428 protein-coding genes, 2 tRNA genes, 1 pseudogene and 1 riboswitch (2 of these 432 only partly in view) are annotated in these 458232 nt (G+C 60.5%); of the genes and pseudogenes, 175 read left to right on the top strand and 256 right to left on the bottom strand.

Annotated elements, in window-relative coordinates; all coding sequences use genetic code 11:
- Positions 1-950: the 5' portion of a methyl-accepting chemotaxis protein gene (locus tag NE357_RS08335; RefSeq protein ID WP_169429459.1), read on the bottom strand. It extends 676 nt beyond the left edge of the window; the window shows 950 of its 1626 coding nt (coding positions 1-950); the start codon lies at positions 948-950; the stop codon falls past the left edge of the window.
- A gap of 130 nt (positions 951-1080) precedes the next feature.
- Positions 1081-2136, bottom strand: coding sequence for an amidohydrolase family protein (locus NE357_RS08330; protein ID WP_169429458.1), 1056 nt, complete (start codon positions 2134-2136; stop codon positions 1081-1083).
- 128 nt (positions 2137-2264) lie between these two features.
- Here NE357_RS08330 and NE357_RS08325 point away from each other — a divergent pair, with 128 nt between their 5' ends.
- Together NE357_RS08325 and NE357_RS08320 are read left to right on the top strand one after the other, a co-directional pair.
- On the top strand, positions 2265-2681 hold the full coding sequence (locus NE357_RS08325) for an OsmC family protein (RefSeq protein ID WP_007959010.1): 417 nt from the start codon (positions 2265-2267) through the stop codon (positions 2679-2681).
- 61 nt (positions 2682-2742) lie between these two features.
- Positions 2743-3633 (top strand): pirin family protein, encoded by an 891-nt coding sequence (locus tag NE357_RS08320; RefSeq protein WP_169429457.1) that lies wholly within the window; start codon positions 2743-2745, stop codon positions 3631-3633.
- A 42-nt stretch (positions 3634-3675) separates the two neighbouring features.
- Here NE357_RS08320 and NE357_RS08315 read toward each other — a convergent pair whose 3' ends face one another.
- The 4 genes from NE357_RS08315 to NE357_RS08300 form a co-directional block, all read right to left on the bottom strand.
- Positions 3676-4404 (bottom strand): dienelactone hydrolase family protein, encoded by a 729-nt coding sequence (locus NE357_RS08315; protein WP_169429456.1) that lies wholly within the window; start codon positions 4402-4404, stop codon positions 3676-3678.
- Positions 4405-4472: 68 nt separating this feature from the next.
- The gene (htpG, locus tag NE357_RS08310; protein WP_169429455.1) at positions 4473-6377 is read right to left on the bottom strand and encodes a molecular chaperone HtpG; all 1905 of its coding nucleotides are present in this window, start codon (positions 6375-6377) and stop codon (positions 4473-4475) included.
- An 81-nt stretch (positions 6378-6458) separates the two neighbouring features.
- On the bottom strand, positions 6459-6911 hold the full coding sequence (locus NE357_RS08305) for a PaaI family thioesterase (RefSeq protein ID WP_169429454.1): 453 nt from the start codon (positions 6909-6911) through the stop codon (positions 6459-6461).
- Positions 6908-7384 carry a PaaI family thioesterase gene (locus tag NE357_RS08300; RefSeq protein ID WP_085710556.1) on the bottom strand — a complete coding sequence of 159 codons (477 nt, stop codon included), beginning with the start codon at positions 7382-7384 and terminating at the stop codon, positions 6908-6910. The genes NE357_RS08305 and NE357_RS08300 overlap by 4 nt, the downstream gene beginning before the upstream one ends.
- A gap of 158 nt (positions 7385-7542) precedes the next feature.
- Between NE357_RS08300 and NE357_RS08295 the strand changes: the two genes are divergently transcribed.
- Positions 7543-7779, top strand: coding sequence for a hypothetical protein (locus tag NE357_RS08295; RefSeq protein WP_007959016.1), 237 nt, complete (start codon positions 7543-7545; stop codon positions 7777-7779).
- 77 nt (positions 7780-7856) lie between these two features.
- Here the strand turns inward: NE357_RS08295 and NE357_RS08290 are convergent, their stop codons facing one another.
- From NE357_RS08290 to sdhC, 12 genes are all read right to left on the bottom strand, one after another.
- Complete coding sequence (locus NE357_RS08290; RefSeq protein ID WP_169429453.1) at positions 7857-8258, bottom strand: MAPEG family protein; 402 nt, start codon at positions 8256-8258, stop codon at positions 7857-7859.
- On the bottom strand, positions 8258-8995 hold the full coding sequence (locus NE357_RS08285) for a DUF599 domain-containing protein (protein ID WP_011333121.1): 738 nt from the start codon (positions 8993-8995) through the stop codon (positions 8258-8260). Before NE357_RS08285 ends, NE357_RS08290 begins: the two co-directional genes overlap by 1 nt.
- A 150-nt stretch (positions 8996-9145) precedes the next feature.
- On the bottom strand, positions 9146-10459 hold the full coding sequence (gene brnQ / locus NE357_RS08280) for a branched-chain amino acid transport system II carrier protein (protein ID WP_169429452.1): 1314 nt from the start codon (positions 10457-10459) through the stop codon (positions 9146-9148).
- Positions 10460-10788: 329 nt separating this feature from the next.
- Complete coding sequence (gene sucD, locus NE357_RS08275; RefSeq protein ID WP_011333119.1) at positions 10789-11673, bottom strand: succinate--CoA ligase subunit alpha; 885 nt, start codon at positions 11671-11673, stop codon at positions 10789-10791.
- A complete protein-coding gene (gene sucC / locus NE357_RS08270) occupies positions 11673-12839 on the bottom strand; it encodes an ADP-forming succinate--CoA ligase subunit beta (RefSeq protein ID WP_007959029.1) in 1167 nt (388 codons plus the stop codon). Before sucC ends, sucD begins: the two co-directional genes overlap by 1 nt.
- A gap of 201 nt (positions 12840-13040) precedes the next feature.
- Positions 13041-14477 carry a dihydrolipoyl dehydrogenase gene (gene lpdA, locus NE357_RS08265; protein ID WP_011333117.1) on the bottom strand — a complete coding sequence of 479 codons (1437 nt, stop codon included), beginning with the start codon at positions 14475-14477 and terminating at the stop codon, positions 13041-13043.
- A 97-nt stretch (positions 14478-14574) separates the two neighbouring features.
- Complete coding sequence (gene odhB / locus NE357_RS08260) at positions 14575-15795, bottom strand: 2-oxoglutarate dehydrogenase complex dihydrolipoyllysine-residue succinyltransferase (RefSeq protein ID WP_169429451.1); 1221 nt, start codon at positions 15793-15795, stop codon at positions 14575-14577.
- A gap of 42 nt (positions 15796-15837) precedes the next feature.
- The gene (locus NE357_RS08255) at positions 15838-18669 is read right to left on the bottom strand and encodes a 2-oxoglutarate dehydrogenase E1 component (protein ID WP_085732274.1); all 2832 of its coding nucleotides are present in this window, start codon (positions 18667-18669) and stop codon (positions 15838-15840) included.
- A 259-nt stretch (positions 18670-18928) separates the two neighbouring features.
- Positions 18929-19633 (bottom strand): succinate dehydrogenase iron-sulfur subunit, encoded by a 705-nt coding sequence (locus tag NE357_RS08250; protein ID WP_169429450.1) that lies wholly within the window; start codon positions 19631-19633, stop codon positions 18929-18931.
- 11 nt (positions 19634-19644) lie between these two features.
- The gene (gene sdhA, locus NE357_RS08245; protein WP_085682949.1) at positions 19645-21417 is read right to left on the bottom strand and encodes a succinate dehydrogenase flavoprotein subunit; all 1773 of its coding nucleotides are present in this window, start codon (positions 21415-21417) and stop codon (positions 19645-19647) included.
- Between the two features lie 3 nt (positions 21418-21420).
- Positions 21421-21789, bottom strand: a complete 369-nt coding sequence (sdhD, locus tag NE357_RS08240) for a succinate dehydrogenase, hydrophobic membrane anchor protein (RefSeq protein ID WP_085710546.1) — start codon at positions 21787-21789, stop codon at positions 21421-21423.
- Positions 21783-22157 carry a succinate dehydrogenase, cytochrome b556 subunit gene (gene sdhC, locus NE357_RS08235; protein WP_011333113.1) on the bottom strand — a complete coding sequence of 125 codons (375 nt, stop codon included), beginning with the start codon at positions 22155-22157 and terminating at the stop codon, positions 21783-21785. Before sdhC ends, sdhD begins: the two co-directional genes overlap by 7 nt.
- Before the next feature lie 364 nt (positions 22158-22521).
- On the opposite strand from sdhC, the gene gltA reads away from it, so the two are divergent.
- A complete protein-coding gene (gene gltA, locus NE357_RS08230) occupies positions 22522-23811 on the top strand; it encodes a citrate synthase (RefSeq protein WP_007959044.1) in 1290 nt (429 codons plus the stop codon).
- A gap of 872 nt (positions 23812-24683) precedes the next feature.
- On the opposite strand, the gene NE357_RS08225 is transcribed toward gltA, so the two are convergent.
- The 3 genes from NE357_RS08225 to NE357_RS08215 form a co-directional block, all read right to left on the bottom strand.
- Positions 24684-26342 (bottom strand): cation acetate symporter, encoded by a 1659-nt coding sequence (locus NE357_RS08225; protein ID WP_169429449.1) that lies wholly within the window; start codon positions 26340-26342, stop codon positions 24684-24686.
- Entirely contained in the window at positions 26339-26650 is a 312-nt protein-coding gene (locus NE357_RS08220; protein WP_096822125.1) for a DUF485 domain-containing protein, read from the bottom strand. Before NE357_RS08220 ends, NE357_RS08225 begins: the two co-directional genes overlap by 4 nt.
- A 230-nt stretch (positions 26651-26880) precedes the next feature.
- Complete coding sequence (locus NE357_RS08215; protein WP_169429448.1) at positions 26881-27732, bottom strand: glycine betaine ABC transporter substrate-binding protein; 852 nt, start codon at positions 27730-27732, stop codon at positions 26881-26883.
- 287 nt (positions 27733-28019) lie between these two features.
- Between NE357_RS08215 and NE357_RS08210 the strand changes: the two genes are divergently transcribed.
- Positions 28020-29615 carry a glycoside hydrolase family 17 protein gene (locus tag NE357_RS08210; RefSeq protein WP_169429447.1) on the top strand — a complete coding sequence of 532 codons (1596 nt, stop codon included), beginning with the start codon at positions 28020-28022 and terminating at the stop codon, positions 29613-29615.
- A 122-nt stretch (positions 29616-29737) separates the two neighbouring features.
- On the opposite strand, the gene NE357_RS08205 is transcribed toward NE357_RS08210, so the two are convergent.
- A complete protein-coding gene (locus tag NE357_RS08205; protein ID WP_169429446.1) occupies positions 29738-30106 on the bottom strand; it encodes a hypothetical protein in 369 nt (122 codons plus the stop codon).
- 223 nt (positions 30107-30329) lie between these two features.
- On the opposite strand from NE357_RS08205, the gene NE357_RS08200 reads away from it, so the two are divergent.
- Together NE357_RS08200 and NE357_RS08195 are read left to right on the top strand one after the other, a co-directional pair.
- Positions 30330-31628, top strand: coding sequence for a serine/threonine protein kinase (locus NE357_RS08200; protein ID WP_169429445.1), 1299 nt, complete (start codon positions 30330-30332; stop codon positions 31626-31628).
- Positions 31621-32409, top strand: coding sequence for an MlaA family lipoprotein (locus NE357_RS08195; RefSeq protein ID WP_169429444.1), 789 nt, complete (start codon positions 31621-31623; stop codon positions 32407-32409). The genes NE357_RS08200 and NE357_RS08195 overlap by 8 nt, the downstream gene beginning before the upstream one ends.
- Before the next feature lie 64 nt (positions 32410-32473).
- On the opposite strand, the gene NE357_RS08190 is transcribed toward NE357_RS08195, so the two are convergent.
- Positions 32474-33388 (bottom strand): DUF808 domain-containing protein, encoded by a 915-nt coding sequence (locus NE357_RS08190; protein ID WP_169429443.1) that lies wholly within the window; start codon positions 33386-33388, stop codon positions 32474-32476.
- Positions 33389-33522: 134 nt separating this feature from the next.
- Here NE357_RS08190 and NE357_RS08185 point away from each other — a divergent pair, with 134 nt between their 5' ends.
- The gene (locus tag NE357_RS08185) at positions 33523-34128 is read left to right on the top strand and encodes a TetR/AcrR family transcriptional regulator (protein ID WP_169429442.1); all 606 of its coding nucleotides are present in this window, start codon (positions 33523-33525) and stop codon (positions 34126-34128) included.
- A 70-nt stretch (positions 34129-34198) separates the two neighbouring features.
- Here the strand turns inward: NE357_RS08185 and NE357_RS08180 are convergent, their stop codons facing one another.
- Both NE357_RS08180 and NE357_RS08175 read right to left on the bottom strand, forming a co-directional pair.
- The gene (locus NE357_RS08180; RefSeq protein WP_169429441.1) at positions 34199-34693 is read right to left on the bottom strand and encodes an REP-associated tyrosine transposase; all 495 of its coding nucleotides are present in this window, start codon (positions 34691-34693) and stop codon (positions 34199-34201) included.
- A gap of 214 nt (positions 34694-34907) precedes the next feature.
- The gene (locus tag NE357_RS08175; protein ID WP_169429440.1) at positions 34908-35348 is read right to left on the bottom strand and encodes a GlcG/HbpS family heme-binding protein; all 441 of its coding nucleotides are present in this window, start codon (positions 35346-35348) and stop codon (positions 34908-34910) included.
- 268 nt (positions 35349-35616) lie between these two features.
- On the opposite strand from NE357_RS08175, the gene gcl reads away from it, so the two are divergent.
- The 8 genes from gcl (at position 35617) to NE357_RS08135 (ending at position 45263) form a co-directional block, all read left to right on the top strand.
- Positions 35617-37392 (top strand): glyoxylate carboligase, encoded by a 1776-nt coding sequence (gene gcl / locus NE357_RS08170; protein WP_169429439.1) that lies wholly within the window; start codon positions 35617-35619, stop codon positions 37390-37392.
- Positions 37393-37570: 178 nt separating this feature from the next.
- The gene (hyi, locus tag NE357_RS08165) at positions 37571-38353 is read left to right on the top strand and encodes a hydroxypyruvate isomerase (RefSeq protein ID WP_169429438.1); all 783 of its coding nucleotides are present in this window, start codon (positions 37571-37573) and stop codon (positions 38351-38353) included.
- A 159-nt stretch (positions 38354-38512) separates the two neighbouring features.
- Positions 38513-39406, top strand: a complete 894-nt coding sequence (locus tag NE357_RS08160) for a 2-hydroxy-3-oxopropionate reductase (RefSeq protein WP_085605836.1) — start codon at positions 38513-38515, stop codon at positions 39404-39406.
- 159 nt (positions 39407-39565) lie between these two features.
- Positions 39566-40840, top strand: a complete 1275-nt coding sequence (locus NE357_RS08155) for a glycerate kinase type-2 family protein (protein ID WP_169429437.1) — start codon at positions 39566-39568, stop codon at positions 40838-40840.
- Complete coding sequence (pyk, locus tag NE357_RS08150) at positions 40837-42252, top strand: pyruvate kinase (protein ID WP_169429436.1); 1416 nt, start codon at positions 40837-40839, stop codon at positions 42250-42252. The genes NE357_RS08155 and pyk overlap by 4 nt, the downstream gene beginning before the upstream one ends.
- Positions 42253-42398: 146 nt before the next feature.
- Entirely contained in the window at positions 42399-43313 is a 915-nt protein-coding gene (locus NE357_RS08145; protein WP_169429435.1) for an urea transporter, read from the top strand.
- 21 nt (positions 43314-43334) lie between these two features.
- The gene (locus tag NE357_RS08140; RefSeq protein WP_064378643.1) at positions 43335-44159 is read left to right on the top strand and encodes an ion transporter; all 825 of its coding nucleotides are present in this window, start codon (positions 43335-43337) and stop codon (positions 44157-44159) included.
- Positions 44160-44264: 105 nt separating this feature from the next.
- Complete coding sequence (locus NE357_RS08135; protein ID WP_169429434.1) at positions 44265-45263, top strand: sulfate ABC transporter substrate-binding protein; 999 nt, start codon at positions 44265-44267, stop codon at positions 45261-45263.
- 55 nt (positions 45264-45318) lie between these two features.
- Here NE357_RS08135 and NE357_RS08130 read toward each other — a convergent pair whose 3' ends face one another.
- Positions 45319-45939, bottom strand: coding sequence for a DUF5666 domain-containing protein (locus NE357_RS08130; RefSeq protein WP_169429433.1), 621 nt, complete (start codon positions 45937-45939; stop codon positions 45319-45321).
- A gap of 243 nt (positions 45940-46182) precedes the next feature.
- On the opposite strand from NE357_RS08130, the gene NE357_RS08125 reads away from it, so the two are divergent.
- On the top strand, positions 46183-47370 hold the full coding sequence (locus NE357_RS08125; RefSeq protein ID WP_169429432.1) for an MFS transporter: 1188 nt from the start codon (positions 46183-46185) through the stop codon (positions 47368-47370).
- Between the two features lie 48 nt (positions 47371-47418).
- On the opposite strand, the gene NE357_RS08120 is transcribed toward NE357_RS08125, so the two are convergent.
- A complete protein-coding gene (locus tag NE357_RS08120; protein WP_085666700.1) occupies positions 47419-47823 on the bottom strand; it encodes a type II toxin-antitoxin system HicB family antitoxin in 405 nt (134 codons plus the stop codon).
- Positions 47824-47925: 102 nt separating this feature from the next.
- Between NE357_RS08120 and NE357_RS08115 the strand changes: the two are divergent.
- From NE357_RS08115 to NE357_RS08105, 3 genes and pseudogenes are all read left to right on the top strand, one after another.
- Positions 47926-48018, top strand: a pseudogene (locus NE357_RS08115) (LysR family transcriptional regulator); the annotation flags it as partial.
- Positions 48019-48102: 84 nt separating this feature from the next.
- Positions 48103-48570 carry a helix-turn-helix domain-containing protein gene (locus NE357_RS08110; protein WP_169429431.1) on the top strand — a complete coding sequence of 156 codons (468 nt, stop codon included), beginning with the start codon at positions 48103-48105 and terminating at the stop codon, positions 48568-48570.
- Positions 48567-49142 (top strand): PIN domain-containing protein, encoded by a 576-nt coding sequence (locus tag NE357_RS08105; protein ID WP_108560305.1) that lies wholly within the window; start codon positions 48567-48569, stop codon positions 49140-49142. Before NE357_RS08110 ends, NE357_RS08105 begins: the two co-directional genes overlap by 4 nt.
- A gap of 50 nt (positions 49143-49192) precedes the next feature.
- On the opposite strand, the gene NE357_RS08100 is transcribed toward NE357_RS08105, so the two are convergent.
- The 10 genes from NE357_RS08100 to ccmA form a co-directional block, all read right to left on the bottom strand.
- Positions 49193-49600 (bottom strand): hypothetical protein, encoded by a 408-nt coding sequence (locus NE357_RS08100; protein WP_169429430.1) that lies wholly within the window; start codon positions 49598-49600, stop codon positions 49193-49195.
- 25 nt (positions 49601-49625) lie between these two features.
- Positions 49626-50825: a c-type cytochrome biogenesis protein CcmI gene (gene ccmI, locus NE357_RS08095; RefSeq protein ID WP_169429429.1), complete on the bottom strand. Its 1200-nt coding sequence runs from the start codon at positions 50823-50825 to the stop codon at positions 49626-49628.
- Positions 50822-51292 carry a cytochrome c-type biogenesis protein gene (locus NE357_RS08090; protein WP_169429428.1) on the bottom strand — a complete coding sequence of 157 codons (471 nt, stop codon included), beginning with the start codon at positions 51290-51292 and terminating at the stop codon, positions 50822-50824. The genes ccmI and NE357_RS08090 overlap by 4 nt, the downstream gene beginning before the upstream one ends.
- Positions 51289-51825 carry a DsbE family thiol:disulfide interchange protein gene (locus tag NE357_RS08085; RefSeq protein WP_011333088.1) on the bottom strand — a complete coding sequence of 179 codons (537 nt, stop codon included), beginning with the start codon at positions 51823-51825 and terminating at the stop codon, positions 51289-51291. The genes NE357_RS08090 and NE357_RS08085 overlap by 4 nt, the downstream gene beginning before the upstream one ends.
- Positions 51822-53810, bottom strand: a complete 1989-nt coding sequence (locus NE357_RS08080) for a heme lyase CcmF/NrfE family subunit (protein ID WP_169429427.1) — start codon at positions 53808-53810, stop codon at positions 51822-51824. Before NE357_RS08080 ends, NE357_RS08085 begins: the two co-directional genes overlap by 4 nt.
- Before the next feature lie 3 nt (positions 53811-53813).
- Complete coding sequence (ccmE, locus tag NE357_RS08075; protein ID WP_085699419.1) at positions 53814-54269, bottom strand: cytochrome c maturation protein CcmE; 456 nt, start codon at positions 54267-54269, stop codon at positions 53814-53816.
- Positions 54266-54442, bottom strand: coding sequence for a heme exporter protein CcmD (gene ccmD / locus NE357_RS08070; protein WP_011333085.1), 177 nt, complete (start codon positions 54440-54442; stop codon positions 54266-54268). Before ccmD ends, ccmE begins: the two co-directional genes overlap by 4 nt.
- The gene (locus NE357_RS08065; RefSeq protein WP_085733725.1) at positions 54439-55194 is read right to left on the bottom strand and encodes a heme ABC transporter permease; all 756 of its coding nucleotides are present in this window, start codon (positions 55192-55194) and stop codon (positions 54439-54441) included. Before NE357_RS08065 ends, ccmD begins: the two co-directional genes overlap by 4 nt.
- A 78-nt stretch (positions 55195-55272) precedes the next feature.
- Positions 55273-55941: a heme exporter protein CcmB gene (gene ccmB, locus NE357_RS08060; RefSeq protein ID WP_085710502.1), complete on the bottom strand. Its 669-nt coding sequence runs from the start codon at positions 55939-55941 to the stop codon at positions 55273-55275.
- The gene (gene ccmA / locus NE357_RS08055; RefSeq protein ID WP_169429426.1) at positions 55938-56573 is read right to left on the bottom strand and encodes a cytochrome c biogenesis heme-transporting ATPase CcmA; all 636 of its coding nucleotides are present in this window, start codon (positions 56571-56573) and stop codon (positions 55938-55940) included. The genes ccmB and ccmA overlap by 4 nt, the downstream gene beginning before the upstream one ends.
- A 197-nt stretch (positions 56574-56770) precedes the next feature.
- Here ccmA and fliK point away from each other — a divergent pair, with 197 nt between their 5' ends.
- Positions 56771-58345: a flagellar hook-length control protein FliK gene (fliK, locus tag NE357_RS08050; RefSeq protein ID WP_169429425.1), complete on the top strand. Its 1575-nt coding sequence runs from the start codon at positions 56771-56773 to the stop codon at positions 58343-58345.
- Positions 58342-58671 (top strand): EscU/YscU/HrcU family type III secretion system export apparatus switch protein, encoded by a 330-nt coding sequence (locus NE357_RS08045; RefSeq protein WP_169429424.1) that lies wholly within the window; start codon positions 58342-58344, stop codon positions 58669-58671. Before fliK ends, NE357_RS08045 begins: the two co-directional genes overlap by 4 nt.
- Before the next feature lie 123 nt (positions 58672-58794).
- On the opposite strand, the gene NE357_RS08040 is transcribed toward NE357_RS08045, so the two are convergent.
- The 15 genes from NE357_RS08040 to NE357_RS07970 all read right to left on the bottom strand — a co-directional run bounded on the left by NE357_RS08040 (position 58795) and on the right by NE357_RS07970 (position 74060).
- Positions 58795-59187, bottom strand: coding sequence for a DUF2802 domain-containing protein (locus NE357_RS08040; RefSeq protein WP_169429423.1), 393 nt, complete (start codon positions 59185-59187; stop codon positions 58795-58797).
- Positions 59188-59673: a chemotaxis protein CheW gene (locus NE357_RS08035; protein WP_007959223.1), complete on the bottom strand. Its 486-nt coding sequence runs from the start codon at positions 59671-59673 to the stop codon at positions 59188-59190. It abuts the gene before it with no gap.
- Between the two features lie 85 nt (positions 59674-59758).
- Positions 59759-60712, bottom strand: coding sequence for a CheW domain-containing protein (locus NE357_RS08030; RefSeq protein WP_169429422.1), 954 nt, complete (start codon positions 60710-60712; stop codon positions 59759-59761).
- A 2-nt stretch (positions 60713-60714) separates the two neighbouring features.
- Positions 60715-61503: a ParA family protein gene (locus NE357_RS08025; RefSeq protein WP_007959220.1), complete on the bottom strand. Its 789-nt coding sequence runs from the start codon at positions 61501-61503 to the stop codon at positions 60715-60717.
- A 43-nt stretch (positions 61504-61546) separates the two neighbouring features.
- On the bottom strand, positions 61547-62437 hold the full coding sequence (gene motD, locus NE357_RS08020) for a flagellar motor protein MotD (RefSeq protein ID WP_085710492.1): 891 nt from the start codon (positions 62435-62437) through the stop codon (positions 61547-61549).
- Between the two features lie 12 nt (positions 62438-62449).
- Positions 62450-63190 (bottom strand): flagellar motor protein, encoded by a 741-nt coding sequence (locus tag NE357_RS08015; RefSeq protein WP_169429421.1) that lies wholly within the window; start codon positions 63188-63190, stop codon positions 62450-62452.
- The gene (locus NE357_RS08010; RefSeq protein ID WP_169429420.1) at positions 63190-64326 is read right to left on the bottom strand and encodes a protein-glutamate methylesterase/protein-glutamine glutaminase; all 1137 of its coding nucleotides are present in this window, start codon (positions 64324-64326) and stop codon (positions 63190-63192) included. The genes NE357_RS08015 and NE357_RS08010 overlap by 1 nt, the downstream gene beginning before the upstream one ends.
- 49 nt (positions 64327-64375) lie before the next feature.
- Positions 64376-66661, bottom strand: coding sequence for a chemotaxis protein CheA (locus NE357_RS08005; protein WP_169429419.1), 2286 nt, complete (start codon positions 66659-66661; stop codon positions 64376-64378).
- 35 nt (positions 66662-66696) lie between these two features.
- Positions 66697-67485: a protein phosphatase CheZ gene (locus NE357_RS08000; RefSeq protein ID WP_085710486.1), complete on the bottom strand. Its 789-nt coding sequence runs from the start codon at positions 67483-67485 to the stop codon at positions 66697-66699.
- A gap of 17 nt (positions 67486-67502) precedes the next feature.
- Complete coding sequence (locus NE357_RS07995; RefSeq protein ID WP_003183998.1) at positions 67503-67874, bottom strand: chemotaxis response regulator CheY; 372 nt, start codon at positions 67872-67874, stop codon at positions 67503-67505.
- A gap of 167 nt (positions 67875-68041) precedes the next feature.
- Positions 68042-68782, bottom strand: a complete 741-nt coding sequence (gene fliA / locus NE357_RS07990) for an RNA polymerase sigma factor FliA (protein WP_007951959.1) — start codon at positions 68780-68782, stop codon at positions 68042-68044.
- Positions 68779-69609: a flagellar synthesis regulator FleN gene (gene fleN / locus NE357_RS07985; RefSeq protein WP_003222917.1), complete on the bottom strand. Its 831-nt coding sequence runs from the start codon at positions 69607-69609 to the stop codon at positions 68779-68781. Before fleN ends, fliA begins: the two co-directional genes overlap by 4 nt.
- Positions 69610-69722: 113 nt before the next feature.
- Positions 69723-71063 carry a flagellar biosynthesis protein FlhF gene (gene flhF, locus NE357_RS07980; RefSeq protein WP_169429418.1) on the bottom strand — a complete coding sequence of 447 codons (1341 nt, stop codon included), beginning with the start codon at positions 71061-71063 and terminating at the stop codon, positions 69723-69725.
- 11 nt (positions 71064-71074) lie between these two features.
- Positions 71075-73204, bottom strand: a complete 2130-nt coding sequence (gene flhA, locus NE357_RS07975; protein ID WP_169429417.1) for a flagellar biosynthesis protein FlhA — start codon at positions 73202-73204, stop codon at positions 71075-71077.
- A 187-nt stretch (positions 73205-73391) separates the two neighbouring features.
- Positions 73392-74060 carry a hypothetical protein gene (locus NE357_RS07970; RefSeq protein ID WP_169429416.1) on the bottom strand — a complete coding sequence of 223 codons (669 nt, stop codon included), beginning with the start codon at positions 74058-74060 and terminating at the stop codon, positions 73392-73394.
- A gap of 523 nt (positions 74061-74583) precedes the next feature.
- On the opposite strand from NE357_RS07970, the gene NE357_RS07965 reads away from it, so the two are divergent.
- From NE357_RS07965 to NE357_RS07950, 4 genes are all read left to right on the top strand, one after another.
- A complete protein-coding gene (locus tag NE357_RS07965) occupies positions 74584-74958 on the top strand; it encodes a DUF6124 family protein (protein ID WP_169429415.1) in 375 nt (124 codons plus the stop codon).
- Positions 74959-74979: 21 nt separating this feature from the next.
- On the top strand, positions 74980-75276 hold the full coding sequence (locus NE357_RS07960) for a hypothetical protein (protein ID WP_169429414.1): 297 nt from the start codon (positions 74980-74982) through the stop codon (positions 75274-75276).
- Between the two features lie 74 nt (positions 75277-75350).
- Positions 75351-78299 (top strand): hypothetical protein, encoded by a 2949-nt coding sequence (locus NE357_RS07955; protein ID WP_169429413.1) that lies wholly within the window; start codon positions 75351-75353, stop codon positions 78297-78299.
- A 561-nt stretch (positions 78300-78860) separates the two neighbouring features.
- A complete protein-coding gene (locus tag NE357_RS07950; protein ID WP_169429412.1) occupies positions 78861-79235 on the top strand; it encodes a DUF6124 family protein in 375 nt (124 codons plus the stop codon).
- 201 nt (positions 79236-79436) lie between these two features.
- Here the strand turns inward: NE357_RS07950 and flhB are convergent, their stop codons facing one another.
- The 53 genes from flhB to NE357_RS07685 all read right to left on the bottom strand — a co-directional run bounded on the left by flhB (position 79437) and on the right by NE357_RS07685 (position 137799).
- Positions 79437-80576 carry a flagellar biosynthesis protein FlhB gene (flhB, locus tag NE357_RS07945; RefSeq protein WP_169429411.1) on the bottom strand — a complete coding sequence of 380 codons (1140 nt, stop codon included), beginning with the start codon at positions 80574-80576 and terminating at the stop codon, positions 79437-79439.
- Positions 80577-80579: 3 nt separating this feature from the next.
- On the bottom strand, positions 80580-81365 hold the full coding sequence (fliR, locus tag NE357_RS07940; protein WP_114881905.1) for a flagellar biosynthetic protein FliR: 786 nt from the start codon (positions 81363-81365) through the stop codon (positions 80580-80582).
- A 3-nt stretch (positions 81366-81368) separates the two neighbouring features.
- Positions 81369-81638: a flagellar biosynthesis protein FliQ gene (gene fliQ / locus NE357_RS07935; protein WP_085710476.1), complete on the bottom strand. Its 270-nt coding sequence runs from the start codon at positions 81636-81638 to the stop codon at positions 81369-81371.
- Positions 81635-82393 carry a flagellar type III secretion system pore protein FliP gene (gene fliP, locus NE357_RS07930; RefSeq protein ID WP_085710474.1) on the bottom strand — a complete coding sequence of 253 codons (759 nt, stop codon included), beginning with the start codon at positions 82391-82393 and terminating at the stop codon, positions 81635-81637. The genes fliQ and fliP overlap by 4 nt, the downstream gene beginning before the upstream one ends.
- A complete protein-coding gene (fliO, locus tag NE357_RS07925; protein ID WP_225739953.1) occupies positions 82393-82872 on the bottom strand; it encodes a flagellar biosynthetic protein FliO in 480 nt (159 codons plus the stop codon). Before fliO ends, fliP begins: the two co-directional genes overlap by 1 nt.
- Positions 82873-83331 (bottom strand): flagellar motor switch protein FliN, encoded by a 459-nt coding sequence (fliN, locus tag NE357_RS07920; RefSeq protein WP_423815205.1) that lies wholly within the window; start codon positions 83329-83331, stop codon positions 82873-82875. It abuts the gene before it with no gap.
- A gap of 56 nt (positions 83332-83387) precedes the next feature.
- Complete coding sequence (fliM, locus tag NE357_RS07915; protein ID WP_003222890.1) at positions 83388-84356, bottom strand: flagellar motor switch protein FliM; 969 nt, start codon at positions 84354-84356, stop codon at positions 83388-83390.
- Positions 84357-84365: 9 nt separating this feature from the next.
- A complete protein-coding gene (gene fliL / locus NE357_RS07910) occupies positions 84366-84869 on the bottom strand; it encodes a flagellar basal body-associated protein FliL (RefSeq protein WP_065260765.1) in 504 nt (167 codons plus the stop codon).
- 212 nt (positions 84870-85081) lie between these two features.
- A complete protein-coding gene (locus NE357_RS07905) occupies positions 85082-86455 on the bottom strand; it encodes a flagellar hook-length control protein FliK (RefSeq protein ID WP_169429409.1) in 1374 nt (457 codons plus the stop codon).
- A gap of 105 nt (positions 86456-86560) precedes the next feature.
- Positions 86561-86857 carry an Hpt domain-containing protein gene (locus NE357_RS07900; protein WP_243433359.1) on the bottom strand — a complete coding sequence of 99 codons (297 nt, stop codon included), beginning with the start codon at positions 86855-86857 and terminating at the stop codon, positions 86561-86563.
- Positions 86858-86938: 81 nt separating this feature from the next.
- Positions 86939-88642, bottom strand: a complete 1704-nt coding sequence (locus NE357_RS07895; protein WP_169429407.1) for an ATP-binding SpoIIE family protein phosphatase — start codon at positions 88640-88642, stop codon at positions 86939-86941.
- A 5-nt stretch (positions 88643-88647) separates the two neighbouring features.
- A complete protein-coding gene (locus tag NE357_RS07890) occupies positions 88648-88953 on the bottom strand; it encodes an STAS domain-containing protein (protein WP_065260769.1) in 306 nt (101 codons plus the stop codon).
- 101 nt (positions 88954-89054) lie between these two features.
- The gene (fliJ, locus tag NE357_RS07885) at positions 89055-89504 is read right to left on the bottom strand and encodes a flagellar export protein FliJ (protein WP_114881898.1); all 450 of its coding nucleotides are present in this window, start codon (positions 89502-89504) and stop codon (positions 89055-89057) included.
- A gap of 6 nt (positions 89505-89510) precedes the next feature.
- Positions 89511-90869 carry a flagellar protein export ATPase FliI gene (gene fliI, locus NE357_RS07880; protein ID WP_169429406.1) on the bottom strand — a complete coding sequence of 453 codons (1359 nt, stop codon included), beginning with the start codon at positions 90867-90869 and terminating at the stop codon, positions 89511-89513.
- On the bottom strand, positions 90859-91665 hold the full coding sequence (gene fliH, locus NE357_RS07875) for a flagellar assembly protein FliH (protein WP_169429405.1): 807 nt from the start codon (positions 91663-91665) through the stop codon (positions 90859-90861). The genes fliI and fliH overlap by 11 nt, the downstream gene beginning before the upstream one ends.
- A 4-nt stretch (positions 91666-91669) precedes the next feature.
- A complete protein-coding gene (gene fliG, locus NE357_RS07870) occupies positions 91670-92689 on the bottom strand; it encodes a flagellar motor switch protein FliG (protein WP_007958288.1) in 1020 nt (339 codons plus the stop codon).
- The gene (gene fliF / locus NE357_RS07865) at positions 92682-94469 is read right to left on the bottom strand and encodes a flagellar basal-body MS-ring/collar protein FliF (RefSeq protein ID WP_169429404.1); all 1788 of its coding nucleotides are present in this window, start codon (positions 94467-94469) and stop codon (positions 92682-92684) included. The genes fliG and fliF overlap by 8 nt, the downstream gene beginning before the upstream one ends.
- A gap of 15 nt (positions 94470-94484) precedes the next feature.
- Positions 94485-94814 (bottom strand): flagellar hook-basal body complex protein FliE, encoded by a 330-nt coding sequence (gene fliE, locus NE357_RS07860; RefSeq protein ID WP_085710460.1) that lies wholly within the window; start codon positions 94812-94814, stop codon positions 94485-94487.
- Between the two features lie 128 nt (positions 94815-94942).
- Positions 94943-96334: a sigma-54-dependent response regulator transcription factor FleR gene (fleR, locus tag NE357_RS07855; RefSeq protein WP_169429403.1), complete on the bottom strand. Its 1392-nt coding sequence runs from the start codon at positions 96332-96334 to the stop codon at positions 94943-94945.
- A gap of 5 nt (positions 96335-96339) precedes the next feature.
- Positions 96340-97533: a sensor histidine kinase gene (locus NE357_RS07850; protein ID WP_249314429.1), complete on the bottom strand. Its 1194-nt coding sequence runs from the start codon at positions 97531-97533 to the stop codon at positions 96340-96342.
- A 128-nt stretch (positions 97534-97661) separates the two neighbouring features.
- Positions 97662-99137, bottom strand: a complete 1476-nt coding sequence (locus NE357_RS07845) for a sigma-54 dependent transcriptional regulator (protein ID WP_016984300.1) — start codon at positions 99135-99137, stop codon at positions 97662-97664.
- Positions 99138-99309: 172 nt separating this feature from the next.
- On the bottom strand, positions 99310-99606 hold the full coding sequence (locus NE357_RS07840; protein WP_169429401.1) for a flagellar protein FliT: 297 nt from the start codon (positions 99604-99606) through the stop codon (positions 99310-99312).
- Between the two features lie 10 nt (positions 99607-99616).
- Positions 99617-100015: a flagellar export chaperone FliS gene (gene fliS / locus NE357_RS07835; RefSeq protein WP_169429400.1), complete on the bottom strand. Its 399-nt coding sequence runs from the start codon at positions 100013-100015 to the stop codon at positions 99617-99619.
- A 129-nt stretch (positions 100016-100144) separates the two neighbouring features.
- Complete coding sequence (fliD, locus tag NE357_RS07830) at positions 100145-101599, bottom strand: flagellar filament capping protein FliD (protein ID WP_169429399.1); 1455 nt, start codon at positions 101597-101599, stop codon at positions 100145-100147.
- 80 nt (positions 101600-101679) lie between these two features.
- Positions 101680-102036, bottom strand: a complete 357-nt coding sequence (locus NE357_RS07825) for a flagellar protein FlaG (protein ID WP_169429398.1) — start codon at positions 102034-102036, stop codon at positions 101680-101682.
- A 72-nt stretch (positions 102037-102108) separates the two neighbouring features.
- On the bottom strand, positions 102109-102960 hold the full coding sequence (locus NE357_RS07820; protein WP_085605772.1) for a flagellin domain-containing protein: 852 nt from the start codon (positions 102958-102960) through the stop codon (positions 102109-102111).
- A 243-nt stretch (positions 102961-103203) separates the two neighbouring features.
- Positions 103204-103470 (bottom strand): hypothetical protein, encoded by a 267-nt coding sequence (locus tag NE357_RS07815; RefSeq protein ID WP_169429397.1) that lies wholly within the window; start codon positions 103468-103470, stop codon positions 103204-103206.
- The gene (locus NE357_RS07810; RefSeq protein ID WP_169429396.1) at positions 103467-104759 is read right to left on the bottom strand and encodes a motility associated factor glycosyltransferase family protein; all 1293 of its coding nucleotides are present in this window, start codon (positions 104757-104759) and stop codon (positions 103467-103469) included. Before NE357_RS07810 ends, NE357_RS07815 begins: the two co-directional genes overlap by 4 nt.
- 86 nt (positions 104760-104845) lie before the next feature.
- The gene (locus tag NE357_RS07805) at positions 104846-105772 is read right to left on the bottom strand and encodes a ketoacyl-ACP synthase III (RefSeq protein ID WP_169429395.1); all 927 of its coding nucleotides are present in this window, start codon (positions 105770-105772) and stop codon (positions 104846-104848) included.
- A 225-nt stretch (positions 105773-105997) separates the two neighbouring features.
- Complete coding sequence (gene pseI / locus NE357_RS07800) at positions 105998-107050, bottom strand: pseudaminic acid synthase (protein ID WP_169429394.1); 1053 nt, start codon at positions 107048-107050, stop codon at positions 105998-106000.
- Complete coding sequence (gene pseG / locus NE357_RS07795; protein WP_169429393.1) at positions 107047-108549, bottom strand: UDP-2,4-diacetamido-2,4,6-trideoxy-beta-L-altropyranose hydrolase; 1503 nt, start codon at positions 108547-108549, stop codon at positions 107047-107049. Before pseG ends, pseI begins: the two co-directional genes overlap by 4 nt.
- Positions 108546-109241, bottom strand: a complete 696-nt coding sequence (gene pseF, locus NE357_RS07790) for a pseudaminic acid cytidylyltransferase (RefSeq protein ID WP_169429392.1) — start codon at positions 109239-109241, stop codon at positions 108546-108548. Before pseF ends, pseG begins: the two co-directional genes overlap by 4 nt.
- Entirely contained in the window at positions 109238-109858 is a 621-nt protein-coding gene (locus NE357_RS07785) for a pseudaminic acid biosynthesis-associated methylase (protein WP_169429391.1), read from the bottom strand. Before NE357_RS07785 ends, pseF begins: the two co-directional genes overlap by 4 nt.
- Before the next feature lie 31 nt (positions 109859-109889).
- Positions 109890-111047 carry a UDP-4-amino-4,6-dideoxy-N-acetyl-beta-L-altrosamine transaminase gene (gene pseC, locus NE357_RS07780; protein ID WP_169429390.1) on the bottom strand — a complete coding sequence of 386 codons (1158 nt, stop codon included), beginning with the start codon at positions 111045-111047 and terminating at the stop codon, positions 109890-109892.
- On the bottom strand, positions 111044-112045 hold the full coding sequence (pseB, locus tag NE357_RS07775) for a UDP-N-acetylglucosamine 4,6-dehydratase (inverting) (RefSeq protein WP_169429389.1): 1002 nt from the start codon (positions 112043-112045) through the stop codon (positions 111044-111046). The genes pseC and pseB overlap by 4 nt, the downstream gene beginning before the upstream one ends.
- Positions 112046-112070: 25 nt before the next feature.
- Positions 112071-114986, bottom strand: a complete 2916-nt coding sequence (locus NE357_RS07770) for a glycosyltransferase family 2 protein (RefSeq protein WP_169429388.1) — start codon at positions 114984-114986, stop codon at positions 112071-112073.
- 54 nt (positions 114987-115040) lie between these two features.
- The gene (locus NE357_RS07765; protein ID WP_007958324.1) at positions 115041-115778 is read right to left on the bottom strand and encodes a cephalosporin hydroxylase family protein; all 738 of its coding nucleotides are present in this window, start codon (positions 115776-115778) and stop codon (positions 115041-115043) included.
- A 17-nt stretch (positions 115779-115795) separates the two neighbouring features.
- The gene (locus NE357_RS07760) at positions 115796-116869 is read right to left on the bottom strand and encodes a class I SAM-dependent methyltransferase (protein WP_169429387.1); all 1074 of its coding nucleotides are present in this window, start codon (positions 116867-116869) and stop codon (positions 115796-115798) included.
- A complete protein-coding gene (locus tag NE357_RS07755; protein WP_169429386.1) occupies positions 116866-117717 on the bottom strand; it encodes an NAD-dependent epimerase/dehydratase family protein in 852 nt (283 codons plus the stop codon). Before NE357_RS07755 ends, NE357_RS07760 begins: the two co-directional genes overlap by 4 nt.
- The gene (locus NE357_RS07750; RefSeq protein WP_169429385.1) at positions 117714-118940 is read right to left on the bottom strand and encodes a class I SAM-dependent methyltransferase; all 1227 of its coding nucleotides are present in this window, start codon (positions 118938-118940) and stop codon (positions 117714-117716) included. The genes NE357_RS07755 and NE357_RS07750 overlap by 4 nt, the downstream gene beginning before the upstream one ends.
- Positions 118937-119497, bottom strand: a complete 561-nt coding sequence (rfbC, locus tag NE357_RS07745) for a dTDP-4-dehydrorhamnose 3,5-epimerase (RefSeq protein ID WP_169429384.1) — start codon at positions 119495-119497, stop codon at positions 118937-118939. The genes NE357_RS07750 and rfbC overlap by 4 nt, the downstream gene beginning before the upstream one ends.
- Entirely contained in the window at positions 119494-120576 is a 1083-nt protein-coding gene (rfbG, locus tag NE357_RS07740) for a CDP-glucose 4,6-dehydratase (protein ID WP_169429383.1), read from the bottom strand. The genes rfbC and rfbG overlap by 4 nt, the downstream gene beginning before the upstream one ends.
- Positions 120558-121331, bottom strand: a complete 774-nt coding sequence (rfbF, locus tag NE357_RS07735; protein WP_085605742.1) for a glucose-1-phosphate cytidylyltransferase — start codon at positions 121329-121331, stop codon at positions 120558-120560. Before rfbF ends, rfbG begins: the two co-directional genes overlap by 19 nt.
- Positions 121332-121578: 247 nt before the next feature.
- Positions 121579-123582, bottom strand: a complete 2004-nt coding sequence (locus NE357_RS07730) for a calcium-binding protein (RefSeq protein ID WP_169429382.1) — start codon at positions 123580-123582, stop codon at positions 121579-121581.
- 239 nt (positions 123583-123821) lie between these two features.
- Positions 123822-127418: a glycosyltransferase gene (locus NE357_RS07725; RefSeq protein WP_169429381.1), complete on the bottom strand. Its 3597-nt coding sequence runs from the start codon at positions 127416-127418 to the stop codon at positions 123822-123824.
- Positions 127419-127535: 117 nt separating this feature from the next.
- Positions 127536-129107 carry a flagellar hook-associated protein 3 gene (locus NE357_RS07720; protein ID WP_169429380.1) on the bottom strand — a complete coding sequence of 524 codons (1572 nt, stop codon included), beginning with the start codon at positions 129105-129107 and terminating at the stop codon, positions 127536-127538.
- 13 nt (positions 129108-129120) lie between these two features.
- Positions 129121-131166, bottom strand: coding sequence for a flagellar hook-associated protein FlgK (gene flgK, locus NE357_RS07715; RefSeq protein ID WP_169429379.1), 2046 nt, complete (start codon positions 131164-131166; stop codon positions 129121-129123).
- A 21-nt stretch (positions 131167-131187) separates the two neighbouring features.
- The gene (gene flgJ, locus NE357_RS07710) at positions 131188-132480 is read right to left on the bottom strand and encodes a flagellar assembly peptidoglycan hydrolase FlgJ (RefSeq protein ID WP_169429378.1); all 1293 of its coding nucleotides are present in this window, start codon (positions 132478-132480) and stop codon (positions 131188-131190) included.
- Positions 132481-132491: 11 nt separating this feature from the next.
- Positions 132492-133580 carry a flagellar basal body P-ring protein FlgI gene (locus NE357_RS07705; protein ID WP_080593281.1) on the bottom strand — a complete coding sequence of 363 codons (1089 nt, stop codon included), beginning with the start codon at positions 133578-133580 and terminating at the stop codon, positions 132492-132494.
- A gap of 27 nt (positions 133581-133607) precedes the next feature.
- Positions 133608-134303 (bottom strand): flagellar basal body L-ring protein FlgH, encoded by a 696-nt coding sequence (gene flgH / locus NE357_RS07700; protein ID WP_007965503.1) that lies wholly within the window; start codon positions 134301-134303, stop codon positions 133608-133610.
- 53 nt (positions 134304-134356) lie between these two features.
- Positions 134357-135142, bottom strand: a complete 786-nt coding sequence (gene flgG / locus NE357_RS07695) for a flagellar basal-body rod protein FlgG (RefSeq protein ID WP_011333017.1) — start codon at positions 135140-135142, stop codon at positions 134357-134359.
- A 45-nt stretch (positions 135143-135187) separates the two neighbouring features.
- Complete coding sequence (locus NE357_RS07690) at positions 135188-135928, bottom strand: flagellar basal body rod protein FlgF (protein WP_169429377.1); 741 nt, start codon at positions 135926-135928, stop codon at positions 135188-135190.
- Between the two features lie 311 nt (positions 135929-136239).
- Positions 136240-137799 (bottom strand): sigma-54-dependent transcriptional regulator, encoded by a 1560-nt coding sequence (locus tag NE357_RS07685; protein WP_169429376.1) that lies wholly within the window; start codon positions 137797-137799, stop codon positions 136240-136242.
- 268 nt (positions 137800-138067) lie between these two features.
- On the opposite strand from NE357_RS07685, the gene phhA reads away from it, so the two are divergent.
- The 6 genes from phhA to NE357_RS07655 all read left to right on the top strand — a co-directional run bounded on the left by phhA (position 138068) and on the right by NE357_RS07655 (position 142455).
- Positions 138068-138859 (top strand): phenylalanine 4-monooxygenase, encoded by a 792-nt coding sequence (phhA, locus tag NE357_RS07680; RefSeq protein ID WP_039765515.1) that lies wholly within the window; start codon positions 138068-138070, stop codon positions 138857-138859.
- Between the two features lie 117 nt (positions 138860-138976).
- On the top strand, positions 138977-139333 hold the full coding sequence (locus tag NE357_RS07675; protein WP_003222798.1) for a 4a-hydroxytetrahydrobiopterin dehydratase: 357 nt from the start codon (positions 138977-138979) through the stop codon (positions 139331-139333).
- Entirely contained in the window at positions 139333-140526 is a 1194-nt protein-coding gene (locus NE357_RS07670) for an amino acid aminotransferase (RefSeq protein WP_169429375.1), read from the top strand. Before NE357_RS07675 ends, NE357_RS07670 begins: the two co-directional genes overlap by 1 nt.
- A gap of 258 nt (positions 140527-140784) precedes the next feature.
- Positions 140785-140916 carry a hypothetical protein gene (locus NE357_RS07665; protein ID WP_007958347.1) on the top strand — a complete coding sequence of 44 codons (132 nt, stop codon included), beginning with the start codon at positions 140785-140787 and terminating at the stop codon, positions 140914-140916.
- A gap of 73 nt (positions 140917-140989) precedes the next feature.
- Positions 140990-141172, top strand: a complete 183-nt coding sequence (locus NE357_RS07660) for a hypothetical protein (RefSeq protein WP_169429374.1) — start codon at positions 140990-140992, stop codon at positions 141170-141172.
- A gap of 95 nt (positions 141173-141267) precedes the next feature.
- Entirely contained in the window at positions 141268-142455 is a 1188-nt protein-coding gene (locus tag NE357_RS07655; RefSeq protein ID WP_169432606.1) for an MFS transporter, read from the top strand.
- On the opposite strand, the gene arfB is transcribed toward NE357_RS07655, so the two are convergent.
- A complete protein-coding gene (gene arfB, locus NE357_RS07650) occupies positions 142452-142865 on the bottom strand; it encodes an alternative ribosome rescue aminoacyl-tRNA hydrolase ArfB (protein WP_169429373.1) in 414 nt (137 codons plus the stop codon). The two genes, NE357_RS07655 and arfB, sit on opposite strands and share 4 nt — an antisense overlap.
- Positions 142866-143153: 288 nt before the next feature.
- Between arfB and queC the strand changes: the two genes are divergently transcribed.
- Positions 143154-143852: a 7-cyano-7-deazaguanine synthase QueC gene (queC, locus tag NE357_RS07645; RefSeq protein ID WP_169429372.1), complete on the top strand. Its 699-nt coding sequence runs from the start codon at positions 143154-143156 to the stop codon at positions 143850-143852.
- A gap of 70 nt (positions 143853-143922) precedes the next feature.
- On the opposite strand, the gene NE357_RS07640 is transcribed toward queC, so the two are convergent.
- The gene (locus tag NE357_RS07640; protein WP_169429371.1) at positions 143923-144801 is read right to left on the bottom strand and encodes a queuosine precursor transporter; all 879 of its coding nucleotides are present in this window, start codon (positions 144799-144801) and stop codon (positions 143923-143925) included.
- Entirely contained in the window at positions 144791-145390 is a 600-nt protein-coding gene (locus NE357_RS07635; RefSeq protein ID WP_169429370.1) for a helix-turn-helix transcriptional regulator, read from the bottom strand. Before NE357_RS07635 ends, NE357_RS07640 begins: the two co-directional genes overlap by 11 nt.
- 556 nt (positions 145391-145946) lie before the next feature.
- On the opposite strand from NE357_RS07635, the gene glyA reads away from it, so the two are divergent.
- On the top strand, positions 145947-147296 hold the full coding sequence (gene glyA, locus NE357_RS07630; RefSeq protein WP_169429369.1) for a serine hydroxymethyltransferase: 1350 nt from the start codon (positions 145947-145949) through the stop codon (positions 147294-147296).
- 102 nt (positions 147297-147398) lie between these two features.
- Here glyA and NE357_RS07625 read toward each other — a convergent pair whose 3' ends face one another.
- From NE357_RS07625 to NE357_RS07595, 7 genes are all read right to left on the bottom strand, one after another.
- Complete coding sequence (locus NE357_RS07625; RefSeq protein ID WP_169429368.1) at positions 147399-148811, bottom strand: amino acid permease; 1413 nt, start codon at positions 148809-148811, stop codon at positions 147399-147401.
- Between the two features lie 848 nt (positions 148812-149659).
- On the bottom strand, positions 149660-150871 hold the full coding sequence (gene rluB, locus NE357_RS07620; RefSeq protein WP_169429367.1) for a 23S rRNA pseudouridine(2605) synthase RluB: 1212 nt from the start codon (positions 150869-150871) through the stop codon (positions 149660-149662).
- A gap of 155 nt (positions 150872-151026) precedes the next feature.
- A complete protein-coding gene (locus NE357_RS07615) occupies positions 151027-151218 on the bottom strand; it encodes a DUF1289 domain-containing protein (RefSeq protein WP_169429366.1) in 192 nt (63 codons plus the stop codon).
- 2 nt (positions 151219-151220) lie between these two features.
- Positions 151221-152228 (bottom strand): SMC-Scp complex subunit ScpB, encoded by a 1008-nt coding sequence (gene scpB / locus NE357_RS07610; RefSeq protein ID WP_169429365.1) that lies wholly within the window; start codon positions 152226-152228, stop codon positions 151221-151223.
- An 11-nt stretch (positions 152229-152239) separates the two neighbouring features.
- On the bottom strand, positions 152240-152938 hold the full coding sequence (locus NE357_RS07605; protein WP_169432605.1) for a segregation and condensation protein A: 699 nt from the start codon (positions 152936-152938) through the stop codon (positions 152240-152242).
- 120 nt (positions 152939-153058) lie between these two features.
- Positions 153059-153688, bottom strand: coding sequence for an L-threonylcarbamoyladenylate synthase (locus tag NE357_RS07600; RefSeq protein ID WP_096822250.1), 630 nt, complete (start codon positions 153686-153688; stop codon positions 153059-153061).
- Between the two features lie 13 nt (positions 153689-153701).
- Positions 153702-154565 (bottom strand): PHP domain-containing protein, encoded by an 864-nt coding sequence (locus tag NE357_RS07595; RefSeq protein WP_169429364.1) that lies wholly within the window; start codon positions 154563-154565, stop codon positions 153702-153704.
- A gap of 87 nt (positions 154566-154652) precedes the next feature.
- On the opposite strand from NE357_RS07595, the gene NE357_RS07590 reads away from it, so the two are divergent.
- From NE357_RS07590 to NE357_RS07565, 6 genes are all read left to right on the top strand, one after another.
- Entirely contained in the window at positions 154653-155249 is a 597-nt protein-coding gene (locus NE357_RS07590) for a septation protein A (RefSeq protein ID WP_169429363.1), read from the top strand.
- 1 nt (position 155250) lies between these two features.
- Positions 155251-155550 carry a YciI family protein gene (locus NE357_RS07585; protein ID WP_169429362.1) on the top strand — a complete coding sequence of 100 codons (300 nt, stop codon included), beginning with the start codon at positions 155251-155253 and terminating at the stop codon, positions 155548-155550.
- A 109-nt stretch (positions 155551-155659) separates the two neighbouring features.
- Entirely contained in the window at positions 155660-156070 is a 411-nt protein-coding gene (locus NE357_RS07580) for a translation initiation factor 2 (RefSeq protein WP_169429361.1), read from the top strand.
- 7 nt (positions 156071-156077) lie between these two features.
- Positions 156078-156755 carry a response regulator transcription factor gene (locus tag NE357_RS07575; RefSeq protein WP_169429360.1) on the top strand — a complete coding sequence of 226 codons (678 nt, stop codon included), beginning with the start codon at positions 156078-156080 and terminating at the stop codon, positions 156753-156755.
- A 136-nt stretch (positions 156756-156891) separates the two neighbouring features.
- Positions 156892-157344, top strand: coding sequence for a Spy/CpxP family protein refolding chaperone (locus tag NE357_RS07570; RefSeq protein ID WP_169429359.1), 453 nt, complete (start codon positions 156892-156894; stop codon positions 157342-157344).
- A gap of 166 nt (positions 157345-157510) precedes the next feature.
- On the top strand, positions 157511-158851 hold the full coding sequence (locus NE357_RS07565) for a sensor histidine kinase (RefSeq protein WP_169429358.1): 1341 nt from the start codon (positions 157511-157513) through the stop codon (positions 158849-158851).
- A gap of 5 nt (positions 158852-158856) precedes the next feature.
- On the opposite strand, the gene NE357_RS07560 is transcribed toward NE357_RS07565, so the two are convergent.
- A complete protein-coding gene (locus NE357_RS07560; protein ID WP_169429357.1) occupies positions 158857-159423 on the bottom strand; it encodes a nitroreductase family protein in 567 nt (188 codons plus the stop codon).
- Between the two features lie 121 nt (positions 159424-159544).
- On the opposite strand from NE357_RS07560, the gene NE357_RS07555 reads away from it, so the two are divergent.
- The gene (locus NE357_RS07555) at positions 159545-160999 is read left to right on the top strand and encodes a TrkH family potassium uptake protein (RefSeq protein WP_169429356.1); all 1455 of its coding nucleotides are present in this window, start codon (positions 159545-159547) and stop codon (positions 160997-160999) included.
- Here the strand turns inward: NE357_RS07555 and NE357_RS07550 are convergent.
- Positions 160956-162017 (bottom strand): AraC family transcriptional regulator, encoded by a 1062-nt coding sequence (locus NE357_RS07550; RefSeq protein WP_207866370.1) that lies wholly within the window; start codon positions 162015-162017, stop codon positions 160956-160958. The two genes, NE357_RS07555 and NE357_RS07550, sit on opposite strands and share 44 nt — an antisense overlap.
- A 167-nt stretch (positions 162018-162184) precedes the next feature.
- On the opposite strand from NE357_RS07550, the gene NE357_RS07545 reads away from it, so the two are divergent.
- On the top strand, positions 162185-162496 hold the full coding sequence (locus tag NE357_RS07545; RefSeq protein ID WP_169429355.1) for a DUF962 domain-containing protein: 312 nt from the start codon (positions 162185-162187) through the stop codon (positions 162494-162496).
- A 24-nt stretch (positions 162497-162520) separates the two neighbouring features.
- Positions 162521-163111 (top strand): HD domain-containing protein, encoded by a 591-nt coding sequence (locus tag NE357_RS07540; protein WP_169429354.1) that lies wholly within the window; start codon positions 162521-162523, stop codon positions 163109-163111.
- Between the two features lie 15 nt (positions 163112-163126).
- Here the strand turns inward: NE357_RS07540 and NE357_RS07535 are convergent, their stop codons facing one another.
- Complete coding sequence (locus NE357_RS07535; protein WP_007958385.1) at positions 163127-163942, bottom strand: UDP-2,3-diacylglucosamine diphosphatase; 816 nt, start codon at positions 163940-163942, stop codon at positions 163127-163129.
- Positions 163943-164074: 132 nt separating this feature from the next.
- On the opposite strand from NE357_RS07535, the gene NE357_RS07530 reads away from it, so the two are divergent.
- Both NE357_RS07530 and NE357_RS07525 read left to right on the top strand, forming a co-directional pair.
- Positions 164075-164839 (top strand): AraC family transcriptional regulator, encoded by a 765-nt coding sequence (locus tag NE357_RS07530; RefSeq protein WP_169429353.1) that lies wholly within the window; start codon positions 164075-164077, stop codon positions 164837-164839.
- A 72-nt stretch (positions 164840-164911) separates the two neighbouring features.
- Complete coding sequence (locus NE357_RS07525; RefSeq protein ID WP_169429352.1) at positions 164912-165805, top strand: DMT family transporter; 894 nt, start codon at positions 164912-164914, stop codon at positions 165803-165805.
- Here NE357_RS07525 and NE357_RS07520 read toward each other — a convergent pair.
- On the bottom strand, positions 165799-166086 hold the full coding sequence (locus NE357_RS07520; protein WP_169429351.1) for a SelT/SelW/SelH family protein: 288 nt from the start codon (positions 166084-166086) through the stop codon (positions 165799-165801). The genes NE357_RS07525 and NE357_RS07520 overlap by 7 nt on opposite strands.
- A gap of 71 nt (positions 166087-166157) precedes the next feature.
- Between NE357_RS07520 and NE357_RS07515 the strand changes: the two genes are divergently transcribed.
- Positions 166158-168347: a patatin-like phospholipase family protein gene (locus NE357_RS07515; protein WP_169429350.1), complete on the top strand. Its 2190-nt coding sequence runs from the start codon at positions 166158-166160 to the stop codon at positions 168345-168347.
- Between the two features lie 6 nt (positions 168348-168353).
- On the opposite strand, the gene NE357_RS07510 is transcribed toward NE357_RS07515, so the two are convergent.
- The 3 genes from NE357_RS07510 to recQ all read right to left on the bottom strand — a co-directional run bounded on the left by NE357_RS07510 (position 168354) and on the right by recQ (position 172979).
- Entirely contained in the window at positions 168354-170153 is a 1800-nt protein-coding gene (locus NE357_RS07510) for a FimV/HubP family polar landmark protein (protein WP_169429349.1), read from the bottom strand.
- 127 nt (positions 170154-170280) lie between these two features.
- Positions 170281-170715 (bottom strand): MarR family transcriptional regulator, encoded by a 435-nt coding sequence (locus tag NE357_RS07505; RefSeq protein ID WP_065260957.1) that lies wholly within the window; start codon positions 170713-170715, stop codon positions 170281-170283.
- 134 nt (positions 170716-170849) lie between these two features.
- Positions 170850-172979: a DNA helicase RecQ gene (gene recQ / locus NE357_RS07500; protein WP_169429348.1), complete on the bottom strand. Its 2130-nt coding sequence runs from the start codon at positions 172977-172979 to the stop codon at positions 170850-170852.
- A gap of 277 nt (positions 172980-173256) precedes the next feature.
- On the opposite strand from recQ, the gene NE357_RS07495 reads away from it, so the two are divergent.
- The 6 genes from NE357_RS07495 to NE357_RS07470 all read left to right on the top strand — a co-directional run bounded on the left by NE357_RS07495 (position 173257) and on the right by NE357_RS07470 (position 185718).
- Entirely contained in the window at positions 173257-173844 is a 588-nt protein-coding gene (locus NE357_RS07495; protein ID WP_169429347.1) for a UPF0149 family protein, read from the top strand.
- Between the two features lie 10 nt (positions 173845-173854).
- Positions 173855-174250 (top strand): YbaN family protein, encoded by a 396-nt coding sequence (locus NE357_RS07490; protein WP_169429346.1) that lies wholly within the window; start codon positions 173855-173857, stop codon positions 174248-174250.
- Between the two features lie 118 nt (positions 174251-174368).
- Positions 174369-178382: an RCC1 domain-containing protein gene (locus NE357_RS07485; RefSeq protein WP_169429345.1), complete on the top strand. Its 4014-nt coding sequence runs from the start codon at positions 174369-174371 to the stop codon at positions 178380-178382.
- A 71-nt stretch (positions 178383-178453) separates the two neighbouring features.
- On the top strand, positions 178454-179362 hold the full coding sequence (locus NE357_RS07480) for a hypothetical protein (RefSeq protein ID WP_169429344.1): 909 nt from the start codon (positions 178454-178456) through the stop codon (positions 179360-179362).
- A 32-nt stretch (positions 179363-179394) separates the two neighbouring features.
- Positions 179395-179517 (top strand): hypothetical protein, encoded by a 123-nt coding sequence (locus NE357_RS07475; RefSeq protein WP_283241416.1) that lies wholly within the window; start codon positions 179395-179397, stop codon positions 179515-179517.
- A gap of 234 nt (positions 179518-179751) precedes the next feature.
- Positions 179752-185718, top strand: coding sequence for a beta strand repeat-containing protein (locus NE357_RS07470; protein ID WP_445576627.1), 5967 nt, complete (start codon positions 179752-179754; stop codon positions 185716-185718).
- Positions 185719-185786: 68 nt separating this feature from the next.
- Here NE357_RS07470 and NE357_RS07465 read toward each other — a convergent pair whose 3' ends face one another.
- The 3 genes from NE357_RS07465 to NE357_RS07455 all read right to left on the bottom strand — a co-directional run bounded on the left by NE357_RS07465 (position 185787) and on the right by NE357_RS07455 (position 192277).
- Positions 185787-188024 carry an autotransporter outer membrane beta-barrel domain-containing protein gene (locus tag NE357_RS07465; RefSeq protein ID WP_249314383.1) on the bottom strand — a complete coding sequence of 746 codons (2238 nt, stop codon included), beginning with the start codon at positions 188022-188024 and terminating at the stop codon, positions 185787-185789.
- Positions 188025-188264: 240 nt separating this feature from the next.
- Positions 188265-190187, bottom strand: a complete 1923-nt coding sequence (locus tag NE357_RS07460; protein WP_169429339.1) for a hypothetical protein — start codon at positions 190185-190187, stop codon at positions 188265-188267.
- A 167-nt stretch (positions 190188-190354) separates the two neighbouring features.
- Positions 190355-192277 carry a hypothetical protein gene (locus NE357_RS07455; RefSeq protein WP_169429338.1) on the bottom strand — a complete coding sequence of 641 codons (1923 nt, stop codon included), beginning with the start codon at positions 192275-192277 and terminating at the stop codon, positions 190355-190357.
- Between the two features lie 511 nt (positions 192278-192788).
- Here NE357_RS07455 and NE357_RS07450 point away from each other — a divergent pair.
- A complete protein-coding gene (locus NE357_RS07450; protein WP_169429337.1) occupies positions 192789-193160 on the top strand; it encodes a DUF6124 family protein in 372 nt (123 codons plus the stop codon).
- A 68-nt stretch (positions 193161-193228) separates the two neighbouring features.
- On the opposite strand, the gene NE357_RS07445 is transcribed toward NE357_RS07450, so the two are convergent.
- Positions 193229-204097: a retention module-containing protein gene (locus tag NE357_RS07445; RefSeq protein ID WP_169429336.1), complete on the bottom strand. Its 10869-nt coding sequence runs from the start codon at positions 204095-204097 to the stop codon at positions 193229-193231.
- Between the two features lie 533 nt (positions 204098-204630).
- On the opposite strand from NE357_RS07445, the gene NE357_RS07440 reads away from it, so the two are divergent.
- From NE357_RS07440 to NE357_RS07430, 3 genes are all read left to right on the top strand, one after another.
- Positions 204631-205989, top strand: a complete 1359-nt coding sequence (locus NE357_RS07440; protein WP_169429335.1) for a TolC family outer membrane protein — start codon at positions 204631-204633, stop codon at positions 205987-205989.
- Positions 205990-206103: 114 nt separating this feature from the next.
- Positions 206104-208263 (top strand): type I secretion system permease/ATPase, encoded by a 2160-nt coding sequence (locus NE357_RS07435; RefSeq protein WP_169429334.1) that lies wholly within the window; start codon positions 206104-206106, stop codon positions 208261-208263.
- A 9-nt stretch (positions 208264-208272) separates the two neighbouring features.
- A complete protein-coding gene (locus NE357_RS07430) occupies positions 208273-209634 on the top strand; it encodes an HlyD family type I secretion periplasmic adaptor subunit (protein ID WP_169429333.1) in 1362 nt (453 codons plus the stop codon).
- Between the two features lie 120 nt (positions 209635-209754).
- Here NE357_RS07430 and NE357_RS07425 read toward each other — a convergent pair whose 3' ends face one another.
- A complete protein-coding gene (locus tag NE357_RS07425; RefSeq protein ID WP_169429332.1) occupies positions 209755-210351 on the bottom strand; it encodes a tRNA-uridine aminocarboxypropyltransferase in 597 nt (198 codons plus the stop codon).
- A 4-nt stretch (positions 210352-210355) separates the two neighbouring features.
- Positions 210356-211249, bottom strand: a complete 894-nt coding sequence (locus tag NE357_RS07420) for a LysR family transcriptional regulator (protein WP_169429331.1) — start codon at positions 211247-211249, stop codon at positions 210356-210358.
- A 442-nt stretch (positions 211250-211691) separates the two neighbouring features.
- On the opposite strand from NE357_RS07420, the gene speB reads away from it, so the two are divergent.
- The 6 genes from speB (at position 211692) to NE357_RS07390 (ending at position 217277) form a co-directional block, all read left to right on the top strand.
- Positions 211692-212642, top strand: a complete 951-nt coding sequence (gene speB / locus NE357_RS07415; RefSeq protein ID WP_003222717.1) for an agmatinase — start codon at positions 211692-211694, stop codon at positions 212640-212642.
- A 10-nt stretch (positions 212643-212652) separates the two neighbouring features.
- Positions 212653-213075, top strand: coding sequence for a YybH family protein (locus NE357_RS07410; RefSeq protein ID WP_169429330.1), 423 nt, complete (start codon positions 212653-212655; stop codon positions 213073-213075).
- 55 nt (positions 213076-213130) lie between these two features.
- Entirely contained in the window at positions 213131-214642 is a 1512-nt protein-coding gene (locus tag NE357_RS07405; protein ID WP_169429329.1) for a purine-cytosine permease family protein, read from the top strand.
- A gap of 155 nt (positions 214643-214797) precedes the next feature.
- Positions 214798-216177: a sodium:solute symporter gene (locus tag NE357_RS07400; RefSeq protein WP_169429328.1), complete on the top strand. Its 1380-nt coding sequence runs from the start codon at positions 214798-214800 to the stop codon at positions 216175-216177.
- 82 nt (positions 216178-216259) lie between these two features.
- Positions 216260-216985 (top strand): MBL fold metallo-hydrolase, encoded by a 726-nt coding sequence (locus NE357_RS07395; RefSeq protein ID WP_169429327.1) that lies wholly within the window; start codon positions 216260-216262, stop codon positions 216983-216985.
- Positions 216986-217028: 43 nt separating this feature from the next.
- Positions 217029-217277 carry an acyl carrier protein gene (locus tag NE357_RS07390; RefSeq protein ID WP_169429326.1) on the top strand — a complete coding sequence of 83 codons (249 nt, stop codon included), beginning with the start codon at positions 217029-217031 and terminating at the stop codon, positions 217275-217277.
- Between the two features lie 106 nt (positions 217278-217383).
- On the opposite strand, the gene NE357_RS07385 is transcribed toward NE357_RS07390, so the two are convergent.
- The gene (locus NE357_RS07385; protein WP_007914492.1) at positions 217384-217512 is read right to left on the bottom strand and encodes a PA1414 family protein; all 129 of its coding nucleotides are present in this window, start codon (positions 217510-217512) and stop codon (positions 217384-217386) included.
- 142 nt (positions 217513-217654) lie between these two features.
- Entirely contained in the window at positions 217655-218548 is an 894-nt protein-coding gene (ptrR, locus tag NE357_RS07380) for a putrescine utilization regulator PtrR (RefSeq protein ID WP_169429325.1), read from the bottom strand.
- 104 nt (positions 218549-218652) lie between these two features.
- On the opposite strand from ptrR, the gene NE357_RS07375 reads away from it, so the two are divergent.
- On the top strand, positions 218653-219834 hold the full coding sequence (locus tag NE357_RS07375) for an MFS transporter (RefSeq protein ID WP_169429324.1): 1182 nt from the start codon (positions 218653-218655) through the stop codon (positions 219832-219834).
- Here the strand turns inward: NE357_RS07375 and NE357_RS07370 are convergent.
- From NE357_RS07370 to NE357_RS07360, 3 genes are all read right to left on the bottom strand, one after another.
- Entirely contained in the window at positions 219779-220711 is a 933-nt protein-coding gene (locus NE357_RS07370) for a DMT family transporter (protein ID WP_169429323.1), read from the bottom strand. The two genes, NE357_RS07375 and NE357_RS07370, sit on opposite strands and share 56 nt — an antisense overlap.
- A gap of 152 nt (positions 220712-220863) precedes the next feature.
- Complete coding sequence (locus NE357_RS07365; protein ID WP_169429322.1) at positions 220864-221274, bottom strand: DUF2177 family protein; 411 nt, start codon at positions 221272-221274, stop codon at positions 220864-220866.
- A 45-nt stretch (positions 221275-221319) separates the two neighbouring features.
- Entirely contained in the window at positions 221320-222156 is an 837-nt protein-coding gene (locus NE357_RS07360; protein WP_169429321.1) for a CvfB family protein, read from the bottom strand.
- 350 nt (positions 222157-222506) lie between these two features.
- Here NE357_RS07360 and NE357_RS07355 point away from each other — a divergent pair, with 350 nt between their 5' ends.
- From NE357_RS07355 to NE357_RS07345, 3 genes are all read left to right on the top strand, one after another.
- A complete protein-coding gene (locus NE357_RS07355; RefSeq protein ID WP_016985943.1) occupies positions 222507-222695 on the top strand; it encodes a hypothetical protein in 189 nt (62 codons plus the stop codon).
- Positions 222696-222913: 218 nt separating this feature from the next.
- Positions 222914-223630, top strand: coding sequence for a TorF family putative porin (locus tag NE357_RS07350; protein ID WP_169429320.1), 717 nt, complete (start codon positions 222914-222916; stop codon positions 223628-223630).
- Positions 223631-223701: 71 nt separating this feature from the next.
- Positions 223702-224571 carry a DUF6279 family lipoprotein gene (locus NE357_RS07345; RefSeq protein WP_169429319.1) on the top strand — a complete coding sequence of 290 codons (870 nt, stop codon included), beginning with the start codon at positions 223702-223704 and terminating at the stop codon, positions 224569-224571.
- A 48-nt stretch (positions 224572-224619) separates the two neighbouring features.
- Here NE357_RS07345 and NE357_RS07340 read toward each other — a convergent pair whose 3' ends face one another.
- Positions 224620-225012 (bottom strand): transcriptional regulator, encoded by a 393-nt coding sequence (locus tag NE357_RS07340; protein ID WP_169429318.1) that lies wholly within the window; start codon positions 225010-225012, stop codon positions 224620-224622.
- 176 nt (positions 225013-225188) lie between these two features.
- On the opposite strand from NE357_RS07340, the gene NE357_RS07335 reads away from it, so the two are divergent.
- From NE357_RS07335 to NE357_RS07320, 4 genes are all read left to right on the top strand, one after another.
- The gene (locus NE357_RS07335) at positions 225189-225932 is read left to right on the top strand and encodes a DUF899 domain-containing protein (RefSeq protein ID WP_169429317.1); all 744 of its coding nucleotides are present in this window, start codon (positions 225189-225191) and stop codon (positions 225930-225932) included.
- Positions 225933-226013: 81 nt separating this feature from the next.
- Positions 226014-226289: a hypothetical protein gene (locus NE357_RS07330; RefSeq protein ID WP_169429316.1), complete on the top strand. Its 276-nt coding sequence runs from the start codon at positions 226014-226016 to the stop codon at positions 226287-226289.
- A 233-nt stretch (positions 226290-226522) separates the two neighbouring features.
- On the top strand, positions 226523-227128 hold the full coding sequence (locus tag NE357_RS07325; protein WP_169429315.1) for a papain-like cysteine protease family protein: 606 nt from the start codon (positions 226523-226525) through the stop codon (positions 227126-227128).
- A complete protein-coding gene (locus NE357_RS07320) occupies positions 227119-227718 on the top strand; it encodes a hypothetical protein (RefSeq protein ID WP_169429314.1) in 600 nt (199 codons plus the stop codon). Before NE357_RS07325 ends, NE357_RS07320 begins: the two co-directional genes overlap by 10 nt.
- A 114-nt stretch (positions 227719-227832) precedes the next feature.
- On the opposite strand, the gene NE357_RS07315 is transcribed toward NE357_RS07320, so the two are convergent.
- Positions 227833-229173 carry a DEAD/DEAH box helicase gene (locus tag NE357_RS07315; RefSeq protein WP_115076934.1) on the bottom strand — a complete coding sequence of 447 codons (1341 nt, stop codon included), beginning with the start codon at positions 229171-229173 and terminating at the stop codon, positions 227833-227835.
- Positions 229174-229364: 191 nt separating this feature from the next.
- On the opposite strand from NE357_RS07315, the gene NE357_RS07310 reads away from it, so the two are divergent.
- Entirely contained in the window at positions 229365-230663 is a 1299-nt protein-coding gene (locus NE357_RS07310; RefSeq protein ID WP_169429313.1) for a mechanosensitive ion channel family protein, read from the top strand.
- A 125-nt stretch (positions 230664-230788) separates the two neighbouring features.
- Here the strand turns inward: NE357_RS07310 and NE357_RS07305 are convergent, their stop codons facing one another.
- Positions 230789-231433: a hydrolase gene (locus NE357_RS07305; protein WP_085648570.1), complete on the bottom strand. Its 645-nt coding sequence runs from the start codon at positions 231431-231433 to the stop codon at positions 230789-230791.
- Positions 231434-231602: 169 nt separating this feature from the next.
- On the opposite strand from NE357_RS07305, the gene NE357_RS07300 reads away from it, so the two are divergent.
- Complete coding sequence (locus NE357_RS07300) at positions 231603-232505, top strand: LysR family transcriptional regulator (protein WP_169429312.1); 903 nt, start codon at positions 231603-231605, stop codon at positions 232503-232505.
- On the opposite strand, the gene NE357_RS07295 is transcribed toward NE357_RS07300, so the two are convergent.
- From NE357_RS07295 to NE357_RS07285, 3 genes are all read right to left on the bottom strand, one after another.
- Complete coding sequence (locus tag NE357_RS07295) at positions 232453-233331, bottom strand: carboxylate/amino acid/amine transporter (protein ID WP_169429311.1); 879 nt, start codon at positions 233329-233331, stop codon at positions 232453-232455. The genes NE357_RS07300 and NE357_RS07295 overlap by 53 nt on opposite strands.
- Before the next feature lie 212 nt (positions 233332-233543).
- Positions 233544-234143: an FMN-dependent NADH-azoreductase gene (locus tag NE357_RS07290; protein WP_169429310.1), complete on the bottom strand. Its 600-nt coding sequence runs from the start codon at positions 234141-234143 to the stop codon at positions 233544-233546.
- A 165-nt stretch (positions 234144-234308) separates the two neighbouring features.
- A complete protein-coding gene (locus tag NE357_RS07285) occupies positions 234309-234623 on the bottom strand; it encodes a 3-phosphoglycerate kinase (RefSeq protein ID WP_169429309.1) in 315 nt (104 codons plus the stop codon).
- A gap of 49 nt (positions 234624-234672) precedes the next feature.
- On the opposite strand from NE357_RS07285, the gene NE357_RS07280 reads away from it, so the two are divergent.
- The 5 genes from NE357_RS07280 to aqpZ all read left to right on the top strand — a co-directional run bounded on the left by NE357_RS07280 (position 234673) and on the right by aqpZ (position 239782).
- Positions 234673-235596, top strand: a complete 924-nt coding sequence (locus NE357_RS07280) for a LysR family transcriptional regulator (RefSeq protein WP_169429308.1) — start codon at positions 234673-234675, stop codon at positions 235594-235596.
- 14 nt (positions 235597-235610) lie between these two features.
- Positions 235611-236414 (top strand): alpha/beta fold hydrolase, encoded by an 804-nt coding sequence (locus tag NE357_RS07275; protein ID WP_169429307.1) that lies wholly within the window; start codon positions 235611-235613, stop codon positions 236412-236414.
- A gap of 3 nt (positions 236415-236417) precedes the next feature.
- Positions 236418-236981, top strand: a complete 564-nt coding sequence (locus tag NE357_RS07270) for a peptidylprolyl isomerase A (RefSeq protein WP_007956541.1) — start codon at positions 236418-236420, stop codon at positions 236979-236981.
- Positions 236982-237069: 88 nt separating this feature from the next.
- Positions 237070-238902 carry an ABC transporter ATP-binding protein gene (locus NE357_RS07265; RefSeq protein WP_169429306.1) on the top strand — a complete coding sequence of 611 codons (1833 nt, stop codon included), beginning with the start codon at positions 237070-237072 and terminating at the stop codon, positions 238900-238902.
- Between the two features lie 184 nt (positions 238903-239086).
- Positions 239087-239782, top strand: coding sequence for an aquaporin Z (gene aqpZ / locus NE357_RS07260; RefSeq protein ID WP_169429305.1), 696 nt, complete (start codon positions 239087-239089; stop codon positions 239780-239782).
- 15 nt (positions 239783-239797) lie between these two features.
- Here the strand turns inward: aqpZ and NE357_RS07255 are convergent, their stop codons facing one another.
- Entirely contained in the window at positions 239798-240922 is a 1125-nt protein-coding gene (locus tag NE357_RS07255) for a GNAT family N-acetyltransferase (RefSeq protein ID WP_169429304.1), read from the bottom strand.
- 280 nt (positions 240923-241202) lie between these two features.
- Between NE357_RS07255 and NE357_RS07250 the strand changes: the two genes are divergently transcribed.
- The gene (locus NE357_RS07250) at positions 241203-242534 is read left to right on the top strand and encodes a putative porin (protein ID WP_169429303.1); all 1332 of its coding nucleotides are present in this window, start codon (positions 241203-241205) and stop codon (positions 242532-242534) included.
- Between the two features lie 132 nt (positions 242535-242666).
- Here NE357_RS07250 and NE357_RS07245 read toward each other — a convergent pair whose 3' ends face one another.
- The 5 genes from NE357_RS07245 to aceK form a co-directional block, all read right to left on the bottom strand.
- On the bottom strand, positions 242667-242903 hold the full coding sequence (locus tag NE357_RS07245; RefSeq protein WP_169429302.1) for an anti-sigma factor family protein: 237 nt from the start codon (positions 242901-242903) through the stop codon (positions 242667-242669).
- On the bottom strand, positions 242897-243508 hold the full coding sequence (locus tag NE357_RS07240; RefSeq protein WP_169429301.1) for an RNA polymerase sigma factor: 612 nt from the start codon (positions 243506-243508) through the stop codon (positions 242897-242899). Before NE357_RS07240 ends, NE357_RS07245 begins: the two co-directional genes overlap by 7 nt.
- A gap of 149 nt (positions 243509-243657) precedes the next feature.
- Positions 243658-244779 carry a beta-ketoacyl-ACP synthase III gene (locus tag NE357_RS07235; RefSeq protein ID WP_169429300.1) on the bottom strand — a complete coding sequence of 374 codons (1122 nt, stop codon included), beginning with the start codon at positions 244777-244779 and terminating at the stop codon, positions 243658-243660.
- 213 nt (positions 244780-244992) lie between these two features.
- The gene (gene hrpA / locus NE357_RS07230) at positions 244993-248904 is read right to left on the bottom strand and encodes an ATP-dependent RNA helicase HrpA (RefSeq protein WP_169429299.1); all 3912 of its coding nucleotides are present in this window, start codon (positions 248902-248904) and stop codon (positions 244993-244995) included.
- A gap of 188 nt (positions 248905-249092) precedes the next feature.
- A complete protein-coding gene (gene aceK, locus NE357_RS07225; protein ID WP_169429298.1) occupies positions 249093-250814 on the bottom strand; it encodes a bifunctional isocitrate dehydrogenase kinase/phosphatase in 1722 nt (573 codons plus the stop codon).
- A gap of 420 nt (positions 250815-251234) precedes the next feature.
- On the opposite strand from aceK, the gene NE357_RS07220 reads away from it, so the two are divergent.
- Positions 251235-252860, top strand: a complete 1626-nt coding sequence (locus NE357_RS07220; protein ID WP_169429297.1) for a methyl-accepting chemotaxis protein — start codon at positions 251235-251237, stop codon at positions 252858-252860.
- Between the two features lie 84 nt (positions 252861-252944).
- Entirely contained in the window at positions 252945-253853 is a 909-nt protein-coding gene (locus tag NE357_RS07215; RefSeq protein ID WP_169429296.1) for a DMT family transporter, read from the top strand.
- Between the two features lie 57 nt (positions 253854-253910).
- Here NE357_RS07215 and NE357_RS07210 read toward each other — a convergent pair whose 3' ends face one another.
- Positions 253911-254774, bottom strand: a complete 864-nt coding sequence (locus NE357_RS07210; RefSeq protein ID WP_169429295.1) for a DMT family transporter — start codon at positions 254772-254774, stop codon at positions 253911-253913.
- 408 nt (positions 254775-255182) lie between these two features.
- On the opposite strand from NE357_RS07210, the gene NE357_RS07205 reads away from it, so the two are divergent.
- A complete protein-coding gene (locus NE357_RS07205; RefSeq protein WP_169429294.1) occupies positions 255183-255362 on the top strand; it encodes a hypothetical protein in 180 nt (59 codons plus the stop codon).
- 46 nt (positions 255363-255408) lie between these two features.
- On the opposite strand, the gene NE357_RS07200 is transcribed toward NE357_RS07205, so the two are convergent.
- A complete protein-coding gene (locus tag NE357_RS07200; RefSeq protein WP_169429293.1) occupies positions 255409-256347 on the bottom strand; it encodes an aspartyl/asparaginyl beta-hydroxylase domain-containing protein in 939 nt (312 codons plus the stop codon).
- Positions 256348-256534: 187 nt separating this feature from the next.
- A complete protein-coding gene (cysK, locus tag NE357_RS07195) occupies positions 256535-257509 on the bottom strand; it encodes a cysteine synthase A (protein ID WP_169429292.1) in 975 nt (324 codons plus the stop codon).
- Positions 257510-257637: 128 nt separating this feature from the next.
- Between cysK and NE357_RS07190 the strand changes: the two genes are divergently transcribed.
- Positions 257638-258714, top strand: a complete 1077-nt coding sequence (locus tag NE357_RS07190) for a DUF748 domain-containing protein (RefSeq protein WP_169429291.1) — start codon at positions 257638-257640, stop codon at positions 258712-258714.
- Here the strand turns inward: NE357_RS07190 and NE357_RS07185 are convergent.
- Complete coding sequence (locus NE357_RS07185) at positions 258711-259211, bottom strand: helix-turn-helix domain-containing protein (protein WP_169429290.1); 501 nt, start codon at positions 259209-259211, stop codon at positions 258711-258713. The two genes, NE357_RS07190 and NE357_RS07185, sit on opposite strands and share 4 nt — an antisense overlap.
- Positions 259199-259429 carry a DUF4160 domain-containing protein gene (locus tag NE357_RS07180; protein WP_169429289.1) on the bottom strand — a complete coding sequence of 77 codons (231 nt, stop codon included), beginning with the start codon at positions 259427-259429 and terminating at the stop codon, positions 259199-259201. Before NE357_RS07180 ends, NE357_RS07185 begins: the two co-directional genes overlap by 13 nt.
- Before the next feature lie 200 nt (positions 259430-259629).
- Here NE357_RS07180 and NE357_RS07175 point away from each other — a divergent pair, with 200 nt between their 5' ends.
- Both NE357_RS07175 and NE357_RS07170 read left to right on the top strand, forming a co-directional pair.
- Positions 259630-260475, top strand: coding sequence for an AAA family ATPase (locus NE357_RS07175; RefSeq protein WP_169429288.1), 846 nt, complete (start codon positions 259630-259632; stop codon positions 260473-260475).
- Between the two features lie 12 nt (positions 260476-260487).
- Complete coding sequence (locus tag NE357_RS07170; protein WP_169429287.1) at positions 260488-261666, top strand: vWA domain-containing protein; 1179 nt, start codon at positions 260488-260490, stop codon at positions 261664-261666.
- Positions 261667-261703: 37 nt separating this feature from the next.
- Here NE357_RS07170 and NE357_RS07165 read toward each other — a convergent pair whose 3' ends face one another.
- From NE357_RS07165 to NE357_RS07150, 4 genes are read right to left on the bottom strand one after another with little or no spacing between them, the layout of a single operon-like run.
- A complete protein-coding gene (locus tag NE357_RS07165) occupies positions 261704-262618 on the bottom strand; it encodes a 5-oxoprolinase subunit C family protein (RefSeq protein ID WP_169429286.1) in 915 nt (304 codons plus the stop codon).
- Positions 262615-263319: a 5-oxoprolinase subunit B family protein gene (locus NE357_RS07160; RefSeq protein WP_169429285.1), complete on the bottom strand. Its 705-nt coding sequence runs from the start codon at positions 263317-263319 to the stop codon at positions 262615-262617. Before NE357_RS07160 ends, NE357_RS07165 begins: the two co-directional genes overlap by 4 nt.
- Positions 263316-264068: a 5-oxoprolinase subunit PxpA gene (locus tag NE357_RS07155; protein ID WP_169429284.1), complete on the bottom strand. Its 753-nt coding sequence runs from the start codon at positions 264066-264068 to the stop codon at positions 263316-263318. The genes NE357_RS07160 and NE357_RS07155 overlap by 4 nt, the downstream gene beginning before the upstream one ends.
- Positions 264069-264128: 60 nt before the next feature.
- Entirely contained in the window at positions 264129-265415 is a 1287-nt protein-coding gene (locus NE357_RS07150; protein WP_169429283.1) for an MFS transporter, read from the bottom strand.
- Between the two features lie 146 nt (positions 265416-265561).
- On the opposite strand from NE357_RS07150, the gene NE357_RS07145 reads away from it, so the two are divergent.
- Complete coding sequence (locus NE357_RS07145; protein ID WP_169429282.1) at positions 265562-266473, top strand: LysR family transcriptional regulator; 912 nt, start codon at positions 265562-265564, stop codon at positions 266471-266473.
- 34 nt (positions 266474-266507) lie between these two features.
- On the opposite strand, the gene NE357_RS07140 is transcribed toward NE357_RS07145, so the two are convergent.
- The 3 genes from NE357_RS07140 to NE357_RS07130 are packed head-to-tail and all read right to left on the bottom strand — an operon-like array spanning position 266508 to position 268358.
- Positions 266508-267050, bottom strand: a complete 543-nt coding sequence (locus tag NE357_RS07140; protein WP_085710286.1) for a DUF2937 family protein — start codon at positions 267048-267050, stop codon at positions 266508-266510.
- Between the two features lie 14 nt (positions 267051-267064).
- The gene (locus NE357_RS07135) at positions 267065-267841 is read right to left on the bottom strand and encodes a class II glutamine amidotransferase (protein WP_025110635.1); all 777 of its coding nucleotides are present in this window, start codon (positions 267839-267841) and stop codon (positions 267065-267067) included.
- Positions 267842-267857: 16 nt separating this feature from the next.
- A complete protein-coding gene (locus NE357_RS07130) occupies positions 267858-268358 on the bottom strand; it encodes an MFS transporter (protein ID WP_169429281.1) in 501 nt (166 codons plus the stop codon).
- A 99-nt stretch (positions 268359-268457) separates the two neighbouring features.
- Here NE357_RS07130 and NE357_RS07125 point away from each other — a divergent pair, with 99 nt between their 5' ends.
- On the top strand, positions 268458-270512 hold the full coding sequence (locus tag NE357_RS07125) for a S9 family peptidase (protein ID WP_169429280.1): 2055 nt from the start codon (positions 268458-268460) through the stop codon (positions 270510-270512).
- 108 nt (positions 270513-270620) lie between these two features.
- Entirely contained in the window at positions 270621-271094 is a 474-nt protein-coding gene (locus NE357_RS07120; RefSeq protein WP_169429279.1) for a cyclic nucleotide-binding domain-containing protein, read from the top strand.
- On the opposite strand, the gene NE357_RS07115 is transcribed toward NE357_RS07120, so the two are convergent.
- Complete coding sequence (locus tag NE357_RS07115) at positions 271091-271375, bottom strand: hypothetical protein (RefSeq protein ID WP_169429278.1); 285 nt, start codon at positions 271373-271375, stop codon at positions 271091-271093. The two genes, NE357_RS07120 and NE357_RS07115, sit on opposite strands and share 4 nt — an antisense overlap.
- Positions 271376-271454: 79 nt before the next feature.
- Here NE357_RS07115 and NE357_RS07110 point away from each other — a divergent pair, with 79 nt between their 5' ends.
- From NE357_RS07110 to NE357_RS07095, 4 genes are all read left to right on the top strand, one after another.
- Positions 271455-272141, top strand: coding sequence for a spermidine synthase (locus NE357_RS07110; RefSeq protein ID WP_169429277.1), 687 nt, complete (start codon positions 271455-271457; stop codon positions 272139-272141).
- A 49-nt stretch (positions 272142-272190) separates the two neighbouring features.
- On the top strand, positions 272191-272562 hold the full coding sequence (locus NE357_RS07105; protein WP_007944009.1) for a YajD family HNH nuclease: 372 nt from the start codon (positions 272191-272193) through the stop codon (positions 272560-272562).
- A 192-nt stretch (positions 272563-272754) separates the two neighbouring features.
- Entirely contained in the window at positions 272755-273225 is a 471-nt protein-coding gene (locus NE357_RS07100) for an RNA methyltransferase (RefSeq protein ID WP_007958066.1), read from the top strand.
- Positions 273226-273306: 81 nt separating this feature from the next.
- The gene (locus NE357_RS07095) at positions 273307-273684 is read left to right on the top strand and encodes a YgaP family membrane protein (protein ID WP_169429276.1); all 378 of its coding nucleotides are present in this window, start codon (positions 273307-273309) and stop codon (positions 273682-273684) included.
- Positions 273685-273818: 134 nt separating this feature from the next.
- On the opposite strand, the gene NE357_RS07090 is transcribed toward NE357_RS07095, so the two are convergent.
- Positions 273819-275048, bottom strand: coding sequence for a hypothetical protein (locus NE357_RS07090; protein WP_169429275.1), 1230 nt, complete (start codon positions 275046-275048; stop codon positions 273819-273821).
- Between the two features lie 20 nt (positions 275049-275068).
- Positions 275069-275518 carry a YcgN family cysteine cluster protein gene (locus NE357_RS07085; RefSeq protein ID WP_169429274.1) on the bottom strand — a complete coding sequence of 150 codons (450 nt, stop codon included), beginning with the start codon at positions 275516-275518 and terminating at the stop codon, positions 275069-275071.
- A gap of 282 nt (positions 275519-275800) precedes the next feature.
- Between NE357_RS07085 and NE357_RS07080 the strand changes: the two genes are divergently transcribed.
- Positions 275801-276394 carry a nitroreductase family protein gene (locus tag NE357_RS07080; protein WP_102717527.1) on the top strand — a complete coding sequence of 198 codons (594 nt, stop codon included), beginning with the start codon at positions 275801-275803 and terminating at the stop codon, positions 276392-276394.
- Positions 276395-276520: 126 nt separating this feature from the next.
- On the opposite strand, the gene NE357_RS07075 is transcribed toward NE357_RS07080, so the two are convergent.
- The 4 genes from NE357_RS07075 to NE357_RS07060 form a co-directional block, all read right to left on the bottom strand.
- Entirely contained in the window at positions 276521-277453 is a 933-nt protein-coding gene (locus tag NE357_RS07075) for a D-2-hydroxyacid dehydrogenase (RefSeq protein ID WP_169429273.1), read from the bottom strand.
- Between the two features lie 106 nt (positions 277454-277559).
- Positions 277560-277853 (bottom strand): YcgL domain-containing protein, encoded by a 294-nt coding sequence (locus NE357_RS07070; protein ID WP_085703814.1) that lies wholly within the window; start codon positions 277851-277853, stop codon positions 277560-277562.
- Positions 277850-278983: a ribonuclease D gene (gene rnd / locus NE357_RS07065; protein ID WP_169429272.1), complete on the bottom strand. Its 1134-nt coding sequence runs from the start codon at positions 278981-278983 to the stop codon at positions 277850-277852. The genes NE357_RS07070 and rnd overlap by 4 nt, the downstream gene beginning before the upstream one ends.
- Before the next feature lie 131 nt (positions 278984-279114).
- Positions 279115-280764, bottom strand: coding sequence for a phosphoethanolamine transferase (locus tag NE357_RS07060; protein WP_169429271.1), 1650 nt, complete (start codon positions 280762-280764; stop codon positions 279115-279117).
- Between the two features lie 309 nt (positions 280765-281073).
- Between NE357_RS07060 and NE357_RS07055 the strand changes: the two genes are divergently transcribed.
- A complete protein-coding gene (locus NE357_RS07055) occupies positions 281074-282258 on the top strand; it encodes a cyanate transporter (RefSeq protein ID WP_169429270.1) in 1185 nt (394 codons plus the stop codon).
- 213 nt (positions 282259-282471) lie between these two features.
- The gene (locus NE357_RS07050; RefSeq protein WP_169429269.1) at positions 282472-283407 is read left to right on the top strand and encodes a LysR family transcriptional regulator; all 936 of its coding nucleotides are present in this window, start codon (positions 282472-282474) and stop codon (positions 283405-283407) included.
- 3 nt (positions 283408-283410) lie between these two features.
- On the opposite strand, the gene NE357_RS07045 is transcribed toward NE357_RS07050, so the two are convergent.
- The 6 genes from NE357_RS07045 to NE357_RS07020 form a co-directional block, all read right to left on the bottom strand.
- A complete protein-coding gene (locus NE357_RS07045; protein WP_169429268.1) occupies positions 283411-283776 on the bottom strand; it encodes a 5-carboxymethyl-2-hydroxymuconate Delta-isomerase in 366 nt (121 codons plus the stop codon).
- 57 nt (positions 283777-283833) lie between these two features.
- Positions 283834-284760: a LysR substrate-binding domain-containing protein gene (locus tag NE357_RS07040; protein ID WP_169429267.1), complete on the bottom strand. Its 927-nt coding sequence runs from the start codon at positions 284758-284760 to the stop codon at positions 283834-283836.
- 73 nt (positions 284761-284833) lie between these two features.
- Positions 284834-286930 carry a DUF6311 domain-containing protein gene (locus NE357_RS07035; RefSeq protein ID WP_169429266.1) on the bottom strand — a complete coding sequence of 699 codons (2097 nt, stop codon included), beginning with the start codon at positions 286928-286930 and terminating at the stop codon, positions 284834-284836.
- The gene (locus tag NE357_RS07030) at positions 286927-287313 is read right to left on the bottom strand and encodes a GtrA family protein (RefSeq protein WP_169429265.1); all 387 of its coding nucleotides are present in this window, start codon (positions 287311-287313) and stop codon (positions 286927-286929) included. The genes NE357_RS07035 and NE357_RS07030 overlap by 4 nt, the downstream gene beginning before the upstream one ends.
- Positions 287310-288011 carry a class I SAM-dependent methyltransferase gene (locus NE357_RS07025; RefSeq protein WP_169429264.1) on the bottom strand — a complete coding sequence of 234 codons (702 nt, stop codon included), beginning with the start codon at positions 288009-288011 and terminating at the stop codon, positions 287310-287312. Before NE357_RS07025 ends, NE357_RS07030 begins: the two co-directional genes overlap by 4 nt.
- Positions 288012-288014: 3 nt before the next feature.
- Positions 288015-288983: a glycosyltransferase family 2 protein gene (locus tag NE357_RS07020; protein WP_169429263.1), complete on the bottom strand. Its 969-nt coding sequence runs from the start codon at positions 288981-288983 to the stop codon at positions 288015-288017.
- Positions 288984-289263: 280 nt separating this feature from the next.
- Between NE357_RS07020 and NE357_RS07015 the strand changes: the two genes are divergently transcribed.
- Positions 289264-289455, top strand: coding sequence for a YegP family protein (locus NE357_RS07015; RefSeq protein ID WP_064383113.1), 192 nt, complete (start codon positions 289264-289266; stop codon positions 289453-289455).
- A gap of 87 nt (positions 289456-289542) precedes the next feature.
- On the opposite strand, the gene ppk2 is transcribed toward NE357_RS07015, so the two are convergent.
- Positions 289543-290367 (bottom strand): polyphosphate kinase 2, encoded by an 825-nt coding sequence (gene ppk2, locus NE357_RS07010; RefSeq protein WP_169429262.1) that lies wholly within the window; start codon positions 290365-290367, stop codon positions 289543-289545.
- A gap of 232 nt (positions 290368-290599) precedes the next feature.
- Between ppk2 and NE357_RS07005 the strand changes: the two genes are divergently transcribed.
- A complete protein-coding gene (locus NE357_RS07005; protein ID WP_169429261.1) occupies positions 290600-290890 on the top strand; it encodes a DUF3077 domain-containing protein in 291 nt (96 codons plus the stop codon).
- Positions 290891-290972: 82 nt separating this feature from the next.
- Here NE357_RS07005 and NE357_RS07000 read toward each other — a convergent pair.
- The 5 genes from NE357_RS07000 to dapA form a co-directional block, all read right to left on the bottom strand.
- Positions 290973-291062: transfer RNA gene (locus NE357_RS07000), tRNA-Ser, on the bottom strand.
- A gap of 84 nt (positions 291063-291146) precedes the next feature.
- Entirely contained in the window at positions 291147-291860 is a 714-nt protein-coding gene (purC, locus tag NE357_RS06995; protein WP_007963288.1) for a phosphoribosylaminoimidazolesuccinocarboxamide synthase, read from the bottom strand.
- A gap of 28 nt (positions 291861-291888) precedes the next feature.
- Complete coding sequence (locus tag NE357_RS06990) at positions 291889-292650, bottom strand: MBL fold metallo-hydrolase (protein ID WP_085710246.1); 762 nt, start codon at positions 292648-292650, stop codon at positions 291889-291891.
- 4 nt (positions 292651-292654) lie between these two features.
- On the bottom strand, positions 292655-293770 hold the full coding sequence (gene bamC, locus NE357_RS06985) for an outer membrane protein assembly factor BamC (RefSeq protein ID WP_169429260.1): 1116 nt from the start codon (positions 293768-293770) through the stop codon (positions 292655-292657).
- A gap of 17 nt (positions 293771-293787) precedes the next feature.
- Entirely contained in the window at positions 293788-294666 is an 879-nt protein-coding gene (dapA, locus tag NE357_RS06980; RefSeq protein ID WP_169429259.1) for a 4-hydroxy-tetrahydrodipicolinate synthase, read from the bottom strand.
- A 312-nt stretch (positions 294667-294978) separates the two neighbouring features.
- Here dapA and NE357_RS06975 point away from each other — a divergent pair, with 312 nt between their 5' ends.
- Both NE357_RS06975 and NE357_RS06970 read left to right on the top strand, forming a co-directional pair.
- Positions 294979-295539: a glycine cleavage system protein R gene (locus NE357_RS06975; RefSeq protein ID WP_169429258.1), complete on the top strand. Its 561-nt coding sequence runs from the start codon at positions 294979-294981 to the stop codon at positions 295537-295539.
- A gap of 10 nt (positions 295540-295549) precedes the next feature.
- Positions 295550-296023: a peroxiredoxin gene (locus NE357_RS06970; protein WP_169429257.1), complete on the top strand. Its 474-nt coding sequence runs from the start codon at positions 295550-295552 to the stop codon at positions 296021-296023.
- A gap of 124 nt (positions 296024-296147) precedes the next feature.
- Here the strand turns inward: NE357_RS06970 and NE357_RS06965 are convergent, their stop codons facing one another.
- Both NE357_RS06965 and NE357_RS06960 read right to left on the bottom strand, forming a co-directional pair.
- Positions 296148-297218 carry an AI-2E family transporter gene (locus tag NE357_RS06965; protein WP_169429256.1) on the bottom strand — a complete coding sequence of 357 codons (1071 nt, stop codon included), beginning with the start codon at positions 297216-297218 and terminating at the stop codon, positions 296148-296150.
- Between the two features lie 32 nt (positions 297219-297250).
- Complete coding sequence (locus tag NE357_RS06960) at positions 297251-297490, bottom strand: sulfurtransferase TusA family protein (RefSeq protein ID WP_007958011.1); 240 nt, start codon at positions 297488-297490, stop codon at positions 297251-297253.
- A 97-nt stretch (positions 297491-297587) separates the two neighbouring features.
- On the opposite strand from NE357_RS06960, the gene NE357_RS06955 reads away from it, so the two are divergent.
- Positions 297588-299021 (top strand): M48 family metalloprotease, encoded by a 1434-nt coding sequence (locus NE357_RS06955; RefSeq protein WP_169429255.1) that lies wholly within the window; start codon positions 297588-297590, stop codon positions 299019-299021.
- 64 nt (positions 299022-299085) lie between these two features.
- Here NE357_RS06955 and NE357_RS06950 read toward each other — a convergent pair whose 3' ends face one another.
- From NE357_RS06950 to rpoE, 4 genes are all read right to left on the bottom strand, one after another.
- Positions 299086-300534, bottom strand: coding sequence for a DegQ family serine endoprotease (locus tag NE357_RS06950; protein ID WP_169429254.1), 1449 nt, complete (start codon positions 300532-300534; stop codon positions 299086-299088).
- Positions 300535-300740: 206 nt separating this feature from the next.
- The gene (locus tag NE357_RS06945; protein ID WP_169429253.1) at positions 300741-301703 is read right to left on the bottom strand and encodes a MucB/RseB C-terminal domain-containing protein; all 963 of its coding nucleotides are present in this window, start codon (positions 301701-301703) and stop codon (positions 300741-300743) included.
- An 8-nt stretch (positions 301704-301711) separates the two neighbouring features.
- Complete coding sequence (locus tag NE357_RS06940) at positions 301712-302299, bottom strand: sigma-E factor negative regulatory protein (protein WP_011332903.1); 588 nt, start codon at positions 302297-302299, stop codon at positions 301712-301714.
- A 31-nt stretch (positions 302300-302330) separates the two neighbouring features.
- Positions 302331-302912, bottom strand: a complete 582-nt coding sequence (rpoE, locus tag NE357_RS06935; protein WP_003172477.1) for an RNA polymerase sigma factor RpoE — start codon at positions 302910-302912, stop codon at positions 302331-302333.
- Between the two features lie 558 nt (positions 302913-303470).
- On the opposite strand from rpoE, the gene nadB reads away from it, so the two are divergent.
- Positions 303471-305087, top strand: a complete 1617-nt coding sequence (nadB, locus tag NE357_RS06930; protein WP_169429252.1) for an L-aspartate oxidase — start codon at positions 303471-303473, stop codon at positions 305085-305087.
- On the opposite strand, the gene NE357_RS06925 is transcribed toward nadB, so the two are convergent.
- Positions 305056-305508 (bottom strand): protein YgfX, encoded by a 453-nt coding sequence (locus NE357_RS06925; protein WP_169429251.1) that lies wholly within the window; start codon positions 305506-305508, stop codon positions 305056-305058. The two genes, nadB and NE357_RS06925, sit on opposite strands and share 32 nt — an antisense overlap.
- Entirely contained in the window at positions 305492-305746 is a 255-nt protein-coding gene (locus NE357_RS06920) for an FAD assembly factor SdhE (protein WP_065257636.1), read from the bottom strand. Before NE357_RS06920 ends, NE357_RS06925 begins: the two co-directional genes overlap by 17 nt.
- A gap of 149 nt (positions 305747-305895) precedes the next feature.
- Here NE357_RS06920 and ygfZ point away from each other — a divergent pair, with 149 nt between their 5' ends.
- The gene (gene ygfZ, locus NE357_RS06915) at positions 305896-306837 is read left to right on the top strand and encodes a CAF17-like 4Fe-4S cluster assembly/insertion protein YgfZ (RefSeq protein WP_169429250.1); all 942 of its coding nucleotides are present in this window, start codon (positions 305896-305898) and stop codon (positions 306835-306837) included.
- A gap of 35 nt (positions 306838-306872) precedes the next feature.
- Positions 306873-307694: an HDOD domain-containing protein gene (locus tag NE357_RS06910; protein ID WP_169429249.1), complete on the top strand. Its 822-nt coding sequence runs from the start codon at positions 306873-306875 to the stop codon at positions 307692-307694.
- Positions 307695-307697: 3 nt separating this feature from the next.
- On the opposite strand, the gene NE357_RS06905 is transcribed toward NE357_RS06910, so the two are convergent.
- Complete coding sequence (locus tag NE357_RS06905; RefSeq protein ID WP_169429248.1) at positions 307698-309083, bottom strand: sensor histidine kinase; 1386 nt, start codon at positions 309081-309083, stop codon at positions 307698-307700.
- Positions 309076-309747 carry a response regulator gene (locus NE357_RS06900; RefSeq protein ID WP_169429247.1) on the bottom strand — a complete coding sequence of 224 codons (672 nt, stop codon included), beginning with the start codon at positions 309745-309747 and terminating at the stop codon, positions 309076-309078. The genes NE357_RS06905 and NE357_RS06900 overlap by 8 nt, the downstream gene beginning before the upstream one ends.
- A gap of 237 nt (positions 309748-309984) precedes the next feature.
- Between NE357_RS06900 and NE357_RS06895 the strand changes: the two genes are divergently transcribed.
- The 5 genes from NE357_RS06895 to NE357_RS06875 are packed head-to-tail and all read left to right on the top strand — an operon-like array spanning position 309985 to position 315360.
- Positions 309985-311277: an OprD family porin gene (locus NE357_RS06895; protein WP_169429246.1), complete on the top strand. Its 1293-nt coding sequence runs from the start codon at positions 309985-309987 to the stop codon at positions 311275-311277.
- A gap of 39 nt (positions 311278-311316) precedes the next feature.
- On the top strand, positions 311317-312294 hold the full coding sequence (locus NE357_RS06890; RefSeq protein ID WP_169429245.1) for a Bug family tripartite tricarboxylate transporter substrate binding protein: 978 nt from the start codon (positions 311317-311319) through the stop codon (positions 312292-312294).
- 58 nt (positions 312295-312352) lie between these two features.
- Positions 312353-312811, top strand: coding sequence for a tripartite tricarboxylate transporter TctB family protein (locus tag NE357_RS06885; protein ID WP_169429244.1), 459 nt, complete (start codon positions 312353-312355; stop codon positions 312809-312811).
- 1 nt (position 312812) lies between these two features.
- Positions 312813-314327 (top strand): tripartite tricarboxylate transporter permease, encoded by a 1515-nt coding sequence (locus NE357_RS06880; protein ID WP_085729996.1) that lies wholly within the window; start codon positions 312813-312815, stop codon positions 314325-314327.
- Positions 314320-315360: an AbrB family transcriptional regulator gene (locus NE357_RS06875; RefSeq protein ID WP_169429243.1), complete on the top strand. Its 1041-nt coding sequence runs from the start codon at positions 314320-314322 to the stop codon at positions 315358-315360. The genes NE357_RS06880 and NE357_RS06875 overlap by 8 nt, the downstream gene beginning before the upstream one ends.
- 65 nt (positions 315361-315425) lie before the next feature.
- Here NE357_RS06875 and NE357_RS06870 read toward each other — a convergent pair whose 3' ends face one another.
- A complete protein-coding gene (locus tag NE357_RS06870) occupies positions 315426-315863 on the bottom strand; it encodes a hypothetical protein (RefSeq protein WP_169429242.1) in 438 nt (145 codons plus the stop codon).
- Between the two features lie 158 nt (positions 315864-316021).
- Complete coding sequence (ung, locus tag NE357_RS06865) at positions 316022-316717, bottom strand: uracil-DNA glycosylase (RefSeq protein ID WP_169429241.1); 696 nt, start codon at positions 316715-316717, stop codon at positions 316022-316024.
- Positions 316718-316850: 133 nt separating this feature from the next.
- Here ung and NE357_RS06860 point away from each other — a divergent pair, with 133 nt between their 5' ends.
- Complete coding sequence (locus tag NE357_RS06860; protein ID WP_169429240.1) at positions 316851-317963, top strand: enoyl-CoA hydratase/isomerase family protein; 1113 nt, start codon at positions 316851-316853, stop codon at positions 317961-317963.
- A 76-nt stretch (positions 317964-318039) separates the two neighbouring features.
- On the opposite strand, the gene NE357_RS06855 is transcribed toward NE357_RS06860, so the two are convergent.
- From NE357_RS06855 to NE357_RS06835, 5 genes are all read right to left on the bottom strand, one after another.
- On the bottom strand, positions 318040-323598 hold the full coding sequence (locus NE357_RS06855) for a calcium-binding protein (protein WP_169429239.1): 5559 nt from the start codon (positions 323596-323598) through the stop codon (positions 318040-318042).
- 2 nt (positions 323599-323600) lie between these two features.
- Positions 323601-324461 carry a hypothetical protein gene (locus tag NE357_RS06850; protein WP_169429238.1) on the bottom strand — a complete coding sequence of 287 codons (861 nt, stop codon included), beginning with the start codon at positions 324459-324461 and terminating at the stop codon, positions 323601-323603.
- 46 nt (positions 324462-324507) lie between these two features.
- Entirely contained in the window at positions 324508-325707 is a 1200-nt protein-coding gene (locus NE357_RS06845; RefSeq protein WP_169429237.1) for a glycosyltransferase family 4 protein, read from the bottom strand.
- A gap of 203 nt (positions 325708-325910) precedes the next feature.
- The gene (locus NE357_RS06840) at positions 325911-326294 is read right to left on the bottom strand and encodes a hypothetical protein (RefSeq protein WP_169429236.1); all 384 of its coding nucleotides are present in this window, start codon (positions 326292-326294) and stop codon (positions 325911-325913) included.
- Between the two features lie 178 nt (positions 326295-326472).
- Positions 326473-326736 (bottom strand): hypothetical protein, encoded by a 264-nt coding sequence (locus tag NE357_RS06835; RefSeq protein WP_169429235.1) that lies wholly within the window; start codon positions 326734-326736, stop codon positions 326473-326475.
- A gap of 284 nt (positions 326737-327020) precedes the next feature.
- A riboswitch (guanidine-I (ykkC/yxkD leader) is annotated at positions 327021-327121 on the top strand.
- Positions 327122-327184: 63 nt separating this feature from the next.
- Here NE357_RS06835 and NE357_RS06830 point away from each other — a divergent pair.
- The 14 genes from NE357_RS06830 to NE357_RS06765 all read left to right on the top strand — a co-directional run bounded on the left by NE357_RS06830 (position 327185) and on the right by NE357_RS06765 (position 342070).
- Positions 327185-328252: a putative urea ABC transporter substrate-binding protein gene (locus NE357_RS06830; protein ID WP_169429234.1), complete on the top strand. Its 1068-nt coding sequence runs from the start codon at positions 327185-327187 to the stop codon at positions 328250-328252.
- A gap of 18 nt (positions 328253-328270) precedes the next feature.
- Positions 328271-329086: an ABC transporter permease gene (locus NE357_RS06825; RefSeq protein ID WP_102685956.1), complete on the top strand. Its 816-nt coding sequence runs from the start codon at positions 328271-328273 to the stop codon at positions 329084-329086.
- Positions 329083-329871 carry an ABC transporter ATP-binding protein gene (locus NE357_RS06820; protein WP_169429233.1) on the top strand — a complete coding sequence of 263 codons (789 nt, stop codon included), beginning with the start codon at positions 329083-329085 and terminating at the stop codon, positions 329869-329871. Before NE357_RS06825 ends, NE357_RS06820 begins: the two co-directional genes overlap by 4 nt.
- Positions 329872-329884: 13 nt before the next feature.
- Positions 329885-330610 (top strand): urea amidolyase associated protein UAAP1, encoded by a 726-nt coding sequence (locus NE357_RS06815; protein WP_085648612.1) that lies wholly within the window; start codon positions 329885-329887, stop codon positions 330608-330610.
- Positions 330611-330621: 11 nt separating this feature from the next.
- Positions 330622-331263: an urea amidolyase associated protein UAAP2 gene (locus NE357_RS06810; RefSeq protein ID WP_085729988.1), complete on the top strand. Its 642-nt coding sequence runs from the start codon at positions 330622-330624 to the stop codon at positions 331261-331263.
- Positions 331264-331543: 280 nt separating this feature from the next.
- On the top strand, positions 331544-335158 hold the full coding sequence (uca, locus tag NE357_RS06805) for an urea carboxylase (RefSeq protein WP_169429232.1): 3615 nt from the start codon (positions 331544-331546) through the stop codon (positions 335156-335158).
- Between the two features lie 24 nt (positions 335159-335182).
- Positions 335183-336955, top strand: a complete 1773-nt coding sequence (atzF, locus tag NE357_RS06800; RefSeq protein ID WP_169429231.1) for an allophanate hydrolase — start codon at positions 335183-335185, stop codon at positions 336953-336955.
- A gap of 168 nt (positions 336956-337123) precedes the next feature.
- On the top strand, positions 337124-338611 hold the full coding sequence (locus NE357_RS06795) for a sensor domain-containing diguanylate cyclase (RefSeq protein WP_169429230.1): 1488 nt from the start codon (positions 337124-337126) through the stop codon (positions 338609-338611).
- A 5-nt stretch (positions 338612-338616) separates the two neighbouring features.
- Positions 338617-338835, top strand: a complete 219-nt coding sequence (locus tag NE357_RS06790; protein WP_169429229.1) for a cysteine-rich CWC family protein — start codon at positions 338617-338619, stop codon at positions 338833-338835.
- A 33-nt stretch (positions 338836-338868) separates the two neighbouring features.
- On the top strand, positions 338869-339561 hold the full coding sequence (locus tag NE357_RS06785; RefSeq protein ID WP_169429228.1) for a pseudouridine synthase: 693 nt from the start codon (positions 338869-338871) through the stop codon (positions 339559-339561).
- 316 nt (positions 339562-339877) lie between these two features.
- Complete coding sequence (locus NE357_RS06780; protein WP_169429227.1) at positions 339878-340762, top strand: alpha/beta fold hydrolase; 885 nt, start codon at positions 339878-339880, stop codon at positions 340760-340762.
- A 170-nt stretch (positions 340763-340932) separates the two neighbouring features.
- Positions 340933-341006: transfer RNA gene (locus tag NE357_RS06775), tRNA-Gly, on the top strand.
- A 442-nt stretch (positions 341007-341448) separates the two neighbouring features.
- Entirely contained in the window at positions 341449-341628 is a 180-nt protein-coding gene (locus NE357_RS06770) for a type II toxin-antitoxin system HicA family toxin (RefSeq protein WP_007957952.1), read from the top strand.
- Positions 341629-341662: 34 nt separating this feature from the next.
- On the top strand, positions 341663-342070 hold the full coding sequence (locus tag NE357_RS06765) for a type II toxin-antitoxin system HicB family antitoxin (protein ID WP_085710213.1): 408 nt from the start codon (positions 341663-341665) through the stop codon (positions 342068-342070).
- Positions 342071-342131: 61 nt separating this feature from the next.
- On the opposite strand, the gene NE357_RS06760 is transcribed toward NE357_RS06765, so the two are convergent.
- Positions 342132-342500 (bottom strand): DUF6124 family protein, encoded by a 369-nt coding sequence (locus NE357_RS06760; RefSeq protein ID WP_169429226.1) that lies wholly within the window; start codon positions 342498-342500, stop codon positions 342132-342134.
- 528 nt (positions 342501-343028) lie between these two features.
- Between NE357_RS06760 and NE357_RS06755 the strand changes: the two genes are divergently transcribed.
- Positions 343029-343757 carry a class I SAM-dependent methyltransferase gene (locus NE357_RS06755; RefSeq protein WP_169429225.1) on the top strand — a complete coding sequence of 243 codons (729 nt, stop codon included), beginning with the start codon at positions 343029-343031 and terminating at the stop codon, positions 343755-343757.
- Between the two features lie 42 nt (positions 343758-343799).
- Here the strand turns inward: NE357_RS06755 and tam are convergent, their stop codons facing one another.
- The gene (gene tam, locus NE357_RS06750) at positions 343800-344570 is read right to left on the bottom strand and encodes a trans-aconitate 2-methyltransferase (protein ID WP_169429224.1); all 771 of its coding nucleotides are present in this window, start codon (positions 344568-344570) and stop codon (positions 343800-343802) included.
- A gap of 215 nt (positions 344571-344785) precedes the next feature.
- Here tam and NE357_RS06745 point away from each other — a divergent pair, with 215 nt between their 5' ends.
- Positions 344786-345196: a low affinity iron permease family protein gene (locus NE357_RS06745; protein WP_011332870.1), complete on the top strand. Its 411-nt coding sequence runs from the start codon at positions 344786-344788 to the stop codon at positions 345194-345196.
- Positions 345197-345245: 49 nt separating this feature from the next.
- On the opposite strand, the gene NE357_RS06740 is transcribed toward NE357_RS06745, so the two are convergent.
- The 8 genes from NE357_RS06740 to NE357_RS06705 all read right to left on the bottom strand — a co-directional run bounded on the left by NE357_RS06740 (position 345246) and on the right by NE357_RS06705 (position 351066).
- Entirely contained in the window at positions 345246-345749 is a 504-nt protein-coding gene (locus NE357_RS06740) for a DUF4142 domain-containing protein (RefSeq protein ID WP_085683215.1), read from the bottom strand.
- A gap of 75 nt (positions 345750-345824) precedes the next feature.
- Positions 345825-345980, bottom strand: a complete 156-nt coding sequence (locus NE357_RS06735; RefSeq protein WP_082302357.1) for a KGG domain-containing protein — start codon at positions 345978-345980, stop codon at positions 345825-345827.
- 118 nt (positions 345981-346098) lie between these two features.
- On the bottom strand, positions 346099-347448 hold the full coding sequence (locus tag NE357_RS06730) for a sensor domain-containing protein (protein ID WP_169429223.1): 1350 nt from the start codon (positions 347446-347448) through the stop codon (positions 346099-346101).
- A gap of 76 nt (positions 347449-347524) precedes the next feature.
- Positions 347525-348163, bottom strand: a complete 639-nt coding sequence (locus NE357_RS06725; protein WP_169429222.1) for a LysE family translocator — start codon at positions 348161-348163, stop codon at positions 347525-347527.
- Positions 348164-348223: 60 nt separating this feature from the next.
- Positions 348224-348640, bottom strand: a complete 417-nt coding sequence (fos, locus tag NE357_RS06720; protein ID WP_169429221.1) for a fosfomycin resistance glutathione transferase — start codon at positions 348638-348640, stop codon at positions 348224-348226.
- A gap of 4 nt (positions 348641-348644) precedes the next feature.
- Positions 348645-349361 carry a hypothetical protein gene (locus NE357_RS06715; protein WP_169429220.1) on the bottom strand — a complete coding sequence of 239 codons (717 nt, stop codon included), beginning with the start codon at positions 349359-349361 and terminating at the stop codon, positions 348645-348647.
- A gap of 194 nt (positions 349362-349555) precedes the next feature.
- Complete coding sequence (locus NE357_RS06710; RefSeq protein ID WP_349306015.1) at positions 349556-350134, bottom strand: hypothetical protein; 579 nt, start codon at positions 350132-350134, stop codon at positions 349556-349558.
- Positions 350135-350154: 20 nt separating this feature from the next.
- On the bottom strand, positions 350155-351066 hold the full coding sequence (locus NE357_RS06705; RefSeq protein WP_169429219.1) for a LysR family transcriptional regulator: 912 nt from the start codon (positions 351064-351066) through the stop codon (positions 350155-350157).
- 78 nt (positions 351067-351144) lie between these two features.
- Between NE357_RS06705 and NE357_RS06700 the strand changes: the two genes are divergently transcribed.
- On the top strand, positions 351145-351633 hold the full coding sequence (locus tag NE357_RS06700) for a DMT family transporter (RefSeq protein WP_169429218.1): 489 nt from the start codon (positions 351145-351147) through the stop codon (positions 351631-351633).
- Positions 351634-351665: 32 nt separating this feature from the next.
- Here NE357_RS06700 and NE357_RS06695 read toward each other — a convergent pair whose 3' ends face one another.
- From NE357_RS06695 to NE357_RS06680, 4 genes are all read right to left on the bottom strand, one after another.
- A complete protein-coding gene (locus tag NE357_RS06695) occupies positions 351666-352997 on the bottom strand; it encodes an MFS transporter (RefSeq protein ID WP_011332861.1) in 1332 nt (443 codons plus the stop codon).
- Positions 352998-353078: 81 nt separating this feature from the next.
- Positions 353079-354005: a hydroxymethylglutaryl-CoA lyase gene (locus NE357_RS06690; protein WP_169429217.1), complete on the bottom strand. Its 927-nt coding sequence runs from the start codon at positions 354003-354005 to the stop codon at positions 353079-353081.
- On the bottom strand, positions 354002-355195 hold the full coding sequence (locus tag NE357_RS06685; RefSeq protein WP_169429216.1) for a CaiB/BaiF CoA transferase family protein: 1194 nt from the start codon (positions 355193-355195) through the stop codon (positions 354002-354004). Before NE357_RS06685 ends, NE357_RS06690 begins: the two co-directional genes overlap by 4 nt.
- Before the next feature lie 102 nt (positions 355196-355297).
- On the bottom strand, positions 355298-356206 hold the full coding sequence (locus NE357_RS06680) for a LysR family transcriptional regulator (protein WP_169429215.1): 909 nt from the start codon (positions 356204-356206) through the stop codon (positions 355298-355300).
- 233 nt (positions 356207-356439) lie between these two features.
- On the opposite strand from NE357_RS06680, the gene NE357_RS06675 reads away from it, so the two are divergent.
- The gene (locus NE357_RS06675; RefSeq protein ID WP_169429214.1) at positions 356440-357675 is read left to right on the top strand and encodes an aminotransferase class I/II-fold pyridoxal phosphate-dependent enzyme; all 1236 of its coding nucleotides are present in this window, start codon (positions 356440-356442) and stop codon (positions 357673-357675) included.
- A 137-nt stretch (positions 357676-357812) separates the two neighbouring features.
- Here NE357_RS06675 and yiaY read toward each other — a convergent pair whose 3' ends face one another.
- A complete protein-coding gene (yiaY, locus tag NE357_RS06670; RefSeq protein ID WP_169429213.1) occupies positions 357813-358961 on the bottom strand; it encodes an L-threonine dehydrogenase in 1149 nt (382 codons plus the stop codon).
- Positions 358962-359116: 155 nt separating this feature from the next.
- Here yiaY and NE357_RS06665 point away from each other — a divergent pair, with 155 nt between their 5' ends.
- Positions 359117-360136 carry a DUF4917 family protein gene (locus NE357_RS06665; protein ID WP_169429212.1) on the top strand — a complete coding sequence of 340 codons (1020 nt, stop codon included), beginning with the start codon at positions 359117-359119 and terminating at the stop codon, positions 360134-360136.
- On the opposite strand, the gene NE357_RS06660 is transcribed toward NE357_RS06665, so the two are convergent.
- On the bottom strand, positions 360137-360679 hold the full coding sequence (locus tag NE357_RS06660) for a helix-turn-helix domain-containing protein (protein WP_169429211.1): 543 nt from the start codon (positions 360677-360679) through the stop codon (positions 360137-360139).
- A gap of 108 nt (positions 360680-360787) precedes the next feature.
- On the opposite strand from NE357_RS06660, the gene NE357_RS06655 reads away from it, so the two are divergent.
- Both NE357_RS06655 and NE357_RS06650 read left to right on the top strand, forming a co-directional pair.
- Positions 360788-361570: an aldolase gene (locus NE357_RS06655; protein WP_169429210.1), complete on the top strand. Its 783-nt coding sequence runs from the start codon at positions 360788-360790 to the stop codon at positions 361568-361570.
- A gap of 26 nt (positions 361571-361596) precedes the next feature.
- Positions 361597-362478 carry a dihydrodipicolinate synthase family protein gene (locus NE357_RS06650; protein WP_169429209.1) on the top strand — a complete coding sequence of 294 codons (882 nt, stop codon included), beginning with the start codon at positions 361597-361599 and terminating at the stop codon, positions 362476-362478.
- Between the two features lie 61 nt (positions 362479-362539).
- Here NE357_RS06650 and NE357_RS06645 read toward each other — a convergent pair whose 3' ends face one another.
- Both NE357_RS06645 and NE357_RS06640 read right to left on the bottom strand, forming a co-directional pair.
- A complete protein-coding gene (locus NE357_RS06645; RefSeq protein ID WP_169429208.1) occupies positions 362540-362884 on the bottom strand; it encodes a YegP family protein in 345 nt (114 codons plus the stop codon).
- Between the two features lie 22 nt (positions 362885-362906).
- Positions 362907-363488 carry a DJ-1/PfpI family protein gene (locus tag NE357_RS06640; RefSeq protein ID WP_085605454.1) on the bottom strand — a complete coding sequence of 194 codons (582 nt, stop codon included), beginning with the start codon at positions 363486-363488 and terminating at the stop codon, positions 362907-362909.
- 169 nt (positions 363489-363657) lie between these two features.
- Here NE357_RS06640 and NE357_RS06635 point away from each other — a divergent pair, with 169 nt between their 5' ends.
- Positions 363658-364572 carry a DMT family transporter gene (locus NE357_RS06635; RefSeq protein WP_064383007.1) on the top strand — a complete coding sequence of 305 codons (915 nt, stop codon included), beginning with the start codon at positions 363658-363660 and terminating at the stop codon, positions 364570-364572.
- On the opposite strand, the gene NE357_RS06630 is transcribed toward NE357_RS06635, so the two are convergent.
- The 4 genes from NE357_RS06630 to NE357_RS06615 all read right to left on the bottom strand — a co-directional run bounded on the left by NE357_RS06630 (position 364562) and on the right by NE357_RS06615 (position 368141).
- Complete coding sequence (locus tag NE357_RS06630) at positions 364562-365794, bottom strand: class I SAM-dependent methyltransferase (protein WP_169429207.1); 1233 nt, start codon at positions 365792-365794, stop codon at positions 364562-364564. The two genes, NE357_RS06635 and NE357_RS06630, sit on opposite strands and share 11 nt — an antisense overlap.
- Positions 365795-366120: 326 nt before the next feature.
- Positions 366121-366738: a TPM domain-containing protein gene (locus NE357_RS06625; protein WP_169429206.1), complete on the bottom strand. Its 618-nt coding sequence runs from the start codon at positions 366736-366738 to the stop codon at positions 366121-366123.
- Positions 366739-366766: 28 nt separating this feature from the next.
- Positions 366767-367519, bottom strand: coding sequence for a TPM domain-containing protein (locus NE357_RS06620; protein WP_169429205.1), 753 nt, complete (start codon positions 367517-367519; stop codon positions 366767-366769).
- Positions 367520-367532: 13 nt separating this feature from the next.
- Positions 367533-368141 carry a LemA family protein gene (locus NE357_RS06615; protein ID WP_169429204.1) on the bottom strand — a complete coding sequence of 203 codons (609 nt, stop codon included), beginning with the start codon at positions 368139-368141 and terminating at the stop codon, positions 367533-367535.
- A 260-nt stretch (positions 368142-368401) separates the two neighbouring features.
- Between NE357_RS06615 and bglX the strand changes: the two genes are divergently transcribed.
- Positions 368402-370693: a beta-glucosidase BglX gene (gene bglX / locus NE357_RS06610; RefSeq protein ID WP_169429203.1), complete on the top strand. Its 2292-nt coding sequence runs from the start codon at positions 368402-368404 to the stop codon at positions 370691-370693.
- Between the two features lie 147 nt (positions 370694-370840).
- Here bglX and NE357_RS06605 read toward each other — a convergent pair whose 3' ends face one another.
- The 9 genes from NE357_RS06605 to NE357_RS06565 all read right to left on the bottom strand — a co-directional run bounded on the left by NE357_RS06605 (position 370841) and on the right by NE357_RS06565 (position 379981).
- Complete coding sequence (locus tag NE357_RS06605; RefSeq protein WP_169429202.1) at positions 370841-371998, bottom strand: phospholipase D-like domain-containing protein; 1158 nt, start codon at positions 371996-371998, stop codon at positions 370841-370843.
- Between the two features lies 1 nt (position 371999).
- Positions 372000-372590 (bottom strand): YceI family protein, encoded by a 591-nt coding sequence (locus NE357_RS06600; RefSeq protein WP_169429201.1) that lies wholly within the window; start codon positions 372588-372590, stop codon positions 372000-372002.
- A gap of 81 nt (positions 372591-372671) precedes the next feature.
- Positions 372672-373442: an IclR family transcriptional regulator gene (locus NE357_RS06595; RefSeq protein WP_169429200.1), complete on the bottom strand. Its 771-nt coding sequence runs from the start codon at positions 373440-373442 to the stop codon at positions 372672-372674.
- 59 nt (positions 373443-373501) lie between these two features.
- Positions 373502-374959, bottom strand: a complete 1458-nt coding sequence (locus tag NE357_RS06590; protein ID WP_169429199.1) for an amidase — start codon at positions 374957-374959, stop codon at positions 373502-373504.
- Positions 374956-376266: a citrate-proton symporter gene (locus NE357_RS06585; RefSeq protein WP_169429198.1), complete on the bottom strand. Its 1311-nt coding sequence runs from the start codon at positions 376264-376266 to the stop codon at positions 374956-374958. Before NE357_RS06585 ends, NE357_RS06590 begins: the two co-directional genes overlap by 4 nt.
- A gap of 79 nt (positions 376267-376345) precedes the next feature.
- Entirely contained in the window at positions 376346-377521 is a 1176-nt protein-coding gene (locus NE357_RS06580; RefSeq protein ID WP_169429197.1) for a M20 aminoacylase family protein, read from the bottom strand.
- A gap of 144 nt (positions 377522-377665) precedes the next feature.
- Positions 377666-377968 (bottom strand): amidase, encoded by a 303-nt coding sequence (locus tag NE357_RS06575; RefSeq protein WP_169429196.1) that lies wholly within the window; start codon positions 377966-377968, stop codon positions 377666-377668.
- On the bottom strand, positions 377965-379044 hold the full coding sequence (locus NE357_RS06570; protein ID WP_169429195.1) for a serine hydrolase domain-containing protein: 1080 nt from the start codon (positions 379042-379044) through the stop codon (positions 377965-377967). The genes NE357_RS06575 and NE357_RS06570 overlap by 4 nt, the downstream gene beginning before the upstream one ends.
- Positions 379045-379075: 31 nt before the next feature.
- Positions 379076-379981 carry an acyl-CoA dehydrogenase family protein gene (locus NE357_RS06565; RefSeq protein ID WP_169429194.1) on the bottom strand — a complete coding sequence of 302 codons (906 nt, stop codon included), beginning with the start codon at positions 379979-379981 and terminating at the stop codon, positions 379076-379078.
- 153 nt (positions 379982-380134) lie between these two features.
- On the opposite strand from NE357_RS06565, the gene olsB reads away from it, so the two are divergent.
- A complete protein-coding gene (gene olsB / locus NE357_RS06560) occupies positions 380135-380890 on the top strand; it encodes an L-ornithine N(alpha)-acyltransferase (RefSeq protein ID WP_085729947.1) in 756 nt (251 codons plus the stop codon).
- Entirely contained in the window at positions 380890-381684 is a 795-nt protein-coding gene (locus NE357_RS06555) for a lysophospholipid acyltransferase family protein (RefSeq protein WP_169429193.1), read from the top strand. The genes olsB and NE357_RS06555 overlap by 1 nt, the downstream gene beginning before the upstream one ends.
- Positions 381685-381698: 14 nt before the next feature.
- Here the strand turns inward: NE357_RS06555 and NE357_RS06550 are convergent, their stop codons facing one another.
- Positions 381699-382271: an acyl carrier protein phosphodiesterase gene (locus NE357_RS06550; protein WP_169429192.1), complete on the bottom strand. Its 573-nt coding sequence runs from the start codon at positions 382269-382271 to the stop codon at positions 381699-381701.
- 171 nt (positions 382272-382442) lie between these two features.
- Here NE357_RS06550 and NE357_RS06545 point away from each other — a divergent pair, with 171 nt between their 5' ends.
- The 3 genes from NE357_RS06545 to NE357_RS06535 are packed head-to-tail and all read left to right on the top strand — an operon-like array spanning position 382443 to position 385024.
- Positions 382443-382745: an ArsR/SmtB family transcription factor gene (locus NE357_RS06545; protein ID WP_007957866.1), complete on the top strand. Its 303-nt coding sequence runs from the start codon at positions 382443-382445 to the stop codon at positions 382743-382745.
- A 33-nt stretch (positions 382746-382778) separates the two neighbouring features.
- Positions 382779-383942 carry an MFS transporter gene (locus NE357_RS06540; RefSeq protein WP_011332833.1) on the top strand — a complete coding sequence of 388 codons (1164 nt, stop codon included), beginning with the start codon at positions 382779-382781 and terminating at the stop codon, positions 383940-383942.
- 32 nt (positions 383943-383974) lie between these two features.
- Positions 383975-385024, top strand: a complete 1050-nt coding sequence (locus NE357_RS06535; RefSeq protein ID WP_169429191.1) for an alkene reductase — start codon at positions 383975-383977, stop codon at positions 385022-385024.
- A 249-nt stretch (positions 385025-385273) separates the two neighbouring features.
- Here the strand turns inward: NE357_RS06535 and emhR are convergent, their stop codons facing one another.
- The gene (gene emhR / locus NE357_RS06530) at positions 385274-385906 is read right to left on the bottom strand and encodes an efflux system transcriptional repressor EmhR (protein ID WP_114881735.1); all 633 of its coding nucleotides are present in this window, start codon (positions 385904-385906) and stop codon (positions 385274-385276) included.
- Positions 385907-386173: 267 nt separating this feature from the next.
- Between emhR and emhA the strand changes: the two genes are divergently transcribed.
- From emhA to NE357_RS06495, 7 genes are all read left to right on the top strand, one after another.
- On the top strand, positions 386174-387331 hold the full coding sequence (gene emhA, locus NE357_RS06525; protein WP_169429190.1) for an efflux RND transporter periplasmic adaptor subunit EmhA: 1158 nt from the start codon (positions 386174-386176) through the stop codon (positions 387329-387331).
- Between the two features lie 3 nt (positions 387332-387334).
- Positions 387335-390499, top strand: a complete 3165-nt coding sequence (gene emhB, locus NE357_RS06520) for an efflux RND transporter permease subunit EmhB (protein ID WP_169429189.1) — start codon at positions 387335-387337, stop codon at positions 390497-390499.
- A complete protein-coding gene (emhC, locus tag NE357_RS06515; RefSeq protein ID WP_169429188.1) occupies positions 390496-391956 on the top strand; it encodes an efflux RND transporter outer membrane subunit EmhC in 1461 nt (486 codons plus the stop codon). Before emhB ends, emhC begins: the two co-directional genes overlap by 4 nt.
- Before the next feature lie 287 nt (positions 391957-392243).
- Positions 392244-393503, top strand: a complete 1260-nt coding sequence (locus tag NE357_RS06510; protein ID WP_169429187.1) for an OprD family porin — start codon at positions 392244-392246, stop codon at positions 393501-393503.
- Between the two features lie 185 nt (positions 393504-393688).
- Positions 393689-394879, top strand: a complete 1191-nt coding sequence (locus NE357_RS06505) for an NAD(P)/FAD-dependent oxidoreductase (protein WP_169429186.1) — start codon at positions 393689-393691, stop codon at positions 394877-394879.
- A gap of 26 nt (positions 394880-394905) precedes the next feature.
- A complete protein-coding gene (locus tag NE357_RS06500; protein WP_243433378.1) occupies positions 394906-395262 on the top strand; it encodes a DUF1641 domain-containing protein in 357 nt (118 codons plus the stop codon).
- Positions 395263-395283: 21 nt separating this feature from the next.
- Positions 395284-396102 (top strand): methyltransferase domain-containing protein, encoded by an 819-nt coding sequence (locus tag NE357_RS06495; protein WP_169429185.1) that lies wholly within the window; start codon positions 395284-395286, stop codon positions 396100-396102.
- A 51-nt stretch (positions 396103-396153) separates the two neighbouring features.
- On the opposite strand, the gene pcaC is transcribed toward NE357_RS06495, so the two are convergent.
- The 11 genes from pcaC to pcaR all read right to left on the bottom strand — a co-directional run bounded on the left by pcaC (position 396154) and on the right by pcaR (position 407179).
- Positions 396154-396546: a 4-carboxymuconolactone decarboxylase gene (pcaC, locus tag NE357_RS06490; protein ID WP_011332825.1), complete on the bottom strand. Its 393-nt coding sequence runs from the start codon at positions 396544-396546 to the stop codon at positions 396154-396156.
- 10 nt (positions 396547-396556) lie between these two features.
- The gene (pcaD, locus tag NE357_RS06485) at positions 396557-397348 is read right to left on the bottom strand and encodes a 3-oxoadipate enol-lactonase (protein WP_169429184.1); all 792 of its coding nucleotides are present in this window, start codon (positions 397346-397348) and stop codon (positions 396557-396559) included.
- 12 nt (positions 397349-397360) lie between these two features.
- On the bottom strand, positions 397361-398725 hold the full coding sequence (locus NE357_RS06480) for a 3-carboxy-cis,cis-muconate cycloisomerase (RefSeq protein WP_169429183.1): 1365 nt from the start codon (positions 398723-398725) through the stop codon (positions 397361-397363).
- A 45-nt stretch (positions 398726-398770) separates the two neighbouring features.
- Positions 398771-400066 (bottom strand): MFS family transporter, encoded by a 1296-nt coding sequence (locus NE357_RS06475; protein WP_169429182.1) that lies wholly within the window; start codon positions 400064-400066, stop codon positions 398771-398773.
- A 193-nt stretch (positions 400067-400259) separates the two neighbouring features.
- Entirely contained in the window at positions 400260-400826 is a 567-nt protein-coding gene (gene pcaG / locus NE357_RS06470; protein WP_169429181.1) for a protocatechuate 3,4-dioxygenase subunit alpha, read from the bottom strand.
- 1 nt (position 400827) lies between these two features.
- Positions 400828-401532: a protocatechuate 3,4-dioxygenase subunit beta gene (gene pcaH / locus NE357_RS06465; protein ID WP_169429180.1), complete on the bottom strand. Its 705-nt coding sequence runs from the start codon at positions 401530-401532 to the stop codon at positions 400828-400830.
- A gap of 36 nt (positions 401533-401568) precedes the next feature.
- Positions 401569-402774, bottom strand: a complete 1206-nt coding sequence (pcaF, locus tag NE357_RS06460; RefSeq protein WP_169429179.1) for a 3-oxoadipyl-CoA thiolase — start codon at positions 402772-402774, stop codon at positions 401569-401571.
- A complete protein-coding gene (locus NE357_RS06455) occupies positions 402771-403550 on the bottom strand; it encodes a CoA-transferase subunit beta (RefSeq protein ID WP_169429178.1) in 780 nt (259 codons plus the stop codon). Before NE357_RS06455 ends, pcaF begins: the two co-directional genes overlap by 4 nt.
- Positions 403550-404407: a CoA transferase subunit A gene (locus NE357_RS06450; protein WP_003222404.1), complete on the bottom strand. Its 858-nt coding sequence runs from the start codon at positions 404405-404407 to the stop codon at positions 403550-403552. The genes NE357_RS06455 and NE357_RS06450 overlap by 1 nt, the downstream gene beginning before the upstream one ends.
- Before the next feature lie 287 nt (positions 404408-404694).
- A complete protein-coding gene (locus NE357_RS06445) occupies positions 404695-406041 on the bottom strand; it encodes an MFS transporter (RefSeq protein WP_169429177.1) in 1347 nt (448 codons plus the stop codon).
- A 295-nt stretch (positions 406042-406336) separates the two neighbouring features.
- Entirely contained in the window at positions 406337-407179 is an 843-nt protein-coding gene (pcaR, locus tag NE357_RS06440; RefSeq protein WP_169429176.1) for a pca regulon transcriptional regulator PcaR, read from the bottom strand.
- A 642-nt stretch (positions 407180-407821) separates the two neighbouring features.
- On the opposite strand from pcaR, the gene NE357_RS06435 reads away from it, so the two are divergent.
- Positions 407822-408022 carry a hypothetical protein gene (locus tag NE357_RS06435; protein ID WP_007957826.1) on the top strand — a complete coding sequence of 67 codons (201 nt, stop codon included), beginning with the start codon at positions 407822-407824 and terminating at the stop codon, positions 408020-408022.
- A 375-nt stretch (positions 408023-408397) separates the two neighbouring features.
- Positions 408398-409873 (top strand): inorganic phosphate transporter, encoded by a 1476-nt coding sequence (locus NE357_RS06430; protein ID WP_085712967.1) that lies wholly within the window; start codon positions 408398-408400, stop codon positions 409871-409873.
- Between the two features lie 566 nt (positions 409874-410439).
- Here NE357_RS06430 and ccoM read toward each other — a convergent pair.
- Positions 410440-410556, bottom strand: coding sequence for a cytochrome c oxidase subunit CcoM (gene ccoM, locus NE357_RS06425; RefSeq protein ID WP_007959205.1), 117 nt, complete (start codon positions 410554-410556; stop codon positions 410440-410442).
- A 146-nt stretch (positions 410557-410702) separates the two neighbouring features.
- Positions 410703-410864 (bottom strand): hypothetical protein, encoded by a 162-nt coding sequence (locus NE357_RS06420; RefSeq protein WP_167443762.1) that lies wholly within the window; start codon positions 410862-410864, stop codon positions 410703-410705.
- Positions 410865-411049: 185 nt separating this feature from the next.
- Here NE357_RS06420 and NE357_RS06415 point away from each other — a divergent pair, with 185 nt between their 5' ends.
- The 3 genes from NE357_RS06415 to NE357_RS06405 all read left to right on the top strand — a co-directional run bounded on the left by NE357_RS06415 (position 411050) and on the right by NE357_RS06405 (position 413683).
- Complete coding sequence (locus NE357_RS06415) at positions 411050-411916, top strand: LysR substrate-binding domain-containing protein (RefSeq protein WP_169429175.1); 867 nt, start codon at positions 411050-411052, stop codon at positions 411914-411916.
- 88 nt (positions 411917-412004) lie between these two features.
- Complete coding sequence (locus NE357_RS06410; RefSeq protein ID WP_169429174.1) at positions 412005-412475, top strand: RidA family protein; 471 nt, start codon at positions 412005-412007, stop codon at positions 412473-412475.
- On the top strand, positions 412472-413683 hold the full coding sequence (locus tag NE357_RS06405; RefSeq protein ID WP_169429173.1) for an aminotransferase class V-fold PLP-dependent enzyme: 1212 nt from the start codon (positions 412472-412474) through the stop codon (positions 413681-413683). Before NE357_RS06410 ends, NE357_RS06405 begins: the two co-directional genes overlap by 4 nt.
- Here the strand turns inward: NE357_RS06405 and NE357_RS06400 are convergent.
- Complete coding sequence (locus tag NE357_RS06400) at positions 413653-413994, bottom strand: aspartate-semialdehyde dehydrogenase (protein WP_169429172.1); 342 nt, start codon at positions 413992-413994, stop codon at positions 413653-413655. The genes NE357_RS06405 and NE357_RS06400 overlap by 31 nt on opposite strands.
- Positions 413995-414235: 241 nt before the next feature.
- Here NE357_RS06400 and rapA point away from each other — a divergent pair, with 241 nt between their 5' ends.
- Entirely contained in the window at positions 414236-417082 is a 2847-nt protein-coding gene (rapA, locus tag NE357_RS06395; RefSeq protein WP_169429171.1) for an RNA polymerase-associated protein RapA, read from the top strand.
- A 187-nt stretch (positions 417083-417269) separates the two neighbouring features.
- Here rapA and NE357_RS06390 read toward each other — a convergent pair whose 3' ends face one another.
- Positions 417270-418619 carry a spinster family MFS transporter gene (locus NE357_RS06390; RefSeq protein ID WP_169429170.1) on the bottom strand — a complete coding sequence of 450 codons (1350 nt, stop codon included), beginning with the start codon at positions 418617-418619 and terminating at the stop codon, positions 417270-417272.
- 302 nt (positions 418620-418921) lie between these two features.
- On the opposite strand from NE357_RS06390, the gene NE357_RS06385 reads away from it, so the two are divergent.
- Complete coding sequence (locus NE357_RS06385) at positions 418922-419275, top strand: YkgJ family cysteine cluster protein (RefSeq protein WP_169432602.1); 354 nt, start codon at positions 418922-418924, stop codon at positions 419273-419275.
- 148 nt (positions 419276-419423) lie between these two features.
- Complete coding sequence (locus NE357_RS06380; RefSeq protein WP_169429169.1) at positions 419424-421706, top strand: putative bifunctional diguanylate cyclase/phosphodiesterase; 2283 nt, start codon at positions 419424-419426, stop codon at positions 421704-421706.
- Here the strand turns inward: NE357_RS06380 and NE357_RS06375 are convergent.
- Positions 421597-422493, bottom strand: coding sequence for an NAD(P)-dependent oxidoreductase (locus NE357_RS06375; protein ID WP_169429168.1), 897 nt, complete (start codon positions 422491-422493; stop codon positions 421597-421599). The genes NE357_RS06380 and NE357_RS06375 overlap by 110 nt on opposite strands.
- A 196-nt stretch (positions 422494-422689) precedes the next feature.
- Here NE357_RS06375 and NE357_RS06370 point away from each other — a divergent pair, with 196 nt between their 5' ends.
- The gene (locus NE357_RS06370; protein WP_169429167.1) at positions 422690-424891 is read left to right on the top strand and encodes a hypothetical protein; all 2202 of its coding nucleotides are present in this window, start codon (positions 422690-422692) and stop codon (positions 424889-424891) included.
- A 294-nt stretch (positions 424892-425185) separates the two neighbouring features.
- On the opposite strand, the gene NE357_RS06365 is transcribed toward NE357_RS06370, so the two are convergent.
- Complete coding sequence (locus NE357_RS06365) at positions 425186-425491, bottom strand: DUF2288 domain-containing protein (protein WP_169429166.1); 306 nt, start codon at positions 425489-425491, stop codon at positions 425186-425188.
- A 352-nt stretch (positions 425492-425843) separates the two neighbouring features.
- Between NE357_RS06365 and NE357_RS06360 the strand changes: the two genes are divergently transcribed.
- The 9 genes from NE357_RS06360 (at position 425844) to NE357_RS06320 (ending at position 433449) form a co-directional block, all read left to right on the top strand.
- Entirely contained in the window at positions 425844-426971 is a 1128-nt protein-coding gene (locus tag NE357_RS06360; RefSeq protein WP_169429165.1) for a branched-chain amino acid ABC transporter substrate-binding protein, read from the top strand.
- A 231-nt stretch (positions 426972-427202) separates the two neighbouring features.
- The gene (livH, locus tag NE357_RS06355) at positions 427203-428126 is read left to right on the top strand and encodes a high-affinity branched-chain amino acid ABC transporter permease LivH (protein ID WP_169429164.1); all 924 of its coding nucleotides are present in this window, start codon (positions 427203-427205) and stop codon (positions 428124-428126) included.
- Positions 428123-429379 (top strand): high-affinity branched-chain amino acid ABC transporter permease LivM, encoded by a 1257-nt coding sequence (locus tag NE357_RS06350; RefSeq protein WP_169429163.1) that lies wholly within the window; start codon positions 428123-428125, stop codon positions 429377-429379. The genes livH and NE357_RS06350 overlap by 4 nt, the downstream gene beginning before the upstream one ends.
- Positions 429376-430143 carry a high-affinity branched-chain amino acid ABC transporter ATP-binding protein LivG gene (livG, locus tag NE357_RS06345; RefSeq protein ID WP_007969480.1) on the top strand — a complete coding sequence of 256 codons (768 nt, stop codon included), beginning with the start codon at positions 429376-429378 and terminating at the stop codon, positions 430141-430143. The genes NE357_RS06350 and livG overlap by 4 nt, the downstream gene beginning before the upstream one ends.
- The gene (locus NE357_RS06340) at positions 430144-430845 is read left to right on the top strand and encodes an ABC transporter ATP-binding protein (RefSeq protein WP_085683273.1); all 702 of its coding nucleotides are present in this window, start codon (positions 430144-430146) and stop codon (positions 430843-430845) included. It begins immediately after the preceding gene.
- A 157-nt stretch (positions 430846-431002) separates the two neighbouring features.
- On the top strand, positions 431003-431311 hold the full coding sequence (locus NE357_RS06335) for a BufA1 family periplasmic bufferin-type metallophore (RefSeq protein WP_169429162.1): 309 nt from the start codon (positions 431003-431005) through the stop codon (positions 431309-431311).
- 25 nt (positions 431312-431336) lie between these two features.
- Complete coding sequence (gene bufB / locus NE357_RS06330) at positions 431337-432224, top strand: MNIO family bufferin maturase (RefSeq protein ID WP_169429161.1); 888 nt, start codon at positions 431337-431339, stop codon at positions 432222-432224.
- Positions 432221-432979, top strand: coding sequence for an HvfC/BufC N-terminal domain-containing protein (locus NE357_RS06325; protein WP_169429160.1), 759 nt, complete (start codon positions 432221-432223; stop codon positions 432977-432979). Before bufB ends, NE357_RS06325 begins: the two co-directional genes overlap by 4 nt.
- Entirely contained in the window at positions 432976-433449 is a 474-nt protein-coding gene (locus NE357_RS06320; protein WP_169429159.1) for a DoxX family protein, read from the top strand. The genes NE357_RS06325 and NE357_RS06320 overlap by 4 nt, the downstream gene beginning before the upstream one ends.
- Here the strand turns inward: NE357_RS06320 and NE357_RS06315 are convergent.
- Positions 433440-434354, bottom strand: a complete 915-nt coding sequence (locus tag NE357_RS06315; RefSeq protein WP_169429158.1) for a LysR family transcriptional regulator — start codon at positions 434352-434354, stop codon at positions 433440-433442. The genes NE357_RS06320 and NE357_RS06315 overlap by 10 nt on opposite strands.
- Before the next feature lie 103 nt (positions 434355-434457).
- On the opposite strand from NE357_RS06315, the gene NE357_RS06310 reads away from it, so the two are divergent.
- The 3 genes from NE357_RS06310 to NE357_RS06300 all read left to right on the top strand — a co-directional run bounded on the left by NE357_RS06310 (position 434458) and on the right by NE357_RS06300 (position 437479).
- On the top strand, positions 434458-435057 hold the full coding sequence (locus tag NE357_RS06310) for a short chain dehydrogenase (protein WP_169429157.1): 600 nt from the start codon (positions 434458-434460) through the stop codon (positions 435055-435057).
- A gap of 59 nt (positions 435058-435116) precedes the next feature.
- Positions 435117-435770, top strand: coding sequence for a COG3650 family protein (locus tag NE357_RS06305; protein ID WP_169429156.1), 654 nt, complete (start codon positions 435117-435119; stop codon positions 435768-435770).
- Between the two features lie 95 nt (positions 435771-435865).
- The gene (locus NE357_RS06300; protein ID WP_169429155.1) at positions 435866-437479 is read left to right on the top strand and encodes an NAD(P)/FAD-dependent oxidoreductase; all 1614 of its coding nucleotides are present in this window, start codon (positions 435866-435868) and stop codon (positions 437477-437479) included.
- A gap of 51 nt (positions 437480-437530) precedes the next feature.
- Here NE357_RS06300 and NE357_RS06295 read toward each other — a convergent pair whose 3' ends face one another.
- Positions 437531-438625: a PLP-dependent cysteine synthase family protein gene (locus NE357_RS06295; protein ID WP_169429154.1), complete on the bottom strand. Its 1095-nt coding sequence runs from the start codon at positions 438623-438625 to the stop codon at positions 437531-437533.
- A 246-nt stretch (positions 438626-438871) separates the two neighbouring features.
- Between NE357_RS06295 and nhaA the strand changes: the two genes are divergently transcribed.
- The 4 genes from nhaA (at position 438872) to NE357_RS06275 (ending at position 441910) form a co-directional block, all read left to right on the top strand.
- Positions 438872-440059, top strand: coding sequence for a Na+/H+ antiporter NhaA (gene nhaA / locus NE357_RS06290; protein WP_169429153.1), 1188 nt, complete (start codon positions 438872-438874; stop codon positions 440057-440059).
- Between the two features lie 121 nt (positions 440060-440180).
- Positions 440181-441392 carry an S-type pyocin domain-containing protein gene (locus tag NE357_RS06285; protein WP_169429152.1) on the top strand — a complete coding sequence of 404 codons (1212 nt, stop codon included), beginning with the start codon at positions 440181-440183 and terminating at the stop codon, positions 441390-441392.
- On the top strand, positions 441389-441619 hold the full coding sequence (locus tag NE357_RS06280; RefSeq protein ID WP_169429151.1) for a DUF7683 domain-containing protein: 231 nt from the start codon (positions 441389-441391) through the stop codon (positions 441617-441619). The genes NE357_RS06285 and NE357_RS06280 overlap by 4 nt, the downstream gene beginning before the upstream one ends.
- A 36-nt stretch (positions 441620-441655) precedes the next feature.
- Positions 441656-441910, top strand: a complete 255-nt coding sequence (locus tag NE357_RS06275; RefSeq protein ID WP_169429150.1) for a colicin E3-like toxin immunity protein — start codon at positions 441656-441658, stop codon at positions 441908-441910.
- A 63-nt stretch (positions 441911-441973) separates the two neighbouring features.
- On the opposite strand, the gene NE357_RS06270 is transcribed toward NE357_RS06275, so the two are convergent.
- Positions 441974-442438 (bottom strand): outer membrane lipoprotein, encoded by a 465-nt coding sequence (locus tag NE357_RS06270; RefSeq protein ID WP_024776354.1) that lies wholly within the window; start codon positions 442436-442438, stop codon positions 441974-441976.
- A gap of 168 nt (positions 442439-442606) precedes the next feature.
- Here NE357_RS06270 and NE357_RS06265 point away from each other — a divergent pair, with 168 nt between their 5' ends.
- Entirely contained in the window at positions 442607-442843 is a 237-nt protein-coding gene (locus NE357_RS06265) for a hypothetical protein (RefSeq protein WP_085712943.1), read from the top strand.
- Positions 442844-442848: 5 nt separating this feature from the next.
- Here NE357_RS06265 and pdxH read toward each other — a convergent pair whose 3' ends face one another.
- The 5 genes from pdxH to dinG form a co-directional block, all read right to left on the bottom strand.
- Complete coding sequence (gene pdxH / locus NE357_RS06260; RefSeq protein ID WP_169429149.1) at positions 442849-443496, bottom strand: pyridoxamine 5'-phosphate oxidase; 648 nt, start codon at positions 443494-443496, stop codon at positions 442849-442851.
- Between the two features lie 24 nt (positions 443497-443520).
- Positions 443521-444624, bottom strand: coding sequence for an OmpA family protein (locus NE357_RS06255; protein WP_169429148.1), 1104 nt, complete (start codon positions 444622-444624; stop codon positions 443521-443523).
- Positions 444625-444737: 113 nt separating this feature from the next.
- Complete coding sequence (locus tag NE357_RS06250) at positions 444738-445883, bottom strand: serine hydrolase domain-containing protein (RefSeq protein WP_169429147.1); 1146 nt, start codon at positions 445881-445883, stop codon at positions 444738-444740.
- Positions 445884-445977: 94 nt separating this feature from the next.
- A complete protein-coding gene (locus NE357_RS06245) occupies positions 445978-448335 on the bottom strand; it encodes a beta-galactosidase (RefSeq protein ID WP_169429146.1) in 2358 nt (785 codons plus the stop codon).
- A 95-nt stretch (positions 448336-448430) separates the two neighbouring features.
- Entirely contained in the window at positions 448431-450575 is a 2145-nt protein-coding gene (gene dinG / locus NE357_RS06240; RefSeq protein ID WP_169429145.1) for an ATP-dependent DNA helicase DinG, read from the bottom strand.
- A gap of 99 nt (positions 450576-450674) precedes the next feature.
- Here dinG and NE357_RS06235 point away from each other — a divergent pair, with 99 nt between their 5' ends.
- Complete coding sequence (locus NE357_RS06235; protein WP_169429144.1) at positions 450675-451139, top strand: CopD family protein; 465 nt, start codon at positions 450675-450677, stop codon at positions 451137-451139.
- 45 nt (positions 451140-451184) lie between these two features.
- Here the strand turns inward: NE357_RS06235 and NE357_RS06230 are convergent, their stop codons facing one another.
- From NE357_RS06230 to NE357_RS06215, 4 genes are all read right to left on the bottom strand, one after another.
- Positions 451185-451943, bottom strand: a complete 759-nt coding sequence (locus NE357_RS06230) for a collagen-like protein (protein WP_169429143.1) — start codon at positions 451941-451943, stop codon at positions 451185-451187.
- Positions 451936-452214 (bottom strand): DUF1145 domain-containing protein, encoded by a 279-nt coding sequence (locus NE357_RS06225; RefSeq protein WP_134825709.1) that lies wholly within the window; start codon positions 452212-452214, stop codon positions 451936-451938. The genes NE357_RS06230 and NE357_RS06225 overlap by 8 nt, the downstream gene beginning before the upstream one ends.
- A 163-nt stretch (positions 452215-452377) precedes the next feature.
- Positions 452378-453100 (bottom strand): OmpA family protein, encoded by a 723-nt coding sequence (locus NE357_RS06220; RefSeq protein WP_169429142.1) that lies wholly within the window; start codon positions 453098-453100, stop codon positions 452378-452380.
- Positions 453101-453188: 88 nt separating this feature from the next.
- Entirely contained in the window at positions 453189-453884 is a 696-nt protein-coding gene (locus NE357_RS06215) for an OmpA family protein (RefSeq protein ID WP_169429141.1), read from the bottom strand.
- A gap of 199 nt (positions 453885-454083) precedes the next feature.
- On the opposite strand from NE357_RS06215, the gene NE357_RS06210 reads away from it, so the two are divergent.
- The 4 genes from NE357_RS06210 to NE357_RS06195 are packed head-to-tail and all read left to right on the top strand — an operon-like array spanning position 454084 to position 455798.
- Positions 454084-454581 carry a DUF6231 family protein gene (locus tag NE357_RS06210; RefSeq protein WP_169429140.1) on the top strand — a complete coding sequence of 166 codons (498 nt, stop codon included), beginning with the start codon at positions 454084-454086 and terminating at the stop codon, positions 454579-454581.
- 4 nt (positions 454582-454585) lie between these two features.
- Positions 454586-455062 carry a YchJ family protein gene (locus tag NE357_RS06205; protein ID WP_169429139.1) on the top strand — a complete coding sequence of 159 codons (477 nt, stop codon included), beginning with the start codon at positions 454586-454588 and terminating at the stop codon, positions 455060-455062.
- A 41-nt stretch (positions 455063-455103) separates the two neighbouring features.
- On the top strand, positions 455104-455589 hold the full coding sequence (locus NE357_RS06200) for an LEA type 2 family protein (RefSeq protein WP_169429138.1): 486 nt from the start codon (positions 455104-455106) through the stop codon (positions 455587-455589).
- 5 nt (positions 455590-455594) lie between these two features.
- A complete protein-coding gene (locus tag NE357_RS06195; protein WP_003198420.1) occupies positions 455595-455798 on the top strand; it encodes an SEC-C metal-binding domain-containing protein in 204 nt (67 codons plus the stop codon).
- A gap of 149 nt (positions 455799-455947) precedes the next feature.
- Here the strand turns inward: NE357_RS06195 and NE357_RS06190 are convergent, their stop codons facing one another.
- A complete protein-coding gene (locus NE357_RS06190; protein ID WP_169429137.1) occupies positions 455948-456505 on the bottom strand; it encodes a cysteine hydrolase family protein in 558 nt (185 codons plus the stop codon).
- A 188-nt stretch (positions 456506-456693) separates the two neighbouring features.
- On the opposite strand from NE357_RS06190, the gene NE357_RS06185 reads away from it, so the two are divergent.
- A protein-coding gene (locus tag NE357_RS06185) for a penicillin acylase family protein (RefSeq protein ID WP_169429136.1) crosses the window boundary here: on the top strand, positions 456694-458232 show its 5' portion. It continues 912 nt past the right edge of the window; the window shows 1539 of its 2451 coding nt (coding positions 1-1539); the start codon lies at positions 456694-456696; the stop codon falls past the right edge of the window.

Genomic DNA, 458232 nt, shown 5'->3' with positions numbered 1-458232 from the left:
CTGGCTACCTCCTCCACGGCGGCGGTCATCTGGTTGACCGCCGTGGCGGCCTGTTCAATTTCCAGACTCTGCTGGTGCAGCCCTCGCGTCGCGTCTTCGGTAACGCAGCTCAACTCCTCCGAGGCCGAAGCCAGTTGACTGGACGACTCCGAGATTCGGCGGATGGTGTCCCGCAGATTGTGCTGCATGCTTTTGAGCGCGTGCAGCAGCCGCGCCGGTTCGTCCTTGCCGGAGATGCTGATATCACCGGTCAGATCGCCACCGGCCACCACTTCCGCGACATTGAGCGATTGCGACAGCGGCAGCACGATGCTGCGGGTCAGCAATAACGCCAGCGCAATGGTAATCAGCGCGGTAATGCCGATCATCACCCCGACCCAGACCCGCGAATTGGTGAACACCAGCCGTGCGGCCTCAGTGGCCAGATTGGCGTTGTGCTTGTTCAGCTCGACCAGTTCACGCAGGGTCACTGCGATTTCATCCGCCAGCGGGCTCATTTGCCCGTTGAGAATGGCGGCCGCCTCCTCCACTCGTCCTTGAGCGGACAAGGTCATCACCTGCGCTTGAAACTCCAGATATTTGTGTTCGGCGACCTTGAAGCGGTCGAACAGCGCGCGCTCTTCGGGCAATACGATCAGGATGTCGTAACGTTGTTGGGCTTCGCTCAACACACTGCGCAGCTCATTGAGCTTGGCCACATTCTGGTCCAGGGCCTGCGGATCGCGATTGAGCAACAGACGCATGGTCAGGGCGCGCAGACGCAGCATGTCCTGACTCATTTCACCCACGGCCATCACGCTGGGCAGCCAGTTCTTGTCGACCTCGTCGGACTGGGCTCGCATGTTCGACATCTGCAGCAGGGCGAATGCGCCAAGGGCAAACACCATCAGCGCCAGCACGCCAAAACCCAGTCCGGCCCGGGGTGCAATATTGAGACTACGGATACTCATTGCTCTGGTTCCTTCCAAAAGCGCTGCATCAACCCTGCAGCTGGTTGCTCTAGAAGGTATCGGCCCTTTTAAAAAATGCGTAAGACCAAAACGCGATATCAAAAGGCCTTGATCCTACGAACCTCCGGCATTATCGATTCAGCGCGGGTTTGCCGGACTTGAGCGCTGTTCGCGGCAATATCGCCAGGAAGTTGTCCCGTGCGACTTTTTTCGCCACCGCTTCCGGCAAGGCGTCGAGAAACGGCTTGAAGCCGTGGATTTGCTTGCCGAGTTTGTTGAATCGCCCGACCACGTCCGAACCGAGCATGAAGCGATCCGGATAACGTTCCACCAGTTGCACCCACTCCGCTCGCGGCTGGCCCTTTTCATCCAGCAGATAAGGCGTCAGCAGGCTCCACGACAGATCAATGAACAGGTTCGGGTACGCCTCCAGCATTCGCGCGAGGGTCGGCAGCAGAAAATCCAGTTGCGTTTGATGACGATGGATTTCGGCACTGGTACCGGCATGGGCCCAGATGAACCGAGTGTGCGGATGATTACGCAGCGGCTCTTCGATTTCCTTCAGGTACAGCGGATTCTTCTCACGCTTGGAGGTGATGTTGGAATGCAACATCACCGGCAGATCGTTTTCGGCGGCCAGGTGATAGATGCGAGTCATGGCTTCGTTGTTGGCGCGTGGCGTGTCGCCAGAGGTCAGCGCGGTCAGGTCGTCGTGACGGGTGAAGACTTCGCCGATGCCCTGCCACAAGCCGGGATACAAATCGAGCATGCGCTGGATGTGCGCGGCGGAGTTCTTGTCGTTGGGATTGAAGCCTGAAAGGAACGGGTGAAAGTACTGGCGCTGTTCCGGGGCGAGTTTCTGCACCGCGTCGGCGACGATCACGTCAGTCGCGCTGTACCAATAGGCATCGGCATCATCGCCAGCGTAATAACGCGGGCGCTTCGGCTCGTCTTCGTGCCATTTCTTCGCCACGGGAATGCCGGAAATCATCACATGCTCAATGGAGTTTTCCTTCATGGCCGTCAGCAATTTCGGCATGCCGGCGGTTTCCTGGAAAAAATCCACGTAATGCAGATGCGCGTCACTATAGATGTATTCCCGGGCATTGGCGGCGCCGGTGAAAACCATCAGGCAGGCAAGACTCAAACGAAACACGGACACAAGCATTCTCCGGCAGACAGGCATAGCCTAGACCCTCGCCGGACAACGAGGGTTCACCCGGCAAGAAAGTGGAACGCGCCTGTGTGGGAATGCTCTATACCTGCAAGGTCTTTTTTGATCGAATCCCTTTTCCTACAGCTTGCGAGGTTCATATGACCGTTACCGTCAATACCGTGTCTGCCGAAGGTTTTCGCCACACTGTACAGATCGATGAACATGAACTGTTCGCCGATGTCCCGACGACCGCCGGCGGCGAAGGCTCGGCTCCGGAGCCGCACGATTACTTCGACGCCGCCCTCGGCGCCTGCAAGGCCCTGACCCTGAAGCTGTACGCAAAGAAAAAGGACATCCCGCTGACCGGCGTCGGTGTTGAAGTCAAACGCGACAACAGCCAGGAACAGAAAGGCAAATACGCCCTGCACGTGACCCTCACCCTCAAGGGCGTGCTCACCGATGCCCAGCGCGAAGAACTGCTGCGCGTCGCCGATCGATGCCCGATTCACAAGCTGATGACCACCAGCGAAGTCACCATCGAAACCCACGCGCCAGTCGGTTTCGACAGCCAGTAATCACCCCGACGACACCGGCGGGTTATGCTCCACGCATCACCCGCTCAGCCTGGAATGGACCATGGACACCCAACCCCTGATCATCCGCCCGCGCGCCGAAGACGTCGAAGGCCAGCCGATCCTGCGTCCGCTGCCGTCAGCCAAATGCCGCAGCGTCGGGCCTTTCGTGTTTTTCGACCACATGCTCGAAACGGTTTATCCGGCGGGCAAAGGCATGAACATCCGACAGCACCCGCACATCGGTCTGTCGACTTTGACCTATCTGTTCGAAGGGCAGATCCAGCACAAGGACAGCCTGGGTTCGGATCAGGTGGTCAGTGCTGGCGATGTCAGCTGGATGACGGCCGGCACGGCGATCGCTCACGTCGAGCGCACACCCGAACCGCTATGGGATCAGAGCTTCAAGATGCACGGCCTGCAAATCTGGCTCGCGTCGCCCAAAGATCACGAACAAGGCCCGGGGCATTACAGCCATCACCCGGCCTCGACCTTGCCGGTCAGCGATAACCTCGGCGTGCAGATCCGCATGATCGCCGGGTCAGGCTTTTGTCTGGAATCACCGGTGCCGGTGCTTTCTCCTACGCTCTATGCCGAACTGAAGATGCAAACCGCGACCACACTGCTGATCCCGACCGAGCATGAAGAACGGGCGCTGTATGTCTTGAGCGGTGATGTGCAATTGAACGGCGAAGCGGTCGAACCCCATGCGCTTGTGGTATTGCCGACCGGGGAAGAAATGAGTTTGTTCGCCGAGAGCGACAGCCACGCGGTGTTGTTCGGCGGTACGCCACTGGACGGGCCACGGCGGATCAACTGGAATTTTGTTGCGAGCGATCCGGCGGCAATCGATGAGGCGCGGCGCAAGTGGGCGGCCGGTGACTGGCCGACAGTGCCGGGGGAAGTCGAGCGGATCGAGCTGCCGAAATCACGCAGCGAGCCGACACCGCTTTAAACCAGCACTCCCACGCCAGGCGTGGGAGTGCTTTCAACCGAATCAGCCTTTGAACACTTCATCCAGCAAGTCATGCATCGACTTGAACGCCCGCGCTGCGGTCTTCGCGTCGTACATCATCTTGCCCGGCACATTGGCGTGCGGATCGGTGAACGAGTGCACCGCGCCGCCGTAGCTCAACAACTGCCAGTCCACGCCAGCGGCGTTCATCTCGTCTTCGAATGCCGGCAACTGCTCTTTCGGCACCAACGGATCGGAAGCACCGTGCAGCACCAGCACCGAGCCCTTGATGTTCTTTGCGTCCGCCGGGTTCGGCGAATCCAGTGTGCCGTGGAACGACACCGCCGCTTTCACTGGGGCTCCGGTACGGGCCAGGTCCAGTGCACAGCAACCGCCGAAGCAGAAACCGAACACCGCCAGTTTCGAGGTATCGACCGCCGCCTCGCCCTGCTTCTGCAAGTGTTCGAACGCGGCCTGCATACGCTTGCGCAGCAGTGCGCGATCATTCTTCAGCGGCATCATCGCCGCACCGGCCTGATCGGCGTTCTGCGGACGCACGGCCTGGCCGTACACGTCAGCGATCAGCACCACATACCCCTTGGCCGCCACCGATTTGGCGATCTCTTCAGCGCCAGCGCTGACACCCATCCAGTTCGGCGCCATCAGCAGGCCCGGACGTGCGCCTTTGTGCTCGGCGTCGAACGCCAGGCGCCCTTCATAAGGCTGGCCGTCAATCTGATAGACCACGGAACGTACAGTGACTTGGCTCATTTCTGACTCCAGATTGGTTGAACTCCAGAATGAAAAAACCCGCCGAAGCGGGTTTTTCTACCGTTTGATCAAGCGGACAGCTCGACCAGCAGCTTGTTCAGACGGGTCACGTAAGCGGCCGGGTCTTTCAAGCTGTCGCCAGCCGCCAGAGCGGCCTGGTCGAAGAGGATGTGCGACAGGTCGCTGAAGCGATCTTCGCTGGCCTCGTTGTCGAGCTTCTCGATCAGCGGGTGGCTCGGGTTGAATTCGAAGATCGGCTTCGAATCCGGCACCTTCTGCCCGCTGGCTTCGAGGATCTGACGCATTTGCAGACCCAGGTCCTGCTCGCCGATCGCCAGAATAGCCGGCGAATCGGTGAGGCGATGGGAAACCCGGACTTCGGCCACGGAATCGCCCAGTGCGGTTTTCAGACGCTCGACCAGACCTTCCTTCGACTTGGCGACTTCTTCTGCGACCTTCTTGTCCTCTTCCGAGTCCAGGTTGCCCAGGTCCAGGTCACCGCGCGCGACGTCGACAAAGCTCTTGCCGTCGAACTCGTTGAGGTAGCTCATCAGCCACTCGTCGATGCGGTCAGTCAGCAGCAGCACTTCGATGCCTTTCTTGCGGAAGACTTCCAGGTGCGGGCTGTTCTTGACCTGCGCGTAGGTTTCGCCGGTGAGGTAGTAGATCTTGTCCTGACCTTCCTTGGCGCGCGCCAGGTACTCGGCCAGCCCGACGATCTGCTCGCCGTCGTCGCCGTTGGTCGATGCGAAACGCAGCAGACCGGCAATCTTTTCCTTGTTGGCGAAATCTTCTGCCGGGCCTTCTTTCATGACCTGCCCGAAGTTTTTCCAGAAGCCCTTGTATTGCTCAGGCTCGTTCTTCGCCAGTTTTTCCAGCATGTCCAGCACACGCTTGGTCAGCGCCGACTTCATCGAGTCGATGATCGGGTCTTTCTGCAGGATTTCCCGCGACACGTTCAGCGACAGGTCGTTGGAGTCGACCACGCCTTTGATGAAGCGCAGGTACAGCGGCAGGAACGACTCGGCCTGATCCATCACGAACACGCGCTGTACGTACAGCTTCAGGCCTTTCGGCGCTTCACGCTGGTACAGATCGAACGGTGCGCGGGCCGGCAAGTACAGCAGCGAGGTGTACTCGAGCTTGCCTTCGACCTTGTTGTGGCTCCACGACAGCGGGTTTTCGAAGTCGTGGGCGATGTGTTTGTAGAACTCCTGGTATTCCTCGTCCTTCACTTCGGTGCGAGGACGGGTCCACAGGGCGCTGGCGCGGTTGACGGTTTCCCACTCAACTTCTGGCTTCTCTTCGCCTTCGGCAGCGGCCACTTCTTTCGGCAGCTCGATCGGCAGCGCGATGTGGTCGGAATACTTCTTGATGATGTTGCGCAGGCGCCAGCCATCGGCGAACTCGTTTTCACCGGGTTTCAGGTGCAGGACGATGCGGGTGCCGCGCTCTGGCTTGTCGATGGTGGCGACTTCGAATTCGCCCTCGCCTTTCGACGACCAGTGCACGCCTTCGCTGGCGGCAGTGCCGGCGCGACGACTGTACACGTCAACTTTGTCAGCAACGATGAATGCGGAGTAGAAGCCCACACCGAACTGACCGATCAGGTGCGAATCCTTTTTCTGATCGCCCGAGAGATTCTTCATGAAATCGGCGGTGCCGGATTTGGCGATGGTCCCCAGGTGGGTGATCACATCGTCACGGTTCATGCCGATGCCGTTGTCTTCGAGGGTGACGGTCTTGGCGTCCTTGTCGAAGCTCACACGGATTTTCAGTTCATCGCCACCTTCGAGCAACTCTGGCTTGGCCAGGGCTTCGAAGCGCAATTTGTCGACGGCGTCAGAGGCGTTCGAGATCAATTCGCGAAGGAAGATTTCCTTGTTGGAATACAGCGAATGGATCATGAGGTGCAGCAGCTGCTTCACCTCGGTCTGGAAGCCCAGGGTTTCCTTTTGAGTTTCCACACTCATGGTCATCAAACTCCAATCAGATGGCATTGGCCGCGACCCTGCTGGTCGGCGGCGGGTTGTTCTGTGAGTTGGGGGCGTGCTTCAGGATTTCAAGGGCTCATCGATTTTGAAGTGTGCGCGGGCGGTGGCAATCGGTTCGCTTTCGGTGCTTTGCCAGGCAGTGACCGCGACATTGGCCACCCGCCGGCCCTGACGGCAGACCTGACACCGGGCCCAGGTGTCGCGAAACTGCCCGGCCCGCAGGTAATCGAGGGAGAAATCGATGATTTTCGGCACACCGGGCGCACCGGTGAAAATCAGCAGGTGCAGGGCGGCAGACAGCTCCATGAATCCGGCGATCACTCCGCCGTGGATCGCCGGCAATAAAGGGTTACCAATGTTGTCCTTGTTGGCCGGCAGCTTGAACAGCAGGTCATCACCGACCCGCGAACACTCGACGCCGATGAGTCCGGCGTAGGGGATCAGTTTGAGCAGCGGCGCGTAGTCACCCTTTTCGTGGGCTTCTTGCAGTTGCAGCTTGAAATCATCGCTCATGGGTTTTCTCCCTTGATCGCGCCACCAAAGCCTTTTGTCCCTTTAAGCCCCTTGCCCATGCGCATGAAGGTGCCGACGACATGCGCAATCGGTTGCTCGGGATCATCCTGATACGCGAAGCCGCGAGCGAAGATCACATCGGTGGTGACTCGATAACATTGGGCGAAGCCATAGACGTCTTTATGCGGTTCGGCGGCGTGCATGTAGTCGATGCGCAGATCAAGGGTCGGGCAGACTTCGAATTCCGGCAGCACGCACAGGGTGGCCATGCCACACGCCGTGTCCATCAGCGACGTGATCGCCCCGCCGTGGACCACGCCGGTCAGCGGGTTACCAACGATCTGTGCGCTGTACGGCAGGACCACCGTCAGGCCTTCGCTGCTGGCGCTGTGCACTTTCAAACCCAGTACCTGGCAGTGGCGCAGGGCCGAGAGAAAGCGTGTCGCGCGCTCAAAAACAGGGTTTTCGGCCATTTGATAATTACTCTTGTTAATCACTGCTGCCGGTAGTGGCAAGAACAGCAAAAGTTCCATTGCAAAACAAACTTATATATCTGTGAGAAATGAGGAACTTAACCCTTGGGCCCGAGCTCTTAAGGCCAGTAGTTATTTTCCATAAGGAGAAACACCCCATGCGTAAGACTTTAGCTATTGCCTTGATGTTGACCGCTTCCCTCGGTCTCGCTGCCTGCGATAAAAAATCCGAGGACAAAGCTCAAGATGCCAACCAACATGCTGAACAAGCTCAGCAAGACATGAACAAAGCTCAGGATAAAGTGAACGACGCAGCGAAAGAAAACGCCGAAGCTGCCAAAGCTCAGGCTGAATCGAACGCTGCAGCGCAAGAAGAAGCTGCCAAGAAGCAATAAACCGCTTCTCGCTGGCAAAAAAGAAAACCCGCCAAGTGCGGGTTTTCTTTTGCCTGTGATTTTTTGCCCATGCCACCTTAGAGCAAGACAGTTCTAAAAGTCGGACTAATCATCAACAACAATGAGCAAACTAAGCCGACCAGCCAGACCAGACTGCGCAGCGCGGGAATGTCCGCGAGGTAGAACCACAAATAGAGAATCCGTGCGATCACGAAGATGATCGCCAATGTATCGATGAGCCATCCCGCCGTCTGCGTGGTATGCGCCATCAGCACGCCGACGGCAAACAGAATGAAGGCTTCGATGCTGTTCTGGTGGGCGGCCAACGCCCGGGCTCCGTAACCGGTGAGCTGCGCCTGCTGCTGACGCGGCAGATGGTTGTTGTAGCCACCCTGCTCTTTCATGGCCTTGCCCACGGGCATGCGCGCCACGTAGATCAACAACGCACTGATCAACACACACCAGAACGGAATACTCATCAAGCAGCCTCTTTGTTCGCTTCGGGCAATGGCGCCTCTGTAGGGGTATAGACCATTACATCGAGCACGTCGGAATGAAACTCGCGGCGATACAACACCAGCACAACGCCAGCGCTCATCAACATGAACAGCCACGGGCTGACGAACCACGCCAGCATGCTCATCCCGAAGTAGTAGGAACGCAGACCGAAGTTGAACTGGTTGGCCGCCATCGAAATCACCCGTGCCGCCCGTGAAGCGAACGCCTTGCGCTCCTGCTCGGAAACCTGACGCTCACCGATCATCGGGGCCGAGCCGACCAGAATGGCGGCGAAGTTGTATTGGCGCATGCACCAGCTGAAGGTGAAGAAGGCATACACAAACACCAGCGCCAGGCACAGCAACTTGATCTCCGACATACCCTGGGAGGCCTGCTGCACCATCGGGATGTCTGCCAGCAACGACACTGCACGCTCCGAAGCACCGAGCACAGTCAGAATGCCGGCCAGGATAATCAACGTGCTGGAGGCGAAGAACGACGCATTGCGCTCAAGGTTGCCGATCACGCTGGCGTCGGCGATGCGGTTGTCACGCAGCAGCATGCGACGCATCCAGTCTTCGCGGTACAGGTGCAACACACTGGCCAGGCACGCGGTGTCACGGCCCTTCCAGGTGGCATAACGGGTGTAACCGCCCCAGCAGATGACGAACCAGAGCGCGGCCAGCAGATGAATCAGGTTGGCTTGTATGAACGACATGCAATTCCCTGTGATGAAGATTTCGGCTCCCCTTCGACGTTAGTCGAGGGAAAAAGACACTGCCTCACACCCATAAAAAATGCCCCGTATCGATTGATACGGGGCATTTCTGTTTAATCACCCAAGGCCGCTTGTGGCAGCCCGGCAATCTTAGGCAAGTGCTTCGGCGCGCTTGCCCAGCAGGCGATCACAAACGACGGCAACTACCAGGGTCATCACGCAAGGCACCAGCCACGCCAGGCCTTGCTCGCTCAGCGGCAGGTGGGCCAGTTGCGATGGCATCCAGTCAGCCAGACCGGCGCCTTTCAGCGCATCGATGGTGCCGAACACGAACGACACCAGCATCACCGGGCCCATGATGCGGCTCTGTTCATGCCAGAACGCGGCACAGAAGCTCAGGGCCACCAGCACGATGCACGGCGGGTAAATCGCAGTCAGCACCGGGATCGAGAACGCGATCAGCTTGGTCAGGCCCAGGTTGGACACCAGCAACGAAAACGCGGCGAGGATGATGACCAGCGTCTTGTAGGACAGCGGCACTACGCGACTGAAGTATTCAGCGCAGGCACAGGTCAGGCCGACCGCCGTCACCAGACACGCCAGGGAGATCAGTACCGCGAGAAAGCCACTGCCCAGCGAACCGAAGGTATGTTGCACATAAGCGTGCAACACCGCCGCGCCGTTGGTAGCGCCAGCGGCCACTTCATGACTGCCGGAACCCAGACGGAACAGGCTGACATACACCAGCGCCAGACCGACACCGGCAATCAGCCCGGCGATGATCGCGTAACGGGTGATCAGGGCCGGCGACTCGACGCCACGGGAGCGGATCGCGTTGACGATGACGATGCCGAACACCAGGGCGCCCAGGGTATCCATGGTCAGGTAACCATTGATGAAGCCTTGAGAGAACGGTGCCGCGACGTATTCCGGAGTGGCCACGCCGATATCACCGGCCGGCAGCGCGAACGCAGCGATGCCGAGTACGGCCAGGGCAATGATCTTCAGCGGCGCCAGGAAACGTCCTACGGTATCCAGCAGACGGCCCGGATAGAGCGAGATGAAGAATACCAGCAGGAAATACACCGAGCTGTAGAGGAACAGCGCCAGCGGGCTTTCACCGGTCAGCGGCGCCAGGCCCACTTCGAAAGACACGGTTGCGGTACGCGGCGTGGCGAACAACGGGCCGACCGCCAGATAGCACGCGGCTGCCAGTACGCCACCGGCAATCTTGCCGATCGGCGTGCTCAAGGCATCCATCGCTCCGCCGACCTTGGCCAGCGCCACGACGGTGACCACCGGCAGACCAACCGCCGTGATCAGGAAGCCCAGCGCCGCCATCCAGACGTTTGGCCCGGACTGCAAACCGACGATAGGCGGGAAGATGATGTTGCCGGCCCCGACGAACAGGGCGAATGTCATAAAGCCAAGTGCCAGGATGTCCTGACCTTTCAAAACTTTCATTAAGGAAATACCACACTACTGAATCGGAATTTAGAGGGGGATTTCCCTGTGGGGTTAGGGAAATGCTGTCAATCCGTATGGGACTGACCCGTTTAGCGCGTTGCATGCCTTGTGGGCGGCAGACGCAAAAATGGCTGCTAGCCTAACGAATTTGTCTGACAAACGCACTGTTTGAGGGCGAACTATCCGATACGCGACATGTCCGTGTCGCGTTTTTGCATGTAATTGGGCAGGTGCCTATAACTCACCTTCGTCAACTCACCCAACAGAAACGACAAAGGCCACCCGAAGGTGGCCTTTGTTGCTGGAGCAGAGAAGTCAGCCGAAGCTTACTTCTTCACTTCCCAGCCAGTCAGCTCGGCCAGGGCCTTGCCGATGTCTGCCAGCGAACGCACGGTTTTCACGCCTGCGTCTTGCAGCGCAGCGAATTTCTCGTCTGCAGTGCCTTTGCCGCCGGAGATGATTGCACCCGCATGGCCCATGCGCTTGCCCGGAGGAGCAGTCACACCAGCGATGTAGGAAACAACCGGCTTGGTCACGTTCGCCTTGATGTAGGCAGCCGCTTCTTCTTCAGCCGAACCGCCGATCTCGCCGATCATGACGATCGCTTCGGTCTTCGGGTCTTCCTGGAACAGCTTCAGGATATCGATGAAGTTCGAACCCGGGATCGGGTCACCACCGATACCGACGCAAGTCGACTGACCGAAACCGGCGTCAGTGGTCTGCTTCACAGCTTCGTAGGTCAGGGTGCCGGAACGGGAAACGATACCGACCTTGCCTGGCAAGTGGATGTGACCTGGCATGATGCCGATCTTGCACTCGCCCGGAGTGATCACGCCTGGGCAGTTAGGGCCGATCAGGGTAACACCCAGCTCGTCGCACTTAACTTTCGCGTCCAGCATGTCCAGGGTAGGAATGCCTTCGGTGATGCAGACGATCAGCTTGATGCCGCCGAACGCTGCTTCCAGGATCGAGTCCTTGCAGAAAGGAGCCGGAACGTAGATCACGCTGGCGGTGGCGCCAGTGGCTTCTACAGCTTCTTTCACAGTGTTGAACACAGGCAGGTTCAGGTGAGTGGTGCCACCTTTGCCTGGTGTCACGCCGCCAACCATTTTGGTGCCGTAGGCAATGGCTTGTTCGGAGTGGAAAGTACCCTGCGCACCGGTGAAGCCCTGGCAGATTACTTTGGTGTCTTTATTGATCAGGACGCTCATTACTTGCCCTCCGCAGCTTTAACGACTTGTTGAGCAGCGTCGGTCAGGCTGGTAGCAGCGATGATGTTCAAACCGCTTTCTGCCAGTACTTTAGCGCCCAGTTCAGCGTTGTTGCCTTCAAGACGAACAACAACCGGGATTTTCACGCCGACTTCTTTCACTGCACCGATGATGCCTTCGGCAATCATGTCGCAACGAACGATGCCGCCGAAGATGTTAACCAGTACTGCAGCGACATTGCTGTCGGACAGAATGATTTTGAAAGCTTCGGTCACGCGCTCTTTGGTAGCACCACCACCTACGTCGAGGAAGTTGGCTGGCTTGCCGCCGTGCAGGTTGACGATGTCCATGGTACCCATGGCCAGGCCGGCACCGTTCACCATGCAGCCGATGTTGCCTTCCAGCGCTACATAGTTCAGTTCGAACTTGGCAGCGTGCGCTTCGCGCGGATCGTCCTGGGACGGATCGTGGAAAGTCTTCAGCTTAGGCTGACGGTACATTGCGTTGGCGTCGATGTTGATCTTGGCGTCCAGGCAGTGCAGATCGCCGTCAGCCTTGATCACCAGCGGGTTCACTTCCAGCAGAGCCAGGTCGTGATCCTTGAACAGCTTGGCCAGACCTACGAAGATCTTGGCGAACTGAGCAACCTGCTTGCCTTCCAGACCCAGCTGGAATGCCAGCTCGCGACCCTGGAATGGCTGAGCGCCAACCAGTGGATCGATAGTGGCTTTCAGAATTTTTTCTGGAGTGTCGTGAGCGATTTTCTCGATGTCCACGCCACCTTCGGTGGAAGCCATGAACACGATGCGACGGCTCGAACGGTCAACGACAGCGCCCAGGTACAGCTCTTTAGCGATATCAGTGCACGATTCAACCAGGATCTTGGTGACTGGCTGGCCATTGGCATCAGTCTGGTAAGTCACCAGACGCTTGCCCAGCCACTGCTGTGCGAAGGCTTTGGCGTCTTCTTTGCTGCGAACCAGCTTGACGCCGCCCGCTTTACCGCGACCACCGGCGTGAACCTGGGCTTTGACAACCCACTCGTTGCCGCCGATTTTGTCGCAAGCTTCTGCTGCTGCTTCCGGGGTGTCTACTGCGAAACCAGTGGAAACTGGCAGGCCGTATTCAGCGAACAGCTGCTTACCCTGATACTCGTGAAGATTCATGCTTTTTACCGTCTTCGTTAGGTACTGCGCATTCGGCGCTGCGCTCTTTATGAGTGCCGCGCCACCTGTGACTGCTGCTTGCGTAGCCTTTCCGGATACCCGGTGCAGCTACGCAAGGCTGCGTCCAGCGGACATTCCGCGGTGAGTCTTGCACGCAAGGCTCACGACGGGCCGTACCGCCGTGGTTTCTTATTGTGTGTCTTAACGCTTCTTGCGGTTGGCAATGTGGATGGCGCCGCCATTCACTGCCAGAGCTGCTTCGTGCAAGGCTTCGGACAGGGTCGGATGGGAGAAAACCATCATGCCCAGGTCTTCAGCGCTGGTGCCGAATTCCATACCGATCGCGCCCTGCTGAACCAGTTCTGCAGCGCTCGGGCCAATCACGTGCACGCCCAATACGCGGTCAGTCTTGGCATCGGCGATGACCTTGACGAAACCACCGGTATCGTTGGCGGCCATGGCACGGCCGGATGCTGCGAACGGGAAGGTGCCGACGTTAACTTCAACGCCTTCAGCTTTCAAGGCCTGCTCGGTTTTACCGACCCATGCGATTTCCGGGTGAGTATAAATAACCGAAGGGATCAGGTCATAGTTCATCTGGGCCTTGTGGCCCTTGATGCGCTCGACGACCATGATGCCCTCTTCCGAGGCCTTGTGAGCCAGCATCATGCCGCGAACCACGTCACCGATGGCGTAGACGCCCGGTACGGTGGTGGCGCAGTGATCGTCAACGTGCACGAAACCGCGCTCGTCCAGGGTCACGCCGCTGTCGGCTGCCAGCAGATCAGTGGTCACCGGACGGCGACCAACGGCTACGATCAGCTTGTCGAAAGTGATGGTCTGTTCGCCGTTGGCGTCGGTGTAGTTCACAACCACTTCGTCGCCGTTCACTTTCGAGCCGGTTACGCGAGCGCCCAGCTTGATGTCCAGACCCTGTTTGGTCAGGGTTTTCAGCGCTTCCTTGGAAACCGCGGTGTCCGCTGCCATCAGGAAGGTGTCCAGGGCTTCCAGGACAGTCACTTCTGCACCCAGACGCGACCAGACCGAACCCAGTTCCAGACCGATCACGCCAGCGCCGATCACGCCCAGACGTTTAGGTACGGATTGGAATTCCAGAGCGCCAGTCGAATCGACGATGACTTTCTGATCGACCGGAGCCGGTGGAATGTCGATCGGACGCGAACCTGGAGCCAGGATGACGTTTTCGGCTTCGATGACTTCAACCGAGCCGTCCGGCTTGGTGACTTCGACTTTCTTGCCGGCCAGCAGTTTGCCGTGGCCCTGGATCGAAGTAACGCCGTTGGCCTTGAACAGGGTGGCAACACCGCCGGTCAGGTTCTTGACGATGCCAGCCTTGCGGCCAACCATCGCAGCGACGTCCATTTTGACTTCGCCGGTCGAGATACCGTGGACGTTGAAGCTTTCTTTCGCTTCCTTGTATTTCCAGGAGCTGTCCAGCAGCGCCTTGGAAGGAATGCAGCCTACGTTCAGGCAGGTGCCGCCCAGGGCTTGCTTGCCTTCAGCATCGGTGTACTTCTCGATGCAGGCAGTGCTCAGGCCGAGTTGCGCGGCCTTGATGGCTGCCACGTAGCCGCCAGGGCCCGCACCGATCACTACTACGTCAAATTTCTGCGACATTCAAAAAATCCTCTTTAGCGAAAAGCTTCAAGCCGCAAGCTGCAAGCCAGACTGCCGTTCCCGGCAGCCTGAAACCTGCAGCTCATGGCTGCTTCTATCAGATATCCAGCAACAGACGAGCCGGATCTTCCAGCAGGTTCTTGATGGTCACCAGGAAAGTCACAGCTTCTTTGCCATCGATCAGGCGGTGATCGTAGGACAGTGCCAGATACATCATCGGACGGATAACGACCTGACCGTTGATGGCCATCGGACGCTGGATGATGTTGTGCATGCCCAGAATCGCTGCCTGCGGCGGGTTAACGATCGGGGTCGACATCATCGAACCGAAGGTACCACCGTTGGTGATGGTGAAGGTACCGCCGGTCATTTCGTCCATCGACAGTTTGCCGTCACGAGCCTTCTTGCCGAAGGTGGCGATGCCGCCTTCGATTTCAGCCAGGCTCATGTGCTCGGCGTTGCGCAGAACCGGAACCACCAGGCCACGGTCGCTGGACACTGCCACACCGATGTCGGCATAGCCGTGGTAAACGATGTCGTTGCCGTCGATCGAAGCGTTGACCGCAGGGAAGCGTTTCAGCGCTTCGGTGGCAGCCTTCACGAAGAACGACATGAAGCCCAGGCGTACGCCGTTGTGGGATTTCTCGAACAGGTCCTTGTACTTCGAACGCAGCGCCATGACTTCGGTCATGTCGACTTCGTTGAAAGTGGTCAGCATCGCCATGTTCGACTGGGCTTCAACCAGGCGCTTGGCAACGGTGGCACGAACGCGAGTCATCGGAACGCGCTTCTCGATGCGGTCGCCAGCGGCGAACACAGGAGCGGCAGCGGCCGGAGCAGCAGCTTTCGGCGCAGCAGCCGGAGCGGATTTCTTCGCTTCAACTGCGGCAACCACGTCTTCCTTGGTCACACGGCCGTCTTTGCCGGTGCCTTTAACGGAAGCCAGGTTGATGCCGTTTTCTTCGGCCAGCTTGCGAGCGGCTGGTGCGGCGATCGCGTCTTCGTCAGCGCCGGCAGCAGCCGGGGCAGCGGCAGCAGCGGCCGGAGCAGCAGCGGCAGCCGGAGCAGCGGCAGCAGCGCCGCCTTCAACGATGGAGCCCAGGACTTCGTCGGACAGAACGGTTTCGCCCTCGCCCTTGACGATTGCGCCCAGCACGCCGTCAGCGGTGGCCAGCACTTCCAGAACGACCTTGTCGGTTTCGATGTCGACGATCAGTTCGTCACGCTTGACGGCGTCGCCCGGTTGTTTGTGCCAGGTGGCAACGGTGCCATCGGCAACCGATTCCGGGAAAGTGGGGGCTTTGATCTCGATAGCCATTGTCTGTGGTTCCTTAAATTCGGTTTCAGGTGCGCGAAGGCGTTAAACGGTAAACGCGTCTTGCAGCAGTTTTTCCTGCTGCTCGGCGTGCATCGATGCGTAACCACATGCAGGTGCAGCAGAAGCCTCACGGCCCGCGTACTCGAGTACGAGAGATTTGTTGAGGTTGCTGATGCTGCGACGCAGGTGGTGCTGGCTGCAGTACCAGGCGCCCTGGTTCATCGGCTCTTCCTGGCACCAGACAGCCGCTTTGGCGTTGGTGTAAGGAGCCAGGACTTCTTTCAAGTCGTCCTCAGGGAATGGGTACAGCTGCTCGATACGCACGATGGCGATATCTTCGCGGCCTTCGGCACGGCGTTTTTCCAGCAGGTCGTAGTAGACCTTGCCGCTGCACAGAACCACGCGCTCGACCTTTTTCGGGTCCAGTGCATCGATTTCCGGGATAACGGTCTGGAAGGAACCTTCGGCCAGATCTTCCAGCGTCGAGATTGCCAGTTTGTGACGCAGCAGCGACTTCGGAGTCAGCACTACCAGCGGTTTGCGCAGCGGGCGAATCACCTGACGACGCAGCAAGTGGTAGATCTGCGCCGGAGTCGTCGGCATGCACACCTGAATGTTGTGCTCGGCGCACAGCTGCAGGTAACGCTCAAGACGCGCCGAGCTGTGCTCAGGGCCCTGGCCTTCGTAGCCGTGTGGCAGCAGCATGGTCAGACCGCAGAGACGGCCCCACTTGTGCTCGCCGCTGGTGATGAACTGGTCGATGACAACCTGTGCACCGTTGGCGAAGTCGCCGAACTGGGCTTCCCAGATCACCAGCGCGTTCGGCGTGGTGGTCGAGTAACCGTATTCGAACGCCAGCACGGCCTCTTCCGACAGGAACGAGTCGTACAGGTCGAAACGCGGCTGACCTTCATACAGATGCTTGAGCGGAATGTAGGTGCCGGCATCTTTCTGGTTGTGCAGAACAGCGTGACGGTGCGAGAACGTACCGCGGCCGATGTCCTGACCGGTCATGCGGATCGGGTGACCTTCGAACGCCAGGGTCGCGTACGCCATGGTTTCAGCGTAGCCCCAGTTGATCGGCAGGCCGCCGGCTTGCATCTTCTGACGATCTTCGTAGATCTTCGCAACCTGGCGCTGAACCACGAAGCCTTCCGGAATTTCCAGCAGCTTGGCGGACAGTTCCTGCAGAGTCTTCAGATCGAAGCGAGTGTCGTGACGCGCAGTCCAGGCGTGGCCCAGATACGGACGCCAGTCCACGAACAGCTCTTTGTTCGGCTCTTTGACCAGCGATTTCACTACGTGCAGACCGTTGTCCAGCGCGTTGCGGTATTCGTCGACTTTCGCCTGAACGCGCTCGGCATCCAGTACACCGGCCTGGGTCAGACGATCAGCGTACAGCTCACGGGTGGTGCGCTGCTTGGTGATCTGCTGATACATCAGTGGCTGGGTGCCGCTTGGCTCGTCGGCCTCGTTGTGGCCACGACGACGGTAGCAGACCAGATCGATCACCACGTCACGCTTGAACTGCATGCGGTAGTCGATGGCCAGCTGGGTCACGAACAATACGGCTTCCGGATCATCGCCATTCACATGGAGGATCGGCGCCTGGATCATCTTCGCAACGTCGGTGGCGTACTCGGTGGAGCGCGAGTCCAGCGGATTGCTGATGGTGAAACCGACCTGGTTGTTGATCACGATGTGCACGGTACCGCCGGTCTTGAAACCGCGGGTCTGCGACATCTGGAAGGTTTCCATCACCACGCCTTGACCGGCGAATGCCGCGTCACCGTGGATGGAGATCGGCAATACCTTCTCGCCGGTCGCATCGTTGCGACGGTCCTGACGAGCACGTACCGAACCTTCGACCACCGGGGAAACGATTTCCAGGTGGGACGGGTTGAACGCCATGGCCAGGTGAACTTCACCGCCGGCGGTCATCACGTTGGACGAGAAGCCCTGGTGGTATTTAACGTCACCGGAACCCAGCTCGACCTTCTTCTTGCCTTCGAACTCGTCGAACAGCTCGCGCGGGTTCTTGCCGAAGGTGTTGACCAGTACGTTCAGACGGCCACGGTGGGCCATGCCGATGACGACTTCCTTGGTGCCGTAGGAACCGGAACGCTGGATCAGTTCGTCGAGCATCGGAATCAGGCTTTCGCCGCCTTCCAGACCGAAACGCTTGGTGCCCGGGTATTTGGTACCCAGGTATTTTTCCAGGCCTTCACCGGCCGTCACGCGCTCAAGCAGGTGGCTCTTGATGTCGGCGGAGTATTCCGGACGGCCACGTACGCTTTCCAGACGCTGCTGGAACCACTGGCGCTGCTCGGAATCGGTGATGTGCGTAAATTCAGCGCCGATGGTGCGGCAATATGTCTGCTGCAACGCTTCGTGAATTTCGCGTAGGCTCGCTTCCTCTTTGCCGATGAACAGGTCGCCGGCACGGAAGGTCGTATCAAGATCGGCATTGGTCAAGCCGTAATGATTGATCGACAGGTCTGCAGGTGCAGGACGCTGCCACAGCCCCAGCGGGTCAAGCTGGGCTGCCTGGTGGCCACGCATACGGTAGGCCTGGATCAATCGCAGCACTTCAACTTGCTTCTTCTCGTGCTCACTGCTCACGCTGCCGGCGGAAACCGGTTGGGCGCGGCGCTGGTTCTTTGCCAGCAGCACGAAATGATCGCGAATTGTGGAGTGCGAAACATCGGTGGCAGAGCCGCCGTCGGCGGGCAGCTTCTGAAAGTAGGTGCGCCACTCTTCTGGCACAGCGTTAGGGTCGTGCAGGTAGAGCTCATAAAGCTCTTCCACATAGGCAGCGTTTCCACCTGAAAGGTAGGCGCTGTTCCACATGCGCTGCATCACGCTTTCTTGCATGCTTGGTCACCCTCGGTTAGGGGAACACCATCGGTGCCGACACCGAGCAAGCTTGCAGAAGTCCGAATGCAGCGACCAAAACAAGCCACTTAGGATCACACTGATAGTCCGGGTACCAGCCCGGATGCCCCTGCTTGTCTCATTTCTTCAAAATAAGAGCTGCAGCTTATGGCTGTTGCTCTGGTTATAGCCCTGGCGCGGGTTGAAGCCCGCGCCACAGCCTCTACGGTGAAGCAGTACTACTTTTACAGCTTCTGAATCACACGCCGCTCGAAAGCAGCATGTTACGGATGTGACCGATGGCCTTAGTCGGGTTCAGGCCTTTCGGACATACGTTGACGCAGTTCATGATGCCCCGGCAGCGGAAGACGCTGAACGGGTCATCGAGGGACGCCAGACGCTCGGACGTCTTGGTGTCACGGCTGTCTGCCAGGAAGCGGTACGCTTGAAGCAGTGCAGCCGGACCCAGGAACTTGTCCGGGTTCCACCAGAAGGACGGGCAAGAGGTCGAGCAGCAGGCGCACAGGATGCACTCGTACAGACCGTCGAGCTTTTCACGCTCTTCAGGGGACTGCAGACGCTCGATGGCCGGAGCCGGCGTGTCGTTCTGCAGGAAAGGCTTAACCTTCTCGTATTGCTTGTAGAAGATGCTCATATCGACGACCAGGTCACGGATAACCGGCAAACCTGGCAGAGGACGAATGATCAGCTTGTTACCTTTGACGACAGCGGACAGCGGCGTGATGCACGCCAGGCCGTTCTTGCCGTTGATGTTCATGCCGTCGGAGCCGCAGACGCCTTCACGGCAGGAGCGACGATAGGAGAAACCTTCGTCCTGCTCTTTGATCAGGGCCAGCACGTCCAGCACCATCAGGTCCTTACCACCGGTATCGACCTGGAATTCCTGCATGAACGGCGCAGCGTCCTGATCAGGGTTGTAACGATAAACACTGACTTTCAACATGGCGGTCACCCTTAATAAGTCCGGACTTTTGGTTCGAAAGTCGGAACAGTCTTCGGCGAGAAGTTCACGGCACGCTTGGCGACACGTTTCTCACCCGGGAAGTACAGGGTGTGGCACAGCCAGTTTTCGTCGTCACGATCTTCGAAGTCTTCACGGGCGTGAGCGCCGCGGGACTCTTTACGTACTTCGGCAGCAATGGCGGTAGCTTCAGCCACTTCCAGCAGGTTTTGCAGTTCCAGCGCCTCGATACGTGCAGTGTTGAACGCCTGCGACTTATCGTTGATCTTCACGTTGGCGATGCGCTTGCGCAGATCGGCCAGCTGGGCAATACCCTTCTGCATGTATTCGCCGGTACGGAATACACCGAAGTAGTTCTGCATGCAGCTTTGCAACTCGCGACGCAGGGTAGCGACGTCTTCGCCGTCGGTACGGTTGTTCAGGGCGTTCAGACGCGCCAGGGCAGCTTCGATGTCGGCTTCGGTAGCGTCGTCGTATTCGATGCCATCGGTCAGCGCCTTCTCCAGGTGCAGGCCGGCAGCGCGACCGAATACCACCAGGTCGAGCAGCGAGTTGCCGCCCAGACGGTTGGCACCATGAACCGATACGCAAGCCACTTCACCGACGGCGAACAGACCAGGAATGATCTGATCCACACCTTCGGCGTCCTGGGTGATCGCCTGGCCGTGAATGTTGGTGGCAACGCCGCCCATCATGTAGTGGCAAGTCGGAACAACCGGAACCGGAGCAACCACCGGGTCAACGTGTGCGAATGTCTTCGACAGTTCGCAGATGCCTGGCAGACGGCTGTGCAGCACTTCCTCGCCCAGGTGGTCGAGTTTGAGCATTACGTGGTCGCCGTTCGGACCGCAACCGTTGCCGGCGATGATTTCTTTAACCATCGAACGGGCAACCACGTCGCGACCGGCAAGGTCTTTGGCGTTCGGAGCATAACGCTCCATGAAACGCTCGCCGTGCTTGTTGATCAGGTAACCACCTTCACCACGGCAACCTTCGGTAACCAGTACACCGGCGCCGGCGATGCCGGTCGGGTGGAACTGCCACATTTCGATGTCTTGTACCGGCACGCCAGCACGCAGAGCCATGCCGACGCCGTCACCGGTGTTGATCAGGGCGTTGGTGGTGGAGGCATAGATACGACCTGCACCGCCGGTAGCCAGAACGGTGGCTTTCGCGCGGATGTAGGTGGTTTCGCCGGTTTCGATGCAGATTGCGATCACACCGACGAATTCGCCTTCCTGGTTTTTTACCAGGTCGACAGCGTAGTACTCGTTCAGGAACGTGGTACCGGCTTTCAGGTTGCCCTGATAAAGGGTGTGCAGCAGCGCATGACCGGTACGGTCGGATGCTGCGCAGGTACGGGCAGCCTGCCCGCCTTTACCGTAATCCTTCGACTGACCGCCGAACGGACGCTGGTAGATACGGCCGGTTTCGGTACGCGAGAACGGCAGCCCCATGTGATCCAGCTCGAAAACGGCAGCCGGGCCTTCCTGACACATGTATTCGATAGCGTCCTGGTCACCGATGTAGTCGGAACCCTTGACGGTATCGTACATGTGCCAGCGCCAGTCATCGTTCGGGTCGGCCGACGCGATGGCGCAGGTGATGCCGCCCTGGGCGGAAACAGTGTGCGAACGGGTCGGGAAGACCTTGGTGATCACGGCAGTCTTGTGACCGCCCTGTGCCAGCTGCAGCGCAGCGCGCATGCCGGCACCGCCGCCGCCAATGATGATGGCGTCGAAAGAAATCGTTGGAATGTTAGCCATGAATCAGATACCCCAGAGAATCTGCACACCCCAGACGAAGTAAGCGAACATCGCGACGCCGCATACTGCCTGGAAAAGGAAACGTACTGCAGTCGCAGACTTGCCCAGCGCCATCGGCGTCAGGTAGTCGGTCGCGATGGTCCACATGCCGACCCAGGCGTGAGCGCCCAGGGCAACCAGTGCCAGCAGACTGAAGATACGCATTCCGTTGTGGGCGAACAGGCCATGCCATTGTTCATAACCGATGCCCGGGTGAGCGGCGAGGTAGCCGATCAGGAATATGAAATAAGCCGCGAGAACGACCGCAGACACACGCTGTGCCATCCAGTCATAGAGGCCCGAACGCGAAAGGTTTGTAACGCTGGTTACCATATCCAAACTCCTGCCAGAACGATCAGCACCACGGAAACGGCGATGATCAGTTTCGAGCCCAGGCGGCCGCCTTCCAGCGTCTCACCGATGCCCATGTCCATGATCAAGTGGCGCACACCGGCAACCAGGTGATACAGAAGAGCGGACAGGAGGCCCCATGCTACGAACTTGGCCAGCGGGCTGGTCAAGCATGCCTTCACCTCGACATAACCTTCCTCGGAACCCAGGGATTTGCCCAATGCATAAAGCATGATGCCGAGGCCCAGGAAGAGGATGATGCCGGAAACACGGTGAAGAAACGACGTAACGCCGGTGATGGGGAGTTTGATGGTCCTTAGGTCTAGGTTTACAGGTCGTTGGCTTTTCACGGCTTTTTTTTCACACTGAAGAGCCCCTAACAATCAGGGCAAAGTTGTTGGGGAGTGCACTGGTCAGGTAACCACCACCCAGGGATGCGACCCCCAATGAAAGCAAGCCCAAAAGCCCTTGGCGGTCGGTCGCCGAGTATAGACAGTTAGGCTACTAATGACAACGCAATCGCCTACCCCCAATAGCGGATTGCACAAGTCGTATAAAAGGCGTAAATGGCAGGCAATTTCGAGGAAAAAGTACGGTTAAAGCCTTCTGGAGCAAGACTTTAGGCAAATTGACATTCGAATTTATCTCACTATAGTGGTGCGGGCCCTGCGTGGGGGGTCTGTCTGATGATTTCAAGCATAAATAGGAGGCCACATGGCTGACAAAAAAGCGCAGTTGATCATCGAGGGCGCAGCCCCCGTCGAGCTGCCCATTTTAACCGGCACCGTTGGTCCCGATGTAATCGATGTTCGGGGCCTGACGGCCACGGGCCGCTTCACTTTCGACCCCGGTTTCATGTCGACCGCTTCCTGCGAATCGAAGATCACCTATATCGACGGCGACAACGGCATCCTGCTGCACCGCGGCTACCCGATCGAACAACTGGCTGAAAAGTCGGACTACCTGGAAACCTGCTACCTGCTGCTGAACGGCGAACTGCCGACTGCAGAGCAAAAGGCCCAGTTCGTCGGCACCGTGAAGAACCACACCATGGTTCACGAGCAGCTGAAAACCTTCTTCAACGGCTTCCGCCGCGACGCCCACCCGATGGCCGTCATGTGTGGTGTAGTCGGCGCCCTCTCGGCCTTCTACCACGACTCCCTCGACATCAATAACCCGCAGCATCGCGAAATCTCCGCGATCCGCCTGGTTGCCAAGATGCCGACCCTGGCCGCGATGGTTTACAAGTACTCCATGGGTCAACCCATGATGTACCCGCGCAACGACCTGTCGTACGCGGAAAACTTCCTGCACATGATGTTCAACACCCCGTGCGAGATCAAACCGATCAGCCCGGTACTCGCCAAGGCCATGGACCGGATCTTCATCCTCCATGCCGACCACGAGCAGAACGCTTCGACCTCCACCGTGCGCCTGGCGGGCTCTTCGGGTGCCAACCCGTTCGCCTGTATCGCCGCCGGTATCGCCGCACTGTGGGGCCCTGCCCACGGCGGTGCGAACGAAGCCGTGCTGACCATGCTCGATGAAATCGGCGATGTCTCGAACATCGACAAGTTCATCGCCAAGGCCAAGGACAAGAACGATCCGTTCAAGCTGATGGGCTTCGGTCACCGCGTCTACAAGAACCGCGACCCTCGCGCGACTGTCATGAAGCAGACCTGCGACGAAGTATTGAAGGAACTGGGCATCCAGAACGATCCGCAACTCGAACTGGCCATGCGCCTGGAAGAGATCGCTCTGACCGATCCGTACTTCATCGAACGCTCGCTGTACCCGAACGTCGACTTCTACTCGGGGATCATCCTCAAGGCGATCGGCATTCCGACCAGCATGTTCACCGTGATCTTTGCCCTGGCACGTACTGTCGGCTGGATCTCCCACTGGAAGGAAATGCTCTCGAGCCCGTACAAGATTGGCCGTCCGCGTCAGCTGTACACTGGTTACGAGTCGCGGGATATCACCAAATTGGAAGACCGCAAATAAGGGCTGTCTTGCGATAGCGTCTTAGCGTTGTACCGGGAACGGCCTCCATGAGAATGGGGGCCGTTTTTGTTTGTTTCATCTCAGCGGCCTTTGGGCCGACTGGTTTTTTTGTTGATTGGGTACATATCCGTTGCTTCGGGTGCTGCCGCTGGCGGTTTCGCTCTTACAGCGAGTCACTTTTTTCAAACGCCAAAAAAGTAACCAAAAACGCTTGCTCCTACGTACGGCACTTCGCTTAGGCTCAGTGTTCCCTCGCTACGGTGTCCATCAGGGGGCATCGCCTACGGTTTGCTTCGCTGCACCTCCTTTCGATGTATGCGGCTTCGCCGCACGGCGCTGCGCGCCTCCCCCCTGACGGACACCTCCGCTCGGCCTGCCGAAGGGGCAAAAAATCAAAAGCCAGAGCCAGAGCCAGAGCCAGAGCAAAGGCCAGATCAAGAGCTCCTCCTCCCCACTCAACACGATGAGCGTTAGCTCAAGTACCGCTCTTGATCTTCGGGCGACGTCGGAAGGCTGAGTGGAGGGATTTATCCGGGGGTGGGAGCGCAGCGACCGTTTGGCGAAGCCAAACACATCGAGAGGAGGTGCAGCGAAGCAAACCGTAGGCGATGCCCCCCGGATGAATCCCGGAGCGAAGGAACCCCGAGCCTCAGCGAGCGGGCCGAACGTAGGAGCAAGCGTTTTTGGTTACTTTTTAGGCGTTTGTAAAAAGTGACCCGCCGTAAGGGCGGAACCCCAAGAAGCCGTTACCGCGGCAACGGATATACACCCACCTCCCAAGAACATCCGATAACCGCCCACAAAAAAAATGCCCCAATCTCTCGACCAGGGCATTTCCATCCAACTCAACCTACATATTCAACCTAGAAGCCTCAGTGCGAAACCGCCCCACTCGCCCCCAACCCAGTCTGCGAACGCACAAACTGCGGGAAGAACAGCGCACGCTCGTTCTCTGCCGCCGCCGACTTATCGGTGATCGAGAAGAACCAGATGCCGATGAACGCAATGATCATCGAAAACAGCGCCGGATACTCGTAAGGGAAGATCGCCTTCTCATGATGCAGAATCTGCACCCAGATGGTCGGGCCAAGAATCATCAGCCCCACCGCACTCACCAGCCCCAGCCAGCCGCCAATCATGGCGCCACGGGTGGTCAGCTTCTTCCAGTACATTGAGAGCAGCAGCACCGGGAAGTTGCAACTGGCCGCGATGGAGAACGCCAGACCCACCATGAACGCGATGTTCTGGCTTTCGAACAGGATGCCCAGGCCGATGGCCAGAACGCCCAGCGCGATGGTGGTGATCTTCGAAACGCGGATCTCATCCTTGTCGTTGGCCTTGCCCTTCTTGATCACGCTGGCGTACAGGTCATGGGACACCGCCGAAGCGCCGGCCAGGGTCAGACCGGCCACGACCGCCAGAATGGTTGCGAACGCCACGGCCGAGATGAAGCCGAGGAAGATGCTGCCGCCCACGGCGTTGGCCAGGTGCACCGCCGCCATGTTGTTGCCGCCGAGCAGCGCGCCCGCCGCATCTTTAAAGGCCGGGTTGGTGCTGACCAGCAGGATCGCGCCGAAGCCGATGATGAAGGTCAGGATGTAGAAGTAGCCAATGAAACCGGTGGCGTACAGCACGCTCTTACGGGCTTCTTTCGCGTCACTCACAGTGAAGAAGCGCATCAGGATGTGCGGCAGGCCAGCGGTACCGAACATCAGTGCCAGGCCGAGGGAGAACGCCGAGATCGGGTCTTTCACCAGCCCGCCGGGGCTCATGATCGCCTCGCCCTTGGTGTGAACCTTGATGGCTTCGGAGAACAGGGTGTTGAAGTCGAAGTTGACGTGCTTCATCACCATCAGCGCCATGAACGAGGCACCGGACAGCAACAGCACAGCCTTGATGATCTGCACCCAGGTGGTCGCCAGCATGCCGCCGAACAGCACGTACAGGCACATCAGGATACCGACCAGGATCACCGCAACGTGGTAGTCGAGACCGAACAGCAGCTGGATCAGCTTGCCGGCACCAACCATTTGCGCGATCAGGTAGAACGCCACCACCACCAGCGAACCGCAGGCAGACAGCGTGCGGATCTGGGTTTGCCCGAGGCGGTAGGACGCCACGTCAGCAAAGGTGTACTTGCCCAGGTTACGCAGACGCTCGGCGATCAGGAACAGAATGATCGGCCAGCCCACCAGAAAGCCGATCGAATAGATCAGGCCGTCGTAGCCGGAGGTGAACACCAGCGCGGAGATACCCAGGAAGGACGCTGCCGACATGTAGTCACCGGCAATCGCCAGACCGTTCTGGAAACCGGTGATCTTGCCGCCCGCCGCATAGTAGTCGGCGGCCGACTTGTTGCGTTTGGACGCCCAATAGGTGATGCACAGGGTCGCGCCGACGAACACCACGAACATGACGATCGCGGAAACGTTGAGCGGTTGTTTGTGGACTTCGCCGGTCAGGGCGTCAGCGGCCCAGGCGGCTGGAGCGAACGCTGCGATGCTCAAAAGAGCCAGTAGACGCCGGATCATTGCTGAGCCTCCTTGAGAATCGCATTGTTCAGGTCGTCGAACTCGCCATTGGCGCGGCGTACGTAGATACCGGTCAGGACGAAGGCCGAGACGATCAGCCCGACACCGATGGGGATGCCCCAGGTGATCGATGAGCCGGCACTGATCTTGGTCCCGAGCACTTGCGGCCCGTACGCGATCAGCAGGATGAATCCGGAGTAGAGCCCTAGCATGATCGCCGAGAGTATCCAGGCGAACCTTTCCCTTTTTTTCACCAGCTCCTTGAAGCGCGGGCTGTTCTGAATAGAGAGGTAAATGCTGTCGTTCATTGTTTTTATCCTCGCAGCACAGATTTTTATTTTTGGAACGTATCCACTGTATGCGGCTGCGAGCCGGCTTCCAGACGACCTTAGTAGTAGAACGCCATGGCGTTTTTGCCAATTTCCAGACGGCCCGAAAAAGTTGCGCATCCGCCATTAAAGGAAGGGCAATAAAAAAGGCCGCCCGACGAGAAGGCCGGGCGGCCCTGGGAAGCGCAGAGTAGACGCTTCGACTTAGATTACTTGGTCCATTCAGCCACGCGGTCCGGGTGTTTGGCGACCCAGTCCTTGGCGGCTGCGTCAGGTTTGGCACCGTCCTGGATCGCCAGCATGACTTCGCCGATTTCGTCTTTCGAAGCCCACTGGAAGTTCTTCAGGAACTTGGCCACTTCCGGCGCCTTGGTCGCCAGCTCCTTGCTGCCGATGCTGTTCACGGTTTCAGCCGCGCCATACACGCCTTTCGGGTCGTCGAGGAAACGCAGTTTCCACTTGGCGAACATCCAGTGCGGCACCCAACCGGTGACGGCGATGGATTCGTTTTTCTTCTCGGCACGGGTCAGCTCGGCAATCATGCCGGCGCCGGAACTGGCCTTGAGGGTGTATTTGTCGAGGCCGTAATCCTTGATGGCCTGATCGGTCTTGAGCATCACGCCTGAACCGGCATCGATGCCGACGATGCGATTCTTGAACGTGTCATCGGTTTTCAGGTCTTCGATCGACTTGGCTTTCACATACTCCGGCACGATCAGGCCGATTTTCGCGTCCTTGAAGTTCGGGCCGTAATCGACGACCTGATCCTTGTTCTTGGTCCAGTATTCGCCGTGGGTCACCGGCAGCCAGGCCGAGAGCATGGCGTCGAGTTTGCCGGTGGCAACACCCTGCCACATGATCCCGGTGGCGACGGCCTGCAGTTTCACGTCGTAGCCAAGTTTCTGCTTGATCACTTCGGCCGCCACATGGGTGGTCGCGACGCTGTCGGACCAGCCGTCAACGTAACCGATGTTCAGGGTCTGTTTTTCAGCGCTGGCGAAAGTGGAGCTCATCGCAAGTACCAGAGCGGCACCTGCGCCTAAAAGTCGTCGCATCTTCATCGTTACTTCCCCGAAATGCTGCGCCCGACGGATGCCGGACATCGTCAACGTATTGTTATGGTGCACAGCGCCCCCATCACGCCTGACCGCGAACTCGTTCGAACATCAGCGGAGTACTGATGGCTCCGATCATCAACCTGACGCCCGATAAGACCTGCTCTGTCAGCGACCTCAAGGCAACGAGAAACGACATCAGAAAGCCATTAACTGCGTCCGGATATTTGGCGCCAGACAATCCGCCCGAACTTTGCATGTCAAAATCGCGCGGGCCACCAACCTCCTTATAAATGCAGGTAACATGCGTCGCTTTGCAGCCACTCGGCCTGACCATGTCCGCGACTTCCCGTTTCCCCTTTCTTCCTTATCTGTTCGCCTGCCTGCTGGGGCTGTTTGCCCTGTGCAGCTTCTGGTACGGCCTCGGCAAACCGGTGATCCTGCCGGACGTCGCCACCCCGACCCACAAGTTGCAATGCGCCTCCTACACCCCGTTCGACAAGGATCAGTCGCCATTCGACGTGCCGTTCAGACTGCGCCCGGAGCGCATGGACGCCGACCTGGCCCTGCTCGCCACCCGCTTCGAATGCATCCGCACCTATTCCATGACCGGCCTCGAAGCCCTGCCGGAGCTGGCACGCAAGCATGGCTTGAAGCTGATGATCGGCGCCTGGGTCAACAGCAACCCGGTGGACACCGAGAAAGAAGTCGATCTGCTGATCGCCTCGGCCAACGCCAACCCGGACGTGGTCAGTGCAGTGATCGTCGGCAACGAAGCCTTGCTGCGCAAGGAAGTTACCGGTGCGCAACTGGCGAAGTTGATCAACAAGGTCAAAAGCCATATCAAGCAACCGGTGACCTACGCCGATGTCTGGGAGTTCTGGCTCAAGCACCCGGAAGTCGCGCCGGCGGTGGACTTCCTGACCATTCATTTGCTGCCGTACTGGGAAGACGATCCATCGAACATCGACGCTGCCCTGCAACACGTGGCCGATGTGCGCCAGGTGTTCGGCAACAAGTTCGCCCCCAAGGACGTAATGATTGGCGAAACCGGCTGGCCGAGCGAAGGCCGCCAGCGGGAAACCGCGCTGCCGAGCCGGGTCAACGAAGCCAAGTTCATTCGCGGTTTTGTCACCCTCGCGGAACAGCAGGGCTGGCGTTATAACCTGATCGAAGCCTTCGACCAGCCGTGGAAGCGCGGCAGTGAAGGCGCGGTCGGCGGTTACTGGGGATTGTTCGATGCGGACCGTCAGGACAAGGGGGTACTCGCCGGGCCGGTGACCAACGTGCCGTACTGGAAACAGTGGCTGGGCGTCGGCGGGCTGATTTTCATTGGCACGCTGCTGCTGGGCGGTCGCGTGCGCACGACCCGCAGCGCCCTGATCCTGCCTCTGCTCGGCGCACTGGCCGCCTGTTCGATTGGCGCCTGGGGCGATCTGGCACGGGTGACCACGCGGTTCACCAGCGAATGGCTGTGGGTCGGTTTGCTGACGACACTGAACCTGCTGATTCTGGCCCACGCCGCGCTCACCTTGAGCGCCCGCAATGGCTGGCGTGAGCGCGCCTTCGCCGTGTTCGAACGCCGGGCCGGCTGGCTGGTAGCGGCAGCCGGTTTTGCCAGCGCGGTGATGATGCTGGAGATGGTGTTCGATCCGCGCTATCGCAGCTTTGCGAGCATGGCGTTCATCCTGCCGGCGCTGGTTTATCTGTGCCGTCCGGTGAGCGTGCCGCGCCGGGAAATCGCCTTGCTGACCTTCATCATTGGCGCGGGCATCGCCCCGCAGCTGTTCCGTGAAGGTCTGCAGAACCAGCAGGCGTGGGGCTGGGCGCTGGTCAGCGGGTTGATGGTGGCAGCGTTGTGGCGCTGCCTGCAGGTTCGCAAGGGCTGACCTTCAGAGACTGAACCCGCCTCTTCGCTGGCAAGCCAGCTCCCACAGGATTCCCGTCTGCCACAGGTTCTGTGTCTGCATGGATCAAGTGCGGGAGCTGGCTTGCCGGCGATGGCTCACTGTCAGACGCCGCGGGACTCTCTAACCAGCCGCAACCCGGCAATCACCACCGCAAACACCGCCAGCGTCGTGTTGTACAGCGCCAGCGCCGGCAACCCGAACACCAGCGCCAGCACCGCCAGCCACCACCCTGCCCGTCCTGGCACGACAAAACCGATCACCGCAGCTGCAATGGCCGCCCAGCCCAGCACCTGAAAGTGGATCAACAGCCCAAGGTTCGAGCGCACCGAGCATTCCCATCGGCTCGCCTCATCCACGCAGATGCCCACCCATTGCGCGTCCTCCATAAAGCCATAACGCGCGCCATAACTGGCAGCCAGCCATAACGGCAACAGAACGAGCAGCAGAATCACAGGCAAGCGGCGGGACATGGAGCACTCCAATCGATGAAATCGGCGGCCAGCTTAATCGCCTGCCAGCCTTGTGCAAGAACTAACAACTCTTAACTGGTCATTCGATCCGCGCAAAGTGTATCGTCCGACTGCTATTACCCCGAATTCCGTCAGTTTGGTGCCTCGGCATGGCACTTTGGCGCTAACCCAGTGGTCATAGCCTGCGAACCTCATTCGGCACCTTCCTTTAAGGGATTCACTCATGCTCCGATCCTTGCGCTTCGCCGCCCTGTTTGGCGGCCTTATTCTGAGTGCGTCCGCGCTGGCGGTGGATATCGACGCCGCCAGCTATGGCTATCCCCTGACCAACCCGTTCGAAGCGACCATCGCCACCACGCCGCCGGACCTGCGGCCGGAGTTGCCGTCGGACGACGACATCAATCAGACCGACCGCAGCGTCACCCTGCGCCCGGAACGCGAGTTCATCCTGCCGGACAATTTCTGGGCAGTGAAAAAACTCACCTATCGCATCGCCACCCAGGACAAGGCGGCCCCGCTGATCTTCCTGATTGCCGGCACCGGCGCGCGTTATGACAGCAGCCTCAACGAATACCTGAAAAAGCTCTACTACAAGGCCGGCTACCACGTGGTGCAGCTGTCCTCCCCCACCAGTTTCGACTTCATGAGCGCCGCCTCGCGCTTCGCCACCCCCGGCGTGACCAAGGAAGACGCCGAAGACATGTACCGGGTGATGCAGGCCGTTCGCGCGCAAAATCCGAAGGTGCCGGTCACCGACTATTACTTGAGCGGCTACAGCCTCGGTGCGCTGGACGCTGCGTTCGTCGCTCACCTGGACGAAACCCGCCGCAGTTTCAACTTCAAGAAAGTCCTGCTGCTGAATCCGCCGGTCAACCTCTACACCTCGATCACCAACCTCGACAAGCTGGTGCAGACCGAGGTCAAGGGCATCAACAACAGCACCACGTTCTATGAACTGGTGCTGTCCAAGTTGACCCGCTACTTCCAGCAAAAGGGCTACATCGACCTCAACGATGCGTTGCTCTATGACTTCCAGCAGTCCAAGCAGCACCTGAGCAACGAGCAGATGGCGATGCTGATCGGCACCTCGTTCCGTTTCTCGGCCGCCGACATCGCCTTTACCTCTGACCTGATCAACCGTCGCGGTCTGATCACCCCGCCGAAATTCCCGATCACCGAAGGCACCAGCCTCACGCCGTTCCTCAAGCGTGCGCTGCAATGCGACTTCGACTGCTACCTGACTGAACAGGTGATCCCGATGTGGCGCGCCCGCACCGACGGCGGCAGCCTGCTGCAACTGATCGATCAGGTCAGCCTGTACGCCCTCAAGGATTACCTGCACGACAGCCCGAAAATCGCCGTGATGCACAACGCCGACGACGTGATCCTCGGCCCCGGCGACCTCAGCTTCCTGCGCAAGACCTTCGGCGATCGGCTGACGGTTTACCCACTGGGCGGCCATTGCGGCAACCTTAACTACCGCGTCAACAGCGACGCCATGCTGGAGTTCTTCCGTGGCTAAATATCTCCTGCTGTTTGCAGCGTTACTCTGTGCAGGCGTGGCCCAGGCCGACAACAGCAAAGCCAACGCACCGGTGGTGGTCGACAGTGACGGCTTCAAGGAGCCGCTGTCCAAACTCAAGTTCAACCCGGGACTGGACCAGCGCGAGTTCGAGCGCTCCACGCTCAACGCGCTGAATGTGTATGACCCGCTGGAATCGTGGAACCGCCGGGTCTACCACTTCAACTACCGCTTCGACCAATGGGTGTTCCTGCCGGTGGTCGATGGTTATCGTTATGTCACGCCCGGCTTCGTGCGTTCCGGTGTGAGCAACTTTTTCAACAACCTTGGCGACGTGCCGAACCTGGTCAACAGCCTGTTGCAGTTCAAAGGCAAGCGCTCGATGGAAACCACCGCGCGCCTGCTGCTCAACACCACCATCGGCATCGCCGGCCTGTGGGATCCGGCCACCGCCATGGGCCTGCCACGCCAGAACGAAGACTTCGGCCAGACCCTGGGCTTCTACGGTGTACCGGGCGGCGCCTACTTCGTGCTGCCGATTCTCGGCCCGTCGAACATCCGCGACACCGCGGGCCTCGCGGTGGACTACACCGCCGAATCGGCGATCAACTACCTGAACGTATCGAAAGTCAGCGAAAACCATCCGGAAATCTGGGCGCTGCGGGCAGTCGACAAGCGCTATCAGACCCATTTCCGATACGGCCAGATGAACTCGCCGTTCGAGTACGAGAAGGTGCGCTACGTGTATACCGAATCGCGCAAACTGCAGATCGCCGAGTAAATCCGGCAGTTACAAAAAAAGGCCATTCGATGCAAATCGAATGGCCTTTTTCATTGAGCAGACATCAGCCCTTCAGGGCTTTCCAGATCTTCCCGACGACCGATACGACAGCCAGCACCACTGCCCCCGCCACGACCCCCGCGACGCCGTTGAGCAACACAGGCACTGCAAACCCTACGCTGCCCGCCGCAGCGGCCACGCTCTCGATCCAGTCATGCACCTGCGGTACGCCGTGAGTGAGGATGCCGCCGCCGACCAGGAACATCGCCGCCGTGCCGATCACCGACAAGCCTTTCATCATGTAAGGCGCGGCCCGCAGGATCGCGTTGCCAATGCGTTTCGCCGCAGCGCCGGGCTTCTGCGTCAGCCACAGGCCGAGGTCATCGAGCTTGACGATCCCGGCCACCAGGCCATAGACGCCCACGGTCATCACGATAGCGATGCCCGACATCACGATCACTTGCTGGGTCAGCGAAGCCTCGGCCACGGTGCCGAGGGTGATGGCGATGATTTCCGCCGAAAGGATGAAGTCGGTGCGGATAGCGCCTTTGATCTTGTCCTTCTCGTAGGCCACCAGATCGGTCGCAGGATCGGCCACCGCGGCGGTCAACTGCGCATGCTCGGCCTGATCTTCATCCTTGCCGTGCAGCAGCGGGTGCGCGAGCTTTTCGAAACCTTCGAAGCACAGATACGCGCCACCGACCATCAACAGCGGCGTCACCAGCCACGGCACAAAGGCACTGATCGCCAGCGCCGACGGTACCAGGATCAGCTTGTTGACGAACGAGCCCTTGGCCACCGCCCACACGACGGGAATTTCCCGCTCGGCGCGTACGCCGGAGACTTGCTGGGCATTGAGCGCCAGGTCATCGCCGAGCACCCCGGCGGTCTTCTTGGCGGCCATTTTGCTCATCAACGCCACATCATCCAGAACGGTAGCGATGTCGTCGATCAGCACCAGCAAACTGCTTCCTGCCATGAATCATGTTTCCTTATGTGAATAATGCCGCGCAGCATACCGCGACTGCAGGCCACACGGGGCATTGTTGAGCGTCGCGCGAGGCCGGTGCTACCATGCGCAACCGCCAGAACAGGCAAGGAACCACCGGGTTTATGAGCACAATCCGCGAGCGCAACAAAGAACTGATCCTGCGTGCCGCCAGTGAAGAGTTTGCCGACAAGGGCTTCGCGGCGACCAAAACCAGCGACATCGCCGCCAAGGCAGGACTGCCCAAGCCCAACGTCTATTACTACTTCAAGTCCAAGGAAAACCTCTACCGCGAGGTACTGGAAAGTATCATCGTGCCGATCCTGCAGGCCTCGACCCCGTTCAACCCGGACGGCGTACCGAGCGAAGTGCTGAGCGGCTACATCCGCTCGAAGATCCGCATCTCCCGCGACCTGCCGTTTGCCTCCAAGGTGTTCGCCAGCGAAATCATGCACGGCGCCCCGCACCTGAGCGCCGACCTGGTCGAGCAACTCAATGGCCAGGCCAAGCACAACATCAACTGCATCCAGACCTGGATCGACCGCGGCCAGATCGCCCCGATCGACCCCAACCACCTGATGTTCAGCATCTGGGCCGCGACCCAGACCTACGCCGACTTCGACTGGCAGATCTCCGCCGTGACCGGCAAGGAAAAGCTCGACGAAGCCGACTATGAAGCGGCGGCACAAACCATCACCCGGTTGGTGCTCAAGGGCTGCGAGCCGGACTGAAGTCTCCGGCGACCTCATCGCTAGCAGGCTAGCTCCCACTCTCCTGCATCCGCAAACTCTCCTGTGGGAGCTAGCCTGCTAGCGATGAAGGCGACTCGATTTTGGCTTGAGCCCAAATGGCATCCCACAACGGATAGTCAGACAGCTTTTCCACCAGTCCAGCCCGCAATGGGTTAGCCACGACATACCGTGCCATTTTCACCAAGTCATCTTCTTGGCGCAGAGCCTGGTCATAAAACCCCTTTTGCCAAAGATTGATTTTTCCGCCAGTGGACTGGTTCACGGCTTTGGTACTGAATGATTTAGTCCGTTGCATCAACTCACCGAGCGATCCCCTCTTCAGCTCAACGAGCCAGTGAAAGTGATCGGGCATAACAACCCAAGCCAGAGAGTTCACATGACCCTGTTTCTGCGCAAAGACAAACTGATTGGCCACTAACCTGCCCAAAGCAAAATCTCTGAAAAACGGTTTTCTCTGGCAAGTATTGGAAGTGAGCAAATAAATGCGATCAGGTTCGGCATAGCGGCCGATTCTTAGGCGGTGTGAAGCGGGTGAATTGGACATTGATGAGCCTCCTCCATGATTGCAGTCATGAAAAAAGCTAGCCCTGAAAAGGCTGGGGGGCGGTTCAGATCCTTATCAGGTTGTGTCTGCCAGGCAGCCATCGCGAGCAGGCTCGCTCCCACAGGGGCTTTAAGGTGGCCACAGAAATGTTTCTACCTGTGACCACCTGTAGCAGTAAGCCTGCTCGCAATGGCGTCAATTCAAACGCCGAAAATCAGGCAGCCACCCCCGCATCCGCCCGCAGATCCAGGGCCTCCACGGCCTTGATTGCCACCTGCTCATCGATGTCCGACAAATCGCCGCTGATGCCGATCGCACCCAGCACGCTCCCCGCCTGATCACGAATCAACACACCACCCGGTGCCGGCACGACGCTGCCCTGCCCCATGCTGTTGAGTGCGGCGATGAACGCCGGGCGTTGTTGCGCGTCCAGCGCCAGCAGGCGCGAGCCCTTGCCCAGGGCGATGGCGCCCCAGGCTTTGCCGATGGCGATGTTCGGGCGCAGCAGGCTGGCGCCGTCTTCGCGTTGCAAGGTGACCAGATGGCCGCCGGTATCCAGTACCGCGATGGTCAGCGGCGCGGCGGAGATCGCCCGCCCTGCATTGATGGCTTCGTTGACCAGCTTGACTGCGACTTTCAAGGTTAAAGCGCTCATGGTGCCGTCCTCATTTTGTTATTGGGAAAGCCGTTGGGCTGCGCGTTTGTGCCGCAGCCCGATGCCACAAATAGAACACAATGAATTATTTTTTTGTATACAATAATTCTCGAAAAGCGCCTCATGCGACGAAAAGCCACAGCAGAACAGGCTTCCGACGAATGAAACAGCCGCTTGAGAAAATGGATTGACCTGCGCCGTCCGCCGTGAATACACTCTGCGCAAAGCCACTTGTATACAATTACAAAACGTAAAGAGGCACAAAACCATGAGCAAAATGAGAGCAATCGAAGCCGCCGTTCTGGTGATGCGCCGTGAAGGGGTTGATACCGCTTTTGGCATTCCGGGTGCTGCGATCAACCCGCTGTATTCCGCCCTGAAGAAAGTCGGTGGCATCGATCACGTCCTCGCTCGCCACGTTGAAGGCGCCTCGCACATGGCCGAGGGCTACACCCGCACCAAGGCCGGCAACATCGGCGTGTGCATCGGCACTTCCGGCCCGGCCGGTACCGACATGGTCACCGGCCTGTACAGCGCCTCCGCGGACTCGATCCCGATCCTCTGCATCACCGGGCAAGCACCCCGTGCCCGTATGCACAAGGAAGACTTCCAGGCCGTCGACATCACCAGCATCGTCAAGCCAGTGACCAAGTGGGCAACCACCGTTCTGGAGCCGGGCCAGGTGCCTTATGCGTTCCAGAAAGCCTTCTATGAAATGCGCTCCGGCCGTCCGGGCCCGGTGCTGATCGACCTGCCGTTCGACGTACAGATGGCCGAAATCGAATTCGACATCGACGCCTACCAGCCACTGCCGCTGGCCAAGCCGAGCGCCACCCGCGTGCAGGTTGAAAAGGCCCTGGCACTCCTCGATCAGGCCGAGCGTCCATTGCTGGTGGCCGGTGGCGGCATCATTAACGCCGACGCCAGCGATCTTCTGGTCGAGTTCGCCGAGCTGACCGGCATCCCGGTCATCCCGACCCTGATGGGCTGGGGCACGATTCCGGACGATCACCCGCTGATGGTCGGCATGGTCGGTCTGCAGACTTCGCACCGTTACGGCAACGCCACGATGCTGAAATCCGACGTGGTGCTGGGCATCGGTAACCGTTGGGCTAACCGTCACACCGGTTCGGTCGATGTTTACACCGAAGGTCGCAAGTTCATTCACGTCGACATCGAAGGCACCCAGATCGGCCGCGTGTTCACTCCGGACCTGGGCATCGTTTCCGACGCTGCCGCCGCGCTGACCGTGTTCATCGAGGTCGCTCGTGAATGGCAAGCCGCCGGCAAGCTGAAAAACCGCAGTGCCTGGCTGCAGGACTGCCAGCAGCGCAAGTCCAGCCTGCAACGCAAGACCCACTTCGACAACGTGCCGGTCAAGCCGCAGCGCGTTTACGAAGAAATGAACCAGGTGTTCGGCAAGGACACCTGCTACGTCAGCACCATTGGTCTGTCGCAGATTGCCGGCGCGCAGTTCCTGCACGTCTACAAGCCGCGTCACTGGATCAACTGCGGCCAGGCCGGCCCGTTGGGCTGGACCATTCCGGCAGCGCTGGGCGTGGTGAAGGCCGATCCGAACCGTAAAGTCGTGGCCCTGTCGGGGGACTATGACTTCCAGTTCATGATCGAAGAACTGGCGGTCGGCGCCCAGTTCAAACTGCCGTACATCCACGTCGTGGTGAACAACTCGTACCTGGGGCTGATCCGTCAGGCCCAGCGCGGGTTCGAAATGGACTACTGCGTGCAGCTGTCCTTCGATAACCTCAACGCACCGGAACTCAACGGTTACGGTGTCGATCACGTCGCCGTCGCCGAAGGCCTGGGCTGCAAGGCACTGCGTGTGTTCGAACCGGCTGACATCGCCCCTGCCCTGCGCAAGGCCGAAGAGCTGATCGAAGAGTTCAAGGTGCCGGTGATCGTCGAGATCATTCTGGAGCGTGTGACCAACATCTCCATGGGGACCGAGATCAACGCCGTCAACGAATTCGAAGACCTGGCGCTGGTCGGCAACGATGCGCCTACCGCGATTTCGTTGCTCGACTGATTGCTTTTAGCCCCCTCTCCCTCCGGGAGAGGGCTGGGGTGAGGGAAAGGTTTTGCAGTGCTCGCAAAATCAGGATCAGACTCAAGATTCCCCCTCACCCTAACCCTCTCCCCCAGGAGAGGGGACTTGATCGCGTTTAGTCTGACCACCCGCGTCAAAACCGTTTTAGGAGACCACCATGCCGCGTTTCGCAGCCAACTTGTCCATGCTGTTCACCGAACAGGATTTCCTTGCCCGTTTCGACGCCGCCGCCAAGGCTGGCTTCAGCGGTGTCGAGTATCTGTTTCCGTACGATTTCAGCTCTGCCGAAATCAAGGCCAGACTCGACGCCAACGGTCTGACCCAAGTGCTGTTCAACCTGCCGGCCGGTGACTGGGCCAAGGGCGAGCGCGGTATCGCGTGCCTGCCGGACCGGGTCGAAGAGTTCCGCGCCGGGGTCGATCTGGCCATCGCTTACGCACAGGTCCTGGGCAACACCCAGATCAACTGCCTGGCCGGTATTCATCCGCAGGGCGTGGACGATGCCACCGTTGAAAAGACCTTCGTCGCCAACCTCAAGTACGCCGCCGACAAGCTGCAAGCCGTCGGCATCAAACTGGTGATGGAAGCGATCAACACCCGCGACATCCCGGGTTTCTACCTGAACAACACGGCGCAGGCCCTGTCGATTCGCGAGCAGGTCGGCAGCGCCAATCTGTTCCTGCAATACGACATCTATCACATGCAAATCATGGAAGGCGATCTGGCCCGCACCCTGCAATCGCACCTGGCCGAGATCAACCATGTGCAGCTGGCCGACAATCCGGGCCGCAACGAGCCGGGCACTGGCGAGATCAACTACCGCTTCCTGTTCGAACACCTTGATCGCATCGGTTATCAGGGCTGGGTCGGCTGCGAGTACAAACCGCTGACCACCACTGAAGCGGGCCTCGGCTGGCTGAAGACCCATAACGCGATTTAAGAACAATGCAAAACCCTGTGGGAGCGGGCTTGCTCGCGAAAACGGTGTATCAGTCACCGAAAATGTTGAATGTTGAACCGCATTCGCGAGCAAGCCCGCTCCCACCCAAAGCAACACCCCCTATTTGCTTGAGCAAGACAAAAACAAGAGGAATTTCTCATGGCTAAAATCGGATTCATCGGCACCGGCATCATGGGCCACCCAATGGCGGCAAACCTGCAGAAAGCCGGTCACAGCCTGTTCCTGTCGGCGCACCACGATGCTGCACCTGCCGACCTGGTCGCCGCTGGCGCCGTCGCTCTGGCCAACCCACGCGAAGTGGCGCAGGAAGCTGAATTCATCATCGTCATGGTCCCGGATACCCCGCAGGTCGAAGACGTGCTGTTCCGCGCCGACGGCGTCGCGGCCGGTATCGGCAAGGGCAAGGTGGTGATCGACATGAGCTCGATCTCGCCGACCGCCACCAAGGCTTTCGCGGCGAAGATCAACGAGAAAGGCGCGCAATACCTCGACGCTCCGGTGTCCGGTGGTGAAGTCGGTGCCAAGGCTGCGACCCTGAGCATCATGGTCGGTGGCGACGCCGATGCCTTCGAACGCGCACTGCCGCTGTTCCAGGCCATGGGCAAGAACATCACCCTGGTCGGTGGCAATGGCGACGGTCAGACCGCCAAGGTGGCGAACCAGATCATCGTTGCCCTGAACATTCAGGCCGTGGCCGAAGCCCTGCTGTTCGCGTCGAAAAACGGTGCCGATCCAGCCAAGGTACGTGAAGCGCTGATGGGCGGTTTCGCCTCCTCGAAGATCCTCGAAGTGCACGGCGAGCGCATGATCAAGGGCACCTTCGATCCGGGCTTCCGCATCAGCCTGCACCAGAAGGACCTGAACCTGGCCCTGCAAGGCGCCAAGGAGCTGAACATCAACCTGCCGAACACCGCCAACGCCCAGCAAGTGTTCAGCACCTGCGCGGCCATCGGTGGCAGCAACTGGGACCACTCGGCGCTGATCAAGGGCCTGGAACACATGGCCAACTTCTCGATTCGCGACAAGAAGTAAGCCCTGCCCCAACCTGCATCAAACCTGTGGGAGCCAGCCTGCTGGCGATGGAATCGACGCGGAGTGTCTGCCAGACCTCAGCGCCTGAATCGCTAGCAGGCTAGCTCCCACAGGGTTCCGAGTTGCCCTTTCGAATAACAAGAATTCCGGGAGCCCGCCATGTCGGTCGATCCGCAACAACTGCTGCGCGAGCTGTTTGCCACAGCCATCGACGCGGCCCATCCGAACCAGGTCCTCGAAGCGCATCTGCCGGCCGATCGCACAGGTCGCGTGATCGTCATCGGCGCCGGCAAGGCCGCCGCCGCCATGGCGCAAGTGGTCGAGCGCTGCTGGGAAGGTGAAGTCTCGGGCCTGGTGGTGACCCGCTACGGTCACGGCGCCCCGTGCGAAAAAATCGAAGTGGTCGAAGCCGCGCACCCGGTGCCGGACGCTGCCGGCCTGGCCGTGGCAAAACGCGTGCTGGAACTGGTCAGCAACCTGACCGAAGAAGACCGCGTGATTTTCCTGTTGTCCGGCGGCGGTTCTGCCCTGCTGGCGCTGCCGGCCGAAGGCATCACCTTGGCCGACAAACAGTCGATCAACAAAGCCCTGCTCAAATCCGGCGCGACCATCGGCGAGATGAACTGCGTGCGCAAGCACCTCTCGGCGATCAAAGGCGGACGCCTGGGCAAGGCCTGCTGGCCCGCCACTGTTTATACCTACGCGATTTCCGATGTGCCGGGCGATCTCGCCACGGTCATCGCCTCCGGCCCGACCGTGGCCGACCCGAGCACCAGCGCCGAAGCGCTGGCGATCATCAAGCGCTACGGCATCGAGATTCCGGTCTCCGTGCGCAGCTGGCTGCAAAGCCCGGAATCGGAAACCGTCAAACCCGGCGATCCGAGCCTGGCCCGCAGTCACTTCCAGTTGATCGCCCGCCCTCAGCAATCGCTGGATGCGGCGGCGGTGAAATGCCGTCAGGCCGGTTTCAGCACGCTGATCCTCGGCGACCTGGAAGGCGAATCCCGCGAAGTGGCGAAAGTCCACGCCGGCATCGCGCGCCAGATCATTCATCACGGCCAGCCGCTGGCGGCACCGTGCGTGATTCTCTCCGGCGGCGAAACCACGGTGACCGTACGCGGCAACGGCCGTGGCGGACGCAACGCCGAATTCCTCCTCAGCCTCACCGACAACCTCAAGGGCCAGCCCGGCGTCTACGCCCTGGCCGGTGACACCGACGGCATCGACGGCTCGGAAGACAACGCCGGCGCGATCATGACCCCGGACAGCTATGCCCGCGCCGCCGCCCTGGGCCTGAGCGCCAGCGACGAGCTGGATAACAACAACGGTTACGGCTACTTCGCGGCGCTCGATGCGCTGATCGTCACCGAGCCGACCCGCACCAACGTCAACGACTTCCGCGCCATCCTGATCCTCGAGAGCTCTAAATCATGACGCCTGATAAAAAGGTCAAAATCCTCGCCACCCTCGGGCCTGCCGTCGACGGCATCGAAGACATCCGCGAGCTGGTCGAGGCCGGGGTCAATATCTTCCGCCTCAACTTCAGCCACGGCGATCACGCCGACCACGCCAAGCGCTATCAGTGGATCCGCGAAGTCGAGCGCCAGCTCAACTATCCGCTCGGGATCCTGATGGACCTGCAAGGGCCGAAACTGCGGGTCGGCAAGTTCGCTGACGGCAAGGTTCAGCTGCATCGCGGTCAGGCCTTCCGCCTCGATCTGGATGCGACACCGGGCGACGAACGCCGGGTGAACCTGCCGCACCCGGAGATCATCGCGGCGCTTGAAGCCGGGATGGATCTGCTGCTCGATGACGGCAAACTGCGACTGCGCGTCGTCACCAAATACTCCGATGCGATCGACGCCACCGTGCTCAATGGCGGCGAGCTGTCGGATCGCAAAGGTGTGAACGTGCCGCAAGCGGTACTCGACCTGAGTCCGCTGACCACCAAGGATCGCCGCGACCTGAGCTTCGGTCTGGAACTGGGTGTGGACTGGGTCGCGCTGTCGTTCGTACAGCGTCCGCAAGACATCCTCGAGGCCCGCGAGCTGATCGGCGACAAGGCGTTCCTGATGGCGAAAATCGAGAAGCCGTCGGCCGTCGAGCAACTGCGCGAGATCGCCGAACTGAGCGACGCGATCATGGTGGCTCGCGGTGACCTGGGCGTGGAAGTGCCGGCCGAGAGCGTGCCGCAGATCCAGAAAAACATCATCACCACCTGCCGCCAGCTCGGCAAACCGGTGGTGGTGGCGACGCAGATGCTCGAGTCGATGCGTTTCTCCCCGGCGCCGACCCGCGCCGAAGTCACCGACGTGGCCAACGCCGTGGCCGAAGGTGCCGACGCGGTGATGCTGTCAGCCGAAACCGCGTCCGGCGAGTACCCGCTGGAAGCCGTGCAGATGATGAGCAAGATCATCCGCCAGGTGGAGAACGGTCCGGATTACCAGACCCAACTCGACGTCAGCCGGCCGAAAGCCGAAGCGACCGTGTCCGATGCAATCAGCTGTGCAATACGTCGGATCAGCAACGTGTTGCCGGTGGCGGTGCTGGTCAACTACAGCGAGTCCGGTGCATCGAGTCTGCGTGCGGCGCGGGAGCGGCCGAAAGCGCCGATCCTCAACCTGACGCCGAACCTGCAGACCGCACGCCGCTTGAGCGTGGCGTGGGGCATTCATTCGGTGGTCAATGATCGCCTGCGTCAGGTGGATGAAGTGTGTTCGACCGCGCTGGAAATCGCCCAGGCGCAAGGCATGGCCGAGCGTGGCGACACGCTGCTGATCACTGCGGGGGTGCCGTTCGGGCAGCCTGGATCGACTAACTCGCTGCGTATCGAAACGTTGATTTAGCGCCTGTACCGGCCTCTTCGCGAGCAGGCTCGCTCCCACAGTTGATTTGTGTGCATCACAAACTCAATGACTGAACAAAGATTCAATGTGGGAGCCAGCCTGCTGGCGAAGCAGGCAACTCGGTTTCACTGACTTTCAGAACTGCCATGCCTGCCAATCATTTCAACACCCACTGCCCCGACTGGGCCGAGGCTTTGCTCAACGGCTTCAGTCAAATCTTCCTCCAGCGTCATCCGCTGTGTGGCCTGCTGTGCCTTTTGGCCATTTTATTCACCGCGCCGGTGCTGTTCGCCGGCGCGCTGCTGGGCGCGGTCGCCGGATTGCTCACCGCGCAACGGCGCAACTACGCCAAGGCGGATCGCCAGGCCGGACTGTTCAGCTACAACGGCGTGCTGGTCGGTCTGTTGCTGAGCCTGTATTTCCCCTGGTCGCCGATGCTGCCGCCGCTGATTCTGGCAGCCGGTGGTCTGAGCGCGATGATCACGCAGCAGTGGCTCAAACGCGCACGCCTCACCGAGTACCTGCCCGCCTACACCGCGCCTTTTGTGTTGCTGAGCTGGGTGTTCCTGTGTTTCGCCGAAGCTTCGACGCCTGCTCCGGCGCTTGAGCTGAACACCGTGAACCTGCTCGGTGCTGCCCTGAAAGGCTTCGGTCAGGTGATGTTCCTCGACCATCCGTTGGCCGGTGGATTGATCGCCGCCGGTTTGCTGATCGCCGATCGCCGGGCCTTTGCCTGGGCGCTGCTGGCTTCGGCGATTGGCCTGGGTTCCAGCCTGTCGCACCACGACAGCCAGGTCGCGCTGCTGGGTCTGGGGGGTTACAACGCAGTCCTCGCCGCCCTCGCCTTCAGCGCCCGGCGCCAACAACCGTGGCTGCCGCTGTTCGGCATCGGCCTGGCGCTGCTGCTGACGCCGCTGTTCAGTGCCTTGGGGCTGGCGACCCTCACGGCGCCGTTCATTCTCGCTTGCTGGCTGCTGCGCAGCGGCATTCGCCTGATGCACCAACCCGAGTTGAACGCGGCGCCTTGCGCTGACGGGGAGAATCAACCTAGGCTGCGCTGATCTTTGATTCAGGCGTGATCCATGGACAGTAACAAGCACTGGCGTGAACAGCTTTACGTCATGATTTTCCAGAGCGACACCCCCGCCGGGCGACGTTTCGACGGCATTCTGCTGCTGATCATTCTGGCCAGCCTGGTGATCGTGATGCTCGACAGCATCGACAGCGTTCACCGCAATTACGCCGATGTGCTGGCGTATATCGAGTGGGGGTTCACCATCATCTTTGCCGGCGAGTACATCCTGCGTCTGTACTGCTCGCCCAAACCGCTGCGCTACGCCTTCAGTTTTTATGGACTGGTGGATCTGCTGGCGATCGTGCCGGGTATCCTGGCGCTGTACTACAGCGATGCGCAGTACTTGCTGATTATCCGGATCATTCGGATGCTGCGGATTTTCCGCGTCCTCAAACTCAGTCCCTACCTCAAGCAAGCCAACTACCTGATGTCGGCGCTGCGCGGCAGCAAGCAGAAGATCGTGGTGTTTCTGGTGAGCGTCTGCACACTCGTAACGGTCTTCGGCACGTTGATGTACGTGATCGAAGGCCCGGAACACGGATTTACCAGCATTCCCAAGGGCATCTATTGGGCTATCGTGACCCTGACTACCGTCGGCTTCGGTGACATCGTGCCGAAGACGCCGTTGGGCCAGGTGATTTCGTCGCTGGTGATGATCACCGGTTACTCGATCATCGCGGTGCCCACCGGGATCTTCACCGCTGAACTGGCCAATGCGATGCGGGGTGAACAGTTGCAACACGACTGCCCGGTTTGCCAGAAAAAGAGCCATGAAAGCAGCGCCGCTTTCTGTTCGCGATGCGGCAATCCGTTATTTAAGAAAATGGAATAAGCAAAGTTCTTTTTAATCTTTAAACGACTATGCGTGCCCCGCTATAGTCGCTGGCAAATGGCCTCATCTTTGTAAAAAAACACCCCACAGAACAAGGAATGCGCAGTGAAAAAACTCTTTGGCGCCTCACTTCTCGCCGCTGGTCTGGCCTTCGGTAGCGTGGCTCAAGCCGCACCGACCCTGCTTAACGTTTCCTACGACGTGATGCGCGATTTCTACAAGGACTACAACACTGCCTTCCAGAAACACTGGCAGGCCGAACACAACGAAAACATCACCGTACAGATGTCCTTCGGCGGTTCGAGCAAACAGGCGCGCTCGGTGATCGACGGCCTGCCGGCTGACGTCATCACCATGAACATGGCCACCGATATCAACGCCCTGGCGGACAACGGCCAACTGGTACCGAAGGATTGGGTCACCCGTCTGCCGAACAACAGTGCGCCATTCACCTCGGCCACCGTGTTCATCGTGCGCAAAGGCAACCCGAAAGCCCTGAAAGACTGGCCGGACCTGCTCAAGGACGGCGTGCAAGTGATCGTGCCGAACCCGAAAACCTCGGGCAACGGCCGCTATACCTACCTGTCGGCCTGGGGCTATGTGCTGAAGAATGGCGGTGATGAAAACAAGGCCAAGGCCTTCGTCGGCAAACTGTTCAAGCAAGCGCCGGTGCTCGATACCGGTGGCCGTGCCGCCACCACCACCTTCATGACCAACCAGATCGGCGACGTGCTGGTGACCTTCGAGAACGAAGCCGAAATGATCGCCCGCGAGTTCGGCCGCGACCAGTTCGAAGTCATCTACCCGAGCGTCTCCGCCGAAGCCGAGCCACCGGTGTCTGTGGTCGACAAAGTGGTCGAGAAGAAAGGCTCCCGCGCCGCTGCCGAGGAATACCTGAAGTACCTGTGGTCGCCGGAAGGTCAGGAAATCGCCGCCGCCAACTACCTGCGTCCACGTGACCCGGCGGTACTGGCCAAGTACACCGACCGCTTCCCGAAAGTCGACTTCCTGTCGGTCGAGAAAACCTTCGGCGACTGGCGCACCGTGCAGAAGACCCACTTCAACGACGGCGGGATCTTCGACCAGATCTACAATGGCCAGTAAGGCGTGAGCTGAAATGAAAAAGGCGACCTCGAGAGGTCGCCTTTTTTGTGAGCGGCTACATGGGCGGCTTGACGCCATCCTTGCCCGCCGAGATCGATTGCGCGGTCAGCGTGCCGTCCGCGCTCTGGGTCACGAAGGTGACGATCTTCACGCCAACCTTGAGCAGGCTGCGATCGCCGGGCGTCAGGTTGACGATCGGCACATCCTCCGGCACCAGGATCTTCTGCTGGCCGCCCTTGTAATTGACGGTCAGCACCCGGCCGTTACTCACCACCAGATCGCCGACGCTGCCGTTGGTCATGCTGCTGCCCTTGGCCAGGTCGAACGGCCGATGACCGTCGCCGCTGCCGGCCAGCTCCGGCGGGAACACGTGAACCTCCAGCGCCTTGAGCGTGCCATCTTCCTGGGGAATGGCGGCTGAACCGATGTAGCTGCCGGGCTTGATGTCTTCGATGTTGGCCAGGGTGACGGCGCGGACTTTGGTGTCCGGGGTCAACTGGACGACCACGTTTTCACCGCTGTTGACGTGAACCTTGAGCGAGTCGGGGCTGACCCCGGTGATTTCGCCGCGCACGCCCATGCGCATGCCCGGAGCTTCGCCGGCGTAGACGCTGCCGGCACCCAGTACGCCGATCATTACAAGAGTCGTGGTGTGGCGAAGCAGCTGTCGAAACATCGCAATCCTCCGGTTGTTTGCAGGTGGAAATCCAATGACAACATAAGCACGCTATCGAACAAGATGTAAGTGAATGTATCATCGGCCCTCCCCGGTCGGACGCAAGGTTCGCCGATGGACGACACTTCACCGGCTGCCATCTATTCCGCAACGGAATGACTGATATCGATCCAAGGCTTCTACCGCCGGCCCGGTTCGTCCCTTAGCCTCACCGCATTCCTTTTCGCTGGATCGAGAAACCCTATGACCGCCACAACTCACGCAATGACCCGAGGCATGGTGCTGCTGTTCGCTTTCTGCTGCGGCGCCATCGTTGCCAACATCTACTACGCTCAGCCAATCATCGGCCTGATTGCGCCGGACATCGGCCTCACCGACACCATGGCCAGCTTCATCGTGTCGCTGACCCAGATCGGCTATGCGCTGGGCCTGTTCTTCCTGGTGCCGCTGGCGGACCTGCTGGAAAACCGCCGCTTGATGATCATCACCACGGTGGTGGCGATTGCCAGTCTGTTGGGGGCGGCGTTTACCGATCAGCCCAATGTGTTCCTGCTGATTTCGCTGCTGGTGGGCTTCAGCTCGGTGTCGGTGCAGATCCTGATTCCGCTGGCGGCGCATCTGGCGCCCGAGGAATCCCGTGGCCGGGTGGTCGGCGGCATCATGGGCGGTTTGCTGCTGGGGATTCTGCTGGCGCGGCCAGTGTCGAGCGTGGTCGCCGACCATCTCGGCTGGCGGGCGATGTTCATGATCGCGGCGGGGTTGATGGCGGCGATCAGCATCGTGCTGGCCCTGACCGTGCCCAAGCGCCAACCTGATCACAGTGCTTCCTACGGCCAGTTGATCGGCTCGCTGTGGACGCTGCTGCGCCAGCAACCGGTGCTGCGTCAGCGGGCGTTCTACCAGGCCTGCATGTTCGCCACCTTCAGCCTGTTCTGGACCGCCGTGCCGCTGGAACTGGCGCGCAACCATGGCCTGTCCCAGAGTGAAATCGCGATCTTCGCCCTGGTCGGTGCCATCGGTGCCATCGCCGCCCCGATCAGCGGACGCCTGGCCGACGCCGGCCACACCCGCATCGCCTCGCTGCTGGCCATGCTGTTCGCCAGCCTGAGCTTCCTGCCGGCCTTCATCCACCCGGCCTACAGCGTGATCGGCCTGGCCGTGACCGGCGTGGTGCTCGACTTCTGCGTGCAGATGAACATGGTGCTGGGCCAGCGCGCGGTCTACTCCCTCGACGCCAAAAGCCGCGGCCGACTCAATGCGCTGTACATGACCAGCATCTTTGTCGGTGGCGCCTTCGGCTCGTCGGTGGCCAGCGCGGTGTACGAACATGGCGGCTGGTTGTGGATCGTGATTGTCGGCAGCGCCTTCCCGCTGCTGGCGCTGGTGCGGTTTTTGAGTGTTTCGCAAAAGGCTGCTTTGGCGACTGCCTGAAATCTGAAAAAAGCACTGTCGGATCACTGATCCGACAGTGCTCGATGCTCAATGCCGAACCAGTTTTTCCATGGCGGCATCTGCCAGAAAGGAAGAGCGGCTTTTGACGTTGTGTTCACGCACGTAGCGGTCGATCCGCTGGATGACATAGCCGGGCAACGTCACGTTCACCTTCTCGGTCTTGCCCATGTATGGCGAGATGTCCAGCTCGAGCATGCCCCAGCCCATGTCGGCAAATTCCGGATTGTTGCGATGGGTCGCCGCCGAGGTCGGCATCGGAATCGAATCACCATCCGCCGCGATTTCCTGCAGCATGATGTGGGCAATCTCGACGGCTGCGTTGTAGGCATCCTCAAACGTATCACCGGCGGTTACCGCGCCGGGAATATCGGGGATCTGAATACCGATGGCGGTGTTCTCGTCACCCCATTCGATGCAGATTGGGTATTGCATTGTGAAATTGCCTCGCCCATTAAAGTAACTCTAGAGATACCTTTAGTAGCCTGCGGAAGGTTGTGACGCAACGTTGGTTGTTTTGCAGGATGTTTTGACTACCTGTCGGCGGTGTTTCCGACGGGCAGGCTGGCCAGCGTCAAGGCGCGGGCGTTTGTCGAATATGTGCAGGGGTTGATGGCGGAAAAGCCATAAACCCCCTACTCGTTTCGTTTATTGCGATTTTCGCTTATTTCGAATAACGTTCCGGCATTCCTCATTTCCAAAGCCGGACTCGCCATGTCGACCGTTATTCATCCCTCCATCAGCCTCCCCGTAGAATGCGAAATAAAAGCCGCCATTGAAGGGCAGCGTGCCCTGGCCGCTTACCTTGCGACCCATTTCGAGACCCAGCACATTCAGATTTTCGACGAGCAGAATGAAGCTCATCGCGTTGAACTGCCCACCTCGGCCCTGCGTCTGCTGATCGAGATTCTGGCGGAGCTGGCAGCCGGTAACGCGGTTCAGGTCGTACCGGTGCATGCCGAATTGACGACCCAGGAAGCCGCCGACCTGCTCAACGTCTCACGTCCACACCTCATAAAACTGCTGGAAAGCGGCGAGTTGTCCTACCACAAAACAGGCAAGCACCGACGTGTGCGTTTTGCCGATCTGATGGACTATAAGACCCGGCGCACCAGCGCCAGCGAGCAGGCAATGGCGCTTCTCGCAGAGCAAGCTCAGGCGTTAAGGACAGGATACGAGTGAGGCATTCCTCTTTCACCGCTTTATATGATGCATGCGTCTTGTACCCCGCCCCCTTGAGAGACTTCCTCATGTGGCTTGCCCTCTCGGGGCGATTTCGGGCGCGATGGACCCAGGAGATTCACTGCGAATGGAAACGCAATCTGCTGAAGAACCGCCCTGACCTGACGATGGAACAGCTGGATCGTACGTCCGGCCTGATGGATCAAGCGATACCCGACGCCTGTGTCCATGACTATGAAGACCTGATTGCCGGACTCAGCTTGCCCGACTGCGATGATCGTCATGTTCTGGCAGCGGCCATCCGTTGCGGCGCAAGCGTGATAGTGACGTTCAACCAGAAAGACTTTCCCTGCAAAGCGCTGGAGCCTTTCGGCATCGAAGCGCAGCATCCGGACGAGTTCGTCGACAACCTCTTGGGGCTTGATGCGGCAGCAGTGGTTGCAGCGGCCCAAAAACAGCGTCGGCAGCTGAAAATGCCTGCCATGGACGTCGAACCCTTTCTTGATCTACTGCAACGACAAGGCCTGATTAAATCGGTCCAGGCACTCAGCAGTTATCACGCGATCCTTTAAAAACTCATCACCCCAGACAGCAAAACGGCGATCCTGAGATCGCCGTTTTTTTACTCCCCGAACTGCTTGCCCAGTCCCGCCGGTACGCCGTGGATGTTGGTGTCCTCCCACGGTCCGTTGGGGCTGATCGAGCGGCTCCAGCCGTTGTTCCAGCGGTAGTAGGTGCGCTGGCGGTAGAAGGTGTTGGTCTGGTCATCCAGCACGTACACGCCCAGTTTCTGATCCCAGTGGCTGTTGCCGCCCGGTGGCGGGGCGAAGCTTGCTGAGGTGCGTGGGGCGGGTTTCGATGGTTTGGCCGGAATGCCCGGTTTGCCCGGCGTCGGACTGGTCGATGGCGTCGGGCTGGGTTGTGACGGCGGAATCGGCGGCAGCCTTGTGGTTGGCTCCGGTCGTTGCACCGCACATGCGCTCAAGCCCAGGGCCAGTGTGAGGACTGTGATTCGGGCGATGGCGTTCATGGCGGTGCTTTCCTGTTGGTTCCGGCTATTTGTCCGGGCTGTCGATGGTCAGTTTTTGCGGCGCGGTGGTGCTGCTGGCCAGAGGCCCGCTGCGACCGACCCACTCACCGGCGGTCGGTTGACCGGCTCGGGAGATGCGCGCAACCAGTTGGACTTCGGGGAAGTTCGACAGTTTCAATTGCGGCATCATTGCGTCGGCATCACTCAGCTCGACGGTGACCGGCAGGTCCGCGACAGTCAGACGCTTGGCCGCCAACGGCGCTGGAGGGCCGGAAACGGCACGGGCGAAGATGAACACGCTGTCGCCCGGTTGCACCTTTCCTTTCAGTTCGCTGGCCAGATCGACGCTGACCTTGAGCCGTGCGGTTTTCACGGCCGGTGCCTGAGCCACCTTGCCGCCGCTGGCTTCAAGTTTCTCGGTCGCTCGCGCGATACCGCCCTGCAGAGCTTCGCGGGACTTGTCATTCGCTGGCAGTTGCTCCAGCAGACGATTCCAGTAATCGATGGCTTGCTGATAGCGCTCGCCTTCGAACGCGGCGATCCCCAGCAGGCCGAGGCTGGTGACTTCTTTCGGATCAGCCTTCAATGCTTCGTCGGTCAGGGCTTGAATCTTGTCCGACCACTTCTTGCCATCGGCGAAGTACTGCGCCTGCGCCCACTGGCCGAGCAGTTCCGGTTGACGGCCGGCCAGGTTGGCGGCGCGTTCGAACATCTTCGCCGCGTCCGCCGGACGATCCTGAGCCATATAGGTACGGCCGAGAAAATACAGGCCTTCGGCTGAATCCGGTTGCGCGGCGACTGCGCGCTCCAGCCGTTGGGTCATCTCTTCCATGGATTGTGGTGCCTGGGCGAACTCGCGGGTCAGTTCGACTTTGTCAGCGGCACCGAAATGCATGTACAAACCAAGGCCCAGCACCGGCACGAGTACGGCTGCCAGCAGCGGCAGCGGTTTGCCCAGTTTCGAAACCCGCGCCGGCGCCGCACCTTCGGTGTCGGCCAGCAACTCACGGGCCGCTTCGGCACGGCCGCTGTCCATTTGCGCAGCGTCGAGCACGCCTTCAGCCTGCTGCGATTGCAGTTCGGCGACGCGCTCCTGATACAGGGCGACGTTGAGGGCGGTTCTATCCTCTTCACGCTGGGCGCGACGTTCACGCAGGACGGGGATCAACAGAAAACTCAGGGCGACCAGAAGCAACAGCCCTGCGGCAAGCCAGAAATCAATCATTCTTGGGTTTTATCCAACAGTTGGTCGAGGCGCTGACGTTCTTCAGGGGACAGCGATTGCGGCGTCTCGGCGCGTTGCCCGCGACGGCGGCGGACGATCACGGCGATGACGACAAAACCGCCGAGCAACAACCCGGCCGGGCCAAACCACAGCAGCGCAGTCTTGGCATTGAGCGCCGGTTTGTAGCGAACGAAATCACCGTAGCGGTCGACCATGAAGTCGATGATCTGCTGATTGTCCTTGCCCTCGCCGAGCATGCGGAAAATCTCTTTGCGCAGGTCGGCGGCAATCGGCGCGTTGGAGTCGGCGATGTCCTGGTTCTGGCACTTGGGGCAGCGCAGTTCCTTGGTCAGTTCGCGGAAACGCTCGCGATCGCCTTCTTTGGCAAACTCGTAGGTGTCGATGGCGGCATGGGCCACACCGGCCAGACTCAAACCCAGCACCATGGCAGCTAAAAAGCGCTTCATGGCTTGGCCTCGTCGACCAGCGCCTGATACTTGGCCGCCAGTTTTTCGCGCCAGACCTGCTCGTCGATCACGCCAACGTACTTGTCGCGAATGATGCCCTTGGCGTCGATGAAGAAGGTTTCCGGCGCGCCGTAGACACCGAGATTCAGGCCCAGGGAGCCTTCGTCGTCACGGATGTCCAGTTGATACGGATTGTGGAATTCGGCCAGCCACTTCAACGCATCGGCGTTGGTGTCCTTGTAGTTGATGCCGTAGATCACCACGCCGCGCTCGGCGAGTTTGTTCAGCACCGGGTGCTCGACCCGGCAGGAAATGCACCAGGTGCCCCAGACGTTGACCAGTGCCGGTTTGCCGAGGATGTCGGCCTTGGTCAGGGTCTTGTCGCCCTGCACCGCCGGCAGGGAAAACTCCGGGAACGGTTTGCCGATCATCGCCGACGGCAGTTCCGCCGGATCCAGGTACAGACCGCGATAAAGAAATACCGCCACCAGCAGGAAAATCGCCAGTGGCACCAGCATCAACCAACGTCTCATGCAGCGGCTCCTTCCATGCCCAGCGCTTCACGCACACGGGCTTTGACCTTGACCCGGTAACGCCGGTCCAGCGCCGCCAGTATCCCGCCCAGACCGGTCAGCAGACCGCCGAACCAGATCCAGCGTACAAACGGTTTCACATGCACCCGCACCGCCCAGGCGCCGTCGCCCAGTGGTTCACCCAGCGCGACGTAGAGGTCACGGGTGAAACCGGCGTCGATCCCGGCTTCGGTCATCATCGAACTCTGCACGGTGTACAGGCGTTTTTCCGGGTGCAACACACTGATTTCGCGGCCATCGCGGATCACCCGGATGGTGCCCTTGTCGGAAGTGAAGTTCGGGCCTTCGAAGTGTTTGGCACCTTCGAACACAAACTGATAACCGGCCAGTTCCATTGACTCGCCCGGTGCCAGACGCAGGTCGCGCTCGGCACTGTTCTGGCTCGACAACACAACGCCCAGCGCACACACGGCGATACCGAGGTGGGCGAGCTGCATGCCCCAGTAGCTCCGGGTCAGGGTCGGCAGACCTTTGATCAGGCCCTTGTGGCGCGTCTTGTCGAAGATGTCGCGCACGCCGGCCAGCAACACCCAGGCCGCCAGCAGGAAGGTCGCCAGCACCGCCCAGTTGAAATCACCGTAGGCAACACCGGCCACCACCGCCAGCGCGACGCTGCCCAGCAGCACCGGAGTGAGCATGCTGACCAGCCATTTAACCGGCGTATCTTTCCAGCGCACGATCACACCGACCGCCATCACCACCATCAGCAGCGCCATCAACGGAATGAACAACGCGTTGAAATACGGCGGGCCGACCGACAGCTTGGCGCCGCTGATCGCATCGAGAATCAGCGGATACAGCGTGCCGAGCAGGATCATCGACGCGGCCACCACCAGCACCAGGTTGTTGCCCAGCAGCAGGGTTTCCCGCGACCACAGGTTGAAACCGACCTGGCTCTTGACCACCGGGGCGCGCAGGGCAAACAGCGTCAGCGAACCGCCGACCACGAACAGCAGGAAGATCAGGATGAACACACCGCGCTCAGGATCCGAGGCAAACGCATGCACCGACGTCAGCACGCCGGAACGTACGAGGAAGGTACCGAGCAGGCTCAGGGAGAAGGCGGCAATCGCCAGCAACACCGTCCAGCTCTTGAACACGCCACGTTTCTCGGTGACCGCCAGCGAGTGGATCAGCGCCGTACCCACCAGCCACGGCATGAAGGAGGCGTTTTCCACCGGGTCCCAGAACCACCAGCCGCCCCAGCCGAGTTCGTAGTAGGCCCACCACGAACCGAGGGTGATGCCGATGCCGAGGAAGGCCCACGCGACGATGGTCCACGGACGCGACCAGCGTGCCCACGCCGCATCGAGGCGACCGCCGAGCAATGCGGCGATGGCGAACGCAAACGCCACCGAGAAACCGACATAGCCCATGTACAGCATCGGCGGATGCACGATCAGACCGATGTCCTGCAGCAGCGGATTGAGGTCACGTCCGTCGGCCGGGATCTGCGGCAGGATCCGCGAAAACGGGTTAGACGTCAGGATCAGGAACAGCAGGAAACCGGTGCTGATCATGCCCATCACCGCCAGCACGCGGGCGAGCATCACTTGCGGCAGTTGCCGGGAGAACACCGACACCGCGAACGTCCAGCCACCCAGGATCAACGCCCACAGCAGCAGCGACCCTTCGTGGGCGCCCCACACGGCGCTGAACTTGTAGTACCACGGCAGCGCGCTGTTGGAGTTCATCGCGACGTAAGCCACGGAGAAGTCGTCGGTCATGAACGCGTAGGTCAAGACGCCAAAGGCGAACAGCAGGAACGCGAACTGTCCCCATGCCGCTGGCTGGGCAAGGCCCATCCACAGACGATCGCCGCGCCAGGCACCGAGCAACGGCACCACCGCCTGCACCAGCGCGAAACACAGCGCCAGAATCATCGCCAGATGGCCAAGCTCGGGAATAAAAATCGTTGAAGTCATCGATCAACCCTCCTTCGCTGGGGTTGGCGCGGATTGACCGCTGTCCTTCAGGGCCTTGGTCACTTCCGGCGGCATGTATTTCTCGTCGTGCTTGGCCAGCACTTCATCGGCCACTACGACGCCGTCGGCGTTGAGCTTGCCGAGAGCAACAATGCCCTGCCCTTCGCGGAACAGGTCCGGCAGGATTCCACGGTAGGTGATGGTCACGGACTTGTTGAAGTCAGTGACCACAAATTTCACGTCCAGGGAATCCGGTGAGCGTTGCAGCGAACCTTTCTCGACCATGCCGCCGGCGCGGATGCGCGTGTCCTGCGGCGCTTCGCCGTTGGCGATCTGGGTCGGGGTGTAAAACAGGTTGATGTTCTGCTGCAGGGCGCTCAGGGCCAAGCCGACGGCAGCGCCGACCCCGACCAGAATTGCCAGAATGATGATCAGACGCTTTTTGCGCAGCGGATTCACTTGCCGTTCTCCCGGCGCAGACGACGCGCCTCTTGTTGCAGATAACGCTTGCGGGCCGCGATTGGCGCCGCCACGTTGAGGATCAGTACCGCCAGACAGATGCCGTAGGCCGACCAGACGTACAGGCCGTGATGGCCCATGGCGAGGAAATCGCCGAATGACGCGAAACTCATCGAGCGGCCTCCAGGCTGTTCTGCACTTCTTCTTTCACCCAACTGGCGCGGGCTTCGCGCTTGAGCACTTCAAGGCGCATGCGCAGCAACAGCACGGCGCCGAAGAAACAGTAGAAACCCAGCACCGTCAGCAGCAGCGGCAGCCACATTTCGGCAGGCATCGCCGGTTTTTCGGTGAGGGTGAAAGTCGCGCCCTGGTGCAGGGTGTTCCACCACTCCACCGAGTATTTGATGATCGGGATGTTGATCACGCCGACGATGGCCAGCACCGCGCAGGCCTTGGCGGCGCTGTCGCGATTGCTGATGGCGTTGCCCAGGGCGATCACGCCGAAGTACAGAAACAGTAGAATCAGCATCGAGGTCAGCCGCGCGTCCCAGACCCACCACGAACCCCAGGTCGGCTTGCCCCAGATCGCCCCGGTGACCAGCGCCACGGCGGTCATCCACGCACCGATCGGAGCAGCGCATTGCAGGGCGACGTCGGCCAGTTTCATCTTCCACACCAGCCCGACCACACCGCACACCGCCAGCATCACGTAGATCGACTGAGCGAGCATCGCGGCGGGAACGTGGATGTAGATGATGCGAAAGCTGTTGCCTTGCTGATAGTCCGGCGGCGCGAAGGCCAGGCCCCAGACGACGCCGACAGCGATCAGCAGCAACGCTGCGATGCTCAGCCACGGCAGGAACTTGCTGCTGATGCCGTAGAACCACTTGGGCGAGCCGAGCTTGTGAAACCAGGTCCAGTTCATACTGTTTCCATCACGGGTGCCGCTCATCGGTGCGAGCAGTCTCAGGGTCTTTGCTGGTTAAATTTTAACCAGACCTCATTATTCGCCGACGCTGATCTTCAGGCCAGCCGCTATTGCAAAGGGTGTCAGGGTTATTGCCAGGGCGGTCAGGCTGCCAAGCCACAACAGATAACCCGTCGCCGGCATGCCCTGCAACGCCGCCTGCAAGGCGCCACTGCCGAGGATCAACACCGGGATGTACAACGGCAGAATCAACAGCGCCAGCAACAGGCCACCGCGTTTCAGACCGACCGTCAGCGCCGCGCCTACCGCGCCGAGCAAGCTCAGCACCGGTGTACCCAGCAGCAACGAAAGCAGCAATACCGGCAGACACGCAGCCGGCAACCCGAGCATCAACGCCAGTAACGGCGAGAGCAAAACCAGTGCCAGCCCGGAAAAAAGCCAGTGTGCCAGCACCTTGGCCAACACCAGAAGTGGCAGGGGGTGCGGCGAAAGGACCCACTGTTCAAGGGATCCGTCTTCGAAATCACTGCGGAAAAGCCCGTCCAGCGAGAGCAGGACCGACAAAAGCGCCGCCACCCAGACTAACCCCGGGGACAAGTTTTGCAATACTTGAGTTTCCGGTCCGACGGCCAGCGGGAACAGCGCGATGACGATGGCGAAGAAAATCAGCGGATTGGCCAGCTCCGCCGGGCGGCGGAACAGCAGTCGGGACTCACGGGCAACCAACAGGCCGAACACACTCATACTGCCCAGTTCCCCAGATCGATGTCGCGATAACCGGCCGGCATCCGGCTCAGCGTGTGGTGAGTGGTCAGCACCACCAGGCCGCCCTGCTCGCAGTGTCTGGCCAGATGCTCTTCGAGCTGCGCCACGCCCTGTTTGTCCAGCGCGGTGAAGGGTTCATCGAGGATCCACAGCGGCGGACTGTCCAGATACAAGCGCGCCAGCGCCACGCGGCGCTGCTGACCGGCGGACAGGCTGTGACAGGGAACATCTTCGAACCCGCGCAATCCAACTGCCGCCAGCGCCTGCCAGATCGCCTCGCGTCCGGCGGGTTGATGCAGGGCGCAGAGCCAGGCGAGGTTTTCTTCCGGGGTGAGCAGGTCCTTGATCCCGGCAGCATGGCCGATCCAAAGCAGATTGCGCGCCAGTTCGCTGCGTTGTTCGGCCAGGGGTTGACCGTTGAGCAGCACCTGACCTTCGGTCGGTTGCATCAGGCCGGACAGCAAACGCAGCAGGCTGGTCTTGCCGCTGCCGTTGGGACCGCTGATCTGCACCATATCGCCACTGGCCAGTCTCAATTCGAGATTCTCGAAGAGCAGTCTGAGATCACGCTCACAGGCGAGGCCGACGGTTTGCAGGACAGGGCTGGTCAAGGGTTCACGGGCCTTATACGGTTCAAGTCGGCTCTGGGGCGGCCGTTAAAGAGTTGCAGCATAAATGCAATGACGGCTCAATCCAGAGAGCTGCGTCAAACAATTGCTATGTTTTTTGAACGAACGGAAGGACGGGCGGCATTATACATGGCGTCCCCTGCTCTCCCGAGTGCATTTTCCTCAGGTTGTGTCCGCGTATGACAGGCGAAATGAACATCCTCCCGCTCCCGCCCACCGCCCCGGCGACGGCTCGCCCGCAGGTGGGCGAGCTGCTGAAGTTGCTGACGCCGGTCGACGGGCTGATTGCCGCCGGCCAGAGCGCCAAGGCCGAGGTGTTGTCGCTGAAGCCGGCGGACCAGGCCTTTCAGGTGCTGCTCAAGGTCACCCTCGACGGCGGCCGTCAGACTACCGTGCAGGCGACAAGTACCCTGCCGTTGCCACAAGGCACCAACCTCGCCGTCACCCAGCCGTCGGCAGGCAATCTGGCGATCACCGTGCAACAGGCCATCGCCACGGCTGTCGCTACCCTCACCCGCATCGATACCGCGCAATTGCCGGTCGGCACGCTGCTGCAAGGCAAGGTGCTGACGAATCAGGCCTTGGCGCAGGTACCGGGGCAGCCGACGGTGTTCCGTTCGACGGTCAGCCTGCTCAACACGGTGTTGAGCGGTAGCACCCTGAGCATCGACAGCCCTCAGCCATTACGCATCGGCACTCTGTTGTCGGCGCTGGTGCAGGATTCGCAGACCCTGAAATTCCTGCCGCTGAGCAATCGCCAGGAACAACTCGCGGTCAGTCAGCAACTGGTCAGCCAGCAAAGCCGTCAGGGTTCGTTGGATGGCTTGCTGAAAATGCTCCAGAGCCTGCCACCCACCGACGACCAGACCTCCAGTGATCTGCGTGCCGCAGTGGACCGGCTGCTGGCCAACCTGCCGGACGTCGGGCAACTGACCACCCCCAAAGGCCTGGCCCAGGCACTGCTCAACAGCGGCGCCTTTCTCGAAGCCAAATTGCTGGCCGGGCAAAGCCCGACGCTGGCCCCGGACATGAAAGCCGATCTGCTCAAGTTGATCGCCCAGCTCACCCCCGGCCTGCCCGGCAATACCAATCTGAATGCGATCATCGCAGCCAACACCCTGGCCCAGGCGCTGCCAAGCTTCGTGCGCAACGCCCTCGGCATGCTCGGTCAGGTCAGTGCGAAGCCGGTGCCGAGCAGCTTCCCGCTGCCCGACCGGCTGCTGCAAAGCCTGGAAGGTGAAGGCGATCTGGAACATTTGCTGCGCCTGGCCGCCGCCGCTGTCTCGCGCCTGCAAAGTCATCAACTGTCGAGTCTGGAACAGACCGGCGTGACCGACGACGGGCGGCTGCTCAGCACCTGGCAACTGGAAATCCCGATGCGCAACCTGCAGGACATCGTGCCGTTGCAGGTCAAGTTCCAGCGCGAAGAAGCGCCGCAGAAACAGGACGCCAACGAACAGCGCCGCGATGAGCGGGAACCGAAGCAGCAACTGTGGCGCGTCGACCTGGCGTTCGACATGGAACCGCTGGGGCCGATGCAGATTCAGGCACAACTGATCAGTGGCAGCCTCTCAAGCCAGTTGTGGGCCGAGCGGCCATATACTGCCAGCCTGATCGAAAGCAACCTGAGCACGCTGCGTCAGCGTCTGCTGGATTCGGGACTGAACGTCGGCGACCTTGACTGTCACCTCGGCACACCGCCGCAAGGCATCCAAACCCGTCTCGAACATCGCTGGGTCGACGAAACCGCATGAACGATTCCACCGCTCCACGCCAGGCCATCGCCCTCAAGTACGACGGCAGCCACGCCCCGACCCTCACCGCCAAGGGAGACGACGAGCTGGCGGAAGAAATCCTGCGGATCGCCCGCGACTGTGAAGTGCCGATCTACGAAAACGCCGAGCTGGTGAAGTTGCTGGCGCGAATGGAACTGGGCGACAGCATCCCGCAAGAGCTGTACCTGACGATTGCCGAGATCATCGCGTTTGCCTGGAACCTCAAGGGCAAGTTCCCGGCGGGACACAATCCGGATGCACCGATGATCGAGAAGGACGTCACCGAGCGCGGCGACGATTACTGAGGTTTTGAAGGCCCCTTCGCGAGCAAGCCCGCTCCCACATTCGACCGCGATCCTATTGAAGGAATGCAGTCGAATGCGGGAGCGGGCTTGCTCGCGAATAGGCCATTAGCCTCGACGCAATAATCAGTTCTTGTGCAGCTTGCGCATCAACTCCGCCTCAGCCTGGGTCAACCCGCAGGACTGAGTCAGCTCATCGACACTCGCGCCCATCCCGACCAGTTTCGCCGCCTGGGCGAACGACAGGCTCGACGGGTCGCGCTGTTCGAGTTGGGAAAGCTTGTCCGGAATCGGCCCGACGACCGCGCGCAGCTCGTGCAGGGCTTCACCCATGCGCACGTTGCCGTTCTGGTAATCGTCGACACGCTTGGCCAGGTCCTTGATGCGCTGATCACGCAGCGCATCACCCTGAGCCTGTTGCGCAGCGATGACCCGCTGCGCCTTGATGTACGCCAGAAACATTGCCAGCGTGCCTGCCCAGAACAGGAACAGGACAATGACCGCTACCTCGAGAATCAATCAGATGTTCTCCAGTTCCGACCACTCTTCTTCGCTCATCATCTTGTCCAGCTCGACCAGGATGAGCAACTCGTTGTTCTTGTTGCACACGCCCTGGATGAACTTGGCCGACTCTTCGTTACCGACGTTCGGTGCGGTCTCGATTTCCGACTGACGCAGGTAAACCACTTCAGCCACGCTGTCGACCATGATGCCAACAACCTGCTTGTCGGCTTCGATGATGACGATACGGGTGTTGTCGCTGATCTCGCCGCTCATCAGGCCGAAGCGCTGACGGGTATCGATCACCGTCACCACATTACCGCGCAGGTTGATGATGCCCAGCACGTAGCTCGGTGCACCCGGAACCGGAGCGATTTCGGTGTAGCGCAGGACTTCCTGAACGCGCATCACATTGATGCCGTAGGTTTCATTGTCCAGCTTGAAGGTCACCCATTGCAGGATCGGATCTTCGGAACCCTTTGCCGCCGTAGCCTTGTCGTTCATACCCTAGCCCCTCGAAAAACCGCGCCTGGCGGTGTGTGTTCTGTGCGCCGCCATGCGTATGCCGGTGCTGTCTGTTATGTAAGTGTCATGTCGGTTTGTGGTTCGGCTTACTGCCGGACATGTGCTTTGCCCCACCGCTGGCGATCAACTCGGCCAGAGCGGATACATCGAGCAAGGCGCACATGTGTTCAATCACCGTGCCCGCGAGCCATGGCCGCTGACCCCGGTGACTTCTCCATTTGATTTCATTCGGATCCAGACGCAACGAGCGGCTGACCTGATGCACCGCCAGCCCCCACTCGTAACCTTGTACCGAAATCACGTATTGCAGGCCCTGACGGAAGTCATCGCGATAGCGATCCGGCATGACCCAGCGTGCGGTGTCCAGCACCTTGAGGTTCCCGGCCTGGCTTGGCAGGATGCCGAGGAACCACTCCGGCTGACCGAACAGCGGCGTCAGCTCATGGCCGGCCAGCGAATAGATCGAACCCAGGCACACCAGTGGCACGGCCAGGGTCAGCCCGGCGACGTCAAACAGCAGGCATTCGAAAGCTTCCGAAGCCCAGGCCGGACGGCCGTCGGTTTCCACCGGTGGTGGCGTGTTGCTGGGCGGCAGATGCACTTCGACCAGCGGCGCAACCAGGGTCGGTTCGACCGGGGCTGGCGCAGGTGCTTCAGGCTCGGGCTCGGGCGCCGCCGGAACCGGAGGCGTTTGCAGAAGTCGGGTTTGCAGCAGCGGTGCCAGAGTCGAGACCACGCGCACCGGCTCAGGCTCTTTGATCAGTGTCGCAGGCGCTTTGGCTACCACAGCGGCAGGCGCTGCAACCGGGGCGACCGGCCGGGCAGCTTTTTGCGCATCCCGGGCCTGCTCTTCAAGCACGGCAGCCTGGAATTCATCGAGCGCCGCGGCGGTCTCGACCACCTCGACCGGCGCTTCGGTTTCCTGCGGGATCTCTTCCGTCACATCCTCCAGCAAGCTGTCCAGATAGGACTGCAAGGCCAGTTGCGGACGCGAAGTCAGTTTGATCGGCCGATTCATGCTCAAGCCACCTGCGGAACGAGTTGTTGCGCCAGCAGATGCTTGAGCAGCGCGCGGTAGGCCAGCACGCCACGGCTCTTGCCGTCGAACTGCGAAGGGGTGACACCGGCACGACTGGCGTCACGCAGACGGGTATCGACCGGGATATAACCCTGCCAGATCTCGTCGGGGAATTTGTCGCGCAGCACGCGCAAGGTGCCCATCGACGCCTGGGTGCGGCGATCGAACAGGGTCGGCACGATGCTGAACGGCAGCGCCTGTTTGCGCGAACGGTTGATCATCGCCAGGGTGTTGACCATGCGCTCCAGGCCTTTGACGGCCAGGTGTTCGGTCTGCACCGGGATCACCAGTTGCTGACTGGCGGCCAGGGCGTTGACCATCAGCACGCCGAGCAACGGCGGGCTGTCGATGATCGCGTAATCGAAGTCCTGCCACAGCTGCGCCAGACTCTTGGCGATCACCAGACCCAAACCACTCTGCCCTGGCGACTGACGCTCGAGGGTGGCCAGCGCGGTACTCGAAGGCAACAGGGAAATGCGCTCGTCGCTGGTCGACAGCAGCAACTGGCCCGGCAGGCCTTGCGGCACACTGCCTTTGTGCAGAAACAGGTCGTAGTTGCTGTGTTCCAGGCTGTCGGGGTCGTAACCGAAATAGCTGGTCATCGAGCCGTGCGGGTCGAGATCGACCACGACCACGCGTTTGCCCGCCTCTGCCAGCAAACCGGCTAAAGCGATGGAAGAAGTGGTTTTACCAACACCACCCTTTTGATTGGCGACTGCCCAGACTCTCATTCGGATTGTTCCTCCCGGCCGAGATGCTCGGCCGAGACATGGCTCAGCGTATTAATGCGGGCGACGGAGAATTGACGGCACTCTCGCGTCCCGGCGTCTTGACCGGGGTCGGTGCAGTTTGTGTGCCAGCACGCTTCAACGCGGCGTCCGGTGTTGCATTGGCGGTCCCGGTGCCCGTCAGGCTGCGGCGCACATCAAGATTGCGCGACACCACCAGTACCACGCGACGGTTCTTCGCCCGGCCTTCGGCGGTGGCGTTGTTGGCCACCGGCTGGAATTCGCCGTAACCCACCGAAGCCATGCGGCCAGGGTTGACGCCCTGCATGGCCAGCATGCGCACGATGCTCGCCGAGCGCGCTGACGACAGCTCCCAGTTGGTCGGGTACTGCGCCGTGCGGATCGGCTGGTCGTCGGTAAAGCCTTCGACGTGGATCGGGTTGTCGAACGGTTTGAGGATCGCTGCAACCTTGTCGATGATGTTGAACGCGATATCGCTCGGCATCGCATCGCCACTGCCGAACAACAGGCTGGAGTTGAGTTCGATCTCGACCCACAGCTCGTTGCCGCGCACGGTCATCTGGTTGCTCGCGATCAGGTCGCCGAACGCAGCGCTGATATCGTCGGCGATGCTTTTCAACGGATCACTGGCCCCCGCGATACCGGCATCGACCTGCTCGCTGTCCTTGACCAGCGGCTTGGCCGGGGTCACGGTCTTGGGGCGTTCTTCACCGATCGGGATCGGCTTGAGCGAGCGGTCGGAGTCGGTGAAGACCCCGATCAGTGCTTCGGAGATGACCTTGTACTTGCCTTCGTTGATCGACGAGATGGAGTACATCACCACGAAAAAGGCAAAGAGCAAGGTGATGAAGTCGGCGTAGGAAACCAGCCAACGTTCATGGTTTACGTGCTCTTCATGCTGGCGACGACGTGCCATGAGGTTAGTCCCTTAATCCATGAAGCCCTGAAGCTTCAACTCGATGGAGCGTGGGTTTTCACCTTCAGCGATCGACAAAATACCTTCCAGCAACATTTCGCGATAACGTGACTGCCGCAACGCGATTGACTTGAGCTTGGCGGCGACCGGCAACAGGATCAGGTTGGCACTGGCCACACCGTAGATCGTGGCGACGAATGCCACGGCGATGCCGTTGCCCAGTTGTGACGGATCGGCCAGGTTGCCCATCACGTGGATAAGGCCCATCACCGCACCGATGATACCGATGGTCGGCGCGTAGCCCCCCATGCTTTCAAAGACCTTGGCGGCCTCGATATCACGGGCTTCCTGGGTGTAGAAATCCACTTCGAGGATGCTGCGGATCGCTTCCGGCTCGGCGCCATCGACCAGCAGTTGCAGGCCTTTGCGCGAGTAGGCATCAGGCTCGGCATCCGCCACGCCTTCCAGGCCCAGCAGGCCTTCCTTGCGCGCCGTGAGGCTCCAGTTGACCACCCGATCGATGCCGCCGGCCAGATCCACACGGGGCGGGAAAAAGATCCAGGCCAGAATCTGCATGGCACGCTTGAACGCGCTCATCGGCGATTGCAGCAAGGCGGCACCGATGGTCCCGCCGAGCACGATCAGCGCTGCCGGGCCGTTGGCCAGTGCGCCCAGGTGACCGCCTTCAAGGAAATTGCCGCCGATGATCGCGACAAACGCCATGATGATCCCGATAAGGCTCAGAACATCCATCAGATACACGCCTCGACGATGTGCTTGCCGATATCGTCCAGACCGTATACCGCATCCGCGAGGTCAGCTTTGACGATCGCCATCGGCATGCCGTAGATCACGCAACTGGCTTCATCCTGAGCCCAGACGGTGCTGCCGCCCTGCTTGAGCAGACGGGCGCCTTCGCGACCGTCGGCGCCCATGCCGGTCAGCACGACCGCCAGAACTTTGTCGCTGTAGGATTTCGCTGCGGAACCGAAAGTGATGTCCACGCAAGGCTTGTAGTTCAGACGCTCGTCGCCCGGCAGGATTTTCACCGCGCCACGGCCGTCGATCATCATCTGCTTGCCACCCGGAGCCAGCAGCGCCAGGCCCGGACGCAGGATGTCGCCATCCTCGGCTTCCTTGACGCTGATGCGGCACAGCTTGTCCAGACGCTCGGCAAAGGCCTTGGTGAAGGCTGCCGGCATGTGCTGGATCAACACGATCGGTGCCGGGAAGTTGGCCGGCAACTGGGTCAGAACCCGCTGCAGTGCGACCGGGCCGCCGGTCGATGTACCAATCGCCACGAGCTTGTAGTTTTTGCGTTTCGGGGCCGGCGACGAAGCGCTGGCCGCTGGCGCGCGAGTCGGTGCAGGCGCAGGTGCCGGACGGGCCGGTGCGCTGCTGTGACTGCTGAAGCTCGACGGCGCGGGAGCCGCCGGTGCAGGCGTCGGTGCAGCGGCAGGCGCCGGCGCACTGTAGGCACTGAAACGACGGTTGCTGCGCGAGATGCTGTGAACCTTCTCGCACAGCAGTTGCTTGACCTTCTCCGGATTGCGGGAGATGTCTTCGAAATTCTTCGGCAGGAAATCCACCGCGCCGGCGTCCAGCGCATCCAGGGTGACCCGGGCGCCTTCGTGCGTCAGCGAGGAGAACATCAACACCGGCGTCGGGCAGCGCTGCATGATGTGCCGCACGGCCGTGATGCCATCCATCATCGGCATCTCGTAGTCCATGGTGATCACGTCCGGCTTGAGGGCCAGGGCCTGATCGATCGCCTCTTTACCGTTGGTTGCCGTACCGACAACCTGGATGCTCGGATCCGCTGAAAGAATTTCCGAGACGCGGCGGCGGAAAAAACCCGAATCGTCCACCACCAGGACTTTGACTGCCATAAACACTCCATTAGGTGCGGCGGGACGTCGTCGCCCCGCCGCCCCGGATTCAAATACGCCGTGCGGCGTAACGCTTGAGCATGCTTGGAACATCGAGAATCAGCGCAATACGGCCGTCACCGGTGATGGTGGCGCCGGACATGCCCGGGGTTCCCTGCAGCATTTTGCCCAATGGCTTGATGACCACTTCTTCCTGACCGACCAGTTGATCGACGACGAAGCCGATCCGCTGGGTGCCCACCGAAAGGATCACCACATGGCCTTCGCGCTGCTCTTCGTGAGCCGCGGAGCTGACCAGCCAGCGCTTGAGGTAGAACAATGGCAGCGCCTTGTCCCGCACGATCACCACTTCCTGGCCGTCCACGACGTTGGTGGTCGACAGGTCGAGGTGGAAGATTTCGTTGACGTTCACCAGCGGGAACGCGAACGCCTGGTTGCCAAGCATCACCATCAGGGTCGGCATGATCGCCAGCGTCAGCGGTACCTTGATGACGATTTTCGAGCCCGCGCCCTTGGTCGAGTAGATGTTGATCGAACCGTTGAGCTGGGAAATCTTGGTCTTCACCACGTCCATGCCCACACCGCGGCCAGACACATCGGAGATCTCGGTCTTGGTCGAGAAGCCCGGGGCGAAGATCAGGTTGTAGCACTCGGTGTCGCTCAGGCGATCGGCAGCATCCTTGTCCATCACACCGCGTTTCACGGCGATGGCGCGCAGGACGTTAGGGTCCATGCCTTTGCCGTCGTCGGAGATCGACAGCAGGATGTGGTCGCCTTCCTGCTCGGCCGCCAGAATCACCTTGCCGCCACGGGCCTTGCCCGACGCTTCGCGTTCTTCCGGCGACTCGATGCCGTGGTCGACCGCGTTGCGCACCAAGTGGACCAGCGGGTCGGCCAGCGCCTCGACGAGGTTCTTGTCGAGGTCGGTTTCTTCGCCCACCAGTTCCAGGTTGATCTCTTTCTTGAGCTGACGAGCCAGATCGCGAACCAGACGCGGGAAGCGGCCGAAGACTTTCTTGATCGGCTGCATCCGGGTCTTCATCACTGCGGTCTGCAAGTCGGCAGTGACCACGTCGAGGTTCGACACGGCCTTCTGCATCGACTCGTCGCCGCTGTTCAGGCCCAGGCGCACCAGACGGTTACGCACCAGCACCAGCTCGCCGACCATGTTCATGATTTCGTCGAGACGCGCGGTGTCCACGCGAACGGTGGTCTCGGCTTCGCTCGCCGGTTTTTCCGGTGGCGGTGTCGCCGGAGCACGGGCCGGAGCCGGTGCAGCAGCGGCAGCCGGTTTGGCCGGTTCGGCTTTCGGCTCAGGCGCTTTTGCGGCAGGTTTCGCCGCAGCGGCCGGGGCCTTGGCGGCAGGCGCTGCAACAGCCGAAGCATTGCCGGCAGTCACGACGGCACCGGTGGCGACGTCAGTGAACTTGCCTTTGCCATGCAGATCGTCGAGCAGCGATTCGAACTCGTGGTCGGTGATCAGATCGCTACCGGCTGCAGCCGCTGCCGGGGCAGCATTTGCATTCGCAGGGACGGACGCAATCGCCGACTCGAGCGCATCGACAGCAAAGTTGCCCTTGCCGTGCAACTGATCGAGCAAGGCTTCGAATTCGTCGTCGGTGATGTCCGAGCTGTCGCCCGCCGCCGGAGCAGCAGGTGCAGCGGCCGTCGGTGCCACGGCGTCCGCCGCGAACTGGCCCTTGCCATGCAACTGGTCGAGCAGCGACTCGAACTCGGCATCGGTGATTTCATCGCTGGCCGCTTCATCGGAAGCAGGCGCAGCGGCAGCCGCCGGAGCTTCGGCTTCGGCCTTGACGGCGTTCAGCGAGTCCAGCAACTGTTCAAATTCGTTATCGGTGATGTCGCTGGAGTCCCCGGCCTCGTTCTCAACGACCAGTTCTTCGATCATCTCGGCAACGGGCGAAGCCGGGGCTTCATCCGCCGATTGCGGCTCGGCCAGACGCGCCAGGGCGGCCAGCAGTTGCGGGGTGGCGGCGGTGATCGGACTGCGATCGCGGACTTCGCTGAACATGCTGTTCACCGCGTCCAACGCTTCGAGCACCACGTCCATCAGTTCTGCATCGACGCGTCGTTCACCCTTGCGCAGGATGTCGAACACGTTTTCGGCGATGTGACAGCACTCCACCAGCTCGTTGAGCTGAAGGAAGCCGGCGCCCCCTTTTACAGTGTGGAAACCGCGAAAAATTGCGTTGAGCAGATCTGCGTCATCCGGGCGGCTTTCCAGCTCGACCAGTTGTTCGGACAGTTGCTCAAGAATCTCGCCGGCCTCAACCAGGAAATCCTGAAGGATCTCTTCATCGGCGCCGAAGCTCATTAATGGGGTGCTCCTACAGGTCTAAAAACCTAAACTCAAAATCCAAGGCTGGATAGCAAATCGTCCACATCGTCCTGACCGGACACAACGTCTTCTCGTTTATCGGCATGAATCTGCGGACCTTCACCCTGCGAGAGATGTTTTTGTGGATCTTTTTCAGCAAGCATCGCCGCACGGTCATGTTCGATGCCCGCAAAGCGGTCCACCTGGCTGGCCATGAGCACGAGCTTGAGCAGGTTGCTTTCGACTTCGGTGACCAACTGGGTCACGCGCTTGATCACTTGACCTGTGAGGTCCTGGTAATCCTGGGCCAGCAGAATGTCGTTGAGGTTGCTCGACACCGCGCGATTGTCCGCGCTGCTGCGTGACAGAAAACCGTCGACCCGGCGCGCCAGTTCGCGGAACTCTTCAGCCCCGACCTCACGACGCATGAAGCGGCCCCAGTCAGCACTCAACGCCTGGGCTTCGTCAGCCAGACCATTGACCACAGGGGTCGCGCTTTCCACCAGATCCATGGTGCGGTTGGCCGCGGCTTCGGTCAGCTTGACCACATAGCCCAGACGCTCGGTCGCATCAGTGATCTGCGACACTTCCTCGGCCTGCGGCATGTGCGGATCGATCTGGAAGTTGACGATCGCACTGTGCAGTTCACGCGTGAGCTTGCCCACTTCCTGGTACAGGCCACGGTCACGGGTCTGATTGAGCTCATGGATCAGTTGCACAGCGTCGCCGAACCTGCCCTTTTCAAGGCTTTCGACCAGTTCGACCGCGTGTTTTTTCAGGGTCGACTCAAAGTCGCCCTGTGAAGATTCTTTATGCTCCATAGCTCCCCCGCGCGTCATCAGCCGATGCGTTCGAAAATCTTCTCGATTTTTTCTTTCAGCGCCTGAGCCGTGAAAGGTTTGACCACGTAGCCGTTAACGCCGGCCTGGGCCGCTTCGATGATCTGCTCGCGCTTGGCTTCAGCGGTCACCATCAGCACTGGCAGGTGCTTGAGTTTTTCGTCGGCGCGCACGTGACGCAGCAGGTCGATACCGGTCATGCCGGGCATGTTCCAGTCGGTCACCAGAAAGTCGATGCTGCCGCTGTTGAGCACCGGAATGGCGGTGGTGCCATCGTCGGCTTCAACGGTGTTGGTGAACCCGAGGTCACGCAACAGGTTCTTGATGATCCGCCGCATCGTTGAGAAGTCATCAACGATGAGGATTTTCATGTCTTTGTTCAATTCGACCTCCAAGCAGTCTTAAACGCGCCCAGCACCTGGACGCGCCATTTCAATCAATCCGGCAAAGCACTCGACGACTGTCTGGAGCACAACAGAGCAAGACCGGTGCCGTTCACCACCGCACCAGCCTCGTTCGCAGTGTCCCCACACTGCCTTCAGCGCGCTCGCCACTCTCCCAAACGCCCCCGCAAACGGGCCGCGCACTGGCTGTGTAACTGGCTGACCCGCGATTCACTGACGCCAAGGACTTCACCGATTTCCTTGAGGTTCAGTTCTTCGTCGTAGTACAGCGCCAACACCAGTCGCTCACGCTCCGGCAAATTGGCAATCGCGTCCGCCAGCGCCGCCTGGAAGCGCTCGTCTTCCAGGTCACGCGACGGCTCAAGATGAGCACTGGCGCCATCCTCGTGCAGCCCTTCATGTTCGCCGTCCTGCAACAGGTCGTCGAAACTGAACAGTCGGCTGCCCAGGGTGTCATTCAAAATCCCGTAGTAATCGTCGAGACTCAATTGGAGTTCGGCCGCAACCTCGTGATCTTTAGCGTCACGTCCGGTTTTAGCTTCAATCGAGCGAATCGCATCGCTGACCATTCGGGTGTTGCGGTGAACCGAGCGCGGTGCCCAGTCCCCCTTGCGCACTTCATCGAGCATCGCGCCACGGATCCGGATGCCCGCGTACGTTTCGAAACTGGCGCCCTTGCTGGCGTCGTATTTGGTCGAGACTTCGAGCAGGCCGATCATCCCGGCCTGAATCAGGTCCTCGACCTGCACACTGGCCGGCAATCGCGCCAGCAAGTGGTAGGCAATGCGTTTGACCAGCGGCGCGTAACGCTCGATCAGCTCGTACTGCGCGTCACGCGCCGACTTCTTGTAAAGATTCATACCGCTGGCGGTCATAGCACAGGTCCTGCCGTTTGCTGCACGAGGCGCTCGACGAAAAATTCGAGGTGGCCGCGCGGGTTGGCGGGCAGCGGCCAGGTATCGACCTTTTGCGCGATCGCCTTGAATGCCAGTGCGCACTTGGAACGCGGGAAGGCTTCATAGACCGCACGCTGCTTCTGCACCGCCTTGCGCACGCTCTCGTCGTAAGGCACCGCACCGACGTATTGTAAGGCGACGTCGAGGAAGCGATCCGTGACCTTGGTCAACTTGGCAAACAGATTGCGACCTTCCTGCGGGCTCTGGGCCATGTTGGCCAGGACGCGGAAGCGGTTCATGCCGTAATCGCGGTTGAGCAGCTTGATCAGCGCGTAGGCGTCGGTGATCGAGGTCGGCTCGTCGCAGACCACCAGCAACACTTCCTGGGCTGCGCGAACAAAACTGACTACCGAGTCACCAATACCCGCAGCGGTGTCGATCACCAGCACGTCGAGATTGTCGCCGATGTCGCTGAACGCCTGAATCAGACCGGCATGCTGGGCCGGGCTCAGGTGAACCATGCTCTGGGTGCCGGACGCGGCCGGCACGATGCGGATCCCGCCGGGGCCTTGCAACAGCACGTCGCGCAGCTCGCAGCGGCCCTCGATCACATCGGCCAGGGTACGTTTGGGGGTGAGGCCCAGCAGAACGTCGACGTTCGCCAGCCCCAGGTCGGCGTCCAGCAGCATGACCCGACGGCCAAGCTCTGCCAGCGCCAGGGACAAGTTCACTGACACGTTAGTCTTGCCGACGCCACCTTTGCCGCCGGTCACCGCGATCACCTGTACGGGATGCATGCTGCCCATGTTATTTCTTTACCTTGTCTTGCATAGACGGAGGCCACATTACTGGCTGCGCGTTCACAACCGGAACAATGCATGGCAGACCATCGATGTAGGTACAAAAACGGTTCATTACCTCAGCCAACCTGCTTGGTCGGACTGTGGTAGATATCAGCGAACATGTCAGCCATGGCTTCTTCGCTGGGTTCTTCCTGCATTTGCACGCTGACGGCGCGGCTGACCAATTGATGACGGCGCGGCAGATGCAGATCATCCGGAATCCGCGGGCCGTCGGTCAGGTAGGCGACCGGCAGTTCATGACTGATCGCCAGGCTCAGCACTTCGCCAAGGCTGGCCGTCTCATCCAGTTTAGTCAGGATGCACCCGGCCAGCCCGCAACGCTTGTAACTGTGATAAGCGGCGGTTAGAACCTGTTTCTGGCTGGTGGTTGCCAGCACCAGATAATTTTTCGACCGAATGCCACGACCGGCCAGGCTTTCCAGCTGCATGCGCAGGGCCGGATCGCTGGCCTGCAGGCCGGCGGTATCGATCAGCACCACGCGCTTGCGCAGCAGTGGATCCAGCGCCTGCACCAGGGACTGGCCCGGATCGACGTGGGTCACCGACACATTGAGGATCCGGCCCAGGGTTTTCAACTGTTCCTGAGCACCAATGCGGAAACTGTCCATGCTCACCAGCGCGATGTTCTGCGCGCCGTACTTGAGCACGTAGCGGGCAGCGAGTTTGGCCAGAGTAGTGGTCTTGCCCATGCCGGCCGGGCCGACCATGGCAATGATCCCGCCCTCTTCCAGCGGCTCGACTTCCGGTACGGCAATCATTCGTGCCAGGTGCGCCAGCAGCATGCGCCAGGCCTGACGAGGTTCGTCGATCTCGGTGATCATCGACAGCAGATCACGGGACAACGGGCCCGACAAACCGATGCGCTGCAGACGACGATACAGATTCGCCTGAGCCGGGCGGCTGCCTTGCAGCTGATTCCAGGCCAGGGTGCCGAGCTGTACTTCCATCAGCTCGCGCAGGCTGTTGAGTTCGAAACGCATCGAATCCAGCGCACGCGGATCGACACCAGCGGCCGCCGGCGCAGGTGCCGGGGCTGGACGGGCCGGAGCAGCATACGTCGGTTCTGTCAGAGGCTCGGCTGCGGTCAGCGGCAGGCCGGCGGTCAATGGCAGCCCGGCGAACAGCTGGAGATTGGTGTTGCCGTCGGCTTCACCACGCAGGCTCAGTTCGGCCTGGGCGGTGACGATACGCGACTGGGTCTTGCGCAACTCGTCCTCGAGTTCCATGTTCGGAACACGCGGGGCCAGCGCCGACAGTTTGTAATCCAGCGCCGCCGTCAGCTCGACACCGCCGGCAATGCGGCGGTTGCCAATGATGGCGGCATCAGCGCCCAGCTCATCACGAACCAGCTTCATGGCCTGACGCATATCGGCGGCGAAAAAACGCTTAACTTGCATAAACCACTACCTCAGCCGTTGGGCCCTACTGTCGCAACGATGGTCACTTGCTTGTTGTCCGGAATTTCCTGGTAGGCCAGCACATGCAGTCCAGGAACTGCCAGGCGGCCGAAGCGCGAGAGCATCGCGCGAACCGGGCCTGCTACCAACAGGATCACCGGTTGTCCTTGCATTTCCTGACGCTGCGCCGCTTCGATCAGCGAACGCTGCAGTTTCTCGGCCATGCTCGGCTCCAGCAGAACGCCCTCTTCCGAGCCTTGTCCTGCCTTCTGCAGACTGTTGAGCAATATTTGTTCCAACCTTGGTTCCAAGGTGATCACAGGCAGCTCGGAGTCAGTGCCTACAATGCTTTGGACGATGGCGCGGGATACGCCAACGCGCACGGCAGCCACCAACGCGGCGGTATCTTGACTCTTGGCGGCGTTGTTGGCGATGGCTTCGGCAATGCTGCGGATGTCGCGCACCGGCACGTGTTCGGCCAACAGCGCCTGCAAAACTTTGAGCAACTGCGACAACGTGACCACACCCGGCACCAGCTCTTCAGCCAGTTTTGGCGAGCTCTTGGCCAGCAATTGCATGAGTTGCTGCACTTCTTCGTGGCCGATCAGCTCGCTGGAGTGCTTGTACAGAATCTGGTTCAAGTGGGTGGCGACCACGGTGCTGGCGTCCACCACGGTGTAACCGAGCGATTGCGCCTGGGCGCGCTGGCTGACTTCGATCCACACCGCCTCCAGGCCAAAAGCCGGATCTTTGGCGGTGATGCCGTTGAGCGTGCCGTAGACCTGCCCCGGGTTGATCGCCAGTTCGCGATCCGGATAGATCTCGGCTTCGGCCAGGATCACCCCCATCAGGGTCAGGCGATAGGCGCTCGGCGCCAGGTCGAGGTTGTCGCGGATGTGTACGGTCGGCATCAGGAAGCCAAGGTCCTGGGAGAGCTTCTTGCGCACGCCCTTGATTCGCGCCAGCAACTGGCCGCCCTGGTTGCGGTCCACCAGCGGAATCAGGCGATAGCCGACTTCCAGGCCGATCATGTCGATGGGCGTCACGTCGTCCCAGCCCAGCTCCTTGGTTTCCATGGCACGGGCCGGCGACGGCAGCAGTTCCTGCTGACGCTTGACCTCTTCCAGCGCCTGCACCTTGGCCACGTTCTGCTTTTTCCAGAACAGATAAGCACCACCGGCGGCCAGCGCGGCCATGGTCAGGAACGAGAAGTGCGGCATGCCCGGCACCAGCCCCATGACCGCCATCAGACCGGCGGCCACCGCCAGCGCCTTGGGCGAGGCGAACATCTGGCGATTGATCTGTTTGCCCATGTCTTCCGAGCCGGAAGCACGGGTCACCATGATCGCTGCCGCTGTCGATAACAACAGTGATGGCAATTGCGCCACTAAACCGTCACCGATGGTCAGCAAGGCGTACACCTTGCCGGCGTCAGCGAAGGACATGTTGTGCTGGAAGATACCGACGGCCATGCCGCCGATCAGGTTGATGAACAGAATCAGCAGGCCGGCAATGGCGTCACCGCGAACGAACTTGCTGGCACCGTCCATCGAACCGTAGAACTCAGCCTCTTGGGCGACTTCGGAACGACGGGCCTTGGCCTGGTTCTGGTCGATCAGACCGGCGTTGAGGTCGGCGTCGATCGCCATTTGCTTGCCGGGCATCGCATCGAGGGTGAAACGCGCGCTCACCTCGGAGATCCGCCCGGCACCCTTGGTCACTACGACGAAGTTGATGATCATCAGGATCGCGAAGACCACGATACCGACCACGTAGTTGCCGCCGATCACCACCTCACCGAAGGCCTGGATCACCTTGCCGGCAGCGGCGTGGCCGTCCTGACCATGGAGCATCACCACCCGCGTCGACGCCACGTTCAGCGCCAGTCGCAACAGCGTCGCCACCAGCAGGATCGTCGGAAACACCGCAAAATCCAGCGGCCGCAAGGCGTACACGCAGACCAGCAGCACGACGATCGACAGGGCAATATTGAAGGTGAAGAACACGTCGAGCAGGAACGGCGGCACCGGCAACATCATCATCGCCAGCATGACCAGCAGCAACAGCGGCACACCCAGATTGCCCCGACTGAGATCGGCAATGTTCGAGCGAGCACTGTTGATTAACTGAGAGCGATCCACCGGTTTTCCCCGTTCCTTTAAAGCAAACTTTTGACGCCCGAAGCAGGCGCACGGCGGCTACTGCAAGAAGCCTTCCAACTTTTGCCAAGGCTTGAAACAGAGGGGTGATGAATGCACAAAGGGGCGGCACGCACGTCGTGCGCCCGCCCCCTGTTCAGCGATGTTCAGTGAGATGAAACCCCGACAGTCAACTGGCTACCAGAATGTGCGCTGGTGTGATCGGACCGAAAGAGAGGGCTGCATTATCCAGATAGCGCGTGCCCCTGAACACGCTGTGCCCATCGACATCGACAACGTCCTCCTCCGTAGACATCAGTACCACCATGGTGACAGGCGCGACATCAGTGGACTTCGCATGCCCCTCCATCAGATTAAATGCCCATTCGAAACGGATGAATGGCAGGTCGCTGATTTCGATCGGAGGAGCCCCCGCATCCAGCCGAAAGTACTGCCGCGACGTGATGCGCAATTGGTTGCCGACCAACGTGAATGAGGGTTTTCCATATCGTTGTTCTACTGGCCCGCCATCCCTCGCCCACTGGTCCATGTAATAACCACGGTCGGTGAATAGAGCGAACAACGACGGGTTATTGCTGATATTACCGGCCGCGCCAAAGAAGTAGTTGTAGGAGTAGTGATACGCAAACCCGGCCAGTTCAGGCCGGATCGCATTGATGGGGTTATCCAGATAATTCGGAATGTACTGATTGGCCATGACCAGAAAATTGAGAAAGTCCAACTTCAGGTCGCACGTCACCTCATAGACGATGGCCCGCTCGCCTGCGTCCCTTTCCAGCTTCCCTGAAACGAACTCCATCTCCATGCCCGGCAGTTTTCGGTAAACGCGCCCTGTCATGTTCTATCCCCTACTTCAAGTGAATGAGTTATCAACCACTGCGTTCGCAGAGTGCGAATAGGCAACGGCGTGAATTCAGGATTTATAAGGCGCCCGGGAACAACACGCGTCTACTGTCAGAACTAACAGGTCGCGGGACGTTTCAGACCGACGGCACCCATTGTCTTTTAAACTCCCGTGTTTAAAAGACACCTTCAGACACGCCTTCGAGGCTACGAATTCTTGCGCCATTGCCTACAGCTACGCCAGAATCCGCCGGCTTGTGCGCCTTGGGGTCGGGTTCTATTGTGGATCGGTCGCTGACGAATCAGCGATCGGGTTTAGCGACTCGAATCATAAATAGGTGCACCAGCGCTCCATGCCTTGTCGCAGACTCAATGTCTGCAACTCCGCTATGGTGGCTGTATGCGGGAGACCCTCGGGTCTGCCGGGTGCCTATAACCGGTTCGCTAACCCGCGTACAGCCGCCACCTTTCTGTTTAGCGACAGTTTCGTGCGGCTCCACTCTTATAGGAGCTTCACCATGATCAAACCAACACCCAACCCACCCGAAACCAACCCCGCCTCGCCCTACGAACCCCTCGATTCCAGAAAGCTTCACGAAGCCGCCGACCGCGCGCTCGATCACTATCTCTGCCCGCCCGGCGCCACTGCACCGCCGCGCAAAACCCGTCGAATGTTTGCCGTCACCGCAGACTTCAAAAACGAAGAGCTGCTGGTCGAGATCTGCGAAACCCTCGCTTCAGCCAGAACCATCGCCAATGACTTCGCCCACCTCATGCCCGCCTCGCAACGCAGGACGCTGATGGGGATCGGGCAATTGATCATGCTTGGGGAACTGGCAGCGAATCGGGTGCTGAATAATCTGGAACTACCGCCGTCGCAGACCTCCGTGTAAAGGCTTGAGAAATGCGTCGTGGTGGCTGACGCCTTCGCGGGCAAGCCCGCTCCCACATTTGGAATGCATTTCCCTGTGGGAGCGGCGGTGCGACGATTCGACTTGCCCGCGAAGGCGGCCTCACAAGCAACACAGGTCATCAGGCGTAAAAAAACCGCCACCGGATTCAACCGGATGGCGGTTTTTTTCATCACCAAAAAATCAGGAATCGCGCCGCAGATCCGGCGGAATCGGCAGGTCGTCCTTGAGCGGTTCCAGCCCGCGGAAGCGCCTGCACAAGTGCGTTCTTCATTAATGACCACTCGTCGCCACCTGTAAGATCTAACAGGTGCGCAAATCTCTCGCTGCGAGCTAAATCACTCCATGCCCACACATCGTTCGGAGTCCGTAGCATGAATGGTCAGAAACTGCCTGTTCCCCCCCTGGCCCTGAAGTCACTGTATTTTCCGTCCCAGGTTACCCTCAACCCCGCCGAACACTATGACGCAGGCATTCCCATCAGAGCCGTGGAAGGCGGTCTGCAAGGCATCATCCCCGCCTGGTTGATCATGTCCATTGGCGATCTGGTCGAGGTGTTCTGGGGCAATGACAGCGCAGCGATCTGGAGCAAAGAACTCTTAAACGCCGACGAGCTCGACAAAGATGTGGCATTCAGCATTGCCAAGGGCCAAGTACATGAGGGGGATGCCACACCCGTGTTCTACCGGGTTACACGCAAGAACCAGACCCCGGAGGACTCGACGCCCTTCCAGACTTTACTGGTCAAACTCTCGCGACCCGGCGAGTACGATGACGATCCGGGCGAGGACGGCCACTCCGATCTCAAGTTCACCCTCTCTCATAAGGAGGTCGATGAAAACCTGCCGCCCGAGGGGGTGACGATGCGTATCGTGCCCTACCGCAACCTCACCCGATACGACCGCATTCTCGCCCGCTGGGGCAGCCAGCAACGGGTGCATGTCGTTACGCCGGAACAGGCCCAGGACCCGATCAAAAACCCGATCGAGGTCGTTTTCAGCCGCGCCCTCATCGACGCCGCCGGGGACGGCGATCGTGTCGCGGTGGCTTATCAGCCCATTGATCGCTGCGGTAACTACCCGGACGAACGCGCGCCGTGGTCGGCGACGCATCACGTGTTGGTGGACCTGGGGGGCAATCGGCTGGATGCACCGCAGGTGCTGGTCAACGGCCAGCCGACCGATCGGGTGGACCTCGACACACTGGGTGACGACGATGTCATCGTTCGCGTGTACACGCCGACGAAGGACTTTGCCGTTTACGACGAAGTGCTCCTGACCTGGACCGGCACCCCCGCGCAAGGCTCGCAAATCATCGTCGGGCCGTTATCGATGCGAGTGGAGTTCGTGCCCTTTCATCTCGACTTCACGATCCCCAACGCCGCCGTCAAAGCCATCGCCAAAGGCGCAGCCTCGGTCGGCTATGTGCGCCGTCGCAGCGATGAAAGCGACCGCCGCTCAAAAAATGCCAGCGTCACCGTGATTGGCGACATCAGCCAGTTAGTCGCCCCTACCGTCGTCGAGGCAACGGGCGGAACGTTGCCATCCGAAACGAAGTGGGCGACCGTGCAGATCCCTTGGTATCCCGGTCGCAACAGCAGCCACCTGATCAACCTGATCTGGTCGGCCCAGAAGCCCGGCGGTGACAAGGTTTACTACGAGGATCCCCGCACGGTCGGCGACGTAGCGGACAATCAACCCGTCCTGCGCAGCGTGAGCAATGCCGAAATCCAGCGCTTCAACGGCCTGAACGTCACGGTCTATTACGTCGTCACCGACAGCGAAACGGGGCTGTTGAGCGTTCGCGAGTCGCTGCCGTTCAGGATGCAGGTCGGCGTGGCCTTGCCGACGTTCAAGCGACCGGAAGTCGAGGGCACAGGTGCCAACGACGTGCTCGATCCGGAAAACGTGCCACCGACCGGTGCCGTGCTGGTGGCGCCGCACCTCGACACCCGCGACAAAGATCGCGTGAACTACCGTTGGCGCGGCTCCGCCAGCGGTGGCAGCACCAATGGTCATGTCGATCTGATCCCTGCCACCGCTGGCCGGCCTGTGCGCATTACCGTGGATAAAAAATATGTGACCGCCAACCTGAACGGTACGGTGGTTGCCGATTACAACATTCAGCGGGCGGGCGAGACGCTGGGGCATTCTCATGAATTGACGTTGCGCATCGGGACAGCGCTGGAGGATCTACTGCCACCGTTTCTTGTAGCACCGGCAGAAGATCCTATTGATGTTTTGGCCTATCCGGAAGGAATTACGGTGCGCATCGAATTCCTTGAAGCACTGAGCGGCGATCGGGCACGGCTGGTGGAAGTCAATCCACCAGCGGGGTCGCCGCAGTTTCCTTTGGTGGAGTTCAACAGCAACAAGCGAGTGAACACCGTATTGAGCCCTGCATTTCTTGCCGCGCGGCATGGTCAAACGATCCAACTGCGCTGGAATTTGAATCGCAACAACGCCCAGTTCGGCAAATCGCCGATTCTGCCTTTGAACGTGTTGAAGATTGCAGATGAAGATGCACGGTTACCCTCGCCGAAAATTCCACAAGCACCGGATGACAAAGTGCTGAATTTGAATTCTTTTGACGGAAATGCTCAGGTTACCGTGCTGCCATGGACAGGTATCAGCACTGAAAACATTGTGCAACTAAAAATCTCTGGAAAAGACAACAACAACAGCGACCAGACATTACCAATACTAACCAACCACAAGATAACAGCAACAGAAGTGAGTTCCGGAATAAAAGAAACACTAACCAGAGAGCAATTATTAACTCTGAAACATGATACTGAATTCAATGTATCTCTTGAAGTATTGCCAGGCACCACCAACAATTTGGCACCCATTGCTTTCCCGACCTTGACTTTAAACTTATTGAAAAACCCTTTAGTGACCTTAGAGGGTTTCGAGACAGGCATAGTGGGTGAAAAGCCCGTTGGCACAGTCATGGACTTCCCCAGCATGACCGTTACGGTAGTAGCAGCACGCGTAGCTATCGGTGCCAACGGCAGTTCTTATGCCCCCCCTATAACAGAAAAGTTTTTATACATTAGCCCCGGCGCAACTCTAAGATTCACACTAAAACAACCAGCAAAAAGCATTAGATTCGGAATTGCCGACGGCTCTAGAATCCCATCACCATACAAATGCTACGATGAAAACCTACAACTAATTAAAGCCGGGTCCACCCCATCATATGGTGAACAGAAGCAAGTATGGGTTGACATAACAGAAACACCAAACAGAAAAATTAAATTTATAGACATAACTGATGGAGGAGGCGACTCATACCTAGATAACTTCTCAATCGTCCATTGAGCGCTTTTTACTTTATCAAGTCCTGAAATAGGTCTACACCTGTTTCACCGCCAGTGCCCGATGCATCGCATCGGGCGTTTCGCAAAAAAGGGACGTATTTATTAACCTGCTAGCTCGCTCCCGCAGAGAAATGCATTCCAAATGTGGGAGCGACGATGCGACTTGCTCGCGAAGAGACCCGAGAAATCAGCACAAAGTGCCTTTTAAACTCAGCCGTTTAAAAGACACTTTCAGTCACGCCTTACAGGCTACGAATCCTTGCGCCATTGCCTACAGCTACGCCAGAATCCGCTGGCTTGTGCGCCTTGGGGGCGGGTTCTATTGTGGATCGGTCGCTGACGAATCAGCGATCGGGTTTAGCGACTCGAACTTTCTCAGCGCATCAGCGTTCATGGCTTCGTTGTGGGACTCTTCGTCCGCAATAACGTTATGGTGGCTGTATGCGGGAGACCTTTGGGTCTGCCGGGGTGCCTGAGACCGGTTCGCTAACCTGCGTACAGCTGCCACCTTCACTTGTTTAGCGACAGGCGAAAGTGGCTCCATAACCTCAGGAGCTTCACCATGATCAAACCAACACCCAATCCGCCCGAAACCGACCCCGCCTCGCCCTACGAATCCCTCGACTCCAGAAAGCTTCACGAAGCCGCCGATCGCGCGCTCGATCACTATCTCTGCCCGCCCGGCTCCACTGCACCGCCGCGCAAAACCCGTCGAATGTTTGCCGTCACCGCAGACTTCAAAAACGAAGAGCTGCTGGTCGAACTCTGCGAAACCCTCGCTTCAGCCAGAACCATCGCCAATGACTTTGCTCACCTCATGCCCGCCTCGCAGCGCAGGACGCTGATGGGGATCGGGCAACTGATCATGCTCGGGGAGCTGGCAGCGAATCGGGTGCTGAATAATCTGGAACTACCGCCGTCGCAGACCTCTGTGTAAAGGCTTGAGAAATGCGTCGTGGTGGCTGACGCCTTCGCGGGCAAGCCCGCTCCCACATTTGGAATGCATTTCCCTGTGGGAGCGGCGGTGCGACGATTCGACTTGCCCGCGAAGGCGGCCTCACAAGCAACACAGGTCATCAGGCGTAAAAAAACCGCCACCGGGTTCAACCGGAAGGCGGTTTTTTTCATCACCAAAAAATCAGGAATCGCGCCGCAGATCCGGCGGAATCGGCAGGTCGTCCTTGAGCGGTTCCGGGAACTTGCCCTTGCCTGCGCGGTGCTGGCGGATCTGGTAGACGTAGGCCAGAACCTGAGCGACCGCCAGGTACAGACCGCCGGGAATCTCTTCTTCCAGCTCGGTGGAGTAATAGATCGAACGCGCCAGGGCTGGCGATTCGAGCAGCATGACTTCGTTGGCCACGGCGATCTCGCGGATCTTCAGCGCCAGGAAGTCGCTGCCCTTGGCCAGCAACACCGGCGCCCCACCCTTCTCCGAATCGTACTTGAGGGCCACGGCGTAGTGCGTCGGGTTGGTGATGACCACATCGGCATCCGGGATCGCCGCCATCATCCGCCGCTGCGACATCTCGCGCTGCACCTGACGGATCCGCTGCTTGACCTCCGGCCGGCCTTCCTGATCCTTGTGCTCGTCGCGCACTTCCTGCTTGGTCATCTTGAGCTTCTTGATGCTCTCCCAGATCTGCACCGGGACGTCGACTGCCGCGATAATGATCAACCCGCACGCCATCCACAGGGTGCTCCAGCCGACCACTTGCAGGCTGTGGATGATGGCCCGGTCCATCGGCTCATGGGCGATGCGCAACAGGTCGTCGACATCCCCGGACAGCACCACCAGCGCCACGGCCAGAATGATCAGAAACTTGGCCAATGCCTTGAGCAGTTCGACCACCGACTTCATGGAGAACATGCGCTTGAACCCCGAAGCGGGGTTCATCCGACTGAACTTGGGTGCCAGAGAGCCCGCGGCGAACAGCCAGCCGCCGAGCGCGATCGGCCCGAGAAACGCAGCCAGCAGCAAAGTGATCATGATCGGCTGGATCGCCACCAGCGCTGTCAGCCCGGAGCTCATCAGGAACTTGCCCATGGCCCCCTGATCCATGATCACTTCTCGCGACAGCGTGAAGTTCATGCGCATCAGTTCCATCAGGTCCTGCGCCAGCATGCCGCCAAACACCAGCAGCGCACCGGAACCGGCGAGCATGATGGCCAGGGTGTTGAGCTCCTTGGAGCGCGCAATCTCGCCCTTTTCCCGGGAGTCCTTCTTGCGCTTCTCCGTGGGGTCTTCTGTTTTATCCTGACCGCTCTCGCTCTCTGCCATGACTCAGCGCGCCTGTGCCAGTTCGCGTAGCAGCTGCAAGGCTTCGACGGCCAGCGGCTGATACTGATTGAGAATGTCTGCCAGACCGACCCAGACGATGAACAGACCGAGCACGAGGGTCAGCGGAAAACCGATCGAGAAGATGTTCAGTTGCGGCGCCGCACGGGTCATCACACCGAACGCAATGTTGACCACCAGCAGCGCAGTGACCGCTGGCAGCACCAGCATCAATGCCGCGCCCAGCACCCAGCCGAGCTTGCCGGCCAGTTCCCAGTAATGCGCGGTCATCAGGCCTGCACCCACCGGCAGCGTGGTGAAGCTTTCCGTCAGCACCTCGAAGACGACGAGGTGACCGTTCATGCCGAGAAACAGCAACGTCACCAGCATGGTGAAGAACTGCCCGATCACCGCCACCGACACGCCGTTGGTAGGGTCGATCATCGAGGCGAAGCCCATGCCCATCTGGATCGCAACGATCTGCCCCGCGATCACGAAAGCCTGGAAGAACAGTTGCAAGGAGAACCCGAGCACTGCCCCGACCAGGATCTGCTCGGCGATCAACAGCAAGCCACTGAGATCCAGCGGACTCACCGCAGGCATCGGCGGCAGGTTCGGCGAGATCACCACAGTGATCGCCAGTGCGAGGTACAGGCGGATGCGTTTGGGAACCAGCGTGGTGCCGAAGACCGGCATCACCATCAGCATCGAGCCGATGCGAAACAGCGGCAGCATGAACGTCGCCACCCAGGTGCTGATCTGGGTGTCGGTCAACTGAAGCAGCGATTGCATGACCTAGCCGATGACCAGCGGAATGTTTTTGTACAGCTGGATGATGTATTCCATGAAGGTCTGGATGATCCACGGACCGCCGACGATCAGGGTCACCAGCATCACCAGCAGACGCGGCAGAAAGCTCAGGGTCTGTTCGTTGATCTGCGTCGCGGCCTGGAACATCGACACCAGCAGGCCCACCAGCAGACTCGGAACCACCAGGATCGCGACCATCATCGTGGTCAGCCACAGCGCTTCACGAAAGATATCGACCGCAACTTCCGGCGTCATGGCGAAACACCTCCGAAGCTACTGGCCAGGGTGCCGATGATCAGCGCCCAGCCATCCACCAGCACGAACAGCATGATTTTGAACGGCAGGGAAATGATCAGCGGCGACAGCATCATCATACCCATCGCCATCAGCACACTGGCCACCACCAGGTCGATGATCAGGAACGGAATGAAGATCATGAAGCCGATCTGGAACGCGGTTTTCAATTCGGACGTCACAAACGCCGGCACCAGAATGGTCAGCGGCGCCTGATCCGGCGTCGCGATATCGGTGCGTTTGGACAGACGCATGAACAGCTCGAGATCGCTGGAACGGGTCTGCGCGAGCATGAAGTCCTTGATCGGCACCTGGGCCTTTTCCACCGCTTGCTGGGCGGTGAGTTTCTCCGCCAGGTACGGCTGCAAGGCATCGTTGTTCACCCGGTCGAACACCGGCGCCATGATGAACAGGGTCAGGAACAGCGCCATGCCGGTGAGAATCTGGTTCGACGGCGTCTGTTGCAGGCCGAGGGCCTGACGCAGGATCGAGAAGACAATGATAATCCGGGTGAAGCTGGTCATCAGAATGACGGCAGCCGGGATGAAACTCAGCGCCGTCATGATCAGCAGGATCTGCAGGCTGACCGAATACTCCTGCGCCCCGTTGGCATTGGTGCCCAGGGTGACCGCCGGGATCGACAACGGATCGGCGGCGAACGCCAGTGGCGCGGCCAACATCAAGGCCAGGGTCAAGACGATGCGCAACGCACCCATTACTTCTTATCCTTCTGATCCTTGCCGAGGATCTTCAACAGATGCTGGGCAAATTCCGGAGTCGCTTTTTCGGAGGTGGCCGGGACGTCCACCGGCTCCTTGAGCACATGCAGCGCGGTGATGGTGCCGGGGCTCAGGCCAAGCAGAATCTGCTCGTTGCCGACCTGCACCAGCATCAGACGGTCACGCGGGCCGAGCGCTCGGGAACCGATCAGCTCGATCACCTGCCCCTTGCCCGCCGGTCCCGCGTTCTGCACCCGGCGCAGCAGCCAGGCGAGGAAGAAGATCAGCCCCAGCACCAGCAACAGGCCGAATACCAACTGCGTCAATTGCCCGGCGACACCACTGCTGACTGCCGGAGCAATCGCGGGCGCCGCGGGAGACGCCGCAGCAGCGGTCGCGGCCGCAGGCTCTGCAGCCATGACAGTCAATGGCAGTGCCAGCACCGCGGCCAGCAAGGAACCCAGAACCTTTTTCACTCAGCGCAGCTTCTTGATGCGTTCGCTTGGGCTGATCACGTCGGTCAGGCGGATGCCGAACTTTTCGTTGACCACGACCACTTCGCCGTGAGCGATGAGGGTGCCATTGACCAGCACATCCAGTGGCTCACCGGCCAGGCGATCAAGCTCGATCACCGAACCCTGGTTGAGTTGCAGCAGGTTGCGGATGTTGATGTCGGTGCTGCCCACTTCCATGGAGATGGAAACCGGGATGTCGAGAATCACATCCAGGTTTGGACCATCCAGACTGACCGGCTCGTTGCTCTTCGGCACGCTGCCGAACTCTTCCATCGGCAGACGGTTGGAGCTCGAAGTGCCAGCGTCGGCGGCCAGCAGTGCGTCGATGTCGGCCTGGCTGCCATCACCGGTCTCTTCCAGGGCCGCAGCCCATTCGTCGGCCAGTGCCTGATCGTCCTGGGCGTTCATTTCGTCGTTCATCATTTGTCCTCGGCGGGCAACAATTCAGTTAAAGGCGTAAGGGGTGTTGCGTCGCCTCAGCGACGCTCGATCGGCTCGATCACCTGCAACGCGAGGTTGCCTTTGTGCGAGCCCATCTTGACCTTGAAGGCCGGCACGCCGTTGGCGCGCATGATCATGTCTTCCGGCATCTCGACCGGGATCACGTCACCCGGCTGCATGTGCAGGATGTCGCGCAGTTTCAACTGGCGGCGAGCCACGGTGGCGCCAATCGGCACGTCGACATCGAGCACGTCCTGACGCAGGGCGTTGACCCAGCGCTCGTCCTGGTCGTCGAGGTCCGACTGGAAACCGGCGTCGAGCATTTCGCGCACCGGCTCGATCATCGAGTACGGCATGGTCACGTGCAGGTCGCCGCCACCGCCATCGAGTTCGATGTGGAACGTGGAGACCACGATCGCTTCGCTCGGGCCGACGATGTTGGCCATGGCCGGGTTCACTTCCGAGTTGATGTACTCGAAATTGACTTCCATGATCGCCTGCCAGGCTTCCTTCAGATCGACGAACGCCTGTTCCAGCACCATGCGCACCACACGCAGTTCGGTCGGGGTGAATTCACGCCCTTCGATCTTGGCGTGACGGCCGTCGCCGCCGAAGAAGTTGTCCACCAGCTTGAACACCAGTTTGGCGTCGAGGATGAACAGCGCGGTGCCGCGCAGGGGTTTGATCTTGACCAGGTTGAGGCTGGTCGGCACGTACAGCGAGTGCACGTATTCGCCGAACTTCATCACCTGCACGCCACCGACGGCAACGTCCGCCGAGCGGCGCAGCATGTTGAACATGCTGATGCGGGTATAGCGGGCAAAACGCTCGTTGATCATCTCCAGAGTCGGCATGCGTCCACGGACGATGCGATCCTGGCTGGTCAGGTCGTAGCTTTTGACACTGCCGGGTTCGGCAGCGTTATCGGTCTGTACCAGACCATCGTCGACGCCATGCAACAGCGCGTCGATTTCATCCTGGGACAGCAGATCCTGCACGGCCATGTCGTGTTCCTACTGCAGTACGAAATTAGTGAAAAGCAACTGTTCGATCACCACTTTGCCCAGCTCTTTCTGCGCCACTTCCTGGACGCTGGCCGTGGCCTTCTGGCGCAACATCTCCTGACCGACCGGCGTCGCCAGTGTGGCGAAGTCCTGACCGGAAAAGAGCATCACCAGGTTGTTGCGGATCACCGGCATGTGCACTTTGAGCGCGTCCAGATCAGCCTGATTGCGCGCCAGCATGGTGATACTCACCTGCATGTAGCGCTGACGGCCGTTCTGGTTGTAATTGGCCACGAAGGCCGGCGCCATCGGCTCGAAAATCGCCGGCTGCTTGCCAACCGGAGCGGTTTCCACTGCAGCCGCAGGTTTGCTCTGGGCGCTGTGCATGAAGAACCAGGTCGCCCCTACAGACGCGCCGATGGCCAGCAGCAACCCGAGAACGATCGCAATGATCATCTTGAGTTTGCCTTTGGTTGCGGGGTCTTTTACTGCTGCTGCTTCGCTCTTCGCCATGCCAATAATCCGTCACTAATCGGGTTTTCACAGTCGCACGGCAAGGCAAGAGCAAGTGTTATGCCAGAAGTGTCGGAGGGAGAAATCGGGCGCACCGCAAAGCAATGTGGGAGCCAGCCTGCTGGCGATAGCGGCCTGGCAGTCAACCCTGTGTTGACTATCAGACCCTCATCGCCAGCAGGCTGGCTCCCACAGTTTTTTTCAGCGCTGAATCAGGCGTAGTAGTCGACGGCGCTGCTGCCGATCACGCTGGTGGTTTGAGCGGCGGCTTCAGCCACGGCCGCCGGCGTCAACTCTTCTTCGGCCGAATCCAGGCGACCGCCGGCGGCGCTGGTGCGACCAGCCTGCCCCTGCTGCGCCTGTTCCTGGCCTTGCCCCTGCCAGCCACGGTTCTGGTCGGCAACGTTGACATCGACCTGCCCCATGCCCTGCTGCGTGAACATGTCACGCAGACGATGCATCTGGCCGTCGAGCGCTTCGCGAACGCTCGGGTGTGCGCTCATGAATGTCACCTGGGTCTGCTGGTCCGGCACCATGTTCACCCGGATATCCAGACGACCCAGCTCGGCCGGCTGCAACTGAATATCGGCAGCCTTCAGGTTGTTGCTCGACAGGTACATGACGCGGTTGACCACTTCTTCGGTCCAGCCATTCTGATGCATGGCGATCGGCTGGTTCACCGGCACCGCGTTGGCGGTTTTCGGCGTGGCCGCCTGAGTCAGTGCCGCCAGACGGTTGGCGAAATCATCGACGCGGGTATCGCTGGTGGCGGACTTCAAGTCCTTCAGACCATCGTCGATCAGGCCAGCGAAGGATTTTTCGCCCCCTTGGCTGGTGCTGTCCTTGTCAGCCTGCACATCCAGCATGCTGGCCATGCCGGCGGCAAACGTCTGCGCCGAGGTCAGCTCGCCATCAGCCTGGGCTTGCGCAGGCGTCGCCTTGGGCTGCGACTGGCTGGAAGCGGAAATGTGACCACTCTGCTCCATCGCCATGCGCAGCACCGGCAGCGCATCGAGCGGATCGGCCTCGGGATCGAAATCACTGTCGGCGACAGGCGTCGCCGTGGCAGCCGCCGGCAGCGCAGCCACCGCCGGCGCCTGGGTCTCAGGCTTCGCTGGCGTTTCAACGACAGGTGCCGCCACGACCGGCGGCGTGACAACCGGCTGCACGACTTGCATCAGCGCCGGATCCAGTGCCGGATCCACAACAGGCGCAGTGTCGGCGACCGGCGTGGCCGGGGTGTCGGATGCATCGTCGCTGGCAACCTTGTCGTCGTCCGAGGGGGTCGACGACGTTTTGTCGGCGGGCAAGGCTTTGCCGCTATCGGCAACCGTCGATGCAGCAGCGGCAGACTGATCCTTGCCGGCGTCCGCCTTGCCCACGCTGCCCGAGTCCTTGTCGCGTGCGGGTGCCACCGAGTTATCGGTGGCAGCGCAAGGCTTGTTCTGCCCCTGATCGGCAAATACTTGAGCGAAGCTGGAGGCCTTGTCCCCGGGCACTGCGGCCACCGCTGACGACTTGGCAGAGGCGGCTTGCGCCTTGGCCTGGGCGGCAGTCTGAAGAAGAATGTTAGGGGTTGCAGGCATGGCACGGTCTCCGCTGCACTGGGATCAAAGGTACAGTTGAACGAGATGACTGCAAGTGCCGGGCCAGTTTCGTCCGGCATCGGACAAAAGCGCCGGACGGCTGACTCAATGGGCAGGTGAGCGCTGTCGCTCGGCCTCATAGACGGGGCGCACATGCGCGAATTCGTCGTGGATTTCGGCCACCAGCTTGATGATTTCGGAGGGGCTCCTGTCCTTGGCGTGCTGTTCCAGCTCCTGGCAAAGCTCGGCCAGGCGGGTCGCCCCCATATTGCTGCTACTGCCTTTGAAACTGTGGGCGACAGACGACAAGGCGTCGGCATCGGCGTTTTTTTGCAATTCACACAGGCGCGCTTCGGAATCTGCCAGGAACGTATCCAGCAATTCCGGATAGCCATCCTCCATGACTTCTTGCAACGCGCTCAGCACGTCGCGATCTACACAGGCATCAGTCACTTGTTCACTCCTTGATCAAGAATGCGCGGATTATGCCAGAGCCTCCCAGAAAAACTCCACGCGAGCACTGCGACCATCGTCGGACCAGCTCGGGTTTCTGCTCAATTGCCGGATCAGGCTGACGCCACGCCCCGACAGACGGACATCGTCCAGCGGACGCTCCATCACCCGCGCCACGTCAAAACCCTTGCCGCTGTCTTCGACACGCACCACCAGACAACCACCTTCACCTTGCGGACGAACCTGCAGATGCACACGCACATAGCCGTCCTGCAGGGCATCCAGACGCTTGTTGCGCTGTTCATAGTAACGCGCAAAACCCGAGGCATCGCGCTTGAGACTGGAGTCCAGCCCCAACACCCCATGCTCCAGCGCATTGGAGTAAAGCTCGGCCAGTACACTGTACAACGCTCCGCTCTGGGTGCGCAGACCGTGCACCTCCAGCAGCAATTGCAACAGGTAGGGCAACGGGTTGAAGCGTTTGAGCGTAGCGCCGCGAAATTCAAAACTCACCGACCAGTCCAGCGGACAGGACTGGCCGCTGTCGGAATACACCGGAGCCGGCGCATTGACCTGCACCATGTCCAGCAGGCTGACCTCGACCATGCTCACATCGTCCCGTGCTTCGCCGCGAAAATCCTGCAACGCCTGCTCGATTTCGGCGAACAGGCGATCCGGCTGCCGGTTACCGGCAAACACCTGCTGCAAGCGCTCGACGCCGAACAACTGATCATTGGCATCGCAGGTATCGATCACGCCGTCGGACAGCAGAAAAACGCGATCCCCCACCGCCATCGAGAACACCTCGGTGCGATCATCGAAGGCCTGAGGACTGAGCACTCCCAGCGGCAGATGCCGTGCCGCAAGGGGTACCCGCTCCCCGGTGGCGATGCGATGAAGGTAACCGTCGGGCATGCCGCCGTTCCAGATTTCCACGCTGCGTCGTTGAAAACTCAGACAGAGCAGCGTGGCGCAGCAGAACATGTCCACCGGCAGGATGCGCTTGAGCTTGGCATTCATTTCACGCAGGGTTTCGGCCAGACCGTAGCCCTTGGCGGTCATGCCGTAGAACACTTCTGCCAGAGGCATGGCCCCCACCGCCGCAGGCAAACCGTGACCGGTGAAGTCACCCAGCAACACATGCATGTCGCCGGCAGGTGTATAGGCCGCCAGCAACAGATCACCATTGAATAGCGCATAGGGTGATTGCAGGTACCGGATGTTCGGCGCACTCAGGCAACCGGAGTGCGCGACTTTGTCGAACACGGCCTTGGCGACCCGTTGCTCGTTGAGCAGGTAGTCGTGATGCCGGGCAATCAGGTCGCGCTGCTGAAGGACCGTAGCCTGCAGACGCCGCAAGCGGTCCATCGCCTTGATTTTGGCGGACAGGATCACCTGGTTGTAAGGCTTCGCCAGAAAATCGTCACCCCCCGCCTCCAGGCATCTAGCGAGGGCTTCGCTTTCGGTCAGCGACGTGAGGAATATGATCGGCACCAGGTTTTCACCCGCCAGCACCTTGATTTGCCGCGCGGCCTCGAAACCATCCATGACCGGCATCATCGCGTCCATCAGCACCAGATGGGGCTGCTGGCTGGAAAACACCTCAACGGCTTCGGCACCGTTAGCGGCCGTGAGCACGGCATGCCCCTGACGACGGACGATGGTCGACAACAGCAACCGGTCGGCGGCGCTGTCCTCGGCGATGAGGATCGTCAGCGGCTCTTGCGGCTGCATGGCCGTCAACTGATGTCGAACAGTTTGTCGAAATTGGAAATGGCGAGGATCTTGCGCACATCCGAATTGCTGTTGACCACGCGCACATCCGAGTCGTCGCCTCCGGCGTGATCACGCAGCAGAAGCAACATGCCCAGAGCCGAGCTGTCGAGGTAAGTGGCGTCCTTCAGATCCACCACGATGGAGTCGGGCTTCCTGTCGAGTCGTTCATAAGACTCGCGAAACTCCTGATGGCGACCGAAATCGAACCGCCCCTTGATCGAAATCGTCAGCTTTTGACCATCGGGAGAGACTTCTGTAACGACTGACATGTACTGGCTTCCTTGTCATTGACGAACGTGTACAAGGTTTAGCACTTGCAAGGGCCATGGGCAAGGCAGGAAGCCGCCGGAGACTGTCAGAGATCCCCCCGTCAATAAGCATCGCGGCGCGGCAGACGCTGGGACAGTTCGTCCAGCAGCTTTTGCTCGCGCTTGTCTTCGACTCGCTGGGCTTCATCTCGATAGCGTTGTACAAGTTTTCGCAAGCCTTCGACGCGGGCGAACGCCTGCTGCCAGGCCTCGCGGGCCTTGTCCAGATTGTTCTGGTGCCATTGCAGGCTCTGCCGTTGCTGGTCCACCGCCGTGTCGAGCTGGGTCAGAAACCCCTGAAACCCGAGCAGCCACTGCCCGGTCACGCCGGTGCTGCCGCGTACGATCCATTGCTCGGAGTAATCCAGACGAAAGGCATGCAGGTCGGCAAGTTTGCTTTCGGCCACTTTCACCTGCCCCTGGAAATACCCGAGACGCTGCACGGCGGTTTTCTCGGCCTTTTCGGCCATTTCCACCACCGGTGCCAGACGCGCGGCGCGGCTCAGGGCCATGACCGGTTACCCGCCGGTCGCAGGGGCGAGGATTGTTTCGAGGTACGCCTCGCTTTCGCCCAGACTGATGCTGTCGTTCAGCCCCTGGCGCAGGTACCTGACCAGTTGCGGCTGCAGATTGATGGCAAGGTCAGTCTCGCGATCACCACCGGCGACATAGGCACCGACACTGATCAGGTCGCGACTCTGCTGATAACGGGACCACAGCTGTTTGAAGTATTGCGCCCGGACCATGTGATCAGGCGGCACCACGGCCGGCATTACCCGACTGATCGACGCTTCGATGTCGATGGCCGGGTAATGCCCCTCCTCGGCCAGACGCCGGGACAACACGATGTGGCCGTCGAGCACGCCCCGCGCCGAGTCGGCAATCGGGTCCTGCTGGTCGTCACCCTCGGACAGCACGGTGTAGAACGCGGTGATCGAACCCCCGCCCTTCTCCGCGTTACCGGCGCGTTCCACCAGTTTCGGCAGTTTGGCGAACACCGACGGCGGATAGCCCTTGGTCGCCGGCGGCTCGCCGATGGCCAGGGCGATTTCCCGCTGGGCCTGGGCGAAACGGGTCAGGGAATCCATCAGCAACAGGACATTCTTGCCCTTGTCACGGAAATACTCGGCAATCCGCGTGCAGTACATCGCCGCGCGCAGACGCATCAGCGGCGCATCGTCCGCCGGTGATGCCACTACCACGGAACGCTTGAGGCCTTCTTCACCGAGGATGTGCTCGATGAATTCCTTAACCTCACGACCCCGCTCACCGATCAGGCCGACGACGATGATGTCGGCCTCGGTGAAGCGGGTCATCATGCCCAGCAACACCGATTTACCGACACCGGTACCGGCGAACAGGCCCAGACGCTGACCGCGACCGACCGTCAACAAACCATTGATGCAACGGATGCCGACGTCCAGCGGTTCGCTGATTGGATCACGGTTGAGCGGGTTGATTGTCGGGCCGTCCATCGGCACCCAGTCTTCGGCCTTCATGCCGCCCTTGCCGTCCAGCGCACGTCCGGCGCCGTCCAGCACGCGACCGAGCATGCTCATGCCCATCGGCAGGCGACCGGTATCGGCCAGCGGCACCACACGGGCGCCCGGCGCAATACCGGCAACACTGCCAACAGGCATCAGGAAAACCTTGCTGCCGGAGAAGCCCATGACTTCGGCTTCAACCTGGGACGGGTGGTAGCTGTCGTCGTTGATCACCATGCAACGGGTGCCCATGGCAGCGCGCAGACCTTCGGCTTCGAGGGTCAGGCCGACCATGCGCAGCAGGCGTCCTTCGAGGATCGGCGCGCCTGGAATTTCGGTGGCCTCGGCGTAGGTGCTCAGGCGCTTGGCGAAACTGGTGCGTTCAAGGCGCATCAGGGGCGTCCGCGAGCGGCTCGTCAGTGACCGGTGCCGGTTTCGGCGTTTGCGGCAGATCCAGGCTCAGGTCCGGTTCGGCCGGGTGCAGGGCCTGTTCGTGCAGTTGATCGAACAGCTTGGCCATGACCTGGCCGACACGGGTTTCGATGCTCGCATCGATCCGGCTGTGTTCGGTTTCAACCCGGCAACCGCCCGGCAACAGCGATTCGTCCTCGACGATACGCCAGGTTTCCTCATGGCGTTCGCGCAGGGCTTTGACCTGCTCGAAATCCTGCGGATTGACGTACAGCCGCACATTGCCCACGCCCAGCGGCAACAGCTTGAGGGCGTCGCGCATGACGTGTTCGATCTGCGTCGAGTCGATGGCCAGCTCGCGCTGGATCACCTGACGGGCAATGTGCTGCACAAGGTCGACCAGCGACTTTTCGATCTGCGTGTCTTGCTCGGCGATGGGCTCGAACAGGTTCGCCATCAACTGCTCAAGGCTGTTGACCTTGGCCGTCAGGACCACTTCGGCTTCCTGGCGCACCTTGAGGGTGGCGCTGTGAAAGCCTTCTTTTTCGCCGATGGCGAAACCCTCGTTGTAAGCCTCCTGACGGATGCTTTCGAGCTCTTCCAGGGTCAGTGGCTGGACTTCCTCCAGCGGCACTTCTTCCATTTCCGGCGGTTCCGGCTCCGGTTCCGGCTCCGGTTCCGGTGCCGGCGGATCGAAGCTCGGGATCGCCCACGTTTCGAAACCACGGACATCCCGGGCACGGATCAGGTCCGTCACATCGTCGTCGTTCTTGACCATGGTGTTAGATCATTTCCTCGCCGCCCTTGCCACCGAGCACGATTTCTCCGGCTTCGGCCATACGGCGGGCGATGGTGAGGATTTCCTTCTGCGCCGTTTCCACGTCGCTGACGCGCACCGGGCCTTTGGCCTCGAGGTCGTCGCGCAGCAGTTCGGCAGCACGTTTGGACATGTTCTTGAAAATCTTCTCTTTGACGCCTTCGTCCGAACCCTTGAGGGCCAGCACCAGCACATCGGAGGACACTTCGCGCAACAGCGCCTGGATACCGCGGTCGTCGACATCGGCCAGGTTGTTGAACACGAACATGAGATCTTCGATCTGACCGGACAGGTCTTCGTCGACTTCGCGGATCGAGTCCATGAGCTGGCCTTCGATCGAGCTGTCGAGGAAGTTCATGATGTCCGCCGCCCGCTTGATGCCACCCAGGGTGGTGCGCGAGGCGTTCGAGTTGCCGGAGAACTGCTTCTCGAGGATCTGGTTCAATTCTTTCAGTGCCGCCGGCTGCACGGTGTTCAGCGACGAGACGCGCAGGATGATGTCCAGACGCACCTTGTGGTCGAAGTTGCCCAGTACTTCACCGGCCTGATCCGGATCGAGGTACGCGACCACGATCGCCTGGATCTGCGGGTGCTCGTAACGGATCACATCGGCAACGGCACGCGGTTCCATCCATTTCAGGCTGTCGAGACCGCTGGTGTTGCCACCCAGCAGGATGCGGTCGATCAGGCCGTTGGCCTTGTCTTCGCCCAGGGCCTGGGTGAGCATTTTGCGCACGTAGTCGTCGGAGCCGACGCCCAGGCTGGTCTGGTCGCCGACGATGTCGACGAACTCGCTCATGACCTGCTCGACCTGCTCACGGTGGACGTTGCCCATCTGGGCCATGGCCACGCCGACCCGCTGAACCTCTTTGGGGCCCATGTGGCGCAGCACTTGTGCGGCATCGGTCGACCCCAGGGACAGCAGCAGAATCGCGGCTTTATCGACCCGGGACAATTTGGCGACGGCGGCTCGGTTATCACTCATCTGCGTTAATCCACTCTTTCACGACCTGGGCCACACGACCCGGGTCTTCTGCCACCAGACTCTTGATTGCGTTCAACTGAGCGTCATAGCCTTCGCTCGGGCTCGGCAGCAGGATGCTGGTCGGGCCACCGAGGCTGACGCGATCGCCGGACAGTTCACCGTCCAGACCGCCCATGCCACCCAGTTCCACGTCACCGCCCAGACCGGCCAGTTCCTTGCCTTTGCCGCCGCCGGTGATGTTGTTCAGCACCGGACGCAGCACGCCGAACACCAGCACCAGGATGAACAGCACACCCAGCACTTGTTTGACGATGTCCCAGAACCAAGGCTGGGAGTAGAACGGAATGTCGGCAATCACTTCACCGCGCTCGGCGGAGAACGGCATGTTGATTACGCTGACACTGTCGCCACGGCTGGCGTCGAAGCCGACGGCGTCCTGTACCAGACGGGTGAAGCGCGCCAATTCGTCGGCGCTCCACGGCGCACGAGTGGTTTCGCCGTTGGCCGGGTTGATCTTGACCTGATCGTCCACCACCACCGACACCGACAGGCGATTCAGGCGACCCTGCTGCTGTTTGGTGTGGCTGATGGAACGGTCGAGTTCGAAGTTCTTGGTGGATTGCTGACGCTTGTCTGCCGGGTACGGCGCGAGCATCGGCTGGCCGGTGGCCGGGTCCATGATCTGCTGACCGTTGGCGTCAACCAGTGGCTGGCCTGGCTGCACCATGCCGGTGGAAGCCTGGGCGCCACCGGTGGTTTGCGGCGCCGACGCCGGCGACGGTGGCTGATTGCTCAGGGCGCCCGGTACGCCTTGCGGGCCATTGCTGGCGGTGCGCTGCTCGTTGACCGACTGCTCGCTGCGCAGCGCCGGCTGATCGGGATTGAACTGCTCGGCGGTGGATTCGACGGCACTGAAATCGATATCGGCCGACACTTCAGCCTTGTAGCGATCGTTGCCCAGTACCGGTTGCAGAATGTTGTGCACGCGCTGGGTAAGCATGCTTTCCATGCGGCGGCTGTAGTCGAACTGCTTGCCCGCCATGGTCATTTCGGAATTTTCCGCCTGATCCGACAGCAGGTTGCCCTTCTGGTCGACGACGGTGATCTGCGATTTGCTCAGCTCGGGAACGGAAGTCGCCACCAGGTTGATAATGGCAACGACCTGGCCTGGCTCCAGCGAACGACCGGAGTACAACTCGACCAGTACCGATGCGCTTGGCTTGCGTTCGTCACGCACGAACACCGAACTTTTCGGGATGGCCAGGTGAACGCGTGCGCCCTTGACGTTGTTCAGGGCGGAGATGGTGCGGGCCAGTTCGCCTTCGAGGCCGCGACGATAACGGGTCGCTTCCATGAATTGGCTGGTGCCCAGACCCTGTTCCTTGTCGAGGATTTCAAAACCGATGTTGCCGTCGCTGGGAGTGACACCAGCGGCCGCGAGCTTGAGCCGCGCACGGGACAGGTCATCGGCCTTGACCAGCAAGGCGCCGGAATTCGGTTCGACGGTGTAGGGAATGTCGGCGGAGGCCAGGGTGTCCATGACCTGCTTGGCGTCCATGCCGGCAAGGCTGCCGTACAGAGGCCGGTAGTCCGGTTGCTGCGACCACAGCACCACGGCAAAGCCAATCGCCACGCTCGCGGCCAGGCCGACCAACAGGCCCACCTGACGCAGCACGGTCATCTCGGAGAGGTTTTCCAGGAAGGACAGGCCGAACAGCGGCGGTTTGCCGTCTATCGGGGTGGCCTTGGCCGGAACGTTATCGGCGACTGCTTCTGCCATGACTCAATCTCGTCCTTAAACCGGCATCTGCATGATGTCTTGATAAGCCTGAACCAGCTTGTTGCGCACCTGGGTCAGTGCCTGGAACGACACGCTGGCCTTCTGCGAGGAAATCATCACGTCCGTCAGATCGACGCCGCTTTTGCCGATTTCGAACGCGTTGGCCAATTGGCTCGAGGCCTGTTGAGTATCGTTCACTTTGTTGATGGCCTGACCGAGCATGTCGGAAAAGCTGCTGCCTGCCACTTCAGGGACGGCGGCAGTCGATTTCGGCTTCGACATGGCGTCCATTTGCATGGCCTTCATGTCCATCATCAACCGATTAAATTCAATACCTTGGCTCATGGTCTACTCTCTTGGGCGGCCCGCAATTTTTTGACACTCACTCGGCGGGTACTCAGGTGTTAGCAACAACGGTGCCAGCTCACGGGCACCGCTTCGAGAAATGCGTTTTCAAACGTTTGCACCACCCTTCAGGTAGCGAACAGATAGCCTTCGACGTCCATCCCCGCATCGCGCATTTGCGCCAGTTTGTAGCGCAGCGTACGCGGGCTGATACCGAGTTTTTCGGCAGCCTCCTTGCGTCGACCGCGCTCGGTGCGCAGGGTGTCGATGATCATCTGGAACTCGCGACGACGCAGGTCATCGCCCAGCGCACCGGCCGAATCAGTCTCGATCTCGACTTCACGAATGACGGGACTGAGTGGCATCGCCACCGGCAAAGGGGCGAACAGCGCAGGCCCGGAGAGGCAGAAATCCTGCGGCTGAATCAAGCCGCCCTGCTGGAGGATCAACGCCCGCTGGACCGCGTTATCCAGCTCGCGCACGTTGCCCGGCCATGGATAACCGATCAGGCACGCCTGCGCCTCGGGCGAGAACTTCGCCATCGCATGCTTCATTTTATTGACGTGCTTGGTCAAAAGACGCTCGGCCAGCGGCAGGATGTCGGCGGTCCGCTCACGCAGCGGACGCCAGGCCAGTGGAAACACCGACAGACGATAGTAGAGATCTTCACGGAACCGCCCCGCCGCCACTTCACCCGCCAGATCACGGTTGGTGGTCGCGACTACGCGAATGTCGAGGGTGATCGGCTTGCGCGCCCCCACCCGCTCGACCTCGCGTTCCTGCAAGACCCGCAGCAGCTTGGCTTGCAGACCCAGGGGCATTTCGGAAATTTCGTCGAGCAGAATGGTGCCGCCGTCGGCCTGCTCGAACTTGCCGGCCTGCGCCGCGATGGCGCCGGTGAACGACCCCTTCTCGTGACCGAACAATGTCGCTTCGAGCATATTGTCCGGGATCGCCGCGCAGTTGATCGCAATGAACGGCTGACTGGCACGATGGGATTGCTGGTGAATGTAGCGCGCCAGCACCTCTTTACCGGTGCCGGACTCGCCGGAAATCAGCACGGTGGAATCACTGCGGGCAACCCGCGCTGCCAGATCCAGCAACTGGGCACTGGCCGGCTCGACCGCGACCGGCCCTTCGGCATCGCTGGCACCAAGGCTGCCCAAGGCGTGACGCGCTACCAGATCCAGCAGGGCCCTGGGCTCGAATGGCTTGACCAGATAATCCGCCGCGCCCTGACGCATGGCATCCACCGCGCGCTCGACTGCACCATGAGCGGTCATCAGCAGCACCGGCAGCTGCGGCTGACGGGCGCGCAACAGGCCGAGCAATTGATGGCCGTCCATGCCCGGCATGTTGACGTCGCTGACCACCAGACTGAACGCTTCGCGCTCGACAGCGTTCAACGCCTCTTCGGCCGAACCCACTGCATGATAGTCGTGACCGGCCAGCAACAGCGTATCGGCCAGCGCTTCGCGCAACGAGCGGTCATCCTCGACCAGCAGAACCTTGATGCCCATGACCTTCACTCAGCTCCCTGTACAACGGAAAACATCGGCAGGACGACCTGCGCGCACGTGCCGCGCCCGACTCGCGAACGCAGTTGCAATTCTCCCTGATGCGCACGGGCCACAGCCTTGACCACGGTCAGGCCCAGGCCGGTGCCGGTGACCTTGGTGGTGAAAAACGGCTCGCCCAGCCGCGCCAGCACCGCCGGCTCGATGCCGCCACCGTTATCGCTGACGCACAGGCGCAGGGTGTTGTCGCGGGTGTAGCAATGCACTTTCAGGCGCACGTCATCACCACTGGCCTGAATCGCGTTTTCAATCAGATTGAGGACTGCCCCGACCAGCGTGTCGCGATTGCACAGCAACTCGCCCGCATGGCTGTCGCATTGCCAACGGATCGGCAGATCCTGCACATGGGTCAGCGCCGCCGCCTGCAACGACTGCATCAAGGCATTGGGCGTGATGCGGTCGGTCAGCGGCAATTCACCGCGAGCGAACACCAGCATGTCGCGCACCTGATGCTCCAGCTCATGCAGACGCTCCTTGAGGCGCCCGGCAAAGCGCTGCTGGGTGGCGACCGGCAGCGCCTGCTCAGTCAAATGACTGGCATACAACAGTGCGGCGGAAAGCGGAGTTCGGATCTGGTGGGCCAGCGAGGCGACCATACGCCCCAACGACGACAGCCGTTCGTGGCGCGCGAGCTGATCCTGCAAGTGACGGGTTTCAGTCAGGTCGTTGAGCAGCACCAATTGCCCCGGCTCGGCATCCAGCGAACGGGTGGCAATCGACAGGCGTCGACCGTTTCTCAGGGAGATTTCATGACCGTCGTCTTCACGGGGCGCAAAGCAACGGGTAATCACATGCCGCCATAGCTCGCCTTCCAGCGGTAAACCCAGCAGATCGATGGCGGCGGGATTGGCCTCGCACACGATGCCGTGGCCATCGATGACGATGACGCCACCCGGCAACAGATCAAGGAGATTTTGCAGACGGTTGGCCAGACGTTCTTTTTCCGCCAGCTCCTGCATGCGCTGGGCGCTGACCACGGCCAGCTCGCCCTTGAGCTCGGTGACCCGCGCTTCAAGCATGCTGTAGGAGTCGGTCAATTGACTCGACATCTGGTTGAACAGCGCAAACGCCTGCTCAAGCCCCGGCCGACCGGCCTGCTCTACGGACGGCAGTTGCCCCGAGGACTCGGGAACAGAAGACATCTGGGAGGCTTGGGGCATTGTGCTCTCTCGCTTGGCTGACCGTCAGTTAAACGGAACGTTGCGAGGGACATAGCAATACCCGTGCCTAAAAAAAACTGCTTATAAATGAAGCCGTTGAAAAACAGGCGTCAATCATCCGCCTGTTCATCACCATCGCGTCGGCTCATGCCGTACTTGCGCATCTTCTCCACCAGCGTGGTGCGACGGATGCGCAGACGTTCGGCGGCACGGGCCACGATGCCGTTGGCATCATCCAGCGCCTGCTGAATCAAGCCCTGCTCGAGACCACCGAGGTAGTCCTTCAGATCAAGCCCTTCCGGCGGCAGCATGGCGTTGGCAGTGAAGTCAGGCGTGTGACCGTTGATTGCCACGCGCTCTTCCAGATCGCTGCGCAGGCTGTCGACCATTTGCTCGTCTTCGTCGTCGACGTAGCGGAATTTCTTCGGCAGCTCGACCACGCCGATCACCCCGTACGGATGCATGATCGCCATGCGCTCCACCAGGTTGGCCAGCTCGCGGACGTTGCCCGGCCAGCCGTGACGACACAGGGACATGATGGCGGCGGAATTGAAACGGATCGAACCGCGTTTCTCGTGCTCCATGCGCGAGATCAACTCGTTCATCAGCAACGGGATGTCTTCGACGCGCTCACGCAGCGGCGCCATCTCGATCGGGAACACGTTCAAGCGATAGTAGAGATCTTCGCGGAAGGTGCCGATCTCGATCATGCTTTCGAGATTCTTGTGGGTCGCGGCAATGATGCGCACGTCGACGCTCTGGGTCTTGTTGCTGCCCACGCGCTCGAAGGTGCGTTCCTGCAGCACGCGCAGCAGCTTGACCTGCATCGGCAGCGGCATGTCACCGATTTCGTCGAGGAACAGTGTGCCGCCATTGGCCAGCTCGAAGCGGCCGGCACGACTGGTGATCGCGCCGGTAAAGGCGCCCTTCTCGTGGCCGAACAGTTCGCTTTCCAGCAACTCGGCCGGGATCGCCCCGCAGTTGACCGGCACGAACGGCGCGTCGCGACGCTTGGAATGGTAATGCAGGTTACGCGCAACCACTTCCTTGCCGGTGCCGGACTCGCCGAGGATCAACACGCTGGCGTCGGTGTCGGCCACCTGCTGCATCATCTGGCGCACATGCTGGATCGCCCGGCTGGTGCCGACGAGACTGCGGAACAGGTTGGGTTCGCGATGACGGCCGCGCTCGCGGGCCTGGTCATACATTTCGCGATAGACCTGGGCACGGTGCAGGGAGTCCAGCAATTTGCTGTAGCTCGGCGGCATTTCGAGGGTCGAAAGTACCCGGCGGCGTTGGTCTTCGGGCAGGTCCACCGAAGAATTATCGCCCATCAGCAAAACCGGAAGGAACTCATCCCAGGTTGAGAGTGTCTTTAGCAAGCCCAAAAGCGCACCAGGAGCATTGACCGTCCCGATCAGTACGCAAATGACCTCACGACTAGACGACAAAGAGCCGACTGCCTGCTGCCAGTCATGGCTTCCGCAGGGTAAATTTTCTTCGCCAAGAAAATTTAAGATCACCGCCAGGTCGCGGCGGCGGACGCTATCGTCATCGATCAGCAGAATTTTGGTTTCACGCCACATGCAATAGCAACTTCCCTAGTCAACTCAATGCCCAAAACGAGGGGCAAGCGAGACGCTTGCAGGACACCGTGTGCCTGTAGACGCCTGAAATCTGAAAACAGCCACTAGTTAAGTCAAAAAACCGTGCACAGTCAAATTTATGGCGCACATGTCTGGATTAACTGAGGGTTAATTAACCAAACAGATGGTAAACCTTTGCCGCGTTCTGCGCTTGGGTGATCTGCGACATCTCGTCGACTATCGCCTGACGCTCACCCATGGCGACCTCAAGAAGCTCCTTGTACACATGCAGCAGCTCCTCAAGATTGTCGCGTAGCGCCACTTCATCCACCGAAGCCTCACTCAAGACATCTTCCATGCAGGAACGGCAATCGAGGTCCAGTTGACCGATCGCCTCCCAGTTGCGCTCGGCCAGGGCACCGACCAACGCTTCTCGGGTTTCTTCGATTCGCTGCAATACAAGACTCATGGTGATCTCCTTAGAACTGAGGAGCTGGCGTAGGCGCGATGGCGTCCCAGCCTTCTTTTACCGTGCTCAGCAAGCCGGCGACTTCATCCAGAATACGCGGATCGCTGTTGATGTTGGCCTCGGCAAGACGCTTCATCATGTAGATATACAGCCCGTCCAGATCAGCCAGCGTATCGGCGGACTTCTCCAGATCCAGGCCTTCACGCAAGCCGCTGACGATGCCAATGGCCTTGCCGATCGCCGTGCATTTTGCAGGGATGTCCTTGCGCTCGATCGCGCCCTTGGCCTGCGCAATGCGCGCCAGACCACCTTCCATCAACATTTGTACCAGACGGTGGGGGCTCGCTTCGGACGTCTGAGCGTGGGCGCCAACTTTCTGGTATTGCCGAAGGGCTAACATCGGATTCATGTTCTACCTCATTTGCCACAATGACTCGCATGACCAGTGTATCGCCAGCGAGCCGAAAAACTTTAGACCACAAGACAAAAACCCGGCACACGCTCGAAAGCGTAGCCGGGTTTTTGTCGCTCTTACATGTTACTTCGCAGATTGCTGAGCGTTCAGCGAGCTGAAGAACGACGTAATGCTGCTCGCCGTGGCCTTCATTTGCCCTACCAGCAAGTCCATGGCGTTGTATTTTGCAGTCAACGTCTTGGTCATGCCGGCAACGCGTATATCCAGAGCCGTTTGCTGGGCGGTAAGGCTGCGCGCGTTACCGTTCAGGATGGTCATGCGCTGATCGAGCAAACCGGGAGATACACCATCCGCCCCTTTGAGGTACGGATCCACCGCCTTGCTCATGCGCGCCAACAAACCGTTTTTATCGGTGGTGCCAGAGAACATCTGCTGGACCTGGCCGGTCATGCCTGGCGTGCTCATCGTTTTGTTGAACGCGACCGTGTCGAAAGTCAGGTTACCGGTGAGCTTGTCAGTCATGACGCCCAGCTGCGACAGGTAGGCCATCGGACCGCCGGTGGTGCCGCTTGGCATGGTCAACTGGCTACGAATATCGGCAATCAGCGAACGCGGCAGGGAATCCCCAGTGAAAGCCGCCTGAACGGTCAGCTTGCCATCTTCGTCCGGCGTTGCCTTGGACAAGGTGTCGACAGTACTTTTCAAGGTGTTGTAGGCATCAACGAAGGCCTGAACCGACGTCTGCAATCCCTTGGTGTTGGCGTCAACACTCACCACAACGGGCGTGCCAGGCGGATTAGGGACAGTCAGCAGGTTCATCGACAAACCACTGATGGCACCCGTCACATTGTTGCTTTTGCTGGTCACCGCCAGGCCATCGATGGTCAGCGATGCATCCTTGGCGAGCCCATTGACCGCTCCGGAATCACCCGCCGCCGGGGTGGCACTCATCGGTTTGGTGCCATCGATTTCCAGACCGGCAATACCGCTGACCGTCATGTCCGAGCCCGCGCCTGTCTTGCTCGAGCTGATGACCAGACGCGACGAACCGGTGCTATCCGTCACGATGTTGGCAGAAATACCATTGATACCCTGAGCCGTGTTGATCGCGTCACGAGTAGTCTGCAAGGTCGCATTGGCTGGAATCGTGACATTGTAATCAGTGCCATTCTGACTGATTTTCAGAGTACCACTCGGAATGGCACTGGCAGCACCGCCGGCAAAGGATGCGCTGGCTATTTTCGAGCCGGTAGCCAGATTGTTCACAACAACACTGTAAGTGCCCGAGACCGCAGTGTTATCCGAAGTCACGCCCAGAACACTCGGAGTACCCGAAGTGGCCGTGTAACCGGAAAACGCCGGATTGGTCTTGCTGCCCAGGTTGGTCATCGCCGTCTGGAATGCAGTCAGCGCACTCTTCAGCGTACCGACACCGGAAATCTTCAGCGTGTTGGTCTTGGTACTGGCATCGATCTGCGTCTGTTTCGCCGACTTGTCAGCGTTGACCAGCGCAGTAACGATCGCACCGATGTCCAGGCCGGAACCCAGGCCGGAACCCGGTAAAATTGGACTTGCCATGTGCATCTCCCTTGGGGTTGTTGCCAGTCTTTTGACCCTTGTGGGGTCTAAAGAACTTCAAACACGATTCATGCCAGCTATCAGACTTTGGCGTCGAACAACACGTGGCTCGCATTGGCGAGGCTGTCTGCCAGCTTGAGAGCTTCTGCGGAGGGGATCTGTCGTACGACCTCGCCCGTCTCGCTTGCGATCACCTTGACGATGACCTTTCCGGAATGCTCATCGATCGAGAACTCCAGGTTACGCTTGATCGACTGAACAAACTTCTCGATCTCCTGCACCGCCAGCTTCAATTTGGTTTCATCCGTTTCCTGACTCTTTTTCGAATCAGTAACAGCATCAACCACGTGAGGCTTGGTCTCCGACGGCTTGTCGGTGACGGTACTGGCTGGCTTGGGAGCCGGATAAGTCACGTTAAGCTTTACGCTCATGTCCATGCTCATCACCTCTTAACGTGAAAAAGCGAGAGAGCACGCAAGCGCACTCCCCCGCCAAAACTCATTCCGAAATTACTGAAGCAGCTTCAGTACAGCGGAAGGCAGTTGGTTGGCTTGAGCCAGAACAGAGGTCGAAGCCTGTTGCAGGGTTTGCTGCTTGGTCAGGTTAGCAGTCTCTGCGGCGAAGTCGGTATCTTGTACGCGACCTTGTGCAGCAGTGGTGTTTTCGTTGATGTTCTGCAAGTTCTGGATGGTGCTGTTCAGACGGTTTTGCGAAGCACCCAGGCTGGCACGAGTTGCACCGATTGCAGCGATAGCGGCGTCGATTGCAGTGATAGCGTTGTCGATGTTCGAAGCGGCGGCAGCCGAAGTAGCACCGGTCAGAACAACAGTACCGCTACCTACCGACAGGCTGGCGGCGTCGAACTTGGAGCTCAGTACCAGGTCGATGTGGTTAGCCGAACCGGTGTTTGCGCCAACTTGCAGGGTCACAGTACCAGCCGAACCGTCCAGCAAGTTTTTGCCGTTCAGGTTGGTCGAAGCCGAGATACGGGTGATCTCGTCGGACATTTGTGCGAATTCAGCGTTGGTAGCGGTCTGGTCAGCAGTGCCGTTGGTACCGTTACGTGCTTTAACAGCCAGTTCACGCATACGCTGCAGAATGTCGGTAGTAGCTTGCAGAGCGCCTTCAGCGGTCTGAGCAACGGAGATACCGTCGTTGGCGTTCTGGATGGCCTGGGTGTTACCGCGGATCTGGGAAGACATACGGTTGGAGATTTGCAGGCCAGCGGCGTCGTCTTTAGCGCTGTTGATTTTCAGGCCGGAAGACAGGCGCTGCATCGAAGTCGACAGAGCGTCGGAAGCGCGGTTCAGGTTCTTCTGAACGTTCAACGACGTGGTGTTGGTGTTTACTGTTAAAGCCATGACGAATTCCTCGTTGGTTGGGTACTGCGGCTTCCGGCCCTGGCAACCGCCGGGTATGGCCTAGAGAACCTTCGTAATAGTTATCGTCGGGTTTGCAGGTTGCTTGAGGGCTTTTTTGAAAAAATTTGCCATCACCCTGCCACCCCCTAGAAAACAAAGACTTAGCAGCACTTCACCCTCGGAAAAATGACGCCATGAAACCGTCTGCAGCGCAAACCTGCGGGCCAGCGCTATCGGCATTTCTCAGGACGCCGAACTTTCCAGTAACCGGATCAATTCGTACTCCATGAAGTCGGCGAGCCCGAGCCAATCCTGGCGCTCCTGACAATCGAGCATTTGTGTGAGCACTTGCGCCCACGACTGCTGGATATCCGGCGAGGCGGACACCAGCAAATGCTGCGCACCTTCGAATACATCAACCATGTCCAGCGCTGCTTCGACATCACGCCCCAGACGAAACAGGCCGGCACACCGACGGCATTCGTCGACACTTCGTTGCATTGCACTCATTGCACGAACTCCTGATTGAAGCGCGTCCCGGCAATCAACGCTCCTGCGCGACTACTGTTGAAAAACTCGACGTGCGGCTGGCTGGCGATGTATCGCTCCAGCACACACAGATAACCGCGGAAATTGAGCTGCGTACTGACGCGCTCACCGAACCCGTCACGCACCCAGTGCCGCGCCTGATTCACCGACGGCCCAAGATCACCATCGTTCCAGCCGGCGTGGGTCTTGTTCATCGGGAAAGCGAAGTCGGCGCCGAACAGGGTGATCTGCGCAGCCCCCATCTTCACCGCCAGATCCACCGCGGGGTGAATCACGCTGCCACCCACATGCAGCAGTGCCCGTGGATGTTGCTCTCGCAACGCTGCGTAGACCGGGCTAAGCGAATAACCGCCATAGCGTTTGCCCTTCCAGGCCCTCAACACCTCAGGATCGCTCATGGGCAGATACACCAAGGGAATGCCGTCGGATTCTTCGAAAGGCAAATGCCGAAAGCTGATGCGCTGATCGATGCTCACTACATAGTCGGGCACAATCCCGTGCTCGCGCAGCGGCCGGTAAGCGGTGTCGACGCAAATGAACAAGGGGCGCTCGTCTCGCTCGCGAATCGTGGCCAGTCGCTCGAAATGCTGCTCAAGCGTCGGCCCGGTGCCGATCACGTAGATTTCCCGGCCAGTGCAAGTGCCGAACAATTGCGCCACATCATCGTCAGCGAGTAGCACCGGCAAGCAGTCCTGCAGACGCTGCAGAATGAACGGCGACTGCGGATCAAACTCACGATTGTTGAAACTCAAGTGCACTTCACTGACCAGCCGATCACGGATCTTCGCGTTGAAGTCATCGGCCAGCAGCATTTCGGCAGGCAAGGCAAAGAACGGCGTGCAGATGTCCGGCATGTCCCCGGCGTACAGAAGCTCTACCCTCGAGTCTTCCAGCCATTGCCGCTGATCGAGCAACTGCAACACCAGCGCAAACAGCGCGCCATTGAGGATGTGTACATACAGCCGCTCAAGCCCGGCACGCTCCAGCAGAACCGTCGGCAAATCTCCGAGGCCGGTGCCATAGACGTGCAATCGCGACTTGTCCGCCGGCAGGCTGGCGGCCTGAACCCGGGCCTCATGGACGCGGTCGTGGCGACTGGTGAGCTGAATGCCGTTGATGCTCAGCGTCGAACCCAGCCCCTGTGTCAATCCGGCGTCGATCACCGAACTGTCTTCGTTCAGCAATCGCGCGAACAGCGCCGGCCAGCGTCGCTCAATGACGTGGGCATTGGCCTGGAAAAACTCGCTCATGGCGCCTCGCGCTCCCTTCAGGCAAAAAAATAGCGTTCAAGGTTAACCCTTGAACGCTATTTTTGTATCCGCCGTTTTTAACGGATTCAAGGACGATAAATAATCGCCGAACCCCACGACAGACCGACACCGAAACCACTGATCGCGATGCGGTTCCAGTCGGAATCCATCACGTGTTTTTCCAGCAGCAGCGGCACACTGGACGACACGGTGTTGCCGGTCTCGACCATGTCCTTGATGAACTTCTCCGGCTCGCCTTCAAAGCGGCGCGCCACGGCATCGACAATCGCCGCGCTGCCCTGGTGGATGCAGAAGGCATCGATGTCATCGGCGTTGAGGCCCGAATCGTCGAGCAACTCATGCAAGTGCGCCGGGACTTTGAGCAACGCAAAGTTGAACACCTGACGACCGTTCATGAAGAACACGCCATCGGTGACTTTCAGGTGCGGCGCACCGGAACCGTCGGTGCCGAACTTGGCCTTGCCCAACGCCCAGGTCGGGTCTTCGCCCATCCAGGTCGCGGTGGCGGCGTCGCCGAACAGCATGGTGGTGTTGCGATCTTCCGGATCAACGATCTTCGAATATGGGTCAGCGGTGATCAGCAGGCCGTTCTTCAGGCCGGCAGCTTCCATGAAGCCCTTGATCGCGTAGATGCCATAAACGTAACCGGAGCAGCCCAGGGAAATGTCGAACGCGGCGACATTGGTTGGCAGACCCAGTTTGTCCTGGACGATTGCTGCGGTGTGCGGCAGGCCTTCTTCGTCACCGTTCTGGGTGACGACGATCAGTGCATCGATGGATTCACGTTTCAGTTCAGGGTTGTTGGCAAACAGCGCATTGGCCGCTTCAACACACAGATCGGAAGTTTCCTGTTCTGCGTCTTTACGTGGCAGGAAGGCCGAACCGATCTTGCCGAGGATGAATTCTTCATCCTTCTCGAATTTTGCACCTTGTGCGTAATTGTCCACGCCGGCTACAGGAACGTAGCTCGCAATGCTTTTTATGCCAATCATTACGGCTTCCCAATAATAAACAGCCCAATACCACCGCTCGCAAGGATTCGAGGGGCGCCGACAAACAGAAAACGGCCGCCACAACGGGCAGCCACGGGGAGCGCAAAGGGCTATCACTGCAACCGATAACGGGCCAGGCGCCATCTCCCCGGTCAATACAATACAGTGAAGATGCGCGTTATGACTCGCAGGTCACGCTATTTTGCCGAATCGGTGCAGATCGGGTTATTCGACCAATGACCATTCCAGCGGCGTACCGCGCTTGATCGGCGCCCGCGCGCGGCGGCCCAGGACGGCATCGGCGTGCTTGGGCGGCAGACCGAGACCGGGACGAATGGCGCGCAGATTGGCCGCCGTGAACGGTTCACCGGCCGCCATGTCGGCCGTGACGTACAGCGACCGGCGGTAAACCAGGGACTTTTTCTCAGCCTCGGTCACGCCGTAATGCACCTGGCCCATGGCCTGCCAGGCGCGCTCGGTCTCGACCACCAGGCTGGCCATTTCCGCTGGCTCCAGCGAGAAACTGGCGTCCACCCCGCCCGCCGCGCGGTCGAGGGTGAAGTGCTTTTCAACCACTGTAGCTCCGAGCGCCACAGCCGCCACCGAAACGCCGACGCCCATCGAATGATCGGACAGCCCCACCTGACAACCGAACAGCTCTCGCAGATGCGGGATGGTACGCACATTGCTGTTGAGCGGCGTCGCCGGGTAGGTGCTGGTGCACTTGAGCAGCACCAGATCCTTGCACCCGGCCTCGCGGGCGGCGCGTACGGTTTCGTCGAGCTCGGCGATGCTGGCCATGCCGGTGGAAATGATCAGCGGCTTGCCGGTCGCCGCAACACGCCGGATCAGCGGCAGATCGGTGTTTTCAAAACTGGCGATCTTGTAGGCCGGCACCTCGAGGCTTTCAAGGAAGTCCACGGCGCTGTCATCGAACGGTGTCGAAAACGCGAGCATGCCCAGCGCTTTTGCCCGGGCGAAGATCGGCGCGTGCCATTCCCAGGGGGTGTGAGCCTTCTCGTACAGGTCGTACAACGAAGTGCCGGCCCACAGGCTGTTCGGGTCCTTGATGAAGAACTCGCCTTCAGCCAGATCCAGAGTCATGGTGTCGGCGGTGTAGGTTTGCAGCTTCAAGGCGTGAGCACCTGCCTCGGCCGCCGCCTCGACAATCTGCAAAGCGACGTCCAACGACTGATTATGGTTGCCGCTCATTTCGGCAATGATGAACGGCGGTGCGTCGGCACCGATCAGGCGATTGCCGATCTTGAAACTGCTCATGGACGGGATTCCTTCAAAACCTTGGTGAACGCGCAGGCACTTTGTGTGTACCCGGCGTCACGGAAAACATTCATCGAGGGCCGATTGGCCGGCAAGACCCGGGCAGTGATGGCGGTCATTTGCGGCCAGTGCGCAGCCACGAAAGCTTCACCCTGCGCCAGCAGCGCCCTGCCCCAACCAAGGCCGAAACGCCCTTCGAACATATACAGCGAAACTTCTGCCTCGAAGCCACGCAAATCGTAGCGCAGGACGCCGACCGGGCCATCATCCGCCTCGGCCACCAGCAGCAACCGCTGAGGATTGCGCAGACTCGCGCCCAGCCAGTTCACATGTTGCGTCCAGTCAATCGCAGCGCTGTCCAGCGACCAGCGACGCACCACCTCGGCATTGCGCCCGTCGAACAACACCTGCGCATCGTCCAACGTCACTGCGCGCAACTTGAGCACCGCGCCGGCCAGTGCCGCCGCAACCCGCAGCGCACCGCGCCCGTCCACCAGTTGCCGCGAACGCTCGGCCAGGCTCTGGCGCAGATAAACGTTGCCCACGACAAAGCCGATGGCATCGCGCAGTTGCTCGACGCTGACCTGCTCCCGCGCGCCCATGAACACATGCGCGCCGGCCGCCGCCATCACCTCGCCGTTGGCCTGCTGGTTGTTCGACACCGCAATGCAGATCGTCGGCAGGCCCATGGCTGCGCGCTCCCAACTGGTACCACCGCCGGCGCCGATGAACAGGTCGGCTTCAGTCATGCGTCGATGAAAATCGCTGACGAAACTGTGCAGGCGCCAGTTCGGCCGTGTCTCGGCGAGTGCCTGCATCTCTGCCCATGCCGGGTTATCGGCACCGGCGACGAAATCCACTTCAAGCCCGGAAAAATCCGCCAGCGCCTGCATCGCGTGATGGGTCTGGCGCGCCGCATCGAAGCCGCCGAAATTCACCAGTACCCGATGCGCCACCGGTTTGATGTCGATAGCCGGGCCGTTGAACTCCTCGCGCAGCATGGCGAAGCGTGGACCGAGCAGCGTTCGGCAACCGGCCGGCAGCAACGGCTGATAGTTTTCGCTGAGACCGGAGAGGTTCTGATTGAGCAGCAAGTCCACGCTGTACCGACGGGTCGCCAGATCGTCGACGGCGGCGATTCGTGGCGCGAAACGACGGGCCGCGGTCTGCCAGTGATGATCGAGGCCGTAGTGGTCGGCGATGACCCAGTCGAATCCGGCCTGACCGTCCAGCTGCTTCGCCAGTGCATCGATATCCGCCTGCCACGGCAGCATCGATTCGATGGCCTGCTCCGGGTCTTCACCGGCATAACGATCCGGCAACGCGAACGTCTCAAAACCTTCGCCCTGCAGCGCATCGAGCCGATTGCCCGGCAATCGCCGACAGGCAAACGCCACATGACTGCCCTGAGCGCGCAACACCCGCGCCAGCGTCAGGCACCGGGCGATGTGGCCACTGCCGATGGTCGGCGAGGCGTCGGCGCGGATCAGCACTCTCATTGCAGCTCTCCACCAGCCTTGAGGGCGGCGTAAAGGTATTCGGCGCGTTTCCAGTCTTCGACGGTATCGATGTCCTGCACCAGATACCGGGGCAGGATCACCGGCAGACTGGCCGGCGAATACAGCACCTCGCCACTCAGCCAGGCCTCACTACGGCCCCAATAGAACTGGCCGGCATCCTGAAAGGCAGCCGGCAGATCCTGCGAACGGGTATTGCGAAACTCGGGGTACAACGCCGTCAGCGCGCCCTGCCCGTCCAGGGTCAGGGCGCGCTGCACCGGAAAGCCGAAATCAGTGACTGAAAAAGCAAAGGACTTGTCCGGATGCTGCGCCAGCAACTCCAGGCCCTGACGCAGAAACCGCGCCTGCAACAGCGGCGCCGTGGCGTACACACAGCAGGCGTATTCGAAGGCCGGCAGCTGCTGCAAGGCATGCGCGATCACCGCCGCAGTGCCGGTGAAGTCATCGGCCAGCTCCACCGGACGCATGAACGGCACATGAGCACCGTTGGCCCGCGCCACGTCTGCGATCTCTGCGTCGTCTGTACTGACCACGACCTGCTCGAACAACCCTGAATCCAGCGCCGTGCGAATCGAACGGACAATCATCGGCACGCCGTCGAACGGCTTGAGATTCTTGCGCGGGATGCGTTTGCTGCCCCCGCGGGCCGGGATGATTGCGACGTTGTTCAAGGACGTTTTTCCAGCAGAAACCAAGTGATGTCGTCCACCGGAAATTGCGGATCGCGGCGATAACCGAATCCGTAATCCAGCAGTTGCAGATCAGGATAGCGATCGAGCATTTCCCCGGCGAAATCACGCTTGAACAGTTTGCCGCTGTTGCCACGATAGGACACTTCCATCGGCGACGGATTGTAGTATTCGGCAATCAGGATGTAGCGCTGGCTCAGCTCGTACAACTGCGCATAGGCCGTCGGCAACAGCTCCGGGGCCAGATGGATCAGCACGCCTTTGCTCAGGGTCAGGTCGTATTGGCGCTCACGGGGAAAGTCGAACAGCGAACCGTGCCAGATGTTCGCAATCTCCAGCGCACGCGCCTGGGCGCAGGCACTGGCATTGATTTCGACCCCGAACAGCTCGCAACGCGGCAGCAACTGACGCAGCGCCTGCAGGTTGTTGCCGGCGTTGGTGCCCAGTTCCAGCAGGCTGTCGACCCGTCCGGCCCGGGTCAGTGCTTTGGCGAACAACGCCAGATTGGCGGCCACCAGCGGTTGCCCGACGTTGCGGTCGACGTACTGGTTACCGAATTCGCCCTGCCAGAATTGTTCCTGTTCGCTCAGATCACGCATTGCCGTTTTCCATCCACCGCCGCAACGGCACTCATTCAGTCAACCGACGCAATTGCTCGACCACGTAATCCTGTTGTTGATCGCTCAACAACGGAAACAGCGGCAGGCTGATCGCTTCGGCGTAATAACGTTCGGCCTCGGGGAAGTCACCCTCGGCAAAACCCAGTTCACGATAGTACGGCTGCAAATGCACCGGAATGTAGTGCAGGTTCACGCCGATACCGGCGGCACGCAAGCCTTCGAACACCTGACGGTGGCTGAGGTTGAGGCGATCGGTCTGCAAGCGCACCACGTACAGGTGCCAGGCCGATTCGGCCTCCGGCTGGGCGCTCGGCACGGTGACCGGCAAATACGCCAGCAAACGATCGTAACGTGCGGCGAGCGCCCGGCGACGGGCGATGAAGTCGTCCAGTTTGCTCAGCTGTGACAGGCCCAGTGCCGCTTGCAGATCGGTGATTCGATAATTGAAACCCAGCTCGACCTGTTGGTAGTACCACGGGCCGTGACTGGGCTCGGTCATCTGCTGCGGATCGCGGGTCATGCCGTGGCTGCGCAGGCGTTGCAGACGCTCGGCCAGCTCCGGGCGATTGGTCAGCACCATGCCGCCTTCGCCACTGGTGATGATCTTCACCGGATGGAAACTGAACACGGTCATCGCCGCGAACTCACCGCAACCCACCGGGCGCCCGGCGTAGCTCGCGCCGACCGCGTGGGAAGCGTCTTCGATCACGGTGAAGTTGTAGCGTTCGGCCAGTTCGGCAATGCGCCGCATGTCGCAGCTCTGCCCGGAAAACGCCACCGCCACCAGCACTTTGGGCAAGGTGCCGTCGCGCTCGGCCGCGTCGAGTTTGCTGGCCAGCACCTCGGCATCGAGGTTCCAGGTCAGCGGATCGATGTCCACAAAATCAACGTCGGCGCCGCAGTAGCGACCGCAGTTGGCCGACGCAAGAAAGGTGTTCGGCGTGGTCCACAAGCGGTCGCCCGCTCCCAGCCCCGCCGCCAGACAGGCAATGTGCAGCGCCGCCGTGGCGTTGCACACCGCGACGGCGAAATCAGCCTGGCAACGCTCGGCCATCGCCTGTTCGAAACGCTCGATGGTCGGTCCCTGGGTCAACCAGTCGGACTGCAACACCTCGACGACCGCGTCGATGTCCGTCTGGTCGAGGCTTTGCCGACCGTAGGGAATCATACCGATAGCTTCGCGTGCAGGTCGGCGATCTGCCCCACCGAGAGGAAGTGCGGGTTGGTGTCGGAGCGGTACTCAAAGTCCTCGCCCACCGGCCGCCCGTGCTCGCCAAGTTTATCGACGGCAAAATCGACATCGACGCTGGTGAAGCGGATCGAAGGCTGGATCGTGTAGTGATCCTCGAACTCCAGGGTCATCCGCGCATCGTCCAGCGGCACCATCAGTTCGTGCAGTTTCTCGCCCGGACGGATGCCGACATTCTTGTGCGGCAGATGCTCGGCCATGCCGCGAGCCAGATCGACCACACGGATCGACGGGATCTTCGGCACGAACACTTCACCGCCGTGCATCCGCGCAAAGCTGTCGAGGACGAATTGCACGCCGTGATCGAGAGTGATCCAGAACCGGGTCATGCGCTCGTCGGTGATCGGCAGTTCGGTTGCACCCTCGGCAATCAGTTTGCTGAAAAACGGCACCACTGACCCGCGCGAACCCGCCACGTTGCCGTAGCGCACCACGGCAAAACGCGTCTGTTGTTCACCGGCGATGTTGTTCGCGGCGACGAACAATTTGTCCGACAGCAACTTGGTGGCGCCGTACAGGTTGATCGGGCTCGCCGCCTTGTCGGTGGACAGCGCGACGACTTTCTTCACGCCGTTGTCGATGGCGGCGGCGATGATGTTCTCCGCGCCGTTGACGTTGGTGCGGATGCATTCGGTCGGGTTGTATTCCGCCGCCGGCACCTGCTTCAACGCCGCGGCATGCACCACGTAGTCGATGCCGCGCATGGCCTGGCGCAGACGATCGGCGTCGCGCACGTCACCGAGGAAGTAACGCATGCACGGCGCGTTGAACGTCTGCTGCATTTCGTATTGCTTGAGCTCATCCCGGGAGAACACCACCACGCGCTTGGGCTGGTATTGCTCGAGCAGGCGCGCAATGAACTTGCGCCCGAACGAGCCGGTGCCGCCGGAGATGAAAATCGATTTACCGTTGAACATGTCTTGAGTCCTGTTCCCTGTCGACCTAGCCGATCAACTGCGCCCAGTTCAGCGAAGCGCTGTCATTCAGAACAAAGCCTTTGCCACTCAGGCTCAGGTTCGCGTTGTAAGCCTGATCCTGGGCGAAAGCCGCGGCCCATTTTTCCTGCAGGGCAGCCAGTGCCCGGGTTGCCGGGGCAATTTCGGCCTGGTGAATGACTTGCACCGAAGGCGTCCAGACCGTGAGGAAGCCTGCCTGAGCGGCTTTCAGGCACAGATCGACATCGCTGAAACCGTCAGAGAATGTGACGTCGTCCAGACCGTCCAGCGCAACGAACAGCTCTTTGCGCACCATCAGGCACACATTCGAAACCGCCGAGTAGTTCTGATCCACGGACAACCGGTACAGGTAACCCTGGGCATCGTGTTTTTCGCCGACGAATGCCGAGCCAACCCCGCCGTTCATGCCGAGAATCAAACCGGCCTGGCTGATTTTTCCGTCACGGTCGACCAGTTTCGGGCCCACCACGCCGACTTCCGGACGCAGGGCATGGTTGAGCAACGAGTCGAGCCAGTTCGGGTTGACTACCTCTGCGTCAGCCGCGAGCAATACCAGATACTCGCCCTGCGCCTGCTGGCTGGCGGCGTTGTACAACGCCGGTGCACTCAGCGATTGATCGGCACGCAGTACCCGGACTTTCGGATGCTGATACGTGCCAAGCCAGTCATTGACCTCAGCCGACTGCCCGGCGTTGATGGCGACCAGAATTTCGTACTTCTGATAGCGCGTGCGTTGCTGCACCCCTTCCAGGCAGCGCTGCAGGGCTGGCAGATCGTCGCCGGCCGGCACAATGATCGACACCAGAGGACGATCGCTGTGGTGGTAGTCGATCTGGTAAATGCCCGGCACGGACGACGTGACCTTGGCCTTGTAGCCACGGTTGCCCAGGTGACGCAGCAGGGCCAGACGCTCGTGAGCGTTCTCCTCCAGCACTGGCGCCTCGGTGATCAGCAGCGGCTCATCAAGGTGGGCCAGACTGTTGAGGCCATCCTGCTCGATGATGCGCAGCAGCAGGTCGAACTCCAGCGCCTTGCTGAAGTCAGCCGAATAACCACCGGCCTCCACCAGCGCATCGCGACGAATCAACCAGTGACGCGCCATCATGGTCGGCAGGCTCAGCAGCAGGTCCAGGTTGAAACCCGGACGGAACACGCCCACCAGCGCACCGTTTTCCGCGCGCTGGATTTCGTCGGTGGAGACGGCACGGCAATCGCCGGCGTTCATCAGTTCCAGGCTGGCGCGCAACAGGCCGCTGGCGGTGAATTCATCCCCGGCTTGCGCCAGAAGCACCCAGTCGGATGGTGACTGACGGGCACTCTGGTTGAGTTTGTCGATCAGGTTGCCCGGCGTCACGCGGACAAAATGCAGGGTGTTCTGTGCGGTGGTGGCCGCCGGGGCTTCACCGGTGGTGAACACGACGATCCTGAACGCCTTGCACTGTCCTTCAAGCAAGCTGTCGAGGCTGACTTGCAGCTTGTCGATATCGTTGTCCATATCCAGCAGGAAAATGCCGAACTGCTGACCGCCACCGTTGACGGCCAGATGCTCGGCAATCGCCTCGACCTGCCCGGCTTGCGGTTGACGCGAATCCAGCCACTTGAGCAGCCGGCCGGACTGCATGGCGTCGAACGTGCGATGGTGATCTTCCACCGTCAGCGCATCGAGGCGTGCAATCCAGTCACGCATTTTTTGCGCTTCTTCGTCTTCGCCCGCCAGTTCCAGTTGCGCCACCAGACGCTTGTTCACGGTACGGTTGAAGGCATTGAGGTCGTGGGCCTGCCACAGACGCTCAAGCACGCTGTCCTGCGTGTCGTTGTTGCGTGCCTGGAGCAGATGCGCCTGACGCGTCCACACCCCTTCGAGCCCCTGCAATTGAACGCGGCCGGCGGGCATCGCGTGCAGCATGAATTCGAATTGCGCCAGACGATCGAAGAATGCCTGGTTGTAGAACGGCATTTCGACGTACTGCAACGGCCCGAATCGACGGTCCGGCACCTTGAGCACCTGGTTCCAGGTGGACTGGACAATCAGTTCCGCCGTCAGCGCCCGGCCGCTTTGCAGGCTGTCGACCATGGCCTCGAAACTTTGCAGGACAAACGCTTTGCTCTGTTCTGCATCCAGGCCCTGGATCGCAGTAGGCAACCCGGCGAGGAACTCGGCAAAGGCTTCACGCTCGGCCACGGATTTGGCGTCGGCGTACGTCAGCGAGTGGTACACCTCGGTGCTGTGCTCGGAGTTGCCGTAGTTGATCTCGCGTACCACGTAAGGAATCGGCAGGATCCGCGCCTTGGCGCTGGCCAGCAAGAAATACACATGGCCGATTTCCTGCCATTGGAAACTGGTGCCTGGCGGCAATGCCGAATGCCAGGTCTTCATCAGGTCGGTACGGGTCACCGCGTAGAACGGCGGGATGTACTGACTCATGTAGTCAATCACTCGATCCTGGGCTTTCTCGGACGAATAATCTTCCATGACTTTCTTGTCGCGGCGGTAGTAGCTCACGTCACCGGCCAGCGACAGGTACATCAGGCAATAGCCGTGGCACATGCCGTAATCCTGGTTCGCTTGCAGGAAGCTCACCGACTCGGCCAGCGAGTCATGCAGGATGAAGTCGTCGTCGGCCGCCAGCACCATGTACGGCGTGGTCAGTTGCTCGACGCCGTAAGCCAGCTTGGCCTGCATGCCCCAGTAGGCGAACTGCGGCACGTGGTGATAATCGACCGCAGAAAAATCGCCTTCAGGCCGCTCGGCCGTGGAGTCCAGCACCATGATCTTGCAGGGCAAGCTGCTGTAATACTTCACCGCCCGGCGCAGAAACGCCGGACGATTGTGAGTAATCAACACCACGGTCAACAGCTCATTGAGCGGCAGCGCTTGTTCAGAACTGTACTTGCCTTGCATAACCTCTCCCCACAACCGGCAATTTGCCAAAATGACGCTTTGTTGATTTGCGAATTAACGAACGCGACGCAGGTAACCGTCCGGCGCCACGGTGATCAGCAGCTTGTTCTGCAGCTGAACGTCGATTTCGAAATCCTTGTTCTCTTCCAGGTATTTCCACACGGCGGTCTTCGGGTTGTCGCCCGGGCCCCATGGACGATCCGGGAAGAAGTCGGCCGGCATGTCTTCAACCACGGTGTCCATCACCACGCAGTAGCTGTCGACCGAAACCAGTGGTGCGTAGAGGCGCAGCTCTTCGAGCACGTGGTCGTGGGTGTGGTTGGAGTCGAGTACCAGAATGACTTTCTTGCCTTCGGCAGCAGCGCGAACCTGAGCGGCGATGGCCGGGTCGATGCTCGAACCTTCGATCATTTTGATGCGCTTGCTCATCGGGTGGCTTTCGATGGCTTCGCGGTTGTGCGGACGAATATCCAGATCGATGCCCAGCACTTCGCCGTGACCTTGCAGCTCCAGCAAGGAGGCGTAGTAGATGATCGAACCGCCGTGGGCGATGCCGCACTCGATGACCAGGTCCGGTTTCACCTGCCAGATGATTTCCTGCATGGCCATCATGTCTTGCGGCAGCTGGATGATCGGACGACCCATCCACGAGAAGTGGTAGCTGTATTTGTGTTTGGCCGATTCGTTGAAGAAATCACGGGCCAGACCGGTAAGTTTCTGGTCGTCACCCTGCTGGGCGATCTGCTCGCGGCACTCGGCTTCAAAGGCTTTATTGATGCTGTTGTCGGTCATTTGAAAATTCTCAATGGTCACTGGAACGAAGCGCTGTCGACGGCGTGATAGACGTAGCGTCCACCGGTCATCCGCTTGATTTCTTCGAGGTAATTGGAGTTCATCACAAACAGGTTGGCGCCTTCGCGCAACGCATCCATCGCCTCTTGCGGCGAGGACACCCGCGCGCCGCTCAGGGGCAGGTAACGCCCCTGTTTGGCCGGGTTGATATCCACCACCCGATCCACCGCCACACCGGCGCGTTGCAAGAACAGCGAATAGATCACGCCTTTGGACGAGGCGCCCCAGATCGCCGACCCCTGCTCGGGTGCGTCCTGAATGATCTGCACCGCGCGCTCGAGGCTGGCGGTGAAATCGTCAGGCAATGCCAGGCGTGGTACCGGCTGTTCCGGGGTAAGACGCAACGTGGCAAGGTCAGCGACGATGTACAGGTATTGGCCACCGAACAGATGGCCGGCCTCATGCACCGTGCCGAACATCCGGCGCAGGTCATCGAGGCGGAAGTAATTGACATGCTCGTAGAACAGGTCGAACCAGGCGCGGTGTTCGAGAATCCAGTCGAAGCACGGCACTTCGATGTAGATCTGCCCGCCACCCTGATTGGCTTCGGCGATTACCGCCAGAAAACTCACCGGATCCTGAATGTGCTCCAGCACATGGCGCAGCACGATGGCGTCCGCTTCCAGCCCCAGACCACGGGTGAACGGGGCCTTGATCACGTCGGCGTTCTCGCCTTCGTAGGCCGGGTCGATGCCGGTGATGCGATAGCCAAAGCCTTTGAGCAGCTCCAGGAAATAGCCTTTGCCGCAGCCGACTTCGATCAGCTCCTGACCCTTGAAGTGCCGGGCAATGATGCCTTCGACATCGCTCAAGTGCTTCTGGAACTGGCCGGAGTGCGCCTGCTCGTTTTGGTAGTCGGCGTCGTAGCTGAGCTTGTCGGCGTCGAACGCCGCGTTGAAGATCAGACCGCTGCGTTCATCCTGCACCAGCAACAGGTCGGCGCTGGCCGACGCTTTCGCCGATTCAGGATCGGCAAAAGTGCGGTTCTGCAGCACCGGCAGGTCGGTGACCCGATACAACTCGTGCCTCATTGCGACTCTCCCAATAACTGTTGCAAGCGCTCGGTCACTGCCCAGAACGCCAGCGGTTCGTGGGTCGGATACGGGTAGTGGCCGAGGTTCAGGCCGATGGTTGCGCCACGCACGCGCACGCGCTGTTCGACCAGCGCACGCACCGAAACCGGCTGGCCGCTGGCGCAATTGATCGTGCCGTCGAAATCGCGCTTATGCAGGATCGCCGCGAGGTAACCGGTGGCTGTTTCAATCGCCAGGAAGTCCCGCAGCTGTTCGCCGGCCGACATGTTGAACGTCGTCTCGCCCGCATCGATTGCCCGGTCCAGTGCCGCCAACAGACTGTTGGGGTTTTGCCCGGTGCCGTGCAGATAGAACAGCCGCGCCCATTGCAGAGTGAACGGATGCTCCTGCTGCAGGTTTTGCAAAAACAGGTGCAGGGTGTGCTTGGCCAGTCCGTAGGGATTGGCCGGTTGCGCTTCATTCTGCTCACTCAGCGGGCCGCTCTGCATGCCGTACTCGAAGCAGGTGCCAGTGACCAGGACCTGCTTCACGCCCGCCTCCACCGCGCCTTTGATGAAGCGGTAGTCGGCCATCAGGTTGTGCTCGAAATGGAACAGCGCCCGATAGTTCGGCAACCCCGGCCAGGCCAGGTGCGCGAGTGCATCGACGCCCTCGGTCAACGCACCGACATCCAGATCCGCCGCGTGAATATCCGCGCTCACAAACTCGACGTCATTGATCCACGGCATGCTCGCGGCGGTTTGCACATTACGCGCGACCGCTCGCACCGTGCAGCCACGGGCCAGCAACGCCGCAACCAGATGGCGACCGACGAAGCCGGTGGCTCCGGTGACCAGAACCTTCACAGCACGCTCAACTCAGGCACGGCGATCACGAAGCGACCGTCCCACTGACGCACCTGGGCCAGTTGCTGACTGACTTCGTGCAACAGGTTCCATGGCAGCACCAGTACGTAATCCGGCTTCTCGATGTCGATCCGTGCCGGCGCGACAATCGGAATACGGCTGCCCGGCAAGAACTTGCCTTGCTTGTGCGGGTTGGCATCGGCGACCCAGGCCAGCAGATCAGGCTTGACCCCGGCGTAGTTGAGCAAGGTGTTGCCCTTGGCCGCAGCGCCATAACCGACCACACGCTTGCCATCGGCCTTGGCCTGCAACAGGAAACGCAGCAGGTCGTGCTTGATGCGTTCGGCGGCCGGCGCCAGTGTCGCGTAGTACTCGGAGGTTTTGACACCCGCGTCGAGCTCGGCCTGCAACTGCTGTTGTACCGCAGACTGCACGGCGCGGCGTTCGCCGTCCTTGCGCTGCACGAAGACCCGCAGCGAGCCGCCATGGGTGGTCAGCTGGCTGACGTCGAACACTTCCAGACCGTTGCGCTCGCACAGGGTCTGCACGGCGGTCAGGGACAGGTAGGAATAGTGTTCGTGATACAGCGTGTCGAACTGCGCGCCCGCCATCAGCGTCAGCAGTTGCGGGAATTCGAACGTAGCCACGCCGGTCGGTTTGAGCAGCGTGGCGAATCCACCGAGGAAATCGTTGATGTCCGGCACATGAGCCAGCACGTTGTTGGCGGCCATCAGGTCGGCGGCCCAGCCTTCGCTTTTCAGCTGTGCGGCGGTATCGCGGCCGAAGAACAGCTCACGGATCTCCAGGCCTTTTTCCCGTGCCGCCTGCGCGGTGCTGCGGGTCGGCTCGACGCCCAGGCACGGGATGCCGCGACCGGCCACGTATTGCAGCAGGTAACCGTCGTTGGCGGCGACTTCCACCACCCGACTGTCAGCGGTCAGACCGAAGCGCTCGACCATCTCGGCCACATAGCGCTCGGCATGGGCCAGCCAGGTGCTGGAGAACGAACTGAAATAGGCGTACTCGGCGTCGAACAGGCTGTCGGCTGAGGTGTAATCCTCGGTCTGCACCAGCCAGCATTGCTGACACACGGCGACCTTCAGCGGCACCCATTGTTCGGCCTGTTCCAGCCGATCAGCGTGCACGTAGGCGTTGGACGGTGGCGAGGTGCCGAGGTCAATCAGCGGCAGGCTCAGCGGTGCGGCGCACCCACGGCAGTTCATAGACGCACTCCAGCAAAGTGTTGATCGAGCGCGGGATGGCTGGAATCCCGCGCTGACAAATTATTGACAGGCAACGGCCAGGCAATCGCCAGCCGTGGATCGTTCACCGACAGACCGCCCTCGTGCTCCGGCGCGTAGTCGGCGCTGTGCAGGTAAAGCAGTTCGGCATCCTCGGTGAGGGTCTGGAAACCGTGGGCGAAGCCGGCCGGGATCAACAGGCTGCGACCGTCGCCGGCCTTCAGGTGCTCGGCGTGCCAGTGCAGGAAGGTCTCGGAATCCGGGCGCAGGTCCACCGCCACGTCCCACACTTCACCGCGCAGGCAGGTGATCAATTTGGCTTCCGGCGCGTTGGCGTTCTGGTAATGCAGACCGCGCACGCTGCCCTTCTGGCGAGTGCAGGAGTGGTTGATCTGGCGGATGTGGAATTCGGCGCCAAACGCCTTCAGGCTGCCTTCGCAGAACAGTCGGGCGAAATGCCCGCGCTGATCTTCGAAGCGTTTGTGCTGGACGCTGAACAGCCCGGCCAGCGGCAACTGTTTCAAGGAGAATTCGCTCACAGCGCGCCCCGGTACAGGTTCAGTTGGCCGAGGGTCACGGTGCGCATGTCGTCGCCGTTCTGCCAGGCCAGATGCCAGTCGAGGGTCTGGGTCAGACACTGCTGCAACGACCAGCGCGGTTGCCAGCCCAGCACCTGACGGGCGCGACTGCTGTCCAGACGCAGCAGGCCGGCTTCGTGCAGGTCACTCTTTTCGAGGCGCAGGCCACGGGCCTGAGGCCAGCGATTGGAGAGCAGTTCGACCACCTCGCCGACGCTGCACATGTCCGCCTCACCCGGGCCGAAGTTCCACGCCCCGGCGTACTCCGGGCCTTGTTCGTAGAGCCCGGCGGCCAGTTGCAGGTAGCCGGCCAACGGCTCCAGCGCATGCTGCCACGGGCGCACGGCTTGCGGGTAACGCAAGGTCACCGGCTCGTCGGCCGACCAAGCTTTCAGTACGTCGGGAATCAGGCGCTCAGGGGCGAAATCACCGCCACCCAAGACGTTGCCGGCGCGCGCGGTGGCCAGGGCCAGACCGTGCTCGGCGTACTTGTCGACCGGGAAGAACGAGGCTGCGTAAGACTGCGCCAGCAACTCGCAGCACGCCTTGCTGCTGCTGTAAGGGTCGTGGCCACCGAGGGCTTCGTCCTCGCGGTACGGCCACAGCCATTCCTTGTTGGCGTAGACCTTGTCGGTGGTCACCAGCACACAGGCGCGCACGCAACCGACCTGACGAATCGCTTCGAGCAGGTTGAGGGTGCCCATGACATTGCTGGAATAAGTCCCCAGCGGATCGCGATAGCCTTCACGCACCAGCGGCTGGGCCGCCAGGTGCAGGACGATTTCCGGCTCGTTGTCGGCGATGATTTCCAGCAAGGCGCCGAGGTCACGCAGGTCGCCGCGCTGGTCATTGATGCCTTCGCTGACGCGTGCCAGTTCGAACAGGCTCGGCTCGGTCGACGGGTCGAGGGAAAAACCGCTGACTTGCGCACCGAGGCTTTGCAGCCACAGAGTCAGCCAGCTGCCCTTGAAACCGGTGTGCCCGGTGACCAGAACCCGCTTGCCGCGCCAGAATTCCGGACTCAGGCCCATTGCTTCCATGGGGCCTCCCCGCTCTGCCACAGTGCTTCGAGATGGTTTTTGTCGCGCAGGGTGTCCATCGGATGCCAGAAACCTTCGTGCTCGAAGGCTTTCAGTTGTTCGTCCTGAGCCAGTTGAGCCAAAGGCTCCGCTTCCCAGGTGGTTTCGTCGCCAGCAATGTAGGACAGCACTTTCGGCGACAACACGAAGAAACCGCCATTGATCCAGCCGCCGTCGCCGCGAGGTTTTTCGGTGAAGCCGAGCACCTGATCGCCATGCCGCTCAAGGGCGCCGTAACGGCCCGGTGGCTGCACGGCGGTGACGGTCGCCAGACGGCCGTGACCTTTGTGGTAGTCGACCAGTTGCGCAATGTTGATGTCGGAGACGCCGTCGCCGTAGGTGAAGCAGAACGCCTCTTCATCCTTGAGGTAACGGCCGGCACGCAGCAGACGGCCACCGGTCATGGTTTCCTCGCCAGTGTCGATCAGGGTGACGCTCCACGGCTCGCTGTAGTTCTGGTGAACGTCCATGCGGTTGTTGCGCATGTCGAACGTGACGTCGGAAGTGTGCAGGAAGTAGTTGGCGAAGAAATCCTTGATCGCGTAGCCCTTGTAGCCGAGGCAGATCACGAAGTCGTGAATTCCGTGGGCGGAATACTGCTTCATGATGTGCCAGAGAATTGGCTTGCCGCCGATCTCGATCATCGGCTTGGGCTTGAGGTGCGACTCTTCACTGATGCGCGTGCCGAGGCCACCCGCCAAAATAACTGCCTTCATCGTCTCCCCTCTTCTACGTCACAGGGCTCGGCCTCGCTGTTGCAGGCCTTTGCGGCTGAACCTTTGCCAGTCCGGGCGCAGGTGAATGACCGCGAGCGCTCGTTTTATGGCGATTTGAAGGGGACTTGCAGGAAACGCGCCAGCTCCGCCAGCCCTGCGTCGGCGAGGAAATGCAGGCATGAAAAAAGGGATGAATCCGTGGCCGGACTCATCCCTTTCATCAAGCTGTTTCAATCAATCGGACGGATCAGCCAAACATCGCGAATCCATCGATCGTGGCCGGCAGGTCGTAGATCTGGCCGTCAGCGGTCTGCAGATGCTCGATTTTGTTGTACCCGGCATACACGGCAGACTCGGCGTACCAGCCCTGCAGCTTCACGCCGCTGTCGGGAATCCCGACGCTGCCGTCGTTGGCGCCATGCAGATAGGCGTCATCACCGATGCGAGTGACGTTCAGCTGGCTGAGATTGGCGACAGTATTCAGGATCAGCGTGTCATTGAGGTCCCAGCCTTCGTCCTGAATCGTTACCAGCCCGGTGGTGTTCACGAAATAGGTGTCATCACCCGTACCGCCGAACGCGAAGCCGCCAGTGCCGGACTGGCCCGCCAGGTTGAGAACCAGCACGTCATGACCGCTGTCACCGAACAGCATGTAGTTGCTGCCGGTCCCGGTCAGCACGTCATTGCCTTCATCACCGTAGGCACTGCCGCGGTTGACCGTGACGGTGTCATCGCCCTCGTCTCCATGGGCCAATGTACCCAGGTCATTCACGGCACTGACGATGACGTCATCGCCCGAACCGCCAGACAGCAAGTCGGCCTGCGCGACATTTGTGTCGAGACCGGATTTCAGTCCGCCATAGAGATAGTCATTGCCATCGCCACCCACAATCTGATCACTACCAGACCCGCCTTCGAGGACGTTGTCACCCGAGTCGCCTCGCAGGAAGTCATCGAACCGGCTACCGCGCAGCCCTTCAATATCGACGTAGGTATCGTAGAGCGCGATACCGCTTTGCGGCCCCCAGCCCAGCGAGGCACTCAACCCTTCGTTGCTGTCGTCGTAGCTGACGATGTCGATACCGGCCCCGCCCTCAAAGCGATCACCGCCCGCGCCACCCGACAGGACGTCATTGCCGGCACCGGAGATGATTCTGTTGTCTTCGTCGTTACCGTATCCGGTGAAGTCCGCCGTGCCGGTGTAGGTCATGTTCTCGATGAACGCAGCCATGTGCATCGACGACAGGCTGGTGTTCAGCTGATCGATGCCACCGCGGAAATTCTGCTCGATGATGGTCACACCCTCGCTGTTGATCGTGTACACATCATCACCCGCACCGCCCTCCAGGGTCAGGCCGCCGACGTTGGCGGTGAAGTGGTCAGCGAACGGCGTACCGATGACTTTCTCCACGTTCAGCAACGTGACATCCGGACCTGCCTGCTGACCGATGCCGATATTGACGCCATCCCAGGAGTGACGGTAGCTCACGGTGTCGTAGCCATCGGCGCCATCCACGATCATGGCGTTATCGAGCAGATACACCACGTCATCGAAATTCGATCCCTGAATCGCCTCGATGCCGGTGAAGGAGTCGCCATAGGCGATGGTCAATGCGTCGAAGTTCTCGAAGTCCAGGACTCTCACACCTTCGAGGCTGTCGGAATAGCTGACGGTATCGAAGCCTTCGCCACCCACGAAGTGATCAGCGCCGGCGCCGCCCCACAGCCAGTCGTTGCCGGCGCCACCGATGATCTCGTTGTCGCTGGCATTGCCGTAACCCTTGAAGTCGCCCGTGCCGGTAAAGGTCAGCTTCTCGATGAACGGGTCCATCTTGATGGTGTTGAGACTGGTGCGCAGCTCGTCGTAGCCGAGATAGTTTTCCTCGATGATCGTCACACCCTCGCTGCCGACGATATACACATCGTCACCGACACTGCCTTCCAGCGTCACGCCGGCCACATTGCTGGTGAAGGTGTCATTTTGAAAAGTGCCGAAGACCTTCTCCACGCCGACCAGCGTATCGACCTTGCCGTCAGCGGCAGTGACAGTCGCCGAAGCACTGCTGAACTCGACGTTCACGCCCGAGGACAAGGCGTAATAATTCACCGTATCAAACCCTTCCCCGCCATCCAGCAGATCATTGCCGGCGCTTGCCAGCAACACATCATCCGACTCCAGTCCATAGAGTTGGTCATCACCGTCGGTGCCCAACAGGACATCCGCATCACTCGTTCCATTCACTACTGCCATTTGCTTCTTCCTTGCGTGGTTGTTGAATCCGCGAACCTGCCATCCCGGGCACACGCCGACCCTGCCTGCGGCAGCCATCCCGAATGAGCGAATAGAGAGATATCGACAGAAAAATCCCGATGCTTGAGGCCGTCGAGCAAAAAAAGTATCGCGATTGATACAAATACGATTTTTGCGGCGCAAAAAAAAACAGGCGACTCGAAAGTCGCCTGTTTTCCAGAGGGGCCCGCGCGAACCGGTCAGTCCGCCAGCCAGCCCGCTTCCCAGTACCGCAGGTTGTCACCACGCAGCACGTAGTCGCGCAGTACGACTTCACGCAACTCATCACCCATGCGATAGCTGGCGTCCGGGTCGGCCAGGTGCATGCGGATCGCTTGCAACCACTCATCCGTGGTGTTGGTCTTGATCCGCGTGCAAGGCAGGTAGCCGCGATAGGCCTCGGTGTCGGTGCAGATCACCGGGTAGCCGCAGGCGCCATATTCCAACAGACGCAGGTTGCTCTTGCAGTCGTTGAAGATGTGGAACTCCAGCGGTGCCAGGGCCAGGTCGAGGTTGAGGCTGGCCAGTTTCGCCGGGTACACGTCCAGGCCGATCACACCATGGAACTCATGCATGTACGGACGCAAATCGTCCGGGCACATGCCGAAGAACACCCAGTCGACCTCATTCGCCAATTCGCGAACCACGTCGGCGATGACAGCAAGGTCACCGTGGTGACTGGTGCCGCCACCCCAGCCGACCCGCGGTTTTTTCGACGTGCGGCGCTGGCTGCGCAGGTCTGACCACAGGTGTTTGGCCAACATGTTCGGAACAACGCGAATATCGTTGTGCATGCTCGACAGCGCATTACCCAGCGGCGCCGTGGACACCACGACCCGGTCGCACATGCCGATCGCACGACGCACCAGCGCCTCCATTTCGTCCTTGCCCGGCATGTTGCGAATGTGGGCATTGCGATGAGGAACATGGATCACGTAGTCGTCGAGTTCGTAGATCCTGCGGGCGTTGGAATACTTTTGCAGGCTCGGAATCTCGTTGATCGGGCCTTCGGAATATCGTCCCTGCAAAATGATCACGTCCGGCGACTGACGCTCGACCTCGATGATGCTCGGCAGGTTGTAATGAATGCGCCCCAGCGCCCGCCCCGCCGCTTCCAGCTCGATCAGCGGTTGCGTCACGCGGTAGTGACCGATGGCCGATGCGTTGACTGGCAGCGCGAGAATTTTCGGCAATTGCGGCTGCGAAAACGGACTCCAGCCAGTACGCAGTCCCGGATCGAGACGAAAGCTCGACCCGACAATCCCGTTCAACGACAGGTTGGCGTTATACGCCGGATCGCGCGCCACAATCGGCAGCCAGCGCTTGTAGAAGACTTCCTGCTCCTGGGCGTGCAACGCCACTTCAGCGTCGTTCGCCGCTACGACCGGCTGTGCGCCGAGCGCCAGTTGGGCAAATGGCGTCCAGACCACCAGATAGCCTTCCTGACCAACGCGCAAGCACAGGTCGACCTCGTGCAGCGATTGCGCCAGATGCTCCTCATCCAGCCCGCCGACCGCTTCGAAAACCGACTTGCGCACCATCAGGCAATCGCTGCCGACAGCGCTCAGATCCTGTGTGACCAGCAGCCGGTACATGTAACCCGTCGCATGCATCGACTCGCCGTAGAACGGTACGCCCGCTGGTCCCTGCAGGCCGAGAATCAGACCGGCATGCAATACCCGACCATCCGGGTTGAAGATCTTGGCGCCCACCACGCCAACTTCCGGGCGTTGTGCATGATTGAGCATTTCCGTCAGCCAGTCACCGTGGGTGATCACACTGTACGGGTTGAGCAGCAGTACATACTCGCCGCGAGCCTGGCTGACCGTGACATTGCGCACTGCCGCCACATTGTCCTGCAGCGGGCAGTCGAGCACGCGAATCCGCTCGCTGCCCAATTGCGACATGCCGTCAAACCAGGCTTTCGCCTCGGCGGTCTCGCTGCCATTGTCGACCAGCAACAACTCATATTCGCCGTAGGCGGTTTTCTCCAGCAGGCTCTCGACGCAACGCTGTACGGCGGCCGTCTGATCCTTGCTGACGATGACGATCGACACCAGTGGCTGGCTCGCGTGGCGATAGTCCACACGGTTGAGCAACGCCGAACTGCCCCGGCGAATGTCATGCGAGATGCCCAGACGGTGCAGATGCGCCTCAAGCAATTGCGCGTTGTTGTCTGCCAGTTGCGGCTCCGACAACCACTTGGCCAGATCGAATGCCGACTCCAGCAGAATCTCGGAGATGTGACCGACTGCCTGCAAGCCGTCGTTCTCGACCATACGCAGCAAGACGTCGTGCGGGGCCAACTCGCCGAACACGGAGTCAAAACCACCCAGTGCCAGGAAGCGTTCACGCTCGAATGCCAGCGCCCTGCCCACGTACGGATAGCTGCGCATCAGGTCCAGGTTGAAATCCGGCTTGAACACGGGCTCTGTGGATTCACCCTCGCTCAACCCGCCTTCATCGCTGTACAGACACATCAGCGTGCGCGAAAGCGCAATGCGCTCAGCCATCACCAACAACGCCGGCACGACCAGTCGATCACCGGCACGCAGCAGATAGAACCAGTCAGCGCCGTCCAGTTGCGGCAGCAGTTCATTGAGCTGCTGGCGCCAGTCATCCTGCAGCGGCATGCGCACGACCCGCTCATCCAACTGCGCTTCGGTGCAGGATGCCGACAATACGAGTGTCAGCTCAGGCACGTACTCTTGGGCGGCGAGCGATTGCAGGGTCAGTTCCAGGGCGGAAACGCTGCCCTGTTCGTCGATGATGACCGGCACGATCTTCGGAATGCGCGGCCAGTTGGCCATGGTCTCCGGGAGCAATTCACGCTGACCTTCGGTCAGGCTGCGGCACGCCAGCCATTGCGCGTACAGCTGGGCAAAGCTGACGCTGGCAATACCGACATGCCAATCCTGAGTGGTCTGCTTGGTGCCCAGCGTCCGGCTCAGCGGCAACTCTTCCCAGACCCGAGGCGATTCACCCGCCTTGGTGACCGGCAGATAGCGCACCCAACCCGGCGCAGGCGCCGACTCGCCACTGCGAGCCTTGAGCATCTGCGTCAACCATTGCCGCTCGACCATGGTCGCATCGCGCATCGCTTGCTGAGCGCTCAAACGCTCGGGGTACAGGCGCTCGACACTCAGAATGTGATTGGACACCACAAGGTTTGCGCGGCGCAGCAGGCACACATACAACGCAAAATCCAGGGAAGCGACAAAACAATGGCCCGGTTGTGTCAGGGCCGGAAGCAGTTCCAGCACATCGGCCCGGCGGAACAGGGCATTACTGAAGCCGCCAAGAATATTGACCGGGAAGTTTTCGAAAATGGCCAGCAGGTCTTCGCCCTTGAACAGACCGGACACCGGAGACAGCGGAGTATTTTCCAGTCGCGACGGCAGCGGCAGGTCGTCAGCGTCCCAAAACAGGCGCTGAGCCAATACCAGATTGACATCTGTCTGATCGATGAGCGTTTGTGCCTGACTTTCGATGCAGGTGATAAACAACTGATCGTCGTCGCACAGGAACTTGATGAATTCACCCTGCGCCTGTTCCAGGCACGCATGGAAGTTGCCGACCATCCCCAGCGTTTGGACATTGCGCACGTAGCGCACCGCAACCCCGGTACGCTCGATGATCGACGCAACAGTTTGCTCGATCTCGTCGCCACGACTGTCGTCACAGACAATGATCTCAAGATTGCCGTAAGTCTGACTCACGGCACTGTTCAAGGCCCGTTCGAAAAAACGTGGATTGAAGGCAGGGATAACAAGACTGACAAGGGGGAGTGAATTCACGGCGGACTCGCAAGCGGCGGGAACCCGCCCGGAACAGCGAGCCCTTTGAAGCCGCAAAAGAAGAACAATAAGTACAGAGCAGTCAGAGCAACCGGGCGCTCGCGCGCCCGGTTAGCATCAGATCTTGTTGAACAGGCCCAACTGGCTGATTTTGCTGAATGCCAGTTGCGAGGCCTGCAGCATGGTCTGCTGCAAGGTCAGGCGGGTCATCACCTCGGCCGGATCCGAATCACGGATCGAACCCTGGGTCGTGGTGTTCGCCTGGATCAGACTCTGGTTGGTGGTGTCCTGATCATCCAGCGACTGACCGCGAGCACCGATCGAAGTGACGGCCGCGCCGATCTGCGTGGAGGCGCTGTCGAGGTTACCCAGGGCCGATTCCATGGCACCCTGGAATTTCTGCTTGGTGACCGGGTCGGCATCGACCGGCAGGTTCAGCGCCGCGACCATCTGGCCCAGGGTGTCGAGCACGTTCTGGGTCTGGTGGTTGTTGGACTGGATCGAGAACTGATCGCCCGCGCCCGGCGTACCGCCGATGGCGAAGGTCACGCCCGCCGCCGTGGCGTTTGCACCAACCATGGTGCCCGACGAAATCGGCTTGCTGTCAGCGGTGACCGGCGCCGCGTACAGATCGAAGTCAGTGGCGCTGGTGAACTTCAGGATCGCACCGCCGCCCGACGGGAACGTGGCGTCGTAGGCGCCCTGGTTGGTCACGCTGGAGCCGGTGATGACCGCGGTGGACGGGTTGCCGGGGCTGCGCGCCGTGGTGAACGAGTCCGGAGTGACGGACAGCTGAAAGCTGTGACCGGCGATGACCGCGTCCGGGTTGGTGTCACCAGGCTTGAGGTTGATGTTCAACTTCAGGTCGACGCCACGGAAGCTGACCGTCTGGTTCGTGCCGTTGCTGTTGCTGATCAGCCCGTTCTGGCTAGCCTCGGACGTCACGTCGTTGCCCAGGGCATCGGTGATCTTCAGCTGAGTGCTGCTGAGAAAGTCCACGGTGTACGGTTGGCCGGCCGCGAACTTGGCGTTGTACGTCGCAGCGGTGCCAACGATACCGTTGGTCAGTACCACGCGACCATCGTCGACCAACGGAGCGGTCATGCTGGTCTGGGTGCGGGCAGTATTGATGGTCTGCTGGAACGCGTCCCAACCGGTAGTGTTGGTGGTCACCGACATGCCGTCGCCAATGCCCAGGTTGATCTGGGTCTGGTCGCCGTTGTAGGTGTAGGTGCCATCGACGTTTTGCGAGTACGGCGCCGTGTCGGTCTTGGAACCGGAGAACATGTAGTTGCCGTTGGCATCCTTGGAGTTCATCAGGCCCAGCACTTGTTGCTGGATCTGGCTCAGCTCTGCCGCATAAGCCTTGCGGTTATCGTCGGTGGCGATGCCGTTGTTGGCCGCCAGACCGATCTCCTTCGCGCGCTGCAAAGCGGTGGTGATGGAGTTCAGCGTCGACTCCTGCACGGTCAGCGAGTTCTTGGTGGTATCGATGTTGCCCTGATACTGCTCCAGCATCGAGGCCTGCTGCCCCAGCTTGAGCAGGCGCCCGGCGCCGATCGGATCGTCGGCGGCGGTGTTGATGCGCTGCAGGCTGCTCGCCTCGTTGGCGGTAGCGACAGTCTTGCTGTAGTTACGCTGATATTGGGCAGCTTGTGTCGCGTAATACTGGGCGGTGGAAATGCGCATGAATTACGGCTCCTTAAAGACTGTTGATCAGCGTTGCGAAGGTTTCCTGCGCAGCCTTGATGATTTGCGAAGAGGCGGTGTAGTACTGCTGATACTTGACCAGGTTGCCGGTTTCTTCGTCCAGGTTGACCTGGGACAGCGAATCGCGCGCGCCTTGTGCCTGATCCAGAATTACTGTGGTGGCTGCACTGTCGGATTTGCTCTGAGCGGCCTTGGTACCAACGTTGGTCACCAGTTTGTTGTAGGCGTCGGTCAGGCTGATGCCCTTGCTTGCCGTGCCGGTATCCACGGTCTGTTTGGTCTGCAGGCCGACCAGCGCCTGCGCGTTGCGGTTGTCCGAAGAAGCGGCGCCGGTTAGGTTGATCGTGAAGGTTTCGCCTGGTTTCGGTGTCGCGCCCACGGTGGTCTGAACGGTGAAGGTTTTCTGCACGTTCGGCGTGACCGAGGTATCCATCACCGGAGCCCCGGTGGAGTCGACCATGCCGATTTTCAGGTTCAGGGTGTTGGCCTGCCCCGGCACGATGGTGCCGGTACCGATGGTGAAACCCTTGGCATCGACCATGTTGTACGACTGGCTGCCGCTGGTGACCGCACCCATGACCAGTTTGACCGGCGTCGAATACTTGAGCGCATTCTGCAACTCGGCCTGGGAGGCCGGGTTGGTGATGTCGAGAGTGTCGACCAGCGTCGGCTGAGTGTAGGTGCCGGAATTGTTGGCACTGGCCACGCCAGTCAACGGTGCTGCCGCCGCGATTTTCTTCGGATCGGTGAGCACGGTCTGAATCGTGGATCCTGCGTTGCGGGTCGGCGTCACCTTGAAGGTGTCACCGGCGCTCAGCGCACCGCCATTGAGGGCCAGGGTGAAACCGTCGATCACTGGCGGTGGCGTGGTGGTGGTGCTGAACGAACCCATGTCGGTGCCATCGGAGCGCTTGACCGAATAGTCGGTGGCGCTGGTGAAGGTGACCTGGTAATCGCTGGTGGTCAGCTTGCCGGTGTCCTTGATGGTGACGTTCAGGTTGCCCGAACCCGCGCTGTTGCCTGCCGAGGCAATGCTGCGCTGGCTGATCAGCGCGGCACTGTTGATGTCGTTGAAGATCGGCGCGCCGAAGTCACCGTTCTTGTCGATGCCCTGGGCTTGCTGGCGGTTCATCTGGTCGGCAATGACCAGCGCGACACGACCCAGTTCGTTGAGCGAAGGGTTGAGCACTTCATTGCGATAGGTCAGCAGACCGCCGATTTCACCGCCATTCATCACCGAAGTGATGTCGATGGTGCTCGAGCCACGATCCATCTGAATGGCCATGCGCGACGGGTCATCCTTGCTCGGCACGGTGCTCAGGGTGTTGGTGGTGTTGCCGACGACCAGCGGCTGACCGCTGCCGACGTAGACGTCGAAGCTGGTGCCGCGTTCGACGACTTGTGCACCGGTCAACTCGGAGAGCTGGCGCACGGCTTCGTTACGGCTGTCGAGCAGGTCGTTCGGCTGGCCGCCGCTGGTGGAGACCTCACCGATTTTCTGGTTCAGGTTGGCAATCGAGGTGGCCAGTTTGTTCACCTGGGCAGCCATGTCCGCCAGGTTGCCGTTGATCGTGGTGTTCTGATCGTTCAGCTGTTTGGCCAGGGCATTGAAGCGGCTGGTCAGCGCCTGTGCACCGGTCAGCACCGACTGACGGGAAGTGTCGTCGGTCGCCGAGGTCGCTACACCCTGCATCGAGGTGAAGAATTTCTGCAGCACACCGGTCAGGCCAGTGTTGGTATCGGACAGCGAGGCGTCCAGCGCGGTCGCTTGAGCACCGTAGGCGGCCGCTTCGCTGTTGAGCGAAGTGGCGGTGTGCAGTTGAGTTTCGAGGTAAGAGTTGTACACCCGGCGCACGTCCGCCAGGGTGGTGCCCGTACCGATGAACACGTTGCCACTCTGGATCGAGGACTTGGTGCTCTGCACGGTTTGCTGGCGTGAATAACCGGCGGTGTCGACGTTGGCAATGTTGTTACCTGTCACAGCCAGAGAGGACGAACTCGCGGCCAACCCCGACATCCCGATATTGAGCAAACTCATGATTCAAACCTTACCTTGTGTTTATAAAGGCGTTGTTGAAACGCCGGCCGCAGCGTAGCTCTGATTGACCGTCATCTGCCTGGCAATCTGCGAAATCTTCGTCGCGTAGTTCGGGTCGGTCGCGTAACCGGCCTTTTGCAATTCGCGTACAAACTGTTCTGGGTTATCGGCCGACTTCAGCACATCTTGATAGCGATTATTGCTCTGCAGCAAAGTCACCAGATCGTGGAAGCTGTCCTTGTAGGAGGCGTAGGAACGGAATTCGGCCGTCTCCTTGACCATCTGCCCGTTGCGGAATTCGCTGGTGATCGCCCGGGCCGAATCGCCCTTCCAGTTGCCACTGGCCTTGATCCCGAACAGGTTGTGACTGCTGCTGCCGTCCTGAGCGCGCATGACCGACTTGCCCCAACCGGTTTCCAGTGCAGCCTGAGCCACCAGATAACGCGGATCGACGCCAATGCGCGCTGCAGCTTCCTTGGCCATCGGCAGCATGGTGTTGACGAATTCGTCGGCGTTGCTGAAGGCGCGCTTGGCCGGTGCCAGCGGAATCTGCGCCATGGCGCGACCATAGATCTGCATCTGTCCGCCAGAGGCTTTGTCTGCCTCGGCACGGTCCAGCCAGTCGCCGTTGTACAGCGGGCCGGAACCGGTGGCAGCGGCCGTCGCGGCACGCTGCGGCAATTGAGCGGCCGCCGTCGGCGTGGCCGAAGGCACCAGGCCGGCGAGCAAGCGATCAGCCAGTTTCGGTGGCAGGGCCAGACGACGCTGGTTGATCATTTCCATGTCGTTGCGATGGGCCAGCTGGGTATTCGGCGCATGCACCGAACGCGAAGCCCACAACGGACGCTCGCCATTGAGGCGCGACAGCGGACCGCTGGTGGCCACGGTGCCGGCGGCCACCGGCGTGGGCACCGCAGCAGCCTTGGCAAGGGCCTCTTGCTGCTTGGCGGCGGACGCGGCAGCGGCCTCACCCGGCGCCATCGGTTTGTTCTTCGACATCTGCTTCATCAGCACGTCGGCCAGGCCGATACCACCGCCCTCGCGGGACAGGGAAACAGCCAGTTGCTGGTCGTACATTTCCTGATACTGCTTGGCTGCCGGGGTGTTGAGCGGATTGTCCTGGCCCAGCGCTTCAGTGGCCGAACGCATCGACTTGAGCATCTCACCGAGAAACAGCGATTCGAATTCCTGCGCCACCTTGCGCATGTTCCCGTCGCTGTTCTTGTCGCCAACCTTGAGCTGATTCAGACGATTGAGGTCGGAGTACGAACCCGAATCGCTGCTGCTGACCAGACCGCTTTTGCGCATATCCATGAGTGCGGTCCTCAGATCACGATCAGGTCGGCTTGCAACGCGCCGGCCTGCTTCAGTGCTTCGAGAATGGCCATCAGGTCACCCGGCGCCGCGCCGACCTGGTTCACCGCACGCACGATTTCGTCGAGGGTGGTGCCCGGGCCGAACTTGAACATCGGCTTGGCTTCCTGCTGAGCATTCACACGCGAGCGCGGGACCACGGCCGTCTGACCATTGGACAGCGGGCCCGGCTGGCTGACGATCGGGTCTTCGGTGATGGTCACGGTCAGGCTGCCGTGGGTCACGGCGGCCGGCGACACCTTCACGTTCTGGCCGATGACGATGGTGCCGGTACGCGAGTTGATGATGACTTTCGCCACCGCCTGACCCGGGTCGACTTCGAGGTTTTCCAGGATCGACAGATAGTCGACGCGCTGGCTCGGATCGAGCGGCGCAGTGACGCGAATCGAGCCGCCATCGATGGCCTGGGCGACGCCAGGGCCGAGCATGTCGTTGATCTTGTCGACGATGCGCTTGGCAGTGGTGAAGTCGGAACGGTTGAGGTTCAGTGTCAGGCTGTTGCCCTGGTTGAAACCGCTCGGCACCGAACGCTCGACCGAGGCTCCGCCCGGGATGCGACCGGCCGACGGAACGTTGACGGTGATCTTCGAACCGTCACGACCTTCGGCATCGAAACCGCCGACCACCAGGTTGCCCTGAGCGATGGCGTAGACATTGCCATCGATACCCTTGAGCGGGGTCAGCAACAGGGTGCCGCCGCGCAGGCTCTTGGAGTTACCGATGGACGAAACGGTGATGTCGACCTGCTGACCCGGTTTGGCGAACGCCGGCAGATCGGCACTGACCGACACCGCCGCGACGTTTTTCAGCTGCACGTTGCCCGATCCCGGCGGCACCTTGATGCCGAACTGCGAGAGCATGTTGTTGAAGGTCTGCAGGGTGAACGGGGTTTGCGTGGTCTGGTCGCCGGTGCCGTTAAGCCCGACCACCAGGCCGTAGCCGATCAACTGGTTGGAACGCACGCCGGAAATGCTGGCGATATCTTTCAGCCGCTCGGCGTGGGCACCAAAGGCTGCGGACATCAACGCCGCAGCGAGCATGAGGCTCTTGAAATTCAACGTAGCCACCTAGAAAGGGAACAGCGGGCTGAGGAAGAAACGGTCGAACCAGCCTGGCTGACTCGCATCGGCAAACGAACCGGTGCCCGAATAGGTGATGCGCGCATCGGCGACCCGGGTCGACGACACCGTGTTGTCTGTGGCGATGTCATCGGCGCGTACGAGACCGGCGATCCGCACCAGCTCATCACCGGTATTGAGGGTCATCCACTTCTCGCCGCGCACGGCGATGATGCCGTTGGGCAGCACATCGGCGACGGTCACGGTGATCGAACCGGTCAGGGTGTTGCCCTGGGCCGCCTTGCTGTCGCCCTTGGTCGCACGGTCGCCGCTGTAGCCGACGTCCAGGCTCAGATCGTTACCGCCCAACGGGTTGTTGGTGGTGCCACTGCCGCCGAACAGCGAAGTCAGGCCAATGCCGGTCTTGCTGTTCTTGGCCACTTGCGAGTTGGCGTTCTTGCTGGCCTGAGTCTTCTCGTTCAGGGTGATGGTGATGATGTCACCGACCCGGAACGCCTTGCGGTCGCTGTACAGGTTCTGTTCGAAACCGGCCTGATAGATCGAGCCGTTGTTGGCGGCCGCCGGCAACGGCGTACGCGGCAACACCGGAGCGTAGTAAGGGTCATTGGGCTTGGGCGTCGGAGCGACGCAGCCCGCGAGCGAGACCACCCCACCCAATGCCAGAACAGATACGAAGCGCTTCATGACCCTTACCTCACGGTGTTGCAGGCGGCCTCATGACCGCCTCATAGACTTGATTACAGATTCTGCGTTACGAACGAGAGCATCTGGTCGGCGGTGGAGATCACCTTGGAGTTCATCTCGTACGCGCGCTGGGTGGTGATCATGTTGACCATCTCTTCCACGGTGCTGACGTTGGAGGTTTCCAGGGTGTTCTGCAGGGTGGTACCGAAACCGTTCAGGCCCGGAGTGCCGACTTGCGGCGCACCGGAAGCGGCGGTTTCCAGGAACAGGTTGTTGCCCACCGCTTGCAGACCGGCCGGGTTGATGAAGTCGGCGGTTTGCAGGTTGCCGATCACCTGGGCGGCCGGGTTGCCGGCAACGGTGATCGATACGGTGCCGTCGCGGCCGACAGTGAAGGTCTGGGCGTTGTTCGGGATGACAATCGCCGGCTCCAGCGCGAAACCGCTGGCGTTGACGATCTGGCCATTGGAATCGAGGTGGAAAGTACCGTCACGGGTGTAGGACGTGGTGCCGTCCGGCTGCAGGATCTGGAAGAAGCCACGACCATCGATGGCCATGTCCAGCGGCTGCTCGGTGGTTTGCAGGCTACCGGCGGTGAAGTTTTTCTGGGTGCCGACAATGCGCACACCGGTACCCACTTGCAGACCCGACGGCAGTTCGCTGTCCTGGGTCGACTGGGCGCCTGGCTGACGCTTGATCTGATACAGCAGGTCCTGGAACTCGGCGCGGTCACGCTTGAAACCCGTGGTCGACACGTTTGCCAGGTTGTTGGAAATGGTGGTCAGGTTGGTGTCCTGGGCGGACAGACCGGTTTTGGCAACCCATAGAGCCGGAAGCATTCGATTCTCCTCGTGCGCCTGTTTTACGGCGCGACGTTCTGATAATTAGCTGATCTGCAAGACCCGAGCCATGGCCTGGTCGTCGTCTTTGGCGGTGTTCATCATCTTGACGTGCAACTCGAACTGCTTGGCCAGGGCCAGCACCGAGGTCATCTCTTCCACGGCATTGACGTTGCTCGACTCCAGGAAACCCGACACCAGTTTGACGTTGGCGTCGGCCGGCGCAGGCTGGCCGTCCTTGGTGTAAATCGAACCGTCCAGGCCCTTGTTCATGTTCTTGATGTCCGGGTTGACCAGTTTGATCCGGTCGACTTCGGCCATGACGCGCGGGCCTTCGCCCATCGCACGGATACTGATGGTGCCGTCTTCACCGACTTCCACCTGCTGCTCCGGTGGAATGGCAATCGGACCGCCATTGCCCAGTACCGGCATGCCGTTGCCGGCGCGCAGTACGCCGAGGGCGTCGATGTTCAGGCTGCCGGTGCGCACGTAGCTTTCGCCGCCGCTAGGGTTCTGCACGGCAATGAAGCCGTTTCCGCTGACGGCCACGTCGAGATCACGCCCGGTCTGCACCAGCGAGCCCGGGGTAAAATCGGTGGCGGGCCGCTCGCTCATGGCAAACGCACGCGCCGGAAAGCTGTCACCGAACACCGGCATCGAACGCGCCTGCTCCAGGTCGCGCTGAAAACCATTGGTGGAGATGTTCGCCAGGTTGTTGGCATGAGCCTTTTGCGCCAGTGCGTTCTGGCTGGCGCCGGTCATTGCCACATAAAGGTACTTGTCCACACTCTTTCCTCTGCATGCCGGACGTTTGCCGCCCACCGCTGTACTGCTGACCCACAAGCAATTTGCAGACCAACTTTTTTCTGGCGGCCAGGGACCCGATAAACAAAGGACTTGAGGGAATTGGCGGGGTTTGGGGGAATGTATCGAAGACGAAAAACCGGCGGTGTCATGCCGCTTGGCGGCAAACACCGACGCGGAGGTTGCCCGGACTACCGCTTTCGCGAGCAAGCTCGCTCCCACAAGAGATCGCATTTCCACTGTGGGAGCGAGCCTGCTCGCGATGAGGCCATCAGAAGCGATGCAATTACCGGTTAAGACTCACTCTTGCCGACTTCATATTCACGCAGCTTGTTGGCAATCGTGGTGTGCGAAACCCCGAGCCGCTTGCCCAACTGCCGACTGCTTGGATGTTCGGAATACAGTCGCTCCAGCACCGCTTTCTCGAAGCGCCCGACAATCTCGTCCAACCCGCCCTCCAGCGAGAAGTCGCCAAGCGGCTGACGCACGCCATAGTCCGGCAGACGAATATGTTCGGCCTTGACCGTCCCGCCATCACACAGCGACACCGCCTGGAAGAGCACGTTCTCCAGTTGCCGAACGTTGCCCGGCCAATGGTAGTGACTGAGCCGGTCCATTGCCGTCGGCGCCAGTTTCGGCAGCGGGCAGCCGATCTGCCGGCTGGCCTGATCGAGGAAGTGCTCGACCAGCGGCGTCAAACCGTCGAGGCATTCGCGCAAGGGCGGAATGTGCAGCGACAGCACGTTCAAACGGTGATACAGATCCTGGCGAAATTCCCCTCTCGCACACAGCTCCGACAGATCCACCTGGGTGGCGCAGATCACCCGCACATCCAGATAAACCTCTTCATCACTGCCTACACGCCGGAAGCAGCCGTCCTGCAGGAAGCGCAGCAATTTCACCTGCAAGCGCGGGCTCATTTCGCCAACGCCATCAAGGAACAGCGTGCCGCCCGCCGTCAGCTCAAGCAATCCGAGCTTGCCTTCGGCCCGCGCCCCTTCAAAGGCACCAGGGCCATAGCCGAACAGCTCGGTCTCGGCCATCGACTCCGGCAGCCCCGCACAATTGAGCGCCATCAGCGGCGACTGCCCGCGCGGACTCGCCAGGTGACAGGCACGCGCCAGCAATTCCTTGCCGGTGCCGGTTTCGCCTTCAATCAACAACGGCGCATCCAGCGGTGCCATGCGCCGGGCTTCGCGCACCACCGCCGCCATCACTTTCGAGCTCTGGAAGATACTGTCGAAGCCACGCAACTCTTGCTTGCGCACGTTATAGATGCGCTCGCCGACACGGTCCGCCCGGTGCAAGGTCAGCACGGCACCGGCCATGGCCTCGCTGTCGTCGTGCTCCGATTGCAGCGGGGCGATGTCGGCCAGAAAGATGTCGCCCTTGACCTTGACCCGCATGCCGTTGATTCGCGATTTGTTGGCGCGCACCAGCTCCGGCAAGTCAAAGTCTTCGGCATAACGCGAGAGTGGAATCCCCGGCACCTCGTCGACCCGAACCCCGAGCAACTGCGCCGCCGCCCGGTTGGCGGCAACGATGGAGCCGCCCATGTCGATCGACAGCACCGGAAACTCCAGCGCACCGAGCAGCGCATTCAGCTCCATGTGTCGGCGCTCGCTGGGCATCAACCCGACACGCTTGACACCGAAGACCCCGGCGATGGCCTCGAATTTCGGTCGCAGCGCCTGGAACTGCAGGTTGATCAGATTCGGGCAATGCAGATAGATCGCGTTGCCGTGTTCACCGCCGACCTCACCGCGGGCGACGTTGATCCCGTACTCCACCAGCAGATTGAGGATGTCGCGCAGAATGCCGATGCGGTTCTGGCAGTGGACTTTGATACGCATATAAAGGCCCGAAACAGGTAAAGGGGCGGATTTTTCTCTGCCGCCCGCAAGATAGTCGTCAAGATTATGTGACAGACACTGGCCATTTCAAACCCGCCAATCACCGTAATCACGACTTATCGCACAAAGCGTAACGAAAAATTTACGACTCAAAGAGACTTTTCCTGCCTGACCGGCCATCAACCTGGTGCAACACGGCACACGCTGGGGTATTTCTCAGTCCATCGCAGGACATAACAAGAACGAATTCCCCTCGCAGGAGAGCAGTATGAAGCAGACGCAATACGTGGCCCGCGAGCCCGATGCGCAAGGTTTTATCGACTACCCCGCCGAAGAACACGCGGTGTGGAACACGCTGATCACCCGCCAGATGAAAGTGATCGAGGGTCGGGCGTGCCAGGAATACCTGGACGGTATCGAAAAACTCGGCCTGCCCCACGACCGCATCCCGCAACTGGGCGAGATCAACAAGGTGCTCGGCGAGACCACCGGTTGGCAGGTTGCCCGCGTCCCGGCGCTGATCCCCTTCCAGACCTTTTTCGAATTGCTCGCCAGCAAGCAGTTTCCGGTGGCCACGTTCATTCGCACCCGTGAAGAACTGGACTACCTGCAAGAGCCGGACATTTTCCACGAGATCTTTGGCCACTGCCCGCTGCTGACCAACCCGTGGTTCGCTGAATTTACCCACACCTACGGCAAGCTCGGCCTGCAAGCGACCAAGGAAGAACGCGTTTATCTGGCGCGTCTGTACTGGATGACCATCGAGTTCGGCCTGGTCGACACCCCGCAAGGCAAACGCATCTACGGCGGCGGCATCCTTTCTTCGCCGAAAGAAACCGTTTATTCGCTGTCGGACGAGCCCGAGCATCAGGCCTTCGATCCGCTGGAAGCCATGCGCACGCCGTACCGCATCGACATCCTGCAACCGTTGTATTTTGTCCTGCCGAACCTCAAGCGCCTGTTCGACCTGGCTCACGAAGACATCATGGCCATGGTCAAGCAAGGCATGCAGCTGGGTCTGCACGCACCGAAGTTTCCACCGAAACCAAAAGCTGCGTGAACCGTGGCTTTTACTTACAAGTGAGTCTGTCAGTCGTCGCGGCTTTGGTTTAGCGTGACGACATTGACGACCGTAACAGCTCTTATAAAAAAGACATCCGATCTCAGGAATCAAACCATGTCCACTTTGAACCAAGCCCATTGCGAAGCGTGCCGTGCCGATGCCCCACAAGTCAGCGATGAAGAACTGCCGATCCTGATCAAGCAGATCCCTGACTGGAACATCGAAGTACGTGACAGCATCATGCAGCTGGAAAAAGTCTTCCTGTTCAAGAATTTCAAGCACGCTCTGGCCTTCACCAACGCCGTCGGCGAGATCTCCGAGGCCGAAGGTCATCACCCGGGCCTGCTGACCGAATGGGGCAAAGTCACCGTGACCTGGTGGAGCCACTCGATCAAAGGCCTGCACCGCAACGACTTCATCATGGCCGCGCGCACTGACGAAGTGGCCAAGACTGCAGAAGGACGCAAGTAATGCACTTCGACGCCATCGGCCGGGTGCCCGGCGACCCGATCCTCGGCCTGATGGAGGCCTACGCGCAGGATTCCAACCCGCGCAAGTTCGACCTCGGCGTGGGCGTCTACAAGGATGCCCAGGGCCTGACGCCGATCCCGGAGGCGGTGAAAATCGCCGAGGCGCGTCTGGTCGAGAGCCAGGACACCAAGACCTACATCGGTGGCCATGGCAATCCGCTGTTCGGCAAAGTCATCAATGAGCTGGTGCTCGGTGCCGATTCGGCACTGATCGCCGAGCAACGTGCCGGCGCCACCCAGACCCCGGGCGGCACGGGTGCCCTGCGTCTGGCAGCGGATTTCATCGCGCAATGCCTGCCGGGCAAAGGCGTATGGCTGAGCAACCCGACCTGGCCGATCCACGAAACGATTTTCGCGGCCGCCGGGGTCAAAATCAGCCATTACCCGTACGTCGGCAGCGACAACCGTCTCGACGTCGATGCAATGCTCGCCGCGCTCAATGAAGTGCCGAAAGGTGATGTGGTGCTGCTGCATGCGTGCTGCCACAACCCGACCGGTTTCGACCTGGGTCACGACGACTGGCAGCGGGTGCTGGACGTGGTGCGCAGCCGCAACCTGCTGCCGCTGATCGACTTTGCCTACCAGGGTTTCGGCGATGGTCTGGAGCAGGATGCATGGTCAACCCGGCTGTTCGCCGCCGAGTTGCCCGAGCTGCTGATCACCAGTTCCTGCTCGAAAAATTTCGGCCTGTACCGCGACCGCACCGGTGCGCTGATCGTCTGCGCGAAAAGCGCTGACAAGCTCATCGACATCCGCAGTCAGCTGGCCCACATCGCCCGCAACCTGTGGTCGACGCCACCGGATCACGGCGCCGCTGTCGTCGCCACGATCCTCGCCGACCCGGAGCTGAAACGCCGCTGGGCCGACGAAGTGGAAGCCATGCGTCTGCGCATCGCCCAGTTGCGCAGTGGCTTGGTGCAAGCGCTGGAACCGCACGGTCTGCGCGAGCGTTTTGCGCACATTGGCGTGCAACGCGGGATGTTCTCCTACACCGGCCTGTCGCCGGAACAAGTGAAAAACCTGCGCGAGCATCACAGCGTTTACATGGTCAGCTCGGGCCGGGCCAACGTCGCCGGGATTGATGCGACGCGCCTCGACCTGCTGGCCGAAGCGATCGCCAACGTCTGCAAATAACCCCAATTGTGGGAGCGAGCCTGCTCGCGATAGCGGTGCATCAGTCAGCACAAATGTCGACTGACAAGCACTTATCGCGAGCAGGCTCGCTCCCACATTTGCCCTGCGTCACCCTGTCGCACTTGTCTAGACAATCCCGCCCGTCGAAACAAATGGATTTAAAAATCTGTTTGTCACTTTTCCTGCTGTATCCTTCGCAGGCTTTCTGAAAGCGCGGATCTACCAGATCTATCAACAGACTTAGCGAGGAGCGCAACCATGCACGAGATTCCGAATCTCCCCTTCCCAAGCCTGCACGAAACTGAGCAGACGACCACGCAACAAGCCGGCGCCCAACAGCCCGAGCCGAAAGAAGCCGCCGAAAGCCGTCCGGCCGACAGCGAAGAGTAAGTAATACCCGCCGTACAGACCGTGTGGAAAGCGCTAACATGCGCTTTCCACACTGCCTGAAGCCGAGCCCGCCATGACCGAAGAATCCTTTGACGAACACCAGGCCGCAATCCTCATCGGCGCCACCGAGAAGATGATCGAGATCTGGAGCCGCCTCTCGCCCGAGAAACAGGCCGCCCTGCTCGCCCGTTTCGGCAGCGAAGAAAACGCCCTCGCGGCACTGGTCACCACGCAACTGGTCGCTCCGGCCAAATAGTTTTACTTTTCCCCGCCGCAGAATCGCCCACGCCGGTATCATGAGCAGCCTATCTATTCTGCTCTCCCCGTGGATCGTTACTCATGTCGTCCTCAATGCCAGAACCCCAGCGCCCCCTGGCGGTCACGCTGCAAGTCGTTTCCATCGTCCTGTTCACCTTCATCGGTTACCTCAATATCGGCATTCCGTTGGCCGTACTGCCGAGCTATGTGCACAGCGACCTGGGTTTCGGCGCGGTCATCGCCGGTCTGGTGATCAGCGTGCAATACCTTGCCACCCTGCTCAGCCGTCCGTATGCGGGCAAGATCATCGACAACCAGGGCAGCAAACGTGCGGTGATGATTGGTCTGGCCGGTTGCGGCTTGAGCGGTGTGTTCATGCTGATCTCCGCATGGACGCCCAACCTGCCGATGCTCAGCCTGATCAGCCTGTTCGTTGGTCGCCTGGTACTCGGCAGCGCGGAAAGTCTCGTCGGTTCCGGATCGATCGGCTGGGGCATCGGCCGCGTCGGCGCGGCCAACACGGCCAAAGTCATCTCGTGGAACGGCATCGCCAGTTACGGCGCGCTGGCGATCGGTGCGCCGCTCGGGGTGTGGCTGGTCAGCCGTTTCGGCCTCTGGAGCATGGGCGTAAGCATTCTGCTGCTCGCAACGCTGGGAGTGCTGCTGGCCTGGCCGAAGACCGCTGCGCCGATTGTCGCCGGCGAGCGCCTGCCGTTCATGCACGTACTGGGGCGAGTCTTTCCACACGGCTGCGGCCTGGCACTGGGCTCGATCGGTTTCGGCACCATCGCCACCTTCATCACGCTGTATTACGCCACCCGGCATTGGGATAACGCGGTGCTGTGCCTGAGCCTGTTCGGCGCCAGCTTCATCGGCGCGCGACTGCTGTTCGGCAATCTGATCAACCGTCTCGGCGGCTTTCGCGTAGCGATTGCCTGTCTGTCGGTGGAAACCCTCGGCCTGTTGCTGCTATGGATCGCACCGGATGCACACTGGGCGCTGGCTGGTGCGGCATTGAGCGGTTTCGGCTTCTCGCTGGTGTTCCCGGCACTGGGCGTAGAGGCGGTGAACCTGGTGCCGGCCTCCAGCCGTGGGGCGGCGGTCGGCGCCTATTCGTTGTTCATCGATCTGTCGCTGGGGATCACCGGCCCCCTGGCCGGGGCGATTGCGGCGGGCTTCGGTTTTGACTCGATCTTCCTGTTCGCTGCCATTGCCGCACTGAGTGGCCTGGCGCTGAGCATCTATCTGTATCGCCACACATCAAAGTACCGCGAAGACTAGAAATCCACCTTGCCCCGCCCGGCCTTGATACTGCCACGCTTGGTTTTCGATTCGAGCCGACGTTTCTTTGAACCCAGCGTCGGCTTGGTCGGCCGGCGCTTCTTCTCGACCTTGGTAGCGCTGAGAATCAGCTCGATCAGGCGCTCCAGCGCATCGGCGCGATTCTGTTCCTGCGTGCGGTATTGCTGGGCCTTGATGATCAGCACGCCATCGCTGGTGATCCGGCTGTCACGCAACGCCAGCAAGCGCTCCTTGTAGAACTCGGGCAAGGACGAGGCCGGAATGTCGAAGCGCAGGTGCACGGCGCTGGAGACCTTGTTGACGTTCTGCCCACCGGCCCCCTGGGCGCGGATAGCGGTCAGTTCGATCTCGGCATCCGGCAGATGCACGTTATTGGAAATCTTCAGCATTGCATTCTCATCGTAGAGCCTGGCGCTACACCGCATCTGTAGAAGCTACGGTCAGCAGGACCCTGGGTGTGCTTTCAGTGTCGCGCCTTTTCACTATACACGGCGACTATCAGGCGAAACGGGAAAACGTTTGGGAGAAAATGCCCCGTCAATAGGGGGGGGCATTCGTCAGTGCCAATGAGCGCCGTACTACGTAGAATATCGCCACGGCAATGAGCAACCGGGACAAGCCCCCCTCGATTATTGTTCGAATATTGCATTTACCCTTTCCATGCAGGAAGCATAATCATGAGCAATAAAGCAGTCATCGTATTTAGCGGCGGACAGGATTCAACAACCTGCTTGATCCATGCCTTGACCCATTACGATGAAATTCACTGCATCACATTTGACTATGGCCAGCGCCATCGCGCGGAAATTGAAGTTGCACAGCAACTGGCAAAAGAACTTGGCGTGACCGTGCACAAGACCATGGATGTGTCGCTGCTGAATGAACTGGCCATCAGCAGCCTGACCCGCGACAACATTCCGGTTCCGACCATCAACAGTTCAGGAGAAAGCCTGCCCAGTACTTTTGTACCCGGCAGAAACATCCTGTTTTTGACCCTGGCTTCCATTTATGCGTATCAGGTACAAGCCAGAACCGTCATTACCGGCGTTTGTGAAACAGACTTTTCGGGTTACCCGGATTGCCGGGATGACTTCGTCAAGGCATTGAACAAAGCCCTGGAACTGGGCATGGACTATCAATTGACCCTGGACACTCCGCTGATGTGGCTGAACAAAGCGGAAACCTGGGCCCTGGCCGACTACCACAAGCGACTGGAGTTCATTCGGGACCAGACACTGACCTGCTACAACGGCATCAAAGGTAACGGCTGCTCCAATTGCGACGCGTGTAACCTTCGTGCCAAAGGCCTCAATGAATACCTGAACAAAAAAGATCAGGTTACGCACAGCCTGAAAGCAAAACTGAATCTGAACTGAATATTCGACGACACAACAAGCGCTCACCCGGTATGACATAACCGATACACCCGGTGAGCGCCATTCTGCATTATTGCGCCTGACCGCCAGTCAGGTACTTCTTGAACAATGCCCTTGCCCCATAAGCAGGCAATACATTGAAGAAAGCGAAGCCAACCTTTATCGCAATCTGAACGTAGATCATGTTCAGTATCGCGCTGGTTTCCATCGCACCATAAAACGCGATGAAGCAGAAAAGAAAGCTGTCGATGATTACCGCAAACAACGTACTTAAAAACACGCGCAAGAACAGAAATCTGGAATTTGTGAGTTCCTTGATTTTGCACAGCAAATACGAGTTTATATTTTCGGAAACCAGAAATGAAACAGAGGAAGCTACCAGGACAGAAGACAACTGGCCAATGACATCATTGTAAGGGCCATCGAGCTTCCAGCCAGGCAATCCGGGGAGATGAGTCGTGATGGCCAGCAGGATGATGATGGCCGCGTTGCTGATGAAGGCAAAGAGAATCGCTTTTCGCGCAAGCCTGAGACCGAACGTTTCATTCAACAGATCGACGATCAGAAACGTCAGCGGATAAAGAAAAGTCCCAGGCGTTACGATAATGTCCAGAGACTCCAGATAGATCGGCTTGGTCGCGGCGATACTGGTAAAGATATACAGCGTAAACAACATGAGGTTCAGAATGATATAGATCATCCAGGAACTCTCATGGCGATCATTCAACTCATAAGCGGTCAGCGCCCCTCCCTGGGAATAAAACTTCTTGTACAGATTCTTTATTTCCAGCTTGTTCAGATTATCCATAATCTCACTATTCAACACTTCACTCAGTTTTATTTTGATTATCTTGCCTGTCGCAATCACCATGATGACGGCCAGGCTTTTACCGTTTTCAAATCCCAATAGCTTGTACTTGCTGTTTTCCATTCCAACACTACAGCCCATTAAATCGTTCCTCGATTATATCCCCGATAACACAAATACGATCCGTGGCAACGCCAGTCTCTCTGGATATCAGCAGCCTGTTCGTGGCTTTGTCATACAGCAGTTTTTCCCTGTCGCTACTCGAAGAACCTTTCTGAACGATCAATAGATCGCCCGGTTCATTCAATCCACTGATCTCGTTTTCCAGCAGCACACCTATCAAATTGAAAGAGGCGCCAAAATAATAAGTCAATGGATAAACCGTGGCCAACTCGCCAATTCTCTTGTCCAGATTCTGGATCACCAGACTCTCTTTCAGAACAGGCACTGCCGCCGGATTCATGTTCCCTTGCGGCGAGATACTGCTTTCTATTATCTCCTTCTCTTCAAAATCGATGGTTTCTATTTCTTCATAGGAAACACCAAAGAAATCGGAAATCTTGCGAACCGTGGACTGCTGCACATTGACCACCTTCCCCTCGAGGATGTTATAGATGGTCGTTCTGGTCAGGCCACTGGAGTTACACAAGGACAGCTGCGTCTCCCCACGACTTTTTATCAGGTACTTGATATTGTTTTTCAGATTCTCCGATCTTTCTCTTCTGTGCATGAGTTACTGACCGCCCATTTATAACTGTAATGAAAACACACCCTGAATGATGACTCACGGGTACTCACATCAGGTCGTTGATTACAGTTGCATCCCTGTCAAAACCGCGAGAGATCATAGCATCCTCCATCCTTGAGTGACCGAAACCGGGGCGACTCATCCAGACTTGCAGACTCACCTGCAAGCTGTACTGACGTGTTAGTTCCCGCAGCCTTCCCCTTCACCACCGCAAAGCGGCGACGGTCGCCCTACAGCTTTACACCTTGAGCCCTGCAAAAAGAATCATTTTCTTTGAACAATGTTCATTTTTTTGATTAATTTTTCTCGCGTTCACAAACAAAAAAACTATGATGCTTCAAGCTGTCCCTCGTCACGGTAACCCGCAGAGGAAATCAGACAGTGGCTACCTGTACAGACGTTGGTTTTGCGCGCATCGGCGCCGGAACACGGATCCGCCTGTACAGCTTGTGGCGATACATGGATGTCGGCACACGCAAAACCAGGAAAGTCGCGCTGTTGTTCGCGGCGCGCAACAAACAGGGAAGGAATACAAAGAATGCCGGTCAATACTCAACCGCTTACGACCCAGGCCGACTTGCTGCGGCGCGGCCTGACGGATCTGCGAGTGCAAGACGCCGAACTCGCGCAGATCCTTGACGCCGAAGTCACGCGACAGCACCAGACCCTGTCGCTGGTATCTTCCTCCTGCGCAGTCAACCCACGCACCCTGGCGGCCTCTGCGTCGGCGCTGGTCAACGTGACGGCCGAGGGCACACCCGGCAGGCGCTATAACGCCGGTTGCGAGAACGTCAGCCTGGTCGAGTCGCTGGCCATTCGAAGAGCCCGGGCGCTGTTCGGCGCTCAGTACGCCAACGTGCAGCCACACTCGGCATCGAACGCCAATTACCAGGTGCTCACCGGCCTGCTCGAACCGGGGGATACCCTGCTGGGAATGGCCGTCGAACATGGCGGCCACCTCACCCACGGCAGCACCGCAGCGTTCTCGAGCGACCACTACAAAGCCATCCAGTACGGTACGACCTCCCAAGGCCTGATCGATTACGACGAGGTGCGAACGCTGGCGCTCGCTCACCGCCCGCGCATCATCATGTGCTGCGCCACTGCTTACTCGCGGATCGTGGATTTCGAACGCTTTCGCGAGATTGCCGATGAGGCCGGCGCCATCCTGCTCGCCGACATTTCACACATCGCCGGACTGGTTGCCACCGGACGGCATCCGAGCCCGATTGACATTGCACACGTCACGACCACCTGCACACACAAGCAACTCATGGGCCCCCGAGGCGGCCTGATTCTTTGCGGCCGGGACGCCAATACCAAAGTCCCCGGCTTGCGGACGACCTTCAGCCGCGCCCTTGATCACGCCGTGTTTCCCGGCATGCAGGGCGCGCCGGCCGTCAACATGATCGCGGCCAAGGCGACGGCGCTGGGTCATGCAATGTCGGCCGAATTCGACGCTTACATGGCGCGGATCCGCCATACCGCCGATGAACTTGCCACTGCGTTTCAGGCACATGATTACGAAGTCGTGGGCGGACGCAGTGAAAATCACACGATTCTGCTTCGGTTGCGCAGCGGCATCACCGGCGCCATTGCAGAATCGGCGCTGGAGCAATGCGGGATCATCGTGAACAGGCATCGTGTCCCCGGCGAGGCTCGATCATCCTCCGTGACCAGTGGGTTGCGTATCGGCACGGGCTCCATTGCCCAGCGCCACATCGACTCGCGGGGATGCCGGCAGATTGTCGACCTGATGTGCCGGATCCTCGACAAAGTGACAGCGCTTGGCGAACGGGATTACACACTGGAGCACTCCGCCAGAGACCAATTCCGCTTACAGACCGAAGCGTTGTGCACGCTTTACCCCATTGCCGACTACACATAGAGCCTCGAACCACCGAACGCGCAAGGCGTTCGGGATCACTGTCGAAATCCGCGAAAACAAAAAACCCGGCGCCTGGCCGGGTTTGTTGTTTGGCTTGCCGCGTTATTTCACGGCAGCGTGCAACTCCTGCTGCGCACCACGCTTGTTCTTGATCACATAGCAGACCCACATGAACACGACCCACACCGGAATCGCATACACCGAGACCTGAATGCCCGGGATCAGCAGCATCACACCGAGAATGAACGCCACGAACGCCAGGCAGATGTAGTTGCCGTACGGGTACCACAGCGCCTTGAACAGCGGCTTCTGGTGGGTCTTGTTCATGTGCTGGCGGAACTTGAAGTGCGAGAAGCTGATCATCGCCCAGTTGATCACCAGCGTTGCAACGACCAACGACATCAGCAGTTCCAGCGCGTGTTGCGGGATCAGGTAGTTGAGCAGCACAGCCACCAGAGTCACAGCCGCCGACGCCAGGATCGAACGCACCGGCACGCCGCGCTTGTCGATCTTCGCCAGACCTTTCGGTGCATCACCCTGCTCGGCCATGCCCAGCAGCATACGGCTGTTGCAGTAGGTGCCGCTGTTGTACACCGACAACGCTGCGGTCAGGACCACGAAGTTGAGGATGTGCGCGGCGGTGTTGCTGCCGAGCATCGAGAACACCTGTACGAAAGGGCTGCCGCTGTAGGAGTCGCCCGACGCGTTGAGGGTTTCCAGCAGGCTGTCCCACGGGGTCAGCGACAGCAGGATGACCAGTGCGCCGATGTAGAAAATCAGGATCCGGTAGATCACCTGATTGATCGCTTTCGGGATCACGGTTTTCGGCTTGTCGGCTTCGGCGGCGGTGAAACCGAGCATTTCCAGACCACCGAAGGAGAACATGATGATCGCCATGGCCATCACCAGACCACTGACGCCGTTCGGGAAGAAGCCGCCGTGGGACCACAGGTTACTGACCGACGCCTGCGGGCCGCCATGACCGCTGACCAGCAGGTAGCTGCCCAGGGCAATCATGCCGACGATCGCCACGACCTTGATGATCGCGAACCAGAACTCGGCTTCACCGAAAACTTTGACGTTGGCCAGATTGATCGCGTTGATCAGCACGAAGAACGCGGCTGCGGTGACCCAGCTCGGGATATCCGGCGCCCAGTAGTGGATGTACTTGCCGACTGCGGTCAGCTCCGACATGCCCACCAGGATGTACAGGATCCAGCAGTTCCAGCCCGACAGGAAACCGGCGAAACCGCCCCAGTATTTGTGCGCAAAGTGGCTGAAGGATCCGGCCACCGGCTCTTCGACGATCATTTCGCCGAGCTGGCGCATGATCATGAAAGCGATGAAGCCGCAGATGGCATAGCCGAGAATCATCGACGGGCCGGCGGATTTCAGCACCCCGGCCGAGCCGAGGAACAATCCTGTACCGATCGCGCCACCGAGGGCGATCAGTTGAATATGGCGATTTTTCAGGCCGCGTTTCAGCTCGCCTGATTGCGAGTTTTGTCCACTCATGAAAAAGGTCTCACGCAAGGTTTGATGATGTTCAGTAGACGTTGCTGCAAGGTTGCGATTTCAACCAACCTTGATCAAACCCCAGCGCAGGCACCAGGAATTCAGCTTTTTTACAACGGTCATGCGTCACCTGTTTGTTTTTATCTGTGACGAAATCGAACCCGACACGCTCGTGACGCGACGGAGTGAACAAGACGGATAGCCTTGAGGTATGCGCGATTACGCAGAGGGTCACAGGTAAAACGCGGCGCATTGTACACCGCTAACCCCCTGCTGCCAGACCCCGCTGGATCAGCGTGTCGGTTGCCGGGATTGCGTGTGTCCACCCCGGGCGACCCGGGCGGCTGCAAAAATTGAGTCAGGCCTTTGCAGGCCATCGGCGTGGACGATGGAAAATCCGTCCCACGTAGAGAAGTGAAATTGGATATCGGCGTTCATTGCGCCTCCTTCTTGTTATGCACCTGCACGACAGGCATGGGGCGCATCTCACCCTCCAAACGGCGCTGAAACAAGCGCACCAGAGCGCTGCGCAAGGCCCGGCGGACGGGACTCCGGCAGATTTTCCTTACAGCACGGCAGGGGCACGCGATCCACGGGACTTCAGAGGGTTTTTCGTAAATATTCACTGACAGTGCGTAACGAAAAATTTCCACCTCAGACGGATAGAAGGCAGGCACGGTGATTGACATTAGCTGGCTAACTATCTGAAGAACGTCAGTTTTTTTGTTTTAAAACAAGAAAAAACACACCCCAAAAAAGAAACAAAAAATCCAAAAAAAAACGCCAACCCTGAGGTTGGCGCTTCTGTTTTTCAGCTTGAAGCTTGCGGCTCGAAGCTTACAACTGCGTTATTCCGGCTTCTTGCGACCGAAACCCGGACGCTGCCCGGAACCGGCCGGTGCGCCACGGCGCTTGCCCGACGGTTTGTCGTCGTCCGCCAGCTTGATGCCTGGACGCTTCGGCGCCGGTTTGGCCGGACGCCTGGTCTCGGCTGGACGATCCGCCACTGGCGTACCGCGACCGGCCGGTGCACGACCTTCACCACGCTCGGTGCGCCCACGCGGAGCGCGCTCGCCATCCGGACGCGCCGCTGGCTTGCGACCCGGACGCTCGCCTTCGATCTGCGGCTCACGCACGGTACGCGGGCCGGCCGCCGCCGGTGCGCCGTTGGCCGGACGCAAGGTACGCACGCGCTCGGTGCGAGGCATCGGCCGCGACGATTTACGCTGCATGCGGTCGAGCTTGTCTTTGCTCTTGGCATTCAGTTGCGGCATGGCCACCGGGGTCAGGCCGACTTCGGCGCTCAGCACGTCGACTTCATACTGGCTCATTTCGCGCCAGCGGCCCATCGGCAGGTCGGAGTTGAGGAACACCGGACCGAAACGCACGCGCTTCAGGCGGCTGACCACCAGGCCCTGGGATTCCCACAGACGACGCACTTCACGGTTGCGACCTTCCATCACCACACAGTGATACCAGTGGTTGAAGCCTTCGCCGCCCGGTGCCTGTTGAATATCGGTGAAGCGCGCCGGACCGTCTTCCAGCACGACGCCGGCCTTCAGACGCTCGATCATCTCGTCATCGACTTCGCCGCGAACACGGACTGCGTACTCGCGGTCCATCTCGTAGGACGGGTGCATCAGGCGGTTGGCCAGCTCACCGTCGGTGGTGAACATCAGCAGACCGGTGGTGTTGATGTCGAGACGGCCGATGTTGATCCAGCGCCCTTCTTTCGGACGCGGCAACTTGTCGAACACGGTCGGACGACCCTCCGGGTCGTCACGGGTGCAGATCTCGCCGTCCGGCTTGTTGTACATGATCACGCGGCGGACCGACTCGGCAGCCTCTTCGCGCTTGATGACCTTGCCATCGATGGTAATGGCATCGTGCATGTCGACGCGCAGGCCAAGGGTGGCGTCTGTGCCATTGACCTTGATCCGGCCCTGGCTGATCCACGCTTCCACGTCACGGCGCGAGCCGACGCCGATACGGGCGAGGACTTTCTGCAGCTTTTCGCCTGCTGGGCCGATTTGCTGGTCGTCTTTCTGGTTGTCACTCATCTGGGCACCTCCCGGTGTGGTCTGTTCAGCGGCTCTGGATTGGGCCTGCCGAAGCATTGAAATCTGGGTTTTCGGGCGAAGGGATCGCCGAAGGGTCGCGAATCATACGCGGATGTGGCCGCGTGCGCATCAGAGACTAGTCGATCAAACCAAGGTTATTTCTTTTTCCGCCGACCGGTGGCGCCGAGCTTGATCAGGCGCAGCGCAGCTTCGGCAAGTACGGTGCGCTTGTCGTCCTTGTCGAGTTTCTTCCAGGCCCGGATCTCGCGCTTGCTGCGGCCGCAGCCGATGCAGATGTCGTCACTGAACTTGCAGACGCTGATGCACGGGTCTTTGGTCGAGCTCATGCTCAATCCTCGAACTCGCGGCGTTCGGCTTCGATGGCTTCGGCCAGTGCCCGGGCTTCGGCTTCTTCTTCGCTCAGTGCTGGCTCAGGTTCTGGTGCGGGTTGTTCGAGGCGAGCAACGGCGGCCAGCAGTTTTTCCCGGGCTTCGGCCACGCCGAGCACATCGTCTTCCAGTTCAGGTTCGGACTCAAAGTCAGGCTCGAATTCAGGCTCAAAGTCAGATTCTGGCTCACCCTCAACCGGCGGTTCGACCGGATCGGACTCAACCCCGGTCGGCATCGATTCGCCGCCCACCCCGTCACGCAGCAAGTCGTCGAAGTCGGTCTTGATCCCCTCCTCCATGCTGTCCAGCTCCAGCAACAGCGTGTGGAAACTGGTTTCCTCTTTCTGCTCTTCCGGCTCGGCACTGGCATCGGCCAGCTCCTGCAGGCCAGGCGGCACTGGAGCATCGTCGAAGTCGAGCACCGGATCCGGCTCGATCTCGCGCAGTTCGGCCAGTGGCGGCAACTCGTCAAGGCTCTTGAGGTTGAAGTGATCGAGAAACGCCTTGGTGGTGGCGAACATCGCCGGTTTGCCCGGCACGTCGCGATAGCCGACGATGCGGATCCACTCGCGCTCCATCAGCGTCTTGACGATGTTGGTGTTGACCGCCACGCCCCGCACATCTTCAATCTCGCCACGGGTAATCGGCTGGCGATAGGCAATCAGCGCCATGGTTTCCAACAGGGCCCGGGAATAACGCTGCGGGCGCTCTTCCCACAGTCGGCCAACCCATGGCGCGAACTTCTCGCGGATCTGCAGGCGATAGCCGGAGGCGACCTCCTTAAGCTCGAACGCCCGCCCCTCGCAGGACTTTTCCAGCAGGGCCAGGGCTTTCTTGAAGACCGGCGGCTCCGGCCGTTCGCCTTCCTCGAACAACTCGTACAGACGTTCAAGGGTTTGCGGCTTTCCCGAGGCCAACAGAAAGGCTTCAAGCAGGGGCGCCAGCTCGCGGGGTTCACTCAGGTTCATGTTCGGACTCGTTATTCGACTCGGGCTCGCACGTGGATCGCGGCGAACGGCTCATTCTGCACCAGCTCGACCAGGGATTCCTTGACCAGTTCAAGGATCGCCATGAAGGTCACTACCACCCCGAGCCGGCCTTCCTCGGCGGTGAACAACTCGACGAACGGCACAAAGCCGCCGCCCTTGAGACGCTCCAACACGTCGCTCATGCGTTCGCGGGTGGACAGCGCCTCGCGGCTGACCTGATGGCTTTCGAACATGTCGCCACGGCGCAGCACTTCTGCCATGGACATCAGGATTTCTTCCAGCGCCACGTCCGGCAGCAACTTGCGCACCGTGGCCTGCGGCGCGTCGAGTTTTGGAACGATCACGTCGCGACCGACCCGGCTCAGGCCATCGATGCCTTCGGCCGCAGCCTTGAAACGTTCGTATTCCTGCAGACGGCGGATCAGCTCAGCGCGCGGGTCTTCCTCTTCGTCCTCGACGGTTTCGGCCCGTGGCAGCAGCATCCGCGACTTGATCTCGGCCAGCATCGCGGCCATCACCAGGTATTCGGCGGCGAGCTCCAGGCGCACCGACTGCATCAACTCGACATAACCCATGTACTGACGAGTGATTTCCGCCACCGGGATGTCGAGGATATTGATGTTCTGTTTGCGGATCAGGTACAGCAGCAGGTCGAGCGGGCCTTCGAAGGCTTCGAGGAAGACTTCCAGGGCGTCCGGCGGGATGTACAGGTCCAGCGGCATTTCCGTGACCGCCTGGCCATAGACCATGGCAAACGGCAGTTCCTGCTGGGCACCGGCCTGGGGATCAACGGTTTCCACTGCGGACATTCAGGCCTCGACCATGAACGGAGCCGGATCGCCGCAACCGACGCGGACCACTTCCGGATCGTCGCCGGTCAGGTCGATTACGGTGGAGGCCTTGATGCCGCCGAAACCGCCGTCGATGATCAGGTCCACCTGATGCTCCAGCAACTGGCGCATTTCGTACGGATCACTCAGCGGGTCTTCATCGCCGGGCATGATCAGGGTCACGCTCATCAGCGGCTCGCCCAGTTCGGCAAGCAATGCCAAGGCAATCGGATGGCTCGGCACGCGTAGGCCGATGGTGCGCTTCTTCGGATGCAGCAACAGCCGCGGCACTTCACGGGTAGCGTTGAGAATGAAGGTGTAAGGCCCCGGCAAGTGGGCTTTCAGGATTCGAAAGGTCCCGGTGTCGATCTTGGCGTAATTGCCCAGCTGCGACAGATCGCTGCAGATCAGCGCGAAGTTGTGCTTTTCGTCGAGCTGACGCAGGCGTCGAACGCGCTCGATGCCGTTCTTGTCGCCGATCTGGCAGCCGATTGCGTAGGAAGAGTCCGTGGGATAGACCACCACCCCACCCTTGCGGATGATCTCGACCGCCTGTTTGATCAGGCGCGCTTGCGGGTTTTCCGGATGAATCTGGAAAAATTGACTCACATTCTCTACCTGTTCAGACGGCGGCAATAACTGTGTCATGTTTGAACCGACACCACAGGGGTGAAAGGTCCTCCGGCACCGGCCGGTACTGGCCGATCTCGGACCAGCCACCAGGGCCATGGAAATCACTGCCGGCGCTGACCAGCAGACCGAACTCACGGGCAAGAATCGCAAGGCTGCCCACCTGTTCCGCAGGCTGATGACCGTTGACCACTTCGATCGCCTGCCCGCCCGCTTGAATATAGTCTGCAATCAACTTTCGGCGCTTGCTGCGGGTGAAATCGTAGTGCCACGGATGCGCCAGGCTGACCCAGGCGCCGGCGGCGCGCAGCGTGCCGACGGTGTCTTCGAGGGTCGGCCAGTGTTGCTTGACGTCCCCCAGCTTGCCGGCGCCGAGCCATTTGCGGAACGCTTCGGCGCGATCCTTGACGAAACCTTCACGCACCATCCAGTCGGCGAAATGCGGACGGGCCGGTGCGTTACCGCTGTCGCCCAGTTCCTGCTGGATCTGCCGCGCGCCGTCGAGCGCGCCGGGCATGCCCTTGAGGGCGAGCTTGCGGCTTATTTCTTCAGACCGCAGCCAGCGGCCATCGTGCAGACTGGCGATCGCCTCGACCAACGGCGCGGCGTTGACGTCGAAACCGTAGCCCAGCACATGAATGGTCGCGCCGCCCCAGGTGCAGGACAGTTCGACGCCGTTGACCAGTTGCATGCCCAGCGCTTCGGCGGCCGTGCGCGCTTCGGCGAGGCCTTCGAGGGTGTCATGGTCGGTCAGGGCCAGGACTCGCACGCCATTTTCGAACGCACGCGCAACCAGTGCCGCAGGCGCCAGGGCGCCATCGGAGGCCGTGCTGTGGCAGTGCAAATCAACATTCACGGGGATGTGTAACCTCAAATCAGCCGGCGCTATCGCGCGCCCATATGTTTGTTATTATGCCGCCACATCCAGCTTCTGGCTCTCACTGTGAAACAATTCATCGATTTCATCCCGCTTCTGCTGTTTTTCATCGTCTACAAACTCGATCCACGCACCGTCGACGTTGCCGGCAATGAGTTGACCGTAGGCGGCATCTACAGCGCCACCGCCGTGCTGATCATCAGCTCCCTGGTGGTCTATGGCGCGCTCTTCATCAAGCAGCGCAAGCTGGAAAAGAGCCAGTGGCTGACCCTGATCGCCTGCCTCGTGTTCGGCAGTCTGACCCTGGCTTTCCACAGCGAAACCTTCCTGAAGTGGAAAGCCCCGGTGGTCAACTGGCTGTTTGCCCTGGCCTTCATCGGCAGCCATTTCATCGGTGACCGCCTGCTGATCAAGCGCATCATGGGCCACGCACTGACCCTGCCGGACGCCGTCTGGACGCGCCTGAACATCGCCTGGATCGGTTTCTTCCTGTTCTGCGGCGCCGCCAACCTGTTCGTCGCGTTCACGTTCCAGGACTACTGGGTGGACTTCAAGGTGTTCGGCAGCCTGGGCCTGACCGTGCTGTTCCTGGTCGCTCAGGGCATTTACCTGTCCCGTCACCTGCACGACGCCGATACCACAACGCCAAAAACCGAGGACTGACATGCTCTACGCCATCATTGCCACCGACGTCGCCAACTCCCTGGACGCGCGCCTCGCCGCCCGCCCCGCGCACCTTGAACGTCTGCAAGTGCTCAAGGGCGAGGGCTGCATCGTCCTGGCCGGCCCGCACCCGGCGGTCGACAGCAATGATCCGGGCGCGGCGGGTTTCACCGGCAGCCTGATCGTTGCCGAATTCGATTCCCTGAGCGCGGCACAAGCCTGGGCCGATGCCGATCCGTACATCGCCGCCGGCGTCTACGCCAACGTTGTCGTGAAGCCGTTCAAGCAAGTCCTGCCGTAGTCCTTCCCCACGCGATGAACCTTGTCGGTTCATCGCGTTCTCAATCGCTCATTATTCTCGTTTGCCGGCCGACAACCTGCCCAATATCCATTTGGTAACAGGAGTCGCGATGCGCAAGGGTCCGTTGTGTCTGATGCTGGTCACGTTGTCGATCATGGCACCCGCCCATGGTGAGGAAAGCAGCGAAAGCGGCAATTCCACGCCGTTGTCGTTAAGCGCCGGCAGCCAGATCACCGAGTTGCAGCAGCGCCTGAAGGTCAGCGAGCAGCAGCGGGAAGCACTGAGCAAACAACTGCAGGATGCCGATAGCACCCGCGAAAGCGCCCAGCTTGCCCGGTTGCGCCAGGAGAACCAGCGTCTGAAGCTGCAACTCAAGGAAGCCCAGGCCAGCCCGCTGCCGCGCCTGCTGACCGAACAGCAGCAATGGTTCGTCACCGGCGCCGGGGTAGCGCTATTGGCCCTGCTCTGCGGTATCTTTGCCAGTGGTGCAAGTCGAAAACGTCGACAATGGCTAAATTGAGTGAGTCATGAGCGAGCTGTTACTGATTGATGATGACCAGGAGCTGTGTGAGCTTCTAAGCAGTTGGCTGAGCCAGGAAGGCTTTCAGGTCCGTGCGTGTCACGACGGCCAGAGCGCCCGCAAGGCCCTGGCCGAGTCCGCCCCCGCCGCCGTGGTGCTGGACGTGATGCTGCCCGACGGCAGCGGTCTGGAACTGCTCAAGCAACTGCGCAGCGATCACGCCGATCTGCCGGTGCTGATGCTTTCGGCCCGTGGCGAGCCGCTGGACCGTATCCTCGGCCTGGAACTCGGTGCCGACGATTACCTGGCCAAACCCTGCGACCCCCGCGAGCTCACCGCCCGCCTGCGCGCCGTGCTGCGCCGCAGTCATCCGGCCGCCGTGTCGACCCAGCTCGAGCTTGGCGACTTGAGCTTCAGTCCGGTGCGCGGTGTCGTCAGCATCGACGAGAAGGAATTCACCCTCACCGTTTCCGAAAGCCGTCTGCTCGAAGCTTTACTCAAGCAGCCGGGCGAGCCGCTGGACAAACAGGAACTGGCGCAGATCGCCCTCGGCCGCAAGCTGACCCTGTACGACCGCAGCCTGGACATGCACGTCAGCAACCTGCGCAAGAAAATCGGCCCCCACGCCGACGGCCGCCCGCGCATCGTGGCCTTGCGCAGCCGTGGCTACTACTACAGCCTCTGATCGTTCGTAAGTTTTGTCAGGTCGGCGCGAAAACGTGTTTACCCAAGCTTTACACAGCGCTGACCGCCGCTGACCTTGATCTCCGTAATCTGTACTCATCCGGAACGTACCGGGAACGAGACAAAGGAGATACACCATGCGCAAGACTCTTATCGCTCTGATGTTTGCCGCTGCCCTGCCGACCGTCGCCATGGCCATGCCACCACAGGATGGCGGCCCGATGGGTGGCCCGCTGGACGGCCCGCGCCACGGCGGTCAGATGCACGGCATGCACGGCAAAGGCCCGTACAGCGAGCTGGACCTGTCCCGCGAACAGCGCGAGCAGATCCGCAAGATCATGGGCGAGCAGATGCAAGAGCGTCACCAGACGGTCGAAAAATACCTGGAGAAACTGTCGCCAGCCGACCAGAAAGCCATGAAGGACGAGATGGCGGCCAACCACAAGAAAGCCGAGTCCGATGTCCGCGCCGTGTTGAAACCGGATCAACAGAAGAAATTCGACGAGATCCAGAAGAAACAGGCTGAACGTCGCGCCGAATGGGCCGAGTTCAAAGCCTGGAAAGCGCAACAGCCGCAAAAGGCGCAATAATGTTCTGACCCGACGGTTCACGCCGTCGGGTCTTTTTTCACCCAGCCCGATGTGGGAGCGAGCCTGCTCGCGATAGCGGTGTATCAGACAAGACTGAGCTGTCTGACACTACGCTATCGCGAGCAGGCTCGCTGCCACAGGTTTTGCGCTAGTTTGAGGATTTTCTGTGCGTTCATTGTTCTGGCGTATCCTCGCCAGCTTCTGGCTGGCCATCGCTCTGGTTGCAGGGCTTTCCATTCTGCTGGGGCACATGCTCAACCAGGACGCGTGGATCCTCAGCCGCCATCCGGGCCTCAACACCCTGGCTGCCGAATGGACGCAGACCTACGAAGCCCAGGGCGAAGACGCCGCCCAGAACATCCTCGAACAGCGCAAACGCCAGTACCACATCGACGTGCAAGTGCTGAACGAAAGCGGCGACCCGGTGGTGCGCGGCACCTTCCCCCGGCGCGCGGCCGCCTTCGAGGCGCGGCAGAACAACGATGACCGACGCCTGCCCTGGCGCCGTCTGACCGACGAGTTCACCAGCGAAAAAAGCGGTGACACCTACCTCTTCATCTACCGCATCCCGCACCCGGAACTCGACGCCTGGCACCGCGAAAGCCTGCTCTGGCCGTTGAGTGCGCTGGGCATCGCGCTGGTGGTGCTGACCCTGTTCAGCCTGCTGGTGACGTTTTCCATCACTCGTCCGCTCAGTCGCCTGCGCGGTGCAGTGCATGACCTCGGCCAGACCACCTATCAACAGAACAGCCTGGCGCAACTGGCCAACCGCCGCGATGAATTCGGTGTGCTGGCCAACGACTTCAACCGCATGGGCGCACGTCTGCAAAGTCTGATCGGCAGTCAGCGCCAGTTGCTGCGCGACGTCTCCCACGAATTGCGTTCACCGCTGGCACGACTGCGCATCGCCCTGGCACTGGCCGAACGGGCCAGCCCGGAAGAGCGGGAAAAACTCTGGCCGCGCCTGACCCGTGAATGCGATCGGCTGGAAGCGTTGATCAGTGAAATTCTGGTGCTGGCACGAGTCGATGCCGACAATGCCAGCGCCGAAGCCGTGGATTTGAATGCCCTGCTGGGCACTCTGCAAAAGGATGCGCAACTGGGCTCACCCGAACAGACCGTCCGCCTGGAAGCCGACCCGGCGCTCAATCTGACAGGCTGGCCGACCATGATCGAACGCGCCGTGGACAACCTGCTGCGCAATGCCCAGCGCTTCAACCCGGTCGGGCAGCCGATTGAAATGCAGGCGTCACGTCAGGGCGAACGAATCGTGGTCAGCGTGCGGGATCATGGGCCGGGGGTGCAGGCCGAGCACTTGAGCCAGTTGGGCGAACCGTTTTATCGGGCGCCGGGGCAGACCGCTGCAGGCCATGGCCTGGGCCTGGCGATTGCCCGGCGGGCGGCGGAACGGCATGGCGGGACGCTGGTGCTGGCCAACCACCCGCAGGGCGGGTTTGTGGCCAGTCTTGAATTGCCGCTGGAACCGGGGGCGGTGGTCCAGCCCTGATTGAATCAGGCCTTTGCCGGCCAGGCGCTGACAAACTCCGCCAGATCAACCTTCTCGGCCACCCGCGGTTCTTTCTGCGGCGTACCGAGGTACAGGAAGGCAATCACTTCTTCGTCATCCGTCAGGCCCAGGCCCTTGGCGACATGTTTCGAGTAGGCCAGATCACCGGTGCGCCAAACGGCACCAATCCCCTGCGCGTAGGCCGCCAGCAGAATGCCGTGCGCCGCACAGCCTGCGGCCAGCAACTGCTCGGCCTTCGGGTATTTGACGTGATCCTGAAGTTTGGCGATGACCACGACCACCAGCGGTGCCCGCAGCGGGCCGTTGCGCGCCTTGTCGATCATCGCTTCGGTGACTTCGCCTTCCTGCATCTGCGCCGCTTCGGCCAGCAACTGACCCATCTGCTCACGCGCCGCACCTTCGACGGTCAGGAAACGATACGGCTGCAAATGGCCGTGATCCGGTGCGCGGGTCGCGGCGGCAAACAGCACTTCGCGCTGTTCGGCGGTGGGGGCCGGATCGATCAGTCGTGGAACGGAAACACGGTTGAGCAAAGCGTCGAGAGCCTGCATCGGCCACCTCCTGAAAAAAATGTCCGGCTATTCTAGCGGCAAGTGATCCGGCCGCGTCGGTTTACATGCCTTGCCCCGCAGGTAGAATGGCGCCCTTCCCACATCAGCCCGAGCGCACTTCATGGCGTTGCCGACCTTACGGATCATTGGTTTCATCATCGGCATCTTCCTCATCACCCTGGCCATCGCCATGGTCGTGCCCATGGCCACCCTGGTGATCTTCGACCACACCGGCGATCTGCCGTCGTTCCTCTGGGCGAGCATGATCACCTTCGTCGCCGGTCTGGCTCTGGTGATTCCCGGACGTCCGGAACACATTCACCTGCGGCCTCGCGACATGTACCTGCTGACCGTCACCAGTTGGCTGGTGGTGTGCATCTTCGCCGCGCTGCCGTTTCTGCTGACCCAGCACATCAGCTACACCGACTCGTTTTTCGAAAGCATGTCCGGCATCACGGCCACCGGGTCGACCGTACTCAGCGGGCTGGACACCATGTCCCCGGGCATCCTGATGTGGCGCTCGCTGCTGCACTGGCTCGGCGGCATCGGCTTTATCGGCATGGCGGTGGCGATTCTGCCGCTGCTGCGCATCGGCGGCATGCGTCTGTTCCAGACCGAATCCTCGGACCGCTCGGAAAAGGTCATGCCCCGCTCGCACATGGTGGCGCGGCTGATCGTGGCGGCGTACGTGGGCATCACCATTCTCGGCAGTCTGGCGTTCTGGTGGGCGGGGATGAGCCCGTTCGATGCGATCAACCATGCGATGTCGGCGATTTCCACCGGTGGATTCTCGACCTCCGACCAGTCCCTGGCCAAGTGGACGCAACCGGCAGTGCACTGGGTGGCCGTGGTGGTGATGATCCTCGGCAGCCTGCCGTTCACCCTGTACGTGGCGACGCTGCGCGGCAACCGCCGGGCACTGATCAAGGATCAACAGGTGCAGGGTTTGCTCGGCATGTTGCTGGTAACCTGGCTGGTGCTCGGCACCTGGTACTGGTGGACCACCAACCTGCACTGGCTGGACGCGCTGCGCCATGTGGCGCTGAACGTGACCTCGGTGGTCACCACCACCGGTTTTGCACTGGGGGATTACAGCCTGTGGGGCAACTTCTCGCTGATGCTGTTCTTCTATCTGGGCTTTGTCGGCGGCTGTTCCGGCTCGACGGCGGGCGGGATCAAGATCTTCCGTTTCCAGGTCGCCTACATCCTGCTCAAGGCCAACCTTAACCAGTTGATCCACCCGCGCGCGGTGATCAAACAGAAGTACAACGGTCATCGCCTCGACGAAGAAATCGTCCGTTCGATCCTGACCTTTTCGTTCTTCTTCGCCATCACTATCTGCGTGATCGCCCTGCTGCTGTCGCTGTTGGGCGTGGACTGGATGACCGCGCTGACCGGCGCCGCCAGCACGGTGTCCGGCGTCGGCCCGGGGCTGGGTGAAACCATCGGGCCGGCGGGCAATTTCTCCACGCTGCCCGATGCCGCCAAGTGGATCCTGTCGTTCGGCATGCTGCTCGGCCGACTGGAGATCATTACGGTGTTTGTGCTGTGTATTCCGGCGTTCTGGCGTCACTGATCGCGTTCGGCGCGTCCAGCAAACGCGCCCGGTAATCGCCGGGCGTGGTGTCGAACCAGCGGCGGAATGCGCGGAAGAAATTGCTCGGGTCGGCAAACCCCAACAGATAGGCGATTTCCAGCAGAGTCATGCTCGGCTGCGCCAGGTATTGCTCGGCGAGTTCGCGGCGGGTGTCATCCAGCAACTGCTGGAAACTGGTGCCCTCCTCCTGCAACCGCCGTTGCAAGGTGCGCTGCGACAGGTGCAGGGTCTGCGCCACCGTATCGCGCTTGGGTTCGCCCTGAGGCAACAGACGGCACAACACCTGGCGCGCCTTGTGGGTCACGCGACTTTCGGAAAACCGCGCCAGATATTCCCCGGCAAACCGGTCGTGCAGCAGCGCCATCGCCTCGTTGGCGGTGGGTAACGGCGCTTCCATGTCGGCACGCTCGAAGATCAGCGCGTCATACGGCGCGTTGAACACCAGCGGTGCATGGAAGGCTTGTTTGTAGGGCCCAGGATCATCGGGCTCGTCGCCCTGCACCAGCACTTTGCGCGGGTGCAGCGTGCGCCCGGTCAGCCAGCCGCACAGCGCCAGCGCGCAGGCCAGCGAGGCTTCGGCACTTTGCCGGGTCGGCGGCAGATGATCGCCATGCACCGTCAGAATCAACGCATAGCCTTCGTCGAGCAGGCGAAAACTCAGGTCAGCACTTTCGGCGATGATCCGCTGATACCGCACCAGTCGCTGAAAGCCTTCGGCCAAGGTGTTGCTGGACATCAGCGCGTAGCCCGCAACATGGAACGAGGCCGGTCGCACCACCTTGCCCATGTTCAGGCCGATGGCGGGATTCCCGGACAGCTCGACCGCCCGTTGCCAGAGTCGGGTCATGGAGTCCTGCGGGAAGCGCGCGTCCGGATCCTCCAGCGCCGCGTAGTCGAGCCCCAGCTGTCTGAACAAAACCCGGCAATCCAGGCCGTCCATTTCCAGTGCCTTGACAATCCCCATCGCCCAGCTTGCAGAAGTCGTTCGTTCGCTCATGGCGTTTTTTCTTGAATGACATGATGAGCCGCATACTACGGCCGATTTCCCAAGGATAGTAAAGTGGCGCCGATTGTCACTGGCCGACACCATTGATCACTCTAGACTCAAATAAGCTACCCGCCGAACAACTTGCAATCAGAACAATAACCACAGAGATCGCAGTCGTGGAAACCATCAAGCATTTCAACAGTTTCGCCGAGTTCTATCCGTATTACCTCAGCGAACACAGCAACAGCACCTGCCGCCGCCTGCACTTTATCGGGACGACGCTGGTGATCTTCATTCTCGCGATGACCATCGCCAAGGGCGCCTGGCTGCTGTTGCTCGCCCTGCCACTGGCCGGTTACAGCTTCGCCTGGATCGGCCATTTCTTTTTCGAGAAGAACCGCCCGACCACCTTCCAGCATCCGCTCTACAGCCTGCTGGGGGATTTCGTCATGTACCGCGACATGATCCTGGGCCGCGTAGCGTTCTAGAAACCTTGACCAAGAGGATTGCCGATGAATGCCACTGCCCGTTTCACTCATATGAAGGACGGCACGCAGGAAGACTGGGCGATCATCGCGGCGGATTTCAGCGCCTACGCCCGCCAATTGCCGGGCCGGATCATGGCGCATCTGAAATTGCTCGAAGGTGATTTCGGCGGGTTCCCGGTGGATCGCCTGACCCACTCGCTGCAAACCGCCACCCGCGCCTTTCGCGACGGGCGCGACGAGGAATACGTGGTCTGCGCCCTGCTCCACGATATTGGCGACACACTGGGTTCCTACAATCACCCAGACATCGCCGCCGCCATCCTCAAACCGTTCGTCAGCGCCGAGAACCTGTGGATGGTGGAAAAGCACGGGATCTTCCAGGGCTACTACTTCTTCCATCACCTGGGCATGGATCGGCACCTGCGCGAACAATTCAGCGACCACCCGCAGTTTCTGGCGACGGCGGAGTTCTGCGCGAAATACGACGCGGCGGCGTTCGACCCCGAGTACGACACCCTGCCGCTGAGCTTCTTCGAACCGATGATGGAACGGCTGTTCGCCCAGCCGAAAAACTCGATCTACAAAGCGGCGATGGAAGAGCACAACCCGGCCTGAGTCGATTTGAAAAACTCAGGCCAGTTCGGCAACCTTCGCCGCTTTCAGTTCGGCTTCCCGCGCCTGCGCATCGGCCAGGCGATACAGCTCGATCGTGCCGTCCCAGTGCTCGATCAGCGCCGTGCACGATTCCACCCAGTCACCGCAATTGAGGTAATCCACCTCGCCGACCTTGCGGATCTCGGCGTGGTGAATGTGCCCGCAGACCACGCCGTGCAATTCGCGCTTCACGCATTCGTGGGCGATAGCTTCTTCGAAGTCGCTGATGAAGCTCACCGCCGTCTTCACCTTGTGCTTGAGATAGGCTGACAGCGACCAGTAGCCGTAACCGTATTTCGCCCGCCAGTGATTGAGCCAGCGATTGAGGGTCAGGGTGAATTCGTAGGCCGAATCACCGAGGAACGCCAACCAACGGTGATAACGGGTGATCACGTCGAACTGGTCGCCGTGGATCACTAACAGATGCCGGCCATCGGCTGTGACGTGCACCGCTTCGTCGACCAACTGGATGTTGCCCAGGATCAGCTTCGAATAGCGCCGCAGGAATTCGTCATGGTTGCCGGTGACGTAGATCACCTCGGTGCCGCGCTTGCTCATGGTCAGCAAGCGGCGGATCACGTTGGTGTGCGCCTGGGGCCAGTACATGCCGCCGCGCAGTTTCCAGCCGTCGATGATGTCGCCGACCAGGTAGATCTTGTCGGCGTGGTAACCCTTGAGAAACTGCGACAGATGCTCGGCCTGGCAATCCCGCGTGCCCAGGTGCACGTCGGAGATCCACAAGGTGCGAACCCTTTGTTTACGGCTGGGTCTGGCGAGCTCGGCGCTGGTCATGGGCAACCCTCTGCGATGTTTTCGCCACTGTGCGCGAGCCCGGTTAATCCACCGTGACAGGTGTGCGTCAGTCTTGTGACAAACGCGGCGCTCTCGCGCCGGTGTAGACTGGCGGCTCGCCCGGAGACCGCCATGCAACCGATCCTGACCCTGCGCCATTACACCCACGACCTGATCGTTCACAGTCACGACCACGCGCAACTGGTGTTCGGCCTGTCCGGCGCGCTGGATTTCGAAGTCCAAGGGCAAGGCAGTCAGGTGTTGCAGCAGAGTTTCGTGGTGATCCCCGCCGGCGCGCATCATGCGTGCGGCAGCCCCAAGGGCAGCCGCTGTCTGGTGCTGGATGTGCCCGACGAGCAATGGCTGACGCGCTCACTGGGCGATCACGCCGAGGCCAGCCGCCGTCTGCTGGATAACACCGCACGCCTGTCGCTGGATGCCGGTCAAGGCCAACTGGTCAATTGGCTGGCGAACAGTCCGGTGGACGATCCGTTGATTGCACAACAGGGTGCGGTTTTGTTACTGGCGAGCCTGAACCACGCCCAACCTGCCGAAGTCTGCGCACGTCGCCTGCCCTACGCGGCACTCGATGCGCACATCGAGCAGTACGCGGCCTATCCGCTGCAGGTCGCGGACTTGGCGCGAATCGCCGGGTTATCCAGCGCCCGATTGCATGCCCGGTTCGTCGCCGAATGCGGGCAGACTCCCATGGACTACGTTCGCAGTCGACGGCTGCATAAAGCCGTCACACTGTTGCGAGAAACCACGCTACCCATCGGTGAAGTGGCCAGCCGTGTCGGCTATGGATCGCAAAGTGCCTTCTCGGCTGCCGTCCTGCGCGAGTTCAGGACCTCTCCTACACAATTGCGACGCGAGGCTGACGACAAAAATCGATAGTCTGCCGACAGACTTTTCGCCCGCTACAGGCTTCAATGTGTGCCTGAAATGGTGTTTGAAAAAAGGACTGCAATGACTCCCCGTACCGCCCTCGGCGCCCTGCATATTGGCGCATTGATGTTCGGCCTGACCGGCGTCTTCGGCAAACTCGCCGCCGCAACCCCGGCGGTCATCGTCTTTGGACGGGCCGCCTTTGCCGTTCTCGCGCTGGCGTTTTTCGCCCGCTTCGCCAGTCAGCACGGCTGGCAAAAACTGCAAGCCACGGACTGGCGCCGACTGGCTTTGAGCGGTGTATTGCTGGCGGGTCACTGGGTGAGTTTCTTCATTGCCGTGAAGGTGGCCGGTGTCGCAGTAGCCACCCTCGGTTTCGCCAGCTTCCCGGCTTTCACGGTGATTCTCGAAGGGCTGATTTTCCGCGAACGTATCCGCGCCAACGAAATCATTCTGGTGGCACTGGTCAGTGTCGGCCTGGTGCTGGTGACCCCGGCGTTCGATCTGGCCAGCGGCGCGACCACCGGGCTGCTCTGGGCGATCCTGTCCGGTCTGCTGTTTTCCCTGCTGTCGCTGACCAACCGTGCCAGCTCCGGCCGCATTCCGGCGGTGCAGGCTGCGCTGTGTCAGAACGTGGTAGTGGCGCTGTGTCTGCTGCCGGTGGCGGCGCCGCAACTGAGTGAAGTGCGCACCATCGATTGGCTGTGGATCGGTTTGCTCGGGGTGTTCTGCACCGGCGTCGCCCACAGCTTGTTCGTTGCCAGTCTCGCCGTGATCAAGGCGCGCACCGCGGCGGTGGTGTTTGCCATGGAGCCGGTGTACGGGATTACCGTCGCGTGGTTGCTGTTCGATGAAAACCCGACACTGCGCATGTTGATCGGTGGCGCGCTGATCATCGTCGCTATCGTGGTGTCGAGCCGGATGTCAGGCAACAGCGACAAGAAAACCGTCACCGCCGAAGCCGCGTCTCACTGAGTACGGTCGTTGTGCCCGAGGTCACGCTCAGGGTCGATCTGGTCACGCACTCGCTGCTTGAGCACCTTGGCCTCGGGAAAGCCACCGTCTGCCTTGCGCTCCCAGATCTGCACATCGTTGCAACTGATGTGAAAGATACCGCCGGTGCCCGGTACCAGTGACACCTTGCCAAGATCGTCGCCAAAGGTGCTGAGCAGTTCTTGCGCCAGCCATGCGGCGCGCAACAGCCACTGGCATTGCGTGCAATAGGTGATGACGATTTCCGGTTTTGCTACGGTCATGATCGCTGAAACTCCTGAGCCAGAGGGCGCCGCTATAATAGCCGGCTTTAACGCTCGCCCCGAGACTCACAATGCGTCGTCTGCTGATCTGCCTTTTGCTTGGTTTCCTCCCGCTGTTCGTCCATGCCAGTGAAGCGCCACGGCCAAAAGTCGGCCTCGTGTTGTCGGGTGGTGCGGCCCGTGGGCTGGCGCACATCGGCGTACTCAAGGCATTGGAAGAACAAGGCATCAAGATCGATGCGATTGCCGGCACCAGCATGGGTGCGGTAGTCGGTGGGCTGTACGCCTCGGGCTACAAGATCGACGAACTGGAAAATCTCGCCCTGAACATCGACTGGCAGCAGGCCCTGTCCGATGCCCCGCCCCGTGAAGACGTGCCGTTCCGGCGCAAACAGGACGACCGCGATTTTCTGGTGAAGCAGAAACTGAGCTTTCGCGATGACGGCAGCCTCGGCCTGCCATTGGGCGTGATTCAGGGGCAAAACCTGGCGCTGCTGTTGGAAAGTCTGCTGGCGCACACCAGTGACACCCGTGATTTCGACAAATTGCCAATCCCGTTCCGCGCCGTGGCCACCGACATCGCCAACGGCGAAAAAGTGGTGTTTCGCAAAGGCCATCTACCCCAGGTGATCCGTGCCAGCATGTCGATTCCGGCGGTATTCGCTCCGGTCGAACTCGATGGCCGGTTGCTGGTGGACGGCGGCATGACCGACAACATTCCCCTCGATGTCGCCAGGGAAATGGGCGTCGACGTGGCCATCGTGGTCGACATCGGTACTCCACTGCGCAATCGCAAGCAACTGACCACCGTAGTCGATGTGCTGAACCAGTCGATCACCCTGATGACCCGGCGCAACTCCGAAGAACAACTGGCGGCGCTGCACCCGGACGACGTGCTGATCCAGCCGCCGCTGGCCAGTTTCGGCGTCACCGATTTCGGTCGTGCCGAGGAAATGATCGACGCGGGTTACCGTGCCACCAAAGCCCTCGACGCCCGCCTCGCCCGATTGAAGCCTGCGGTGTCGCAGGATGCCGAGCTCAATGCCGCCCGAGCTCCGGGCCAGCGCACGCCGATCATTACCGCGATCAGGGTCGAGAACGACTCGAAAGTCGGTGACGAAGTGATCCGTTACTACATCCGCCAGCCGATCGGCGAGCCGCTGGACCTTGGGCGCCTGCACTCGGACATGGGCACCCTGTACGGCCTGGATTACTTCGAACAGGTGCAGTACCGCGTGGTGCACAAGGGCCAGGAACACACATTGGTGATCAGCGCCCGGGGCAAGCGCAGCGGCACCGATTACTTGCGGGTCGGTTTGAACCTGTCGGACGACATGCGCGGTGACAGCGCCTTCAACCTCGGCGCCAGCTACCGAATGAACGGCATCAACCGCCTCGGTGCCGAGTGGCTGACCCGGGCGCAGATCGGCGACAAGCAGGAGCTCTATACCGAGTTCTATCAGCCACTGGATGTCGGCTCACGCTACTTCGTCGCGCCGTATGCGGCGTTCGAAGCGCAGAACGTCGACTCGGTGCTCGACAACGATCCGATCGCCCAATATCGGGTGGAGCGCTACGGTTTGGGTCTCAACGTCGGCCGCCAGATCGGCAACAACGGTGAAATCCGCTTCGGCGTCGGTGAGGCCTGGGGTAAGGCGGACGTACGGATCGGCGATCAGAACCTGCCGAGCGAACACTTCAACGAAGGCTTCTATGCGCTGAAATATTCGTTCGACTCACTGGATAACGTTTACTTCCCCCACGACGGCAAGGACGTCAGCCTGACCCTGATGCAATTCGAACCGAGCCTGGGTTCCGACACGCGCTACCGACAGTGGGAATTCAAACTGGACAAAGCCATGAGCAGCGGCCCGAACACGCTGATTCTGGGCGGGCGTTACGGCCGCACACTGGACGACGCCAACGTGGTGACATCGAGCTTCCTGCTCGGCGGCGCCCGACAGCTGTCCGGTTTCCGCGAAGATGCCATCTCCGGGCAGAACGTCAGTCTGATGCGGGCGGTGTTTTACCGCCGTCTGACACCCCGCGCTTATCTGCCGCTGGATTTCCCGTTGTATGCCGGCGGGTCGCTTGAGCGCGGACGGGCCTGGAACAACGACAACGAGTTCGACAGCGGCTACATCAATGCGGCCAGCGTGTTCATCGGTTTTGATACTCCGCTGGGGCCGCTGAATTTCAGCTATGGCCTCAATGATGCCAATGAACAGGCGGTTTATCTGAATCTGGGGCAGACCTTCTGAGCCGGATCAGCGAATCCCGGCCAACAGGGTTCGGGCCGTTTGCCTGAGCGGCTCATCGGCCTCTTTCAGCAGCTCATTGAGCAAGGCGATCGCACTGTCGAGGTCGCCATCATCGATGCAGGTCTGGGCCCGTTCGAGCTTGCCGGCGCTGACGGCCTGAGCGGGATCCGGCTCGGGCTCCGCGGCTTGCAGATCAAGCGGTTCCAGCGCCAGTGACTGGCCGGGATCGCCAAATTCGTTGAGAAAATCGTCGTCTATCGGCTGCACATCCGGCTCGGCGATCCACTCCAGCTCTGTCGTTTCAACGTCATCGCTGGTGGTTTGCGGCAAGTCGAAATCCTGCGGCAAGACTTGCAGGCTCGAGCCAAGTGCCGAGGGCGCCGAGGACAGCGGGTCCGTTGCCGAGCGACTGTCTTCCAGATCCCAGCTGGCATCCATCGACAGTTGCTCCAGATTCAGCTCGAAATCATCTTCGGCCAGCGGAGTTATGGGGGCAGCTTGCTCAACGGGTAACGCGGCAATGACCGGGGCCGCCGCAGCCAACGGTTCAGTCCTGGCCAGTTTCGGATATCGGACGCGAATCTCGTGCAACCGCGGGTCCTCGACACCGAGCTGGCGCAAGTGGTTTTCCTGTTCGTCATACGCCGCCTGATCGCCCTGCCGTCCCAGCACCTCGAGCAACTGCACACCGAGATCGATGCGCTCCGGTTCTTTTTTCAGCGCGTCGCGCAGCAAGCCGAGCGCCTCGCCCAGTCGTCCATAGGCCAGATAAATACCCACGGCCTCCAGCACATCGCCGGTTGCCTGCTCGTCCCGATGCTCCACGGCACCATGGGCTGCATGAGGACGAGCTTTCTCGCTGTCATTGAGTTCTGGCTCGCTACGCTGCGGCAGCACGCGTACTGGCCCTTCCGGAATTTCTGCCGGCTGACGTCGGCGGCGCAGGATCAGCCCTGCCACCAGCCCTCCCAGCAACAGCAGCAATCCACCGAGCAATGGCCAACTGACGGAGTCGTCTTGAGCCTCCGCCGGCGCAGCGACCGGAACCGAGGCAGGCGCCGCCGGGGCTGCGGGTGCCGGAGGCGCCTGTTGAGCCGCTGCCAGACGCGTCTGCAGATCGGCCAACTGCTTCTTGCCATCGGCGATCTGCACGTCTTGCGCCTGAAGCTTCAGGTTCAGCTCATCGATGGTTTTCTGCAGTTGCTGGTTCAGCAGCACACTGGCCGCCAGCTGTTCCGCTTGCGCGTCGCTGGCCGCAGTCGTTTGAGGCGCCGGCGCTACCGGTACTGCAGCAGGCTTGCTCCGGGTAGTGGCAGCGGGCGCCTCGGGCGTTGGAAACTCCGAAGATTGCGCATGGACATCAGGTTCGTCGGTGGCCGGCACGATGCCCGGCGAGCCCGGCGGATCGATCAGCACCGTGTATTCGCGCAACACATGGCCGTTGGGCTGATTGAGCTGCACCAGGAAATTCAGGAAAGGTTCGTTGACCGGTTTGGTCGATGTCACCCGGATCAGGTTGCGATTGCCATGCAGGATCGGGGTGAACTTGAGGTCGTTGAGAAAGAACACCCGTTCGACCCCGGCACGGCCGAATTCGTCCGCCGAGGCCAGGCTGGCCGAGAGCTCGCCTGCGCTGAGCCCTGCGGCGTCCACCAGGGCGATATCGGCCTTGAGCGGTTGATTGAGCGCTGAATGCACGGTGATATCACCGAGACCCAGCGCCAGTGATGCCGTGGACCAGGTGAGAACACCGGCCACCAGCAGCGAATGGGCGCAACGCAGTACTACGTGCCGACTGTCGAGCATGAGCATCCCTTAAATAAGCAAAACCGACTTCTATGGGTTCGCACATCCGGTACGAACACGATATTGCCCAGTAGTTCTTATAGTCTGCCCAGCACGATCCCTCAAAAAAACGGCACGTCGTTGTGCCTCAAGATTTTTCCAGGTTGGCCAGAATGTGCCCGTGAACCCGCATGCACACCTTCATGTCAGCCTCATCGATGCCCTCGAACAACTCCTTGCGCAGTTGCGTGGCGATGGTTTCGATCTGCTCGATCAGCGGGCGGGCCGGAGCACACAGCACAATTTTCTTTGCCCGACGGTCTTCCATCACGGACTGGCGTTGCACCAGGCCCTGGCTTTCCAGACTATCGAGCAGGCGGGCAAGGGTCGGCCCTTCGACGCCGACGCTTTGCGCCAGCTCCCGTTGGGTCGGCGCCTCTTCGAAACGCGCCAGATGCAGCAGCACCAGCCAGCGTGCCTGGGACAACCCCAGGCCGGCCAGCCGGCGATCCAGTTCGGCACGCCAGCCACGGGACATCTGGGCCAGTTGCATGCCAAAGCGGTGTTGATCGGTTAACGGCATAAAACACTCATGGTTAGGCTGAAGAAATAGAGAAAAACTAATTATTAGTCAGCTAAGCATGACATTTGGCTATAGGCAAGAGCCGCCCTGTACTGAATCGTTACATCTGTATAACGGTTTGTGTAAGCCCAGGCTCACATTTCGAATTCCGATTGCAACGCAGCCCTTACACAATACAGCACACCTTCCGGTACACGACCGGCAAACAGCTCCGCCACTTCGGCGACCGACGGTAACTCGCCTTCGCCGTCGAGGAACGCATCCTGAACTTCGCCCATCAGGTCTTCCGGCAGATCCAGCGCCTGTTCCAGCGACAGCTGCTGCTTGCCGATGGCTTCGGCGAGCATGGTGTAGACGTTCTTTTCCGAGCACTGCAACTGACCGGAGATCTGCAACGGCGTCATTCCGGCGCGGGCCAGGGTGATCAGTTCGTGGCGCACGTCGGCCACCACTTTCGGCGCCTCGGCCTCGCCGCCGAGCACTTCGAGGAAGGCCTCGCCGTAACGCTCCAGCTTGCGCGCACCGACGCCGCTGACCCGGGCCATGTCCGCCAGCGAGGTCGGCTGGCTGCGGAGCATTTCCAGCAGGGTCGAGTCGGGGAAGATGACGTATGGCGGCACACCGTGTTCTTCCGCCAGTTTGCGCCGCAGGGCGCGCAAGGCTTCCCACTGTTCGCGCTCTTCGCCACGCACCAGTTGACTGGCCTGGCTCTTGCTGCCGCTCTTGGCGGTGATTTGTGGTTTGAGGTCGCGGCGCAGTTCAAGGGTCACTTCGCCCTTGAGCAAAGGCCGGCAGGTATCGCTCAATCGCAGGCCGCCATAGCCTTCATGATCGACATCCGCCAGACCACGGGCCACCAACTGGCGGAACAGCGAGCGCCATTCGCTCTCATTCAGCGCCTTGCCGACGCCGTACACCGACAGGTGCTGGTGGCCGAAGCTGCGGACCTTTTCGTTGTCCTTGCCCAGCAGCACGTCCACCAGATGGCCGACGCCGTAACGCTGGCCGGTGCGATAGATCGCCGACAGCGCCTGACGCGCAGGCTCGGTGGCGTCCCAGGTCTGCACGCCGTCGATGCAGTTGTCGCAGTGGCCGCACGGCTCGGGCATGTCTTCGTCGAAGTACGCCAGCAACGCCTGCCGGCGGCAGCGGGTTTCTTCGCAGAGCGAGAGCATGGCGTCGAGCTTGTGCTGCTCCAGACGTTTGTGGCGCTCGTCGCCCTCGGAGTTCTGCAGCATCTGCTTGAGCATCACCACGTCTTGCAGCCCGTAGGCCATCCACGCGTCCGCCGGCAGACCGTCGCGGCCACCGCGTCCGGTTTCCTGGTAATAGGCTTCAAGGGATTTCGGCAGGTCGAGGTGAGCGACGAAACGCACGTTGGGCTTGTCGATGCCCATGCCGAACGCCACGGTGGCGACCATGATCAGACCTTCCTCGTTGAGGAAGCGCTTCTGGTGATAGGCGCGCAGATCGTTGGGCAGACCGGCGTGATACGGCAGCGCCGGGAAACCCTGCTCGGTGAGAAACGCGGCCACCTCCTCCACCTTCTTGCGCGACAGGCAGTAGACGATGCCGGCGTCACTGCGCCGCTCGGCAAGGAACGCCAGCAACTGCTTGCGCGGCTGCTCCTTGGGCACGATGCGGTAGAAGATGTTCGGCCGGTCGAAGCTCGAGAGAAAACGTTCGGCGTTCTGCAAATGCAGACGTGTAACGATTTCTTCGCGGGTACGCTTGTCGGCGGTGGCGGTCAGGGCGATGCGCGGCACGTCGGGGAACATTTCCGCCAACTGCCCCAGTTGCAGATATTCAGGGCGGAAGTCATGGCCCCATTGCGACACGCAGTGCGCTTCGTCGATGGCGAACAGGGCGATGTTCAAGCCTTGCAGGAACGACAGCATGCGCGGCTGCACCAGACGCTCGGGCGCCAGATACAGCATCTTCACTTCGCCGCGCTTGATCCGGTTGGCGAGGTCGCGCTGTTGTTCGGCGCTTAATGTGGAGTTCAACGCGGCGGCCGCCACGCCCAGCTCTTCGAGGGTGGCGACCTGATCGTCCATCAGCGCGATCAGCGGCGACACCACCACCGCCAGGCCGTCGCGCAGCAGCGCCGGCACCTGGAAGCACAGGGACTTGCCGCCGCCGGTCGGCATCAGGACAAGGGCATCACCGCCACTGGCCACGCGCTCAATGATTGCACCCTGACGGCCACGGAAACTGTCGTAGCCGAAGATGTCCTTGAGGACGCGTTGAGCCTGTTCGAGCATAAAAACTCCAAAAATCTACCGAAACATCCCTGCACAGGCTGGTTCAAGTCAGCCGAGGCTGCTTTAAACAAAACGTAAGGGCGCATTGCATGACGCCGTACAGATTCAGCCGCGACACCGGCAGGGATCGCAAAGCGCGGCAGTATACCCGAGCCCTCCCCGGCAAAGGGCACCGCCGATAAGAAGCTTGTGCGGGCAAATCTGCCGTGCGGCTGGCTTGAGGGCTCAAGAAGGCCTAGAATTCCCGCATTGTTTATTCCCCCAAGGTAGCCCTTTAATGTCCTTCGCCGAGCAACTAACCCGCCTGCAAGTCTTCCTCGACGCCGACGAGCTGCATGAAGAGGCGCTGGACTACGTGGCCGCTCACGGTTACCTGACTGCGCTGTCGATCTGCGCTGACGTGGTCCCCGATCGTGAGTGGATCGACGCCCTGTTCGCCGAAGAGCCGCATTACAGCAGTGAAGCCCAGCGCGAAGAGATCGAAGCCACACTGATCGGCCTCAAGGCCCACATCGCCCGCCAACTGGCCTCCGATGAAGAATTCGAGCTGCCCTGCGATCTGGACCTGGGCGACGACCCGGACGATTCCGAACTGCGCGGCTGGTGCATCGGCTTCATGGAAGGCGTGTTCCTGCGCGAAGCGGCCTGGTTCGAAACCGCCGAAGAAGAAGTCAGCGAAATGCTCCTGCCGATCATGGTCGGTTCGGGCCTGTTCGACGAACAGCCCGAGTTCGAAGACATCGCCAAGGATGCCAACCTGATGGACGACATGATCGTGCAGATCCCGGAAGCCCTGACCGCACTGTACCTGCTGTGCCAGGCGCCCGACGAAAAACCGGCGATCCTCAAGCCACGTCACCACTAAGATCCGGCCTATGGACAACCCCATAGGCAACCGCCCCCTGATGGTGCGCTACATCATGCTGGCCATTGGCTGGCTGAGCGTGGCATTGGGGGTGATCGGGATTTTCCTGCCTGTTCTCCCCACTACTCCCTTCCTGCTGCTGGCAGCCGCGTGCTTTGCCCGCAGCTCCCCGCGTTTCTATCAGTGGCTTGTCGAGCATCCCCGACTCGGGCCATGGATCCGCGATTATCTTGATGGCAATGGCATTCCGCTCAAGGGCAAGGTCTACGCGATCGGGCTGATGTGGCCGAGCATTCTGTTTTCCTGCTATCTGGTGCCACTGCCGTGGGCGCGGGGGTTCATGCTGACCAGTGCGGTGCTGGTGACGGTCTACATTCTGCGACAGAAAACCCTGCACAAGCGCTGAGCGCTCAGCATCCGTTCGTCGAAAAACCCTGCTCACCTGTCAGATCTGACAGTAGCCAAGCGATCGACTTCAATCCTTAAATCACTCCGTCGCCCATCCCTCGACAGGAGTGTCCGCCATGTTGAAACAACCTGCGAAAAGAGTTGCCACCCGAGCGCTTGCCGAGCTGGAAATCCCCGACAAGCAACCCGAACCACTGCCTTCCGGTGAGTGGGCGATCAATCGGGCCGCGGCGATGGGGGTACACCCCGAACAAGGACTGCAGACTTACATTTGGCCATGGAGCCAGATGGGCATCGGTGACGACGTCGAACTGTTGAAGGATGGCAATGTCGTTGCTCAGACCACCATCAGGGATGCCGCCGAGGTGGACCAGCGCGTAACGCTGTTCGTCCCCCCCCGGCACGCCAAGACCGGCTCGCATACCCTGAATTACCGAGTCAAACGACTCAATCAAGCGTGGGAAACCCAGACTCCGCCGACCGAAATATACGAAAAACTCGAGATTCCGGGGGGGCAAGATACGTTGCCAGGCCCCGGCCACTCTGAGCTGTTTATGTATATCGATCCGAAAATCGTCAACGGTGTCGTGGATAAGGACATAGCAGAGGCGGGTGTGCCGATCATCATCCGTTCCGAGTCCGGCACCGCCCCGCCTTACCCCAATGCCGCCGTCGGCGATATTGCGGAGATTACCTGGGGCGGTTATCCCAAAAAATCCGCACCGCTGACCGCCGAGCAGATCAATGACCCCGACAACAACCCAATCGAAATCGTGGTGGATAAAGCAATCATCGAATGCGCCGGCGACAGCGATAAAAAGGGCCTTGGTGTGGCCTTCATTGTGACGGACATAGCGAAAAACGTTGCAGAAGACTGGAGCACGGAAACCCGGATCGTAGTCTCGTTGAGCACAGATCTTCTGCCCGCGCCTATTGTCGACCGGGCCATCAACAACGTGCTTGATCTTGAGACACTGGGTGACGACAACGTCATCGTTCAAGTGGTGGCCAGAGTCCCAGAATTCAAGCTTGACGACGACATCGAACTGAAGATGCGCGGCACCACGGTAGAGGGCGATCCGATCGAAGCCGTGGCGCCCTTGAAGAAGATCGACAACGTGCCACACGCCTACGAGTTGGTAATCCAGACCCCGGATGCGCGAAAGCTGGCAAAAACCCAAGCCACTTTCTCTTACCAGCTGAAACGCGATGGCAGCACCGATCCGCTTCGATCCAAAGGCCAGTTCGTGCAGATTGTGGGCGAAGCCGATCAACTGGCCGCCCCGATTCTCGACGATGCACAAAACGGTGCGATTCCCGACGACCTCGCGAGTACCCCTTTGCGAATCCCGCACAACCCGGACATTGAAGTCGGTATGGCAATCGAAATCAAATGGTTCGGCACACGTCCCGATGGCAAACCCTATGATCCCAGCTTCGAAGATGACTGGTATTTCCCGGATCCGTCCGAGGTGAACAACCCAAAAGGTTTTGTCATCACTGTCGACGGCTTACACATTCACACCCTCAAAGGCGGAAAAGTCGTCGCGTCCTACACACTGCTGATGGACAAAGGCGGTGAAATCATCAGGCGCCGTTCCCGGCCTGCTGCCTCCGTGAATGTCGGCGAACCGCAGTTTGAACTGGTCAAGCCCATCGTTCTGGGAGAGCAGAATGGTGAACTCGAACCCGGCGATTTGCCCGCAGGCGCCAGTAAATTCACTGCGCCAAGACCCACCGGTACGCCAAGCAAGTCTGGCGACACAGTGACCTATACCTGGGATGCCGAGGTCACAGGCAAGAAGGAAGACTTCGTCGTCCTGAACGCCCTCTCGGCCGACAAGGACGTTAACTTCACACTGGATGCCAAATTCGTAGCAGAGCACATTGAGCCCAACCGCGGAAAAAAAGTGACGGCCACTTACCGGATCTTGCGCAACGAAACCGACATCACCAGCTATTCCGATCCCCTGACCTTCGTCGTCGGCAAGGCAGACCAACAACTGCTGGATCCAGCCAAGGTACTGCAAGCCATTGACGGCATACTGGATCCATCCAAAGTCCCGAACGGGGCTACCGTCGAAATTGCCGCCAACCGGCAAGAGAACGCCGGCGATCATTTCTATATGAAGTGGGCCACGACGGACAACGTGACAGTGCACAAGGACGACAAAGCCATCAGCGGAAACAACAAGGGCAAACCCGTTGAGTTCACGGTTGACCATGCCATCGTGCAGGCCTGCCTGAACAAGAATGTGGTGATCAGTTATCACGTGACACTGTTCGAGGGTGGCCAAACCCCGGGGGAGGATTATCCGCTGAGAGTGGAGACGACGGAGTTCACACCGCCAGACGCCACTTTCAAAGAAGCGACCGGACCGCAAAAGGATCAGTTGAATCCCGATGATGTTCACCCGAACGGCGCAACGGTGGTGATACCGGCAACCGCCCTGCTGAAGACAGACGACGAAATCACGGTAACGGTAGAGGGTCAAACCACCACCACGTATTCGCATACAGTGACGTCCGGGCAGGCCGACAAAGAGCTGGCCGTGATCAAGGTGCCGCATAGCGTGATCAACGCCAACGAAGGCAGGGACATCGCCTTGAGCTACAAAATCAAACGCCAGGCCGGCGGAACCGATGGCCCCTCCAACCCGACGGTTTACGATGTGCGCAAGGTGATTGGCAGTGGCAAGTTGCAAGTCATGGGAGCCCGCTACAACAAGGGGATTTATCGGGAGACCAGCTCCAGCTGGCTCATATCCGCCTTCAACGCAGACACCCGGCAACGGGTAGAGGCAGAGTGGAAATATGCTGAAGACAGCACCTGGACGAAAGCGAAGATCTGGGTTGATACCGACCCTTATGCCCCCTTGCAAGTTCGCACCAGCGACGACCAGGTCACCCTGAACAGAGTGAACATATTTGGCACCGGTGGCCCGGGCACTCCCGCCAATGACGGGGCATTCGTGGCGCTGCGGGACAGGAACAATCTGGCAGCCTGGGGTAACCCATTGAATGGTCAGAAAATCCCGCCAACCTTTCAGACCTTCACCGATATTGCCCGGATTGCTTGTTCTGGCAGCTCCTACGCGGTGATTCGCACCAACAACTTCACCGTGGCATGGGCCGGGACTGCAGGTCAGGGTGGAGAAATGGGCACCGTTGATCCTCAGAACTTCGTGAAGCTCGCCGGCAACAGCGTGGCTATTGCGGGCATCAAAACCAATGGAACAGTCCATGCCTGGGGCACCGCTGCCAAAGGCGGAAACCCGCCTGACGAAATCCTGGCCTTGAAAGATGCAGTCGAACTGACGCCAGCCGGAGATGCTTTCGCCGTCCTCAGAGCGACAGGCCAAGTGATGGCCTGGGGAGGTGGAGCGGGGTTTGGCGGCGTTGTTCCTCCAGAGATTGCCAGCCTTACCGACATCAAACACGTGATCGGCAACGGCTTCGCTTTCGCCGCACTTCGGGAAAACGGCGCCGTGGTCGCCTGGGGCGATCCCGCGAAAGGCGGAACCGTATCCGACGATGTCGCCGGCCTGACCAACATCGAGACACTGGCCTGCGCGAATGCTCAAGCCTTTGTCGTCATGCTCAAAAGCGGACAAATTGCGGGCTGGGGGTCCGCAGGGTATGGCGGGGCAATACCTGCGGAAATACGCTCCCTGACGGATATCATCTCAGTTGTCGCCAGTTCGAATGCGTTTGCAGCACTTCGAGAAAGTGGTCACGTCGTCGGGTGGCTCGAGGCCAATTCGGGTGGCCTGATACCTGACCCGATCGCCGGCAGGGACGATCTTGTTCAACTGGCCGCCACCGCTGGAGCGTTCGCGGCAGTGTGCAGAAATGGAACCGTGGTGGCCTGGGGAGACCCATTGCTCGGCGGAGATACCACGCCCGTCACTGCCAAACTGGTCAACGTCACCGCGATCTACGCCAACCGTCATGCTTTTACGGCGCTCACTTCCGACGGCGAAGTGGTGACCTGGGGCAATGCACTCGCCGGCGGCGACAGCAGTGCCGCTCAAGACCGGCTCAAAGGCCAGGTATCGTACTACGCCAATGCGGCCACCCGCGGTCTGGCGCTCAAGGCCAGCCGTTTGGCCAGGCTCAATACCCCCTGACACCCATCGACGGTGACTTGCTGTGCGGCGCTCGCCCGAGCGCCGCCTATTTGACTTGAGCGGAGGGTGACATGAGCCAGACCAACAACAATCTGCGGGCGCCAACTGTAGACGACGCGCCTCTCGACATTCTGGATCCGCAAACGCTTCCCCCCGGAGGGGCGACCGTCAGAATAAAGCCCTGGGTGCCAATGAAGTTCCGCGATCACGTTTTCTTGTTCGTCGGTGATACCTATACCGATGACCTGCCGATCAGCGCCGGCGCAGTCGGCAATGATGTCGTGTTCAAGGTTGACGCTTCGGAATTTGTTGCCGACGAAAATGACATCGTACCGATTCGCTACGAAGTACAGCTGCACCAAAGCACTCGTGAACCATCGGACATCCTGGATCTGAAATTGCAGACGGGTTTCGACGCCGACGCCACACTGGATCTGAGCACTGAAAACTACGTCGTCTCCGTCGACAAGCCGCCACTTGCCCCTCCCCCAGCGGCGCGCATGACCCGTAAAGCCACTTGGGGCCAGGCTCCCTACACCTACGACAGCACCGATCCACTGATTGCCAGTGCCGATGCACGATCGGGCGAGATCACCGCCCTGCGCAACGGCGCCTGCAGGATCCGCGCGACCGACAGCCAGAACCAGAGTCGCGAGTACCCCCTCACTGTCAAGGGTATTCAGGAGGTGCACTTCCTGAGTGCCAGCGCGGATTGGGAGGGCATGACCAGAATTTGTACCGCTGCAAAGCTGCAACCGATCACCCTCGCCCAGTCGAAACGGCTGTGGACGCTTTATTTCCCCGACAGCGGCCCTGTCGCGGATTTCCTCGAGTGGCTGAACTACCCGGTGTGGACCGCCGACGTACTGGGCGCCGACACCGCCTGGACATACGACCTCAACGGCTCTTCGGTCAATGACAACGCCACCAGCCAGGACACGGCCTCGTTCTGGCAGGTCCTGGGGGTCTCCCAGACTTGAGCGACGGCGACCAAAAACTTGTGGAGATCGCCATGCAAAGCACGTTGCGAATCAGATGTCTGTTGCTCGCATTGGCGCTGCTCGGCAGTGTCAGCCAGGCCGCCACCGATCCGGAAACCGCTCAACGCTCAACTTTTCAAAGCCGCAGGGTCTGATCCTCAAGGAGTTGTCAGCTCCTGCGGCTTATCCTCTGACACTGCGCTGCGCATGGCCACGGGTTCGAATTCGATCCGCAAGACCAACTTGTTGGCGGGAAACACCGTGAGCCCGGACCGCTCGTCGCAAACCAGCCTGCCCCTGTCAGATCTGACAGTACCTCTCCCTCCTTCCCTCAGGTTCAATAAAAAACCGTCTGCGATCCCAATGCGTGCTCTTTCAGGAGTTTCGTCATGCTCACCCACAGTCCGCTTTTGTTTCCTGATCTCGACCAGCCCGTCACCCTGGCGCTTCGGCCCATGCAGATCAGCGGCGCAGTCACACCAGTCGAGGGCGTGGATGGCGGGATCAATATTGAGGTGGTGTCGGGAAGTGACAGCGGTGTGCTGAGCGTGATTGTGGCGTACCTCGACATGCTGGAGGGTGATGAAAGTGTTATTCATTGGGACGGCGTTCCGGTGCTCACCCGAAAGGTTGAACCGGGAGAGAAAGACAAACACCTGTTCTTTTACCTGCCCAAGGAGTTGTTCACTCCCGGTCAACATGAATGCTTTTATGAGTTGACCCGATTCGGCGCCACCACGCCGGACGATCCCTCTGTGGTGTCGCTGTTTTTTGTCAAACTCACCAGACCCGGTGGCCGAGACAGGGAACCTCATCTACCCATCGGGCACTCCGAACTGCGCATCGCGCAACTGCCGCAGGAAATCATCGATCAGGGATTGATCGACGCGGATTGGGCAAAAAAAGGGGTTCCCCTGACGGTTCCTGCTTACCCGGAAATCAGGGTGCGAGACAGGATTCTGATGCGCTGGGGCAGTCATACCCTGACACCTCTTCTCGTCACGCAAGCTCAGGCAGAGGGCAAGGAACCCATCGTGATCGTCGCCAAACAGGAAGACATTCTGGCCGGTGGCGACAGCGCGGCACTGGAAATCAAGTACGACCCTCACGATGAACTATGGAACTGGTCTTCCCGGCACTCCAAACGCACACAAATCGCCGTGGACGCCGGCGCCTGGCGTCTGGCTGCACCGATCATCAAGCAATCGGTTAATGGGATCATCACGATCATCAACTTGAACAAGGAGGACGTCACGGTCCAAGTCCATATCCAGGGCTCGGATTTCGCGCTGAACGACTCAGTGAAAATGACCTGGATTGGCACCCCTTTCACTGGCAAGCCGTTGATTCACACCGAAACCAAATCGGTGGAAAACATTCCGAGTGTCATGGAATTCAAGGTGCCGTACGCGCAAGTCCGCGCCATCGCCATGGGCCGGGCTGATGCCTCCTACGTGCTGACGAAAGCGGACGCAAGTCCGCCGTTATCCTCCAAACGCGAATTCGCCGACGTGGTGGGTGACGTTTCGATGCCGGACGCACCGAAGATTGTCGAGTTGCTGGGCGACATACTCGAGTCGGACAGATCCTACGCCACGGTACGGATCAAGTACTTGACCATTGCCAATGGCGATCTGGTCGCCGGTCACTGGATAGGTGAAAAGTCCAACGGTCAGCCCTATGTCCATGAGTTCACTCATACCGTCAGTGACAATGAGGCAAAAGAAGGCTTTTTCACTGCTTACGTCGACAAAGAGCACATCAGCGTGCTCGACAAGGGCAAACTCGATCTTTGGTACACCGTGTTCAATGACAAGCCGGAGCTCTATGGCGTCAGTGATTCAGAGCATCTGCTGGTCAAGGTGCAAGCCGTCACCGCGACACTGCCCAGGCCCGAGGTGGAGGAAGCCGACAAAAACCCCGATGTGCTCGACCCTTCCAAAGTCTTCGATGTCGTCCACATCTATATCGAAAATCCACCGACCCAAAAAGACGACATCGTGACCTGGTACTGGCAAGGGTCACATCCGTTCGGCAGCATCAGCGACTGGGTGCCCATCACCTCGCTGAGCGCCGGTAAACCGCTGCGTTTTCGAGTGCCCGCGAACTTCGTCACGATCAGTATCGGGCAGTACGTCAGAGTGCGTTACTCGCTCAAGCACGCGTCCACAGGTTTATACAGTCACTCCGCCGCACTCAATCTGCTGATCGGGTCGCTGGTAGGTGAATTGCCAGCGCCACAAGTCAAACAGGCACCGAACGCCGTACTCAAACCCATGGACGGGTTGAACGGTGTGGACATCAAAGTCAGCTACGACAGTATGGACCCGGCCCTCGACACCATTCGCCTGCTCTGGGTCGGGACCCCCGGTGCCGGCACACCAACAGTTCCTGAACTTCCCGGACACAGCAGTGGCAGTGTGGACTTTCATCTGGCCTCAACGGTTATCGGCCCCAACATCAACAAAAACGTGGACGTGAAGTACTTCGTGCGCCGCTATGGCCACGAGACAGAATCAGAGTCGTTGGGCCTTAGAGTCACGGGATTCGACGACCCCGAAAACGATCTGCCTCGCCCTCAAGTACCTGAGTCAGACGATAACCGGGTCCTGGATCTGATGACGTTCAATGGGAATGCCACAACGCTCGTTGCCAAGTGGCCTTACATTGCGCTCAAGCAACGCCTCTGGTTGAGGCTGGAAGGCAAGACAGCGGTAGGCAGCGACTACATCATCCGGATGCTCGATGGCGTGGAAATCACTCCCGCGCAATTCAGCAGCGGGCTGAATGAAGTGCTGCCTCGAAGCGAGTTAATGAAGCTGGGGCATTCCACACCGGCAAACGTGATTTGCAAAGTCTCGTTCGATGGCAGCGCTCAAGAAGACGATGCGATTGAGCTCCCGGGATTGCCGCTTACGATCAGAACCCGATACGACTGGCTGACGCCGAAAATCACCCATGTGACTGACGCCAATGGGGAGGTTACAGAGGGTGGCGAGACTTTCTTTGAGCAGGTAACTGTCGAAGGCTCTGCGACCCGAGATGAGACGGTCGAGATTTTCGATGGCTCGACCTCGCACGGCAATGCTGATGTTGATGCCGATGGCGTCTGGCGCAAGCCCCTGCTCAACCTCCAGATCAAGGATTATCACATTACAGCCCACGCTCTATATCCAGCGGACCCGGTTTCCAGCCTGATCCGTGCCTTTACGGTGATAGCAGCTGTTCCACCCACTATCACCAATGCCCAGGATTCCAAAGGCACCGTGATTCCAGATGGCGGCACCACCGTCGACACAACCGTGAAACTGACAGGCACTGCCAGCAAGGGCCAGCAGGTGGAGATCCTCGACGGGGCTGTCAGCAAGGGTAACGCCACAGCGGACCCATCCACCGGCATCTGGACCAAAGACCTTACGGGGTTGAGCGTGGCAGCGCACAGCTTCACCGCCAAAGCACTGTACGGCGCGGGCCAGACTTCAGGGGCACGGACACTGACCGTGACTGCGGCGGTTGCACCCACCATCACCAACGCCCAGGATTCCAAAGGCACCGTGATTCCAGATGGCGGCACCACCGTCGACACAACCGTGAAACTGACGGGCACTGCCAGCAAGGGCCAGCAGGTGGAGATCCTCGACGGGGCCGTCAGCAAGGGTAACGCCACAGCGGACCCATCCACCGGCATCTGGACCAAAGACCTTACGGGGTTGAGCGTGGCAGCGCACAGCTTCACCGCCAAAGCACTGTACGGCGCGGGCCAGACTTCAGGGGCACGGACACTGACCGTGACTGCGGCGGCGGCGCCGACTATCACCAACGCCCAGGATTCCAAAGGCACCGTGATTCCAGATGGCGGCACCACCGTCGACACAACCGTGAAACTGACAGGCACTGCCAGCAAGGGCCAGCAGGTGGAGATCCTCGACGGGGCCGTCAGCAAGGGTAACGCCACAGCGGACCCATCCACCGGCATCTGGACCAAAGACCTTACGGGGTTGAGCGTGGCAGCGCACAGCTTCACCGCCAAAGCACTGTACGGCGCGGGCCAGACTTCAGGGGCACGGACACTGACCGTGACCGCCGTGGATGTACCGATCATCACCAACGCCCAGGATTCCAAAGGCACCGTGATTCCAGATGGTGGCACCACCGTCGACACAACCGTGAAACTGACGGGCACTGCCAGCAAGGGCCAGCAGGTGGAGATCCTCGACGGCGCCGTCAGCAAAGGGAACGCCACAGCGGACCCATCGACCGGCATCTGGACCAAAGACCTTACGGGGTTGAGCGTGGCAGCGCACAGCTTCACCGCCAAAGCACTGTACGGCGCGGGCCAGACTTCAGGGGCACGGACACTGACCGTGACTGCGGCGGCGGCGCCGACTATCACCAACGCCCAGGATTCCAAAGGCACCGTGATTCCAGATGGCGGCACCACCGTCGACACAACCGTGAAACTGACGGGCACTGCCAGCAAGGGCCAGCAGGTGGAGATCCTCGACGGGGCCGTCAGCAAAGGGAACGCCACAGCGGACCCATCCACCGGCATCTGGACCAAAGACCTTACGGGGTTGAGCGTGGCAGCGCACAGCTTCACCGCCAAAGCACTGTACGGCGCGGGCCAGACTTCGGGGGCACGGACACTGACCGTGACTGCGGCGGCGGCGCCGACCATCACCAACGCCCAGGATTCCAAAGGCACCGTGATTCCAGATGGCGGCACCACCGTCGACACAACCGTGAAACTGACAGGCACTGCCAGCAAGGGCCAGCAGGTGGAGATCCTAGACGGGGCCGTCAGCAAGGGTAACGCCACAGCGGACCCATCCACCGGCATCTGGACCAAAGACCTTACGGGGTTGAGCGTGGCAGCGCACAGCTTCACCGCCAAAGCACTGTACGGCGCGGGCCAGACTTCAGGGGCACGGACACTGACCGTGACTGCGGCGGCGGCGCCGACCATCACCAACGCCCAGGATTCCAAAGGCACCGTGATTCCAGATGGTGGCACCACCGTCGACACAACCGTGAAACTGACGGGCACTGCCAGCAAGGGCCAGCAGGTGGAGATCCTCGACGGGGCCGTCAGCAAAGGGAACGCCACAGCGGACCCATCCACCGGCATCTGGACCAAAGACCTTACGGGGTTGAGCGTGGCAGCGCACAGCTTCACCGCCAAAGCACTGTACGGCGCGGGCCAGACTTCGGGGGCACGGACACTGACAGTGACTGCGGCGGCAGCGCCGACCATCACCAACGCCCAGGATTCCAAAGGCACCGTGATTCCAGATGGCGGCACCACCGTCGACACAACCGTGAAACTGACAGGCACTGCCAGCAAGGGCCAGCAGGTGGAGATCCTCGACGGGGCCGTCAGCAAAGGGAACGCCACAGCGGACCCATCCACCGGCATCTGGACCAAAGACCTTACGGGGTTGAGCGTGGCAGCGCACAGCTTCACCGCCAAAGCACTGTACGGCGCGGGCCAGACTTCAGGGGCACGGAGACTGACCGTCGCAGTTCACACCGCCCCGTCACTCGATTCAGTAAGAGACTCCCGTGGTGAACTGCCGAACAATGGAGCGACCACAGACACTTCAGTCACGTTGCAAGGCCGGGTAACGCCTCTGCATGATGTCCAGATCTACGATGGAAGCACGCCAAAACACATTGCGACTGCTCTTAACACCGGCATATGGACCACTACGCTGGCAGTAGGACTCGGCGGACATACCATCACTGCACGGGCGGTGACGACCGGACAACCGTCAAATGCACGGAGTTTCACGGTCAATTCACCAATCCCGCCACTGACCATCAATCCAGCCACTATGAGTCTGAATGCCTGGCACTTCAGGGATAACGACACCCCTACCAACCCTCCTGCCGGCGCCTTTGGTGACCGATCGGCCAGTGGAGGCGTGCTTCCCTACAGATATGCCTCCAGTAACCCCAACGTCGCAGAAGTCAACGTCAGCAGCGGCCGCGTCATTTCCAAGGGCAACGGTTCAGCAACCATCACCGTTACGGACAATGCGAATCAAACCGCCAGTTACACCGTCACCACTTCAAACGTGGAAAGACTGTTTGGCACAGGCCACTTCAATACCTACACCGTATGTGCAAACACGGCGGCCAGTATGGGAGGAAGAATTCCTACTCTGGCCGAATGGCGAGCCTTTATCAGTAACTACAGCGGTCGACGCACCATTGAGCGCTGGTGCTGGGCGTCCGACTCAGGCGGCATCGGCAAACGGATGGTGATCTTCCCGGCTACCGGTCAGACTGATACACGACTCGATATCGGCATTGGAGGTGGTACTGCCGATGGCTTCGGCATACGACGCGCATAAAAGCCGGATACAAAAAAACCGCTACTCCCTGAAAAGAGTAGCGGTTTCCTGATATTCGGGATCGTGGCTTACCAGCTATACCTCAACCCCACATTTCCCCCCCAAGGCTGTTCGATATCCTTGCCATTGGCATAATCCAGATCGACATGCACCTGCCACTTCTCCGACATGGCCACCGCCAAACCGGCACCGAACTCCGCCCGCGAGCCCGATAGATCGTTGTTGAACACGTTGTTTTCGTTGACCTCGACCTTGTTGTCATCGGCAAACTCATGGGCAATGGCCGCACGCACATAAGGTTGCGCAACAGCACCGTTGCCGATATCAAAATTGCGCCCGAACGTGGCGCCAGCCTTGCCCAGGAATGAGCGGGTACGATCGCCATCGGCCTCCATGTCGTTGTCCAGGCTGAAGCGTTTGCCCTGGATCTGCGCTGCCGAAAACTGAACGAACGGCTCAATGAAGTAATCGTTGCTCAACTGGATATGACGACCGCCTTCCACCGATGCGCTGACGCCCCAATTAACGTAATCGCCCTTGGCACGTGTGCTGTCGCTCAAACCGACCTTGGCTTCGTTGCGGAAACGGTTGAATTTCAACACACCGTCAACGTAGTAGCCGGTGTCGCGGTCCATCCACGTCACGTAGGGCCCGAAGTAGTAACTGTCGACCGTGCCTGAGGTGCCGTGTTCGAGACTCAGTTTTGATTGACTGTAACCACCCATCAAGCCCACCAGCACATTGCTGTCATTCACCCGGGCATCGGCACCGAGGGAAATCCCTTGCTGGTTCTGCTGGTACGCCACACCGGAACCTTCGGCGACGTTGTACTGATTGCCATAGGTGCGTGCCCAGGCGCCCGACTGGCCACCATTGAATCGCAACTCGCCCATGCGGCTACGCAATGAGCTGGCTTCGCCGTACAACAGGGTCATCGGAGAATTGAACAAGGCCAGTACCGCACTGGCGCCGGGGCTGATCACCTGGGTGGTCGGATCGAGGAACCACTCAGTGCCGCCCGTTCCTCCCGGTCGCTGGGCCAGGTCATAGGACCAGGTACCGAGATCCACTCGCCCGCCCGTCAGTGCAAAGTGCGCATCGCCCGCGGCCGTGTGCACCAGGGTCAGTTGCTGCGGATTCACCGCATCCAGGCCCGACGCCGCCACCAGCAAACCGAACTGTCCGGTTGCCACACCGGTAACGTTGAGGACGTCATGCTGCCCCGTAGCGAAGTTGCCCTTCATGGCGAAAGTACTGGAACCATCCGGCGAACCGGCGAGCGTACCGACATTCAACTGGTAGAAGGTATTCGGCACATCCTGCGCACCAAAACGAACCGTCCCGCCATTCATGGCGAGCGTTCCTACGGTGTCGTTGCCAGTCAGGGTCCAGATCGAACCGCCGTTGACGGACACGCCATTGACCTTGTCGAGACGGCCGGTGAATTGCGAGCTGTTCTGCAGGGTGACGTTGGCGGTCGAACCGTTTTCGACCAGCACATCACCGGTCATGCGGCCTTGATCGAACGTCAGGTTGCCGGTGCTGTTGCCGGCGATGTTGATGTTGCCTTGCAGAGTGCTGTTGGCGACGGTCATGGCAGCGGTGGACGCGCCCTGGACATCGAGCAAGTTGTTGTTCCCGGCGAGCAGGCTGGCGCCGTTAGACAGATTGACAGTGGCATTGGTACCGCGATCAACCAGAACTGCCGAGCCATTGACCCCTCGTACAGTGGCGTTATCCAGCGAGAGCGAACGGGCGCCGACATTCTCCGTGTCGTTGACCATGCGCACGCCTGTCGCCTGACCGGTGATGACAGTCTCGGCGGAGGCGTTCAGCGCGCCGCCAAGAAGATTCGCACCAATGCCATTGCTGCCAGTACCGGTCACTTGCGTATTGGCCAGCGACAAAGTGCTGAGCCCCGTGACTTGCGCACCGAAAACATCACCACGGATCTGACTGTTGGAAACATCCACAGTGGAGCCGCCAGCGGCAATCGAAGATCGGTTGACGGCCAGACCGATGTCGTCGCTGGTCACATTGGCCTGGTTGATGGTGCCCCGGCTGCTGGTGACCAGAATGCCTTCGACGCCAGGATTGCTGACGACCGTGGCGCCATTGATGGTCAGTGTCGATCCGGATTGAATGGTAATTGACTGGGTGATGGCACCATTGACGTTCAACACACCGTTGTTGCGCACCAGATAATCGATCGGCGTTGTCGTCGAATCGATATCCAGCGTCGTGTTATCGACAATGGTGGCTGCCAGTATGCCGCCGCTGGAAATGGAAATGGCTGGCATGACCATCAGAATACTCAACGCGTTTTTTACAGAAAGACGTTCAAGCCGCCCGCCAAATATTCTCATGACTTACCCACCTCTGATATACCTGTGCGAAATTGCGAAATGCATTTGCGTGAAAAAATAGAGCGCGGAGGCTAATCGGATTCCTCACAAAAAAATGTAGGAAAAGTCCGATAAGCAAGGAAGAAATATCCCTGACACTAATGTTATAAAAAAACGGGAGGCAACAGCCTCCCGTTTTTTTCAAATACTGCAAGGTGTCGTATCACCATTCCTCATGACCACCCTGACCAGGTGACGCACTGAAGGTGTAGGCCGCCCATCAATCACGGCGTTATAACTCACCGCCCCCCATGCATTTCCAGTATTAAGAAACTGCTCATACGGAAAGCGTATGGTAAAACCATTTTGCACATCCGAAGAATCCGGCTGATATTTAACTTCTTCCTTATTATTCGGTATCACAGTATTACCAGCGGAATCACTGTAGCCCTGATAAGTAAAAGTCAACGTCTGACCTTCCAGTTGCGGCTCTCCCCCCGGAACAAAAACTTCGATACATTTTATAAGCACTGGATGGCTTTGCAACGAAGGGCAATTCAAATAATCAAAATCCGGATCGAGATGCTGGAAGGTTGCCTGAGGCACACTCCCCGGTCTGATGAACACATCTACATCCCGTGGCATTGAGCGCTCTTCGTTATCGTTCACATCAGGATTGGTGACCTTATAAGTCACTGGAACTTCCGTGCCGTTCCCACCAGCGTCTACAACTGACCACTCAATTGTCCAATTTAGCTCAGTCTCCGTACCATCCAACAGAAGAACACCGCCTTCAGCGTCTTTTACTTCAACCCCGTTCCAGATCAGAGTGGCAATATCCTTATCCTTGATACCCGGGTAAGCGGCCACTTTTACGTCAACATCCTCATCCTTGTCCAGCACCGTCAAAACGTTGATCGGATTGCCGCCCGCCCCTTGAACATCGACTGGACGAAAATTGGGATTTGGATCTTCTGGACCTTCGCCGTCCCCTGCCCGGCGCAGATCGACTCTTACAGTGGCGTTTTCGGGGGGATTACTGGCAGGATGTCGAATCTCTCCACGTTTTATTTGATAGCTGACCTTAATGGTTTTATCTCCGAGATCACCGTTATGCCAGTACGAATAAGGAACCGGTACATAAGTTGGGAAGCCAGCGATTTTTTGTGCTGGCACTACAACGCCATCGACGGTGACCTCAAGTTCATCACCATCCAAAAAATTCTCGTACTTATCGATGATCCCCACTCCTGCGCGCATCCGAGCGTCGGCGAGGTCAATCTTCTTCGGTGCCGTGTCGTTATCAAGCAGCGGAATACTTGGATCCTCCAAATCCTTTGGAGGGTCCGTCACTGTTACGTTCACTCGTTTGAAAGGCGAATTTAGACTTCGGTTACCTTTCCGATCCGTACGATAGTAAAAAATCGCTTTCTCACCCTCTTCAGTTCCGACCATTGCGGTGGTCAGCTTAAAGGTAACGGCATCAAGAGGATCGACAACAATAAATTCCCCTACGAATACCGGGGTCGGAAATGTCGAGCCAAAATAACATTCATACTTGTCCGCTATTTTTATATCGGCGACCTTTGGCATGGTAATCAGGACAAAACCGTTGGCATCCAGATAAGGCTTGGTAATGCCGTTTGCCTCCACCTCCGGAGGAAGAGTAACAAGACCGCTGACATCAGGTAGCGTAGTGTCGATATTGATGAGCAGATCCGGAATATCTTTAGTGTTCCCGCCATGATTGAGTACATAGCTCAACATGTGGGGGCCTGAGACATTCGTAAGCCCTGCTGGCAATACCATTGGAATGTCCCCAGCAGCAATAGGGGTTGTGTAGGTGTACCGGGGGCCTTGCCGAGTGCCATCCCAAGTCAGATTTATATACCCATCAACGGGAGGATCATCGTCAGCCCCGTCGAACCTGAGGACAGTCACTTTCAATGCAAAACCCTGATACTGTTTGTGCAATTGATTCGGATCATCGTCCACCTCATCAGGCAGCAGAGGATTGTCATCATCCAGCACAGGCGCTTCAAACTCCGCTTTCGGTGAATTTCGGAGAATACTCAAATAACGCTCACGACTTTGTACCGGGGTCAACTTAATGACATTGTTCATCTTGTTCATCCTTTCAATGACTTGATTAAATGACAAAGGGTATTGCAGCCCCGTGCCAGAACACCTGGAACCAACCGCAAATCAAAAAACACTGCATTGGCACGACTGTGCGCATCAGCAGTTATTACACGCACCAACTTCCTGAAACACTTGCCCCTTCGGCGAAATCACTGATCACAAAGATCATTATCCGGCCCACAGATTTCCCCGCTGGGCATGGTTCTATTGATAAGCACGAAATCCGGCCTTGACTCTCCCCGTCCACCATTGCTCTTTCTCAAAAAGTAACGACAGAGCGCCGATCCGTTATTGACCATGGGTGCAATCAGCTTTTGATAGTCCGTCACCAACACGTCAAAACCATTGCGTGCCTGATCAAGAGTCAGCGTCGTTTCGAAAGAGTGCGCGACGCCCGAAATAGGAGAAGTGCCGTTGGAGCCCTGACACCCTTGCCAACTCAGGTCGACAACATCATCCTCGTCGAACGCGTCATTACCCTCGATATGAACTTTCACATGCACCCACAACCGTGGGTTGGCGCAGCAATTGAGTACCCCTTCCCGCCCGCCATCGGGGAAGGTCGGCTCGGGCAGATTCCTGATGATGATGATTGCCACGTTCACCGGGGTTGTCGGGGCCAACTGCTGGTTCACACCGTTATCGGTGAAGTACCGCACAGGCAGCGCCGGATTTTCCTTGTCCTGGTCGATAAACTCCCAAGGAATACTGAAGAGAATTACTGTCCCGGCCGTATCACCGGGCTGAACCTCATACTTCGCGACGGGTGCACTGATGGTTCCCCAGTACAGTAAGACTTTTTCCCCTGGCTCAGGGTTGTCATGCAGTGCCAGGCGCCCTTCGGCGGGCAATTCGTAGTCATCGGGAAGCAGCTTGTTCAGCTGTTTTGAAACGGCTCCGTAAATCTCGACCTTCGCCAGCCTGGTATTCAACAGCGCAGGTGCGTCGGGGTGGTCTTGACCCGCGACCGTAAAGTTGAAGGGCACGGTTGTTTCCGGTGACGGCGGCGTCGGCGTCCCGCCCCGACTGACGCGGTAGTCGATACGCGCGTCCATGGGACCGAGCCCGTCGGCCGTCAGTGTTGACCAGGGCACGGTCGCGGTCTGTACCGGCTTCGCAGGATCGACATCGAGCGGTGCGAGATCATGACCATTCCACCGGATCAAAAGCTTGTCGGAAGCATCCGGATTGTCATAGTTATCGATTTCGACCGTAACAGCCTTCTGATTCGTAGCCCCTTCGCGGGCATGCTCGCGGTCGATCAATCCCCTGGCCGACAAAGGCACACGTGGCGGCTTGAGTTTGCCGGGCCCGGGTTTCAGATTGACGAACACCGGCAAAAGAGTAGAGCGCGGTCCGGTGTTGCGGGCCCAGTCCCGCAACATGTAATAAAAGAAACGTTGGCCGTGTCCCTTGGCCCGAATGTCCGCTTCATAAATCGTGATGATCAGTTGCCTCAGATCGATGTCCTGCTGGCTGAATACTTGCTCACCAATTTCCTGCTCGGAGTCCGGCGGGTTGTCGTTGTCGGTCAGGAAATGGATCGAACGGTCCCGTGCCATGGCATCCACATAAAACGGGACTTGAAACCTGACCTCGCCAAAGCGGGTGAGATAGTCATCGGTGAGGTCGCCGGGAACGTTCAGCATGACCAAGGCATCGCCGGTTTGCCCATCATTCGGGGGCTGCCGATCGACCGTCACTCGAGTATTAAAGGAATATTGCTTGTTCCCACCGTAATTCAACTCGTAGGACAAGGCGTAAATGCCATGCGCCAGCTTGTCCCGCGGGACTTTCAAGACCTTCTCACCCGGCGTATCGAATGTCTCTTTGTACACCGGAGTGAACAGTCCGCCCTCCAGCACCCAACTGATGGAAAGGATGTAGACGGGATCAGCGACGGGGGGCGGTATCCAGTTGGGGACAATCACTTGCAAATCATCGCTCAAGGCACTGCGCGGCAGCAGCCCATCGGGACTTTCATCGCCGTTCTCATCCTTGAGAATGGCGGGAACCCTGGGTTTTTCCAGCTCTGGAACTACAGGGTCGATCTGGTCTTGAGTAATCGGCATTACAGACGCCCTCTCACGAAATGGCCACGCTCCCTGAACAACTGCACGTTATCTGCAGGTTGAGGATTCGTTGCTCTGACGTGATTTAACGGCGTTGCACATTCGCTGGCTACTGTCAGAAATTACAGGTTTTGCTACCGCTCGTCGGAGATTGAACACCGCCACCCATCCGGCAGAACGGCATAAACAGAAATGTTTAACAAACGGGATCGGTGACTGACTCAGGCTACGCGTCCTTGCGCCGATGCCTACGCATCAGCCAGAATCCGCCGGCTTGTGCGCCTTGGGAGCGGGTTCTATTGTTTGGCGGTCGCTGAAAAGCAGCGATCGGGTTTAGCAGCCCGGTTAACTTCAAGGCACGTTGGTGTCGCCATTGTTTTGTCATGGCGGCTGACGTGGGGCACTTCGGTGCGCCGGGATCCTTGAGCCTGGTCTGCTAACCCGCGTTCAGCCGCCACCCTCTTCGTTTAGCAGCGATGGATGACGGCTCCATTTCTCAAGGAGCTTCACCATGATCAAACCCACGCCAAACCCACCCGAAACCGACACAACCTCGCCCTACGAAACCCTCGACTCCAAGAAATTCCACGAAGCCGCCGAACGCGCCCTCGATCACTACCTCAATCCGTTCCACCCCAGAAAACCGCTGCTCAAACCCAACACCCGCTACCTCATCGCCCCCGACATCCCGAGCGAAGAGCTGCTGGCCGAAGCCTGCGAAACCCTGACCTCGGCCAAAACCATGGCCAGTGATTTCGCCGGGATGATCGATACGCCGCAGCGGCATGTGCTGTTGGGGATTGCGCAGTTGATCATGCTGGCTGAACTGGCGGTGAACCGGGTGCTGGACAATCTGGAAGTGAAGGCTGAGGCGCCGCTGTAGCCTGAGCAAAGAAAAACCCGCCGCCCCGATCACTCGGGACGGCGGGTTTTGTCGTTTCAGCGATTAGCTCACACCGTATCCACCTTCAACGAATGATCATTCAGCATGCCGTTGATGATCGTCGCCGTGTCGTGCCCGCTGGCAATCAAGCCCCCCGCCCCCGGTGTCACGCCATAGTGACTGGCGAGGTTGACGCCGGCCAGGTCGATGGTCTGGTTCGGCGTGGCGCCGGCCATGGCGCTGACGTCGATGCTGGTCATGACCGAGGCGCCGCTGCCGGTAACGGTGAAGTGCAGGTAGTCATCCAGTGACGCCGCGGTGCCGTTTTCACCTTGCAGCAATTGCGACAGGTCGAGCTTGTCGGTGCCCGGGGTGAAGTCGGTGACGGTGTCGTGGCCGCTGTTGCCTTTGAGCCACTGGAAGGTGTCGGCGCCCGGCCCGCCGGTCAGGGTGTTGTTACCCATCCCGCCGATCAGCAGGTCATCGCCCCCGCCGCCATTGAGGATGTCGTTGCCCAGGCCGCCGTTGATCACGTTGTTATTGTTGTCACCGGTGAGGGTGTCGTTGAAGTTCGAGCCGACGAGGTTTTCGACATTGCTGATGGTGTCGATGCCTGCACCGAGGGTGTTCTGCGCACCGAGCAGGCTCAGGTTGACTGTCACACCGGCCGTCGCGTGGGCATAGCTGACCGTGTCGATACCGGTGCCGCCATCGAGGAGGTCGTTGCCCGGGCCACTGTAGAGCAAGTCGTTGCCGGCGCCGCCGTGCAGCTCGTTGTTGCCGGAGCCTGCGGTGAGTACGTCGTTGCCGTCCCCGCCGTTGAGGATGTTGTCGCCGCTGCCCGCCACCAGCACGTCATCGCCGGACGTCCCGGTGAGGGTGTGGCCGTCCTGATAGCTGATGGTCACGTTGGCGGTGTCGCTGCCGCCGTGGTTGTCGTTGGCGGTGTAGGAGCCGTGGAAATCCGGGGTGACGTCGTGAGCCCCGGCGTAGTTGACCGTCATGGTCAGTTGATAGTTTTCCGCAGCATTGGTGTTGCTGCCGCTGGTGTTGGTGATGTTGGTTATGTGGATCTGATACGTGCCATCGGCACCGGCGGTGATGGTGCCGCCGTCGGCGATGCTGACGAACGCCCCGCCGTTCACCGAATACTCCATGGTGATGTGCCCGGCCGCCAGGTTGTGGTCGAGGTTGAGGGTCTCGCCCTGTTTCAGTTTGACGGTGATGAGGTCTTCATCGTTGGCATTGGCGTTGGTCACCGCGCCGAGGTAGCCGCTGACCACCAGCACTGCCGTCATGGCCGCTGTGTTGGCCGCGAAGGCGTTGCGCACATCAGCCAGGTTCTGGTTGGCGGCGGTGTTGCTGGTGCCGGTGAAGCTGATCGCGCCAGTGCCGGTGAAGTCCGCGCCCTTGGCGACCCAGCCGGTGTTGAAGGTGGTTGGCGAGGCGTTGAGGGTATCGCCGTCCGGATCCGTATCGTTGGCCAGCAGCAGCTCGCCCGGCACCACGACATTGCTCGACAGCACGTTGGTGATGATGTGGTCGTCCACCGCCACGGGCGGCGAATTCGGGATCACTTTCACCGTCAGCGTGGAGCTGGCGAGGTCGCCGTCGTTGTCGCTGAGGGTGAAGCCGATGTTCTCGGTGATCACCGTCGTCGTGGTTTTCTGCGAGGTGTAGCTGTAGTCGCCGGTGTCGAGGTTGATCACCAGCGTGCCGCTGTTGTTGGTGGCAATGCTCAGGGTGTTGTTCACCGTGTTGAAGGTGCCGTGGTTGGTGCCACCGCTGGCAGTCAGCGAACCCTGGCCGCTATTGGCTTTCGGGTCATAAGTGTAGGTGGTGCCGTCGACCACGATGGATTTGATGAAACCGCCATCGGCGCCGAATGAACCACTGTCCCCCAGCAACGAGCCAGTGACCGGCGCGCCCTCCACGGTGCCGGAGAGCACCGAGTTCAGTTGATTGAGGTCAGTGACCACCACCGCGTTGGTGTTGGTGTGGCTGATACCGTCGTAGGCGATCGGATCGAGGTTGGCGTTGCTTACACCACTGCCGAGACCGATTGCGTAGTTCTTGATGTTGTTGGCATCAAGGAAAGCTTTGAGCGCGGTCTCGTCGGCGGTGCCGATTTCCTGGCCGGTGGTGGGTTTGCCGTCGGAGAAGAAGTAGCCGACGTTCTGCGCCCCGGTGAGTTTGCCCGAGGTGTTGAACGCGGTCTGCATGGTCGCCACGGCCGCGTCGTAGTTGGTGCCACCACCGGCGCTGAGGCCGGCGAGCAGGGTCTTGGCGGTCGCCACATCGACCCATACCGAAGTGCGGTCGGTGGCGTTGCTGCTGAAGGTGACGAGCTGCACTTTCACATCGCCCAGATCGTCGTACTTGTCGAGCAAGGCGCTGATTGCCTGCTTGGCCAGGTCCAGCCGCGACAGGCCCGGCACGCCGGAGGCGTCGGCCATACTGCCGGAGATGTCGAGCACGATGAGGATGTTGGAGTCGATCTCCACCGCCGCCACCGAGCGATCCGAGGCCACAGCCTTGGGCACGTCGTCGACGATGTTGACCACGATGGTGCTGGTGGTGCTGTTGCCCAACGCATCGGTGGCCTTGTAGGTGAAACTTTCGCTCAGGGTGTTCGGCCCGTCGTTGGCGTTCGGCGTGGTTTTCGGTGCCGAAGTCAGGGTGTAGGTGTACGTGCCGTCGGGATTGAGCAGGATCTGCCCGTAAGTGCCGGTGGCGCTGCCGACCAGGGTGTAGGTGATCGAACCGCTGCCGCCGGTGACCGCACCGACCAGCGTGCCGGTGGCGGTTTCGCCGATATTGGTCGGATCGCTGCCGATGACCGTGCCGGGGGCCAGGTCTTGCCCGTCCTGGGTCAGGTCGAGGGCCTTTTCGTAGACGGTCACGTCCTGATCCACCGAGGCCACGAGTTTGCTGTCGGCGACGTTGACGGTGATGGTGGTGGTGCTTTCATCGCCGTCACTGTCGCGGATGGTGTAGGTAAAGGTGTCGGTAGCGCCCGGCGGGCTCACCGAGTTCGGGTTGCTGTGATAGACCGCGTTGCCCGCCGCATCCAGGGTCAGGTAACCGTAGGTGCCATTGATGTTGCTGTTGAGGCCGCCGATGGCTGAAGTCGTGGTGTTGCTGCCGGCACGCACGCCGACCACGATCGCCGCGCCATCTGCGCCGCTGATGTCATTGCCCAGCACGCTGATGTTGACCGTGCCGCCCTCCGCCACCGAACCGGTGTCGGCCTTGGCGGTTGGCAGGTCGTCAATGATGTTGACGTTGATCTGCCCGGTCGCAGTGCTGCCGTCGGTGTCCGTCGCCACCACGTTGAAGTTCTCGGTGATGCTGTTGGCGCCGTTGGCGTTCGGGTGGGTTTCGTTATCCACCAAGGTGTAGCTGTAACTGACCACGCCGGTAGTCGGGTTGTAACCGGTGATGGTCAGCGTGCTGCCCAGCGGGGTGACGGTCGATTGCGGGAAGCCGGCGGCCACGCCGTTGGTCATCACGGCAATGCCGCCCACGGTCAGGGTTTGCAGGCCGTCGAGCGCGGTGACTGTGAAGGTGCCGCTCTGGGTCAGTGCCGGGGTGTCGGGGCTGGTGCCGTCGCTGAGGTTTTTCTCGTAGACGGTGAGTTCGCCGCCATTCACGTCGAGGCCGTTGAGGACCACCGGATCGTCGTTGTTGTGGATGTTCAGTACCAGGTTGGCGGTGCTGGTGTCGCCGTCGGCATCGGTCAGGGTGTAGGTGAAGGTCTCGGTGCCGTTGCCACCGCCGTGCAGGTTTTTGAAGTCTGCATCGTTGGTGTTCAGCGTGTAGGTGTACGTGCCGTTGGCATTCAGCACCAGAGTGCCGTAAGTGCCGGTGAAGGTGCCGGGGGTGATCGGGCCGGCATTCGGACCGGTCGCCACCACGTCGGCGCCTTGCACGTCGTTGGTCAGCACGTTGCCGTTGAGGGTCAACTGGGTTTCCGACGCGGTGCTGGCGTTGCTGTCGTTGATCGCCTTCGGCACGTCATCGACGATGTTGACCACGATAGTGCTGGTGACGACGTTGCCCAGTGAATCGGTGGCCTGGTAGGTGAAGGTTTCGGTCAGGGTGTTGGCGCCGTCATCGGCATGCGGGGTGGTGCTGGCCGGTGAGGTCAGGGTGTAAGTGTAGGTGCCGTTGGGGTTGAGCACGATCTGCCCGTAGTTGCCGGTGGCGCTGCCGACCAGCGCGTAGCTGATTGCACCGACCGCGCCGGTGACCGAGCCAACCAGCGTGCCCGACGCGGTTTCCCCGGTGCTGGTCGGATCGCTGCCGGTGACTGTACCGGCGGCCAGATCCTGGCCGTCCTTGTTCAGGTCGAGGGCTTTTTCGTACACGGTGACGTCGGTGTCGCTGACCGCGCGCAGCTGGCTGTTGGAAACGTCGATGGTGATGGTGGTGGTACTTTCATCGCCGTCGGAATCGCGCACGGTGTACACGAACACGTCCACCGCGCCGGGACCGCTCACAGCATTCGGGTTGCTGTGATAGACCGCGTTGCCGTTGGCGTCGAGGGTCAGGTAGCCGTAGGTGCCGTTGATGTTGCTGTTGAGGCCGCCGATGGCCGAGGTCGAGGTGTCGGAACCGGCGCGCACGCCCACTACCGCGCCACCCGCTGCCGGGCCGTCGGCGCCGCCGATGTCGTTGTCCAGCACGTTGCCGCTGACGGTGCCGCCCTCCTGCACCGACGTGGCATCGGGCTTGGCGGTCGGCAGGTCGTCGATGATGTTGACGTTGATCTGCCCGGTGGCGGTGCTGCCATCGGTATCGGTCGCCACCACGTTGAAGTTCTCGGTGATGCTGTTGGCGCCGTTGGCGGTCGGATGGGTTTCGTTATCCACCAGGGTGTAGCTGTAGCTGACCACACCCGTGGCCGGGTCGTATCCGGTGATGGTCAACGTGCTGCCCAGCGGCGTGACCGCCGATTGCGGGAAGCCGGCCGCGACACCGTTGGTGATCACGGCAATGCCGCCCACGGTGAGGGTTTGCAGACCGTCGAGGGCAGTCACAGTGAAGGTGCCGCTCTGGGTCAGTGACGGGGTGTTGGGGCTGGTGCCGTCGCTGAGGTTTTTCTCGTAGACGGTGAGTTCGCCACCGTTTACGTCCAGGCCGTTGATGATCACTGGATCGTCATTGTTGTGGATCTGCAGAACGAGGTTAGCGGTGCTGGTGTCGCCATCGGCATCGGTGATGGTGTAGGTGAAGGTCTCGGTGCCATTGCCACCACCGTGCAGGGCTTTGAAATCGGCATCGCTGGTATTCAGCGTGTACGTGTAAGTCCCGTTGGCGTTCAGCACCAAGGTGCCGTAAGTCCCGGTGAAAGTGCCGGCAGTGATCGGGCCAGTCGGTACACGGTCAGCGCCCTGCACGTCGTTGGTCAGGACGTTGCCGCTCAGCGTCAGGTTGGTTTCCGACGCCGTGCCGGCGTTGCTGTCATCCAAGCCTTTGGGCAGGTCGTCGACGATGTTCACGTCCAGCGAAGCGTTGGCGGTGGTGCCGTTGTCGTCGACCACGGTCACGGCGAACTGCTCATTCAGCACGTTGGCGCCGTTGGCAGTCGGATGCGCCTCGTTGTCGACCAGGGTGTAGCTGTAGCTGACGACGCCGGTTGCAGCGTTGAAACCGGTGATGGTCAGCGTACTGCCCAGCGGAGTCGTGACCGATTGCGGGAAGCCTGCGGCGACACCGTTGGTGACGACGGCGATTCCACCCACGGTCAACGTGGTGACGCCGTCCAGCGCAGTGATGGTGAACGTGCCGCTTTGGGTCAGTGCTGGAGCATCGGGGCTGCTGCCGTCGCCGAGATTTTTTTCGTAAACGATGAGTTCGCCGCCGTTCACGTCGAGGCCGTTGATGATCACTGGATCGTCATTGTTGTGGATCTGCAGAACGAGGTTAGCGCTGCTGGTGTCGCCATCGGCATCGGTGATGGTGTAGGTGAAGGTCTCGGTGCCGTTGCCACCGCCGTGCAGGGCTTTGAAATCGGCATCGCTGGTATTCAGCGTGTACGTGTAAGTCCCGTTGGCGTTCAGCACCAATGTCCCGTAAGTCCCGGTAAAAGTACCGGCGGTGATAGGGCCGGCGCTAGGGCCAGTCGGTACACGGTCAGCGCCTTGCACGTCGTTGGTCAGGACGTTGCCGCTCAGCGTCAGGTTGGTTTCCGACGCGGTGCCGGCGTTGCTGTCGTCCACGCCTTTTGGCAAGTCGTCGACGATGTTCACGTCCAGCGAACCGTTGGCGGTGGTGCCGTTGTCATCCACCACGGTGACAGCGAACTGCTCGTTCAGTACGTTGGCGCCGTTAGCAGTCGGGTGAGCTTCGTTGTCGACCAGGGTGTAGCTGTAGCTGACGACGCCGGTTGCAGCGTTGAAGCCGGTGATGGTCAGCGTGCTGCCCAAAGGCGTGATCACCGATTGCGGGAAGCCAGCGGCCACGCCGTTGGTGACCACGGCGATTCCGCCGATGGTCAACGTGGTGACGCCATCCAGCGCGGTGATGGTGAAGGTGCCGCTTTGGGTCAGGGCTGGAGCATCGGGGCTGCTGCCGTCGCCGAGGTTTTTTTCGTAAACGGTGAGTTCGCCGCCGTTTACGTCCAGGCCGTTGATGATCACTGGATCGTCATTGTTGTGGATCTGCAGGACCAGGTTCGCGGTGCTGGTGTCGCCGTCGGCATCGGTGATGGTGTAGGTGAAGGTCTCGGTGCCGTTGCCACCGCCGTGCAGGGCTTTGAAATCGGCGTCACTGGTGTTCAGCGTGTAGGTGTAAGTCCCGGTGGCGTTCAGCACCAAGGTGCCGTAAGTCCCGGCGAAAGTGCCGGCGGTAATCGGGCCGGCATTTTCTCCGACAGGTACGCGGTCGGCGCCTTGCACATCGTTGGTCAGGACGTTGCCGGTCAGCGTCAGGTTGGTTTCCGACGCGGTGCCGGCGTTGCTGTCGTCCACGCCTTTGGGCAGGTCGTCGACGATGTTCACGTCCAGCGTGGCGTTGGCGGTGGTGCCGTTGTCGTCGACCACGGTCACGGCGAACTGCTCATTCAGCACGTTGGCGCCGTTGGCGTTCGGATGCGCCTCGTTGTCGACCAGGGTGTAGCTGTAGCTGACGACGCCGGTTGCAGCGTTGAAACCGGTGATGGTCAGCGTGCTGCCCAACGGAGTGACGGTTGATTGCGGGAAGCCAGCGGCCACGCCGTTGGTGACCACGGCGATTCCGCCGATGGTCAACGTGGTGACGCCATCCAGCGCGGTGATGGTGAAAGTGCCGCTTTGGGTCAGGGCTGGCGCATCGGGGCTGCTGCCGTCGCCGAGGTTTTTTTCGTAGACGGTGAGTTCACCGCCCTCGACGTTCAACCCGTTGATGACCACCGGGTCGTCGTTGTTGTGGATTTGCAGCACGAGGTTCGCGGTGCTGGTGTCGCCGTCGGCATCGGTGATGGTGTAGGTGAAGGTCTCGGTGCCGTTGCCGCCGCCGTGCAGGGCTTTGAAGTCGGCATCGCTGGTATTCAGCGTGTAGGTGTAAGTACCGTTGGCGTTCAGCACCAAGGTGCCGTAAGCCCCGGTGAAAGTGCCGGCGGTAATCGGGCCAGTCGGTACGCGGTCGGCGCCCTGCACGTCGTTGGTCAGGACGTTGCCGGTCAGCGTGAGGTTGGTTTCCGAGGCGGTGTCGGCGTTGCTGTCATCCACGCCTTTGGGCAGGTCGTCGACGATGTTCACGTCCAGCGTGGCGTTGGCGGTGGTGCCGTTGTCATCGACCACGGTCACGGCGAACTGCTCATTCAGCACGTTGGCGCCGTTGGCGTTCGGATGCGCCTCGTTGTCGACCAGGGTGTAGCTATAGCTGACGACGCCGGTCGTGGCATTGAAGCCGGTGATGGTCAGCGTGCTGCCCAAAGGCGTGGTCACCGATTGCGGGAAGCCTGCGGCGACACCGTTGGTGACGACGGCGATACCACCGATGGTCAGGGTAGTGACACCGTCCAACGCAGTGATGGTGAACGTGCCACTCTGAGTCAAAGCCGTGGCATCTGGCGCACTACCGGTGCTGAGGTTTTTCTCGAAGACGGTGAGTTCGCCGCCGTTTACGTCCAGGCCGTTGATGATCACTGGATCGTCATTGTTGTGGATCTGCAGGACCAGGTTCGCAGTGCTGGTGTCACCGTCGGCATCGGTGATGGTGTAGGTGAAAGTTTCCGTGCCGTTGCCACCGCCGTGCAGGGCTTTGAAATCGGCGTCACTGGTATTGAGGGTGTAGGTGTAGGTGCCGTTGGCGTTGAGTACCAATGTGCCGTAAGTCCCGGTGAAAGTACCGGCGGTGATAGGGCCGGCGCTAGGGCCGGTCGGTACACGGTCGGCGCCTTGCACGTCGTTGGTCAGGACGTTGCCAGTCAGCGTGAGGTTGGTTTCCGAGGCGGTGCCGGCGTTGCTGTCGTCCACGCCTTTGGGCAGGTCGTCGACGATATTTACGTCCAGCGTGGCGTTGGCGGTGGTGCCGTTGTCATCCACCACGGTGACAGCGAACTGCTCATTCAGTACGTTGGCGCCGTTGGCAGTCGGGTGCGCTTCGTTGTCGACCAGGGTGTAGCTGTAACTGACGACGCCGGTCGTGGCATTGAACCCGGTGATGGTCAGCGTACTGCCCAGCGGAGTCGTGACCGATTGCGGGAAGCCTGCGGCGACACCGTTGGTGACCACGGCGATTCCACCAATGGTCAGCGTGGTGACGCCGTCCAACGCGGTGATGGTGAAGGTGCCGCTTTGGGTCAGTGCTGGAGCATCGGGGCTGCTGCCGTCGCCGAGGTTTTTTTCGTAGACGGTGAGTTCACCGCCCTCGACGTTCAACCCGTTGATGACCACCGGGTCGTCGTTGTTGTGGATCTGCAGGACCAGGTTCGCGGTGCTGGTGTCGCCATCGGCATCGGTGATGGTGTAGGTGAAGGTCTCGGTGCCATTGCCACCACCGTGCAGGGCTTTGAAGTCGGCGTCACTGGTGTTGAGGGTGTAGGTGTAGGTGCCGTTGGCATTCAGCACCAAGGTGCCGTAAGTCCCGGTGAAAGTGCCGGCAGTGATCGGGCCAGTCGGTACACGGTCAGCGCCTTGCACATCGTTGGTCAGGACGTTGCCGGTCAGCGTGAGGTTGGTTTCCGAGGCGGTGCCGGCGTTGCTGTCATCCACGCCTTTTGGCAAGTCGTCGACGATGTTCACGTCCAGCGAACCGTTGGCGGTGGTGCCATTGTCATCCACCACGGTGACAGCGAACTGCTCATTCAGTACGTTGGCGCCGTTGGCAGTCGGGTGCGCTTCGTTGTCGACCAGGGTGTAGCTGTAACTGACGACGCCGGTCGTGGCATTGAACCCGGTGATGGTCAGCGTACTGCCCAGCGGAGTCGTGACCGATTGCGGGAAGCCAGCGGCCACGCCGTTGGTGACCACGGCGATTCCGCCGACAGTCAGCGTGGTAACGCCATCCAAAGCAGTGATGGTAAACGTGCCGCTCTGGGTCAGCGCAGTGGCATCTGGCGCACTGCCGGTACTGAGGTTTTTCTCGAATACCGTCAGCTCGCTACCTTCGACGTTCAACCCGTTGATGATCACCGGATCGTCGTTGTTGTGAATCTGCAGCACGAGGTTCGCGGTGCTGGTATCACCATCGGAGTCATGCAGGGTGTAGGTGAAGGTTTCGGTGCCATTGCCGCCACCATGCAACGCCTTGAAATCCGCGTCGCTGGTGTTCAGCGTGTAGGTGTAGGTGCCGTTGGCATTCAGCACCAGCGTGCCATAGGTCCCGGTGAACGTACCGGCGACCACCGGGCCGCTGTTGGGGCCGGCAGGAATGCGGTCGGCGCCTTGCACGTCGTTGGTCAGGACGCTGCCGGTCAGGGTCAGCAGGGTTTCCGAAGCCGTGCTCGCATTGCTGTCATCGACGGCTTTGGGCACGTCATCGGTGATGTTGACGTCCAGCGAGCCGGTCGCCGTGTCGCCGTTGCTGTCGCCCGCAATCACCGTGAAATGTTCGCTTAGGCTGTTGGCACCGTCGCCCGCAGGATGGGTGTCGTTTCCGTTGAGGGTGTAGCTGTAGCTGACCGTGCCGTTCGCCGGGTTGTAACCGGTGATGGTCAGGGTGTTGCCCAGCTGCGTGGTGATCGATTGCGGGAAACCGACCGGCACGCCGCCGACGATTACGTTGATACCACCGATGCTCAGGCTGGAAAGCCCGTCCGGCGCCGAAATGCTGAAGCTGCCGGCCTGGGTCAGCGCGCCGGGATTGGCGGCGGAGCCATCCGGCAGATTGGCTTCGTTGAGCGTCAGTTCGCCCCCGAGCACATCAAGGCCTGTGAGGGTCACAAGGTTGTTGACCGGTGGCGGGATGACCGGCGCCGGCGTGTTGTCGCCGTTGTCGATGACCGCGTTGTGGCGTTCTTCCGGAAACTCGGGAATGCCACCGAAACCGGCCGTGGGGAAACCGATGACCGGATCGACCCGGCCACCCACTTCGGTCAGCAGCACAAAACTGTGGCCGCCACCCTTGCCGCCATTGGTATCACCAGGGGCATCGGGGCCTGCGGCGGTGGCTTCAGCGGATTTGGTCGGGTCCTCACCGGCGGCAATGGCTTTCTGGATCTGGGCCACGTCGGTGAGTTGGGCATCGCTCGGGGTCAGCGCTTCCGGGGCATCCACATGGGGTGCGTGGTTGGCCAGCAATTGTCCGGTCAGGGTCAGGCTGCTGTCCCGGCCCAGGGTCAGTTCCTGGCCGTTTTGCAGATGGACGGCAATCGCGCCCTCCGCCCCGGTGATCAATTGATCCCCGGCAAACAGCCGATCGCCTTCCACCAATGGGCGCCGACTTCCGTCTGCCGATTGAGCGAAAACCTGACCAATGACTTTGGTGACGATCCCGATGAGCGTTGCCATGTGCATTTCCTCCGCTGCCGACCACCGTCGGCACTGGTTCGCGAAGCAGCCCATGGCTCAAGCGGGTTGTCGGGGCGACGCTCGCACCTCGACAGTTCGTTTCGCAGGTTGTGCACATTCAGAAACTCCAGCGCCCTCAGGCACTTGGAATCCCTGATCGATGCAGCACGCCCACTAGCGCTACGTAACGGTGGTGAATCACCCGAGTGACAAAAAACTGTCACTCATTGACCGCTACGCGTCCCTCCCCTTTAGCAGTACTTCGCCCGTATGTCGCAAAGTGAATGGAACTTTCCTCAAGCCTTCATGCACTCCCTAAAGCGCATAAAACAAAGGCTTTCGAATGGAACAATGTGCCGGATTCGGCGAAGCGCATAAGTTTTTTTTGGCATAAGCCATATGAAAAATTTTTCTTAGCTACGCTTCAAGATGTTCTTAGCTCTGTTGTAACAGCGATGAGACGCTAAACACTAAAAATATCGTCAATAAATTGGCGACAGCGAAATACCATCAGGACTCAGGGAGATGCACCCATGCGCGTTCTAACCCCCCTCTGCAGTGCGGTTTTGCTGGCCATGGCTTGCACATCCCAAGCTCAGGCCATGAACCTCACCGAAGCCATTCAGAGCACCATCGCGACCCACCCGGAACTGGCGTCGCGGGTTGACGCCAAACTGTCGGCCGACGAACAGGTAAAAGTCGCCAAGGGTGGCTTCTATCCGTCGGTGGATCTGAACGCTGCTTATGGGCGCGGCTACAGCGACAACACCAACACCCGGGCCCTCGGTAACCACCACACCGCAATCCTCAACTACACCCAGTCCGAGCTGCGTCTGCGGCAGATGCTGTTCGACGGTTTCAACACCGCCAACGAAGTCGAGCGCACCAAGGGCGTGTCCAATTCGCGCGCGTATTACGCGCAAGGTACCGCCCAGGACCTGGCCCTGCGTACCATCGAGGTTTACCTCGAAGTGCTCAAGCGCCGCGAACTGGTAACCCTGGCCAGGAACAATCTGCAGGCGCACCTGCGGGTCAATGACCAGATCGGCCTGCGCACCCAGCGCGGCATCGGCAGCACTGCCGACTCCGACCAGTCGGTGGCCCGTAAGGCGTTGGCGCAGAACAACCTCGACACCGCCGAGGTCGATCTGGCGGACGCCGAATCGAATTTCTACGCCGTGGTCGGGCGCATGCCCGATGAACTGGAAGCACCGGCCTCGACCCGTGGTGAATTGCCCGCCAGCCTGCCCGAAGCCCAGCAGAGCATGGTCGAGAACAACCCGTATCTGAAATCCGCCCAGGCCGACGTGCAATCGGCCGAGAGCCAGTACGAAGTCGCCAAGTCGCCGTTCTACCCGCGTTTCGATGCCGAAGCGGCGGTCGGCGCCAACAACAACGTGCAGGGTGACGAGGGCCACGACAACGAATGGCGGGTCGGCGTGGTGATGAATTACAACCTGTTCCGCGGGGGCAGCGACAAGGCACGCCTGGCCTCCGACGCGCACCAGATCAACCAGGCCATGGACATCCGCAACAACGCCCTGCGCCAGCTCAACGAAAACATTCACCTGGCCTGGAACGCCATGGTCAACGCCAAGAAACAGACCCCGACCGCCCGCGAATACGCCGAGACCACCAAGCGCGTGCGCGCGGCCTATCAGGATCAGTTCGGCCTCGGCCAACGCACCCTGCTTGACCTGCTCGACAGTGAAAACGAGCTGTACAACGCCAACCGCCGCTACACCGAAATCCGCTACACCGAGGAGTTTTCGATGTACCGCGTGCTGGCGAACATGGGTCAGTTGCTGAGCAAACAACGGGTGGTACTGCCCGCCGATGCGATTGCCGCTACCGAGGTGAAGAACGAAGCACGTCTGCCCGAGCTGAAATAAGCCCCGTGCAGGCGCTGCCGAAGGCCGCAATCTGATCGTTCCCACGCTCCGCGTGGGAACGATCAACACAGGGTTGATGTGGATAGCCGAGCCAGTTCAACGGGAGCGATCAATATGACCAGCATGGAACCCGGAACATCCGGGATCGATCCGCGGCTGAGCTTCGATGACCCGTTACTCGACGGTCTGTTGATCCTCTGCAAACTCCATGGCGCGACGGTCAGTCGCGCCAGCCTGAGTGCCGGGCTGCCCCTGGACAAACAACGCCTGAGCCTGGACCTGCTGCCCCGCGCCGCCGCCCGGGCCGGGTTGCAGGCGCGCTTGCTGCGCCGGGAACTCAAAGACATTTCACCGCTGAACCTGCCGGTGCTGTTGCTGCTGGGCAACGGGCGCACGGCGGTGCTGCGGCGTTTTGCCGATGATGGCAAGGCGCTGATCCTGCCCAGTGAGGCCGACGGCGGCGAGCAGTGGGTCAGCCGCGAAGAACTCGCTGAACACTATACGGGGCAGGCCCTGTTCGCCCGGCCACGGCATGAACTGGAAGACCTGCGTTCACCGCTGGTGCCACGGGTGCAGGCGTGGTTTCGCGATACCCTGAAGCTGTCGAAATGGCTGTACAGCGACGCGATCCTCGCCAGTTTCCTGATCAACCTGCTGGGCCTGATGGTGCCGCTGTTCGTGATGCAGACCTACGACCGGGTGGTGCCGAACCAGGCCACGTCAACCCTGTGGGTGCTGGCCATCGGGCTGCTGATCGGCACCGGGTTCGAACTGGTGCTGCGGGTGGTGCGCGCGCACCTGCTGGACACCGCCGGCAAGAAAACCGACGTGATCCTTTCCGCGACTTTATTCGAGCGCATCACCGGTATGGCGATGAAGGCCCGGCCGGCGACCATCGGCGGATTTGCCCAGAGCATTCACGATTTTCAGGGGCTGCGGGAATTTCTCACCGCCGTCACCCTGACCAGCCTGATCGACCTGCCCTTCGTGGTGTTGATGCTGGTGGTGATCGGCCTGCTCGGTGGCTGGCTGGTGGTGATTCCGCTGCTGGCGTTTCCGATCACGATCGTGTTCGCGATGATCATTCAGGTTCGCCTGCGCGACACCGTACAAAAAAGCCTGAGCCTCGGCGCCGAGCGTCAGGCGTTGCTGATCGAAACCCTCGGCGGCCTGGAAACCCTCAAGGCCTGCAGCGCCGAAAGCGAGCGCCAGCACAAATGGGAGAGCACCCACGGCGCCCTCACCCGCCTCGACAGCCACGCCCGTAATCTCTCGGCGCTGGCCACCAACGGCACGTTGTTCATCCAGCAGTTCTCGGGGATGGCGACCATCGTCGCCGGGGTCTACAGCATCATCGCCGGCAACCTCAGCGTCGGTGCGCTGGTCGCCAGTTACATGCTCGGCAGCCGCGTGCTCGCGCCACTGGGCCAGATCGCCGGGCTGATCACCCGCTACCAGCAAGCGCAACTGACCATGAAAAGCACCGACGCGCTGATGGCCCTGCCCCAGGAGCGTGACGGCAAACAGCAGCCGCTGGAGCGCACGCAATTGCAAGGTGCGCTGGACGCCAATGCGGTGACTTTTCATTACAACGGCCAGAATGCACCGGCCCTGAGCAACGTTAGTTTCAGCGTCAAACCCGGCGAGCGGATCGGCATCATTGGTCGCAGCGGCTCGGGCAAAAGCACGTTGGCGCGGCTGGTGATGGGGTTCTACGAACCGGAAGAAGGCCAACTGCTGCTCGACGGCCTCGACCTGCGGCAACTGGATGTCGCCGACCTGCGCCAGCAGATCGGTTATGTCGCCCACGACCTGCCGCTGCTGGCCGGCAGCCTGCGCGACAACCTGACCCTCGGCGCCCGCTATATCAGCGATTCGCGCATGCTTGAAGTGGCCGAACTGACCGGCGTCACCGAGCTTGCCCGGCAGCATCCGCAAGGCTTCGACCGACCGGTGGGCGAGCGCGGGCAATTGCTCTCCGGCGGTCAGCGCCAGGCCGTTCTGCTGGCCCGGGCGCTATTGCTCGACCCGCCGATCATGCTGCTCGACGAACCCACCAGCGCCATGGACAACAGCAGCGAAGACGTCCTGCGCCAGAAGCTGCACGGCTGGGTGCAGGGCAAAACCTTGCTGCTGGTCACCCACCGCACCTCGATGCTGAGCCTGGTGGACCGGTTGCTGGTGCTGGACAACGGCCGGATCGTCGCCGACGGTCCGAAAGAAGCAGTCATCGATGCACTGCGCAAGGGCCGGGTCGGCTCGGCGGCGGTCTAGGAGTTGCCCATGTCTGCTTCCTCCTCTTCAAAACAGCGCGGTTATTTCGACAGTTTCGGCAAAAGCGCCGAGGCTGAATTCATGCCGGAAACCGCCGGCGCCTCATTGCAGGATTCGCCGCGCTGGTCGCGCATTACCGTGTGGCTGGCCGCGGCGCTGCTGATCAGTGCGCTGGTCTGGGCCAAGTTCGCCGTGCTCCAGGAAGTGACCATGGGCGAAGGCAAGGCGATTCCGTCGAGCAAGGTTCAGGTGATCCAGAACCTCGAGGGTGGGATCGTCACCGAGATCTTCGTGCGTGAAGGGCAGATGGTCAGCAAGGGCGACACCTTGCTGCGGCTGGATGACACGCGGTTTCTGTCGAACAAGGGAGAGAGCGAGGCCGATCGTTATGCCCTGACCGCGCAGGTCGAACGCTTGTCCGCCGAAGCCGAGGGCCGGCCGTTCAAGCTCTCTGACGAGGTGATTGCCAAGGCTCCGCAAGTGGCCGAGGACGAGCGCTCGCTGTACGAGCAGCGGCAACGGCGGCTGGCCAGCGAGCAACGCACCCTCAGCGAACAACTGCGGCAGAAGGCGCAGGAGCTGGCCGAGTTTCGGTCGAAACAGGGGCAATACAGTTCGAGCCTGGCGCTGCTGCAACAGGAAATGAACATGTCGGAACCGCTGGTGAAAACCGGTGCGGTTTCGCCCGTGGAGATCCTCCGTCTACGTCGTAGCGCAGTGGAAATTCGGGGCTCGTTGAATGCCACGACGCTCGCCATTCCCCGGGCCGAATCGGCGATCAACGAGATCAAAAGCAAGATCGACGAATCGGAGCAGACCTTCCGTTCCGAGGCGGCCAAGGAGCTCAACGAGAAACGCACCGACCTGTCGAAAATCACCGCCTCGAGCATCGCCATCGACGACCGTGTCAGCCGCACCACCGTGACCTCGCCGGTGCGTGGGGTGATCAAGCAGATGAAGGTCAACACCATCGGCGGCGTGGTCCAGCCGGGCAGCGACATGGTGGAAATCGTGCCGCTGGAAGACAACCTGCTGATCGAAGCCAAAGTCCGGCCGCAGGACGTGGCGTTCCTGCATCCGGGCCAGAAAGCCATGGTCAAGTTCAGCGCCTACGACTACACGATCTACGGCGGGCTGAGTGCCAAACTTGAACTGATCGGTGCCGACACCATCACCGACGACAAGGGCAACAGCTTCTACCTGATCCAGGTGCGCACCGACAAAAACCACCTGGGCGGGGATGTGAAACCGCTGCTGATCATTCCGGGGATGGTGGCGACGGTGGACATCATTACCGGGGAGAAAAGCGTGCTGGATTACCTGCTCAAACCGGTGTTGAAGGCGCGGACCGAGGCGATGCGCGAGCGCTAGTGATGATCCGGAATTTGGGGTGAATCATCTGGCCTCTTCGCGGGCAAGCCCGCTCCCACATTTGAAATGCGTTCCCTGTGGGAGCGGGCTTGCTCGCGAAGAGGCCAGCTCAGACAACGACTATCTGTCGCCATGATTACGCTGAAAAACCTCTTCCCCCATCGCTGCAATCTGCCCTTCGATCAACGCCTCGAACGGCTTGAGCAACGGCTCGAACGACGTCGGTGCTTCCAGCGTCTGCAACGCCTGAACAATCGCCTCGATGGTCGACAACGCCCCCGGCCCCGGTGCCTTGCGCAACCGATACCGGGAAACCCCGCCCTGCGCCAGCGTCACCCGGGGCAACGCCGCCAGCAGCGGATTCAGATGCAACATCTTGCGCGCCTTGCGCCACGTGCCGTCGGGCACCACCAGCAGTAACGGCTCATCCGATGCGGTGTAAGCCTGCATCGGCTGTGCATCGTCCGCCGGAAACAGCAACCGCGCCCGATAGCCTGGCCGGTTCAACAGCGCGGGCAGATCCTCGAACACTTCACCGACGATCAGTTCGGCATTATTCAAACCGAGCGCCGCCAGTCGTGCCGTGTTGAGCGCGTGATTGACCTCGCTCGGGTGCTGCAACAGCAACACTCGGGTGCGGCTGTCGAGACTCGGGATCAGCGGGCACAGGCAATGGGTTTGTGGGCGCAGGCAGCGCGGGCATTGGGGTCTGGACATGTTCTTATGCCTGATTGAGCTGCGCTTTGAGCAGGTCGCGGAAGGTCTGGATCAGCGGCTCGCGGCTGCGGCCTCGGCGCATGATCATCGAAAACGGCGCCTGATAACCGAAGGTCGCCGGCAGCAAAACCCGCAAATCGCCCTTGTCGGCCCAGGCCTGGGCGTAGTGCTCCGGCAGGTAACCGATGTAGGCGCCGGACAGCACCAGAATCAGCTGCGCCTCCATACTTTCCACGGTTGCGGCGCTGTGTTTGAAACCGTGGCGCGCCAGTTCCGCCTGGCTCCAGTAGCCACGACCGACCATGCGTTGCTGGGTAATGACCTGCTCGGGAATCCGCCGCTCGTTGAACAACGGGTGACGGTTGCTGCAATACAGCCAGTGCTGCTCGCGGTACAGCGGCATGTACACCAGACCGCTCATGCGTGTGGAAAACGCGCCGATGGCCAGATCGAGACGGTTGTCCTGCACGCCGAGTTGCAGTTCATACGGGCTCATCACCGACAAATGCAAATGCACCGCCGGGTGTTCCTGGCTGTAGGCGCCAATGGCTTCGGCGAACGGCAAGGCCTTGTCGCTGACCGTCGAGTCGATCACCCCCAGATTGAGCGTGCCGCGCAGTTCACCCTTGAGCGCGGCGGCGTATTGCTCGAAACCTTCGAGCTCGGCCAGCAGACGCAGGGTTTCCTGATGGAACAGCTCGCCCTTGCTGGTCAGGCTGAAACCGCCGCGCCCGCGATGACACAGCACCAGACCCAGCGCAGTTTCGAGCTGACTCATGTAGGTGCTGATCGCCGAGGTCGACAGGTTGAGTTCCTGCTGCGCGTTGGCAAACCCCTGATGACGCACGACGCTGACGAAGATGCGCAACAGTTTCAGGTCGGGTAAAGCGTTGGCCATGTCTACTCCGGGCTTTGGAACTGTGTTGTCTGGTCAATCCACCCCTCACCCCAGCCCTCTCCCCAAAGGGGAGAGGGGGAAAGGGAGCCGATCTCCATGGCCTTCAAATCCTGCGTCTGTCTCACGATTCTCCCGAGTTCGGCTCGATATTTCAGGTCGATGTCATTCATCCGGGCAACTCGATCGGCCCCCTCTCCCTCCGGGAGAGGGCTGGGCGGGCGGCGTTCCGATGAGGGCGGCGATGTTCAGCCGATCACAAACCCAAGGCGCACAAAGTCTATCCCGCCCCTCTCCATTAGTTTAGAAAATTCTGAACTAAGTATTTGCCCGTAGCGATTCTTCCGCCCCACTACATTTCGCAGAATCGGCCCACAGCGGTGCCCGTGACCTTGCGAATGCGGTGCGCCGACATAAATAAAACAAAGACGATGAGGCCCTACCCGTGGACAAGATTCTTCACCAACCACTGGGCGGCAACGAAATGCCGCGCTTCGGCGGCATCGCCACCATGCTCCGACTCCCCCATGTACCGACCGCTGCCGGCCTGGACGCTGCCTTCGTTGGCGTGCCGCTGGACATCGGTACTTCGCTGCGCCCCGGCACCCGCTTCGGGCCACGCGACATCCGCACCGAATCGGTGATGATCCGCCCGTACAACATGGCCACCGGCGCTGCGCCGTTCGACTCGCTGTCGGTTGCCGACATCGGTGACGTGGCGATCAACACCTTCAACCTGCTCGACGCCGTGCGCATCATCGAAGAAGCCTACGACAACATCCTCGAGCACAACGTGATCCCGATGACCCTGGGCGGCGACCACACCATCACCCTGCCGATCCTGCGTGCCATCCACAAAAAGCACGGCAAGGTCGGTCTGGTCCACATCGACGCCCACGCTGACGTCAACGATCACATGTTCGGCGAGAAAATCGCCCACGGCACGACCTTCCGTCGCGCCGTCGAAGAAGGTCTTCTGGACTGCGACCGCGTGGTGCAGATTGGTCTGCGGGCGCAGGGCTACACCGCTGACGACTTCAACTGGAGCCGCGATCAGGGCTTTCGCGTTGTTCAAGCCGAAGAGTGCTGGCACAAGTCGCTGGCACCGCTGATGGCCGAAGTGCGCGAGAAAGTCGGTGGCGGTCCGGTGTACCTGAGCTTTGACATCGACGGCATCGACCCGGCCTGGGCGCCTGGCACCGGCACCCCGGAAATCGGTGGTCTGACGACCATTCAGGCGATTGAAATCGTTCGCGGCTGCCAGGGCCTCGACCTGATCGGCTGCGATCTGGTAGAAGTCTCGCCCGCTTATGACACCACCGGCAACACCTCGCTGCTGGCCGCCAACCTGCTGTACGAAATGCTCTGCGTACTGCCGGGTGTGGTCCACCGCTGAGGGTCGGGTCATGAACGAACGTGATCAGGTTCTGAAAGCGGCCGCCGATCTGGTGTCCGCCTTCGCCCGCAACGATCGCGAAGCCTACTTCGGCGCGTTCAGCGCCGATGCCAGCTTCGTGTTCTACACCCTCGAACAGCCCCTGCTGTCGCGCGATGCCTATCAGGCGTTGTGGGACAGCTGGCGCGCCGAGGATGGCTTCGAGGTGCTGTCCTGCACCTCGAGCAACGCCTTCGTCAGCCTGCAGGGTGACATGGCGATTTTCATCCATGACGTGGCCACCGAGCTGCGCATGCAAGGGGAGCAACACTTCAGCCAGGAGCGCGAGACGATTGTTTTCAGGAAACAAGCGTCGAGCCTAGAACAACAAGGCCATTGGCTGGCCTGCCACGAACATTTGTCCGCAATGCCGGAAGGGCTGCCACCCCCTTAGCCAAACAGGTGACGCCTCACGCACGATGAGCGCGCCTTTATGATCGGAGCAGATCATGAATAACAACAACAAAGACCAAAGCCTTACGCAGATTGAAACCCACGGGGTCGAACAGATCCCGGACAACGAACGCACCGCCGGTCCCGTGGACTTGTTCCGCATGATCTTTGGCGGCGCGAATACCTTTGCCACCGCCGTGCTCGGCAGTTTCCCGGTGCTGTTCGGCCTGTCCTTTCAGGCGGGCGTCTGGGCGATTGTCGCGGGTGTGCTGCTCGGCTCGCTGATCCTCGCACCGATGGGCCTGTTCGGCCCGCTCAACGGCACCAACAATGCCGTGTCGTCCGGTGCGCACTTCGGCGTGCACGGGCGGATCGTCGGTTCGTTCCTGTCGTTGCTGACCGCCATCGCCTTCTTCTCGCTCTCGGTGTGGAGTTCGGGAGATGCGCTGATCGGTGGTGCGAAACGCCTGATCGGCCTGCCGGAAACCGACCTGACCCTGGGCCTGGCCTACGGTCTGTTCGCGATTCTGGTGCTGACCGTGTGCATCTACGGCTTCCGCTTCCTGCTGTGGGTGAACAAAGTCGCGGTGTGGAGCGCGAGCCTGCTGTTCCTGCTGGGCATCTTCGCCTTCGCCGGTCCCTTCGATTCGCACTACGTCGGCACCGTCAGCCTCGGCCAGCCGGGTTTCTGGGCCGCGTTCATCGGCGCCGCGCTGGTGGCCATGAGCAACCCGATTTCCTTCGGCGCGTTCCTCGGCGACTGGGCCCGCTACATCCCGCGTGAAACTTCGCGCAAGCGGATCATGGCGGCGGTGATTCTGTCGCAGATTGCTACGTTCATCCCGTTCCTGTTCGGCCTGACCACCGCGACCATCGTGGCGATCCAGGCACCGGACTACATCGCGGCCAACAACTACGTCGGCGGTCTGCTGGCGGTGTCGCCGAGCTGGTTCTTCCTGCCGGTGTGCCTGATTGCGGTGATCGGCGGCATGTCCACCGGCACCACGTCGCTGTATGGCACCGGGCTGGACATGTCGAGCGTGTTCCCGCGTCTGCTGTCGCGAGTGAAGGCGACGCTGCTGATTGGCGTGCTGTCGATTGCCTTCATCTTCATCGGGCGCTTTGCGGCGAACCTGGTGCAGAGCGTGTCGACCTTCGCCGTGCTGATCATCACCTGCACCACCCCGTGGATGGTGATCATGATCATCGGCCTGGTGGTGCGTCGCGGCTTCTACTGCCCGGACGACCTGCAAGTGTTCACGCGTGGTGAGCAAGGCGGACGCTATTGGTTCAGCCACGGCTGGAACTGGCGCGGCCTGGGTGCCTGGATCCCGAGCGCGGCGGTCGGCCTGTGCTTCGTCAACCTGCCGGGGCAGTTCGTCGGCCCGCTCGGTGAACTGGCCGGCGGCATCGACATCAGCCTGCTGGTGACCCTCGGGCTGGCCTCGGTGATGTACCTGATGCTGCTGAGCCTGTTCCCGGAACCGGCGCTGGTCTACGGCCCGAAGGATCCCCGGAGCCAGGGTGCTGCCACAGCAGCAAAGCCTGAAATGCGTCAGCCAGCCTGACACCATCCCCCCTGTGGGAGCGAGCCTGCTCGCGATGACGGCAGCACATCCAACATCGATGTGACTGAAAAATCGCTATCGCGAGCAGGCTCGCTCCCACAAGGAAAAAATGATTTTTGTTTCACCATAAAAAAGACAATCGGAGACACGCCATCATGGCTTTGGATTTATTCGTCGTCCTCATCTACGCGGCCGGCATGCTGTTGCTCGGCTATTTCGGCATGCGCAAAGCCAAGACCAACGAGGACTTTCTCGTCGCCGGACGTAACCTCGGCCCGAGCCTGTACATGGGCACCATGGCGGCGACCGTTCTGGGTGGCGCGTCTACCGTCGGCACCGTGCGTCTGGGCTACGTGCACGGCATTTCCGGCTTCTGGCTGTGCGCGGCACTGGGTTGCGGCATCGTGGCGCTGAACCTGTTCCTGGCCAAGCCGCTGCTGAAACTGAAGATCTACACCGTTACCCAGGTCCTGGAAAAACGCTACAACCCGATGGCCCGCTCGGCGAGCGCGGCGATCATGCTGGCCTATGCGCTGATGATCGGCGTGACCTCGATCCTCGCCATCGGCACCGTGCTGCAAGTGCTGTTCGGCCTGCCGTTCTGGGTCTCGGTACTGCTCGGCGGTGGCGTCGTGGTGGTCTACTCGGCCATCGGCGGCATGTGGTCGCTGACCCTGACCGACATCGTCCAGTTCATCATCAAGACCGTCGGCCTGATGTTCATCCTGTTGCCGATCTGCCTGTACCGCGTCGGCGGCTGGGACGAACTGGTGCTGAAGCTGCCGGCTGCGGCATTCAACTTCACCACCATCGGCTGGGACACGATCATCACCTACTTCATGATCTACTTCTTCGGCATCCTGATCGGTCAGGACATCTGGCAACGGGTGTTCACCGTCAAGAACGAAAAAGTGGCTCAGTACGCCGGTAGCTTCGCGGGCATCTACTGCATCCTTTACGGTCTGGCCTGTGCCCTGATCGGCATGGCGGCGCACGTACTGATTCCGGATCTGGACAACGTCAACAACGCCTTCGCCGCGATCGTCAAACTGTCGCTCCCGGATGGCATCCGGGGTCTGGTGATCGCCGCTGCTCTGGCTGCGATGATGTCTACCGCCAGCGCCGGTCTGCTCGCCGCTGCCACCACCCTGACCGAAGACCTGCTGCCGAAACTGCGGGGTGGCAAACAATCGAGCCTGGGTGTGAACCGTCTGTTCACCCTACTGACCGGTGTCGTGGTGCTGGGTATCGCGCTGGTGGTCAATGACGTGATCAGCGCCCTGACCCTCGCTTACAACCTGCTGGTGGGCGGCATGCTGATCCCGCTGATCGGCGCGATCTTCTGGAAGCGCGCCACCACCGCCGGCGCCATCGCCAGCATGGGCCTGGGCTTCGCCACCGCCCTGCTGTTCATGGTCAAGGACGGTCTGGATGCCAACACGCCGATCTACTACAGCCTGGCTGTGGGGCTGGTGAGTTTTGTGGTGGTCAGCCTGTTTTCCCGTCGCCCGGCGACCGTGGCGAGCGCGATCTAAGCTGAAGCCGTAGCAACAACTTTCTTCGGCGGGTGTGGCGTCGGTTGCCACACCCGTTTTTTTCGTCTCAAGGAAAGTGCTTATGAAGATTGTTTCTCGCGATCAGTGGTTCGAAGTGCAAAACCTGAGCGATGACATTCGCCTGATCCACGAACCATTCATCCGCCCGTTCTACCGCTGCAACCTCTGGCATGTTCAGGGGCGTGACAAGGATTTGCTGCTCGACAGCGGTTCCGGGCTGGTCAGCCTGCGCGAGCAATTGCCGTGGCTGACCGAACGGCCGCTGGTGGCGGTGGCCAGTCATTGCCATTTCGATCACATCGCCGGGCATCACGAGTTCGCCGAACGGCTGGTACATCCCGCCGAGGCAGACATTCTGGCAGCACCGGATGGCGAGAATGACTTGAGCCGGGCCTTCGTCGGCGACGACATGTTCGAGGCGCACCCGGATTGCCCGTTGTGCTACGCCGAATACCGGGTCAAGGCGGCACCGGCCACGGGTTTTGTCGAGGACGGCGATGTGCTGGACCTGGGCAACCGCACGCTGCAGGTGCTGCACACGCCGGGGCATTCGCCGGGCGGGATCAGCCTCTACGAAGTGGCCAGCGAAACCTTGTTCAGCGGCGACATCATCTACGACGGGCCGCTGATTGAAGACGCCTACCACTCGAATCTCGAGGACTACGCCGCCAGCCTGCGACGCTTGCAGGCGTTGCCGATCCGTACCGTGCATGGCGGGCATTTCGGCAGTTTCTCAGGAGAGCATTTACGTTCGATGATTGACGAATGGTTGCGCCGACACGCCTGAGGCCTGCTGTACTCCAGTCAGACCTACCCAAAAAAGATCTGCCATGAGAAGAGCTGCCGTGCGTGCCGCCGTCCACAGGTTCATCAAGCGTCTGCTGGAAAACCAAGACTTCAATGACCGCACCAGCCTGGCGGAGTTGGGTCTGGAGAAGGCGGATATCGAAGACCTGATCTTCCATCTGGAAGACGAATTCGGACTGACGGCATTCACCGCCGAAGAAGATCACATGCTCAAGAACGCGAAAACCGCGAACGACTTGAGCCGCTTTCTGATCGAGATCGGGCGACACTGAAAAGCAAAAGATCGCAGTCTTCGTCAACGCCTGCACGGTTTCATGCAGGCGTTGACGAAGGCTGCGATCTCTTTAACTTCAAATCGTTGTTATTCAGATCGGGGCATTAGCGCCGACGCTGCTGACGCCGACGCTGTTCGTCGTCAGTGCGAATCGGGACCGGTTGCAGAGGCGGTTCGATCAAGCCGAGGGCAACACCCAAATCGTGCAGCCAGTTTTGAATTTTCTCTTTCATCGTCATGCCCCCTTCAGGGTGGTGCTGAGCGTCCGGAATTCTGAGGCCGCTTCGCACTGATAATAGTCCGAAGTCCTACGCAATGCTCGGCCAAATCCGCAATGATCTGTTACTGAATGGATCAAAATCCCTGACCGTTCGTTCAAGCCGTTTCCCGGGTATCTTCGCCAGCCACGGGATAGAGCGCCTGCTGCTGTTCAATCCAGGCATTGAGGTTGGCGCCGACCATCCCCCGACGCCACATGAGCCAGGTTGTCGCACTGGCAAAAGGCTCGGCCAGCGAGTGCACCGCGACACTTTCACGCCCCGGCAGACTGGCGAGCATCGACTCCGACATCAGTGCCACGCCGCTGCCGGCAATCACACAGGCGAGCATGCCCTGATAGGACTCGATCTCCATCGCCCGGCCCATCGCCGCGTGATAGTGAGCGAACCACGACTCCAGCCGCGCCCGGTAGGCGCAACCATGACGAAAGGTAAACACCGCCCGCCCCTCGACATCCTTGGCACTGCGCACCGGCGGGTGATCCGGCTCGCTGATCAGCACCAGCCGCTCATTGCACAGCGGCACCCCGTCGATCCCGGCCAGCTGCGGCGGGCCATCCACCAGTGCCGCGTCCAGCCGCCCGGTGAGCAAACCTTCCAGCAATTCGCCACTGGGCCCGGACTGCACCTGCAGATTCACTGCCGGATACTGCTTGTGATACCGCGCCAGCAGCGCCGGCAAATGGATCGCCGCGGTGCTGTACAGGGTGCCGAGCACGAAATCCCCCGCCGGTTGCCCGCCCATCACCGCCGCACTGGCCTGATCGCGCAGGGCGAACAGTTTGCCGGTGTAGTCCAGCAGGACTTTTCCCGCAGGCGACAACTGCAAACGCTGACGCTCACGGACGAACAGTTCGACACCCAGTTGCTCCTCCAGCTGTTTGAGCCGGGTCGACAGGTTCGACGGCACGCGGTGCAAACGTTCGGCGGCACGGGTGATAGAGCCCTCCTGCGCCACGGCCTGGAAGATTCGCAGCTGGCTGAACTCCACAACCTTTCTCCTGAACAGAACAAGTTACTCACTATTATTCAATTTTAAAGAAAGTCAATCAGTCCTAGCCTGACGGTCATTGAACCTCCAACGGAATTCAGACCATGTCACCCCTGATTCGCTTATCCGCCTGTTTCATTGCCCTGATGATGGCCATGGGCATCGGGCGTTTCGCCCTCACCCCGCAACTGCCGCACCTGCTCAGTGAAGGCCAGATCGACCTGACGGCCGCCGGTCTGATTGCGGCGGCCAACTACCTCGGTTACCTGCTCGGGGCGCTGGATGCGATGCTTTCCCGGCGGCCGGATCAAGTGCAGCGGCGTCTGCACGGCGGCCTGTGGTTGTGTGTGCTGCTGACGCTGGCGTCGTTCTGGGCCAACGGTTTCTGGTCGCATCTGCTGCTGCGTTTCGGCACCGGTGTGGCGAGCGCCTGGGTGCTGGTGATGATTACGGCACTGAGTCAGCCACTGGCTGCGGCGGCCGGTCGTCCACGGTTGGGGGCGTTGGTGTTTGCCGGGCCGGGGCTGGGGATTTTTCTGACCGGGTTGCTGGCGCTGTTCTCACATCTGGCGCAGCAAACTTCCGCCACTTTGTGGCTGATCTATGCCGCCGTGGCGCTGGTGATGTTGCTGGGGATCGTGCGGATTCTGCCGCAACCGGGCGTCGGTGTGCCGGCCGCACCGACTGCCGCAAGTTCGTCGGATCGTGGAATTGGGCGTCTGGCGGTGGTGTATGCCTTTTACGGCGTGGGCTACATCATTCCGGCCACGTTTCTGTCGCAAATGGCCAACGCGCAGTTTCACGGGCAATGGCAGGCCGATCTGTTCTGGCCGTGCTTCGGCCTCGGCGCTTCGATCGGGGTGTTGCTGGTGAGTCTGCGTCGGCACGATCCGGACACCACCCGGCACTGGTTGATGGCGACGCTATGGTTGCAGGCTGCCGGGGTGTTTGCCTGCCTGTTGGGCAGCGGCCTCGGTCTGGCTTTGGGCGTGATCCTGTGCGGCACGCCGTTCCTGGCCTGCATGCAACTGGTGATGCAACGCTCCCGGGAACTGGCGCCCCACGCCACCCAGCGTAACGCCGGCCTGCTGACTGCGTGTTTCGCCGTCGGCCAGCTCAGCGGGCCGTTGCTGGCGGCGGTCAGCAGCCATTTCAGCGGTGGCCTGCAACCGGCGTTGGTACTCGCCGGCAGCGGCTTGCTGATCGCCGGCGGGCTGGCGTGCAAATCGGTTACGGCTGACCGAGCGCCTTGCGCAAACGCCGACGCACCCACTGTTCCGCGCTGACGAAGGTGATGCCAAGCAACACCAGCACGGCGCCGATAATGAAGTTCAGGCTCAACTCTTCGCCGAGCAACACCACGCCGAACGTGACGCCGAACAACGGCGTCATGAAGGAAAACACGGCGAGGTTGGCCGCCAGATAACGGCGCAGCAGCCAGAACCAGGTCAGGTAACTGAAGAACGACACCACCAGCCCCTGGAACAGCACGCTGCCCACGGCCACGGCGGTCAGGCTGACGTGGGTGATCTGGCCGCTGAGCAGTGCGATCAACAGCAGGCCGACGAAACCGACGATCAGCTGATAAAACAGAGTCAGCGTCACCGGCGCTTCCGACAGGCGCGAGGCGCGCACCACTACGGTGGTCGCCCCCCAACTGGCGCCGGCCAGCACGCCGAGGGCATCGCCCAGCAGCATGCGGTGATCGAGGTTGTCCCACGACACGCCGCCGGCAAACGCCACGGCAATCCCGACGAATGCCATGAGGATCCCCAGCCATTGCACCGGCCGCAGACGCTCGCTGGGCAACAGAAAATGCACGCCCAGCGCAGTGAAGATCGGCGCGGTATAGAGGAACACCGACATGTGCGCTGCAGTGGTCAGCTGCAAGCCTTCGGAGATGAAGAAGAACTCCAGCCCGAACAAGGCACCGGCCAGTAAACCGCCGCGCCAGGTCGTGCCGACCTGATCCCAGCCGCCCTTCCAGCAAATCAGCAAGCCCACGAGCAACGCGGAAATTCCCGACCGCCCCGCCGCCTGCATCACCGGCGCGATATCGGTCGCCGCCCACTTGATCATCACCTGCTGCACGCCCCAGATCAGGCACAGGCCGATCATCACTTGCAGGGCAAAGCCGTCGGCACTCCGCCGACTGACGCTCACCGCAGCACCTCGAATACACACCACATGGCAGTTTTTCCAAAGATCAAAACAAAGCCCCGGCTCTTCGTCCGGGGCGAAAAATGGTCTCGGGGATTATTAACCAGTTGGCCAGAAAAAGCCGTCTGGAAGAGACACTTCGTTCTCCTGAAACGTCAGCGGTGACGGGCTGACCCGCCATACCGGCCGGTCACGACAAATCCGACCGTACAGGCCAGCGCCGTGGCAAACGTCCCCCAGGCCCAATCCATCAATGTCACCTGCACCGACCAGCCGCGCAACGTCGCCCAGTTGGTCAGATCATAGGTGCCGTAAGCGACCAGCCCGAGCAGCGCACCCAAGCGGGCAGCGCGTTGCCAGGTCATCGCCGGCAACACCACGAACACCACACAGCCAAACACGTACAGGCAATAAAAAACCGCTGCCGGCACCAGCAACGGTTTTTCGAGCATCAGCGAACCGAGCAGTTCGCGATAGGTCGGCGCCATCAACACGCCGAGCCAGATGCCGTCCAGCAGTAGAAACGTCAGTAACGTGGCGACATAGGCAATCAGCGCTTTTTTCATCTGCCCGACCTCAAGTGAGCCCATGCAACATGGGCCACGTCAGGCTCAGGTTAGTTCAATACGATCGGCATGAATGACGATCTTGCCTTCCTTGTACAAGGAACCGATGGCCTTCTTGAAGTTGCCCTTGCTGACACCGAACAGGCTGCTGATCAGGGCCGGATCGCTCTTGTCGCTGACGGCCAGGGTGCCGTTGCTTTCGCGCAGCCTGGCGAGGATCTTCGAACTCAGACTGCTGGCCGCCTCCTGCCCCACCGGTTGCAGGCTCAGGCTGATCTTGCCGTCGGCGCGCACTTCCTTGATGAAGCCTTTCTCGCGCATGCCGGAGCGCATGAACTTGAAGATTTCGTTCTTGTGAATCAGGCCCCAGTGCTTGTTGTTGATGATCGCCTTGAAGCCCATGTCGGTGGCTTCGGCCACCAGCAGATCGACTTCCTGACCGGCGCTGTAGTTGGCCGGGGTCTTGTCGAGGTAGCGATCCAGTCGCGCAGTGGCGGTGATGCGGCGGGTGTGTTTGTCGAGGTAGACGTGCACCACGCAGTATTCGCCAGCGGTCATCTGACGTTTTTCTTCGGAGTAAGGCAGCAACAGATCCTTTGGCAACCCCCAATCGAGGAACACACCGATACTGTTGATTTCAACAACTTTCAAACTGGCAAATTCACCGACCTGAACTTTCGGTTTTTCAGTGGTGGCAATTAGTTTGTCATCGCTGTCCAGATAAATGAAAACATTGAGCCAGTCTTCATCTTCGCTGGGAATATCTTTAGGAATATAACGGTTGGGCAAAAGAATTTCGCCGTCGGCACCGCCGTCCAGATATAAACCGAAGTTAGTGTGTTTCACCACTTGCAAACTGTTGTAACGCCCGACTAAAGCCATTTCCAATACCCTCATTGCGTGGGCGGCATTCTACCCGTTTTTGCCGGCTTCGTCGGGCGCCAGATCCTGACCTCGACGGAAATCTGCGCGAAGCCTTGATTTTTCTAGGTTTGCCGCCGAGCGGGCACCATTCGTCAGACCGGCCCAGCGATTTTCCTCCGCTCCCGACCGTTGAAAATCATGCCGATCTCGAGCGATGTTTTTATTTAAAACAGCAGGTTAGCGAGGTATTTCAATTATTGAGCGAAGAATAATCCACGAACAAGGTTGGTTATTTCGGGGGATATTTACCAAGCAATTGTCAAGTTATTCCTGTACGATGCCTGGCCGAGTTACTTTTCTACAGGTTAATGGCCGCCATGCGTGTAAAAGCATCCACCAGCAAAGCAAAGCCAGCTCCAGCCGTTGAGACCAGCGAATCGATCAACGATCAGATCGCGGCATTCCTCAAGTCCGGCGGCGAGATCCAGCAAATTGCCAAGGGCGTCAGCGGCCAGACGTTCGGCCCGTCCAAGCAGATCAGCCTGGGCAAGAAGTAATCCCCCCCGCAACACACCAGTCCCAAGACGCTTTGAGCTTCGAAGCGTCTGGACCGGAACCCTCTCACCGCCTCTGTCGCGTTTAATCAAACTCAACAAAACAACAGAAATCGACGAACGGCCTCCGAAGCCGCACATTCGCCGGTATTCTTGCACGCGTCTGGATCAAGCGTTTCAGCAGGTACGTCGCCCTGCGCTCGCTGTTCAAGGAGTGACGCATGCTCAAACCCCTCTGTTTAATTCTTGCAGGACTGCTGGCGAGCCCGGTGGCGCACGCGCAGATTTTCCAGCGCGAACTCGGCGACTTCGACCTGAAACTCGGCACCACGCCCAGCCGCAGCATGGCCCAGGGTCTGGTCAAGCCCTCGGCAGCCGGCTCGTTCCACGGCGGCCTCGACCTGAGCCACGACAGCGGCCTCTACATTGGCCAGTACGCGCCGAGCATGGGGCTGACGCCGGGCAAGAATCTGGAGATCGACTCCTACGTAGGCTTTAAACAACCTTTCGATCAAACCCTCGGCTACGAAGTCGGGATGATCCATTACAGCTATCCGAAGGTCGAGACCCTCGACAGCCAGGAGCTGTTCGGCGGCCTGACCCTTCTCGGCAGCCGTTTCGGTATCGCACTGAGCAACGACCCGGACAAACAGAACAACACCTTGTTCGCCGATCTGGGCGGCAACCAGCCATTCGGCATCGGGATCAGCATGAAATACACCACCCATCAGCTCAATACTCCTGTCTCGGTGGACGGTGGGTATGTCAGCAGTTTTACCGATTGGTCGGTGAAGTTTTCCCGGCCGGTGATGGGCATTGACCTGGACCTGACTTACAGCAATTCCAGCCTCAGCGGCAGCGATTGCTCCGCCTATTCCGGGCACAACAGCCAGTGCGACGGGCTGGTCACGCTCAAGGCCGAACGCGCGTTCTATTGATTGGCTGAACTGCCGGGAGCATCCTGCGTTCACATAAGAATCAGACGCCAGGCTTTCGCAAGGACTCGCTCATGTCTCGCTGGTTCAAACACTGCGCCACCCTGTTGATCTTCACCCTCGCCCTCGGCGCGTGCAGCCGCGTCGGCCTCGCCTATCGCAATCTCGATGTGATCATTCCATGGACGCTCAGCGACTACCTGGACATGACCGGCGAACAGAAAGGCTGGTTCAACGAGCGCCTCAAGGAACACCTGAGCTGGCACTGCACCACCCAATTGCCGGGTTATCTGGACTGGCTGGATCGCCTGCAAACCATGGTCGAAACCAACCAGGTCACCGACGCCGCGCTCCAGGCCCGCACATTGGAGGCCAAGCAGGCAATTGCCGAAACTGCCCGGCAGATTACCCCGTCGGCGATTGAGTTGCTGCAAGGGCTGGACGACAAACAGGTCGCAGAAATGAACGATGCGTTTGCCAAGGATCTGCGCAAACGCCAGCAGGAATATGTGAAGCCACCACTGGCCCAGCAGATCGCCGAACGTGGCGCTCGGATGGACAAGCGCCTCAACGACTGGCTCGGGCCTTTGAGCACCACGCAAGAGCAACGCATAATGGCGTGGTCAAGAGCCCTGGGCGATCAGAACACTCAATGGATCGCCAACCGTGCGCACTGGCAACAGCAATTCAGCGCCGCCGTGGCCCAGCGCAAAAGTGCGGATTTCCCACAGCGGATCGAGACACTTCTGGTCTACCGCGAGCGCTTATGGACAGCGGATTACCGCAAGGCCTACGCCGACACCGAGGCGCAGGCACGTTCACTGGCGGTGGATCTGATGGCTGAGAGTACGCCACAACAACGACAGCGGTTGTTGAAGAAAATCGACGGGGTGCGCAAGGACTTCAATGATCTCAAATGTTTGCAAGCTGCGAAGGCTGGCTGAGATTCATTGAATCTTCGGCAGCCGGAAAACCCGGCTCCCGCAGAGGGTTCAGGCAATCTGCGCGTTCGACGCCAAACGATCGAACGTCGCCTCATCCAGCGCATCCTCCTGTTCATCCAGCACCTGACGCGGATGATCGTTACCGGGAATGCTGCTGTCGATCAGGCTCAACAGGCTCGAGCCACGAGGAGTCAGACTGAAATTGTTGCCGGTGCTGCCCTCATCGTCGCCACGGGGTTCGATAAAACCGCGCAGCAACAGCTTCTGCTCGTATTCACAGGCGATCGTTTTCAAATGATCCAGATTCTCGATCGGCTCGCCTGCCGCCGCTTTTTCCGCCGCATAGTCTTCTGCGTAGGACCGCGGCGCAAAGCTGTGGCCTGCGCCGTTCTGCACTTCATGCAGCAGGCGTTCAATCAAATCCCAGTTATAAGTCGTCATCCTGATTCAACCTCCGGTGCGCGTGATTAATGGCGCTGTCTTAGGTTGTGACCCGAGCGGGCAGTAGCCGTTCAGCTTCGTTTATCACCCTGACCGACCGGCGGTCTGTCGAATCTTGCTGGTGTCGAGCGACTAGTCTGAGACAGACGTTTTCAACCCCCGCAGGAGAAATCAGCATGAACGTTGAGAATCATCCGGTGGTGTCGCGCGAAGAGTGGCTCACCGCCCGCAAGCAGCATCTGGCCGATGAAAAGGCCTTCACCCGGGAGCGCGACCGCCTCAGCGCCAAACGCCGCGCTCTGCCGTGGGTGAAGGTAGACAAGGACTATCGTTTCATGGGGCCGGACGGCGAAATGAAACTGGCCGATCTGTTCGGCGACCACAGCCAGCTCATCGTTTACCACTTCATGTTCGCCAAAGGCTGGGAAGAAGGCTGCCAGGGCTGTTCCTTCCTCGCAGACCACTTCGACGGCGCCAATTTGCACCTCGCCCATCACGACATCGCGTTGGTGGCGGTATCCCACGCACCATTTGCCGAATTCCAGGCGTTCAAGCGGCGGATGGGCTGGAAGTTCGACTGGGTGTCGTCAGACGGTTCCGACTTTAACTACGACTTTGGTGTTTGCGCCCACGCAGAAGACGCCGAAGCCGCCGAAGCCGCAAAGGCTACCTACAACTATGAAAAGACTGACAGTGCCGAGGAAGAGATGCCGGGGCTGAGCGTGTTTTATCGCGCCAATAACGGCGAGATATTCCACACCTACTCAACGTACGCCCGGGGTCTGGACATGCTGGTCGGCGCCTACAACTTTCTCGACCTCACGCCCAAAGGCCGGAACGAGGACGAGATCATGGAGTGGGTGCGGCATCATGATCGTTATGACGCAGCGCAAAAATCCAGTTGCTGCCACGGCGACTGAGCCGGCAAAGACACTGAACTTTTCACTGGACACAGCCCTCAACCGACTAACCCGCCTTAACCGGATCCGAGGCCTGCCCCCATGAAAACCCTGCTCAAACTCACTCTTGCCACCACCCTCGCCTGCGCCCTGCCCGTCTGGGCCTGCACCCCGGAAGAAGCCACCGCCAAGCGCGAGCAACTGGCCCAGGAAGTGGCAAAACTCACCGAGCAAAACCCGACCAAGGCCAAGGAAATCAATGCCGAGCTGCAAAAAATGGATCTGGGCACCGCCTCTGCCGATCTGCCGGACAAATGCCAGCTGATCGATCAGCGCTTGAAGGAGCTGGATTCGGCCGAGCATAAAACCGAAGGGTAACGACGTGGGCAAAGGCCTCGCACTTCAACTTCCACCACAAAGGACATGCTGAAAGCAGTGTCTTTTCGCCCGTAAAATTGCATTTATGCATTTATTTATTTGCACAAATGCATATACAGACCTAGGGTTACCTCGAGCCTGTTCGGAACCCGCCGCAGAAGTGGCATCCCTTAACCGCCGACGGCTCGCAAATCTAGGCAGGACATTTGTTTTCATTCATGGAGGATTGAAAAATGTTAACCACTGAAACAACGCAGTTCACCGGCAACACCCTGCCCGGGTGCCTGACCGGCCATCTGCTCGACGCGCATCTGGTCGAGGTCGAAGCAGCTCCACAGGCCGAGGCTCTGGCGGCCCCAAGCCTCAACTTCACGATGCAGCAACAGACCCAGACCAACTGGTGCTGGGCCGCGGTTTCCGCTTCGATCGGCAACTATTACGGCACCGGGTCCTGGACCCAGTGCGGCGTTGCCAGCACCCAACTGAACCGCAACTGCTGCAGCCAGCCGGGGCCGTGTAACGTCTACGGCTATCTGGATTCGGCCCTGCAAACCACCCGCAGCTACAACGGGATGAATCAGGGGTCGTTGCAGATGTCGGCCATTCAGAACCAGATCAACATGGGCCGCCCCGTCGGCCTGCGCTGTGCCTGGTACGGCGGCGGTGCGCACTTCCTGACGATCTACGGCACCAACGGCAACTACGTGCTGGTCGCGGATTCGATCTACGGCTACTCGACCCGCGCACTGAATTCATTCCCCGGTTCCTACAACGGTGGCGGCAACTGGACTCACACTTACTTCACGGCGAGAAACCAGGGGGCGACATCATGCAACTGACTTATCCAAAGGCGCCTTCCAACGGAGTGCAGACCTTGCGTCCAGTATTGCAAACGGCGCTTCAGACTCAGGGATTTGGCATCAATCGCCAGTTCGCCAGTGCGGTGCCGGCGAAAATCAGCCTGAGCGAGGCCTATCGCGGTTATTCGTTGAGCCTGGAGGATCTGAGCCAAGGCAAAGGCCTGAAGGATGCCCGGCTCGGTGACTGGCATTACCTGGTGTTTGCCGACGGTGTGTCGATTGCCGATGCGCAATTGGCTGAGGTCCGCGGTCACGTCGAGTTCGCCTCGTTGAACCACGGCAACCTGGCGAGCGCCACGGTCGATGCGCTGAAGCTGGCGGAGCAATCGCCACAGCTGCAGGGCAAAACCGTTGAGCTGCGGGTGCTGTTCGTTTCGGCGCTGCAGGTCGTGGCGATCTGGCTGCATGCGGTCGGTGAAGATGTGCTGATCCCGATCGAGCCAACGCCCAAGGAGTTGGCGCTGCCCGGGCTGTACAGCGAGGCCGCCCTGCTCGCGCAGCTCAAACCGAAGGCGGATCAGACCAAGCAGCGCTTTGATGCCGACACCCGTGGACAGCTGGGCAGCTGACAAACGCCGGCAATAAAAAGCCCTGCAAGCGTAAACCTGCAGGGCTTCTCGGTCAGGCTGACCATCTCATTAAACCCGGACACTGTCCGGGTTTTTTTCGGCGTCTGGAACGGCTTATTCAGCCGCAGGCGCTGCCGGCTTGCGGCGCTTGAGCGGGGCCATGCCGTCGCTGCTCACCAGAGAATCCGGTTTCGGACGGTTGGCGCTCTTGCGCTTGGTCGGGGTCTTGGCGGCGGTTTTCTTCTTGTCGCCCTTGGCGTCGGTCTTTTTCTTCTTCACGCCGACAGCTTTACCCGAGGCCTTGACTTTTTTCGGTCCGCCGTAGGTGCCTTTGACTTCCTTGATGGTGCGGCGCTCGAAGCTCTGCTTCAGATAACGCTCGATGCTCGACATCAGGTTCCAGTCGCCGTGGCAGATCAGTGAGATCGCCAGACCGTCGTTGCCGGCACGGCCGGTACGACCGATGCGGTGTACGTATTCGTCGCCGCTGCGTGGCATGTCGAAGTTGATCACCAGATCCAGACCGTCGACGTCCAGACCACGGGCCGCCACGTCGGTGGCTACCAGGATCTTCACACCGCCCTGCTTCAGACGGTCGATCGCCAGTTTGCGATCTTTCTGGTCTTTCTCGCCGTGCAGCACGAAAGCCTTGTATTCCTGGGCGACGAGGCGACCGTAGATGCGGTCGGCCATGGCCCGGGTGTTGGTGAAGACGATGGCCTTCTGGTAGGTCTCGTTGGCCAGCAGCCAGTTGACGATCTGTTCTTTGTGCTGGTTGTGGTCGGCGGTGATGATCTGCTGACGGGTGGTGTCGTTCAGCTGACTGACCGCGTTGAGCTGCAAGTGCTCAGGATTGTTCAGCACCTTGGCGATCATCTCGCGCAGACCGGAACCGCCAGTGGTGGCCGAGAACAGCATGGTCTGCTGACGATTCGGGCATTCGTCGACCAGACGCTGCACGTCTTCGGCGAAACCCATGTCGAGCATGCGGTCGGCTTCGTCGAGCACCAGCACTTCGACCTCTTTCAGGTCGAGGTTGCCGGCGTTCAATTGCTCGATCATCCGGCCCGGAGTGCCGATCAGGATGTCCGGCACCTTGCGCAGCATGGCGGCCTGGACCTTGAAATCTTCACCACCGGTGATCAGGCCGGACTTGATGAACGTGAACTGCGAAAAGCGCTCGACTTCCTTCAGGGTCTGCTGGGCCAGCTCGCGGGTCGGCAGCAGGATCAGGGTCTTGATGCTGACGCGGATCTTGGCCGGGCCGATCAGGCGGTTGAGGATCGGCAGGACAAAAGCGGCGGTCTTGCCGCTACCGGTTTGCGCCGTCACCCGCAGGTCACGCCCCTGAAGCGCCAGCGGAATGGCCGCGGCTTGCACAGGCGTTGGCTCGACAAATTTCAGCTCGGCCACGGCTTTGAGCAGGCGTTCGTGCAGGGCGAATTGGGAAAACACGGGTGCTACCTCGAAGATATGCAAAAAATCAGCTGCATAGGTTACCGGTTTCGAGCGCTCAGGCCGAGTTTCTTTGTGAAATCCGCAGTAATCAGTGGCTTTTTTGTTGCTCGATTTGTATCCAACGGTAATACACAGCGTCTTAAATGCTCTAATCGCCCGTCGCGTCCAACAGAAGAATCGTCTCACTCATGGATTTCAAACAGCTCTGGCTCAACGCCCAAGACCTCTGGGGTGCCCTTGATCAGCACCCGCTCCTGCACGCCGGCCTGGCTCTGGTCCTGCTGCTGGTGATCGCGCTGGTCCTCGGACGAGTGGCACGCTACCTGATCCTGCATGCCAGCCGCATGCTCGGTCGCCAACCGGCGCTGCACTGGCTCAACGACTTTCGCCATAACAAGGTGTTTCAGCGTCTGGCGCAGATGACGCCGTCGCTGGTGATCCAGTTCGGCCTGCACCTGGTGCCGGAACTGAGCAAGACCGCCATGGTGTTCCTCGGCAATGTGGCGCTGGCGTTCACCATTCTGTTCCTGCTGTTGTCGGTCAGCGCCCTGCTCAATGCATTGCTGGACATCTACGCCCGCACCGAACACGCCCGCACCCGCTCGATCAAGGGCTATGTGCAACTGGCGAAAATGGTCCTGTACGTGTTCGGCGCGATCATCATCGTCGCCACCCTGATCGACCGTTCACCACTGTTGCTGCTGTCGGGTCTGGGTGCGATGTCGGCGGTGATCCTGTTGGTCTACAAGGACACCTTGCTGTCGTTCGTCGCCAGCGTGCAACTGACCAGCAACGACATGCTGCGGGTCGGCGACTGGATCGAAATGCCGCAGGTCGGCGCCGATGGCGACGTGGTCGACATCACCCTGCACACGGTCAAGGTGCAGAACTTCGACAAGACCATCGTCTCGATCCCGACCTGGCGCCTGATGTCCGAGTCGTTCCGAAACTGGCGCGGCATGCAGCAGTCCGGCGGGCGGCGGATCAAGCGCAGTCTGTTCATCGACGCCAGTGGTGTGCGGTTCATCCGCGACGATGAAGAAGAAAAACTCTCCCAGGTGCACCTGCTGACCGCGTACATGGCCCGCAAGAAAGCCGAGCTCAAGGCCTGGAACGAAGCGCAGGGCAACGTCGCGGCGATGTCGGCCAACCGTCGGCGCATGACCAACATCGGCACCTTCCGCGCTTATGCGCTGGCCTATCTGAAGAGTCACCCGGAGATCCAGCCGAACATGACCTGCATGGTCCGCCAGATGCAGACCACGGCCCAGGGCATTCCGCTGGAAATCTACTGCTTTACCACCACCACGGTGTGGGCCGATTACGAGCGGATCCAGGGAGATATTTTCGATTACCTGCTGGCGGTGTTGCCAGAGTTCGGGTTGAGCCTGTATCAGCAGCCGAGTGGCGGGGATTTGCGGTCGGGGTTGTTGCCGGCAGTGTTGGGTTCGGCGCATATACCTGAAGCTGAAAAACACCTCATGTAACACCGCCGATCAAATGTGGGAGCCAGCCTGCTGGCGATTGCGGAGTGTCATCAGACATTGATCGGTCTGATCCACTGCAATCGCCAGCAGGCTGGCTCCCACAGGTTTTGCATCGTTTCCCTAAATTACTTGGCCTGCCGTTGCGGCGCCTTGTGCACCATGGTGTAGGCGTAATCGACGCCCATGCCGTAAGCGCCGCTGTGTTCCAGCACCAGGTCCATCACCGCCTGATAAGTGTCTTTGTGCGCCCAGTCACGCTGGTACTCGAGCAGCACTTGCTGCCAGGTCACCGGTACTGCGCCGGCCTGAATCATCCGCTGTACCGACATGTCGTGAGCTTCCTTGGTGGTGCCGCCGGACGCGTCGGTGACGATGTACACCTCGTAGCCTTCGGCCAGGGCTTCCAGGGCCGGGAAGGTCAGGCAGACCTCGGTCCACAGTGCGGCGATGATCAGTTTCTTGCGACCGGTGGCCTTCACTGCGTCAACCAGCGCCTTGTCTTCCCAGGAGTTCATCGAGGTGCGCTCGATCGGTTTCTGCTCCGGGTGCACCGCCAGCAGTTCCGGCCAGATGTAGCCGCTGAAGCTTTCGGTTTCGACCGAAGTGTAGATGGTCGGCACGTTGAAGATCTTCGCTGCCTTGGCCAGGCCGACGGTGTTGTTCTTCAGGGTCTGACGGTCGATCGACTGTACGCCGAAAGCCATTTGTGGCTGGTGGTCGATCAGGATCAGGGCGGAGTTGGTTGGGTTCAGCAGTTCACGGATAGACATGGCGCGTTCCTTTTGATGTCGATTTAGAGTTTCGATCGGGTAATGGGTGAGTCGAGTGTCTGGCCGTCTTCGGCGTTGTTGTCTCGGCTTGGATGTCACTTTAGGGGCTAGCCGATAAAGGGACAATTCCCTAAAATCGAGAATCATTGATTCTAAAATAGGGACAATCATGGATCGCATCGAATGCATGCGCGCCTTCGTGGTGACGGTCGGCGAGAACGGCTTCGCGGCCGCCGCCCGGGCCATGGACGTGCCCCGCTCGAAAGTCAGCAAACAGATTCAGGCGCTGGAAGAAGCCATCGGCGTGCAGCTGCTGCAACGCACCACCCGCAGCCTGCACCTGACCGAGGCCGGTGCCGAATATTTCGAAGCGGCGCGGGAAGTGATTGCGGCACTGGACGAGGCCGAGCAGCGGGCGCGGGACGGGGTGGGTGAATTGCGCGGGGTGTTGCGGGTCAACGCGCCGATGTCGTTCGGCCTGCGGCGACTGGGCAAGCTGATTCCGCTGTTCCACGAGCAGCACCCGAACATCGAGCTGCAACTGGTGCTCAGCGACCAGCAGGTCGATCCGGTGCGCGGTGGGTTCGACGTGACCATCCGTATCGCCAGCCTGCCCGACTCGACCATGATCGCCCGGCAACTGGCGCCGGCGCCGCGGATCATGGTCGCCTCCCCCGCTTACCTCGAACGCGCAGGCGCGCCGCAGACCCCGCAGGATCTACGCTCGCATCAATGCTTGAACTACGGCTATCTGCAGAGCGGCGTCAGCCTGCAACTGTGCAACGGCAAGGAGACGCAGCGGGTCAACGTGACCGGGCCGCTGCACGCCAACAACGGCGACCTGCTGGCGCAAGCGGCCGAGGCCGGCATGGGCATTGCGCTGCTGCCGGACTTCATCGTCGAAGAAGCGCTGGCGGCCGGGCGGCTGGTGCCGGTGCTGTGCGAATGGCAGGCCCCGGCGATCACCATCAATGCCGTGTATTCCTCAGCGCGACGGGTGCCGCAGAAGACCCGGGCGTTTATCGAGTTTCTGGTGGAGCAACTGGCGCCTGGCGAATCCCCAACCGGCTGATCCACACCGCCGCCAGAATCACGCTGCCACCAAGGAACAACCGCCCCAGTTCTTCGTGCTGATTCCAGATCAGCAGGTTCAGCAGCAACCCCACCGGCACGTGCAGGTTGTTCATCACCGCCAGGGTGCCGCCGTTGACCAGGCAGGCGCCCTTGTTCCACCAGTACAAACCAAGCGCGGTCGAGACCAGACCGAGGAACACCAGCACGCCCCATTGCAGCGGCGCTTCCGGCAGGAAGTTGGATTTGCCGAACAGCAGGAACGCCGGCAACGCCACCGCCAGTGCGCCGAGGTAGAAGAAACCGAAGCGCCGGTAATGCGGCAGATCGCTCGGGTGTTTCGCCACCAGATGTTTGTACAGCACCTGCCCGGCGGCGTAGGTGAAGTTCGCCAGTTGCAGCAGCAAAAAGCCCATGAAGAAGTCCGGGTTGATCCGGTCGTAGCGAATCACCGCCGCCCCCGCCACCGCCACCAGCGCGGCGATCAGCGCCCACGGGTTGAAGCGTCGGTTGAGCGCGTCTTCGATCAGCGTCACGTGCAGTGGCGTAAGGATCGTGAACAGCAACACTTCCGGCACCGTCAGTACCCGGAAGCTCAAGTACAGGCAAACGTAGGTCACGCCGAACTGCAACGCGCCAATCAGCAGCATGCCGCGCATGAACGCCGGCTCCACCGAGCGCCAGCGGGTGAGCGGAATGAACACCAGCCCGGCCAGCACCACACGCACCAGCACCGCGAAGTAGCTGTCGACATGACCGGCCAGGTATTCGCCGATCAGACTGAAGGAAAACGCCTGGATCAGCGTGACAAAAAGTAGATAGCCCATGCTCGCCTCGATTTCGAATGGCGGCGACGATAGCGTTTTTTGCCGGCCATCGCTAAATCCCGGGCAAAAAAAAGCCCGATCTCGCTAAAGCGTTCAATCGGGCTGCAGCACTCAGGAGCAACAAGTGCAAAGGGAGGTTCGATGCGCGTAGAGCCTTGAAGGGGTTGCGCCAGGTCACTAGAACAATCGGCGATTATCTGGCGATTAACATATCAAGCGACCTGGGACAGTTTGGCGTTGGCCTGGTTGAGGCCTTTCTCCTGGAAGTCGCCGCCCAGGTTCATGCCTTCGGCGTGGATGAAGGTCACGTCGTGGATGCCGATGAACCCCATCACCTGACGCAGGTACGGTTCCTGATGATCCGCCGGGCCACCGGCGTAGATGCCGCCGCGGGCGGTCAGCACGTAGGCACGCTTGCCGCTGAGCAGGCCTTGCGGGCCGGTTTCGGTGTACTTGAAGGTCACACCGGCACGCAGTACGTGGTCGAGCCAGGCTTTCAGGGTGCTCGGGATGGCGAAGTTGTACATCGGCGCGGCCATCACCAGCACGTCGGCGGCGAGCAATTCATCGGTCAATTCGTTGGAACGGTCCAGCGAGGACTGCTCGCTGTCGTTGCGCTGCTCGGCGGATTTCATCCAGCCGCCCAGCAGGTTGATGTCCAGGTGTGGCACCGGGTTCACGGCGAGGTCACGAACGGTGATCTGATCGTCCGGATGCGCCGCTTTCCACTGACTGATGAAGGTCTGGGTCAGTTGACGGGAAACCGAGTCTTGCTGGCGGGCGCTGCTTTCGATGATCAGAACGCGGGACATGTTGTGTAGCCTCCATCCGAGAATGTTGTAAGTCGATGGAGTGAAGGTTAAACAGAGTCATATCGATCAAAAAGCGCAAATAATTGCTGCAAACCATCGAAATATTCGTTTATATGCAACCTGTGCCCTGTGGGAGCGAGCCTGCTCCCACAGGATTGGGGCCGGTTATTTCGGTTTGCAGCTCAGTTCGACGCGCAGCTTGATGATCTCGCGGGAGAACTTGGCGGTGGCATTGGTGTGTTTGCCGGCCGGCACTTCAATATTGCGGGTTCGCGGCGCTTCCGGGCCATTGCTGAACACGACTTTGCAGACCGCGTCGACCTCGCCGTAGTTGGCGACCCGGATGGAGCCGATGTCTTTATCGGTGTCATAAGACTCGTAGTCGATCTTCAGGCCATTGAGATTCTTCTGCACATCGATCGGATACGCAAACGCGGTCAGCGGCAGCAGCGCCAGCACCACACAACAGAATTTTTTCATTCGGCAGTCTCCATGAGGGACAGCCAGCTTAGGACAAGAGGAGCTATCGATGAAAGCGCCCCGCGTGACCCTTGATCAATGGCGAACGTTGCAGGCGGTGGTCGACCATGGCGGATTCGCCCAGGCCGCCGAAGCGTTGCACCGTTCGCAATCGTCGGTGAGCTACACCGTCGCCCGCATGCAGGATCAGCTCGGTGTGCCGTTGCTGCGCATCGACGGCCGCAAGGCGGTGCTGACCGAGGCCGGAGGCGTGTTGCTGCGACGCTCTCGGCAACTGGTGAAACAGGCCAGCCAACTGGAAGACCTCGCCCATCATATGGAGCAAGGCTGGGAGGCCGAGGTGCGGCTGGTGGTCGATGCCGCCTACCCGACTGCCCGCCTCGTTCGCGCGCTGACCGCGTTCATGCCCCAAAGCCGCGGCTGCCGCGTGCGTCTGCGTGAGGAAGTGCTGTCAGGCGTCGAAGAAGTGTTGCTCGAAGGTGTGGCCGATCTGGCCATCACCGGACTGAGCATTCCCGGTTACCTCGGCGCGGAATTGAGCGACGTGGAGTTCGTCGCCGTTGCCCACCCCGAACACGCCCTGCACCGGCTGAACCGCGAGCTGAATTTCCAGGACCTGGAAACCCAGATGCAAGTGGTAATCCGCGACTCCGGCCGCCAGCAACCCCGGGACGTTGGCTGGCTCGGCGCCGAACAGCGCTGGACCGTCGGCAGTCTCGCCACGGCGGCGACGTTTGTCAGCAGTGGCCTGGGATTCGCCTGGCTGCCCCGACACATGATCGAGCGGGAACTGAAAGACGGCTCACTCAAGCTGCTACCGTTGGACAGGGGCGGCAATCGCAACTCCAGTTTCTATCTGTATTCGAACAAGGACAAACCCTTGGGTCCAGCCACGCAAATCCTTATCGAACTGCTGCGCACTTTCGACACCCTGCCGCTGGACGCACCGTTCGCCGCCCCTGAACAAGCCTGACACGGAGTTCACCCATGGCGTATTTCGAGCATGAAGGTTGCAACCTGCACTACGAGGAATATGGCCACGGCGATCCGTTGCTGCTGGTTCACGGGCTCGGTTCCAGCACCCTGGACTGGGAAATGCAGATTCCGGCACTCGCCGCGCATTACCGGGTGATCGTCCCGGATGTGCGCGGTCACGGCCGCTCCGACAAGCCCCGCGAACGCTACAGCATCGCCGGGTTCAGCGCTGACATGCTCGCCCTGATCGAGCACCTGAAGCTCGGCCCGGTGCATTACGTCGGGCTGTCCATGGGCGGCATGATCGGCTTCCAGTTCGCCGTCGATCAGCCACAGATGCTCAAGAGCCTGACCATCGTCAACAGCGCGCCCGAGGTCAAGGTGCGCAGCCGCGACGATTACTGGCAGTGGTTCAAGCGCTGGAGCCTGATGCGCCTGCTCAGCCTGGCGACCATTGGCAAGGCGTTGGGTGCCAAGCTGTTCCCCAAACCGGAACAGGCGGATTTGCGACAGAAGATGGCCGAACGCTGGGCAAAAAACGACAAACGTGCTTATCTCGCCAGCTTCGATGCGATTGTTGGCTGGGGGGTTCAGGAACGCCTTTGCCGGGTCACCTGTCCAACCCTCGTCGTCAGCGCCGACCGGGACTACACCCCCGTTTCGCTGAAAGAAACCTATGTCAGACTGCTGCCCGATGCGCGGCTGGTGGTGATCGCCGATTCTCGCCATGCCACCCCGCTCGATCAGCCCGAACGCTTCAATCAAACGCTGCTGGAGTTCCTCGCCACAGCCGATAATCACCCTCAGGATCACTGACCCATGCTGAAAAAACTCGCCCTCGCCGCCGGCACCGTGCTGTTCGCCGCCAACCTGATGGCTGCCACGCCGGCAAAAGCGCCGCACGTGCTGCTGGACACCACCAACGGCCAGATCGAAATCGAACTGGACCCGGTCAAGGCGCCGATCAGTACCAAGAACTTCCTTGAGTACGTCGACAGCGGTTTCTACACCAACACCATTTTCCACCGCGTGATCCCGGGCTTCATGGCTCAGGGCGGCGGCTTCACCCAGCAGATGCAACAGAAAGAAACCAAGGCACCGATCAAGAACGAAGCCAGCAACGGTCTGCACAACGTTCGTGGCACCCTGTCGATGGCCCGTACTTCCAACCCGGATTCGGCCACCAGCCAGTTCTTCATCAACGTGGCCGACAACGCCTTCCTCGATCCGGGCCGCGACGCCGGTTACGCGGTGTTCGCCAAAGTGGTCAAGGGCATGGACGTGGTCGACATCATCGTCAACTCCCAGACCACCACCAAACAGGGCATGCAAAACGTGCCTGTCGACCCTGTGATCATCAAGTCGGCCAAGCGCATCGACTAAGCTTTACAGGGCATATCGAGCGGCGCCGATCACCCATCGCGCCGCTCACACTGATAAAAGGAGAGCCCGTGCTCCGGGCGGTTATCTGATGCTCTATCGCCGTTTCGAACAACTGATCGACATATTCCGTGACGCTCCTACGGCGGCTCCGCCGAACCGTGTTCTGCCCTTCTATACCTATTACCTGAAGCAGGTCTGGCCGAGTTTCGCCGCCCTGCTGGTGGTCGGCCTGTTCGCCGCCCTGATCGAAGTGGCGCTGTTCAGTTACCTGAGCCGCATCATCGACCTGGCCCAAGGCACCCCCAACCCGAACTTCTTCAGCGACCACGCCCTGGAACTGACCTGGATGGTAGTGGTTGCGCTGGTGCTGCGTCCGATCTTCTTCGGCCTGCACGACCTGCTGGTGCACCAGACGCTGAGCCCGGGCATGACCAGCATGATTCGCTGGCAGAACCACAGCTACGTGCTCAAGCAGAGCCTGAACTTCTTCCAGAACGATTTCGCCGGGCGCATCGCCCAGCGCATCATGCAGACCGGCAACTCGCTGCGCGACTCCGCCGTGCAGGCAGTGGATGCGTTGTGGCACGTGCTGATCTACGCGGTCAGTTCGCTGGTGCTGTTCGCCGAAGCCGACTGGCGCCTGATGGTCCCCCTGCTGACCTGGATCGCCGCCTACATCGGCGCGCTCTACTACTTCGTGCCACGGGTCAAGGACCGCTCCGTCGCAGCGTCTGACGCGCGTTCGAAACTGATGGGCAGGATCGTCGATGGCTACACCAACATCGCCACCCTGAAGCTGTTCGCCCACACCAATTTCGAACAGCATTACGCCCGCGAAGCGATGCAGGAGCAGACCGAAAAGGCCCAGATGGCCGGCCGTGTGGTCACCAGCATGGACGTGGCGATCACCACCATGAACGGTCTGCTGATCGTCGGCACCACCGCGCTGGCGCTGTGGCTGTGGTCGCAGTCGCTGATCACCGTCGGCGCCATCGCCCTGGCCACCGGCCTGGTGATCCGCATCGTCAACATGTCCGGCTGGATCATGTGGGTGGTCACCGGGATCTTCGAAAACATCGGCATGGTCCAGGACGGTCTGCAGACCATCTCGCAACCGGTCAGCGTCACCGATCACGAACAGGCCAAACCGCTGGCCGTGGCCCGTGGCGAAGTGCGTTTCGAGCACGTGGATTTTCACTACGGCAAGAAGAAAGGCATCATCGGCGACCTCAACCTGACCATCAAACCCGGCGAGAAAATCGGTCTGATCGGCCCGTCCGGCGCCGGCAAGTCGACCCTGGTCAACCTGCTGTTGCGTCTGTACGACGTCGAGGGCGGGCGGATCCTGATCGATGGCCAGAATATCGCTGAAGTCGGCCAGGAGAGCCTGCGTGCGCGGATCGGCATGATCACTCAGGACACGTCGTTGCTGCACCGTTCGATCCGCGACAACTTGCTGTACGGCAAGCCTGACGCCACCGACGCCGAACTCTGGGAAGCGGTGCACAAGGCCCGCGCCGACGAGTTCATTCCCCTGCTGTCGGATGCCGAAGGACGCACCGGATTCGATGCCCATGTCGGTGAGCGCGGCGTCAAGCTATCCGGCGGCCAGCGCCAGCGGATCGCGATTGCCCGGGTGCTGCTCAAGGACGCGCCGATCCTGATCATGGACGAAGCGACCTCGGCACTGGACTCGGAAGTCGAAGCGGCGATCCAGGAAAGCCTGGAAACCCTGATGCAGGGCAAGACCGTAATTGCCATCGCCCACCGCCTCTCGACCATTGCCCGCATGGATCGGCTGGTGGTGCTGGAGAACGGCAGGATCGCCGAAACCGGCAACCATGCCGAACTGCTGGCCCACGGTGGATTGTACGCACGGCTATGGGCGCACCAGACCGGAGGGTTTGTCGGCATCGATTGATCCTGCGACCAACAAAAAACCGCCACAGCCCTTCCACCACGGGCTCTGGCGGTTTTTTCATGCCTGCTGGAAATCCCCGCATTCCCTGCTGTACTCAGCGAAGGTTCTGGAGATGAACCTGTCGTAATTGCAAGGAAGCACAATTCGATACAGTCTCGATAGCGCGTCTATCAAGGACACTCTCATGTCTCTGTTAAAACGTTCGGCCACGGAGTTGTTGGGTACGTTCTGGTTAGTGTTAGGCGGGTGTGGCAGCGCGGTGATCGCTGCGTCCTCACCCTTGGGTATCGGCGTGCTGGGGGTCGCCCTGGCATTTGGTCTGACGGTGCTGACCATGGCGTTTGCCATCGGCCATATCAGCGGCTGTCACCTCAACCCGGCCGTGTCGGTTGGTCTGGTCGTCGGCGGCCGGTTCCCGGCCAAAGAACTGCCCGCCTACATCATCGCCCAGGTGATCGGCGGGATTCTGGCAGCGGCGCTGCTGTATCACATTGCCAGCGGCAAGGAGGGTTTTGACATCGCCGCAGGCCTGGCCTCCAACGGTTATGGCGAACACTCGCCGGGCAAATACTCCATGGCATCGGGGTTCGTCACCGAACTGGTCATGACCGCCATGTTCGTGGTCATCATCCTCGGCGCCACTGACAAACGCGCCCCTGCGGGACTGGCACCGATCGCCATCGGTCTGGCCCTGACATTGATCCACCTGATCTCGATTCCCGTGACCAACACCTCGGTCAACCCGGCCCGCAGCACGGGCCCGGCGCTGATGGTCGGCGGCTGGGCGATCGCGCAACTGTGGATGTTCTGGGTCGCGCCGCTGCTGGGCGCGGTGGTGGGCGGTGTGGTCTATCGCTGGCTGGGCAAGGACGACAGTTGAGGGCAGTGGCGAGGATCAGGCTTGCCGATACGGCAAGGCGCTCCTCGCCTCTTCGGCATAGGCCAGTACACCGGCGCGCTCCTGGTGCAGAAAGTCTTTGACCGCGGCTTTCAAACCGGGATGGCGAAGGTAATGCCAGGAGTGAGTGATCACCGGTTCAAACCCGCGAATCAGTTTGTGTTCGCCCTGGGCGCCGGCGTCGAAACGCTGAAAACCCTGGGCAATCGCGTAGTCCATGCCCTGGTAGAAACAGGTTTCGAAATGCAGCCGGTCGTACTCGGCCAGGCATCCCCAGTAGCGCCCGTAAAAACTGTCGCCGCCCACCAGGCTGAATGCCATCGCCACAGGCCTTGAACCCTGCCGGGCCAGCACGACGCGGATCGATTCCGGCATGCGCTCTGCCAGCAGGCTGAAGAACTCCCGGGTCAGGTACGGCGCCTGCCGGCGTACCGCGTAGGTGTTGGCGTAACAGGCGTAGACAAAATCCCACTGTGCTTCGTCCAGCTCTCTGCCCTCAAGCCATTCGAATTCGAACCCCTGCCCCGCCACTTGCTCGCGCTCTTTGCGCATCTGTTTGCGCTTGCGCGAACTGAGCACGTCGAGAAAGTCCTGAAAGTCGCGATAGCCGCGATTCTGCCAGTGGTACTGACAGCCGATGCGTTGCAGCCAGCCCGGCTGCTCGGCCATGGCGGCATCGGTAAAGGCATCGGTGAAGTTGATGTGGGCGCCGGAGAGTTCTTCGATTTCCAGATAACCCGGCAGGCTCTTGAGCAGTTCAAACCCATCCTCGACGTTCGCCGCCAACAGGCGTGGCCCGGTGACCGGGCTGAACGGCACCGCACTCAAAAACTTGGGGTAGTAATCGATGCCAGCGCGAGCGCAGGCGTCGGCCCAACCGTGATCGAAGACGTATTCGCCGTAGGAATGCCACTTTCGATACGCGGGCAGCGCCGCGATCAGACGACCATTTTCCACATGCAGCAAATGTTCCGGCTGCCAGCCGGTGTGCGGGCCGACGCTGCCGCTGTCCTCCAGTGCACCGAGGAAGGCGTGGCGCAGAAACGGTTGGTTTTCCGGCACCAGTGCATCCCAGAACGCCGGTTCGATTTCCGACAGTTTTTGCAGGCGCTGCAACGGCATTTTCCTCTCCACTTTTGACCCTGAAAGCCTCGCGAGTATCGCTGATCGCCCCCGTCTTGCCCACGTCCGATTGCGCGACAGCGCTCTGGATCAATAGTTCACGGAGGGTTTGTATCGTCATCAACCTGCCATCACCGTGCCACTGCTCTGTCATAAACCATCGCGATACTGGCGCCTGTTTTTAGAGCGCCGGGTTCTACCCGGACACAGTTTTCCGACCTTCAAATTGTCGGTTGTGCCCAGGATGGTTCAGCCATCCCTCTCATCTTCGGAGAATGCTATGCGTCTTGCTTCCACGAAAACTGCGGCGGCCCTGTGCGGTGGCCTGTTGCTGGCCATGAGTGTTCCGGCCAGTGCCGCAGTCGACGCCAAACTGCTCGACATGCTCAAGGCTAACGGTTCCATCACCCAGGCGCAGTACGTAGAGCTGCAAACCGAACTGGCCCAGGATCAGAAGGCCCAGCAAATCGCGCAGCAGGCGCAGCAAGAGACCAACGAGCAAATCGCGGCAACCGCGAAGAAAACCAACGAGCTGAGCAGCTTCGACCAGAAACTCGCCTGGGCTGCCAAGACCCAGTTCAAGGGCGACGTACGTTTCCGCCAGGAAACCGTGAAGAACGACGGCGTACCGAACGCCAAGGACCAGGACCGTCAGCGCATTCGTGCCCGTCTGGGTGCCTACACCGAAATCAACCCGCAGGTTGATACCGGTATCCGTATCGCCACCGGCAGCAGCGACGACGCCCGCTCCACCAACCAGGACCTGAACAACTACTTCGACAAGAAGCAGATCTGGCTCGACCTGGGCTACGTCGACTACCACCCTGACGCGGTCAAGAACCTGCACCTGATCGCCGGTAAAATGAACCAGCCATGGGTGAGCATGGGCGACATCATCTGGGACAGCGACATCAACCCGGAAGGCCTGGCCGTTACCTACAAGTACCCACTGAGCGGTAGCACCGAGCTGTTCGGTAGCGCCGGTCACTACACCCTCAAGGACAACGTCGACGGCGAAGGCGTGCAGTTCAAGCACGACCTGCGTCTGTACGCTGGCCAGTTGGGCGGTCGTTTCGCACTGACCGACAGCCTGAAACTGACCCTGGGCGGCAGCATCTATTCCTACGACAACGACAAGAACAGCGCCTGCCCTACCAGCGGCACCGTGACCGCGCCATGCGCCCTGGCCGTCAACGGCAACAGCCCGAACGAAACCTTCAAACTGTATGAAGGCTTCGGTCAACTGGACATCGCCAACCTGCCGGTTCCGTTGTCGATCTACGGTCAGTACGTGAACAACAAAGACGCCAGCAACGACCAGGACACTGGCTGGCTGGCCGGCGTGAAGACCAAGGTTTACGGCTTCGGCGTCGACTACAACTATCGCGACGTACAGCGTAACGCGGTGGTGGGTGCCTTCACCGACTCCGACTTCGCCAACGGCTACACCGGTTCGCGCGGCAGCAAGCTGAAAGTGAGCTACGAGCTGGACAAGAACTTCACCCTGGGCGCCACGTATTTCATGGCTAACTCGGACTACACCAACGCCAGCCTCAAGAAGACCGACTCCGACATCAACACGCTGCAACTGGATGCCGAAGCCAAGTTCTAAAACAGCAATGCCAGGTTTCAAGCCGCGAGTGAATGCCTCACTTGTCGCTTGAAGCTGCTTTTCTCCTACAGCCCGGTGCAGCAGCGACCCCCATCATCCGTTCGCCGCTGTTACGCCGGGCTGTTTTTTGCCTCAGGGACTGTCTTTTCGCCGCTGTGCCGCCAAACGCTCGGCCAACGCATCCACACCCTCATCCGGTTTCTCCGGCATCACCCGCAATGTCGCCTGCATCAGACGCATCTGACGAATGAAACGCCGGCAATTGGGGCAGAACATCAGGTGATGACGCACCAACAACTTCTCGCGAAAGCTCAACTGGCCATCGAGATAATCGCTGGAACGTGCCACTTGCTCCTTGCAGGTCAACATTCGCCTGTCTCCTCAAAATGTTCCACGGTCGCGAAGACCTTCAAACGTGCCCGATGCAGCAGCACACGGACATTGGAGAGCGAGATTTCCAGAAGATTACAGATGTCTTCCAGTTCAAGGCCCTGGCGCTCGCGCAACACCAGCACACTGCTTTGCAGTTCCGACAGGCTCAGCAGCGTGTGCTCCAGACATTCGCGCAACTCACCCTCGGTGAGCAGCGCTTCGGGGGTGTCCTGATGCCAGGCGAACGGGGCGATCAGCCAATGGCCGTCGCCGGTGGAAAAACGGTCGTCGTCGATGGTGCCGTGGGGCGACGGCAGATCATCCATCAGCACTTCGCGGCGGTTCTGCTTGTAACGACCCTTGGCCGAGTTGGCGGTGATGGTCAGCAGCCAGGTCTTGAGACTGGAGCGCCCCTCGAAGCTGCCGATATGGCGCACCACCGACAGCCAGGCGTCCTGCACCACTTCCTCGACGTGGCGCTGGCCGACAATCGCATAGGCTACCGCGCGCATGGCGCTTTGATAGGTCGTGACCAGTTCCTTGAAAGCCTTCTGCTCACCAGCCAGCAAACGTGCCAGCAGTTGGGTGTCGTCAGCCGCCATCCCTCAATCCCCTTGTCCTGACTTCGAAAATGATAACGGCAGGATGGCGCTCAACGCACCACCCTGCCGTCACCCTCGAAAATTACAGCGTTGCAGTTGATCCGGCTGTAGGAAAGATCAACGCGATTAAGAGGAAATTAACCTTAATTTCAACGCTTGCGCAGAATCACACTACCAATCGAGTAGCCGGCGCCGAACGAACTCAGCACCGCCAGCGAACCAGCCGCCAGATCGTCCTGATACTTGTGAAATGCGATCACGGAACCGGCGGAGCTGGTATTGGCGTAGGTGTCGAGAATCACCGGGGCTTCTTCTTCAGTCGCTTCGCGGCCCAGCAACTTGCGCACGATCAGGTGGTTCATGCTCAGGTTGGCCTGGTGCAGCCAGAAGCGCTTCACGTCACCGACGTTGAGCTTGTTCTCTTGCAGATGCTCGCCGATCAGTTCGGCCACCATCGGGCAGACATCCTTGAATACCTTGCGGCCTTCCTGCACGAACAGCTTGTCGCGGGCACCGATGCCCTCTTCCGCTGCACGGTTGAGGAAGCCGAAGTTGTTGCGGATGTTGTTGGAGAATTTGGTCAGCAGTTTGGTGCTGACCACGTCGAACTGGTGTTTCGACGTCGCCGTATCGGCACGCTCGATGACGACGGCGGTTGCGGCGTCTCCGAAGATGAAGTGGCTGTCGCGGTCACGGAAATTCAGGTGACCGGTGCAGACTTCCGGGTTGACCATCAGGATCGCCCGGGCCTGGCCCAGTTGCACGGTGTTGGCCGCCTGCTGGATGCCGAAGGTCGCCGACGAGCAGGCAACGTTCATGTCGAAACCGAAACCCTGGATGCCCAGTGCTTCCTGGACTTCGATGGCGATGGCCGGATAGGCGCGCTGCAGGTTGGAGCAGGCGACGATCACACCGTCGATGTCGGCGGCGGTCTTGCCGGCGCGCTGCAAGGCTTGCTCGGCAGCACCGATGGCCATCTGGCAGAGCACCGACCATTCGTCGTTGGAACGTTCCGGCAAGCGTGGCGCCATGCGCTGCGGATCAAGGATGCCGTCCTTGTCCATGACAAAGCGGCTCTTGATGCCCGAGGCTTTTTCGATGAACGCGGCGCTGGATTCGGTCAGAGCCTGAATCTCGCCGCTGGCGATGGCGTCAGCATTGTCCGCGTTGAACCGGGCGACGTAGGTATTGAAAGACTGCACCAGCTCTTCGTTGGAAATGCTGTTGGCCGGGGTGTACAGGCCGGTGCCGCTGATGACGACGTTATGCATGGTCGTTTCTCTAATCTGTTCAGGCAGAAAGTGCTGGCACCGACGTGCCAACACGCAAAGGGTCCATTCCCGTATCAAGGGACGCAAAAACCTGGCATCGCTTTATTCCGACCTCGCCCGCAGTAGAGAAGGCTCAAAACCGCGGGGCCGGCGTTTATAGGCGCGAAGTTTGCCATAAACCTTGGCTTTTGGCGCCTTTTGCAGGATCGGAGGTCAGGCCTCGACCTGCGTCCACTGTTTGTTCAGACGCTTGTCGGAGATCGGCACTTTCGTCCCCAACTGCTGAGCGAACAGCGAAACCCGGTACTCCTCCAGCCACCAGCGATACAGCTCAAGCTGCGGATCGCGTTTACCTTCCTGGGCATGCTTGGCGGCGCGGGTCTGGTATTGCGTCCAGAGGCCGGCGAGTTCGCCGCTCCAGACCCGATCCTTCTGAACCTGCGCGCCCAGCTTCTCGAAACGCTGTTCGACCGCTTTCAGGTAACGCGGCAACTCCTTGAGCCACACCATCGGCGTTTCCCGGACGAAGCCCGGATACACCAGATGACCGAGCTGCTGCTTGATGTCGTTCAACGCCACCGCCTGAGCCAGATCGATCTTGCCCTTGAAGCGCTTTTGCAGACCGTGCCAGAGCTTGAGAATTTCCAGGGTCAAACGTGCCACCCGCTCGGCGTGCTCGGTCCAGCTGCCACGCTTGCGCTCGGCCAGTGCCGCCAGGCCTGCGCCGTCGCGAGGTAACGGGTCTTCGCCGTCGAGAATGCAGCTGTCGAGGCTGGCCAGCAGAATGTCTTCCACCAGCGCATCGACCCGACCCAGCTCGCGGTACAGCAAACCCAGTTCGGTCAGGCCCGGCAACTTGCCGCGCAGGAACTTGGCCGGTTCGGCCAGTTGCTGCATCAACAGGCGCTGCAAGGCGCGGCGATGCTGGAACTCGGCCTCGGCCGGCGTCGAGAAGCGACCTTCCTTGACGGTGCCGCCCTCTTCCACCAGCGCCGGATAGACCGTCATCGACAGTCCGGCGATCTTCTGCTGAGTCTTTTGCGCCACCGGCGCGAAGACCTTGGCCTCCACCGGTTGCTGACTTTTCGCACTCTGCGGCACGGCCAATGCGGCCTGGCTGGCTTCGGCGAAACGTGCGGTCAGCTCCGCCAGATCCCGTCCTTCGCCAAGGAACTTGCCCTGGCCGTCGACGATTTCCAGGTTCATCCGCAGATGGCTTTCGACCTGTTGCGCCGCTTCGGCCCAGGCTTCGTCGCTGACCCGCGCACCGGTCATGCGCAGCAGCTCACGACCCAACGCTTGCGGCAACGAACCTTCGGCAAAGGTCATGCGTTGCAGCGCGGCCTTGATGAAGTCCGGCACCGGCACGAAGTTCTTGCGCAAGGCTTTTGGCAGGTTGCGCACCAGCGCAATGCACTTGGCCTCGATCAGCCCCGGCACCAGCCACTCCAGACGCTCCGGTGGCAGCATCGGCAACAGCGGCGCCGGCACACGCAAGGTCACGCCGTCGCGCGGGTGATTCGGTTCGAAGTGGTAACTCAGGGCCAGCTCCAGATCGCCGATGTGCAGCGTGTCCGGGTAATGCTGAGCGGTGACTTCGCTGGCTTCGCGGGCCAGCACGTCTTCCTCGCGCATGATCAGCAGTTGCGGATCTTTCTGGCTGTTGACCCGATACCAGCTATCGAACGTCGCGGTCTGGTGAATCTCCGCCGGCAGTCGCGCGTCGTAGAACCCGAAGAGGGTTTCCTCGTCGGCCAGAATGTCCCGGCGGCGAGCCTTGGCTTCCAGTTCGTCGAGTTGTTCCAGCAATTGCTTGTTGGCGGTCAGGCACTTGGCCCGGGACTGGATCTCGCCCCGCACCAGGCCTTCGCGGATGAACAGCTCCCGCGAGACCACCGGATCCACCGGGCCGTAATGCACCGGTCGACGGCCAACCACGATCAGGCCGAACAGGGTGATCTGTTCGAACGCAACGACCTGGCCGCGCTTCTTCTCCCAGTGCGGTTCGAAGTGGTTCTTCTTGATCAGATGCCCGGCCAGCGGTTCGATCCAGTCGGCGTCGATCTTCGCCACCATCCGTGCGTAGAGCTTGGTGGTTTCCACCAGTTCGGCGGTCATCACCCATTGCGGACGCTTCTTGCCAATGCCCGACGAGGGGTGAATCCAGAACCGCCGCTGACGGGCGCCAAGATAGTCGCCGTCCTCGGTTTTCTGCCCGATCTGGCTGAGCAGGCCGACCAATACCGCTTTGTGCAGTTTCGGGTAATCCGCCGGCTCTTTATTGACGCTCAACTGTAAATCGCGGCAGATCAGGCTCAACTGGCGATGGGAATCACGCCACTCGCGCAGGCGCAGGTAGTTGAGGAAATTCTTGCGGCACCAGTTGCGCAGCGGGCTGGCGGTCAGTGCCTGGCGCTGCTCCTCAAAACCGCGCCACAGATTGACCAGCCCGGCGAAGTCCGAATCGACGTCTTTCCACTGAGCGTGGGCCTGATCGGCGGCTTGCTGGCGTTCCGGCGGACGCTCGCGAGGGTCCTGAATCGACATGGCGCTGGCCACGATCAGCACTTCCTGCAAGCTGCCGAGCTTTGCCGCTTCAAGCAACATGCGGCCCATACGCGGGTCCACCGGCAGGCGCGCCAGCTGGCGGCCGAGCGGGGTCAGCTGACTGTTGCGATCCACCGCCGAGAGTTCTTGCAGCAGGTTGAAACCGTCGCTGATCGCCTTGCCGTCCGGCGGCTCGATGAACGGAAAATCCGTGATCTCGCCGAGGCGCAGATGGAGCATCTGCAAAATAACCGCCGCAAGGTTGGTACGCAGAATTTCCGGGTCGGTAAATTCCGGGCGACCAAGGAAATCCTCTTCGCTGTACAAGCGCACGCAGATACCCGGCTCGACCCGGCCGCAACGACCTTTACGCTGGTTGGCGCTGGCCTGGGAAATCGCTTCGATCGGCAGCCGCTGGACCTTGGCGCGGTAGCTGTAGCGGCTGATGCGCGCGGTGCCGCTGTCGATCACGTAACGGATGCCCGGCACGGTCAGCGAGGTTTCGGCGACGTTGGTCGCCAGCACCACACGACGCCCCGGATGCGACTGGAAAATCCGCTGCTGCTCGGCCGGCGACAGACGCGCGTACAACGGCAGGATTTCGGTGTGTTTGAGCTGGGCCTTGCGCAGCATGTCGGCGGCGTCGCGAATCTCACGCTCGCCGGGCAGGAACACCAGCACATCGCCAGGGCTGCGGCGCTCGCTGCGCTCGTATGCGGCGATTTCGTCGAGGGTGGCGAGGATCGCCTGATCCACGGTCAGGTCGTCTTCGACGCGGTTGCCCTCTTCGTCCTGCTCAAGCGTCAGCGGGCGATACCAGGTTTCAACCGGGAAAGTGCGGCCGGAAACCTCGACAATCGGCGCATCATCGAAATGCTTGGAGAAGCGCTCCAGATCGATGGTCGCCGAAGTGATGATGACCTTCAGGTCCGGACGACGCGGCAGCAGGGTTTTCAGGTAACCGAGCAGGAAGTCGATGTTGAGGCTGCGTTCGTGGGCTTCGTCGACGATGATCGTGTCGTAGCGTTCGAGATAACGGTCGTTCTGGGTTTCCGCCAGCAGGATGCCGTCGGTCATCAGTTTGATCAGCGTATTGGAATCGCTCTGATCCTCGAATCGCACCTGATAGCCGACCAGTGCGCCGAGCGGCGTGCCGAGTTCTTCAGCGACCCGACTGGCCACACTGCGTGCTGCGATTCGACGGGGCTGGGTATGGCCTATCAGACCATGCTGGCCGCGACCGATCTCCAGACAGATTTTCGGCAACTGGGTGGTTTTGCCCGAGCCGGTTTCGCCGGCGATGATCAACACCTGATGCTTTTCCAGGGCCTTCTTGATTTCGTCGCGCTTGGCCGCAATCGGCAGGCTGTCGTCGTAACGGATCACCGGCAGGCTGGCCTTGCGCGCCAGCACCTGATCGCAGGACGCCTGCATGCGCGCCACCCACTGGGCCAGCTTGGCCTCGTCGGGTTTCTTGCGCAGCTCAAGCAACTGCCGCCGCAGCCGGTGGCGGTCGGCGAGCATGGCGTGATCGAGGTTTTTCAGCAGTTTGTCGATGGAGGGCGATTCGTCGGTCATCGGGTACGCAATTCGGTCGTCTAGTGGCGCAAGGACGCGATTGTCGCAGATTTTACGACCGCTGCGCGGCCGATCGCGAGCAGGCTCGCTCCCACCCTGAATCTCCAGCGACCATAAAACCGGTGCACAGCGCGATCAAATGTGGGAGCGAGCCTGCTCGCGATGAATTGCGAAGCAATTCCAGAAAGTCACTCGTTATCCAGGCCCTTGCGCCGATACGGGAAGACGTCGATGACTTTCCCCGCCCGGATCGCCTCCTGCAGGCCCTTCCAGTAATCGGCGTTGTACAGCTCACCATGCAACTGATCGAACAACTTGCGCTGCTTGGCATCGGCAAACAGAAACGGCGGAAACTCCTCGGGGAACACGTCCAGCGGTCCAATCGAATACCACGGCTCGGAAGCCATTTCGTCCTCCGGCGTGCGCGGTGGCGGGATGTGGCGGAAGTTGGCTTCGGTGAGGAAGCAGATCTCGTCGTAGTCGTAGAACACCACCCGGCCATGACGGGTGACGCCAAAGTTCTTCAGCAGCATGTCGCCGGGGAAGATGTTGGCCGCCGCCAGTTGCTTGATCGCCAGCCCGTAATCCTCCAGCGCCTCGCGCACCTGGGCTTCGTTGGCGTTTTCCAGATAGAGGTTGAGCGGGGTCATCCGGCGTTCGGTCCAACAGTGGCGGATCAGCACGGTTTCGCCTTCCAGCGACACCGTGGACGGCGCGACTTCCAGCAACTCGGCCAGGCACGCCGGATCGAACTTGCTCAACGGAAAGCGGAAATCAGCGAACTCCTGGGTATCGGCCATGCGCCCGACACGGTCGACGCTTTTCACCAGTCGGTACTTCTCGATCACCGTGGCGCGATCGACGTTTTTCGATGGCGAGAAGCGGTCCTTGATGATCTTGAACACCGTGTTGAAACCCGGCAGCGTGAACACGCTCATGACCATGCCGCGCACGCCCGGGGCCATGATGAACTGATCGTCGGTGTTGGCCAGGTGATTGATCAGGGCGCGGTAAAACTCGGATTTACCGTGCTTGTAGAAGCCGATCGAGGTGTACAGCTCGGCGATGTGCTTGCCCGGCAGGATGCGCTTGAGAAAGCCGATGAACTCCGCCGGCACCGGCACATCCACCATGAAATACGAACGGGTGAACGAGAAGATGATCGACACATCGGCTTCGTCAGTGATCAGCGCGTCGATCTGAATCCCCCGCCCCTCGCGGTGCAGCAGCGGAATCACCAGCGGCCACTGATCGTCGTTGGTGTAGATGCGTCCGACCAGATAGGCGCCCTTGTTGCGGTACAGCACCGAGGAAAACAGTTCGACGCTCAGCTCCGGATCCTTGCACACCCAGTCCGGCAGGTTCTCGCGCAGTTGCGCTTCCAGACGCTGCAGATCCCGGGGCAGATCGGCGTAATCTTCGCTGAAACGGTAATCGGCAAAGATGCTCGCGAGCATGCCCGACAACTGCCCATGGGGTTTGTAGGTGCGGGTCTGTGCGGCCCGGGCACGGCGCAGGCTCGGCCGGGTGGTATGGATGAACATGCAGCCATCGCTGATCAGGTCGTGGCTGAACAGTCCGCAGAAGATCGAGTTGTACCAGGTCTCGGAGAGCTCATCGTCGAAGCGCAGGTCGATGATGCTGATGTAGGCGCTTTTCACCAGCGGCCAGCAGCTGACATCCATCAGCGTGTCCGCCTCGAAATACTCGCGCAGGCGCGCGACGGTTTCGCCGACCTTGTCTTCGTAGAGGTTGATCCGCGCCGCCGACGCGGTTTGCGTCTCCTGCCAGCGCGCCTGCTCGAAGCGCTCACGGGCGCCATCGGTGATCCGCCGAAAATGCTCGCGGTAATCGTCAAAGCCATCGAGGATCATGCGGGCGATGTCGGTGGCTGGCCATTGCTGCGGCATAGATGAGACCTCTGCGGGAATTGGAGAATCTGTGCTCGAAGGCCTGAGCTTAGCCACGGAACCGGGGACAGGAGAAGCGTAATTTCTGCCAAATCCGCGACCGGGTTGTACAACGACACAGTTTTTATCAAAGTTTTTTTAATCGACCGTTCGGTCAGCAAAGCGGCATCCGCGCTCTTTTCGTGATAACGCGCCAGCCCGCGATTTCACTGGGTTTCGGATCCAATCCAGCAACGACATCTCTAGCCCGCGGCTTTTCCAGACTTGTCCATTCCTTTCCATTGTCTGCGACGTTGGCGGGTGTCTGCCCTTACCAAGATGATGGCACTTTGATATACAGCCCGCCATTACCCCGCCTCACAACAAGATCCTCGGCCCACGAGGACGACCTCTCTCCCCCAAAGCCCAAGGAGCACATTGATGTCTATCCGGAATCTGCGCATCGGTTTGCGCGCCAGTTTGTGTTTTGCCGTTCTGGCCAGTCTGCTGGTGGTGGTTGGCCTGTTCGGTCTGAGCCAGATGAAAGGCCTTCGCGAAAGCGCAGCCGTGATCGAAGAATCATGGATGCCCAGCATCGAAAGCATTCATGACACAGCGGCGAACATCGCCAGCATCCGCCTTGAATCCCTGCGCCTGATCACCAGCACCCAGGCTGCCGTGCGCGAGCGAAGCAAAGGTATTCTCACGGCGCAGCGACAGGAGCTGCTCAAGCGCCTCGACGATCACAAGGCCTTGATTGCCAACGATCAGGAACGGGCAATGCTGGAAGGCCTGGGTGCAGATACGGCCAAGTACCTGGCGATCCTCGACCAGATCCTCAAACAGATCGACGCCGGTCAAAATGACCAGGCCTACATGCGTCTGACCAATGAACTGGCCCCCCAGGGCAGCGTGCTCGACAAGACCCTGGAGCAAATGATCGCTCTCAATCAACAAGGCGCGGATGCCGCGGCCAAATCCGCGGCGGCGATGTACCAGCAGGCGCTATGGATCGTCGCCACGACTATCGTCATCGCTTTGATTGCCACGTTGCTGCTGGCCTGGCGGCTGACCCGCAGCATCACAGCGCCGATCAATCAGGCGCTGAACGTGGCACGACGGATTGCCTCCGGTGATCTCAGCGGCCGCATCGACAGCGAGGGCCGGGATGAAGCGGCGCAACTGCTTACAGCGCTGGCCGAGATGCAGGGCAATCTGCGCTCGACCATTCGCGGCATCAGTGAGTCGGCCCAACAATTGGCCTCCGCCGCCGAAGAAATGAGTTCGGTGATGGAACAGAGCACCCGCGGCCTGCAACAGCAGAACGATCAGATCGAACAGGCCGCCACCGCGGTCACCGAGATGAGCACGGCGGTGGATGAAGTGGCCGCCAATGCGGTATCCAGCGCCGAGGCGTCCCAAGCGTCGAACGAGGACAGCAGGCACGGGCATGTGCAGGTCAGTGAGACCATCAGTTCGATTCAGGAACTGGTCAGTGCCGTGCTAGGTGCCTCCGAACAGGCCGAGGGCCTTGCGACCCAGGCCCAGGACATCAGCAAGGTGCTGGAAGTGATTCGCGGCATCGCCGGGCAGACCAACCTGCTGGCGCTTAACGCCGCCATTGAAGCGGCGCGAGCCGGCGAGGCCGGACGTGGGTTTGCAGTGGTTGCCGACGAGGTCCGCTCGCTGGCCCAGCGCACGCAAAACTCCACCGAAGAAATCGAGCTGATGATCAGCAGCATCCAGCAAGGCACCGGCGCCACTGTCGGCGCGTTGCAAAGCAGCGCCGAGCAAGCCAGCCACACCCTGCGCCGGGCCAACAGCGCTGGCCAGGCTCTGGAGAAAATCACCGCGTCGATCTCGCAGATCAACCAGCGCAATCTGGTGATCGCCAGTGCCGCCGAGCAACAGGCACTGGTGGCCCGGGAAGTCGATGAAAACCTGGTGACCATCCGCGACCTGTCGACGCAGACTGCCGCTGGCGCCACCCAGACGTCTGCCGCCAGTCAGGAACTGTCGCGCCTCGCTGTCGACCTCAACGGGCTGGTGACACGCTTCGTGCTCTGACGGGACAATTAAATGCCCGTTTGGCGGTTGCCATCGTCAGGGCGCTCGGCAACACTCTCGTCCCCATCAAGGAAGGAGTTGCCCGTGAGCCCTGTCGATATTTTCCGCATGTTGTCGCTGGCTGCGATCTGGGGTGCGAGCTTCCTGTTCATGCGCATCATCGCCCCCGCGATCGGCACCGTTCCTACCGGTTTTTTCCGGGTCTCGATCGCGGCCGTCGGTTTGCTGGTGATCCTTGGTCTGATGCGCATCAACTGGGATTTCAAAGGCAAGCTCAAGACCGTGATGATGCTGGGCGTGATCAACTCCGGCGTTCCGGCCACCCTGTACTCCGTCGCAGCCCAGGTACTGCCCGCCGGGTACTCCGCGATCTTCAATGCCACCACGCCACTGATGGGCGTATTGATCGGCGGGCTGTTCTTCAGTGAAAAACTAACGGCGGCCAAGCTGGCCGGAGTTTTCCTTGGTCTGCTCGGCGTGGGTGTGCTGACCCGCGCCGGCCCGGTCGCGTTCGATCTGCCGCTGTTGATGGGCGCTGTCGCCTGCCTGCTCGCAACGACCTGCTACGGCTTCGCCGGCTTCCTCGCCCGGCGCTGGCTGGATCAGGCCGGCGGGCTCGACAGCCGTCTGTCGGCGTTGGGCAGCATGCTCGGTGCGACGCTGTTCCTGCTGCCGCTGTTCGGCTACAGCGTCATCACCCAGCCACCGGTGAGCTGGGGTGGCTGGAATGTCTGGCTGTCGCTGTTGGGCCTGGGTCTGGGCTGCACTGCGTTTGCCTACATCATTTATTTCCGCCTGCTGAGTTCCATCGGGCCGGTGAAATCGATGACCGTGACCTTCATGATCCCGCCATTCGGCGTGTTGTGGGGCGCACTGTTTCTGGATGAACCGCTGTCGATGGCCCACGTGTACGGCGGAGTGTTGATCGCGATTGCGCTATGGCTGGTACTGAAGCCGGCGACAGTGAAACCGGTAGAAGCCGCGACTCGCTGATCGACAGATGCAAAAAGGCCCGGGAGTTTCCTCCCGGGCCTTTTTCATTTGTGGCTGTTACGCCGATTTACGGAACACGAATACCAGTCCGACAATGATCAACAGCATCCCCAGCACGCTCAACGCCGCCAGGCGATTGCCGAAGATCAGGTAGTCCATCACCGCGGTCACGGCAGGCACCAGATAGAACAGACTGGTGACATTCACCAGATTGCCCCGGGCGATCAGTCGATACAGCAGCAACGTCGCCAGCACGGAAACCACCAGTCCCATCCACAACACCGGCACGATGAAACCGGCGCTGTGCTCGAAGTGGAACGGCTGGAACGGCACGAAAATCCCGCACAGCAACAGACCGGCCAGGTACTGCACCGGCAGCGTGCCGAGGGGATTGTCGGTGATGCGCTTCTGCATGATCGAGCCGAAGGTCATGCTCGCCAGCGCCAGCAGCCCGAACAGCATCCCCGCCAGCGACATCCCGGCCAGACCGATGCCCTGATAAACCACCATGATCAGACCCGCCAGCCCCAGCGCCAGACCAAACATCCGGCTCGCCGAGCGCTGCCGCTCCATGATCACCACCGTGAGAATCGGCTGCACACCCATGATGGTCGCCATCACCCCGGGGGTGACTTTCAGGTCCAGCGCCAGCAGATAAAAGATCTGATAAGCGCCCAACAGCACCACCCCGGTAGCCATCGCATACAGCATCGGCTGGCCGCCCTTGGGCAATTTCAGCTTGAGCAACGGCGCCAGGAGCACCAGCCCGCACAGGGCGATCACAAAACGGATCAGCAGAAAGGCAAAGGGCGAGGCGTGGGCCAGCCCCCACTTGGAGAAGATCGCCCCGCTGCTCCACAGCAGAACGAACAGGCTCGTGGACGCCGCCGCGAGCGCGGACTTTTTCGAAAGGACAAACATGAATACCACCTGTAGTCAGGCTAATAGCCAACTCAGCCGAAGCTGAAATTCAGTAGGTTTTTTCAGGCGGGCACAGGGGTCAGCAGAAAACGCTGATCAGCCCGAAACACCAACGCCCGGCGGTGATACGACTGCGCACACCGGCGTGCTACTGACAGGTGGAGGGAAATGACTGATCTGCACAGGCTGCTGATTCCCGCACGGCACGACGCCAGCGTTGACCGCTGAATCGACTACCGCGTTGATGAGGGATGCAGGCATCTGGGCTGATCTTTTTTGAAGGGATGGAAGGTGAGTAGTGGGACTCACGAGCGCCGACTATAACCAGCCTGCGACATGGATTGCAATGATTTGGAGAGGCAGGCGCATAGGCTCGTTTGCAATTGCAATGATCATAGTGGAGACGCCATGAAAGCTGTCGCTGAGAACAAAGCGCCAGGCGCCAAATCGATCAGGGCCAAAGGAAAGCTCTCTGCTGGAGAATTATCTGAAAGGGAGTTACTCCGAATCAGAGAGGCATTTGCTAATCCAGCAGCGGAAGAGCCGGGAGGTGTTCTCGCCGGCGCATCCTTTATCTTCCCCGCATAAAAAACCGCTCACAAGGAGCGGTTTTTTTACACGTCTGCATCCAGCCTCAACCAAACAGCCAATACCCCAGCAACGTCAACACCACCACCGCCAGCACCGGCCGCATTACGCGGTAGGCCTTTGGATTGCGGCGTTTCCACTGTTTGACCACACCGCTGAACCGGTCGCTGAAGTTCTTGGTCCAGGCATAGGCCCGGTTGATCCCGCCGACGCGCTCGTCGTCGAGGTTCTGCGGGGCGGTGGCACGGCCCAGCCAGGCGCTGATGGCGCGGTTGATGCGGGTCATGAGGCGGTTGCTCAGCGGACGCTCGACGTCGCAGAACAGGATGACGCGGGTCTGTTCGGTTTCGTTCTTGACCCAGTGCACGTAAGTCTCGTCGAACATCACGTCTTCACCGTCACGCCAGGCGTAAACCTGACCGTCGACGAAGATCCGGCAATCGTCGGAGTTGGGCGTCGACAGCCCCAGGTGATAACGCAGGGAACCGGCGAACGGATCACGGTGCGGGTTCAAGTGGCTGCCGCCCGGCAACAACGCGAACATCGCCCCCTTGACGTTGGGAATGGCGCTCACCAGTGCCACGGTTTTCGGGCACAGGGTCTCGGCCGAGGGCAGCGGTTTGTCGTACCACTTGAGGTAGAAACGCTTCCAGCCCTTCTTGAAGAACGAGCCGAAACCGGCGTCGTTGTTCTTCTCGGCGGCGCGAATGTAGCCCTCGTCGAACAGATGCATCGCTTCGTCGCGGATGGTTTCCCAATTGTCGCGCAGCACGTCCAGTTCCGGGAACTTGCTGCGGTCCAGGTACGGTTTGGACGGCACACCGGAAAACAGGTACATCAAGGCGTTGTACGGAGCGAACAGCGCCGAATGGTTGACGAACTGGCGCAGCACCGGCAAACGCGCCTTGCCGCGCAAATGCACGTAGAGGATGCTGCTCACGAAAAGCAGCAACACCGATACCTTGGCGGCCAACGAAAAGGTCATCAACGACTCCTTGAAAAAAAACAACGCCACGCCCTGTCATTTACCCGACATGGCGGCCGGCCATGATAAACACTACCGGCTCCGGGAAAAACCCGCCCAACCCAAGATTCAGTGTTAAGAATTGCGCAACAAAGCACTAATTAGCATAGCGCTCCTGAACCAGGGCTGACCTGAATCAACGGACCGCTTACTGCTGGTTCTCCTGATCGGTGAACAGATCGCTGAACAACATGCTCGACAGATAACGTTCACCGGAGTCCGGCAGTACCACCACAATGGTCTTGCCCTGCATTTCCGGGGTTTCCGCCAGGCGCACCGCCACAGCCATCGCCGCACCGCAGGAGATGCCGCACAGAATCCCCTCTTCCTGCATCAGACGCAGCGCCATGACCTTGGATTCTTCGTCGGTGACGCGCTCGACCCGGTCGACTATCGACAGGTCCAGGTTCTTCGGCACAAAACCGGCACCGATACCCTGAATCTTGTGGGGGCTCGGCTTGATCTCCTCACCGGCCAGGGCTTGGGTGATCACCGGCGAAGACACCGGCTCCACAGCCACCGAGATGATCGGCTTGCCCGCCGTATTCTTGATATACCGCGATACACCGGTGATGGTTCCGCCGGTGCCGACGCCCGCCACCAGCACGTCGATGGCGCCGTCGGTGTCGTTCCAGATTTCCGGGCCGGTGGTCTTTTCGTGGATGGCCGGGTTGGCCGGGTTATCGAACTGGGCCGGCATGAAATATTTGCCCGCATCACTGGCAACGATCTCCGCGGCCTTTTCGATCGCGCCTTTCATGCCCTTGGCGGGTTCGGTCAGCACCAGTTCGGCGCCCAATGCCTTGAGTACTTTGCGCCGTTCGATGCTCATCGAGGCCGGCATGGTCAGCAGCAATTTGTAACCGCGAGCGGCCGCCACGAAGGCCAGGCCGATGCCGGTATTGCCCGAAGTCGGCTCGACGATGGTCATGCCCGGCTTGAGTTTGCCGCTGCTTTCGGCGTCCCAGATCATGTTGGCGCCGATCCGGCACTTGACCGAGTAGCCCGGGTTGCGACCTTCGATCTTGGCCAGAATGGTCACGCCACGGGGCGCGATGCGGTTGATCTGCACCAGCGGCGTGTTGCCGATGGAATGGGCGTTGTCAGCAAAAATACGGCTCATGGCTGGGTCCTTGTGCAGCGTTGAATTCAGCGCTCCAAGGTAAGCCTGTTGACCTCCTCAGTCCAGTCGGGCCGAACGTCTGCTGCAGGCGGCAGTCAATCGCTTTACACCGTTCGGGATTTGTTGCCATGAAGCGTCGCTACCGCTGGCCGTTATGGATTGTCGCCACCATCGTGGTGTTGCTGGTCGCCCTGCACATCGCCCTGCCCTACCTCGTGCGCGACTACCTGAATGAGAAACTGGCCAACATGGGCGACTACCGCGGCCAGATCACCGACGTCGATCTGGCGCTCTGGCGCGGGGCCTACAAGATCAACGGCCTGAAAATCGTCAAGGTCGACGGCAAAGTGCCGGTGCCGTTCGTCGATGCGCCGCTGGTCGACCTGTCCGTCAGCTGGCACTCGCTGTGGTACGACCATGCGGTGGTGGCGCAGGTGAAGTTCTTCAAGCCACAAGTGAACTTCGTCGATGGTGGTGCCATCAAGCAAAATTCCCAGACCGGTAAAGGCACCGACTGGCGTGCCCAACTGGGCAAGTTGCTGCCGATCACCCTCGACGAGGTGCAGATCAACGATGGGCGCATCACTTTTCGCAACTTCAACTCCAAACCACCGGTAAACATGAACGCCACCAACGTTGAGGCGAGCATCTACAACCTGACCAACGTCGTGGACAACAAGGGCAAGCGCATTGCCCGCTTCGAGGGCAAGGCCCTGCTGCTCGGTCAGGCACCTCTGGAGACCTCCGCCACGTTCGATCCGTTAAGCAACTTCGAGGATTTCGAGTTCCGCCTGCGTGCCCGTGACCTCGAACTCAAGCGCATGAACGACTTCGCCTCGGCCTACGGCAAATTCGACTTCAACGCCGGCCACGGCGATGTGGTCATCGAAGCCGCCGCCAACAGGGGCCAGCTCAAGGGCTACATCAAACCGCTGCTGCGCGACGTCGACGTGTTCAACTGGCAGCAGGATGTCGAGAACAAGAACAAGGGCATCTTCCGCTCGATCTGGGAAGCACTGGTCGGCGGCACCGAAACCGTGCTGAAAAACCAGGGCAAGAACCAGTTCGCCACCCGCGTCGAACTCAGCGGCAGCGTGCACCAGCAAGATATCAGCGCGTTCGAAGCGTTTTTGCAGATTTTACGCAACGGATTCATTCAGGCCTTCAATGCCCGGTATGAACGGCCGAAGCCGGATGCGGGCTAAGTTTTACGGTTGACGATGTAGCGCCCGGTATCCTCTGCCGCGATCAGTGCAGGTTTTTCCTGCAGTGAATCCCAACCCAGACAGGCCAGGGCCAATGACCTGGGCACGGCTTCCCGGCCATTACTGTAGCGACTGATGCTGCGAGCGCTGACACCCAACGCTTCGGCTGCCTCATTCAACGGTAAACCGGTGCGAGCGCGCCAATCCATGAAAATACGTGTGTTTTCGTCCGGCGCATTTTGCGCGAGCGCGTCCCGGTACAAGGTATCGGCACCAATCTGGATATCCGGTTCCAGCCACTCCACGCTCCAGCCGTCGTCACCCAACTCTGCGGTTGCGAACACTTCAGCGTCCAGTAGCGGAGCGAGCCCCGGATAGGTTTGCAGATCGCGGCTCAAGTCCAGGTTCATCTGTTGTCCGTCGATAAAGGTCAGCGACAGACAAGCATCGCCAAGAGCCTGCACTGCCGCCAGCCGCGGCCGCTTCATGAGTAACATCGTTTCCAGTCCTCCAGCAATTGCGTCTGATGGGCCGAAACCCACTCCAACGCTTCCTTGACGATCAGTGGCGGTGCCTTGCCCATCATGACCTCGACGGTTTCCAGGCTCAGCATCACATCCACTCCGCCACCGGTCAGGTGAACATGGGGTGGCGGGTGATCCTTCTCGCGCAACTGAATGCGGTATTTTTCGCGAAATCGGTATTTGGTAGTCATGCCCGAAGGCTATCGCCAAATTGGCGATACCTGAATACTGGCCTCGTGCCGAAACTGAGTCAACATGTGACGCCCCATTCAGAGACTGAATAAGCCGTCTGCGTTCACAGTCGACCGGGCTGCGCGTTATAGTCGGGCATCCGATTATTTCGCCCCCGCCCTGCCCGTTCAGGTCGGCGTTACCGTTCGAGGATTAGCAGATGAAGTTCGAAGGCACCCAGGCCTACGTCGCCACCGATGACCTGAAGCTGGCGGTCAACGCCGCCATCACCCTGGAGCGGCCGCTGCTGGTCAAGGGCGAACCGGGCACCGGCAAGACCATGCTCGCCGAGCAACTGGCCGAATCGTTCGGCGCCAAGCTGATCACCTGGCACATCAAGTCCACCACCAAGGCTCATCAGGGGCTGTACGAGTACGACGCGGTGAGCCGTCTGCGCGACTCGCAACTGGGCAATGAAAAAGTCCACGACGTGCGCAACTACCTGAAGAAAGGCAAGCTCTGGGAAGCGTTCGAGTCCGAAGAGCGGGTCATCCTGCTGATCGACGAAATCGACAAGGCCGACATCGAGTTCCCCAACGACCTGCTGCAAGAACTCGACAAGATGGAGTTCTACGTTTACGAGATCGACGAGACCATCAAGGCCAAGAAACGTCCGATCATCATCATTACCTCCAACAACGAGAAAGAGCTGCCGGACGCCTTCCTGCGCCGCTGCTTCTTCCATTACATCGCCTTCCCGGACCGCGCCACCCTGCAGAAAATCGTCGATGTTCACTACCCGGACATCAAGAAAGACCTGGTCAGCGAAGCGCTGGACGTGTTCTTCGACGTGCGCAAGGTGCCTGGCCTGAAGAAGAAGCCGTCGACCTCTGAACTGGTCGACTGGCTGAAACTGCTGATGGCCGACAACATCGGCGAAGCGGTGCTGCGCGAACGCGATCCGACCAAAGCCATCCCGCCGCTGGCCGGTGCGCTGGTGAAGAACGAACAGGACGTGCAACTGCTTGAGCGCCTGGCGTTCATGAGCCGTCGCGGCACCCGCTAAGAGGCTGACGCCATGTTGCTCAACCTGTTCAATGAAATGCGTGCAGCCAAGGTACCGGTGTCGGTGCGCGAGCTGCTCGACCTGATCAACGCGCTGAAACAGCGCGTGACCTTCGCCGACATGGACGAGTTCTACTACTTGTCCCGGGCGATCCTGGTCAAGGACGAACGGCATTTCGACAAGTTCGACCGTGCGTTCGGCGCCTACTTCAACGGCCTGGAAAAGCTCGACGATCAATTGCAGGCGCTGATTCCCGAAGACTGGTTGCGCAAGGAATTCGAGCGCTCGCTGACCGACGAGGAACGCGCACAGATCCAGTCCCTCGGCGGCCTGGACAAGCTGATCGAAGAGTTCAAGAAACGCCTGGAAGAACAGAAGGAGCGCCACGCCGGCGGCAACAAATGGATCGGCACCGGCGGCACCAGCCCGTTCGGCTCCGGCGGTTTCAACCCGGAAGGCATCCGGGTCGGCGACGCCGGCAAGCGCCAGGGCAAAGCGGTGAAAGTCTGGGATCAGCGCGAGTACAAGAACCTCGACGACTCCGTGGAGCTGGGCACCCGCAACATCAAGGTCGCCCTGCGCCGCCTGCGCAAATTCGCGCGCCAGGGTGCGGCGGAAGAACTGGACATCGATGGCACCATCGACCACACCGCCAAGGACGCCGGGCTGCTGAACATCCAGATGCGCCCGGAACGGCGCAACACGGTGAAGCTGTTGCTGCTGTTCGACATCGGCGGCTCGATGGACGCCCACGTGAAGATCTGCGAGGAACTGTTCTCGGCCTGCAAGACCGAGTTCAAGCATCTGGAGTACTTCTACTTCCACAACTTCATTTATGAATCGGTGTGGAAGAACAACATGCGCCGCACCTCCGAGCGCACCTCGACCCAGGACTTGCTGCACAAGTACGGCGCCGACTACAAAGTGATCTTCATCGGCGACGCGGCCATGGCGCCTTATGAAATCACCCAGGCCGGTGGCAGCGTCGAGCACTGGAACGAAGAGCCGGGTTACGTGTGGATGCAGCGCTTCATGGAGAAGTACAAGAAGCTCATCTGGATCAATCCGTACCCGAAAGACACGTGGGGCTACACCTCGTCGACCAACATCGTGCGGGATTTGATCGAGGACCAGATGTATCCGCTGACGTTGCGCGGACTGGAAGAAGGGATGCGGTTTCTGTCCAAGTAATCCGCAATGGCTCCCCCGCCAGCGGCGGGGGAAATGATCAGAAGCGCTTCAGATACTCGATATGCTCCCGGTGCGCGACGTCCTGTACCACCGGGCGCAATCTGACCTTCGCCCCCGGCAGACACTGCGCCAGACGCGCCAGTGCCAACGGCGTCAACGCTCCCAATCGCGGATAGCCGCCAATCGTCTGCCGGTCATTGAGCAACACGATCGGCTGCCCGTCCGGCGGCACCTGCACCGCGCCCAGCGGAATGCCCTCGGAAATCATCGGTTTGCCCTGATACTGCAACGCCGTCCCCAGCAACCGAATGCCCATTCGGTCGGCACGACTGTCCAGCGTCCATGCACGGTTGAAGGCATCGAACAGGCTCTGCCCGCTGAACTGACCGATCTGCGCGCCGAGCACCAGATCGAGCGGCGCGTTGAGGCGCAGGTCCGGTCGATGCTCCGCCGGAACCTCACGCACCAATAGGGTTTCGCCCTGATAACTCAGCGAAGCGCCCTTGGCCAGCGGCAAGCCAAAACCATCAAGACCGCCAAGCTCCTCACGTACCACCGTGGCGCTGCTACCCAGCACTTTCGGCGCACTGAAACCACCGGGCGCCGCCACATAGGCCCGCGCCCCCAGCACCGGCTGGGTGAACTTCAAGGTCTGCCCTTTGCGCAGTTTGAAACTGCGCCACGGCGCCAACGCCTCACCGTCAATCTGCGCACCCAGATCGGCACCGGCCAGCGCGAGCAGACAATCCTGCTCCGCCACCACCGCAAACCCACCGAGGGTAATTTCGATCACCGGCAAATCCAGGCCATTGCCCAGCAGCCAGTTGGCCCAGGCCATCGACCGCCAGTCCGCCGCGCCGCCCTGGGTCACGCCCAGATGGCGCACGCCAAACCGCCCGGCGTCCTGCAACAGGCACAGCGGTGTGCTCGCTTCAATCGTCAGTCGGCTCATGCAAGGACCTCCAGAGGCGTGTCGTCACCACCGAGGCGGATGAATTCGGCATGGCTCACCGCTTCGAAACGCACGGTATCACCGGGCTGCATGAGGCTGTAGCCATCGCGTTCACGGTCGAACAGTTTTGCCGGCGTGCGACCGATCAGGTTCCAGCCGCCGGGAGACACCACCGGATACGCCGCGGTCTGGCGCTCGGCGATACCGACACTGCCGGCGGCGACTTTCTTGCGTGGGGTATTCAGACGCGGCGCCGCGAGGACTTCTTCCACCAGCCCCATGAAGGCAAAACCCGGCGCAAAACCAAGGGCGAACACCTGATATTCGCGAGCACTGTGACGGCGGATCACTTCGTCTACCGACAACCCGCTGCGTTGCGACAGCAGGCTCAGTTCCGGGCCGACACTCAGGTCGTACCACACCGGCAGCACATGGCACTGGCCGCCGGTGTGCGCATTCGGCGACAGGTCGATCAAGGCTTCGGCAATCAATTCCCGCGCCTGATTCGGGCTCAACGCGGTCAGATCGTAATGCACCATCAACGTGGTGTACGACGGCACCAGATCGATCAGATGTGCGCCGAACACCGTGCGCAACCGCTCACTGGCGGCGAGCATCCACGGCATGTTGGCTTCGGCGATTTCATCGAACAGCCGCAGCATCAGGCAATCCAGCGCCACCACTTCCACCCGCGGATTCATGGCGCGCTCTGCTCGTTCAGGGCCTGACGAATGCGTTGCACGGCGGCCACTGAACTGGCGTTGTCACCATGCACGCACAAGGTGTTGGCTTGCAGGTACAGCGCGCTGCCGTCGCTCGCGGTGAGATTGTCGCCACGGGCGATGGTCAGCGCTTGCCCGATGATGGTTTCGGAGTCGTGGTGCACTGCGCCGGGCAGTTGTCGCGAGACCAGCCGGCCGGCGCTGTCGTAGGCACGGTCGGCGAAGGCTTCAAACCAGAGGGTCACGCCGTATTCGTCGCCGAGCTGTTGCGCCGCCGTGTTGTCGCGGGTGGCCATCAGCATCAGCGGCAAGGTCCTGTCGTAAGCCGCGACGGCCTGAATCACCGCTCGCAACTGCGCCGGGTTGGCCATCATGTCGTTGTACATCGCGCCGTGGGGTTTGACGTAACTCACCCGCCCGCCCTGGGCACGACAGATGCCGTCGAGGGCGCCGATCTGGTAATGCAGGATGTCTTGCAGTTCCTGAGCGGTGTAGGCCATGGAACGCCGGCCGAACCCCACCAGATCCTGATAGGCCGGATGCGCGCCGATCTGCACGCCATGGCTCAGGGCCAGGCTGACGGTCTTGCGCATGATGCCCGGATCGCCGGCATGGAAACCGCAGGCAATGTTGGCGCAATCGATGAAGGGCATGACTTCCGCGTCCAGACCCATGGTCCAGCTGCCGAAGCTCTCGCCGATGTCACAGTTCAATAGCAGGCGGCTCACGGTGAACACTCCTGTAGCTTTGGTCTTTTTTTATCGTAGGACGTTGTCGCAGGTTATCAGTTACTGCGCGTCCAGTTGCTTGCCACGGGTTTCCGGCAGGCTCAATGCCGCAAGGATCACCACGCCGTAGGACACTGCCGCAAAGGCACCGATGCCTACACTCAGCGGTACTTTCTGGCTGAGCAGCCCGATCAGCAGCGGGAACAACGCCGCCAGCGCTCGGCCGATGTTGTAGCAGAAGCCCTGCCCCGAGCCGCGAATCCGCGTCGGAAACAACTCAGTCAGAAACGCCCCCATGCCACTGAAAATTCCCGAGGCAAAGAAGCCCAGCGGAAAGCCCAGCCACAGCATCACGCCGTTGCTGACCGACAATTGGGTGTAGAGCAGAACGATGGTGAACGAGCCGACCGCGAACAGGATGAAGTTCTTCTTGCGCCCCAACAGGTCGGTCAAATAGGCGCTGATCACATAACCGACGTAGGAACCGATGATCACCATCGCCAGATAACCGCCGGTGCCGAGTACGCTCAAGCCGCGCTCGTTCTTCAGAAAAGTCGGCAGCCAGGAGGTGATCGCGTAGTAACCGCCGAGGGCGCCCGTAGTGAGCAGCGAGGCGCGGAACGTGGTGAAGAGCATGCCGGGGGCGAAGATCTCGTAAAACTTCGACGGGCTTTGCGGGGTTTGTTTGGCCTTGGCTTCGCGGTAGATCTCAGGATCTTTCACCAGACGGCGGACGAAAATCACGAACACCGCCGGCACGATGCCGAGGATGAACAGTGCGCGCCAGGCGTCTTCCGGCGGCAGTACCGAGAACAGCAGCGCGTACAGAATCGCCGTCAGCCCCCAACCCAGCGCCCAGCCGGATTGCACCATGCCCACCGCCTTGCCGCGGTCCTTGGCGCGGATCACTTCGCCGATCAGCACCGCGCCGGCAGTCCATTCACCGCCGAAACCGAAGCCCATCAGAGTGCGGGCGATCAACAGCTGTTCGTAGTTCTGGGCGAAGCCGCAAAGGAAAGTGAAGAAGGCGAACCACAGCACCGTCAGCTGCAGGGTGCGGACGCGGCCGATGCGGTCGGAGAGAATTCCCGCCACCCAACCGCCGATGGCCGAAGCGATCAGGGTGCTGGTGTGGATCAGGCCGGCTTCGCCGGTGGTGATGCCCCACATCGCGATCAGGGTTGGCACCACGAAGCTGAGCATCTGGGTGTCCATGCCGTCCAGACCGTAGCCGATCTTGCAGCTCCAGAAGGTCCGGCGCTCCTGCTGATTGATGTTGCGATACCAGTCGAACGGGCCGGGACGGGCCGCAGTCTTGGGGAGGTCGAGGGTGTCGGGCGCACTCATGGCATGTCTCCGCAGGCTTTTATTGGTCTTGTTCGAAGCTCCGACGACGCCTATCGTGGGAACCGGATGCGTCGATTCTTGGGTGCGTCACCCGGTCGCGTCCAACGAATAAAAACCCGCCCAAGACATAAGAAAAATTTGTTGCCATGAACCTGAAGTTTCTCGAAACCTTCGTCTGGGTCGCCCGGCTGAAAAGTTTTCGCCTGACCGCCGACAAGCTGTTCACCACCCAGGCCTCGATTTCCAGCCGGATCGCGGTGCTCGAAGGCGAGCTCGGGGTGAAGCTGTTTCTGCGCGATTCACGCGGCGTCAGCCTGACGCCCGAAGGTTTGAAAGTGCTGGACTATGCCGAGCAGATGCTCGACACGATGCAGGCGCTGAAACAGTCGATCGAGACCCGATCGAGCAAGGTCGGCCGGGTGCGCATCGGGGTGATGGATACCGTGATCCACACCTGGCTCAGCCCGTTGGTGGCGCAGATGACCGATCTGTACCCGCGAGTGGAAATCGAGCTGGTGGCGGATACCTCGCTGAACCTCTGCGATCAGCTGCAAAAAGGCTTTCTCGATCTGATCCTGCAAACCGATCTGGTGCGCCAGGAAAGCGTGCGCAGCCTGGAGCTGGCCAGTCACCCCATCGGCTGGATCGTCGCCAGCCATTCGATTTACAACCGCGACTATCAAAGCCTCGCCGACCTGGCGCAGGAACGGATCATCACCTACTCGAAAAACTCCCGGCCGCATCAGGACATTCTGGCGCTGATGCAGGCCCAGGGCGTGCTGGCGCCACGGTTGAACTGTGTGAATTCGGTGTCGGCGATCACCCGGCTGTTGCGCGACGGATTCGGCATTGGCGCGTTGCCGCCGGTGCTGGTGGCCGAGGAACTGGCGCGGGGCGAACTGACCCTGCTCGACATCGAACAGCGTCCGCCGAATCTGCAGGTGGTGGTGTCGTGGCGGGTCGGTGTGGAATGGGTCGAAGAGATTGTGACGTTGTGTCAGCAGGTGCTGGAGGGGTATGCGCGCAAGGTGGGCAAGGATTACATCGCTTTAAGTTGATCGTTCCCACTGCGTGGGAACGATGCATCGAAGCTTACAGCCCGCGCACATCCCGGTCTTCGATCGGCCGGCTCTGGCGCAGGCGCTTGCCGCCCAGCACCACCCAGTCGATCAGACGGAACAGGCATTCAAGGCCGAACGACAGCAGCAGCGCGCCGCTCATGCCCCAGATCATCGCTTCCGGCGTCAGCAGGATCTGGTAGCTGTAGCCGTTCCAGGTTTCCTTGCGGATGTCCGGGTCGGCGGCCAGCACCACTTGCAGGAAGCGGATGTACCACGGGCCCTGCATCGCCTGGAATTGCTTGTCCAGCGCCAGCTGACGGTTGAGCAAGGTGCTCAGGCTGTCGGCATCACTGCGAAACACCGGGTCTTCGCTGGCGCGATAGTGAGCGACCAGCGCCTGCAGATCACCTTTGAAGAACTGCTCGGCGGTGCCCTGGAAACCGCGCAGGCCGGTCTGCGCCTCGATCAGGTGCGCTTCGACCCGCTTGGCGTAATCGTTGATGAAGCCAGGCACCTGGACACCGATCAACAGGCCCGCCGCAAACAACACCAGCCGTAGATAACTGAGCAACATCGAGGAGAGATCCTTTATTCGGTCGTGCCCTGGCTGACGCATTCGCCGCGTCGCCACAGGCTCCATTGGCCCGGTTCGTAGCGGGTCCAGGTTTCATTTTCGGTCAGCGGTTCGGTGGCAATCACCGTGACCACATCGTTGGGCGTGGTTTCGGCCTGGAAATCGACGATCACATCGACGTCCTTGAGCCGCGCCGGGCCGAACGGTGCGCGACGGGTGATCTGTGCCAGTTTGGTCGAGCAATAGCAGAACAGCCAGTCGCCGTCGCTGAGCAGGCAGTTGAACACGCCTTTGCTGCGGTATTCGGCGCACGCGGCGACCAGATCCGGCAGCAGCACCTCTATATCGACCGGTTCCGGAAACGCTGCACGTACGCGGTTGAGCAAATCGCAGAACGCCGCTTCGCTGTCGGTATCGCCGACCGGGCGGTAGAAACTCTTGATCGGGGTGAAATCGGCGAGCTGGCCATTGTGCGCAAAGCACCAGTTGCGCCCCCACAGTTCGCGGACGAACGGGTGGGTGTTGGACAGACAGACCTTGCCGACGTTGGCCTGACGGATATGACCGATCACCACTTCGCTCTTGATCGGATAACGCTGCACCAGATTCGCCACTTCCGACTCGCTGCTGGCCGCCGGGTCTTGGAACAGACGCAAGCCGCGCCCTTCGTAGAAGGCAATGCCCCAGCCATCGCGGTGCGGCCCGGTTCGACCACCGCGCTGCATCAGCCCGGTGAAGCTGAACACGATATCGGTCGGCACGTTGGCGCTCATGCCCAATAGTTCACACATGTGCGGGCTCTCGTGATTACAGACGCGGCTCGACGCGCCCGCGCTGCGGATTGCTCGGCAGAGGTGGACGGCCGTAACGATCATCGCCGGCACCGCCGAACGGTTGATCGCCGTCGCGCTCGTCATCGGCACGGGCTGCTGCGCGGGCTGCTTCAGCCTGCTCCTTGCGAGCTTTCGAAGCGCGTTCGATCGGGAAGCGGATCAGCACGAAAACCAGGTACAGGCCGAACGCGATCATCGCGTACATGAGCAGTTCGGAAATCGCGCGCCAGGCGTTGTTGCCCACCTTGAACGCCAGATCCAGCGCCGTAATGGCGACGGCCGGGGCGAATTTTTCCTTCACCGGATCGATGATGGTCGGGCTGAACAGCAACACCGCCATCAGCACACGCAGCGGTTCGCGCAGCCAGCGCCACATCCAGCGGGTCATGCGCATCCACACCAGCAGGCAGCCAACAGCGGCAAAGGCGTAAAGGCCCCAGGCGATCAGATAGTCGTTCTCGGTCATGGTGTCCATGGCAAGGCAGGCAAAGAGGCGCTTATAGTAACGACTTTTCGCACGTCAGGCTCCCCCGCCGTCCGTGCATCCCTTATTTGTCATGTCCGAGAGCTTTCCATGCCCGTATCCGCCAACGTCACCAGCGCCCCGATTGCCCGCAAGGATGCCGGTCACGACCCGTATGCCTGGCTGCAGGAACGCGACACCGACGCGGTGCTCGACTACCTCAAGGCCGAAAACGACTACCAGCAGGCGCAGACCGCCGATCAGGCCGAATTGCGCGAAACCCTGTTCGAGGAGATCAAGGGCCGGATCCTCGAAACCGACCTTTCCTTGCCGTCGCCGTGGGGCCCGTATCTGTATTACACCCGCACCACCGCGGGTGACGAATACCCCCGCCACTATCGCTGCCCGCGCCCTGCCGACGACAGCCTGACCCTCGACGAAAGCCGCGAACAGCTGCTGCTCGACCCGAATGCTCTGGCCAATGGCGGCTTTTTCTCCCTCGGCGCGTTCAGCATCAGCCCGGATCACCAGCGCCTGGCCTACAGCGTCGATGCCTCGGGCGACGAGATTTACACGCTGTTCGTGAAGGAATTATCCAGCGAACGTGTCAGCGAACTGGAATTCCAGGACTGCGACGGCAGCATGACCTGGGCAAACGACAGCCTGACCTTGTTCTTCGGCGTGCTTGACGACACCCATCGCCCGCACAAACTGTTCCGCTATCGCCTCGACGGCACTGCCGCCGAAGAGGTGTTCCACGAGCCGGACGGGCGTTTCTTCCTGCATTGCTATCGCGCCAGTTCCGAACAGCAATTGCTGCTGTCCCTGGGCAGCAAGACCACCAGCGAAGTCTGGGCGCTGGACGCCAATCAGCCGCACCAGCCGTTCACCTGCCTGGCGCCACGGGTCGAGGATCACGAGTACGACGTCGACCACGGCAAGCTTGATGGCGAATGGACCTGGTTCATCCGCACCAACCGCGACGGCATCAATTTCGCCCTCTATCAGGCCCCGGACACCGGCATCGCACCGAGCGAAGCCGACTGGCAGAACCTGATTCCCCATAGCGATTCGGTGATGCTCGATGGCGTGACCCTCAACGCCGAAGCCCTGACCCTGAGCCTGCGCGAAGGCGGATTGCCGATCATCGAGGTCCACCCACACGGTCTGGCGCCTTATCGCGTGCAATTGCCGGACGCGGCTTACAGCCTCTACGTGCAAAACAGCCTGGAGTTCGAAAGCGACCGCATTCGCCTGCGCTATGAGGCGCTGAATCGTCCGGCTCAGGTCCGGCAACTGATCCTCGCCACCGGCGAGCAGACTGTCCTCAAGGAAACCCCGGTGCTCGGCCCGTTCGACGCCGACGCCTACGTCAGCCAGCGCCTTTGGGCCACTGCCCCGGACGGCACGCTGGTGCCGATCAGTCTGGTGATGAAACGCGAAATGATCGGTAAGCCAGTGCCGCTGTACCTCTACGGTTATGGTGCCTACGGCTCGAGCCTCGATCCGTGGTTCTCCCATGCCCGCCTGAGCCTGCTGGATCGCGGTATGGCATTCGCCATCGCCCACGTGCGTGGCGGCGGTGAACTGGGGGAAGGCTGGTATCGCGCCGGCAAGCAGGAGCACAAGCACAACACCTTCAGCGACTTCATTGCCTGCGCCGAATTCCTGATCCTCAACGGCATCACCACCGCGCCACAACTGGCGATCAGCGGTGGCAGCGCCGGTGGCCTGCTGATCGGCGCGGTGCTCAACCAGCGCCCGGAGCTGTTCGGTGTGGCGATTGCCGAAGTGCCGTTCGTCGATGTGCTCAACACCATGCTCGACCCGGATCTGCCGCTGACCGTCACCGAATACGACGAGTGGGGCAATCCCGAAGAGCCGGAGGTCTACGAGCGGATCAAGGCCTATGCGCCGTACGAAAACGTCACCGCGCAGGCCTATCCTGCGACGCTGGTAATCGCCGGCTACAACGACAGCCGCGTGCAGTATTGGGAAGCGGCCAAGTGGGTGGCGAAATTGCGCGCGACCAAGACCGATGACAATCCATTGCTGCTCAAGACCGAACTGGGCGCCGGCCACGGCGGCATGAGCGGGCGTTATCAGGGATTACGTGACGTAGCGCTCGAATATGCATTTGTTTTCAAGGTTCTGGGCATCACCTGAGGAACTCCGCCGGTCAGTCAGGTCTTAATTCCGGGCACCGGGAGCCGATAAGCAGATCGGCCCCCGGTGGCGAGCCTGCCACCCGACACAACAAAAAGACCGCACGACATGTCAGAACCCACTCTACTGAACAACGAAATCCGCGACTGGCTGATGGACTGCGGCCTGTTCGATCAATTGCAACTGGCGGATTTCGCCGCCGCTTCGGGCTACTTCAGCATCAGCACCGTGGCTGAAGGCGAAGCGATCTTTCGCGAAGGCGATGCCGGCAGTTTCATGTGCATCATCCACACCGGCCAGGTGGCCGTGCAGAAAACCGGTGGCGACGGCCAGATCGTGACCATGGCCACCCTGCGCAGCGGTCGGGCGTTCGGTGAAATGGCCGTGCTCGACGGTGAACGCCGTTCGGCAACTTGCGTGGCGGCGAGCAACTGTCAGTTGCTCAACCTCGGCAAGGATTCGCTGGAAAAAATGCTCAACGATGCGCCGAAGATCGCCGCCAAGATCATCCGCGCCCTCGCCGTCTCCCTGTCCAAACGCCTGCGCATGGCCGACGGTCAACTGGCGGCGCAACAGATCTAGCCGCCGGGGGATTTGCTTTTCCCGTCAGGCTGTTCGATCCCCGGCACCGGCTGATCCTTGGTCGGCGGGCTGGGCATTTCGATCGGTACCAGCGGTGGCCCGCCACTGCCGGGGCCGGCCTTGGGAATCGGCACCGGACTGATCTGCGGATATGGGGTTGGCGTCGCCGTGCCGGGCGAGCCCGGTTGCGGTGTCGGGCTGACGGGAATCGTCTGTTGCGCCTGTACGGCAGTTATCGAGAGCGCGGCCAGGGTAATGACCGTTAGAATGGTGCGCTTCATCAAGGGCTCCGTTGGCCTGAAGTCTGCTCTCAGGCTACTCCCAACGCGCCGGCTTGCCTTCCCCCCTGTAGAGATTTCCATGAAACGTTTCGTTCTGCTCGACACCACGCCGATCCCTGACAACGGCGGCGCCCTGTGCCTGTTCGAGTATGGCGAGGATTTCGTCATCAAGATCCAGGGCGGCGACGGCGGGCAATTGATGAACACCCGCATGCACGGCTCCGAAGATGCACTGGCCGAAATCCCCTGCCGCAAGGTCGCCGGCCGGCCGGATTCGCGAGTGCTGATCGGCGGCCTGGGCATGGGCTTCACCCTCGCCTCCGCGCTCAAGCACTTGGGCAAGTGCGCCGAAGTGGTGGTCGCCGAACTGGTGCCCGGCGTGGTCGAGTGGAACCGTGGCCCGCTCGGTGAAAAGTCCGGGCGCCCGCTGCTCGACCCGCGCACGGTGATCCGTCAGGAAGACGTGGCCAAAGTGCTGCAAAGCGAGCCCAACGGCTTCGACGCGATCATGCTCGACGTCGACAACGGCCCCGAAGGCCTGACCCAGAAGGCCAACAGCTGGCTGTATTCCACCGCCGGCCTTGCCGCGTGCGCCAGGGCAATGCGGCCCAAAGGCGTGCTGGCGGTGTGGTCGGCCAGCGCCGACAGGCAGTTTTCCGACAAGTTGAAGAAGGCCGGTTTCAAAGCCGAGGAAGTCCAGGTCTTCGCCCACGGCAACAAGGGCACGCGCCACACGATCTGGATTGCCGAGAAGCTCAAGGGCTGAGCTAAACTGGCGTCATAACCGTCATTAGTCTTTCTGCAAAGGTGAACCCATGAGTTCGTCCACCCCGACCAACACTTCGAAGCTGGATCGCATCCTCGCCGACAACCAGCGCGACAAGGAAATGGGCTACCGCGACAAGGCCCTGAAGATGTACCCGCACGTGTGCGGCCGCTGCGCCCGTGAGTTTTCCGGCAAGCGCCTGAGCGAGCTGACCGTGCACCACCGCGACCACAACCACGACAACAACCCGCAGGACGGTTCCAACTGGGAACTGCTGTGCCTGTACTGCCACGACAACGAACACTCGCGCTACACCGACCAGCAGTATTTCGGCGAAGGCTCGCTGAGCACGCCGAAAATCGCCAAGGCCACGCACAATCCGTTTGCTGCCCTGGCCGGCCTCATGAAAAAAGAAGACTGAAGATCTTCAGTGGCTGACCCGACCCTTTCGCGAGCAGGCTCGCTCCCACATTGGTTTTGTGTGCGACACCGATCAACTGTGGGAGCGAGCCTGCTCGCGAAGGCGGCCTGGCAGGCACCGCCAATCTCAAACTGAACACCCCTCCCCCAATCCCCGTATAATCGCCCTCTTTTTCCCGAAGGCACCCCGCTCGTGGCAGACAAACGGTACAGCTGCATTGGTTTGTATAACCCCAAATCACCGGAAAACGTCGGTTCGGTGATGCGCGCCGCAGGCTGCTATGGCGTGTCGACCGTGTTTTACACCGGCAAACGCTATGAGCGCGCCGCCGATTTCGTCACCGACACCAAGCGCGTGCACTACGACATCCCGCTGATCGGCATCGACGACCTGAAAAAAATCCTGCCGCTCAACTGCGTCCCGGTCGCCGTGGAACTGGTCGACGGCGCCCGCCCGCTGCCGGAATACACCCACCCCGATCGCGCCCTGTACATCTTCGGCCCCGAAGACGGCTCGCTGGATCAAGAGATCCGCGACTGGTGCGAAGACGTCGTGTACATCCCGACCACCGGTTGCATGAACCTCGCCGCCACGGTCAACGTCGTGCTTTACGACCGCATGGCCAAAGGTCTGAATACCCGTTCCGGGCCGAAATTCCGCTGAAACGCCGCACATCCGATGGAACGAGCTGACCGCCAGTGCAGTCAGCTTGTTTATCCATTACTCATTGCCTGGAGAAAGATCATGACCGAGCTCAAACGCGTCGAGCGTATCGAATCCACTCCGTTCCAGACCCGCTCCGAGCAGAACGTCGAAGGCTGGGAGCGCATCGGCTCGCTGGCCGGCGGCGTGATCATGGTCGGCAAGGGCCTGCGCCGTGGCGGCGTGTTCGGGCTGATTCAGGTGGCGATTGGCGGCGTAGCCATGGCCCGTGGCATCACCGGCCACAGCTCGGTGAAAAGCCTGCTGGAGAAAAGCCGTCAGGACATGAACAACGTGCGCACAAAGATCGAGCGCGCCGGTGAAGAGCTGAGCAAGCTCAAAGCCAATGCCGAGGCGGCGACCAAAACCGCCACCGTGACCGGCAATGATTCGGTGAAGTCGCCCAAAGCCGGGGGTTGAGCCTGAACTTGCGGTGAGGCTTCTGGCCTCTTCGTCGGATCGCCGCCCGGAGCAAGCCAGCTCCCACATTGAACCGCTCTACGTCAGTTGTAATGCGATCACATGTGGGAGCGGGCTTGCTCGTGAAGGCGGTATTACTGCAATAACGCAGTATCGAGGACTTTGGACGACTCGCCGAGAATGCTTTCGGCGAGTTGCACGAACTCTTTGGTGTCCACCGTCCCCAAATGCATCGCCCCGCGCAGCACATCATCCAGCGAGCGCTTGTTGCGAGTCTTCAGACGGATCTCGCGATCCAGTTCCTGTAACAGCAAAACCGCTTTGGACACCTGCGCCGGGCTGATCTGCTCGCCGCGCAACGTCGTCACCTTCTGGCTGTCCTTGGCCAGTTTCACCTGCAAGGCCTGATAACGTTCATCGCTCATACCGCCAGCACGGCGCACCAGTTCGACGGCGTAATACTCGGCGAACCCTTCCTTGATCCAGTCACTGCGCTGCTCGTCGTTGATGCGCCCGAACACCTGCGCCAGCTCCCGGACCAAGGGGCTACTGCCGCTCTCGCTGACCAGAGGCAAACGCGTGTTGAGGTAGATCGACTCCCGCGCCGCCAGGCTGCCGCGCCACATCGGGTCGTTGGCGCCGACGATCAGCAGCTTGCTCGGATGTCGGGGAAACACCGCTTGGACCTGCGGCCAGACGAACGTCAACAGCGTCAGCACGTCCATCCGGCGCATGCCCTGCCCCTGTGGCGACGCCACGGTGACTTCGGTCTCCCCCAATCGTGTGCGGCGGCTGCCGAGGTGCCCGGCGAGCATCCAGCCCGTAGGCCGGTCGAACAGACGGGCCGGATTGTCGATGCGGAATTTGTTCTTGCCGATGCGCGGCCAGGCGGTTTCGACGCTTTTCCAGCCATCGGGCAGTTCGAATTGCAGCCGTGAGACCAGTTCGATGCCGTCCTGCTGATCAAGCTTTGCAGGGGGCACCAGTTCATCACCGCGCATCAGCGCCCAGGTCGGGGTCAGGCGCGTGTCGAAGCTGCCGTTCTTGCGGCCGTGACTGATACGCACGCGGTAGGTCAGGCTGGCCTTGTCCGCCGTCGGGCGCCATACGCCGCGTGCCTGTTGGCCCGGCGTCAATTGCCATTGGCCGTCGGCCTTGAAGTCGCTGTAGTGGCTGCCGTCGCCGAGGTCGAAATCCAGACTGCGCACGGCCTCGCCTTTGGCGAGGGTCAGGCGCACCTCGGCCTGATCGCTCTGCGGCAGCAGGCGTACCTGAAAATCCAGATCGACCTTCTTCGCCGCCCACACCGGCGCACTCAGCGCCAGCAGCGTGACGATCAGCGCCCGGCGCAATCCCGTCGCCATACCTGCTCCTTGGTCAATCGTTAACCTGCGCGGAAAATCAGGTGATCTTCCCAGTCGTCTTCCGGCACGCTGCCTTCGGCGAGCATGCGCCCGGACTGGGAAATCCGTTCGTGGTGCACGGCGTCCCGATCCCCGCAGACCAGGTGATGCCACAACGGCAGATCCTTGCCTTCGCTGACCAGCCGATAGCCGCAAGTCGGCGGCAGCCATTTGAATGCTTCGGCCTGGCCCGGGGTGAGCTGGATGCAGTCCGGAACAAACTTGATGCGGTTCGGGTAATCGCTGCACTGGCAGCTTTTCAGGTCCAGCAGTTTGCAGGCGATGCGTGTGTAATAGACGCTGTTGTCTTCTTCATCCTCGAGCTTCTGCAGGCAGCACAGGCCGCAACCGTCGCACAGCGATTCCCATTCCTCGTGATCCAGTTGATCGAGGGTTTTGCGTTTCCAGAACGGTTCGACTTTGGCGGCCATGGCTCAAGCATCAACATCAGGTGGTGAAAAGGCCGCCAGTCTAGTGCCCAAGGCCCCGTGGGCCAAGCGCTGGCGACTGTCGGTTGTGCAGGGCTTGTCAGTTTTTGCGCGGCCAAGTAGCTTTGCCAGTCTCAAGAAGCCCTGGCTGGATGCCATTAACGCTCGACCGCGTTGCATTCCGGTGAACTGCACGGCTTCAGATACAGCCCCCATCGTTCAGCCCAACTGATCCCGCCGGGTTTTGCTTCAAACCTGTCCTCAAACGTAGCAAGGAATCTCTCGATGAGTGCCAACCCTCGCGTTGCCGAATACGCCATTCACCCGCAGTTCACCGATCGCTGGTCGCCCCGCGCCTTCACCGGCGAAGCGATTCCGGAAGAAACCTTGCTGAGCTTCTTCGAAGCCGCGCGCTGGGCGCCATCGGCGTACAACTCGCAGCCGTGGCGTTTTCTCTACGCCCGTCGCGATACGCCGAACTGGGAGCGTTACCTGGGCCTGCTCAACGAATTCAACCGCAGTTGGGCGCAGCACGCGTCGGCGCTGGTGATCGTGATTTCCAAAACCACCTTCACCGCACCGGGCGCGACCGAAGAAACACCAGCGCTGTGGCACACCTTCGACACCGGTTCGGCCTGGGGCCATCTGGCTCTGCAAGCGAGCCTGAGCGGCTGGCACACCCACGGCATGGCCGGCTTCGATCAGGAGCTGACTCGCAAGGAGCTGAACATTCCGCAAGGTTATGCACTGCACGCCGCCGTGGCGGTGGGCAAGCTGGGTGACAAGGCAACCCTGGCGGATTACCTGCAAGCACGGGAAACGCCGAGCCCGCGTCGTCCGCTGAGCGAACTGGCGGCTGAAGGCGACTTCACCCTCTAAGCCATGGCGCATAACGAAATGTGGGAGCGGGCTTGCTCGCGAAGAGGGCTTACCAGTCGACGTCTTGGCTGACTGATAAACCGCTTTCGCGAGCAAGCCCGCTCCCACATTTTTCACTGCGGTGAATCAGTAACCGCGTGCGAAATCCACTTCCCCACGCAACGCCTCTCCCGCCTGATACGCCCGCAAGTTGTCCAGAAACAACTGCACCATCATCGGCGGCGACGTCGGCGCAGAGCTGTGCCCGGTCAACAGCAAGCCCCACGCGGTCCAGAACGGATGCCGTTGCGGCAGCGGTTCCTGACGGCAGACGTCGATCACCGCGCCGGCCAGATGACCTTCCTTCAGCGCTTCGACCAGATCCGCATCGACCACCGCCACACCGCGCCCGGCGTTGATGAACAACCCGGTCGGCTTGAATTGCTTGAACAGCGCCGCGTCGTAGATGTCGTGGGTGTGCTCGGTGTTGGGCAGCAGATTGACCACGTAATCCACTTCCCCCACCAGCCGTGGCAGGTCCGCCATCGAGCCGACTTCGACAAATGGCGCCTGCTCCCGGGCACTGCTGGCGATGCCGTACAACTCAACGCCGAATGGCCGCAGGAACTGCGCCACGCTCTGGCCGATGTCGCCGGTGCCGACGATCAGCACCTTGCGCCCGACCAGACTCTGGCCGGTGCGACTGTCCCACTTGCGCTCGACCTGGCTGACCAGTCGCGCCAGCACTTCGCGCTCGTGGCCGAGCATGTAGGTCAGCACGTATTCAGCCATCACCTGACCGAAAATGCCGACCGCCCGGGTCAGGCGGTAATCGCGGCGCAAACCGTCGGCCAGCAGCGGCGTGATGCCGGCCCAGGTCGATTGCAGCCATTGGGGCTGGTGGCCCTGACGCAACAGGGTCGCCAACAGATCCGGCTGGCCCAGCCACACCGGGCAATCAGCAGCCTGGCGGGCCAGCTCGGCGGAGTCGCCACTGGTCAGCACTTCAAGCTCCGGGGCTGCCTGACGCAGCAGCCGGGCGTATATCGCGTGGTCGTGTTCAGCAATCAGAACGCGCATGTTCAAACCTTTCGCAAACCGTGCAGGCGGCCGCCCACTTCGTGGCAGCCGTCGCAGTAAAAACCGTTCCAGGGGTTACAAGAGGCCCAGGACAGGGCCTCGCGGATCAGACCGGGTCGTTGCGTCGCAGCAACTCTTCGGGCAAGTGCTCGATGTACTCTTCCTCGGCCGGTGGCATCTGCAGGTGGTAGCCCTGCTTGTCGAGGTTCTCCAGGACCACGGCGATGTCTTCGCTGGCGAGCTTGCGCTCGGGGGTCAGTACCAGATCGAAGGAATGCTTCGCCTTGCCGAACGCCGCCATCAGGCCTTCCGGCACGCGTTCCAGCGCATCGCTCTTGAGCACGTAGAGGTACATGCCGCTTTTCTTCGAACTTTGATAAATGGAGCAAATACGTTTCAAGGCTGTTCTCCGGCGGTGGCCAGGCTGTCGAGCAGCTTCTGGCCCATCAATTCGCGGCGCCAGCCACGCAGCGAATCAGGCAATTGGTAAGGGCCCTCGGGGAAGCCGCTTTTGACCAGGGCTTCGAGGGTTTTCTTGCGCAGCATCAATTCCGGCGCGATGCCCAGACGTTCGGCTTCGGCCTGACCGAGCGCTCGCAGCTGTTTGATCAGCGCGGCGGCTTCGATCGGCAACGGCTCCGGCACGGCTGGCGGCCATTGATCAGGCCCCACACTGCCAGAGCGCTTGATCAGATCAAGCAGAAACTCGCCGTCCTGACGCACGGTACGCGGATGCATGTCTTCAATCTTGCCCAGCGCGCTGAGGTTGTCCGGTTGCGTGCGGGCCAGCGGCCACAACGAATGCTCACGGATAATACGGTTGCGCGGCAGGTCGCGGGCACGGGCTTCGCGCTCACGCCAGGCGCACAGTTCGCGCAGAACGGCGAGTTGCGCGCGAGACAGCTTCCAGGCCAGTTTGGCCTCGCGATACACCTCGTACGGATCGGTCTCGCGGCGCAAGTTGGCGACCAGTTCGGCGCCGTCCTCCAGTACCCAGGCGAATTTGTCATCGGACAGTTTCGGACGCAGTTGTACGAAAACCTCCGCCAGATGCACGGCGTCTTCGGCGGCATAGCTGATTTGCGTGTCGGACAACGGGCGCTGCAGCCAGTCGGAACGGGTTTCGCCCTTCGGCAGTTCGATGCCGAGCACTTCCTGCACCAGACGCGAATAGCCCATCGAGAACCCGAGGTTCAGGTAGGCCGCAGCCAGTTGCGTGTCGAACAACGGCGCTGGCAGGCTGCCGGTCAGGCGCAGCAGGACTTCGAGGTCTTCGCTGCACGCGTGCAGGACTTTGAGCACCGCCGGGTTTTCCAGCAACGCCGCCAGCGGTTGCCAGGCGTCAATGGTCAGCGGGTCGATCAGATAGGCGCGCTTGCCGTCGCCGACCTGCAGCAGGCCGGCAATCGGGTAGAAGGTGTCGACCCGCATGAATTCGGTGTCGAGGGCAACGAAAGGCAGCTGCTGCCACTCGGCGCAAAACTGCGCGAGGCTATCGTTGTCGCGAATCCAGTGAATATCGATGGCCACACGGCTCTCCCTTCAAGAATGGCGCGCAGTATATATCGCCACCGGCGCTTTACGCGCCTTCGCAGGGCAAGAGCGTTGATGAAATCTCCTGCCTGCAAGCAAGAATAGTCTTACAGAACAATTCCGAGGGTTCAGTCCCTGGCCAGGACGCCGTCGATGACGGCACCGCGGCAACCGGCGAACAGGTCCAGATCGTGCTGATAGACCTTGCTCTGCACTTCCAGCAGACCGAGCATCGAATGGAACAGGTTGTCCTGGCTCAACGGTTTGTCGCGGCTCATTTGCAGGCAATGGGTGTCGACCGAGTACGACTTCTGGTAACTGTCGGAGAACCACGCCAGCATCGCCACATGTTTCTGTTGTTCCGGCGCGAGCATGTACGGCGTGCCATGCAGAAACAGGTTGTACTCGCCCAGGGACTCGCCGTGATCGGAGAGGTACAGCATGGCGGTATCGACTTTTTCCTGATTGCTGCGCAGCACATCGATCAGGCTCGACAGCACATGGTCGGTGTACACCAGCGTGTTGTCGTAACCGTTGACGATGCTTTCGCGGCTGCAATTGTTCAGCGCGTTGCTTTCACACACCGGTGTGAAGTGCTCATATTCCTTGGGATAACGCTTGAAGTATTCCGGGCCGTGGCTGCCCATCTGGTGCAGTACCAGCACGGTGTCCTTGTCCAGGTGCTCGATGAAATTCTGCAACCCTTGCAGGAGGATTTCGTCGCGGCACTCGCTGTTGGCGCACAGCGCCGGGTCTTTCAGATTGCTGACATCCTGCAGGGTGACGCGATCGCAGGTGCCTTTGCAGCCCGACTGGTTGTCGCGCCAGATCACATCGATGCCGGCACGTTTGAGCACATCCAAAAGCCCTTCTTCATTCTTCGCCTTGCTGGCGTCGTAATCCTTGCGGCCCATGTTTGAGAACATGCACGGCACCGAGACGGCTGTTTCCGTACCGCAGGAATGCACATCGGTGAACGCGATCAGGCCGGCTTCCTTGTCCAGTTTCGGCGTGGTGTCGCGGTTGTAGCCCAGGATGCCGAAGTTCTCCGCCCGGGCACTTTCACCCACCACCAGCACGGTTAGCGACTTGCGCGGACGGTTTTGCAGTGCAGGGTTACGCTGGGCGTCTTCACCGATCTTGACGAACGGTTGCTGCACAGAAACAACCTGTTCGCGCAGATAGCCGGCAGATGCGCCGATGTAGTTGCTCGGCACCAGCATCAGGCGCAATTCGTGGTGGTTGCGAAACAGCGAAGACAAGCCCTGATAGTTGGCCAATGCGACGCCGCCAATGACCGCGACCGATGCTGCACACACCACAACTTTGCTTAATAACTCTCGATGCCATCGACGATAAGCGACGGGTAACTTCCACACCAACCACGACGGCAATAAGCCCAGAAACAATAGATAAGCGAACAACTTCAAAGACAGCAGATCGCGAACTTCCGTGGCATTGGTTTCAGCGAAGTTTCGAAACATCCCCGCATCGATCATCACCCCATACTGGCTCATGAAATAAGCCACACCGGCACTGATCAGAAACAGCGCCGTCAACACCGGTTTCAATACCGGGCGAAACGCCAGAAAGGTCAGCACGATGTTGTACGCCGCGAAGATCATCACCCCGAACGCAATGCGCATGGCGATACCCTTGCCATCGGCAGCGGTGATCTCGAAGAGGTGTTCCCAGAGTACGAAATTGAATCCGGCCAAAAAAAAGGCACTGGCAAACAACGTCACCCATTCAGGGCGCACGGCTTTTAACTTCAACATAGGCGGGGGGCTATTTCCTGAAAAGAAGCGCCGTGGCCAATTGTGAAAAATTCATTGACCCAAGCGATGAAAACTCTACGTAGCCCCTCATCAATTTTTTGTGAAAAAGAAGCCAACGATTAGTTGGCTCATGAAATAACCATGAAATCTGCAAGTGCATCAGGCCTGATTCAGTAAAAAATCACAGCCCGTTCAGGCAGAGCTCACGAAAGGCGTATCGATTTTTTAAATATCCCGCGGGAATTTCTGATTTGCCGGCACCGGTATCGCGCCCGCCTAATCGACAGCCTCTGATTCAAAGGTCTGAACATGGAAAACGTCCGCGCCACCGCCCGCCCCGCTGTCTGGCTGATGCTCGGTATCATTCTGGTCGCCCTCAATCTGCGCCCATCGATGGCCGCCGTCGGGCCTTTGCTGTCGGCGATTCGCAGCGATATCCCGCTGAGCTTCAGCGTGGCATCGCTGCTGACCATGCTGCCGGTGATGGCCATGGGACTGGCGATGTTCTTCGGGATCGGCATCAGCCAGCGTCTGGGGGAGCGGCGCACGGTGGTGCTGTCGTTGTTGATCATTGGTGGGGCGACCCTGGCGCGGCTGTTTCTCGATTCGGCGGCGCAACTGATCGTCAGCGCCGTCCTGGCAGGGGTCGGCATCGCGTTGATTCAGGCCTTGATGCCGGCACTGATCAAATCGCGCTTCCCCGACAACGTGGCGCTGTGCATGGGGTTGTATGTCACGTCGATCATGGGCGGTGCCGCACTCGCTGCCTCGTTCGCACCAAGGGTGATGCTCGACACGGGCAGCTGGCGTGCAGGGCTGGCGATCTGGGCGGCATTGGCGCTGCTCGCCTTGGTGTTCTGGTTGGCACAACGCGATGACGCACCACCCATCACGACCACTGCCGTGAAAACGGAGGCCTTTTTCACCCACTCCCGCGCCTGGCTGCTCGCAATCTTCTTTGGTCTGGGGACCGCTTCCTACACTTGTGTACTCGCGTGGCTGGCGCCGTACTACGTGGAAAACGGCTGGAGCGAACAGAACGCCGGTCTGCTGTTGGGATTTCTGACGGCCATGGAGGTGATTTCCGGCCTGGTGGTTCCGGCGATCGCCAACCGCAGCCGTGACCGGCGCCTGGTACTGAGCGCCCTGTTGGTGCTGATCATTGGTGGCTTCTGCGGGTTGATCCTCAGCCCGCAACATCTGAGCCTGCTGTGGCCAGGCCTGTTGGGGCTGGGCATTGGCGGATTGTTCCCGATGAGCCTGATCGTCTCCCTCGATCACCTCGACAACCCGCAGCGTGCCGGCGGGCTGACGGCCTTCGTGCAAGGGGTCGGTTACCTGATTGCCGGGCTCTCACCGCTGCTGGCCGGGGTGATCCGCGATCGACTGGGCAGCTTCGAATGGGCCTGGTGGTCGCTGACCGCGGTGATGGTGGTCATGCTGCTGATCGGGCTGCGTTTCGACCCTCGACAATACGCCCGACACGTTCGCTGATCGGGCGTTGTGCACGGTGCTTCATCCCTCTGGATAAAGGCTTCTGGCCATCTTTTGCAGGATCGTTTTGGCACGTCGTATTACTAAAACTTTCTGTCCCACAACTGTCCGTGAAAAATCCTACAGGGGTTTCTCCTGGCACCATCGTTCCGTTACGATCATGCGCACACGTTTGCGCGGATTCGGCGCAAGGAGCACAGCGAGACAGAACGGATGCTGAACAGTAACTTGCTTAGAAAGCTCGACATGCAGGATCTCATGGTGTTTGTCGCCGTGTATGAGCAAAGCAGCGTCACCGATGTGTCGGAGGCGCTGTTCGTCAGTCAGTCCACCGTCAGTTACTGCCTGAAGAAACTGCGCACCAGTTTTGAAGACGAGTTGTTCGTCAATACCCGCACGGGCATGCGCCCGACCTACAAGGCCAGCAGCATGTATGGCCATGTGCAGAAAATCCTCGAAAGCATCAACCTGTGCCACGCCGGCGCCCCGACCTTCGACCCGACGGCGCAGCCGGTGACCTTCAACATCTGCGCCCCGGAATACTTCGAGCAACTGATCCTGCCGCGCATGCTGAAGCGTTTCGACTTCGACGATCTGCCGGTGATGGTCAACATGCACAAGTTCGAGACCGACGTGCCGGCGCAGGAGCTGCGAGACGGGAGCCTCGATCTGGTGATCTGTTTCGGCCCGCACTTTCACCGCAGCCATACCGACCTGAAATCCCGGATGTTGCTGGAAGATGATCTGGTCTGCGTCTTCGATAAACGTGCGACGCCGCTGGAACCGCGCCTCAGCCTGCAAGCCTTCACCGAGCGCCGGCATGTGTTCCCCACGCCCTGGACCTCGACCACCAACATGGTCGATGGCTGGCTCGCGCGGCAGGCACAGAAGCGCCAGATCGTCGCGCGTTCCAACAGCTACAGCGCAGCGTTGAAGATGATCACCGGCACCGATTTCATCCTCACCCTGCCCCGGCGGATCCAGCGTTTGCTGACCAACGACGCGGTGTTCAATCACTGCGAGGCACCCAACGGCCTGCCGGGTTTCACCCTCGACATGCAGTGGAGCCACAACGTCGATCAGGACAGCGCCAACCTCTGGCTGCGCGAGCAGGTCATCAAGACCTGCGCGGAGCTGGAGGCGGCCTGAGTCTTACACGCCGATGGCGACTTTACTGTAGGACTCGCGGTCGATATCAAGCAGTTCCACACTCAACTGCACTTCGACGCCCGCCGGCCATTCGCACAGGTCCTGCAACACCGCCAACAGGTTTTGCGAGAGTTGTTTCTTGATCTCCGGGGATCGGCCGCTGAGCAGCGCCAGCCTCACTGAAACAAAGGCCCGCTCGCTCATGGCGGTGCCGACCTTGAAGGTTTCCACCTTGAGCGCACGGCTCTTGATATCGAACTCGGCCGCAAACTGACCGGAACCCACCAGGGTATTGTTGAGCCGGATCAACGCCACGTCGGCGTTCAGTTGCGGCAGGTTGGCGGTGTATTCCATGTGCAGATGTGGCATGTCGGTGCTCCAGAGGTTCGGCAAAAAGGTCGTACATATAACACAGCGACGCCTGACTCACGCCAACGACGCCATCACCGGCCGCTCGCTCATGAACTGCTCCAGCCGCGAACGCAGCCAGCGCTCGGCCGGATCGCTGTCGACATGGCTGAGCCAGACCATCGACAGGTCGAGCGTCGGGGTCTTGAACGGGAACGCTTCCTTGAACAGCAGCCCCGAGGCGGCCATCGCCTCGGCGGTGTAGTCCGGCAGGCTGGCGATCAGGTCGGTGCCCGCCAGCAGCGCCGGCAGCGCGCTGTATTGCGGTACCGACAACACCACCTGACGGGTTCGACCGAGGTCCGCCAGCCACTCATCGGCGTAACCGCTGACATTGGCCGTGTGGGAAACCAGCACATGGGGCCGTGCGCAATATTCGTCGAGGGTCAGCGGGGTGTCGGACTTGTCGGCGCGCAGGATGCTCGGCTGGATATGCCGCAGCAGTTTGCGCTTGGCATTGGCCGGCAGGCCACGGGTCTGGCTGATACCGACGGTGATGTCGCCAGCCGCCAGCAGATCGGGAATGCGCCAGTAATCGACATGCTGCACCACGAATGCCACGTTCGGTGCTTCCTGGCGCAAGACACGCAGCAATGGTGGCAACAGACCGAATTCGACGTCGTCCGACAGGCCGATGCGAAACGTCATGGTGCTGACGGCCGGGTCGAAATCACGGGTCAGGCTCAGCGCCACCGACAGCGAGTCCAGGGCAGGCTTGAGATGGCGATAGATGTCTTCGGCGCGAGCCGTCGGCTCCATGCGATGACCGACGCGAATGAACAGTGGATCGTTGAGCATGGTGCGCAAGCGATTGAGCGCCGAGCTGATGGTCGGCTGGCCGAGAAACAGCTTTTCCGCCGCTCGTGTCACGTTGCGTTCGAGCATCAAGGTCTCGAACACCACCATCAGGTTGATGTCGGCCTTGCGAAGTTCATTGCGGTTCATCCATTGCCCCCCTGTCCCCGGATTGCGGGCAGTGTAGAAAGGCAGCAGGGGTAGCGTCCATCAAAACGGTGCGTCATTGCACCGTCAGGGACTTCAGCCCCAGGCCCATGACCCGCGAATCATCGTTGATCCCCAATTGCCGAGGGCTGATGGCATCCGGCAATTGCAGTTCGATAGTGAGCCGGTCATCGCTCGCAAGGCTGCGACTGAGCGCGGCGCTGATTGGAATTTCCAGGTGATTGCCATGGAACCGGGTCAGACTTGTGGTCAGCACCTGCTCGCCATTGAGCTTCACGATCACTCGCTGGGCGGGATGCTGTGGCTGAACGAAGGCCAATGCGTCAAGCACGATTGAACGCGCCTGCGGCAACACCCGCATTTCGATTTTCGCCTGTTGCCCCTCCGTCCACGTGCCCCAGCTTTCCGGTGTCGACCAGCCGTTGGCCAGTTGTCGGTTTCGGTAGTTGAACGTCAGCGTTTGCCCTGGCCCCGAGAGGGGAATCACGGATATTTGCTGTCCCTCATCCTTCATGGGCAGACATCGGGTACAGCGCTTCCACCCCGGAGCGAGCACGATGAGACCGTCCACCCGGGTCAGCAGATCGGTTTCACTGTTGATGCCTTTGGCGGCATCCGCCAGGACATCGTCGCTGAGGATGTACAACGAATCTGCCTCGTATTGACCCGAGTCGAGCATGCGCCGCGCTTTCTGCTGTGCCAGCGCCAGCGCCGAAGAACTCACGCGCGCCAGGTAGACGGCATCGGTGTTCATGCCGTGAACCGCGGCAAACTCGGCAATCATCTGCCAGCGATCGTTCTGATTCTGCGGCATCAGACTGCGAACATTCGTGTAATGCCCGGCAGCGCTTGCCCAGAAAGGATCGCGCATCGGGCTGTTCCAGGTTGCCGATGGCGCGACCATTTTCCCCTGTCTCACGCCAAGCCAGCCACTGCAGGTATCGGCAACCTGGACCAGCAGCGCTGTAGCGAGCAGAAAAATGACAACGCGCGGTCGATAACCGCGCACCACCAGAAAAATCAGGCCCAACATGAGGGCATACAGCACCGGCCAGAACATCCGCCCCGACGCACGGAAGACGTTGGCCAGCCTGAGGATTACCTCCGGCAGTGGATAGCCGACGGTGATTGAGCCGATACCGATCTGATTCGACAGCGCGAAAAGCCACAGGCCGAACAGGGCCGTCAACAGCCAAGGACGGGCGCGCAACGCCTCCCTCAAGGGTTGCCGATTGCCATGCCAGGCAATCAGCGCCAGCGGCACCAGCAAGAGAACGCCCAGCCCCATGTAGTTGAAACCTTCAAAGTCGCCCTCGCGTTTTGGCAGATTGGGCAGGATCCACGACCAGCCCGCCGGATCGACCGGAGACAGCACATTCATCCGGTACAAACCGAAACCGCCCGAGACCGCACCGTCGGCAATGCTGAAATAACCCGCCTGCCAGCAGCACACACTCACCAGCGCAAACAGCAATCCGCCTTCGACCAGCCCCTGACGCCGGGTCAATTGCCGGCTGAATGTCTTGCCCAGCAGGTCCGCCAGCCAGATCAGGGCCACCATGGCCAGCAAGTAGGCGTGCACCCATGAGGTCACCGCCAGCAAAGCCCCCCAGGCCCAGCGCCGTCGACGCTGGTCCGGCACCAGCGCCAGATACAACGCTGCCAGAATCAGGAAATGCCCGGCCAGGGAAAGGTGCCCGCCCATACGCAGAAACATCGGCGGCGAGAACACCAGCAGCCCGGCTCCCAGCAGGCGAATCAAGGGATTGCCGGTCATCAGCCCGAGCAGTTTCCAGCCAAACCAGGCCTGCAGGACACAACACACCAGTAGCCACAACCCGAAATATTGGAAGGTGTCCGGCAACCACGCGCTGAAGGGTTTGAACAACAGCGCCAACAGGGGGTTGGAGTCGGAAAAGATGATCGAATTGCTCAGTTCCAGACCGTAGAACGGATTGAGGCCGAGTGGAAATGTCCAGGGCGAACGCCGGAAGAATTCCCAACCCAGATAATGCGTCGCCGGATCACCCTGTTCCAGCCAGGCAATGTTTTGCGGATTCAGCGCTTGCGGCCCGATCGCCAGGAAAAACACCAGCGTCCCCATTAACAACGGCAGTAAGGAGAGTGCCGGGTGCCTGCGCAAATCCTTCATCGATAGGTCCAGAAATTGTGTAACACGAACGTGAATGCCGGAATGGTCAGCGCGACCGCCGCGATGCCCAGCAGGTAATGCAGCCCTGCCATCTGTGCGGCCCAGGCGACAAACATCGCCAGGAAAAAGCCTCCCGCCGAAACCAGCAGGAATCGCAGCAGCGTCTTGCCGTGCAAGCGGGCTGAAAAGCTCCAGGTCGTGTTGATCACATAGGACACCACGGTCGCGACGACAAACGCCACACCGTTGGCCAGTGGAGGATCAGGGCTCACATAATTGATGAACGACATCGCCACCAACGCATGCAACGCGGTGACGAACAGTCCCGTCACGGCAAAGCGCAGGCCGCGCCTGACAAGTGCGTCTTTCTCGGCGGGCGTCACGATTTGCGCGCCAGCACAAATACACTCAGACCGGCCACACGGTTCAGGTTCATCAAGGGCAGCTCGAGGCGGCACAGGGTCTTCAGCAGCGCATTAACCAGCGGGTGATGTTTTTTCAGTTGCGAACGGGGTGTCGAACTGCCGGGAATCAGGCGCGAAGCAACAGCCATCGGGAACACCGCGCCGAAGTAGTAGGCGCCCCGCTCGACCGTCAACCCAGCCTTTTCGGTCAAGGCTTCGAACTGCCCGAGGGTATAACGACGTTTGTGCTCAAGAAAATCATCGTGCCCGCTCCACAGGAACCGGAACGCCGGCACCGTCATCAGGAACCGGCTGCCGGACGGCACTTTGTCGACGTAGGACTTGAGCAATCCGAGGTCATCATCAACGTGCTCCAGCACATCCATCAGCAACACCAGATCGGCGTCCACGCTGTCGATCGCACGCCGGTAATGCACCGGTTTGCCGGCGGTGGTGGCGCTGAAATCGGCCGGGTAGCTGATGTCCACGCACCAGGCTTCGCGGGCAGCCGTGTGCGTCAGCAAATGATGAGAAAAGAACCCTGAGCCGGCACCGACATCGAGAATGCGCTTGATCGGTGCCTCCCCCAGCATTCGGCGCGTCGCCGCCGCCTTCGAGCAGTAATACCAATGCTCGCCGATGTTGTCGCCGAGGATGTCGGTTTCCTTGAGATCCATGCTTCAGTCCTTGGGGTCATAGATGCGGCGCACCAGGAAAACCGGTCGGCGTTTCGCTTCGATATAGGTGCGGCCAAGATACTCGCCAAGCACGCCAATGCCGATCAGTTGCAAGCCGCCGAGAAAGGTCACCGCGACCATCAGCGAGGCGTAACCGGGCATGTCGACGCCGTGGATCAGCGTGCGCACCACGATGAACATGGCAAAGGCAAACGACACCAGAGACACCATCGCCCCCAGGTACGTCCAGATCCGCAATGGCTCGGTGCTGAAACTGGTAATGCCCTCCAGCGCGAAATTCCACAGCCTCCAGCCATTGAACCGGCTCTCGCCCACTGCACGCTCCGGGCGATCGTATTCGACCTGAGTGGTGCGAAAGCCGACCCAGGCGAACAACCCCTTCATGAATCGCCGGGACTCCGGCAGTGTCAGCAGAGCGTCTACCACACAACGATCCATCAAACGGAAATCGCCGACATTCTCGGGCAGTGACTGATCGGCGATCTTGTTGTGCAAACGATAAAACCAGCTGGCCGAGATCTGCTTGGCCCAGGAATCATTGCAGCGACTGAGGCGATGCCCCAGCACCACTTCATAACCCTCGCGCCAGCGCTCGATCATCTGCAGAATCACCTCGGGCGGGTCCTGCAGATCGACGTCGATCGGCACCACGATCTCTCCGGTACAGATCTGCAAACCGGCGGAAAGCGCCGCTTCCTTGCCAAAGTTACGGCTCAGATCGACGATACGGATCCGCGGATCACGTTGTTGACGGTGCAGCAAACGCTCCAGCGTCGCATCGCTGCTGCCGTCATTGACGAACACCAGTTCGAGGCGGATCAGCTCTTCAGACTTGAATACCTGATGGATGCGCAGGAGAAAGCCGTCGAGGCTGTCCTCTTCATTGAAGACGGGAACCACCAGCGACAATTTCACCGGCCCCGCGTTTGGCGTTCCGTGCGATTGGGTCAATGGAGTGCTCTTTTCTTATAGTGTCTATCGGTCGCCGAAGCGGATTCGACGCCATGAGCCGCACCGTATTAAGCAGCACCACTGAAGGTCATGCAAGTGTGCCACGAGGACGTACCGGCCAATCCGAAGGCTGATCCAGACGCTCTGCCCCGCCCATTGCGGAAACATTATCGAACGATTGGAAACAAATCCCCGATAGCCAAATAACAGGGCTCGGCTAGGCTTGCGAACATGCGTCAAACAGGTTGTCGCAATATCCCCATCGCATGGAGCGAACTGAATGTATTTCGAGATTTACAGGCAATCCAAGGGCACCCCGAGCACCGGCAAGGGCCAATGGCGCTGGCGGTTAAGGGCGGGAAACCATGAAACGGTTGCCAGCGGGGAGTCGTATGTGAACAAGGCGGATTGTCTGCACGTGATCGAATTGATCAAAGGTGTGCAGGGGGATACGCCGGTCAAGGAGATTTGAGGGGCATCCGGTAAGGCCGCAAAAAAGAAAAAGCCCCGCTGATTTTCATCAACGGGGCTTTTCCGAGACCGACGTAAACACCTGTCTTCAGAATTTCTCGGGGATGTGCCGGAAGGGATAATCCGATTCCTTGTAGCCCCCAGGCTTCTGCCGCTTGGGTAGCTCAACCTTCTCGCGCGAAACACTCTTGTACGGAATGCGGCTGAGGAGATCTGAGATGATATTCAGGCGCGCTCGCCGCTTGTCATTCGAGTCGGCTACCAGCCAGGGCGCATATTCGGTATCGGTCGCCCTGATCATGTCGTCACGCGCCCGCGAATAGTCATACCAGCGACTGTAGGACTTGAGATCCATGGGAGACAGTTTCCAGATCTTTCGACCGTCCTTGATGCGCTCTTCCAGCCGGCGCGTCTGCTCTTCCTGACTGACGTTCAACCAGTACTTGAGCAGAATCACTCCGGAATTGACGATGGCATGCTCCACCAGGGGCACCGTATTGAGGAACTTTTCGACCTGATTCTCGGTACAGAACCCCATCACCCGCTCGACACCGGCTCGGTTGTACCAACTGCGATCAAAGATCACCACCTCGCCGGCCGCCGGCAGATAAGGTAGGTAGCGCTGCAGATACATCTGGCTCTTCTCTCGCTCGCTCGGGGCCGGTAATGCAACCACCCGAAAGACCCGCGGGCTGACCCGATCGGTAAGTGCCTTGATCGTCCCGCCCTTGCCCGCCCCATCGCGGCCCTCGAAAATCACACAAACCTTGATGCCCTCGGCCCTCACCCACTCCTGCAGTTTGACGAGCTCAACGTGCAGTCGACGCAACTCCGCCAGATAGTCCTTGCTCGACAGCTTCGGGCGATCTGCGGGGATGTCTTTGGGCGAGTCTTTCTTCTTTCCCTTTGCCATGACCAAACCTCATGCATTGAAGGGGCTGGCCGCCGGAAACCCGGTGGTCCATGACCTGGAATGCAGGAGTTTAGTCAGTTAATTCGGAGTGTGAGACACGACTCCTCTAACGTTCCTGAGGCTCCCTCCCGAGTTTGGAAACCCGACGAGTCACGCAACAGCGTCCCTGACAAATGCTGGCGTCTTCTTACGCCCGTGAAATTGGCAGCTCCTCACAGTCAAGGAGTTACACATGCATGATGCACCTGAAGAAAAAACCGCCGGAACCACTCCCTTCCTCTATTGCTCTGACAATCCGTTATTTCACGTCAGCGCCGGAGTGCCTGTCGGCCAGGCATTGGCTCAGGCTTCCGACCTGTTGGCTCTCGCCAAGGCACTTGCAGAAGATGCGGCGTTCATTAGAGAAACAGACCGATATGCCTGGGCTGCGCATTTTTTGACGGAGATGGGAAAGGCTGTAATCGATGATGTGATGAAGGCTGTTTCACCAGGTCTTGACAGGGAAATGGGCAAAGCAAAATAAACGGGTCGATCGTTGAGGGCGCTTTTTTCAGCACATACGAAAAAGCCCCGCAGCTTCTCAGCTACGGGGCTTTTTCCATGTATGGCGGAGAGATAGGGATTCGAACCCTAGGTACCGGTGAAGGTACAACGGATTTCGAATCCGTCCCATTCGGCCACTCTGGCATCTCTCCAACGGCGCGCATCATAACAACACTTTCGTTGAATGGGAAACCCCTAAACGAAATTTTTTCCGTGCTATCAGATGCTTGCGTCGATTAAAGCGGTACGCCCAGACGGTTGGCGACTTCTTCGTAGGCTTCGATGACGTCACCGAGGCCCTGACGGAAGCGGTCCTTGTCCATCTTCTTCTTGGTGTCCTTGTCCCACAGACGGCAGCCGTCCGGGCTGAACTCGTCGCCCAGGACGATGGAGCCATCGCTGAACACGCCGAATTCCAGCTTGAAGTCCACCAGCAGCAGGCCGGCGTCGTCGAACAGCTTGCTCAGGACTTCGTTGACCTTGAGCGACAGTTCTTTCATGCGCGCCAGTTGCTCGGCGGTGCCCCAGCCGAATGCCACGACGTGGGATTCGTTGATGAACGGGTCGCCCTTGGCGTCGTCTTTCAGGAACAGTTCGAAGGTGTACGGGTTGAGCTTCATGCCCTCCTCGACGCCCAGACGCTTGACCAGGCTGCCGGCAGCGTAGTTACGAACGACGCACTCGACCGGGATCATGTCCAGCTTCTTCACCAGGCATTCGTTGTCGCCCAGCAGCTTGTCGAATTGGGTCGGAATGCCGGCCGCTTCGAGTTTCTGCATGATGAAGGCGTTGAACTTGTTGTTCACCATGCCTTTGCGGTCGAGCTGCTCGATGCGCTTGCCGTCGAACGCCGAAGTGTCGTTGCGAAACAGCAGGATCAAGCGGTCAGCGTCGTCGGTCTTGTAAACCGATTTGGCTTTGCCGCGGTAGAGTTCTTCACGTTTTTCCATGATGGGCTCCGCTTGCTAAGTAGATGGGCTAGGCGATGTGGCGCCAGTCGAGCCCTGAATCTTGATCGGCCAGTTGCAGCCAGTCCGGGTCGCACCCGAGGGTGTCGACAAAACATTGCCGGGCCAGCTGCGGCAGGTTGTTCTTGCTGCTCAGATGGGCCAGGACCAGGTGTTGCAGGCCTTGCCAGCCCAACTCGGCCACCAGGAATGCCGCCTGATGGTTGTTCAAATGTCCCAGCTCGCCGCCCACCCGCTGCTTGAGAAAGTACGGATAATGACCACGGGCCAGCATGTCACGACAGTGGTTGGACTCGATCATCAACGCATCGAGGTCCCTATAACCGTCCAGCACCTGCTCGCAATACGATCCCAGGTCGGTCAGCAGGCCGAAGCGCCGCTGTTCCTGATCACTGAAGACATACTGGGTCGGTTCCTGTGCATCGTGGGCCACGGCAATGACCCGGATGTCCAGAGCACCGATCTGCAGTTGTTCGCCGCCGGCCACGAAGCCTGCGGGTTCAATCGGTTTGCGCATCCCGCGCAGCGTGCCGCGACTGAGGTAGACAGGCAGATTGTAGCGCCGAGACAGCAAACCCACGCCATGCACGTGGTCGGCATGTTCGTGGGTCACGAGTATCGCGCTCAGTTGCGCCGGGTTCACCCCCAGGCGCAACAGGCGTTTTTCGGTTTCCCGCAGGGAAAAACCACAATCCACCAGTACATACGTATCAGCACTGGCGATCAGCGTGCCGTTCCCTTGGCTACCGCTGCCGAGAACGGCAAAACGCATCTGATCAGCCCAGGTTGTCCTGAATCACGCTCAACACTTTACGGGCCACATCGGCCGGCGCAACGGTGTTGATGTTTTTCTCGACGGTGACCTGAACGTTCTCGCCAACCTTGCTCAGGCGAACCTGATAACGCTCGGCACGGGCTTCAACTTCTTCCTTGGTCGGCGCGCTGCCGAACAGGCTGCTGAAGAAACCAGGCTTGTCGTCTTTCTTCTCGGCTTTTTCGGCCAGGTTGATGTAGTACAGGCCCAGGCTGCGGTTGATGTCCTCAACACGCCATTGACCTTGCTCCAGCGCGCGACCGACGCTCGACCAGGCACGGTCCAGATCCGAACCGACGTTCAGCACCGGATTGCCGCTGCCGTCTTCGCTGAGGCTGACGCGGCTCGGGGTATCGAAATCACGCGATGCCAGCATCGACACCGAACCACCCTTCTCGGAGGTGCGGCTCATGCTCGCGAGCATGTCGTCGACCAGTGCAGCGTCCAGACCAGTGTTGACCGAACGGTTGGTGAAATCGACATTGGCGGTGCTGCCGGCCGGACGCTCGGCGCTGACCACGTAGATTTCACTGGTATTGCGCTGTACGCCCGGCTCGATGCGTACCCGCACACGGGTTTCGCTGTCGGCGGCGACGCCGGCGGCGCTCAGACGCTTGGCCATGGCAGCGGACAGCTCGTCGGAATGCTGCCAGGTGGTGGTGAATTCACCGGTTTGCGGACGCTGTTCATCCAGACGGAAACCATTGTCCTGGAAGAACTGCACAGCCACTGGCCAGACTTCGGCCGGTGGATGCTGGCCCATGACCCAACGCGAATCACCGCTCTTCTGCAGCGAGTAGTCGCTGGCGTCAGCGATCGCCGACAGTGGCTGAGGACGCGGAACCACGTATTCGCCGGTAGCGGTATCGTCGGCGACGTTGCGCGGGATCGGCAGCAGTGGATCCAGACGCTTGGAGGTGCTGACACCTTCTGGCAGTTGCATCGGTGCAGTCTGTTTCGCTTCCAGGTAGTCGCTACCACGGTCACGGAAATAACCTTCCGGGCCCCAGATCCATCCGCAGCCGCTGGTGCTGGAGATAATCAAGGCAAGTGCGGAAAGTCCGGCCATTCGCTTCATGCGTTGTACTTCCTCAATTAAACCAGGACGCCGCACTGGCGCAGGGCCGAGCGCAACGTTTCATGACAAGGAGCGCTCAGCCAGGTCAGCGGCAGGCGGATGCCTTCGTGCATCAGGCCCATTTCGACCAAAGCCCACTTCACCGGAATCGGGTTGGCTTCGATGAACAGGTCCTTGTGCAGCGGCATCAGTTTTTCATTGATGGCCCGTGCGGTCTCGGCGTCGCCCTTGAGCGCGGCCTCGCACAGGTCGGCCATTTCGCGCGGAGCGACGTTGGCGGTGACGGAGATGTTGCCTTTGCCACCCAGCAGGATCAGCTCGACTGCGGTTGGATCATCGCCGGACAGCACGATGAAATCCTTGCTCACGCCATCGAGGATCGCCTTGGCGCGCTTCAGGTCGCCGGTGGCTTCCTTGATGCCGATGATGTTCGGCACGGTGGACAGGCGGATCACGGTCTCGGCCTGCATGTCGCAGGAAGTGCGGCCGGGTACGTTGTAGAGGATCTGCGGGATGTCGACCGCTTCGGCGATGTGCTTGAAGTGCTGGTACAGGCCTTCCTGGGTCGGCTTGTTGTAGTACGGAACTACCAGCAGGCAGGCATCGGCGCCGGCTTCCTTGGCGTTGCGGGTCAGCTCGACGGCTTCGCGGGTCGAGTTGGCGCCGGTGCCGGCGATCACCGGAATGCGGCCTGCAACCTGTTTGACGACGGCTTTGATGACGGCAATGTGTTCTTCAACGTCAAGGGTTGCCGACTCGCCGGTGGTGCCGACCGCGACAATGGCATGGGTGCCGTTCTTGAGGTGGAAGTCCACGAGTTTGCTGAGGCTGTCCCAGTCAAGACGCCCTTGTGCATCCATGGGTGTGACCAGTGCCACCATACTGCCCGCAATCATGAAACCGCTCCTGCCGGAAAAAGAGAGCGGTAATGGTACTGGCGCCAAGATGCTTGCACAAGCGAAGTACTGCGCCGCCATTCCCCTGAGCGCCGCTTTTCGCTACCCTTCAGACTTTGATCGGTACAGATCAGCTTGTACGCCGGGTTCCAGCCTCCCGTTTCGGCCTTTCAGGCCCCGTTCCAGTGTCGTCGTCTTGTGCTTCCTTATTATCGAGGCTCTGGCGATACGTGAACCGGGCCTTCCGGACAGGTATGTTCCGGCAATCAACGCCCTTACCCTACCGACCGCTCATCGCTTTAGGAATGCTGCATGTCCACCCCCACAGTTCGCGAACAATTCCTTGTCATCAGTGCGCTCGGCGCCAATCCAATGGAGCTGACCAACGTCCTGTGCCGCGCCAGCCATGAAAACCGCTGCGCGGTCGTCACCTCGCGCCTGACCCGTCACGGCGAGTGCAGCGCGCTGATCCTCGAGATCTCCGGCAGCTGGGACGCCCTGGCGCGCCTGGAAGGCAGTCTGCCAGGCCTGGCCAAGAAGCATGCGTTCACCGTTAACGTCGTGCGCAGCGCGGCCCTGGAAAACCGCCCTCAGGCCTTGCCGTACGTGGCTTACGTGTCCTCTGCCTATCGCCCGGACATCATCAACGAGCTGTGCCAGTTCTTCATGGACCACAACGTCGAGCTGGAAAACCTGACCTGCGACACCTATCAGGCGCCGCAGACCGGCGGCACCATGCTCAACGCCACGTTCACCGTGACCCTGCCGGCCGGCACCCAGATCAGCTGGCTGCGCGACCAGTTCCTGGACTTCGCCGATGCCATGAACCTGGACGCGCTGATCGAACCGTGGCGCCCACAGAACCCAATGTAAGGAAGCTTTCATGGCCGTAGCTATCGATCAACCGGTTGCCGACTTCGAAGCACCCGCCACCAGCGGGCAGACCGTCAGCCTTTCAGCCCTCAAGGGCAAGCAAGTGGTGATCTACTTCTACCCGAAGGACAGCACCCCGGGCTGCACCACAGAAGGCCAGGGCTTTCGTGATCAGTACGCGGCGTTCAAGGATGCCAACACGGAAATCTTCGGCATCTCCCGCGACAGCCTGAAGTCCCACGAGAACTTCAAGTGCAAGCAGGAGTTTCCGTTCGAGTTGATCAGCGACAAGGACGAGGCCGTCTGCCAACTGTTCGACGTGATCAAGCTGAAAAAACTCTACGGCAAGGAATATATGGGCGTGGATCGCAGCACGTTCCTGATCGACAAGGATGGCGTTCTGCGCCAGGAATGGCGCGGCGTGAAAGTGCCGGGCCATGTTGATGCTGTGCTGGCCGCTGCTCAGGCACTGAACAAGGCCTGATGTTTCTGCGTCGACTTCACTGGCGCCTTCGCGAGCAAGCCCGCTCCCACAGTTGACCGAGGTCTGATGTGGGAGCGGGCTTGCTTGCGAAGGGGCTAATAAGACTCAACGAATAATCCGGTTTTTAAAGTAGCGGAGCTACAGCCGGCTCTTTGCGCGGCCACGCATCAAGCACAGCCTTGAACAGCGTCGCCAGCGGAATCGCGAAGAACACCCCCCAGAAGCCCCACAACCCGCCGAACAACAGCACCGCGCAGATGATCGCCACCGGGTGCAGATTGACCGCTTCGGAAAACAGCAACGGCACCAGCACATTGCCATCCAGCGTCTGGATGATCCCGTAGACTGCCATCAGATAGATGAACTGATCGCTCCAGCCCCACTGGAACAACGCAATCAGCATGACCGGCACCGTCACCACGACTGCCCCGACATACGGCACCACCACCGACACCCCTACGAGCAACGCCAGCAGCGCCGCGTAGTTCAGCCCGAGGGCGACGAAGGCGATGTAGGTCACCCCGCCGCAGATCACGATCTCGATGACCTTGCCGCGAATGTAGTTGGCGATCTGTCGGTTCATTTCCTCGGCAACCCGGGTAATCAGCGCTCGCTCACGCGGCAGATAACCACGTACCCATTCGCCGATCATCACCCGGTCTTTCAGGAAGAAAAACACCAGGATCGGTACCAGGACCAGGTAGATCATGATGTTCACCAGCAGAGGCAGGCTGGATAACGAGAACGTCAGCGCCCACTGCCCGAACTTCCCGATTTCGCCGCGCGCCGCCTCGATGGCTTGCAACACCTGCTCGTCGGAGACCAGATGCGGATAGCGCTCCGGCAGCAGTAACAGCAACGATTGCCACTTGGCGAGCATGCCCGGCAACTCGTTGAACAGCGTGATCAATTGATGCCAGAGCAGCGGCAGCACCACGATGATGAACAACAGCAGCACGCCCATGAACAGCGCAAATACCAGGCCGACCGCCGCCCCACCGGGTATCCGCAGGCGCTCGAGGGTAACCACCAGCCCTTGCATCAGATACGCCAGCACCATCCCGGCCAGCACAGGCGCAAGCATTCCACCCAGGGTAAGCACCGCGGTAAAGGCGAGGAACAACAGCACCGCCAGCACCACGGCCTCTTCATCGGAGAAATAGCGCTGAATCCAGTCGCGTAACACTTTGAACATCAATAACCCTTAAGTCTTTTACGCTGTCGATTTCAGGCTTTTTTCAACCAGTAACGGTAGACGCCCGCCTCGTCTTCTTCACGCAGCAGCGTATGACCGGCCAGTTTGGCAAAGGTGCGAAAGTCGCGCTGCGAGCCTGCATCCGTGGCAATCACCTTGAGTACCGCGCCACTGGGCAGCTTGTTCAGCTCCATCTTGGCCTTGAGCAACGGCAACGGACAATTCAGGCCACTGGCGTCCAGTTCACAGTCGTGGGCTACAGCGTCGGTCATGCGTTACTCCGGATCAGGTGGTCAGGCTGCCTAGAATATCTGGTCGCAAGCCCGGTGTCCGGCTACAGTAAGGTCTTTGTCGACTAAGGCTTTGTGCATGACATTTCTGCGCCCTACCCTGCTGACGCTCGCTTGCCTGCTCGCCTCACCGGGCTTCGCCGACGACCTGCCGTCACTCGGTGACGCCAGCTCTGCCATCGTCTCTCCACAGCAGGAATACCAACTGGGTCGCGCCTGGCTGGCATTGCTGCGCAGCCAGGTTTCGCAGCTCAATGATCCTCAGCTCAAGGATTACGTCGAGTCGAGCGTCTATAAACTGGTGGAAACCAGCCAGGTCAGCGACCGACGCCTGGAATTCATTCTGATCAACAGTTCGCAACTCAACGCTTTCGCAGCACCGGGCGGGATTGTCGGGGTCAACGGTGGACTATTCCTCAATGCCCAGACCGAAGGTGAATATGCCTCGGTACTGGCCCACGAACTGGCTCACTTGTCCCAGCGCCACTTTGCCCGGGGCGTCGAGGCCTCCCAACGGATGCAGGTGCCGATGATGGCCGCTCTGCTGGCCGGTATCGTGATTGCCGCTGCCGGAGCCGGCGATGCCGGGATCGCGACCATCGCCGGTACCCAGGCGGCAGCCATTCAGTCGCAGCGGACCTTCTCGCGTCAGAACGAGCAGGAGGCCGACCGAATCGGCATTCTCAACCTGGAAAAGGCCGGTTACGACCCACGTTCGATGCCAACCATGTTCGAACGCTTGATGCGCCAGTATCGCTACGACGCCAAGCCACCCGAGTTCCTGTTGACTCACCCGGTAACCGAATCCCGCATCGCCGACACCCGCAACCGCGCAGAGCAGGCCAAGCCCGGCGGTATCGAGGACAGCATGCGCTATCAGTTGATCCGCGCCCGGGTACAGTTGATCTATGAAGAAACCCCCGGGATGGGCGCCAAGCGCTTCCGGGCGCAACTGGACGATAATCCGAACAACGATGTGGCTCGTTACGGCCTGGCGATCGCCCAGATCAAGGGTGGTCAGTTGAACGAAGCCCGAGAGAATCTCAAGCAGCTGCTGAGCAAATCGCCGAACGAGATCATCTACAACCTGGCGCAGATCGATCTGGATATCACCAACAACAAGCTGGCCGATGCGCAATCGCGGGTAGACCGCATGCTGACCCAGTATCCCGGCAACTACCCGCTGAATCAGGTTCGGGTCGATCTGCTATTGAAGCAGAACCGTACTGCCGATGCGGAAAAAGCCCTGGAAGGCTTGTTGAAGTCGCGCCCGGACGATCCCGACGTCTGGTATCAGGTGGCGGAAACCCGTGGCTTGGCCGGCAACATCATTGGTTTGCATCAGGCCCGCGCGGAGTACTTCGCACTGGTGGGCGATTATCGTCAGGCTATCCAGCAACTGGATTTCGCCAAGCGCAAGGCTGGCAGCAACTTCCCGCTCTCCTCGCGTATCGATGCCCGCCAGCGTGAGCTGATGGAGCAGGAGCGTATGGTGAAGGACATGATGGGATAAAAGCTGCAGGCATAAAAAAACCGCCTCTTTCGAGGCGGTTTTTTTTTGACTCAGCAACCGCGGATCATTCAGCCAGTTTGAAGGTGATGAAGCTGGCACGACCCTGACGCAGAACCCTCATCGACACGGAGCGATTCTTCGGCAGCGCCTTGGCGATCTCGGAGAACTCCTTGGCAGAACCAATGGCCTGATTGTTCAGGTGAGTGATGATGTCGCCTGGCTGCAGGCCGATCAGGGCTGCAGGACCGTCCTGCACCTCCTTGATGACAACACCGCCCTTGAGGTCATAGGTTTTCTTCTGCTCGGCGCTCAGTTCAGCGACCGATACCCCAAGACGATTGCTGTTGGTCTCGACACCGGACTTCGGCAAGGCATCCAGCTCCTTGTCTTCGTCAGGAATAGCGCCGACCGTCAGCTCGATATTCTTGCGCTTGCCTTCACGAATCACTTCCAGATTGGCCTTGGCGCCAGCCTTCAGCGCGCCGACCAGATGAGGGAGATCAGCAGACATGACGATCGGTTGGCCGTTCATGCTCAGGATCACGTCGCCCACTTGCAGGCCGCCCTTGGCAGCGGGACCGTCATCCTGGATCTGAGCCACCAGCGCACCGGCCGGTTTTTCCAGACCGAACGACTCGGCCAGATCCTTGTTCACTTCCTGAATGACCACACCCAGCCAGCCACGGCTGACCTTGCCACCGCTTTTCAGCTGATTCGATACATCCATGGCAACGTCGATCGGGATGGCGAACGAAACGCCCATGAAGCCACCGGAACGGGTGTAGATCTGCGAGTTGATCCCCACCACTTCACCGTTCAGGTTGAACAGCGGGCCACCGGAGTTACCCGGATTGATCGGCACATCAGTCTGAATGAACGGCACATAGTTTTCGTTTGGCAAGCTACGGCCAACGGCGCTGACGATGCCTTGGGTCACAGTATGGTCGAAGCCGAATGGCGAACCGATCGCTACGACCCACTGACCGGCTTTCAGATCCTGGGATTTGCCGAGCTTCAACACGGGCAGGTCCTTGCCTTCGATTTTCAGCAGGGCCACGTCAGAGCGCGGGTCGGTGCCGATCAGCTTGGCTTTCATTTCACTGCGATCCGCCAGACGAACGAGGATTTCGTCAGCATCGGCAATCACGTGATTGTTGGTCAGGATGTAGCCATCAGGCGAGATGATGAAGCCCGAACCCAGCGACTGCGCTTCGCGCTGGCGATCACCGCGCGGCGAACGCGGCTGCGGTGGCATGCCTCGCTCGAAGAACTCGCGCAGCATCGGCGGCAAGCCTTCCAGATCAGGCATCTGCTGGTTCACTTTGCGATCCGGCAGTTTTTGCGTGGTACTGATGTTCACCACCGCAGGCGAGGCCTGTTCGACCAGCTGGGTGAAATCCGGCAGATTGACCGGACTGGCCGCTTCAGCCGCATTGACTGCCGGGACAGCCTGACCGAGCACCAGCACGGCAGTGATGATGGAGAGATAAGACTTCAAACTTGGTATCGACATACAGCTCCCGTTACGACGAGCAGGGTTAAGCGATATGGAGCAAGGAACACCGGAAACCACAGGCCGGCATTTTTGTTCCGGGAACAACAAACAAGGCCAGAGCCGAGAGGCTCTGACCTATAAAAAATTTTCGGATTATTTGCAAATGAAAATGCTCAGCAAACATTTCATGTCTCGAACACGAAGCGGAAACTGCTGAAATCAGCTCACTGCTTGCTGGTTGCAGCGCCATCATTGCGTATCGACAAGGCAATCCGCTCGGCAGTACCGATTGGAATTTCGCCGACCACCGTCACCATCATCTCACCCTGTGGCGTCGTCAGACGGCGAGATACGGCAACCGTAGGACCCAGCTGAGTCCGGGTATCCGTGACCACGGCACCGTTCAGCGGTTCCAGAAAGACCGAGAAACGCGCCAGACCATCGTCATACAGCAAGCTGTTGACCTGGGTTTTGGTGTCCGGATCTTTGTGCGAAGAACTGCTGGTGAGTTCGAAACCAGGTGGCAACCAGTCAGATCGCCAGACCTGTGCGGTCTTGACGGCAGAAGCCTTGTCACTGTCGAGGTTGACAGGCTTGCAGTCGGAGGCGGCCTGAAGATCCTTGTCGGATGGAACCTCGGCAGTATCCAGTCGTGTGAACTGGAACCGTTCAAGTAACTGCCCCTTGTCGTTGAGCAGCAACGACTTGAGTGGCAACCCCGTTTCCCTGTCCAGGTGCAGTTCGAATCCGTAGCGATACTGATCTCGTGGCGTCAGCGATACGATGACCGCGTCACGCCCGGCCACACGCGACTTGCCGATCACGGCAAGCTCATACCAATTCTTCAGCTTCTGAGGATCGAGAGGACGAGCGGCAGAGTTTGGAGAATCTCCCAGCCCCGCAATCAGGGTACCGCTGACACATTGAGTATGGCCATCAATGCGCACGACTTCCTGCGCCGAACCGTCAAGCTGGAGCAACCGCTCGCGAACCTGCCCGTTCTGGACACGATGCCAGATGCTGTGAGTAGAGAAGCTACCGTTACGCTCGTAAACGAATGTGCCGTGAAAGCTTTGCTGCTGCTCGGCCTGGCCCAGGCGGGTCAGCCAATCCTGGGCCTCATCGGCGTGGGCTGGAACAATGAACCAGCCACTGAGCAGAAGCGAAAGTAGAGGTATGGCGCGCATGATCCTCCTTAACGGTTTTCCAGACTGGCTGCCCGTGCATAAGGCAGTGCGCTTTCAGTACCTTTCAGCGCAGCTTGCTGAGCATGTTGACGCAGGTAACCCGGCAAACGCTGATCGTGCCAGCCTGGCTGGCCTTGCAGCACGCCATTGGCCATAGGACCAGTGGCTTCAGAACTCTCATTGTAGCCTGCCAGTACCGCCGGCCCTTTGACCTGAGGAGTAGCCAATACTGGCTGATTGGACTGCTGCGCCAGTTCAACACCTGCGATTTCGTCCTGGTTGTACAGGCGGACACCTGCCAGAACGGCAACGGTTACCGACGCTGCAACGGCCAGACGTCCAAGGCTGCGCCATGGTCCGCGAGAGACCTTGGCAGGGGTGGCTTCGTCTTCCAGTGCAGCAGAAACCGCCGCAGCGAGATCCAGGCGTGGAAGCAGCAGATCCTTGTGCATGGCTGCCCGAGCGATCTGGTAACGAGCCCAGGTTTCGCGTGTTTCAACATCATCCAGTGCGTTGAGCACTCGACGCAATTCCAGTTCGTCCGCTTCGTTATCCATCACTGCGGACAGCGATTCCTGCAGGGCTTCCCGACTCATGGCGTTCCTCTCTTGGCTGTCGCCGCTGTCTTTAGTTTTCCTGCAACAACGGCTGCAGGGCTTTATCGATGGCCTCCCGGGCGCGGAAAATCCGGGAGCGCACGGTACCAACCGGACATTGCATGACGCTCGCGATGTCCTCGTAACTCAGACCATCGAATTCACGCAAAGTTAAAGCCGTGCGCAAATCCTCTGGAAGTTGCTGAATGGTTCGATGGACGGTGCCTTCGATCTCATCCCGCAGCAATGCACGTTCTGGAGATTCGAGATCCTTCAGGCCGTGATCGCCGTCATAGAACTCTGCATCTTCGGAGCTGACATCGCTATCCGGCGGCCGGCGGCCGCGTGAAACCAGATAGTTTTTCGCCGTGTTGATGGCGATACGGTACAGCCACGTATAAAAGGCACTGTCTCCGCGAAAGTTTCCAAGCGCTCGATACGCCTTGATAAAGGCTTCCTGCGCAACGTCCTGGGCTTCATGGGTGTCGTGCACGAAACGCACGATCAACCCGAGAATTTTGTGCTGATACTTCAACACGAGCAGATCGAAAGCTCGCTTGTCGCCACGCTGAACGCGCTCGACCAGCTGCTGATCCTCTTCCTGGGTTAGCATGAACACTCCTCGATAAACTCAGAGGAGGCTTGCATGACCAAACGACCGGACTTGCAAACATAGACTCGGGCTTTTCGCAAAAGTTCTCCCCCTCCAAGCAAGTTTCCTGCGGGCTCTGATTTGGCACGCACGAAAAACGCAGCGCGGGATAAACCGGCTGCGCGAATAATCTTTTCATCGGCTCACCGGCGAGAATCCAACCGCAGATTCCGCGTTGAAGCCGACACTGTCCCTTGTCTCAGGCAACTGTCTATTGATCTTGAGCCTTTGGCAAAAGTTCCAAATATTTATAGCCGGGTAAAAGCGACATTGGGCAACCGAGGGCGGAAAAAGCGTGTTTCATCTGCGATACAGTCGCCTTTTCCGAAAACCCATGAAAAAAACTTCCGACAAAGCGTCGGTATTTTGTCGTCAGGATAGTTTCACAATGCCATACCAGCCCGGCTATTGTGCCGCTCCACCCCTCTATATACTAGTGGGCTGTGTGGCTGTCTCGACTCGCCCCTCCGCCTGTCTTGCGCCAACCCCGACCCGGGTCGCTTTGAGCGGAATCCTGAAATGAGCCAACAGTTTCAACACGATGTCCTGGTAATTGGCAGCGGCGCTGCCGGTTTGAGTCTCGCGCTGACCCTGCCCGGTCACTTGCGCATCGCGGTACTGAGCAAAGGCGATCTCGCCAACGGTTCGACCTATTGGGCCCAGGGTGGCGTCGCGGCCGTGCTTGACGACACCGACACCGTCGAATCCCACGTCGACGACACGCTCAATGCCGGTGGCGGTTTGTGCCATGAAGATGCGGTACGTTTCACTGTCGAGCACAGCAAGGAAGCGATCCAGTGGCTGATCGACCAAGGCGTGCCGTTCACCCGTGATGAACAATCCGGGACTGAAGACGGCGGATTCGAATTCCATCTCACCCGCGAAGGCGGCCACAGCCATCGCCGCATCATCCATGCCGCCGATGCCACCGGCGCCGCGATTTTCACAACCTTGCTGGCCCAGGCCAGACAGCGTTCGAACATCGAACTGCTGGAGCAGCGAGTCGCGGTGGACCTGATCACCGAGCGCCGCCTCGGGCTGGACGGCGACCGCTGCCTCGGCGCCTACGTGCTCAATCGCAAGACCGGCGAAGTCGATACCTACGGCGCTCGATTCGTGATTCTGGCTTCCGGCGGTGCCGCCAAGGTCTACCTCTATACCAGCAACCCTGACGGCGCCTGCGGTGATGGCATCGCCATGGCCTGGCGCTCGGGTTGCCGCGTGGCGAACCTGGAATTCAATCAGTTCCACCCCACTTGCCTGTATCACCCGCAGGCCAAGAGTTTCCTGATCACCGAAGCCCTGCGCGGGGAAGGCGCACATTTGAAGCTGCCGAACGGCGAACGCTTCATGCAGCGCTTCGACCCACGCGCCGAACTGGCGCCACGGGACATCGTCGCTCGCGCCATCGACCATGAAATGAAGCGTCTGGGTGTCGACTGCGTCTACCTCGACATCAGCCACAAACCCGAAGCATTCATCAAAACGCACTTCCCGACGGTTTACGAGCGCTGCCTCGGATTCGGCATCGATATCACCAAGCAACCGATCCCGGTCGTGCCGGCGGCTCACTACACCTGCGGCGGCGTTATGGTTGACCAGCAAGGCCGCACCGACGTGCCTGGTCTGTACGCCATCGGCGAAACCAGCTTCACCGGCCTGCACGGTGCCAATCGCATGGCCAGCAACTCACTGCTGGAGTGCTTCGTATATGCCCGCTCTGCCGCCACGGACATTCTCGAGCAATTGTCCGACGTCGCCATCCCGCGCGCCCTGCCCGCCTGGGATGCGAGCCAGGTGACCGATTCCGACGAAGACGTGATCATCGCGCACAACTGGGACGAGTTGCGGCGCTTCATGTGGGACTACGTCGGTATCGTGCGCACCAACAAACGCCTGCAGCGCGCACAGCACCGCGTGCGTCTGCTGCTGGACGAGATCGACGAGTTCTACAGCAACTATAAAGTCAGCCGCGACCTGATCGAATTGCGCAACCTGGCGCAAGTGGCGGAACTGATGATCCGCTCGGCCATGGAGCGCAAGGAAAGTCGTGGCCTGCATTACACCCTCGACTACCCGGACCTGCTGCCCGAAGCCCTCGATACTATTCTGGTGCCGCCCACCTACGCCGGCTGAACTTGAGCCGCACCCGCAGGCGTCGGTGCAAATCCGCCGCCTGCGCATCCCGGGGTACACAGATCGATCTGACCCACCGTTCACCGCGCAATCGAAAGCGCAACACCACAATCAACGGCAATGCCAGGCTGTCCGGACGCAACTGCACCGCCTGCCAGCCATCGGCCTGATTCCACAACTGCCAGCCATCGGCATCACGACGCAATCGGCAGAAAGCTTTGGGATGACTCAGCAGAATCTGACGGGGCAATACCCACACAGCATGGATCAGACAGGCGACCGCCCCGAGCAGGCTGGCCCAGAAAGGCAGGACAAGCAGAAACAGAGCGCACAGGGCCAACGCCTGGGCCAGGAGATACGCCGCCAGCAACTGCCGTGAGGCATGCCAGCGGCATTCAAACGTATTACTTGGGCTGGACACGATCCAGAATCATGCGAACCATGCGCTGCAGCTCAGGATCTTCAGACTCGCTGCGCTCCATGAACCAGCCGAACATGTCCTGATCCTCGCATTCCAGCAGGCGGACATACAGCGCGCGATCCACCTCGTTCAGATTCGAGTAGACCTCTTTCACAAACGGCACCAGCAACACGTCAAGCTCGAGCATGCCGCGGCGGCTGTGCCAAAAGAGGCGATTCAGTTCAACTTGTTCGACCATGGAGCGCTCCTCAAATAGGCCGCAAGTATACAGGCCCGAGGCGGGCCGAACAGTCGGCTTTGGTCGGGCGCCACCGATCCTTTATGAACTACCCATTTCAACACCACCCCCTTATGATGTGCCCCAGTCTATTTACCCTGCGATGACCCATGGCCGATTCTGCTTTTTTCTGCACCCTCTCTCATGAAGGCGTTCTCGCGGTTCGCGGCGCGGACGCCGGCAAATTCCTGCAAGGCCAGTTGACCTGCAATATCAATTACCTGAGTGATGAGCGGGCCAGCCTTGGTGCCCGCTGCACGCAGAAAGGCCGGATGCAGTCGAGTTTCCGCATCGTGCTTGAAGGCGACGGCGTGCTGCTGGCCATGGCCGGCGAGCTGCTGGAGCCACAACTGGCGGACCTGAAAAAGTACGCGGTGTTCTCCAAATCGAAACTGACCGACGAAAGCGAGTCATGGGCGCGCTTCGGTCTGGAGCATGGGGATGCAGCCCTGAGCAGCCTGGGTCTGGAACTGTCGGCGGACACCGACAGCGTGGTTCGCCACGAAGGGTTGATCGCGATTCGCGTCTCCCCCGACCGTGCCGAACTCTGGGCGCCAGCCGATCAGGCCGACGCCATCAAAGGCAAGCTGTCTGCGCAATTGACCGAAGCCGAACTCAATCAATGGCTGCTGGGCCAGATCCGTGCCGGTATCGGCCAGGTCATGCCGGGCACCCGCGAACTGTTCATTCCGCAGATGCTCAATCTGCAAGCGGTCGGCGGCGTGAGCTTCAAGAAAGGTTGCTACACCGGGCAAGAGATCGTCGCGCGCATGCAGTACCTGGGCAAGCTCAAGCGTCGCCTGTACCGCGTGCAACTGGACGCCAGCGAGTTGCCGGAGCCCGGCACCCCGCTGTTCGCTCCGAGCCACGGCAGTTCCATCGGCGAAGTGGTGCTGGCCGCCCGCGCCGAAAAGAATATTGAACTGCTGGCCGTGTTGCAGGCCGAAGCTGCCGAAGCGGGCGATTTGCATCTGGGTACGGTCGAAGGGCCGGCGCTGCACTTGCTCGACCTGCCTTACGAACTGGATCGCGACCGCGAAATCCAGCGTTGATCGCAGCATTTGTTGCAACACCCTAGAGAAATGACATGAGTGAGCTGGCGGATAAGGTCCAACAGGATTTGGTTGAGGCCATCGATAACGATGACCTGGTTCTGCCAACGTTACCGGAAGTGGCCCTGCAGATTCGCAAGGCCGCCGAAGACCCGGACATCAGCGTCAGCGACCTGAGCAAAGTCATCGGCCGTGACACGGCGCTCTCGGCACGGCTGATCAAAGTGGTCAACAGTCCCTTGCTGCGCGCCACGCAGGAAGTCACCGACCTGCATACTGCGATCACCCGGCTGGGCGTCAACTACAGCAGCAACCTGGCGATCGGTCTGGTGATGGAGCAGATCTTCCACGCACGCTCCGAGGTGGTGGAACAGAAAATGCGCGAAGTCTGGCGCAAGAGCCTGGAGATCGCCGGCGTCAGCTACGCATTGTGCCGCCGCTATACCCAGCTCAAGCCGGATCAGGCTGCATTGGGCGGGCTGGTGCACCAGATCGGCGTGCTGCCGATCCTGACCTACGCCGAAGACCATTACGAACTGCTGTCCGACCCCGTCAGCCTCAATCATGTGATCGATCACATTCATCCGCTGATCGGCGACAAGTTGCTGCGGGTCTGGGAATTCCCGGAGCGCCTCGTGGAGTTGCCGGGGCTGTATCAGGATCTGAAACGCGAATCGCCACAGGTCGATTATGTGGATCTGGTGCAAGTGGCCAGCCTGTATTGCCACAAAGACACCGATCATCCCCTCGCCCGGATCGACCCGCTCAGTGTTCCGGCCTTTCGCAAGCTCGGGATAGACATCGACAACAAGGCGTTGTGCGAAGATCTGGAAGAATCGCGCTCGATGTTCTACTGAGTCTCAGCCTGCGATAAAACTCACCCGCACCTTCAACCCCACGGGCTCACCATCGTGCAGGGTAATCTGCGCCAGATGGGCGCGACAGATCTCCCCGACGATCGCCAGACCCAGCCCGGAACCGGCAACCTGCTGGTTGCGCCGGTAGAAGCGCTCGAATACCCGGTCACGCTCATCCTGAGGAATGCCCGGGCCGTCGTCTTCGACTTCAAGCACGGCCGGCGACAGCACCCGCAAGATCACGTTGCCGCCCGATGGCGTGTGCGCCAGAGCGTTGTCCACCAGATTGCTCAGCAGTTCGTTGAGCAACGTCGGCTCGCCGCGCAGCCAGACTGGCTCGTCCGCTTCCAGCGCCAAAGCCACACCGCGCGCGTGAGCCAGAGGCGCCATGGCCATGCCCAGTTCCCGGGCCAACTGGCTCAGATCCAGCAACTGCGCGCCGCCCTCGGCAATCGCCCGGGCACCGTTTTCCACCCGCGCCAGCGACAGCAACTGATTGGCCAGATGGGTCAGTCGATCGGTGCTTTGTGCCGAAGATTCCAGTGTCTCGCGCCAGATTTGCGGCTCGCCGGAACGAAGCCCCAATTCAAGACGGGCCTTGAGCGCTGCCAGCGGCGTGCGCAGTTCGTGGGCGGCATCGGCGATGAATTGCGCCTGTCGTTCGAACTGCCCGCGCAAGCGTTCGGTAAAGTGATTGAGCGCCCGCACCAGCGGCCACAATTCGTGCTGCACCTCCACCAGCGGCAAGGGCCGCAGATCGTCGGGCTGACGCTCCTCGACCGCCGTGCGCAAACGCTCGATCGGTCGCAATGCCGCGCTGACCGCAAACCACACCAGCAACAATGCGCCAATTGCCAGCATGCCCAGCCGCAACAAGGTATCGGCCGCCAGACTGCGGGCCATGCTGACACGCGCTTCGTCGGTTTCGGCGACACGGATTTCCGCCATGCCGTTCATGTTCGGTTCGGTCACCGCTTTCAACAGGCTGACCACACGCACGTTCTGGCCCTGATAGGTGGCGTTGTAAAAACGCGCGAGCGCCGGATAGCTGTCGGTTCTCGGCGTTCCCGGCGGCGGGCCGGGCAGGTTTTCGTAACCGGAAATCAACTTCTGATGGATGTCGTTGACCTGGTAATAGATGCGCCCGGCGCTGTCGTAGGCGAAGGTGTCGAGGGCCACATAAGGCACGTCGGCACTGAGACTGCCGTCCCGCTGCGAAAGGCCGGCGGCGATAGTCCGCGCCGACGCCAGAAGTGTGCGGTCGTAAGCGGTGTCGGCGGCTTCGCGACCGTTCCAGTAAGCGCTCAATCCGCTGGCCAGCATCAATACCACCAACAACAGCGCGAGGTTCCACAGTAACCGCCAGCGCAGGCTGCTGGGCTTATGCATCGCGGCTTTCCAGCAGATAACCCAGGCCCCGGAAAGTCACGATGGCCACTGCATGACCGTCGAGCTTCTTGCGCAGGCGGTGCACGTAGATTTCGATGGCGTCGGGGCTGGCCTCCTCGTCGAGACCGAACACTTGCGAAGCCAGTTGCTCCTTGCTCATCACCCGGCCGGGACGGGCGATCAGCGCTTCGAGCACCGCCTGTTCGCGGGAGGTCAGGGTTAACAGTTCTTCACCGAGGGTGAAGCGCCGGGTCTCCAGGTCATAGGCCAGCACACCACACCGCTGCAGGCGTTCGCCGCCCAGCACACTGCGGCGCAGCAAGGCTTTGACCCGAGCCTCGAGTTCGGTCAGCTCGAAAGGTTTGGCCAGATAATCGTCAGCCCCAAGATTTAGCCCGTGGACCCGATCCTTGACGTCGCTGCGAGCCGTCAGCATCAGCACCGGCAGGTTCTTGCCCCGGGCCCGCAGACGCGCCAGCACTTCAAATCCGTCCATGCGCGGCAGGCCGACATCGAGGATCGCCATCGCGTACTCCTCGCTGCCCAGCGCCAGGTCGGCAGCCACGCCATCGTGCAACACGTCCACGGTCAGACCGGTGCTCTTGAGCGCCTGGGCAACGCTTTCGGCCAGTTGCAGATGGTCTTCGACGAGCAGAACACGCATGGAGCTTTACCTCATTCAGGGATGGCCGACGCCATTCTTTGCCGCGGAGTTTACAGCCGCAACCGCCGCTGTGAAGCCCGAAATCCGGGAAAGTCAGCTGAAAGGTTAGCGAAAGGTTAGCCCGTTAGAGTCGGGCCACGGACAGTTCCGACTGCCGTCGCTGATGCCACACAGCGATACGAAAAACGCCTCGAAGCGTTTTCGACCAATAAGAACAATAAACGGAGTACACCTCGCATGCCGTCCTTGCAGACCAAGGCTCTTAAGCCTGTTCGTCCTTCCCGTTTCAGCCCCGCCGCCCTTGCCGGTGCAGCCGCCCTCGCCGGTTTCGCACCGATGAGCTACGCCGATTTCATCGAAGACAGTTCCGCCACCTTCGAAACCCGCAACATGTATTTCAACCGCGACTTTCGCGATGGCACCAGCGCCCAGCAGTCCAAGCGCGACGAGTGGGCACAGGGGTTCATGCTCAACCTGCAATCGGGCTACACCGACGGCATCGTGGGGTTTGGTGTCGATGCACTGGGGATGTTGGGGGTCAAGCTCGATTCGAGTCCGGACCGCACCGGCACTGGCCTGCTGCCGACCCACGATGACGGTCGCGCGGCGGACGAGTACTCCAAACTCGGCCTGACCGGCAAAGTGAAGATCTCCGCCACCGAATTGAAGATCGGCAGCCTGATTCCGGAACTGCCGATCCTCAAGCCGAACGACGGGCGCATCCTGCCGCAGACCTTCGAAGGCGGTTTGCTGACCTCCAAAGAGATCAAGAACCTGACCTTCACCGGTGGACGTCTGGAGAAAGCCAAGGACCGCGACAGCACCGATTTCGAGGACATTGCCCTCAACAACAAGAACGGCCGTTTCGCCGGCACCGTCGCCGGCAAGCACTTCGACTTTGCCGGCGTGGACTACAAGTTCACCGACAAGATCACCGGCAGCTACCACTTCGCCCAACTCGACGACGTCTATAACCAGCACTTCTTCGGACTGGTCGCTTCGCGGCCGATGGGACCGGGCACCTTCGCCACCGACCTGCGTTTTGCCGTCAGTGACGATCAGGGCGCAGCCCGTGGCGGCAAGATCGACAACCGCTCGCTCAACGGTCTGGTCAGTTATGCCCTGAGCGGCCACAAGTTCACCGCCGGCTATCAGCACATGTCCGGCGACAGCGCCTTCCCCTATGTCGATGGCAGCGACCCGTACCTGGTCAACTTCGTGCAGATCAACGACTTCGCCGGCGCCGAAGAACGCTCCTGGCAGGCCCGTTACGACTTCGACTTCGCCAGACTCGGCATCCCCGGCCTGAGCTTCATGAGCCGCTACCTGAGCGGTGACAACATCAAGCTCAAGAACGGCGATGAAGGCAAGGAGTGGGAGCGCAACACCGAGATCAAATATGTAGTACAAAGCGGCGCCCTGAAGGACGTTGCCGTGCGTTTGCGTAATGCCACTTACCGTTCCAACTACTCCGCTCGCGATGCCGATGAAGTGCGTCTGCTGGTGAGCTATAGCGTTGCCCTTTGGTAATTCAGTACGTCCATAACAACAACTCCCAAGGAGACTTAGATGAACTTATCACTGCGTAAAGTTGCTCTGGCCGCTGGCGTCATGCTGTTCGCCGGCCAACTGATGGCCGAACCCAAGCGCCCGGAATGCATCGCCCCGGCCTCCCCCGGCGGCGGTTTCGACCTGACCTGCAAACTGGCGCAAAGCGCGCTGGTCAACGAAAAGCTGCTGACCAAACCAATGCGCGTGACCTACATGCCCGGCGGTGTCGGTGCTGTTGCGTACAACGCCGTCGTGGCTCAGCGCCCGGCGGACGCCGGTACGCTGGTGGCCTGGTCCAGCGGTTCGCTGTTAAACCTGGCGCAAGGCAAGTTCGGCCGTTTCGATGAAACCAACGTACGCTGGCTGGCGGCGGTCGGCACCAGTTACGGTGCCATCGCAGTGAAAAGCGATTCGCCCTACAAGACCCTGGATGATCTCGTTCAGGCACTGAAGAAAGATCCGAGCGCCGTAGTCATCGGCTCCGGCGGCACTGTCGGCAGCCAGGACTGGATGCAGACTGCACTGATCGCCAAAGCTGCCGGGATCAACCCACGCGACCTGCGTTACGTTGCCCTCGAAGGTGGCGGTGAGATCGCCACCGCCCTGCTCGGCGGCCACATCCAGGTCGGCAGCACCGACATCTCCGACTCCATGCCGCACATCCAGAGCGGTGACATGCGCCTGCTGGCCGTGTTCGCTGAAAACCGTCTGGACGAGCCGGAAATGAAAGACATCCCTACCGCTCGCGAGCAAGGCTACGACATCGTCTGGCCGGTGGTGCGCGGCTTCTACCTCGGGCCAAAAGTCAGCGATGAAGACTACGCCTGGTGGAAAGGTGCCTTCGACAAACTGCTGGCTTCCGAAGAGTTCGCCAAGCTGCGCGATCAGCGTGAACTGTTCCCGTTCGCCATGACCGGCCCGGAGCTGGACACCTACGTGAAGAAGCAAGTCGCGGATTACAAAGTGCTGGCCAAAGAGTTCGGCCTGATCCAGTGATCGTCTCTGTCTAGCGGCCGTGGCCTCGCGCATCGAGGTCGTGGCCCAGGAGTTCCTCATGCTGATTCAACGCATTTTTGCCTCGGTGTTACTGCTGGCCTGTGCCGGCCTGGCACTGATGGCGTGGCCCTATCAGGCTGCATTTTCCTACGAGCCGGTCGGCCCGCGGGCGTTTCCTCTGCTGATGCTCGGCCTGATGAGCCTGGCGCTGCTGTACATGGTGTTTCGCCCGGCGCCGATCAAACACAGTGAAGACGAGCCGCCGCTGGACCGCGAAACCCTGACCAAGATCGGCATCTGCGTGCTGTTGCTGCTGGTGTTCGCCGGTCTGTTCGAGCCGCTGGGCTTCATCCTCAGCAGCTGCCTGATCGGCGTCCCGATGGCGCGCCTGTACGGCGGCCGCTGGTTGCCCAGCATCGTGGTGACCACGCTGATGGCCATCGGTCTGTACCTGCTGTTCGACCGTCTGATGGACGTACCGCTGCCCCTCGGTCTGCTCGACGTTCTGGAGAACTGATATGGATACGCTCGGATATTTGGGACAGGGCTTCGGCGTCGCGCTGAGCCCGTACAACCTGGTCACGGCGCTGACCGGTACGCTGATCGGCACCGTGGTCGGCCTGCTGCCGGGCCTGGGACCGATCAACGGTGTGGCACTGCTGATACCCATCGCTTTCGCCCTGGGCCTGCCGCCGGAGTCGGCGCTGATCCTGTTGGCGGCGGTGTACCTGGGCTGCGAATACGGCGGCCGGATCAGTTCGATCCTGCTGAACATTCCCGGCGAAGCCTCCACCGTGATGACCACTCTGGACGGCTACCCGATGGCCCGCCAGGGTCTGGCCGGGGTCGCGCTGTCGCTGTCGGCGTGGAGTTCGTTCATCGGTGCGTTCATCGCCACCTGCGGCATGGTGCTGTTCGCCCCGCTGCTGGCGAAGTGGGCGATTGCCTTCGGGCCGGCGGAATACTTCGTCCTGATGGTGTTCGCGATTGTCTGCCTGGGCGGCATGGCCGGTGACCGACCACTGAAGACGTTCATTGCGGCGTTGATCGGTCTGTTCCTGTCCAGCGTCGGCATCGACGCCAACAGCGGCGTGTATCGTTTTACCGGCGACAACATTCACCTGACCGACGGCATTCAGTTCGTGGTGCTGGTACTGGGCCTGTTCTCGATCAGCGAAATCCTTCTGCTGCTGGAGAAAACCCATCGCGGCCAGGAAGCGGTGAAAGCCACCGGGCGGATGATGTTCAACTTCAAGGAAGCGGCGTCGGTGTTCGTGGTGAACATCCGTTGCGGCCTGCTCGGTTTCATCATGGGCGTATTGCCGGGCGCCGGCGCGACGCTGGCCAGTGCCGTGGCCTACATGACCGAAAAACGCATCGCCGGTGCCAGCGGCAAGTTTGGTCAGGGCGACGCCCGCGGCCTCGCTGCGCCGGAAACCGCGATCGGTGCCTCCGCCTGCGGCGCGCTGGTGCCGATGCTCACCCTCGGCGTACCGGGCTCCGGCACCACAGCGGTGATGATCGGCGCTCTGTCGCTGTACAACATCACCCCCGGCCCGCTGCTGTTCCAGCAACAGCCGGACATCGTCTGGGGCCTGATCGCCTCGCTGTTCATCGCCAACATCATGCTGGTGATCCTGAACATCCCGATGATCCGCATCTTCACCCGCATCCTCGCCGTGCCGAACTGGGCCCTGGTGCCGGTGATCGCGATCATTACCGGGATCGGCGTGTACGCCGTGCACGCGACCACGTTCGACCTGTTCCTGATGGTCGGCATCGGCATCTTCGGCTACATCCTGCGCAAACTGGACTTCCCGCTGTCGCCAGTTTTGCTGGGGTTCATCCTCGGCGGCCTGATGGAGCAGAACCTGCGCCGCGCACTGTCGATCTCCAACGGTGCCCTGGAAATCCTCTGGTCGAGTCCGATCACCTTCGGCGTCTGGGTGCTGACCGCGATCATGTTGCTGATGCCGCTGCTGCGCATCTGGCGCAAACGCTCGGCTGCGCAACGCGCCATTGCCGATGTTTGATCGGTCTTCCCTCAAATCCTGGTGGGGAACCCCGCTGGTCGGTCTGCTTGGCGGTTACATCGCCAGCCAGATCGGCTGGCCGCTACCGTGGATGGTCGGCTCGTTGCTGGCGATCATCCTGGTGCGCTGCCTGACTCCGTGGCAATTGGCCGAAATCCCTGGCGGCCGCAAATGCGGCCAGTGGATCGTCGGGATCGGTATCGGGTTGCACTTCACCCCACTGGTGATGGAGCAGGTGCTCAGCCACTTCGGCTTGATCTTCTTCGGCGCGCTGGTCACCAGCCTCTCGGCGGTGGTCGGCGTGTGGCTGATGCGCCGCACCGGCGAGGATCGCGCCACGGCGTTTTTCTCCAGCATGCCCGGCGGCTCCGGTGAGATGGTCAACCTCGGCGCACGCAACGGCGCGATGCTCAGCCATGTCGCGGCCGGGCAGAGTTTGCGGGTGCTGGTAGTGGTGTTGTGCGTTCCGGCGGCGTTCAAGTATCTGCTGGGTGACGGCACCCCGATTTCACACGCCGGCAGCGTCGATTGGCGCTGGCTGGCGATTCTTTTTCCGGCGGGCGGCCTGCTCGCCTGGCTCTGGCAACGTCTGCGTCAACCCAACCCATGGCTGTTCGGTCCGCTGCTGGTCAGCGCGGCAGTGAGCATCGGCTGGGATCTGCACATCGGTTTGCCCAATGGCGGCAGTCAGATCGGCCAATGGCTGATCGGCAGCGGGCTGGGTTGCCACTTCAACCGGCAGTTCTTCCGCCGGGCGCCCTCGTTTATGGGACGCACGTTGATCGGCACGGCGCTGACCATGTTGATCGCGACGTTGTCGGCGTTGGGACTGAGTGCAATGACGCATCTGGATCTGCGTTCGCTGACCCTGGGCATGATGCCCGGTGGGATCGCCGAGATGAGCCTGACGGCGGAAACCCTGCAATTGTCAGTGCCGCTGGTGACGGCGATGCAGGTAATGCGGCTGTTATTCGTGCTGTTTCTGGCGGAACCGTTGTTCAAGTATTGGAATAGAAACGGGGAATGCCCGTAAATCATGTAGACGCCCAATACGCTTCAAGAACGGAAGAGCATGCCTCGAAGCGTATTCTTGGCCAATCAGGAAATATCGAGTTTCCCCATCATCACTTCTACCGTTTTACCAGCCGAGCCGATGCGAGCTTTAAATTGAAAATCCGAGGCTTGATAACGCCTACCTTCGGCGACTCCAGTGAACGTGATCTCTCCCACAAACGCTCGGAAGTATTCTTCGCCACCACCGTCATCAACGAAATAGCGAACGCCGATACCGCCGGGCCCGAGAGCGTGCTTGCCAATCGCGAGACCTGGTGGTAACTCAAAAATAATCGACGTGAAGAAGACAGAAGTAGCGACCCTACCACCTGCGGTGTAATAGACGCCGTCATTGCGGAGAAAAACATCTTTAGTGTCGATTACGCTCAGAGGGTCGGTTGGATCAAACCGCGTAGTTCTTGCAAAAAGACTTCCCAATGCCTTCGGAAAGGACTTTACATCATCGATGTTCAAATCATTCATGACGATCTCCCGCTCCATTGTTTACCAGCACAGTCGCCTGTGACGCCGACTGCACAACTAAACGCGGGTTTCACCTTTATATCTACTGTCAGAAATAACAGGTAGATGAAGCAATCCGACGGGCGGCTCTCACCACCCGAGAGACTTCAGAAGATTATTTAAACAACCGACGGCAGGCGCCACTCGATCGGCGCTTCGCCGTTCTGCTCCAGGAACTTGTTGGTGCGGCTGAAATGCCCGCAGCCGAGGAACCCGCGATAGGCCGACAGCGGCGACGGGTGCACCGACGTCAGCACCAGATGCTTGGTGGCGTCGATCAGCTTCTGCTTGCTCTGGGCATGGGAGCCCCAGAGCATGAACACCAGATGCGGCTGGCGCTGGCTGACCACCTCGATGATCCGGTCCGTAAAAAACTGCCAGCCCTTGTCCTTGTGCGCATTGGCGTTGGCGCGCTCGACGGTCATGGTGGTGTTGAGCATCAACACACCCTGATCGGCCCAGCTCTGCAGATAGCCATGGTTGGGGATGTCGATGTTCAGGTCGCGCTTCAACTCTTTATAGATGTTGACCAGCGACGGCGGCGCCGGCACGCCCGGTTGCACCGAGAAGCACAAGCCGTGGGCCTGACCCGGGCCGTGGTACGGGTCCTGGCCGAGGATGACCACTTTTACCTTGTCCAGCGGCGTCGAATTCAGCGCGTTGAAGATCATCGGGCCTGGCGGATAGATTTCCTTGCCGGCCGCCCGCTCCTGCTGCAGAAAAGTGCGCAACTCTGCCATGTAGGGCTGGTCGAACTCAGCACGCAGTGCCTCCTTCCAGCTCGGTTCGAGTTTGATACGGTCGTCAGCAGTCATGGTTACATCCGGCAAAAACAATTGGGGCGAACCCTAGGAAAGCCGACCACGCTTGTCAATTGATCTGACGCAGATCCGGCACTTTCCCACGCAGCGGTCATACTGATCGTTCAAATTCCCGATCGAGGTCACGATGAATCTGCACTTCGAAGAACTGACCGGCACCGACGGCGCGCGCATCGGCGTGGCCACTCTGGATGCCGAAAAGTCGCTCAATGCGCTGTCCCTGCCGATGATCCACGCCCTGAGCGACAAACTGAACGCCTGGGCCAAGGATCCGCAAATCGTCTGCGTGCTGCTGCGCGGCAACGGCGCCAAGGCCTTCTGTGCCGGCGGCGAGGTGCGCAGTCTGGTAGAAGCCTGCCGCGCCCATCCCGGCGAAGTGCCGCCGCTGGCTGCGCAGTTTTTCAGCGCGGAATATCGTCTGGATTACAGCCTGCACACTTACCCGAAACCGTTGATCTGCTGGGGCCATGGTTATGTGCTTGGTGGCGGCATGGGCCTGCTGCAAGGCGCGAGCATCCGGATCGTCACGCCGAGCAGTCGTCTGGCGATGCCGGAAATCAGCATCGGCCTGTACCCGGATGTCGGCGCCAGCTGGTTTCTGTCACGACTGCCGGGCAAGCTCGGTTTGTTCCTCGGTCTGACCGGCGCGCACATGAACGGCCGCGATGCGATCGATCTGGACCTGGCCGACCGCTTCCTGCTCGACGAACAGCAACAGGAACTGATCGACGGTTTGTTGCAATTGAACTGGCAGGAACAGACCACCATGCAACTCAACAGCCTGCTCAAGGCGTTGCAGCAGGAAGCCGTGGCACAAATACCTGAGGCGCAATGGCTGCCGCGTCGGCAGCAGATCGATGAATGGCTGGATGTCAGCGACGTGATCTGCGCCTGGAAAGCCATCAGCCTGCATCGCGAAAGCAGCGACCTGTTGATTGCCCGTGCCGCGAAAACCATGAGTGAAGGCTCGCCACTGACGGCGCATCTGGTCTGGGAACAGATCGTCCGCGCCCGCCACTTGTCGCTGGCCGAAGTCTTTCAGATGGAATACACCCTGAGCCTCAATTGCTGCCGACATCCGGAGTTCAGCGAAGGGGTCCGGGCGCGGCTGATCGACAAGGATCACAAACCGCACTGGCACTGGCCGGACATCGCCCGGGTGCCGGACGCGGTGGTCGAGGCGCACTTTCACAAGGTGTGGGAGGGGCGGCATCCGTTGGCGGATCTGTCGCAATACTAAAACCGATCATTGCCCGCGATGGCAGTCTCTTGGACTCTGTCGCGGGACAGTTTGAGCCAGTTGCGAAATTCTGCGATCAAACATTCAACTCGTAAAACGCGATTATTTCCTTCATTGCCTGCAACGACTCTTCATCATTTCTCGACAAGATATCCTCTACATCCCGCAACGGAGGCAGAGGGTGCAAAAGCTCAGCGAGTTGATTCGCCGCGTAATTTTCAACAGCTCCCTCTTCTCCTTGAACGCTGATGAAGCTGATAGCGGCATCGCCTCCTGAAAAGTGTTCGGAGACACGAATCTTTGGAGACATGCCATAGCTGACTACGATGACGAGATCATCCCGTTCACGGTGGAACTTGAGTTGATCAATCGACAGCCCGACCTCCGAAAAGTCTATACCGTCAGTTCCGCCACCGGCATTGATTACCAGGTCTCGCCCAAGCCCATCATATTTATACACATCATTGCCCCCGCCACCGGACAAGGTGTCATTGCCCGGCCCACCGTAAAGCACGTCATCACCTGAGCCACCGCCAAGCAGATCATCTCCTTGCATCCCTCTTATTTCACCAGTGCCGCTGAGGGTGTCATTACCGCGACCGCCCACGAGCGGTAGAAAACGGTTGTCTCGAAAAGACTTGACCTGAGTAGCGTACTGAACGGTGATGCCATGATGATAAGTATCGGGGGCGATGCCTAAGCGGCTAACGACGTCTTTAAAATTGATGCTCGAGCCGTCAGCAAACCTCACCCGTTCAATTCCGGAACCACTGAGATCGTTCGGATTGGGCAAAACGATTCGTACTTTTTGAGTTCCGCCCCATTCGATATCGAGTGTGGTGTACAGCATCTGGGCCCGAGGCGGTTGACGATGAGCCCCACGTGGTGGGGTGGGTGACAGTTCAATATTTACCGCCTCAACCAACACAGCGCCCCAGGTTAGTTTCAACTTATCTGGTTTCGCCTCTTCCGGAAGAACGACGGTATCAATACCAAGCCCCCCAAACTCTTCATGCCACCCAGAGGCTCCAACCTCGGGGCGCAAAAAAACAGGGTTAAGCACGTCGGCAATAATGGTGGTTGCGCCATCATGCGCTTCAACTATGTAAGTGTCGGGACCGTTTTCGCCGTAAAGCCAATCTTCTCCCGGCCCACTGATCAAATAATCGGCACCCGCGGAGCCGAGCAGTGTGTCGTTGCCTGCGCCAGCTGATAAAAATGCGCCTGGGATCCTGTCGTTCACCTCGCCGTACTCAAGCACCGAACCAGCATAGGTAACCACCAAGTCATCTCCTGCACCGCCATGAAAGAGATTTCCCACTTCGAGATTTACCCTGCCACCAGCGTCATTACCATGAACAACTTTATGCTTGATCGTTTGAGTAGTAGAACTCCAGCGAAACGCTTTACGAACAGTTTCATGACTTTCGAAACTGCCAGCGGGGTACACGTACCACCCCTGAATGGCGCCCGAATGATCGATATCTTCGACTACAGCATCGCCCAAATTGAACGAAAACCCCGAATAACTGGAGCCAGACGGATAATACTTTGGCTTTTGTGTTGGTAATTGCGCTGCTTCAGTTTTTACAAACTTGAATGTAGTTTTCGTTGCAGAGATTGACTGCCTTTCAGTCACCACGGCGTCAGCGGCAATCGCCCCCATCCACTCGGGTGTTCTGGAAAAGACTCCGGCTTCAACGTCCTCATGGATCAGTTCGGCGCTAATGGCATAGCCACTTTCGTCGGTAGCAATATGACTTCTAACCCAAACACCCTGATCGTTCAGTGCAAATCCTGATGCCTGCCGGGCCGCTGAGCGCTTTGTGTTCAGTTCCGAAAGAAAAAGGCTATCCCACCCGGTGTGACGACCCGTTTCACTGCCTTCCTTCTCAGTAGAAGGAGCTAAGTCATCGGGCTGTGTCTGGACGACTGCTACGCTCTCACTCTCAATGTCCTGCTTTTTTTCGGGATCGGGTACCGCAGCAAATGTCGCAGACGGATCCGTTACATCTACCGGTTGCACCGTTAATTTGATTACATCCTGGAAACTCAGGATCACACCATCGTTGAACCTGAACGTAGAACTTGCCCAATTTTCATGGTGACGAATCAGAAGCGCGTCACCAGTACCATTCGACAGCCGCAACGCTGTGCCCGCATCAAGATTGACGATCTCGGCCTGCAAGCTCTCAGCAGAAAATCCACCGCCAAAACTTACGACATTGTTGCCACCTGTATCGCTAACAACATCCACTCCATCGCCCACTCCGAAGTAGAAAACATCGTTACCCTGCATCCCTTCCAGATAATCGTTGCCGGCACCACCCTCAAACACGTTATCGCAAGGGCCGCCGCGTAAATAATCGACTCCCTCCCCGCCAATCAGCGTGTCGTTTCCGCCACCGCCCAGCAAAGTGTCGTTGCCTGAACCGCCGTCAAGATAATCGGCGCCATGTTCTGCTTCGGATGTTTGCTCGTAGTCCCCCATCAAAAAATCATCATCGGCACCGCCCAAAAGCGTATCGGCGCCCAAACCTCCCCAGAGCGTATCGTTTCCTGCATCACCTTGAATGTGGTCATCATTGGTTCCGCCCGCTTTCAAGCCAGGCTCATCACCATCCAGAGCATCTGCACCTGATCCGCCTACCAGTGTGTCGGAGCCACCCAATCCACGGAGTGTGTCGTCTCCCGTACTGCCATCAAGATAATCATCACCGTGATAACGAATCGGGTGTTCATGGTAATCACCGACCAATTCGTCATTCCCTCCGCCACCGAAAAGCGAATCACCGGCACCGCCGCCCCAAAGGGTGTCATTTCCCTCACCGCCATCCAGAAAATCACTTCCGAAAAAGTCTGCGGCATCACCCGAAACGCCTCGCAGCACCTCGTCATCACCTTTCAGCACATCATTGCCGCTGCCGCCGTACAACACGTCGCTACCACCGTTTCCGGCAAGGGAGTCATCGCCACTGCCACCCGCCAACAAATCGTTGCCATGATGGCGACTGTCGAGACCGCCACCCCAATCCAGGTTGTCTCCCAGCAATGTGTCATTGCCACTCCCGCCAGCCAGCGTGTCATTACCCTCTTCGCCGCACAGTGTGTCGTCGTCACTTCCGCCATCGAGCAGGTCATCTCCCCAGCCACCAATAATAAAATCTCGGCCACCCTGCCCATAGAGGATGTCGTCACTGCCCTCGGTGGGACTATTTAATGAAAATTTGTCAAAGACGCTACGCATGCTGATGACGCCATCACTGAGTGGAACGTCGATGCGCTTGACTGTCCAATTTTGCTCATGTGCTCCGGTTGTTTGATCACCGGACAAATTGTCATCACCTGCTCCTCCAATCAGCGTGTCTCGACCGTTGCCGCCGTGCAGCACGTCTCGCGAGGCAGTGCCGACAAGCAGGTCATCACCCTGCCCACCATCCAGCCAGTCGCCACGGCTGGCCTTTCCTTTTGTTGCATCGGCAAATGCATTTTCCAGCGTCGTCTGCTTGTCGCCGAATAAACGATCGTTGCCTTCTTTGCCGAACAATCGATCAGACCCGCCAAGACCAACGATGAGGTCATCTTTCGGTGATCCGTAAAGCAGGTCGGCTTTGTTCCTCTGCTTAACATTGGGCAAATGCACGGCGTTGCCCAACTCATCAAAGGAAGGCTGATCTCCGCGAACATTTGGGTCGTTATCTTTGACTTTCCAGTCGCCTTGAAGGACCAGATCGGGAGCGGGGAACGTCTGGCCCTGGTAATCAGGAAGATCAATGCCGAGCATCCCCGGCTTGAAGTTCTTTACGACGATGAGATCACTCAGTCCGTATTTAATGTTCAGCGTGTTTTCAGCCTGATCTTCAATGAGCGTCAAGCTGATGGCTCGATCTTCCGTAAGCCAGATATTGCTGAGCGGAGCACTGCGTTCGAGAGGTTGGATCGGAAGTCCATTTATCAGCAATCCACCCCCAACGTCCGCATCAAAAATTTCGTCTACTCCATCTCCGCTGGAGAACTCATACCGATCGTTACCCGGCCCGCCAGTTAGAGAGTCGTTACCCTTGCCACCCGCCAACACATCATCACCGGCCATACCGTACAACGCATCATTGCCGTCGCCTCCTGTTAAAGAGTCATTGCCACGCCCCCCCTGGATAAAGTCATTACCGGACAGTCCGCTCATGGAATCGTTGCCGCCACCGCCGTAAAGATGATCGGTATTCGTTCCGCCACCAAATGATCGACCGCCGTCATCACCAAACATGACCAGAGGGTTTGAGACGCCGGTGGTCATCGGGGCCTGTTTGCCCGAAGCCAGATCCGAATAGGAAAAGGTCTGGACAGTATTTCGACCGAACGATCCATTGGTTCGGGAAATCAGCCGGGCCAGCATTTCAGAGCGATCAGCAAGCCACTGCTCAGTGATGAAGCCCTCCCCCGTTTCGGGATCGTAAAGCTCCAGTTCGCGTCCGGAAAAACCGTCGGCTCGCTCAATCACAATTTCGCTTAGTTGCTTGAGGGAATTGCGTAACGCGGCGCCGATTGGCGTTGCCTGACTGGCCAACGTTGCCCAGTCCTTGGCACTGCCATACTCGCCAATGGTTCTGGTAACGATGCTTTGCGATTGAGACGGAGAAAGTGCGGAGAAAAATGTGTAGGCATTGGAGGCGAAGGTTTCGTCGGTGGTAGGCGTGGCGGCCGAGTTTCCGTCGTAGGTTCGCCTGAGCATGTCAAAGAAATCATTCAGGTTATATCGCAATATCAGGCTGACAATAGGTGAGATGGGCGTACCTTTCACCACATGCTGAATCAGCGGATTGATGCTACCACTGGCGAGAGCGATGTTTATCTGTTCGGGTAGGACTGAAAACAGGCTTTCAACCATATTCGACCCGAAGTTTTTAATCACTGCCTGCAATGCAACACTGTATGAGTCCACGGCAAACAGAATATTCTTTAGGTCATCGAGCCTGTTTAACTTGGCAAGATGATGATTCCCTTTTATATGGGAATCCGGATCACCGGCGGAGATCAACCTCCAAGTTTCATAGGGTTTTTCTCCACCCAACAGGCTGAAGCCGATTGTTCCAGACCATCCCGTATTACGACTGGTAGCTGAATCAATGTCACCAACATCTTCACGAAATAATACTTTACCAATAGCGCTCGCATCGATTTCTGCAATTTGGCTTATGGAGGGCACAGTCCATGGAGCCAAATTATGCTCAACGGAGCCTTTTATCAACGTATTCATGAGATTGACAGCCACCTGATTAGATGACTGTTGCATCTTCGAATCGCTGATTTTTTTATTTAACCTTAACTCCCCCTGCCGCAGGGTATAAGCTCGGATCAATGCAGAATAAGCGCCCACTCCGCCATTTGCATCAATTGCTACATCGAGCCAGAGTTTGGCATCTTTAAAAATGCCCATTACGTTCTCATCGAACGCAGAACCGTCTAAAAATTTCTCACCCAAAACATTCGACAATGTGCGATAAAGTACAGCGCAGTTTCGCCCCTCCATTGCCAACGCAAAATACTCTTCATCCTCGACATTGAATTCCATTCCCTCACAAATATTTGCAGCCTGCAAAATTTCCGACTTTTCCAAATCACTGAATATATAGCTCATATTTACTTCCTTGTAATAATTGAATGTGAAAGATAGTCACTGACAGCCTTAAGCGCTTCTGGTGCCCCCCGCAAACCCTCGGTACCCAAATGTATACGAGCATCCCCACCTGCAAAGTCGAAATGGTGCAACTCGACCGTACAATACGTACGTAAACTCCCAAACTCCAAATTCTCCAACTGCTCCTTATCCATTTTCAAAAGATATGCTTTACTCAAACCACTGGCAGAAGCTTTAGATTCGGGCGAATTTAAACCAATACAATTTATCTTCCGTGGTGTTGCATCACGCCGGCGCCAGTCGTGCATAACAAACGTTCGAACAGAGAATTCATTTTTGATACTGGGTGGAGGCGCGGTAAGCCAAAGTTCCAGGCCTGGATAGTTCTTCAGCTTTACAACCAACTCATCCGGCCAATCCACATGCCGCCCGCCCATATTGTGCGGTTCCGTGGTATCCCTTCTGGTGTAAAGCCGGGCGGTTACGTGGTAATGCGTCCAGCTGGTGGGTGGTTCTACCCCAAGAGTTTCATACACAGGAACCAGTTCTTTTCCCGTCCACCAGAATGACCCATCAAGAAGATCGGCAATACAGGAACCGTCGCTCCTTAATGTCGATCCAAAATAGAACCCGGGAATCTTTGTCCGGTCCAGCAGGCTGCCGCCAAGGATAGGGACCTGCTCCATACCTGCCAGCTTCCTGCTGCATTCCCCTTGTTTCTTCTGATAAATCGCCCGCGCCTCAGCGGCCTCCTCCCATCGGATACAGAAATCAACGACCCAATAACAGATCGCTAGTAACACTCCATATTTAACTCCCCTTCGGCACTGGCGAAAAACTTCCTTGCGAGACATCTTAAGCATTTCAAATCTCCATTTTAAAATGACCAATCACATCACTCGAAACAACTCACCTCATCAACTCCTTAAACACTTCAAAGTAACCGCTTACGCCTTTAACCACATCGAATTCGCTTGCCTTCAACCTCGCTGCATCCTTCATAGACTCAAAACCAGCGAAAGACGTTAAAACCCTGCACACTGCCGTGGCGATTTCTTCAGCGTCAAAAAAATCAACAAGTATCCCGCTGATTCCATCTTCGATAACTTCCTGCACGGGAGCGGTATTTGAACCTACGACAACACAGCCAGATGCCATTGCTTCCAACAGAGACCAAGACAAAACAAACGGATATGTCAAATACACGTGAGCCTTCGAAAGACTCAGAACCGACCTGTATATTTGATAAGGCAACTTCCCAACAAAGTGAACATTTGAAATATCAACATCCACCTCCGCGGCCATCTTGCTTCGCCAGTTAGGGTATCCAATGGGCATCCCTCCATAACTGACACCATCACCGCCCATTACAATGACCTGCGCGCTCGGGCACTTTTCCTGAATATAGGGAATGGATCTCATAAAACTATGGAAGCCTCGGTACGGTTCGAGGTTTCTGGCAACATAAGTCACGATAGGCTGGCCTGCTTTTATCACGCGCCCACTCGGCAGCGTTACAGACTCGACCTTTTCTGATTCGCCAAATTGAACAATGCCTTCGTGAATGACGCGAATTTTGGACTGATATATTTTCGGAAAAAGACCGCGCTGCCATTGTGTAGGTGCAATCCCGGCATCACACTGCTCAACATTCAGGAGATGCATCGAATTCAAGACTCTAATCCTTGAAGACGCATCCATCGCACAGGGAAACTCAGGATCGAAACCAAAGTCTGCCCCACGCGCTCGGTAATAGTATTCACAGAAATGAACCAGAGGCACATCGGGGTACACGTCTTTGACGAATAGTGTTTCACCCCACCCAGGGTGAGCAAGAACTACATCAGGTCGAAAGCCTGCCTGGCTGAGTCTATTCAATATTCGTTGAACTTGCTGCCCGTCCGAAACAGCCTCTTGATATCTATGCAAATAGTCATGAGCGCCATTAGTCATCTTCCTTGATGGTCGATATCGAAGTAACTTTACCCCGGCAATGCCTGGCGCTGTATCGCGTCCAATTGCAATGACGCCCATACGCCCGCGCAATGCCTCCAAGGCCACATGACGAAATTGACCGGGAAAATTCTGATGAATGATAAGAAGATTCATATCTGAGCAATATTCCGAGTTTATACACCCCCATGAAGTTGAAGTTTTTCAACATCAACAGGTGCATACAAACGCTAACAAATATTCAGAAATGAAACTGTAGGAGGGTTCCGATAACCCCCTAGGAGATGGTGCGATCCACACCAACGCAAAAAACAGGCACAAAAAAAGCGGCGCTCAATGCGCCGCTTTTTTGCGGGGGGTTACCAGCGGTTGCCTCGCCAGTGATCGCCACGGTCATAGTTACCACGACCCCGGTGATCGTCCCAGCCACCACGACGATGGCCATCCCAGCGTCCACGATCATCGCCGTGCCAGCGACGGCTCTCGTAGTAGCGCGGAGCCGGTTGGTAGTAACGAGGCGCCGAATAATACCGGGGCGCCGGTTGGTAGTAGCGCGGTGCTGGCTGGTAGTAGCGCGGTGCCGAATAATACGTGCCGCCGGTGTAATAAGTGCCACCGCTGTAATACGAAGGTGCCTGCGATGTGTAGACCTCTGAGCTGTAGTAGCCATCTCCGTAGGAATAAGGGACGCATCCGCCAAGGGAAAAAAGCATCACGGTAAACAGAAGAATTCGGCGATACATGGCGGCCTCCTGGACCGCGGGTAGCCACACCAGCGACGCTGGCAGGCGTCAGTCTTTCATTCGGCGACTGACGAAATATCTGACAGCGTTTTCTGAAACTGGTGCGTTTCTGTAACAAGTTGAAACATGTGATTGATGAAACCTTATTCACGAAAACATCGACTCATTCAGCCACTGATTAATGGTGGCCACCGTGATATCCACCGCCGTGATAACCCCGTCCGTAACCGCCGCGATGGCCATAGCCGCCGTAGTAATAGCGGGCACCACCGTAGTAACGCGGACCGTAATAGCCACCGTAGTAATAGGGAGAGTAATAGCCGGGATAGTAATAGGTTGCGGGGTAGGCATCGTAGCTGCCGGCGTAGTAATAGCAACCGGACAGCCCCAGACCGAGCACTGCACCCAGCAGCACCCGACGCAGCAATTTTGAAATACGCATGACGGCCTCCTGAAAGACCTGCGACAGCAGTCGGCACAGACCGGCTGACAACAGATTTGACTGGCGAACCGCTACCAAGTGCCCACGCCCCTACGGGCATCGGATCAGCGGCCACCGCGCTGCATGACGGTGCAAGCGCGCACCAACACAAAGCGTCGCCTGCACCTGCCAACCTGGCCCATCCACCCGCAAGCCAAGTGGCAGAGGGCTCGCCGCTACTTGGCACGGCTCTCGCTTTAACAAAGCCGTGCAGGAGTCATAACAGGTTCGCGGCACCACAATTTGCAATGGCTGACTAGGGTTCCGGCTCGCATCTGCGAGTGGCTGGTCCGAGAGTTGGCGACCTCCAGTTGAGGTTACACGGCGGGACAAAAGCCCGGGAGACAAGCCACCGTTCGCGGTGCCGCGTTGCCTTCCTGTCCGCCCTCGATCAACTGGAGAATCCGCCATGTCACGACTACGTATCCCCGCCCTGCTCGCCGCCGCCTTCGCCGCCCTCCTCAGCAGCCAGACCCAGGCTGCCCCGAAAGACCATTTCAGTGTGTGCTGGACGATCTACGCCGGCTGGATGCCATGGGAGTATGCCGGCAGTCAGGGCATCGTCGATAAGTGGGCGAAGAAATACGGGATCAAGATCGACGTGGTCCAGCTCAACGACTACGTTGAATCGATCAACCAATACACCGCCGGTCAGTTCGATGGCTGCACCATGACCAACATGGATGCGCTGACCATTCCGGCCGCCGGTGGCGTCGACAGCACCGCGCTCATCGTCAGCGACTTTTCCAACGGCAATGACGGCATCGTCCTCAAGGGCGAAGGCAAAAAAGTCGCCGACCTCAAGGGCATGGACGTCAACCTCGTCGAACTGTCGGTCTCGCATTACCTGCTGGCCCGCGCGCTGGACTCGGTCGACCTGACCGAAAAAGACCTGAAAGTGGTCAACACCTCCGACGCCGATATTTCCGCCGCCTTCAACACCGATCAGGTCAACGCCGTCACCACCTGGAATCCGATGCTCTCGGACATCAAGGCCAAACCCGGCGTGACCGAAGTCTTCAACTCCAGCCAGATCCCCGGTGAAATCATGGACATGATGGTGGTCAACAGCGCCACCCTCAAAGACAACCCGGCGCTGGGCAAGGCGCTGACCGGCGCGTGGTTTGAAGTGGTCGACTTGATGAACGCCAGGAACGCCGCCGGCAAAGCCGCGCTTGAGCACATGGCCAAAGCTTCGGGCACCGATCTGGCCGGATTCCAGGCGCAACTGGACACCACCAAACTGTTCGCCACGCCGAAAGAAGCCCTGGCGTTCGCCACCAGCAAGCAACTGCCGGAAACCATGCGCAAAGTTGCCGAGTTCTCGTTCCAGCACGGTTTGCTCGGCGAAGGCGCCAAGGACACCAGCGCCGTCGGCATGACCTTCGCCAACGGCGTGACCAGCGGCGACACCGGCAATCTCAAGCTGCGTTTCGATCCGACTTACGTGCAGCTGGCCGCCGACGCCAAGCTTTAAGCCACGGAGGATTTGGCCATGCGCCTGATCAATCGTCACCCGGATCGACCGAGCCGCCTGCTGCTGGTGATTCTGCCCTTCGCCCTGGTCTTGTTCGCCTACTTTATGGGCTCGGCCGAACGCCTGGCGGACAACCCCAACGACAAACTGCTGCCCAGCGCGGTGCAGATGAGCGATGCAGTCAAACGCCTGGCCTTCAACGCCGACAGTCGCACCGGTGAATACCTGCTCTGGCAAGACACCGCGTCGAGCCTCGGACGCCTGGCCATCGGCCTCGGCATCGCGGCGCTGGCCGGGCTGTGCCTGGGCATGGCGGCCGGCACCCTGCCGCTGTTCGGCGCACCGTTGTCGCCGATGCTGACGGTGTTGTCGATGGTGCCGCCGCTGGCGATCCTGCCGATTCTGTTCATCGTCTTCGGCCTCGGCGAGTTGTCGAAAGTGATGCTGATCGTGATCGGTATCACCCCGGCACTCGCCCGTGATCTGGAGCAGCGCGCACGGGACATTCCGGTCGAACTGCTGATCAAGGCGCAGACCCTCGGCGCTTCGACCTGGACCCTGATGCTGCGTGTGGTGCTGCCGCAACTGTTGCCACGCCTGCTGATTTCACTGCGGCTGATGCTCGGATCGGCGTGGCTGTTCCTGATCGCCGCCGAAGCCATCGCCTCCACCGACGGTCTGGGCTACCGGATTTTCCTCGTGCGCCGTTACCTGGCGATGGACGTGATCCTGCCGTACGTGGTCTGGATCACCCTGCTCGCCTGGCTGATGGATTGGGGACTCAAATACCTGACCCGTCGGGCATTTCCCTGGTATGAGGGGGCGGCCAAATGAGCTTCATCACGGTGAAAAACGTCTGGCAGCAATACGCCGACCAGGTGGTGCTCGAAGGCTTGAACCTCAACGTCAACGAGGGTGAGTTCTGCACGCTGGTCGGAGCTTCGGGCTGCGGAAAATCGACCTTCCTGCGCCTGCTGCTCGGTCAGGAAACCGCCAGTCGCGGCGAGATTCTGCTCGACGGCGAGCCACTGGCCCGCGAGCCGGATGCCAGCCGTGGCGTGGTGTTCCAGCGCTACTCGGTATTCCCGCATCTGAGCGTGCTGGACAACGTTGCGATCGGCCTGGAATTGCCGCGCGCTCCGCTGCTGGGGCGCTTGTTCGGCAGCGCGAAGAAAGACGCCCGCGAACAGGCCTCGGCGCTGCTGCACAAAGTCGGCCTCGGCCATGCGCTGGACAAGTACCCGGCGCAACTGTCCGGCGGCATGCAACAGCGGCTGGCGATCGCCCAGGCGTTGATCATGAAACCGCGCGTGTTGCTGCTCGACGAACCGTTCGGCGCGCTCGATCCGGGTATTCGCAAGGACATGCACGCCCTGCTGCTGGGGCTGTGGCGCGAGACGCAACTGACCGTGTTCATGGTCACCCACGACCTGTCCGAAGGCTTCAGCCTCGGCACCCGCCTGCTGGTGTTCGACAAGGTCCGCCTCGACCCGCACGCCCCCGGTGCCTATGGCGCCCGTATCACCTACGACATCCCTTTGAACAGCGACCGCCGCGCCCAACGCGCCGCCGTCGACGCCCTGCCCGCCGAGCTGGCCGGCACGCTTCGTATTGCCTGAGAGGACTGCTCCCATGACTGATTCGACCCAACTGTTTCCACCCTTCGCCGAAGAAACCCTGCCAGGCGGAGGCCATCGTTCCTTCGTCCTGAAACGCGGCCAGCTGCTGCGCCTGACCGACCTGCGCGGTGGGGCCAACGTCAGCCTGACCCTGCTCAACGCCAACGAGAAAACCGAGCGCCTGAACCTGCCCGACAGCCTCAAGTGCCAACACACCGCCAAGCTGACCGCCGGCCATTGCCTCTACTCGGACATGGGCCGGGTGCTGGCAGCAATCACCGCAGACACTTGTGGCTGGAGCGACAGCCTCGGCGGTGTGCTGTGCGCTGAAGAGGTCGCCGAAAAATATGGCCAGGGCCGCTATCAGGAACTGCGCAACGGTTTCTTTCGCAACGGCACCGACAACCTGCTGGTGGAACTGGGCAAGTGGGGCCTGGGCCTGTCCGACCTGCTGATGACCCTCAACCTGTTCAGCCGGGTCAACGTCGATGAAGCCGGGCGCTTCCATTTCGTCGAAGGCCATTCGAAGGCCGGCGATTACATCGAGCTGTACGCACCGATGGACACCCTCGTCGTCCTCACTGCCCTGCAACACCCGATGGACCCGTCGCCCGACTACGCGCCAAAACCACTGAAGCTGAGCTGGATGAACGCCGACGCCAGCGTCGCCGAACACTGCCGTACCTCGCGCCCGGAGAACGAGCGCGGCTTTATCAACACCGACCGTTTGTTCGCCTGAGGATCGTCGCCATGTCAGTTGCTATCGCCACTTCGCAAAAACAACCCGACGCTGCGGTGTACCGCGCCACCATTCCGGCCGGCGAACCCTGGCTGATGGAGGTCAAGGCCGGCCAGACCCTGCGCATCCTCGATCTGGAAGGCAATCAGGCGGTCGACACCTTGTTTTACAGCGCCGCCAATCCCCGTGAGCGCTACGACGTGCAACGCACATTGCGCCGACAAAACAACGTCTACCTGAGCACCGGCAGCGTTTTGTATTCCAACCTTGGCAAACCGATGCTGACCATCATCGCCGACACCTGCGGCCGCCACGACACCCTCGGCGGCGCCTGCGCGCAAGAGAGCAACACCGTGCGCTACGCCCTGGAAAAACGCTACATGCACAGCTGCCGCGACAACTACCTGCGCGCCTGCGCCCATGACGGTCGGCTGGGCAAAGGTGACATCGGGCCGAACATCAATTTCTTCATGAACGTGCCGGTGACCGCCGAGGGTGGCCTGACCTTCGAAGACGGGATTTCCGCCCCCGGCAAATACGTCGACCTGCGCGCCGAGATGGACGTGATCGTGCTGATCTCCAACTGCCCGCAACTGAACAACCCGTGCAACGCCTACAACCCGACGCCTGCGGAGCTGCTGGTATGGAACTGACATTCGTCCGTCTGCGCCGCTGGCTTTTCGCCCTGTGCCAGGCCCGTTCCGGCCAGTGTCTGAAATCCCCAAAACACCTCTAAACCCTGTGGGAGCTGGCTTGCCAGCGATGGCGTCGGCACAGCCAACATTGATGATGACTGACACACCGCCATCGCGGGCAAGCCCGCTCCCACAAGGTCAATGGTGACTTTCGAAACTGTGATTTTGCCGTCGGGGACGACCCCGGCGCTCATCGAAAAACTGCGGGACGGCCCGCATCCCCTTCAGGGGTTTTGCCATGTTCGAAAAAGTCCTGATCGCCAACCGTGGCGCGATTGCCTGCCGCATTCTGCGCACCTTGCGTGAACTGCACGTCGAAGGTGTCGCGGTGTATTCCGAAGCCGATGCCGCCAGCCTGCACATCCTGCAAGCGGACGAAGCCCACAGCCTCGGTGAAGGCGCCGCTGCCGGTACTTATCTGGCCGTCGAAAAAATCCTTGCCATCGCCAAAGCCAGCGGCGCCACCGCGATCCACCCCGGCTACGGCTTCCTCTCGGAAAACGCCGCATTCGCCGAAGCCTGCGCAAACCATGGCATTGCCTTCATCGGCCCGACACCGGAACAACTGCGGGTGTTCGGCCTCAAGCACACCGCCCGCGCCCTGGCCAAACAGCACGGCGTGCCGATGCTCGAAGGCACCGAACTGCTCGACAGCCTCGATGCCGCGCTGATTGCCGGCGCGCAGGTCGGTTATCCGGTGATGCTCAAAAGCACCGCCGGTGGCGGTGGCATCGGTATGCGCGTGTGTCGTAACGCCAGCGAGTTGAGCGAATCGTTCGAAGCGGTGAAGCGTCTCGGCCAGAACAATTTCAGCGACGCTGGCGTGTTCATCGAGAAGTACATCCAGCGTGCACGGCATCTGGAAGTACAAGTGTTCGGCGATGGCCATGGCGAAGTGATCGCCCTCGGTGTGCGCGACTGCTCGGTGCAGCGGCGCAATCAGAAAGTCCTCGAGGAAACCCCGGCACCGAACCTGCCCGAAGGCATGGCGGATGAGCTGTGTGCGGCGGCGATCAAACTGGCCAAAGCGGTGAATTATCGCAGCGCCGGCACCGTCGAATTCGTCTTCGACAGCGATGCGCAGCGCTTCTATTTTCTGGAAGTGAACACCCGGTTGCAGGTCGAACACGGCGTTACCGAACAGGTGTGGGATGTCGATCTGGTGCGCTGGATGATCGAGTTGGCGGCCGGTGACTTGCCGCCGCTGGCCGAGTTGTTTGCAGGCCTGCAACCGCAGGGCCATGCGATTCAGGCGCGGCTGTATGCCGAGGATCCGGGCCGCGATTTCCAGCCCAGCCCCGGCTTGCTGACGGCGGTCGATTTCCCCGTCGCCGATGGCCGGCATCTGCGCATCGACACCTGGGTCGAGGCCGGTTGTGAGATCCCGCCCTACTTCGATCCGATGATCGCCAAGCTCATCTGCTGGGCGCCGACCCGCGAACAGGCGCGTGCCGATCTGCATCAGGCCCTGGGCGACAGCCTGCTGTACGGCGTGGAAACCAACCGCGATTACCTGCGGCAGATTCTGCTCGATACACCGTTCGCCAGCGGCCAGCCCTGGACCCGTTGCCTGGAAGGCCTGGTGTACCGGGCCAACACGTTTGAAGTACTGAGCGCCGGCACCCAGACCAGCGTTCAGGACTACCCCGGCCGCCTCGGCTACTGGGCGGTCGGCGTGCCACCCTCGGGGCCGATGGACAGCCGCGCGTTGCGTCTGGGCAATCGTCTGCTGGGCAATGCCGAAGGCGCGGCGGCACTGGAAATCACCATGAACGGGCCGCTGCTGCGCTTTAATTGCGACGCGGTGGTGGCGGTGACCGGCGCACCGATTGCCCTGACACTCGACGGCCAGCCGCAGGCGATGAACACCGCCCTGCTGATCCCGGCGGGCAGTCAATTGCATCTGGGCAATCTGCCGGGCGCCGGAGCCCGCAGCTACCTGTGCCTGCGCGGCGGCGTGCAAGTGCCGGATTATCTGGGCAGCAAAAGCACCTTCACGCTCGGTCAGTTCGGTGGCCATGGCGGACGGGCCTTGCGCGCCGGTGACGTGCTGCATCTGGCTGCCCTGACTGAGCGCAGCGCCGGGCAGACATTGGCCCCCCATCACGTCAGCGAATTACCTGCCGTGCGCCGGATCCGCGTCATCTACGGCCCTCATGGCGCGCCTGAATATTTCACTGAAAACTACATCGGTACCTTTTTCGCCACGCAATGGGAAGTGCATTTCAACTCCAGCCGCACCGGCGTGCGCCTGATCGGGCCGAAGCCAGAGTGGGTGCGCGCCGACGGTGGCGAGGCCGGTCTGCATCCGTCGAACATCCACGACAATCCCTACGCCATCGGTGCGGTGGACTTCACCGGCGACATGCCGGTGATCCTCGGCCCGGATGGCCCGAGCCTTGGCGGGTTTGTCTGCCCGGTGACGGTGATCGAAGCGGATCTCTGGCAACTGGGTCAGCTCAAGGCCGGGGACAAAGTGCAGTTCGTGCCGGTCGACCTCAAGACTGCCCGCGATCTCGCCCGCAAATGGGATGCCTGTGGGAGCTGGCTTGCCAGCGATGAGGCCCGACCAGACACCGCCCCCACATCATCACAGGCATTGGTTTCGCCTGTTGTGCTGGATTTGGGTCAGGGGGATGTGCGACTCGTGGGGCGGCTGTCCGGCGATACCCATCTGCTGCTGGAAATCGGTGCGCCGGAACTGGATCTGGTCCTGCGCTTCCGGGCCCACGCACTGATGCAGGCGCTGCAAGCCAAAGCCCTGCACGGCGTGATCGACCTGACCCCGGGCATCCGCTCGCTGCAGGTGCACTACCAGCCCGAGCAACTGCCGTTGGCCGATCTGCTCGGCATTGTCGCCGGCGAGTGGAACGCCGTGTGCAGCGCTACTGACCTGCAAGTGCCGTCGCGAATCGTCCACTTGCCCCTGTCGTGGGACGATCCGGCCTGCCAGTTGGCCATCGAGAAATACATGACCACCGTGCGCAAGGACGCGCCGTGGTGCCCGAGCAATCTGGAGTTCATCCGCCGCATCAATGACCTGCCCAACCTCGACGAAGTGCAACGCACGGTGTTCGACGCGAGCTATCTGGTGATGGGCCTCGGTGATGTGTACCTCGGCGCGCCGGTAGCCACCCCGCTCGACCCGCGCCATCGGCTGGTGACCACCAAGTACAACCCGGCACGCACCTGGACCGCCGAGAACTCGGTGGGCATCGGCGGCGCTTACATGTGCATCTACGGCATGGAAGGCCCGGGCGGATATCAGTTCGTCGGGCGTACCTTGCAGATGTGGAACCGCTATCGCGAAGTCGCCGCGTTTGACGGCAAGCCCTGGCTGCTGCGGTTTTTCGATCAGATCCGTTTCTACCCGGTCAGCGCCGACGAACTGCTGCGCATTCGCCGCGACTTTCCCCTCGGCCGCTTCGACCTGAACATCGAACACAGCCAGCTCAACCTCGCCGACTACCAGGCCTTTCTGCAACGCGAAGCCGAAAGCATCAGCGCTTTCCGGGCGCAGCAACAGGGTGCTTTCCAGGCTGAGCGCGAACGCTGGATTGCCAGCGGCCAGGCGCACTTCGACAGTGAAGAAGCCGTGCCGGACAGCAGCGAAGACACACCGCTGACCCGCGGCCAGCAGAGTATCGACAGCCACATTGCCGGCAACCTCTGGCAGGTGCAGGTCGAGGTCGGCAGTCGCGTGGCGGCCGGTGATGTGCTGGTGATTCTGGAGTCGATGAAGATGGAAATCCCCGTGCTCGCGCCCATGGCCGGGGTGGTGCAGGACATTCGCGTGCAGCCGGGATCGGCGGTACGTGCCGGACAACGGGTCGTGGTGCTGGAACTCGACTGAAACCATTTGCCAAAGGATCAACCCATGAATCTGCAACTCGATGCCCTGCGCCAGGCCTACCGCAATGGCGACACCACACCCCGGCAATTGCTGTTGGCGCTACGGGAAAAAGCCGCCGCGCTGAACCCGGACTATCACCTGTTCATCCACCTGCTCAGCGCCGAGGAAATGGAGCCTTATCTGGCCGCCCTCGACGGTCGCGATCTCGACAGCCTGCCGTTGTATGGCGTGCCGTTCGCGATCAAGGACAACATTGATCTGGCCGGTGTCCCGACCACCGCCGCATGCCCGGCGTTCGCCTACGTACCGGAACGTTCGGCAACCATCGTCGAACGGCTGCTGGCACTGGGGGCGATCCCGCTGGGCAAGACCAATCTCGACCAGTTCGCCACCGGCCTCAACGGCAGCCGTTCGCCTTACGGCGCCTGCCCGAACAGCGTGTTGCCGGAGTATCCGTCGGGCGGCTCCAGCGCCGGCTCGTCGCTGGCCGTGGCGCTCGGTGTCGCCAGTTTCGCGTTGGGCACCGACACCGCCGGCTCCGGCCGGGTGCCAGCGGCGTTGAACAACCTGGTGGGGCTGAAGGCCAGCAAAGGGCTGATCTCCACCGCCGGCGTGCTACCGGCCTGTCGCACGCTCGATTGCGTCACCACGTTCACCGCAACGGCGCGGGAAGCCAGTCAGCTACTGGCGCTGACCGCGCACCTCGATCCGAGGGACGAATACAGCCGTAGCAATCCGTCATGGAATGACGGTTCCGCGTTCGGCGTGCCACGGCCGTTCCGCTTCGGTGTACCACGTGCGCAAGACCTGGAATTTTTCGGCTGCAAGGAAGGCCCGCGGCTGTTCGGCGATGCCATTGACCGGCTCAAGGCAGCGGGCGGTGAGGCCGTCGAGCTGGACCTGTCGCCGTTCCTCGAAGCGGCGCGGTTGCTCTATGAAGGGCCGTGGGTGGCCGAGCGCTACAGCGTGGCCGGCGAGTTGATGGAAGAAAATCCTGCGGCGGTGCTGCCGGTGTTCCGTGCGGTGCTGGCCAAAGCACCGGCCGTCAGCGGCGTGCAGACGTTCCGCGCGCAATACCACCTGCAAGCGCTGAAAGCCGTTTGCGATAAAGCCCTGGAAGGACTCGACTGCGTGCTCACGCCCACCATCGGTCGTCCGGTGACGCTGGCGGAACTCGACGCAGAACCGGTGCTACGCAATTCCGAACTGGGCTACTACACCAACTTCATGAACCTGCTCGATTACGCTGCCGTCGCCGTACCCGGCGGCTTCATGGCCAACGGGTTGCCGTGGGGTGTGACGCTGTTTGGTCGGGCGTTCACCGATCAGTATCTGCTGGGCGTGGCCGATGCCTTGCAGCGCCAGCAGGATCCCGCGCTGCCGACGCCGAACAACCCGGCGCGCCATGACCGTGCGCGACTGGTGGTCTGCGGCGCGCATCTGGACGGCTTGGCCCTGAACGGGCAGTTGCGGCAACGCGGCGCACGCCTGATCGAGGCCACTTACAGCTCGAAGGACTACAAACTCTATGCCTTGGCCGGTGGCCCGCCGTTGCGCCCGGGCATGCTGCGCGTGGCCGACGGTGGCGTGTCCATCGCGGTGGAAGTCTGGGAGTTACCGAGCAGTGAACTGGGCTCGTTCCTTACCGGGATCCCGGCGCCGCTGGGCCTGGGCAAGGTGCAACTGGCGGATGGCCGATGGGAAAGCGGATTCATCTGCGAACCTTACGGCCTGGAAGGTGCAACCGACATCAGCCATCTGGGTGGGTGGCGAGCGTATCTGCAAACCAGAAACTGATCCGAAAATCGGCCCCCTCTCGTTCCGGGAGGGGGCTGGATGAGCAAGCCATTCTCCAGACACCCCTGCCCGGCTGATCCCCCCGCATTTCAGGCACAAATCCCGCAGTCTTTTCCCCGCCGTGCCACTAGAATGCTGCCCATCGGGTCACTGTCAACGGAATTGCCAATGCCGCTCAGATCTGCGTTTCACTCCCAACGTTCGCTGGTACTGACCCTGGTCGCCCTCCTCGGCGCAGGTTTCCTCGCCACTTCGCTGCTCAGCTATTACGCCTCGCGCGCGTCGATCCGCGACAACATCGTCAACACCGAACTGCCGCTGACCTCCGACACGGTGTACTCGGAAATCCAGAAAGACCTTGTCAGACCGATCCTGATTTCCTCGATGATGTCCCGCGACACCTTCATGCGCGACTGGGTGGTGAACGGCGAGAAAGACAGCGACCAGATGACCCGCTACCTCGACGAGGTCATGACCCACTACGGCGCCTACACCGCGTTCTTTGTCTCCAACAGCACCCACACCTACTACCACGCCAAGGGCGTGCTCAAGCAGGTGAAGATCGACGAGCCACGCGACGCCTGGTACTTCCGCGTGCGCGACATGAAAGAACCCTACGAGATCAACGTCGACCCGGACCTGGCCAACAAAGACAACATGACCTTCTTCATCAACTACAAGGTCTACGACTACAACGATCGCTTCATCGGCGCCGCCGGCGTAGGGCTGACGGTGGACGCTGTGATCAAGTTGATCGACAAGTACCAGCAGCGCTATCAACGCAGCGTTTACTTCGTCGACACCTTTGGCCGGCTGGTCCTGACCGGCGCCGAGGGCGGGCCGGAAGGTGCGCGGGTCGGGAAAAGCCTGACGGATCTCGACAGCATGAAAGGTCTGGTCAGCCAGTTACCCAAACCCCACAGCGGCAGCTACGAATATTCCGCTCACGGCCAGGGACATTTCCTCAACGTGCGGTTCATTCCGGAGCTGAACTGGTACCTGTTCGTCGACAAACGTGAAGACGGTGCGTTGAGCGAGATTCGCCAGTCGCTGTACCTCAACCTGCTGATTTGCCTGCTGGTGACGTTGATCGTGCTGGCGCTGGTCAATCGTTTGATCAAACGCTATCAGGACAAGATCCACGCCCAGGCTACCCTCGACAGCCTCACCGAACTGCCAAACCGGCGCGGCTTCGACTTGCTCGCCGGGCAGGCCTTGCAGGAAGCTCATCGCGAGCCGAAACCGCTGACAGCGCTGTTGCTGGATCTGGACCACTTCAAAGTCTTGAACGACACCTACGGGCACATGGCCGGCGATCAGGTCTTGATCGGTTTTGCCCGGGACCTGCAAAGCTGCCTGCGGCATTCCGACATCGTCTGCCGTTGGGGCGGTGAGGAATTTATCGTTCTGTTGAAGGACACCGACGGCGAGACCGGTCAGAAGATCGCCGAGAAGATCCGCCAGCACGTCGAGCAGCATGAATATGCCTACAACGGTCACACCCTGAATCTGACGGTCAGCATCGGCGCCACCACCCTGCAACCGGATGACACCTTGCACAGCCTGCTGTCCCGGGCCGATCATGCGATGTACCGGGCCAAACAGACCGGCCGCAACCGCACCTGCGTGGAAACGCATCAATCGACCTATGCCTGAAGCCCATGAACAAACCTGACCTCTGCCCGGCCTGCGGCGCCCGCAACGACTGCACCCTGGCCGACCCGCGCACCGCCGACCGTGCCTGCTGGTGCTACGGCGTCTCCATTGACCCGGCAGTGCTCGAAGCCCTGCCAGCGGAACTGCGCGACAAGTCCTGCCTGTGCCCGCGCTGCGCCCGGGTCGAGGCGCAACTGCAAGCAGCCACGCCGTCGATCCCGTAAGATGCGCGCCCCGCTTCCTGCCGATTCCTGATCATGCGCGTCGACCGTTTCCTCAGTAACCTGCCCCGCTACAACCGCAAACAGGTTCGCCTGTTGCTGGTGGAAAAGCGCGTGCGCATCGACGGAAAAGTCGTCAGCGATCCCCACAGCGAAGTCCTGGAATTCAGCCGCGTCGAAGTCGACGACGAAGTGCTGCAAAACGGCAAACCGGCGCGCTACTTCATGCTGTACAAGCCGCAGGGTTGCGTCAGCGCCACCCGCGATCCCGAGCATCCGACCGTGCTCGACCTGATCCACGAGCCGGACAAGGATGACCTGCACATCGCCGGGCGTCTGGACTTCAACACCACCGGGCTGATGCTGATCACCAACGACGGCAGCTGGTCGCGACGCCTGACCCAGCCGCAGACCAAACTGCCGAAGGTCTATTACGTCGAGACCGAACAGGAGATCGGCCCGGAATATGCGGTCAAGTTCGCCGAGGGGATCTACTTCGCCTTTGAGGACCTGACCACCCAACCGGCGCAGCTGCAAGTGCTCGGCCCGCGAACGGCGCGTTTGAGCATCGTCGAAGGTCGTTACCATCAGGTGAAGCGCATGTTCGGCCACTTCAACAACAAAGTGCTGCGCCTGCACCGCGAATCCATGGGCCCACTGCCGCTCGATCACGCGCTAAAACCGGGCGAGTACCGTGCTTTGCGCACCGAAGAGATTCATTTGTTCTAAGCAGCCGACCGCTCAGCAGAAGTTGTCGAACAATTTACCAACGGCACTTGCGCGATCCGGATCCCCCTGCTTGAATCAGGTCGTCGGCCAAATTGTGACCGATGAGTCACACATAACATCCAAGAAACTTTTTGTCGGTAGACAGCCCATCAGGGTTGCGCCTCAGCCGACAGACTGCCCGCCAATAACAATACCCGTCGACCTGCCGTACCGGATCGACATGGGCCACAAAATTCCAGGCGTATGCCTACCTGTCACAAAGCTCGTGCAATCTCATTTGCGCGCATACCCGCTTGCTTGCCAGGAGTCTTATGACATGAGGCCAGAAATCGCTGTGCTGGATATACAGGGTCAGTATCGGGTTTACACGGAGTTCTATCGCGCAGACGCCGCGGAAAAGACCATTATTCTGGTCAACGGCTCGATGGCCACGACTGCGTCGTTTGCACAGACCGTGAAAAATCTGCACCCGCAATTCAACGTGGTTTGCTACGACCAGCCCTACGCGGGCAGGTCGAAAATCCACAATCACCACGAGAAACATCTGACGAAAGAAGTCGAAGGTCTGATCCTGCTGGAGCTGATCGACCACTTCGCCGCCGAACATGTGCTGTCGTTTTCCTGGGGTGGCGCCGCGACCATGGTTGCCCTTGCACACCAGCCCCGGCGTATCGAAAAAGCTGTGATCAGCTCGTTCTCTCCGGTGGTCAACGCGCACATGCTCGACTACCTGGAGCGCGGCGTCGAATGCCTCGGCAAACGCGACGGCGACCGAGTCGGCCATTTGGTCAACAACACCATCGGCAAACACCTGCCGTCGCTGTTCAAGCGCTTCAACTATCGCCACGTCAGCAGCCTGGCCGAGCACGAATACGGGCAGATGCACTTTCACATCAGCAACGTGCTGAACAGCGATCGCCAGTGCTATCTGAACGCGGCGAAAAAGATCAACGTGCCGGTGCTGTTCATGAACGGCGAATGGGACGAATACACCGCCGCCGAAGACGCCCGGCTGTTCGGCAACCACGTGGCGCAAAGCACCTTTACCACCCTGCAGGCCACCGGGCACTTCCTCGACATGGAACACAAATCCGCCTGCCGGGACAGCCAGAACGCCTTGCTCGGTTTCCTGAAACCTGCGCAACAGGCCAGCCGAACGCGTTACCAGTTTGTCCAGGATCACCATGCATTGGCCATTTGAAACAGTGTCGTCGCGAGCAAGCCTGCAAGGCTGAGATTCAGCCGTCCTCCAGCCCGCAGCGCTTGCCCGCGATTGACCGACTTCGGCTCTGTTTCAAGACTTTCCGTTGTGCGCGTGCAAAGAAAACTTCAAATCCGTGGCCGAGTCTGGTACAAAGTCAGCCGCTCTGAGCGGGTGTCGTATAATGGCATTACTCCAGCTTCCCAAGCTGATAACGAGGGTTCGATTCCCTTCACCCGCTCCAATCGAATTTATGTCCTGCGTCGTGGTTTGACGGGGGATGCGCAAACAGAAAAACCGGCCTTGAGGGCCGGTTTTTTTTGTGTCCGGGATTTAGGGAAAATCCCGTTCACTACGCCGAGAGCGGACATTACTTGGACTTCTTAAATCCATTTCGCTGTGGGTTCTCACGCCAAAATCGATATAAGCCCCAAAATATTGGAATTGGAGGTCGCCTCAGAAATTTACTGTGGCTAGGAACCCACATCTGTTGAGCCTCAATGCCAACCCATTGGATTTCATGGAAACGGCCTGCAATACACTCCCCATCCAGCTGAAGTATCCCCGCCTAGACTCCTTCGTGAACACCAGCCCCATCAAAGGACGATGACCGCTCGGTGGTTATAGTGTTGATCGATAAGAAATCGTGGGTATAGTACCCACCAAGCACACCACAAGGAGGTGTTGTGAACAGCCGTTTTCTAATTGGCCAGCTCGTCGCAGACGGTTGGTATCTGGTGCGGGTCAGGGGCAGTCATCATCACTTCAAGCATCCGACCAAACCTGGTCTGGTCACAGTGCCTCACCCGAAGAAGGATCTGCTCAAGAAAACGGCCATCAGCATTTTGCAACAGGCGCTCCTTTGACTCGTTCGGTCAACTGCGCCGTGGAGGACGACACATGCTTTACCCGATCGCGATTTCAGTGGGTGACGAAGGACATGCCTGGGGAGTGGAGGTGCCGGATATTCCGGGCTGCTTCTCCGCTGGAGATGATCTGGATGACGCGATGGCGATGGCCCGCGAAGCCATTGAAGGCCATTTCGAGATTCTGGCCGAGGACGGTTCGCCAATCCCGCCAGCCAACAAGGTCACGCTGCATGCCGCCAATCCAAAATACGCTGGCTGCACGTGGGCGTTGGTGGACATCGATGTAACCAAATACCTGGGCAAAGCTCAGAAACTCAACATCACATTGCCGGGCTACCTGCTGAACCGTATTGATGAATACGTGTTGCACCACCCGGAAGAGAAAAGCCGCTCCGGATTCCTGGCCTCGGCGGCGCTCAAGGTGTTGCAGCAAGGTTGAAGCGGACAAAAAAACCGGTCGCAATGACCGGTTTTTTTATGCCTGCCAGAACAGCTGCAATTCAGCTCTTCACCTCAACATGATCCAGCGCCTGATTCACCGCCAATTCCCCCAGCATCACGACCTGCGCGATTCCCAGGGCCGTCTTGCGATGGGACGGATCGAGCACGGCGGCGAAGTTGCTGAGCATTTCGCTGGCCGAGCCCAGGGATTCGCTGGCGTTGGCGAGCAGCGATTCGGTGTTGTAGGCCGGGTTGGCGAGGAACATCGGTTCAGGCTGGTTGGTCGTGCCCATGACATGGGCGCCGGGGCAGAGGTAGTGATCGAGGGCGCGGTTGGCGGCGTCGTTGAGTTTTCTGCAGTCGATTGAGCTGTAGGGGGACGTTGGGTCGGTTTCGACTTCTGGGGGATTCGGGGTTGGCTTCTTCATAATGGCTTCTTTCTAGTCGATAGGTGGAGCTGACCTACTCGGTTCCAATCGAAGAGGTGGCAGCTGTACACGAGTTGGAACCCGGGCGAAAAAAGCCAAAAGCCCGACAGACTCGAAGTCTCTCGCGCACAGCCGCCATAACAGAGTGCACACCATGAAGGCGGGCAAGCATACGTCATGAAAGCTGCTTTTGCTTTTTTGGGAAGTCGCCGGGGTTCCAATCCCGATCGCCGATTCATCAGCGACCCTCACAGGCTAGAGACCGCACTTCCGACGGACAACCTGAAAACCTTGTGGGAAGGTTCAGTAAACAGGGCCAACTCTTTAAACATCCCGAATTGAAAAACCGCGTTTACAGATCCCCAACACTCCGTCGGTTCTCACTCTCGCCCCGACCCGCTAGCATTTCCCCATCGCCCACCCCCCTCCCCCTGCGCGGCCATCGACGAATACGCGCCATCACGTTTCGAGGGATTCAAATCGTGGCCGTTGAGCCACCTAAATCGAATTCAAAAGAGCACCAAACCCATGACCCAGAACATCTACGACGATCCCGAATTTTTCCAGGGCTACAGCCAGATGAACCGCTCCATCGGCGGCCTCGATGCCGCGCCGGAATGGCCGGCGCTGAAAGCCTTGTTGCCTTCCCTGCACGGTTTGCAGGTGGTGGATCTGGGCTGCGGCTACGGCTGGTTCTGCCGCTGGGCCAGCGAACAGGGCGCTGCCCAAGTGCTGGGGCTGGATGTCTCGGAGAAAATGCTCGAACGGGCGAAGGAAACCACCTCGGCCGCGAACATCCGCTACGAACGCGCCGACCTGGAACACCTTGATTTGCCTGCGTGCACTTACGATCTGGCCTACAGCTCACTGGCGCTGCACTACATCAAGGATCTCTCGGGGCTGTTCGCCAACCTGCATTCGGCACTTAAACCCGGTGCGCATTTTGTGTTTTCCATCGAGCACCCGATCTTCATGGCACCGCGCAATCCGGGCTGGCTGATCGACAGCGAGGGCCACAAGCGCTGGCCGCTGGACAGTTATCAGATGGAAGGCGAACGGGTGACCAACTGGCTGGCCGACGGGGTGATCAAGCAGCATCGTACGGTCGGGACTTTGCTCAACACGTTGATCGACGCCGGGTTCACGATTCAACACGTCAACGAATGGGGCCCGAGCGATGCAGACGTGGCCGCGCAACCGGCCCTCGCCGAAGAACGCGAGCGGCCGATGATGATGCTGGTCGCCGTACAGCGCTGACCGCAAAAAAGAAAGGGCCGATCCAATCGGCCCTTTTTCATTTCAACGTGTGGCAACGATGAACAACCGCGGAAACGGCAACAACACCGAACCATCCGCCAGCGCCGGATAAGCCTTTGCAACCTCCGCCAGATAGTGCGCCAGATACTCCGCTCGCTCCGCATCCGTCAGCGGACTGAGGAACGGAATCAAACCGCTGCCCTTGAACCACTCGACAACGCCGGAAGCCCCGCCCGCCAACTGATGGTGATACGTGGTGCGCCACACATCGACCCGCGCACAATGCGGCCGCAGCATCGAGAAATAAGCACTGGCATCCGCCATTTCCGTCCGCTGCCCCGCCGCACCGGCCAGTTTGCTGGCCCACGGCCCGCTGGCAGCCACTTCACGCATCAACCGGTGGGACGGCTCGTTGAGGTTGTCCGGCATCTGAATCGCCAGACTGCCGCCCTGCGCCAACTTGCCCACCAGCGCCGGCAACAACGTCGCGTGTTCCGGCACCCACTGCAAAACGGCGTTGGCGAAGATCACATCGAACGGCCCTGCATCCGCCCACTTATCGATGTCCGCCACCTCGAACTGCAACTGCGGCAGACGCTTGCGCGCGGCATCGATCATGTCCGGCGAACTGTCGAGCCCCTGCACTTTCGCCCCCGGAAAACGCGTCACCAGAAGCTCGGTCGAGTTGCCGGGGCCACAACCGATATCGACCACTGAACGCGCCTCCCGCGTGGGAATCGCCGCCAGCAGGTCACGGGCCGGGCGGGTGCGTTCATCTTCAAAAGTGACGTATTGCTTGGCGGACCAGGTCATTGCGTTCTCCTGTCGTGGACGTTCTGGCGAAACGTGGAAAAGTGGCTGCCGTCACGATACAGCGATCGTGTTTATCTGCCTTCCCCTACGTACGTCCGATATCGCCGGGAGTGCTGTCTTCACCATGCCCACAGGGACTCAGAAAACTGTAAGTAGAATTTTCCGCCCCCCTCCGATGTCTGAATTTCAAGCTCCCCCCAACAAGGAACACGGCCATGAAATTCGCAAAGATTTCGCAAACGCTGGCGCTATGGGCCGGCAGCCCCAAGACGTTCATGGGGGCGTTGATTCTGATCGGGCTCTGGGGGTTGAGCGGGCCGATTTTCGATTACAACGACACCTGGCAACTGATCATCAACACCTCGACCACGATCATCACCTTCCTGATGGTGTTCCTGATCCAGAACACCCAGAACCGTGACACCGACATCCTGCATTTGAAACTCGATGAGTTGCTGCGGGTGAACAAAGAGGCGCAGAACGCGATGCTCGGGCTGGAGTCGCTGGATCTCAAGCAGTTGGAGGCGTTACGTCGGCATTACCGGGCGATGGGCGAGAACGAGGTGTTTGATCTGGAAGGTCTGGGGGACAAGAGCAAGCCGAAGCAGGATCTGAATGAATGCTGACAGGCAAAAAAAACGGCGCTAAAAAAGCGCCGTTTTCATTTCTGCGGATTCAGCGACTGGCCTGAAGGGCCCGGGCCATTTCCAGATGACTCTGCAATTTCGGCAGGGTCTCGTCGGCAAACGCCTTGATCTCCGGCACGTCAGTGGTCTGGGCCTCCTGCTGGATCTGCTGAATGGCCTCTTCCGTGGCTTTGACCTGACTGGCGGCGTAGGCCTGATCGAAGCTGGCGCCCTCTTTGACTTCCGGCATCAACGCCTTGGCCTTGTCGGCGACTTCTTCGCGGGGCGCCACTGGCAGGTCCAGTTTCTTGGCGATTTTCGCCAGATGCTGGTTGGCGGTGGTGCGGTCGTTGATGACCACGATGGTGTAATCCTTGACCTCTTTGGACTCGGCCTTGCTGTGCGCCAGACGACTGGCCTCGATGTCGGCCATGCCTTTGGCCGAGGCTTCGTTGATGAAGTCGGCGGGCGACTGGGCAAACGCGCTGCTGGCGAACAATCCCAGCAGGCTGACAAAACTGATGTTACGTACTCGGGTGGCCATCCGGCTCATGGTCGCGCCCTCCTTCTTTGCAGATTCAAGCGGGAGCTTGCGCCCCCGCCTCTCAATCAAAACAACCTTCACCGACTATTTCGATTTCTGAGCGGGCTTGCGGCCCATCTCGGTTTTAGGCTCTTTGTCGACAGTCGTGGTGGTGGTTTTCCCACCCTTGCGACCGGCTTCAGACGCCTTCGTTCGATCGTTGGCAAAGTTTCCCGAGTTCGAGTTTCTTGAGTTAGGCATGATTCTCTACCTCTTGGCATTGATCGTAGGCGAGCAGGTGCCCGCCTAGATTGAGAATTTCCTGACTGCCAAAGGTTTAGAAAAGTTGCTTTCGCCGCGACGAACGGTGACGCGCCGATCAGCTGTCCAGCCTTTGATGATTCTGCCGTTTGGCGGCGTACATCACCTGGTCGGCGTGACGAAACAGTTGCTGTTCCTCATCACCATGCTCGGGATAGCGGGCCACGCCGATGCTCGGTTCGATGTGCAGGTTGTGCCCGTCCAGACGCATGGGTTGCACCAGCACCTGTCGGATCTTTTCCGCCACGCTGTCGGCATCGTCGGCGGCATGGACGCTGTGCAACAGCACCACGAACTCGTCGCCACCGATCCGCGCCACGGTGTCGGTCTCGCGCACACAGCCCTTGAGGCGGTTGGCCACAGTCTGCAACAGCATGTCGCCGACACCGTGGCCGAAGGTGTCGTTGACCTGCTTGAAGCGATCCAGATCGACATACAGCAGCGCCATGTGCCCCGATGTTTCCCGAGCGCTGGTCAGCGCAGCCTTCAATCGATCACGCAACAACTCGCGATTGGGCAATTGGGTCAATTGATCGTATTGCGCCATGCGCCGCAGGCGAGCGTGCAATTGCTGACGCTCGATGGCCGTGGCGACCTGGGCGCAGACATATTGCAGCAGTTCCTTGTCACGCTCGGTGTAGCGTTCGCCGCCGGGCAGGCTTTTGACGATCAGGGCGCCGATGGTGCCGTTTTTTGAGTTCAACGGCACACCGAGCCAGCACGGTGAATGCTGCCCCGCCACCAGGGTTTCGAATCCCGCCGGGGCCTGCGGACAATCCGGGGTCAGCAGGATCGGCTGGCCGCTGCGGATCACTTCTGCGCACAGCCGACCGGTCACAGTGCCGGGTTGCTCCGGTTGCAACTCGTCATCGTCGACGTGATAGGGAAAATTCAGTTGCGCGCAATGGTCGTCGTACAGCGCCACGGAGAAATTCAGCGCCGGCAGCCACTCGCCAATGATCAGGTGAATGCGCTTGAACAGTGCCAGCAGATCCTCCGCCGCATGGGCCGCTTCGGAGATCGCGTACAGCGCCGCCTGACGGGATTCTGCGAGTTTCCGTTCGGTGATGTCACGGGCCACGGCGATGCGCAGTTGATCGACTTCCGACCAGCGCGCCGACCAGAGGATGTGCACGATGCTGCCATCCTTGCGCACGTAGCGGTTTTCGAAGTTGTGCTTGGGCTCGCCGCCCATGATGTCGCTGGCGGCAGCCAGGGTGCGCTCACGGTCGGCTGGGTAGACGTAGTCGATCATCGACTGGCCAATCAACTCGTCAGGGGTGTAGCCGAGAATCCGCTCGCAGGCTGCGCTGACAAAAACGAAGCGACCTTGTTTGTCTACCGCACAAACGGCGTCCAGCAACAGATCGATGTAACTCGCCAAGGGCGCAGAATTTCGGCTTTCCATGGTTCAGCGTGGGTGTCCGGGCAATGCAGCACTGATCAACCGTCCCTGACCTCGACCTCGCATCCCTGCGATCACATCAATTCCTGTTCGGCATCAGCCCCGGCAGCGCATGCACCAGAGCATTGATGGCGAAACCGATGAACATTACCCCGCACAACCGGGTGATGGCCAGTTCATGGCGCTGATACAGCGTACGCACCTGTCGGGCGCCGACAACGCCAATGAGAATAGCGTAGGCGAGCAATCCACCCAGGAAGCTCAAAGCAATCAGCATCGGCAGCATCGACCAGTTGAGCAGTTCGGCACGGCTCGACAGCAACGCGGTGAACGTCGCCACCGCCACCGGGTAGGCCTTGGGGTTGGTCAGCCCGAACAGAATGCCGTGCCAGAACGGCTGACGCGCCGCGCCCTGGGGCTGCTCACCGTTGCTGCGCTTGGCCCGCACCGCACGCCAGCCGAGCCAGAACAGGTACAGGCCGCTGAGCACACCGAGCACATCGAAAGCGGTGCTGCCGATTTCCCGGGCGCCGACAATCGCGATCAATGCCGTGCTGCACCAGATCACATCGCCCAGCAGATGCCCGCACAGAAACCCCGCCCCGGCTCGCCGCCCGCGCGCGGCGCCGATGCCAAACACCGCCAGCACACCCGGCCCCGGCGTGATGCCGTAGATGAATCCCGAGGCCAACACGGCCATTAGCAACGATGGAGTCATGGAAAACCTGCAAGTCCCGGAAAACGTGGCCGCCAGTCTATCCCAGCGTTTGGCGAATATTCACGACTCGTTGAAAAAACGCATCCCGGCGTAGGGCTTTTGCCGACACGCGGCCAGTCGCGAGGCCAGATCGCCGACGTGGGCTTCGAGCTGGTGACCGTCCGGGTCGAGGAAGTAGAACGATGCACCTTCGCTGCGGTTGTCACGCCATTCCTGCACGTTGGCGGCGCGAAGCTGCTGGACGAACAGCGGAAAGTCTTCTGCGCCGAGGCTGAAGGCGTAGTGGGTGTAGTCGGCGGCGGGATGGGGTTGGCGTTGTTCATCCAGCGACAGGCACAACCACAGGCCCGGGAGCGAGAGATAGGCACCGGCGTCCCACGTGGCCTCGACCCTCAGGCGCAGCACGTCACGGTAGAACGCGAGGCTGCGGTCCAGGTCGGTGACGGCGAGGGTCAGGTGGTTGAGGCCGGTGAGCATCGGGTCAGTAACCTCTGAGGTCTTCGGGGAGGGTGTATTGCTTGCCGTCGTAGGTCAGGGTGATTTGGGTTTTCTTCAGTGGGGAATCCTGGGAAACGCATTCCTTGCCGGCCTTGACGGTTTTCATCGCCGTGCCGCTTGAGGTGACGATCAGGTCGGCCAAGCCATTGTGGCTGGTCGGGCCGATTTCCACGGTTCGGCGAATTTGCCGTCCTTCACCTTCGCATTCATCCATCCACTCACCATGGTTCTTGTAGACCACCAGACCTTCCAGTACCGGGCGCAGTTTGCCGCCTTCACGCACATACAGCGCCAGATCGGTTTTTTCGTATGGATTGGCGCGAGAGCTGTGCTCGAACTTCGAACGCAGACCAAAGGCACGGACATCCGGAGCCAGCCGATAACGGGCCGTGTCGATCACCAGATCATCGAACCGGATGGCATCGGAGTTGTAAGCGCCGGGTTTGGAGTAAGTGGCAATCGGCATGGCGTTGGTGCTGTTCAGCACCGCCAGATCCAGATCAAACACGCCCGCATCGTCATTACCAGCGTCCGGGATATATGTGGACTTGAGGGCAATCACCTGCTCCTTGAACGCCGGCCATGGTTTGCAGCGCGAGAGCGACTGGTCGTCGTGATTCTTTGTTACACAGGCCGGCTGCGCCTGGGCGGTAATCGCGAAAAAGCTGAGGGCGATGAAAAGTCGGGTTGGGGTGAGCATTGTTCTTCCTTGAATTAAGTCGCGTTGGCTCTGTATCACTCGATGGCTTTGAAACCTTTAGGCAAAACGTATGATTTTCCGTCGTAGCGAAGGGTTGTCAGTTCAGGGCTGCTGACACTGGTCTTTTCTTCACAAGTGTCGCCTTGGACGACATTGGTCGTCCCTTTCTGCCGGGTTTTGATGATCAGATCGGCTTAACCATGGGAGCTGGTCTTGGCAATTTCTACCGTTCTGGTCGTCTCATATCGCTCGCCGGCGCAATCACCGTCCCATTCACCGCCGTACTCATAAACCACTAATTGACTGAGCACTGGACGCAACTTTTCGCCCTCTCTCACATAAAGAGAGAGGTGCGTTTCCTCAAGCGGGTTGAGGCGAGAGGCATTGGTGAATTGGACGCGAACGCCAAACGCCCGTATCTCTGGGGTGAGCTTGTAGCGCGCGGTATCGAGTGAGAGCTCTTGCAACGCCACCCCACCCGAAAAGAAAGCGGAGGCCTGGTGATAAGTGGCAACCGGTTTCGTTTGGTCGCTTTTCAAGACCGATAAATTGAAATCATAGGTGCCGCTCGTGTCGGTGCCACCCGGCACGGAGCTGCGTTCAAATTTCGCGTTCGCGCTGATGTTCAACCCCGGATAAGCGGGCCACTCCTTGCACACGGAGAAATCCAGATCACCGGTCACCGGCGCAGGCACACAATCAGCCAACACCTGCCCCGCCATCAACGCCCCACACAGCGCCACCCAACCAACGACCCCAGACTTCACTGTCACGCCCCGCTCCTTGATGTTTTTCAGTCGCGCACTATCCCCTCCCCGATCCGCTGATTCAACCAGTTCAACGCCTGATCCCCGCCCCGCCGCTTGTGCCATGCCGACACAAACGTGAACGGCGCAATTTCAAACGGCGGCGGCACGACGATCAGCGATTCGTCATCCACCTCATTCAACGCTCGCGAAGCCACCGTGAGGATCAGGTCCGTGCCACTGATGAACTGCGGCGCGACGCTCCAGTGCGGCAGGCTGATGGCGACGCGGCGGCGTTCGCGTAGGGCGGTCAGGGTGCGTTCGATTTCCGGGGTGCCGCTGCCGCGCATTTCCAGCAAGACATGGGGACGGGAGAGATAGGTTGGCAGGTCGAGAACACCTGCGGCGGGAAGGCTCTGGTGATCCAGGAGGCAGACGTAGCGCTCCTCGAACAGCGGTGTGCTGCGCAGATCGCCAGGCAATTCGGGGAGCACGCCGGCGGCGAGGTCGATGTCGCCGTTGAGCAGGCCTTCGACCATGCCTTCGCGGCTGGCATGGCTGATTTGCAGATCAATGCCCGGCGCTTCGGTGCGCAAGGTGCGAATCAGGCCGGGCAGGATGATCGCCGCGCCGTAGTCCGACATCGCGAGGCGAAAGGTCCGACGGGCGCTGGCCGGGTCGAAGGTATTCGGCGCCAGCAGCGATTGCACTTGGGCCAGGGTCTCGGCCAGTGGCGCCGCCAGCTCCAGCGCCCGCGCGGTGGGGACCAGCCCCGAACCGGCACGCACCAACAATGGATCACCCAGCAAGTCGCGCAGACGCGCCAACGCGTGGCTGACCGCCGGTTGACTCAGGTGCAGGCGTTCGGCGGCGCGGGTCACGTGTTGCTCGCCGAGCAAGGCGTCGAGGATCACCAGCAGGTTGAGGTCGATGCGGCGCAGATCATTCATTCGATGCATGTTCCGGATACCAAAACAGAATTTAAATCTGCTCGACGAATACCCTAGAGTCCAGCAAAACCTTGCCGGAGAACGATCATGGGAACGATGCAGTGGGTCGGATTGCTGCTGTTGGCGGTATTTGCCGGGGCGGTAGTGCCGTTTCAGAGTGCGATCAACATCAATCTGGCGCGGGGGTTGGGGCATCCGCTGTGGGCGACGCTGACCTCGCTGGTGGTGAGCGTGCTGGTGTTGTTGCCGGTGATTGTCGTCCTGCGCTTGCCACTGCCGTCGCTGGCCCCGCTCGGCAAGCTGCCGCTGTGGATGTGGACCGGCGGGGCGTTCGGGGTGTGCTTCGTGGCCTTGGCGGTGGTGTTGCTGCCGAAACTGGGGGCTTCGGGATTTCTGGCGCTGGCCCTGGCCGGGCAAATGATCACGTCAATCGTGCTGGATCATTTCGGCCTGTTCGGGCTGGTGGAGAAACACCTGACATTGCCGCGCCTGTTCGGCGCGCTGTTGTTGATGGCGGGAGTGGTGCTGATCCAGTTTGGCGACTCGGCTGCCAAGACCCTGGCATCGGCGGGCTGATCGTGCGCTATCGGCACGACCAGCCCGACACCTCAGTACTTGTCCAGCGTGCGCAGTTTCTGCGGCAGCCCCCACAGCAGCAACGCCGCCGCGATCAGCGCCGCCACGCCGATGACATACAGCGCCGGCGTGGTGCTGCCGGTCAGGTCCTTGATCCGGCCGACCATCACCGGGCTGACGATACCGCCGAACTGGCCCAGGGTGTTGATCACCGCAATCCCGCCCGCCGCACCGGCCCCGGCGCCCGCCAGCAGTTTCGGTGGCAAGGTCCAGAAGCTCGGAATCGACGCGATGATCCCGGCGCCCAACAAGCCAAGAGCGACGATCAAAAACGTGGTGTGGCTGGCGAAAATCCCCGCGCTGAAGAACCCGATAGCGCCGACGATCACCAGCCCCGCGACAAACTTGCGCCGCTCACCCGTGGCATCGGACAGACGACCGATCACCACCATGCTGATCGCACCGCAGATATACGGGATCGAGGTCAGCAGGCCGATCATTACCGGGCTCTCGGTGCCGGCACTGCGGATCAGTTGCGGGGCCCAGAAATTCAGGCCGTAGGACGCGACCTGGATCAGGAAGTAGATCAGCCCCAGGGTCAGGAAACCGGGAATCTTCAACGCCGCCAGCAACGAGCCGCCGCTCTTGTGCGGTTCGTGATGGGCGATGCGGCTGGCCAGCAGTTTTTTCTCTTCCGGGGTCAGCCAGTGAGCGTCCTCGATGCGGTCCTTGAGCAAGGTCAGCACCAGGAAACCCAGCCCCACGCACGGCACGCCACCGAGCAGAAACAACCAGTGCCAGCCGCGCATTTGCAGCACGCCGTCGAGGTGTTCCAGCACCAGTCCGGAGAACGGCGCACCGACGAGACCGGCAAACGCCGAGGCCAGGAACAGCATCGAAGTGATGCGGCCACGGAAATGCTGCGGGAACCACAGCGTCAGGTAATACAGCACGCCGGGGGCGAAACCGGCCTCCATCGCGCCGATCAGAAAGCGCAGCACGTAGAACTGCCATTCGCTGTTGACGAACACCATCAGTGCCGTCGCCACGCCCCAGGACATCATGATCCGGGCGATCCAGCGCCGCGCGCCGACCTTGTACAGCATCATGTTGCTCGGTACTTCGAACAGCACGTAACCGACCACGAACAGCCCGGCCCCGAGACCGTAAGCGGTGTCGCTCAGGCTCAGGTCGGCCTGCAACTGGAACTTGGCGAAGCTGATGTTGATGCGGTCGAAGAAGGCGAACAGGTAGCAGACCATGATCAACGGCATCAGGCGCCAGGCGACCTTGCTGACCAGGGCTTTTTCGGCGTCGTGATCGACGGACGAGCTTGCGCCCGCCTCCATTACATTGAGGCTCATAGTTTTTCTCCAGGCGGACTGCCGGTGGGCGTCCGATTGTTTTTGTTGTCTGGTTCGGGGGTTGTCAGTGAGCGTGTGAAATCAGCCGGGAATCGGGTGCAGATCGCAATTGCGTCCGGCCTTGGCCAGTTGACCGGGCACTTCATGACCCAGCAGCGCGGGCAGTCCACGGGACAGTTTCAGCAGCAACGGCAGATCGATGCCGGTGCGAATGCCGACTTCGTCGCAGAGGTTCACCAGGTCTTCGGTGCAGATGTTGCCCGATGCGCCGGGCGCGAACGGACAGCCACCTAGCCCGCCCAGCGCCGCGTCGAAACGCCGGGCGCCCGCTTCGTAAGCCGCCAGCACATTGCACAATCCCAGGCCTCGGGTGTTGTGAAAGTGCAGGGTCAGATCCGCCGCCGAAACCCGCTGCAACACCCGTCGCACCAGTCGGTCGACCTGTCGCGGATTGGCCATGCCGGTGGTGTCGGCCAGGGTGATGCCCTGAATACCGAGTTCTTGATAGGCCTCGACGATTTGCAGCACGCGGTCTTCGTCGATCCCGCCCTCGAACGGGCAACCAAACGTCGTCGCGATGCTGCCGTTGAGCCGTACGCCCGAGCCGCTGGCAAAGGTCACGATCTCGCCGAACGCCGCCAGCGAGGCTTCGCACCGCATGCGCATGTTCGCCAGGTTGTGGGTCTGGCTGGCGGACATCACCAGGTTCAGTTCATCGGCGCCAGCCTCCAGTGCCCGTTGCGCACCCTTGAGGTTGGGAATCAGCGCGACGTACATCACCCCCGGCTGACGCTGGATGCCCTTGAACACCTGCTCACCATCGCGCAGGGCCGGGATCGCTTTCGGCGAGACGAACGAGCCGGCCTCGATGCGGCTGAATCCGGCCCGGGACAGTTGATCGATCAGGGCGATCTTGTCTTCGGTCTCGACCCAGGTCGGCTCGATTTGCAGGCCGTCCCGGGGCGAGACTTCCTGGACGATCAGGGTCTGCGAGTAATCGCTGATCATTGCACCACCCCCTGGCTTTTCAGGCGTTCGATGTCCGAAGCGGTCAGGCCCAGACCGGCGAGGATGGTATCGGTGTGCTGGCCGAGGCCGGGGCCCGACCAGTTCACCCCGCCGGGGGTCTCCGAGAGTTTGGGCACGATGCCCGGCATCTTCACCGTCGCCCCGCCGGGCAACGCGGCGTCGAGCAACATGTCCCGGGCCTGATAGTGCGGATCGGCAACGATGTCGGCTACCGAGTAGATGCGGCCGGCCGGCACTTCGGCGGCTTCCAGTGCGGCCAGTACGTCATGGATCGGCAGGCTGCTGGTCCAGTGGGTGATGGCGGCATCGAGCAGTCCACTCTTCGCGGCACGACCGTCGTTGTGGGCGAACTCTTCGGCTTCGGCCAGATCATCCCGACCGATGACCTGCATCAGGCGCTTGTAGATCGGGTCGCTGTTGCCGGCGATCACCACGTAGGCGCCATCGGCCGTGAGGTAGGTGTTGGAGGGTGCGATGCCCGGCAACGCGCCGCCGCTGCGTTCGCGGACATGGCCGAGCATGTCGTATTCCGGCACCAGGCTTTCCATGACGTTGAACACGCTTTCGGCCAGCGACACATCGACAATCTGCCCGCCGCCCTGCCCGGTCTTGACCCGCAGCAGCGACATCAGTGCACCGATCACCGCGTGCAGCGAAGCCAGTGAGTCGCCGAGGCTGACGCCGACCCGCGCCGGGGGCGAACCGGGGGTGCCGGTGGTGTAGCGAATGCCGCCCATGGCCTCGCCGATCGCACCGAAACCGGGGCGGTCACGGTAAGGGCCGGTCTGGCCGTAGCCGGAAATGCGCACCAGGGTCAGATTGGGGTTGAGCGCGTGCAGCACGTCCCAGCCCAGGCCGAGTTTTTCCAGGGCGCCGGGACGCAGGTTTTCGATGATCACGTCGGCATCGCACGCCAGTTGCTTGACCAGCTCGATGCCTTCGGCGGACTTCAGATTGAGCGCCAGGGATTTCTTGTTGCGCGACTGCAGGTACCACCACAGCGACGTCCCTTCGTGCAGCTTGCGCCATTTGCGCAGCGGGTCGCCCTGCCCCATGGCTTCGATCTTGATCACTTCGGCGCCGAACTCGGCGAGCATGCGCGCGGCAAACGGCGCGGCGATCAGGGTGCCGATTTCGATCACTTTGATTGCACTCAAGGGGGCAGTCATCGCGGGGACCTCTTGTTCTTGGAATTGCTGCCAAGGCTAGAGGAACGTCATGGCTGCAATCCAGCCGTCACTCGGCAACGGGCGTTCGCCAAACGCGAACGCTCAGCTGCCCGTGCGCAGATGTTCGAACAGGATCCGGCTCACCGGCGACAACCCGGCCTCGTCACGCACCACCACGATCAGGTCGCGATCCGACCAGCCATCGGTCAGCGGCACCGCGTGCAGCCCCAGCGCCCGACCGAATAACTCATAAGCGCGCTGCGGCAGGATGCCGATACCCATGTTGGCCTGGACCATCCGGCACACCGCATCGAAGCCCGGTACATGAATGCGGATGCGCAATACCTTGCCGGCCTGCCGCGCAGCGGCATGGGTACGCATGTTGATCGAACTGGCGGCGTGCAGGCCGACGTAATCGCTGTCGAGGGTTTCGCTGAAGGCCACGGATTCACGCACGGCCAACGGATGTTCGGGCAGCATCACCACCACCAGTTTGTCGCGGCGATAGCGCACGCTGTGCAGGCCTTTGATGTCGCTGTCGCTGGAACAGATGCCCAGATCCGCCACGCCATCGAGCACGCCCTGAACCACACCGGCGCTGGGCCGTTCCTCAAGGTCGGTCTTGACCTGCGGCTGTTGCGCGGCGAAATCGCGCAGGTCTTCGGGGAGAAACTGAATGATCGCCGACAGGTTCGCCAGCATCCGCACATAGCCGCGCACGCCGTGGCTGTGCTCGCCCAGTTCAAGGCCCATTTTCTCGACGTTGAACAACATCTGCCGGGCGTGGTGCAACAGGGTTTCGCCGGCCGGGGTCAGGGTCATGCCTTTGGCCTGACGCACGAACAGGCTGATGCCCAGTGCTTCCTCCAGCTCCATCAAGCGCTTGCTCGCCGCCGACACGGCAATCGCCTCGCGGGAGGCGGCACGGGTCAGCGTGCCTTCCTCGTGGACGGCGACGAACAGTTGCAGGGTGATCAGGTCGAGGCGGCGGATCAGGCTTTTTTGCAGCATGGCAAGCTCGATAACGTGGGTCGTTTGTGTCGGCAGAATAGCCGGGATTGCTCTTCGGACAGACACTCAATTGCCTTACAAACTTTTCCGGTAGCGCCCTACGAGCAAAACTCCAAAATCGCTCAGTACTTGCGGAGGGATCCGATTCTGGCCTGGCCTGGCTCTCTGTAAAGTCTGGCAACACACACAATTTGCAACACCCCATGGATTGCCCTGCTCAAGGAGAGCTGCCTGTGAATCACCTGTCGGAATCCGCCAACACTTTCTCCAATTACCGCAAAGTCATCGCTTTGGCAGACCACGATTGGGAGGCTGCGGAGGCTGGAAAAATCGCCGCCCTCAACGTCGAGGTCAAAGGCTGTAATCACTGGCTCGATCAGCACGGGCGCTCTCTCCATCACTTTTGCACCACGTCCTATCTGGGCCTCGATCACCATCCCGCGCTGCTTGAGGGGGCTATCACAGCGCTGCGTGAAACCGGCACGCTGCGCGTTGCCAACTCGAAGAACCGCTGCAAGCTGGCGCTGCTCGATCAGTACGAAAGCGAACTGTCGGAACTGTTCGGCGCTGTGTGCCTGAGCAGTCTGTCCTGCAGCGCCGCGAGTGCCGGAATCCTGCCATTGCTGGCCAGCGGCGTATTCACCCAGAACCGCCCGCCGGTGATGGTGTTCGATCGCCTGGCGCATTATTCGATGAATCACTTGAAAGCCAGTTGCGCCGACGAAACCCAGGTATTGACCTGCCCCCACAACGACATGGATTTTCTCGAATCGGTGTGCCAGCGTCATACCGCCGTCGCCTACATAGCCGACGGGGCCTACAGCATGGGCGGCGTGGCCAATCTGGACGGTCTGCTGTACCTGAAGGAACGTTATGGCCTGTTTCTTTACCTCGATGATTCCCACGCGCTGTCGGTGGTCGGCAGCAACGGCGCCGGTCTTGTACGGCCAAGAATGCCGGCGCTGGAAGAGGATTGCCTGATCGTCGCTTCGCTGGCCAAATCGTTCGGGGCCAGCGGTGGTCTGGTGATGCTCGGGAATGAGCGGCAGAGGAAGTTGATCCAGCGTTACGGCGGGCCGAGCAACTGGTCGCAAAGCCTCAATTGCGCGGCCATCGGCGCGGGCCTTGCGTCGATCCAGTTGCATCGCAGTGCCGAACTGCGCGCCTTGCAGGTTCGGCTCCAGGCCAATATTCGCCTGTTCGACAGCCTCTTGAGCACCGAACAGCACGGCAGTCCCATGGCCATCCGCCTGATCAACTGCGGCGAGGCCGCTCTGGCCAATCGAATCGCCATTGAACTGGCCGAACACGGCTTTTTCACCAGCGCGGTGTTTTTCCCGGTAGTGGCCCAAGGCAAGGCCGCGATCCGCGTGACCCTGCGCGCCGACATGGCATCGACACTGATCCATCACTTCTGTGATTTGATCACCGGACTGTTACTGACTCACAGCGGCCATCGCCACCGCTGAACCTTCACGGACGACTCATGAACCCCAGACTCATCCTGCTTGCTACCTGCTCGACCGTGGCCGTTGGCGCTGCTGTGCTGCGTCCTGGCGTTGGGCGTGGTGCTCTGCACGAGGTTCACGCCCGATCGTCAGTCCGCTTAAAACGCGCTGCGGAAAATCTCTTCGATCTGCCGTTGATCCGCCGCCCGTGGGTTGGTGAAACCGCAGGCGTCTTTCAGGGCGTTGGCCGCGAGTACCGGGATGTCGGTGCACTTGGCACCAAGGTCACGCAAGCCACCGGGGATGTCGACGTCTTTGGCCAGACAACGGATCGCGGCAATCGCCGCCTGCGCGCCCTCCTCCGGACTGAAGCCGCGAATGTCGGCACCCATGGCGTGGGCCACATCGGTGAGGCGATCGGCGCAGACCAATGCGTTGAACGTCTGCACATGGGGCAACAACACCGCGTTGCACACCCCGTGAGGCAAATCGTAGAAACCGCCCAACTGGTGCGCCATCGCATGCACGTAGCCGAGGGACGCATTGTTGAACGCCATGCCCGCGAGGAACTGCGCATACGCCATGTTTTCCCGTGCGGCCAGGTCACTGCCGTCGCGTACCGCCAAACGCAGGTTGTTGCTGATCAGGGTCATCGCTTTCAGCGCGCAGGCGTCGGTGATCGGATTGGCAGCGGTGGACACGTAGGCTTCGATCGCATGGGTCAGTGCGTCCATGCCGGTGGCGGCGGTCAGGCTTTTCGGCATGGCGACCATCAGCGCCGGGTCGTTGACCGACAGCAGCGGCGTGACGTTGCGGTCGACGATGGCCATTTTCACGTGGCGGGTTTCGTCGGTGATGATGCAGAACCGGGTCATTTCGCTGGCGGTGCCGGCGGTGGTGTTGATGGCGATCAGCGGCAGTTGCGGCTTGGTCGATTGATCGACACCTTCGTAGTCGCGGATCTGCCCGCCGTTGGTGGCGCACAAGGCGATGCCTTTGGCGCAGTCGTGGGGCGAGCCACCGCCGAGGGAGACGACGAAGTCGCAACGACTCTCCTTGAGCAGCGCCAGGCCTGACTCGACGTTGGCGGTGCTCGGGTTGGGCTTGGCGCCGTCGAAGATCACCGAATCGATGTCCTGCATCGCCAGTTTCTCGGCAATCATCGTCGCCACACCGGCCTTGGCCAGACCGGCGTCGGTGACGATCAGCGCCTTGCGAAAACCGTAGTTGCGGATCGCATTCATGGCTTCATCAAGGCAGCCGCTGCCCATGATGTTGACCGCGGGAATGAAAAAGGTGCTGCTCATGGCGCGTCTCCTGACTGGGGCCGAATCGACGCTTGCAATTCGGCGGGTGCGCAAAGGATCGACTGATCGGTCACGGCGGATGTTGATCTGGCTCAATGCCCGCTCGTGATAAAGTCGCCGTCCATCTGCCCCTTTGTTTTGAGACGTGCCCTGCAATGACCGATTTTCTGGATGTCGACGCCACACTCGAAGACTGGAACGCGTTGCGCGCCACCACCGACTTCAGTGGCCTGCTGCTGGGCAACGGCGCCAGTCGCGCGGTGTGGGACGATTTCGGCTACGACTCGCTGTTCGAAAACGCCCGCACGGTGGAAGAAAAACCGTTGAGCCCGTCGGAACTGAGCGTGTTCGACGCCCTGCACACGCGCAGCTTCGAGCAGGTGCTCGGCGCGCTGAAAACCACCAGCCGGGTCAACAAGGCACTGGCCGTCAGCTCGGCCGCGCCGCGCAATCGCTACTACGCGATCAAGGAGGCGCTGATCAACGCCGTCCACGATTTGCATATTCCGTGGCGACTGGTCGAAGCCTCGACCCTGAGCATTCTTAACCGCGAACTGGCGAGTTACCGCACGGTGTTCACCACCAATTACGACCTGCTCAACTACTGGGCCCTGCAACACCAGGGCGAGGCCATCGACGACCTGTTCAACGGCCCCGACGCCAGCTTCGATCTGTGCGAAAGCAGCACTGAAAAACCACGTTTGCTGTACCTGCACGGCGGCCTGCATCTGGTACGCAACCAGGACGGCACCGCCCGCAAACTGACCGCCACCGAGGGCACGCTGCTGGGCAGTTTCGCGATCAACAACACGATCAAGACCCTCGATGACGTGCCACTGTTCGTCAACGAAGGGCCGAGCGCGGACAAGCTCAAGACCATCCGCAGTTCCGATTACCTGTCGTTCTGCTACGACCAACTGCTCGCGCACGGCGACAGTCTGTGCATCTTCGGCCATGCCCTGGGCGAGCAGGATGCGCACGTAGTCCGGGCGCTGCGGCTGGCGAAACCGAAGACCGTGGCGATCTCGATCTACCCGCGCAGCGCGGCGTTCATCCAGCACCAGAAGCGCCACTACGCGAAGGTGTTCGAGGGCACGGGCGCCCGATTGCGGTTCTATGACTCGAAGAGCCATGCGTTGGGCAATCCAAAGCTGTCGGTGCCGGTCGAGGTCTGATCACTCCTCGCGGCTGTGCACCACCACCAGTAACTGCGCCTGCTCCTCGCCCACCGAGCGGATCCGGTGCGGTTTCTGCGCATTGAAGTGCAGCGCGTCCCCCCGCTCCAGCAACACCCGTTCGTTCATGAAGTCCACTTCGACCCGGCCTTCGTGAACGAACAAAAACTCCTCGCCCAAGTGTTCCTTGAAGGTCTTGTCGGTGAATTCAGTCGGCGGATAGATGATGAACGGCAGCAGGCTGCGTTCGCTGACCTGATGGGCCAGCACCGCGTAACCCGGGCTGTGATCGTTGGCCGCCAGGGACTGACGTTCGTGGCTGCGCACCAGGCTGTAGCTGTCGAGGCTGACGTTGTCTTCGGAGAACAGCTCTTCGACCTTCACGTTCAGCGCCTTGGCCAGTTTCAGCGCGGCGGCAATCGACGGCGTGTTCAACCCGCGCTCGACCTTCGACAGATAACTCTTGGTCATGCCGGATTTCTCGGCCAGCGCCTCAAGGGTTACGCCAAGTTTTTTTCTCAATAATTTCAAACGGATAGACATGCGAAGCGATTAATCCAGCAAAGGAAAGACGATTTGTCCTTGCCAATGACACAAAGTGTCATATAGCCTCTCGAGTGTCATCCATGGCAACCACCACAGGACACGGATATGGCCAAGACATTAGCACTACCCAAAGACCAACTGGTCAAGCAAGCGCTGACCCAGATGCAAAAAACCCTGGCGGATAATACGTGGACAGACCGGCAAAAGCTGGCCCTGACCTGCCGGATCCTGTTCGAGAACGGCCACGATTCGGGCCTCGCCGGGCAAATCACCGCCCGTGGCCCGCAGCCGGGCACTTACTACACGCAGCAACTGGGCCTGGGCTTCGACGAAATCACCGCGAGCAATCTGCTTTTGGTCAACGAAGACCTGGAAGTGCTCGAAGGCCACGGCATGGCCAACCCGGCCAACCGTTTCCACAGCTGGGTGTACCGCGCCCGGCCGGACGTGAACTGCATCATTCACACTCACCCGACGCACATTGCCGCGCTGTCGATGCTGGAAGTGCCGCTGCAGATTTCCCACATGGACCTGTGCCCGCTGTACGACGATTGCGCGTTCCTTGAAGGCTGGCCGGGTGTGCCGGTGGGCAACGAAGAAGGCGAGTTGATTGCCGGTGCGTTGGGCGACAAACGGGCGATCCTGCTTTCCCACCACGGGCAGCTGTCCACCGGCACAACCATCGAGGAAGCCTGTGTCATCGCGCAACTGATCGAGCGCGCCGCCAAGCTGCAATTGCTGGCGATGGCTGCCGGGACGATCAAGCCGATCATCCCCGAGCTGGGTCGCGAGGCCCATGACTGGGTCTCGAAACCCAAACGCCACGCCGCTGCATTCAACTACTACGCCCGGCAGAACCTGCGTCAGCACGCCGATTGCCTGAACTGAACACCTCATCCTTGCGGAGCACTCACATGTCCAACATTCACGGCATCATCGGCTACACCATCACCCCGTTCGGCGCCAACGGCGAAGGCGTTGACCTGCCGGCCCTCGGCCGCTCCATCGACCGTCTGATCGCCGGCGGCGTCCACGCCATCGCGCCACTGGGCAGCACCGGCGAAGGCGCTTACCTGAGCGATGCGGAGTGGGACCAGGTCGCCGAGTTCAGCATCAAACACGTGGCCAAACGGGTGCCGACCGTGGTCAGCGTATCCGACCTGACCACCGCCAAAGCGGTGCGTCGCGCACGCTTTGCCGAAGCTCACGGCGCCGATGTGGTGATGGTGCTGCCGGCGTCCTACTGGAAACTCACCGAGGCGGAAATCCTCGCCCACTACCGCGCCATCGGCGACAACATCGGCGTGCCGATCATGCTCTACAACAACCCGGCCACCAGCGGCACCGACATGTCGGTGGAGCTGATCCTGCGCATCGTCAACGGCGTGGAAAACGTGACCATGGTCAAGGAGAGCACCGGCGACATCCAGCGTATGCACAAGCTGCAACTGCTCGGCGAAGGCCGGGTGCCGTTCTACAACGGCTGCAATCCGCTGGCGCTGGAAGCGTTCGCCGCCGGGGCGAAAGGCTGGTGCACGGCGGCGCCGAACCTGATTGCGCAACTCAACCTGGATTTGTACGAAGCCACGCTGGCGGGGAATCTGGGCAAGGCGCGTGAGCTGTTCTACCGCCAGTTACCGCTGCTGGACTTCATCCTCAAGGGCGGCTTGCCGGCGACGATCAAGGCCGGGCTGCGACTGACCGATCTGGAAGTCGGCGATCCGCGGTTGCCGGTGTTCCCGCTGAGCGAGGCCGGGCGCAATCAGTTGCAGGCCATTCTCAAAACCCTGAGCTGAGTTCAACGTACACACCAACCCTGTGGGAGCAAGCTCGCTCTCACAGGGTTTTGAGCTGGATTCAAAGCACCGGCAGGGTTTTATCCTTGATCACCTTGGTCGGCCCATTGGCCTTCACGGCGGCGATGCCTTTGGCACACGCCGCGTCGGACGAGTAGGACTCGCTGCTGCCGATGACCTGGTGATTGGCAGCCTTGAGGTTGAAATACGGATGCCCGTCCTTCGTCGATTTCTTCTCGTAGCGCTCGTCCAGCGGGCTGTTGACCTGCACCGAAGCGATGCCGTTGTCGGCGGCCGTGCGGGTGGTGTACAGCTCGCTGGTCAGAATGGTTTCGGCATTCGCCGCTTTCAGCACGAACTTGTACTGGCCGTTGCTGCTTTTGCTCAACTCATACCATCCGGACATGCTGTTTCTCCTTATCGATGTGTCACAGGGTGATTTTGGTTCCAAGCAACCCCAGGAAACCGGCCAGCCAGTTCGGGTGCGCCGGCCAGGCGGGAGCCGTGGCCAGATTGCCCTGGACATGGCCGTCCGTGACCGGGATGTCGATGTAGGTGCCACCGGCCAGACGCACTTCCGGGGCACAGGCCGGATAGGCGCTGCACTCGCGTCCCTCGAGAATCCCCGCCGCCGCCAGCAGCTGCGCACCGTGACAGACGGCAGCAATCGGCTTGCCGGCCTTGTCGAAAGCCCTCACCAGTTCCAGGACTTTTTCGTTCAGCCGCAGGTATTCCGGCGCACGGCCACCGGGTACCAGCAGGGCGTCGTAGTCCTTGGCATCGACCTTGGCGAAATCAAAGTTCAGGGCAAACTGGTGACCGGGCTTCTCGCTGTAGGTCTGGTCGCCTTCAAAGTCATGAATTGCGGTGCGCACCGTCTTGCCGGCGGCTTTGTCCGGGCAAACGGCGTGGACGGTGTGCCCGACCATTTGCAGGGCCTGGAACGGCACCATCACTTCGTAGTCTTCGACGTAATCGCCAACCAGCATCAGAATCTTTTTCGCGGCCATGGGCAGGGCTCCTCTGGTGAATGCACAGGAGTATTCAAAATAGTCCAAGGACCGCGATGGCGTTCGCAAACTGTATGGATAACTCTGCTCTCAGCTGTAACAGCCCGATTGCCGTGGTTTGTGGCTAGATGAATGAATCTCCCTGCCACCCTCGAATCTGGTTGCCCTCATGTCTTCGCGCGAAAACACCGGCATGGCCCTCGGTCTGCTCGGCGTGGTGATTTTCAGCCTTACCCTGCCCTTCACCCGCATCGTGGTGCAGGAACTGCACCCGCTGCTCAATGGCCTGGGCCGTGCGTTGTTCGCGGCGATTCCGGCAGCGGCGCTGCTGTTGTGGCGACGGGAAAAGTGGCCGACCTGGAAGCAGGTCAAAGGCCTGAGTTTGGTGATCGCCGGGGTGATTCTCGGTTTTCCGGTGCTGTCGGCCTGGGCCATGCAGACCTTGCCGGCGTCCCACGGCGCGCTGGTCAACGGTTTGCAGCCGCTGTGCGTGGCGCTGTATGCCGCGTGGCTGTCCCATGAACGTCCGTCGAAAGCCTTCTGGGCCTGTGCCGCGCTGGGCAGTGCGCTGGTGCTGGGCTATGCGTTGTATACCGGCGCCGGCAGCATTCAGGCCGGTGATTTGCTGATGTTGGGTGCGATCGCGGTAGGCGGTCTGGGTTATGCCGAGGGCGGGCGTCTGGCCCGGGAGATGGGCGGCTGGCAGGTGATCTGCTGGGCGCTGGTGCTGTCGACGCCGCTGCTGATCGGCCCGGTGCTGTACCTGGCGTTGCAGCATCAGGGCGCGGTGTCGGCGAAAACCTGGTGGGCCTTCGGTTACGTCGCGCTGTTTTCGCAGTTCCTGGGCTTTTTCGCCTGGTACGCCGGGCTGGCCATGGGGGGCATTGCCCGGGTCAGTCAGATCCAGTTGTTGCAGATCTTCTTCACCATCGCGTTTTCCGCGCTGTTCTTCGGCGAACACGTGGAACCAATCACCTGGCTGTTCGCCTGCGGGGTGATCGCGACGGTGATGCTCGGGCGCAAGACCGCGGTGCGCCCGGCTCAACCGGGCACGTTACCCGCCGGGGTTCAGCTCAAGCCTTGAGCTTCAGCAGGCCGTCAGCGAGCAGCAGGGTTTCGAGGCAGTGCTCGCTGATCTGGTAGAACGCTTTCAATTCCTGGATCTTCACCAGCAGTTGAGTCGGGTCCACCGGCTCGGCGCGCTTCACGGCGAGGATCATCTTGTTCTTGTTGGTGTGGTCCAGGGAGATGAACTCGAACACCTTGGTCTCGTAACCGCAGGCTTCGAGGAACAGCGCACGCAAACTGTCGGTGACCATTTCCGCCTGCTGGCCCAGATGCAAACCGTACTGCAGCATCGGTTTGAGCAGCGCCGGGCTCTGGATCTGCAGGCGGATCTGTTTGTGGCAACACGGCGAGCACATGATGATCGAGGCACCGGAGCGGATGCCGGTGTGGATCGCATAATCGGTGGCGATGTCGCAGGCATGCAGGGCGATCATCACGTCCAGCTCGCTCGGCGCCACACTGCGCACATCACCGCACTTGAACACCAGCCCCGGGTGTTCGAGCTTCTGCGCGGCGGTGTTGCACAGGTTGACCATTTCTTCACGCAGCTCGACGCCGGTGACTTCGCCCTCGGCCTTCAACGTGTTGCGCAAATAGTCATGAATGGCGAACGTCAGGTAACCCTTGCCCGAACCGAAATCCGCCACCCGCACCGGTTTGTCGAGAGCCAGCGGTGACGAAGTCAAAGCATGGCTGAAGACTTCGATGAACTTGTTGATCTGCTTCCACTTGCGCGACATCGCCGGAATCAGCTCGTGTTGCGCGTTGGTCACACCCAGATCCTTGAGGAACGGCCGGTTCAGATCGAGGAAGCGGTTTTTCTCGCGGTTATGCTCGGCAGACGGCACTTCACGCAATTGCTGGGGCTTGCTCATGAACAGCGAGCTCTTGCCCTTTTTGCTGTATTCGAGCTGGGCTTCGTCAGTCAACGCCAGCAAATGCGCATTTTTGAACGCCGCCGGCAGCAGCCCGGCAATCGTCGCCACTGCTTCGTACAGCGGCAGATTCTTGGTGATGTCGCGGGTCTTGTAGCGATAGACGAACGACAGGCACGGCTGCGCCTTGACCGTCACCGGTTTGATGATGATCCGCTGCAGGTCCGCTTCTTCGCCGACGTACTTGGCCAGCACCAGTTTGATGAAGCCGTTCTGTTCGAGGCTGGTTTGCAGCAACTCGATGAACCGGGCGTGGTGATCGGGCGCCGGTTTGGCAGATGCGGAGGGAGCGGTAACGGACATGGGAAAAAGCGGCCTCGGACGGGCAAATCGGGAATGGACGCTAGTTTAGGGGGGATGGGGATTGGGGACACGCTCTTATTTACCGAACGGCTTTTAAAAGCGGCCCTCACCCCAGCCCTCTCCCGGAGGGAGAGGGAGCCGACCGAGATGTCTTTCGCTATCCATCGACCTGAAATATCGAGTCGATTATGGATTCAAAGCCAATCGTTCAAGTCGGTGTATCTCCTCAATATCCCCCAATCGGCTCCCTCTCCCCCCGGGCGGTCCGACGTTTCGGGAGGGCTGGGGTGAGGGCTGCGATATCAAGTCTTACAACACTGCCGAAACTACCCCAACACCACCAACCGATTCGGCAACTCATTCCTCACCTGCGTCACCGGCACATGCACCTTGAGCAACTCGCCGCACGCCTCGATGCAAGTGACAAAACCCTGCAACGTCTGCCCCTGACGCACCTGCTCGGTAAACACCGCGACAATCGAGTCCCAGCTCTTGTTATCCAGTTTTTTGGAAATCCCTTCATCCACCAGAATTTCCACATACCGCTCCGCCTCGCAGACAAAAATCAGCATGCCGGTGCTGCCCACCGTGTGGTGCAGGTTCTGTTCGAGAAACTGCCGCCGCGCCAGGTTCGAGGCGCGCCAGTGCCGGACGTGGCGCGGGACCAGATGAGTGGTGACCTTGGGCAAACGAAACACCAGGCACAGCACGACAAAACTGACCCACTGCACCAGCAACAGGCTGTGCATCGTCAGCCAGCCGGTCAGGTAATGCACGATCCCCGGCACCACGAGCGCCAGCAGGCTGGCCCACAGCAACGGGATGTACGCGTAGTCGTCGGCGCGGGCCGCGAGCACCGTCACCAGTTCGGCGTCGGTGTCGCGCTCGACCCGGGCGATGGCCTCGGCGACCTTGCGTTGTTCGTGTTCAGTCAGTAATGCCATGTCGTGTTGTGCCTGCTCATTATTGTTATCACCAGCCGCCGGAGGAACCGCCCCCGCCGAAACTGCCACCGCCGCCGCTGAAGCCCCCGCCTCCACCGCCGCCGCCAAAACCACCACCACCGAAGCCGCCCCCTCCTCCGGAACCGCCCCGGCCGGCGGGAAGGATACCGAGCATCTGGCAGACAAAAACAGTCAGGATGAACAACATCACCAGAAATACGAACAATGCCGGGTGCCGCGAGACGAAATCGTCCGCGGGATCGCCGGCCGATTCATACACCGTGGAAGGTTCGTCCAGCGGATTGCCGCCCAGCACCACCAGCATCGCCGCCACGCCGTCGCTGATGCCCTTGCTGTAATTGCCGGCCTTGAACGACGGCGTGATGACCTGATGAATGATCACCGAACTCTGCGCGTCAGTCAGGCGATCCTCCAGCCCGTAGCCGACTTCGATGCGCAATTTGCGCTCGTCCCGGGCGACGATCAACAGGGCACCGTTGTTCTTGTCCTTCTGGCCGATGCCCCAGTGCCGGCCGAGTTCGACGCCATAATCCTCGATGGTGGCGCCTTGCAGGTTCGGCAACGTCACAACCACAAGCTGCTCGCCGGTCGCCTGTTCGTGAGCCTGCAACTGCTGGCTCAATTGCGCACGTACCGACGGCTCGATCATCTGCGCGTCGTCCACCACCCGCCCGGTCAGCGCCGGGAAGGTCAACTCGGCCCGGGCGCTGACGGCGAACAGCCACAGCATCAGCACCAGGCCCATTTTCAGCACACGCATGGGCATCCCCGGCTCAGAACTTCACTTCCGGGGCCTTGTCCGCGCCGGGGCTGGTGGCTTCGAAGGTCTCGCGGATCGGCAGGTCGCTGTACATCACGCTGTGCCAGAGGCGACCGGGAAAGGTGCGGATTTCGGTGTTGTACTTCTGCACCGCCAGGATGAAATCCCGACGGGCCACGGCGATGCGGTTTTCCGTGCCTTCGAGTTGCGATTGCAGGGCGAGGAAGTTCTGGTTGGCCTTGAGGTCCGGGTAGCGTTCGGACACCACCATCAACCGGCTCAACGCACCGGTCAGTTGATCCTGAGCCTGCTGGAACTGCTTGAGTTTTTCCGGGTTGTCGAGGGTGCTGGCATCGACCTGGATCGACGTTGCCTTGGCCCGGGCCTCGACCACCGCCGTCAGCGTGGCCTCCTCGTGTTTGGCATAGCCCCTCACGGTTTCCACCAGGTTGGGGATCAGGTCGGCGCGGCGCTGATACTGATTCTGCACCTGACCCCACGCGGCCTTGGCCTGTTCGTCGAGGGTCGGAATGTTGTTGATGCCGCAAGCGGTCAACAACGTGGCCAGCATCAGCAGGGTGGCGACCTGCAAACGCGAGCGGTAGACAGGACTGACATTCATCGGACGGGTGCTCCCTTGCACATTTCATGAATAATGAATCGCGAAACATTCTCAGCCGGCGGTTACGGCATAATCGCCCGCGCCACTGGATTGCGGCGGGCCGATGGGCTAAAAAGAGGCCCTGCGCGATCACGTCGCCGAAACTTTCGACGTACATTCGGCTGTCGTTTTCTGAATCAGCACCCGAACAACAATAGTCGCTCCCTAAATTTTGGCTGGCCGGTGTTGTAACGCCGTTTAGGCCCTTGAGAAAACTATTCATGAAGAAGCTGTGTTTGCTGGGCCTGTTCGTCAGCCTGGCCAGTCATCAGGTACTGGCCGCCACGACCCCGGTCCCCCTGGAAAACAAGGACGCGTTCATCAGTAACCTGATGAAACAAATGACCCTCGACGAGAAGATCGGCCAGTTGCGCCTGATCAGCATCGGCCCGGAAATGCCCCGCGAGCTGATCCGCAAAGAGATCGCCGCCGGCAACATCGGCGGTACGTTCAACTCGATCACCCGCCCGGAAAACCGTCCGATGCAGGACGCGGCGATGCGCAGTCGCCTGAAGATTCCGATGTTTTTCGCGTACGACGTGATCCACGGTCACCGTACGATTTTCCCGATTCCGCTGGCCCTGGCGTCGAGCTGGGACATGGACGCCATCGGCCAGTCCGGGCGCATCGCCGCCAAAGAGGCGGCATCCGACAGCCTCGACATCACCTTCGCGCCGATGGTCGACATCTCCCGCGACCCGCGCTGGGGCCGCAGCTCCGAAGGCTTCGGTGAAGACACCTACCTGACTTCGCGCATCGCCAAAGTGATGGTCAAGGCCTATCAGGGCGACACGCCGAGCGCAGCCGACAGCATCATGGCCAGCGTCAAGCACTTCGCCCTGTACGGCGCGGTCGAGGGCGGTCGCGACTACAACACCGTCGACATGAGCCCGGTGAAGATGTACCAGGACTACCTGCCACCGTATCGCGCGGCAATCGATGCCGGCGCCGGCGGCGTGATGGTCGCGCTGAACTCGATCAACGGCATCCCGGCCACCGCCAACACCTGGCTGATGAATGACCTGCTGCGCAAGGACTGGGGCTTCAAGGGCCTGGCGGTCAGCGACCACGGCGCGATCTTCGAGCTGATCAAGCACGGCGTGGCCCGCGACGGTCGCGAAGCGGCGAAGCTGGCAATCAAGGCCGGCATCGACATGAGCATGAACGACACCCTGTACGGCAAAGAGCTGCCGGGGCTGCTCAAGTCCGGCGAGATCGAACAGAAGGACATCGACAACGCCGTGCGTGAAGTCCTCGCCGCCAAGTACGACATGGGCCTGTTCAAGGATCCGTACCTGCGCATCGGCAAGGCCGAAGACGATCCGGCGGACACCTACGCCGACAGTCGCCTGCACCGCGCCGACGCCCGTGAAGTGGCCCGCCGCAGCCTGGTGCTGCTGAAAAACCAGAACGAAACCCTGCCACTGAAGAAAGCCGCGAAAGTCGCGCTGGTCGGCCCGCTGGCCAAGGCCCCGATCGACATGATGGGCAGTTGGGCCGCCGCCGGTCGTCCGGCGCAGTCGGTGACCCTGTTTGACGGCATGAGCAATGTAATCGGCGACAAGGCGAACCTGATCTACGCCCGTGGCGCCAACATCACCAGCGACAAGAAGGTTCTCGACTACCTGAACTTCCTCAACTTCGACGCCCCGGAAGTGGTCGATGACCCGCGTCCGGCCAATGTGTTGATCGACGAAGCGGTGAAAGCCGCCAAAGACGCTGACGTGGTCGTCGCGGCCGTGGGCGAGTCCCGTGGCATGTCCCACGAATCGTCGAGCCGCACCGACCTGAACATCCCGGAGAACCAGCGTGAGCTGATCCGTGCCCTGAAAGCCACCGGCAAGCCGTTGGTGCTGGTGCTGATGAACGGCCGTCCGCTGACCATCCTCGAAGAGAAAGAACAGGCCGACGCGATTCTGGAAACCTGGTTCAGCGGCACCGAGGGCGGCAACGCCATCGCCGACGTGCTGTTCGGCGACTACAACCCGTCGGGCAAGCTGCCGGTGACCTTCCCGCGCTCCGTGGGCCAGATCCCGACCTACTACAACCACCTGAGCATTGGCCGGCCGTTCACGCCGGGCAAACCGGGCAACTACACCTCGCAGTATTTCGATGACACGACCGGGCCGCTGTTTCCGTTTGGTTTCGGCCTGAGCTACACCGATTTCAGCTTGAGTGACATGGCGCTGTCGTCGACCACCCTGAACGCCACCGGCAAGCTCGACGCCAGCGTCACAGTGAAAAACACCGGCAAGCGTGACGGCGAAACCGTGGTGCAGTTGTACATCCAGGACGTCACCGGTTCGATGATCCGTCCGGTCAAGGAGCTGAAGAACTTCCAGAAGATCATGCTCAAGGCGGGCGAGCAGAAGGTCGTGCACTTCACCATCACCGAAGATGACCTGAAGTTCTACAACGCCCAGCTCAAGTACGCGGCCGAGCCTGGCAAGTTCAACGTGCAGATCGGCCTGGATTCCCAGGACGTGACGCAGCAGAGCTTTGAATTGCTGTAACAGTTTTCACACTGCAAAAACCTGTGGGAGCGAGCCTGCTCCGGGCGGCGATCCGACGATGAGGCCATGACATTCAATATCTATGTTGTCTGTCGGACCTCTATCGCGAGCAGGCTCGCTCCCACATTTGGTTTTGAGGTGTAACGACTAGCCGCGTCTGTCGAGCAGGTTGACCACCACCCGATCCACCCAGCCCCAGATCCGCTGCTTCACCCGCCGCCACAGCGGCCGGCGCTGCCATTCCTCCAGGCTCACCTGCTGACTCAGGCCGAAGTCTTTCTCGAAACTCGCCACCACCGCTGCCGTCAGTGACGGATCCAGCGCTTCCAGATTCGCTTCAAGGTTGAAGCGCAGGTTCCAGTGATCGAAATTGCACGAACCGATGCTCACCCAATCGTCCACCAGCACCATTTTCAGGTGCAGGAAACACGGCTGGTATTCGAAGATTTTCACCCCGGCCTTGAGCAGGCGCGGGTAGTAACGATGCCCCGCGTAACGCACCGACGGGTGATCGGTGCGCGGCCCGGTCAGCAGCAGGCGCACATCGAGCCCGCGGGCGGCGGCCTTGCGCAGGGAGCGGCGGATTTTCCAGGTCGGCAGGAAGTACGGCGTGGCCAGCCAGATACGCCTCTGGCCGCTGTTCAGGGCGCGGAACAGCGATTGCAGAATGTCGCGATGCTGGCGAGCATCGGCATAAGCCACGCGGCCCATGCCCTCGCCCGTGTCCGGCACTCGGGGCAATCGCGGTAGGCCGAAATGCGCGTTGGGCCGCCAGGCCCGGCGATGGCGGTTGGCGATCCATTGGCGGTCGAACAGCAATTGCCAGTCGAGCACCAAGGGGCCTGTGATCTGCACCATGACCTCGTGCCATTCGCTGGTGTCGTGGCCCGGCGTCCAGAACTCATCGGTGACCCCGGTGCCGCCGACCACCGCCAGACGCTGGTCGACCAGCAACAGCTTGCGATGATCGCGATAGAAATTGCCGACCCAGCGCCGCCAGTTCAGCCGATTGTAAAAACGCAATTCGACCCCGGCACCGGTCAGCCGCCGGCGCAACGTGAGGGTGAAGGCGAGGCTGCCGTAATCATCGAACAGGCAACGCACCCGCACGCCCCGCTCGGCCGCCAGCACCAGCGCCTGAACCACGGCTTCGGCGCAGGCACCCGCCTCCACCAGATAAAGCTCCAGTTCGATCTGCTCACAGGCGCGGGCGATTTCCTCAAGCATGCGCGGAAAGAACTGCGGGCCGTCGATCAACAGTTCGAAGCGGTTGCCGTCACGCCACGGGAACACTGCGCCGCGCATGTCAGCGCGCCGTGAAGATCAGCACCGCACCCACCGGCACCGACAGACTGATGGCCGACAGGCCGGCCATGTTGCGCAAGGTTTCCAGGCCCGGCAGCAGATCGAAATCCTCGGCGCTGATCACCAATGGTTCCAGCGTCACCACTTGAAAGCGTCGGTCATCAAGCCGAGTGGCGAGCAGTTCGGCGGGGTATTCATGCTGTTTGCCGTGCAGGTTGACGGTCAGCGGCAGGCGCAATTCAAGCTGCGCCCCGGGGGCCAGATCATTGATCGGGCGCAGGTCGATCTGGGTGGTGATGGTCGCTTCGGGGAATTGCTCGATCTGGAACAGTTCCTTGCGCATGCGCTCATCGCGCAGCGGGATGCCGCTGTTGATCGAGTCCAGTTCGACCTCGACTTCGGCGCGGCCATCGGGATCGACCTTGCCATGCAGCACCAGAAAGCGCTGCACTTCAGAAATATTGGTGTTTTTCGTGCTGACGAACGACAGCCGCGACGACTCGCCGTCCAGATACCAGTTGGCCTGGGCCGGCAGCGCGGCGGCGCCCAGCAGCAGGCCGGCGAAGGCGTTGCACAGAGTACGGTTGAACATTGAAGACTCGTGGGGCCGATAAACCTGCACGAACCTTAACTGGCCGTGGCGTTATTGCAAGCTGTCAGTCTCTGCAAACGCTCAGGCCAACGCCTGCTGCACCTCGCCGATAGTCGATGCGAGGCTGTTGAGGTGCAGGCTCAGCACCCGCTCCACCGGCGCCTGATCCATCGGCCAGTGCAGCGCCATGCTGCCGACCAGCCGCCCTTGCGCACGGATCGGCAACGCCACCGCACGAATCAGGAACGGCAGGCGCACCGGATACTCCCAGTAACCTTCGGTGCGCTGGCCAAAGCCCTGATGCAAAGCTTGTTCGGTGGCCTGCAATACACCGTCATCCGCCAACCGTTCGCGCTCGGCCAGACGTTTCACGTCCTGGCTGTCGAGTTCGCCGAGGCGCGCCCGGCCCATTGCCGAATGAAACAGGCTCGCGTGATGGCCGACGATCTGGCAGTTGGTTGGATAGCGCTTGCGCAACACCTGCGGGATCGCACTTTCCATCACTTCAACCCGTTCGCCGTCGAAGCACGACAGATCCGCCACCAGTCCGGTGCGCTCGCTCAGCTCCAGCAGCATCGGCGCCGCACTTTCCACCAAATGACGCTTGAAACGTTGCTGACGATCACCGAACAGCCGTTTGGCGCACAAGCGGTAGCGGCGGTCGCTGAGGCCACGATAGATCCAGCCCTGCTCCTGCAAGGTCGCGAGCATCCGAGACACCGTGGCCTTGGGCAGGGTCGTCAGGTAATGCAATTCCTCCAGCCCCAACGCCTGATGCTCGCCGAGCAATTCGACGATGGCCAGCGCCCGTTCGACCGAGCGCACGCTGCCGGTGTCTGCCTTGCTGCCCATATGTTCGACCTCCATGGATGCGGATCAAAGATCACTTCGCCCAGCAAGATGCGGGCCGCTCAGGCCGATTGCAGGCATGCCGGCGGTCGCCGCTCGACCCAGCGGGTCAGTTGCTCATGAGCATAGGCCAGTTGCAGCACCGCCCGATCCGCCCGGGCCGGGCCGATGATTTGCAGGCCCATCGGCAGCCCGGCCGGGTTGAAACCCACCGGCACGCTGATGCTCGGCAGCCCCGCCAGGGTCGGGCCGATCACCACTTCCATCCAGCGGTGATAGGTGTCCATGGTCTGCCCGCCGACGACTCGCGGCCACAGTTGCCGTGCATCAAAAGGGAACACCTGGGCGGTGGGCAACAGCAGGAAATCGTAACGCTCGAACAACTCGCTCACGGCGCGATACCACTCGCTGCGAGCGACCGATGCCTGATAGACCTCGGCAGCGGTCAGACGCAAACCGCCTTCGATTTCCCATTGCGCTTCGGGTTTGAGCAACGTCCGTTTTTGCGGGTCGGCATAGGCGGCGCCGAGGCTGCCCTGCACCAGAAAATGCCGGTGCGTGAGCCAGGTTTGCCACAGGCGTTCCATGGAAAAGTCCGGCTGGCAGGCCTCGACGTGGCAACCCAATGCACTGAAATCCGCCAGCGCCGATTCGCACAGGCTCAACACGCCATCGTCCATCGGCAGATAGCCATTGTAATCGCCAAGCCAGCCGAGGCGCAGGTCGTTGCAGTCCTGGTGCAGATCCAGCCCGAAATCCCGTGGTTCATCGGCCAGCGACAGTGGCACTCGCGCATCGTAGCCAGCCTGGGTCGAGAGCAATCGTGCGACGTCGGTGACCGTGCGCCCCATCGGACCTTCGGTGGCCAGTTGCTGGACGAACACTTCCGGCATCGGGCCGTGAGGCACACGGCCCTGGGACGGGCGGAAACCGAACACGTTGTTGAACGCCGCCGGGTTGCGCAGCGAGCCCATCATGTCGCTGCCGTCGGCCACCGGCAGCAGACGCAGGGCCAGCGCCACCGCCGCCCCGCCGCTGCTGCCGCCGGCGATCAGGCCCGGATCGTAGGCGTTGGTGGTGGTACCGAACACGCTGTTGTAGGTCTGCGAGCCGAGGCCGAATTCCGGGACATTACTCTTGCCGATGATGATCGCCCCGCAGTCGCGAACCCGCGCCACGCTGATCGCATCGTGCTGCGGCACTTGCTCGGCGAACAGCGGCGAGCCGAGGGTCGTGCGCAATCCGGCAGTGGCCGCCAGGTCCTTGATCGCCTGGGGCATGCCGTGCATCCAGCCTCGGGACTCGCCGCGATCCAGTTGCCGGTCGCATTCATCGGCCTCGCGCAGCAGCACGTCTTGCGGGCGCAGCGACACCAGCGCGTTGACCGCCGGATTGAAGCGGTCGATGTGCGTCAGATACGCCTGCATCACCTCGCGGCACGACACCTTGCGGGCATGGATCGCCCGGGACAGCGCATCGGCGTCGAGGGCGACAATCGGATCAATGGCTAACGGACTCACGGTTTCACTCCCAGGTTGAGCGCAACGGGTTTCTTCGCACGCGGGGCCTCCTGCAAACAGTAAGTACCGAGCAGGGTCAACAGGCAAGCGAACAAGACATAGAACGACGGCGCCACCGGGGTGTTCAGAACTTTACTCAGCCAGGTGACGATCAGCGGCGCGAAACCACCGAACACCATCACCGCCACGTTGTAGGCCACCGACACGCCAGTGGAGCGAACTTCAATCGGGAACTGCTCGGCCAGCGCGGTCGGGGCCGGGCCGAAGAACCCGCCAATCGCCGTGCACAGCAACAGTTGCATCACCAGCAGGCGCTCGATCGAAGGCGCCGCCGCGACCCACATATACAGCGGGTAGACCATGACGAAGAATGCCAGGGTGAAGGCCATCAGCACCGGCCGCCGACCGAGGCGATCCGACAGTGCACCGGAGAACGGAATCACCACGGTCATCAGCCCCACCGCGAGCATCTGCACCAGCAACACCTGATCCAGCGGCAGGCCGAGGCTTTTGTGGGCGAAGGTCGGCATGTTTACCAGCACCACGTAAAACGACACCGTCGCGCCACACGCCAGCCCCATCGACACCAGCAGGCTGCGGCGATGTTCACGCAGCACTTGCCACAGGCCGGGCGCGGCGCCTTTGGCCTTCTTGCGCGCTTCAAGAAACTCTTCCGGTTCTTCCATGTGCTTGCGAATCCACAAGCCCACCGGGCCGATCAACAGGCCGAGCACGAACGGAATCCGCCAGCCCCAACTGTCCAGCGCTTCGGGGGAAAACAGATGCGTGACCAGCGCCACCATCGCCGCGCCACTGAACACCGCCAAGCATTGCCCGACCAGTTGCCACGAGCCGTACAAACCCTTGCGATGGGCCGGCGCGCTCTCCACCAGAAACGCCGTGGCGCTCGCATATTCACCGCCCGTGGCAAAGCCCTGAAGCATCCGCGCCACCACAATCAGCAAAGGCGCACCCATGCCGATAGCGGCGTAGTTGGGTGCGAAAGCGATCAGGGCGATGGACACGGTCATCAGGCGGATGATCATCTGCATCGCGGCCTTGCGCCCTTTGCGGTCGGAGTAGATGCCGAGCAGGATGCCGCCCACCGGACGCATGAAAAAGCCGACGCCGAACGTCGCCAGCGCCATCAGCAGCGAAGCGTAGTCGTCGTCGGACGGGAAAAATTGCCGGGCGATGATGCTCGCCAGAAAGCCATAAACGATGAAGTCGTACCATTCCAGGGCGTTGCCGATGACGGCGGCGACCACTTGCCGGGTACGCGAAACGCCTGCGTTCGAAGGCTGCATGGGGATTCTCCAGAAGCTGTAGATTGACCACGCAGGCACGTGCGCACCTGCGTTCCAGCGGCAGCAAAAAGTGAAGAAATCAGGCCGGCTTGAGCCAGCTCTCGGTGAGCGCGCCCCAATACGCCGCGCCGGTCAGCAGGATGTCGTCGTTGAAGTCGTAGGCCGGGTTATGCACCATCGGCCGCGCCACGCCGTTGCCGATGAACAGGTAGGCGCCGGGGCAGCGCTGGAGCATCCAGGCGAAGTCTTCGCTGCCCATCAGTTTCGGGGTGTTGCCATCCACGGCGTCGGCGCCGACCAGTTCGACGCCGACCTGACGGGCGAACTCGGTTTCAGCGGTGTGGTTGACCAGTACCGGATAGGCCGGGCGGTGTTCGAGGGTCGAGGTGCAGCCGAAGCTTTCGGCCTGGGACTCGATGATCGAGCGCACGCGATGGAGGGTCTGTTCGCGGACCTCGGCATTCAGCGCACGCAGGCTCAGGCGCAGGATCGCCTGTTGCGGGATCACGTTCGCCGCTTCGCCGGCCTGCAATGCGCCGACTGTCACCACCGCCGCCTGCTGCGCATCGATGTTGCGCGCGACCACGGTTTGCAAAGCCATCACTACACTGGCCGCAGCGACCAGCGGATCCACGGCCAGATGCGGCATCGAACCGTGACCGCCGACGCCTTCGATGGTCACCGTGAGCAAGTCCTGCGAAGCCATCATCGGCCCTTCGCGAAAGCCCAGATGCCCCGCCGGCAGGCCCGGCATGTTGTGCATGCCGAACAGCGCATCGCACGGAAAACGTTCGAGCAGACCGTCGGCGAGCATCGCTTCGGCCCCGCCCTGCCCCTCTTCGGCGGGCTGAAAAATCAGCGTCAGGGTGCCGTCAAACTGGCGGGTCGCGGCCAGATAACGCGCCGCGCCGAGCAGCATCGCGGTGTGTCCGTCGTGGCCACAGGCGTGCATGCAGCCTTGATGGCGGCTGCTGTAGGCGACGCCGGTGTTCTCGATGATCGGCAGCGCATCCATGTCGGCCCGCAGCCCGAGTTTGCGCGTGCTGCTGCCGTTGCGCAGCACGCCGACCACGCCGGTCTTGCCGATGCCGGTGTGGACTTCATAGCCCCACTCCTGGAGCGACCGGGCCACCAGCGCCGAGGTGCGGCTTTCCTCGAAACCGAGTTCAGGGTGAGCGTGAATGTCCTGGCGGGTGGCGTGCAGGTCGCCGGCCACGTCGTTGAGCCAGGCCAGAATATGCTGATGTCGGGGCATGACGGTTCTCCTCGCGCGGGTGTTTCCCGGTCTTGTTGTTCGCTATGAATTCACGACACATCAACGGCAGGTCGTGCTCACCGCCAGATAACCGCGAGACACGCGAGAGGACAATCGAATGTGGTTCCACAGGGTGGAACCGGATCAGGGTTGCAGGCGACAGCCCTGGCGTTCGCCTTGCCACTGGGCGCTGTTGCGGCGTCCCAGGCCGCTGGCGGTGACGATTTTTTGCGTGCGGTCATCGGTCAGTTCGCTGGGCAGCCACTGCTTCACGTAGCCCCGGCAATATTCGGCGTCGTTGTTCATCACATAACGGCACGAACAATATTCCTTGGCGGTGTAGGCGCTGATGATGTCCGGGAAGGCCCACAGGTTTTCGCGCTCGTGCCAGCCCCAGCCCAGCAGCACGATCAGGAGCACCAGCAGGATTTGTCTGAACAGTTTCATGGCCGCACCGCCCCCAGCACACGCTTGAGCAATTCGTTGTGGCTATAGCTGCCGTCGCGATCATCGGCATAGCGAACGATCACCAGTTTTTCGCTGGGGATCACGTACAGAGCCTGGCCCCAGTGGCCGAGGGCGGCGAAGGTGTCGGGCGGTGCGTCGGGCCATGGCGAGGCGGCGCCGTCCGCCGGGCGATTGAGCCACCAGTGGCCGCCGGGCACGGCTTCGTCCTGATGGACCTTGTAGCCGGCAAAGGGTTGGCGGTTGAAAGCGACCCAATCCCCGGGCAGCAATTGCCGGTCGTTCCAGCGTCCGTCCCGTTCCATCAGCAGGCCGATTCGCGCCAGATCCCGTGCCGTCAGGTAAGCGTAGGAAGACGCGACGAAGGTGCCCGTGGCATCGGTTTCCCACGTGGCGTGGCGAATGCCCAAGGGATCGAAAAGCGCTGTCCACGGGTAGTCCGGATAACGTTGCGGGTCGACGATGGTTTTCAGGGCGGCGGCCAACAGATTGCTGTCGCCACTGGAATAGCGGAACGCCTGACCCGCTGGCGCGTAACTGTCGTGATCGGCAGTGAAGGCGGCCATGTCGCGGTGGCCACGGGTGTAGAGCATGGCCACCACCGAGGATTTCAGCGGGGCATATTCGTAATCTTCCTGCCAGTCGATGCCCGAGGCCCAGTGCAGCAGATCCTTGATCGTGATGGCCGGGTGTTTTTCCAGCACCGGGTAATATTTCGCGGCCGGGTCATCGAGTTTGAACAAACCTTCGCCGTAGGCCACGCCCAACACCGTGGCCATCAGGCTTTTGCTGATCGACCAGGTCAGGTGCGGGGTGTCGGCGGTGGTCGCGGCGGCGTAGCGTTCGTAGATAACCTGGCCGTCGCGGATGACCAGCAAGGCGTCGGTGCGGATGCCTTTGCGGGTGTTGTCATCGCGGGTCGGGAAGGCATAGGCCTCCAGTGCCTCGACGGCCGGGCCGTTGAGTTTCGGGCCGGTCGGCCAGTCGTCAGCCGGCCATTGTTCGGCCTGAACCGTGAAGCTGATCAGCAACAGAAACAGGGACAGGCCTTTGAACATGGCGAGGGCTCTGGGAATGAACCTGAGAAGACTAGCCGGCGTTCATGACAGATGTGTTTTGGTTTGCCCCCAAAGCCTTGGCCAGGCGTTTGGCCCGCGCACCCGCCGCCAGTTGCATGACCGATTGATCGCGCTGCCACATCGCCGCCCACTCAGGATCGCCGTCACGCAGGGCCTGATCGACTTCCTCTTTAAGCCCGTCGAACTGCGCAAACAAGCCGCCGAGCAACACATGCCCCGCCGGATTGTTCGGTGGCTGGCGACTGACTTCTGCGCACCCGGCCAGCAGCGCCAGCAAGCGCAATTGCAGCGGCTGCGGCCAGCCGCTGTCCTGACCGACGCCGTACAGCCACGCGGTCATCGCGCTCAATACGTAAACGTCTTCAAGGGTGCGGAACGGTTTGACGTAGGCATCCCAACCGTCCCCGGCGAGCAGTTCGCACAGAGCCTCGTCGAGGTACAAGCGGCCATGGCTGATGTCCGGCATCAATGGCAGCGCCGGCAGTTTTTCCACTCGCACACCGGGCTCGCCGGGGTAAACCACCGCCAGGCTCAGGCGTGGTGATTCGCCGGGCTGCTCACTGCGGGCGGCGATCAGCAGCCAGTCCGCCGCATCGCCGGCAGTGACAAAATCCTTTTGCCCGGTGAGGCGCAGATCCGTGAGCCGGGTCTGCATGTCCGCCGGGCGCAGGCTGCGCTGCTCGGTCGCACACATCGCGCCGAGGCTCGGCGGCGCGCTCGGCCAGAGCATGCGCAACGCCGCTTGATACCCCACCAGAAACGCCAGCCCCGGCGTCGCCATTCGCCGCCCTCCCGCCACGGCCAGTTCGAACGGCGTCACGCTGCCCAGTTGATACAGCAACGTGGCGAAGCCCTCCGCCAGATCGGCAACGGCGGGCAGGCGTTCGCGGCATTCAAGCAGGGTCGACCAGGTCATCGGAGGCTCCTTGTGGGCTGTCATATAAGCATCACCAAACATTCATGGCGATGACACCGGGGCTACATAGCCTGACTTTGCACAACACGGCTGCATAAAGAAAGTCGATCGGCTGCAACCCATGACGGGTTCAAGGCCCGTACGGAGATTCACATGACTCAGATCGCCCGCATCAGCGACACCGGCAATGAACGCCGCCTGCAAGCCGAACGCCTGATCGGCGCCGAGGCCTTGCAGCAAGCCCAGGCCTTGCGCTTCAACGTGTTCAGCGGCGAGTTCAACGCCAAGCTGAACGGCGCGGAGCTGGGTCTGGACATGGACGACTATGATGTTCACTGCAGCCACATCGGCGTGCGTGACCTGAACACCGGGCGCCTGGTGGCGACCACCCGTTTGCTCGATCACACCGCCGCCAGCAGCCTGGGCAAGTTCTACAGCGAAGAAGAATTCAGCCTGCACGGCCTCGCCGGCCTGCAAGGCCCGATCCTGGAAATCGGTCGCACCTGCGTCGACCCGGCCTACCGCAACGGCGGCACCATCGCCGTGCTTTGGGGCGAACTGGCCGAAGTCCTCAATCAGGGCGGCTACAGCTACCTGATGGGCTGCGCGAGCATTCCGATGCAGGACGGCGGCGTGCAGGCCCACGCGATCATGCAGCGCCTGCGCGAACGCTATCTATGCACCGAACACCTGCGCGCCGAGCCGAAGAATCCGTTGCCAACCCTGGATATTCCGTCGAACGTGATCGCCGAAATGCCGCCGCTGCTCAAGGCCTACATGCGCCTGGGCGCGAAGATCTGCGGCGAGCCGTGCTGGGACGAAGACTTCCAGGTCGCCGACGTGTTCATCCTGCTCAAGCGCGACGAACTCTGCCCACGCTACGCCAAGCACTTCAAGGCGGCCGTGTGATGAGCCGGCTGCGGGTGTACGCGCGGATCGCGCGAGTGCTGCTGGTGGTGACGCTGGGCTTGAGCATGGCCAGTGTCTTCGGGGTTTTCGAGCGTTTGGGTCTGGCCCATTCGATGCAACGCCGGCAGCGCTGGTCGCGGTTTTTCATGGCGCGCCTGAGCAATGCCCTGCCCTTTCGCGTGACCGTCCATGGCGAGCTGCCGAAGCAGCCGATGCTGTGGGTCAGCAACCATGTGTCGTGGACTGACATTCCGCTGCTCGGGATGCTCACACCGCTGTCGTTTCTGTCCAAGGCCGAAGTGCGCACCTGGCCGGTGGCCGGCTGGCTGGCGGCGAAGGCCGGCAGTCTGTTCATCCGTCGCGGCTCGGGCGACAGCCAGTTGATCCGCAAGCAGATGACCCGTCACCTGCAAACCGATCATCCGCTGCTGATGTTCCCGGAAGGCACCACCACCGACGGCCGTTCGCTGCGCACCTTTCATGGTCGTCTGCTGTCGGCGGCGATTGATTCCGAGGTGAAGCTGCAACCGGTGGCGATCCGTTATTTGCGCAATGGCGAGATTGATTCGCTGGCACCGTTCATTGGCGACGATGATCTGCTGTCGCACCTGATGCGTCTGTTCAGCAACGATTGCGGCGAGGTGGAAGTTCACCTGCTCAAGCCGATTGCCTGCCAGGGCCGGGAACGCGCAGCGCTGGCGTACGAAGCCCAGCAAGCGGTGCACAAAGCGTTGTTCGGCGAAGTGGCCAAACCCGCTGAACCCCGTCGCGCAGGCGAGTTGATCGCTGCCTGAACGTCATCATCTGCCTACAGCTGCCGGCCTGCGAAGTCCTGCAGTTGTGGGTAGAACAAGCGAAAGTCATCACTGAGCGGTTCATACAGACACCGCAATTCCTGCATCGCCCCGGCCAGCTCTTCAGGCTTGCTCAGGCGCCGGGAAATCCCGCGCAGCACCTGTTCCAGCACTTCGAAATCCTGATACGAGCCCAACCAGTCATTGGCCACCATGTGCGGGGCGATCTTCGCCAGGCGCTCGGGCAACTGCCGCTCGCTGGTCAGCACGCGGTAAACGTCAGTCGTGAATTGTCCCAACGGCCGGTCGGCGTACAGCGCCCAATCGCGGGCGAGGCAATGGTCGAAGAACACGTCGAGCACGATGCCGGCGTAACGGCGGCGGGTCGAGGTAAACCGCGCCAGTGAAGCGTCGACCAACGGATGGCGATCGGTGAAGACATCGATCTGACGATGCAAGGCAATCGCCGCTTCGATCTCCGGGTCGAACTGCCCTTGCAGCCGTCCTTTGACGAAATCGCCATACAGACTGCCGAGCAGTTGACCGGGACGCTGGCCACCGAGGTGCAAATGTGCGAGATAGTTCATGGGCGCAGCTTAGCACCGCGTCCGCGTTTGTTTACACCTCACATATCGTTATAACCCGATATACCGATTTATGCGGTCGTCAGATCGAATTCATATTGGTATATCGCGAAATACCGATTTAAAGTTCGCCTCATCGCGATATAGCGCTACACACATCACGAGCACCCAGCCATGAACATTGACCTCGACGAAATAATAAAAGCCCTGGCACACCCAGTACGACGAGACATCCTCAACTGGCTGAAAGACCCGAAAGCCCAGTTTCCGGAACAGATCCACAACCACGAGTACGGCATCTGCGCCGGGCAGATCGATCAACGCTGCGGCCTGTCGCAATCGACCGTCTCCGCCCACCTGGCCACCCTGCAACGAGCAGGACTGATCAGCAGCCAGAAGGCCGGCCAGTGGCACTTTTTCAAACGCAACGAGGACGTGATCCAGGCGTTCCTCAGCACCCTCAGCAAAGAGCTCTGACCCTTAACGTCAGCCAGCTAAAAGGAACCAACGATGCCCCTCTCGCTACTCATACTCGCCTTGAGCGCCTTCGCCATCGGCACCACCGAGTTCGTCATCATGGGCCTGCTGCCCAATGTCGCGGCTGACCTCGGTGTGTCGATCCCCGGCGCCGGCTGGCTGGTGACCGGCTACGCCCTGGGCGTGGCGATTGGTGCACCGTTCATGGCAATGGCCACTGCAAAACTGCCGCGCAAGGCTGCACTGGTAACGCTGATGGGCATCTTCATTATCGGCAACCTGCTCTGCGCTATCGCCACTGATTACAACGTGCTGATGTTCGCCCGAGTCGTCACCGCTCTGTGCCACGGTGCGTTCTTCGGCATCGGTTCGGTGGTCGCTGCCAACCTGGTGGCGCCGAACAAACGCGCCTCCGCCGTGGCTCTGATGTTCACCGGCCTGACTTTGGCCAACGTCCTTGGCGTACCGCTGGGCACCGCCCTCGGTCAGGAAGCCGGCTGGCGCTCGACCTTCTGGGCAGTGACCGTCATCGGTGTGATCGCGCTGATCGGCCTGATCCGCTTCCTGCCGGCCAAGCGTGACGAAGAAAAACTCGACATGCGCGCCGAGTTGGCCGCGCTCAAAGGCGCCGGTATCTGGCTGTCGCTGAGCATGACCGCATTGTTCGCCGCCTCGGTGTTCACTCTGTTCACTTACGTCGCACCGTTACTGGGCGATGTCACCGGTGTCTCGCCCCGTGGCGTGACCTGGACCCTGATGCTCATCGGCCTGGGCCTGACCGTCGGCAACATCATCGGCGGCAAACTGGCCGACAAGGGCCTGGCCGCGACGCTGATCGGCGTGTTCATCGCCATGGCCGTGACCTCCACCGTCCTGACCTGGACCAGCATCGCGCTGATCCCGACCGAGATCACTCTGTTCCTCTGGGCCACCGCGTGTTTCGCCGCCGTGCCGGCCCTGCAAGTGAACGTCGTGACCTACGGGCAGGCCGCACCGAACCTGGTGTCGACCCTGAACATCGGCGCCTTCAACGTCGGCAACGCCCTCGGCGCCTGGGTCGGCGGCAGCGTCATCGCCCACGGCTACGGCCTGACCAGCGTGCCTCTGGCCGCTGCCGCGCTCGCGGTCCTGGCCCTGCTGGTGACCCTGATCACTTTCCGCCAGAACGGTAATCCCGAGCTGGCCACCGCTAACTGATTCACTCACTTACTTCACGAGGGTTGTATCTCATGGCAACAATTTTCGATCCGATCAAACTGGGCGATCTCGAACTGTCCAACCGCATCATCATGGCACCGCTGACTCGCTGCCGCGCCGACGAAGGCCGCGTGCCGAACGCGCTGATGGCCGAGTACTACGTACAACGTGCCTCGGCCGGCCTGATCATCAGCGAAGCCACTTCGGTGACCCCGATGGGTGTCGGCTACCCGGACACCCCGGGCATCTGGTCCAACGACCAGGTGCGTGGCTGGACCAACGTGACCAAGGCCGTTCATGCGGCCGGCGGCAAGATCGTTCTGCAACTGTGGCACGTGGGCCGGGTTTCCCACCCGTCGTACCTGAACGGCGAAGCGCCGGTTGCACCGAGCGCCATCCAGCCGAAAGGCCACGTCAGCCTGGTTCGCCCACTGGCCGACTACCCAACCCCGCGCGCACTGGAAACCGCTGAAATTGCCGACATCGTCGACGCCTATCGCGTCGGTGCGGAAAATGCCAAGGCGGCCGGCTTCGACGGCGTGGAAATCCACGGCGCCAATGGTTACCTGCTCGACCAGTTCCTGCAAAGCAGCACCAACCAGCGCACCGACCACTACGGCGGCTCCCTGGAGAACCGTGCCCGCCTGCTGCTGGAAGTGACCGACGCGGCCATCGAAGTCTGGGGTGCCGGTCGTGTCGGCGTCCACCTGGCTCCGCGCGCCGACTCCCATGACATGGGCGACGACAACCTCGCTGAAACCTTCACCTACGTTGCCCGCGAACTGGGCAAGCGTGGCATCGCCTTCATCTGCTCCCGCGAGAAAGAAGGCGCCGACAGCCTCGGCCCACAGCTGAAGGAAGCCTTCGGCGGCGCGTACATCGCCAACGAACGCTTCACCAAGGACAGCGCCAACGCCTGGCTGGCCGAAGGCAAGGCTGACGCCGTGGCATTCGGTGTGCCGTTCATTGCCAACCCGGACCTGCCGGCCCGCTTGAAGGCCGATGCGCCACTGAACGAACCGCACCCGGAAACCTTCTACGGCAAAGGCGCAGTCGGCTACCTCGACTACCCGACCCTGTAAGCCTCACCGCAGAAACGCAAAAGCCCCCGACTCGTGAGAGTCGGGGGCTTTTTATTGGTCGCCGGGCGGCCAAGCCGTTCACATTCGTTCACAGGCTCGACACAAAATTGCTACAAAATACGTAGCTCGCTACCTATCAACCCGCGCCACAGAGGTATATAAAAGCATCCCATTGCAGCGGGGCGAGTGAACAGGGATCTTCACCCTCCTCCGTCATTGACACAAACTGATCCAATAACGAATTTTGTTTCATTTGCGCAGGCTGGGGCTCCAACGCAGCATGTCCAGCCCGGTATCGACCCAGCGCTCGGCCTCGGCGTACAGCTCAAAGCTGTCCGGGGCCAGCAGCCACTGATACAGGATGCCATCGATAAAAGCGTGAATGCTGATGGCTGCGCGGGCGGTATCGAGGTCTGCCGGCAACTGCCCACGATTGACCGCATTACTCAATGTCAGCGCGATCCGCACATTGCAATCGAGGCTGGCGGTCCGGCGCTGTTGGCGCAGATCGCACATTTCATCGGTGAATTCGCACTTATGAAACAGAATTTCGTTGATACGCCGGGTCTTCGGGTCCAGTGCAACTTGATGAAACAAATGAATCAGCAGCTTGCGCATGCAGCCCAGCGGGTCGGGTTCGTCCTCGCTTTCACTGGCCTTGGCCAACTCATCCAGCGGCTCATGCAGCGTATCGAGCATCGCCTGCAGCAAATCGGCCTTGTTGCTGAAGTGCCAATAGATGGCGCCACGCGTCACGCCGGCCAGGCTCGCGATATCGGAGAGCGTCGTGCGAGCCACTCCCCTCTCAAAGAAAGCTTTTTCGGCGGCTTCCAGAATCTGGCTGCGCGTTTCCTGAGCTTCCTCTTTGGTACGACGAACCATGGCAGTAAAACCTCAAACAAAATGTTTCAGGGATGGCTGAATATCCGCTGAATAAAAAGGGGTGGATCTCTCGCGGATCGACGCCCCCGGCCTACAATTTCAGACCTTGCCACGACTTTTGTAACCGGATGGGTACGCAGCGAAGGTGTTTACAAACAACCATGAACGTAAGTATATTCCTTAGCAAGCTACTTATCCACCCGGCACCCATTTTTTACCCTTCCACACTTCTTGTGCGCTTTTCGCGCGCCTGACCCGAGGATCTTCATGCAATTCAAGCCAGCTGTTACCGCTCTGGTCACTGCCGTCGCCCTGGCATCGCTGCTCAGCGGATGTAAAAAGGAAGAGGCGGCTCCCGCCGCACCACCTCCTCAGGTCGGCGTCGTCACCCTGCAACCACAAGCCTTTACCCTGACTTCCGAACTGCCGGGCCGCACCAGCGCGTTTCGCATTGCCGAAGTTCGTCCGCAGGTCAACGGCATCATTCTCAAGCGTCTGTTCAAGGAAGGCGGCGATGTCAAAGCCGGCCAGCAGCTGTATCAGATCGATCCGTCGGTCTATGAAGCGACCCTGAAAAGCGCCGAAGCCAACCTGCGTTCGACAAAGTCGATTTCCGACCGTTACAAGCAACTGGTCGACGAGCAGGCCGTCAGCCGTCAGGAATACGACACCGCCGTGGCCAATCGCCTGCAATCGGAAGCGTCGTTGCAGACCGCACAGATCAACGTGCGCTACACCAAGGTGTACGCACCGATCTCCGGGCGTATCGGCCGCTCTTCGGTGACCGAAGGCGCACTGGTCAGCAACGGCCAGGCCGATGCGATGGCGACCATCCAGCAACTGGACCCGATCTACGTCGACGTCACCCAGTCTTCGGTGGAACTGCTGGAACTGCGCCGCGAACTGGAAAGCGGCCGTCTGCAGAAGGCCGGCGACAACGCCGCTGCGGTCAAGCTGACCCTGGAAGACGGCAGCCAGTACAAGCTCGACGGTAAGCTGGAATTCTCCGAAGTGTCGGTCGATCAGACCACCGGTTCCGTGACCCTGCGCGCCGTGTTCCCTAACCCGGATCACACCCTGCTGCCCGGCATGTTCGTCCACGCGCAGTTGCAGGCCGGTGTGAACAGCGCCGCGATCCTCGCACCGCAGCAAGGCGTGACCCGCGACCTCAAAGGCACCCCGACCGCGCTGGTCGTCGGACCGGACAACAAGGTCGAACTGCGTCAGCTCAAGGCCAGCCGCACCGTCGGCAGCCAATGGCTGATCGAAGACGGCCTGAAGGCCGGCGATCGTCTGATCACCGAAGGGCTGCAATTCGTCAAGCCAGGCATCGAAGTCAAGCCAAGCGAAGCGACCAACGTCGGCAACAAGAACCCGGCCCCCGCTCAGGCAGCTGACAAAGCCGCCGGCGGCAAAGGGGAGTAATCCATGTCAAAATTTTTCATCGACCGTCCGATTTTCGCCTGGGTAATTGCCCTGGTGATCATGCTGGTCGGGGCACTTTCGATCCTGAAACTGCCGATCAACCAGTACCCGAGCATTGCGCCACCGGCCATTGCGATCTCCGTGACCTACCCGGGTGCTTCGGCACAGACGGTTCAGGACACCGTGGTGCAAGTGATCGAGCAGCAGCTCAACGGTATCGACAACCTGCGTTATGTGTCTTCGGAAAGTAACTCCGACGGCAGCATGACCATCACCGCGACCTTCGAGCAAGGCACCAACTCCGACACCGCGCAGGTCCAGGTCCAGAACAAGCTGAACCTGGCCACCCCGCTGCTGCCGCAGGAAGTGCAGCAACAGGGTATCCGCGTGACCAAGGCAGTGAAGAACTTCCTGCTGGTGATCGGTGTGGTGTCGCGTGACGGCAGCATGACCAAGGACGACCTGTCCAACTACATCGTGTCGAACATGCAGGACCCGATCTCGCGGACCGCCGGTGTCGGTGACTTCCAGGTCTTCGGTGCCCAGTACGCGATGCGCATCTGGCTCGACCCGGCCAAGTTGAACAACTTCAACCTGACCCCGGTCGACGTGAAAACCGCGATTGCGGCGCAGAACGTCCAGGTGTCGTCCGGTCAGCTCGGTGGCTTGCCTGCCGTGCAGGGCCAGCAGTTGAACGCCACGATCATCGGCAAGACCCGTCTGCAGACCGCCGAGCAGTTCAAAGAGATTCTGCTCAAGGTCAACAAGGACGGCTCGCAGGTTCGCTTGAAAGACGTCGCCGACGTCGGCCTGGGTGGCGAGAACTACGCCATCAGCGCCCAGTTCAACGGCAGCCCGGCTTCCGGACTGGCAGTGAAACTGGCCAACGGCGCCAACGCCCTCGACACCGCCAAGGCACTGCGCAAGACGATTGACGACCTCAAGCCGTTCTTCCCGCAAGGCATGGAAGTGGTGTTCCCGTACGACACCACCCCGGTGGTGACCGAATCGATCAAGGGTGTGGTTGAAACCCTGGTCGAAGCGATCGTGCTGGTGTTCCTGGTGATGTTCCTGTTCCTGCAGAACTTCCGCGCCACCGTCATCACCACGATGACCGTGCCGGTGGTATTGCTCGGTACGTTCGGCATCCTGGCGGCGGCCGGCTTCAGCATCAACACCCTGACCATGTTCGGTATGGTCCTGGCCATCGGCTTGCTGGTGGACGACGCCATCGTCGTGGTGGAAAACGTCGAGCGGGTGATGAGCGAAGAAGGCTTGTCACCGAAGGAAGCGACCAAGAAATCCATGGGCCAGATCCAGGGCGCTCTGGTCGGTATCGCCCTCGTTCTGTCGGCGGTATTGCTGCCGATGGCGTTCTTCAGCGGCTCCACCGGTGTGATCTACAAGCAGTTCTCGATCACCATCGTGTCGGCCATGGCGTTGTCGGTACTGGTCGCGCTGATCTTCACCCCGGCGCTGTGCGCCACCATGCTCAAGGCGATTCCGCACGGTGAGCACGGTGCGCCGAAAAAAGGCTTCTTCGGCTGGTTCAACCGCAACTTCGACCGTGGCGTTCGTGGCTACGAGCGCGGTGTCGGCAACATCCTGCAGCGCAAGGCACCGTACCTGCTGGCCTACCTGCTGATCGTGGTCGGCATGATCTGGCTGTTCACCCGCATCCCGACCGCGTTCCTGCCGGAAGAAGACCAGGGCGTTCTGTTCGCCCAGGTGCAGACCCCCGCCGGTTCCAGCGCCCAGCGCACTCAGGTGGTGGTGGATGAAATGCGTGAATTCCTGCTGCGTCCGACCAAGGACGGCGGTGAAGGCGACGCAGTAGCCTCGGTGTTCACCGTAACCGGCTTCAACTTCGCCGGCCGTGGCCAGAGTTCGGGTATGGCGTTCATCATGCTCAAGCCGTGGCACGAGCGAAACGCCGACAACAGCGTGTTCAAACTCGCCGCCCGCGCCCAGCAGCACTTCTTTACCTTCCGCGATGCGATGGTGTTCGCCTTCGCTCCGCCAGCGGTACTGGAGCTGGGTAACGCCACCGGTTTCGACGTGTTCCTGCAGGACCGCGCCGGTATCGGTCACGAAAAACTGATGGCTGCGCGCAACCAGTTCCTGGGCATGGCGGCACAGAGCAAAGTGCTGACCCAGGTCCGTCCGAACGGTCTGAACGACGAGCCACAGTTCCAGCTGGAAATCGATGACGAGAAGGCCAGTGCCCTGGGCATCACCATCGCCGACATCAACAACACATTGTCGATTGCGCTGGGCAGTAGCTACGTCAACGACTTCATCGACCGCGGTCGGGTGAAGAAGGTGTACGTGCAGGGCCGGCCAGACTCGCGCATGAGCCCGGAAGACCTGAAGAAGTGGTACGTGCGTAACGCCTCCGGCACCATGGTTCCGTTCTCCGCGTTCGCCAAGGGCGAGTGGATCTACGGTTCGCCGAAGCTTGCGCGTTACAACGGTGTTGAAGCGGTCGAGATCCTCGGTGCCCCGGCTCCGGGTTACTCCACCGGTGAAGCGATGGCCGAAGTCGAGGAGATCGCCAAGAAGCTGCCGGCCGGTGTGGGTATCTCGTGGACCGGTCTGTCGTACGAAGAACGACTGTCCGGCTCGCAGGCTCCGGCGCTGTACGCCCTGTCGCTGCTGATGGTGTTCCTGTGTCTGGCGGCGCTGTATGAAAGCTGGTCGATTCCGATCGCGGTCATGCTCGTGGTACCGCTGGGGATCATCGGTGCGCTGATGGCCACCAGCCTGCGCGGTCTGTCGAACGACGTGTACTTCCAGGTGGGTCTGTTGACGACCATCGGTCTGGCGGCTAAAAACGCCATTCTGATCGTCGAGTTCGCCAAGGAATTGCACGAGCAGGGACGCAGTCTGCGCGATGCGGCCATTGAAGCCTGCCGCATGCGTCTGCGACCGATCATCATGACGTCGCTGGCCTTCGTCCTCGGTGTTGTACCGTTGGCCATCTCCACCGGCGCAGGCTCGGGCAGCCAACACGCAATCGGTACCGGCGTGATTGGCGGTATGCTCACCGCAACGATCCTGGCGATATTCTGGGTTCCACTGTTCTTCGTCACTGTGTCGTCCATGGGTCAGCGCAAAAACGCCGGCAAGGATGACGCCATAGAAACTCCTAAAGAGGCTGGCCAATGAGCAAGTCGCTACTCTCCATCGCAGTCGCCGCCTTCGTGCTGAGCGGTTGCTCGCTGATACCGGATTATCAGCAGCCGGAAGCACCGGTGGCCGCGCAGTTCCCGCAGGGCCCGGCGTACTCGCCGGCCCAGGCACCGGCGCAGGCCGCTGCCGAACAGGGCTGGAAGCAGTTTTTCCATGACCCGGCCCTGCAGCAACTGATTCAGGTCGCCCTGGAAAACAACCGCGACCTGCGTGTCGCGGCGCTGAACATCGACGCCTACGCGGCTCAATACCGTATCCAGCGCGCCGACCTGTTCCCGGCCGTGTCGGCCAATGCCAGCGGCAGCCGTCAGCGGGTTCCGGCCCGTGCATCGCAGAGCGGTGAAGCGGCCATCAACAGTTCCTACTCCGCCACGGTCGGCATCAGCGCCTACGAACTCGACCTGTTTGGTCGGGTTCGCAGCCTGAGCGAACAAGCGTTGCAACAATACTTCGCCACCGAAGAAGCGCGCCGCAGCACCCAGATCAGCCTGGTGGCCAGCGTGGCCAACGCCTACCTGACCTGGCAGGCCGACAAGGAACTGCTCAAGCTGACTCAGGACACCCTCGGTGCCTTCGAGGAAAGCTACAAGCTGACCAGCCGCAGCAACGAAGTCGGTGTGGCCTCGGCGCTGGACCTGGCGCAGTCGCGCACCTCGGTCGAGAACGCCCGGGCACAACTGGCGCGTTACACCCGCCAGGTCGCTCAGGACGAAAACAGCCTGACCCTGCTGCTCGGCACCGGTGTGCCGGCCAACCTGCAAGCGGCCAAACCGCTGTCGGATGACCTGCTGGCCGACGTGCCGGCCGGCCTGCCGTCGGATCTGCTGCAGCGTCGTCCGGACATCCTTCAGGCCGAGTACAACCTGAAGGCGGCCAACGCCAACATTGGCGCGGCCCGTGCAGCGTTCTTCCCGAGCATCAGCCTGACCGCCAACGCGGGCAGCCTGAGCCCGGACTTGTCCGGCCTGTTCAAGGGCGGTTCGGGCACGTGGCTGTTCCAGCCGCAGATCAACCTGCCGATCTTCAACGCCGGCAGCCTGCGCGCCAGCCTCGACTACGCCAAGATCCAGAAGGACATTGGCGTGGCGAACTACGAGAAGTCCATTCAAACAGCCTTCCAGGAAGTCGCCGATGGCCTGGCCGCGCGCCAGACCTACACCGAGCAGTTGCAGGCTCAGCGTGACTTCGTCGCTGCGAACCAGGACTACTACCGTCTGGCCGAGCGTCGCTATCGCATCGGCGTCGACAGCAACCTGACCTTCCTCGATGCCCAGCGTCAGCTGTTCAGCGCGCAACAATCGCTGATCACCGACCGCCTCGCGCAGTTGACCAGTGCGGTCAACCTGTACAAGGCTTTGGGCGGCGGCTGGAATGCGCAGACCGCGCAGAACGAACCGCTCAAAGAAGAAGCGCCGAAGATGAAGCTGTTCTGATCATCCGGTGAACACGAGAAGCCCGCCGATTGGCGGGCTTTTTGTTGCCTGTGAATCTTGCGTTCGATAATCGCCCAAATTCCACTTTCGCCGATTGAATCGCCTCGCCCACGCCCCGCACCATTCGAACCACAAAACCAATAACAACAGGTTCGACACCATGCTCCCGCGCCCTGCTCCATCCGGCTGATCGCCGCCGCTTCGCCTCTGCATCCATCGAATTTCTGCGCCACCAATACGGCCGCAGCGTCCCCGTTTGCCCAAAAAAACAAGAGAGACCCGAGTCCATGACAACCTCCCCTGCGCCCTACGCATTTCCCGGCCTGATCGCCCTCGCCCTGGCCAGCGTCGCGCTGCCCGCTGCGGCTGAAGAAGCCGGTTTCATCGACGGGGCCAAGGCCAACCTGAACCTGCGCAACTTCTACATCAACCGCAACTTCACCAACCCGACCAAGGCTCAGGGCAAGGCTGAAGAATGGACGCAGAGCTTCATCCTCGACGCCAAGTCCGGCTTCACCCAGGGCACCGTCGGTTTCGGCATGGACGTATTGGGGTTGTACTCGGTGAAACTCGATGGCGGTAAAGGAACGGGCGGCACGCAATTGCTGCCCCTGGACCATGACGGTCGCCCGGCAGACAACTTCGGTCGCACCAACGTGGCGTTCAAGGCCAAGCTGTCGCAGACCGAAGTGAAGGTCGGTGAATGGATGCCGGTGCTGCCGATCCTGCGCTCGGACGACGGCCGCTCATTACCGCAGACCTTTCGCGGCGGCCAGATCACCTCGAAGGAAATCAATGGCCTGACCCTTTACGGCGGCCAGTTCCGCGCCAACAGTCCCCGTGACGACAGCAGCATGAGCGACATGTCGATGACCGGCAAAGCCGCGTTCACCTCCGACCGCTTCAACTTCCAGGGCGGCGAATACGTGTTCAACGACAAGCGCACCCAGATCGGCCTGTGGAACGCCGAACTCAAGGACATCTACAGCCAGCAATACGTCAACCTGATCCACAGCCAGCCGCTCGGCGACTGGACCCTGGGCGCCAACCTCGGCTTCTTCTATGGCAAGGACGACGGCAGTGCCCGCGCCGGCGACCTCGACAACAAGACCTGGTCGGGCATGTTTTCGGCGCGATACGGCGGCAACACCTTCTACGTCGGTCTGCAAAAACTCACCGGCGACAGCGCCTGGATGCGCGTCAATGGCACCAGCGGTGGAACGCTCGCCAACGACAGCTACAACTCCAGCTACGACAACGCCCGGGAACGTTCCTGGCAACTGCGCCATGACTACAACTTCGCCGCCCTCGGCGTTCCCGGCCTGACCCTGATGAACCGCTACATCAGTGGCGACAACGTCCACACCGGGACCACCACCGACGGCAAGGAATGGGGCCGGGAGTCCGAACTGGGCTACACCGTGCAAAGCGGTGCGCTCAAGGACCTGAACGTCAGATGGCGCAACTCGACCATGCGTCGTGATTTCAGCAACAACGAGTTTGACGAGAACCGCCTGATCGTCAGCTATCCAATCAGTCTGCTGTGAATGTGAAAACGGCGCTCCCCGCGAGCGCCGTCTTCAACCGCTGGTCATTTGAGTCTGGCAAGTCCCCGGGACCCGGTTACATTTAGGCGGTGTTTTTTATTCTCCAGCCCGCAGTAGGAGCCCATTTACCTTCCGTTATCTCCGGATGCTGTACGCGAAGCACACCTTGACCACGGAGGTCAGGTATGAAAAAGCGAATAGTTATCGTCGGTGGCGGCGTAGGCGGAACCATGCTGGCCAATCAACTGGTCGGCAAGCTGTATCCCGAAATCCTGCGTGGCGAAGTCTCGATCACCCTCCTGTCGGACTCCCCCGATCATTACTACAAACCCGCGTTCATGTACGTGGCGTTCAACCTGTTCTTCAAGGAAGAACTCAAACGTCCGGAACGCGAGTTGTTGCGCCCTGAAATCGACTTTCAGGTCGAACAGGTCACGCGGTTCGACTTCAACAACCAACGCCTCAAGACCCGTAGCGGCCAATGTCTGGGCTACGACTATCTGGTCATCGCCACCGGTTGTAAGCCCGCTCCGGAACGCATCGAGGGTTTGAAAGAGGCCGGCGACCATTTCTATCAATACGATCCGGCGCGCCAACTGGCACAACGTCTGAGCACGATTGAAAAGGGCCGGATTTTCATTACCGTGTCTTTTCCGCAGACTCCCAATGTGCCGCACCAATGCGGTATTGCTCCGGTAGAAACGACACTCATGCTGCATGATTTTCTGTGCCGTCGTGGTGTTCGCAAGAACGTGGAGATCATCTACACCTACCCGACTACCGCCCAGCTGTTGCGCAACTGTCTGTTCCTGCAACGCCCGACCGGAGAGATCCTGCCGGGCATTTTCGACAAAGCGGGCATCCAGTATCGGCGCGGTTTCACTCTGAGCCAGGTCGATCCCGACGCAAAAATCGCCTACTCCCATGAAGGCGCGGACGAACCGTTCGACATCCTGATGGCAACCCCGCCGATCCGCGCCGTGGATGCCGTGCTGGAATCCGGTATTTCCCAGGCGCCCAACAACGAAGGCTGGTTGCCGACCAACCACGAAACCCTGCAGGTCTATGGTCTGGACGGGGTCTATGTGATCGGCGACGCCGTTGACCTGCCAGTGAGCAAGGCCGGAGGCGCCTGCCATAACCAGGCGCCGGTGATCGCCAACAACATCGCCGCCGAAATCCGTCTGGGAAACCCCATCAGTGCCTATGACGGCCGCGTTCAGGCCGTTGCGCAAATGGGCCTGAATGCCGGAATGCCGCTTTGGTACGACTACAGCCGTGACGTACTGCCGACGCCACCGACCAAACTCGGAGGGCTGCTGCGCAATGGCTTTAATCGCGGTCTGTACTGGATGGCGGCCCGTGGAATGCTTTGACCCTGCACAGGGAGGAGTGATTGCTGATGAAAGAGTCTGAAGCCCTGTCGGCCACACCCGGCTACACCGCCCTGATGGCCAGACTGCAACCGTTGATCGACGCTGGACGGCTGGAAAACATTGTCGACCTGCTGTCCCTGCTGTCGGATCTGGTCGACCTGCTGGATGAAGCCATGGTGGAGAAACTGTCCTTGCTGATCGAACAGGCGGCAGCCTGCAGTTGGGAGGCGGCCAATGCTCTGCGTCTGGCCAAGGCTGAAGTCGCCGCGCAACACCAGCCACCAAGCGTTTTTGCCCTGCTCAAACTGTTGAACGACGGCGATACACGCAAAGGCGTGGCCGTTGTCCTGAAAGCGCTCAACGTCATCGGAAGACAACTTTAACTCGCCAGAGAGGATCACCTCATGAGCGTAAAACTCGAAACGCCGGTCAAGACCGGCACCGACTGGGACGCCCGGGCGTACCAGCAGTTTTCCCGTCTCAGGCAACAACCGGTCGACGAATTGCTCGGCCGTGTCGACCTGGAAAATCCCCAACGCATTTATGACTTGGGCTGCGGTACCGGAATTGCCACGAAGGTCCTGGCCGATCGCTGGCCCGAGGCAGAGATCAAGGGCATCGACAGTTCGAAAGACATGCTTCAGGTCGCCCGCTGCCTGCCGATCAAGGCGCGCTGGCAACACGCTGACCTGCAACACTGGAAACCCCGCAAGCCGGCCGACCTGTTGTTTGCCGCGGCCGTGTTGCACTTCATCGATGACCATCGAACGCTGTTGCCGGGATTGCTTCGCCACCTCAACACTGGCGGTTGTCTGGCCGCACACATGCCCGACTGGCGCGATGCGCTGTGGTATCGGTTGATGCTCGAAACCCTAGACGATGCCGGCCCCTGCGGTCGACCGATTGGCACCGCGCAATTGCGCCAGCGCATGGCGGCACGGACGTTGTTGTCACTGGAGGATTACTACCGTTTGCTCGCGCCGCTGACCCAATCGCTGGATATTTGGGAAACCGAACAGTTGCAGGTCGTGCGCGGAAGTTCGCCGATTTATGACTGGGTGAAGGTGTCGGCGCTGCGGCCGGTGATGCAGGGACTGACGTCAGAAGAACAGGCGCGCTTCATTTATCACTACCTGATGCGAGTGCATGCCCATTATCCGCAGGAGGATGACGGGCATACGCTGTTTGCGTTCAAGCGGATTTTCATTGTTGCCAAGGTGTGAAGTCCAAAGGATCGCAGCCTTCCACAGGCTGCGATTCTTCGAACTCGACGATTACTCGCGTGATTCGGTACCCAGCTCATCCCACACCGATTCGGCCAGATGAAACGTCGCATTCGCCGCCGGAATCCCGCAGTAGATCGCGCTCTGCATGATCACTTCCTTGATCTCGCCACGGCTCACGCCATTGTTGGCCGCCGCCCGCAGGTGCAACTTCAGTTCACCTTCGCGGTTCATGCCGATCAGCATGGCGATGGTGATCAGGCTGCGGGTATGGCGCGGCAGGCCCGGCCGGGTCCAGATGTCGCCCCAGGCGTGACGGGTGATCATCTCCTGGAATTCCGAGTTGAACTCGGTCAGCGTGGTCAGGCTGCGATCGACGTGAGCATCGCCGAGCACTGCGCGGCGCACCTGCATGCCGTCGTCGTAACGTTGTTTCTCGTCCACGGAAATCCCCTCAATCGGCCAGCAGGAATGTCAGCACACGGTCGCTGAACGCGTCGCCGGCCTGAACGTTGGAAAGATGCGCCGCATGGAACTCGGCGTACTCGGCGCCGCGCACGTGCTCCTGAATGAAATGCCCGCCGGACGGTGGCGTCACCGCATCTTCCGTACCGGCAATCACCAACAGCGGTGCCTTGATCGACGACAACTGCTCACGGAAATCCGCATCGCGCACCGCCGCGCAGTTGGCGGCGTAACCTTCAGGATTGGTCGCAGCCAGCATGTCGGTGATCTGCTTGGCCGCTGCCGGATTGGCGGCGGAAAAATCCGGAGTAAACCATCGGGCAATCGACGCATCGCGCAAGGCGACCATCGCCGCCGGGCCGTCACGCAGCACGGTTTCGATGCGCGGATTCCACACCGACGGATCGCCGATCTTTGCAGCGGTGTTGCACACGATCAGTTTGTTCAGACGCTCACCGGCATTGATCCCCAGCCACTGCCCGATCAACCCGCCCATCGACAGACCGCAGAAATGCGCACGTTCGATGTGCAGCGCATCCAGCAGCGCCAGCACGTCGCGACCCAGTTGCTCGATGCTGTAAGGGCCCGGCGTCACCAGCGACTGGCCGTGCCCGCGCGTGTCGAAACGCAGCACCCGAAAATGTTCGGTGAAGGCCGGCATCTGCGCGTCCCACATGTGCAGGTCGGTGCCCAACGAGTTGGACAGCACCAGCACCGGCGCATCGACCGGGCCTTCCAATGAGTAATGCAGTTCGCCATCGGCGAGTTGAACGAAAGCCACAGCCCTCTCCTTTCAGTCAGACAATGCGTTATGTTCGGCCACCGCACGCTCGACCCAGACCTGCGCCTGACCGAGGTAATGGGCGGGATCGAGCAGATGATCCAGTTCGGATGCGCTCAGTTCGGCGGTCACCTGCGGTTCGTCACCGAGTACCGCACGCAGGTGGCGTTGTTCGGCCACCGCTCGTTTGCAGCATTGTTCGAGCAGATGATGCGCGGTGTCGCGGCCGACTCGTTGCGCGAGCACGATGCTCACCGCTTCGGCCAGCACCAGACCTTGGGTCAATTCGAGGTTGCGGGCCATGCGCGCGACATCAACCTCCAGACCGTCGGCCAGCAACCGCGCCTGTTGCAGCGCACCTGACACCAGGCAGCAGATCTCCGGCAGGGTTTCCCATTCGGCGTGCCACAAGCCGAGGCTGCGCTCGTGCTCCTGAGGCATGGCGCTGAACAGCGTCGAGACCAGACCCGGCACACGGGTCGCCGCGCCGATCAGCACCGCTGCGCCCACCGGATTGCGTTTGTGCGGCATGGTCGATGAACCGCCCTTGCCCGGTGCCGAAGGCTCGAATACTTCCGCCGCTTCGGTCTGCATCAACAGGCTGATGTCGCGGCCGAACTTGCCGAGGCTGCCGGCAATCAGACCCAGCACCGCGCCAAACTCGACGATGCGATCACGCTGGGTGTGCCAGGGTTGTTCCGGCAGGGTCAGTTGCAGCTCTTCGGCCAGTGCACGGGCAATCGGCAACGCCTGTTCGCCCAGCGCCGCCAAGGTGCCGGACGCGCCGCCGAATTGCAGCACCAGCAGCCGCGGCTTGAGTTCGCGCAGACGCTGACGGCAGCGGGTCACGGCGCCGAGCCAACCGGCAATCTTCATCCCAAGGGTGACGGGCGTCGCGTGTTGCAGCCAGGTGCGCCCGGCCAGCGGCGTGGCGGCGTGGCGCTGCGCCTGAATGGCGAGGGAATCGGCCAGTTGCGCCAGCTCCCCTTCAATCAGTTCCAGCGCCTGGCGCAATTGCAGCACCAACCCGGAATCCATCACGTCCTGACTGGTAGCGCCCAGATGCACGTAGCGCTCGGCTTCGGCATCGGTCGCGGCAATCTGTTTGCCCAACGCCTTCACCAGGGGAATCGCCGAATTGCCGGCCGTGGCAATCGCCTCGCCCAGCGCTGCGAAATCAAACAGCCCGGCGCGGCAGGCGTTTTCGATCGACGCGACAGCACTCGCCGGAATCAATCCGACCCGCGCTTCGGCCCGGGCCAGCGCCGCTTCGAAGTCGAGCATCGCCTGCACCCGGCCCTGATCGCAGAACACGTCGCGCATATCGCGGGCAGTGAAGTAGGCATCGAACAATTGATTGCCCGGTCGCTGAGTCATAAACAGTCCTTGCCGGCGCGGGCCATCACGGCCCGCGCCCTTCGGTTAGAGATCGTGATGCAAATAGGCGGCCTGTTTCGGCAGGCGCAGGCTGAACAGGAACGCCACTGCCATCATCACCGTGACGTACCAGTAAAAGGCGTTTTCCATGCCCCCGGCCTTGAGGCTCAGGGCCACGTATTCGGCCGAACCGCCGAAGATCGCATTGGCCACCGCGTAAGCCAGGCCGACGCCGAGGGCGCGGACTTCCGGCGGGAACATTTCGGCTTTCACCAGGCCGCTGATCGAGGTGTAGAAACTGACGATCGCCAGTGCCACGGTGATCAGCACGAAGGCCAGGACCGGGCTGCTGACACTTTTCAGACTCAACAGAATCGGCACGGTGAACAGCGTACCGAGCGCGCCGAACCAAAGCATCGAGTTACGCCGGCCTATCTTGTCGGCGAGCATGCCGAACAGTGGCTGCATGCACATATAAAGGAAGAGCGCGCCCGTCATGATGTAGCTGGCGGTCTTGGCGTGCATGCCGGCGGTGTTCACCAGATACTTCTGCATGTAGGTGGTGAAGGTGTAGAAAATCAGCGAGCCACCGGCGGTGTAACCGAGCACGGTGATGAACGCCGCTTTGTGATCGCGGAACAACGCACGGATGCTGCCGGCGTCTTTGTTCTCGCGCATTTCCTTGCTGGCGGTTTCTTTCAGCGAGCGGCGCAGGAACAGGGAAATCAGCGCTGCTGCCGCACCGACCACGAACGGGATTCGCCAGCCGTAGGCACGCAATTCTTCTTCGGAGAGGAACTGTTGCAGGATCACCACCAGCAACACCGCCAGCAGTTGCCCGCCGATCAGCGTCACGTACTGGAACGAGGCGAAGAACCCGCGCTGCCCCTTGAGCGCGACTTCGCTCATGTAGGTCGCGGTGGTGCCGTATTCGCCGCCTACCGACAAGCCTTGCAGCAGACGCGCGAACAACAGCAGCAACGGCGCCCAGACGCCGATGCTGTTGTAGGTCGGCAGACAGGCGATGAGCAACGAGCCGAAGCACATCATCAATACCGAAATCATCATCGACGTCTTGCGGCCCTTCTTGTCCGCCAGACGCCCGAAAATCCAGCCGCCGATCGGGCGCATCAGGAACCCGGCGGCGAATACCCCGGCGGTGTTGACCAGTTGCACCGTAGGATTGTCGGAGGGGAAAAACGCCGGGGCGAAATAGATCGCGCAAAAGGCGTAGACATAAAAGTCGAACCATTCGACCAGGTTGCCGGACGACGCGCCGACAATGGCGAAGATGCGCTTGCTGCGCTCTTCGCCGGTGTAGTGGGAGGTGATAGTTGTCATTGTTTTTCACTCGATAGGGACAGTGAGAGTCTAGACATACTTTGCAACAGTCCCGTTCCGCAGATACTCAAGCGCTGCAAATCCCTGTGGGAGCGGGCTTGCCCGCGAAAGCGGTGGGTCAGCCAACATCAATGGCGACTGACAGGCCCTCTTCGCGAGCAAGCCCGCTCCCACAAGGGATGTGTGGTGATCTTCAGTAATCGAAGAACACGGTTTCCGCATCAGTGCCCTGCAGGATCACATTCCACTGATAAACACCCGCCGCATCCGGCTTGGCCAACAACGTGGTGCGGCGCTCGGCCGGTACGCATTCGAGCAACGGATCATTCACGTTTGCCGGATCGCCCTCGAAATAAATCCGCGTCAGCAAGTGTTTCACCAGACCGCGCGCAAACACCAGCACCACCAGATGTGGCGCCTGGGTCGTGCCTTTCAGGCCTTCGACCGTGCCCGGTTTGATCGTGGTGAAACGGAAGCGCCCTTCGGCATCCACCGGCACCCGGCCGAAACCTTCGAAATTCGGGTCCAGCGGTTTGGCCTGCTCGTCTTCCGGGTGATCGTATTTGCCGGCGGCGTTGGCCTGCCAGACTTCGAGCATGGCGTCGTTGACGACGTCGCCGTTGCCGTCCACCACTTGCCCGGTGATCGCCACGCGCTGGCCGAGGGTCAGTTCGTTGGCGAGGTTTTCACGGTTCAGCCAGGTCAGGCCGATGTGGTAATACGGCCCGACGGTGTGGGACGTGGTCGCAGTCAGGGTCATCTCATTTCTCCATCGGCGTGGCTTCGCGGCCGCGCAGCACGATGTCCCAGCGATAAGCGATGGCGTAGGACGGAATGGTTTTTTCCAGATCGAAAGCGGCGATCAGGCGTTCCTTGGCCGAGGTGTCCGGCACGCAGTTGTAGATCGGGTCGTACGGCAGCAGCGGATCGCCCGGGAAATACATCTGCGTGACCAGACGCGTCAGGATGCTCGGCCCGAACAGCGAGAAATGTACGTGAGCCGGGCGCCACGCGTTGTGGTGATTGCCCCACGGATAGGCGCCGGGCTTGATGGTCTGGAACTGATACCAGCCGTCGGCGTCGGTCACGGTGCGGCCGGTGCCGGTGAAGTTCGGGTCCAGGGGTGCGTCGTGCAGGTCACGGGCGTGGTTGTAGCGACCGGCGGCGTTGGCCTGCCAGATCTCCACCAGAATCCCCGGCACCGGCAGACCGTTTTCGTCGAGCACACGCCCATGAATGATGATCCGCTCGCCAAGGGGCTCACCCTGATGCTGGGCGGTCAGATCGTTATCGGTATCGGCCACACGCTCGGCACCGATGGTCGGCCCGGTGATTTCCGACAGCGAATGCGGCAGAAACACCAACGGCTTGGAGGGCGAGCGCAGATTGGTGGATTGATAATTGGGGTGCAGGTACGGCGGCTGGGTGCCTTCCTGCGGGCGGCGGTAACCAGGCTTGTCAGTCATTTCGCTTTCCTCTGTTCTTTTTCGTCACGGCTTGCGTCAGACGCGTTCGATGGCCAGGGCCAGACCCTGGCCGACACCGACGCACATGGTCGCCAGACCTTTCTTGCCACCGGTCTTTTCCAGCTGATGCAGGGCGGTCAGCACCAGACGCGCGCCGCTCATGCCCAGCGGATGACCAAGGGCGATCGCGCCGCCGTTCGGGTTGACCTGGGCCGCGTCGTCCGCCAGCCCCAGTTCGCGCAGCACCGCCAGACCCTGGCTGGCAAACGCTTCGTTGAGCTCGATCACGTCGAAATCGCTGACCGCCACGCCGAGGCGTTCGGTGAGTTTGCGCACCGCCGGCACCGGGCCGATGCCCATCACCCGTGGCGCAACCCCGGCACTGGCCATCCCGAGCACTTTGGCGCGGGCGGTCAGGCCGTGTTTTTTCACCGCTTCGGCCGAGGCCAGAATCAGCGCGGCAGCACCGTCGTTCACGCCCGAAGCGTTGCCGGCGGTGACGGTCTTGTCCGGGCCGTTGACCGGTTTCAGTCGGGTCAGGGCTTCAAGCGTGGTGTCGGCGCGGGGATGTTCGTCCTGGCTGACCACGGTTTCGCCCTTCTTGTGGGCAATCCGCACTTCGACGATTTCCTCGGCGAAGTACCCGGCAGCCTGGGCGGCGGCCGTACGTTGCTGACTGCGCAGGGCGAAAGCGTCCTGATCCTCGCGGGAAACTTCGTAGTCGTCGGCGACGTTGTCGGCGGTCTGCGGCATCGCGTCGACGCCGTACTGCGCTTTCATCAACGGGTTGATGAAACGCCAGCCGATGGTGGTGTCTTCCAGCTTCATGTTGCGCGAGAACGCCGCATCAGCCTTGCCCATCACGAACGGTGCACGGGACATCGACTCGACGCCGCCGGCAATCGCCAGCTCCATTTCACCGCTGGCGATGGCGCGGAACGCGGTGCCGATGGCATCCATGCCCGACGCGCAAAGCCGATTGAGAGTGACGCCGGGCACGCTGTCCGGCAGACCGGCCAGCAACAGCGCCATGCGCGCCACGTTGCGGTTGTCTTCGCCGGCCTGGTTGGCGCAGCCGAGGAACACTTCGTCGATGGCGCTCCAGTCCACCGAAGGATTGCGCTCCATCAGGGCCTTGATCGGCACGGCGGCCAGGTCGTCGGCGCGAACCGCTGCCAGACCGCCACCGAAACGGCCGATGGGGGTACGAATCGCATCGCAGATATAAACGTCGCGCATCATGCTTCTCCCGGTGCCTGGCCGTGGGCCGCTGCGGTGCGGGCTTCGAGATCGCGCAGGGCGGTCAGCTCGACCTCGGTCGGTTCAGCGGTAGTTGCAACGCTGTCGGCAAAACGGATCGCCCAACCGGTGGCGGCGACCACTTGCTCGCGGGTCACGCCCGGGTGCAGCGCGGTGACCACGAACTCATTAGTGCCCTCTTCCGGCTCCATGGTGCACAGGTCAGTAATGATGCCGACAGGACCTGCGCCCGGCAGGCCCAGACGTTTGCGCGAATCGCCGCCCTCGCCATGGCCGACCGAGGTAATGAAATCGAGCTTGTCGACAAACGAGCGCGCCGACTGTTTAAGGATGATCAGCACGCTTTTCGCGGAGCCGGCAATCTCTGGCGCGCCACCGGCACCCGGCAGACGGACTTTCGGTTGATGGTAATCGCCGACCACGGTGGTATTGATGTTGCCGAAGCGATCGACCTGCGCCGCGCCGAGGAAACCGACGTCGATGCGTCCGCCCTGCAGCCAGTAGCGAAAAATCTCACCGGTTGGCACGACGGTGTCAGCGGTTTCCGCCAGTTCGCCGTCACCGATGGACAGTGGCAACACGCTTGGCTTGGCACCGATAGGGCCCGACTCGTAGATCAGCACCACGTCCGGCGACGAGGTCAGGCGCGCCAGGTTGGCGGCTTTCGACGGCAGGCCGATGCCGACGAAGCACACCGAGCCGTTCTTCAGGCGACGGGCCGCGGCGACGGTCATCATTTCATTGGTGGTGTAAGTCATTACTTGGCCTCCGAAGCAGCGGCCAACTTGGCCTGGAACTCGCTGAAGTCAGCGCAGCCATGGATGTATTCGTTGATCCACGCGGTAAACGTCTCACGGTCGCGAGCGATCGGGTCCCACGCCTGATAGAAGCGGTTGTCACGCTCGGTGTAACCGTGGGCGTAGGACGGATGCGCGCCACCGGGCACATGGCAGACCGCACTCAAGGCCCAGGTCGGCAGCACGCAAGCGTTCATCGGGGCGTTGAGGTTGTCGACGATCTCTTCGACGGTGACGATGCAGCGCTTGGCGGCCAGTGCAGCTTCTTTCTGCACGCCGAGGATGCCCCACAGCAGCACGTTGCCTTGGCGGTCGGCTTTCTGGGCGTGGATCACGGTCACGTCCGGGCGCACCGACGGCACCGCCGCCAGCACTTCACCGGTGAACGGGCAAGTCACGGATTTGATCAGCGGGTTGACCTTCGGCAGGTCGGAACCGGCGTAGGCTCGCAGCACCGCGAACGGCAGGCCGGAAGCGCCAGCAACGTAGGCGTTGGCCAGGTCGGCGTGGCTGTGTTCTTCGATTTCCAGGGCATGCGGCCATTGCTTCTCGACTGCGTCGCGCAGACGGTGCAGCGAACCCACACCCGGGTTGCCGCCCCAGGAAAAGATCAGCTTGCGTGCACAGCCGGCGCCGATCAATTGGTCGTAGATCAGGTCAGGGGTCATCCGCACCAGCGTCAGATCTTTCTTGCCCTGACGAATGATTTCATGACCCGCTGCCGTAGGGATCAGGTGAGTGAAACCTTCGAGCGCGACGGTGTCGCCGTCGTTGACGAATTGCTTCACCGCGTCGTGCAGCGAAAGGATCTCAGCCATGGAGCGGGCTCCCGTTTTTGTAGTGAATCGCCAGTGATAAAAAGGCGCGAGGTTGTGCGCCGGAGTCACTGAAGATTAAGCCGCTGAAAATCACCAAACAATCCGATAATCGACTGAGTGTTCGATTATCGAACAGATTGTTACCTACCTATCAATCAACATCAAAAACTTCTTCGGAACGCCTTCGCGAACAAGGTCGCTCCCACATTTTGAAATGCATTCCAATGTGGGAGCGGGTTTGCCCGCGAAGGCGCCGGAACATTCAGCGCGGATCAAAATGACTCAACTCAAGTCGCATCCGCATGACTGACCAGGCCCTTGATCACCACCGCTGCCGTGGCCAGGCCCGCCGGAATCACCAGCGCCGTCAGCACTTGCTCGAAATTCCAGCCCAGGCCCAGCAGGGTCGCGCCCATCCACGCCCCGAGAATCGCACCGAAGCGGCCAATCCCGAGCATCCACGACACACCGGTGGCCCGCCCCTGAGTCGGATAAAAACGCGCCGCCAGCGACGGCATCGCCGATTGCGCACCGTTGACACACATGCCCGCCACCAGCACCAGCGTCGCCAGCAACGTGATGTTGCCCAGGCTCTGCCCGACCGCGTAGGCAAACACCCCGGCCAGCAGGTAGAAAATGCCGATGACCTTGTGCGGATTGAACCGGTCCATCGCCCAACCCACGCCGACCGCACTCAGCACCCCGCCGAACTGGAACAACGCGCCGATAAACGCCGCCTGCTCCATGCTCGCGCCGCTGTCGCGCATCAGGGTCGGCAGCCAGCTGGTCAGCAGGTAAACGATGACAAGGCCCATGAAATAGGTCAGCCACAACAGCAACGTACCGACGCTGTAGGTTCCGGAGAAAATCACCGCGAACACGTTGCGTGCCTTGACGGTTTTCTGTTCCGGCACGCTGAAACTCGCTGCCTGGGCGACGGTGACCGGGTCGATCGGCGCAAGGGTTTTGCGGACTTTGTCCGTGCCACGATTACGCACCACCAGATAACGCGCCGATTCCGGCAGCCAGACCAGCAACACCACAGCGAGGATCAGCGGCAAAATCCCGCCGATCAGCAACAGGCTGTGCCAGCCGAACGCCGGAATCAGCTTGGCCGAGATGAATCCACCGCCGGCCATGCCCAGGTTGAAGCCACAGAACATGCTGGTCACCAGAAGCGATTTCTTGCGCTCCGGGGTGTATTCCGACAGCAGCGTGGTGGCGTTCGGCATGCCGGCACCCAGCCCCAGACCGGTGAGGAAGCGCAGCACCAGCAGTTGCTCGACGTTGGTGGCGTAGGCCGACGCCAGGCTGAAGGCACCGAACAGAAATACCGCGCCGACCAGTACGACTTTTCGCCCGAAGCGGTCAGCCAGCGGACCGGAACCCAGCGCACCGAAAACCATGCCGATCAGCGCGGCGCTCATCACCGGACCGAGGCTGGCGCGGTCGATGCCCCAGTCCTGGGACAGGGCCGGCGCGATGAATCCCATGGCCGCCGTGTCGAGGCCATCGAGAAAGACAATCAGGAAACACAGAATCACCACCCGCCACTGATAGCGCGAGATCGGTTGGGCATTGATGAAGGACTGCACGTCGAGGCAGTTACCTACAGCGGACTGAGGCTGGTTCATTATTTTTATTTCCACGCAAAAAACGCAGTCGAACAGCGGCCGGCCAAAGACAGGCACGGACACAAGCATATAAGGAGGGAATCAGGCGTTGCGCTAAAACCGGCAACAGGAACAGGAGCAGCGACAGTCGGGGAACGTGCGCATGGGAAGTTGCCTCTTGTCATTATTATGGGAGTCGACGATCCGGCGGGCTCATTCACAACAGCGCCGGATGACGCTGCCGCGACATTAATGATCCGGGGGTTTTAGCGTCAATTCGATAAACGCAACTCTGTGCGTTTATCGAACAGCTTCATCAGGTGAACAACTGCGCACTGAGGTCACGGCTGGCACTCAACAAGCTCGGCAGAAAGCGCTGTTCCAGCTCGGTACGGCTGACGCGGCCGGCGTGAGTGCTGACGTTGAGCGCCGCCACCACCTGGCCGGAGGCGTCGTACACCGGCACCGCAATCGAACGCAGGCCTTGTTCGAGTTCCTGATCGACGATGCACCAGCCTTGCTGCCGCACTTCCTGCAGACACTTGAGCAAGGACTCGGGGGTGTGCAGCGTACGGCTGGTCTTGGCCACCAGTTCGGCATGGTCGAGGTATTCGCGCAGCGACGTGTCGTCCAGTGCCGCCAGCAGGATCCGGCCCATGGACGTGCAGTACGCCGGCAAACGTCCGCCCACTGACAGATCCACCGAAATCAGGCGCTGGGTGGTGGCCGAACGGGCGATGTAAAGAATGTCGTCACCCTCCAGCGTAGCCATGTTGCAGGCCTCGTGCAGTTGTTCGCTCATGCGGTCGAGGTACGGCTGTGCGGAGACTGCAAGCGGCGTCGAAGAGAGATAGGCATGACCGAGGGTCAGCACTTTGGGCAGCAACGAATAAGTACGACCGTCGGTGGTGGCGTAACCGAGTTTGATCAGGGTATGCAGGCAACGGCGCACGGCGGCGCGAGGGATTTCCGTACGGTGGCTGATCTGGGCGATGGTCAGATGACGCTTGCGTTCCTGAAAGGCCTGCACCACCGCCAGCCCACGGGCCAGGGAGGTCATGAAATCCGGATCGCCGGTCATGGCCTCGATACGTTTGGCCGCAGAGGCAACGATCGGTGGCGCCACCGATGTAAAGGAATTGCGCATTTGATCGTTCATGTCAGGTCCTTTTCCTGTACGGATCGACGGCTATACAAGCGGCTCGCGAGTAAATGCACAAGCAGCAGATCGCCAACATTGGGCGATTATCGAACCATCGACCGATAATCGCAAACCCTCGTTTGGCTCAGAACGGAAGCGGCTTGACGCAGTTTTCAACTCGCTATCTTTCATGCGCCTGCCCTCTTAGTTGTTCGGCTAAATGGCGCCAGAAACACAACACCCGGCAACCACGATGCAACTACCGGTAAAAGTTGCGAGTCACAAAACAATCACACATCCGGAACCGTTTTTAACTTGGCAAAGATAGTCAATCCCGATTCGGCCGCTATAATGCATCTCAGTGGCGCCGTACTTTTATTTGCCGTCGACGCCATTTGCCGAAGCAATGTCCATTGCCTTCGGCCCCGGCCAGCGCCTGATGACCATCACCCATGCACCGCCAGCGCGCTCGCTGAAACAGGAAACTGATGCTGCGTCAGTTTTAATCTGGTGCCGTAGCCGCCTGTAACATGGAAGTCTTGATCCTCCTGCCGATTACACTGCCGCCAGCCTTGGCAGCAGCCAGTTGGCGAACCGGTTCAATCGATTCGTTGCAGTGCGTTTCACCAGACATTTATCTCAACTCATACAGGTAGCACTGTGACGAAAGACGAACTGCGCGCGGAACTTGAGCGCCAGGAACAACGTTACAAGGAAGTTTACGGCGGGGAAGTCACCACCTACGCCGCCCAGCCCGAACCGGAACGCAAAGCCTGGCGTAAACGCCCTACCGTTCAGGATCAGGTCTTCCAGCAAGAACTGAAAAAAATGGAAGAGGAACTCAAAGCCGAAGAGCCTTGACGCCGTCCTTTGCATCTTTCGAGGGTAAACGTACTCACCGGGTTACAAGCACGGTGGGCTGACGATGCCTTGCGCGCCCGCTACCCGCGGGCAGCGGCCAACTCCCCTGTATTGCACAGGTTTGGAGCATGTCAGGCACGTTTCTCAGATATTTCATACAAGCTTCTGCACCCTCCCGCACACCGGCCAAGAAGCCGGTGCTTCGCATTTTTATCAATTGAATCAATACCTTGTAAAACCCCGCGAAAAGCTCGGGTAATGCGCCCTGATACAAATTAATTCGTTGAAGAATGTTACCGATGAGCAGGTAGGGGATCGATTTCCAGTCTTTTCTGGCATAATCGCGCCCCCTTATGACCGGGTCAGAAAACCTTCATGATCGATTTATTCAGCGGACTGGATGCCTGGGTGCTTGTGAGCCTCCTGCTCGCCCTGACATTTGTCCTCGCCTTCGAGTTCATCAATGGATTTCATGACACCGCTAACGCGGTAGCCACTGTTATCTACACCAAAGCGATGCCGCCTCACCTGGCGGTGTTCTTCTCGGGCGTGTTCAACTTCCTCGGCGTATTGCTGGGTGGCGTCGGCGTGGCTTACGCCATTGTCCACCTGCTGCCGGTAGAACTGTTGATCAACGTGAACACCGGCCATGGTCTGGCAATGGTGTTCTCGCTGCTCGCCGCCGCCATCGCCTGGAACCTGGGCACGTGGTACTTCGGTATCCCGGCCTCCAGCTCCCACACCCTGATCGGTTCGATCCTCGGTGTCGGCCTGGCCAATGCCCTGATCAACGACATTCCGCTGGGTGATGGCGTGAACTGGCAGAAAGCGATCGATATCGGTGCTTCGCTGGTGTTCTCGCCAATGGCTGGCTTCCTGGTGGCCGCACTGGTGCTGATCGGCCTGAAATGGTGGCGTCCGCTGTCGAAAATGCACAAGACTCCAGAACAGCGCCGCAAGATCGACGACAAGAAGCATCCACCTTTCTGGAATCGCCTGGTCCTGGTGATGTCCGCCATGGCCATGAGCTTCGTACACGGCTCCAACGATGGTCAGAAAGGCATCGGCCTGATCATGCTGGTCCTGATCGGTATCGTGCCTGCGCAGTTCGTGCTCGACCTGAACAGCACCACCTATCAGATCGAACGTACTCGCGATGCGACCCTGCACCTGAGCCAGTTCTACCAGCGCAACGCCGCCACCCTCGGCGAATTCCTGGCCCTGGGCAAAAGTGTCGAAGGCGACCTGCCGGAAAAATTCCGCTGCAACCCGCAGCAGACCGAACCGACCATTTCCGCCCTGCTCCACACGCTCAAAGGTGTATCGGATTACCACTCGCTGCCGGCGGAGAGCCGCATCGAAGTGCGCCGCTACCTGCTCTGCCTGGACGATACCGCGAAGAAAGTGGCCAAACTCCCGGGCCTTGAGGCTCGTGAAAAGGCTGACCTGGACAAGCTGCGCAAAGACCTGACCACCACGACCGAATACGCCCCGTTCTGGGTGATTCTGGCGGTTGCCCTGGCCCTGGGTCTGGGCACCATGATCGGCTGGAAACGCGTGGTCCTGACCATCGGCGAGAAAATCGGCAAGCAAGGCATGACCTATGCCCAGGGCATGTCGGCGCAGATCACCGCAGCGAGCATGATCGGCCTGGCCAACATCTTCAGCCTGCCGGTGTCCACCACCCACGTTCTGTCCTCGGGCGTGGCCGGCACCATGGTCGCCAACAAAAGCGGCCTGCAAGGCGGCACGGTGAAAACCATCCTGCTGGCCTGGGTCCTGACCCTGCCAGCCACCGTGGCCCTGTCGGCCGGCCTGTTCTGGCTGGCGTCGAAGGCACTGGGTAGCTGATAGACCGTTGTAAAGAAAAAGGCGTGATTCGAAAGGATCACGCCTTTTTTGTTGCCTTCAGAAATGGAACGCGGAGCGTCCAGGGCTGCATTCCCACGCAGAGCGTGGGAACGATCAAAGCAAAAGCAGTCCGCTTTCCGCTCCTCACCACTCAACACGATGAGCGTTAGCTCGAGTACCGCTCTTGACGTGCCGGCCCCATCGGAAGGCTGAGTGGAGGGATTGATCCGGGGGTGGGAGCGCAGCGACCGTGCGGCGAAGCCGCATGCATCGAGAGGAGGTGCAGCGAAGCAAACCGTAGGCGATGCCCCCGGATGAATCCCGGAACGAAGGAACGCCGAGCCAAAGCGAGGTGCCGAACGCAGGGGCCAAGCCTTTTGCTTACTTTTTGGCGTTTGAAAAAGTGAGCCGCCGTAAGGGCGGAACCGCCAGCGGCAGCACCCGAAGCAACGGATATTCACCCAAAACAACCCAAAGCATGGTCGGCCCAAAGGCCGCCAAGACACAAAAAAAAGGGCAACCGAAGTTGCCCAAAATGCCTTGCGTGCTCATCAAACCCGGAAGAATCAAGGCTTCTTGCGCTTGTTCGCATCCTTCCAGATAAAAAATCCAAACCCTGCAAAAAACAGAACCATGAGCCCCACCGTCAGAACCCCGGCAAACACCACGTTATCGAAAAACATGACTGACCTCCTGGCCCCTGCTTTGCTGCGATGGAGCCAAGTTAACCAATCGGGCAGGCGCAGAAATTGACCGGGATCAATGCCGGTCAAGGTGCGGAGGAAAGAAAGGGAAATAACTGACCTGCATCAACGGATGCAGAGGGAGATCAGCGCTTTTTCGGTTTGTTTTTCGACTTTTTCTTCGGTTTTCCCAACGGCATGGCCTGTTCGAATGCCTTGCGCACTTCATTCAGGCGTTTTTCGTTGAGGTCGTGAACCCGCTTGGCGCGTTCGGTGCTGAGGTCGATCAGTTTGTCGTCTTGGCTCATGGCGTTCGGTGCATCGCTTGGACTGAATCACAACTGCCGGAACACCGACAGGACTGCGCCAATAATGCGGCCTGGCGCAGGCGCTGACCAGCCACTGACCTGAACGCTCTACAACAATTCATGTACCGCCCACCGGATTTGCCCGCACAATCGGCGCCTCGCCCTGAACCCGAAGGATCTGCGCCGTGCCCCTGCATCAGGATCTGCCACCGCTGATGGCCTTGCGCGCCTTTGAGGCCGTGGCCCGCCATTTGAGCTTCATCAAGGCTGCCGATGAGCTGTCGGTGACCCAAAGCGCGATCAGCCATCAGGTGCACAAACTTGAAGAATTCCTCGATCAGCGACTGTTCGTGCGCCGCACCCGGGCGATCGATCTGACGCCGGCCGGCGAACAATACTACCGACAGATCGAACCGGCCCTTGCCGCGATTGCCGCCGCCACCCACGAACTGCGCGGCGAGCGCCCCACCACCCTGCGCATCGGTCTGCTCGCCTCCTTCGCCACCCTGTGGCTGGCACCGCGTCTGGCGGATTTCAACGCGAAATACCCGAACATCCATGTCGAGCTGCTGCCCGCCGTGCAACTGGCCGATGTCGACGCTGGCGAGGTGGATCTGGCGATCCGCTACGGCAAGGGTGGTTGGGCGAAAGTCGAGGCCCGCCGGTTCATGGGCGAAACCCTGACGCCAGTGTGCAGCCCGGCCTTCAAGGCCAAGGGCGTGAACAACGGGCCGTTGCTGATGGCCAAGTCGCATCAGCCGTTCGAATGGATGGACTGGCAGCAACACAGCGGCATCGATCTGGCTCATGTGCCCAGCGTCATGCTGCATGACTACAACATCGTCGTCGAAGCGGCCGTTGCCGGCCAGGGCATTGCCATGGGCCGTGAACGAATGATCGAACGGCGTTTCAAGGAAGGCGCCTTGGTGCCGGCCTTCGACACGCCGCCAATGGTCGGCGAGATCGGTTATTGGCTGGTCACCCCGCAACGACCGCTCACGCCGGCAGCGCAATGTTTCTGCCAATGGCTGGAGGACACCGCGAACGCATGAGTTTTTTGGATGCGTCGGATTAAATCTATCCGTTTGTCGCCCTTCGCTCGCGCCAACATGCTGAAGCCCTCACTCAGGAGGACTTCCCATGACCGATTCCCTCAGCCAACGCGTTCAACAACTCGGCCTGCGCCTGTCCGAACCGAGCCAGCCGATCGCCAACTACGTCAACCATGTGGTCAGTCAAAATCAGCTGTTCATCTCCGGGCAGATTCCATTGCTCGACGGCCAACCTGCCTTCATTGGGCGACTGGGCGAAGCAATCTCCGATGAAGAAGGAGTTAAAGCCGCTGAACTGGCTGCCCTGGGACTGCTCGCCCAGTTGAGCCATGCGCTGGGCGATGACCTGTCGAAACTGGTGCGCATCCTGCGCCTCGGGGTGTTCGTGGCCGCCACACCGGACTTCAAGGCTCAGGGCGTCGTCGCCAACGGCGCCTCGAATCTGCTGGTCAAAGCCCTCGGCGACAAGGGCCGGCACGTGCGCACCGCGGTCGGCGTGTCGAGCCTGCCGGCCGGCGTTGCGGTGGAAATCGACGCGATCTTCGAGCTCAAGCCGTGAACATCGACGACATCCTGCGTCTGCGCACCGCCACACCTGGCTGCGCTCAGTTGATCCACTTCAACCACGCCGGCGCTTCCTTGCCGAGCCAGGCCACTCTCGACGCGGTGATCGAACAGTTGCAACGCGAAGCGCTCGGCGGGCCGATGGAGATGGCCGACATTCAAGTGCAGGAACGCGCACGAGCAGCCGCAGCCACCCTGCTCAATGCCCAGCCCGAGGACATCGCCTTTGCCAGCAGCGGCTCGGCGGCCTGGAGTCAGGCGTTCAACGCACTGGGGCCGTGGCAGCCCGGCGAACGGATTCTGGTCGGACGCCATGAATGGGCCGGCAATCTGGCGTGCATGGCCGAAGCGGTGAAGGCCGGCGCGCGGCTCGAAGTGATTCCTTGTGACGCCCACGGTGCAGTCGACCCGCAAGCCCTGGCGCAGATGATCGACGGCCAGGTGCGGCTGATCGCCCTGACCTGGCTACCGGCCAACGGTGGTCTGATCAACCCCGCCGCGCAGATCGGCCGCGTGGCGCGGCGTCACGGCATCCCTTATTTCATTGACGCCGGTCAGGCGCTGGGGCAGTTGCCCTGCGATGTCCAGGTCTTGCAGTGCGACGTGCTGAAGGGTGCCGGGCGCAAGTTCCTGCGCGGGCCGCGCGGCACGGCGTTGATGTACATTCGGCCGCAATTCCTGCAACGGTTGCTCCCCGTGCAACGCGATGTACTGTCGGCGCCATGGGATGGCAAGCGCTTTACCCTGCGCGACGACGCCCGTCGCTTTGAAACCAGTGAAGTGTCGCTGGCGCTGCTGGCCGGGATGGCCAACGCGCTGGAAGAGTACAACCGCCTCGGCGCGATCCCCGTCCGCCGGCGCATCGAACAACTGAGCAGTGGATTGCGCCAACGCCTGAGGGCGATTCCCGGCCTGACGCTGCGGGATCTCGGAGCGGCCAATCAACAATCCGGGCTGATCGCCTTCACGCTTGAAGGCTGGGACAGTGTGGCGCTGAAGCAGACGTTGGCCGAGCGGCGAATCAACATCGGCGCCAATGGCGTGGCCTACACGCCGCTGGACATGCAGGCGCGTGGGCTGGTGAACATTGCGCGGGTGTCGGTGAGCTATCTGAATACCGAAGAAGAAATCGAAGTATTGCTGACGAATCTGGCTGAGTTGGCCGCCCAGCCTCAGATCTCGATGTCGACCCACAGGCCCTGACGCGGCTGGTCTTCCATCAGCGGCACCACCGGTACGGTGTTGTCGGCATTGAGTTCGGTGCCAGGAACGGCGAGGTGCGCTTCGGGGTCGTCGTCGGTTTCACGGCGGCGACGATCACGCTCCTGCTGGCGGCGCTGCTCTTCGCGCAGCAGGTAACCGTCCTCTTCCGGATCGCGCTTTTGCAGGTCGATGGTGCTTTCGTTGGAGCTTTCCTGCACCGGTACCACCGGGGGAATATCCGGCCGCTGGCGGATCGGGTCCTGTTGGGATGTGATCGGCACGGCGCTCAGGGGGAGCATCGGTGGCAACATATGAAGGGTCTCCTGTCAGCAGGCTATCGGCTGCGGCATCGGGGCCTTGAGCCATCGGTCGAAAACTTGTGACCGGGTTGGCACTCATTCGTGCCGCCAGCGCTCGTGAAACCGACACATGACCTAATCTTCCTTCCGTTGGCCGTCGGCATTTAATAGCCGCACGCGACGCCTAATCCTTTGGCCTCAGGGCCTCATTCCGTTAAGATAGCCCGCTTTTTCAAGGTGGGAGTCAGGCAGCATGGCGCAGCAGTATCAACCGGGGCAACGCTGGATCAGTGACAGCGAAGCAGAGCTTGGTTTAGGCACCGTTCTGGCACAGGACGGCCGCTTGTTGACCGTGCTTTACCCGGCCACTGGCGAAACCCGCCAGTACGCGCTAAGGAATGCGCCCCTGACCCGCGTGCGATTCTCGCCGGGCGACTCCATCACCCACTTCGAAGGCTGGAAGATGACCGTGCGCGAAGTCGAGGATGCCGATGGCCTGCTCGTCTATCACGGTCTGAATGCCGAGAACGAAGCTGTCACCCTGCCGGAAACCCAGCTGTCGAACTTCATCCAGTTCCGCCTGGCCAGCGACCGTCTGTTCGCCGGCCAGATCGACCCGCTGGCGTGGTTCTCCCTGCGCTACCACACCCTGGAACACACCAGCCGCCAGTTGCAATCCGCGCTCTGGGGCCTTGGCGGCGTGCGCGCGCAACCCATCGCCCACCAGTTGCACATTGCCCGTGAAGTCGCCGACCGCATCGCGCCGCGCGTATTGCTGGCGGACGAAGTGGGTCTGGGCAAGACCATCGAAGCCGGTCTGGTAATCCATCGCCAATTGCTTTCCGGCCGTGCCAATCGCGTGCTGATCCTGGTGCCGGAAAACCTCCAGCACCAATGGCTGGTGGAAATGCGCCGCCGCTTCAACCTGCAGGTCGCGCTGTTCGACGAAGAACGCTTCATCGAAAGCGATGCCTCCAACCCGTTCGAAGACACCCAGCTGGCCCTGGTGGCGCTGGAATGGCTGGTTGAAGACGAAAAGGCCCAGGACGCGCTGTTCGCCGCCGGCTGGGATCTGATGGTGGTCGACGAAGCGCACCACCTGGTGTGGCACGAAGACAAGGTCAGCCCGGAATACTCGCTGGTCGAACAACTGGCTGAAACCATCCCGGGCGTGCTGCTGCTCACCGCCACCCCGGAACAACTGGGCCAGGACAGCCACTTCGCCCGTCTGCGCCTGCTCGACCCCAACCGCTTCCATGACCTGGCCGCCTTCCGCGCCGAAAGCGAAAACTATCGCCCGGTGGCCGAAGCCGTTCAGGAGCTGCTGGACAAGGGCCGTCTCTCGGCCGAAGCGCACAAGACCATCCACGGCTTCCTCGGCAACGAAGGCGAAGCCCTGCTCACCGCCGTCAACGATGGCGACAGCGAAGCCAGCGCCCGCCTCGTGCGTGAACTGCTCGACCGTCACGGCACAGGCCGCGTGCTGTTTCGCAACACCCGCGCCGCCGTGCAGGGCTTCCCGGAGCGCAAGCTGCACCCGTACCCGTTGCCGTGCCCGGACGAATACCTCGAACTGCCACTGGGCGATCACGCCGAGCTGTACCCGGAAGTCAGCTTCCAGTCCCAGCCGGACGCCAGCGAAGAAGAACGCTGGTGGAAATTCGACCCGCGTGTCGAGTGGCTGATCGACCAGCTGAAAATGCTCAAGCGCACCAAAGTGCTGGTGATCTGCGCCCACGCCGAAACCGCGATGGACCTGGAAGACGCGCTGCGCGTGCGCTCCGGCATCCCGGCCACGGTGTTCCATGAAGGCATGAACATCCTCGAGCGTGACCGCGCTGCCGCCTACTTCGCCGATGAAGAGTTCGGCGCGCAGGTGCTGATCTGCTCGGAAATCGGCAGTGAAGGTCGCAACTTCCAGTTCGCTCATCACCTGGTGTTGTTCGATCTGCCGTCCCATCCGGACCTGCTGGAACAGCGCATCGGTCGTCTGGACCGGATCGGCCAGAAGCACATCATCGAACTGCACGTCCCGTACCTGGAAACCAGCCCGCAAGAGCGTCTGTTCCAGTGGTATCACGAAGCGCTGAACGCGTTCCTCAACACCTGCCCGACCGGCAACGCCTTGCAGCACCAGTTCGGCCCGCGCCTGCTGCCGCTGCTCGAAGAAGCCGACGACGGCGAGTGGCAAGCGCTGATCGACGAAGCGCGCACCGAGCGCGAGCGTCTGGAAGCCGAGCTGCACACCGGTCGCGACCGCCTGCTGGAGCTGAACTCCGGTGGCGCCGGCGAAGGTGAAGCACTGGTCGAGGCAATTCTGGAACAGGACGACCAGTTCGCCCTGCCGATCTACATGGAAACCCTGTTCGACGCGTTCGGCATCGACAGCGAAGACCATTCGGAAAACGCCCTGATCCTCAAGCCGAGCGAGAAGATGCTCGACGCCAGTTTCCCGCTGGGCGACGACGAAGGCGTGACCATCACCTACGACCGCAACCAGGCGCTGTCGCGCGAAGACATGCAGTTCATCACCTGGGAACACCCGATGGTGCAGGGTGGCATGGATCTGGTGCTGTCCGGTTCGATGGGCAACACAGCTGTCGCGCTGATCAAGAACAAGGCGTTGAAGCCGGGCACCGTCTTGCTGGAACTGCTGTACGTCAGCGAAGTGGTGGCTCCGCGTTCGCTGCAACTGGGCCGTTACCTGCCGCCGGCCGCCCTGCGCTGCCTGCTCGATGCCAACGGCAACGACCTGTCGTCGCGCGTGGCCTTCGAGACCCTGAACGATCAACTGGAAAGCGTACCGCGCGCCAGCGCCAACAAGTTCATTCAGGCCCAGCGCGATCAGCTGACGCCGCGGATCAACGCTGGTGAAGACAAGGTCACTCCGCGTCACGCCGAGCGCGTGGCCGAGGCCCGCCGCCGTCTGGCAGCGGACACCGACGAAGAGCTGGCGCGCCTGACCGCCCTGCAAGCAGTCAACCCGACCGTGCGCGACAGCGAACTGGTTGCCCTGCGCAAACAGCGCGAGCAAGGCCTGGCCATGCTCGACAAGGCAGCGCTGCGACTGGAAGCGATCCGGGTGCTGGTGGCGGGTTAAACCGCCCTGCTCCATCGCCACCCATGAAAAGGCCCGCAGCGATGCGGGCCTTTTTGTTTGCCTGAAAATCATTGATAGATGCCTATACCCCTTTCGCGAGCAGGCTCGCTCCCACAGGTTTTATAACGATCACATAATTTGTGAACGACCTCGATCACTGTGGGAGCGAGCCTGCTCGCGAAGGCGGTTATGCAGTCACCGCTGCAACCTCTGGCTCAACCACCGCCACCATCCCGTCCTTCATCCGCTTCGCATCCCGCACAAAACACCGCGACGCCAGAAACAGAAACACCATCGTAAAGAACAGCGCCACCGGGATCAGGTACATCGCATCATGCAGGCCGACAGCCTTGAATGCCTCGGTCATCTGTTCGGCCCCCGCCGAAATCATGGCCGACTTGGCAAAGTGATCCGACAAACCGCCCACCACCACTGGCCCCAAACCTCCGCCCAGCAAATACAACCCGGCAAAGAACAGCGCCATCGCCGTGGCCCGCAGTCGTGGTTCGACCACGTCCTGAATCGCCGTGTAGACACAGGTGTAGAAGTTGTAGGCAAACAGCCAGCCGACACTGAACAGCGCGACAAACACACCGATCTCGATCCGTCCCGCATGCAGCGCCCAGGCCGTGCACACGGTGGAGACAATCAGGCTGAACGCTGCAAACAGCAACCGGCCGCTGGCCACGCGCTGGTGGATCTTGTCGGCGATCCAGCCGCCGAGGGTCAGGCCGATCAGACCGGTCACACCGACGATCAGCCCGGTGGCCACCGCCGCCTCCTGCAACGGCATCAGGAAATAGCGCTGCAGCATCGGCACCAGAAACGAGTTGCAGGCATACGTCGCAAAGTTGAAGCACAACCCGGCCATCACCAGCCACAGAAACGTCGGCACCGCCAGCACCCGGCGAATCGGCTTGTCGACCTTCTCTTGCGACACCTGCACGGTTTCTGCCGCGCCGCGCTTGGGTTCCTTGATAAAAAACATGAACACCGCCAGCAGCAGCCCCGGCACCGCGGCAATGAAGAACGGCGCGCGCCAGCTGTCGAAGGCCTTGACCATCGCGCCGATGGTGAAAAACGCCAACAGCAGCCCCAACGGCAGGCCCAGCATGAAGATGCCCATGGCCCGCGCCCGACGGTGGGCCGGGAACAGGTCACCGATCAGCGAGTTGGCCGCCGGTGCGTAACTGGCCTCGCCGATGCCGATGCCCATGCGCACCAGCAGAAAACTCCAGAAGCTGCCCACCAGGCCGTTGACCGCCGTCAGCGCGCTCCAGGTGGCCAACCCCCAGCCCATCAATTTGCTGCGCGAGCCAGTGTCGGCCATGCGCCCCAAGGGCAGACCGGCAATGGCATAAACGATGGTGAATGCGGTGCCGACGATCCCCAGCTGAAAGTCGCTGAGGTGCCATTCCATGCGGATCGGCTCGATGATGATCGCGGGGATGGTGCGATCGAAGAAGTTGAACAGGTTGGCGAGGAACAACAGGAACAGAATGCGCCAGGCATTCGCCGCTTGGGTCGAGTTCTGCATGGGTCCGTCTCTTTTATTGTTATGGGGCTTCACTGCCGACGCATTCGAGCCCGGAACCTGCAATCTAGTCACGCTCGTCGGGGCTGTCTGTGATCATTCGCCAGCCTGATAGGGAGCCATGGCACTGTAACGAAACGTAAGCCCTTGAAAAGGCTCGAATCCCCCGAAAACCGGGGGTTTTGCGGAAAAATCCGGCAATGAAAAAATACTTTCGCGCCCCCCTTCCCAACGCCGTGGCAAAGCCTAGAATGGCCGCCGGATCCGTCCGGATCCTGCCGATCAATCCCTTTGATGCCCCTCCCATGTCCGATGTCAGTCCGTGTCTGAATTGCGGTGCCTGCTGTTCCCATTTTCGTGTGTCATTTTTCTGGGGTGAATGCGCATCCTCCGGCGGGACCGTGCCCGATGAGCTGGTCACCCAGATCACACCCAGCCGGGTCGCCATGATCGGTACCGACCGCAAGGCGCCGCGCTGCACCGCGCTGGAGGGCGAAGTCGGAAAGGCGGTGAGTTGCACGATCTACGACAAGCGCTCAAGCCCCTGCCGCGAGTTCGAGGCGTCGTGGGAAAACGGCGAGCAGAACACCGATTGCGACAAGGCCCGTGCCCGCTTCGGCCTGCCGCCGTTGCAACCGCACTGGAACGAGGTCGCCTGAGCCTTAGCGCCAATCGCTATGGCGCTCATGCCAAAATCATTAGAACCAATATGCCACTACGGCTTGCGCCCCGAAATCGGCCTCTATACTGCATTCATTCGCCTGCGTTCATGACGCAGTAAGGAAGCACTCAGAGACGGGGCATGCTATGGAGTGGCTTGGTTTGCAGTTTGTTGCCGAGCTGCCGCACAGCGGGCAGATCATTCTCAATTGCACACACAATCCATTGCTGGTGCTGATCGCCTATCTGGTGGCGTGCGCCGCGAGTTTTGCCACCCTCGACATGGCGGAACGCGTCGGCCACGCCGAAGACCTCGGATCGCGCAGGCTCTGGCGCTGGATCGGCGCCACCTGCCTGGCCGGCGGCATCTGGGCCATGCATTTCATCAGCATGCTGGCGTTCCAGACTCCGATCGACATCCAGTACGACCTCGCCATCACCCTGTTCTCCCTGCTGATCGCCTTGCTGGCGTCCTGGCTGGCAATGCACACCCTGAGCGAGCCACAGCCCAGCCTGCTGCAATACCTCAAGACCGCCATTGTCATCGGCCTGGGCATCGCCGGCATGCATTACGTCGGCATGGCCGCCATGCAGTCGGCGGCCAGCGCCTACTACGATCCCATCCTGTTCATCCTGTCGATCGTGATCGCCATCGCGGCCAGTTTCGCCGCGCTGTGGGTGGCCGGGTATTTGCGCGAAGGCAGCGGTCTGCACATCCAGATGCTCAAGTACGTGGCCGCCCTGATTCTCGGCGCCGGCATCATCAGCATGCATTTCACGGCCATGGCAGCGCTGAACCTGATGTTGCCGGAGGGACACATCCCTACCCTCAAGGCCGAGACCAACCATCTGCAACTGGGGCTCACCGTTGCCTTCATCACCCTGCTGATCCTCGGCAGCGCCATCAGCGCCGCCCTGGCCGACAAGAAACTGCAGAACAAGGAGGATGACCTGCGCCGGGTCAACATGCTGCTCAGCCAGCTCGATCAGGCGCGCGTGTCGCTGCAGCAGGCGGCCAATTACGATGCCCTGACCAACCTGATCAACCGTCGCGGTTTCAACCAGATCTTTGCCGAAAAACTCAGCCAGAAATCCACCGAGGGCGGCATGCTCGCGGTGATGTTTCTCGACATCGACCATTTCAAGCGCATCAATGATAGCCTCGGTCATGACGCCGGCGACCAGTTGCTCAAAGTCATCGCCCAGCACATCAAGGGCTCGGTGCGCGGCCACGAAGACGTGGTCGCGCGTTTCGGCGGCGATGAGTTCTGCATCCTCATCGGCCTGCGGGACCGCGAGGAGGCTCGCAACCTGGCCCAGCGCATCATGCTCAAGATGAAAGAGCCGATCGAACTGGCCGGACGACGCATGGTGATGACCACCAGCATCGGCATCAGCCTGTTTCCCGAGGACGGCACCACTTGCGAGGAACTGCTCAAGCACGCGGACCTGGCGCTGTACCAATCCAAGGGGGCCGGGCGCAACGGCGTGCACTTCTTCGACTGCAACCTGAAAAACCGCGCCAGCCAGGAACTGCAACTGGAAGAAGAATTGCGCCATGCCCTGCGCGAAGAAAACGGGCTGATTCTGTATTACCAACCGATCTTCGAATTGAAGACCGGCAAGGTCACCAAGCTCGAAGCGCTGATTCGCTGGCAACACCCGGTGCACGGCCTGCTGACTCCGGACCGTTTTATCGCCATTGCGGAAAACAATGGCCTGATCGCCGAGCTGGACAACTGGGTGCTGCGCAAGGCCTGTGAAGACCTTGGCGAACTGTCGCGCCATGGCTGCGACGAACTGAAAATCGCCTGGAACTGCTCACCGCTGAACCTGGCCCGGGAAGAACTGGCCAACGAAATCGAACGGGCCTTGCGCAGCGCCGGGGTCGCCCCCGAACGGCTCGAGCTGGAAGTGACCGAGAACGCCCTGATGGGCAACATCGCCAATACGCTGGTGCTGTTGCGGCAGATCCGCGCCCTCGGGGTATCGCTGTCGATCGATGATTTTGGTACCGGCTATTCGTCGCTCGCCTACCTCAAGCGTCTGCCGCTCAACACCTTGAAAGTCGACCGTTCGTTCATCCTCGACATACCCAAGGCCACCGCCGACATGGAGATCGTCCAGGCGATCATCGTCATGGCTCACACCCTGCACTTGCAAGTGGTCACCGAAGGCGTGGAAAGCCTGGAGCAATACGAATTCCTCGAGCGCTCCGGGTGCGACTTCATTCAGGGTTACCTGCTCAGCCGCCCGGTGCCGCTGGAAGAACTGCGCCCGGTCCTCGAAGAAATCAATCAGCGCAAACACCCTCACGCGGTCAATCCGTTGTCTCTGGCCCGCGGAACATTTGCACCAGCGTCGATGGATCTTTCTCCAAAAAGCCCTGCGCCCCATGCAGGCGCATCAGTTGTGCGGCCAATCCGCTGATCGGCGTGGCCGAGCCGGTTTCCCGGGAAAACTTCACTGCGGTATCCAGATCTTTCAGCAGCGTGCGCACGTGCCACTTCACCGGCTCGAAACGGCTTTCGGCCATTTGCGGGGCGAGGATCTGCAACGGTTTGGAATCGGCAAAGCCACCGGCCAGCGCTTCGGCGATCAGACTGGCATCGACCCCGGCCTGTTCGGCCAGCGCCACCACTTCGGCGATCACCAAAGCATTGCAGGCGACGATCATCTGATTGCAGGCCTTGGTCACCTGACCGGCGCCGACACCGCCCATGTGTGTGACGCGTTGCCCGAGGGCGAGCAAAACCGGGCGTACGCGATCAAGATCCGTTTCATCTCCGCCGACCATGATCGCCAGACTGCCGGCCTCGGCCCCGGCCACTCCGCCAGACACCGGCGAATCGAGCCAGGCCATGCCTGTCTTGCCGGCCAGCTCGGCTGCCATCTCACGGGTGGCAGTGGGTTCGAGGCTGGAAAAATCCACCAGCAACTGACCGGGTTTCGCCCCTTCAGCCACGCCGGTCGGGCCGAACACCACCTCGCGCACCACCGCCGTGTCCGCCAGACAGAGCATCACCACGTCGGCGTGCCCGCACAGTTCGGCCGGGGTTGCGACTTGCCGGGCACCCGCCTCGACCAGCGGCGCGCACTTGGCCGGGTTGCGGTTCCACACGGTCAGCGGATAACCGGCGGCCAGCAGACGCCGGCACATCGGCAGGCCCATCAGCCCGATTCCGGCAAACCCCAACGAAGGTCGCGTTGACATCATTTCGCCTCCTTTTGATTAAAGATCGCCGAATAATGGCCGATCCATCATCAATCAGGAAAGGATTCCCCCGTGCGACACACAGGCAAAGACCCTGACGCACGGGCCAAATACGCGCAGCAAAAAGACGCGAGATCCCATTCCGTGAGGCTCGACGACAGCGGTCGCCGAACCAACCAGTCCAGGTACATGGCGCACAATGACCTCTAAAAATAATCCGGCCACTGCGGTATCCGATCTGACCCTGAGCCCTGCAGCGAACAGCCCCACCCCGATGAAGCCATTGCCACCCTCGCGCCCGCTGGGCACCCAGCAATACCTGTACTTCACCGAAACCAACACTGACCGCATCCTCGACAACCTCGACGGCCTGCGTGATCTGGTGTTCCCGCGTCCGCCGCACCTGGAAGGTGACAACGAGCAGCACAACGACCAGGAATTCCCGTCGGTGTGCCTGATCGGCCTCGGTCGCTGCGGTTCCAACATCGCCCTCGACGTGGCGGAGCTGGTGTACAACGCGCGCAAGTTCTACCTCAACGAATTCAACAATGAAGACCGCGCGGCCGACCGTCGTCTGGCCTCCGACAAAGGCTACAGCCCGGCCCAGTGGATCAAGCAGAACCTGCGGATCGGCCCGAACAAGTCGACCAAGCCAGTGTTCCTGGTCGAGCCGCTGGTGATGCTCGGCGACCTCGACAAGGACATCGCCGGGCGCATCCGCTTCTCGCGCAAGGGCGAAAAAAGCGGCTTCCTGCGCGACTACAGCAAAATGAAGATCATGGACTTGTCCGAAGTCCACGCCGGTGGCGCCGGTAACGCGCCGATCCTCGGCCAGTACCTGGCGAAGATCATCCTCAACAAGGACACCCAGCGTTTCTCCAGCCCTGACTGGAAAATGATCCACTCGTACCTGATCGACAGCTGCGGCATCAAGGCCAACCAGTCGCGCCTGTATTTCTCGATCTTCAGTGCCGGCGGCGGTACCGGCTCGGGCATGGCCTCGGAATTCGGCCTGGCCCAGCAGCACTCGTACATGAACAAGACGTTCGACACCAAGCCGATGGACGAGCATGACGGCAAGAGCGGTCATTCGTTCGTGTTCGAACCGATCTTCACCAGCGGCATCTGCGTGCTGCCGAACATTTCCGACCACCGCAGCGAAATGTCCGAGGCGCTGCACATCAACGCCGGTCGCCTGCTGTGCAAATACCTGTCGGAAGAATGGGATTTCTCGTACAACTTCGCCAACGAAGACAGCAGCGAAGCCAGCGTCATGGGCCGTATCCGCCCATGGAACGCGATGATGCTGATTTCCAACGACATCATGCGTTACGCCGAAGAGAGCGATGACGGCAACATCCAGAACATTGATGTCAATGCGATGGAGAAGCACGCCAACCAGTACATCTCGCAGCAGATCTTCAACATTCTGACGGCCCAGGCGGTCACGACCGACTACGACCAGAACTATTTCCGTCGCGCCGGCATCGACATCGGCGAGACCATTCGCCTGGACGCCAACGACCTGTTCATGAGTCTGGCCGGCCCGGTGGCGATTGCCTACGCAGAATCGGTAGTGCCGGAAACGCCGCCACCGAGCAGCGACAAGTTCAAGGTGTTCGACAAAGAACCGCAGCGCCTGAACATCGACGACCTGTTCTTCCGCTCGATCGATCTGCCGCACTTCAACAAGGTCACTCAGGCCATCGAAGGCATCAGCCTGCTGCCGATCGAATCCAAGCGCTACCGCGCGTCGCTTGAGCAGTACAAGAATTCCGGCTACGACGCCGCCGCGCTGCACGACCTGCACTTTTTCAAGAACTGCTCGTCGGTGGTCTCGATCGTCTCGCTGCCGAAAGACTACAAGCTGTCGTACATGGACCTGAACCGGTTGAAGACTCACCTCAACAGCCTGTTCCCCAACACCACGCTCAAGCGCTACGCGCTGGTGATCGGTGCATCGGCCAACCTGTCGCTGACCACCCTGATCGCCAAGAGCCCGTGCCTGTCGGACGACTTCCTGACCCTGATCGTGGCGTTCATCAAGCGTTGCTTCGCGAAGACCCCGTACCGTTTCGACGAAACCCTCGACAACTCGATCCTCGACTTCATCATCAATGAGGAATTCGACGAAGCGCGCATCGACGACCTGCTCAACGAGTTCGAGAACCCGGCGAAGATCCTCGATACCAACTGGTACGCGATCAAGCCGATGTACGAGAAGAAGTACCGCGAGCTGATCAACGACAAAGAGAAGTTTGTCTCGATCAACGACATTCGTCTGTCGCGAGACTGCGTGAAGAAGTCGATCAAGTACCTGCGCGAGATCTATCGTCACCGGATCGGCAAGACCAAGGTTATTTCGCTCAATAACCATACCGGCAAGACTTACTCGGTCTGACATCAGACCGAGGCGCCGCCATCGCGAGCAGGCTCGCTCCCACATTGGAATGCGTCTCCTGTGGGAGCGGGCTTGCTCGCGAAGGGGCCCTGCAATTCACTGAAGATTTCAGGCTTTTCCAACATCCCGAAACAATTAAGCAGCCGTTAGGCTGCTTACTAAACTGTGCCCGTTACGTTTACGTCACCGTTATGCCACCTGCGCTTGTGGCGTTTCTCTACGGCAACGTGCCATCACGCTACTCGGCTACACACTTTTTTCCGGCACTTGCTCGCACCAACAAGGTGCAACCCTTCAGACCGACGCCCTTTCCTGGACCAGAATCCACGGCCGTACCACCACCGCCCACATCTGCGGATCACGTTCGAAAATATCCAGCGCCCGCGTTTCAGACAGCTTCGCGACCTTGTCTTCGGCCAGCCAGGCAGCGACTTTCTCGCCTTGATCCGAGGCCACGGCTTCGGCGACGGCGATCAAATCCAGGTCGCCGTCGACCCACAATAGGGCACCCTGGGCGTAGAAGCGCTCCAGCTCCTTCCAGGTAATAGATGCGGTTTCACCAAGCAGCTTGGCATAGAGGGTGCTAGGTTCTTGATTCATGGGACTGTCCGGAAAAGAAATCGGCGCGAATGATAACGTCGGTGGTCCGGCAGAAAAACCCGGTAGCAAAAGGCTGTACCGAACGAAAAGCGCAGGAAAGCCAAGGAATGCTGATGATTGAGGCATAAGCCCTCTGAAAGACCCGCCGCAATTCTGTCTTTTTCTTTCATTAAAGCGACACCCTCAGGTTTTGCCCCTTGGCGCCAGCTTCCCAGGCCAACAACCGGCGCTCTACACTGTACCGGTACAGTTGCCGGGGGCATTTCCGGAAGGTATCGCGAAGATATCCAGCCCGGTTCTGTTGCTACGGCGCCAGGACTCTAAAAAAATACAACAGTAAGAGTGGAGCACTATGACTAAGGCTACTAAGCAGATTTCCAAACTGTTTGCCGCTATGGTACTGGCCGGGGCGGCCAGCCATTCGTTCGCAGCTGACACCATCAAGATCGGTATCGCCGGCCCTAAAACCGGTCCAGTAGCCCAGTACGGCGACATGCAGTTCAGTGGCGCCAAAATGGCCATCGAACAGATCAACGCCAAGGGCGGCGTCGACGGCAAGAAACTCGAAGCCGTTGAATACGATGACGCCTGCGATCCAAAACAAGCGGTAGCGGTAGCGAACAAGGTCGTCAACGACGGCGTCAAGTTCGTGGTCGGTCACCTGTGCTCCAGCTCCACCCAGCCTGCTTCGGACATCTACGAAGACGAAGGCGTGATCATGATCACCCCGGCTGCCACCAGCCCGGACATCACCAACCGTGGTTACAAGATGGTCTTCCGCACCATCGGTCTGGACAGCGCCCAGGGCCCTGCCGCCGGTAACTACATCGCCGATCACGTGAAGCCGAAAATCGTTGCTGTCCTGCACGACAAGCAGCAATACGGCGAAGGCATCGCCACCGCCGTCAAGGCAACCCTGGAGAAGAAAGGCGTGAAAGTCGCCGTGTTCGAAGGCGTCAACGCCGGCGACAAGGACTTCTCTTCGATGATCTCCAAGCTCAAGCAAGCCAACGTCGACTTCGTCTACTACGGCGGCTACCACCCGGAGCTGGGCCTGATCCTGCGTCAGTCCGAGGAAAAAGGCCTGAAAGCCAAGTTCATGGGGCCGGAAGGCGTGGGTAACGACTCTATCTCGCAGATTGCCAAGGACGCGTCCGAAGGCCTGCTGGTGACCCTGCCGAAGTCCTTCGACCAGGATCCGGCCAACGTTGCGCTGGCTGATGCATTCAAGGCCAAGAAAGAAGACCCGAGCGGCCCGTTCGTGTTCCCGTCCTACTCGGCAGTTGAAGTGATTGCCGGTGGTATCAGCGCGGCCAAATCCGAAGACCCTGCGAAAGTGGCGGCTGCCATTCACGCCGGCACCTTCAAGACCCCTACCGGCGACCTGAGCTTCGACGCCAAGGGCGACCTGAAGGACTTCAAGTTCGTGGTCTACCAGTGGCACTTCGGCAAACCTAAAACCGAAGTGTCGCCTCAGTAAGGCGCTGCCTGACTGACTGCCAATAAAGCCCACGGCGTGCCGTGGGCTTTGTTTTACGAATGTATTGGGCCGCGCTGGCGTGATCCGCCAGTCTCCCCACCTGAAAATCTCAAAACCGTCATCAGCGGTTCGCTGGCAAAACCCGGATTCGAAGTGGATAGAGATCCACGGGGCCGGGCGGGAAAATGACTCCACCAGTGAAATGCGTATCAGGTTTTTAGGAGCGCTGTAATGCCTGACATCTATCACTTCTTCCAGCAGCTGGTTAATGGCCTGACCATTGGCAGCACGTATGCCTTGATCGCCATCGGCTATACGATGGTTTACGGCATCATTGGAATGATCAACTTCGCCCACGGCGAGGTGTACATGATCGGTTCCTACGTGGCGTTCATCGCCATCGCCGGGCTGGCCATGATGGGACTCGACAATGTCCCGCTGTTGATGACCGCGGCGTTCATCGCCAGTATCGTCGTCACCAGTTCCTACGGTTACAGCATCGAACGGATCGCCTACCGCCCCCTGCGCGGCAGCAACCGTCTGATCCCGCTGATTTCCGCCATCGGTATGTCGATCTTCCTGCAGAACACGGTTCTGCTGGCGCAAGACTCCAAGGACAAATCCATCCCCAACCTGATCCCCGGAAACTTCTCCATTGGGCCAGGTGGCGCACATGAAGTGCTGATTTCCTACATGCAAATCGTGGTGTTCGTGGTGACCCTGGTCGCCATGCTCGGCCTGACCATGTTCATCTCCCGCTCTCGCCTGGGTCGTGCCTGCCGCGCCTGCGCCGAAGACATCAAGATGGCCAACCTGCTGGGCATCAACACCAACAACATCATCGCCCTGACCTTCGTCATCGGTGCCGCGCTGGCGGCTGTCGCTGCGGTACTGCTGAGCATGCAGTACGGCGTGATCAACCCGAACGCCGGTTTCCTCGTCGGCCTCAAGGCCTTCACCGCCGCGGTACTGGGCGGTATCGGCAGCATCCCCGGCGCCATGCTCGGCGGGTTGGTGCTCGGGGTGGCGGAAGCCTTTGGTGCCGACATCTTCGGCGACCAGTACAAGGACGTCGTGGCTTTCGGCTTGTTGGTTCTGGTGCTGTTGTTCCGTCCGACCGGCATTCTGGGCCGTCCGGAGGTTGAGAAAGTATGACTAGGAATCTTAAACAGGCGCTGTTCAGCGCCTTGCTGGTCTGGGCCGTGGCCTATCCGGTATTGGGTCTGAAACTGACCATCGTCGGCATCAACCTGGAAGTTCACAACACCAGCCCGGCCATTCTGGCGACCATCGCCATCTGCTCGGTGCTGATGTTCCTGCGGGTGCTGTTCAACCAGCAGATCAGCAAGGCGTGGCGTTCGTCGCCAGGCATGCCGCTGATTCCGGCCAAGGCCAGCAACTTCCTGACCCTGCCGACCACTCAGCGCTACATCATCATTGCGCTGATCCTCGGTGCACTGGTGTGGCCGTTCTTCGGCTCCCGTGGTGCGGTGGACATCGCGACGCTGATCCTGATCTACGTGATGCTCGGCCTGGGCCTGAACATCGTGGTCGGTCTGGCCGGTCTGCTTGACCTGGGTTATGTCGGCTTCTACGCCGTCGGTGCCTACAGCTACGCGCTGCTGTCGCACTACTACGGCCTGAGCTTCTGGATCTGCCTGCCGATCGCCGGCCTGATGTCGGCAACGTTCGGCTTCCTGCTCGGCTTCCCGGTCTTGCGTCTGCGCGGTGACTACCTGGCGATCGTGACCCTCGGTTTCGGGGAAATCATCCGTCTGTTCCTGCGCAACCTGACCGACATCACCGGTGGTCCGAACGGGATCAGCAACATCGAGAAACCGACGTTCTTCGGCCTGACCTTCGAACGCAAGGCCGCGGAAGGCCTGCAAACCTTCCACGAGTATTTCGGCCTGGAATACAACTCGATCAACAAGGTGATTTTCCTCTACCTGGTTGCCCTGCTGCTGGCGCTGGCCGCACTGTTCATCATCAACCGCCTGCTGCGCATGCCGATCGGCCGTGCGTGGGAAGCGCTGCGTGAAGATGAAATCGCCTGCCGCGCGCTGGGTCTCAACCCGACCGTGATCAAGCTGTCGGCGTTCACCCTGGGTGCGAGCTTCGCCGGTTTCGCCGGCAGCTTCTTCGCTGCCCGTCAGGGACTGGTGACGCCGGAATCGTTCACCTTCATCGAGTCGGCGATCATCCTCGCCATCGTGGTGCTGGGTGGCATGGGCTCGCAACTGGGCGTGATTCTTGCGGCCGTGGTGATGATCCTGTTGCCGGAAATGATGCGTGAGTTCAGCGAGTACCGCATGTTGATGTTCGGTGCCCTGATGGTGTTGATGATGATCTGGCGTCCACAAGGTCTGCTGCCGATGCAACGCCCACACATGGAGTTGCGAAAATGAGCCGCGAGATCCTTAAAGTCGAAAACCTGAGCATGCGCTTCGGCGGTCTGCTGGCGGTCAATGGCGTGGCCCTGACCGTCAAGGAAAAACAAGTGGTGGCACTGATCGGGCCGAACGGCGCGGGCAAGACCACCGTGTTCAACTGCCTGACCGGTTTCTATCAGCCGTCGGGCGGCAGCATCCTGCTGGACGGCGAGCCGATCCAGGGCCTGCCGGGGCACAAGATCGCCCTCAAGGGCGTGGTGCGCACCTTCCAGAACGTGCGGTTGTTCAAGGACATGACGGCAGTCGAGAACCTGTTGATCGCCCAGCACCGTCACCTGAATACCAACTTCCTGTCCGGCCTGTTCAAGACCCCGGCGTTTCGCAAGAGCGAGCGCGAGGCCATGGAGTACGCCGAATACTGGCTGGAAAAGGTCAACCTCAAGGAGTTCGCCAACCGTACCGCCGGCACTCTGGCGTATGGTCAGCAACGTCGCCTGGAAATTGCCCGCTGCATGATGACCCGTCCGCGGATCCTCATGCTCGACGAACCGGCCGCCGGCCTGAACCCGAAGGAAACCGAAGACCTCAAGGCGCTGATCAGCGTGCTGCGTGAAGAGCACAACGTCACCGTGCTGCTGATCGAACACGACATGAAACTGGTCATGAGCATTTCCGACCACATCGTCGTGATCAACCAGGGCACGCCTCTGGCCGACGGTACGCCGGAACAGATCCGCGACAATCCTGAAGTGATCAAAGCCTACCTGGGGGAAGCGTAAATGCTGCAGTTCGAAAACGTTTCCACCTTCTACGGCAAGATCCAGGCCCTGCACAGCGTCAACGTCGAAGTCCGCCAGGGCGAGATCGTGACCCTGATCGGCGCCAACGGTGCCGGCAAGTCCACCCTGCTGATGACGCTCTGCGGTTCGCCGCAGGCCCACAGCGGCAGCATCCGCTACATGGGTGAGGAACTGGTCGGCCAGGACTCGTCGCAGATCATGCGCAAGAGCATCGCCGTAGTGCCGGAAGGTCGTCGGGTGTTTGCCCGCCTGACCGTCGAAGAAAACCTGGCCATGGGCGGTTTTTTCACCGACAAGGGCGACTATCAGGAACAGATGGACAAGGTTCTCGGACTTTTCCCACGCCTGAAAGAACGCTTCAACCAGCGCGGCGGCACCATGTCCGGCGGCGAACAGCAAATGCTCGCCATCGGCCGTGCGCTGATGAGCAAGCCGAAACTGTTGCTGCTCGACGAGCCGTCGCTGGGCCTGGCACCGATCATCATCCAGCAGATCTTCGACATCATCGAACAGCTGCGCAAGGACGGTGTGACGGTGTTCCTGGTCGAACAGAACGCCAACCAGGCGCTGAAAATCGCTGACCGTGCGTACGTTCTGGAGAACGGCCGAGTGGTGATGCAAGGCACCGGTGAAGCGCTGCTGACCGACCCGAAAGTGCGCGAGGCGTACCTCGGCGGTTGATCGATCGCGTTAAACAGAAAACGGCCTTCGGGCCGTTTTTTTTGCGCTTTTAAAATTGTTTTCGCGATCGCTGTAACGTATCGCCAGGTCGTTTCTCTAGTGGGGTAAGCAAGCGCACATCGCTTGTTCCAACCCAAGTTCAAACCGGAGAAACATCATGACTGCTACCACCCGCACCCTGTCCGCCACCGCCCTGGTTCTGGCCCTTGGTTCCGCCCTGACCATGGCCGCTGTTTCGACCGTTCAGGCGGCCGACAACAGCAACATGGAAAAATGCTTCGGCGTGGCCATGAAAGGTCATAACGACTGCGCCGCCGGCGCCGGCACCACCTGCGCAGGCACGGCGAAAATGGATTACCAGGCCAACGCCTGGAAGTTCGTTCCAAAAGGCACCTGCACCACCACCGAAAGCAAAACCTCGCCGACCGGTTTCGGTCAGATGGAAGCCTTCAAGGCCAAGTCCTGATCCGGAGGCTGCCCGAGTGTCGATCATGATCACATCCTGCGACCATGCCTCCCCCCGCACTCGGGCAGCCCTCACCGGGCTCCCGCCTCGCGCCGGGCTGGGGCTCAAGACCGGGCACTTTCGTGAAGTGCTCGGTTCTCTTCCGGACATCGGTTTCTTCGAAGTCCACGCCGAAAACTACATGGTGGCCGGCGGCCCGTTTCATCATTTTCTGGGTTTGATCCGAGAAGCGTATCCGCTGTCGCTGCATGGCGTCGGCCTGTCTATCGGTGCCGAGGGCCCGCTGGATGTTCAGCACCTCAAACGCCTGAGTACGCTGATCGAGCGTTATCAACCCCACGCCTTTTCCGAACACCTGGCCTGGTCGACTCACGGCCCGGTGTTTCTCAATGACCTGCTGCCCCTGGCTTACGACACGCCGACGCTGAACCGCGTCTGCGAACACATCGACCAGGTACAGAACACCCTCAAACGTCCGATGTTGCTGGAGAATCCGGCGACCTATCTGGCGTTCGAGCGCTCGACCATCGACGAAGCGGAGTTCATCCGTGAAGTCATTCGGCGCAGCGGCTGCGGTCTGTTGCTGGACGTGAACAACGTCTACGTCTCATGCATCAATCATCAGCGCGACCCCCTGGCCTACCTCGACGCACTGCCTTTGCATGCAGTTGGCGAGATCCATCTGGCGGGGTTTGCCGAAGATGCCGACAGCCTCGGTGATCGCTTGCTGATCGACGATCACGGCGCACCGATCGATCAGGCCGTCTGGGCGCTGTACCGCCAGGCGCTGGAGCGCGTCGGCCCGGTGGCGACGCTGATCGAACGGGACAATCAGGTGCCGGCCTTCGATGTGCTGATGGCCGAAGCGCAGCAGGCCGATGAGCTGTTGCTGTGCGCGGGAGCTCGGCGATGAGCACTCAAGCCGCATTCAACGCAGCGTTGCTCGATACCGACCTGCCCTGCCCCGACGGTTTGTGCAGTGCCAACGGCGCCGATCCGGCCAGTCGTTTCGCGGTGTACCGCAACAACGTGCAGGGTTCGCTGATCAATGCATTGGCCGACAGTTATCCCGTGGTGATGCAGTTGGTGGGTGACGAGTTCTTTCGGGCCATGGCCGGAGTTTTCATTCAAAACCACCCACCACGAAGCCCGTTGATGAGCGACTACGGCAGTGAGCTGGCGGACTTCATCAGCGGGTTCGAACCTGCCGCGAGCGTTCCCTATCTGGACGACGTGGCAAGACTGGAACGCCTGCGCACGCTGGCCTATCACGCGGCCGATGCGTTGCCTCTGAGTCAGGAGCGGATCGCCACTGTATTTGCAGATGCCGATGGGCTGAACGAACTGCGGATCGGCCTGCATCCTTCGCTGTATCTGCTCGATTCAAACTTCGCCGTGGTGGACATCTGGGCCGCGCATCAGCACGACGCGACCCTGGCCGGCATCGATCTGAATCAGGCCCAGCACGCGCTGATCCTGCGCAACGGGCTGGAGGTCGAGGTATTCAACGTGGATCTCGGCATCAGCCAGTTCATTCGCCAGCTCAAGGCCGGCCTTTCACTTACCCAGGCGCTGGCATCCGCAGACGCCTTCGATCTCGGCCAGACCCTCGCCCTGTTGATCAGTCGCCAGGCCATCACCCATTTACATCACAAGGATTCGCCATGAACAGCCTCACTGCCCGCGCCATTGCGCTGCTGGAAAAAATCCCGCACAGCCTGATCGCCTTCATCGCCCGTTTCTCCATCGCCGCAGTGTTCTGGAAATCCGGGCAGACCAAGGTCGAGGGCCTGGCCATCGACCTGATCGACGGCACGTTCCAGATTGGCTGGCCACATCTGGCGGACTCGACGATTCCGCTGTTCCAGAGCGAATACCACGTGCCGCTGCTGTCACCGGAAATCGCCGCGTACATGGCTGCGTTCGCCGAACACTTTTTCCCGATCCTGATCCTCGTCGGTTTCGCTACCCGGTTTTCAGCGCTGGCATTGCTGGGCATGACGCTGGTCATCGAGCTGTTCGTGTATCCCGACGCTTACCCGACTCACGGCACCTGGGCGGCAGTGTTGCTGTACCTGATGACCACCGGACCGGGCAAATTGTCGATCGATCATCTGATCGCACGACGTTACCGCTGAAGACGGTCCAGGGCCTCGCCGCTGCGCTTGAACCAGCCGATCAGATAGTCCGCCAGCACTTGAGTACGCCTCGGCAGCCCGCCCTGATACGGATGCACCAGATACATCGGCATGCGCCGGGTCTGAAAATCCCGAAGGAGCCAGCGCAATCGGCCGTCAGCCAATTCCGTCTGCAACAGATAGGACGGCAGTCGAGCGATGCCGGCGCCAGCGAGTGCGGCCTTTTTCAGCAGGCTGTAATGATTGCTGGCGAACGGCCCCGACACCCGTACCCGCAACAGCTCGTGCTGCTGGTGGTACAGCCACTCTTCGCGGCCGCCGTAGTGACTGTTGAGCAGGCAACGATGTTCGGTCAGCGCCTGTGGCGAAAGCGGTTCGCCGAAACGTTCAAGGTAGGCCGGACTGGCGCAGGTCATTTCTTGCCAGGCCAGCAAAGGCTTGGCTACCAGTCGCTCGTCGTTGGCCACTTCAGTGCGGATCGCCAGATCGAAACCGTCGCGGGACAGGTCGCGGTAACTGTTGTTCAGCTCCAGTTCGATCTGCACTTCGGGGTATTTCTGCGAAAACTCCAGCACCAGACCGTCGAAGAAGGTTTCCCCCAGCGACACCGGCACGGTCATACGTACCGGACCTGCCATGTCGTCCTTCAAACGTGCCAATGCCTGACGCGCTCTTTCGACCTGGACGACAAGCGCCTGGGCCTGCGGCAACAACGCCGCGCCGGCCGCTGTCAGGTTCAACCGACGCGTGGTGCGTTGCAGCAACACCACGGAAAACTGCGCCTCCAACTGACTGATGCGCTTGGACAACTGCCCCTTGCTGCACCCCAGTTGCTGCGCCGCCAAGGTAAAACTGCCGGCCTCGATCAATACCGCGAACGCCGCCAGATCGTCGATCTCGCTCATGGATTGTTTCCATTTGAAAACCAAAGGTTGCCCATTAGCGCGCTTATCAGCGAAAAAAACCACTCTAGACTGAAAGCTCGTTCAATCACTTGAGGCAAGTACGATGAAAATTCTGTTGATCGGCGCTGGCGGCACCATCGGTTCGGCGGTGGACAAAGAACTGTCGCAGCGTCACGAAGTCATTCGCATCGGCCGCCGCAGCGGCGATTTCCAGGTGGACATCAGCGACAGCGCGTCGATCCGCAAGCTGTTCGAACAGACCGGCAAGTTCGATGCGCTGGTGTGCGCCGCTGGCAACGTGACCTTCGCCCCGCTGGGAGACATGAACGAAGCCAGCTTCGCCCTCGGCCTGAAAGACAAACTGATGGGCCAGGTCAATCTGCTGCTGATCGGTCGCGAATTTGCCAACGACGGTGCATCGTTCACCTTCACCACCGGCGTGCTCAGCCACGACCCGATCCGCAGCGGTGCTTCGGCTGCACTGGTGAACGGCGCGCTGGACAGCTTCGTCCGCGCAGCGGCCATCGAGCTGCCACGCGGCCTGCGCGTGAACTCGATCAGCCCGACCGTTCTGGTGGAAGCCATGGGCAGCTACGCCCCGTACTTCCGCGGCTACAAGCCGGTTCCCGCAGCGGATGTGGCATTGGCCTACGCCAAAAGTGTCGAAGGCTTGCAGACAGGTCAGACATTTCACGTGGGCTAAACCCTTGTGATGAACGGTCAGCCTGCGTAACGTGACGGCACTTGTCTGGAGAGCCGAAGATGCGTGTTGCCCGTTCCTTGATCGTTGTTGCCCTGCTCCCTCTGTTTGCCGCGTGCCAGTTGTTCGACGGTGCGCGGACAAGCGCCTCCCACGTCGGCCAGACGCGGATGCAGGGGCAACTGACCGCGGCCGACGGCAAACTGGTGTTCCAGGCCTGCGGCGAGCAGCGCCAGTACGTGATCAACGACGTCGGCGGCACCAGCGTCCTGCAGGAGGCCGCCACCCTGGCCGATCAACAGGGCAAGCTGTTCGCCGACGTACGCGGCAAGATCGCCGGTGATCGTCTCGACCTGACCCAGTTGTACCGCGTCGAACGTTCCGGCACTGCCTGTGACGACCCCAACTTCAAACAAATGATCCTGCGCGCTGCCGGCCATGGCCCGGAATGGAACGTCAAGGTCAGCGGCAAAGGCATGGTCATCGACCGCGAAGGTCAACCACCGCTGGCAGTGCCTTACGTCGAAGAGCAATTGGGCGACGGTCGTTTCAACCTCAGCAGCGAAGCCAACAACCAGCGCATCGAGCTGTGGGTGGCGCCGCAGCGGTGCGTCGACAGCAACACCGGCAGCGTGCAGCACATGAGCGCCGAACTGCGTATCGACGGCAAGGTGCAGCGCGGTTGCGGGTATTTCGGCGGTTCACGCAACGACTGATCGTTTAACCCTCACGGGATCCGGCCGTTGCGGCTTATAATCGCCGCCTTCAAACGCCCTGGCGCAGTTGTGCGCCCCGCGAACCGGATCCTGTCATGTTACGAATCACTGAACTCAAGCTGCCGATCGACCATCCCGACGAAGACCTGCGCGCCGCCATCGTGCAGCGCCTGGGCATTGCCAGCGATGAGCTGCTCGATTTCACCTTGTTCAAGCGCAGCTACGATGCGCGCAAAAAGTCCTCCGAACTGTGCTTCATCTACACCATCGACCTCGAAGTGCGCGACGAGGCCAAGGTACTGGCCAAGTTCGCCGATGACCGCAACGTCAACGTGGCGCCGGATGTCAGCTACAAATTCGTCGGCCAGGCGCCAAGCGACCTGAGCCAGCGCCCGATCGTGGTCGGCTTCGGTCCGTGCGGGATCTTCGCCGGCCTGCTGCTGGCCCAGATGGGCTTCAAGCCGATCATCCTCGAACGCGGCACCGAAGTGCGCCAGCGCACCAAAGACACCTGGGGCCTGTGGCGCAAAAGCGTGCTCAACCCCGAGTCCAACGTGCAGTTCGGTGAAGGCGGCGCGGGCACGTTCTCCGACGGCAAGCTGTACAGCCAGATCAAGGACCCGAAGTTTCTCGGCCGCAAGGTGCTGCACGAATTCGTCAAGGCCGGCGCACCGGAAGAAATCCTCTACGTCAGCAAGCCGCACATCGGTACGTTCCGCCTGACCGGCATGGTCGAAACCATGCGTGAAGAGATTCGCGCCCTGGGTGGTGAAGTTCGCTTCCAGGAACGCGTCACCGACGTGCTGATCGAAGACGGCCAACTGGTCGGCGTCGAGCTGGCCAGCGGCGAAACCCTGCATTCGAAACACGTGATCCTGGCGCTGGGCCACAGCGCCCGCGATACTTTCCGCATGCTGCACAGCCGTGGTGTGTTCATGGAAGCCAAGCCGTTCTCGGTGGGTTTCCGCATCGAGCACCCGCAATCGCTGATCGACCGTGCGCGGCTGGGCAAGTATGCCGGTCACCCCAAGCTGGGAGCCGCCGACTACAAACTGGTACACCACGCCAAAAACGGCCGTTCGGTCTACAGCTTCTGCATGTGCCCGGGCGGCACCGTTGTCGCTGCAACCTCCGAGCCGAATCGTGTGGTCACCAACGGCATGAGCCAGTACTCGCGTAACGAGCGCAACGCGAACTCCGGCATCGTCGTCGGCATCACCCCGGAAGTCGATTACCCGGGCGGCCCGCTGGCCGGCATCGAGTTGCAGGAGCGTCTGGAATCCCACGCCTTCATCCTCGGCGGCAGTGACTACAAGGCACCGGCGCAATTGGTTGGCGACTTCATCAACGGCACGCCGTCCACCGAACTGGGCGAGGTTGAACCTTCGTACAAGCCGGGCGTGGCACTCGGGGATCTGGCCCTGGCGCTGCCGGACTTTGCCATCGAGGCAATCCGTGAGGCGTTGCCTGCGTTCGAGAAGCAGATTCGCGGCTATTCGCTGCACGATGCGGTGCTGACCGGGATCGAGACGCGGACTTCGTCGCCGCTGCGGATCACGCGTAACGAATCGCTGCAGAGCATGAACGTGAAGGGTCTGTTCCCGGCCGGTGAAGGTGCGGGGTATGCGGGCGGGATTCTGTCGGCGGGCGTTGACGGGATTCGCATTGCCGAAGCTGTAGCGCGTGACATCCTGGGCCTCGAGGCCTGATACCGGAAAATTGTGGGAGCGGGCTTGCTCCCACATTAAGTTCCGGGTGTATCAAATATTGGCGCGCAGAACCGAGGCTGGCAGCGCTTCACCCTTCTCGGCACTTGCTGCCACAGCCGCCATCAATCCCTCCAGCTCATAGCCCTGCGCCTTGAGCCACGCCTGATCGTAATACGTGTCTGCGTAGCGCTCGCCGCCATCGCACAGAATCGCCACGATCGACCCCGACTCCCCCGCCGCTTTCATCTGCTGCGCCGCCATCAGCGCGCCGATCAGGTTGGTGCCGCTCGACCCGCCCACATGCCGCCCCAGACGCCGCGCCAGGTAATGCATGGCCGCCAGCGACAAGGCATCCGGCACCTTGACCATCGCATCGATCACCTTCGGCAGGAACGACGCCTCCACCCGTGGCCGGCCGATGCCTTCGATCCGCGAACCGTGGTCCAGACGCAGGCTGGCATCACCGGTCTGGTAAAAATCGAAGAACACCGAACGCTCGGCATCGGCGCACAGCACGCGGGTGCAGTGCTGGCGATAGCGCACGTAACGGCCGAGGGTCGCGGTGGTGCCACCGGTGCCGGGGCTGGAAATCAGCCAGGCCGGGCAAGGGTGCTGCTCGTAGCGCATCTGCTGGAAGATCGACTCGGCGATGTTGTTGTTCGCCCGCCAGTCGGTGGCGCGCTCGGCGTAGGTGAACTGGTCGATGAAGTGACCGTCGTGCTCGCGGGCCAGGCGTTCGGATTCGGCATAGATCTGGGTCGGATCGTCCACCAGATGACTCTGGCCACCGTAGAACGCGATCTGGGCAATCTTCTCCTTGGACGTGGTCGCCGGCATCACCGCAATGAACGGCAACCCCAGCATCCGCGCAAAGTACGCTTCGGAAATCGCCGTTGAACCGCTGGACGCCTCGATCACCGGCGCGCCGGGCTTGAGCCAGCCGTTACACAAGGCGTAGAGAAACAGCGAACGGGCCAGACGGTGCTTGAGGCTGCCGGTGGGATGGCTGGACTCGTCCTTGAAATACAAATCGATACCCGGGAACCCCGGCAGCGGCAAGGGGATCAGGTGCGTGTCGGCGCTGCGCTGAAAGTCAGCTTCGATGATCCGGATGGCTTCGCGGGCCCACTGTCGGTTGTCGCTCATGGCTGTTGTTCTCGTTGAATCGGGCAGAAGTGCCTTCACAGGCTCAGCCCCCAAGCTTAGGAAAAATCCTGCCGCACTGACAGATACAGCTGAGCTTCAATACCTTTGGCAACTGCTAGGCTCTGCTGCAGGTCTGGCAGGCGCCTTGTAACCATATATAACAAAAAAGAATATAAATTTTGTTTTAACAACTAACAGTACGGGTTAGGGTGTCCCACCTTTTGACTTTATCGATGGAGAGCGACCTTGCCTCTGCGTAGCACTTTCACGCGTTTCTTTCAGTTGGAAGCTGCCAGCGGTCTGTTACTGATCGCCGCGGCCATCCTGGCTCTAATCATCAACAACTCGCCGCTGTCGTGGCTGTACACCGGCCTGCTCGACACCCCGGTGGTCGCGCAGATCGGCGCGTTGAAAATCGCCAAACCCCTGCTGCTGTGGATCAACGACGGCCTGATGGCGCTGTTCTTCCTGCTCATCGGCCTGGAAGTGAAGCGCGAAGTGCTCGACGGCCAGCTGTCGAAACCGTCGCAGATCGTCCTGCCCGGCGCGGCGGCCATTGGCGGCATGCTGGTGCCGGCGCTGATCTACTGGTTCCTCAACCGTGACAACCCGGCCGCCCTCGATGGCTGGGCGATCCCCACCGCCACCGACATCGCCTTCGCCCTCGGCGTACTGGCCTTGCTCGGCAAGCGGGTGCCGGTGTCGCTGAAGCTGTTCCTGATGACCCTGGCGATCATCGACGACCTCGGCGCCATCGTGATCATTGCGATCTTCTATTCCGGCGAACTCTCGACCCTGTCGCTGGGTCTGGCGGCGGCGTGCATTGCGGCGCTGGTGGCGATGAACCGGCTCGGGGTGGTCAAGCTCGGGCCGTACATGATCATTGGGCTGATCCTGTGGGTCTGCGTGCTCAAGAGCGGTGTCCACGCGACGCTGGCCGGCGTGACCCTCGCATTCTGCATCCCGCTGCGCACCAAAAACGCCGAGCCTTCGCCGCTGCTGACCCTCGAACACGCGCTGCACCCGTGGGTGGCCTACGGCATCCTGCCGCTGTTCGCCTTTGCCAATGCCGGCCTGTCGCTGACCGGCGTTACCGCCGAAAGCTTCACCCACCACGTGCCGATGGGCATCGCCGTCGGCCTGTTGCTGGGCAAGACTGTCGGTGTATTCGGTCTGACCTGGCTTGCCGTGAAAACCGGCATCGCCGCCCTGCCCCAGAACGCCAACTGGGGTCAGGTGCTGGGCGTGGCGATCCTGTGCGGGATCGGCTTCACCATGAGCCTGTTTGTCGGCTCCCTCGCCTTCGTGCCGGGTGCCAGTGAATACGCCGGGATGGACCGGATGGGCATTCTCACCGGCTCGGTGTTCGCGGCATTGATCGGTTATGCGGTGACATTGGCGGCAAGCAGAAAGAACACCGCACTGCCTTCCTGATGCCGTAGCGAACAATCTCCACGTCTTTAGAGACGCGTCCTACAGCCACGACTTTCCTGCTTCGTTAACGTCGTGCAGCCCCTTTCTAGGGGCTGTCGATGCATGAACGAAAGGACAATCAGTGGCTGGTCAAAAGGACGTTCCCCGGGTTCCCAACCCACCGGCAGGCGACGGGCATCACGTCACCTACCGCTACATGACGGCCACCGAACTGGCCGATCAGGACGAGCGACAAAACAAGTACGACGCCATGCTGGCGCGGCAGGAGGCCTTCGAGCGCAGCCGTGAGGTGGCGGCGAACAAGCCTGAGCCAATGCGCGCCGGCTGCACGTTCGCCAAGTCCTGCAAATTGCCGGACGCGATCATCGATTACTCGAATCCTTCGGGAATGGTCCCCACCGACAGCCTGAAAGATTACGGCGATCTGATCCTGCTCGGCGGCCGTAAAGCCGATGACAGCGGCGGCGTTCCACTCAAGAAAATCAGCGGCACCGCCATCCCGGCAGGCCTGGGCACCTTCGCCCTTGCGGGTGAAGCATTCAAGGCATTGCCCGCGATGGCCTCCACTGCCGTCATCACCCCGCTGGTCGGGCTGGTGGCGATGTTCATGCCATCGAACCTGGGCGACAGCGCGCTCTATACCGAAGACCAGTTGCTTGCCCTCAAGCAGGCTCGAACCCGCGTGCGCTTGCATGTCGAACAACAGGCCGACGGCAGCCTCAAGGGTTACGGCTTCTACACCGGCAAGAACCGCGACTGGGAAATGGTCGATGTCGCGCAGTTCACCGCACGCGGTAACCGCTTTGTCGCAGACCTCGGCGAAGGCATCGAGCTGATCTGGACGCCTGCCGTGGACGGCTCCGACATCCTCGGCATCCCCGCGCTGGAAGCCGCTCCGCAGGCACCGCATATCTGGGTGTACCCACCGACAAAAGCGGCGGACGGGATCCTGGTGAACCCGGTTTATCCGCCGGAGTATCGGGATTTCATATTGGTTTTTCCGGCGGATTCTGGAGTTGAGCCGCTTTATATTGTTGTCAGCACTCGAGCAGGAGATCACGAGTACCATCCGGCCCCCGACGTACTCCCAGCCTTTCCTGATGCGAAAATTGTAGGTCGTAAAACAGCCGTACAAGGTGGCGGAGCCAAGCGCAAAAGATGGAAAACTGCTAAGGGTATTATTCTTGAATGGGACTCTATGCATGGCACTGTCGAAAAATACGACTCCAGAGGAAAACACATTGGAGAGTTCGACCCAAATACAGGTGAGCCAACATCTACAAAAAAGAATAAAAAGTCGAAGAAAGGCAAAAAAAGGAGCATTGAACCTTGAGATTTTTAGTAGAAGCGTTTGACAAAAAAACAGACTTCCAGGCTTTCGTGATTGAGTTGCCAGCGAGATGTGATGAGCAAATAAAAGCCATCATGGGTTGGACAAAAGAGCAACACGGCTGGGAAGGTTACGATTTAAGCCCCCAACAGATACAAGCGATCGAAAAACTTATAGGTAGGTCAATTGTGAATCAGGACTTCTACTTCCAATTGACATGCAATGTATAAAATCACTCTACGTTGCGAGAGTTCCAGGAGAAACTTGTGGGTTTGAAAATCAGCCTCGATTGGTATGACAAAGAAACTAGTCACGGCATCGGAGATGAGTTATCGAAAGACTTCGGTGACGATGGCTCCGTGATCGAGGCGCTGGGCATTCCAATAGAAAACAACATAAACAACGGTGGATTTAACGTTACCAACGACTGGGTAAGTATTCTTCAAACTCATTTCAATCATGCCATCAATTTAAATTTGTATGACTACCAAGTTTCCTTCGACTACTGCGATCACTGGTAAACACCAAACAAAAAACCCCGACCAGTCACCTGATCGGGGTTTTCCTTTACCGCTCTTTCCCGCTTAGTGCGAAACGCGGCTGGTCCCGCCGACAGTCGAAATCCGTACCCGCTCACCGACGCGGAACACTTCATTCTCCTGCACTTGCTGCACGTAGGCGCGCATGCTGCCGTCGTCTTCGCGCACGGTGATTTCAACACCTTGAGTACGGGTCAGGCCTTCTTCGGTGGCGGAACCGATCAGGCCGCCGGCCACGGCACCGATAACGGCTGCCACGATGCTGCCACGACCACCGCCGATGGCGCTGCCGCCGACACCGCCGACCACTGCACCGGCTGCGCCGCCGATCGGGGTCTTGGTGCCTTCGATTTTCACCGGACGCAGGGATTCGATGGTGCCCATGCGAATCGTCTGCACGCGACGCGCTTCGTCACGGGAGTAGGAGTCACCGGTCAGGCTCGATTGGCAGCCGGTAAGCAACATCGCCATCGTGGAAAAGGAAGCAACCAGCAGAACAGACTTACGCATAGGATCAACTCCAAAGGACAGGTATTTATTAAACTCCGCAGCTTGACGCCTGTCACGGCGCCGCCCGGATAAATTTGGTTTCATTCAGGTCCGGTACAGGGCCTCCACGAACTCACCCAACAGTAGCGCCAAAATACATAGCTTGCGCCGCCGACCCCAAGGATTTTCATGGATTACTTCATCATCGTCGTCACAACCGTCGCCGGTTTGTACTTCCACTGGTGGTTGTACGTGCGGATCAAACGCTGGATGGACCGCGATCTGGCATTGTCGCTGGCCGGCAAGGATGAAGGCAAACGCGCCTACATGCTCGAACGGCTGGCGCAAGCCCGATCGCAGAAGATCAGGCGTCGGGACCTGCCGAAGTGGCTTGAGGCCGCTGCGGCAGGCTATCCCGCTCGGTAGACTGCTTAAGGTGCCAGACGTTCAAGAATCCAGTCGGCGCCCTGCAAACGGTAGTTGAGGCGATCGTGCAGGCGGCTGGCGCGCCCCTGCCAGAACTCGATGCGCTCCGGGAGCAAACGGTAACCGCCCCAGTGTTCCGGGCAATCGGGCTGGGTGTCGGTGAAGCGCTGCTCGGTAGCCTTGAGCAATTCTTCCAGTTCCCCCCGGCCATTGATCACCCGGCTCTGCGGTGAAGCCCAGGCGCCCAGTCGGCTGCCCAAAGGTCGCACCTGATAATAGGCGTTGGACTCTTGCGGCGTGACCTTCACCACCCGCCCTTCGATGCGCACCTGGCGCTCCAGGGTCGGCCAGAAGAACGTCATGGCCGCGAACGGATTCGCGGCCAGATGCTGACCTTTGGCACTTTCGTAGTTGGTGAAGAAGGTGAAGCCCTGCTCGTCCAGACCCTTGAGCAGCAGAATGCGGCAGTGCGGACGCCCGTCCGCATCGACCGTGGCCAGGGTCATGGCGTTGGCCTCCACTGGTGCCTGCTCGGTTTTCACCGCGTCGGCGAACCACTGGTGGAACAGCGCAAAAGGCTCGACCGGGGCTTGCGCCTCGGTCAGGCCATCCCGGGTGTAATCACGACGCATATCTGCCAGAGCCTGGGTCATGGCGCATTCCTTTTCGTTAGCGGATCACTGTTTTGCCGCATCGGTCGCAGCGACTTTCTTGTCGGTTGCGGCGGCTTTGGCTGGAGCGGTTTTCTTCGCCGGGGTCTTCTTCGCTGGCGCCTTGGCTGCGGCCTTCTTGGCCGGTGCTTTTTTGGTGGCAGGGACAGCGGCTTTCTTCGCAGCAGGTGCCGGGGTTACAGGCTTGGCGACTGGCTTGACGTCCTGAGCGGCAACCAGGGTCACCGGCTTCGGTGCTGGCATGTTGTACTTGCTCAGCAGCGCAACCATGGTGTTCTGCGGGGTCACCAGCAGTTCGACGCGACGGTTCAGGGCGCGACCTTCAACACTGTCGTTGGCGGCACGCGGTGCCTCGGAGCCCATGCCGCGCAACATCAGACGATCACGCTGCAGGCCACTCAGACGGAAGATCGCCGCCACCGACTGGGCACGCTCCTGGCTGAGTTTGGTGTTGTCCGGTGCAGCACCGGTATTGTCGCTGTGACCCAGTACCAGCACAGCAGTTTTCGGGTCAGCTTCGAGGATCTTGGCGATATTGGTGAACGGACTCAGGGTCACCGGCAACAGCATGGCCGGGCGTTTCGGGTTGAACGAACCTTCAACCGGCGCGATCACCACGAGTACGTTTTCACGGCGCTCGAATTGCAGGTTGCTGCCCTTGATCGCGTCACGCAGGCGTGGCTCGTAGTCGTCGAGCCAGGCCTGGGTCACTTTCGGGTCGGGCATCGGCACAGCTTTGGCGGTGTCCTGAGACTTGCCGCCGAACGGCCACCACCACTTGCTGCCGGTATCGGCATCGGCCTTGGCGACAACGGCAGGCTTGGTCTCCGTTTTTACTTCGGGCTTCACGTCGGCTTTGGCCTTGTCTGCCGAATCGTCGGAGCCGAACGGCCAGTACCAGTGGCTGCTGCTCTCGGTCTTGGCAAGCGGTGCAGTAGCGGCAGGCTTCACCGGTGCAGGTGCGGGTGCAGGCGTCGGCTCCTTGGCCGCGACCTTGTCGGACGAGCCGAACGGCCACCAGCTGCCGCCATCGGCGTCATTCTTCGGAGTCTGTGCACAACCGGTAATCGCGAAACACAGGGCCAGAGCGAGAGTTTGTTTGGACGACATTGGAAACCCACAAAAATTAGTAATGGACAATCAGAGGACTTTCGCCCGGATAAACAGACGCTTTGAATCGAAAAACCGTATGAGGTTCCGGCCCTGGATCCTCTGGTAACGCTTTACAGACAAGTGGCAAGTACCCGCGCCAGCTTCTGCGCGCGCGGATCCATCAAGACGTACGGCCCCAGGGTATTTGTCACAAAACCGAAGGCCACATCGTGCTCCGGATCAGCCAAACCGATGGAACCGCCCGCGCCTGGATGACCGAACGCCCGCGGGCCGAGGCCGTAAGTGGCGTTTGGTACATCAGGTTGGTCGAGCATGCAACCGAGACCGAAACGGGTGCGGGTCAGCAAGGTCTTGTCCTCGCCGAGGCTGTGTTCCCGGGTCAGTTCGTCGAGCATTTCGCTTTCCAGCAGGCTGCCGTCGAGCAGACCGGCATAGAACCCGGCCAGACTGCGCGCATTGCCGTGGCCGTTGGCCGCCGGTTGCTGCATGCGCCGCCATTCCGGTTTGTTGGTGCTGGTGAGCACCGACGGCGGATTGGTGAAGGCGCGGGTGGTCATCGCGGTCGGCTCACGCATGGTCACTTGCAACAGGCGCTGGGCGGCGGCATCGCCGACATTGCCTTTGCCACGAGCGATATGCGCGACGCGGTAGAACTCCTCGTCGGCCAGGCCGACATGGAAATCCAGCCCAAGCGGTCTGGCGACCCGCGCCACAATGGATTCACCCGGCCCGCGACCATCGGCCCGGCGCAGCAACTCGCCGATCAGCCAGCCGTAAGTGATGGCGGCATAACCGTGACCGGTGCCCGGCGTCCACCATGGTGCTTCGGCCGCGAGGGCGTCGACCATGGTTTGCCAGTCATACAAGGCTTCAGGGGCCAACAGTTCGCGCAGGGCCGGCAGACCGGCCTGATGGCAGAGCAATTGGCGCAGGGTCACGGATTCCTTGCCGGCCGCGGCGAACGCCGGCCAATAGCGGGCGACCGGCGCATCGAGTTGTAACTTGCCTTCGGCCACCAGTTGCAGCGCAGTGACCGCGGTGAAGGTCTTGGTGCAGGAGAACAGGTTGGCGATGGTGTCGCTGTGCCAGGCTTCGCTGCCGTCCTTGTCGGCGGTGCCGGCCCAGAGGTCGAGGACGGTTTCCCCGCCGACCCGGATGCACAACGCGGCGCCACGCTCCTGGGGATCGTCGAACAGTGCCGCGAAGGCTTCGCGCACCGCTTCGAATTGAAGCTCGTAATGTCCCTGAATCTGCACCCGCAACTCCCCCGCGAAAACGCTCTACAAAGTGGCCCGCATTGTTCCAGCCCTTGAGGGATTTGGGAACAGCGGCGGGCCGGGCGGTCCTGCCTTAATGACCGTTTCCGGAGTGCCCGCCGGTATGACCGGCTCCCTGCCCCGGGCCTTTCCCGGCCTCGCCCTTGCGGCCGCCTTCGGTCTCGTGGTCGACCTTGTCCGCTGCCGCCGCGGCTTTCTCGGCTGCTTTCCCGAGCTGCTCGAGGGTCGCCAGATTGCTCTTGCGCACCGTTTCGACGAAGCCCTGGTATGGCAGATCAGTCACGCCGACCAGACCGAAGTGGCCGTTTTCGCCATCAAGCAGGCGACCGGTCACCGGTTGGTCGAGGTACTGGAACCAGTGCACGCCTACAATCGACGGCTCGCTCAGCGCCTGCTTGAGGAAGTTGGCATACGCCGGACCACGGTCTTCTTCCTTACTCAACGGCGTCACGCCGCCCCAGAACGGGCCGCGATCGGTGGAGCCGAAGTTGAACTCGGTGATCAGCACCGGTTTGTCGAGGCTGCGCAGCGCGGCGAAGTCATAACCGTCCTGCGGTTTCAGGGTGTACATGTTAAAGCTCAGCACGTCGCAATACTGCGCACAGGAGGCCACGGCTTCCGGCGTGCTGATGGCGAAGCGACCGCCCAGCAGCAACTGGTTCGGCGCGTGCCATTTCAGCGAATCGGAAATGGTCTTGAAGTAGGTGTCGGCGAAGACTTTCTGGAAGTATTTGAAGTCAGCCTCGATTTCCGGGTGTTCCGGATTCGGCAGCGGCGCTTCGAAACCAGGGTCTTCCATCAATTCCCACGCCGGCAGATCGATACCCCAGGCTTTCGACAGCCCGGCCTGATTGCGGTATTTGTCGCGCAATTGCTTGAGAAACGCACGCTTGGCGGGTACGTCGGTGGTCATTTTCAACGTGCCGTAAGCCAGCGCATAACGCGACTTCGGATCATCACCGGGACCGGCCCAGGCCAGTTCGTTGTCGGCAAAATAGCCGATCAGCCACGGATCATCACGGTGATCGCGGGCGGCAATCGCCACGGCGCGTTCAGTAGCCATGGCGAAACGCGGATCGAACGGGTCAGGCATGCCGCCCCACCAATCATTGCCGGTACTGATGCTGGTGTAATCGCCGACGATCGACAGCGGCAAGGTGTAAGGCACACGCTCGGCGTCGCCCAGTTGCGGTGCGCTCCAGTTGCCGACGGTGTTGAAGCCCCACGCCTGCAAACGGTCGAGGGTATGGCCGGTCCACTTCTGCTCGTCGATGGCAGCCTTGCATGGCGCAGCAGGCGCAGGCTCAGTCGCCGCCGGGGTCACGCAAGGTTCGCCGTACAGGCGCTGCAGGTTGGCACCATAGAAGTCATACCAGCGTCCGTTGCCGTAGCCACGGCCCTGATCGGCTCCGTTGCCGCCACGGTTGTCGCCTTCACCGAAGTGACGGGCCAGCGGCTCGTCGGGTTTGGGCAGGGACTCGAACATGTACTCGCGGCCAGCCACGTAGGTCTGGTTGACCTCGGGGCTGACCGTGTTCACGCCCAGGGAATAGAACGGATGCCCCTCAGGCGTCACCAGATACCAGCGACCGTCGAGTTTTTCGGTGCGGAAGAAGCCGCTGGCCTTGAACGCAGGCCCCTTCTTCAAACCACCGAATGTGTCCAGCGACGACTTTTCGCGCTCGGCCAACCAGGTTTTCAGCTGTTGCTGTTCCTTGGCCGCGGCGGATTTCAGCTGTTCGTCATTGGCGACTTTCTCCGGCCACTTGTTGCGGGTCGACTGGCCGTAGGCGTCCACCAGATTGCCGTAGGCGGCTTTGATCACATCGCCCTCGTCCTGCACGCCGAAACGCTCCAGCAACAGACTTTGCGCGGCTTTCGGCTGATCCATCGACAGGCTGACGGATACCACCTGGCTGCGATCCAGCTCACCGGAGCTGCTGGCCAGCAGGATGCGCTGCCCGTCGACCGTCATCGGCATCAACGGGCCAGCCTTCATGCCCTGGCTCAGCGGCGAGGTCGCGGTCAACGGCACGAGCAAGGTCTGCGCCGGACCGGCGGGCAGATCGACGCGGCTGACCAGGGTCTTGCCGTCGTTGCTCTGGATTTGTACGTAAACGGTCACCGCCCAGTTCATCGCGCTCTGGATGCGCAGGCTCATCATGCCGGACTGCGACCAGTCCCAGGCGCCGGTCTGTGGGGACAGACGCAAGGTCGGGCGGGCCGTCGGATTGAACGTCACTCGGCGCAGCACTTCGCCTTCGGGGGTCTGCTCGGCGTTGGCTTGCGGCAGGTCGGCGTTTTCGGTCGCCACTTTCACCACATCGGCGGGGCGGACAAAATTGAACAGGGTCTGCTGGCCGGCAGGCGCCGCCAGCAAAGGCGCAGCGAAAACCAGGGCAAAAATGGCAGGCAACGAACGACGAATCATGAGAACGGAATTCTCCCTAACGACCCGCAAGGGCCAATGGAAAAGCAATGACAGAGAGATAGACAACGCGGCGGGCAAAACTGCCCACCGATGTCTCAGGATATTTCACGACGGAAAGGCGGCAACGCATTGAGGATCGCCTTGCCGTAGCGCTGGGTGACCAGTCGCCGATCCAGCAAGGTGATGGTGCCGCGGTCTTCCTCGGTGCGCAGCAGACGACCACAGGCCTGAACCAGCTTCAGCGAGGCATCGGGCACCGAGATTTCCATGAACGGATTGCCGCCCCGGGCTTCGATCCATTCCGACAGTGCGGCCTCGACCGGATCGTCCGGCACCGAGAATGGAATCTTGGCAATCACCACGTGTTCGCAATAGGCCCCCGGCAAGTCCACCCCTTCGGCAAAACTGGCGAGGCCGAACAGCACGCTGGAATCACCGCCATCGACCCGCGCCTTGTGCTTGTTCAGGGTTTCCTGTTTCGACAGGTTGCCTTGAATGAACACCTGCTTGCGCCAGTCGCGGTCGAGGCCGTCGAACACGTCCTGCATCTGTTTGCGCGAAGAGAACAGCACCAGACTGCCGCGAGAGCCTTCGACCAGTTCCGGCAGATCACGGATGATCGCGGCGGTGTGGGCGGCGGCATCACGCGGGTCGGCCTTCAGGTCCGGCACCCGCAACACACCAGCATCGGCATGATGGAACGGACTCGGCACCACGGCGGTGACGGCTTTTTTCGGCAGACCGGCGCGCATGCGGAAACGGTCGAACGTGCCGAGCGCGGTCAACGTCGCCGAGGTTACCAGACAGCCGTAAGCCACATTCCACAAGCTGCGGCGCAGGGTTTCGGCGGCGAGAATCGGGCTGGCATTGACCTCGATGTCGAACAGCGAACCGCTTTCGGCGAGGGTCAGCCAGCGGGCCATCGGCGGGTTGTCTTCCGGGTCTTCGGCGGTGAACGCGGTCCACAGCTCCCAGTTGCCGGATGCACGGGACAACAGGCTGCCGAACAGTGGATACCACTCTTCGGCCTGGTTGCTGGCGATGCCGATGTTGACCTCGCCATCCATGCCTTCCTTGAGCAGGTCGGTCAGACGGGTGAACAGGTCGTTGAGACGTGAGTAGCCTTTCTTCAGCTCGATGCCCATCTCGCGCATGTGCTCGGGAATCACCCCGCCAATGAAGCGATGGCGCGGGCGCTCGCGACCTTCGACATCTTCACCGGGTTTGAAATCGGCGATCTGTTCGCAGGCGGTGAACATGAATTGCTGCTGGGTCTTGATCTCCCGCGCCAGCTCCGGCACCTGCTCGATCAGTTTGCCGAGGTCCCCCGGCAACGGATGCTGGGCCAGCAGTTTGGTGAGGTTCTTGGCGGTGGTTTCCAGCCAGTCGGCGGTGGAACGCAGGCGCGTGTAGTGGGCGAAGTGGCCGATGGCCTTGTCCGGCAGGTGGTGGCCTTCGTCGAACACATAAATGGTGTCGCGCGGATCCGGCAGAACCGCCCCGCCGCCCAGCGCCAGGTCGGCCAGCACCATGTCGTGGTTGGTGACGATCACGTCGACCTTGCCCATGCCTTCGCGGGCCTTGTAGAAGGCGCACTGGCCGAAGTTCGGGCAATGACGGTTGGTGCACTGACTGTGATCGGTGGTCAGGCGCGCCCAGTCGGCGTCTTCCAGCGCGTTGGGCCAGCTGTCGCGGTCGCCGTCCCATTTATTGCCGGCGAGCTTCTCGATCATGCTGGTAAAGAGCTTCTGGCTGGCCTCATCGACCTCGATCTTGAAGCCTTCTTCTTCGAACAGCTGTGCGGTAGCGGTCTGCGCATGGCCTTCCTGCAGCAGCATGTCGAGCTTGGACAGGCACATGTAGCGGCCACGGCCCTTGGCCAGGGCGAAGCTGAAATTCAGCCCGCTGTTGCGCATGAGATCGGGCAAGTCCTTGTAGACGATCTGCTCCTGCAGGGCGACGGTCGCGGTAGCGATCACCAGGCGTTTGCCCGCCAGTTTGGCCGTCGGGATCGCCGCCAGGCTGTAGGCCACGGTCTTGCCGGTACCGGTGCCGGCTTCCACCGCGACAATCGCGGGGTCGCCACTGCGCCGGCCTTCGTCGTCGGTGTCGATATCCCCGAGGACCTTGGCGACTTCAGCGATCATCAGGCGCTGGCCGTAACGCGGCTTGAGGCTCTTGGCCTCTAGAAAACGCGAGTAGGCGCCCTGGATCGTGGTTTTGAGTTCAGTGCTGATCATTGAGTGTCGGGCGCTAAAAACGCTGGATAAATTTTCAGTGGTTCGGATGGGGGGCTATCATACCCCGCGAATCAATCCTGCGCAGATCGGAGTACCCCAATGACACCTTTTAGCCTCGTTTACCCCATCCATGTACTGGCCGCGCTGGTGTGGGTCGGCGGCATGTTTTTCGCCTGGATAGTGCTGCGCCCTGCGGCCGTGAAGGCGCTGGACGGTCCCGGGCGCCTGACGCTCTGGGTGGAAGTGTTTCAAGGTTTTTTCCGCTGGGTGTGGGGGGCGGTGATTCTGTTGCCGGTGACCGGGGTGGGCATGTTGCATCTGCAGCACATCGGCTTCGAGACCGCGCCGAAGTACGTTCAGGTGATGATGGGCTTGTACGTGGTGATGACCGCGCTGTTCATCCGGGTTCAGGGGCTGATGCTGCCGGAACTGCGCACGGCGGTGCAGGCGAAGGATTGGCCGGCAGGTGCGGCGGTGCTGGGTCGGATTCGCAAGGTGGTGGGGTTCAACCTGCTGGTCGGGGTGGTGCTGGTGGCCGTGGCTGCTGCGCGGCCGATGATTTGACCGTGATCGCTCCCGCGCACGGCGCGGGGGCGATCAGTTGACGGATTACAGGCGCTGCACCGTCACAGACCCCGCCGCACCCGCAGGCCCCGGCTGCCCGTCAGCCCCCGGCTTGCCGCTCTTGCCACCATCGGCGCGATAGACCAGGCAGCCCTTGGACTTGCCACCGGCCCCCGGTTTGCCACCAGGCCCTGCCGCGCCGCCGGCACCACCGGCGACGTCGACCTTGATCAGCTCCGCCGGAAACTCCCGCGGCACTTCCAGCCGCACCAGCGCGCCCGGCGCACCGGGCTGGCCGTTGCTGCCATCACTGCCGTCGAAACCATGCCCGGCCTGGCCCCAGGTGCAGCCCGGTTCCTGACCGTTAGCCCCGTCGAGCCCGACGAAACCCGGCGCTCCGGTGCCGCCACGGGCATCGACGATCAGCCGCGGAGCCTCCAGCGCCTTGAATTGCAGGTTCAGGTTACGCCCGGCACGGGCCGCCTTTTCATAAGTGCCCGGTGCGCCTCGCGCCGTGATCCGGCTACCGTCGGCAAACCGGGCGCGGATGACTTTCATGTCCAGCGCCTGATCGCCCGGGACGATGGCAATACGCGCCTCGTGGCCCAACTGCAATTCGCCGACACTCAATTCGGTCACGTTCGATGGCACCAGCAAAGTGCCGTAATCGGCGACCACCAGTTTTTCCACCTGCAGCGTGCTGGCCGTGTTGGGCAGACGCATCAGGGAGTTGGCTTCGACACTGACCACCTGGGCACAGGCCAGCGGACTGATGAATGCAGCGAGCAGGCAAAGTTTACGCATGGGAAGCCTCCGGAGCGGCCGGGGCCGGGATGGTTTGCAGGTGGAAAACGCCGAACAGCAGAACACGGCCACGATCACGCCATGGGTGCGGCCGACCCTTGAGGCTGGCGTTGCACAGCAGCACTTCAAGGAGGTGGATGGCCAGCAGCAGGACGCCAGCCACATTGACCAGCAGATGCAACGGATGAACAAACGGCACCAGCTGATTGGCCAGTACCACGCAGCAGAACACCAGGGTCAACAATCGCCCCAGCCCACAGAACACCTTCATACGCTCCCCCGTGTTGCGAATTATTCTTTGGGCGCACAGTAACGGCTTCCGTACGGGATAAGCCAGAGGGGCAAATAAAAAAGTTCCGGGCACTCGTCGGATGGCTGCCGGTCCGACGATGATCGTCGACCGACAGCTCTAACCTGCGGACTACAGAAGATTCCTAGCGATTGATGTGCAACTCCACGCGACGGTTTTTCGCGCGCCCCTCTTCGGTTTCGTTGTCGGCAACCGGTTCGCGCTCGCCACGTCCTTCACTGGTGAGTTTTTCCGGCGCCAGCCCCTGGCTCAACAGATAGGCCGCCACACTGCTTGCACGACGCTCCGAAAGGGCCTGGTTGTAGGCATCGGTCCCCTTGCTGTCGGTGTGGCCGATCACCTTGATGCTCACCACGTCGGCATTGCGCAGTTTGTCCATCAGCGCATCGAGCTGGCTTTTCGCGGCCGGGGTCAGGTCAGACTTGTCGAACGCGAACAGCACATTTCCAGCATCGCTCAGGGTGATGACTTCGGATTGCGGGGCCGGTTCGGCCGGTTTTTCAGTGACCGGGTATTGCGGCAACGGACAGCCACGGTGGTCGACCGGGGTGTTGGCCGGGGTGTCAGGGCAACGGTCGCGGCGGTCGAACACGCCATCGCCGTCCTCGTCGCCATCCTGGGCATAACAGATCAGCCCGCCGGTGAGGATACCCAGTGCCGCACCGCCTGCGGCCCAGCCACCGTTTTCAATGGCGCCGAGACCGCCGCCGACCAGTCCGCCAATGACGCTGCAGATCGGCCAGGTACGTTGATTGAGGGGGGCAGTGCCATCGCTGTGGGTAGCGCAGCCAGTCAACAGGCTGCCTGCCAGCAGCACCGGTAAGACGGACCGTGAGAGAACACTCATATGAAAGCTCCTGTGTCACCGGCCCATACCGGTTACACAGGAGTAAAGACCCGCATCCGCGACTGCACAAGCCGCGGATGCGAGGGCGTCAACGCTCGATTTTGATTTCCGTGCGACGGTTGAGCGCGCGGCCATCGGCGGTTTTGTTATCCGCCACTGGCTGACTTTCACCGGCACCGGTCACCGAAACGAAGCTGGCGCGCGGCACACCTTGCTGAATCAGATATTCCACCACCGAGTGTGCGCGACGATCCGACAGTTTTTTGTTGTAGGCATCGCTGCCGACGCTGTCGGTGTGGCCAGTCACGGTCAGACGCGCCGAGGACGATTCCTGTTTCAGGCGCGTGGCGACCTTGTCGAGTACTTGCTTGTCGGATGGCGTCAGGTTGGCCTTGTCGAACTGGAAGTGCACATCGCGGATGACGATGGTTTCTTCCTTGACCACTACAGCCTCTTCAACCACTGGCGCAGGGGCCGGGAATGGGCAGCCGTCTGCGTCGACCTTGGTGCCGCGAGGCGTGTGCGGGCACTTGTCGCGACTGTCCGGCACACCATCGCCGTCTTCATCGCCATCACCGTGCACCCAGCAATAAGCCGCTGCCGTGCCACCGACCAGCAACGCGCCGTAACCGGCCCAGGCCGAGCTTTCCGTCGCCCCGAGCCCCGCGCCGACGACACCACCGACTGCCGCACAGGTCGGCCAGTCGGTTTTCTGCAAACCTGCGCAACCAGTCAACACACTGGTTAGCAGAACCAAGGGTAATGCTGTCCGAACTATGCTCATCTAGTTTTCTCCTGAGGGATCGGCTTAGAACCGATTCAGGGAGTAAAGACCGGAGTTTTAATCTCCGCCAGCAATAGGCCACTGGTCTTTGCGAGCGTGTTCACAGGACTTCGAGGCATTTGCCGCAAACCCGCGGAACAGAGATCTAGGCCTCGACGCTCGGGCAGGCTAGTCTTGGCGCTCTGATTGAGGAGCTTCGATGAACGTCGCGATTTCTTCCCGCACGCCACAGCAGGCACTGGCCGCTCTGCTCGACCGCTACGCCCCGGCACGTCTGCTGCTGATCGGCGCCAGCGAATTTCCGGCGCTGGCCGCTTTCAAGGACGCGCATCCGGATACCTGCGTCGCTCACGCCGCGCCCGGTGCGTTGCCGGCAGAACTGGCGGCGCGCCGTTTCGACCTGGCGCTGGTGGTCGATTGCCTGGAACATTTGCCCAAGCGCGATGGCCTGAACCTGCTCGGCGGAATCCGCAACCTCAACGCCAGCCGCATCGCCGTGCTGGCCGACCTGCCGGCCAGCGGCTGGCAGGAAACCGATTTCTATTCGCTCGCCCTTCAGGCCAGCGAACGCTTCGCCCGGGATGAACAGGTGCTGACGCTGTTCACCTATGATCTGCTTGACTACAAACAAGTCCCCGACTGGCTCAACTCTCGGTTCTGGGCCAATCCGGAAAACTTCGGGAAATACTGGTGGTAATGCCATGAGTACAGCCATTTGCCCCTGCGGCAGCGGCAACCTGCTGGATGCCTGCTGCGGCCATTATCACGCCGGCCATCCGGCACCGTGCGCCGAAGCCCTGATGCGTTCGCGCTACAGCGCCTACGTGCTGGGCCTGATCGATTATCTGGTGACGACCACCCTGCCCGCCCAACAGGCCGGGCTCGATCGCCAGTCGATCAGCAACTGGAGTGCATCGAGCACCTGGCTCGGCCTCAACGTGGAAAGTTCGGAGGTCTTCGGCGGCCAGCCGGAACACGCCTTCGTCACCTTCACCGCCCGCTGGCATGACAGTCAGGGTGAGCACAGTCACCGCGAGCGCTCCTCGTTCGTACAAAACAGCGGGCGCTGGTACTTCATCGACCCGACCGTACCGCTCAAGGTCGGGCGCAACGATGCCTGCCCTTGCGCCAGCGGGCAGAAGTTCAAGAAGTGCTGCGCGGGGTATTTCGGCGCGTAGGGTGAGCGGCGACTAGACTGGGCGCAAAAGGGAGTTCTGCGATGGTCGGTCAATGGCGCATATTCAAAGCCTTCACACTGCTGCTGTTTCTGGGGCTCGGCGGCTGTGCCTCATGGTTCGCCGACGACACCCTCGACCCTGCCGTGCATCTGGTGAAGGTAGAAGTGGTGCGGGCCAAACTGCTCGAACAGAAATTCATCCTGCACTTTCGCATCGACAATCCCAATGACAGCGAGCTGACCGTGCGCGGCCTGGAATACCGCGTACATCTGGCTGACATGCTGCTGGCCGAGGGCGAGCATGAACACTGGATCACCGTCGGCGCCAAAAGCAGTGCTTTTTATAAGGTGCCGATCCGCACCAACCTGTGGCCGAAGGTCAAGGACGTGGTGAAAATGCTGAAGAATCCGCACCAGCAGGTTCCCTACCGCCTGCAAGGCGAAATGGAAACCGGTTTATTCATCGCTCACTACGTGCACCTGGAACGCAATGGCGTGATAATCCCCGCCGATTTGATTACGGAGTGACCCCGATGACCCAGCAACCTCATGTCCATGGCCCAGACTGCAACCACGATCATGACCATCACCATGATCACGACCATGGCCATGTCCACGGCCCGAACTGTGGCCACGCCCACCAGGAACCGGTGCGCAATGCCCTGAAAGACGTCGGCCGCAACGACCCTTGCCCGTGCGGCAACGGCAAAAAATTCAAGAAGTGCCACGGCGCTTGATGTTTCAGGCGAAGAATCTCTTCGCCTGAAACACCGCCTTCGCGAGCAAGCCCGCTCCTACAGCAGATCGCATTCCTTCTGACGGAATGCAGTCAAATGTGGGAGCGGGCTTGCTCGCGAAGGGGGCCGGCCTATTCATCAAAGGCTTTTCAGCCAGCCGCCAGAATCCGCACCGAACTGACCACCGTCGCATACTCCCCGTGCAGATTCCCCAGCGACATCCCGTGCACCTCTTCAGCCGAACGCGGCGTGCCGAAATAGTCGGCCTTGTCGAAGGTAAAGCACGCATCCTCCGCTACCCACGTATCAAACCCCAGATTGCCCGCCGTGCGCGCCGTGGACTCCACCGAGTTGTTCGTCGCCACGCCGACAATGACCAATTGCCCGATCCCGGCTTCACGCAACTTCACTTCAAGCTTTGTTGCACAAAACGCGTCCGGCACCTGTTTCTGGATCAGCCATTCCCCGTCCTGCGGCAAAAACCTTTCCTGAAATTCCACGCCTGACTGCTCGGGCCAGAACACCGAATCCGGTGAGCGCGACAGGTGCTGCACGTGGATCACCGGCCGCCCGTTGCGCCGCCAAAAGCCCAGCAGATCGAGGATCCGTTCTTCGGCCGACGGATTATTCCGCCGCCCCAGACGCGGCTCCAGAATGCCTTTTTGCTGGTCGATGATGATGAGTGCAGCGTTGGCCTTGAGCTCCATGGCGATTCTTCTCACGCGGGATCATTGAATTCCCGAACTTAAGCATCACCTCCTGTGACTAAGCAAGCTATCGATCTGCGTGAGCGGGAAGAAATAACCGCTTGCCCCGCTTGCGCGGCCCCCTCCTGCTCACTAACGTAGCGGCTTTATTGCGCCCCCAGCCTCTACACCCCCGCAGGAGCTTTGCCATGGCCTCGCCAGCCCTTTCACATTTTCTTCCCCGGTTCGGCGTTGCCGCAGCAGTGGCCGGTGTTCTGAGCCTGACCGGTTGTCAGACCTGGAACGCCCAGGACACCCTCCCGCCCACCTCCGGTGTACAGCCGCTCAAGGGCCTGGCGCAGAACGTTTCGGTACGCCGCAATGCCATGGGCATGCCGCTGATCGAAAGCAACAGCTTCCACGATGCGTTGTTCGCCCTCGGTTATGTACACGCCAGCGACCGCATCAATCAGATGGTCACCCTGCGCCTGCTGGCCCAGGGTCGTCTGGCGGAAATGTCCGGGGCTTCGATGCTCGACGCCGACCGCTACATGCGCGCCGTCAATCTGAAGAAAAGCGCCGGAGAGCTGTACAAGGCCTCGTCGCCACGGCTCAAGCGCTTCTTCGAAGTCTATGCGCGGGGCATCAACGCCTACCTGTTCCGCTACGCCGACAAGTTGCCGGGGGATCTGGCCTCCAGCGGCTACAAGCCTGAATACTGGAAACCGGAAGATTCGGCGCTGATTTTCTGCCTGCTGAACTTCAGTCAGTCGGCCAACCTGCCGGAAGAAATCGCTTCGCTGGTGCTGGCGCAGACCGTCACCACCGACAAGCTCGCCTGGCTGACGCCGTCCGCCCCTGACGAAAACCTGCCGATGGCTGAAGTCGACAAACTGCAAGGCATCAAGCTCAACGGGCAGATTCCCGGCCTGAACGAACTGAGCAGCGCCAGCGAACAACTGGCGGCGATGAACCTGCTCGGCGCCAGCACCTCGAACAACTGGGCGATTGCCCCGCAACGCAGCCGCAGCGGCAAGAGCCTGCTGGCCAGCGACAGCCATGGGCCGCTGGCCGCGCCGTCGCTGTGGAGTTTCGTGCAGATTCACGCACCTAAATACCAGGCCGCCGGCGTGACTGTCGCCGGCCTGCCGATGGTGCTCGGTGGTTTCAACGGCAAAGTGGCGTGGAGCGCGACCAGTGTTTTCGGTGACAACCAGGACCTGTTTCTGGAAAAGATCCGTCGCCAGGGCAGCAGCCTGACCTACGAGGTCAACGGCAAATGGCAACCGCTGAGCGTGCGCAACGAAACCTATTTCGTCAAAGGCCAGCGGCCGATTCGTGAAGCGGTGTACGAAACCCGCCACGGCGCGCTGCTCAACAGTGCTCAGGCCGCCGCTCAGGGCACAGGTTTCGGCCTGGCCCTGCAGACGCCGAGCTTCACCGATGACAAATCCCTCGATGCGTTTTTTGATCTGAGCCGCGCGCAAACCGCTGAACGCGCCTCGGACGCCAGCCGGGAAATCCGCGCCATCGCGCTGAATCTGGTATTTGCCGACGCCAGCAACATCGGCTGGCAAGTCACCGGGCGATTCCCGAACCGCCGTGAAGGCGAAGGCCTGTTGCCGTCGCCGGGCTGGGAAGGTCGCTACGACTGGGACGGTTACGCCGACCCGATGCTGCATCCGTACGATCAGGATCCGGCGCAGGGCTGGCTCGGCACCGCCAATCAGCGGGTCATTCCCCATGGC

This window comes from Pseudomonas sp. G7(2022), assembly GCF_052660475.1.
This window is presented reverse-complemented; position numbering and strand designations above follow the sequence as displayed.

Excerpts from the sequence above, each read along its gene's own strand:
- NE357_RS08330 (WP_169429458.1), bottom strand. The coding sequence starts at position 2,136 with ATGCCTGTCTGCCGGAGAATGCTTGTGTCCGTGTTTCGTTTGAGTCTT.
- NE357_RS08325 (WP_007959010.1), top strand. The coding sequence starts at position 2,265 with ATGACCGTTACCGTCAATACCGTGTCTGCCGAAGGTTTTCGCCACACT.
- NE357_RS08320 (WP_169429457.1), top strand. The coding sequence starts at position 2,743 with ATGGACACCCAACCCCTGATCATCCGCCCGCGCGCCGAAGACGTCGAA.
- NE357_RS08315 (WP_169429456.1), bottom strand. The coding sequence starts at position 4,404 with ATGAGCCAAGTCACTGTACGTTCCGTGGTCTATCAGATTGACGGCCAG.
- htpG (WP_169429455.1), bottom strand. The coding sequence starts at position 6,377 with ATGAGTGTGGAAACTCAAAAGGAAACCCTGGGCTTCCAGACCGAGGTG.
- NE357_RS08305 (WP_169429454.1), bottom strand. The coding sequence starts at position 6,911 with ATGAGCGATGATTTCAAGCTGCAACTGCAAGAAGCCCACGAAAAGGGT.
- NE357_RS08300 (WP_085710556.1), bottom strand. The coding sequence starts at position 7,384 with ATGGCCGAAAACCCTGTTTTTGAGCGCGCGACACGCTTTCTCTCGGCC.
- NE357_RS08295 (WP_007959016.1), top strand. The coding sequence starts at position 7,543 with ATGCGTAAGACTTTAGCTATTGCCTTGATGTTGACCGCTTCCCTCGGT.
- NE357_RS08290 (WP_169429453.1), bottom strand. The coding sequence starts at position 8,258 with ATGAGTATTCCGTTCTGGTGTGTGTTGATCAGTGCGTTGTTGATCTAC.
- NE357_RS08285 (WP_011333121.1), bottom strand. The coding sequence starts at position 8,995 with ATGTCGTTCATACAAGCCAACCTGATTCATCTGCTGGCCGCGCTCTGG.
- brnQ (WP_169429452.1), bottom strand. The coding sequence starts at position 10,459 with ATGAAAGTTTTGAAAGGTCAGGACATCCTGGCACTTGGCTTTATGACA.
- sucD (WP_011333119.1), bottom strand. The coding sequence starts at position 11,673 with ATGAGCGTCCTGATCAATAAAGACACCAAAGTAATCTGCCAGGGCTTC.
- sucC (WP_007959029.1), bottom strand. The coding sequence starts at position 12,839 with ATGAATCTTCACGAGTATCAGGGTAAGCAGCTGTTCGCTGAATACGGC.
- lpdA (WP_011333117.1), bottom strand. The coding sequence starts at position 14,477 with ATGTCGCAGAAATTTGACGTAGTAGTGATCGGTGCGGGCCCTGGCGGC.
- odhB (WP_169429451.1), bottom strand. The coding sequence starts at position 15,795 with ATGGCTATCGAGATCAAAGCCCCCACTTTCCCGGAATCGGTTGCCGAT.
- NE357_RS08255 (WP_085732274.1), bottom strand. The coding sequence starts at position 18,669 with ATGCAAGAAAGCGTGATGCAGCGCATGTGGAACAGCGCCTACCTTTCA.
- NE357_RS08250 (WP_169429450.1), bottom strand. The coding sequence starts at position 19,633 with ATGTTGAAAGTCAGTGTTTATCGTTACAACCCTGATCAGGACGCTGCG.
- sdhA (WP_085682949.1), bottom strand. The coding sequence starts at position 21,417 with ATGGCTAACATTCCAACGATTTCTTTCGACGCCATCATCATTGGCGGC.
- sdhD (WP_085710546.1), bottom strand. The coding sequence starts at position 21,789 with ATGGTAACCAGCGTTACAAACCTTTCGCGTTCGGGCCTCTATGACTGG.
- gltA (WP_007959044.1), top strand. The coding sequence starts at position 22,522 with ATGGCTGACAAAAAAGCGCAGTTGATCATCGAGGGCGCAGCCCCCGTC.
- NE357_RS08225 (WP_169429449.1), bottom strand. The coding sequence starts at position 26,342 with ATGATCCGGCGTCTACTGGCTCTTTTGAGCATCGCAGCGTTCGCTCCA.
- NE357_RS08220 (WP_096822125.1), bottom strand. The coding sequence starts at position 26,650 with ATGAACGACAGCATTTACCTCTCTATTCAGAACAGCCCGCGCTTCAAG.
- NE357_RS08215 (WP_169429448.1), bottom strand. The coding sequence starts at position 27,732 with ATGAAGATGCGACGACTTTTAGGCGCAGGTGCCGCTCTGGTACTTGCG.
- NE357_RS08210 (WP_169429447.1), top strand. The coding sequence starts at position 28,020 with ATGCAGGTAACATGCGTCGCTTTGCAGCCACTCGGCCTGACCATGTCC.
- NE357_RS08205 (WP_169429446.1), bottom strand. The coding sequence starts at position 30,106 with ATGTCCCGCCGCTTGCCTGTGATTCTGCTGCTCGTTCTGTTGCCGTTA.
- NE357_RS08200 (WP_169429445.1), top strand. The coding sequence starts at position 30,330 with ATGCTCCGATCCTTGCGCTTCGCCGCCCTGTTTGGCGGCCTTATTCTG.
- NE357_RS08190 (WP_169429443.1), bottom strand. The coding sequence starts at position 33,388 with ATGGCAGGAAGCAGTTTGCTGGTGCTGATCGACGACATCGCTACCGTT.
- NE357_RS08185 (WP_169429442.1), top strand. The coding sequence starts at position 33,523 with ATGAGCACAATCCGCGAGCGCAACAAAGAACTGATCCTGCGTGCCGCC.
- NE357_RS08180 (WP_169429441.1), bottom strand. The coding sequence starts at position 34,693 with ATGTCCAATTCACCCGCTTCACACCGCCTAAGAATCGGCCGCTATGCC.
- NE357_RS08175 (WP_169429440.1), bottom strand. The coding sequence starts at position 35,348 with ATGAGCGCTTTAACCTTGAAAGTCGCAGTCAAGCTGGTCAACGAAGCC.
- gcl (WP_169429439.1), top strand. The coding sequence starts at position 35,617 with ATGAGCAAAATGAGAGCAATCGAAGCCGCCGTTCTGGTGATGCGCCGT.
- hyi (WP_169429438.1), top strand. The coding sequence starts at position 37,571 with ATGCCGCGTTTCGCAGCCAACTTGTCCATGCTGTTCACCGAACAGGAT.
- NE357_RS08160 (WP_085605836.1), top strand. The coding sequence starts at position 38,513 with ATGGCTAAAATCGGATTCATCGGCACCGGCATCATGGGCCACCCAATG.
- NE357_RS08155 (WP_169429437.1), top strand. The coding sequence starts at position 39,566 with ATGTCGGTCGATCCGCAACAACTGCTGCGCGAGCTGTTTGCCACAGCC.
- pyk (WP_169429436.1), top strand. The coding sequence starts at position 40,837 with ATGACGCCTGATAAAAAGGTCAAAATCCTCGCCACCCTCGGGCCTGCC.
- NE357_RS08145 (WP_169429435.1), top strand. The coding sequence starts at position 42,399 with ATGCCTGCCAATCATTTCAACACCCACTGCCCCGACTGGGCCGAGGCT.
- NE357_RS08140 (WP_064378643.1), top strand. The coding sequence starts at position 43,335 with ATGGACAGTAACAAGCACTGGCGTGAACAGCTTTACGTCATGATTTTC.
- NE357_RS08130 (WP_169429433.1), bottom strand. The coding sequence starts at position 45,939 with ATGTTTCGACAGCTGCTTCGCCACACCACGACTCTTGTAATGATCGGC.
- NE357_RS08125 (WP_169429432.1), top strand. The coding sequence starts at position 46,183 with ATGACCGCCACAACTCACGCAATGACCCGAGGCATGGTGCTGCTGTTC.
- NE357_RS08120 (WP_085666700.1), bottom strand. The coding sequence starts at position 47,823 with ATGCAATACCCAATCTGCATCGAATGGGGTGACGAGAACACCGCCATC.
- NE357_RS08110 (WP_169429431.1), top strand. The coding sequence starts at position 48,103 with ATGTCGACCGTTATTCATCCCTCCATCAGCCTCCCCGTAGAATGCGAA.
- NE357_RS08100 (WP_169429430.1), bottom strand. The coding sequence starts at position 49,600 with ATGAACGCCATCGCCCGAATCACAGTCCTCACACTGGCCCTGGGCTTG.
- ccmI (WP_169429429.1), bottom strand. The coding sequence starts at position 50,825 with ATGATTGATTTCTGGCTTGCCGCAGGGCTGTTGCTTCTGGTCGCCCTG.
- NE357_RS08090 (WP_169429428.1), bottom strand. The coding sequence starts at position 51,292 with ATGAAGCGCTTTTTAGCTGCCATGGTGCTGGGTTTGAGTCTGGCCGGT.
- NE357_RS08085 (WP_011333088.1), bottom strand. The coding sequence starts at position 51,825 with ATGAGACGTTGGTTGATGCTGGTGCCACTGGCGATTTTCCTGCTGGTG.
- NE357_RS08080 (WP_169429427.1), bottom strand. The coding sequence starts at position 53,810 with ATGACTTCAACGATTTTTATTCCCGAGCTTGGCCATCTGGCGATGATT.
- ccmD (WP_011333085.1), bottom strand. The coding sequence starts at position 54,442 with ATGAGTTTCGCGTCATTCGGCGATTTCCTCGCCATGGGCCATCACGGC.
- NE357_RS08065 (WP_085733725.1), bottom strand. The coding sequence starts at position 55,194 with ATGAACTGGACCTGGTTTCACAAGCTCGGCTCGCCCAAGTGGTTCTAC.
- ccmB (WP_085710502.1), bottom strand. The coding sequence starts at position 55,941 with ATGAGTGTGTTCGGCCTGTTGGTTGCCCGTGAGTCCCGACTGCTGTTC.
- fliK (WP_169429425.1), top strand. The coding sequence starts at position 56,771 with ATGACAGGCGAAATGAACATCCTCCCGCTCCCGCCCACCGCCCCGGCG.
- NE357_RS08045 (WP_169429424.1), top strand. The coding sequence starts at position 58,342 with ATGAACGATTCCACCGCTCCACGCCAGGCCATCGCCCTCAAGTACGAC.
- NE357_RS08035 (WP_007959223.1), bottom strand. The coding sequence starts at position 59,673 with ATGAACGACAAGGCTACGGCGGCAAAGGGTTCCGAAGATCCGATCCTG.
- NE357_RS08030 (WP_169429422.1), bottom strand. The coding sequence starts at position 60,712 with ATGAATCGGCCGATCAAACTGACTTCGCGTCCGCAACTGGCCTTGCAG.
- NE357_RS08025 (WP_007959220.1), bottom strand. The coding sequence starts at position 61,503 with ATGAGAGTCTGGGCAGTCGCCAATCAAAAGGGTGGTGTTGGTAAAACC.
- motD (WP_085710492.1), bottom strand. The coding sequence starts at position 62,437 with ATGGCACGTCGTCGCCAGCATGAAGAGCACGTAAACCATGAACGTTGG.
- NE357_RS08015 (WP_169429421.1), bottom strand. The coding sequence starts at position 63,190 with ATGGATGTTCTGAGCCTTATCGGGATCATCATGGCGTTTGTCGCGATC.
- NE357_RS08010 (WP_169429420.1), bottom strand. The coding sequence starts at position 64,326 with ATGGCAGTCAAAGTCCTGGTGGTGGACGATTCGGGTTTTTTCCGCCGC.
- NE357_RS08005 (WP_169429419.1), bottom strand. The coding sequence starts at position 66,661 with ATGAGCTTCGGCGCCGATGAAGAGATCCTTCAGGATTTCCTGGTTGAG.
- NE357_RS08000 (WP_085710486.1), bottom strand. The coding sequence starts at position 67,485 with ATGGAGCATAAAGAATCTTCACAGGGCGACTTTGAGTCGACCCTGAAA.
- NE357_RS07995 (WP_003183998.1), bottom strand. The coding sequence starts at position 67,874 with ATGAAAATCCTCATCGTTGATGACTTCTCAACGATGCGGCGGATCATC.
- fliA (WP_007951959.1), bottom strand. The coding sequence starts at position 68,782 with ATGACCGCCAGCGGTATGAATCTTTACAAGAAGTCGGCGCGTGACGCG.
- fleN (WP_003222917.1), bottom strand. The coding sequence starts at position 69,609 with ATGGGCAGCATGCATCCCGTACAGGTGATCGCGGTGACCGGCGGCAAA.
- flhF (WP_169429418.1), bottom strand. The coding sequence starts at position 71,063 with ATGCAAGTTAAGCGTTTTTTCGCCGCCGATATGCGTCAGGCCATGAAG.
- NE357_RS07970 (WP_169429416.1), bottom strand. The coding sequence starts at position 74,060 with ATGACAGGGCGCGTTTACCGAAAACTGCCGGGCATGGAGATGGAGTTC.
- NE357_RS07965 (WP_169429415.1), top strand. The coding sequence starts at position 74,584 with ATGATCAAACCAACACCCAACCCACCCGAAACCAACCCCGCCTCGCCC.
- NE357_RS07955 (WP_169429413.1), top strand. The coding sequence starts at position 75,351 with ATGAATGGTCAGAAACTGCCTGTTCCCCCCCTGGCCCTGAAGTCACTG.
- NE357_RS07950 (WP_169429412.1), top strand. The coding sequence starts at position 78,861 with ATGATCAAACCAACACCCAATCCGCCCGAAACCGACCCCGCCTCGCCC.
- flhB (WP_169429411.1), bottom strand. The coding sequence starts at position 80,576 with ATGGCAGAGAGCGAGAGCGGTCAGGATAAAACAGAAGACCCCACGGAG.
- fliR (WP_114881905.1), bottom strand. The coding sequence starts at position 81,365 with ATGCAATCGCTGCTTCAGTTGACCGACACCCAGATCAGCACCTGGGTG.
- fliQ (WP_085710476.1), bottom strand. The coding sequence starts at position 81,638 with ATGACGCCGGAAGTTGCGGTCGATATCTTTCGTGAAGCGCTGTGGCTG.
- fliP (WP_085710474.1), bottom strand. The coding sequence starts at position 82,393 with ATGGGTGCGTTGCGCATCGTCTTGACCCTGGCCTTGATGTTGGCCGCG.
- fliN (WP_423815205.1), bottom strand. The coding sequence starts at position 83,331 with ATGAACGACGAAATGAACGCCCAGGACGATCAGGCACTGGCCGACGAA.
- fliM (WP_003222890.1), bottom strand. The coding sequence starts at position 84,356 with ATGGCCGTGCAGGATCTGCTGTCCCAGGATGAAATCGACGCGCTGTTG.
- fliL (WP_065260765.1), bottom strand. The coding sequence starts at position 84,869 with ATGGCGAAGAGCGAAGCAGCAGCAGTAAAAGACCCCGCAACCAAAGGC.
- NE357_RS07905 (WP_169429409.1), bottom strand. The coding sequence starts at position 86,455 with ATGCCTGCAACCCCTAACATTCTTCTTCAGACTGCCGCCCAGGCCAAG.
- NE357_RS07900 (WP_243433359.1), bottom strand. The coding sequence starts at position 86,857 with ATGGAGGATGGCTATCCGGAATTGCTGGATACGTTCCTGGCAGATTCC.
- NE357_RS07895 (WP_169429407.1), bottom strand. The coding sequence starts at position 88,642 with ATGCAGCCGCAAGAGCCGCTGACGATCCTCATCGCCGAGGACAGCGCC.
- NE357_RS07890 (WP_065260769.1), bottom strand. The coding sequence starts at position 88,953 with ATGTCAGTCGTTACAGAAGTCTCTCCCGATGGTCAAAAGCTGACGATT.
- fliJ (WP_114881898.1), bottom strand. The coding sequence starts at position 89,504 with ATGGCCCTGAGCCGCGCCGCGCGTCTGGCACCGGTGGTGGAAATGGCC.
- fliI (WP_169429406.1), bottom strand. The coding sequence starts at position 90,869 with ATGCGCCTTGAACGCACCAGTTTCGCCAAGCGCCTGAGCACCTACGCC.
- fliH (WP_169429405.1), bottom strand. The coding sequence starts at position 91,665 with ATGGTCAAGAACGACGACGATGTGACGGACCTGATCCGTGCCCGGGAT.
- fliG (WP_007958288.1), bottom strand. The coding sequence starts at position 92,689 with ATGAGTGATAACCGAGCCGCCGTCGCCAAATTGTCCCGGGTCGATAAA.
- fliF (WP_169429404.1), bottom strand. The coding sequence starts at position 94,469 with ATGGCAGAAGCAGTCGCCGATAACGTTCCGGCCAAGGCCACCCCGATA.
- fliE (WP_085710460.1), bottom strand. The coding sequence starts at position 94,814 with ATGAGCCAAGGTATTGAATTTAATCGGTTGATGATGGACATGAAGGCC.
- fleR (WP_169429403.1), bottom strand. The coding sequence starts at position 96,334 with ATGGGCATCAAGGTTCTGCTGGTCGAGGATGACCGCTCGTTGCGCGAA.
- NE357_RS07850 (WP_249314429.1), bottom strand. The coding sequence starts at position 97,533 with ATGTCTTCTGTTCCCGAGTCCTCGGGGCAACTGCCGTCCGTAGAGCAG.
- NE357_RS07845 (WP_016984300.1), bottom strand. The coding sequence starts at position 99,137 with ATGTGGCGTGAAACCAAAATTCTGCTGATCGATGACGATAGCGTCCGC.
- NE357_RS07840 (WP_169429401.1), bottom strand. The coding sequence starts at position 99,606 with ATGAGTCTTGTATTGCAGCGAATCGAAGAAACCCGAGAAGCGTTGGTC.
- fliS (WP_169429400.1), bottom strand. The coding sequence starts at position 100,015 with ATGAATCCGATGTTAGCCCTTCGGCAATACCAGAAAGTTGGCGCCCAC.
- fliD (WP_169429399.1), bottom strand. The coding sequence starts at position 101,599 with ATGGCAAGTCCAATTTTACCGGGTTCCGGCCTGGGTTCCGGCCTGGAC.
- NE357_RS07825 (WP_169429398.1), bottom strand. The coding sequence starts at position 102,036 with ATGGACATGAGCGTAAAGCTTAACGTGACTTATCCGGCTCCCAAGCCA.
- NE357_RS07820 (WP_085605772.1), bottom strand. The coding sequence starts at position 102,960 with ATGGCTTTAACAGTAAACACCAACACCACGTCGTTGAACGTTCAGAAG.
- NE357_RS07815 (WP_169429397.1), bottom strand. The coding sequence starts at position 103,470 with ATGAGTGCAATGCAACGAAGTGTCGACGAATGCCGTCGGTGTGCCGGC.
- NE357_RS07810 (WP_169429396.1), bottom strand. The coding sequence starts at position 104,759 with ATGAGCGAGTTTTTCCAGGCCAATGCCCACGTCATTGAGCGACGCTGG.
- NE357_RS07805 (WP_169429395.1), bottom strand. The coding sequence starts at position 105,772 with ATGATTGGCATAAAAAGCATTGCGAGCTACGTTCCTGTAGCCGGCGTG.
- pseI (WP_169429394.1), bottom strand. The coding sequence starts at position 107,050 with ATGAGCAGTTTCAAGATCGGCAATCGCCTGATCGGTGCCGACGCACCG.
- pseG (WP_169429393.1), bottom strand. The coding sequence starts at position 108,549 with ATGAGAGTGCTGATCCGCGCCGACGCCTCGCCGACCATCGGCAGTGGC.
- NE357_RS07785 (WP_169429391.1), bottom strand. The coding sequence starts at position 109,858 with ATGCGTGATCTGAGCGAACAGGAACAATTCTGGCAGGGCGAATTCGGT.
- pseC (WP_169429390.1), bottom strand. The coding sequence starts at position 111,047 with ATGATTCCCTACGGTCGGCAAAGCCTCGACCAGACGGACATCGACGCG.
- pseB (WP_169429389.1), bottom strand. The coding sequence starts at position 112,045 with ATGTTCAACGGTAAATCGATTTTCATCTCCGGCGGCACCGGCTCGTTC.
- NE357_RS07770 (WP_169429388.1), bottom strand. The coding sequence starts at position 114,986 with ATGCAAGGCAAGTACAGTTCTGAACAAGCGCTGCCGCTCAATGAGCTG.
- NE357_RS07765 (WP_007958324.1), bottom strand. The coding sequence starts at position 115,778 with ATGACCGACAACAGCATCAATAAAGCCTTTGAAGCCGAGTGCCGCGAG.
- NE357_RS07760 (WP_169429387.1), bottom strand. The coding sequence starts at position 116,869 with ATGAGGCACGAGTTGTATCGGGTCACCGACCTGCCGGTGCTGCAGAAC.
- NE357_RS07750 (WP_169429385.1), bottom strand. The coding sequence starts at position 118,940 with ATGAACTGCCGTGGGTGCGCCGCACCGCTGAGCCTGCCGCTGATTGAC.
- rfbG (WP_169429383.1), bottom strand. The coding sequence starts at position 120,576 with ATGGAAGCAATGGGCCTGAGTCCGGAATTCTGGCGCGGCAAGCGGGTT.
- rfbF (WP_085605742.1), bottom strand. The coding sequence starts at position 121,331 with ATGAAGGCAGTTATTTTGGCGGGTGGCCTCGGCACGCGCATCAGTGAA.
- NE357_RS07730 (WP_169429382.1), bottom strand. The coding sequence starts at position 123,582 with ATGGCAGTAGTGAATGGAACGAGTGATGCGGATGTCCTGTTGGGCACC.
- NE357_RS07720 (WP_169429380.1), bottom strand. The coding sequence starts at position 129,107 with ATGCGCATTTCCACCGCCCAGTATTACGCGACACAAGCTGCCCAATAT.
- flgK (WP_169429379.1), bottom strand. The coding sequence starts at position 131,166 with ATGAGTTTGCTCAATATCGGGATGTCGGGGTTGGCCGCGAGTTCGTCC.
- flgJ (WP_169429378.1), bottom strand. The coding sequence starts at position 132,480 with ATGGATATGCGCAAAAGCGGTCTGGTCAGCAGCAGCGATTCGGGTTCG.
- NE357_RS07705 (WP_080593281.1), bottom strand. The coding sequence starts at position 133,580 with ATGCTCGCTGCGGCGTTGATGTCCGCAGCCTTTGGTGCCCACGCCGAG.
- flgH (WP_007965503.1), bottom strand. The coding sequence starts at position 134,303 with ATGAAGCGCTTCGTATCTGTTCTGGCATTGGGTGGGGTGGTCTCGCTC.
- flgG (WP_011333017.1), bottom strand. The coding sequence starts at position 135,142 with ATGCTTCCGGCTCTATGGGTTGCCAAAACCGGTCTGTCCGCCCAGGAC.
- NE357_RS07685 (WP_169429376.1), bottom strand. The coding sequence starts at position 137,799 with ATGCGTATCAAAGTCCACTGCCAGAACCGCATCGGCATTCTGCGCGAC.
- phhA (WP_039765515.1), top strand. The coding sequence starts at position 138,068 with ATGAAGCAGACGCAATACGTGGCCCGCGAGCCCGATGCGCAAGGTTTT.
- NE357_RS07675 (WP_003222798.1), top strand. The coding sequence starts at position 138,977 with ATGTCCACTTTGAACCAAGCCCATTGCGAAGCGTGCCGTGCCGATGCC.
- NE357_RS07670 (WP_169429375.1), top strand. The coding sequence starts at position 139,333 with ATGCACTTCGACGCCATCGGCCGGGTGCCCGGCGACCCGATCCTCGGC.
- NE357_RS07665 (WP_007958347.1), top strand. The coding sequence starts at position 140,785 with ATGCACGAGATTCCGAATCTCCCCTTCCCAAGCCTGCACGAAACTGAG.
- NE357_RS07660 (WP_169429374.1), top strand. The coding sequence starts at position 140,990 with ATGACCGAAGAATCCTTTGACGAACACCAGGCCGCAATCCTCATCGGC.
- NE357_RS07655 (WP_169432606.1), top strand. The coding sequence starts at position 141,268 with ATGCCAGAACCCCAGCGCCCCCTGGCGGTCACGCTGCAAGTCGTTTCC.
- arfB (WP_169429373.1), bottom strand. The coding sequence starts at position 142,865 with ATGCTGAAGATTTCCAATAACGTGCATCTGCCGGATGCCGAGATCGAA.
- queC (WP_169429372.1), top strand. The coding sequence starts at position 143,154 with ATGAGCAATAAAGCAGTCATCGTATTTAGCGGCGGACAGGATTCAACA.
- NE357_RS07640 (WP_169429371.1), bottom strand. The coding sequence starts at position 144,801 with ATGGGCTGTAGTGTTGGAATGGAAAACAGCAAGTACAAGCTATTGGGA.
- NE357_RS07635 (WP_169429370.1), bottom strand. The coding sequence starts at position 145,390 with ATGCACAGAAGAGAAAGATCGGAGAATCTGAAAAACAATATCAAGTAC.
- glyA (WP_169429369.1), top strand. The coding sequence starts at position 145,947 with ATGCCGGTCAATACTCAACCGCTTACGACCCAGGCCGACTTGCTGCGG.
- NE357_RS07625 (WP_169429368.1), bottom strand. The coding sequence starts at position 148,811 with ATGAGTGGACAAAACTCGCAATCAGGCGAGCTGAAACGCGGCCTGAAA.
- rluB (WP_169429367.1), bottom strand. The coding sequence starts at position 150,871 with ATGAGTGACAACCAGAAAGACGACCAGCAAATCGGCCCAGCAGGCGAA.
- NE357_RS07615 (WP_169429366.1), bottom strand. The coding sequence starts at position 151,218 with ATGAGCTCGACCAAAGACCCGTGCATCAGCGTCTGCAAGTTCAGTGAC.
- scpB (WP_169429365.1), bottom strand. The coding sequence starts at position 152,228 with ATGAACCTGAGTGAACCCCGCGAGCTGGCGCCCCTGCTTGAAGCCTTT.
- NE357_RS07585 (WP_169429362.1), top strand. The coding sequence starts at position 155,251 with ATGCTCTACGCCATCATTGCCACCGACGTCGCCAACTCCCTGGACGCG.
- NE357_RS07580 (WP_169429361.1), top strand. The coding sequence starts at position 155,660 with ATGCGCAAGGGTCCGTTGTGTCTGATGCTGGTCACGTTGTCGATCATG.
- NE357_RS07575 (WP_169429360.1), top strand. The coding sequence starts at position 156,078 with ATGAGCGAGCTGTTACTGATTGATGATGACCAGGAGCTGTGTGAGCTT.
- NE357_RS07570 (WP_169429359.1), top strand. The coding sequence starts at position 156,892 with ATGCGCAAGACTCTTATCGCTCTGATGTTTGCCGCTGCCCTGCCGACC.
- NE357_RS07560 (WP_169429357.1), bottom strand. The coding sequence starts at position 159,423 with ATGCAGGCTCTCGACGCTTTGCTCAACCGTGTTTCCGTTCCACGACTG.
- NE357_RS07555 (WP_169429356.1), top strand. The coding sequence starts at position 159,545 with ATGGCGTTGCCGACCTTACGGATCATTGGTTTCATCATCGGCATCTTC.
- NE357_RS07550 (WP_207866370.1), bottom strand. The coding sequence starts at position 162,017 with ATGAGCGAACGAACGACTTCTGCAAGCTGGGCGATGGGGATTGTCAAG.
- NE357_RS07540 (WP_169429354.1), top strand. The coding sequence starts at position 162,521 with ATGAATGCCACTGCCCGTTTCACTCATATGAAGGACGGCACGCAGGAA.
- NE357_RS07535 (WP_007958385.1), bottom strand. The coding sequence starts at position 163,942 with ATGACCAGCGCCGAGCTCGCCAGACCCAGCCGTAAACAAAGGGTTCGC.
- NE357_RS07530 (WP_169429353.1), top strand. The coding sequence starts at position 164,075 with ATGCAACCGATCCTGACCCTGCGCCATTACACCCACGACCTGATCGTT.
- NE357_RS07525 (WP_169429352.1), top strand. The coding sequence starts at position 164,912 with ATGACTCCCCGTACCGCCCTCGGCGCCCTGCATATTGGCGCATTGATG.
- NE357_RS07520 (WP_169429351.1), bottom strand. The coding sequence starts at position 166,086 with ATGACCGTAGCAAAACCGGAAATCGTCATCACCTATTGCACGCAATGC.
- NE357_RS07515 (WP_169429350.1), top strand. The coding sequence starts at position 166,158 with ATGCGTCGTCTGCTGATCTGCCTTTTGCTTGGTTTCCTCCCGCTGTTC.
- NE357_RS07510 (WP_169429349.1), bottom strand. The coding sequence starts at position 170,153 with ATGCTCGACAGTCGGCACGTAGTACTGCGTTGCGCCCATTCGCTGCTG.
- NE357_RS07505 (WP_065260957.1), bottom strand. The coding sequence starts at position 170,715 with ATGCCGTTAACCGATCAACACCGCTTTGGCATGCAACTGGCCCAGATG.
- recQ (WP_169429348.1), bottom strand. The coding sequence starts at position 172,979 with ATGCTCGAACAGGCTCAACGCGTCCTCAAGGACATCTTCGGCTACGAC.
- NE357_RS07495 (WP_169429347.1), top strand. The coding sequence starts at position 173,257 with ATGTCCTTCGCCGAGCAACTAACCCGCCTGCAAGTCTTCCTCGACGCC.
- NE357_RS07490 (WP_169429346.1), top strand. The coding sequence starts at position 173,855 with ATGGACAACCCCATAGGCAACCGCCCCCTGATGGTGCGCTACATCATG.
- NE357_RS07485 (WP_169429345.1), top strand. The coding sequence starts at position 174,369 with ATGTTGAAACAACCTGCGAAAAGAGTTGCCACCCGAGCGCTTGCCGAG.
- NE357_RS07480 (WP_169429344.1), top strand. The coding sequence starts at position 178,454 with ATGAGCCAGACCAACAACAATCTGCGGGCGCCAACTGTAGACGACGCG.
- NE357_RS07475 (WP_283241416.1), top strand. The coding sequence starts at position 179,395 with ATGCAAAGCACGTTGCGAATCAGATGTCTGTTGCTCGCATTGGCGCTG.
- NE357_RS07470 (WP_445576627.1), top strand. The coding sequence starts at position 179,752 with ATGCTCACCCACAGTCCGCTTTTGTTTCCTGATCTCGACCAGCCCGTC.
- NE357_RS07465 (WP_249314383.1), bottom strand. The coding sequence starts at position 188,024 with ATGGTCATGCCAGCCATTTCCATTTCCAGCGGCGGCATACTGGCAGCC.
- NE357_RS07460 (WP_169429339.1), bottom strand. The coding sequence starts at position 190,187 with ATGAACAATGTCATTAAGTTGACCCCGGTACAAAGTCGTGAGCGTTAT.
- NE357_RS07455 (WP_169429338.1), bottom strand. The coding sequence starts at position 192,277 with ATGCCGATTACTCAAGACCAGATCGACCCTGTAGTTCCAGAGCTGGAA.
- NE357_RS07450 (WP_169429337.1), top strand. The coding sequence starts at position 192,789 with ATGATCAAACCCACGCCAAACCCACCCGAAACCGACACAACCTCGCCC.
- NE357_RS07445 (WP_169429336.1), bottom strand. The coding sequence starts at position 204,097 with ATGGCAACGCTCATCGGGATCGTCACCAAAGTCATTGGTCAGGTTTTC.
- NE357_RS07440 (WP_169429335.1), top strand. The coding sequence starts at position 204,631 with ATGCGCGTTCTAACCCCCCTCTGCAGTGCGGTTTTGCTGGCCATGGCT.
- NE357_RS07435 (WP_169429334.1), top strand. The coding sequence starts at position 206,104 with ATGACCAGCATGGAACCCGGAACATCCGGGATCGATCCGCGGCTGAGC.
- NE357_RS07430 (WP_169429333.1), top strand. The coding sequence starts at position 208,273 with ATGTCTGCTTCCTCCTCTTCAAAACAGCGCGGTTATTTCGACAGTTTC.
- NE357_RS07425 (WP_169429332.1), bottom strand. The coding sequence starts at position 210,351 with ATGTCCAGACCCCAATGCCCGCGCTGCCTGCGCCCACAAACCCATTGC.
- NE357_RS07420 (WP_169429331.1), bottom strand. The coding sequence starts at position 211,249 with ATGGCCAACGCTTTACCCGACCTGAAACTGTTGCGCATCTTCGTCAGC.
- NE357_RS07410 (WP_169429330.1), top strand. The coding sequence starts at position 212,653 with ATGAACGAACGTGATCAGGTTCTGAAAGCGGCCGCCGATCTGGTGTCC.
- NE357_RS07405 (WP_169429329.1), top strand. The coding sequence starts at position 213,131 with ATGAATAACAACAACAAAGACCAAAGCCTTACGCAGATTGAAACCCAC.
- NE357_RS07400 (WP_169429328.1), top strand. The coding sequence starts at position 214,798 with ATGGCTTTGGATTTATTCGTCGTCCTCATCTACGCGGCCGGCATGCTG.
- NE357_RS07395 (WP_169429327.1), top strand. The coding sequence starts at position 216,260 with ATGAAGATTGTTTCTCGCGATCAGTGGTTCGAAGTGCAAAACCTGAGC.
- NE357_RS07390 (WP_169429326.1), top strand. The coding sequence starts at position 217,029 with ATGAGAAGAGCTGCCGTGCGTGCCGCCGTCCACAGGTTCATCAAGCGT.
- NE357_RS07385 (WP_007914492.1), bottom strand. The coding sequence starts at position 217,512 with ATGAAAGAGAAAATTCAAAACTGGCTGCACGATTTGGGTGTTGCCCTC.
- NE357_RS07375 (WP_169429324.1), top strand. The coding sequence starts at position 218,653 with ATGTCACCCCTGATTCGCTTATCCGCCTGTTTCATTGCCCTGATGATG.
- NE357_RS07365 (WP_169429322.1), bottom strand. The coding sequence starts at position 221,274 with ATGAAAAAAGCGCTGATTGCCTATGTCGCCACGTTACTGACGTTTCTA.
- NE357_RS07360 (WP_169429321.1), bottom strand. The coding sequence starts at position 222,156 with ATGGCTTTAGTCGGGCGTTACAACAGTTTGCAAGTGGTGAAACACACT.
- NE357_RS07355 (WP_016985943.1), top strand. The coding sequence starts at position 222,507 with ATGGCCGCCATGCGTGTAAAAGCATCCACCAGCAAAGCAAAGCCAGCT.
- NE357_RS07350 (WP_169429320.1), top strand. The coding sequence starts at position 222,914 with ATGCTCAAACCCCTCTGTTTAATTCTTGCAGGACTGCTGGCGAGCCCG.
- NE357_RS07345 (WP_169429319.1), top strand. The coding sequence starts at position 223,702 with ATGTCTCGCTGGTTCAAACACTGCGCCACCCTGTTGATCTTCACCCTC.
- NE357_RS07340 (WP_169429318.1), bottom strand. The coding sequence starts at position 225,012 with ATGACGACTTATAACTGGGATTTGATTGAACGCCTGCTGCATGAAGTG.
- NE357_RS07335 (WP_169429317.1), top strand. The coding sequence starts at position 225,189 with ATGAACGTTGAGAATCATCCGGTGGTGTCGCGCGAAGAGTGGCTCACC.
- NE357_RS07330 (WP_169429316.1), top strand. The coding sequence starts at position 226,014 with ATGAAAACCCTGCTCAAACTCACTCTTGCCACCACCCTCGCCTGCGCC.
- NE357_RS07325 (WP_169429315.1), top strand. The coding sequence starts at position 226,523 with ATGTTAACCACTGAAACAACGCAGTTCACCGGCAACACCCTGCCCGGG.
- NE357_RS07320 (WP_169429314.1), top strand. The coding sequence starts at position 227,119 with ATGCAACTGACTTATCCAAAGGCGCCTTCCAACGGAGTGCAGACCTTG.
- NE357_RS07310 (WP_169429313.1), top strand. The coding sequence starts at position 229,365 with ATGGATTTCAAACAGCTCTGGCTCAACGCCCAAGACCTCTGGGGTGCC.
- NE357_RS07305 (WP_085648570.1), bottom strand. The coding sequence starts at position 231,433 with ATGTCTATCCGTGAACTGCTGAACCCAACCAACTCCGCCCTGATCCTG.
- NE357_RS07300 (WP_169429312.1), top strand. The coding sequence starts at position 231,603 with ATGGATCGCATCGAATGCATGCGCGCCTTCGTGGTGACGGTCGGCGAG.
- NE357_RS07295 (WP_169429311.1), bottom strand. The coding sequence starts at position 233,331 with ATGGGCTATCTACTTTTTGTCACGCTGATCCAGGCGTTTTCCTTCAGT.
- NE357_RS07290 (WP_169429310.1), bottom strand. The coding sequence starts at position 234,143 with ATGTCCCGCGTTCTGATCATCGAAAGCAGCGCCCGCCAGCAAGACTCG.
- NE357_RS07285 (WP_169429309.1), bottom strand. The coding sequence starts at position 234,623 with ATGAAAAAATTCTGTTGTGTGGTGCTGGCGCTGCTGCCGCTGACCGCG.
- NE357_RS07280 (WP_169429308.1), top strand. The coding sequence starts at position 234,673 with ATGAAAGCGCCCCGCGTGACCCTTGATCAATGGCGAACGTTGCAGGCG.
- NE357_RS07275 (WP_169429307.1), top strand. The coding sequence starts at position 235,611 with ATGGCGTATTTCGAGCATGAAGGTTGCAACCTGCACTACGAGGAATAT.
- NE357_RS07270 (WP_007956541.1), top strand. The coding sequence starts at position 236,418 with ATGCTGAAAAAACTCGCCCTCGCCGCCGGCACCGTGCTGTTCGCCGCC.
- NE357_RS07265 (WP_169429306.1), top strand. The coding sequence starts at position 237,070 with ATGCTCTATCGCCGTTTCGAACAACTGATCGACATATTCCGTGACGCT.
- aqpZ (WP_169429305.1), top strand. The coding sequence starts at position 239,087 with ATGTCTCTGTTAAAACGTTCGGCCACGGAGTTGTTGGGTACGTTCTGG.
- NE357_RS07255 (WP_169429304.1), bottom strand. The coding sequence starts at position 240,922 with ATGCCGTTGCAGCGCCTGCAAAAACTGTCGGAAATCGAACCGGCGTTC.
- NE357_RS07250 (WP_169429303.1), top strand. The coding sequence starts at position 241,203 with ATGCGTCTTGCTTCCACGAAAACTGCGGCGGCCCTGTGCGGTGGCCTG.
- NE357_RS07245 (WP_169429302.1), bottom strand. The coding sequence starts at position 242,903 with ATGTTGACCTGCAAGGAGCAAGTGGCACGTTCCAGCGATTATCTCGAT.
- NE357_RS07240 (WP_169429301.1), bottom strand. The coding sequence starts at position 243,508 with ATGGCGGCTGACGACACCCAACTGCTGGCACGTTTGCTGGCTGGTGAG.
- NE357_RS07235 (WP_169429300.1), bottom strand. The coding sequence starts at position 244,779 with ATGCATAACGTCGTCATCAGCGGCACCGGCCTGTACACCCCGGCCAAC.
- hrpA (WP_169429299.1), bottom strand. The coding sequence starts at position 248,904 with ATGACCGACGAATCGCCCTCCATCGACAAACTGCTGAAAAACCTCGAT.
- aceK (WP_169429298.1), bottom strand. The coding sequence starts at position 250,814 with ATGCCGCAGCAATGGCCAGCCACCGACATCGCCCGCATGATCCTCGAT.
- NE357_RS07220 (WP_169429297.1), top strand. The coding sequence starts at position 251,235 with ATGTCTATCCGGAATCTGCGCATCGGTTTGCGCGCCAGTTTGTGTTTT.
- NE357_RS07210 (WP_169429295.1), bottom strand. The coding sequence starts at position 254,774 with ATGTTTGTCCTTTCGAAAAAGTCCGCGCTCGCGGCGGCGTCCACGAGC.
- NE357_RS07205 (WP_169429294.1), top strand. The coding sequence starts at position 255,183 with ATGAAAGCTGTCGCTGAGAACAAAGCGCCAGGCGCCAAATCGATCAGG.
- NE357_RS07200 (WP_169429293.1), bottom strand. The coding sequence starts at position 256,347 with ATGACCTTTTCGTTGGCCGCCAAGGTATCGGTGTTGCTGCTTTTCGTG.
- cysK (WP_169429292.1), bottom strand. The coding sequence starts at position 257,509 with ATGAGCCGTATTTTTGCTGACAACGCCCATTCCATCGGCAACACGCCG.
- NE357_RS07190 (WP_169429291.1), top strand. The coding sequence starts at position 257,638 with ATGAAGCGTCGCTACCGCTGGCCGTTATGGATTGTCGCCACCATCGTG.
- NE357_RS07185 (WP_169429290.1), bottom strand. The coding sequence starts at position 259,211 with ATGTTACTCATGAAGCGGCCGCGGCTGGCGGCAGTGCAGGCTCTTGGC.
- NE357_RS07180 (WP_169429289.1), bottom strand. The coding sequence starts at position 259,429 with ATGACTACCAAATACCGATTTCGCGAAAAATACCGCATTCAGTTGCGC.
- NE357_RS07175 (WP_169429288.1), top strand. The coding sequence starts at position 259,630 with ATGAAGTTCGAAGGCACCCAGGCCTACGTCGCCACCGATGACCTGAAG.
- NE357_RS07170 (WP_169429287.1), top strand. The coding sequence starts at position 260,488 with ATGTTGCTCAACCTGTTCAATGAAATGCGTGCAGCCAAGGTACCGGTG.
- NE357_RS07165 (WP_169429286.1), bottom strand. The coding sequence starts at position 262,618 with ATGAGCCGACTGACGATTGAAGCGAGCACACCGCTGTGCCTGTTGCAG.
- NE357_RS07160 (WP_169429285.1), bottom strand. The coding sequence starts at position 263,319 with ATGAATCCGCGGGTGGAAGTGGTGGCGCTGGATTGCCTGATGCTGCGG.
- NE357_RS07150 (WP_169429283.1), bottom strand. The coding sequence starts at position 265,415 with ATGAGTGCGCCCGACACCCTCGACCTCCCCAAGACTGCGGCCCGTCCC.
- NE357_RS07145 (WP_169429282.1), top strand. The coding sequence starts at position 265,562 with ATGAACCTGAAGTTTCTCGAAACCTTCGTCTGGGTCGCCCGGCTGAAA.
- NE357_RS07140 (WP_085710286.1), bottom strand. The coding sequence starts at position 267,050 with ATGTTGCTCAGTTATCTACGGCTGGTGTTGTTTGCGGCGGGCCTGTTG.
- NE357_RS07135 (WP_025110635.1), bottom strand. The coding sequence starts at position 267,841 with ATGTGTGAACTATTGGGCATGAGCGCCAACGTGCCGACCGATATCGTG.
- NE357_RS07130 (WP_169429281.1), bottom strand. The coding sequence starts at position 268,358 with ATGGACACCATGACCGAGAACGACTATCTGATCGCCTGGGGCCTTTAC.
- NE357_RS07125 (WP_169429280.1), top strand. The coding sequence starts at position 268,458 with ATGCCCGTATCCGCCAACGTCACCAGCGCCCCGATTGCCCGCAAGGAT.
- NE357_RS07120 (WP_169429279.1), top strand. The coding sequence starts at position 270,621 with ATGTCAGAACCCACTCTACTGAACAACGAAATCCGCGACTGGCTGATG.
- NE357_RS07115 (WP_169429278.1), bottom strand. The coding sequence starts at position 271,375 with ATGAAGCGCACCATTCTAACGGTCATTACCCTGGCCGCGCTCTCGATA.
- NE357_RS07110 (WP_169429277.1), top strand. The coding sequence starts at position 271,455 with ATGAAACGTTTCGTTCTGCTCGACACCACGCCGATCCCTGACAACGGC.
- NE357_RS07105 (WP_007944009.1), top strand. The coding sequence starts at position 272,191 with ATGAGTTCGTCCACCCCGACCAACACTTCGAAGCTGGATCGCATCCTC.
- NE357_RS07095 (WP_169429276.1), top strand. The coding sequence starts at position 273,307 with ATGACCGAGCTCAAACGCGTCGAGCGTATCGAATCCACTCCGTTCCAG.
- NE357_RS07090 (WP_169429275.1), bottom strand. The coding sequence starts at position 275,048 with ATGGCGACGGGATTGCGCCGGGCGCTGATCGTCACGCTGCTGGCGCTG.
- NE357_RS07085 (WP_169429274.1), bottom strand. The coding sequence starts at position 275,518 with ATGGCCGCCAAAGTCGAACCGTTCTGGAAACGCAAAACCCTCGATCAA.
- NE357_RS07080 (WP_102717527.1), top strand. The coding sequence starts at position 275,801 with ATGAGTGCCAACCCTCGCGTTGCCGAATACGCCATTCACCCGCAGTTC.
- NE357_RS07075 (WP_169429273.1), bottom strand. The coding sequence starts at position 277,453 with ATGCGCGTTCTGATTGCTGAACACGACCACGCGATATACGCCCGGCTG.
- NE357_RS07060 (WP_169429271.1), bottom strand. The coding sequence starts at position 280,764 with ATGTTGAAGTTAAAAGCCGTGCGCCCTGAATGGGTGACGTTGTTTGCC.
- NE357_RS07055 (WP_169429270.1), top strand. The coding sequence starts at position 281,074 with ATGGAAAACGTCCGCGCCACCGCCCGCCCCGCTGTCTGGCTGATGCTC.
- NE357_RS07050 (WP_169429269.1), top strand. The coding sequence starts at position 282,472 with ATGCTGAACAGTAACTTGCTTAGAAAGCTCGACATGCAGGATCTCATG.
- NE357_RS07045 (WP_169429268.1), bottom strand. The coding sequence starts at position 283,776 with ATGCCACATCTGCACATGGAATACACCGCCAACCTGCCGCAACTGAAC.
- NE357_RS07040 (WP_169429267.1), bottom strand. The coding sequence starts at position 284,760 with ATGAACCGCAATGAACTTCGCAAGGCCGACATCAACCTGATGGTGGTG.
- NE357_RS07035 (WP_169429266.1), bottom strand. The coding sequence starts at position 286,930 with ATGAAGGATTTGCGCAGGCACCCGGCACTCTCCTTACTGCCGTTGTTA.
- NE357_RS07025 (WP_169429264.1), bottom strand. The coding sequence starts at position 288,011 with ATGGATCTCAAGGAAACCGACATCCTCGGCGACAACATCGGCGAGCAT.
- NE357_RS07015 (WP_064383113.1), top strand. The coding sequence starts at position 289,264 with ATGTATTTCGAGATTTACAGGCAATCCAAGGGCACCCCGAGCACCGGC.
- ppk2 (WP_169429262.1), bottom strand. The coding sequence starts at position 290,367 with ATGGCAAAGGGAAAGAAGAAAGACTCGCCCAAAGACATCCCCGCAGAT.
- NE357_RS07005 (WP_169429261.1), top strand. The coding sequence starts at position 290,600 with ATGCATGATGCACCTGAAGAAAAAACCGCCGGAACCACTCCCTTCCTC.
- purC (WP_007963288.1), bottom strand. The coding sequence starts at position 291,860 with ATGGAAAAACGTGAAGAACTCTACCGCGGCAAAGCCAAATCGGTTTAC.
- NE357_RS06990 (WP_085710246.1), bottom strand. The coding sequence starts at position 292,650 with ATGCGTTTTGCCGTTCTCGGCAGCGGTAGCCAAGGGAACGGCACGCTG.
- bamC (WP_169429260.1), bottom strand. The coding sequence starts at position 293,770 with ATGAAGCGAATGGCCGGACTTTCCGCACTTGCCTTGATTATCTCCAGC.
- dapA (WP_169429259.1), bottom strand. The coding sequence starts at position 294,666 with ATGATTGCGGGCAGTATGGTGGCACTGGTCACACCCATGGATGCACAA.
- NE357_RS06975 (WP_169429258.1), top strand. The coding sequence starts at position 294,979 with ATGTCCACCCCCACAGTTCGCGAACAATTCCTTGTCATCAGTGCGCTC.
- NE357_RS06970 (WP_169429257.1), top strand. The coding sequence starts at position 295,550 with ATGGCCGTAGCTATCGATCAACCGGTTGCCGACTTCGAAGCACCCGCC.
- NE357_RS06965 (WP_169429256.1), bottom strand. The coding sequence starts at position 297,218 with ATGTTCAAAGTGTTACGCGACTGGATTCAGCGCTATTTCTCCGATGAA.
- NE357_RS06960 (WP_007958011.1), bottom strand. The coding sequence starts at position 297,490 with ATGACCGACGCTGTAGCCCACGACTGTGAACTGGACGCCAGTGGCCTG.
- NE357_RS06955 (WP_169429255.1), top strand. The coding sequence starts at position 297,588 with ATGACATTTCTGCGCCCTACCCTGCTGACGCTCGCTTGCCTGCTCGCC.
- NE357_RS06950 (WP_169429254.1), bottom strand. The coding sequence starts at position 300,534 with ATGTCGATACCAAGTTTGAAGTCTTATCTCTCCATCATCACTGCCGTG.
- NE357_RS06945 (WP_169429253.1), bottom strand. The coding sequence starts at position 301,703 with ATGCGCGCCATACCTCTACTTTCGCTTCTGCTCAGTGGCTGGTTCATT.
- NE357_RS06940 (WP_011332903.1), bottom strand. The coding sequence starts at position 302,299 with ATGAGTCGGGAAGCCCTGCAGGAATCGCTGTCCGCAGTGATGGATAAC.
- rpoE (WP_003172477.1), bottom strand. The coding sequence starts at position 302,912 with ATGCTAACCCAGGAAGAGGATCAGCAGCTGGTCGAGCGCGTTCAGCGT.
- nadB (WP_169429252.1), top strand. The coding sequence starts at position 303,471 with ATGAGCCAACAGTTTCAACACGATGTCCTGGTAATTGGCAGCGGCGCT.
- NE357_RS06920 (WP_065257636.1), bottom strand. The coding sequence starts at position 305,746 with ATGGTCGAACAAGTTGAACTGAATCGCCTCTTTTGGCACAGCCGCCGC.
- ygfZ (WP_169429250.1), top strand. The coding sequence starts at position 305,896 with ATGGCCGATTCTGCTTTTTTCTGCACCCTCTCTCATGAAGGCGTTCTC.
- NE357_RS06910 (WP_169429249.1), top strand. The coding sequence starts at position 306,873 with ATGAGTGAGCTGGCGGATAAGGTCCAACAGGATTTGGTTGAGGCCATC.
- NE357_RS06905 (WP_169429248.1), bottom strand. The coding sequence starts at position 309,083 with ATGCATAAGCCCAGCAGCCTGCGCTGGCGGTTACTGTGGAACCTCGCG.
- NE357_RS06900 (WP_169429247.1), bottom strand. The coding sequence starts at position 309,747 with ATGCGTGTTCTGCTCGTCGAAGACCATCTGCAACTGGCCGAAAGCGTT.
- NE357_RS06895 (WP_169429246.1), top strand. The coding sequence starts at position 309,985 with ATGCCGTCCTTGCAGACCAAGGCTCTTAAGCCTGTTCGTCCTTCCCGT.
- NE357_RS06890 (WP_169429245.1), top strand. The coding sequence starts at position 311,317 with ATGAACTTATCACTGCGTAAAGTTGCTCTGGCCGCTGGCGTCATGCTG.
- NE357_RS06885 (WP_169429244.1), top strand. The coding sequence starts at position 312,353 with ATGCTGATTCAACGCATTTTTGCCTCGGTGTTACTGCTGGCCTGTGCC.
- NE357_RS06880 (WP_085729996.1), top strand. The coding sequence starts at position 312,813 with ATGGATACGCTCGGATATTTGGGACAGGGCTTCGGCGTCGCGCTGAGC.
- NE357_RS06875 (WP_169429243.1), top strand. The coding sequence starts at position 314,320 with ATGTTTGATCGGTCTTCCCTCAAATCCTGGTGGGGAACCCCGCTGGTC.
- NE357_RS06870 (WP_169429242.1), bottom strand. The coding sequence starts at position 315,863 with ATGAATGATTTGAACATCGATGATGTAAAGTCCTTTCCGAAGGCATTG.
- ung (WP_169429241.1), bottom strand. The coding sequence starts at position 316,717 with ATGACTGCTGACGACCGTATCAAACTCGAACCGAGCTGGAAGGAGGCA.
- NE357_RS06860 (WP_169429240.1), top strand. The coding sequence starts at position 316,851 with ATGAATCTGCACTTCGAAGAACTGACCGGCACCGACGGCGCGCGCATC.
- NE357_RS06855 (WP_169429239.1), bottom strand. The coding sequence starts at position 323,598 with ATGAGCTATATATTCAGTGATTTGGAAAAGTCGGAAATTTTGCAGGCT.
- NE357_RS06850 (WP_169429238.1), bottom strand. The coding sequence starts at position 324,461 with ATGCTTAAGATGTCTCGCAAGGAAGTTTTTCGCCAGTGCCGAAGGGGA.
- NE357_RS06845 (WP_169429237.1), bottom strand. The coding sequence starts at position 325,707 with ATGAATCTTCTTATCATTCATCAGAATTTTCCCGGTCAATTTCGTCAT.
- NE357_RS06840 (WP_169429236.1), bottom strand. The coding sequence starts at position 326,294 with ATGTATCGCCGAATTCTTCTGTTTACCGTGATGCTTTTTTCCCTTGGC.
- NE357_RS06835 (WP_169429235.1), bottom strand. The coding sequence starts at position 326,736 with ATGCGTATTTCAAAATTGCTGCGTCGGGTGCTGCTGGGTGCAGTGCTC.
- NE357_RS06830 (WP_169429234.1), top strand. The coding sequence starts at position 327,185 with ATGTCACGACTACGTATCCCCGCCCTGCTCGCCGCCGCCTTCGCCGCC.
- NE357_RS06825 (WP_102685956.1), top strand. The coding sequence starts at position 328,271 with ATGCGCCTGATCAATCGTCACCCGGATCGACCGAGCCGCCTGCTGCTG.
- NE357_RS06820 (WP_169429233.1), top strand. The coding sequence starts at position 329,083 with ATGAGCTTCATCACGGTGAAAAACGTCTGGCAGCAATACGCCGACCAG.
- NE357_RS06815 (WP_085648612.1), top strand. The coding sequence starts at position 329,885 with ATGACTGATTCGACCCAACTGTTTCCACCCTTCGCCGAAGAAACCCTG.
- NE357_RS06810 (WP_085729988.1), top strand. The coding sequence starts at position 330,622 with ATGTCAGTTGCTATCGCCACTTCGCAAAAACAACCCGACGCTGCGGTG.
- uca (WP_169429232.1), top strand. The coding sequence starts at position 331,544 with ATGTTCGAAAAAGTCCTGATCGCCAACCGTGGCGCGATTGCCTGCCGC.
- atzF (WP_169429231.1), top strand. The coding sequence starts at position 335,183 with ATGAATCTGCAACTCGATGCCCTGCGCCAGGCCTACCGCAATGGCGAC.
- NE357_RS06795 (WP_169429230.1), top strand. The coding sequence starts at position 337,124 with ATGCCGCTCAGATCTGCGTTTCACTCCCAACGTTCGCTGGTACTGACC.
- NE357_RS06790 (WP_169429229.1), top strand. The coding sequence starts at position 338,617 with ATGAACAAACCTGACCTCTGCCCGGCCTGCGGCGCCCGCAACGACTGC.
- NE357_RS06785 (WP_169429228.1), top strand. The coding sequence starts at position 338,869 with ATGCGCGTCGACCGTTTCCTCAGTAACCTGCCCCGCTACAACCGCAAA.
- NE357_RS06780 (WP_169429227.1), top strand. The coding sequence starts at position 339,878 with ATGAGGCCAGAAATCGCTGTGCTGGATATACAGGGTCAGTATCGGGTT.
- NE357_RS06765 (WP_085710213.1), top strand. The coding sequence starts at position 341,663 with ATGCTTTACCCGATCGCGATTTCAGTGGGTGACGAAGGACATGCCTGG.
- NE357_RS06760 (WP_169429226.1), bottom strand. The coding sequence starts at position 342,500 with ATGAAGAAGCCAACCCCGAATCCCCCAGAAGTCGAAACCGACCCAACG.
- NE357_RS06755 (WP_169429225.1), top strand. The coding sequence starts at position 343,029 with ATGACCCAGAACATCTACGACGATCCCGAATTTTTCCAGGGCTACAGC.
- tam (WP_169429224.1), bottom strand. The coding sequence starts at position 344,570 with ATGACCTGGTCCGCCAAGCAATACGTCACTTTTGAAGATGAACGCACC.
- NE357_RS06745 (WP_011332870.1), top strand. The coding sequence starts at position 344,786 with ATGAAATTCGCAAAGATTTCGCAAACGCTGGCGCTATGGGCCGGCAGC.
- NE357_RS06740 (WP_085683215.1), bottom strand. The coding sequence starts at position 345,749 with ATGAGCCGGATGGCCACCCGAGTACGTAACATCAGTTTTGTCAGCCTG.
- NE357_RS06735 (WP_082302357.1), bottom strand. The coding sequence starts at position 345,980 with ATGCCTAACTCAAGAAACTCGAACTCGGGAAACTTTGCCAACGATCGA.
- NE357_RS06730 (WP_169429223.1), bottom strand. The coding sequence starts at position 347,448 with ATGGAAAGCCGAAATTCTGCGCCCTTGGCGAGTTACATCGATCTGTTG.
- NE357_RS06725 (WP_169429222.1), bottom strand. The coding sequence starts at position 348,163 with ATGACTCCATCGTTGCTAATGGCCGTGTTGGCCTCGGGATTCATCTAC.
- fos (WP_169429221.1), bottom strand. The coding sequence starts at position 348,640 with ATGCTCACCGGCCTCAACCACCTGACCCTCGCCGTCACCGACCTGGAC.
- NE357_RS06715 (WP_169429220.1), bottom strand. The coding sequence starts at position 349,361 with ATGCTCACCCCAACCCGACTTTTCATCGCCCTCAGCTTTTTCGCGATT.
- NE357_RS06705 (WP_169429219.1), bottom strand. The coding sequence starts at position 351,066 with ATGCATCGAATGAATGATCTGCGCCGCATCGACCTCAACCTGCTGGTG.
- NE357_RS06700 (WP_169429218.1), top strand. The coding sequence starts at position 351,145 with ATGGGAACGATGCAGTGGGTCGGATTGCTGCTGTTGGCGGTATTTGCC.
- NE357_RS06695 (WP_011332861.1), bottom strand. The coding sequence starts at position 352,997 with ATGAGCCTCAATGTAATGGAGGCGGGCGCAAGCTCGTCCGTCGATCAC.
- NE357_RS06690 (WP_169429217.1), bottom strand. The coding sequence starts at position 354,005 with ATGATCAGCGATTACTCGCAGACCCTGATCGTCCAGGAAGTCTCGCCC.
- NE357_RS06685 (WP_169429216.1), bottom strand. The coding sequence starts at position 355,195 with ATGACTGCCCCCTTGAGTGCAATCAAAGTGATCGAAATCGGCACCCTG.
- NE357_RS06680 (WP_169429215.1), bottom strand. The coding sequence starts at position 356,206 with ATGCTGCAAAAAAGCCTGATCCGCCGCCTCGACCTGATCACCCTGCAA.
- yiaY (WP_169429213.1), bottom strand. The coding sequence starts at position 358,961 with ATGAGCAGCACCTTTTTCATTCCCGCGGTCAACATCATGGGCAGCGGC.
- NE357_RS06665 (WP_169429212.1), top strand. The coding sequence starts at position 359,117 with ATGACCGATTTTCTGGATGTCGACGCCACACTCGAAGACTGGAACGCG.
- NE357_RS06660 (WP_169429211.1), bottom strand. The coding sequence starts at position 360,679 with ATGTCTATCCGTTTGAAATTATTGAGAAAAAAACTTGGCGTAACCCTT.
- NE357_RS06655 (WP_169429210.1), top strand. The coding sequence starts at position 360,788 with ATGGCCAAGACATTAGCACTACCCAAAGACCAACTGGTCAAGCAAGCG.
- NE357_RS06650 (WP_169429209.1), top strand. The coding sequence starts at position 361,597 with ATGTCCAACATTCACGGCATCATCGGCTACACCATCACCCCGTTCGGC.
- NE357_RS06645 (WP_169429208.1), bottom strand. The coding sequence starts at position 362,884 with ATGTCCGGATGGTATGAGTTGAGCAAAAGCAGCAACGGCCAGTACAAG.
- NE357_RS06640 (WP_085605454.1), bottom strand. The coding sequence starts at position 363,488 with ATGGCCGCGAAAAAGATTCTGATGCTGGTTGGCGATTACGTCGAAGAC.
- NE357_RS06635 (WP_064383007.1), top strand. The coding sequence starts at position 363,658 with ATGTCTTCGCGCGAAAACACCGGCATGGCCCTCGGTCTGCTCGGCGTG.
- NE357_RS06630 (WP_169429207.1), bottom strand. The coding sequence starts at position 365,794 with ATGTCCGTTACCGCTCCCTCCGCATCTGCCAAACCGGCGCCCGATCAC.
- NE357_RS06625 (WP_169429206.1), bottom strand. The coding sequence starts at position 366,738 with ATGGCATTACTGACTGAACACGAACAACGCAAGGTCGCCGAGGCCATC.
- NE357_RS06620 (WP_169429205.1), bottom strand. The coding sequence starts at position 367,519 with ATGCGTGTGCTGAAAATGGGCCTGGTGCTGATGCTGTGGCTGTTCGCC.
- NE357_RS06615 (WP_169429204.1), bottom strand. The coding sequence starts at position 368,141 with ATGAATGTCAGTCCTGTCTACCGCTCGCGTTTGCAGGTCGCCACCCTG.
- bglX (WP_169429203.1), top strand. The coding sequence starts at position 368,402 with ATGAAGAAGCTGTGTTTGCTGGGCCTGTTCGTCAGCCTGGCCAGTCAT.
- NE357_RS06605 (WP_169429202.1), bottom strand. The coding sequence starts at position 371,998 with ATGCGCGGCGCAGTGTTCCCGTGGCGTGACGGCAACCGCTTCGAACTG.
- NE357_RS06600 (WP_169429201.1), bottom strand. The coding sequence starts at position 372,590 with ATGTTCAACCGTACTCTGTGCAACGCCTTCGCCGGCCTGCTGCTGGGC.
- NE357_RS06595 (WP_169429200.1), bottom strand. The coding sequence starts at position 373,442 with ATGGGCAGCAAGGCAGACACCGGCAGCGTGCGCTCGGTCGAACGGGCG.
- NE357_RS06585 (WP_169429198.1), bottom strand. The coding sequence starts at position 376,266 with ATGCAGCCTTCGAACGCAGGCGTTTCGCGTACCCGGCAAGTGGTCGCC.
- NE357_RS06580 (WP_169429197.1), bottom strand. The coding sequence starts at position 377,521 with ATGCCCCGACATCAGCATATTCTGGCCTGGCTCAACGACGTGGCCGGC.
- NE357_RS06575 (WP_169429196.1), bottom strand. The coding sequence starts at position 377,968 with ATGAAACTGTTCAGACAAATCCTGCTGGTGCTCCTGATCGTGCTGCTG.
- NE357_RS06570 (WP_169429195.1), bottom strand. The coding sequence starts at position 379,044 with ATGTTCAAAGGCCTGTCCCTGTTTCTGTTGCTGATCAGCTTCACGGTT.
- NE357_RS06565 (WP_169429194.1), bottom strand. The coding sequence starts at position 379,981 with ATGACCTGGTCGACCCTGCTTGAATGCCGCGAACGCCTGCCCGCCGTT.
- olsB (WP_085729947.1), top strand. The coding sequence starts at position 380,135 with ATGACTCAGATCGCCCGCATCAGCGACACCGGCAATGAACGCCGCCTG.
- NE357_RS06555 (WP_169429193.1), top strand. The coding sequence starts at position 380,890 with ATGAGCCGGCTGCGGGTGTACGCGCGGATCGCGCGAGTGCTGCTGGTG.
- NE357_RS06550 (WP_169429192.1), bottom strand. The coding sequence starts at position 382,271 with ATGAACTATCTCGCACATTTGCACCTCGGTGGCCAGCGTCCCGGTCAA.
- NE357_RS06545 (WP_007957866.1), top strand. The coding sequence starts at position 382,443 with ATGAACATTGACCTCGACGAAATAATAAAAGCCCTGGCACACCCAGTA.
- NE357_RS06540 (WP_011332833.1), top strand. The coding sequence starts at position 382,779 with ATGCCCCTCTCGCTACTCATACTCGCCTTGAGCGCCTTCGCCATCGGC.
- NE357_RS06535 (WP_169429191.1), top strand. The coding sequence starts at position 383,975 with ATGGCAACAATTTTCGATCCGATCAAACTGGGCGATCTCGAACTGTCC.
- emhR (WP_114881735.1), bottom strand. The coding sequence starts at position 385,906 with ATGGTTCGTCGTACCAAAGAGGAAGCTCAGGAAACGCGCAGCCAGATT.
- emhA (WP_169429190.1), top strand. The coding sequence starts at position 386,174 with ATGCAATTCAAGCCAGCTGTTACCGCTCTGGTCACTGCCGTCGCCCTG.
- emhB (WP_169429189.1), top strand. The coding sequence starts at position 387,335 with ATGTCAAAATTTTTCATCGACCGTCCGATTTTCGCCTGGGTAATTGCC.
- emhC (WP_169429188.1), top strand. The coding sequence starts at position 390,496 with ATGAGCAAGTCGCTACTCTCCATCGCAGTCGCCGCCTTCGTGCTGAGC.
- NE357_RS06510 (WP_169429187.1), top strand. The coding sequence starts at position 392,244 with ATGACAACCTCCCCTGCGCCCTACGCATTTCCCGGCCTGATCGCCCTC.
- NE357_RS06505 (WP_169429186.1), top strand. The coding sequence starts at position 393,689 with ATGAAAAAGCGAATAGTTATCGTCGGTGGCGGCGTAGGCGGAACCATG.
- NE357_RS06500 (WP_243433378.1), top strand. The coding sequence starts at position 394,906 with ATGAAAGAGTCTGAAGCCCTGTCGGCCACACCCGGCTACACCGCCCTG.
- NE357_RS06495 (WP_169429185.1), top strand. The coding sequence starts at position 395,284 with ATGAGCGTAAAACTCGAAACGCCGGTCAAGACCGGCACCGACTGGGAC.
- NE357_RS06480 (WP_169429183.1), bottom strand. The coding sequence starts at position 398,725 with ATGACTCAGCGACCGGGCAATCAATTGTTCGATGCCTACTTCACTGCC.
- NE357_RS06475 (WP_169429182.1), bottom strand. The coding sequence starts at position 400,066 with ATGACAACTATCACCTCCCACTACACCGGCGAAGAGCGCAGCAAGCGC.
- pcaG (WP_169429181.1), bottom strand. The coding sequence starts at position 400,826 with ATGACCCTGACTGCGACCACGTCCCACACCGTCGGGCCGTATTACCAC.
- pcaH (WP_169429180.1), bottom strand. The coding sequence starts at position 401,532 with ATGACTGACAAGCCTGGTTACCGCCGCCCGCAGGAAGGCACCCAGCCG.
- pcaF (WP_169429179.1), bottom strand. The coding sequence starts at position 402,774 with ATGATGCGCGACGTTTATATCTGCGATGCGATTCGTACCCCCATCGGC.
- NE357_RS06455 (WP_169429178.1), bottom strand. The coding sequence starts at position 403,550 with ATGACTTACACCACCAATGAAATGATGACCGTCGCCGCGGCCCGTCGC.
- NE357_RS06450 (WP_003222404.1), bottom strand. The coding sequence starts at position 404,407 with ATGGCTGAGATCCTTTCGCTGCACGACGCGGTGAAGCAATTCGTCAAC.
- NE357_RS06445 (WP_169429177.1), bottom strand. The coding sequence starts at position 406,041 with ATGAACCAGCCTCAGTCCGCTGTAGGTAACTGCCTCGACGTGCAGTCC.
- pcaR (WP_169429176.1), bottom strand. The coding sequence starts at position 407,179 with ATGAACGATCAAATGCGCAATTCCTTTACATCGGTGGCGCCACCGATC.
- NE357_RS06430 (WP_085712967.1), top strand. The coding sequence starts at position 408,398 with ATGATCGATTTATTCAGCGGACTGGATGCCTGGGTGCTTGTGAGCCTC.
- ccoM (WP_007959205.1), bottom strand. The coding sequence starts at position 410,556 with ATGTTTTTCGATAACGTGGTGTTTGCCGGGGTTCTGACGGTGGGGCTC.
- NE357_RS06420 (WP_167443762.1), bottom strand. The coding sequence starts at position 410,864 with ATGAGCCAAGACGACAAACTGATCGACCTCAGCACCGAACGCGCCAAG.
- NE357_RS06410 (WP_169429174.1), top strand. The coding sequence starts at position 412,005 with ATGACCGATTCCCTCAGCCAACGCGTTCAACAACTCGGCCTGCGCCTG.
- NE357_RS06400 (WP_169429172.1), bottom strand. The coding sequence starts at position 413,994 with ATGTTGCCACCGATGCTCCCCCTGAGCGCCGTGCCGATCACATCCCAA.
- rapA (WP_169429171.1), top strand. The coding sequence starts at position 414,236 with ATGGCGCAGCAGTATCAACCGGGGCAACGCTGGATCAGTGACAGCGAA.
- NE357_RS06390 (WP_169429170.1), bottom strand. The coding sequence starts at position 418,619 with ATGCAGAACTCGACCCAAGCGGCGAATGCCTGGCGCATTCTGTTCCTG.
- NE357_RS06385 (WP_169432602.1), top strand. The coding sequence starts at position 418,922 with ATGTCCGATGTCAGTCCGTGTCTGAATTGCGGTGCCTGCTGTTCCCAT.
- NE357_RS06380 (WP_169429169.1), top strand. The coding sequence starts at position 419,424 with ATGGAGTGGCTTGGTTTGCAGTTTGTTGCCGAGCTGCCGCACAGCGGG.
- NE357_RS06375 (WP_169429168.1), bottom strand. The coding sequence starts at position 422,493 with ATGATGTCAACGCGACCTTCGTTGGGGTTTGCCGGAATCGGGCTGATG.
- NE357_RS06370 (WP_169429167.1), top strand. The coding sequence starts at position 422,690 with ATGACCTCTAAAAATAATCCGGCCACTGCGGTATCCGATCTGACCCTG.
- NE357_RS06365 (WP_169429166.1), bottom strand. The coding sequence starts at position 425,491 with ATGAATCAAGAACCTAGCACCCTCTATGCCAAGCTGCTTGGTGAAACC.
- NE357_RS06360 (WP_169429165.1), top strand. The coding sequence starts at position 425,844 with ATGACTAAGGCTACTAAGCAGATTTCCAAACTGTTTGCCGCTATGGTA.
- livH (WP_169429164.1), top strand. The coding sequence starts at position 427,203 with ATGCCTGACATCTATCACTTCTTCCAGCAGCTGGTTAATGGCCTGACC.
- NE357_RS06350 (WP_169429163.1), top strand. The coding sequence starts at position 428,123 with ATGACTAGGAATCTTAAACAGGCGCTGTTCAGCGCCTTGCTGGTCTGG.
- livG (WP_007969480.1), top strand. The coding sequence starts at position 429,376 with ATGAGCCGCGAGATCCTTAAAGTCGAAAACCTGAGCATGCGCTTCGGC.
- NE357_RS06340 (WP_085683273.1), top strand. The coding sequence starts at position 430,144 with ATGCTGCAGTTCGAAAACGTTTCCACCTTCTACGGCAAGATCCAGGCC.
- NE357_RS06335 (WP_169429162.1), top strand. The coding sequence starts at position 431,003 with ATGACTGCTACCACCCGCACCCTGTCCGCCACCGCCCTGGTTCTGGCC.
- bufB (WP_169429161.1), top strand. The coding sequence starts at position 431,337 with ATGATCACATCCTGCGACCATGCCTCCCCCCGCACTCGGGCAGCCCTC.
- NE357_RS06325 (WP_169429160.1), top strand. The coding sequence starts at position 432,221 with ATGAGCACTCAAGCCGCATTCAACGCAGCGTTGCTCGATACCGACCTG.
- NE357_RS06320 (WP_169429159.1), top strand. The coding sequence starts at position 432,976 with ATGAACAGCCTCACTGCCCGCGCCATTGCGCTGCTGGAAAAAATCCCG.
- NE357_RS06315 (WP_169429158.1), bottom strand. The coding sequence starts at position 434,354 with ATGAGCGAGATCGACGATCTGGCGGCGTTCGCGGTATTGATCGAGGCC.
- NE357_RS06310 (WP_169429157.1), top strand. The coding sequence starts at position 434,458 with ATGAAAATTCTGTTGATCGGCGCTGGCGGCACCATCGGTTCGGCGGTG.
- NE357_RS06305 (WP_169429156.1), top strand. The coding sequence starts at position 435,117 with ATGCGTGTTGCCCGTTCCTTGATCGTTGTTGCCCTGCTCCCTCTGTTT.
- NE357_RS06300 (WP_169429155.1), top strand. The coding sequence starts at position 435,866 with ATGTTACGAATCACTGAACTCAAGCTGCCGATCGACCATCCCGACGAA.
- NE357_RS06295 (WP_169429154.1), bottom strand. The coding sequence starts at position 438,625 with ATGAGCGACAACCGACAGTGGGCCCGCGAAGCCATCCGGATCATCGAA.
- NE357_RS06270 (WP_024776354.1), bottom strand. The coding sequence starts at position 442,438 with ATGCGTAAGTCTGTTCTGCTGGTTGCTTCCTTTTCCACGATGGCGATG.
- NE357_RS06265 (WP_085712943.1), top strand. The coding sequence starts at position 442,607 with ATGGATTACTTCATCATCGTCGTCACAACCGTCGCCGGTTTGTACTTC.
- pdxH (WP_169429149.1), bottom strand. The coding sequence starts at position 443,496 with ATGACCCAGGCTCTGGCAGATATGCGTCGTGATTACACCCGGGATGGC.
- NE357_RS06255 (WP_169429148.1), bottom strand. The coding sequence starts at position 444,624 with ATGTCGTCCAAACAAACTCTCGCTCTGGCCCTGTGTTTCGCGATTACC.
- NE357_RS06245 (WP_169429146.1), bottom strand. The coding sequence starts at position 448,335 with ATGATTCGTCGTTCGTTGCCTGCCATTTTTGCCCTGGTTTTCGCTGCG.
- dinG (WP_169429145.1), bottom strand. The coding sequence starts at position 450,575 with ATGATCAGCACTGAACTCAAAACCACGATCCAGGGCGCCTACTCGCGT.
- NE357_RS06235 (WP_169429144.1), top strand. The coding sequence starts at position 450,675 with ATGACACCTTTTAGCCTCGTTTACCCCATCCATGTACTGGCCGCGCTG.
- NE357_RS06230 (WP_169429143.1), bottom strand. The coding sequence starts at position 451,943 with ATGCGTAAACTTTGCCTGCTCGCTGCATTCATCAGTCCGCTGGCCTGT.
- NE357_RS06225 (WP_134825709.1), bottom strand. The coding sequence starts at position 452,214 with ATGAAGGTGTTCTGTGGGCTGGGGCGATTGTTGACCCTGGTGTTCTGC.
- NE357_RS06220 (WP_169429142.1), bottom strand. The coding sequence starts at position 453,100 with ATGAGTGTTCTCTCACGGTCCGTCTTACCGGTGCTGCTGGCAGGCAGC.
- NE357_RS06215 (WP_169429141.1), bottom strand. The coding sequence starts at position 453,884 with ATGAGCATAGTTCGGACAGCATTACCCTTGGTTCTGCTAACCAGTGTG.
- NE357_RS06210 (WP_169429140.1), top strand. The coding sequence starts at position 454,084 with ATGAACGTCGCGATTTCTTCCCGCACGCCACAGCAGGCACTGGCCGCT.
- NE357_RS06205 (WP_169429139.1), top strand. The coding sequence starts at position 454,586 with ATGAGTACAGCCATTTGCCCCTGCGGCAGCGGCAACCTGCTGGATGCC.
- NE357_RS06200 (WP_169429138.1), top strand. The coding sequence starts at position 455,104 with ATGGTCGGTCAATGGCGCATATTCAAAGCCTTCACACTGCTGCTGTTT.
- NE357_RS06195 (WP_003198420.1), top strand. The coding sequence starts at position 455,595 with ATGACCCAGCAACCTCATGTCCATGGCCCAGACTGCAACCACGATCAT.
- NE357_RS06190 (WP_169429137.1), bottom strand. The coding sequence starts at position 456,505 with ATGGAGCTCAAGGCCAACGCTGCACTCATCATCATCGACCAGCAAAAA.